This is a genomic window from Rosistilla carotiformis (assembly GCF_007753095.1).
Lineage (GTDB): Bacteria > Planctomycetota > Planctomycetia > Pirellulales > Pirellulaceae > Rosistilla > Rosistilla carotiformis.
The window spans coordinates 2941248-3402620 of record NZ_CP036348.1 but is presented as its reverse complement, the minus strand read 5'-3'; the positions used below and the strand labels follow the sequence as shown (position 1 = coordinate 3402620).

Genomic DNA, 461373 nt, shown 5'->3' with positions numbered 1-461373 from the left:
GGCGGGTGGCCATCCCGCCGGTTCGATGCAACTGCTGTCGGGCGACTCGGACACTCGCGACAAACCGAAGCCGCGGTTGCCCGATTGGATGTCGGTCGCCAATTACCTGCGATCCAAAGAGGGCCCACGAACCAATCCGCTGCCCACGTACGTCGGGGTCAATCCGCCTCTCCAATACAACGGGCCGGCTTACCTAGGCGACGCCTACTCACCGTTTTCGGTCACCGGCGATCCGAACTCGCCAAACTTCGTGGTCCCTAACATCGGACTCACCGACGCCAACCAAGTCGCTCGGCTGGGACGTCGGACGACGTTGCGTCAGCAGTTGGATACGTTGGAACGTTCGTTCGATCACTTTGGTGAGATGGGAGCGTTGGACGAATTTGAAACCCAGGCGATGACGCTGTTGACCAATCCCAAGACGAAAGATGCGTTTGATCTGACGCAGGAAGACGATCGCACGCGGGATCGCTACGGCCGCAACGCGTGGGGGCAACAACTGCTGCTGGCTCGCCGATTAGTCGAAGCGGGCGTGGAGGTTTTGACGAGCAGTCTCCGCGGACCTCTGTGCGGTCGTGTCAATAACTGGGATGATCACGCGGTCAATCACCATATTTTTGATGCCCTGCGTTTCCGCGCCGACGCGTACGATCAAGCGGTCACGGCACTGATCGAAGACATTTATGAACGTGGGCTGGACGAGCGGGTGATGGTCGTCGTCACCGGTGAATTTGGGCGGACTCCCAAAATCTCCCATCAACCGAGTACTGGTGCCGGAAACGCAAGCGCCCCATCGGGAACGAAGCAGCCCGGCCGCGATCACTGGCCTCGCGCGTTCTCCAATATCTGGGCCGGCGGCGGAATCGAAACAGGTCGGTTTATCGGTGCCACCGACAAACGTGGCGAAGACGTGGTCGAGCGGCGTTGCGGCCCCGGCGACTTCTTGGCGACGATCTACCATCATCTGGGAATCGATTCCAAGAGCGTCTTTATTGAAGACTTTAATGGCCGGCCGACACCGATCGTCGACCATGGCGCTCCGATTCCCGAGCTGATCGGATAGGTCGAACCGTTCAAATCGAAACACGCGCATGCCCCAAGATGTTCTGCATCTTGGGGCTTTTTTATTGCCGGAACCCGGGATTCCTACGTTTACGTGCGTTATGAGACCGCCGTTTTATCGGCATCCCGCCCTGGTGTCTCCGTCCAATCGAACGCGAAACTCCTTGCGAATGGATACCGAAACGTACACTCCGCTTATCTTGGCTCGTTAAAATTTTTCCATTCTCGCGCCCGCTCCGCTAAAACATCAAGCCTGTTAGTTGGCGGCAGTTTCAACTGGTCGGATCGCTTTTGCGATCTATGTTTCCCAGGTGCCTCTGCCAGATTTGTGCTGAAGGAGTGCTCGCCTTGTGGATTTATATTGAACGTGCAGCGGAAATTATCGCCGCCCAACCGGTGCTACCCGCTTCGATTTTGCTGGGATTCCTTGTCGTCTACTCGATCGTTTCCCTGTTTGGGCTGATCGATCTCGATATGGACGCCCCCGACTTCGATTTCGACGCCGACTTCGATTTGGGTTCGGCCGGCGGTTTCGGAATGCTCACGTTTCGATGGTTGAATCTGGCGCAGATTCCAATTGTAATCTGGGGCGGCCTCTTTACACTACTTTGGTGGGTCACGTCGGCCGTGTTGTGGGTGACGTGGGATGCTGCCGATTACCAAGCGAATTGGTCGGCCGCGGCGTTGCTTTCGGCGCGTTCGGCAGTAATCGCGGTGGTGCTGACCAAATTTACCACCGAACCCATGAAGAAGTGGTTCGTGACCGCGCGGTACAACGCGGAGATGTTACTGGGCCAGGTCTGCCAGATTTGCACCGGGCAAGCCGACGCCAACTTTGGGCAGGCTCGATTTAAAACGGACGCGGCGCCGTTGTTATTAAACGTTCGCACCGACGGGGCCACTCTGAAAAAGGGTGATCTCGCCACGATTATCGACTTTGATCAAGAACGCCGGATATACACGGTAACCGCTATCGACGACGAGGTTCAAGCAGATGAGTAGCGTTTTGGTTTTGGGTCAGTTCTCTGACCATTGGTTTATCAACAGCATCGCGATCCTTGCGGTCGCGATCATCGGATTGCTCTTTCTGCTGGCCAGTTTCGCCGCGATGGCGAACCAGTTCTACCGCAAGGTCGGCCCCGACGAGGCGATCGTTCGTAGCGGTTGGGGCAAGATACGCGTCGCCACCGGCAACGGTATCTTTGTTGTGCCGGTGATCCATCAATACGAGAAGATGGACCTGACGCTGAAGAGCTTTGAAATCGCACGCGAAGGCTCCGAGGGGTTGATCTGCCAAGACAACATCCGCGCCGACATCAAAGTCGCCTTCTTCATCCGTGTGGATAAAAGCGAAGAAGAGATCCGAGAGGTCGCTCAATCGATCGGTGCCAAACGCTGTAGCCAGATCGATACGCTGCGTGAACTGTTCGACGCCAAGTTCAGCGAAGCTCTAAAAACCGTCGGCAAGCAGTTTGACTTCGTCGACCTGTACGACAAACGGGATAACTTCAAGGACCAGATCTTGAAGGTCATCGGCACCGATCTGAACGGCTACCGGCTGGACGATGCGGCGATCGACTTCTTGGAACAGACTCCGCTGGAACTGCTGAACCCGAACAACATTCTCGATGCCGAAGGTATCAAGAAGATCACCGAATTGACCTCGAAAGAAAAGGTCAAAGAGAACGCCTTCACGCGTGAAAAAGAGAAGACGCTCAAGCAACAGGACGTCGAGGCGGAAGAGACCATTTTGCAGCTGGAAAAGCAGCGAATCGAAGCCAATGAAAAGCAGCAACGCGAAGTCGCCGAGATTTCCGCACGCGAACGCGCCGCCGCCAAAAAGGTTCAAGAAGAACAACGACTCGAATCCGAACGCGCTCGAATCACGACCGAAGAAGAACTGGGAATCGCCACCGAAAACAAGGAACGGCAGGTCCTGGTCGCGTTGCGTGCGAAAGAACGGACCGACGGAATCGAACAGGAACGCGTCCTGAAGGATCGCGAACTGGAAGCGACCGAGCGGGAACGCGTCGTCGGCATCGCGCAAGTCGAAAAAGAGAAAGCGATCGAAGTCGAGAAGCGGAACATTCAAGAGGTCATCCGCGAACGCGTGGCGGTCGAACGAGCGGTCGTCGAAGAACAAGAAAAGATCAAGGACACCGAAGAGTTTGCAGCGGCGGACCGTCTGAAAAAGGTTCAGATCACCGCGGCATCGATGACGGCGGAGGAATCGTTGATCAAAGAGACCAAGGCAGCCGAAGCGGCCAAGATGGCGGCCGAACTGTTGGCCGACAAGATCCGCATCGAAGCCGAAGCGTCCCGCGATCGGTCGGAGAAAGAGATGCAAGCGGCCAAGATGACGGCCGAAGCCGATGCAGCGAAAGCCGCCGCCAGCGGATTGGCCGAAGCCAAGGTGCAAGAAGCTCGTGCCGCATCGTTGGAAAAAGAAGGAACCGCCGAAGCGGTCATCATCGAAAAGAAAGCGGTCGCCGAAGCCAAGGGCATCGAAGCCCGTGCCGCCGCGATCGAGAAGGAAGGCTTGGCCGAAGCCAATGTCATGCAGCAGAAGTACAGCAGCGAAGCGACCGGTATCACCGAGAAGGCCGAAGCGATGAAGCTGTTGGACGGCGTCGGCAAAGAACACGAAGAGTTCAAGCTGAAACTGGAGAAGGACAAGCAGGTCGAGATCGCGGCGATCGACGCGCAACGCGGAATCGCCGAATCGCAAGCCGGCGTGGTTGGCGAAGCACTCAAAGCCGCTCGCATCGACATCGTCGGTGGCGATGGCGAATTCTTCGACCAGATCACTTCGGCGGTCAAGGGTGGCAAGGCGATCGATCGCTTTGTCTACAACAGCCGCGTAGCGACCGACGTCAAACAGACCTTCTTCAACGGCGACCCCGATTATTTCCGGGACAACCTGATGGACCTGGTCAACAAGTTCAACCTCAGCACCGACGACATCAAGGACCTTTCGATCGCCGCCTTGATCGCCAAGCTGATGGGACTTGCCAATACCGATGAAACCCGCAACCAACTGGGCAGCCTGTTAGGCATGGCCAGCACCGCCGGGATCACCGAACGCAAGGTCGGTAAACTGGAAGCGAAGCCGTTGCGGAACGGGGCGAAGAGCTAACCAGCGAAGTGCCCAATCGCCCCAAGAGATCTCTCCCTTGGGGCGGTCGCGATTTTTTGCACCATGCTTCCATGCCGTCGCATCGACGCTCCACCTTCCCAGCCGACGGAGGATTACCTCCGTTCGCGCTGGGAATTGCGATCGATGACTGCCCAACAAGCGTTGGCCGCCACGGCTCACAGTCAATCGAACACCGCCGCCCCATCGGGACGCCGCACCGCACGGGGATGAACGAACACCTATGAGCGAAACAAAACTTGCTGCCGGAACGTACGAGATCCTCCGCAACCGGATGCGCGATGCGGCCGGAGAACTCCGCTCGCGGCTGGACCAACTCAACGCCGACCGCTCCGAAGTCTTCGGCAACATCGACACAGTCCTGCTGGCGACCGAGCGAATCACCACTGAACACAACTGCGTGCCGCGCGATCTGTTGCCCGTCGGCAAGCATTTCCTGTTTGGATACAACGTCCAATTTGGTCTGAAGACCGAAACCCATCTGAACGACGTCTTCGCCGTCTATCGTTTCGAAGACCACCAGTTCCACGAAGAGTCGCTCGAATTGATCGGCGACGAACGTTTCGAACGCGACTTCCACGAGATCTATCGCTACTACAAAGGAGCGGCGTTCGCGAAGTTCTTTCAGACCGGCCCGTTCGTCCACATGGTCTTTCGCGTCGGCAAAAATCCGTCCGACATCAAGACGTTCAAATGGCGGATCCAAGCGGGCCAACTGCAATACATCGATAATCGCAGCGATCACGAGGTCCGATACCCGCCGCAGCACGAATTCCTTTGGAAGCGGACGACGCGCGATCAACACGTCGCCGGCGTGCATCCTCATATCTCGATCGAAGACCAAGTCTTTGTCGAAACCGTTGGCGGCGACCTAACGATCAAAGTCGAAAACAGTACGCAAAGCGGCCGCGGAATCTACGCCGAACCTGTCGACAACGCCGACCAAACACTCGACGATGCGGAAACCTATTACGCATTACTGGGCAATCTGATCCTGCTGAAGATCCTCCCCTACCAAGAACGCAAATATCGCTATCTGCTGTACAACGCGAAGATTCAAAAAGCGATGCGGTTGGATGCGATCGAGCACTCCTGCGTCCTGTTGCCCGACGATCACGGGATCATTTTCCCCGACGGCTATTACCTGCAGACCGGCGAATACAAGATCTTCGACCACGGCCTGACCGACTTGATCTATGAGAAGACGATCGCCGCCCCCAACGGCGAAGACTTCATCTATCTGTTCTACAATCGCGCCAGTGGTGCCTACGTCCAATTGCGGTACAACCTGATCCGGCAACAAGTCGAAACGCCATTGGTTTGCCATGGCCAAGCGTTTTTCCACGCCGGTGAAATGGTCTGTTTCAAAGGACAAGACGACCAACCGCAGAAGCACCACGCGCTGCAAATCTGGCAAACGCCCTTTGTCGGGTCCGACTTTGTCCCCGACAGCAACACCGATTCGCTGCTGTACAAGATCGGCAACAAAGAACTTGTCCGCGGGATGGCCGAATGCCATGAGATCCTGCAGCTGGTCGAGAAAGACGATTCCTACGAGGGTCTGTACGTCGATCTGGTCAAAAAGACTTCCGACATCCTCGACAGTTACTTTTGGCTAGACAAAGCCGAAACGCACCACCCCGATCAACCGCTGCGAGCGATCGGCGAAGCGTCGAAGAGTGCTGTCGAAGAGTTTGAAAAAGTAGTCCGCCTGCGCCGCGAAACCGAAGCGGCGACGGTCGTCGTCGAAGAGGCGGTCACCGATCTGCTCAAGGCGATCGACCGATCGCGGTTTGAAGCGGTCGATGCCTTTGTCAAGCGTTTGGCGGAACTGCGAACCCAGCGTGGCCACGCGATCGGGCTCCGCGAGTTGCGGTACGTCGACGAAGAACGGGTCGAAAAACTGGAATCGCAGATCGGCGAACAATCCGATCGGCTGAGCCGCCGCTGTGTCGAATTCATGTTGTCCGACGGGGCGTTGGAACCCTACGAGGCGCGGGTCGAAAAAGCGGCAGCGTCCGTCCAAAGCATCGAAAAGGTGACCGATGCAAAGCGACTGGAAAAGGACATCGACGAAGCGGGAAGCCAGTTGGAACTGCTGACCGAGACCGTTAGCAACCTGCAGATCGAAGATACGACCAAACGGACTGAAATCATCGATGGGATCAGCGACGTCTTTGCTTCGCTGAACCGAGTGCGCAGCGCACTGAAGGCTCGGATGGGCGATCTGGTCCGAACCGAGGGACGTGCCGAGTTTGCATCGCAATTGAAGTTGTTGGATCAAACCGTCAACGGCTACCTCGACGTCTGCGACTCGCCTGAAAAATGCGATAACTATCTGACCAAGGTGATGGTCCAACTGGAGGAACTCGAGGGTCGCTTCGCCGAATTCGATGAGTTTGTTGGCCAGTTAGCGGAGAAACGCGAAGAGCTATACAACGCGTTTGAATCGCGGAAAGTTCAGCTTGTCGAAGCTCGAAACCGCCGTGCCGAAGCGCTCGGTTCGGCCGCCGATCGGATCCTGAAAGGGATCGCATCGCGGATGAAATCGTTCGACACTGTCGATTCGATCCACGCCTATTTCGCCGCCGACCTGATGGTCGATAAGGTGCGAGGCATCGTCAATCAACTGACCGAATTGGACGACACCGTCCGGATCGAAGACATCCAAAGCCGACTGAAGAGCGTTCGCGAAGATGCGATCCGTCAGTTGAAGGATCGTCAGGAGCTGTTTGTCGACGGCGGCACCGGGATCAAATTGGGCAAACATCAATTTGGCGTCAACACCCAGACGTTGGATCTGACGACGGTGATGCGCAACGATCAACTGAACCTCCACCTGACGGGGACTCAATTTTTTGAACCGCTGTCGCATCCCGATCTCGATGACGCCCACGACCTGATGAACCAGGAAGTGGTCAGCGAAAACCGCGATGTCTATCGCGGAGAGTATCTGGCGTACGCGCTCTACCAAGAACTGTCGCATCCGTCGCGGCGAAAACACTTCGCCAAAGACTCCAACGACTCGGGGAGCGATGACGCGGAGGAGGAGTCTTCCGAATCGAAACGAGACGCCGATACCGCCCCGCACATGGACAAGCGGACGTTCGAGCGGCTCTCCGAAGCTGAACAGATCCGTTGGGTGCAACAGCAGATGTCGGGACGTTACTCCGAAGGCTACGCCAAGGGCGTTCACGATCACGACGCAGCGAAGCTATTGGCCGCGCTGCTGAAGATCGACCGCACGATCGGTCTGGCCAAACATCGCCCCGACGTCCGAGCGGCGGCCTGGTATTGGTGGTCGCATCTGCTGATTGGCGGCATGCGTAAGATGTACACCGGCTGGATTGGGGGCTTCCAAAAATTGGCCCAGGCTTTCCCCCAAGCCCACCCGGCCGTCGAGTTCCGCGCCCGTTTGACCGCGGAAATCGCGGATGATCCGACTTTTGCGAACCTCTTTGCCGACGTCCGGCCCGAGGAAGCTGCCGCCTACCTGTTCGATCAATTGGTCGACCCCAGCGATCTCCCGGTCGTTAGCCGTCGGGCAGCGCGGTTGTACGAAGACTTTTGCGAACACGTTGTCGGGGAAGAACGCCAGAGCTTGGTCGCTGCGGGCCTGAAAGACAACGCCAAACAGCCAGCCGAATCGATGGTCTTGGCCCGCAACTGGTCCTCCGCGTTTTTGACGATGCACGACGACCACGATGAACTCGATCCGAACGATCTCTATCGAGACGAACTGGCGCGGCTGCTGATCGACGGTGCTCCCGATCCGGCTCAAATCTCCGATGCGCACGTCGCGGTGGAATTGACCAATCTCGCGGGCGCCCATCGCCGCATCAACAAGGGGCAGATGACGCTCCGCTACCACGACATCTTCCAACGCTTGGGACACTTCACGCGTGAGACCGTTCCGCGTTTCCAACGTTTGCACGACACGAAACAGCGACTGGTCGACGAGGCTCGCGACGCGATGAAGCTGGAAGAGTTCCGGCCGCGGGTCCTAACCAGCTTTGTTCGCAACCGCTTGTTGGACGAAGTCTATCTGCCGATGATCGGCGACAACTTGGCGAAACAGATCGGCGTGGCGGGCGAGGGGAAGCGGACCGATCGGATGGGCCTGCTGCTGCTGATCAGTCCTCCCGGTTACGGCAAGACAACCCTGATGGAATACATCGCCAATCGGCTGGGGATCATCTTTATGAAGATCAACGGCCCGGCGATCGGTCATGGCGTGACCTCCTTGGATCCGTCCGAAGCTCCCAACGCCGCGGCTCGCGAAGAGATCGAGCGTTTGAATCTAGCGCTCGAAATGGGGGACAACGTGATGCTGTATCTGGACGATATCCAGCACACGCATCCCGAACTGCTGCAGAAGTTCATCTCCCTGTGCGATGCGACTCGTAAGATCGAAGGCGTTTGGAAGGGCAAGACGCGGACCTACGATTTCCGCGGCCGACGTGTTGCCGTGGTGATGGCCGGAAACCCGTACACCGAAAGTGGCGATCGCTTCCAGATCCCCGACATGCTCAGCAATCGCGCCGACGTCTACAACCTCGGCGAGATCATCGGCGATTCGGCGGAAGCGTTTGAGATGAGTTATCTGGAGAACTGTCTGACCAGCAACACCGCCCTGCAACCGCTGGCCAGCGCGAGCCCTCGCGACGCGCGGACGTTGATCCGCGCGGCAACCCTTGGTTCGATGGAAGGGATCGATCTGGAGAGCAACCTGTCGATGGATCAGGTTCGCGAGATGTACAGCGTGCTGCGAAAACTAATCAAGGTTCGCGACGTCGTGCTGCGAGTCAATCGCCAATACATTCGTTCGGCCGCCCAGGCGGACGCCTACCGCACCGAACCACCATTCAAATTGCAGGGCAGTTACCGCAACATGAACCGTATCGCCGAAAAGGTGGTCGCGGTGATGAACGATCGAGAACTGCAATCGCTGATCGTCGGCAACTACGAACAGGATTCGCAAACGCTGACGACCGACAACGAATCGAACGTTCTGAAGTTCAAAGAGTTGATGGGAATCCTGAAGCCCGAAGAGACGGAGCGTTGGGAAGCGATCAAATATGCGTTTTCGGAGAGCGTCCGTTTCCAGGGACTCGACAGCGGCGATCAAGTCGGCCAGTTGATGAAACAGTTGGGCGGATTGCGCGACGGTTTGGAATCGATCCGCCGCGTGATGGTTCAAGCCGTTGCCGGCAACGACAATTCACAAACCGATCGGCTGCACGATGAACTGGCGTCGTTCCGCAATGGGATGTTAGCCGTTGGGCAACAGTTGAGCGAGACGCTCGGCAGCACCTCGACCCAGCTGACGACCCTCGCTCAACAAAACTCGTCCGGCCCACCGCCTCAAAAAGTAATGGTCCAGCACAAGGTGCCGCGCGTGATGTTGGATGTCGTCAAGACGCAGTTCCAATTGATGCAACAATGGATCCCACTGTTAACCGCCGTGGGAACCAAAGGCCCCGAATACGATAACATCGCCAAAGCTGTCGACGCCTGCCTGAAAGACTACCAACGACTGCAAGACGATCTCTCGTCGGCAGCCAAACCGAAGAAGCCTTAGAAATCGCGTTCATTTCCCGGGCGGCTCCCCCATTGGATCGACAACGATTTCGGAACGGGTGCCACTGGCAATTTCGATCGCCATGTCGATTCGCTCTCGAGCGGATTTCGCCAAGCGGGCCAAACCAATTTCTCGGGCGTAGGCGAGGGCTGGATCCTCGCTCTCAAGATGCTGTCTTTCAGATTGAATCAGTCCGACCAATTCAGGCATTGCGATTTCATCCAGGCTACGGCGATCATCGCTGTGAAACGCCTTACGAAACGGCAATGAATCCGGGACCGCAGCGTCGGGCCAGAGGAAATCTCCAACAGACTCACGGGTGGTCGTTAGTTCCGGCACGGCTGCCAAAACTCGCAGCTTGATCTTCGCACCGGTTCGTGCAAAGCCATCCTCACCCCGTGGCAATCATTTGAGTACGACCACGCGCTCAGTGCAGCCCTACTGGCGAATGATTACCAAACCGCTTCCGGCGGCTTCGGAAAGACTACGTCACGATGGATGGTTTCGATCACCTGTTCGTCGCCGTTCACGACATGGGCTTGGTGGCGCTGATGATATTTTTCCCAGAACGGTTCGTAGTGTGCGATCCAGTTCCCCATGGGGCCTACTCGATCGCAAACCAAACGGTACCGATACTCTTCGCCGTGTCGTTGTGCTGCAAAAAGTCGAGGATTATGGATGCACGCGAAGATACTACGAAACCGCGGTCCGACTCATCTTGAACTCCTCGGCAATCACGGTCACAGGCCGCTCCGCCTCAATGAGCGCTTCCAACATAGGGTGGCGTGACGGATGGCTGATGGCTACAGAAACGTCGGCATCAGCAAGTTCAGTCGACGCAGACATGCGCTCAAAATACTCAAGCAAGACTTCCCGTTTCAGGGCAGGCACACAAGAACAAGCCTGAAGACGATCTAGCCAACGTGTGGCACTCTTACTGGCTTAAGCATTTGGGAATGCAATCACTTTCGTGGAAAATCACGACCGTTCGCTTCGGGTTCGTGGCCAAATCCATCCCCGTTAATCGCATGCTTAACAAGCGCTCGTGTCGACCTATTTAAGTGCCTACACAATCCAGGCGACGATCCCAGCTGTTCATGAACCAACAGCGACCTAAGCGCCGCCGATATTCGCCGCAATTATTCAGCGAGCAATTGAGCCAATCGACTTTGAGGATCCACAAAATGCTCGAAGTCCTGCGGACCGGGGTCGATCTCGTCGCGGTGCATTCTCCGGTTCGCACGTCTGCGAATGACAATGACAATGCCCTCATGCATCGGTTTCGCATTCCGAACGGCCGATTTATCGAAATCTGGAGTGTCGAAGAATAGGTACTGCAATCCTAACCGAAAGAGAACGGGATGCGATCACACGTCGTCATATATCTAACGTCTGCGCAATATGGATGGGGCGGTAGAAAACGCGTAGGCCGTCCGGCAAATAAAGTTGCAGAAGATGTCGATTCGAGAGAATCCCAATCGACTAACAATCAAACGAACCCCATTAACAAGAGAAGCTTCCATGCCCGATTTACCAAACACCATCCATCTTCATCGCGTGCTGCGTGCTCCTCCTGAACGTGTGTACAAAGCCTTTCTTGATCCGGAAGCCTTGTGCCGGTGGCTGCCACCGTATGGCTTTCTAGGGAAAATCGACCGAATCGTCCCGCGAGTGGGCGGCAGTTACCACATGAATTTCACCCATTTCAAAAAGGGTTTCAGCACCTCGTTTGAAAGCACTTTTGTTGAATTGATTCCAGGCAAGCGGATTCGCATCGCTGACAAGTTCGATGATCCCAATCTGGCCGGCGACATGACGAAGACCATTACCTTGAGAACTTTAAGTTGCGGCACCGAAATTGAAATCGTTCACGAAGGTCTGCCGACAGCGATTCCTGTAGAAAGGTGTTACCTCGGCTGGCAGGAGTCGCTTATTCAACTTGCAAACCTTGTCGAGCTGGAGATGCCCGAGGATGCTTGACTCCCCGATTAGAACCAGAGTGCGCTGAAACAATGTCCGGAGATAAGAAGATCACCAACGGAGATCAATGCCCGCATCCCCACGCCCCAAATCAGCGGTTGGCGAGCGACGCACAAACCGACTCGATCAAAGCGAACTTTCCAAAGGGCATTGCTCGCCCAGCGCTTCGAGCATTGGTAGCGGCCAAGCTTCCATCGATGGACCAACTGACCACGATCACGGAACACGAACTGTCCCAACTTCACGGGATGGGACCGAAAGCAGTCAATATTCTCCGCGCCAGCTTAGAGGCGGCGGGTCTCGGTTTCCGGGATCCGACGGAGTAAAAAGGTAACGCTCAACGAGAAAGATCCAAGGAGAAACGAAATGACAAAAATGATCTTCGTCAACTTACCTGTCGCTGACCTGAAGGCATCCATGGCCTTCTACGACGCGCTGGGATTTAAGAACAACCCGCAATTTTCTGACGAAGCGACTGCCTGCATGGTGTGGAGCGAGACGATCTACGTCATGCTGCTGACTCACCATAAGTGGCGGACATTCACGAGTCGCCCAATTCCTTCGGCAGATTCAAGCGAAGTGATGCTGGCACTGTCCTGTGATGATCGAGAAGCGGTCGACAAACTGAACGAGGTCGCTGCCACACACGGTGGCACCGCCGACATCAATCCGAAGCAGGATTTAGGGTTCATGTACAACCGAAACCTCGCCGATCTGGATGGCCACGTCTGGGAAATGTTTTGGATGGACCCCAGCGCCATGCAAACGTAAAACGGTCATCAAGGAACCGTGGTTTCGCAGACCATTGCGTAGCGTAGCAGGCGAGAGTCATGGGGAGGGTGAAAGCGGCTAAGAGTTCCGAGGCGGGCGCACTGGGCCAACATCCGACGATGCCCCTCGCTTTCAACACTCTGGGCAAGCCTGCTCACCACAACTGAGCGACCGCTTCTGACCGATCCGATGGAGAGCGATCTACGGTTAGAAGTGATTGCCAAAAACTGGGCACCCGACATGTTCCCACGCCCCCGTAGATTCATTCCCGCACTCTGCAGCGTGTCAGTTTTCCCGCCTGGTAGAGTGAACCTGCCGTAGCACGCCAAAAGCCCGTCCTTTTGTTCTTTTGCCTGGCACTCAACGCACTCCGCTACCGCGGTTGCTGTTGAATGCGCCGAAAACTTATTGGATCCCCACACGGTAGCATGCCAACGGGCAAGGAGCGAAGACCTTGATAAAGGCGGGGTCCCCGTCAGGATCTCTCCGAAAACACACAGCGCCCCCACGCGGTTTGCGATCTCCCTGCTTGATACACCGATAGAATAGAAACATCGAATCCCACGAAGTCTCCGCAAATCTAGATGAGCAACCGTCACGGTGCCGTTTCCAATCCTTCTGTTGATCATCAATCTTGTCGCCACGCTCTTTCTGGTCGGATTGATTTGGACGATTCAAGTCGTCCATTACCCTTTGTTCGACGGTGTCGGCAAGCGTCGTTTCATCGTCTACCAGAGGCGACATCAATTCTTAATCACGTTCATCGTTGGCCCTCCCATGCTGTCAGAAGCCATCAGCTCTCTCTTGCTGGTCTTCTATTTACCGGCGGAGATTCCCAAGTCGGCGGCGTTATTCGGACTTTTCTTGGTCATTGCCATTTGGATTTCGACCGCGGCCATTCAGGTTCCGTGCCACCGAAGTCTGGCGAACGGCTATCGTTCCGACGTCCATCGCTGGCTGGTGCGATCAAATTGGATCCGCACCGCAGCCTGGACGGCACGCGGCGCATTGGTAATTTGGATGATTGTCAAAGTCCTGACAATGAACCACCTTTAAGCCGAGAGTGGGTTTCGTACGCGGAGAGACTTCACGGCCAGGATTCATCTTTCACCGCGATATCGACTAGACTAGACGCTCAAGAGAAGCCAATCGCTCCGCACGAAAATTCCTACCGCAACTTGTGAGTTTCAACGAATGATCGATCGTTTGGGTTATGAAAAACAACGCCTACCAAATCGGCGAGAAGCGATGGGCGTCATCGCCGCCGGGCTTGCCGTTTCGACGTCCTTGTCGGTAGCACACGGTGCCAGCGATACGTCGATGGTGGTCGATGCCCATCTTCACTGTTTCGCGGGACCGGATGATGCGCGTTTTCCGTATCACCCAAATGCGCCTTATCGGCCTGGACGAGCGGCAACGCCCGAGTTTCTACTGGAGCGGATGAACGGTGCGGGGGTGGATCGCGCGATTGTCGTTCATCCCGAACCCTACCAGGATGACCATCGCTACTTGGAACACTGTATCGAAGTCGGCAAAGGACGTTTGAAGGGGACCTGCCTCTTCTTTGCAGACCAACCAAATTCGCTACGTCGCCTGCCGCAATTTTTGCGGCAGCACGAGGAGCATATCGTTGCGACTCGTCTGCACGCTTACGCGCCGGGTCGTATGCCCCCGTGGGACACTCCGGAGCTTGATCGGTTGTGGTCGATCGCTACCGATGCGGGTGTCGCAATGCAGATCCACTTGGAACCTCGTTATGCAGAACGGCTGGATCCCTATCTCCGTCGCTACCGAGAGACTCGAGTCATCATTGACCACCTGGGCCGACCGATGCAGGGGACGCCAGAGGAACACGCGGTGGTGCTGCGTTGGTCGGAGTTACCGAACACGGTGATGAAGTTAGCGGCGATGCCAGACCAGAATAAATATCCGCACCGGGATGTGAAGCCGGTGGTGCGTCGGCTAGCCGAATTATGGGGCGCTGAGCGACTGATCTACGGAGGAGGATTTAACGCCGAGACAACGGACGCGTCCTACCGACAGTACCGGCAACAGATCGCCCAAATGCTTCCCGCGTTCAGCGACGAGGACCGGAGCAAGGTCTTCGGAGGAAACGCCGCGCGGCTCTTCGGGTTTCATTTATAAACACCGGCGATACACGAAGGACTGCTGCATTTGATGACCAAAAGCCAAAGCATGCTGCGGCTCGCTGGCGCGCGAGGGTACAGGCCACACCTGCGGCGCCTCGCAGACTCTTCCAGTCACTTCAGCAGCGTTTGCGCCGCCTCGGGCGGTGCCGGCGGATAGACTTCCCCGGGATCCGGCAGCTGAAACTGCCCCGTCAACCACGGAACCGCAAGGTACCCCTTGAAGTAGTGGTGCGCGGCATGCACGTTGGCGTAGTCCAACCATTCGGTTGAACTCAGGCCTTCGGGGATCGGCTTGCCATCGCGTCGTTTGGCCGGATCATGGTATTGCGGGTAGTAGTGGATCGAAACATTATCCGCAGCTCCGGCGATCTGATACGCCTTGCGCACAAGGTTCAGCGAATGGGTCGGTCCCCCTTCGGTCACGATCAGCGGACGGGGCGCGATGGCGGCGACCAAGTCGGGATAGTCGAACCACTGCCACAGTCCCGGAACGGAGTGGCCTAACCAGTTCGCACCGGGCCTGAGCCCACGGTGGTTCGGTTTGGTGCTGGCTTTCGCCCGTTCCATCGTGGCGGCAAGATAATCGTTCCACACGATGGCTTGGATCTGCGGGTCGAGCACGGCCAGCGCCAGCACAGCCTCTGTTCCAAGCGAATGACCACTGACGGCGATGCGATCGACGTCGACGTGCGGTTGATCGCGCAACCACTCCAGGATCTGAAGTTTCTGGAACACAGAGAGGGCGATAAAGCTGCGCCCCATGTCGATCAGGTAGCGAGAAATTGTATTGCGATCGTCCATCGTGGTGCCACGATACCGGGCCAGGTCCGACAGTTCTCCGGTTCCTGGATGATCGACCGCCACCGCGACAAAACCCGCGCGGGCATATTGCACCGCCTGCTGATTACGCTGCGCGTGAAGCCAGCCATCATGATTGCGGTCATCCGGCTTAAATGCCGGCCCCAGCGGCGGCTCGCCCGCCAGATTCTCTTTGGTCCCCGATGAACCGGGGATGCACATGATCGCCGGTGCCGGATTTGCGGGTGTCGCGCTGTTGGGAACCAGCACGAGAAAGGGAACAACGCTGCCCGGTTCGGGATAGAGTTCCCATTTCTGCAGCACATACCCTTCCCGTTTTCGAATCCAAAGCCGGCGTGATTCGGGCTGAGCGACCAGTTCCGGGAAATTCATCAGTTCCAACAACTTGCCCCGCACCTGCGACTGCCACTGCGCGAATTCATCCGATGTGAACTCCGGGTCGAATGCCAGTTTGGGCTGCGCGTTCCGTAAGAGATACTGCTGAAATCCACGTGTACTCAAATGACGCCCGTCAGCGCGTCCGCTCCGTATAACGCTCTCTTTCTCGATGTCCAACTTCTGCCCCAACGCGGGCATAACCAGTGCAAACATCCACACCGCAGTGGCGATGGTTCGAGAGTTGACGAGCCGTCGCTTAGGCAAATGGGGCCTTGTCATGATATCTCCAGGAGTCGATCAGGCGGGGGACAATTTTCCTTACAACGAAGACTCGACGGCCTACGTACGGAGGATTGTCGCTATTTGAGGGGCAGCCCCAGATCTGGTATCGATGTGTTTGCCATAACACGCAATTCCAGAATTCGAGAGCTGATATGGGCGAATGTACCAGGTATTTGAAGCGTGAAGGAAACCCCGAATGGATTGCAGACCGTTCTTGCCCACTGCCGGGGACGGCGTTTGATTGCGGTATTGCAACCGGTGGTGTCCGCTCCGCTCAAACCACCGGCTACCTTCTAGAATTCCCAAGGGATCCAACTTGAGAGATTGCGTTTTTACTTCGTTGTCGGCCGCAGCTCTGTCGCCGTCGCTTCCACTTTTTCCATCACTCGAAGCAGATTCTCTCCCAGGATCCCCTGGATCTGTTCCTCGGTGTAATCGCGATCGAGCAGTCCCTGCGTGATGGCAGGGTAGGTGCTGACGTCTTCCAAACCAACGGGTACCGCACTGATCCCATCAAAATCAGACCCAATCCCAACATGTTGCCAACCGGCGACCTTGACGAGGTGGTCGATGTGATCCAACACATCATCGATATCACCCGGCGGCATGGGGTTCTTGCTTTTCCATACCTTATACAATGCCGAAACTTCGGCCGGACTGTGATCTTTCGCCAACTCACGACGGTAATCCAAACCCGCGTGATAGACTTTAACCGCTTCGGGAACAACAAAGGCTGAGAAGTAGTTGACCATCACGACGCCATCCTTTTCAGGGATTCGTTTCAACACATCGTCCGGAACGTTGCGTGGAGAATCGGCGACGGCGCGAGCCGATGAATGAGAAAAGATCACGGGTGCTTGGCTTGTATCGAGTACTGCATGCATCGTTCCTGGCGAGACATGCGAGATATCGACCATCATTCCTAACTGATTCATCCGCCGAACGACCTCATTGCCGAATGGACTTAAACCATTTGCCTTCGGCTTGTCGGTCGAAGAGTCAGCCCAATCGAGGCTGTCCGAATGGGTCAGCGTCATGTAACGGGCTCCGAGTTCAAACAGATGATTCAAATTACTGATCGAATTCTCGATACAATGCCCTCCTTCGACACCAATCAACGACGCGATCTTCCCTTCCCCATGGATCCGGCGGATATCCGCGACCGTTGTCGCCGAAGCAAAATGGTCGGGATACGTTGCCACCATCTTTTTGACCAATTCGATTTGTTCGACCGTCGTTAAAAATGCCACCCCGTCATACCCGAGTCGGACCGGCACCCAAACCGACCAAAACTGGGCTCCCACCCCGCCTGCTTTCAGACGCGGGATATCGGTGTGCAATTGCGGCTGCGACTTTGCGATGTCGAGAATCTGAAACGCGGAATCGCTGTCGGTCCGTATCTTCCAAGGAAGATCGTTGTGACCGTCGATCACGATACTCTTGGCATGGATTTCCCTTGCCTTTTCTGTGATCTGCATCCCCGGCGACTCCCTAGGCTCATCCGCGTTGGCCGCGGCGACAATCACCGTCCCTATTACGGGAACCACCATTCCCAAAATGACGCGGTAGATGGATTTCACGACATGCCTCCGAGGGTCATAAACTAATTGAGTCGAACAGAACATCACTTTTTCAAGCCGAAACTTTCACACCAACGCAACAGCGATTACGAATCAACAATACTATCGACCGGGGCAAAGCACCGAACCTTTTCGGTCGGCTCAACAGGGATCGACCGAGGCACTTTCTGGTGTTGCCGACCGCAAACATTTCGACGCAAACCAAACCAATCCTTTCGAGGCCAGGCGCTGGCATCAGTCATCCGCACTATCCGCGGCGAGCCGTTTCCACATCCAGCGGTACAAGTTGCGTGCATCGGCATAGCGTGCATCGCTGCTAGACGAACCGAGCACGACCATGATAAGGCGTCTCTCGTTCCGTTGAGCCGCCGAAACCAAACACGCTCCCGCGGCGCGGGTGGTTCCTGTCTTCACCCCCAAATAACCTTCCTGCTTCAGCAAGCGATTGGTGTTGTTCCAGGTGACGTTCCGATCGTTCCCATCGGGCGTCTGTACGGTCGTCGAATGTCGTCGCGTCGCCACGGTTTCACGGAACTTCTCGTACTTCATCGCCTCGCGGGTCAGTTTGACCATGTCGGCGGCCGTTGTGAGATGTCCCTCTTCGGTGAGCCCATGGGGATTGCCATAGCGCGTCCGCTCCATCCCAAGTTGCTGAGCCGTCTCGCACATGGTTCGGATAAATGCGTCGTAGCCAGTCTCCTTTCCCTGAGCCAACCTGGGGCCAAAGTGTTCGGCAATCGCAACCGATGCATCATTGCCCGAGGGGAGCAGCAGCCCGTAGATCAACTCTTCGACCGGCAAACGCTCTCCCGTTTTTAGCCAGCAGGACGAACCAGGCGTCTCATCAGCTCTCTCGGAAAACGTAATCATTTCTTCCCAGACCTCGGGCGACTTCTCGGCGAGCTTCAAAACAACCAAGGCGGTCATGATCTTCGTAATGCTGGCGGGATTGCGTTCGTCGTCCTGATTGTCGCCCGCCAAGATTTCGCCGGTATCGGCATCGGCGATGATCCACGCTTTGCAAGTGACGAACGGTGGCCCTTCGAGTGGATCGGGGGATTGTTTCGGAGCGTCAGCAACCGGATCGCTCGCAACGACCGCCACGACGCAGAGGAACAGGGACGCTGTCGTTCCGACCAAGGCTCGCGAGGCAAAATAGGGAGGTAGCATGTGTCTTCCAAAATTCCTATCGATTGATCGAAGCAAATCGGTCACACCGAACGCGTTGCAAGGTTGACACATCATTGCCGCTGAGGCAGTGCAGGCTGCGGCAACTTGAAACCACCCAACTTCAATAGATGGCCGGCAGAGCCTCCGTACGGCTTACGTTTCAACCTCGTGTCCCATCGTACACGACGGCGCCGCACTGCATTTCCCTCCAAGCCACCGCACCAAATTAGTTTGGTCAACCGATATGCGAAAATGCCTTATTGCGCAAAACAACTGACACATTGCGCAACATAATTGGCAGCGGCGAGAAATCGCTTAGGCTTAGGGACGGTGACCGAACCAATGCAAGCGTGCACGTTCCTCCTTCCGCTCCGCAGTCAGCGAATTCCAGTGACGGGATCTCCGTAACCTATGTCTCGCCATCGATCGCTGTTTTCGTTCGAACGTACGACCGCAGGGAACGCGACGTGGGCAATTCGATCGTTCCTTTCGCTCCGGCAGCACGATGCTCTCTGGGGACCTCGCCTCGCGATGGCGTTGGCCGGTTGCGGATGCCCCCCCACTGGAGTGGCGGTGAGCATAGTGCGATGTTGCGACACCAAGCCATGGTCGCTGAAGGTGCGTTGGGAACCAGCCCCATCAAATTACGCGCGAGCGTATTGTTACTTCTCGACGCAGCGAACAAAATCATCCACGTATCCACTTCCGTTTTGCTCAAAGGTCTACTAAGCGATGCTTCCCGAGTCGAATTCGAAAAACGCACCGCCCCTATCTGCCCCACAGGATTTTTCAGCGGTTGGCACAGGGGAAAAGCCGATCGTGGTTGTGGGTGGTGGTGTCGTTGGTGCTGCCTGCGCTTACTATCTCGCAAACGCGGGAAGCCGAGTGATCGTTATCGATCAAGGCGTCTTTGGCAGCGCCTGTTCGCACGGCAATTGCGGCTACGTTTCCCCGAGTCATATCCTTCCGCTTTGCAGACCTGGCGCGGTGGGTGCGTCGCTGAAGACGCTCTTCGCACGAAACTCCCCATTTAAGATCCGCGCCCGGATCGATCCAAAGATGTGGTGGTGGTTCTATAAGTTCGCCACGCGGTGCAATCACGCCAACATGATCGAAGCGGGGCATGCGCGGCACGCGCTGCTTCGTTCATCGCGGAAGTTATACCAGTCGATGATCGACGACGGTCAGCTCGGTGACTGCGAATGGGAATCGATCGGCTTGATGTTCGTCAACAGCGACCGCAAGCATTTTGAGTCCTTTGAGGCGACGAACCAATTGATGATCGACGAGTTTGGTGAAAGCTTTGAACGGCTCGAACAGGACGAACTCCTGCGACGTGAACCGGCGCTGAAAGAGTTTGCATGTGGTGCGTGGATGTATGAAGGGGACGCCCATCTACGCCCCCATCTGCTGATGAAATCATGGCGACGATTGCTAGAGGAGAAGCGGGTGGAAATCCGCGACAATTGCGAATTCTTCGACCTCGAATCGACCGGCTCCAAGACGAATGCCATCCAAACCAGCCAAGGTCGCATCGAAGCCGAGCAGGTGGTCTTCGCCACTGGAGCATGGTCGCGGATGATCCAACAAAAGCTGAAAGCACGCATTCCCGTGGAGCCAGGCAAAGGTTATTCGATCACGATGCAACGCCCCGAGGTCTGTCCCAAATATCCGATGCTGTTCGAAGACCATCGCGTGGGAATCACTCCCACCGCGACCGCGCTGCGAATCGGTTCGACGATGGAATTCGCAGGATATGATGCATCGCTGCGAAAGGAACGGCTGCAACTGCTGACCGATTCGGCGAAGCTCTACCTGCGCGATCCCATCTCCAATCCCGTCGTCGAACAATGGACCGGCTGGCGTCCGATGAGCTGCGACGAACTTCCCATGGTCGGCCGTGTTCCGCGACATGGCAACGTCTGGTTGGCCGCCGGTCACGGCATGCTGGGGCTTTCGATGGCGACCGCGACCGGCAAATTGATCTCCGAAATGGTGACGGATCAAACGCCTCATATCGATCCCCATCCGTACCGTCTCAACCGTTTTTAAACCGGCCGAAAGCGGGAGTTGGTCTGCCGCTTAGCGAGCAAGTACGAGACGATTGCCGTGGCATGCACCTCAATGGTCGCCAGCCGTTTCACGTTGCCTACGCGATCAGCTGCGGAGGATCGCGGGAATGACATGCCCGTGCACGTCGGTCAGCCGCCGCTGGATGCCGTTGTGATAGAACGACAGCTTGGTGTGATCGATGCCGAGCAGATGCAGTGCTGTCGCGTGAAGATCGTAGCAGTAAGTCGGCTTTTCGACCGCCTTGAAACCGAGTTCATCGGTCGCGCCATAACCGACTCCGCCTTTTATCCCGCCTCCCGCTAACCACGCCGTGAATGCACCGGCATTGTGATCCCGTCCTGCGGCGGAGGCTCCTTGAGCGGCCGGTTGCCGGCCAAATTCCGTCGTGCAGATCACAAGCGTTTCATCCAACAAACCGCTTCGTTTCAGATCGGCAAGCAACGCCGAGGCTCCCGTGTCGAGAACACGCCCCCAATGCCCGTGGTCCCGTACGACATCCTCGTGCGAATCCCAGTTGGGACGAATCTTTTTGGCCGTCGTGTTCTCCGCGCCACAATACAGTTGAACGAATCGCACGCCGCGTTCCACCAATCGGCGAGCCAGCAGACACTGGCGCCCGAAGTCACCGGTCGTCTCATCGTTCATTCCGTACATTTCCTGCGTCGCCGCGGATTCACCCGACAGATCGGATAACTCAGGGGCACTCAATTGAAGCCGCGCCGCCAGTTCATAGGCGGACATGCGTGCCTCGAGATCGGTGTCCCCCTGACGCTGGGCAAGATGTTCGCGGTTGAGCGTCTGTAGAAAATCGAGCCCCGCCTGATCCGAAGCTCGATCGACTTCGGCAAAATCCTTTGGCGGAAACAGATCGTTGATCGGTTGCTGTCCGGCACGCGAATCCAACGTCGTCGCTTGATGGACCGCCGGCAGAAAGCCAGCGCCCCAGTTGATGATCCCGCCAGGCGGCAAGCCCTTCGGATCGGGCAGCACAACAAACGCGGGCAGGTCTTCGCTTTCGCTTCCCAGCCCGTACGTCACCCACGATCCCATGCTGGGAAATCCGGGCAGCGTGAATCCGGTGTTCATCATAAAACAAGCGGGCCCGTGCAACGCGGTCTTGCTTTGCATCGAATAGATGAACGCCAGATCGTCAACCTGTTTCGCGAGCTTGGGAAACAAATCGGAGACCCACAGCCCCGATTCGCCATGCTGCTTGAAATCCCAAAAACTCGATTGGCAATTGCCTGGCTTCGAAGCAAAAAACTGCAGCTTGCCATCGGGATCAAACGGCTTCCCCGAACGCTTTTCCAACTCGGGCTTGTAGTCAAACGTATCGACCTGACTCATCCCGCCGGGACAAAAGATCTGGATCACGGCTTTCGCGCGGGCCGGATGATCAAGCCGCTTCGTTCCCGAAGCGACCGCGTCCTGCTGGTGGAACATCGACTGCAACGCAAGCCAGCCGAGTCCGCCGCCAGCGGTTTGCAATACCTGACGTCGATTGAATGTTTGCACGATGTTTCTCGAATCCTGTTAGTCCAAATTGACAAATTCGTTCGCGTTCAACAACGCACGACACAAATGCAGCAAGCCAAACTGTTGAACCAATTCACGCGCTCCCTGCAGCTCTTTCGTCGACGGCGAACGGACGAGCACCAACTGAAAGGCAAGTTCGATTTGGTTGTCGACCTGGTCCGAGTCGGCCGCGATCCGATCGGCCAGGTAGCGCGACTGTCGCAACATAAAATCGTTGTTGAACATCGCCAGAGATTGAAGCGCCGTCGTTGTGACATTGCGTTTGGGAGTGAAGTTGGCCGGATCGGGACAGTCCAACGCGGTCATGAACGACGAAGGGGTCGTCCGCACGGTGAAGCGATAGACGCTGCGACGCCACAATTCGGGAGCGTCCGCCGTCTTGTAGGTATAGATCGGCGCATACGCTTCCTGGTAATCGAAGTCACGAAAACCGGGACCGTACATCTCAGCGTTCAACTTGCCGCTGATCGCCAAGACCGAATCGCGAACCGCTTCGGCTTCCAACCGCCGTCCATTCATTCGCCACAACAGTTTGTTGTCAGCATCGATCATCGAAGGATCCTTCTCGCCTGGTTCGATTGCCCCCGCGCGTTGACGGCTCACCTGTTGATAGGTTTGCGAAGTCACGATCAGTCGATGGATCGCCTTGAGCGACCACTTCTGTCGAACCAATTCGCTGGCCAACCAGTCCAGTAGATCCGGATGCGTCGGCAACGAACCACCAAATCCAAAATCGCTGGGCGTATCGACGATCCCCGATCCGAAGTGCCAGTGCCACAACCGATTCACGATCACCCGCGCCGTCAGTGGGTTTTGGGGATCGACGATCCAGTCGGCGATGGCCAACCGTCGTTCCTTATCACTTGTTGCGGCATCGCCAAACTCCCGCGGTACCTTCGACCAACTCAAACCGCCCGGCGAAACCGCTTCTCCCGGCGATTCGGGATCGCCGCGTGAGAGGACATGCACGGCCGGCGGATTTTGCGAGGCGACGCCAAAGAAGACCGGCGGAGCAACAAGCGACTTCAGTTCCGATTCCAACTCACTAACTTGAGCACGAAGCCGATCGATTTGTTCTCGCTTTTGATCCGCAATCTCCGTTGCCGCAACCGACCGAATGCGTGGATCGCCAAAACTCACCTGATCGTGCCCATATCCATTCCCGCCGTCGGTTGAGATCAACGTCAGGAAACGCGTGCTCGATGGGATCGGCCGCGAAACGTGAACGACGTCGTTGCGACCGATTCGCTTGCGGAGAATCAATTCGCCGTCGAACAGGATGTGGAACTCAGCACTCGGTTCGACCGTTCGCCCGCCGTAACCGACGGTGGTTGAAAACTCAAAGCCATCAATCTTCGTCGCTTCTGTCTTGCCCTGTATCAACGCGTCGCGAATCGCATCTAAATCAAACGTGATCCCAGCGTTCGCATGCAGCCCGATCATCGAATGCCCGTCGGCGTTGTAGTCGGTGCTTCCCAACGTGCTTGAAAACTGGCTGGTCACCGGGCCATGGCGAATCGCATCCCACGCATTGCCGCTGTTAGTCGGTAGCTCCGACACAAACACGCCTGTCGAACTGATTTGCGTTTTCAACGACGCCGGAATGAAGACGCCGTCGACAAACGGGTTGTCGCTGGCGGCGAAGTGGCCCGACCGCACGTCGCTCAAACTGCTGGCCGACGCCTCTTGTACTAAGCCTTTCCGGGGATCGATCCCTCGCCCCTTTTTACCGCTTCCATATCCATTGCCACCGCCAACGATATCGGCCAGATCAACGCCCTGCCCCTGCAGTTGTGTGATCTCGGTTTGCAGGTCCGCGATCGACTTCTCCAGGCGTGCCTTGTTCGATTCATAGTCCGATTGGGCGGCATGACTGACAACGCGATCCTTTCGCGAGAGTCCCGCGAAAACAGCGGTCAGTTGGTAATACTCCCGTTGCGTGATCGGATCGAGTTTGTGATCGTGACAACGCGCGCAATTCACCGTCATCGCCATCGTCGATGTCATCACCTGAGTGACCATGTCGTCCAGATCGAGTGCTCGAGCAGCCCGCCGCAAAATGGGACTCTTCGCTTCGACTTGGCCTACATAATCCCAAGGTCCCGCTGCGAGGAAGCCCGTCGCGATCACCGAATCGGGAGCGTCCGGAGCGATCAAATCTCCCGCGATTTGTTCCCGCAGAAACCGATCGTAAGGCTTGTCGTCATTGAACGCACGGATGACGTAGTCGCGGTATCTCCACGCATTGTCACGCAGTTTGTCCCGCTCGAACCCATGCGTGTCGGCGTAGTGCGCAATGTCCAACCAATGCCTTGCCCAGCGTTCGCCAAAGTGATCCGACTCCAACAACTGGTCGACAAGCTTTTCATACACTTTCGGATCGGGATGGGCCACAAACGCCGCAACCGCTTCGGGTGTGGGAGGCAATCCGATCAGATCGTAATAGAGGCGACGAATTAGGGTCCGACGATCGGCTTGTGGCGACGGCGAAAGCTGCTCTTGCTTCAGCCGCCGTTGAATGAATCGATCGATGGGATGCGAAGAACCGCCCGGCTGCGGATCGGGAAGCGACACGTCGGCAACCGGCTGAAGCGACCACCACGAACCGTCCGCTTTCGGCTTCGGCTGGACTTCAAAACCTTCGGGCCACTTCGCCCCCTCGGCGATCCACTGACGAATCGTCGACACCTGGTCTTCGCTTAGCGGACTACCCTCCTCCGGCATCGAAGGCGACTCGCCCGCTTCGGCAGTGACCGTGTCGATCAGATGGCTGTTCTGCGGCTCGCCCGGAACGACGAACTCCAAACTCAAGAGATCTTTGCCAAACGCAAGCGACAGCTCGCCACTCTTCCGCGTTTCGTTGTGACAGTGAACGCAATGCTGCTGAAGAATCGGCGCGATCTGAGTAACGAAATCGACTGGAGCCGCAACGCTCGCCCTACAGCACAACATTCCCAGAGTCATCAGAACGATGACGAAACATTGCGTGCGGCGTTGAAAGGGCTTAGGGAGGTACATTCTCATGATGCCGTGCAGGAACGATTGGCGAGGGAAAATCGATCGACTAGCAAACGACCGGACGCCGCTCACTTGCCGACATCCAGCGTAAAGTCGACTTCATTTTGTGCATCCGCAACCACGCTGGCCGTCAACTGGCTTTTTGTATTGTAGCTTGCCGGGATGTACTGCTCCGACATTGGATTCCCATCGGGTCCCAAAGCTTTGGAAGGACGACTGGCAAGAATGCTGACTCGTTTTTCTCCACTGGCAACCTGGACGGTGTACCGCCCGTTCTGAATTTGATCTCCATAGACTCCTCCTTTCCCGTCGACGGGCTCAAATGTGATCGATCCGTTTTCAAGCGGTTGGCCATCGACAACCACTTCGCCGGATACTTCGTAGAGCGCGGGGCCGGATCCAGAGTTGGAACAGCCGACAAAAACGGAGACCGCTAATAACCATAGCGCGTGGCGTGGCAAGCACATCATGTGTGGATCCTTTCTACGATTCGAACGCGAGTCTGCTCGCGGATCAGGAGGCTATTGAGAGGGGAGGCTTGAGGGTGAGTTCAAGCAGGATGCGTGGAAGTTTGCGACGTGAACGGCCACGCCGAAGGGCTCGAAGAAGATGCGACTCTGGATGGGAGTGCGCCCTTTTCGAACGTTGGTGACCGTGCCGGGGCCGATCGCGATCGGGTGGCAAATCAGCGCCCCGGCGACTGCGACCCGTTCGTGGCAGAACGGAAAGCGATCGCAACGGAGCGGTGATGGAAAATGCGTGACGTGGGAAGGGTTTGCGAATCGCTTGATGCACAGAAATCAAGCGACTCGAACGACGCTAGTACGTCCCAATCACCTCGCCGTCCCCCTTGGTACCAAGATATTGAAACAGGCTGGTATCGATGGTTTCTGCTACAAAGCGAACCGATCCGTCGGCAAGCATCACCTGGACACCCCCGGGATGATGGCTGCGAGGCGTAACGATCCCGCCGTTGTTGGAACAACTGGCCAGCGGTGCATGCCGCGTGCTTCGGCCGCCCCAGCTCATGATATCGCCAGCTGTCGAATTTGGGGGACGTGCGGTGAGAACCAAGCTTCCCATGTGGACATGATTCCAATACAGGCCCCGCATATCTCGAGATCCACAACCTGCCGGCGGGGTCCCTTCGAGATCGTCCACAAGAATGATTTCGCTTCCCAGCACCGTATTGGACGTTCCGTCGATGACGTCCCGCATTCGAATCCAGGATTGGGTGTAGAACATTCCCGTCGGACGTTTCCCCGTGGAATCGGTGACGGTGTTTTCATTGCCCCAGGCATAACCGCCACCGCAGAGCAGGTAGTTGCCTGCGATGCCGTCGGTCGTTACTTTTCCCGCGCCGGGATCCGAAGGGCAGTTGAACGATGGAATCACCTCTTTTCGGAGGCTGAAGAAGAGGTTGCGGACCCCCGCCTGCTGTTCCGCCATCCAAGCATCGTAAATCGCAGACTGTTCGACGAACGGCAAGATTGGACCAAACCATCCACCTCGTGCCGACGCGCCTAACGCGGGATCACCAGGCCAATACGAAATCGTGTTCATCAGCCCGGCAGGAAATGCGCGGTGGGTGTCATGATAGTTATGCAATGCAAGGGCCAACTGTTTCGATTGGTTGGAACATTGCATCCGACGTGCCGCTTCGCGGGCGGCTTGTACCGCCGGAAGAAGCAAGCCAACCAGAATTCCGATGATCGCAATCACGACCAACAGTTCGACGAGGGTGAACCCCCTGTTCCGGGTACGATCTTCACGCTGTTTCATTCGTACTTGCCTTTACAAATGTCGGAAAAAAAACGCCCCGATCATATATCGGACCATCAGATGTACGACATGCTACATTCGAGGGGATGCGGGTGTCAAGAACCGAATCGCCGCCATTATCGCGCCACTAAGGTGCATTCGGCAGCAAACCCAGGCCGCCAGCGGAACGTTACCCGAGAAATTAAACGATTTCCCCTACGGCCCAAGCATAGCCAATAGGGGCAACCAAAACTGTTCCCTACGACGGTTGCAGTCGCCCCGCTGCTATTCCTGCTTCTCCTTGCGAGAAGTTGCTCACCCGAGGATGTCGTCGATCACATGCGCTTCCTCGACGCCGGTGAGCCGTTGCTCGAGCCCTTGAAACTTGAAGGTCAAGCGTTGGTGGTCGAAGCCCAATTGATGCAGGATCGTGGCGTGCAGATCGCGGACGTGGATCGGGTCGATGACCGAATTGAACCCCAGATCGTCGGTCCCGCCGTACGTGATCCCCGGTTTCATTCCGCCCCCGGCCATCCACATCGTGAACGCATTGGGATGATGATCGCGGCCGTCGTTGCCGCCACCTTGCACCATCGGCGTGCGGCCGAACTCGCCGCCCCAGATAACCAACGTTTCGTCGAGCATCCCCCGTTGCTTGAGATCTTGAATCAACGCGGCACAGCCCTGGTCGGTCGCCAGACAATTCTTCTGGATGTCTTTGGTCAGGTTGCCGTGTTGGTCCCACGCTTCATGGAACAGCTGCACAAACCGTGTTCCCCCTTCGACCAGCCGCCGCGCCAACAGACAGTTCTTTGCAAACGACGATTCGCCCGGCTTCACACCGTACAGGTCCAACGTCTCCTGCGTCTCGGTCGAGATGTCCATCAACTCGGGCGCACTCGATTGCATCCGATACGCCATCTCAAACGAATTGATCCGGGTGGCGATCTCGGGATCGCCGGTCACAGCCAGCCGCTGGCGATTCAGTTCCGAAATCGCGTCCAACGAATCGCGTTGCACGCGGGAGTCGATGCCGGCGGGATTCGACAGGTAGAGCACCGGATCGCCGACGCTGCGCAGCTGGACGCCTTGATAGACCGTCGGCAGATAGCCGCTGCCCCAATTGCTGGATCCTCCGCTGGGGCCTTTCGTTCCGGAGCTGAAGACGACAAAACCGGGCAGGTCCCGCGATTCACTGCCGAGCCCATACAGCGACCAGGCACCGAGGCTCGGTTTGCCGAACAGCTGCGATCCGGTGTTCATCATGATCTGTGCCGGAGCGTGGTTGAACGCGTCGGTCTTCATCGATTTGATGATCGTCAGGTCGTCGGCAACCGCGGCGGTGTAAGGCAACAGCTCCGAGATCTCTGCACCCGATTGGCCATGCTTGGCGAACTTGAATTTCGGCCCCAGCAGTTTGGAGTTCGGATTGATGAAGGCCGCCCGATAACCTTCCAACAACTCCGCCGGCGGCAACTGCCCATCGAACTTCGCCAGCTCGGGCTTGTTATCGAACAGCTCGAACTGGCTCGGCGCCCCCGCCATAAACAGGAAGATGACGTTTTTCACTTTGCCAGGAAAATGAGGCGTCTTCACGGCCATCGGATCATCCGCCGCAGCCGCCGCCGATTCGTTGATCAGACTCGCCAAGGCGATCGAACCGAGCCCGACGCCACAATCCTGCATGAACCAGCGTCGCGAGATGGGGTTTGTAGTCATCGATTGGGATTCACAAAAAGGGAGGCGTTTAGGAGAGCTTCAGTCAACGGAGTTCACGGAATTACAGTCACTGCAAAACGTCACTCTTTGGTCATCGTTTCGTCGAGACTCAGCAGCACGCGGGAAACCAAAGTCCACGCAGCCAGCTGGTCGACGTCGTCCGAAGCCGCTTCGGGCGATTGAACAATCTTGGCAGCATCGACTTCGTCGCTCGCAATCCGTTGCCGCTGCTTGTCCAACAAGTTTTGCAACGTTTGCAATTCGTTGGTTGTCGGCTGACGCGCCACACAGGTTCGGAAAGCAAACCGCAATCGGCTCGCATCATCGGCCTGCTCCGATTTAACGATTCGCTTCGCCAATGCGATCGCGCACTCCATCGACAGCGGTTCATTCAACAGCGTCAACGCTTGCAGCGGCGTATTGGATCGATTCCGCCGAACGCACGACACGTTCCCCGGATCGGCATCGAACGCGTCGAGCATCGGATAGGGGACGCTACGGAAGCGGAATGTATAGAGTCCACGGCGATAGCGATCTTCGCCGGTCGCTTCATTCCATGTCTTGGGCCCATAGCTGGCGGGCGGTTGGAACAACAGACCAGGAGCGGGTGGATAAACCGACGGCCCGCCGAGCTGAGTGTTCAGCAATCCACTGGCCGACAGCGTAATGTCGCGGACGATCTCTGCATCGACGCGGAACCGCGGCCCGCGAGCGAGCAGGCGGTTGTAGGGATCTTCTTCATAAGAGCTCGACTTGGACGCGACCACGCCCGACGGGCTCACGTTCGACGATTGGCGGTAGGTCGCCGAGGAGACGATCAACCGATGAATCGACTTCAGTTGCCAATCGTTTTCCATCAGTTCAACGGCCAGCCAATCCAACAGTTCGCGATGCGATGGCGGAGCGCTCTGCAAGCCGAAGTCGTCGCTCGTCTCGACGAGTCCGATTCCAAAGTAGGCCTGCCAGATCCGATTCACAATCGAACGCGCGGTCGTCGGGGATCGCTTGTCGACCAACCAACGAGCAAACGTCATTCGAGTTGGCGGAGCCGATGGATCCAATGGATGCAAGAACTCCGGCACGCCCGGTTCCACAACCTGCTTGGGGCTAAGAAAGTCGCCTCGATCGAGGATCGATGTCGTCCGCTTGGCGAGCCGCTGCTCCAACACCAACTGGTTCGACCCCTCGGGGTAGCTCTTCCACAACGCTTCGATCTTTGCGTTGGCATCGGCCCAGTCGACGACTGTCGTTCGCCAGTAGCTGAACACTGCCGCCAGTTGTTCGGGCGTGTCGAAGTCTGGCGAGTTCGCCAAGATCTCGCGGACCGCATGGGGCACGGGATCGGCGACCGGCGCCGCGTCGGTCGTCAGCGAAAACCGATAGCGTCCCATCAGGCAATTGTGGTTGTCATCGCTGTTCCAACCGCCATGCCGCATCTCGGGCTGGATCGTCAGAACGGTACCCTGCGGAAACCCAACCGGTTGCTCGAAGACAAAGACCGCCTTGCGTGGTTGGTTCCGTCGACCGGGATCGAGATCGGTACTCCACGCCGTTTTCTTATCCCCATCGATGGCATAGGCGATCGGCCCGGTGACACGTTTGTCGCCACCTTTGGCCCTGATATTGATCAGGTAATCCGGTTGCGGTGCTTCCGCCGGATTGACGTCGGCGGTCGCAGAAACGATCTTCACCTTGGTCCGCTTCTCGGGCTGATCCAACGGAGCGACATAGACTGTCATCTCCGTCAGCGCCGCGGTGCCGCGAACCGAACGCCCCGGACCACGTCGCGGCAATTGAGGATGCGTCAGCAATTCGACTCGGATCGCGCTGATCTTTTCCGCGGTGGTCGTCATCCCAAATTGAGGTGCCGAGTTGGCCGGTGCGTAACTTTCGCTGACGATCGACGAATCGTCGAGCACGCGAAACTTCTGTCCTTCGTACGGGATGTCGCTAGGCGTCAGGACTTGCCAATCGCCCACCGATTTTTGCGAATCGGCAGCCCACGCTTGCAGTTGCTCCCGCCAATCGGGCATCGAATCCTTCAGCTCCGTTTCGATCGCAGCGATCTCCGCCTCGATCGAATCGATCCGCTGCTGCTCTTCAGGTGTGTAGACCGGGATGATCGCGTCGTACGTGTTGTTCAAAAAGGCAAACATGCGGTAGTAGCCTTCGTGCGTCAACGGATCGTATTTGTGCGTATGGCATTGGGCGCACTGAGTCGTCAGTCCCAAGACGCTCTTGCCGATCGCATCCATCCGGTCGAACATCCCTTCCATCCGGAATTGCTCCGGGTCGGCGCCCCCCTCTTCGTTGACCATCGAGTTCCGCAGGAAACCAGTGGCGACAAGATTCGCTTGCGTCGCATCGGGAATCAGATCCCCCGCGATCTGTTGCACGATGAAATCGTCGTAGGGCATATTCCGATTCAACGCGTCGACGACCCAATCGCGATAGAACCACATTTGACGCGGGGCGTCTTTTTCGTAGCCGTTCGAATCGGCGTAACGGGCCGCGTCCAACCAGATCCTTCCCCAACGTTCACCGAAGTGAGGCGAATTGAGCAGGCGTTCGATCTGCGTATCAAAGGCGTCGGGCGATCGATCGGCCGCAAACGCATCGACCTCCGCGATCGTTGGTGGCAAGCCGATCAAATCGAGACTCAACCGTCGCAGCCACGTCACGCGGTCCGCTTCGGGAGAAGGCACAATTCCTTCTTTCTTCAGTCGCTGCAAAACAAACGCATCGATCGGATTGCGGATCCAATTGCGAAGCGTTTCAGAAGTTGTGACTTGCGTGTCGGCAGACGTCTCCGTGGTGGATGGCTTTGCCCGATCGATGGCGAAAGGAACCGTGGGACGTGTCGGCGGAACAAATGCCCAGTGCTGTTGGTATTGGGCTCCCTCAGCGATCCAATGTTGCAGCAACTCGATTTCCTGATCCGTCAACGGTTTGCCGGTCCCCGCCGGCGGCATCTGCAGATCGGGATCGGCCGAAAGGATCCGCGCTACCAATTCGCTCTCCTCCGGTTTGCCGGGGACGATCGTCGACGAATCCGCTGGCGGCGCGATGTCCAACCGCAGGTCGGCTTCGCGATGCTCGGGATCGGGACCATGACAGGCAAAACATTTATCGGCCAGGATCGGACGGATCGCGCGTCCGAAATCGATAGGCTGTTCCGCTGCGTCAGCGACCGAAAGGATCGAGCAACATGCGACAAGCTGCGTGAAATAGCGGATCACGGGTTTACCTGGTGGGAGGCGAGCGTTTAGAGATCGCATTAGGCGCGAACATCAATGCTGAAAGGTGGTAGGAAGTTGGAAGGTGGGGCTGACTGTAGAGTTCCTATTCCAACAAGTCGCCGGAGGTCCGAACCCGCGCGGGGCGTTCCGGTAAGCCCTCCCCGAAAAACTCGCTGAAGGCTCGTTTATCGACCCTCCCACAGCAAGCCGCGGGAGGGTGAAGTGCGTCGACACGCACAACCACACCAGCATACACGATTGGAACCACAGTGTCGCGGAAACGCGATCACTGAACCATTGCCTTGATCCGCAGATATTCGCCGTACGACCAGGCTTGGAAGGGGCAGCCGCGCGGGGTGTGAGGCGGTTCGGCGTCGGCGACTTCGCTGATATGCCCCTGCCCCGCTTGTTGCAAATGTTCCTGCATGGGTTGCAAGAACCTTTGCTTTGCCTGCGACTTGGCAGCGTCCGAACCATGTTGGACTTTCAGCCACGCTTCGACAAACGGGCCCATCAACCACGGCCAGACCGTCCCTTGATGATACGCGGCATCGCGAGTTCGCAGGTCGCCTTGATAGCGCGGCTTGTAATCGGGATGACCGGGGGCGAGCGATCTCAGGCCGATGGGAGTGAGCAATTGAGCTTCGACCGCTTCGACCACGCGTCGGCACTTTTCGTCGTCCAACAGCGCGACCGGCAGCCCGCCGGCGGCGAAGATCTGATTGGGACGAAACGCCGCGTCGACGCTTCCCGATACGTGGTCGAGATCGACGATATCGTGAAGGTACCCGTCGGCTTCGTTCCAGAACTTTTTAGTAAACGATGCTTGGGCGATTTCCAGCTGCGAACGCCGATCGCGGTCGTAACGGCTTGCAAACGCGAGGGCGTTGATCCAAAGGGCTTGGATTTCAACCGGCTTGCCGATCCGCGGAGTGACGACCCAATCGCCGACTTTGGCATCCATCCAAGTCAGCTGCACGCCTGACTCTCCCGCCGCGATCAAACCATCGTCGTCCATCCGGATGCCGTAACGTGTCCCTGCGGTATAACCATCCAAGATCGCATCGACGGCGGCCAACAGACGGGTCGTCTCTTCATGCGGAAGCCCTCGCTTTTCACGACGGTGGGCGTCGAAGCACTCTTGAACCGCCACGATGTACCACAGCGAAGCATCGACCGCGTTGTATTCGGGCGTGTCGCCGCGATCGGGAAAACGGTTGGGGAGCATCCCATGCGAAACGGTCTCCGACCACAACAGCAAAATCCGATGGGCGATCGCGAGCCGATCGGGCGAAGTCAAACAGAGACCGCGGAGGGCGATGAAGGTATCGCGTCCCCAGTCGCCGAACCAGGGATAACCGGCGATCACCGAAGCCCCTGCGCCACGCTTGACGATATATGAACGAACGGTCTCCGCTTCGCGCCCCGCTTGTTCGCGACGGTGACGTTCCTGCTGCGCGATCGCTGCGTAACAGTTCTCCGCCGAAAGGCCCTCGTTTTCCGAAAGCTTACTCATCGGCTGGTTGGCCGACAGCAATAGGTAAGCGTCTTGCGGATTCAAGTCCCAATGGAACTCGCCCGGCGTGGCAAGGTCTTCCATGTCGTCGAGGCCACGCTCCCGTTCGGCAGTATAAAGGAAGCCGTAGTACCAATCGGGCGCTTCGACAAGCCGAGCGTTCGCTTGAGCGTGGATCGATGGCATGTCGGGATAGGGTTGCCATGAGAGCGAACCGGCCGCGCGATGCGTGGTGGAATCGAAATCGGGATTGGCGTGATGCAACGCGTGGAAGTCCCGTCCCGAGAGGAAAGGTCGCACGCGCAGGGAGAGTCCACCTCGCGGTCCCTCCACACGCCAACGCATGGCTACGCCAGGCAGCCCCTCGGGAACAAACAGCTCTTGGACGATCGTGACCGCCTCGCTGATCTCAAACCGCCATGTTGGCCACGGTTCGATCGAAAACGATTCCAGCCGCTTGCCACCGTCGGGCGAACGGACATCACCGCGATAGTACTGCGTCGAGATCGGATACGCTCGCTCGACCGTCTCCACGACGACGTCGATACCGTTGACAAGCACGACACGCTCGGCGGGAGGCTTTTCAGCGACTAACAGCAACGCGTGGTAGCGACGCGTCCGCTGACCACCGACGGTACCGGAAGCGAAACCGCCGAGCCCATCGGTTTCGAGCCATTCGGCGAGGTCCCGGTTGTCATCGTCGTTCATCGGGTTACCGTCGTTCAATAAAAGTCTGGGGTGGCGGGAGCATGGACACCCCAGTTTAGCGACTCACGCGGCCCCCCGTTGCGAACGTTTCCAGATTCCCTCCGCAGCGAAACCACAAACGGCGGAGTTGTTGTTCGAGGCGGGCTTGTTGCGAACCCTTTTAGATTCCCTCCGCATCGAACCGGTCAGCGAAATTCAACACGCCTTGGCCGCCCCTTGAGAGCTCGCTACGTTTCTCCCAGCTTCAGGGCTTCACTCGACGAGGACGGCGCTTCCACGACCGCCATGACACGCGTGCCGGGCGACGGTTGGGTGGGAGAATCCTCAGAGGAGCCTCGGGAACCCCGTGCCTTTCCAAGCGACTCGACGGCGGCGGGGAAATTCGATCTATTGAACGGTGGCTGCGTCGCCAGCGCGCAGCGAACCGTCGCAATGCTTCGGTTCCCACCCCTGCACTGACTCAAAGGAACCTACGCGATGGATTTGGGACTCAACAACAAGCTCGCCGTGATCACCGGATCGACCTCGGGGATTGGCCAAGCGATCGCCAAGTCGCTGTTGGACGAGGGAGCGACGGTGGTGATCAACGGTCGCAGCCAAACCTCGCTCGACCGGGCGACCAAAGAACTCGGCGGCGGCGCGTCGCTGCATGGCGTCGCGGCGGACGTCTCCACCGCTGACGGGTGCGCGGCGATCGTCGCTGCAGCTGAAGCGATCGCGCCGATCGACATCCTGATCAACAACGCGGGGATCTTTGAACCGAAGCCGTTTGCGGAGATCAGCGACGAGGATTGGCAGCGGTTCTACGAAGTCAATGTGATGAGTGGCGTGCGACTGAGCCGCGCGGTGATGGGATCGATGCAGCAGCGCCGTTGGGGCCGGATCGTTTTCATCTCCAGCGAATCGGCGATCAACATCCCGACCGAAATGGTCCATTACGGGATGACCAAAACAGCTCAGCTGTCGATCTCCCGCGGCTTGGCCAAGACGCTCAAAGACACAGGGGTGACCGTCAACTGCGTCCTCCCCGGGCCGACGTGGAGCGAAGGAGTGGAGCAGTTTGTCGAGAGCTTGGCTTGCGAGCAGGACATCGAACAGGTGAAGCGCGACTTCTTTCGCGAATCGCGTTCGGGATCCTTGATCCAACGCTTTGCGAGCGTCGAAGAGGTAGCCGCGATGGTCAGTTACGTCGTCAGCCAACGCGCCTCGGCGACCACCGGCGCCGCCCTCCGCTGCGACGGCGGCCTCGTCGACACCTGTTTTTAAACAGCCCCCACTGCTCCAAAGCTGCCCCCCGCCTTATCGCTCCACAGCGCTGAGGCCGACGCCCGGCACGCCTCATTTCTATAGGCAGAACCGCCTCCCAACGCCGCAAAAAAGGCCGGAGGCCGACACACGACCTGCCGGTGGCATAAGCCACCGGTCGCCGCAACACAACCTGCCTTTTTAAAGGCCGGAGTCCGACACAAAAACCTGTGCCGGCCTTCGGCCTTGTGGTTTCCGCACGAGGATTCGTTCCGGTGGTTTACACCACCGGCAGGTCCTTTACCGGCCTCCGGCCTAAAGCCATCGACCAACGGATACTCGCCCCCAAGCCCAAAGGGCGCCACCCCAATGCCGGTGTCATAAGCCACTGGCATCCCACAGCCAAATCATTCCCAAGTTCAAATTCCAGCACGCGTCATCTCGACAAGCAAGACCGCCCCCACCAACAAACAAACGCGCGGAGGCCAAAGGCCGGCACACCACCTGCCGGTGGCATAAGCCACCGGTCACCAACATGCCAACCGCCCCCAGGCCGGAGGCCGACACAACAGACCAGAACTCCGCCCCTACCTGCACTGTCAACGCGAGCTAGCACGCTCCAACAATCTTCCGGCTGAGCAGGATCCAGATTCCAGCCATCCTGCGCACTGGAGCTATACAACTCCCTAACGGATGCCGCCAAGAATACCGGCCACCACAGCGGCCCCGCCTGCCTGAAGTCCATAGACTTGGGTGAGCGACTTGACGCAGCAACGGTTAAAAACGATGCTTAGTTAGGCCTAAGCCGAGTCAAGCGAACACCAAATTCCGTCTAGCCTTGCACTTCCGCACGGCAATCGGTTAAATCTGCTGCATAGTAGCATTGGCGGAAATATTTTGGTTACAATACGTCCTCTTAAGGCGTGCGTTACCGCACACTCTATTGCACCTGCATTGTTAATCTCTGGGTTAATGTGGATAAGGGCGACATTTTGCAGAAGGGACGAACGAATCATCCCTTTGTCGAATCATCCGAGAACGGACTGGGAATCGGCAAAGTTACAGCGATCGATGGAGAAGTGGCGACTGTCGAGTACTTTCGCTCGCCGGTTGAGGACGAACCAATCCGCAAGCAGGTTACGACGCGCAGCTTAACACGCCAAGTACCACCACCTCCAGAAGACGCGTGCCTCCTATCACGATTCAAAAACCGCTGCAAACCCGGTCGCCGGCGTTTTGACCTCAATTTATATAACCCACCGAATGGCCGTGGCAGTTCGTAACCATCGGTGCGACTCAGCAGGTACCAAATTATTGCATCATTGGGAAACACATTTTAGATATTGCGCAAGGTTATACCGCAACACATTTTATGTGGACCTCATTGTGCTCAAAAAACGAGAAACATGCGTCCTTGCGAGTCAAACGCACAATCCTCAAGTACACGTCCAACGATATGCGATTACTGACATAGTAAGTCCCGTTTGATTTTTCAAGAAGCTCTTCGCCGCGAAGTCACACCAAACATTGAGATGGTTTTGATTATGTCCAAGCTAATTCGAAAACAACATGGTGCCAGTTCGGGGAGAAACAATTGACTGTCCATCATATTCCATGCGGCGAGTTTGCGAATGAGAGTGAGCGACTTGCGGTTGAACGAGTAAAATTTGAATTGGGAAAGGCTCCGGGAACGAGAGATTGGATTATCCTTTCCAATCTGCCGCATTCCGTGACGACACAGGCGGTACCAGACGACGTGGACCTCATAGTTATTGGGCCGTCGGGATTGCATGTTATCGAAGTGAAGCATTGGGACGCCGCTTACACGTCCAACTTTAATAACACGGTTGTTTACGAAGCCGACAAGCTGGCGAACAAGCTGCGAAAGATCGCCAGCAAACTGAAGAAGGTGAGTATCGACGCTGGTTTTTTGGCTGGCAAGTTTCTGCTGACACGCGGAAATGTTTCTTGGAAGTCAAATCGCCCCAAAGTGCATGGCTCGACATTTTTTGGATTGAAAGAATCGGCAGAGCTGTTGGAGATCGGCTTGCGGGAGACGCTGAGTGATGACGAGGTGCAGAAAGTATGCCAGATTCTGCAGCCGCTCACTAGGGTCGCTCTGAAGGGTGAAGTTCGTCACATTGCAACAGCGCGAAATTTGGAACGCTTCGGGCCAGCGTCGGATCGTTTCCACCGTGTCTATCGTGGGGAGCATATTCGCACTCGCGACAAAATTGTACTTCATCTCTACGATCTATCGGCGAGCGACGATGAGAAGTCTGACGACATTGCGCGCCGTCACTTCGAGACGCTTCATAAATTGCAGAAGTCGGCTCATGTCCCACGACTGATGGACTCGTATCAGGAAGTGCCGCAGTATCCCGGTGAGTTGATGTATTTCTCGATCGTCGATCCTTGTGCGCCGACACTCGAGAAACGAGCGGGAGACAGTAGATGGGACGTAAAGTCGCGGATTTTATTCTGTTGCCAAGCGGTGCAAGCCTTGGCCGAACTTCATGCGAGCAGCCTCCGTGACGCGCAGTTCGTGCATCGACAAATCTCGCCTGGATCCTTGTTGGTCGGGGCGAATGAACAGCCTATATTCACGGACTTTAATTTAGCTCGCATTTCCGGTTCGATGACGCTGTCCCCCAATGCGAAATTAGATCAGCGAGATGCTGAGTTCGCGGCTCCCGAAGCGATTGCCCAAGGAATCGGTGGAGCCGATCAGCGTAGTGATATTTATTCGCTATGTAAGACGCTGAGCACATTGTTCGTTCAAAACGAAAGTGATGATGCGATCAAGGCATTGCTCAAGCTTGAAGCCGGTATGACCGAGGAACCTTCAAAGCGTTCGACGCTGGCGGAGTTAACTCAGGCTCTCTCGGCAGGCGATAGTGAAAAGACATCTGAGCCGGGACTCCAGACAACCAAATTGGCGGCTCGATATTGGAGCGAAGGTGATTTGGTCGCGTTTAACAGTCAGCAGTATCGCATTGCTGGAAAGATTGGTTCAGGAAGTTTTGGTTCGACCTTTAAAGTAATTCAAGTTCAAGACGATCAGGACGTTGGCATCTTTGCCGGCAAAGTAATGTTCGAGGAGGAAAGCGGACTGCGATCGCTGGACGCCTACCGTCGAGTCCGTTCTCATACGGACAAGCCGCATCTAGCAACTGTGTTTGAACTTGCAAATCAGTGGGAAGACGATCGGTTCGTTGCTTTGTTGAAGTGGGTTGAGGGTAGCACGTTGCAGAACTGGATTGGTTTGCCGGTGCTGTACGCCGAGGAGCTGGGTGAAGACCCGATCGCCGTAGTCGGTCGTTGGATCGCCAGTAGTTGTGAAGGACTTGGTTCCTTGCATCGCGCGGGTTTGGTTCACGGCGATATCAGCCCCAAGAACATTTTGGAACACGCGGGCGACGTAACACTCGTGGATTTTGATTTTGTTCTGAAGCAAGGCGAGCCGATTTGGAGCGGTGGTACTGCCTTGTACACGCCGGAAGAGCAGGTGCAAGGAAAACCTGCATCGTCCTCTCACGACATCTATGCGCTTGCGGCGACAATGTTCCATGTCATGTTTGACCGTGAACCGTTCTGGTACGGCGGCCAGAAACACCGCGAGAATGGACTGAATTGGGAACAGTTGGATCGTGTCGCTTGGGGGTGGATTCCAGATTTTCTTGACAAGGCGACATCGGCCAATGGCGAGCAACGCTTTGCCAGCGCGATGCAGGCGTTGAAGTGGATCAAGGAAAGGACCTCGCAAGACGACTCGGCTGACAGCACGAAAGAAGTTGAAAACGACGAGCTGCAGGAGACGACCGAGAAACAGAAATTGGCAGACGACGCGGGCAATGACGAGTCCGACGCGGTTACTCGCACGCCCAACCGTGTCCCCTGGCTTGCCGAGTTGCTTTCGACGTATCCCGGTTCGCCGCGCGGTGGGATTGAGACTCGCGGATTGGACTCCGCGTTCGCTCATCAGACTTATGTGGAAACGACGCTCGAAGCGAACTTGCTGGAAGAAATCAAAAGTCGCAAAGTTCAGTTGGTTATCCTGTGCGGCAATGCGGGTGACGGCAAGACGGCGTTTCTGCAACATCTGTCTGTCAAACTTGGACTCGGTAAACAGAATTCATCCGAGCGGGTCGCCACCGGCAGTGCGATGGGCCTATCGGTCAAGATCAATCTCGACGGCGCTGCATCGTTCAAGCGCAAGACTGCTGACGAATTGATGAACGATCTGTTCGAACCTTTCCAGCAAGGACCGTCGGAAAAACCACGAGTTCATCTTGTCGCGGTCAACGATGGTCGCCTGCTTCAATGGGCCGAGGACTATGAAGGTGAGCATGGCGAGACACCGCTGACGGACTGGATCATCGAAACGCTGATTGGTGAATACGTGCCGGAACAGCCGATGGAGCATATTCGGCTCGTCAACCTGAATGAGCGATCGCTTGTCGGTGACGCTCGGAAATTGCCGCAAACCGACGAGGACAAAGCGACGTGGTCGCCGTCCACCGAGTTCTTCAACGCGTTGCTTGATCGAATGGTGGGCGTTGATAAATCCGAAGAACTGTGGTCACCTTGCCGAACCTGTTCTGCGGCATCTCGATGCACTGCATGGAACTCGGTTCAAACGTTGATTGGTATCGGCAGCGGAGACGCCGACATCGCCGCAAACGTGCGCCAGCGATTGGCTTCGGCACTACAGGCCGTTCATCAACGCGGGCAGGTGCATGTGACGACGCGAGAATTGCGAGGGGCACTCAGTTATATCTTCTTTGGAATTCACTACTGCGACGATTTGCACGAATCGCCCGAGTTGGAGCCGTCTCACTACTGGGATCGAGCCTTCGCTGCGGACTCCATCATGCGTCAAGGTGAATTGCTTGCCGAATTGCAACGACTTGATCCGGCCTACGGCGCGAACCCGACGGTGGACCGTTATCTACGCAGTCACGATCCCGTGGTTGATCCGATGAAGCCGCCGAAATTCCCACATCAGAAAACGTTGATCTCGAAACGACGGCGAGGCTATTTTGAATGGCTGGAAGAACAGGCAGAGAATGTGACCGGCGAAGCAAACTCGGTCGCGCTGTTCCAAAGCGAAAGCCTCCGTCAGTTTCGGGAAGTCGCGATTCTTTCCCACGAAGAGAAACGTCAATTGACGCGACGACTGTGTTACGGAATTTCACGATTGGAGCAGTTGCCGCATGTTGTGCTGCTTCGTGGAAACGTTGTGCCATTGAAGGTGATGCCTCGAACACCAATCGAAACAACGTTCTGGGTTGAAAAGCCGCTTGACCGTTTTTCTCTGGAAGTTGACGAGGCAGGAAACAACGGCGGCGTCGAATGGCTGGCAAACGGCTTGGTGCTGCGTTACCGCTATCGAGATGATCGAGACGAGGAGCTGCGACTAGGAAGCGATTTGTTCGGATTGCTACTCGAACTCGCCGACGGATATCAGATCATGGACGCCGCCAACGACGACATCTTCACGAACCTTTCGATTTTCACTCAGCGATTGGCGCAAGAGGACGAACGGGAAGTGTTCGCATGGAATCCGAGTCAGCCTAGCGACGTGTTACGCATGGGCGTTCGCATGAACGAAGGCGTGCAGCAGATGTTCTTTGAACCGGTTGGAGCTGCCGTGGACGCAGAAAAGGATCTAGCCAATGTCTGAGAAACTCGAAAAGGAAGTGCTAAAGGAAGTCCTGACGCCGGCAATGGTGAAAGAAATTTGGACTACCAACTATACGGAGGCACTCGCATTTACTTTGCAGGACTTTTCGGTCGGTGCTTTGCTGCCAGCAGTTTTCTATATGTTTCGCAGGGGGCACCGTCGAGGGCAGGGCAACTTCGCCGAACAGTTTAAGCCGTTTCCCCATGAAAAAGAGTTTGCAAACTCGAATGCAAAAAAGGCGGGTACCGTTTCGAGTATTGCACGCATTCTAGCTGAGGACGAAGCTCAGTTTGCTGAGTTCAAGTCGCCACTTGCCAAAGACGTTTTAGCTGACTTCCTACTTACCCATTGTCTTGAGAACCGACGGCATGAGCCTGGTAGAAAGAAGCCAGTAATACGTGCGTTTCCGACTCACTACCAATCCGCCTGGATGGATTTGCCGGCTAGTGTCGGGGACCTTCGCCTCGTCCCCGAATCCCTGGTTGCAATTTTGGCCGATCAGAAAGAAGGCGATACAGTCACGTCTAGCTCAACAAAGAAATCGTTTTTCAGAGTAAACGACGACTTCACCCAAAACATTCTGTTGTCTGTTTTCGGCTCAGGGATGAGCGCTCGTGAGCTGAAGTCTGATCTTGTCGACGAGTTTGACGAATCCGTAGAAATGGGCCTGGATCAGCTTGCGACGATCCGCGTCGCTAGGAAGTGTAAGCAACCGATTAAGTTAAAAGAAACCAGGTCCGTAAAAGCGGGTGGACATGGGCGAGGTTCGAGTGCGATTGCAAATCAACATCCAATTGCAAAACAAGGAACAAGAGTATTTCGCGACGATACACGACTCTTTCTGCAAGCCTATGGCGTTTCAATACCGCGTCAATCACTCACTCAAATGCTCGAATCGTGCATCGGGCTAGGGCTAACGAACATTTTTCTCTCAACGGCATCCTCTCTCTTTCATTGGGAGCAACATGGAGAGCTTCCGCAGAGCGAATCACCATGGCCGCTCGTCGTGGACTGTTCGGGCGGATCGGACCATGAGTTGCGCCGATTGTCAGAGGAGAGCACCGACGATGCAACTCGCCGATTGCACCGTCTACCTGTTGTGTTGATGGCGCTACGTATACTCGAATATCAGTCTCGATATGAAATCGACGATTTGCCTCCCAAACGTCCAGACGCCACTCAGCGGATCAATATGCTTGGCGATGTCTTGATGGAACGCCACAAAGACAGCAAGATGATTTTGCGGGATGTCAAGAAGCACTGCATGAAGCTCTCCGAACAGTTCAAGCAAGAAGAAATTGGTGAAGCTTACGTAAGTATCTTGGATGATGATTCAGCAATGCAAAATCCAGTTATGAGGTTAGCAGAAACGGTCACACAGATGATGGGAGACAACCATCAGATTCGTCACATATTAGCTTGCCTTGGGTCATGCTTGATGACTGGGGCGTCTAACGGACTAGCGACTGAGCGACGAGTTGTTTTTCAAGCGATGCGTAACGGTCGAAAGTCTGGAATGATGAAGTCGATGCTGCTAACCGATACGATGCTGGACTTTCTTGTGCATCGACATCTTCGCAAGCCTGGCAAGGGCGGCAACACGAAGTCAAATCCGATTTCGTTTAACGATTTTGTCGCGCTGCTTCGTGAACGATACGGGCTGTTGGTCGACCAGGCTCCACCGGGGCAAACCATTTCGCGTGAGTTGCTGCAACGCAATCGGCGGTTCTTGGAACGGCGACTTCGTAGCTTAGGCTTGTTGATGGGAGTCAACGACGCGGAATCAATGAAGCGACTGCGACCAAGATTTGATGCACGCGACGAAGTCCAAGGAGAATAGACAATGACGACCGTAGCTGAACCAATGCCGCTGACCGACGAACTGGTCTCATTCCTGAATCGCGTTTTTTCCGAATTGGTCGGCAACGCGACCGAAGGCAATGTGACGTTCTGTCGCTGCCTTTCGCCGTCGGTCGTTGAATCACTGGCCGGACACAGCGAGTTCGCACCAGCGGGATGGGATGTGCGAGCAGTCGTGGATGAGATCGACGACCAGCGAGGTCTCATCAGGTCGGATCAGGCGGTTGAAATACGCGAGGACAAGGGCAAAGCGGTTTTGCTATTGATTGATGTGTTGCGGGCTGGCGCGGGCATGGACGGGATTTACAGCGCTTCGCGCGAGTTGACCGAGGAGATGATCTTTCATCAAACTAAACTTCTCACGCGGCGCGAAATCGGTCGCGAGCTTTACGACAAGGCGGAACAGGCCATCAAGCAAGTTCGCTATATCGGTGAACGAAAGTCGCTGTCAAAGTGGCAGCAAATTCAATTCTTGGCCTCGCTGTGTGCGAATCCAAATGATTTTGGTAGATCGATTTCATTGCTTGGCCTGTGGCCTATTCAAGGCGATGCAGATTCCATTAAAGACGGCGACCTGCAAGTTTCCGCGCGAATCGTAGATCGGCTTTTTCTTGGGTCGGGCAACGCTCGCACGCCCGCCGAGCGAGTGGAATCGCTGCTACTGAAGGACGAGACGCCGGCGCAGGAAGTCGCATTGCAGCAGGTTATCCGTGAAGCGTCGCGGCGACCGTTAGCTGAGGTGATCGGCGAAGTCGTTTCCAATGCGACGTTGTGGCTTGGCGAGATTGAGCCTGAGTTTCTGAGCCAACAGTTGCGGAAAGTGAAAATCCGCACATGGCGGAGCAAACAGGGGAAAATCGGCAAGTGGTCTGGGTTGGTCGATGGTACGCCACCAGAGTTTCTGCTTTCCAATGACAAAGTATCGAAACTGGAGGTGCGTTTTGAGACGGAGCCGGAACAGTTGCCCAAAGGCAGCGTCGAATACCGAGTGAGCGTTGTTTCAGGCGAGGACGAACTGGCGTATCGAGATGTTTCGCACGCAGTTCGTAAGGGAGCTCAATACCAATCCGTAAAATTGACGACCGAGGACTTTGAAGGAATCGCAGAGGACTCTCAGTTTGAAGCACGCGTCGTCGTATCCGTCATCGGCAGCGCAGACGAAGAGATCGAAGACGAATCGGAAGAGTTCCTGATTCGTTTTGGTGAAGCGACGACCGAAACGACATCCAACACGACGAAGTTTGAACGCTGCATGATGGAAGGCGCGGTCAACATCTCCGATGGAGAACAATTCGACGCCGACGTGGTAAATTCCGACTGCTTCGTAATCGACACTGCCAAGGACTTTGTTGCGTTTCGAGCGACATCCTCGAAAAAGAGTTTCAAGGTGCAACGTCCGTCACTGATTGAAGTGATTGAGCGAATGCAGGCTGAGCAAACCAGTCTGGGACGCTGGTCGGTTCAAGTTCGCGGGGACGGGCAACGAGTTTCTGTGCCGCAGTTTCACACGTTCGATGCGGGTGAGGTCTCCGAATCCGACTGGGAGCGAACGATCAAAGCATCGTCGAACTTGCAAAAAGATCTAGCCGATCGTGGCGGGTTCTGGGGCAGCGTGTACGGTGGAAATTTCAAGAAGGCGGACGAATATGTCAATGCTTGGCTGGCGATCTTCGATCAAGCTCCTCCGCAGGCCGCACTGACTGATACCGTTGAGGTTCAGTCGCTGTCCGGTAAAACAATCGGCTTGATCGTACTGCCCAGCCATCCGCTTCGCGTTGCTTGGCACGTTGGCTACGACCAACTGATGCGACATTTGCGGTTCGACGTTGGCATGGCACCGACGCGAGTCAGGGAAGCAGTCGCGAATTTGCAAGCCGCCCATTTTCCGTCGATTTTGCCGGGCTTAAAGGAAGGGGAAAACTTCGTGTACGCCGATACGCTCGCGTTCTTTGCGACGGCAATGGTTAGCGACCAAGACCCAGAACCGAAGTCGGCGGTCGCGATGTTAATGCGATCACTCGGACTGAATGAACACGATCCCGATGTCAGCTCAATGGGGATCCAAGTGAGTAGCTCGTTGGCGAAGGAAATCTCTCGCTATATCCAGTTCCATAACTTGGGTGAATCGTCAGGCGGAGCCGTTCTTCTTCACGCATTGAGACCGGGCGACGGATGTACGGTAGCCCGCGCGTTGGGCACTGCAATGAAGTCAACCGTGCAAGGTGACGATGAGGTTTCTCCGGTTCGGTTCAACTTGGAAATGTTTCCAGCACAAAAAAACTCGGATATCACCGGCAGTTTTCTCGTTGACCTCGTCGAGCGGCATCGAACTGGAGCTTCAGGCATCGCCGACGGGGACCGTTGGATGTTGGAGAGCCAATCGAACAAAGGGGGAGTCACGTTACCGCGTTTGCGTTGGGCGAAGAAGAACACAAAAGTACCGTCGTCCTCGGCCCACATGGCGATTGCATTTGACAGCTTCGACACCAGCGTCCATTTCGTCCCGCTTGACACCTTGCCCAGTTCCGCTCCGCTGCATGTCTACGGGTTGATTGCGAACACTCAACGGTCGTTCACGTTCCAACCGACTGCAGAATGGCTGAGCTGGTTGCCGCCTGATTCGGATGGAGAAAAGCACCCGGCTGGGCGAGCGATGACCGATCGCCTGACAAAACTGAACAAAGCCGTGATGCAGAGTGTTTGTCGGTTCGCGGGTCAGGGTGATGATGTTTGGCCGGTGCTGCGAACGCAGTTGTCTGCCGATCAGCAGGAAATGCTTCGAGTCGTCCATCATCTTTCTGACTGGGTAATTACGGTTGATCGAAATGCGGGCATCGAGTTCTTTGACGCGCCGCACGACGAACCAACGATCTACGAGACATATGTCATCGACTGCGTGCCCGAACGCGACGACTTGGGCAGTCTACAGATGATTACTTCGACAACGCGTACTGACGAAATTCGTGAGTTACTTGACGAAATGCTAGAGCGAATGAGTTTGAGCGCGAGTCGGAGGAATTGTGAATTTCTGGTTCGGCATTTGAAAGCACTTAGCGGGCGGCTCGCCATGCGTCTGACCAGTCTAGGCAGCACAAGCAGTGAACTGGTGGCATTGGCGCTCGTCCATTCGCATTGCGAAAACGCTACCGATGACAGTCTTTCTTGGATGAACCTTGGACGCGGGTTCTTCGTGCCCGTGGACGACATTCCTGATCTCGCTCCCAAGGAAAAGGGGGCCGCATCAATGACGGCACCGGATGCCGCTCCGAAGGTTCGATCCGATTTGATTTACGTCTCGCTTCCTTCTCGGGGTGGACTGACTTTCACATTTGTGGAAGTGAAGTATCGCCGCAACCTGCGTGCGGCCCGTTCGCCAGATTTGACGTTGCAAATCGAGGAACAAACTCAGGTGCACCGGGACGCGTGGGTTGCTTGGTATTTTGATGGGAAAGCCGCGGAGCCTTTGCTGGCGATTCGTCGCAGCCGTTTGGTTCGCGCTCTGCGGTTCTATCTTGAGAAGGCTTACCGCCATTATTTGGACGAAACTCAATACGACCGATTCCGTCAACAGCTCGACCGCATGATGACGGACGGAGCCAACTACAAATTTACGGAATCGGCGATTCCTAACCGAGGTTACATTTTCTGCCCCGAGTTCGTGAATGCTGATCCCGTAACAATTTCCGAATCAGGATCGCCGACAAAGATCGTTCTGTTCGGTGCGACTACCATGCCCGATCTTGCAGTTGGCGTCGAGCGAACCCTATCACCAACGGAACCTAATCCCCCAAAATCGAAGGAACCCACTCGGTCGAAGTCGGTTGAGGTTGAAAAGGCACGCGATGAAGCGACGAATTCGTCCGAGAGTTCAGCGCCGCAGATTTCGGGGAATTCCGCTTCAAAAGGTGCGAAGGCGAGTGAGGGCAACTCCGCGACGCTGGACAAGCCAATGGAAGATTGTGATGAATCGAAAAATGCCCCAGCCTTGATTCGATTCGGATTGGAAAATTCCAGCGACGAGCCAGTGCATTGGTCAGTCGCCAGTTCCGCGAATCCGCACCTGATGATTGTTGGTTTTCCCGGCATGGGGAAGACGGAAGCGGTGATGAACATTTGTCAGCAGTTGATGGCTAACTCGATCACGCCAATCGTTTTCTCGTACCATCCCGACATCGACGAGCGACTATCGGAGAAGCTGGCTGGCGTTCAGTTGCTCGATCACGAGCAACTCGGTTTCAACCCGATGCATTTGGACACAGTGACTCGGACATCACACGTTGACAGTGCGGGAATGCTACGGGACGTATTCTCTGCGATGTTCCCAGACCTCGGTGACATTCAGCTGGAGAGTTTACGAAGCGCGATCCGAGAGTCCTACGTCCGCCATGGCTGGGGCGGTGACACTGAATCACCAACGATTCCGGAGTTCCGCGACTTCTACAACATCTTGAAGCGTGAACCGAAACCAGAAAAGAACTTACTCGCTCGATTAGACGAACTCGACGACTATCAAATATTTAGCAACTCTGGTGAAGTCCGCAGTTTGCTAGAAAGCGATACGCCATTGGTTCTGCAAATCCATGCCACGCAGAACGAACTTGTGCAGCGAGCGGTCGCAATGCTCGCACTCTACAACGTCTACAAAGAGATGTTCCGGCGTGGTGTTCAAGATCGAATCACGCACGCGGTGATCTTCGACGAAGCCCACCGTGCCAGCAAGATGAAGCTACTGCCAAAGCTCGCCGCCGAGTGCAGGAAATTTGGTATCTCGCTGATTCTTGCGTCACAATCAGCGAAAGACTTTGATACCGCGTTGTATTCCAATGTCGCCAGCTATCTCCTCCTCCGCATGACTGACCAAGACGCTAATATCTTGGCAAAGAACATCACAACGTCCGATCAAGCTAAACGTGCCGCAGATCGTATGAAACAACTTGAAAAATACAATGCGCTCTTCTTTCGGGAAGGTTTCCGTAACCCCACGCACGTAAAACTTGATCCACCTTCCTAAGCTTCATTTTGACGGAAATTTGTCAAACCAGTTTGGTGCAACCAAGAACAGCGGGCCTTTAGGGTGGGTACGGATACGATTGGTTTTGGTTGTTTGCCATGCAACAAAAGCTTCTTCGATGGCTGGTGATTGCTCCAGTGTTGTGAGCCGCATGTTGAGTTGGCGTTGGAGGTGGGTTTGGGCAAGGTTGCCGTCGAATTTAGGTTCACTTTCATCGAGTGACGTGTAAAGCGACATCGACATCAGTGGAGTCTGCGACGTACGGCTTGAGTTGGTTGGAGTCAACGCATTGATGTAGGCGCAATACTTTGATGGTGCGAACAGCCCCGAACGAGAGTCGTAGACGAAGTACTTGATCGTTCGCCTACCCCAGAGAGATTGACCGTGTGTTGTGGTTAGTTCTTCGTTGAATCGCTGCGTGTTGCAAAAGACTTCGAACAGGTCGCCTGCGTAGTGAAGTTGGTAGCCTTCCGTGATGGTAAGCGGATCTGCAACTAGGAGTGCGCGTTTGAGTTCGGATGCGGTGTCAAGCGAGTGGGTTGCGAGTTCGATTGCGGAAAGATGGTTGAGGCGTTTGATCTCGGCTGGGTCGAGCGTGGGGAAGAGCACTGTTTGAAATGCACTCATACCGATTCGCCGCATCAGTAGGATCGTGTTTGCGGCGAGGTTACGTCGACCGCGTGTTACGTGAGGACTGACCATCGCAACGAATGAGTCGGTGGCGGACTGCGGCTGAAAAAGGTGTGAGGTTGCGAACTTGACGTGGTTAGCTACGGGATCGGCGCGGCTGACCTCAAATTCGATCCAGATTCTTCGCGAGCCGTCGTCTCGCGTTAGCAACACATCGGCGCGGGCGGAGTAGCCAAGAACGCGTTGCCAGTGGGCGTCGAGCACGTCAATCTCGTGCATGCAGCTCCAGCCTGCTGGACAGGATTCGGCAAATCGATCTTGCAGAAATCGGGTGAGTGTCCCCACAGTGCTTTGCTTTCGTTTTTGTTTTCGGGAACGCGTAGTTTGAACGGCACGCCACTTGTTGGAACGACAACGAAAACTTACCGAGTTGAGGGAATTGGCTTAGGATGCACCAAGGAAGCACTTCGTACGGTGCCATTGTATGTTTTTGGTAGTCGGCCACAATGTTTGATCGCGAGGCAAATTCAGACGGTTGCCAACCAGTGATCGTAGCGAGTCTTGCGTTGGACAGGCTTCATCAAAGGCGTCTCGGGCTACGAGCACGCGGTAGTCGTCGTCGATGCTCCAGAGGCCGAGGTCGAAGAGCCAGTGGGCGTTTTTACAGAGCGCGATTCCGTTTTGCGGATCGTCGTTACGGGAACGGGCGAATTGGTGGATGTGGGCCGCGTCGACTATCGAATGACCGGTGATCGTGGTGACCCGATACCCCGTCAAGGCGCATGTGTGGCAATAGGCCGCGACGACATCGACGCGGAAACGCGCCGAACGTCCCTCGGCTCGCGCCTCTTTGTCCGCCTGGATCGCAAGATCGTCCAACGCAGTTGAATCTTCCGGTGGCGTGATTCCGGCAAGTTCGTAGATCGCGATTTGCTCGGCGTGTTCGAAGTAATTTGAGATCAATGTGTATCCGGCCGCCTGCCTAAACTCCGCCGACTTGAGGGCCTCAAAGAAGGGATCGGCCAGCCTGATCGAGGCAGTGGATTCGCGGTGCCCCGACGCCGTGCCATCCGCCTTGTGTGTCGTCCAGAGCTTGGACGACGCCGTGTGGTAAAATGGCAAACGAACATCCGGCGGTTGTGAGCGTCGATGGGCGACGATCGACCAATAAACGGAAAAGCGAAAGGCAAGGTCAGGTGTAAGCGTTAACACACGATCCGACAGCACGCCCGACTTTGCCAGTTCAAGCAGGACCAACAGCAACAGCGGTTTATGGGGTGCAACGCCCTTGGATCGGTCGACTCGCAGTTTCGCGAGCTTCTTAATGAGTTTGTCGTATTCGTTGGCCAATGTTGCGTTGCACTCCAGATGGGGTTCAAGAGGGGCCTGATTCTACGCTCTTCAAACTCCAACCACAGCGGGGGGACCGGAACGTGATTTGCAAAATCGGGCCTGATGTTCACCCTGGCGAGTTTCGAGACTGCATCTGCCAACTGCTTACTCCGAAGGGGTGTGAACTCGCCGATTCCCATAAGTAGTTGGTAGCGGGGGAGTGACCGCCCAAAACGCGAATGCGCCGTTATTCACACCTCGTCGCCGTTGGCGAACCGGAGGTCGTTACCGATCCGGGAGAGGTGGCCGTGAATGTCGAAAGCGTGCTGTCGATAATCCTCCGCCCGGTCGAATGCGACGCGCGAGCGCCGACGGGGGCATTGAGGATTCCATGCGAGAAACCTTTCGACGCGCAATCGCGGTTGGTTTTCCGGGGCCTTCGACAGACCGCGTGATGCGACTGGTGAGTCGCGTGCCCAATTCGGAGCGGGATTTCAAGCGGAGAGCTTGCTTGCCTCGCCGAGGCGGGGACGCGGCGCGATGATTTTGGGGGTCATCGCGCTGCGTGGGTGCCATCGCCGCTTGTGGCGGCTAGCCTTCGAAGCGTTCGCGTCCGTCGTCTTCGATCTGCGAGAAGTTGCTTTTGACAACTTGCCGCACCTTCCGCTCGCGGACCTCTTGTTGCAACCGAGCGATCGCTTCGGCGACGGGCATGGCCCCCAGATCGCCATCGATGCGGTCGCGGAGGGCGACGTGCCCGGCTTCGGCTTCCTGCGGTCCCACGACGGCCATGTACGGGACCAGTTCCAGTTGAGCGTCGCGGATCTTCGCTTGGACTTTGCTGTTCTTCAGATCGACAGTTGTCTTCAGACCGGCTTCTTCCATCTGCTTGGCAACGGCAATGGCATAGTCGGTCGACTTTTCGCTGAGCGGCAGGATCCGGACTTGTTCGGGAGCCAACCACAACGGGAACGCTCCAGCAAAGTGCTCGATCAACATCCCAACAAAACGTTCCAACGAACCAAACGGCGCCCGGTGGATCATCACCGGCCGGTGGGCGGCGTTGTCGGCCCCCACATACTCCAACTTAAACCGCTCGGGCAGGTTGTAGTCCAATTGAACCGTTCCCAATTGCCACGATCGACCGATGCAATCGCGGACCATGAAGTCGGCTTTGGGACCGTAGAAGGCCGCTTCGCCAGGCTGTTCGCCGAACGAAAGCCCCGAATCTTGAAGCACTCCGCGGAGCGCCGATTCGGCGCGGTCCCAGTTCTCTTGCGAGCCGACGTATTTGTCGCTGTTGGGATCACGCAGCGATAATTGAACCTGGTAATCATCCAGGCCAACGCTCTCGAGCACAAACTTGGTCAGTTCGATCGTCGCACGGAACTCCTCTTCCACTTGGTCCCCGGTGCAGAAGATGTGCGCATCGTCTTGGGTCAATCCGCGAACGCGCAACATGCCGTTAAGTTCGCCGGTTTGTTCGTGACGGTAGACGGTTCCGAATTCGAACAGCCGCAACGGCAGCTGACGGTAGCTACGCGGTTGGGCTTTGAAGATGTGCGCGTGATGCGGACAATTCATCGGTTTGACTAGATAGCGTTCGTTCGCGGTTTGCCAGCCGTGAATCCAGCTCTTCTTGTCGTCGGCCGATGCCGAAGGTTTGTAGCCATCGAAGTTGACACCCAGGACTTCGGCCGCGGCGATCAATTTGTCTTCATCGTCTTTGGAAATCGAACCGGATTCCAAACGCTGGGTCATCGCGTCCAACAGGCTGCCCGCTTCGGAAGCGTACAGTGGCGGGAACTGGGAATCGCGGTAATAGGGGAAGTGGCCGCTGGTTTCGTACAGTTCGACGCGTCCCAAATGCGGGCTGTAGACCGGATCGTAGCCGCGTCCCAACAATTCCTTGCGCAGGAAGTCTTCCAACGTCACCCGCACGCGGGCTCCCTTGGGCAACCACAGACAAAGCCCCGACCCCACCTCGGGATTCAGGGCGAAGAGGCCATGTTTCTTGCCCAACACACGATGATCGCGTCGGCGTGCTTCTTCCAATTGCTCAAGGTAAGCGGCCAGTTCCTTCTTGTCGAAGAACGCGGTTCCGTAGAGGCGCTGGAGCTGGCGTCCCGACGAATCCCCTTTCCAGTACGCTCCGGCGACGTTCAGCAATTTAATTGCTTTGATCTTGCCAGCGTTGGGGATGTGGGGACCGCGACAGAGGTCGACAAATTCGCCTTGGCGGTAGAAGCTGACCGATTCCTCGGCGCTCAGGCCGGTCTCGATATGTTCGACTTTGAGGTCTTGATTCAGGTCGCGGCACAGATCGACCGCTTCGTCGCGAGAGAGCATGAACCGTTCAAACGGCTCGCCCTGTTTGATGATCGCCTTCATCTCTTTTTCGATTGCGGCAAAATCATCTTCGCTGATCTTGTGTTCGAGATCGAAGTCGTAATAGAAGCCGCCCGAAGTGGTCGGGCCGAAGGCGAGCGAAACGCCTTTGTACAATCGCATCACGGCGCGGGCCATGATGTGGGCGCAGGAGTGGCGGAGGACATCCAACGCGGTACGGTCGCGGCTGGTCAGCAGGGTCAGTGGAATTTCCGCTTCGTCGGACAATTCGCTCAATGGGCGAAAGGCATCGACCACCTTGCCGTTGATTTCGGCGGCGACGACGGCGCGTGCCAGTCCGTCGCTGATCCCCTTGGCGACATCCAATGCCGTGGTGTTTTCGGGATGCTCTTGAACAGTTCCATCGGGCAGTTTGACACAAATATTTGCCACAACGCTTTCCTCCGCGCAGTTTCCCTAGATCGAATGACGCCGAAACAAAGGGCGTCGCTATCGGTAAAGTGTCCAGAACCGGCCGACCACGTCAAGCGACGTAGCCAAATCTTAGGAATCGGACGATCCCGACCAAGGGGAATGATGGTTTTTCGTTAGGAAAGTTCGCGCACCACGCGTTTTTTGTAGTCGCTGGGAAGCCCCGGACGCCGACGGGCCGAGGCGGGGAATTCGCAACGGACCGCCTGCTTCCACAGCCGTCAAGCGAGAGCAAACCGCGATTACAGGGCACTACTGCTTTTGATGACTGGCAACAACAACGCCATCACGACAAACAGGACAACGCCGGCCAAAACCAGCAGCATCACCGGTTCGAGCAGCCGGACAAACAGATCCAAGCGGCGGAAGGTCCGTTTTTCCAATCCGTCGGCGATCTGAATCAACACGTTGTCCAGCGTATTGGATTCTTCGGCGACGCGGATCATTTCGGTGACGGTGGCAGGAAAGTGGCCGCTGGCAGCCAGTGGCGACGACAGCGTTTCGCCCGATTGAACACTTTCGGCCGCATCGGCCACGGCGATTCCCAGCACCCGGTTTCCCGCCGCGGCGCGGCTGATCTCCAGCGAGCGCAGGATCGGCACGCCATTGGTCAACAGGGTCCCCAGGACGCGGCAAAACCTTGCCACCGCGAGGCTCAACAGGATCCCACCCACGATCGGCAGTTTGATCTTGATTCGATCGGCCAGCAGTTGGCCCGGTTCGGTCGCCAGTTGCACTTTCAAAAAGAAGACTCCCGCAACGACCGCTGCCAGAAGAAAGAGGCCGTAGGACTGCAGCAGTTCGCTGAAGGCCAACAGCGTCGTGGTCGCCAACGGCAGTTGCCCCTTGGCTTCCAAGCGGGCAAACAGCTCGCCAAATTTGGGCACAAAGAAGACCAACAGGATCGTCACGACGACCGTGCCGACGACGGACAAGAAGATGGGGTAGGCCAACGCGCTGACGGTGCGTCCTTTGAGGTCTTCCTGCAGTTCGGTGAATTCGCCAACGCGGTCGAGGGCATCTTCCAGGAAGCCGCCTTCCATGCCGGCGCGGACCATGTTGATCCCCATCGAGCTGAAGACGCGCGGGTAACGGGCCAGCGCTTCCCCCAACGGTTCGCCATCTTCGACGCGGCTCTTAATATCCTGCAGGACTTCCTTGAGCGTTTTGTTGGAAGCTTGTTCGGACAACAGGGTTAGCGAGCGGATCATCGGCACGCCGCTGCGCAACAAGGAGCCCAGTTGCGCGTAGAAGATCGCCATCGTCTGACCGTTGACGCGGCCGTTGCCTCCCAACAACTGCATCGCCGATTGTTCTTTGACCTCTTTGACTTCGACAGGAAACAAATTCCTGCCCGCCAATTGCGCGGAGACCTCGCGTTCGGAACCGGCCGTCAACGTTCCGGTTACGCGTTGGCCATCGGTCGACCGCGCGGTGTAAGCAAATTCAGCCATAGGTTCGGTTACTTGATTTGATCGCTTTTGGTCACTCGAAGAACTTCATCAACGCTCGTGTTGCCAGCGATCGTCTTCTCCCACGCGTCGTGTCGCAACGAGTGCATGCCGTCGGCAAGCGCCGCCCGTTTGATCTCCCAGGAACTGACCCGGTCGTGCGCCAATTGACGCACCTGTTCGGTCGTGACCATCAGTTCGTAGATACCCATCCGGCCCATGTAGCCGACGTTGCGGCATTCGCGACAGCCGACGGGGCGATAGAGGGCTTTGTCGTCCAATTTTTCCCAGGGGAAGTCGGCGGGCATGTCGTCTTTTTCGGGATCGAATGGTTCTTTGCAATGCGGGCACAGCCGACGCAACAGCCGTTGAGCCATGACGGCTTCGACGGTACTGGCGACCAGAAACGGTTCGACTCCCATATCGACCATCCGCGTGTAAGCGCCGGCGGCGTCGTTGGTGTGCAGCGTGCTAAAGACCAAGTGGCCGGTCAACGACGCCTGGATCGCATTTTCGGCGGTCTCGAAATCGCGAATTTCACCGACCAACACCACGTCGGGGTCATGCCGGAGGATCGAACGCAGCGAGGCGGCGAAGGTGAGTCCGATCTTGGGATGGACCTGGATCTGGTTGATTCCATCCAACTGATACTCGACGGGATCTTCGGTGGTGATGATCTTGTTGTCGGGGCTGTTGATCTCCAGCAGGCTGCTGTAGAGCGTCGTCGTTTTACCACTACCGGTCGGACCGGTGACCAGGATGATGCCGTGCGGCAACCGGATCAGTTTGCGGAATTGTTCGTACGTGTGAGCGCTCATCCCCAAACCTTGGAGATCGAAGACCATCGATCCCTTGTCGAGGATACGCATCACCAGCCCCTCGCCGTGGATCATCGGGATCACACTCAAACGGACATCGATCTCACGGCGTTGGACACGCAGCTTGATCCGGCCGTCCTGGGGGAGTCGTTTTTCGGCGATATTCAATCGAGCCATGATCTTCAAACGGCTGATGATTGCCGCTTGGAAGCGATTGATCTCCGGCGGCACTGGCTGGGGATGCAGGATGCCGTCGATCCGATAACGGATCTTGATGCCAGAGGATTGCGATTCAATGTGCACGTCGCTGGCCCGTGACTCGATCGCTTCGACAAGGATTTCGTTAACGAGTCGCACGACCGACGCTTCTTGCGCTTGTTCCGAAAGCTCGCTGCCATCGGTCTCGATGTCTTCGAGCAATTCGACGCCATCGGCATCCTCTTTCGCCGCCAACAAACCGTCGACGGTCTCGCTGCCCACGCCCAGATGCTTCTTGATCAGCCGAAGGATCTCGTTGTGTTCGGCAACCACCGGGATCACGCTCTTGCCCGTCGCCGCGCTGACTTCGTCCAACGGGTACAAATCCAGCGGGTCGGATGTGGCCACGATCAACGATCCGTCACGTTGTCCCAACGGGAACAATGTCTGACGGTGGATCAGTTTTTGCGAAAAACCTTGCAACGCGTCGAGATCGACATCGACCTCGCGTAGATCGACAAAATCGAGTCCGACCTCTTCAGCCAGCACTTGCAGCGCGGCGCGTTCGTCGACATATCCCAGCTGGACGGCCGATGAGATCACATTCGGCGCATCGCTGGCACGACTGTGCCGCAATTGGGCTTCGTCCAATAAGCCGCGTCGGACCAAAATTTCTCCAGCTTCCATAATCATGATTACTACCCTGTCGCCTCGGGGCCGTTTCGCCCGCCTGTCGTCTTTCCGGAGATCCGTTTCGTCGCGAATTCAAGGTTTCGCAGTACCGCGTCTGCAGCCGTCGGCCACGCATCCATTATCGACCGCCGCGGGTGCGTCCACCACCACCGCCGCCGGTACCACCGCCGCCGGTACGATCTCCTCCCCGTCCGCCGCCGCCAACGCCACCCCGGCCGCCGCCGCCGCCACCGCCGCCGCCAAAGACGCCACGACTACGCAGCTGGTCGAAGATCGCGGCGCGGCGTGCGGCCGTTGCCGCTTCATCGCTGCTGCTGGACGCGGTCGAACTGCTGGCCGTCGTTGTGGAGCTGGTGGTGGTGCCGGTCGTGGTCGATCCGGTGGTCGCTTTCGCTCCCAAGACTTTGGTCAACGCTTCTTGAACGATCTTCGGATTCACACCGCCGCCAATCGACACCACTTGAACCTGTTCCTCGCTATTGGGACCGCGGATGTCAAGATTGGAGATCAATTCGCTCACCTGTTGATAGTGCTGCGGCGTTCCTTTCAAAATAACGATGTTGTTTTTCGCATCGACCGCCAGACTCATTTTCATCGCCGCCGGTTCCTGACCGCCCCCTTGTCCGCCGCCGCCACGACCACCGCGCCCGCCGCCGGCACTTCGCAACGCGTTGACGATGTCTTGCGGCGAGGGTTGTCGGCCGCCAGCGCCCCCTTGGCTTGGCTGCTCCATCTGATCACTGAAGACACTTTTGCAAACGTTTACAATGTCGTTGACGTCTTGGTACTGAACGGGAATCAGATACGTCTTGCCCGTCGTCTGCACCGCTTCGGGACTCTGTTCGCGATCGATCACGCTCAACAGATCCTCGACCAATTGCAAATCGGTGCCGTTGGCCTGCACAATCAACGCGTTCAATCGCGAGTCGGCGACGATACTGACGGTTCCTGAGGTGGTGAAAATCGGTCCCGATTCGCCTCCTCCGCCGCCGCCACCGAGGCCCAAAAGACCTCCCAACATGCCGCCACCCAATTCGCCCAGCATGTCTCCGGCCATGTCGGTCAACCCGCCACCACCGCCGCTGGATGCCGAACCGGTCAGGATGCTGTTGAGCAACGTCGAGGCCTCATCTGCTTTGGCGTACTTCAGCCAAAACACGGTCGGCGTTTCGCTGGCACCGGCCGATTGTTCGGCCAAGGCGCGAAACAGTTCTTCGAATTGATCCAATGCCTGGACATCGTCCGATGCGATGATCATCCCGCCGGGAGTCAGCGAGATCACGATCTCAGCCCCCGCGCGATCGGCGGGGGGATTGTCGCTTTCGTCCTCCTCGGCCGGACGGGTGACTTGAGTCCACTGCGTTCGATGCGAGGCCCCGTTTCGATCCAAGAAGGTCAACGGAGGCGAATCGAGATCCGCCGAATCGTCGGACGCCGGCGATTGCGTCGACTCAGCGTCCGGGCGTTCGATCCGACGCTCCGGAACCGCAGCCTTCTCCGATCGCGAAGGGGTTGAAAAGCGGATCTTGTTTTTGCGTCCCGTCGCTTGCCAAATCATCTCCAATTGTTCCAGCGTGTTTTCCGCCGATCGGCCGGAGAAGGGAAGCAAGCGAACCCGATCGTCCAGTAGACCGTTTTCCGTGCTTCCTTCCATCTGCTGAATCAGCGCGCGGACGGTTTCGATCTGGTCGGGGGTTCCTTTGACCCACAGCTTGCTGGAGACCGGATCGCCATCGACGGTGGGTCCTTTGCCCGCACCGTCGCCCCCCCCGGCGAAAAATTTGTTGATCGTCAGCACCGCCGATTGAGGGTCCAAGCGGTTCAATTGAATGACATCAAATCCGGTCCCTTTCCCCTCCAGCAGCTCCAGCGTCTCTTTGACCAATTTCTGTTCATCCGGACGGGCCCACAGGATGATCGCTCCGGTGTTCGGTTCGACACTCATCCGCACCTCGGGCAGCCCTGCCAACATCGTCGACAGGACGTTGAAGGCGGTGTCCGAAGAGACCGTACTGAGTGGGTAGCGTTGCAGGCTCGCCGGTGCCGGAGGTTCGGCACTCGTTTCGCCGTCGATCGCCATCGGTTTGTCGACCAGGTCGACGATCGCGCGAAACTGCGTCAGCTTGGCCGGTTCGCCAGCGGCGAACAAGTTGGCCCCAAACAGATCGGTTGCGATTTGAATGCCTTCGGCGGAATTGTCGTCATCGAGATTCATCAGTTGACGCGCCACGGCCAGCACTTCGTCGGGCGTCCGATGCGTCAACGCAATCGCGACCACGTCCCCGCCCACCCCGCCGGGACCGTTCGCTTGACGCAACGCCTCGCGGATCGCTTTCAATTTGTCGACCGTTTCGACAACGATCGCTTGACGCGACGACTCGAGGATGATCACCGATCCCCAGGGACCGATCAATTGCTTCAATTCCTCGCCCGCCGTCGCCGGCGAAACGCCTCCCAACGGCAGGATGCAGCGCACGATGTCCGATCCGCTCCGCTTGTCCAACTGGTCCGCCGTCACCGATTCGGCCAATTCGCGGATCAACTTGGGAGCCAATTCGGACTCCAGATCGATCACGATCAGCAACCGGCCGCGACGAACCAACGCGTACCCCTTGTCTAGGAGCATCCGGTTGATCAGATCAACCGCTTCGGTGGGGGTATAGGATCGCGAGGGATCGATGAAGCTGAGCGTTCCGGATGGAGGTTGGTCGACTTGCAGTTGCAGATCCGCTTCCTCAGCCAACCACTGCAAAACATCTCCCCAAGGCTGGCCGGAGAAGTTAAATCGCAACTGGACATCCCCCGACTGCGTTGGCGCAGTCTCTTCGGTCGCCTGGGCGACGGCGGCGCGCAAGGCCTTGTCCTGCTGAGGCTCGGCCGCAGCGGGGGCTTCGGGAGCAACGGGAGCTTCGGGGGTTACCGCGGGTTGCGGCGGGGCCGAATCGGCCGCGGGCTCTTGCCCCACCGCGGGGTGGGCCAGGAGTAGCAAAATCCAGGCGGAATGGAGGTGCCGGAGAGCAAATCGAGGCATATTCAAAACTTTCATCGAGATCGGCAGGTCACAGGTGGGTGAAAGGGGTCGTTCCTATCGTAGTCGGCCCGCTGGATTCGGACATAGGCTGTGCCGTTTTCGGGCAAAACGATGTGCGGTACGACATGCAAACCTCGGTTTAACCCCGATAAACCGTCGTGGTTCCGAAAGGATTTCCGGTGGGGCTGCGACTCCGCTGGCGGGACTTCAGCACACAGAACCTGCCATGGTCGGGGATGGAGTGAACGCCGCGAACGGATTCCCGAGACCACGGCCCTTTAGAGGTGGCCATCTCGACGGAGGAGCTCGGCCAGGCGGCGGGCGCCGCGTGGATTTAAGTGCATGTGGTCGGAAAAGGCCTCGTTTTCCGTGAACGCTGCCGAATAATCAGCGATCGGGGCGTCCAGTTCTTTTCGCAGCCAGTCGATCCAGGCCGGAAGCTCCGGAATCGTCGCAAGGTAACGCGGGTGGAAGGGGCCGACAAACAGCACGACCTCGACATTCGCCGCTCGACTGTCGGCCAGGATCTGCCGCGCGGCATCGACATGGACCGGGGAATACAGGATCGGCTCGGGCCCGTAGCTGAGCATCCTGTCGATCTGCGGCTCCGTTGCCGCGTTGGGCATGATCCATTCCTGGTCGTTGCGACGCAGATAGAACAAGCTTCGGATCGTGAATTCCCCATTATATCGATACAGATGCGAGAACTGCGACGCCCGGTATTCTTGCGGTCGGTGCATCGCCATCGTTCGACTCAACAAGGGCGAATGGAACATGTACGCCGTAAACCGCTCCAACGCTCCGACTTCATCTTCGCGGCTGACGCAACTGATCTCGAACAACAGCCGCTTCGGTGCCGGATGACGCTGCAAATAGTCATGCCACAGGGGGGGCATCGCAACGACCGGCAAGGCGTTGAAACTGAGGTTCACCGTCGGTTGCCCGCTGATTTCAGCAACCGCTGGTGGATGCAGCATGTGCAAACCACGCGAATTCCCAAGCGCCACGATCTCCCCCGGCAACTCCCCTCGATAGAGCAGGCTGTACCGGAATTGTGTCGACATCACGGCGCGATCGAGCAGTCGCGCACCCATCCGATCGCCCGCGAGCACCAAGGCCGCAAAGGCGAGGATCGACAATCCGATGCGTCGCTTAGGGTTGAGACTGACCATTAAAACTGAAAGTAGATGAATTGCTTCCCGTCGAACGTGCCCCACAGCGCGAGCGACCACAATAAGCTAGCGTAATAAAGGCCGCGCAGGACGGGGATTCGGTAAAAGACCTGCGGCCAGCGGATCCTTTGCGAAATCACTTCAAACCCCATCAAGATGCTGACCAGGGCGCACGCCTTCAGTAGTGGAATGCGGTTTTGCAACGTCGAAGGACTGAGCCCGTCGAGCGACGCGATTTGCGTGAGGATCTGAATCGCCTGGTCGAAGCTGCCGCTGCGAAAAAAGACCCACGTCACGCAGACCACCGCAAACAACGATGCCGATTTGAATGCGTCGATGGCCAAGCGGCGTAGCCAATCGGGCGACATCAGCGCCGCGTCCAGCAAGCGTTCTTCCGCCGGCCCCCACCATGAAATCCAAATCCGATGAGCGATCAGGATCGTCGCATGGATGGCGCCCCAAATCACAAAGTTCCAGCTGGCCCCATGCCACAGCCCGCCCAACAACATCGTGATCGCCAGGTTGCGGTAGGTCTTCCAGTCGCCATTCCGGCTGCCGCCCAAGGGAATGTAGACGTAGTCGCGAAGCCAGGTCGAAAGCGAGATATGCCAGCGGTGCCAGAAGTTGGCGGGGGAGGTGGCCAGATAAGGCGTCCGGAAATTCTCGGGCAACTCAATCCCCAGCATCCGCGCCGTCCCGATCGCAATATCGGAATAACCGGAGAAGTCGCCATAGACTTGGAATGCGTACAGCACCACAACCACGGCGGTGTTCAACGAAGAATAACCTCCGGGATCGTGGAATAGCGGATCGGCGACGACGCCAATCGAATCGGCGATCACCAACTTCTTAAAGAAGCCCTGTAGGATGCGTCCAAAACCACTTTCGAATTGCTGCCACGAAAACCGGCGATCGGTTTCCAGTTGCGGAAAAAACTCGCGTGCCCGGACGATCGGTCCTGCCACCAACTGTGGGAAGAAACAGACAAACGTCGCGAACCGCAACAGGTCGCGTTGCGGCGGAATTTGTTTGCGGTAGACGTCGATCGAATAGCTGAGCGTTTGAAACGTGTAGAACGAAATGCCCGCCGGAAGGATCAGATTCAGGGTCGGCCAATCGAGCGACCAACCCAATGGGGCGACCATTTGTTGGAAGCTGTCGACAAAGAAATTGAAGTATTTGAAGGTCGCCAGGATGCCCAGGTTGCTGACGAGACTGATCCCCAACAGCAACCGTCGCAGTGACGCTGAGGCCTCACGGCGTCCCAGGCCGCATCCGACGGCGTAGTCGATGCCGGTGGAAAGAACCAACAAGCCGAGGAAGCGATAGTCCCACCACCCGTAAAACAGATAGCTGCCGGCCAGGCAAAGCACGATCCGAGCGTTGCCCCGAAGCGACCAGTAGAGCGCGAGGAAGCAGGGGAGGAAGACGAGGAAGGCGTAGCTGTTAAATAACACGCGGAAGGGAGTGCCAAGATATCGGAACGGTGGGATTCATTCGGTTCTAGCGCTCCCCGTGGGCATGAGGCGCTGTCGCGGGAACGATTTCCGGTCTTCCTACGACTGCGTCGCGGGACTCGAATCTTGCACCCCGATCGCCCCAAGCGGTGAGCCTTGTTGGGCCCATCTTAGTTCAAATCGCACGTGGCGCCACCCTTGATACCGATCGATTACGTTGATCCCGCGATCGTCTTGAGCGACCGATAGCCGCGTTCGGCAATCGCCAACAATCGCGGCGAATAGACTTTCCGGCACCTGCCGATTTCGATCAATTCGCCATGAAACCGCGACTTGAACTCCCGCGGTCCATACGAACGATTTGGATCTCCCGCGCCTCCAAAATCATAATGACGGAAACCATGATCATGCGCCCATTGGATCTCATCCCAGACAAGGCAAGCAAAGGGGTGCAGGCTGCGGGGGCGCGACGTCCCGCCGTACCAGGCGAAGTAGCGGTCGCCCCAAGCCAGGCTGATCGTGCCGGCCACGTCGCGTCCTTGGTAACTGGCGACGCGAACCTGCAGCACCGTTCCCAACTCCTGTTGCACCGCGGCAAACAAACCGCTGCTGGGACAGGGAACCATCGCCCGTCGCAGGCTTTGCCGGATCTGCGCGTACGCGCGGCGTTGCAGTTCGAGCGAATTGCCGACTTCGATTTTGACGCCCCGTTTTAACGAACTGCGGATGCTACCGCGCATCGGTTTGCCGATGTTCCGCCACAGTTGCTGTTTGCTGAGCGATAGATCGATGACGTAATTCAGAAACGGACGGGGCTGGTACCCCGCGGCCGCCAGCGTCGGGCAATCCCCCACCGCCGCCTGCAGCGAGCGCACTTCGGTGAACAATGTCGATGTGCCGACGGTCGCATCGTGGCGCGACAACAAACGTTCGGCCGCCGCCGCCCCCACAGGTTCGGCACTGCACAAAGGTTCCGCAAACATCACCGCACGCGAGGTGAGGGCCCGCGTGAATCCAGAAACCGCGTCGACGCGGACCGGTGCAATCAAGGCCTGGATCTTTCCAGCGGCATCTTGCGCGGCGATCGCCAGCGACCGATAACGTCGTGCCTGATCAAACGCCCGGCACATCCCGGCACTGTGAAAGACCGATCCCAGCGGATGGGCGTCGACAAACGCATCCCAGGCCCCGGGCGCATCGCCGGGCCGGATGATTTGGAATCGGTGCTCAGAAGTCTTCATCGAGTGCAATGCTACGTCTCGCACGAGCGCCCCATGGAGGAACTCATTGTTTGCCTGATTGATCCGAAACGCAATGTCCGGAGATCGATAGATACCGCCCGTTGTGGAAACAGAATCGGTGCCACTCCACCGCGATCTTTGGAAGGACACCTGTCGGAGCGTCTACATCACGCCCCTACCCCTTCTAGGTGTTCACTGCCCCGCATGTTAGTAGCATAGGTAAGATGGTGCTTACCCCCGCCATCGGTGTCCAGCACTTTTTGAACAACTTCCCGCAATTCGAGGGAATCGGATAAAGCGATCGTGCCGGTCGTTCCGATTCACCTGAAAGCACGGGCAACAGGCGACTGTTGTCTAGGCGGGTGCGACGGGTCGATTTTTTTCGGGTGGCGAATACGTTCCAACGTGCGTTTCTTTCCCCAACCCGTTGCGTATACCTGCAATCAAACAACGAAATCAGGGGGGCTGTGCCATGAACCGTACGAAGAATCTTCGTCGATTGGCGCTGGTTACGATCATTGTCAGCGCGACCGGTTGCCAATCGACAACCGGCTTGTCGACGCTCAATCTCAATCCGTTTAACCGCACCTCTAGCAGCGGTTCGAATGATAAAATCGCGGTCGTCGAAGTCCCCAACGCGAAGCCTGGCAACACCAGCACCGAACCGGTTGGCTTTGGCGCAAAGTTGGCCTCGGCGGGAACCGCGGCTCGCGACATGGTCACCGGAGTGTTCAGTTTCGGCAAAACGACCACCCCAACCGACCCATCGGCTCCCAGCGATTTGTTAGCCCTCACCAACACCCCCGATAAATTGGGGCCCGAGGTGTACGTCGCCAATGGCCAGTTGTGGGAATCCAGCGGATCGTTTGATCGCGCCATGGAGAACTACAACAAGGCGCTGCAAGGGGATCCGAAAAACGGTCCCGCCCTGGGTGCGATCGCTCGTCTGCACGACCGGCAAAACAACCTTGAAGAATCGGTCACCTACTTTGGCCGTGCGATCGAAGTCGATCCGAGCGAATCGACCCTGTACAACGATCTGGGCTTAGTGCTCGCCCGTCAGAAAAAGTATGACGAAGCAATCGAGCAGATCCAAAAAGCCCTTGCCATCGCGCCGGGCAATAAACGGTTCTCCAACAACTTGGCAACCGTCTATATGGATGCGGGAAGTTCGGAGCAAGCGATGGCGACGTTGGCCAAAGCGCACGAACCGGCTGTCGCGCATTACAACATGGCCTACCTCAACTTCAAACGTCAACAGGTTGGCGAAGCACGCAACGAGTTAGAGACGGCGTTGAAGATCGATCCGAATCTTGAACCCGCCCGCAATCTGTTGGATAAGCTTGGCGGCACCCAGATCGCCCAAGCGGCGAAGGATACCATCACCGCAGCTTCTTCGGTGACCGAAAGCGTCAACAGCTTGTCGCAAGGAGTTCAAGAAACTTATCAAGGCTTGACCCAACAGGCGGTGCCGGTCACTCAAACGATCTCCAGTGGGCTAACGGACGCCTTGACACCTTATACCGGGACACCGCCCTACGGCCCCGCTTCGGTTCCATCGATTTCAGCGGCCACCCCGCAGATTGCGAGCCCACCCGCACCGACAACCGTCGTCGCACCACCGGCGGCAGCAGCGACTCCTGCGGCGGCGGCGACGCCTGCTCCGGCACCCGCACCTACAGCCCCGGCACCCGCAGCGTCAGCCCCGGCGGCGGAAGCCGCGGCACCCGCTTCGAGCGGTGGGTTTACCATGCCACCCTCGGTCGGCGGCTAATCGCTGCTGTCGATCGCGTCGGCGTCCCTTTGCGTCCGCCGACGATCGGATCGATCGAATCGCTTTAGAAAGCGGAGGCCCACAAAAATGGTCCTCCGCTTTTTTCGTGCCACCGCAGTCGATTTCGAGTAGGGTTATTGCGGCTTCCGCTCCCTGGAAGTGCCCATCGAGTGTTAACCCATGTCGCGTTCGAGGCGACAATCCGGAATCCCCGCCATGAATCTTCATCGACCGTACCGTTGGCTTCTTATCGCGTGCCTCTTGCTGGGCACCGTCGCCGTCCCGCGCGGCGCATCGGCGCAATCACCGTCGACCTTACGCGTGCTGTGTTACAACATCCATTACGGCCAAGGGAACGATGGCGTCTACGACCTGGAGCGTTTGGCTCGGGTGATCGTGGCGGCGAAGCCCGACCTCGTCGCGCTGCAAGAAGTCGATGTGGTCGTGGAACGCTCCGGCAAAGTTCATCAGGCGCAACGCCTGGCGGAACTGATCGGGATGGCGGTTCGCTATGGACCGACGCAACACTATCAAGGCGGGCTGTTCGGCAACGCCGTGTTGACGCGATTGCCGATCGAGGACGTGCAAATCCAACCACTCCCTTACACCGAAGCGACGGACGAACTGACGACCTATCCACGGGGCGCCATCGCGGTGATCGTGCAGTCAGCCGCTGGCATGCCCTTGCGCTTCGTAAGCACCCACTTTCAACACAACGTGGCCGGTGATCGAATCGCCGAGGCACATGCGATCAATGCGTTATTTGCCGGGGATAACGTCCCAACGCTTTTGGCCGGTGACATGAACGCAACCCCCGATTCCGAACCGATCCAGATTCTCGACCGGCAATGGAAGAATGCGATCGATGCCGCAGCCGCGCCGTCGGCACCATCGCGGAAGCCGACTTCGCGTATCGATTACATCTTCTATCGTGGTGAGTCGCTGAAAATGATCGATTCGGAAGTGATCGACGATTCGATGGCATCGGATCATCGACCGGTACTGGCCGTTTTTGAATTGACGCCTTGAGCGCGCCCCAAGGACCGAATCAGGCGACGTCCCCAAGATCCAAACTGCTGCCGTAACGGGTTAACACGCGTTGCTTCAGCAGGGCCAGATCGGGATCTTCTAGGTGCGGGTCGTTGTCGACGATCTCCATCGCGAGATCGCGTGCCGCTTCCAAAATTGCAGTGTCTCGCAGCGGGTCGGCCACCCGCAACGGTGGCATCCCACTTTGGCGAACACCCAACAGGTCCCCTGGACCGCGCATCCGGTAATCGGCTTCGGCCAAGGCAAACCCGTCGCTGGTCTCCGCAAACGTTTTCAGCCGTTCGTCGTCTTCGGGCAGCCCCTCCTTATCGGTGAAGACGCAGACATACCCCGGATGCGAACCACGCCAGACGCGGCCACGCAGTTGATGCAGTTGCGCCAAACCAAAACGATTCGCTCCCAAAATCGTCATCACCGTGGCGTTGGGGACATCGATTCCGACTTCGATCACCGTCGTCGCCACCAACACTTGCAGTCGTCCTTGTGCGAACCGAAGCATCGTTTCGTTCTTTTCTTCCGGCGGCATCCGCCCGTGCAGCAGACCAATCCGAAATTTCTTCAACGGCCCGGTTCGCAATTCGTCGAAAACCTGTTGCGCCCCACTGACGTCCTCCTGTTCGCCCGAATCGACCCGCGGCGTGACGACAAACGCCTGCCGTCCCTCGCGAACCCGTTGGGCCAGAAACTCCCACCATCGCTGTGCCCAATCGTCTTTGGCCAAATAGGTGTTCACCTGGCTGCGCCCTGGCGGCTTTTCCTTCAACGTGGAAACGTCCAGATCGCCAAACGCGGCCATCGCTACCGTCCTGGGAATCGGCGTCGCCGACAGGACCAGGTAATGCGGATCGAGCCCGCCACGGCGAAGGTTCGCGCGTTGTGAGACGCCAAATTTATGCTGTTCATCGATCACCACCAGCCCCAATTGCTTGAACGCGACCTCCTGGTTCAACAACGCTTGGGTTCCCACCAAAAGGTCGATTTCGCCTTCCGCGGCCGCCTTCAAGACATCGCGGCGATCGAGCGTCGAAAGGGTGCCGGTCAATAGTCCTAAACGCACCCGGCTACGGCTGAGCGATTTGCGAAAGGTCTCAAAATGTTGCCTTGCCAGAACTTCGGTCGGCGCCATTAAAACCGCTTGATGTTTGTTGGCGACCGCCAATAACATCGCATACTGCGCGATCACCGTCTTGCCGCTGCCGACATCTCCCTGAACCAAACGATTCATCGGGAATTGACGCGCCATGTCGGAACTGACTTCCGCGAAAGCCTTCTTCTGATCACCGGTCAATTCAAACGGAAAGCGTTTCAAAATCCGCGCGTCGATGGCGGCATCGACCGGCAACGGCGGTGCCCGCAAGTCGCTGGTCAACTTGCGTCGACGGATCGCCAGCGCCAGTTGCAAGATGAACAACTCCTGAAAGATCAACCGCCGACGGGCGGCGTCCAAGCTGGCCTGATCTTGCGGTTGATGGATGTTGCGGATCGCCGCTTCGATCGAAAGCAACGACGCAGTTTCTCGAATCGACGCAGGAATCACCTCAGCAATTTCCCCCGCCAGTTCGTCGACCACCGTCGCGATCGCGCGGCGCATTTGCCCCTGATTGATCCCTTCCGTCAGCGGGTAAATGGGCAGAATCCCTTGCGCGGTCGGCGTCTCATCCTCTTCTAACGGGATCACTTTCGGATGCACCATCTCCATCCGCAACCCCGAAAGTCGCGGCTTCCCGCTGATCAACACCCTCTGCCCGCGCGGCATCGAATCGATCCGATAGGGTTGGTTGAAGAACATCAACCGTGCCGCCCCGGAACCATCTTCCACCAAGACCCCCAAGATCGTTTTCCCCGCCTGAGTCGTGATCACATCGACTTCGGTAATCGTGGCGACAAACGAAGCGGGTTGGTCTTCGCGGAGATCGGCGATCCGTGTCGCCGGGGCGGGATGCTCGTAATCCCGAGGGAGGAAGAACAGCAGATCGCGAGCGGCCCGCAAACCAAGTCGCAACAATTGTTCGGCGCGCGACGGCCCAACCCCTTTGATAAACTGGGTCGCGGTCGCCAGGTTCAGTTTTGTTGCAGATTCCGAATTCAGGTTCATACGCCACGCGATTTGCCGAGGGATGGATCGATCCGCAATATACCATGCCAGCTATTTTCAGTTCAGAGAGCGCGATGGCAAATCGGTGGGTCGGGGGAAGGCATCCAACGGAGCCGTCGTGGCACGGTCCTGCGTCCCTGCGAATCCCGTAATTCGCCAACGTAATCGCAGACCGCCTGCCAACGGATCGACGTGGCGGAAGCCAACCTGCGGCTTAACCCTGGTCGCTCCCGGCGACAGCCGTCGGCGAATTTTCGCGGTACAACGACCCGTAACGCGCATCCTCGCGAGGGATCAAGCCAAAATTCACGTTGAAGAATCGATGGTGCAACAGATGGTGTTGCCCCGACTTCATCCACGTATTGGTTTCATGCGAGGGGAAATGCCCTGCAACCGCCAGGATCACCTGCGCGATGGTCCAGTACCAATTGGGGACCAGCATGCCGGCGGGCAAGTTCAATTCGGTCAGCGCGAACTCCAACGGCGAAATCGTGCCCGAATCCAATGGTGTCGGTAAGACCCCGCGGTGATGGATACTGTGGATGCTGTCGTACAACGGGCGACAGGTGTGGAAGGTGCGATGGACGCGATAGTAGATCAAAAACGCAGGCTGCAAGGCGAACCAAAACGTGGCCAGCCAAATCGCTGCGGTTCCCCAGAAGATCGTCATCACGTGGCCGCTCCATTGCGGATGCTGGGTGAGATCCAAATTCCACGCTTGTCGCAGGAATTCGAAAAGTCCGATGGTCATCACCTGGCTGGCACAGCGGACGACAAGCCCCACGTTGCCGATGCAATAGGCCCAAAGAACATGCTGGATCGACGCGGTCTGCGATTTTAAGTTCGCTTGGTGAGTTTCAAACAACCGTCCGGCGCGGTCCCAACGAAATCGCAGCACCCACAGGTACCGAAGCAACCAATAGCTTCGGATCGCCATGTAAAACCCATACAGCATGACGAAGCTGCTGATCGCAAAATTCAACGGCAGCACGACCGGCGCTATCCCCAAATACAGCACAAACGCGACGGCATAATATGGGAACATGTGGACCGCCGCCCGCAGCACCACCTGGGCGTATAAAAGCATTTGTCCCGGCATCGCCCCAACCGCCAACTTACGTTTCCAGGTTCGGCGATCGAAAAGCATTCCGAAAAACAGACAGCCGTTGAGCCATAGCACAAGCCACGCATTGATCGCGCCGAACAGTGCAAGCGCGACGAAGATCGCTCCGGCAACGAGATGACTATTGTAAACGCCCCCCGGAGAGGCCGAACCCCACAGCGGATACTCCGCTCCTGGAGACGAGGCGGGAGAAAGCGGTTGTGGCTTGGCGATTGCGGTGTTCATTGTCTGCAAGGATCTGACCGGTGTTATTCCGAACAGATTACTTCCCCACGCCGCCGAAATCTACATCGCCCCTCCACGCCGCGAAGTGATTGCACGAAGCCGCGACGAGAGCGCTCCCCCAGGCCGCACCGATTGCCAATCGATGCATGAACGCATGTCATTTCCCGGTGGCAAGGGCCTTGCGTAGGCGCGGGACCATCCAACACCGCAACGGTGCGTCCAACGGCAACCTCAACAGCATCCGCTCGTAGACACGCTGCCACTTGGTTCGGATCCCTGCCTCTTCGGCAAACATCTTCGCTCGGATCTCCATCTCGGCCACCAACTGATGAGCCAGCCGAGGACGATCCCAGTGGGCCGGAAGACGTCGACACCGGGTCAGTGCCAGCGGGACATTGGCAAACGATGCTTCGGTGCGCGCCATGCGACCCCAGATCTCGTAATCGGCCACCGTTTCTTCGCCGCGAAATCCACCCTCCGAAAGGATCGCCCGCTTCCAAAAAATCGACGTCCGGGCAACGATCGGGTTGCAGCGCCGAAGCGCCTGCCGGATCGCTTTCGATTCGGTCGGCAGGGTTTGAAACCCAAGCGGCCGGTTCTGTTCATCGATCCATTCGATAAAGCTTCCCAACACCGCGATCGCCGGATCGCTATCCAGCACTGCGATCTGCGTTTCGAGTCGTTCGGGGAGCGCAATGTCCGACGAATCGACAATTGCAATCAGCGCGCCGCGTGCTCGTTCCACTCCTTGGTTCAACAACGCCGTTCGATTCACCGGTGGCACCACGTGATGTCGTATCCGATGATCGGATACGTTGGCCAACCACGGTTTGGCAGGCTGAGCCGACGCCGACTCCATGACTAACAATTCGTAATCGGTGAACGTCTGATCGAGAACGCTCTCAATGGCGTAGGGGAAATGCGTGGGGTCTGGACGAAAGACAGGCATCAGGACGGTGATCGGTGGTGCCTGGGAGGCCATTCGGAAGTCCTTGGTGTTCCCGCGTCAATGGACTTCCTATTGTGCCGATTCCTGGACCTCGATCCCAGGGCAATCCAAATGGCTTCATCAAAAATTAGCGTGATCGCCGACGCATGATCTTCGCTAAATTCGCGGTCCGCGACCTACCAATGAAAGTCCGGCAAACCGCACCGGCCGATAAGAATCCCGGCCGACCGCGACCGTATCGGCTTTAGGCTACCGGCCGCGCGAGAGCATCGTTGCCGCCAAGCCAGCGAGTTGATGGAAATTGTCGCAGTGGGCGGTGTAATGCAACAACGGTCGCATTTCGTCGTCCATCGCTCTGCCGCCGGCCACTAAGAAGACGCCCTTGGGCAATTGATTGGCAAACGCATTGAACGCTCCGACAAACGCCGCGCGATCTTCGATCGTAGAGATACTGACCCAAACCAGCTGTGGCCGATGCCGAACGACCACTTCCAGCAACCTATCCAGCGCCATGTTGTTACCCAGAGAGCGTGCATTCCAGCCGGCTTCTCGCAAGACCAATTCGACGAGATGGGTCGGTAATTGATATTGATCGCCTGGCGGAGCGCATCCGATCGCTAGGGGCGCCTCAGCACCTGGCAGAGGGATGTACTGCGCCAGTTCGTTGACCAACCGAAAACAGATCTCGCAGCCATAACGTTCTTGTAAGACATCTGCATGACCGTTTTCCCAGATCTCGCCGATCCGTCGCATCGAGGCGCAGACGATGCTAGCAGCCACATCGGTGAAGCTTTTGTTCCGTAAAAAGGCTTGTTGGATGATCTGTCGGCACGCTGCTTCGTCCCCATCCAACAAGGCGTTGGTGAACGTTTCGACGATCGCTTCACAACCGGCGTTGGAAACGTTGGATTCGACGTCAACACGCCGCACCGCGGACGACGGCACGACGTCCAAAGGAGCAACGCCCAGTTTTTCCGGCGCCAACAACGTGCGTTTCGTTTCGCGCAGGAACTGTGCAAGCGATTCGACCGAAATCCGACGGTGCCCCCCGCCGGTCTTCACCGAAGGAATGATTCCACGATCGCACCAGCGTTTCACGGATGATTCGCTAACCCGCATGGCTTCGGCGATTTGCTTCGGTGAATATTGGACTGAGTTCACTAGATCGCATGGGTGGGTGTGAGGGGTAGGGCCAGATTCGTCGTATTCGTGCAACTAATTGTTGATATCGTTCACGTCGTTGCACGTTTTGAATGAAATCTGGCCAACAAAATCGACCATTTCATTATCTGAACGTGTCAACGCTTCAACCGGGGTATGGAGCACCGGCACACTCTGGGGGGCATGGCTGGTTCCACGCCGAGACACCTTTTTCCTTGTTGAAATGCTTGAAAACTCAATACGAACTCACGAAATTGCAATTTTGCGTTAAAAATATGTTGCGAGGAGCGGCGAACCACGGTAGAACCAAGACGGAGAACGATTTGAACGTTATGAACGTTTTCAGATGAACGATTTGTTCTCGCCCGCAATTATTCGAGTGCCCTGATGATTATTGCCCTACGTGAACTACCGAACCTCCGCTTTTCTCCAAAGTATCCCTACGAGTGGTTTCACGCGGATGGATTGGTTTCCGTCATCGACGAAACCGGCCCGATCGATAGCTGGCGAAACGCTTCACCGACACAGTTCGAACTCGAAAAACAGCGACTGATGAACCTTCCGCTGGAGTTCATCGACAACCCCCAGTTCCATCTACCCGGAGCAGGATCGGCATTGTTCGAGTGCCCGATCGATCTGGAACGGGACGTCGTCAATAGTCGTAGTTCGTCAGAATCGTTGCCGACCCATCTGGATCGGCTTTGCTCGGCAAAGCTGTTGAGTCCAGAACAGGAACCGATGTTGTTTGAGCGGATGAATTTCCTGCTGTGCATGGCTTCCAAATGCCGCGACAGCCTGCCCTATGCCAAGACCGCGGTGCAGCAGGTCGATCGCATCCATTGGTTGCTGGCGTTGGCTGCTTGGCATCGCGACCGAATCATCGAAGCCAATCTTCGACTGGTGTTTTCCATCGTCAAGAAATTCGTCAACCCGATGAACACTTTTGACGACTTGTTGGCCGACGGAATGTTAGCCTTGATCCGCGCCGTCGAAAAATTCGACTACTCCCGAGGATTCCGTTTCAGCACCTACGCAACGCAGGTCGTGCGTCGTAATTCGTACCAATTGGTCGTGCAGCGGCAGACCGATGATTCGCGGATGGTGATGGGAATGGACGAAGCCACAATTGCCGAATCGGGTGTGCCGCGGGAACCGTTCATGTCCGAACAGCGTTGGGAACACCTGCGCAGTCGTTTGGGCGTGCTGTTGGATTCGCTCGATCGCCGCGAAAAGTTGATCATTCGCGCTCGTTTTTCGATCGGACCGCACAGTAAAGTCCAAACCCTACAAGCGATCGCCGCTCGCCTGGGCATCTCGAAGGAACGCGTCCGGCAGATCGAATCGCGGGCGATTACCAAGCTGCAGGAGATGGCTTCGATGGCGGAATCACCCGAACTGCAGAGCGTTTGAAGCCGGGTGAGATCGCACGGGAGAAACCGACGCTGACCTAGCTGCGTTGGCGTCCGGAGCGCGGTTACAATAGTCGCATCCAACGTTCCCTAACGCGATCCCCGGAGATGTGCGTGGCTGCTCAACAATATAAGCGTAGCGTCGCTTTACCCGCTTCGATCGAACAGGCCTTCGCATACCATGATCGTCGTGGCGCGCTGGGACGTTTAATCCCTCCATGGGAACACGTCACGATCCAGCGCAGTGATAATTCTTTAGAACCGGGCAGCGAAGTCATTCTAAAGACCAAGCTGGGACCGGTGGGGATGCGTTGGCACGCGCGTCACGAAATTTACGAACCACCGAATCGGTTTACCGACATTCAAGTCTCCGGACCGTTTGCCAGTTGGCATCACGAACATCGGTTTGAACCGGGCCCTACAGCGGCCAGTTCGCAAATGCACGACACGGTCGATTACCGATTGCCCGGTGGCGCTGTCGGTTCCTTTTTCGGATCGGGCAAGATCACGAAGATGCTCGAATCGATGTTCGCGTATCGGCACCGCACGACGCACGACGATCTGCAGATGTTCAGCGATCACGATCCGTCACCGCTGCGGATAGCGGTCAGCGGTTCGACCGGGCTGGTGGGCGGAAGTTTCTGCAACGTCGCCAACCTGCTGGGGCATCAAACCGTCCCGCTGCTGCGTGGGGAACGGCCAGCGTCCCGAAACGACCAGGAACAGGCGGATGTGCTGTTCCCATGGAGTGAATCGTTTGTCAGCGATGCGTTCGCAGGAACCGATGCCGTCGTTCATCTGGCGGGGAAACCGATCGCGGACAAGCGTTGGAACGCGAAAATCAAGCAGGAGATCATCGACAGCCGCGTGGTTCCCACGCGAACATTGTGCGAGCAACTGGCTTCGATGCCCAAACCTCCCAAAGTGCTCGTCTGCGCGTCGGCGATCGGTATCTACGGTGATCGCGGCGATGAACGATTGAGTGAAGATTCTCCGCACGGCGACGGTTTTCTTGCCGACGTGGGCGAGCAATGGGAAGCCGCCTGCCAACCCGCGGCCGACGCAGGGATTCGGGTTGTCAATCTACGCATTGGCATCGCGATTTCACCGCAAGGCGGCGCCCTGCAAAAACTGCTGCTGCCAGCCAAATTGGGCGTCAACGGCCCGGTCGCCGATGGCAAACAATGGTGGAGTTGGGTGGCGTTGGACGATGTGATCGGTGCGATCTATCACGCGATCAAAACCCCGGATCTATCGGGCCCGGTAAATGTTGTCGCCCCGCACGCGGTCACCTGCGGTCAGTTTGCCCGCGACCTCGGCAGCGTGCTGCATCGCCCCGCTTTCCTGCCAGCCCCAGCCCCGCTGATGCGACTGGCATTAGGGGAAATGGCCGACGCTTTATTGATCGCCAGCACCCATGTGCTGCCGACCAAACTGCAAGCGTCGGGCTATCGCTTTCGATTCGAACATCTTCAGGATTGCTTGCGTCACGTGCTGGGCAAATAGCCGCGATTGCCGACTTGAGCACGACCATCGTTTGGACGATGCAAGGCGACGCTGCGCGCTGGAACGCTGCCCGCTCGCGGTTCCCAAAAGTAGGAATCCGCGTGGCGAATGTGCTACGATGAGCCGCAATTCACCACACTGCGTCCCCGTCGAGCCTCCCGATGTCCCTGCCTCAACCCTCCGTCGTCCGATGGATTGTTTCGACACTGTTCCTGTTGTCGTCTGTTCCCGCCAACGCGAACGATCCGACCGATGTCTTGCGACAGGAGAATCTTGTCGCTTGGTGTATCGTTCCTTTTGATGCGAAACACCGCGGGCCGCCCCAGCGGGCTCAGATGCTGAAAGATTTGGGCATCGTTCGCTGCGCTTATGATTGGCGCGCCGAACACGTTCCGACTTTTGAACAAGAGATTCTCGAATACAAAAAGCATGGCATCGAATTCTTCGCTTTCTGGAGTCATCACGAAGCGGCCTTCGATCTCTTCGAGAAGCACGACCTGCATCCCCAGATCTGGCAAACATTAGCCGATCCCGGAGGCGCCGCGGACGCCGACAAAGTCGGTCTTGCCGCTCAGAAACTGATCCCCCTGGTTGAACGAACCGAGCGGTTAGGTTCGAAACTCGGGCTTTACAACCACGGCGGCTGGGGCGGCGAACCGCGGAATCTCGTCGCCGTTTGCCAACGCTTGCACCAACTTGGGCACAAACATGTTGGGATCGTTTACAATTTCCATCATGGACACGGACACATCAACGATTGGGCGGAGGTTTTCCTACAGATCAAACCGTATCTGATCTGTCTGAACCTGAACGGCATGAACCCTAAGGGACAACCAAAGATTCTAGGGATTGGCAAAGGAGCGCACGAACTGTCGATGATCCGCACGGTCGTCGAAAGCGGATACGACGGCCCCATCGGGATCCTGGATCATCGCAACGAACTGGACGCCCGTGAATCGCTGCAAGAGAACCTCGACGGTCTACGATGGGTCCGGCAGGAACTGCGTGAAGCGGGCAGCGGGGGTCCGCGGCCTCAAGCGGCCGCGAATCCCGATCGCGGCTCGACCAGCGTCCTTTATCCCGGAGACGATGCCTACCGCAAGCCGCCAGTCACCGTCGAGTGCCGCGCCACCTTGGATCGCCGCGATCAATACAACATCTTGGTCGCCAGCGACACCAAACAATCATCGGATCACTGGGAACTGTTTTCCATGAACGGCAACGGATGCTTGACCGCCTATCTACCGGGCAAACATCCCGACCACGTGCACACCAAAGCGATGATCTGCGATCGCCAACCGCATGCAATTGCGATGCAGTACGAACCGAATCGGGTCCGATTATATGTCGATGGTCGACAGGTTGCCGATCAAGCGATCGAATCGACCGACCGGGGCAATCCGATTCCCGGCGGCTTGGGCATCGGGCGACTCGCTCAGCCCGGCCCCACGTGCGCTGGGAAAATCCATTGGCTGCGGATCTCCAAAGGCGTGAGAGCGATTTCCCCGGTTCCTACGACGACCGTCCAGCGGGATCAAACGACCGTCGGGTTTTGGGAATTTGGTAAGTCATCTCAGCCCGGCAACGGGACGCATTCGAATGCTGCAACACCAACGGCGGTCGGACTCGCGAAACGCCCCTACGATCCCAAGCGCGTGGAGCAAAGGGTTATCGAAGCGCGAACGCGCGGCGATGCGGTGCGAGGTGCGATGGTCTTCGCCGATGCCAAGCACGGCTGTTTGGCGTGTCATCAAATCGGAACGTTGGGCGGCTCGGTGGGCCCCGCGCTTTCCCACATCGCGGCCCAACGAACCGACCACCAACTTGTCGAGTCGGTATTGTGGCCTCAGCGCGCGATTCAACCGGAGTACCAGACCTGGAACGCGCTGACCGTCGAAGGCAAGATCCTTCGTGGCTATAAGCATCTCGAAACGGAAGATCGGCTGACCTTGCTGGATCCAGCATCGGGAAACCGGATCGTGATCGATCGCGATGAAATCGACCACCTAGCACCTAGCGGAAGCGTGATGCCCGACGGACTGGCCGCGGCGATGGACGATCAACAGCAGGCCGATCTGTTTTGTTTCTTGAGTCAATTGGGGCGTGACGATTCACCGATCGACCGTCGCGTCCTGGAAGCGCTCACGCGGGCTCAGAATCATACGCCCCAGGAATTCCCCGTAACGCGTAAACCGCTGCAGCCCAACAACTATCGCAACTGGCAACACGCCGTGAATCGCGATCGATTGTACGACTTCTACACCAAACAAGCGGAACATTTCCGCCAGCAGCCGCATCTGCCAATGCTGCTCGCCCCATTCCCGGGACTTGACGGAGGCGGACAGGGACATTGGGGGAACCAAAACGAAGCGGGATGGGCGAGCGACGACTGGAATCGAGCGGAACGGGGCGTGGTCCAAGCAGGCGTGTTTCGCGGCGGAGGCGTGACGGTCGCGCGCGGCGTCTGTGTTCGCTTTGGAAAAGACCATGCATTGTCGGTATGTTTCAACCCCGACACGCTGACCTACGATGCATTGTGGTCGGGTGGTTTTGTCCGCTACGACTCGGTCCGCCATGGATTTGTCGGCGGGTTGCGGATGGAAGGCAAACCGCTACCGCGACCGCAACAGCCTGTCGTCAACAAGCCCTTCCAATACCGTGGGTTCTATCGCCACGGCAATCGCGTGGTCTTTGCCTATCAGGTCGACGGCGTCGATTTCCTCGATGCGCCTTGGATTCACGAGGGGCAATTCGTCCGTGAACGGGCGCCCGTCGAATCGCACTCGATGCGCCATGTGCTGCAGGGCGGCCCTGCCCTGTGGCCGCAACCGATCGAAACGCAGTGGACGCGTGGCGAGGGACAGCCCTTTGCGATCGACAGCATCGAACTGCCGCACGACAATCCTTGGCGAATCCCGATCGATTGCGGAGGGCTCGATTTTCTACCCGACGGCAGCGTCTTGGTCTGCACGATGCAAGGGGATGTTTGGCGGGTCAGCGGATTGGATTCCACCGACCCCACGTCGAACCGCGTGCGTTGGCGGCGGTTTGCATCGGGACTGCACCACGCGTTGGGGCTGGTCGTCGCCGATGGGCAGGTCTACGTCCAATGCCGCGATCAATTAGCGCGACTGACGGATCTCAATGGCGATGGCGAAGCCGATTTTTACGAATGCTTCAGCAACGCATTTGAGACGTCCCCCGCCGGCCACGACTACATTTGTGGTTTGCAACGCGATGACGCGGGGAATTTTTACACCGCGTCGGGAAACCAAGGATTGGTGCGAATCTCGGCCGATGGCCGGCGAGCCGACATCGTGGCGACGGGATTTCGCAATCCAGACGGCCTGGGATTGATCGACGGAACGACCGTGACGGTTCCCGTTTCGGAAGGCTCCTGGACGCCAGCGTCGATGATCCACGCGGTCGATCTGAATTCGGATGATGCCGATCGCGAGCCGCCCTATTTTGGATACGGAGGTCCTCGCAACGGCAAGCCGCCGCGTCTGCCGTGGGTCTATTTGCCTCGCGGAATCGACAACTCCAGCGGAGGGCAAACCGAGGTTCCGCCCCAACGCTTCGGACCACTGGCGGGCCAGGTGCTGCACTTCTCCTTTGGCGCGGGCACTTGGTTTGTCGTGTTGCGAGATGAAGTCCAGGGGCAGGCGCAAGGGGCCGTCGTCCCGATGCCGGGAGACTTTTTGTCGGGAGTCCATCGCGGGCGTTTCCATCCGACCGACGGGCATCTTTACGTCGCTGGGATGACGGGCTGGGGATCGTACACACCCCGGCGCGGTTGTTTGGAACGGGTCCGATTGAACCATCCATCGTTGCAAGTTCCGATCGGTTTTCATGTGCATCAAAACGGTGTTCGCGTCGACTTTGCCCAGCCGATCGATCCCGCGGTTGCGACCGATCTCGGCCGTCAGTTTGCCCAGTGTTGGAACTACCGCTATAGCGGCGCTTACGGTTCTCCCGAGTTTTCGACGACGCATCCCGGTGTTGCGGGACACGATCCGCTGGCAATCCGATCGGCGCACGTGGTGCGCGAGGGGCGCGGGCTGTTTTTGGAAATCCCCGATTTGCAACCTGTGAACCAACTGCATCTGCGATTGCATGTCAACGACGACGCATCCCCCACGGCAAATCCGGTCGGTTCGGGGCACGATTTGTTTGTCACCGTCCACAAACTGGACGAACCGTTCACCGCGTTTGCAGACTATCACGCCGAGGACAAAATCGTCGCCGCGCATCCGCTGCTGACCGACCTGGCAACAAATGCCGTTCGGGTTCCCAATCCCTTTGGCGAACCGATCGACGACGCACGAAAGGTCGAACTTCGGACCGGCAAGAACTTAACCTTCGAAACGGGAGAAATTCACGTTTCCAGAGGCGAGCCGATTCAACTGACGTTGATCAATCCCGACGTCGTACCTCACAACTGGGTTTTGGTTCGGCCAGGCGCGCTGCAGCGTGTCGGCGGTTTGGCCAACGCATTGATCGCCGAACCGACCGCCTACGCACGACAATACGTTCCCGAGTCGAAGGACGTCTTGGTCTCCACCGACATCGTCGCCGCGGGATCGCAGGAAAGCGTCTGGTTCAGGGCGCCTGCCGAGCCAGGTCGCTACCCATACCTGTGCACTTTTCCTGGCCACTGGATGGTCATGAATGGTGTGATGGTGGTCGACTGACGTTACAATCGCTGCGGACGAAAGCCGCAGCGATCGCCGCTGCGACTAAAACTCACTCCCTTCTGCTCAAGATGAAAGCCACCCTGCCGATGCTCCAGATCCGCCAACTGTTTTTGTTGTTCCCGCTGCTCTGCGGCACCGTGGGTTACAGCCAAACGGCCACGCCGCCGCAAACCCTAGCCGACATCGTGCTGCAGCGTGATTCGGCGTACGGATGGCAAATTCAGCACCGTGGGCAGATCGCCGATTGCGAATTCCTGCAAGTTCAACTGACGTCGCAACGGTGGCATGACGTGACCTGGCGGCACACGCTGATCGTGATCCAACCACCGCAAGTCGATCCGAAACAGAAGCACGCATTGATGTTGATCGATGGCGGAAGCTGGCGGCCGGAATGGAACGACGACGGTCCGGGACCGTTGACTTTGCCAGCGACGGCCGAAGCGATGGCGATGTTGGCACGCGAATCCAAGACCCCAGTGGCGATCATTCGCCAAATTCCGTTCCAACCGATGATGGAAGGACGGAAAGAAGACGCGTTGATCGCCGAAACGCTGAAGAAATATTACGAAACCGGAGACCGAACTTGGCCGCTGGTCCCCGCGATGGCCCGCGCCGCGTCGTGTGCATTGGACGCGATTACCGAAGTTGCCCAACAGGAATGGAACCTGCAACTCAATGCGTTCACGATTACCGGAGCCAGCAAACGTGGCTGGACGACCTATTTGTTGGGCGCCACCGACCCACGCGTCGCAGCGATCGCGCCGATGGTGATCGACATGTTGAACATGGAACCGCAGATGGAACATCAACTGGCCGCCTGGGGCGCCTATTCGCCACAGATCGAAGACTACACCAAGCTGGGTTTGCAAAAGTCGATCGGCACGCCGGCTGGAAACGAATTGATGTCGTTGATCGATCCTTACGTGCATCGCGAAAAGTTGACGATGCCCAAGTTGATCATCTTGGGTACCAACGATCCTTACTGGCCGCTGGACGCTCAGAAATTCTACTTCGAAGATCTCCCCCAACCACGCGCGTTGTTAAACATCCCAAACAATGGACACGGACTGAAAGACATTTCACGCATGGTGGGTTCGATCGGCGCTTTGCATCGCAGCGTCGTCAACGACACGCCGTTGCCAACGTGGCAATCAAAACTGAAATCACAGGCGGGCAGCACGACGATCGTCGCCAGCAGCGACCAGCCGCCAAGTCGCGTCTACGGTTGGATCGCCCGTGCCGCGACGCGCGACTTCCGCCAGGCCCAATGGCACGCCAAATCGCTGGTGGCCGACGATCAAGGAACTTGGCAACTGCCATTGGTAAAGCCCGAATCGGGATACATCGCAGGGATGATCGAAGCACAATACGATGGACCGGGAACTTTTCCACTGTCGATCACGACGATGATCGAAGTCGTGCCGGAGCTGAAGCCCGCGGCGGCAACGACCTTGGAAAATTAGAGGCTTGAGGGAATGCGATCCCGTTGCCTCGGGCGGCGGGATTACGTTTGCGGCATCCTGAGGGGAGCCGCAAAGAACCGGCTGGCCGCGATCGTCGCCAACAAACAAGGAATTCCCAGCCCCAGCAGACCAAGCGTCAACCAAGTGCTGGGCGCGTCCATCACATCGGTCTGTTCGGGCATCACGCTGATCACCGACAGCGTGTTGTTGATCGCATGGGCGATCATCGCGGGAAGGATCGACCCGCTGGCACCACGCAGGAATCCCAGCCACAGCCCGATCGGTAAAACGGCGATCACGTGGACCGGGTCGAAATGGAACACTGCGAACAGTACCGACGCGATCAGTACCGCGGCAACCGCCGGCAGACGTTTCGCCAACCGCGTTTGGATGTAGCCTCGGAACAGGATCTCTTCGCAAATCGCGGGCATCCCGCCGACCATCAAAAGCGTGGCGATCAAGAAGCCTCCGTTCGCATGGGCGCGGAACGCATCGGTCATCTGGTTGAGATGTTCGCTGGCTTCAATGAACGGCGAGAGCACCAACGTTGTGATCAGCCCGATCAAAGGCGTCGCAATCCCCCCGGCGATCCAAGCCCATAACGGCCAGTGCCCTCGGACTAATCCCAGACGCTGCCTAAATGGCTGCGGCGAAGCGTACGCAGCGATCAAGGGGGGAATCAAAATTGCGAGTTGCGATGGAATCAACATCAGGCAAAACCCGATCCGCGATTCCATCAACTTCAGAAGCGTTCCGTCGTCGGGGGCCGAAACCGTCCCTAAAACAAACCATTGCGCGACGACGACGCTGATCAAATTCACTTGCAAGCTGAAGACGATCACGACGACCACGATCATCCAGACGGTCCAAAGGCGTGGTTTGTCCGGAGCCTGCGAGGAGGATGGGACCGCTTCGGAAACGATCTCCGCATCGATCGGGACGTCCAACGCGGGAGGGATCCTCGGCGGCGATGCATCGTGGGGATCGTTCATGGTTTCCTATCGTTAAAGCAGACCCAACGTTTGATCCCAACCGTAAATACAATTCAGATTCTGCACCGCGGCGCCCGAAGCGCCTTTGATCAGGTTGTCGATCGCCGCGACAACGACCAACCGATTGCCTGCCGTCCGCACGGCGAGATCGACAAAATTGGTCCCCGCCACATGTTTCGTGCTGGGGATATGATCGACGATTCGCACAAAGGGTGAATCGCGATAGGCCGATTGCCAAATTTCGCGAACGGCATCGGCGTCGACTCCGTTGGGGCGAACGTAGATCGTCGACAGAATACCGCGATCCATCGGGGTCAGGTGGGGCGTGAATAAGATGTCGGTCGACGAACCGCTGAAACGATGGATGATGTCGTTCATTTCGGGCTGATGACGATGCGCCCCGATCGCGTACGGCGCGATCGATTCATTGGCTTCGCAGTAAAGCGTCCCCAGCTTGGGCGTACGTCCCGCGCCGCTGACGCCGCTCTTCGAATCGACGATGATATCGCCGCTTTGGATTGCACCGGCCTTCAACAGCGGGGCCAATGGCATGATCGCCGAAGTGGGATAGCAGCCTGGGTTGGCGATCAGGTCGGCGTCTTTGATCTGATCGGCAAACAGTTCGGGCAAACCGTAAGCCACCTGGCCGACCAATTCAGGCCAAGGGTGTTGGACGCCGTACCAGGTTTCGTATTCGGCAACGCGGCTCAAACGAAAGTCGGCGCTGAAGTCGATCACTTTGCAGTTCACTTCGCGAAGCTGTTTGACCGTTTCCGCCGACGCCCCATGTGGAAGGCAACAGAAGGCCACATCGCACCGCTCGGCGAACGAATCGACCTCCAACGGCTCCAACTTCAGATCCAACAAACGGGTCAATTGCGGATGGACCGCGGCGATCGGCAGGCCTTCGTCTTGCCGGCTTGTGACGGCCGTAACCTCCGCGTGCGGGTGGCGCAACAGCAACCGAATCGCTTCGTAAGCCGTGTAGCCCGTCGCCCCGATAATGCCAACCCGAACTTTCATCGATTCTCCTGAAACCCGATCGTGGTGTCGCGCGGATCGCGCTGGTGCCTGGCACGCGAACTTCAGGCACTACCGTAGTGCCGTGGGGGAGTTGCGTCGTCGACAGTCCACAAATTTATACTCAAGGAAGCCCCCACGCGGTAGGGAACCGCTGTGGCGGCGGGCCAAGGTTTACATTCGCGTACCGGTGGGGGATACTTTCACTTTGCAAAAGGAATGGGAAAGAGAACACCAGGTTCACCAATGATGTCCTTGAATTTTGAGTTGTTTCGCGGCGACGGGACCAACGACGCCTGGACCGCGGAAACGCCGGTCAATGTGGGGCGACAGGATCCGTCGTGCAGCGAGCCCGTGATGGGCTTGTTTGAAAACAATCCGTGCGGACGAAGACTGGTCGTGGCCGCGGCGATCAACCGCGACGTGCCACGTTATTTCTTTAGCGTCAACACGGATGACGATGGCATGATCGTGATCCAAAATCTGCATCCTCAATGCGAACTGTTGGTCGTCCAGGGAGACCCACTGCCATGCAACGCGTCCCGTCGATTTGCCAAGTCGATCGAACTGGTGATTCGCGAACGAACGACGCTACGAGTGTCCAATGGTCAGCCGACGTCCGATTCGTCGCAGATCTATCGTACGCTCAACAGTCTGCCGTTGGACCCGATGTCGATCTCGATGCAGGTTGGCGACGATCTGGCGACCCACGCTCCCGAAACGGGGCAAGGACAGGAGGTCGTCCATCTGTTGCAGCAGGTGTTACCGGTGATTCGCGAGAGCGTGACCACCGATTCGTTTTTCCGCGCCGCCGCGTTTGCTGCCGTCCGGATCGCGAAATTGAACCGCTGCATCATCCGTTTATTCCAAGAGGATGCGTTTGAAGATCGCGCCGAGGTGTTCGAAGATTCGATCGCGGGAGAGGCGATGAGCCGGTTGCGACAGTCGGCACCGGAAGTCAGCGACACGATGATCAATCGGGTTCGCAAACGGGGGCTCACGCAGATCTTCGACACGGCCAGCCCCGGCGCACTCGAAGGCGCTTCGTTGATGAATCTTTCCCAAGCCGTTGCCGCGCCCATTTTGGACAAGGAACGCCGTGTGGTGGGGGTCCTGTACGGCGATCGATGGACCGATCTTTCGATGCGGCCGTTCTCAGATATCGAAGCCAAGCTAGTCGAAATTCTTGCCGGCGCCGTCGCAGCCGGTATGGCGCGGCAATCCGAAGAGCGGCAGCGGACGTCGATGCAGGTCTATTTTTCCGATCGCGTTGCCAAGCACATCGTTGTCAACGAATCGCTGTTGGACGCGCGTGAGACCGACGTCAGCGTGATGTTTTGCGACGTCCGCAAATTCAGTTCGATCTCCAAAAGCCTGGGCCCCAAAGGGACCGTCGCATTCATGCAAGACGTGTTCACCGTGCTCAGCGAATGTGTCGAACAGACCGATGGCGTGCTGATCAACTACATCGGCGACGAACTGATCGCGATGTGGGGAGCTCCCGATTCGCAACCCGATCACGCCTACCGCAGCCTGTCGACGGCGGAGGCGATGTTTGCCGGGATCGAAGAGATTCGCGAACGTTGGGCCGACAAGGTTTGTGAGTCGATTCGGATTGGAATCGGCGTCAACTCTGGAACCGCCGCCGTTGGCAACACCGGATCGCGGATCAAATTCCAGTACGGTGTGTTTGGAAATGTGGTCAACGTGGCGAGCCGCCTGCAAAGCGCGACCAAGCAGTTTGGCGTCGATTGCCTGGTATCGTCGAACACGCTCGCTCAGACCGACCATGCCTTCAACACCCGCAATTTGGCAACGATCTCCGTCGTGGGGATCCCCGAGGATATCGTCGTTCACCAATTGGTCACCCATTCGTCGGATCGTTGGCGCCGGCTCTGTTCGTTGTACGAAGAGGCGTTGCAAGATTACCACGCGATGCAATTCGCCGATGCGATCCAAACGCTCGGACAAGTCTTGCGCGACTGTCCCGATGACGAACCCAGCATGCGACTGCTAGGACTATCGGTCGCTCAAATGCGACACCCGTCAGAGAACTTTTCGCCCGTTGATTCACTGACGCAAAAGTGATTCTTCAGCGCCGGCGAATCTTTTATTTCCATACGGGAAATGTTGGCGGGACCTCGCCGCGCAACAGCTTACTCGCCTCGCCGACCAAACGCAGATAGTGATCGCTGGGTAAGCCTTCGTAAGTTAAAAAACGGCCGCCGTTGCCGGTCGGCGGATCGTTGCTGCACTTAAAAATTGCCGTCCCCTCGTCGACTTCATCAAACATCGCGACATAGATCATCCGGCTGCCTATTCGTTGGGCCGACACGATCTGCGACCATAGAAACTCCCCTTTGAGGCGCGGGATCGCGTCGAGCGGCGCTCCTTTCAAATTGTGCCAACTGAAACCAGGATAAACGACGGGCAGGAAATCGATCTCGCGATTAGTGCACCATTTCTGGTCGGGCTGCCAAACGCGATCGGCATGTCGCGTCGCTTCTTGAGGCGTTTGGTAGCGACCAATCGTCCAGGGGCTCAGCACATCGGCCTGCTTCAAAACCTCGCGCAATGCCGGGTCATCGACAGCGTCGCGAATCCCTTCGCGCCACCAAGAGGGAACGCCCAACATCACCGCGCATCCATCGGCCTTCAATTGACGGACCAATTCGTGGCACTCCGCCAACGAATATTGACGATCGTCGCTGAAGCCGACCCCCCAAACCGCCACGAGGGGCTTTCCTTCGTGATGCAGGTAACCGGGGCTGTTGGTGACTTTCTGGTTCTTGCGAAGTTCACTCCAATCCTGCCAAACATGGGCCACCTGCCCCGCCCGCAGGCCGCTCAAGTCGTACATGACAGCAAACACCCGGCCGTATTGATCCGCCCCCTGGCGAACGTTCTCAAGGACGGTGTCCTTCTGCCGTTTGAGCGTTTCATTTTTCAGCCCGTTGGCAAACCGCTGGGCAAACACGCCATCGATTCCATACGTCTGCATCCATTGGAAATGACGCAGGACCGTCTGACGGTTGGTGCTGCTGAAGACTTCCGCCACGCGGCCATCACCGTGCGTAAATCCGGTGGCATACTTTTCCTCGGGACTGAATTCAGCCAGATCGGGCCAGAGGTCGACGGTTACATTTTCGGGAGCAAACGGTTTGCGTGGATTGCGGGCCCAGTGAGTCCAGCCCATTTGGTTCCCGTCGCCTTCACAGCTGAACCAACCTTGGTATCCACACATCACCTTGCCCGTCAGTGTCGACGCATCCACTCGGTGTTCCACGGCATCAAGCGATCCGGCACCGAGCAGGAATAGCGTGATGGTCAACAGTCTTTTCAAGAGGATTCCCCGTTTCCGAAAGGTTTGGATTGTCTCGTGGGTAAACCGAATCCATGGTTTCGCTTTGTGGCGTTGTCTTCTCGCCGCGAACCTAGGAATCAACGCGGCTCGATTGGATTCAGCCGAACCATCGGCCCGCGGCACTAATACGCCGTGCGATGCGGAGCGCGTACGATCGCTTCGATTCGTTTCGACAGCGCCGCAACGACCTCGGGATGCTGAGCGAAGAGGTTGTTGGTTTCTTGAGGATCGGCCTGCATATCGTACAGTTGTCCGGTCACGCCATCACCCGAAGGCGCGAGGCGTTTGGGTTTAGAAAAGCCGCCGGAGCCGAGTCCGGTAATCAGTTTCCACCTTCCTTGGCGGATCGTCATCATCGACGGCATGCCGCCGGCTCGCATCACAAACTCATCCCGTAGCTTGGTCTCGCCATCGTCTTTGCCTGTCAACGCAGGAAGAAAGCTGAAGCTGTCGGGGGCAGCCTGCTGTGGCAATGGAACGTCCAACAGATCGACCATCGTCGCCAAGAGATCGGTAAAACAAATCAACTGATCGCATTGACTACCCGCAGCCACATGCTTCGGCCATCGCGCGATAAAAGGCATCCGGTGGCCAGCTTCCCATGCGTCCCCCTTCATGCCCCTCAAACCGCCTGTGGAATCGTGGTCGAACCCCTTGGTGTCGGCGTCATACCATACCGGTCCGTTGTCCGACGAAAAGAGCACCAGCGTATCGTCTTCCATTGCGGCGGTACGTAACGATTCCAAAACACGACCGATCTGAGCATCGACCATCATCAGGAAATCGCCATACATCCCCGCTCCGCTCTTGCCTGCAAAGGCTCTGGAGGGGAGCCAAGGCGTGTGTGGCGCGGGATAGGCAATGTAAAGCATCAAGGGGCGCGCGGCGTCCTGGTTCTCAGCGTGACGCTCGATGATCGATGTCGCTTCGTCGGTAAACCGTGGCAACACATCTTTCAGTTGCAGATCGGGTGCGATGCCGCCAGCTCGCCAAAACTCGCCCTGAATCGGCGACCAGCCTTCGCTGTTGTTTGCTTCGATCTGATTGCTTGGCGGCTGAACCGCTTGGTCATCGCGAATGTAGAAATAGGGAGGGATATCGGTCGAGGCACGGATACCGAAGAAGCTGTCGAAGCCGCAGTCGACCGGACCGCCAGGCAACGGCTGATCGTACCCGCTCTCCTTGAATCCGAGATGCCACTTGCCAACCATCGCCGTGTGGTAGCCCTGCGATTGAGCCAGCGAAGCGATCGTCATCTGTTCCGGTTCGATCAACGGTTGAGTCGGCCAGAGGTTGACGTTGGTGCGAAACGGATAACGCCCCGTCATCAGGCCGTATCGAGACATGTGGCACAGCGGCCCAGGGGCGTGCGCGTCGGTGAATCGCATCCCGTCGTGAGCCAGTGAATCGATATGGGGAGTCGGAATTTGGGACTCCGCATTAAAGCAGCCAGGATCGCCGTAGCCCATGTCGTCGACAAGGATCACGACAATGTTGGGCTTTGTCGCAGAAGCGTCTTCGGCCGCGTCGAGCATCAGCGACTGGAACGCCACGACGATGACAGCGATTGCGAACATTGAAATCGCTCGATGAGAATAGGCCTGGACCAGCCGTTGAGCTTGATGGCAAGCGATACGCGTCACGAAGGAATTCCGTTGCAAATGATTCGCAGGCATTGGGTTTTCCGAAGCAATGGAAGGGGGCGGTCCAGGACCGAAGGCGTCATGTAAAGGGCCCAGTCTCTTCGCTGACCTTCGGCAAGTCAATCAACCCTACGATTTCGAAGCAAACAGGGTGCCACGGGCTTCGCCCGTGCTTCGAAACCAAAGTCCCAAAACGTTGACCATCGAAACGGGATCCAACCCAGAGAATTTCCGACGACCGACCTGTGTCCTTGGACTCAGACCGTGACGTCACGGGGCCACGATGTTGGCAAATCGGCTGGGGGATGCCAAACTTGGGACTTCGACTTGAAAAACACTGGCAAAGCCAGTGCCACCCAAGACAGGGTGCCACGGGCTTCGCCCGTGCTTCGAAACCAAAGTCCCGAAACGTTGACCATCGAAACGGGATCCAACTCAGAAAATTTCCGACGACCGACCTGTGTCCTTGGACTCTGACCGTGACGTCACGGGGCCGCGGTGTTGGCAAATGGGCTGGGTGATGCCAACATTGGAACTTCGACATGAAAAACACTGGCAAAGCCAGTGCCACCCAGGAGAGAATCATTCCCCAATGTCGTATTGCAGCAACATCCGATACAGCTTGCGGCGATCGACGCCGAGGATCTGAGCCGCTTGGGTCTTATTACCCTGCTCGCGTTTTAGGACGTCGAGTAGGTGGGCCCGCATCACGGCGTAAATCGAACGGTCCTCGGCGGAGGTGGTTTCGGATACGATCTCCTTTTTCCGTTCCGTCATTTCGACAGGAAGGTCTTCGATCGTGATCACGCCGTCATCGGCAAGAATCTGAGCCCGGTCGATCGTATTGATAAGTTGCCGAATATTGCCGGGCCATCGATAGTTCAGCAACGCCGCTCGAGCATCCGCTTCGATTTCCCAATCGTTGCCAAGAAAATGATCGACAAGCAATCCGATGTCACCGGTCCGCTTCCGCAGCGGCGGTAAATCCAGCGACATGACATTGATGCGGTAGAACAGATCCTCACGGAATCGATGCGCCACAACTTCTTGCTGCAAGTCGCGGTTGGTCGCAGCCACGATGCGAACTTTGACACGCCTTTCCTTGTGCGATCCGACGCGTCGCAGCGAACCATCCTCGAGCACCCGCAACAACTTGGGCTGCAAGGAAAGCGGTAACTCTCCGATCTCATCGATAAAGAGCGTGCTCTGGTCAGCGATTTCAAACAGTCCGGGCTTTGCAGCCGTCGCTCCCGTGAACGCCCCCTTCTCGTGGCCAAACAGTTCGCTCTCGACCAACTGTTCGGGCAGGGCGGCACAATTAATCGTGACAAGCGGGCGGTTGGCGCGGGGACTGCCGGCATGTATGGCTTGCGCGACGAGTTCTTTTCCCGTCCCGCTTTCGCCCTGGATCAAGACCGCCTTGTCGGTGGGGGCCACTCGATCGATCAGACGAGAGAGCGCTATCATCGGTTTCGAGTCGCCAATCATTTGGTGATTGGGGGTGCGAACGCGGTCGATGACTTCGCGCAGCCGGGCGTTTTCCATTTTCAATCGCCTTCGTTCGAGCGCCGCTTTGCAACGCCGCTCCAGACCACTCATCGAAAACGGTTTGGAGAGAAAATCGAAGACGCCGCGGCGCATCGATTCGACAGCCTTTTCAATCGTCCCCTCGCCAGTCAGGACAATGATTTCGGTGTCCGGATTGTCATCGCACATCCGCTGCACAAGTTCCAACCCGCTCAATCCCGGAAGGTTCCAGTCGAGCACGATGATGTCGAATTCACGCTGATCGCATCGACTGACAGCTTCCTGCCCGGTGGTCGCGTGTTCGACGCTGTGTCCGTGTTTCTCAAACCAGCGAACGTAGCCCGAACTGAATTCGGGATCGTCCTCGACGAACAGGATGTCAAAGGGCTCTTGTGTCATCGTGGTAGTCTACCGCGAAGAGACTTTTTTGCGAACTGGCGGCTCCGTTTTGCATCGAGGCGATCGCAGACCTCCACCGCCTGGCAACAGTGTTCAGATGTATCCATTCACAATGGTGGAGTGATCGAGTCGCGTTAAAATAGTCGGCTGTCATTTTGCTGGTCATGCACCAGGCATCCCGTTTGACCTCCGTAGCGTCCAGTCGTCGTCACTTGAGTTGGTCGACAGCAAACGTTGCGGAATGAGACCTCGACACATCGATATCGAGCGAGAACGCTGTAGCCATGAATCATCAATTTCAACAACTGGCCGATCCACTCCCGTCGCTCGTTTGGACCTGCCGTCCCAATGGCGAGGCTGATTTCTTCAATCGAAAGTGGCATGAGCGGACCGGACAATCTCTGGACGAAGCGATCGGTTGGGGCTGGTCCGACGTGATCCATCCCGATGACCGCGAACGCGTTGTCGGCGATTGGGGAAAGATTGTTCGCAATCCACAGAGCTACGAGTTCCAGGCGCGCTATCGAATGGCCGACGGAAGCTACTGTTGGCATCTGGTCCGCGCCGAACCGATGTTCGATGAAAACAACACCGTCACCCATTGGTACGGAATCAGCACCGACATCGATGCGACGCATGCATCATTGGAGGGTTCCGAAGCATTGAACCAGGCGGTGGTGGAGTCGGCTGTCGACGCGATCATCACGATCGACCAGCGTGGCAGCATCCTGTCGTTCAATCCCGCCGCAGAACGCCTGTTTGGATACCGGGCAGCCGAGGCGATCGGTCGCAACGTCAAAGAGTTGATGCCCGCCCCGTACCATTCGCAGCACGATCGCTATGTCGACAACTACGTAACGACCGGCAAAAAAAAGATCATCGGTATTGGCCGCGAGGTGATCGGGAAGCGAAAGGACGGATCAACATTCCCGATGGAACTGGCCGTCAGCGAGTTGCAGCTGTCAGGCCAACGTATCTTTTCGGGTATCGTCCGCGACATCTCCGACCGCAAGCGATTGGAATCGGAGCTGCGAGGCCAAAGCGAAGTCCTTGAGTGTCTGGCACGGGGCGATTCGCTCGAATCCGTTCTGACAACCCTCGTCACGTTTGCCGAACGGACACGCCCCGGAATGCTCGGTTCGGTGATGTTGCTCGATCGGGAGAGTGGGACGTTGCAACATGGCGCTTCCCTGACGCTTGACGAATCGTATTGCAAAACAATCAACGGCGTTGCGATTGGGCCCAGGGCCGGGTCGTGCGGGACGGCTGCCTTCATAGGGCAACGCGTGATTGTTGACGACATCCAGACAAGCGAGCTATGGAGCGATTACCGTGAGCTGGCAATCGGTGTCGGTTTCCGCGCATGCTGGTCCGAACCGATCGTCTCATCGAAGGGAGACGTGCTCGGCACATTCGCGATGTACTACCGCGATCCCTGTGTCCCCAACGACGCCGATCTTACATTTGCCACCGACTGTGCAAACCTGGCGGCACTGGCCATCGAACGTGTGCAAGCCGATTTAGCCCAACGGCGGATGGTTGCGATTGTCGAATCGACCGACGCTGCGGTGATCAGTACGAGTCTCGACAACACGATCGAAACATGGAACCGTGGGGCCGAGCAGATCTACGGGTATTCGGCGGAGGAGGCGGTCGGCAAGCCGATCTCGATGCTCATTCCCCACGACCGGTGGAACGAGTTTGAGGAAATTCAAGGGCGGCTGCAACGTGGGGAACAGGTCGATCAGTTCGAAACCGTCCGGATTGCAAAGAACGGCCGCCGGATCGATTCGTCGTTAATGATCTCGCCGATTCGCAGTCCCGAAGGAATGACGATCGGCTACTCGGTGCTTGCGCGCGATGTGACACAGCGCAAGCAGACCGAGGCGGCGCTACAGGAAAGCCAGCGTCAATTATCAACGTTGGTCAGCAACCTTCCCGGAGCCGCCTATCGATGTCGCCACGAAAATGGCTGGCCGACGGAATTCATTAGCGATGGCTGCCAGGATCTGTGCGGCTACGCATCGGCAGACGTTATGGCTGGCAGTCCCAAGTGGTTTGATATGATCATCCCCGAAGACACGCAATCGGTGTGGGATCAGGTGCAGGCAGCCCTTGTGAAGAAACAACCGTATCAGGCGGTCTATCGAATTCGGCATCGCGATGGGCAACATCGGTGGATGTGGGATCACGGTCGAGGCGTCTGGGATGCAAACGGCAAGCTGCTGGCGTTAGAGGGGCTGATCACCGACATGACGGAGTTGCAAAACACCCGCGAGCAACTTGTTCAATCGGAACGTTTGGCCACGATTGGGCAGATGCTAACCGCGATCGCACACGAAAGCCGCAATGCATTGCAACGCATCCAAGTCGGCGTCGAGATGCTTGAGTTCGAGATCGCCGAGGGGAGTGAAGCGAGTCGCGATCTCCAAAAGATCGCCAACGCCAAAGACGCACTGCATTGTCTGTTGGAGGAGCTACGCAATTATGCAGCACCGATTCACCTGGAACGCTCGCTGCGGACGCTCAGTGGGATCTGGAGAAGTGCGTGGAGCCAACTCGATTCGGCCCACGCCGACCGCGACGCCAAACTTATCGAACCGATCAACCGTGTCGACCCGTTGTGTGACGTCGATGGGTTTCGGATGGAGCAGGTGTTTCGGAACCTTTTCGAAAACGTCCTTGCGGCTAGCAGCGACCCGGTTCGAATTCATATCGAGTGTTCCATCGTAACGCACGATCGCGCGCTCGGAGTGTGCGTATCGGTCCGAGACAATGGTCCGGGGCTGACGGCGGAACAGCAAACGAAAATTTTCGATGCGTTTTTCACCACGAAGTCAAAGGGAACGGGATTGGGCATGGCAATTGCTAAACGAATTATCGTCGCCCACTCCGGCACGATAACCGCGGGAAACAGTGATGCCGTGGGAGGGGCCGAATTCAAGATCACGCTGCCCCTTGAAGGACCCTATTGATGACCAAAGTTCTGCGAATCGTCGTCGCCGACGACGAGCCGGAAATTCGAGACTATTTCCGGCGCATCCTGCCTCGCTTTGGGCATGAAGTCGTGGGCATCGCTGAAAATGGTCGAGATCTTGTCGATTTGTGTCAACGGAACCAACCCGATCTGGTGATCACCGACCTCATGATGCCCGCAATCTCGGGGCTCGAAGCGATCGCAGTAATCCAAACGACGCTTCACATTCCCATAATCGTGGTCTCCTCTTCCGACAAACCGGATGACACAATCGGCACAAAGATCGCCGAATTCCTTGTTAAACCGATCCGAAGCGGCGACCTTCGGGCGGCTATCGAACGCGCCCTTTCCGCCGTCTGACCCCCAACGGAGACGCATCCTGAGAATCGCAATCTCCAGCCGCTGTTTGCTCCGACGGGCATGCATTTCCCACCTGCGCTTCCCGACGAACGTCGCGTTTAATATTCATGCCAAGTTTCGACACTCTGATTCTGATCACTGGCATCTTGCGGTGGTTGGGGATTGCATCGAACGCGCTTTCGCCGCCGATGGGATTCCCCGTGCGGCTGCTTTTTCGCGTCGATGCCATGTTGGCGAGATCCGACGGGATCGACAGAATCCAATGCGAAAACGATCGGCTCACCCTGGATCGGATGATTCGTCGGCGTGCCCCTTCCCTCTGGCGACCGAATGCAGTCTGGAGAGGCGGCGAGGACCGCATGCTCCCAAAGCGAACCGATGGAGCGTGACGGAAATCCGATCGTGGAACATCGCAAACAAACGAGTGCATGAAGCCCTTGGCGGACTTCATGGATCAACCGAAGACGACGGTTGGCATTTACCAGAAAACGCCGTAAGGTTCTGACATTGCCAACCCTCGGCCCAATCATTGATAACTTGGAAGTCATAAGGAACGATCGAACGTGTCACTGCCACCGCGCGTAGAACAGAAAGCCGGGACTTCACTGCATGTCAAGCTATTGAGTTTCCTATTCGTCATCGTGCCAATCATTTTGTTGGTGCTGTTTCTTGAGTTTCGTTTTCGTTCGATCGAACAGAACATTCCTTATCAAGAACCCAGCCTTCGCGATGAAGCGAGGATGGAAATCGAGTCGATGCCGTGGCGGCCGGTCCAGGGGCAACGACTCTATGTCCCTGTCTATTCGCACGTTTATCATCAGAAGGGCGAGCCCTATTTCCTGACCGCTACGCTGAACATCCGCAACACCGACACCGAGCACGAGATCGTCGTGACGTCGGTGCGGTACTTCAATACCGCAGGCAAAGAGGTCCGTTCGATGCTGCAAAAACCGCTACGGATCGGACCGCTGGCAGCGACGGAATTTGTGATCCAACGGGATGACAAAGTGGGCGGTAGTGGCGCAAGTTTTATCGTTGAATGGCAAGCGGGAACCGAAGTCAATCAGCCGCTGGTGGAGACCGTCATGATCGATACGCGAGGGCAACAAGGGATCTCGTTTATCGCACGTGCGATCGTGCTCAGCGAGGGACTCCCAGCGCCGTGATCGTCCCATAGAAATACGCCCGAATTCGCTTCCACCCGACCGCTCGCAGCCGCATTGATCGCCATAGGTTGCGACGAGGCGGAGCGGTGCGGGAACGTCGCTGAATCCGCGTCGAGCATCCGATCGCAGACGCCGCGTGCTGCCGCAAAAAAATCAGAGTGATGCGCGCACTTTGTGACCAGGACGCACACCCCGTTGGTTGGATGGTTCCCGGGGCCCCCATTCTCTTTGCGCCGTCAAGAATGCGGATTGGCACAACGATTGCGTTGTTGCAACGACGACACGTTAAGAGGCAACTTCGACGCCCCCATCTCAGGCCGCCCATTCATGAAACGATTTCAGAATATTCTCGTTGCTCTCGATACGCGCAGCAGCTCGCATCCCGCCTTGGACTGGGCACTCTCGGTCGCCGTCCCCAGCCAATCGCGTTTGACCCTTGTCGATGTATTGCCCGAACTCTCGTGGGTGGCGCGGAATGTCGTCCCGAATTCGGAAGCCCACCAGCAACTGATGATCGACGACAAGAAGCAGAAGCTCGAAGAACTCGCCGCTCCGATTCGCGCCCGTGGTCAGGAGGTCACCACAAGAGTCCTGCGTGGCAAGACTTCTCGGGCTCTGTGTGACGAGGTGTTTCATGCCGACCACGACCTGCTGGTGCGTGTCACCCGCGGCATCGACAGCCGCAGTTCCGCCTTCTACGGCACGACGGGCAGTCGTCTGCTGCGAAGCAGTCCATGTGCCGTCGCCCTGATTCACCCGAACTACGCCGCGTCGTCGGGGCGGATCCTCGCCGCGATCGACCCCGCGCGGAACAACCCGGCCCACCAGAAGATGACACGTGAAGTGTTGGACCTGACGAAGTCGCTGGCTGACTTGCAGAACAAGGAAATGCATGTCGTTCACGCCTGGGTCCTGTTCACCCCCACGTTGTTGAAGTCGACGTTTTCCCATAACGACCTTGCTACGTTCCGGAAGAGCTCCGAAGCGGATGTGGCGAAGGAAGTCGATGAAGTTCTGGAACCTTATGGATTAAGCCATCGGGATCCCCGCGTTCATTTGGTCGAAGGACGCGTGGAGGCGGGCGATTCCGTCGCCAAGTGCGCCGATGCGGAGAACGTGGAAATGATTGTCATGGGAACGATGGCCCGTTCGGGTCTTGCCGGCGCCCTGATCGGGAATACAGCCGAACGCGTTCTTGAACTTACAAACTGCTCGCTGTTGACGATCAAACCCGACGCCTTCATTTCACCTGCAACGGGGGCGCACACCGCCACTCCATCCTCGGCTGGGTAAGCAAGGTATCGGCAGCGTCCAAGCCCCTGTTGATCGCAACGCTGCACGCGATGCAACGTTGCGACGCGACCAAGACATCCCAAGGGCAGCGCATGCTTCCCGCATGGGAGCGTGGGGACGATCGCTCGCCGGAGCATCAGATCATGAACGACAAACGAAAGCTTGAAGCACGATGAGCACGATTCAAACGATCGCCGCGTGGCACAGTCTCGACCCCAACGATGCTTCGCAAACGCTCGAGGCATCACACCGCGGGCTGAGCCAAGCGGAAGCCGAGCAGCGATTGGCAAAATACGGCCCGAACCATCTCCCACAGAAGCCCCCTGCGCCGCTGTGGTCGATCGTGCTGCGACAGTTTCGCAGTCCACTGATCTACATTCTTGCCCTCGCGGCGATCGTTTCGGTCGCCATGGGAGACGTTAAAGATGCGGCGTTCATCGTCGGAGTGCTGGCGCTTAACGCGATCATCGGGTCCTATCAGGAATGGAAGGCGGAACAGAGCAGCCACGCTTTAAAGAAGTTGTTGCAAATCCACGCCACCGTGCAACGCGATGGCGAAGTTTGCGAGATCGACGCCGAAAACGTCGTCCCCGGCGATGTCGTTTGGCTGGAATCGGGCAACCGCATTCCCGCCGACATCCGGTTGCTCTCGGCCAATGGACTCGAGGCGGATGAATCGTTGTTGACCGGCGAGTCGTTGCCGGTGACCAAAGACGCGACTTGGATCGGCCCCGAATCGACGCCGATTGCGGATCGACGGAACATGACCTACGCCGGTTCCATCGTGACGCGCGGCCGCGGCAAGGGGTTGGTCGTCGCCACGGGCAGTGCAACCAGCGTTGGGCAGCTTGCGTTGGACCTCCTGAGTGATGTCGGCGGCAACCCGCCGCTGGTCGAGCGGATGGAGCGGTTCACGCGGGCGATTGCTGTCGTCATGTTGGTCGCATCTGCCGCGATTGGAACGTTGGGGGTCGTGTTGGGGGGCTATTCGGTCGGCGAGATGTTTACGTTTGCCGTCGCGTTGGCGGTCGCTGCGATTCCCGAAGGGTTGCCCGTTGCGATGACGGTCGCCCTCGCGGTCGCAACAACACGGATGGCCAAACACGGTTTAATCGTGCGACGCTTGACGGCCGTTGAAGGGCTGGGCAGCTGCACCCTAATCGCCACCGACAAAACGGGAACGTTGACGTGCAACGAAATGACCATTCGCGAAATCCACACGCCCAACGGCGAGGTCTTTCAGGTGACGGGCGAAGGATTCATTCCGGCGGGCGAAGTTTGGTTGGGTGACAAACCGGCCAGGCAAGGTAGCGATGAGACGCTCATCGCGCTCGCCCGCGCGGGCGTACTTTGCAATGAAGCGGACCTGCATCCCCATGCCGGCACGTGGAACTGGCGCGGCGATGCTGTCGATGTCGCGTTCCTTTCGCTGGGGCATAAACTGGGTTGCGAACGGGAGCGAACACTCGATGCGCACCCCCAGGTGAATCAGATCCCCTTCGAATCCGAACACCAATTCGCGGCGGTCTTTAACCGCGTCGACGAGGGGGTTTCGGTCTTCGTGAAAGGAGGCCCCGAACGCGTGCTGGACATGTGCAGCGAAGCGAGCCAAGCGAATTTCGATCGCCAGCAGCTGGAAAATACCGCGACGCAGATGGCCGAACAGGGCTACCGCGTGCTCGCCCTGGCCGATGGTCGCGTCCCCGAAGCGATGGACGAGGAAACGATTCCAGCCAAGCCGACCAACCTGCGTTTCTTGGGATTCGTTGGCATGCTCGACCCGCTGCGACCGGGGGTGCAACAGGCAGTGAAGGACTGCGCCGACGCGGGAGTTTCGGTTTCGATGATCACCGGAGACCATCGCGTCACGGCCTTGGCAATCGCTCGACAGCTCGGTTTGGCCGAAGACGAATCACAGGTCATGACGGGTGAGGAACTGTTGGGCAAGTCGCAGGAGGAGATCGCCGAAGCTGTCGGGCGTGTTCGCGTTTTCGCTCGTGTCGCACCGCGGCAGAAGTTGGACATTGTCGAAGCGGCGCGTAGCGCTGGCCATTTTGTCGCCGTCACCGGCGACGGCGTCAACGACGCCCCCGCACTGCGCGTCTCCAATATCGGCGTCGCGATGGGCAAAAGCGGCACCGATGTGGCACGGGAAGCGGGTGAACTGGTCATCAGCGATGACAACTTTGCCACCATCATCAGCGGTGTCGAACAGGGGCGCGTCGCCTACGACAATATTCGCAAAGTGATCTACCTGCTGGTTTCCACCGGGGCTGCCGAACTGGTGCTGATGACGTTGGCCATTGCAACCGGAACGCCCTACCTGCCATTGTTGCCCGTACAAATTTTGTGGCTGAATCTGGTGACCAACGGAATTCAAGACGTCGCGTTGGCGTTCGAACCCAACGAAGGGGGCGTGCTGAAACGCAAACCTCGGTCGCCTTCGGAACGCATCTTTGACCAATTGATGATCGAACGAACGATCGTCGCGGCGGTTGTCATCGGCGGGATCGGATTCTTATCGTTCCGATGGTTCCTGCCCGAAGGAGCAACCGAGGCGCAAGCCGCATCGGCTCGCAATGCTTTGTTGTTGCTGTTGGTTCTGTTCGAGAACGTTCATATCGGCAACTGCCGTTCGGAAACCAAATCGGCGTTCGCCTTGTCGCCGCTGAGAAGCCCGGTGCTGCTGGTGGGAACGCTCACCGCGTTCACCATTCACTTCGTCGCGATGCATACAAGTTTAGGGCAATCGCTGCTTGGTGCCGAACCACTGCCGCTGCAGCAGTGGGGCGTGTTGCTGTTGCTGGCCCTGACGATTCTGCCCGTGATGGAATTGCACAAATGGAGCTGGGCGAAACGCCATCCAACGACGTAGACTAATCGTGCGTCGTGGCCGCATCCACTCGCTACCGCGGGAAGCGTCCGACGTGACGGCACTCGAATTTACCGCGACGAGACAGGGAGACCCTGCAATGCGTTTACGCGTGATCGCTACCGATTATGATGGGACGATCGCCATCGATGGCGTTCTCGATCCGAGGGTTCGCGAGGCCATTGGCAACGCGCGGCGCCGCGGCGTGTTGGTCGTGATCGTCAGCGGACGGATCCTTTCGGAACTTCGCGAAGTCGCCGGCGACCTCGATTTCGTCGATGGCGTCGTAGCAGAAAACGGCGCGGTGATCGCGCTACCTAACGGCTACACGACCCTGCTGGGACGGTCGCCCGATGTCGCGTTGTTAAGTGAGTTGACGCATCGCGGAATCGACTTCAAAGTCGGTCGGTGTGTTGTTGAAATGGATGCGGAGTTCGCCGATGTAGCGATTGAGTTGATCCGCAGTCTTGAACTGCCACTGGCGATTACGTTCAATCGCGGGCGGATGATGTTGCTGCCCGCGGCGGTCAGCAAATCCAGTGGCCTGCGCGAGTTGCTGAACACACTTGGGGTTTCAATCCACAATGCGATTGGCATTGGCGACGCGGAGAACGATCATGAATTGTTGTGCACGTGCGAGCATGGTGTCGCGGTCCAGTGGGGGTCGGCTCGGCTTCGAGAGATCGCCGATCACGTGATCGAAGGAGATGGTCCAGCGGCCGTCGGCGACTACATCGATCGGATCTCCGCCGAGCTGCGATTGCCTGCTTCGAGGATCAGCCACCGCAAGTTGATCCTCGAGGATTCAGAAGGGCATGCGCCGTTCCAGATCGGCCTGCGCGGCCGCAGTGTGTTGGTGGCGGGAGATACCCGCAGCGGTAAATCATGGCTGGCCGGACTGTTGATCGAACAGATGATCCTTCAAGGCTACACGGTTTATGTGTTCGATCCCGAAGGGGACTACAACAATTTGGCTTCGCTGCCAAACACGGTCGCGCTCGGCGGCGGACGCCTGTTGCCGCAGGGAGAGGATTTGACGGTTTTGCTTCAGCAAGGCCTCAGCGTCGTGTTGAACCTCTCGCATCTCAATCACGCCGAAAAGACGGATTACATCCACCGTCATCTTGCCATCGTCGCCGCCCATCGCCGTGAACGGGGCTTCCCGCATCGCATCTTGATCGACGAATGCCACTACTATTTCGATGACTCCCAGAGCCAAACGCTGCTCGACACGGAACTCGACGCCTACACTTTGGTGACGTACCGTCCCTCGCTGTTGCCCAAGAGTGTGTTGCAGCAAATGGAGGTCGTTGCGGTCACGCGACTCTCCGAACGCGAGGAGGTGGATGCGGTGCGGCGGTTGGGTGTCGAAGCGATGGGGGACGTGGCTGGCGATGCGCACCGTTGGTACGATCAACTCAGCAGCCTCGGGATCAACGAAGCCGCATTGCTTCCGCCGACGGACGAAGCCGAAGGCAAGGTGCGTCGATTCTTCGTTGCCCCGCGGCTGACGTCCCATGTCCGGCACTGCACGAAATATTCCGACATGCCCGTGGCGAAGGGACGCGAGTTTGTCTTCACCGATCACGGACGTCCCGTGGGATCGTCCGCCGCAACGCTCCAAGAACTTGTCGATGTGATTCCGAAGGTTCCTCCCAGGATATTGTCCCGTCACTGTCGACAGCACGACTTCTCCCGTTGGATCGAAACATTGTTCGCCGACCACGATCTGGCAAGCGACATCCGGCATCTGGAGTCGACGTGCTGTCAAAATGGAACGATTGACGAATTTGTCGATGGCGTCTGCAAGGCGATCGAAAGTCGCTATCCCTCGCGCCATGCCGCGTCAAACCCCGGCGCGACGTTCCCTGCCGGATGAGCCTCCCAATCGAACCCTCCGCGCATTCGCACGCCCTCCGAACGCATGTTCCCATTCCGTCGCGGCCGCTTCGTTGTCGATGGCCGCCCTTAAGTTTGCCGCTGGCAGCACGGCATCCCGAATCACCCTCGACCAGGAAGAATACCATCCCCGAAACAACCGTTCGCCTCGCCAAGCAATGTGGGCCGGGTTGCCCTACAATGCACGTTGCGAAACGCCGGGCCTGCTAACATTCCTTCCATTCCGACGAGCCGACCGATGAAACCACTGCGAATCTGGATCACCGTGATATTGGCGGCGTCGACTTGCGATCTGTTGGGGCAAGAGGTTCCGCTGTCGCCCGACTGTGTCATGCGGTTTGCCAACGTGGAAGAGGCCGAGGCGATTCTGGGAGCCGAGGATGCGTTCACGCGTCGCATGAGTCGATTCGACTTACAAAGTCGCCTTCACACGCAAGCCGAAGTCCGATCCGCCGATTATCTTCGTGCCGCGATCGACGACATCCAACCGTGGTCCGATGCGTCGATTGAGACGGTGCTACCAGCGGCGGAACAACTGGGGCGGCGTGTCCGCGAATGGAAGCTGCCCCTGCCCGAAGAGGTCCTTTTAGTCTGCACCGCGGGCACCTGTGAGGCCGGTGCGCCCCATACACGCGGCAACGCGATTGTTTTGCCCGAACAGCGTCTTGGTCGCCGCCAGGAGGATCTGCCGCGCTTGCTGGCCCACGAATTGTTCCACATCGCATCGCGTCAATCGCCCGAGTGGCGCGATCAAGTCTATGCCACGATCGGTTTCCAACCATGCGACGAGGTTCGGTTATCCGAGGCCTATCGCGATCGCCGGATCACCAATCCCGATGCGCCAATCGTACAGCATTACATCACCGTCACCGTCGAGGACGAACAAGTCCAGGTAGCTCCCGTTCTACTGGCCAATATCGCGCAATACGATCCCAGCCGCGAAGCCTCTTTTTTTGCATACCTGCAAGTCAAATTCGTGCAATTGCAGCAAGAACAAGCGCGTTGGACACCACGTTTCGAGGAAGATGGAACCTTGGTCGGCTATCCGATCTCCGCGTTGGACGATTTCCTGACACAGGTGGGAACCAACACCAAGTATTTGATCCATCCCGAAGAGATCCTGGCGGACAACTTTTCTTTTCTGGTGACGGGCAAACAGGTTGCGATGCCCGAAGTGATCGAACGGATCGAAGCGTTGCTGACGGAACCGTGATGCCGATCACGTTGAGAATCCGCCGTTAGTTTTCCAACGCAAGGATGATATGGTTGGCGGCTTGATCGATAGTCTCTTGCGACGTCGTCCAGCCGACGCTGACACGAATCGTGCAGGCGATCTGTTGTTCGGTGAGTCCAAACGCGACGAGGCTGCGCGTCATCCAGTCCTGAGGTTGCGGGCACCGCGGACGGCAAATGACAAGGTCCGACGTGGCTTGGTTAAATTGATTCGAGACCCGAATCGGCAAGGTGATCAGCGACGTATTCGGCAATCGGGAAACCTGATCTCCCCACACGCGAGGTGTCGGCGCGACGGACTGTTTAATCCGTTGTTCAAATCGGTCGCGCAGTGCAGCCATCGTCTCGGTGGCATCTTCGGCACCACGAGCGGCCATTCTGGCGGCCGCTCCCAGACCGATCTCTCCCGTGATGTTTCCCGACCCGGGACGCAGTCCCATCTCCGACGCTTCGCCGTACAGGATCGGCGACAGCTTCAGGCCACGGCGGACGTACAACGCTCCGATTCCCTTGGGCCCATACATTTTGTGGCCGCTGATCGCGATCGTGTCGGCGCGTAGCGATCCGGTATCGATCGGCTGTTTGCCGGCGATCTGAGCCGCATCGCAGTGCAACAGCACTCCGCGGGCGTGGCAGATGTCGGCGACTTGTCGAACCGGCTGCAACACGCCCGAAATACTGCACGCCGCTTGCAAGCAGACCAGCACGGTGTCGGGCTGCAACATCGCTTCCAATTGTTCCGGATCGACGCGTCCGGTGGAATCGACGTCCAAATATTCGATATGCCAGCCATCGAACTGCAACGAATTCGCAGCGGCGATCACCGAATCGTGCTCGGTGGCCGAAACGATCACGCGGCCGGGCGGCTTGCCGGCATGCTGCCAAGCGCGACAGACACCCAGGATGGCGAGATTGTTCGCTTCGGTTCCGCCCGATGTAAAGACGACCTCAAACGGATCGCAGCCCATCAGATTGGCAACCTGTTCGCGTGCCGTATCGACCAATTCTCCCAACGCCAGGCCCGCGGGATGCTGTTGCGTAGGTAACAGAAAATGTTCGTCCCAAAACGGTTGCATCGCTTCGCCGACCGAAGGAGCCAGCGGAGTGGTCGTGTTAAAGTCTAGGTAGATGTGTTTCACGGGCTCGACCTCGTCAGCCAAATAGCGATGCAAATCGGGGCCGATGCATTCGACCCGATCGCCCCATGTTAAGATGGTGCGATTCGGGGAACGTTGCGGCTGCGGGAAGCGGAGGCAGAATAGGCAAAACAGCGGCTCGATTGTGCCGATTGCAGCAAATGGTCAGACAGCCGATCGGCCCGCCACAGGGCCACGATCGGCGATCGCCTGGTCGATCCGCTGCCGCTGGTCAGGCGTCAGCCGCCAAGAGAGGGCCGCCGCCGATTCGGTGATTTGATACGGCCGTTTAGCACCGCACAGGGCCGCGGTAATGCCGGGGTGATGGATCGTCCAATTGATCACCAAGTCCGAAACGCTGCGACCGATCTCGATCGCCAGCCGCCGCAAGGTGTCGACAAAGTCTTGGTTCTTCTGCCACTGCTCCCCTTGAAACATCGGATACTTGGCCCGTCCGTCGCCGGGAGCAAATTGATGATCGCGGGGCAATTTCCCGGCCAACAACCCCTTCATCAAGGGCCAGTAGATGATCACCGACGCGCCATTCGCTTCGCACCAGGGGACGATATCCTGCAGGATTTCCCGCTGCAGCATGTTGAAATGCGGTTGCACAGCGGAAATCGGGCAGACGGCCTGAAAGGCTTCCAATTGTTCGACGTTGAAATTCGAAACACCCACGCTGCGCGTCTTGCCTTCGTCCATCAGACGTTTCAGTTCGCCCGCCGATTCGGTCACCGGAACGTTGGGATCGGGGCCGTGAAGGTACAGCAGTTCGACGCGATCGGTTCCCAGCCGCTGCAGGCTTTCGTCACACTGCTGGCGAAGCGTCGCTGGCGAAGCGTCTTGAACGCGTTGCCCTTGGGAATCCCAAGCGATCCCTCCCTTGGTCGCGATCACGATTTGGTCTCGTCGATCTCCCAAACCGCGGCCGATCAACCGCTCGCTTTCGCCCTGGGCACCGTAGCAATACGCGGTATCAAAAAAGTTGATTCCGGATTCCAACGCGGCGTCGAGTGTCGCCAAGCTGTCGGTATCATTGACATCGACGCTGGTCATCCCCGCGATCGGCCAGCATCCCATCGCCACGGGGGAGATGCGGATATCGGTTTGTCCCAACGCGCGGTGTTCGACTTCTGTCATCGTTCGATTGGCTCCCAAGATCTATGTCACGAGCCTTCGCACCTGGCACATCCACTGGGCAAACGCTTCGAACTCGCTATAACGGTCGACCTGGGTATGTTATCGCTTGTCACCCGCATTGCGAAGCGGTTTCAAGATCCCTCGCCAATCGAGCATGTCGGAACCTACGGTATGGAGTTTCCGATCCGCGACTTTCCAGACGCCGCCAGCCGCGCGTCGTTGCCGTCACCGAACCCACAGAGTTTTCCGATGCGTCCCTTGCTAACCTTGATCAGCCTCTCGCTCCCCTCTTTGCTTTTCGCACATCCAGGGCACGGTGCTGTGGCTAGCGAAACCCGTCCGATGGTTCACTATCTCACCAGCGGATCACACGCGGGTTGGGTTGCAGTGATCGCGGTCGCTGCAATCGCAGTCTACTTTTTGTTGCGTAGCCGTCGCGCCGCAGGACGACGCGCCTAGCAAACTAGCGACGATCGACCATGAAGCTGCCGTTGTCGGCGACATTGAACAGCGGTCGGTAGTAGTCGCGGCCGCCTGCGATCCGGCCGCCGGGAGTCCAAACAAACGACATTCCCATGTTCCAGCCTTCTTGCTGATTCCCATTGGCGTTGGAACCATCGTCGGGAATTAAGTAATCGAAACCGGTTCGCAGTGCCAGGCAGCGGCCCATTGGCACGTCGAAGGATGCACCCAAGATCACATCGGAAGAGCCGCTGAAGCCGACGTTTCCTTCCACCTCGACTCCATTGCCCATGGTGCGGCGATGGAAGAAGCGATACTGATCGGTCGCCAGGAAACCCGCTTCCGTTGTCGTGGTCAGCCCCGCGTCGTCAAGCAATTGAGCGACCGAACCGCTGGTCTGCGTGCTTTGCGACATCCGGAAACCGAACTCATTGACCGGCGACACCTTCCAGCTCAATTCGCCGCGAATCTGCAGCAGATCGACATCGTAGTACCATTGATCGCTCAGATAATCGACCACGACACCACCTTGCCATCCACAATCGACACGGCGATAGACACCGCCGGTCAGGAACAACTGGGTTCGTTCATCGGTCGTAAATTCAGCACCGCTCAAGTTGCTCTGCGTCGCTCGCAAACCAAACTGCCATCCGAATTCACCGCAGCCGATGAAATACAGCGGTCGGCCCAGGTTGAAACCTTGATGGAAGCCGAAGCTGGCCGATCCGTCGCGTTGCCCGGCGGTGTTGCCCGAGGCAAAGTTCGGTGGTCCCTTGAAGCCTTGCACGCCGACGAAGAATTCGGTTCGACGCCAGTCCCACCAACCAAAGGGATCGCAAGGACCACAGCCTGGTTCGATGCAAGCATTGCACCCGCAACCGATGCCACAAGCATCGCCGGTGCATCCCGCCCCTTCAAAACCACAGCTCGGTTCAAAGCCGCACGCGGGTTCAAATCCACAGCCCGGCTCGTAAGCCATGCCGATTCCGCCGCTGCACGAATCGCAACCACACGATGGACCTGCCTCGACGTAACCGCCAACGTCCCCTGGGATGTAATGTTCGTTGTATCCGACTTGCCGAACGCCCAACCAATTGGGCGATTGAGACTTCGGTGCTGGACGACGTACCGCCGCGGAGGCCCGCGCTTTCGCAGCTCCCGTGCCGATGGCTGCCGGTTGCGGCGCAGTCGCATACTGGCGATTGGCGCTCACCGCACGCTGCGGCTGAGAAACCAAGGTCTCCGCCTTCGGATCGGTTTCCACCACTTGAGTTGCGGCGACAGGCTGGACCGGCGGATTCGCTTCCGGCACCCAGGTCTGTTTCGGTTTGACCGGTGCACGCAAACGATTCGTTGGAATCGATTGATCCTCGGCAACCGCCGAGAGATTCGTTAGAATCATGGCACTTGCCAAAGCAAGCAAACATGAGATCCGAGCGGGCGTGTGAGACGTCTTCATAATTAGGAAACCTAAAGTTTCGACCTCCGAGCGTGAGCGCATGCCGCTGCAGTTCGCTGGAATGATAGAAATTCGTATTTGTACTATCGGACCCGCAAACTCTTCCCGATCAGTCAAATCGTTAAAATCATCAAGAATCGCCTAACCGGCAAACTTTCACATTGGAAGCGCCATCGCATGAGACTTGCTAGGACTTTCGTTCAAGTTGCCATCGTCACAGGGACACTCGCCTGTGGATTGCAGGCGCACGACGAAACCATCCAATCGCAGGACCAACACCCACGCCACCCGCTAGCATTCACATCCGCAAACGAAAGCAAGTTTAGGGTCGCCCAGCACCTGCCGGGCGTCTGGCGAAGCGGCGGCGGCGACGATCGGAATTTGTTCGTCCGCGATTCCAATCGGCCCCGCGAACCGCGGAAGCGTCCGCGGTGCATGGCGTTGCTTGCTGGCGACGACCATTTCATTGGCAACACTCCAACGTGGGAGAACGACCGGATCGAGGCGGCGGGCGCGACGCCACAGCCTTCAACGTCCGGCCGTCTCGAGATCTCGATGAGCGTCGTCGTCGTCGACGCGGCCATAAACATCTCCAAGACCGACACCGATAGCAAACAGATCAACCCGTTGATCCAGGCTTAGTCCGCCCGCGTCCTCAACCGCTTCCATCCCCCACTACGATCGGAACCCCAAACGATGCGAAATACTTCTCGAAACCTCGTGCTGCTGTTTGCGCCCTTGGCCGTCGCAATGACGTTTGCCCCAGACGCCGTCGCGGCCGACCGCCCCAATATCGTTGTCTTCCTGGTCGATGACATGGGCATCATGGATACGTCGGTCCCCTTTTTGACCGACGAACAAGGGGAGCCGAAACGCTATCCGTTGAACGACTTTTACCGAACTCCCAACATGCAACGATTGGCTCAGCAGGGAATTCGTTTCAACCAGTTCTACGCGATGAGCGTGTGTTCGCCGACGCGGATCTCGATCATGACCGGCCAAAACGCCGCGCGCCATCGCGCGACCAATTGGATCAACCCTCAGAAAAACAATGCCGGTCCGCACGGCGCCCCCGACTGGAACTGGATCGGCCTGACTCCGCAAGACGTCACGTTGCCGGGGATCTTACGATCCCAGGGTTATAAGACGATGCACATCGGCAAGGGGCACTTCGGTGCAGCGGGACATCCAGGATCCGAACCGTTGAACCTTGGTTTCGAGATCAACGTCGCCGGGGCTGCGTTTGGTGCCCCAGGCAGCTACTACGGCGAAAAAGACTACGGCCAACAAACACGACGCAAGCATCACGCCGTGCCCCATTTGGAAAAATACCACGGCACCCAAACGTTCCTGACCGAAGCGTTGACGTTGGAAGCGAACGCCTTGGTGAAGCAAGCAGCGAAGCAGGAAGAACCGTTTTATCTCTACTTCGCACACTACGCCGTCCACGCGCCGTTTGATTCGGATCCCCGGTTCGCCGCCAACTACAAAGACTCCGGCAAACCCGAAAACGCGCAAGCGTTCGCCACCTTGATCGAAGGGATGGATAAATCGCTGGGCGACCTGTTGGACCAGCTGGAAGCGTTGGGGATCGCCGAAGAGACGCTGGTCTTCTTTTTAGGAGACAACGGCTCCGACGCCCCCCTTGGCGATCAGCACGAGGTCGCCTGCGCCGCGCCGTTGCGCGGCAAGAAGGGAGCCCATTACGAAGGCGGGATGCGCGTGCCGTTTATCGCCGCCTGGGCGAAACCGGATGCCTCCCGTCCGATGCAACAACGCTTGCAAATTCCCGCCGGCAAAATCCAAAGCCAAGTCGCGGCGGTTCAGGATCTGTTCCCGACCATCCTGGACGTTGCTAACGCTTCGGGTCCCGAGCGCCACATCGTCGACGGTCTGCCGCTGCAGACGTTGTTGACTGGCAAACCCGATCCGCAACGGAAGGAACAGTTTCTAATGCACTATCCTCACGGACCGCATCGCAGCAATTATTTCACTTCTTGGCGCGATGGCGATTGGAAAGTCGTCTATCACACGTTGCCCGACGAGAAAACAACCGGCGGTTTCATTCAGTTCGACGACGGCCATTTCCAGCTGTTCAACCTCGCTAGCGACCCGTTTGAATCGACGAATCTGGCGCAATCGCATCCGCAGGAACTGAAACACATGATGCAAGGATTGATCGCTCAGCTAGCAGCTCACGACGCGCTCTACCCAGTCGACGACGCAGGCAACGCGCTGCGCCCTCAGCTGCCTTAGCCGATGCGTTTGCCACGCCGCCCGCAAATGCTTGCATTCAAGAAAGGCGAGTCGCGCCCGCCCTGGCGGCGCGTGATTTGAATTCGCCCGTGACTTGGTCGCCCAAGTTGTGTATGACGTTGCCTGGCGGACAGAACCGGACGCGGGTAAAAGGTTCCGCGGCGCAAAGGCTTGGAAAACGTTGATGACACGGATCGATCGATATTTGCTGACAACTTATTTGCGGACCTTGCTGATTTGTTTCTGCAGCTTGTCCGGGATTTTTGTTGTCTTCCATGCCTTCAATAACATGGAAGAGATCGCCGCGTACGCGCGCCGGCAAGGCAGTTTCGTCGACGCCCTCGTCAGTTACTACGGGCCGTTTTTGCTAGCGATCTTTGACGCCACCAACGCGATCCTGGCGGTCTTTGCCTTGGTCTTTTCGGTGGGGGCGTTGAAACGCAACGGCGAGCTGACAGCCTTGCTTGCGGCGGGGCTTTCCCACGGAAGGATCCTCCGCCCGATGTTGATTGCCGCGTTTGTCGTGATCGTGATCGCCGTGATCAATCGCGAACTGTGCATGCCCAACTGGAAAGACCAACTGGGGGCCAAGGCACAAGATCTCGACGGCCAACTGGTCCGAACGCTCAAGCCCAGCTACGACCGGATGACCGGCATTCAATTTCACGGCCGCGGCGTGATTGTGATCAAAAAAGAAATCGTTGCTCCCGCGCTGATGATCCGGTCGGAAATGCCAGGCATGGGAACACAAATTGTCGGCGAGCTGGCTGTTTGGCAAGACGCATCGGACCAACATCCCGATGGCTACCTCCTCAACGACGTCACTCAGCCTCAAGAGATCGACACGATCCCATCGTCCGGATTCGGCGGCAAGCAATTTGTGCTCACGCGAGCCGATAATCCGTGGCTGGAACCGGGGCAATGCTTTGTCGTTTCCAACATTGAATTCGAACATCTGGTGTCCGGAGCGCAAACCGATCGGCTGTCATCGACGCTGCAATTGGTCCGGAACATCCAAAACCCTAGCGTCTACTCGGGGCCCGATGCCGAGGTGCTGCTGCACACACGCATCGTTCGCCCTTGGTTGGATATCAGCCTGGTGTTGTTGGGACTTCCGTTGGTTGTAACACGAGGCGATAAGAATTTGTTTGTCGTTGCCGGTTGGGGACTGGGACTGATCGCCATGTTCTTCTTCGTCAAAACGGTGTTCAGTGGCCTCGGATCCAGCGAGACCCTGATCTCGCCGGCAATGGGCGCTTGGGGACCGATCATCGTCTTCGCTCCCATGGGTTACAGCCGTTGGAAGGCTGCGGCGAGAACATGACGCCGGACGAGATCTCGGTCGTCATCCCTGCGCTCAACGAAGCGGAAAATATCGAGCGCTGCGTGGCGTCCGCCGCAGCCGCTGGGCAGGTGATCGTTGTCGATGGCGGCAGTGACGACGCGACGTTGCAGATCGCGGAAGCGGCCGGTGCGACGGTGATCAGGAGTCCCGCGGGGCGAGCGATGCAGCAGAATGCGGGTGCAAAAGCCGCCACGGGGAAGACGCTTCTGTTTCTGCACGCCGACAATCATCTCGCCCCGACGGCGATCCATCAGGTCTGCGATGCAATGACGCAGCATCCCGAGCGATGGTGGGGCGCGTTGGGGCAACGCATTGAAGCGGCCGGATTTGCGTTCCGTTTGTTGGAACATGGCAATGCGTGGCGAGTTCGCTGGCGCGGATTACCGTTTGGCGACCAAGCGATCTTCGTGCAGCGGGAGCGGTTTGATGAGGTCGGGGGATTTCCCGACGAACCGATCATGGAAGACCTGATCTTGTCGCAGCGATTGCGTCGGATCGGTCGGCCGCTGCTGCTGCCCGGGCCGGTTTACGTCGATCCGCGGCGTTGGCAACAGATGGGCGTGCTGCGGCAGACGTTCCGAAACTTCGGCTTGCAGATCGCCTTTGCGTTGGGCGTTAGCCCGCAGCGGTTGCGTTCGCATTACGCCAACCACGCGGACTCGGATTCGCCCTCAGGCCGCGCGGCGAAACGCTGAGCGGCCTTGAACCTTTGCGATCACCGATCGCTTACGCCAACAATTCGCTCTTCAGCTTTGTCAGCAATGCGACCGCGGCACCGATCTCCTTGAGCTGACGCTCGGGTTCGGCGGGGATCTCGCGTTCGATCGTCAACGGTCCGGTGTAACCGATTTCGTTCAGCGTTTGCAGGTACTTCCGCATGTCGACTTGGCCTTCGCCCAGTGGCACTTCCGCACCCCAGGTTTCGCCCGGCTTGTCGCTCCAGGTGCCATCTTTGCAGTGGACGCTGCGGACGAACTTGCCAACTTTCTGCAGGGCCGGGATCGGTTCGCCCGTACCGTACAGGATCATGTTGGCCGGGTCGAAGTTGACGAACAGATTGTCGCGATCGACGCTGGAGAGGAACTGCAGCAGACCGTCAGCGGTTTCCTGACCGGTCTCCAAGTGAACGCGTTGGCCGTTGTTGGCCGCGTGATCGCAGAGGTCACGCATCACGGTGACGATCCCTTCGTAGGCGGGATCGGTTGTTTCGTGCGGGACAAATCCAAGGTGCAGGGCGACGACGTCGCACTCGATCATCTTGGCAAAGTCGGCGATCTCTTTCATCTCTTGGAGCCGCGCCGCGCGTGTCGCTTCGGGGACCAGCCCGACAGTTTCCACAACGGTCGGGATGTCGGCGTAGCTTTCCCCTTCGAAGCCGCCGAAGACCGCTGTCAATTCGACCGACATCTCCTTCATCTGACGAAGTAATTTGTCAGCGTTGGCTTGGGTTCGCGTTTCCGCTGCCGGTGCGTGCAATTGAATCGTTGGAACGCCCAACTCTTTAATCACTTCCCAACGAACACCCAAGCCTGCATCGACCGATGCAAACACTCCGATTGGCCACTTTTCCACGTCTGTTTCCTTTCAAAGGTCAAATCGCCCCTTCGCGTCCAACATCAAACGCGGGTCTGCCCTGTTGTAACAGAGTCGACGGGCAGAGAACAGCATTGCTAGCGGTTCCCCGGCCATCTGGAGTTTGCCGCGTCGCAAAGATAGGCCGTCACAACCGGTCGGTTCACCTCAAGCCGCAAAGTCGGTGCAACCGATACAAACTAACGCGGCGGCCCTCTTTGGATCGCTGATAACCCTTTTATCTGATGCGATCTCATGCCATCCGCTGCTAGCCGCTCGCAACGCCATTCCGCCCATCCGCTAGGGATGCGCGCCGGGCTGCGCGATTGGGCTGCCGACTGGGGCAAGATCGTTGTGTCGGGCGTCAGCACAGTTGGCGGAATCGCCAACTTTACGCTGCAGATGCTGCGTTGGATCTTCACGTCGCTGCCGCGACGGGAAACGATCCTGCCAAACTTCTACCAAGTGGGCGTGTTGAGCCTGCCGGTGGTGGCGCTGACCGGAACCTTCATCGGAATGGTCTTGGCCGAAAACAGCTACTACCAATTTCAATCGATTGGTTTGGAGAGTCGTCTCGGCGGCGTGATCAACATGACCCTGGTCCGCGAACTGGGGCCAGTCCTCGCGGCGACGATGTTGGCCGGCCGCGTTGGCAGCGCGATGGCGGCGGTTCTGGGTACAATGCGAGTCACCGAACAGATCGATGCTCTGGCAACGATGGGTGCCGATCCGATCCATTATCTGGTCGTACCGCGGTTCTTGGCCTGCATCATGTTGATTCCGGCTCTGACGATCATGGCCGATTTCATGGGAATCGTCGGCGGCTATTTTTACAGCGTGGTCATCCTCGGGATCGACCATGCGGCCTATTTGAATCACTCGCGTCAATTTGTCACGGGATTTGATCTGTTCACGGGGATCTTCAAGAGCCTGTTTTTTGGCGCGGTGATCGCCGTGGTCAGCTGTTACCGCGGCTTCCAAGCCGAAGCGGGAGCCGAGGGCGTGGGCAAAGCGGCGACGGCGGCTTTTGTCCATTCGTTTGTCATGATTCTGGTGCTCGATCTCGTTTTGGGACGTTTGCTGAACATGGTCTATTTCGCATTCTGGCCATCGGGAGTTTCCCTGCTGTGATGGAATCGACGACCGAGACAATCGAAATCCCGAGCGAACCGCCGGAGTCCCATTTTCTGCTCGACGCCCAGGATCTGCACGTCCAAATGTCGGGGCATCACGTCCTCAAACGGATCAACCTGAAGATCCCGCGAGGCGAGACGTTGGCCTTGATCGGCGAGAGCGGATGCGGCAAGACGGTTCTGATGAAGACATTGATCGGCTTGATTCGACCGTCTCGCGGGATCGTCCGTTTCGACGGGCAGAACATCGCCACGATGAATCCTACGCAAACGGTCGAGTTCCGTAAAAAGATCGGTTTCGTTTTCCAGAACGCCGCGCTGTTCGACAGCATGACCGTCGGTCAAAACGTCGCCTTTCCGCTTCGGCAACATGGTGCGGTCGAAGCCGACGAGGTCGAACCGTTGGTCCTGCAGGCGCTTGCCGATGTGGGACTTCCGGATGACATCGTTCGCCGCCGACCAGCTCAGCTGTCCGGCGGAATGCGGAAACGTGTGGGCATCGCGCGGGCCTTGATCCTGCAGCCCGATTTGGTGCTGTATGACGAACCGACAACCGGTTTGGATCCGATCGTGAGCGATGTGATCAACGAATTGATGCTCGGCGTGCGGCGCAAATATCCGGTGACAAGCATCATCGTGACGCACGATATGAACACAGCCCGCAAGGTGGCCGATCGCGTGATCATGCTCTATCCGCGGCGTCGCCTGCAAGACAATGAATCGCAGGTCCTCTTCGACGGTCCCCCGACATCGCTCGAGAATTTTGAAGATCGACGCGTTCGCCAGTTTGTTCGCGGCGAGGCGGGCGAGCGATTGATGGAGATGCGGCAGCGGAGCGACGCGCTTCGCGAATCGCTGATCGAGGATAGCGATGACGACAGCGAAACGACCCCAATCGAATAACAACCTCGCGGCAGGTGGCTGAATGCTCACCGCGAACGACAAGACACGACGCAATTTTTCCAAGTACAAGGTAGTTAGAAGATCATGGACGATCGCAGACTTGAATTCGGCGTTGGCGTATTGGTGCTGGCGGCTATCGGAGTCGCCATCATCTTGATGTTCATCTTCGGTGCCTATCCGGTGCTGTTGAAAAAGGAATATCCGATCACCGCGAACTTCCCCACCGTCGCCGGGATCGATGTCGACACGCCTGTCGTGAAGTATGGCTACCCGATCGGCCGCGTCACCAAAATCCAGCTCGGCGCCGACGGGGTCGACGTGATGATGATGATCGACGCCAAATATCCGATCCACAAAAACGAGATCCCACGGATCGGTTCGCAGCGTCTGGTGACTGGAGAAGCGCGGATCGAGTTTGTCAAAGCCAACGAGAAGCAGTTGTTGGAACTGTTTGATGGCAAGGTGAACAACCCGCCCGACGGGATCTTGCAGCCGATGGAAACTGCGTTCGCACAAGAGTATGTTCCCGAGGATGGTTATTACGTGCGTGTGACCGACGGGGTTTCATCGGATCCGTTTGCGGTGCTGATGAGTCTCGAAGGGGAGTTTCGCGGCACGCTGAAGTCGATCGAAGACGCGGGCAAGTCGGTCGACTCATTGGCTTCGCAATTGGAATCGAACGTCAAAACGCTCTTCAAGGGAGACGGTACGCAGGTCCATCAGATCGCGCAACAGACCTCGCAGACGTTGGAGCAGGTCCGTAAGACGGCGGCGGAAGTCGAATCGATCCTACAAGACACGCAGATGAAAGAGAAGTTGAAGGCGTCGTTGGATCGCTTTCCCGTCCTGCTCGATGATGCGCAAGAGACGATGCATGTCGCTCAACGAGCGATCCAAAGCTTCGAGAACGTCGGCGACTCGGTGAACGATACGGTCAAGTCGGTCGACCGCACGGTTCGTAACATCGAACGCTTCACCACGCCGCTGGCGGACAACTCCGACGAATTGGTCGAAAACGTGATGCGAAGTCTCAACAACCTGGATCAGGTGTTGGTGCAAGTCGCTTACTTTACCGAGCAGCTGAACGAAGGGGACGGCACGATCAAACGCTTGATCGAAGACGACGAACTCTACTGGCAGGTCCGCCGGATCGCCGGCAATATCGAAAACTTGACGGCTCGGGTCCGCCCGATCGTCGACGACGCTCGCGTCTTCGCCGACAAGATCGCTCGCGATCCCGGCACCCTCGGAGTCCGCGGTGCACTCAACCGACGTCCACAAGGAGCGGGCCTGAAGTAAGACTGCAGCGCTGCGGTTCATCGTTTAGCCGCGTGCCCATCGGGCCGCGTTTTGGATGTGGCATCGACGATGTAGGAATTAGCGGCGGGATGTAGTGGACGAGGTTACGAGTCCCTGCGATTTGGTCTTACGAGTCCCAGAGATCTGGTCTTACGAGTCCCAGCGATTTGGTCTTACGAGTCCCAGAGATTTGGTCTTACGAGTCCCAGAGATTTGGTCTGATGCATGCAGAAGGACTCGTAGCCTCGTCCACTACGCCTCGTTGAACGGTATTGCGGTTAAACGACGGGGCTCAGCGAGCAGCCTTAGCGTTTGGGCCGCGCCGTGATGCTCCAGACCTTCGGCGTCCTCACCCTTGGCCGGACCTCGCCGCTGGGGAGCATGATCTGGTCGTTCCACCGCACCGCCGCCGTTGTAACCTGGTTCTGTGGCATCGTGCCGGCGGAGCTCCACATATCGGAGATGGTGTCGTACGCCAGAGCTTGTCGCGGGAAACCTGGGTGGGCGTCCCGAAGCGCGTCGGAGCGATCGAAAAGCGTTCCGTCAGCGCCGCCGAGCACCAGCACTTGGCGCTTCCCCGATCCGGTCGCGGTCCCCGCCATCACGCATCGTGGCGCGGAACGGCGTTTTCTCCAGGTCTGCGTCGTAGGCGCGAATTCCCAAACATCGTCCAGGAATTCGATTCCCTCTGCCCCATCGCGACGACCGCTGATCACATACAGACAATCCTCTTGCCCGTTGTGTTGGGCTACGGTCAAGTTGAACGCGCGACGGCCGCCGGGACACGCCGGATGTTCCCGCCACTGAAACCGCTGGGGATCATCGCGCGCGGACAGATCGAGCGACCATAGATTGTCCATCGCCGAATCGAGCCCGCTTCCGGTCTGTCCCCCGGCGAGATAGATCACGTCGCCGATAAGTGCCGCCTGAGCATAAACACAGGGGCGAGGAAGCTTGGGATATTCGTGTCGCTCGACCTTTCGAGTCTCCGCATTCCAGCGCAACACAAACACATCGTCGAAGATATTCTCCGCATCGTTGCCGCCAATACAGACGATGCCGTCGGAGGTCGACATGGTTGCTCCGTAAGCGATCGGTCGGGGTAGCGTGCCGCCATCGATCCACTGCAACTGCTCGCCCGAACGGACCAGCACATGAATCCGGTCGTGCCAGATTTTGTCGGTCTCCCAAACCGGCAGCGGAAAGTTCGCGCCGCCAGCGACGATCAGCGCGTCGTTGTGGACTCCGGCAAACGGGCCCGCAACCCCCAGTTCGTCTGGCAGATCGGGAAGCGGTTGCCAGTCGAGCGCAATGCCTTCGGTGCGGGATTCATCACCAGGGCAAACCGCCGCAGTGCCAAAGAGCATGGCGCTCACGAGCCAGATGATTCGACAGGAGACCAGGGAAACGCTCATGTCGTCGATCCGATCGCTTGCAAGCCATCGACGCCCACGGCATCGAAGAAGCCGATCGCATCGAGATCGTTGCGCAAGGCATCGCGTTGCGATTGTGTTAGCGTGGCGACGGGCAGCCGGCTGGGGCCGCAATCGTGGCCGATCATCGACATGATCGCCTTTTGAGCACCTCGTGGTCCGTAGGGGATGAACGCTCGAACGATTGCTTGGGACAGCGACTGTTGGCGGCGGGCCTCGTCCAAATCGCCCGCGGCAAAGGCGGCCAATAGACGCTGGTAGATCGGGGCGGCAAAGTTGTAGGTGCTGCCGACGGCGGCTTGCGCACCGGCGCCGAGGCCGCTCAACAACATCTCATCCAATCCCCACAGCAACTGGAATCGGTCGCCGGCAAACTCCAAACAGCTTTGGAATTCAAACACGTTGGTCGACGTGAATTTGATCCCACGCAGCGTCGGGATGCGATCGGCGGCCAGCCGCAAAAAGTCGACCATGCTGCAATTGACGCCGGTCACCGCGGGGATGTGGTAGTAATAGAACGGCAGATTCGGGGCCCCCGCGGCGATCTCTGCCATCGAATCGACAAGCGTCTCCACGCAATCGGGTTTGAAGTAGACCGGACTGACGGCGGAGACCGCGTCGGCACCGATCCGCTGGGCGTGGGCTGCCAGTTCCCGGGCGCTGCTCAAGCTTTCGCACCCCACCTGCACGATCACCGGCAACCGACCGGCGGCCGATTGCACAAACGCTTCGGCAACGGTGCACCGTTCCGTTGCTGTCAGCGACGGACCTTCGCCGGTGCTGCCCAACACATACAACCCCGCGACGTTGTCGTCGACTAAGCGATCGACCATGGCGGGGATTGGGGCAGTATCGACCGTTCGGTCGCCGGCCAGCGGCGTAAAGGTTGCAGCGACCAAGCCCTGCAACGGATCGGTTTTCAACGACATCGATTCACCCGTTACTTGTTGTTTGAAGTCTTGATGTCGTTGGCCATCGCATCGGTTTCGGCAATTTTGAACCGAGTCGAAACGACCGAATGCTTTTCGGGGCCGGGAGCATATTTGACGTAAGTCGTGGCGACGATCGTTCCGTCGGGCAGAAGTTCCACGCCGGGATAACCGCAATCGAGGCGGTTGGAGGCGTAGTTCTGCAGCAGCTTGATCCGATATTGTCCCGGTCGGCCGTTGCGGATGTCATCGTAGGTTCCGACCCAAGCGACGAAGTCGCCGCGGGTGGGGCTGTTGATCGCGACGTCGCGGAACGCGAACACCCAGCGGCCATCTTCCAATTGAACGCCGATGTGTCGATCGCCGGTCAAGCCCCACGATGTGTCGACCGGTTCGCTCCACGTTTCCCCTTCGTCATCGGAGAACATCATCAAACTGCGGCCACGGTGGGTGTTCTCTCGCATCAGGACGCAGATCTGTTTTCCGTCGGGCGATCGCAACGCAAACGGTTCGCATGGGTTCTTCCCTTCCACCGCGGCAACCACGCGTGGTTCCGACCATGTGAGCCCACCATCGTTGGTCACGGTCTGCAGAACGTTCAATGGTGTGCGATCCTTTCCGTCGGGGCCCTTGTGGAAAAACCCAATGTAGCTGCCGTCTTTGCGTTGCAAGACGCTGCTGAATGTCATCACGCAGGGAAATCCAAGTGGCGGCATCTCTTTCCACGTCGCCCCACCATCTTCGCTCATGATGCTAGGCATTCCCGGACCGCCTCGTTTGCCGAGCGCTGCCGACCAAACCCACAGCCGTTCCTTTTTATCGGGACCGACCAACCGGTAGATGCTGGGGCAATTCTGATGGGTCGAAAATCCAGCGGGCAATTGATCGTCGATTCGCGACCAGGTCAGCCCTCCATCGCTGCTCTTGGCCATCGGTCCCGCCGATCCGCCGTGATTGATGCACCAGACCGTGAAGATCGTTTTTCCATCGGGCATCAACAGTGTCGTTGGATGGCCTTGGTAGACCTTGGGTGTTCCCTCTGCGATCACGACATGCCGGTCGGTTTGCTTGGCGATATCGACGATCGGAAGGTTGGGCTTTTCGGCGGCGTGAGCGAGCCCAAGGCCGCTTAAAAGACAGCCTGCAGAAATTAAGAATCGCTGGAGCATGGTGAGAAATCCTTTGTTGGAGATGGGATGCGAGGAGTCGTAGGGAAACGTGGGTGAGGACGCGGCTAAACTCAGCTTATGGGCAAACGACGAACCGCGGAATGAGCACGGCTTTGGCCTAGTCTATTCCAGAGCAAAGTCGATCGTTTGCGAACCGGGTTCGACCACCGCGGTCAAGGTGGACTGGGCATTGAATTTCGCTGGCAGCAGCGGCATCGCATCGCTTGGCGATTGATCCCCTTCCATCGCCGATTCATTGCTGATCGTGACCTTGTGATCCCCCAGCAACGCTCCGGGAGCATCCTTCACAAACAACAATTCATATTGTCCTTGGTCGTCGGTCATTGCAACCGACGGCCGTCCTTCCTGAGGTTGGAATGTCACGACGGCACTGGGGACCGGTCGCCCTTCGTAGGTAACGACGCCGGTGACCGCACCGAGTTCAGGTAGGTTGGATCCGCCGCATCCGACCAACACAAGGGTGAGCAGAGCGGCGGCGAATACAGATCGTTGCGGAGAAACGGATAGCAACATGGCAAGTGAAGGCATGGTAAACCGAAGAACGCGATGGAGGGGGAGGGAGTGAATCGTTGGGCAGAGGGTCGACGGCGACCCTCCTTTTGCCTTACGCGGTTCGTTAGGGCAGTGAGACCGGATTTCCATCCGATTTGTGGCCCAAATATTGATAGACCGTTTGGTCGATGGTTTCGGTGAGGAAGCTGACCGATCCATCGCCAAGCACAAACATCGCGCCGCCGGGATGAAGGCTGGTGAAGGGCTGGTTGCCCGTCCAATTAGTTGCCGACACCAAGGCGGGATCGTTGATGGGGGACGTGACGACGCCAACGATTGTGAGCAACCCGCCACCGCTGCAGGACAAACATTTGTGCGTCCGCGGTGCGCCAGGCCAAACGGCCGCTCCGTAGCCGTCGTCGGTACCGGTGGTGCGTTTTTCTGACGACCGTTCCCCGATAAACAATGTGTTGCTCAATCCATCCAACACGTCGCGGAATGCGACTTTGGCATTGACGCCAAACGCGCCTTCGGGGCGAATCGGCAGCGGTTCGTCTTTGACCCATTGCCGCAAATAGCCGAAGACGGCGGGGTAGTTCGATCGCCCAAAGCTTTCGACGTGCCCGCTCTGGTCCTCACCGATATCCGACGGACAGCGATAGGCGGGTAGAGGTTGATCGACCAATGGATTCAGGTACTGTTCTTTCAAATGCTTTTGCGTGACCTCCAACTGGTCGTACATGTTCTGCGACTCGAGGAATGGAAGAATCAACGCACTCCACGCCCAGCCCGATTTGGCAAAGCGACAGCCGTCGGCGACGCAAACCTTATCGGTTTCGACACTCAGCTGGCCCGTGGGCAAGACCCGATAGGTATCGTGGTAGTTGTGCAATGCCAAACCGATCTGCTTGAGATTGTTAGAGCACTGCATCCGACGAGCCGCCTCGCGAGCCGCTTGAACTGCGGGCAAAAGCAGGCCGACGAGTATGCCGATGATTGCGATCACAACCAACAGCTCGACGAGGGTGAAGCCTAAATGTTTGCGTTTCATCACATGAACCTCAACGGAACTATAGGAAAGTCGAATGAATCTCTTCGTTGTGGACACAACGTCTGGTGGGGCGTCGCGAAACCAAAGTGAAATCACCGGTCGTTTCGCAACAAAAGCTTTTTGCATGCCCGTCGCCCCGCGTTTGAGGTGATGGCATGCGTTTGGAATTCATCAATGCTGCTCGATCTGCCGTTTAGGGCCAGCAGTGCCCGGATAAGCACCGCTGTATTCTAGGTGAAGATCGCGTGGTGACAATTCGCATGTTCCGCAAAAGTATTGGCATTTTCACTACCGCAGATTACGTTGCTTATTGGCTGGTGTGCAGGGAAATGGTTTCAGGCACGAACAGGGCGTGTCTTGTCAACGCGTTGCTGTTTGTGAAGTGGTGGGACGCATGGGATTACAAGACGTGGAGAGACCGGGAAATGAAACGCGCAATATCCTGCTTGCATTGGGTTGGTATTACCCGGAGATCCATCATGGGGTTGCCCGATTTGCGCGCGATCATCATTGGCACGTGACGGCCGACTTCGATGATTTGGTTCCCGAGCACTGGCGCGGCGATGGAGTGGTGACGTTGCTGGGGGCGAGGCAAAACCTGTGGCGCAAGCTGCGACGCTTGAAGGTGCCGATCGTCGATCTGGCGGAAAGCCGCCCCGATATCGCGTTGCCCCGGGTCACGATGGACAATGCGGCGATCGGACGGATTGCGGCAGCGCATTTTGTCGAGCGAGGGTTTCGGAATTTTGCCTTTGTGCATCGCTGGGATCTGGGCGTCAGCCGGGTTCGTCGCGATGCGTTTAAAACGGCGCTGGCGGTGGCGGGGCATCGATGCGAGGTGCTCAATTGGAACAAGGAGGCGGGACGCAGCTCCGACACGCGTGAACAACGGCACCGATGGTTGGTGCGGCGGCTTTCGACGCTTCCCAAACCGTTGGCGGTGTTCGCGATGCGCGATGTCGAAGCGGTGGAAGTGATCGAGGCGTGCATCGCCGCGGGGATCGCGATTCCCGATCAAGTTGCGGTGCTGGGCGTCGACAACACCGATACGATCTGCGATTGCCTGCGTGTGCCGCTATCGAGCGTGAACACGAATTGGGAACAGGTCGGCTATCAAGGGGCTGCGCTGTTGGAACGTCTGATCTGTGGCGAGCCAGCTCCCGCGACGCCGATCTATATTCCCGCGGTCGGCGTTTGCCAGCGGCGCAGCACCGACAGTCTCGCCGTGGAACATCCCGCCGTGGTCGCCGCACTCCGCTTCATCCACGATCACAGCGCCGAAGCGATCGACATGACGGATGTCGTGCGGCACGTTGCGATGTCGCGCAGCGGGCTCGAGAAAGCATTTCGGGAATACTACATTCGCCCGCCGATGGAAGAACTGCGACACGTCCGACTGAACCGAGCCCGGAAGGAACTGTTGGAGACCGACGACAAGATCATCGCGATCGCTCGCCGCACCGGGTTTCAAACGTCGCAAAACTTGTGTCGCGTCTTTCAGCAACAATTGGGGATCACGCCGAAGCAGTTTCGTTTGCAGCATCGCTAGGGCTGCGGTTCGCGGACCTCTTCGATCCGATTCGTCGACGCGATACAATCATCCCCCGCGTTGGTCGAGGATCGAACGAAGTCCCGCCGCGCGTCATCCGCCTTCTTTTTCGCAACGCCGCAAGGATCCCATGACCACGATTTATCACAACCCTCGCTGTTCGAAATCGCGCGCCGCCGTCGAATTGCTGGATAGCCGAAAGATCGAATATACGGTCGTTAAATATCTCGAAACGCCCCCGACCGAAAAAGAACTATCCGAGATCGTTGCGATGTTAGGGATTCCGCCGCAACAGTTGGCGCGGCGTGGCGAAGCGGTCTTCAAAGAACTGGGGCTGGGGGAGAAGCCACTTTCCGACAAAGAGTGGTTGGCCGTTTTGGCTGCCAACCCAAAGCTGATCGAACGGCCAATCGTCGTTCACGAAGGCCAAGCTGCAATCGGTCGCCCGATCGAGAACATCGCGGCAATACTGGACAACTAATGCGTTGCGATGGCCAATCCGCCAGGTGCATGGAAATGCCTGCCTGGCAGCCGTTTGCCGGAAGGGCACCCTCCCATGTGCTACCATCCACTCCAGGCCACATCGTCAACGCAAAGCAATTGATTGACCGATGCGAATCTTAAAGCGACTGATTGGTTTTCAATCTCCAGTTTGTTAAACTTGCATGATCGCGTGTTGCGGGGCACGGGCCTTTAAATACGCGATGTTATGAACTTGATTCGATTTGCTTATAGCTGCGTTTGCGTGATCTTCGGATTCCGATCTGGTTTGGGCGACACAAAGGACGATGCGAATGTTACAGAACCGGAAAAAGCTGTTGCTGCAGAAAGCGGGACGCGAGGCGATGATTGCAGCGGGGCGTTTTAATGCCAAGCTGTTGGATTACGTTCGCCCGCACGTAAAGGCTGGCATCCAAACCGGCACGATCGATGAATTGATTCACAAATTCACGATCGATCATGGGCACAAACCTGCGACGCTGGGATACCAGGGGTTTACGAAGAGTTGTTGCACGAGCATCAATGATGTGATCTGCCACGGAATTCCAGGGGATTACACGCTTGTCGACGGCGACATCGTGAACGTCGACATCACCTCGGTCGTCAACGGCTGGTTCGGCGACCAGTCCGAAACGTTTTTGATCGGAGAGGTCAGCGACGAAGCCCGCGCGGTGACGCAGTGCGCTTTCGATTGCCTGTACATCGGGATCGATGCACTGACCCCAGGTTGTAAGGTGTCGGTGATTGGTGATGCGATCGTGGCCGAAGCCCATCGCCGCGGATTCAGCGTTGTCCGCGAATACGTCGGGCACGGTTTGGGCCGCCAGTTCCACCAAGACCCATCGATTCCGCACTATCCGAACCGACAGAGCCGGCAAGATCGGCTGTTGCCCGGAATGGCGTTTACCGTCGAACCGATGATTAACGCCGGCAGCCGCTTTACGACCCTCGATAGTGTCGACGGCTGGACCGTGCGAACCAAGGATGGTCGCTTTTCGGCTCAGTTCGAGCACACCGTGTTGATGACCGAAGCGGGCCCTCAAATCCTCACTCAAACCCAAGATGGACCGAAAAAAGGCCACATCTTTTAATCCGTCAGCGGGAAGAGGAAATTCTCTGCCTTGCGGCGGATCGAATGGGAGTGCCCGCCGAAGGACTGGTGGGAGCTCCGAAGCCCCCTAACGCGACTGTATGATCGCTTCCGCCAACAACAGGTCGTCGGGGCTGGTGATCTTTAGATTCAGAGGCGACCCTTCGACCAAATGGACCTTGCCGCCGGCGCGTTCGACGAGGCTGGCATCATCGGTCACCGGCCATCCGCGCCATCGCGCGTATGCATCGACCAACAGCTGACGCCGGAACAATTGCGGCGTCTGCGCTTCCCACAATCGTGATCGATCCACCGTCGTTTGCACGATCGATTCCACGTTGGCTCGTTTGATCGTGCCCCGAACAGGCGTGGCCAACATCACCGCGTCGTGCGATGCGGCGGCAACAAACAGACGCTGCAAATCAGCATTCGGAACCAGCGGCCGCGCGGCGTCGTGGACGGCGATGTAGGATGCGCAATCGATTCGCGCGATCGCTTGCAACACGCTCTCATAACGTTCGCTGCCTCCATCGACCAGGTCGATTCCCAGCGTCGAGACCGCTTCGGAAAACTCGCTTTCCCAACGCGGACGGTCGTCCGGATGGATCGCGATCACGATTTGACCGACTTCGGCAAACGCGCGCAATCGCTGCGCCGCGTGCCACCAAACGGGATGCCCCGCCAAGCTGGCGAAGATCTTCGATTGCGGCCCGCCAAAACGACGGCTGGTCCCGGCCGCGGGAAAAATCACCGCGACCGATCCAGGTTCCAAGAAAGCTTGCATCGCGAGGGGCCTACCTGCGAGCTCGCTCGTGCTTCAGCGGCAACCACGCCGCGTCCTGCTTGCTGCTCTCGACGCACTGTTGGATGAAGTACATTCCTTCGACGCCGTCGTTCACATTCGGATAGATCGTGTTGACGCGTTCGATCGGGCCTCCTTCGGCGCGGGCGACCATCGCATCGAAGGCCGATGCATAGACGTTGGCAAACGCTTCGAAGAAGCCTTCCGGGTGACCGCTAGGCAAACGGCAAGCTGCCGCCGCACCGGGCGTCGTGTGGGGCGCGTTTGGATCGCGGGTGTAAATCTTATGCGGCTGGCCATTGGCCCGAACGATCATCTCGTTCGGATTCTCCTGCCGCCATTGCAATGCCCCCTTGGTGCCATCGATCTCGATCGAGACATCGTTTTCGCGACCGTGGCTGATCTGCGACGCGGTGACCGTTCCCAAGGCACCGTTTTGGTAACGGATCACGGCGGTTCCGTAATCATCCAGTTTGCGGCCGGGTTCAAACGTTTTCAAATGGCAACTGATCTGATCGGGCAACAAGCCCGTCATGTAGCGGCCCAGGTTGTAGGCGTGCGTGGCGATGTCGCCGAAGCAGCCCGCGGCACCACTTTTTGTCGGGTCGGTGCGCCATGCAGCTTGTTTCTGATCCGAATCTTCCAAGCGGGTTCGCAGCCATCCTTGGATGTAGTTGCTGCGGATCGCTTGGATCTCCCCCAGTTCGCCGCTGGCGATCATTTCGCGTGCTTGGCGGACCAATGGATAGCCGGTGTAGTTGTGCGACAACGCGAAGATCACATCGCTCTGTTCGACCGCTTTGGCAAGCGTTTCCGCTTGGGCAAGATCGAAGGTCATCGGCTTGTCGCAGACGACATTAAAACCGGCTTCGACCGCGGCCAGTGCGACTTCGAAGTGCGTGTGGTTGGGAGTTGTGATGCTGACGAAATCGATCCGTTGATCGTCGGGCAACTTGCTCTCGGCGTCCAACATGTCCTCGTAGGAACCGTAGGCCCGGTCTTCGCTGATCGCATAATCGGGAGCCGACGCTTTGGATCGCTCGGGATTGCTCGATAGCGCTCCGGCGGTCACGACGGCGCGGTTATCAAGGCATGCCGCGATCGAATGCACGCGTCCAATGAATGATCCCTGGCCGCCTCCGACCATTCCCATCCGCAGCTTTCGGTTCAGCGGTGCGTTGATTCCCATCTTGTCGTAACTCCCGTAATTCAGCGTGGTGCAAAAAGCCCGGCTCGCGATCGATTGCAATTTCGGCGAGCGGAGGATTTGTTTAAGGATGTGCATCGTAAATCGCGGTGCGTTGGCGTACAATCCACCGTGGCGGTTCTTGTGGTGGCCGATCCCCCTATTGTCCAATGTTCGGAGTGAAAAGAATGAACGAGACTTCCTCTTGTTGTGCTGGTATGAAAGGATTTTACGGCGTCTTGGCCGCCTGCCTGCTGTGTGGCATCGGTTACCTGGCCGGCACGCAAACCCGCGAACCAGGGTTCTCGCTGCCGCCTCATTTGATCAACGCCACGGCCAGTGATTCGGGAGAGGAATTTTCGCTCGCGACGGGCCGTGTCAGCGGAGATGCCGAAGGGTTGTTCGTATTAGACCATGCGACCGGATTACTGCAGTGCTATGTGATGTACCCGCGAACGGCAAAGTTTGGAGCGGTCTTTAGCGCCAACGTGGGCGAAGCGCTCGCAGGCCGTGGCGAAAAGGGGTCGAAATACATCATGGTCACCGGCGATGCCAACTTCCCCGGCGGTGGACGCAGTGCGCCCGCCGGAACCGTACTGTACGTTCTCGATGGAACCAGCGGCGCGTTTGTCGCCTACGGACTGCCGTTTGACCGTACGATGATGACGGCCAATCGATCGCAACAGGGTGTCCTGACGCCATTGGACATGGGGCAAGTGCGACAGATGGCGATCCGCGAATAGCTTCGCCCACGGATCGACGCGAAGCGCGCAGGCGTCCGCGGTGGATACGCTTTCCCCAACGGTTGGCTCTTGCCAATCACTGGTAAACCCGACATAACTGCCGGGAGAAAACGGAAAGTTCAATCCATCGAAGGAGACCCAGCCGATGACCGATCCCCTGATTAAGCGGCTGTTCCTGTTGGACGGAATGGCGCTGATCTATCGCGCCCATTTTGCCATGGTGCGCAGCCCTCGTTACACGTCGGCGAGCGTCTGCACGTCGGCGGTGTTTGGGATGACCAACGCCATCCTGGATATCTTGAAACGCGAAGAGCCTTCGCACATCGCCGCGGTCTTCGACACCTCCGCGCCCACCCATCGGCACATCGAATATCCCGCCTACAAGGCGCAGCGCGATGCGATGCCCGAAGATCTTTCCAGCCAGATCCCACTGGTCTTCCGGTTGTTCGAAGCCTTCAATATTCCCGTGATCACGATCGATGGGTACGAAGCCGACGACATCATCGGCACGCTGGCGCACGAAGCCGAACAGCAGCATTTCACGACCTACATGGTCACTCCCGATAAAGACTTCCAACAACTGCTGACCGACAACATCTACATCTACCGACCCGGACGGCAGGGGAACACGCACGAAGTGGTCGGCGTGGCCGACGTGCTCGAAAAATGGGGACTCGAAAACGTTCGTCAGTTCATCGACATCTTGGGGTTGATGGGGGATGCCAGCGATAACATTCCGGGGATCAAAGGGATCGGGGAGAAAACAGCTCAGAAGCTAATCGCCGACTTTGGATCGATCGAAAATCTGTTGCAGTCGACCGGCAAACTTAAAGGCAAACAACGCGAACGCGTTGAGCAAGGGGCCGATGATGCGATCCTGTCCAAACGCTTGGCAACGATTCTTTTAGACGTGCCGCACACGATCGATCTCGATTCGCTGAAGGCGAAAGATTTTGACAAAGAGCGACTCAGCCAATTGTTCATGGAACTTGAATTTGAAACGTTTGGCAAACGCATGTTCGGCAAATCGTTTTCGGTGGGAGCCACGAAAGCCAAAGTGGTCCGCGAAAAGCGGGAAGCCGAAATCCAACAACAGCTGTTCTTCGACGAGCCGGTCGAAGAGAAAACGATCCACAATTCGCCTCACACCTACCACACGATCACGACCGCTAACGAGCGGAGCGCGCTGGTGGAGAAGCTGTTGGCCCAAAAGCGAATCTGTTTCGACACCGAGACGACGGGGCTGAATCCACGCGAAGTGGAACCTCTCGGTTTGTCGTTTTCGTTTGCGGACAACGAAGCCTATTACGTCGTCTTCCCGACCTCGCCTGAAGAAACCAAGACCGTGCTGGAACAGTTCCGCCCGGTCTTTGAAAACGAAGCGATTGAAAAGGTTGGCCACAACCTGAAGTACGACATCACGCTGTTGAAGTGGCAGGGAATCGAAGTCCGCGGTGCGTTGTTCGATACGATGCTGGCGCATTCGATGAAAGAGCCCGAGATGCGACATGGACTCGATTATCTGGCAAAGCTGTACCTCGGTTACACGCCAATCCCGACCAGCGATTTAATTGGCCCCAAGGGGCCCGAACAGAAAAACATGCGTGACGTGCCGCTGGAACAATTGGCCCAATACGCCTGTGAGGACGCGGACGTCACGTGGCGAATCAACGATGTCATCCGGGCCGACATCGAAAATCGTGGCGTCAGCCAGGTTTGCTACGAAGTCGAATGCCCGCTGATCCCCGTGCTGGTCGACATGGAATTCGAAGGTATTCGATTGGATGTCGATTCGCTGGCCGTCTATTCAAAACATCTCGAAGGAGAGATTGCCGATCTGACAGCCCGGATCCACTCCGCCGCCGGCCGCGAATTTAACATCGATTCGCCAAAGCAGTTGGGCGTTGTCTTGTACGAAGATCTACAGATCGACGACAAGCCGAAGAAGACGGCGACGGGCCAATATTCAACGCGTGAATCCGAGTTGCTGCGGCTCTCCGGGCGGCACGAGATCGTGCAGGATATCCTCGACTACCGCAGCGCCGTCAAACTCAAAAACACCTATGTCGATCAATTGCCGGCAGCGGTAAATCCGCAGACAGGACGGCTGCACACGCATTACAGCCAGACATGGACCGCGACGGGACGGATGCAGTCGAACGATCCGAACCTGCAAACGATTCCGATCCGCAAGGCGCGTGGCAAAGAAATTCGAGCGGCGTTTGTGCCTCGCGACGACGACTACTTGATCCTCTCGGCCGATTATTCGCAAATCGAATTGCGGATCATGGCGGAACTGAGTCAAGACGCGGGGATGATCGAAGCCTTTACAAGTGGAGAGGACATCCATACGGTCACCGCATCGAAGGTCTACAAAGTCGACCTCGCCGACGTCACCCGCGAGATGCGAGACAAAGCCAAGACGGTCAACTTCGGCATCCTGTACGGGATCTCGGCTTTTGGATTGCAGCAACGATTAAACATTCCTCGCGGCGAAGCGTCGGCGCTAATCGACAACTACTTTGAAAAGTACCCCGGCGTGCAAACCTACATCGATGCGACGATCGCGTTTGCCAAAGAACATGGCTACGTTGTCACCAAGACCGGCCGCCGCCGCTATCTCCGCGACATCACCTCGCGCAATCATTCCGCTCGCACCGCGTCGGAACGCTTGGCGATGAACAGTCCGATCCAAGGAACGGCCGCCGACATGCTGAAGCTGGCGATGATCAAGGTGCATGCGGCGCTGAAGGCTGCGGACATGAAGACCAAGATGCTGTTGACCGTTCACGATGAAATCGTCTTCGACCTGCATAAATCGGAGCAAGAGAGCGCGGTGCCTTTAATTGAAGAGGCAATGCGAACGGCGTTTCCGATGAGTGTTCCGATCGTGGTCGAAACGGGGGTCGGTAAAAACTGGCTCGAAGCCCACTGAGCACCATCGCATGGGGGGAATATGGTACCATCGTGGCGACCGCGTTTGAAAACCCGCCCGTTCGCTGCCCTCTACCGCCCGACGATTGAAGAATATGAAGCCATCGCTTTCCCTGTTGCTGTTCGCCCTTACCGCGTTCCCCTGTGCTGCGGCAGACGAAGCGGATTACTATCGAATCATCTCGATCAGCACTCCCAAGGCGCAAACCGCGTCGCGTTCGCAAAACTGGAAACCCGCCCCCGATGGGCTGACGCTGGAAGTCAGCGGGATCACGCGTGTCGACGACTCACGGATCGCGGTCGCTATCCGCAAAGGAGAGGTCTGGTTTCTGGATGGTGTTTACGATGACCCGCCCGCCAAAGTGGGATATCACCGTTTTGCGACGGCGCTTCATGAGCCGCTCGGGCTGCTGAAACACAACGATGCCTATTACTGTGTCCAACGCAGCGAATTGACACGTCTTGCGGATCTGGATGGCGATGACGTTGCCGACGAATACCGAACGGTTGCCAAAGGCTGGGGAGTCACTGGACATTATCACGAATACGCGTATGGTCCCAAGCTGGATGGCCACGGAAATCTGTGGCTGACACTAAACATCGGCCTGGGACTCAACAAAGACCAACAGCGATACGCGGTCACCGATCCCAAGCTGGGCTACCGACAAGGGCTGTGGCGCGGTTGGGGAATGATGGTTGACCCGACGGGGAAACTAAATCCCGTTTGCGCGGGGATGCGGTCGCCATCGGGGCTTGGTTCGAACGCCGCCGGAGACATGTTCTACACCGATCAGCAAGGGAACTGGGTCGCCACCAATTCGCTGCATCACATGCGTCCTGGAGTCTTCTTTCATCATGCCGAAGCACTCGCTTCGATGCAGCAGCCCGGTTCGACCATTCAGGGAATCACCCAGGTTCCCGATGGCATCGCATTGCCCGAAGCGCTACAGCGGATGCCAGCGATGCAACCGCCTGCGGTTTGGTTTCCTTACAAGAAAATGGGGCAATCGACGACCGACGTCATGTTGGACGCCAGCGAAGGAGGCTTCGGTCCGTTTGCCGGTCAGTTGTTGATCGGCGAATTCACCCAAGCTTCGATCAATCGTGTCTTTTTAGAAAAGGTCGACGGCGAATATCAGGGAGCCTGTTTTCCCTTCCGCCGTGGTTTGGGATCCGCGGTTTTGCGGCTGACCCAAGGGAACGACGGCAGCGTTTTTGTGGGACTGACCAATCGTGGGTGGAGCAGCCTTGGAGAGGCTTCCTACGGTTTGCAGCGTTTGGTATGGACCGGCAAGATGCCGACCGAGATCCAAGAGATGCGGGCGACGCCCGACGGATTTGAATTGGTCTTCACCAAACCGATGGATCGCGACAGCTTAAAGAATGCCGATTCGTATTCGATCCGCAGCTACACGTATCGTTACCAATCGGGATATGGGAGCGATGAAATCCAAGACCGCGTCTTGAATGTCGAACCGGTTGACGTGTCGGATGACGGACGCCGCGTGCGTCTAAAGGTCGACCCGCTGCGTCGGTTCTTCGTTCACGAACTGCACGCTCCCGGCGTCCGCGACACCGAGGGGCAACCGCTGCTGCACGCCAATGCCTACTATACGCTGAACCGAATCCCGGGAAAGAACTAATCTCTACAAGACGTTCCTAGCGATGAGCATTCCGATTTGCCGCCTCCAGCGCTTCAAGCGATTGCGGCGTGGTCGGCGAACCGAACCCGCGTTTCCCGTGGCGTGGGAAACATAGAATGCGGGTGTTTCTAGAATTCTGACAGATCAAAATTGAAGACGTTTTCGCCAGCGACCACGTCGATCTGTTTGCTATAACCTGCCGGGGTCGTCGGCATGCTCTCGTTGCCTGTCGGCTGTGTCACGGTTAGAAGCACCGCCTGTTTCCCCATTCTTGCGCCGACTTCCCCATTGGCATAACTCAAGACATATTCGCCGTCGGAATTGGTCACCGCTTCGGAAGGCGCGCCATTCCCACTTTCGGGGATAAACATCAACGTCACCCCGGCCAACGGCTGGCCTTTGTCGGTCACTTGTCCTCGCACATCAGCGAGCAGCGGATCCGATCCGCTGCAACCGATAAACGCAGACAATCCGCAGGCCAAGACCAGAAACTCGAAGCATTGGAATAAACCGCTGGTGACAAATTTTGGGTGACTCACAGGTGACATTCCTCGATTCGAAGGTTCGCGTTCCCTGCATCCCAAAACAATCTCCAAGACTTCAATCCATCGAAATCACACTCCGCATTGCGGCCCACCGACTCAAGCGGTCTACTTCAGTCTCCCCATTCGTCTCACGAGCAAACCGTTCGCTGTACCGAGTGCAGCGACGCATTCTCGCGATGAGGAATCCGACCGACGATGGGTCCTATTCCTAATCTAAGTTCAACCGTTCTGGTTGCATGAACTCGGGTCCGACGCGGTTCCACTTAGAATCCCGAAAGCACAAGTCCGTCGCGGCGATCGGCCAGTTTGATCAGGTCCACATAATCGATGGTTTCGGAAACAAAACGCACCGCGCCATCGGCCACAGCAAACTGGGCTCCGCCGGGGTGGTTCGAGCGCAGGGTTGTATTCTTCGCGAGGCCGTGAAATTCGGAACAGGAATTGTTCACATAGATATTCGAGTTCACTGGGCGCATAATCGTCGTCAAATTGTACGCTTGAGAATTGGCATTCCCACGCGCATTCCCGCTGGACCACATTCCTCCGCGACGACTCCCAGAGCGACAGTCTCGCAAACGCGAAGCGCCCGTCGAGTGCTCACGAAGCGAGGAAGATTGTTCCCCCACGCAGAATGTATTACTGGTTCCATCCAAAATGTCGCGAAACTTCAGGACCGGCGTGGTGGGATTGGCCAAATTGCTGGAAATCGGCATAACGCCATTAAAACTCTGGTGCCCCACGCCGTTGACCGATGGTGAGACTCGCGTTGCGATATTGCTTGGATCTTGAGACGTCCCCGCGATACCAACATAGCTGGGCACCTGCACGGTGATCGATGTGGGCGCCCCCAGTCCGCGTGTTCCTCCGCTGGTACTGTCGGTTTGAACGTTGGGCAGATCGCTCGAGGGACAGTCGTAGATATCGATCACCGTCCCGTCCTTAATCTTCCAATTGCGATCGGTCCCGGTCCCTACCCAATCGGTACCGACGAAGGTGGCTTGATCATAGATCGCCGACTGTTCGATAAATGGTAGAATGCGAACCAACCATGAAGCTTGAGCTTGATTCGTAATGCTGGGATCACCTTCGGGCATCCCTCCTGGCGGAAGTCTGCCGAACGTGTCGTGATAATTGTGAATCGCAAGTCCAATCTGCTTTAGATGACTGCTGCACTTCATTCGCCTTGCAGCCTCTCTGGCCGCTTGAACCGCCGGCAACAATAAACCGACCAATATTCCAATGATGGCGATTACAACCAGTAACTCAACCAGCGTAAAGCCAGTCGTTCTTGTAAAGTCTTGCGTCTTCTTCATCGCGCCCCTCCCTGCATTGAATTTCGAATGTCGAACCAACATGGATTCAAACACGAATGCAATTGAATCCCGACACACCACCCGCCTTGGCGACCGCAACCTACCACACGAGCGTCAAGACGTCACGTGGCTAAGATCGCGATTTTTATGTTTTTTTGTTTGGTCACACATCCGCATGACAGCATTCCACCGTCATCCTCCCGGTTCGCCGATTTGAATTTCAAGTTTTTATGTGGAGAACATATGCTTGTGTTACAAACGTCTCACCGCAACAACGACAACCTCCGCGCATCGCGTCTCACATCAACGGCACGTTCATCTGACGTTCTTGCTCGCAAAGTGAACATTCGAAAAATAGATGCCCGCACGTCGGGAAGTGGATGTTCTCTACCTGCGAAGAGACTTCACGCTGTCATCGATGGCGCGGAGGAATCAGAAAGCAACGTGCAGTGGAGGCGCGTCGATACGACTCAATCGATCGGAGAGACGATCGAGTTGTCCTTTGTCAGCGTGGGATGTTCGCCGCTGAGCCCTACCAACGCTTCCCCCGCGTCGACCGAAGCTTCGGCGGCGGCAGCGATCGCCAGCGATGCAGCCGATGGCGCCGCGTTCGGATCGATATCGCTAGCGACTTCAACGCGACCGACAAGCCACAATGTGAACAGGGTCGCCGCGGCGGCGATCCACCCCACCGTACCAAAGTTTTCCAACTTTCCGTCGCTCGATTCGACCACGATCATTCCGCCCAAGTAGGCGCCGATGCCGCTGGCGACATGCTGCACCGACGAGTTTGCACTCAGGAAAGCGCCACGACGTTCCCGCCGGACGCTGCTGGTAACGATCGCCATCGCCGGGATCATCCGTCCCACATTGCAGACCATCAACGCACCAAAGATCGCGACGGCGACCGCGACGTGTGTGGCGGGAAGATGGGTGACGACGAACAGCAGCACCGCCGAGGCGGGGGCGACGATGCGGTAGACACGTCGCTTGCCATAGCGATCGGCGCACCGTCCGACAACTGGCGCTGCCAACAACGTTAACGCGCCACCACAGATGTAGATTAACGGAAGTTGGTTCTCCGTCATTCCGACGTTACTGACCAGGTAGGCGCTCAGATAGGGAAAGACGGTGAAACTGCCGATCATCAACGAAACGATCAATGCAAACGCATTCAGGTGATTGCGATCCGAAAACGTTTCGACCAGCGACTTCAGTGGATTGGTTTGCACGTCGTGAATGTGAGCGTCCAACGGCGGCAAGGCCAGCCGCGCCAACATGAGAATCGGAAACCCGCCCAAAGCCAGAACCACAAACGGAACATGCCATCCGAAGTTGGTCCCCAAGACCAAACCGAAAGGGACTCCCGCAACCGAAGCCAGGGCAAAACCTGTCATCAGTGTGCCGGTAGCGCGGCCGCGGCGTTCTTCGGGAAAGACGTCACCGATGATCGCCATCGTAATCCCACCCAACACACCGCCGAACGCTCCCGTCACCACGCGGGCAACGAGCAGCAGATCGTAGGTAGGGGCGAGGCCGCAAGCGAGCGTTCCCAGCAGAAAGCCAGCAAACAGAACAAGGAAAGTTGTCCGCCGCGCAAACCGATCGGCCAACGACGAAGCGATGATCCCAGCAACTCCAGCGGCGAAGGTGTAGGAGGAAACGATCAGGCCAAATTGCGTCGGATTGATTTGCAGGGTCCGCATCAATTGAGGCCCCAACGGCATGACGATCATAAAATCGACGATCGTGATGAATTGAACCGACGCAAGGATAAACAATACCAAACGTTCGTAGCGCGATTGCCGAATCGCTTCCGATTCGTCGTGACTTCCTTCCATACGTTAATGATCCAAAACGGTGGGCGGCGCGGGCGATACTTCCTTTCGATTGTGCGACGTTTACCGCGCCGCGTCGATCGGGGGTTTAGGTGTCTGTCTGGGACACCCCCGCAGTGATGGAGGTTCACGAAGATCGAGGATCTTGTCGGCGGAAGCGATGAATCCCGCGCTGGAGTAAGAGGCTTTAGCCGAATTTTCAGCGTGGAGAGAGGGCTCGTCGGCGGAAGACTCGACTCCACCGTTTTGCCGCGCTGGAGTAAGAGGCTTTAGCCGAATTTTTTGAGCGGGGAGAGAGGGCTCGTCGGCGGAAGCCTCGACTCCAGCGCATTGCCGCACTCGAGTAAGAGGCTTTAGCCGAATTTTTGAGGAGCGGAGTGGGGGCTCGTCGGCTAAAGCCTTGACTCCAGCGCATTGCCGCGCTCGAGTAAGAGGCTTTAGCCGAATTTTTTGAGCGGGGAGAGTGGGGGCTCGTCGGCTAAAGCCTTGACTCCAGCGCATTGCCGCGCTCGAGTAAGAGGCTTTAGCCGAATTTTTTGAGCGGGGAGAGAGGGGGCTCGTCGGCTAAAGCCTTGACTCCAGCGCTTGACTCCATCAACGCAGATTGTCCGAACGTTATGCCGTGATCGTCGCCAGCACTTGGCCGGTCGCGACTTGATCACCGACCTGGACGTTGACAGTGGCGACGGTGCCGTCGATCGGCGACGCGACTTCCATCTCCATCTTCATCGCCTCGAGGATCAAGATCGATTCCCCTTCGCGAACCTTTTGGCCCGGTTGGACGAGCTGTTTAAAGACGCTGCCGGGCATCTGGCTCGTGATGTCGGTCGAGCTTGTGGATCCGTTGGCGGCGGAGTTGGTTGTTGCGGAACCGCCCGATTCGGGTTTGATCGCCACGCGGTAGACCTTGCCGCCGACGGTGACCATGTTCCCTTCAAAGGCCATGAAGATGTCGTTGCCGTTGACCGAGACGTTGTATTCGGCGGGGCCGTTGGTCGTCGCTGCCGGAGCCGCGGCGGCGGTTGCCGCTTCGGCTGCCTTGTCGATCTTCCGGATTCCGAGTTCGGCTTTGCCTTGCAGGAACCGGACTCCCTTTTCTTTGCAGGTCGACGCGATGAAGATGTTTTCGTCGGTCACCGGCAGATCGGCTTCTTGCAATACGGCGGTCGCCGCTGCGATTCCCTTGGACGGATCGGCGTCGTTGAGTTCTAGTACCGGACGCGTGGTCACGGGAAGGCTCAGCTGTTCTTCGGCTAATTTGACGATAGCGGCATCGGGCGGAACAGGCGTTTTGCCGAAGTAGCCGAGGACCATTTTACCGTACGGTTCGGCGATCTTTTTCCATGGGCCAAACATCACGTTGTTGAAGGCTTGCTGAAAATAGAACTGCGAGACGGGAGTGACCGAGGTTCCGTAGCCACCCTTGCGGACGACATCGCTCATCGCCGCGATGATCTGCGGATATTTCTCCATGATGTTGTTGTCGCGCAACATCTGGGTGTTGGCCGTCAGCGCGCCGCCGGGCATCGGACTCCATGGGATCAACGGTTCGACGGCGGTCGCTTCGGGAGGCAGGAAATAATCTTTCATGCAGTCCTTGAAGACCTCTTCGGCCGCGCGGACTTTTTCGACATCGACGTCCAGGTCGTATTCGGTGCCACGCAGCGCGTGCCACATCACCAGGATATCGGGCTGGCAGGTGCCGCCTGAGCACGGCGCCATCGACAGGTCGATCGCATCGGCTCCCGCGTCGATTGCCGCTTTGTTCGCCAGCACGCTGACGCCGGCGGTTTCGTGCGTGTGGAAATGGATGAACGTGCCGGCGGGCAGCATCTTGCGAGCTGCCGCGATCGTCTCGTAGACCTTCGACGGGACCGCGGTTCCCGAAGCGTCTTTAAAGCAGACGGCGTCGAAGGGAATGTCGGCGTCCAAGATTTTTTGCAGCGTGTCGCTGTAGAACGCCGCGTCGTGGGCGCCGGTGCAGCCGGGAGGCAATTCCATCAGCGTCACGCAGACCTGATGCTTTAATCCTGCATCGGTGATGCAGCGGCCGCTGTGAATCAGGTTCTCGACATCGTTTAGGGCGTCGAAGTTGCGGATCGTCGTCATGCCATGTTTTTTGAACAGCTTGGCATGCAGGTCGATGATGTCGCTGGACTGCGAATCGAGGCCGACGACGTTCACGCCCCGAGCCAGCGTTTGCAAGTTGGCATCGGGACCGGCGGCGCCTCGGAACGCATCCATCATGTCGAAGGCGTCTTCGTTGCAGTAGAAGTACAACGATTGGAAGCGGGCCCCGCCGCCAGCTTCCAGCCAGCTGATCCCCGCGTCGCGAGCCGCTTCGACAGCGGGAAGGAAATCGGGGGTGAGGACGCGCGCGCCATAGACCGACTGAAATCCGTCGCGGAACGCCGTACACATGAACTGGATTCGTTTCTTCGCCACTGAATCGCCTTTGCTGATTTCGTCTTCGTTAGTTTTTTATTCGTTGGGACAAAGCTTGTCGTTGCGGTCGCGGTGCCGGATCAGGTCAACACCGACCAGAGCACCCCGGCGGCGATCGCCGAACCGATCACTCCGGCGACGTTGGGGGCCATCGCGTGCATCAACAGGAAATTGTGGGGGTCGGCTTGTTGGCCAACCATCTGCACGACGCGCGCCGAATCGGGGACCGCTGAAACGCCTGCGGCACCGACCAACGGATTGATCTTTTCGGTCAGGAACAGATTCATCAATTTGGCAAACAGCACGCCGCTGGCCGTCGCGATCACAAACGATAGCGCCCCGAGACCGAAGATCAGCAGCGATTGCGGTTTCAAGAACGTGTCGGCTTGCGTGCTGGCACCAACCGAAAAGCCCAACAGGATCGTGACGATATCGATAAAGGCGGTCCGCGCGGTGTTGGCCAAGCGTTCGGTGACGAGACTCTCTTTCAACAAGTTGCCGAAAAACAGCATCCCCAACAACGTGATCGCTCCCGGCGCGATCAAAGCGCAGATCAGGAAGGCCGCGATCGGGAAGATCATCCGTTCGCGCTTGGATACTTTGCGCGGCGGCTTCATCCGGATCAGACGCTCTTCGCGCGTGGTCAACAGTTTCATCACGGGCGGTTGGATCACGGGAACCAATGCCATGTACGAATAAGCGGCGATCGCGATCGCCCCCAAAAGGTGCGGCGCAAGTTTGGCGGCCAGGAAGATCGCAGTCGGTCCGTCGGCACCACCGATGATTCCAATCGCTCCGGCTTCGGAGAGCGAGAAGCCCAGCCAGACCGCCCCCAAAAACGTAGCGAAGACGCCGATTTGCGCGGCGGCTCCCAAGAGCGTCAGCTTCGGATTCGAGAGCATCGTGGAAAAATCGGTCATCGCGCCGATGCCCAAAAAAATCAGCGGCGGGTAGATCCCCAAACTGACGCCGAGATACAGGTAGCTAAGCACGCTGCCGGGCTGATACTCGATCACGCCATTGTCCATGATCCAACGATGCTGGTCGTAAACCCCCATCGCCATCCCTTCGATCACGGGAATGTTACCGACGATCGCCCCCATCCCGATCGGGACCAACAGCAGCGGTTCGTAGTCTTTGACAATCGCCAAGCCGATGAAGACGATCCCCACGAGGATCATGATCGCGTTCCCGGCCGACATCGCCGCGAACCCGGTGGTGTCTAAAAAATCGAGCAGAATATCCATGGTTCTTTTCTAAGACGGCCTGTCGGTTTGAAGTTGGCGCTGAAATTCTTGATGCAAGACAAAACCAATCGCGGCCAAAACCGCATCGTCATCGGGAACATGGCTGTCGGATTGCGGATGTGTCCGGCCGTGATGCTCTTCGACCTCGGGCCAAAATTTTTCCGCGACCGCCAAGATTCGTGGCAGCGCTGTGATGAACAGGCAGATCAATACCAACGCCAACCCAACGATCAACATTCCCGCCAGCGCGATCGACGCAGCCTGCGGTAATTCGTTGGCAGCGACCGTCGATTCCGCGGCGGCGGTCGTTACGGCAAACACATTCATCTTGGAGCCATTCCAAAAATCGAGGCGGGGGAGGGAAGGCAGGATTCGATCCCGTTGTCAGACAAGCGTGGAAGAATATCGGATCACGGCCACGGATTCACCCCCTAAGTCGGATTCTTTTCCGAAAACATGGAACCAGCGGTCCCCATCCAGCCCAAGTGACACAAACGCAATCGATTCCCCGGGTACCAACGTCGAATCACCCAACCGTCGTCTTATGGAGAAGTGCCCTTTCGCGGATCGCGCGGTTATCGGATCATCGCGGGTATGTCGAACTTTCGAAGGTATCAAATGACGTGGGCGTCCCGGCCAAACGCTGGCCGGACGCGGTGGGAAGTCCAGCCTCTCTTTCCAGCGAGCATCTTACTGCTGTGCGTGTGGTACACGTCGGCGAGCGCTCAAGATCCGCCGCCGACCAGTTCTCCGCCAGCGGTCGCGCTCACCGCATCGGACGAAACACCGCATTTGCCCGATACCAAAACGATCCAGCGGCGGCGGGCTGAAATCGAAGCCAATACGGAATTGGACGAAGAGGCGCGGACCGAACTGCTGGCAAAGATCGACGACACGCTGCGGAAGATAACCGAAGCCGAAGCGGCAGCGACCCGACTGCAGTCATTGAAACAAGCGGCCTCCAACGCCCCCGAAGCGATTTTGGCGGCGGAGCGGGCCTTGCAAGAGGCGGAAAAGGGGGGAGAGCCCGATCCAGAATTTTTTGGTTCTCCCGATGAACTTCAGGCGGCCAAGCTGGCGGCCGATCAAGCCGCTGCCGACGCCCGGCAAAAACGTGAGGAGTTGGAAGCGGCGCGGACGACTCGCGCCGAGCGTTTGGCCGCGGTGCCAAAGCTGCTTTCCGACATGCGCGATCAATTGAACTCGCGTTTGCAAGCTCCCACCGCGGCGGCCGACGCCGACGCTTTGCCATTCGCGACGCAGGCCCAACAGTGGTCGCAGATGGCAACCACGGCGCTGCTGCAACAACAAATCGCCGTCCTCCAGCAAGAGAAGACGACGTTCGAAATGGAACGTCCGCTGATCGAAGCCCGGATCCAACTTGCCAAGCTGGAAGAAGAACGGATGCAAGCACGGGCGACGGTGATCGCCAAACGGTTTGCCGAAGATCGCGTGCTCAAGGTCCGCCGGCGGATCGTCGAATTCGAGGCGGAAATTGCGAAGACGCCGCTGGACGACAACGAACTGACGGTCGAAACCCGCGATATTGCTTCGCAATGGCAGCCCTTGGTGCAGGGACAGGCGGATGTAGAAGCGGAGATCACCGAGCTGTCGCTGGAAGCTTCGAAGCTGAAACAGGACTACGAATCGATCAACAGCCAGGTCCAGAAAGAACTGGAACACGACACCGGCTTGAGCAGTGCGATGGGGCTGATGTTGCAGCAGAAACGCGCCTCGCTGCCCAATGAAACCAGCCTCCGCCGACGGCTCGCACAAACCAACGATGAACTGGACGAGGTGCGAGCTTTGTTGTCGGAAATCGGTTTGGTCCGCGAATCGATCTCTCGACAAACCTCCAGCCATCTGCCAAGCGACGAAAAATATTCCAGTGATTACAAGATCTTGGAACGCTTCTTGGAACCGATCGAACGGGACGCCAACAACTACCGAAATCTACTGCTCAGCAAATCGATCGAACAGCAGGACTACCTGCAATCGATCCGCCGCTTCGCCACGATGATCGACGGGCACGTGCTGTGGTTTCGCAGCGCCGAGCGATTCAGTTGGGAAGATTTTCCGCTGGCGTGGCGTGCGTTCCAGGGACTCGTCTATCCGGCCAACCTGCGTGGCGTCGCCAATGCGTTGTGGGAAGAAGCCAACGAAAACCTGCTGCTGACGGTTGCCTGGGGGATCTGTTTGATTCTGCTGTTGTTCGCCATGCCTCGTTTGCGACGGCGACTGCAGACTTTGGGAAGCGAGGCCAGTCGAGGCACCTCGGTCGACATGAAACCGACTTGGTCGGCCGTCCTCACCACGCTGATCCTCTCGCTGCTGATGCCGATGGCCCTTGCAGTTCCTGGCTGGCGTTTGGCGTATGCCGATAAATATTCACCCTACATCGAAGCGACAGGGTACGGATTACTGTTCGCCGCGATGTTTGTCTTCCCTTTGGAATTGATTCGGCAGGTCGTCCGGCCCGGCGGGCTGGCCTTGGCCCACTTCGGTTGGTCCGAACGCTCGGCCGCCTCATCGCGAAGGCATCTGCGATGGTTTCTGGATCTCGCGTTGCCGTTCGTATTCGTCTGGTCGCTTCTCTTGCATTGCGGCAATGTCCGCTGGGAAACCTCCCTGGGCCGGTTGGTCTTTGTTATCCTGATGCTGCAGACAGCCTGGTTTGTCCGCGGGGTGATGAATCCTCAATCGGGCGCGCCGTCGCTGTGGTTGCTGCAACACCGCGATGGTTGGATCGACCGCTTACGCGTCGTCTGGCACAACGCTCTTTTTGGCACGCCGCTGTTGCTGGGGCTGTTGTCGCTGGCGGGTTACAGTTATAGCGCGCATCAATTGGCGGACCAGCTTTACAAGACGCTCATGCTTGCGGTGGCGTTGATCTTGGTCGGAGGGCTGATGCGTCGTTGGGCGATGTTGAATCGTCGCGCGATGGCGATCCAACAGGTCCGCGACCGATCCGCGGCGTCGGAATCCGCCGATCGCTCACCGATCGAAGTGACCGAACATCCCGAAGTGAACATTCGCGAAGCCAATGCGCAGACGATGCGTTTGATCTCGACGTCGCTAACCGTTGCCGGGCTGTTTGGTTTCGCATGGATCTGGACCAGCGTGCTGCCCGCGGTCGATTACCTGGATCGTTTTACGATCATCCCGTCGTCGGGCGAATCGGGCGATCCGTTCACGTTGGGCGATATCGTGATCGTGGCACCGTTGATCGCGCTGACATTCATTGCCGTGCGCAACCTGCCCGGGTTGTTGGAAACAACGCTCCTGCAACGGCTGCCGCTGGATAACGCGGCCCGCTATGCGATCAAAACACTCAGCAGTTACGTGATGCTGATCGCGGGTATCATGCTCGCGGCGCGTTCGGTCGGTATCCGTTGGGAGAGCATCCAATGGCTTGTGGCGGCCCTTGGTGTCGGCCTTGGGTTTGGTTTGCAGGAGATCTTTGCGAACTTTATCAGCGGCATCATCCTGCTGTTTGAACAACCGCTGCGGGTCGGTGACGTGGTGACGATCGATGGCACCACCGGCGCGGTTTCCAAGATTCGCATGCGGGCGACAACCGTGATCAACTGGGACCGTCAAGAATTGATCATTCCGAACAAAGATCTGATCACGGGCCGGTTGGTCAACTGGACCCTTTCGGATACGACAAATCGCCTGGTCGTGAACGTCGGGGTCGCGTATGGCACCAACACCGAACACGCGTGTGAGGTGTTGCGGCGGATCTGCGACGATCACCGAAACATCTCCAAAGATCCATGTCCTGTGATCACGTTCGAGGGCTTTGGGGACAGCACATTGGATCTGGTGATTCGTTGTTATTTGTCGTCGTTGGACAATCGCTTGTCGACGATTCACGAACTGCACACCAACATCCACAACGAATTTAATGCCGCCGGGATCGAGATCTCCTTCCCGCAACGCGACCTGCATCTGCGGACGTTCCCGAAAGAGCTGCTGTCGGGAATCCGATCGGGCTCCAGCGACAACGGGGTACCGATTCGCGAGCACGCAAAATAACGCGACCCGGCCAAAGCATTGGCTGCTCGTTTGCCGCAGCGCACAAAAAAACAGCGTCGCAAGAGAGGAGTCTCTCGCGACGCTGCTTCATGATTTATCTAACGGCTTCGGCTACCGAACCGGAACTACTCAGCTGCAGGAGCTTCTTCAGCTGGTGCGACGGGAGTTTCCGCAGCGGTCGTGGTGTTTCCGCCGTCCATTGCTTCAACAGCTGCTGGTGCGTCGGTGCTGACGTCCGTGCCTTGATCGGCAGGTGCGCATCCAACGATCGAGATCATCCAAGCAGCCAAGGCGATGCCAGTTAAGTATTGTTTCATGTTTTCTCCAAGGGAACAAAAGTGTGCTGGTGAAGTTACCATTCGCTAGCATCCAAACTTAACGCAATCCACTCAATTTTTAAAGGAGTGGAAGCGGGGTCTTCGACGGATTGATCCGCCGCGGTGCCTAAATCAGGAAGTTGCAAGCCAATCCTACCAGACAGGCATGTTCTTCGTGGACGTTAGCCTTTACTTGATCGCAACGACGCGAACCGATCTCTACACGAAAGCCGAATAGAGCGGTGGTACTGTGCGGAGCTGACAAGCGGGAGGTCGAACAACAGGATATTGGCGGTTCTAACGAAAACCCTACCCACCACGATCTTAAGGTTGCGCCCGAATGAAACGCTTTAACTCACTTGCGATGTTTGCCCTGGTCGCACTAGCCTCGTCGACCGCACTGGCCCAAGACCACGAACTTCCGCCCGGCCGCATCGTGCTGGAAGAACAGGAAACCTACAGCGCCAGCGTGACGCCCCGAGCTTTGACCGTCGCCCAGCTGCGACAACAAATCGCAATGGAAAAATCGCGTCAACGGCGGGCCCGAATGGAATACAACGCCTGGCGCGGCCATCATCCGCTGCGGCCCACCGCTTCGGACATGCCGATGATGCGCAGCAATTACGCCTACCCGCAAGCACGGTTCACGTTTGTACCGGTTTACGTCCGCTAGGACGCTTGGTCGGTTAAACGTGTTCGGGGTCGAGGTTCAACCGTTCCCGTGCCGCCGCAGCCCAGGGGCTTTCGGGAGCCAGTTGCAAGAACCGCCGCCAGTGATGATCCGCTTCGATCTCGCGATCCAATTCGTCGAGCGTGCGGGCGAGGTTGTAATGGACGTCCGGGTAGTCATCGTGGACCCGCAGTGCGCCGCGAAACGCCGCAACGGCCAACTCCTTGCGCCCCATCTCAGCCAACAAGCCGCCGAGACTGGCCCGCGCCTCGACAAAGTCGGGGTCCAATTCGATTGAAATCAGGTACCGCTCCCGCGCGGCCCACGATTCGCCCATCCGGTAGAACAACTCCGCCAGCTGGAAACTGATATCTGCCCGCGCGCCGTCGCGTGCCAAGATCGCGTGGTAACAATCGACGGACGCTTCAAATTCGCCGTCGTCCTCGCTATCGAAGGCCTTCTGTTGCAGCGGATCCATGTCGGGATCCTCGCCGGCCGCTTCCTGCGAAGAATGCGCGAATGCCAACAACGTAGGGTTGCCCTCCGGCTCGGAATCGCTTTCCAACGGCAAAGCGTCGAAGTCGATCCGCAACTGGCCCCCCGGCTCGATCAAGCCTTCCCCTTGGCGAAGCAACAACTGCTTCCCCTCGATGATCACCGACAACTGAGCCAACGGCCGGTCGACGCTCGGCAGGACCTGTGAGAGCGATTCCAGTTTGCGTTCGATCGCCGCAACGCTGGCTCCGGCGGCCACCAGTTCCGCTAACCGACGGGCCGTGGCAATCTCTTGGAACTCAAAGTAAGGCAGCTTGTGGACCGTTCGGGCGGGCACAATCAGCCCACGGCGATGCCAGCGACGAATCACCCGCACCGAGACGCCCAACAAATCGGCCAGCATCGCGGGCGTGTAGAGTCGTTTGACCGCTTGTTCGGCTTCGACCAATCCCAGTCGCTGCCAGAACTCGGTTTCCGAAAGGACTTCGATTTCACCGCGGGCTGCCGCGTCGCAAAGTTCGTCCGACAGAAGATCTCCTTCGGCCAACGGCGATTCTTCGGCACCGATCACAACGATGTCGACCGCCATCGAAGGCTGTTCGCACGCGATTCCCGAATGGTCGCGGATCAACCGCATCGCATCGCGTCGCGACAAACCTCCAAGCTTACCAGCAAATGCGATCCGTTTGCCTTTGATCGGCGAATCGTCAGCGACCGATTCGGCGGTCGAAGGCTCCCCGCCGTCGAGCTCCAGGTCGGCGACAGATTCGTCCAATTCAGAGATCGATTCAGTGGATTCGTTGTCCACTGGGGTTGGATTGGTCACGCGGCTTCCTTCTGGCGGTCCAATAAGATCGAAAAGTGCAAGCTCGACGCCTTCTACCCGTGGCACCCTCGCAACAGGATTGGGGACCATGGTCGCGGAGGTACCCGCTGGCGTTGGCAACGGGGAGTGCAGCCGATAGACCGCCAAATTTCCCGATACGCTACCAATCTTGCAAATTACCCATGATTGAGCAAGCAACCCTTGTCGGGATCGCCGAATCGTTCGGCGACGCGATGTGCGAACCGCCGCTTGCCACCAATGGTTTTGAATGTGAATTGTATGTTAGAAGCCGCCGTCGCTGAACCCCAGCGAGTCGTTTACGGCTAGAATGCGCCGCATCGACCGCCCATCCGGTCGACCATTATGGGCTCCCACCGCGCCGACAACGGGGACCGCGGAATCAGCCCGCGCCAGTCCCTCGTCTCCCACCCAAACTTTCGACTTCCCCTTTCCTTCCCTCTCCACCCAATTTGATCTGCCATGCGCCACTGCGATTGCCTCCCGCTACGACGTTTCTTTGTCGCCTGCATCCTGTTGAGCTGTTTTCCGTTGACCAGCCGCGCCGACGATCCGGTCCCCACCGAACCGACGCGGCGTTGGTGGAAAGGGAACATGCACACGCATTCGCTGTGGAGCGATGGGGATGACTTTCCCGAGATGATCGCCGAGTGGTATCGCACCGAAAATTACAACTTCCTTGTCCTCTCGGATCACAACGTTTTGGGCCTCGGCCAACGGTGGATGAAGCAGACCGCCATCGCCAAGCGCGGCGGGCAAGCGGCGCTTGCGAAGTACAAAGCGCGATTTGGCGGATCGTGGGTGGAAACACGCGGCGAGGGAGACGACTTGGAAATCCGGCTGAAGCCGTTGGATGAATTCCGTTATTTGGTCGAAGACCGAGGCCAGTTCATCCTGATCCCCGGAGAAGAGGTCAGCGACCGCGCCGCCGGAAAACCGATCCACATGAACGTTTCGAACGTCGCCGAAGTGATCAAACCGATGGGGGGCGCGACCCCTGTCGAAGCGATGTCGAACAATCTGCGCGCTGTCGAAGAGCAGGCGAAGCGGCTGGGACGCGAAATGCTGATGCATCTGAACCATCCTAACTTTGGCTGGGCAATCACTGCGGAAGAGATGGCTCAAGTCACGTCGGAGCAGTTCTTCGAGGTCTACAACGGGCATCCGGGGGTGAACCAATTGGGCGATGCCACCCGTCCATCGATCGAACACATGTGGGACATCGCCAACGCGATGCGTTTAACGGTTTTGGAAGCGACGCCGCTGTTGGGGCTGGCGACCGACGACAGCCACGATTATCACGACGGCATGCTTTCGCGAAGCATCACCGGCCGCGGTTGGGTGATGGTCCGATCGGAATACCTGACTCCCGAACATTTGATCCAAGCGCTGCGACGCGGCGACTTCTATGCGTCCAGTGGTGTCAGCCTGGAAGAGGTGACATTTGACTCCGAATCGCGAACGTTGACGGTGAAGATCGATCCTGAAGCGGGCGAAACTTACACGACTCAATTCATCGGAACGCGAATCGCTCCGGATGCGGACAAGACAGCGATGCCGGCGACAGAGCAGATCGGGATCGAATTCGCCAAGCAGGAAGGGAACGTGGCGACCTACACGATGCAGCCGGGCGAACTGTACGTGCGAGCGACCGTCACATCCAGCAAGGGGGCCGATCGCCCATCGTTTAAGGACCAGAAGAAACAGGCCTGGACGCAGCCGGTTGGATATGAGACACGCTGAGCGCCCCAGCCGATAGAAAAACGCATCGGATTGCCCTCGCTTTTGACCGGACTTGTCCAGGGCAGGGGCGATGATTGGGGTAGTGGGATCGACAACGATCCACAACGGGGATCGAGCAAGCAAGAAGGAGTACCAAGCGATGCGAGAACTATTACGTCGAGCGATGCAGCAATCGGATGAATTGGTGGTCGAATTGGATTATATGGATTGTCACGGCCGGCATACCCGCCGCGTCATCAGTCCGATCCGTTTCACGTCGTCGGAACATTTTCTGGCACTTTGTCTTTGCCGCGAAGAGCCGCGAAATTTCAACCTCAGCCGCTGCCGAAACCCTCGATTGCGGTGGGCGGCAGACGTCGTGATGCCTGTCGAATTTGCCGAACCGATGCAACCGGTTGGGGCTCGCAATTGATCGCACCGGGTTGACCTGAGTGTCGCAAATCCTTACACAAACAGCTATCTCGCGTTGGCATGAATTGATGCCAGATGCGTTAGCTCGATCCCCCCTGTGCAGGAATTTGATTTGTGACCGACGTTGTCCCCGTCCGAAATGCTTTGATCAGTGTCAGCAACAAGCTTGGGCTGGTCGATTTTGCACTCGCGCTGCAAACCGCTGGTGTTACGCTGTTCAGCACCGGAGGCACTCGCAAGCACTTGGAGGATGCGGGGATCTCGGTCGAGGATATCGCCAGCTACACCGGCTTCCCCGAAATGCTCGATGGACGTGTCAAAACGTTGCATCCAAAAGTCTTCGGTGGGATCCTGGCGCGCCGCGATAAGCCCGAGCATATGGATGCGATCTCCGAACACGATATCGAGCCTTTCGATCTGGTGGTCGTGAATCTGTATCCCTTCGAAGCGACAATTTCACGCCCCGGCGTGACGACCGCCGAAGCGATTGAACAGATCGACATCGGCGGGCCAAGCTTGGTCCGGGCCGCTGCAAAAAACAGCTCACACGTCGCGATCGCGACCTGTGCTGAACATTATTCGGCGATCGTTGATGAGATTCAAACGCACGGCGGCACGCGCAGCACGCTCCGCCGCACGCTGGCCTGGGAAGCTTTCGATCACTGCAGCCGTTACGATCGCGCGATCGCCGATTACCTGCGTGGCGAATCGGCTCGCGGCGATTTTCCTCCGGTGATCACCCAATCGTTCCGCCGCAAGGCAGTCCTGCGATATGGCGAAAACCCGCATCAACGCGCCGCGTTGTACGCCAACGAAATCTCGACGTCGGCCAACCTTGTCAACGCGATGCAATTGAGCGGCAAGGAACTCTCTTACAACAACCTTTTGGATCTCGATTCGGCATTGGCAATCGTCCGCGGTTTCGCCCAACCTGCCGCATCGGTGATGAAGCACAATAACCCCTGCGGCGCGGCAACGGGCCAAAGTCTGTCGAGTGCGGTCGAGAAGGCGATGGCGGGTGATCCGTTGAGCGCCTTTGGATCGGTGCTCGGGCTGAACCGCACCGTTGACCTCGCCACCGCCGAAATGCTCTGCCAACCGGGGCTGTTCATCGAAGCGATCGTCGCTCCCGATTTCGAAGCCAGCGCGGTGGGCTTGCTGACCACCAAGCCAAAATGGCGCGACAACGTTCGGCTGATGAAAGTGGGCCGCCTGGAAGATCCAATGCCGCCGTTGGTGCAACGTTACATCAGCGGTGGAATCTTGGTTCAAGATGCCGATCGCCAAGCCGCGGTTCCGTTGCAATGGAAGACCGTCACGGCAGAGACGGTCGAAGACGAGGTCTGGGACGATATCTACTTCGCCTGGGAAATGGTCAAGCACGTCAAGAGCAACGCAATCGTCCTGGCCAGCGACACATCGCTGGTCGGCGTGGGTGCGGGGCAGATGAGCCGCGTCGATAGCGTCGAAATCGCGATCGAAAAGGCTGCCGAACGATCGACCGGAAGCGTGTTGGCGTCGGATGCGTTTTTCCCGTTTGCCGATTCGATTCCGATGGCAGCCGACGCGGGCGTGATCGCGATCGTGCAACCCGGCGGTTCACGCAAAGATCAGGATGTGATCGATGCTTGCAACGATCACGGGATCCCCATGGTCTTCACCGGGCGTCGACACTTCAAGCATTGATGCCGGAAACATCCGATGCATCCATGACCGCCGTGCGAGCACGGCGGTTCAATGATTCTCCATCACCCACTGCACGGCAGCTTGGGTGAGGGAGGGCATGTTGGCGAGGTTTAGTTTCTCTTTGATCCGCGATCGATAGGTTTCCACCGTTTTGGGGCTTAATTGCATCTGCGTCGCAATGTCGCTGGTGTTCATCCCACGACCGATCAATTCAAACGTCTGAAGCTCGCGATCCGAGAGGACTTCGGAGACCGAATTCCCGAGACTCTCGCCCCCCTGGACGATACGTTGCAGCAGGTGAGTCGACATCTTTTGGGTGAGGAACAGGTCGCCCCCCAGCACTTGACGGATCGCATCGACGATCAGATCGGTGGGCTGCTGTTTGTTGATGTACCCTAACGCACCAGCACGCAATGCTCGCTCGGCGTACAACGATTCTTCGTGCATCGAACAAACGAGCGTTCGCGTCGTCAGACGTTTCGTTTTGATCTGTTTGATAAGCTCCAAACCATTCCCACGCTTCAGCGAAACATCGACCAGTGCAACATCCGGCTTGCACGCGTGCAACACTTGCCACCCCTCTTCGACGTCCCCTGCCTGCCCACAGACATGGAAATCCTGCTCCCGTTCCAGCCGCGACACCAAGCCCTCGCGCATCGCCGGATGATCATCGACGATCATAACAGTCGTCATGAGATTCCCCATTGCGTTGAACGTTAAGCTACCGTTTCGGAATGCTTTGCGGTTAGCCCTTCGGCGACGGAACCTTCCGCCAGACGGGCGCTCCCCAAGAACCATGGCGTCCGGAGACATCGCAACCAATGCAACGACACTGCGGCGTCTTCCCGACAAACGATCCCCAGGGAACCGACGACTTGCAGGCAAGCCACATGAGGTACCGCTACAACGTTCCGTTACCCATACGACAGCCGATCAAACTATCTTGACAGCCGACCGGACAGAATGGCAAGCTAATTTCATCCCCCCCCCGGAGAAAGATAAGATTGCGTCAAGGCAAACCCAACCGTATCGCGACAACCTGCCCCTCGCGCCCAATCCGAAACGCGTCCCTGCGACGCGATCTACCACCGCACGGGAACACCCAAGGCAAAGCCTGCAGGCTTCAACACGGCAGCGCACGTCGCGTGTACACTTGGTCACTACGCGGGACCGACGAACATCCGCACAGCGAACGTTGGTTGTCGGACAGCCGAGACGCTTGGTTCCTGTGGGGACAATGGCCTGTCCACGCGAGCGCTGGTAACATTCGTGCTAACGCAGCGACATGTGATCGATGGCTTCCGATCGGTTGCGTGACACGAGCGTTCCGCACTGCCGCGATCTGCACTGCCGCGATCTGCACATGCCGGGATACATCAATCAATCCTCACCCTCAATGACCAAAACCATGACTCAACGAATCATTGCCACTCCGTTCTACCGCCCCACCGATGCAGCGCTGCGTTTCCTTCCGGAAGGCCCCTACCCGATCGGCCCTTCCAAAATGAGTTGGGTGGCGATTCAGCACGGTGCCAACGCGAGCCAAGGGTCGTTGAACGTGTTCGATTTTGAATCGGGTAACAATCGCTCGCACGTGCTGCCGGGACGTCCCGGTTTTGCGTTCCCTTGCGACGACGGCCATTCGTTTGTCGTGGGTTGCGAACGCGCCTTGGGCATCTTTCACCCGGGCGACATCACTTGGTCGCCGTTCCATGAAGAAATCGATCAGGCGGTCGAAGGAACCGTGATCAACGACGGTTTGGTCTGGGAAAACAACTTGATATTTGGCACCAAGGATCTGGAATTCAAAACGCCCAAAGCGGGGCTCTATCTGTGGCGTGGCAGTGATCGCAGCCTGATCCAATTGCGAAACGATCAGGTTTGCAGCAATGGCAAGGCCATCGTGCAGGAGGGCCAGCAGACGTTCCTGATCGACATCGATTCGCCCACCCGCAAGATCGTTCGCTACCCCATCGACATCGCGGCCGGGACGTTGGGCGATGCGGAAGTGGTCGTCGATCTGACAGCGGATCCCGGCGTCCCCGATGGCGCGATCGTGACTCCCGACGGCAAGTCGGTGATCGTTTCGATCTATAACCCCAATCCGGCGCCGCACGGCGAGACCCGTCAGTACGATTTGAAAACCGGTGAATTGACCACCGTATGGGAGACCCCCGACTCGCCGCAAAACACTTGCCCCAACCTGATCGAACACGACGGCAAGGTGCATCTGGTGATTACCACGGCAGTGGAACACATGCCTGAAGATCGCCAGGCCGACGCGCCGCAAGCGGGCAGCCTGTTCATCGCCCCCACCGAATTCACCTCCGTGGGAAAGAATCCATTGTTCCCGCTATCCTCCATTTAGTCGGTTGATTTTTCACTAAAGGAGCGATTAAACTAGCCAAGACAAATGCCGTGGAACGACTCTTCTGTGACATCTCTCATGACTAAACGGCTGATTGCAACTGACGAAGCGGGCTACGGCCCGCAACTGGGCCCCTTGGTGATCGCGGCAACTTGCTGGGATCTTCCCGAAGCGGCTGACATGACCGCGACGCTCGCGGATCTTGAGCAAGGCTTTGAAATCCCGTCGCTGGGTCGGGTTCGGATCGGCGATTCCAAAAAGCTGTTTGCCCCGGGTCGAGCCGGTGGGCTACGGACCCTTGAGATCGCGATGCTCAGCGTGGCCGCATGCGCTTCTTCGCGTCCGATCGCATCGCTCGCCCAGTGGTTGCGTCTTTTATCGCCCGCCACGCCAGAATCGCTCGCGACAACGCGATGGTTTGCCAATTTGAGCGAACGATTTCCGATCGATCTGAAAGAGTCGATCGATTGGACACAATTGACCGCGGCGGTCGGCGAGCACTGGCAAACCGACACGTTGCAGATGCGATCGGCTTCGGCAACGATCCTCTCGGCGGCAGCCTTCAACGCGATGTGCGCCTCTGCTGGCAACAAGGCGACCTTGCTGTCCGAACAGACTGTGGCGTTGGTGAAACCGCAAATTTTGGATTGCGACGCGGAGGATGTCGAAGTCTTCAGCGACAAGCACGGCGGGCGAGCCTATTACGGCAGCCTGTTGCAACATTTCTTCCCCGAAGGTCGGGTTTCGGTTGAGACCGAAGGACGTCTGACCAGCCGCTACCAAGTGCAGCTGGCCGATCGCACGATCCGCTGGCATTTCACCGCCAAAGGGGACACATTCGCCCCGGTCGCGTTGGCGTCGATGATAGCCAAATATACGCGGGAACGATTGATGGACGTCTTTAATGCGTACTGGCAAGCCCAGGTGCCGGGGCTGCGACCGACGGCCGGATATCCCGGAGACGCGCGTCGTTTTTTGAGCGAGATCGCGTCGGCGATCGCAAAACAAAAACTGACCGATCAAGAACTTGTGCGGTTCCGTTGACGCAGCGTCAGCAACGACAATTCCGGGGGACAGCGGAAGCGTTGCAAGTGTGTGCCGAACAGCCCGCGCGTGACATGCATCGTGGTCGGAGGGAGATCAAATTCTCCCGATGCAAACCGACTGCCATAGTGACTCGGGGATAACAACGGTCCGGCAAATGGCAGACGACCATGTCCACCATGCGTGTGTCCAGCCAACATGAAATCGACGTGGTTACGTCGGGCCCAAGCGATCTGATCGGGTGAATGGCTGAGAACCAATCGGAACCGTTCATCCCCCACAGCGTCCAACGGCGGTGCGGGACCGAACCACGGCAATTCATTTCCAGCGATCACAATCTCGGTATCGCGCAGCGTTATCGGCTGGGCCCGCCCTCCCAAATCGGTCCAACCCAACGCTTCCATCTCACGACGCACCATTCGAGGGTCGGCGACGCGGGTGTCGTGATTGCCCAGGATAAAATAACACCCGCCCGCCGCGTGGATGCCGCCGAAACAATCGGGCAGCCAAGCAATGCAGTCAGCCTTGTCGACGATGTCTCCTGTCAAACAAACGATCTCCGGTTCCCACGCCATCAATTGGTCGGCGACGTATTGGTAGAACGTGGGCAGCATGTCGCCTGTCAGATGGACATCGGACAGATGGGCCAGCCGCAGCCCGTCCAACGTGGCGGGCAGCCGCGCGACGGGAAGTTCCTTGTGTTCGATCGCCAGATGAGAGATCTGATTCATTGGCAACGCCGCGTTGATACGACATCGCAACGAACCGAACGGAGACGTTGGCAATTGCGCATCGACCACGACGTGCGTCACCCGGCGTTCGACCGGCAGCCAACCGATGCGAAAGATCGGGCGGTAAATAAGCCACGGGATTCCCAGCACCAAGATCGCCGCCAAGCAGATCCAACTGTAGACCTGCAACGCCGCAGGCAGCGCCGCCGGGTTCGGGTAAAAGTACGCCACGATCGGAAACAGAAAACACTCAACCGCCACCGACCGCTCGATCAATTTGATCTGCCAACGCTGCAAGCCCGTCGCGTTGATGCGGTTATAAAACGTCAGATGCAGCCCAAAATGGCCCACTAAAATAAGCATCCAATGAGCGATGGGGAGGAACATAAGCGGAAGATCGGCGAGAAGATTTTTTAGGATGAAGGGCACCGACAGCGTGGGCATCTGCCGGTGTCGTGGGGGAAATCGAGCCGTGGGGCTGATTCCGCAACACGAGGAATCGGCGGGAACCTCGACTCCCACGTTGATGCCAATGTCAGTCGTTCGGAACGACTTTCAGAAGTCTAGCGGTTCGCTGGTTCTCTGGCAGCGCCGAACCGACGCCCTTGCCCCGCGACGTTCATTCCGCCGCTGCGATCTCCTTCATGAAGAGAATGCCTACGTCGGGTACTTCCATGGGCCACGATACTCGCGGCGCAACAATCCGTTGGCTTCGGCATCGCCGGGAATCGTTTCGGTTGCGCCATCCCAAGCGATGCTGCGCCCCAACTTCATCGACAACATCCCCAACAAACTGAGATTCGTCGCCTGGTGACCGATCAGCGCGCTGCAGGTTGCCGGTTTGCCCGATTCGATCGAACGCAAAAAGTCTGCCCACAGCAATTGCATGTTATGGCCATCGGGTTCTTGCAATTGAGCATCTTCGTGCTGGATCGCCTTTTTGGAATCGGTCGGATAAAACGTCCACCCGTCGCGCCACCCCACATGCAACGTCCCTCGGTCACCATAAAAATAGCAACCCACGTTGTGGCGTTCGGGACCGTGACCGGCAAACTTACGGTGTTCCCAAGTCGCGGTAAACGATTCGAATTGATAGACCGCGACCTGACTGTCGGGGGCGTCGGTTGTTTGTTCGGTGGCGTTCAATACGGCAGGCCCCTGCACCGGCCGACCTCCCGTCGAATAGACGCTCTTGGGGTACTTCTCTTCGGACCACATCAACATTTGATCCAACCAATGGACGCCCCAGTCTCCCAGCGTTCCGTTGGCAAAGTCTAAGAAATGCCGGAACCCGCCGGGATGAATTTTGCGATTGAAGGGACGCAGCGGCGCGGGGCCGCAATACATCTCCCAGTCGAGCGTTTCGGGCGGCTCCGAATTTCGCGTCGGCCGCTCAACGCCCCCCTTGCTGTTGACAAACATCCGCACCGCACCGATCGTCCCCAAATTTCCATCGCGAAGGAATTGATTTGCCGAAACATGATGCGGCCCGATCCGGCGATGTAGCCCCACCTGAACGCTCCGCCCTGTCGCCTGAGCCACGTCGACCATCGCGCGACTCTCACCGATCGTATGCCCGGTCGGCTTCTCGACAAACACATGGCACCCCTTCTCGAGCGCCGCGATCGCATTCAGGGCGTGCCAGTGATCGGGAGTGGCGATGATCACGATATCGATTTGTTCGCGGTCCAACATCTCGCGGAAATCGCCGTACGTCTTCGCTTGATCGCCGCACAGGTCTTCGATCTCCTCGGCGGCGAGTTCCAATTTGTCCTGATCGACATCGCAGATCGCCACCACTTTGACCCGCTGCGACGCCACCGCCTCGCGCAAAATGTTCATCCCCCACCAGCCCGCTCCGATCACCGCGGTTCGATAGGTCGGTGATTTCTGCGCCCCGTGGATGGCGGGGGCGGCACACAGGGCTCCGGCAGTTGCAGCCGAAGCGATGAATTTTCGACGGTCGATCGACATCGAGGCTCTCTAAATTACTAGCAATTGGAAAATGATGACGTGGGGGGCTTGCCAGTCCCTAATAATAGCCATGTCCGGTGAACGTCCGGTCCACCGAACGATCACCAAACTGGGGAAGCGTACAAGCTTCCCTAGTGTAGATCACCGAGAGACCGCAAAAAAGTAAGCCCCGAGCGCGGACGATCGAGGCAATCTTTTAAAAAATTTCCATCAGCCCTTGCATGCCCCGTCTGCAGAGGGGTAATATGAACAAAAGTCTACCTCCATGCAGTGTCCGATTTCCGGTCAATGCAAATTGAGTGTTACGGCGGACTTTGATTGAATTTTTCGCGTCCCGTAGAGGCCCCCGTCCACATTGGTACTGATAACACATCCGTTGGAGGTATCGATCCAAAGAGGCCCGTGACGCGCGATTCGACACCCGAATTAACCATGTATCACGCGACGCAAATCAGTGCATGAACGTCCTGACTGATGAAAACTGTGCTCGCTCAACTGAACTTCCCGATCGGGAAAAACACCGAACGCCATCCATAGCTAGCGTTCATTGGAGCCAAGAATGAAAATCCGATTACTCGTTGTTGATGACCACGAAGTTGTTCGACTGGGACTGCGTAACCTGTTGTCTGATGTCGAAGTCGAGATTGTCGGCGAAGCGGTAAGTTCTGCCGAAGCACTCGAATTCCTGACAAAGGAAACTCCTGACCTTGTCTTATTGGACATCCGTATGCAGGGGGGCGATGGCCTCGCTGCGTTGGGACGTATCAAGCTGGACTATCCCGACCTTCCCGTCGTTCTGCTGTCGGCCTACGACAATCCAACCTACGTCGCCCGTGCGGTTGCCTTGGGCGCTGCGGGCTACCTGCTGAAGGACTGCGAACGCAGCAAGCTTGTCGAAGCGATCCGATTGTGCGCCGGTGGCGGCTCGGCCTGGACCCGCGACGAACTGCGTCGCGTGACCGGCGCGTTAGCGACGCCACGCATCGCTTCGGACATCGACGTACCGCTAACGCAACGCGAAAGCGAAGTGCTGCGACAAATGGCGTTGGGTCTCACCAACAAAGAAATCGCCAAAGCGCTCGACATCAGCTATGAAACGGTCAAAGAGCACGTCCAGCACATCCTCCGCAAGGTGGGCGTGACCGACCGTACCCAAGCGGCAGTTTGGGCCGTTCGCAAGAACCTGGTCTAAGCGAGTCGCTTCTTTTCGACGCCAACGGCTGCCACGATTTCCAGGTTGCGGTTCTAACTGACCGCCGCCTTGATGGAATCGAGCATCGGATCCGAAGGCGCGGCGGGCTGATCGGTCCGCAATTCGAAAGGCAGCGTGATGATGAACGTGCTGCCGCGGCCCAGTTCGCTTGTAAAAGTGACCTCGCCCCCCAACAGCTTGCACAGCTCTTTAACGATCGATAGCCCCAGCCCGGTTCCCGAGAACTCGCGCGTCAGCCCGTCGTTATCCAGCACCGCCTTGCTTTGGCGAAACTTCTCGAAAATCACCTTCTGATCGTCTTCGGGGATTCCGATTCCGGTATCGGTAACCAGCAGACGGAATCGATCGGCACCGACCAGTTCGATTTTGGCAGTGATCAGTCCCCCTTCGGGAGTGAATTTGATCGCATTGCCAAGCAAATTGGTCAGGATCTGCCCGATCTTGTTTTGGTCCTGATAGACAAGTGGCAGGTCGTCGACCGATTCGATCGACAGGTCGATGTTCTTTTCGTTCGACAGGCTGCGAACCATATCGCATTGCAAGCTGACGACCGAAACCAGGTCGAACCGCGTCGGGCGGACCTCCATCTTGCCCGCCTCGACCTTCGCCAGATCCAAAATGTCGTTGATCATCTCCAACAGCACCCGGCCGCTTTTTTCGATGTTCGACGCGTAATTCCGCTGCTTTTCGGTCAGCGTCTGAAGGCCCTTGAGGACATCGGAAAACCCGATGATGCTGTTCAGCGGCGTCCGCAATTCGTGACTCATGTTCGCCAGGAAGTCGCTTTTCAATCGGTTTGCTTCGTACAGCTGCAAGTTCAACTGAGCCAACTGATCGACGCGTTGGTCCAATTCACGGTTCACCTCGCGCAATTGGTCCTGCGTTTCGGTCAGGTGGCGAAGCATGCGGTTGAACGCATCGGCCAGTTCGTTGAATTCGTCTTCGGTATCGATCTCGGCGCGCAGTTCGGTGTTACCGCGCGAAATCGAATCGCTGACATCCCGCAAATGCTGCAGCGGATGCAGCACCAGGTACCGCAAGATCATGTGCAACACGGCCAGCGTGATCGCGATGATCAACATCGCAAGCGCCATCACGACGGCCCGGATCCAGGTCGCCGAGGCTTCGGTCTCTTTGTAGGGCATGCTCACCCGAACGGCCCGAAACGGCGTCGCAGCGACCAATTGTTCCGCGAATTCATCGTTCGGCAGATCGCTGAAAAAATTGAAGTTCGGGCTGGTGTGGCAGGTCATGCAGATCGGCTTGAAAAAGATCGGATCATAAAAAATGTACCGATCCCCCACCGGGCCCCGCTCTTCGAACAGCGGCTGCAGTGTCAGATGCATGAAATTGTCGTTATCGTCCAGCTCGGTCGCCTGCAGGAAATTGGGACGGTTTTCGGTATAGTGCCGCGTCAAATAATCGCGGTACCGACGCTCCAGATCTTCCAGCTTGGACCGCTCTTCCAAATCGGTCGACAACACCGGCGTCCGCAAGTCCTGCAGCGTGGGCCCTTCGTCCAAAGCGATCACTTCCGCCGAATGCCGCTTCTTTTTCAGCAGGTAGACATCCAGCTTGTCCAGCGTTTCCCAATCGCGAGCTAGCAATTTATCGAGCGATTCGTCGTCGACCTTTTGCTTGCCGATGATCTGCTGTCGCTGCTTCTTGACCGCATCGGTCATCATCACCCGCCAGTGCTCGCGAGCTAGGATCGTGTTGGCGTAGTCCTTGGCACTCTGCTGGATCTTCTGCGAGACCAGTCGCTGGGCGATGACTTCAACAATCGAAAACGCGAAGAACATCAGCAGCAGAAGCGCTGCGCCGAAGAACAGCAGACATTTCCGCTCCAGGCTCATCGACGAAAAGATGCCCGATAGCATTCGGAACATGTCCGCGCGGTCCTCGAGGAATCAAAAGGGGCCTAAAAGAAGACAAGCCCCTTTTGTCGCACACAATCATTCCTTTGGCAATCGCAACACGCGCCCCCCTTCATTTGCCAGCGGCGTGCCGACCCCTTCGGCAAGATCGACATTCGCCAGATAGGTGTGCGATTGTCCCTCGGTACGCAATTGAGCGACCGAATTGAGTTCACACAGCGTCGCCCCGATCGTGACGCTGCTGCTGCCACCGACGCTGATCCCGCTGCGTCCGTTGTGCCGCGCGGCGATCCCGATCAATTGAACATGATTGGCTTTGTCGTGCGCATTGATCCCATCCAACCGATAGCCACGCACGGTGAGGTCGCTGATGATCACATGCTCGACGTCATACAGCGTGATCCCGACCGCTTCGGTCGTGATTTCTAACGGTTCGTCTAACGGGCTCTTCCCCGCCGGAGGGCGATAGAACATCCGCCCATTCCAATGTGCCCATTGTCCCGCAGCCATCGCCGACAGGTCGCCATCGCTGCTGATAAAACGTGACATCGCGCGGCCGGCAAGCATCATCTGACCATATCCCGGACGCGGTGGGATGTAGCGGTACAGATCACCGCTGACGATCTCCCAACCATCGCGGCGGGGCGAGGTCGATCCGTCCAAGACGGCGCCGTTGCCGACGATCCGAAACGGAAACATCGGTGTGCCGCTGTGTCGGGTCCCGTTCAGCGAGATGCATTCACGGTAGGGAATGTCGGTTTTCGTGAGCACGATCGAATCGCCAGGCTGAGCGACCAGGAGTGCCCGCATGATCGTGCGGTAAGGACCAAAGGTGGCAGGCCCGGCAACCAAACCGCGATCGTTCTGATAATCGCTTCCAGAAACGTTGTCGATCACCAGGTCGCGTGCCAGCAACGCGGGCATCCATGAGGCGATCGAAACCGCAAACAGAAGTGTTCGAATAAGCATGGTCATCCCGAGGGTCGGTCTTAGGAATTCGTTCGAATGTATCGGCGGGTGGGTTGGTATCCCCAAGGGTTCAGTAGCCCTCCGCCCCTGCAAACCTAGCATGCGTCTTCCCCGCGATCACGTGCAGTCGGTCAGTTAATCGCAGGATCGAAGATTTTCTCGAAAAATAAGATCGTTTCGACGGTGGAATATCCCACGGTGACCTAGGGCTTGGGACCAACGTCGTTTGTCGTATCGGACCAAAAAGTTTAGGATCAGGTCGGGGCGTCGTGGGGCCACCTCCGCAGCACGCCCTCCCGAGACCTCACGCAAACACACCTCTTCCAATCCGATTGCACGCAATTTCGAATGCTCTACGAATCCCATTCCCACACCCCGCTCTGCAAACACGCCCACGGAATGCCTAGCGAATACGCCGCCGCCGCCCACCGCGCCGGCCTGCCGGGGTTGACGATTACCTGCCACAACCCGATGCCCGATCAATTCTCAGCCCATGTCCGGATGGACCTTGATCAATGGGACGAATACCAGCAGATCGTTGCCGAAGCGGCCGACCAGTGGCGCGGTAAGGTCGACGTCCGCTTGGGATTGGAGGCCGATTATTATCCCGGCCATGTTGAATTTGTCCGCCAGCAGATCGCCGACACGCCGCTCAGCTACGTGATCGGATCGGTCCATCCGCAAACGCCCGAGTACCGCCGCGACTATCGCACCGACGACCCGCTGCAAGATCAGATCACCTACTTCAACATGCTCGCCGACGCCGCCGAGACCGGCCTGTTCGATTGCATCTCCCACCCCGACCTGATCAAAAACGAAACGCCGGAAGATTGGCAAACCGAGCGATTGATCGACACGATCGCCAGCGTCCTGGACCGGATCGCCGCGTCGAACACGGCGATGGAATTGAACACCAGCGGACGCTACAAACGGATCACCGAGATGAATCCGTTCCCACAAATGTTACGCATGATCCGCGAGCGAGAGATCCCCGTCGTGATCGGAGCCGACGCGCACGTTCCCGAGCGCGTGGGCGAAGGTTATCCCGAAGCGCTCGCGATCTTGCAGGACGCCGGATTCGATGAAGTCGTCTACTTCGTCGACCGCCAACCCCAAGCGGTCGCGATCCGCGAAGCGCTCCAGTTCCCGTGGGTCCAGTAGCAAATCCTGCCGATCGCTCCCAACCGCAACATCGCTCCGGACCTGCCGCCTATTCGCTGAGCGATTGCAGGTAATCCAACAGCGACGCGAGATCGTGAACGCTGTAGGTGTTCATCAGCCCGTCGGGCATCACGGAGGTCGGCAAGGTTTTGCGGATCTCGATGTCGTCCTTCATGACCGTGTACTCCTTGGCGTTTTGATCACGCAACGTCACTCGGTCGCTCTGCTCGTTGGTCACAAAACCGGTTAAGGTGTCGCCGTCGAGCGTCACGATCACGTTGGTCACAAAGCCCTGTGCGATCGTCTTGCTGGGCAGCAGAATCGCCGCGGCCAATTCGGGACGCTTGTACGTTCGAGCGATGTTCCCCAGGAACGGTCCCTTCTGCGGTTCGTCTTTGCTGATCGTGTGGCATGCGGTGCAGTTGGCTTTGGCAAACACCTGCTGCCCCCAACGGAGATCACCCGATTTCGAAACGGCTTGTTGCAGCGCCTGGTCGATCGCCAACGAACTCAATTGAGGCGACATATCGGTCGGGCGAGGTTTCAGTTTCAACCGCTTCACCGCCGACTTGGCAGCTTCCGAAAGCGTTGTGTCCGCCGCGTTGATCGAAGACAAAATCTGTTCGTCCAACAGGTGGCTGTCCGTTGCCGCGGCGGCTCGGATCAAACGCGCCGCACGGTCGCCCGCGTTTGCCCAAGCGCTGTCGATCGCTTCGCGGGCGACCTCGCGCGTCTCGGGACTGCGATCCTTCTGTTCCGCCAATGCGATCAGGCCGGCATCGGCCCACAGGTTCTTTTGCCGCGCGGGATCGTTCGCCAATGCGACCAACGCCCCAGCATATTGATCCAGCTTCGGCGACTTCAGAAACGCCGCCGTCGCCGACTTCAGCGGGTCGCGGGCTCCCGAGGCTTTGCTCAGCGAATCCATCGCGGTCACGATCGCGCCGACTGCGTCGGGGCCTTCGGCTTTTGTCAGTGCAGCGACAGCTTCCGCCAACGTCGCAGGGGAAGCCTCCGAGGAATTGACCGCGCGCGACAACAGCGCCAACCCTGCGGGTGAGACATCGCTGGCGGCGGCCAATTGGGTCACAGCCGTTGGGATCAGGCTGGCGTCGCTGCCGGCCAGCTGCAACAGTCGGTCGAGTGCTTCGGTCGATTCGATCCGATTGGCAGTCATCGTCTGCACCAACCAAGCCGCTTCGTCTCCAGAGGCTTTCGCCAACTCCGCTTTCAACGTGGCAGCGATCTTTGGCGTCTCCTGCCACGGTTCGGGTTGATAGTACGGTCCGCGGGTATCGGGGCGCGTTCCCCACGATTGCCCATTCCAAACGCCTTCGTGGAAATGCAATCGGCACAGCGTTGCCAGGATCGCACGGCGATCGGCGGTCGCGTCGGCTTTCGCTAACCGGTCGATCAAGCTGTCGACAACGTCGGTCGAATGCATCATCGCCAGGGCGCGGAAGGCTGCGTCGGCGGCGTTGTTGTTGCCATCGATCGCTCGCCAGCAAGCGGCACTGTTGCCGCGATGAGCCAACGTGCGGACGGCAACGTGCACGATCACCGGGTCGGTCGACGCGAGGGCTTTGATCAGTTCGTCGTCGCTGGCATCGGTCTGCAAGCGTTCGACAAGATTCCGGTCGCTCGAACGCGTCTGTTTAGCGTCGGCCAGCAGCTTATCCGCGGCGGGATGTTTGCGATGTTTCAGTTCCCGCTGTGCCGCGATCCGGCGACGGTAGCTGGTCGATTCCAGTGCAGCGACAAGGTCTTCGTCCGAAGCTTTGGCGAAGTCGATCATCGGTTCGGGCTGGAAATCCTTCGGCGTCACGCGAACGATGTAGCCGACATTGGGTCCTTCCCATTTGAACGTTGCCCCGCGCCAACTGGCCACATACAGGCCGCTGTTTCCGTCGACGTCGGCGTCGGTCGGGCGAGTCATTTTGACGATCGGTTCCGGCGGAGCGGTTTCGACAAAGGTCGATCCTTTGGGCTCCACGGTGTGTCGGTACAATCCGCCCGTTCCCCAGTCGGCCGTCAGCGGGGCGTCGTTCCATTGGCCAAAGCCTGGTTCGTCCAGATAGACCGCGCCGCATCCCGAACCGCCACCGTAATCGGCCAGCGGCGCAACGCACTCGTCGGCAAAGTTCTTGTACAAACGCGGGTATCCGTGGTCGTCCATCCCGGTGAAGTGATGCAGTCGCACGTCCCAACCACCGCCATCGTTGGTGTTGTCGCGAGCGAACAGATCCATCCGCGGACTGATCGCCACCTCCAAGATATTCCGCGTGCCGGTCGAATAGACTTCCAATCCGGTCCCATCGGTACGGACGCGGATCACGCCCCCACCGCGATGTTGCAGCGTGCGTCCATCGCGACCGACGGCGTTCATAAATCCGAAGTCGCCGCCGGCGATGTACAACCATCCGTCGGCACCGAGGCTGACGCCGTTGGTCGTGTGGTCGGCGGGGCGTTTGTCGTAACCGAACGCTAGGTCGCGGACCAAAATGTTCTGTTCGTCGGCGATCCCATCGAGGTCGTGATCGATGAACTCGCTCAAGTGCGGCGGGTGCATCAGATACAACCGGTCGCGATCCCAGACGAGACCGCGCGGCGCATCGACGGTGCAGAACGTTTTCGTTTCGTCGGCCCGACCGTCGCCATCGAGATCGCGCAACCGGATCACGCGGCCGCGCTCGGGATCGCGCCCCAGCGAACCGTTGCCGTCGGAACTGACATACAACGTTCCTTCAGGTGCCGCGGCGACAAAGACGGGATAATTGACGGCTGGCGGCGCAGCGAAAACCGTCGCTTCGAAACCATCGGCAACTTGAACGTCCTTGAGAATCTCCGCCTCCCGCTCGGGCGCAAGGGGCAGAATTTGAGGCGGGGCGTTTCCGAAGGAGGTGTAGAGTTCTCCGGCGAGCGGTTTGAACGCCTGCGGTTCGCCATCGGAATCGGCGGGCCACAACGCGTTAATCCCTTCCCCTTTTAAACGGATCTCGCGAATACTGCACCAGCTTCCTCCGCTGGAACAACCCACTCCCGTTAGCCGTAGAAATTTGAAGGCCGTTGGTTTGGCGATCGCGTGCGGCCCGTTCTCCCGGTTTTGATTGTTCGTTAGATCCAACAGCATCGTCCACACTTTGGCGTCGTTCGATCCCTCGACGCGGTATCGATAGATGTGATTCGATTCCCACTTCAATCCGATTTCAGCGACCGCTCGCGGCTGTTCAAACTCGAACTGAATCCACTGGGGATAAGTTCCGTTGGCGGCGCACCAACGCGTCTGGTCCGAACCATCGATCGCGTGCGCCAACGGGTGCCCGCTCTGCGTGCTCGAAGAACTCATCCGCACCAACGTGGCATCTTTGGGCATCACGTCCGACGGACCGTCGCTCGACGAGCGCAGTTTCGAATCGATGAAGGTAACCTTGTTCGACCCGCTGTAAGGTTGCAAATCTTCTTCGGTCAATCGATCGCAGGCCCACAGCAAGCCGCGGGTGACGAGATCCATATACTTGTCATCGGCGACCGTGGCGGTGTTGTGTCCCAGCGTGGTGCTGAAGCCGCGGATGCCATCTCGCTCGGTCGTCCAGGCGACGATCGCATCGACCACTTCCTCTTTGCCGTTCTTGCCAACGATCTGCTTGCCCATCGCCAACGGTTTGGCGTCGAAGACGTTGACGTTGTTGTACAGCTCTTCGTTGATCGTCGTCCAATCGGCAAGCGTCTTGGTGATCGGATGCTGCGGGTCGACGTAATGGACATCGATCGGTTTCTGGGGGCCGTGTGAATTCGATTGCAGTCCCAGATGCCGGAACCAGGCGTCGCCGCCGGTACGGAAGCTGTGCATGGCGCAATGCAGATGGACCGCTGGGATCTTTTGATGCACCTGCAGGATCCGGTTGACGATCGCTTGGTCTCGGATACCGGCGGCGCATTCGTCGTGGATGATTACGTCGTAGCCGTCGGCCCAGTCCAATCGTTGGAACAGCGGGAAGGGGGGCGTGACGGTCTTGTCGTCGGTCCAGTAAACGTCGACACGGACGTTCGCGCGGGCGGAGATCTCTTTCGCGATCACCGCTTGTTGGCCGGCGTAATCGTGACAGCATCCGCCAGCGATCAAAAGAGCGCGCAGCGGAGGTCGGACCGCGGACGGTTCCGATTCTCCGTCCTGGGCGACGCCGCTGGTGGCGAGAAAGATCGCTTGGGAAAGCAGCACCGCGACGTACAGCACCGTCGCGCGGAATAGAAAACGGTTGTTCATGGAGTTGGGAAAGATTGAGAGTGATGTTGAAGAATTGGTGACAACGGGGGGCCTTGAGAGCGTGGGCGTTTGGGGCCGACCAGTCACCTTGGGGGGAGGCCTTATCGTAGTCGGTCGGGCCGTGTTTGTCTCGGGGAACGCGATTCGTTCGATTCGGTCTTTGCGGCGGACGGATCGTTTTGATACGGTCCCACCGACTTCAAGGACAGAACCGATGTTTCCCCAGGTGGAGAGCAGAATGACACGCGGGCAGTGGGCAACACAGCAACATTTACGATCGATCACCTTGGTATTGGTGCTTGTAGGCGCCAGCATCACGACGGCTGCGCCTCCTTCGTTTCTTAATATGTTCACCCGTCGGACGGTCGAGGCCGATCCGAACGTGGAATATGAACTGAGCGAAGAAAACGGCCCCTGGCTGATCCTGGCCGCCTGTTTTGGTGGGGAACAGGGGAAGCAACAAGCTTCCGATCTGGTGATGGAGCTACGACAGGACTACAACCTGCCCGCCTACATCCACCAAGAGGCTTACGATTACACCCGCCCGCTGATGGGTTCGGGCCCCCAACCGGTCAAGATGCGTCACCTGAACGGACGCAAGTACGATTCGTATGCCGTTCTGGTCGGCGAATTCGACTCGCTGCAGAACCCTTCGATAGAGAAGACGCTGGATTTGGTGAAGCACGCGCAGCCCAAATCGCTCGATTTTTCGAAGACGGGCAAGACCAGTCAACGCTTCGCCGCCTTCCGCCAACTGCAATCGAAGCTGTTCAATAAGGACAGCGAAAAGCGTCAGGCAGGCCCGATGGCCATGGCCTTTGTTTCCAAAAACCCCCTGCTGCCCGATGAATTTTTCAATGCCCCGGTTGTCGATGCGTTTGTCCGCAGCATGAACGAAGACGTCGATCACAGCTTGCTGGACAACCCTGGAAAGTTCACCGTCGTCGTCCGCTCCTTCGGCGGCAACGCCACAACCGACTTCGGCAACGGCGCGGGAGCGTCGAAACTGGTCCCCAATCCGAACCGATTGAACAAGGGGGCTGAACAGGCGCACAAGATGGTGGTCGCCCTGCGAGCCAAGGGAGTCGATGCGTATGAGTTCCACGATCGCTATCGAAGCATTGTGACGGTCGGCGAATTTGATCGCTTGGGCGAAGAGGTTCCCGGCGGCGAATTTCGCTACGCTCCTGAGATTTTGCAAACGATGCAAAAATATTCGGCGGGCAAATCGATCCAACAAGCCTCCCACGGCACGCAACTGGCCGCCAACCACATCGCGGGGATTCCGTTTGACCTGAATCCTCACCCGATTGCGGTCCCACGGTCGAGCAAGCGCAGCCTATATGCTGGCGCACTTGGTTTTGGCGGCTAATGCTGTCAACGCCCCCTTCACGTCGAGGGCTTGGTTTGCGAAATTTGTGAACGATTCGTTCACTTTTTGCGGCACCGGTTTTCGACGATTGAAGGCAGCTCATGACCCTCTGGCAAATCGATATTTATCCCAGCGAAGGCACGGTCGACCGCGATGGGGCGCGAATCGCCGAAGAGATCTTCGAACTTCGCTTGGCCGACCACTTGGACGTTGCGATGTCCAAGAGTTTTCTTGTCGAAGGTGATTTGGACGCCGATGCGGTCTCCGCGATCGCTGCCAATTATCTCGTCGATCCGGTCACGCAGCGATCGGTGATCGCCACCGTTGGCAGCGACGAACTGCTCGCCTCCCCCAACGCCAACAAAACCTTGGTCCATGTCATGGCCAAGCCGGGCGTGATGGATCCCGTTGCTCAAAGCACCATCGCGGCGATCCGCGACGGCGGTTGGCAAGTCGAAGGGGTCCGGACGGTGCGGAAGTATTGGCTGCCCGAACTGCCGCCGCAACAGCTGGATCAAATCTGCAAGCGGGCCCTATCGAACGATTCGATCGAACAAGTGATCGTGGGACCGCTGCAACTGGACCGGCTGCAAATCGGTTCGGCTTACGAGTTCGAATTGCAACATGTCGCCATCCGTGACTTGGACGATGCCGCGTTGGAACGCCTGAGTAAAGAGGGCCAGCTGTATCTGACGCTCGTCGAGATGCAGACGATCCAAAAGCACTTCCGCGACTTGGGCCGCGAGCCGACCGATATCGAACTCGAATCGGTCGCCCAGACCTGGAGCGAGCACTGCAGCCACAAAACGCTGGCGGGCCGAATCGCATACCGCGACGAAAACGGCGAGCGTCGCTTTGAAAACATGCTCAAAGAAACGATCTTTGCCGCGACCCAATCGATTCGCAAATCGCTGGGCGATGACGATTGGTGCGTCAGCGTGTTCGAAGACAACGCCGGCGTCGTCACCTTCGACGACGAATACAACATCTGCTTCAAAGTCGAAACGCACAACCATCCCTCGGCGCTGGAACCTTACGGCGGGGCAAACACCGGCATCGGCGGCGTGATCCGCGATCCGCTGGGGACCGGGATGGGAGCCAAGCCGATTTGCAACACCGACGTCTTCTGCTTCGCTCCGCCAGAAACCGCTCCCGAAGATCTCCCCGCTGGCGTGCTGCATCCCCGCCGCGTGATGAAAGGTGTCGTCTCGGGCGTCCGCGATTACGGCAACCGGATGGGAATTCCTACGGTCAACGGTGCGGTCTATTTCGACCCGCGTTACCTCGGCAATCCATTGGTCTATGCCGGCAACGTCGGTCTGCTGCCGGTCGACAAATGTTTTAAGGAAGCGTTGCCGGGCGACTACATTGTGGCGATGGGAGGCCGAACCGGCCGCGACGGAATCCACGGCGCGACGTTCAGCAGTGCGGAATTGACCAGCGAGAGCGAATCGCTTTCCGGCGGCGCAGTCCAGATCGGCAATGCGATCACCGAAAAGATGGTCGCCGACGTTCTGCTGCAGGCTCGCGACGCAGGACTCTACAACGCCGTGACCGATTGCGGTGCGGGCGGTTTCAGTAGCGCTGTCGGCGAGATGGGCGAGAAGATTGGTGCGGAGGTTTGGTTGGACAAGTGTCCGCTCAAATACGACGGACTCTCTTACACCGAGATCTGGATCAGCGAAGCGCAAGAGCGAATGGTGCTGTCGGTTTCGGCCGACCAGTGGGAACCGTTGCAGAAGCTCTGCGAAAGCGAAGGGGTCGAAGTCACGCGGATCGGAAAGTTCGAAGCGACCGGCAACCTGCGACTGATGTACGGCGAGAACTTGGTCGGCGAAGTCACGATGCACTTCTTGCACGACGGCCGGCCGCCGATCGTTCGCGATGCGATCTATCAGGCACCGCAAGTCTGCCCGCTGGAGGGAACGGTTCCCGCCGACCACGACGAGACGCTGCGAAAGATTTTGGCCGCGCTGAACGTCGCCAGTAAGGAATGGATCATCCGCCAATACGATCACGAAGTCCAAGGTGGAAGCGTGATCAAGCCGTTGGTTGGTGTGCAAGCCGATGGACCTGGCGACGCTGCGGTCGTGCGACCGCGCGTCGAGAGTCGCCGTGGAATCGTGATCAGCAACGGCATGAACCCGCACTTCGGCGACTTCGATACCTATCACATGGCCGCCAGTGCGATCGACGAAGCGATGCGAAACGCCGTCGCGGTGGGAGCGGATCCGGCGAAGATTGCGATCCTCGACAACTTCTGTTGGGGCTACACCGATCGTCCCGAAACGCTTGGGTCATTGGTCCGTGCGGCGATCGCTTGCCAAGACATGGCGATCGCGTTGGGGACGCCGTTCATCAGCGGCAAAGACAGCTTGAACAACGAATTCAGCTACAACGACGACGATGGCAACCGTCAAACGATTGCTATCCCGCCAAGCCTGTTGATCAGTGCCATGGGACAAGTCGAAGACGTTTCAAAGTGCGTCACGATGGATCTGAAACAGGCTCGCAACGCGATCTATCTAGTTGGCGAAACCAAAGACGAACTCGGCGGATCGCACTTCTCGTTGGTCAACAAGCTTTCCGGCGGCCAGGTACCGACGGTCGAAGTGCAAACGGCCAAAGCGATCTTTGCCGCGATGCATCAAGCGATCCTCAGCGGCAGCGTCCGCGCATGCCACGACCTCAGCGAAGGTGGACTGGCTGCGGCGGTTGCCGAAATGTGTTTCGCTGGCGAATTAGGAGCCGACCTGCAGATCAGCGACCTGACGCAAAGTGGCCTAGGCCCGGAAGTAATCCTGTTCAGCGAATCGAACTCCCGATTCCTGGTCGAAGTTGCCAGCGACGCGACGGAAAGCTTTGAAGCTTGTTTTGCTTCGCTGCCACTAACTCGAATCGGCTCCGTCGTCGAAGGGGAATCGTTAACGATCCGCGACGCCGACCAAACCGTCATGGAATCGCAGTGGCCCGCGTTGAAGCAGACCTGGCAAAAGCCACTCGCCTTCGAATCGCATTAGAAGTCCGCCGAAAAGGGCGTTCGCACGGTAGCACGCTTTCGGCGTTGAGAATCGTCCGCAGACACGTTTCATTGGAATTGAGCGTGAGTCGGTTCTCCGATCCGCTATTCTGCCACCACGAAGTGCGACCTACAGGCTCGCAGCGTTCGTGACTTCCGCCATTCGCCGGTGCGATTGGCGAGTCGCGTTTACGCAGCGTCAAACGCTGACCGATCCGCGAAAGCCGCGGGCGGCGTAGTAGCTCTGGGCCCCGTTGTGGTAGATGAAGACCTGACCATAGCGGAAGTCGCCAAACAAGGCGCCGCCAAGGGCACGCACTTCTGCAGGAGTTCGAATCCAGCTAGAAGTCTTTGTGTCGAAATCGCCCAGCGTTTGTAGCTCGCGATATTGTTCCTCACAAAGCAGATCGATCCCGATTGCCGCTGCCATATCGAGCACGCTATCTCTGGGGGGCTGCGACTTCCGCGACTCCAACGCTTCCCTGTCGTAGCAAACACTGCGTCGCCCGATGGGACTTTCGGCGCAGCAATCGAAAAACAGGAAAGCTCCGGTTTTCTTGTCGCGCCCCACAACATCGGGCTCACCGCCGGTCCGCTCCATCCTCTCCAGCACTGCGCGTTTCGCGGGATTGCTATCGATTCTCGCTTTGACATCGCTCCAGCGAATGCCCCGATGCCGGCTCTCATTTGCGTTGAATCGCGACTGAAGCGTTGCCAAAAGATCCTCCGATGGCTCGGTGGAATCGAGACGGGACTCACGTTTCTTTTTCATGGGGGGTCGGTTTGTCCATCGAGGGGCCAACGAACAGAATCGCTTTCGCAAAGACGACTATCCTATCGCACCCGCTTCCGCTGTGCCAACGCAAGTAAATCCCATGAAACGTCCTCCCCTCCATGCAGCAGCACCGCTTCACGACCAGGGGATTGCGATTCGCCCTGCGGTCGAAACAAATGCCGTGGCGTTTCGAAGGCCGATCCTATGGCCTTGGTTTGTGGAAGAACTCGCGGTCGTTCATGCGTGGTTGCTCGCCGTACGTCGGGTAGGCTCCGTCGTAATACGGCGGCGTTGGATAGGCCTGGGTGGGCGGGTATGGCGTTAGCGACGCGCCGCCAAACCCGGGTTGAGCGTATCCGCCGGGATAACCGGATCCGCCGCCGGGATAGCCACCACCGTGGTATCCGCCACCGGAATGCCCTCCGCCAGGATAACTGCCACCGGGGTGGTTTCCGCCAGGCTGGCCGTTTCCGCCGGGACCTGGGCCGTGGGGATGGCCGCCGCCACCGGGGTAGCCGCCACCGTTAAATCCTGGATTGGCGTAACCGCCGGGGTAGTAGCCGCCGACGTTCATGCCGGCCAAGGGAGCTCCCCAAGCGGCATAGGGAGCAGAGTAGGGTCGCACGGGGAAGCGCCATTCGCCGTAGGGACGCACTGGCTCGCCCCACTTTTCAACGGCGTGGTAGTTGTCTGCTGCTTGGCCATATTGCAGCGTGCTGCGATACTGGCGATAACCGCTCTCGCGATAACTGGGGTCGACCCGAGAGACCGCTGGAGCGTGCGCTGCATATTGCTCGACGCGCGCCCCGGTCGACGGGTCGTGCGTGTACGTGCTCGGCAGCGTCAACCAATCCGCTCCCCAAGCAACGCCCTGGACCGCGACCACGACGGTGGCGACGATCAGCTGGCGAATTGCTAGGTTGGGGAATCGCATCGGATACACTCTCGGGTTGGACGTTTGCGTTGAAAGGCGTCTGCTTGGCCTCTTTCCACAATAATCCGGTTCCGAATTGGCAAGCGACTTGTCGCCAGAAAGCCGACTCTAACGCCTGATGCCCGCCGTCAAAATCGCTACAACCCGCAGCCTCCGACCGGCATCACGGCTCTCCAACTTCACCGCAGCTCGAAAAACCGCGTGTCTGAAACCGATCCCCTTCAACCGATTTGCGACCGAGTCGCTGCCATTTGGCCCGCGGGGCGGTGGGCTTCGCTGCGCGTGGTGGTCGGTGTCAGCGGCGGCGCCGACAGCGTCTGCCTGCTACGGACGTTGGCACAGATGGCCGACGAGGCTGCATCGAATCTGATCGTTGCCCATTACGACCACCAGACCCGCGACGATTCGGCGGACGACGCAGCGTTTGTCGGCCAACTGGCTCGTGATTTGGGACTCGATTTCGAACTCGGCCGCTCCGCGTCGCGCGATCCATCGCGCAGCGAAGCCGATCTCCGCGGGGAACGTTATGAATTCCTCGACGCGGTCGCTCGGCGGCTCGGCGCCCGCTATGTCGCTGTCGCGCACAACCGCGACGATCAAGTCGAAACGATCCTGCACAACATCTTCCGCGGCACTGGCGGATCCGGCGCCCGGGGGATCGCTGCGTTTCGCCCCTTGGGGGAAGACCTCGTGCTGGCTCGTCCCTTTCTGAACGTCGCGCGCCAAGCAATCGAAGCGGCGATGGCGGCGATGGGGCAAGCCTATCGCAACGACCCAACAAACGCCGAACCGATGTGGACGCGGAACTGGTTGCGAGTCGAACTGCTGCCAATGCTCAAGGATCCGTTTCCGCAAGTCGATGAATCGCTCTTGCGTTTGGGGCAAAACGTCGGCGAACTGCAGGCGGCTGTCGATCAAATCGCGGCTGAACTCGAGACGACGACTGTCGTTTGCGAAGACGCTATCGTGCGCATTGATATCGCGCCACTTCAGCGGGCTCCCGAAGCTGTCAAAGTCGCTCTACTGCAAGGTTGTTGGAAAAAAATGGATTGGCCGCAGGCTAAAATGTCGCATCGACACTGGAAACGGTTAACACAGTTGTTGAAGAACAGTGGATCCGAGGTAGATCCGGCCGGTTTTGATCTTCCTGGAAATGTTCACGTTTCGGTATCCAACGACGCGATCATGCTGACCCAACGTCTATAAAAGCAGCCTGATTTTCTGTAGGATGTCAGTCAAGGAAGCGATTGACACGCATCGGCCCTTCCGTCGCGCTACCACTTATCACATTTAGCTCCCCCCACCTTCGAACCAGGCGAGTTGCGAATCGATGTCTCGACTTGAATTGATCATGATGCGGCACGCCAAGAGTGACTGGGGAGATGTGTCGTTGTCCGATCACGACCGGACACTCAACAATCGCGGCCGTCGCGACGCGCCGCGAATCGGCCGCTGGATCCTGGAGCAAGATCTGCTTCCCGACCTGGTCCTTTGTTCGACCGCCGTCCGCGCCCAGCAGACGATCGAGGCGGTGGCGGGGGAGTGGCCCGTGGAGGTGCCGATTCACGATAGCCGCACGCTTTATCACGCAGCTCCCGAAACGATCATCAAGGTCGTCGCCAGCGACGCGATGGAGGCGAAGCGGGTGATGGTGGTCGGTCACAATCCAGGCATGGAGATGCTGGCGGGACACTTCAGCGGTGCCTGCGGCCACTTTCCGACTGCAGCGATTCTGGCTCTGGCCTTCGAAATTCCCGAGTGGTCCAAACTACGGCTCACCTGCCAAGCAATCACACTGGCCGCAACGCGTCCCAAGGCGATCGATTAGTATTTTCGCAGCGATTTCAACGGCCGAACCACCGACAGCCTCAACTTGCCGCCACACGATCGATCCGCGAGAGCGACACCCACAACACTTCGCAACACCGGCCCGTGATCTGTAAAGCGTTCGAAACGCGGAACCGCTCGCCAGCGGCATGACAAGCACCCTGCTTTCGGCGACATCGCCTTGCAAAACTTTTCGTCGCTAGCAAGCCGCCCTGGGAGCAAGAAAGTCCGCGGTCTCTAGCGCCCGATGGGTCGCAGAATGTTCACGCACGAAGGCGCCTCGCAGGCTGGAATTCTAAATTGCACGACGCTCCCCCCGGTTCAAACGGATTTCCGGCCAAACGCACCTCTCCGCCCCGGCGCAACCTCCTGTTGTGATGAACTCATTCTGTTACCAGCAACACGTCGGTTCATCGCACCGTTGACGCAACACCGAGCAAGTTACCAGCCTGCGCATCGAAACGGTTCGTCGGGCACACAGGAGAGCAGAGGCGAAGCTCGATCCAGAGGCTGCCCACCAACAAGTGGATTACACCACACCACGCAGGAAACCCTGGCGCCGCCGATGCTTCCGATCGACACCTCGATATCTTGATTCCAGGCAGGAACCAGGTCAAGCTTCCGGAGGAGAATCCCGCCTTAAACAGCCCTAACGCGACTTGCACTTGCATTGGTGATCGAACACCGGTATAATCACACCCCTAGCACCCTCTGGTTAAGTTGTGGTCTCCAAGACCGCAACAAACCACTTTTCCTAAGCGTTCATTTCGGCAACCAGTTCAAATTTGCACTGTTAGCCAAATTGTCGTTTCCTATTCCACTTTTCGTCTTTTTGAAAGGATGTGCTATTCATGGGATCTAAGTCTTCCCCCAGAACCGGCTTCACGCTGGTCGAACTCTTGGTCGTGATCGCGATCATCGGAATTTTGGTTGGCCTTTTGTTGCCAGCCGTTCAAGCAGCTCGCGAAGCAGCGCGACGCATGAGTTGCGGTAACAATTTGAAACAGCTCGGTTTGGCGTTTCACAATTACCACGACACCTACAAAGTCTTTCCACCGGGACTTTCAGGTACCTCAAGCGGCACGTCCCACAATGCGGGCCGTTTATCGCCGTTCGTCGGCATGTTGCCCTTTATCGAACAGCAGGCAATGTATGACCAAATTCAAGCTAACGGTGGCCAGACAAGGTACCCTTGGGAAAGCACCGACTGGTGGAATGCTGACCTGGACGCCCTGGCATGCCCTTCGGATTCAGGCCGACAAGACCGTGACCGTGGCAAGTCGAATTATGTCTGCAATCATGGAGACCGAGCTACGGAGCTGGAAAGCTACGAATTTGAACGAGGACGAGGCGTTTTCTTAGGTCGGAAGGGACTGCAGATGCGCGATATCAAGGACGGCACCAGCAACACGATTGTTTTCTGTGAAGTGGTGACCTCGCTGTCCTACGGTGGCGATGCCTTGGAAATTCCTGGCCAGGTCGTAAAAGAAATCAGCGGAATTGTGGCGGCTCCGTCAGCCTGCAAGGCAGCGGCGAGCACCGCCGACAAAATGCAATTTGTCACCGGCAGCGACGGAGATATGCGCCGCGGCGATCGATGGGCCGATGGTCGCCCCGCGTTTACCGGATTTCAAACGATCCTGCCGCCAAACTCGCCATCGTGCGTGGAAGGGACAAACAGCGAAGATCCTAACAATGCGATTTATTCGGTCTTCAGCTGGCACCCAGGGGGCGTCCAAGGCTGCATGGCCGACGGTGGCGTGAGGTTCATTGCCGAAACGATCGACACAGGCAACCTTTCGGCTGCGACTCCAGGTCGCGTGAATACCAATAGCCCCTACGGAGTATGGGGAGCCATCGGCACCCGGGGTGCTCGTGAAGTGGTTAACCTTCCTTAAGGATATCCTGGAGTGACCACGACGATTTAATACGATCGTCGTGGTTCCATAACAGGGAAATCAATTTGAGAGCTCAGGCAGCTTCGGCTGCACTGGGCTCGCGTTGTAGATGTATCGCTGTCTTTATCGGCAACACGTTTGCATATTTTTCGTCCGACCGCCCACGTGGACACTCCGCACAAAAGTCACCAGCGGATGATGTCGGCATTGCTTAAGAGTTAACTCAATGAAGGATCTTGGAATGAAGTGTTTTCGGCTTTGCACCGCAAGTCTGGTTTGCGGGGTATCCCTGCTGCTCGCCGGCTGCGGCACTGGCACCGGAACGAACAACCCCGGTGTTACCGTCCATCCAGCCGGCGGCAAGGTGTTGGTCGACGGAGCGCCCATGGAAGGGGTTACAGTCATTTTAAAGGGGGATGAGCGGGGCGCTTCGGCAAAGTCAAACGCTCAGGGAGAGTTCACGTTCACGACGTTTGACCCGGGGGATGGAGTTCCTGAAGGGACTTATAAAGTTGCGGTCCTAAAGCGTGAAACCGTCGGCGCGGACAGTTCGTATTTCGACGAAAATTCGCCCAACTACGGCAAGACACCGCCCCCCGAAGCGTTGGGCAAAGTCGTTGATCATATCGCGGAGAAGTATGCCGATGCCGAAACCTCGGGATTGACCGCCGACGTCAAACCGGGCGCCAACGAATTCACCTTCGAAGTCACAAGCAAGTAGATCAGCAGTGAAACCTCGCCGGCAGGTGAAGATGCCAGCCGAAGCGACATCCAACAACGAAGCCGTCTGTCGACGCTCGACCGACGACTTCGTTGGAACTTGGCCGCAGAAAAAAGGGGCAGATTGCTAGCCAGCGAAGCGAAAACGCGATGCCGGCTCGGGGCTGCCCCCACGCGAAATAGCCCCAGCGCTGCCGAACGCCGATCGCTGTTTGTCAGCAGCAACGGACTCCAAATGCCGTTCAATTCTAGACTCGGGGCCGCGATACTCGCATTCCAGAGAAACGCTCCTGCGTAGCTTGCCCCACCCCCGTGGGCACAGCAAGTGCGTTTATTTCCCCCAAGCTGTGTTCTAAGTCGCCGAAAGGGATTGAACACACGCCCCCTCCCCATGTATTGTAAATCCGTGCCAAAGTGTCTGGATCGCGCTTGGGATGTTCATGTAGTCTGCCTGTGGGCGGCGCGTTATGCCGTCCCCCAAGGGCGAAGAGCACGGCAACCTACCTGTCGTTTCCGTTTTCACCCTCTTTTTAAAGGTTGTTATCCTTTATGGGATCGAAGTCCTCTCACAGAACCGGCTTCACGCTGGTCGAACTTTTGGTCGTGATCGCGATCATCGGAATTTTGGTTGGCCTTTTATTGCCCGCCGTACAGGCTGCCCGCGAAGCAGCACGCCGCATGAGCTGTGGCAATAATCTGAAACAACTTGGCCTGGCGTTCCATAATTACCACGACACCTATCAATTCTTTCCACCTGGAATCACGGGCACAACGTCAGGAACGAATACGAACGGCGGACGGCTCTCACCGTTTGTGGGCATGTTGCCATTTATTGAGCAACAGGCAATGTACGATCAGATCCAGGGGAACGGTGGACAAACCGGTCCTCCTTGGGCCAGCACCACATGGTGGGACGCCGACCTCGCCGCCCTGCAGTGCCCTTCCGATTCGGGGCTCCAAGACCGGGACCGTGGCAAGTCGAGTTACGTTTGCAATCACGGAGACCGTGCGACTCAATTAGAAAACTCGAACTTCGAGCAAGGTCGAGGAGTTTTTCTTGGGACAAAGGGGCTGAAGATGCGTGACATCAAGGACGGCACCAGCAATACGATCGTGTTTAGCGAGATTGTCGCTTCGCTATCGTATGGCGGCGACGACCTTGAGGTTCCCGGTCAGGTTATTAACAATATTAGTGGAATTGTCGCAGCACCATCGGTCTGCAAAGCAACCGTCAGCACGGGCGACAAGCTTCAGTTTGCGTCCGGAAACGGCAATTACCAGCGTGGCGTGAAATGGGGTGACGGACGTGTCGCGTTTACGGGCTTTCAAACCATCCTCCCCCCAAACTCTCCATCGTGCAACGAAAGTACGACGAGCTGGGAGGACACCAATAACGCGATTTACTCCGTATTCAGCTGGCACCCTGGCGGAGTCCAAGGCTGCATGGCCGATGGCGGTGTAAAGTTCATCTCCGAAACCATCGACACAGGAAATCTCTCGGCGGCTTCGCCCGGCCCCGTGTCGACAAACAGCCCCTACGGGGTTTGGGGCGCCATCGGCACTCGTGGTGCACGCGAGACGGTCAGCTTGCCGTAATCTGAATCCCCACAAGGGATTTCCCACCGATTGGATGTAAATCGATTTTGAACGGATTTCTGCCGGTGACGATCTTCGCGAGCCCGGGCAACTCAGGTTGCGTGGGCTCTTTTTTTCGGTCCCTTGGCAACCTCGTCACGAGGGTTCGATTGGCAGGGCAATTGGATTGCGATCCAAGCGTTCGCCAATGGGAATCGAGACCGTTGCCCGCAAACTTACCCTTTTGAGGAAATAGAGATGAATTGTGTTCGGTTCGGCATTGCAGGTGCGGTTTCCTTCTTTGCCATGTTAAGCATCGGTTGTGGTTCGGGCTCCGGCACCAATAATCCAGGAGTAACCGTCCACCCAGCCAGCGGCAAGGTGCTGGTCGATGGAGCGCCCATGGAGGGCGTCACCGTCATTTTGAAAGGAAAGGATCGTGGCGCTTCGGCAAAGTCGGACGCTCAAGGCACTTTCACCTTCACAACGTTTGACGCGGGGGACGGAGTTCCTGAAGGATCTTACAAAGTTGCGGTCCTAAAACTCGAAACCGTCGGCGCCGACAGCTCGTACTTCGATGAAAATTCGCCCAACTACGGCAAGACACCCCCTCCCGAAGCGATGGGAAAAGTCGTTGATCATATTGCGGAGAAGTACGCGGACGCTGAAACGTCGGGCCTGACAGCCGAAGTAAAGCCAGGTGACAACGATTTCACCTTTGAAGTCACCAGCAAATAATCCGCTGGTCGAACCTTCCCATTGCAGCGCGGCGAGATCGCAGCGGTTTCCTAGGTCAGCCGATGGCCCCGTCGATACCAGACGCCCATTCGGCTACCGCGTGGTTGGCCCATGAAGCTCTTTCCTGCCGCTTTGCCGGAAGGCCCTTAAGCTTTATAACATGAGGCTTGAGTTATCGACCTCGACTGCGGTGTGGCGGGGGCTTTTTCTTTGAAACGCTTTTTGCTGTTGGCCTAAATGATTTCGAAAACGATGCACGACGTAGCGACTGGGACTTGGCATGGATTGGCAGACCGCGTGTTGGCGGGAGAGTCGATCGGACGCGACGAGGCGCTGTCGATTCTGCGGGCCGATGACACTCAGGTGCTCGATATCCTGGCGGCCGCTTACCGGATCCGCCATCGATACCACGGTAACACCGTGCAGCTGTATTTTTTGATGAACGCCAAGAGCGGTCTGTGCCCCGAGGATTGTGGCTACTGCTCTCAGTCGAAGATCTCCACCGCACCGGTCGAGAAGTACACGATCCTGAACCGCGAAAAGCTGATGGATGCGGCCCGCGTCGCCGCCGAACGCAAAGCGAAAACGTACTGCTTAGTCATTTCCGCTCGCGGCCCCAACGAGCGCGAGATGAAGGCGGTCGAGACGATCGTGCCGGAGATCAAAGCAAAGTACGATCTGAAGATCTGTGCTTGCCTAGGGTTGTTGACCGAAGAGCACGCCCAGCGGCTGAAGGCGGCTGGCGTCGACCGCGTCAACCACAACCTGAACACCAGCGAAAACCATTACAAAGAGATCTGCACCACGCACACCTTTGCCGATCGCAAGGAGACCCTGCACCATGTCCGCAACGCGGGGATGGAGTTGTGCAGTGGTGGGATCATTGGAATGGGAGAGACCGATGACGATGTCGTCGACATGGCGATGGAGCTTCGCGAGCTGAAGGTCGAATCGATTCCGCTGAACTTCCTGAATGCCGTCGATGGCACGCCGCTGGAAGGGAACGATCAATTGACCCCCGCCTATTGCTTGAAGGCGTTGGCGATGTTCCGCTTCGTCAATCCCGACCGCGAACTGCGGATCTCCGGCGGCCGCGAGATCCATCTGCGATCGCTGCAACCGCTGGGGCTGTACGCCGCCAATTCGATGTTCGTCGGCGATTACCTGACCACGCAGGGTCAGCCGCCGCAAGCCGATTACGACATGATCCGCGATCTCGGTTTCGAAGTCACGATCAACGAAGAAACCGTCTCGTCGTAATCCGCGCGATCCATTACGAGCACGAGCGCAAGCGAGTGACGCATTTACAAAACATTCAATCGCTTGCGCTTCGTGCTCGCATTGGGTTCTCTCGCCTTGCGTTTTGCGCTCGTATCCTTCCCTCCTTGCGCTTTGTGCTGGTAGGAAACGGAATCGCGAACGCGAGCTGTCACAAACTGCCGCAGGCGTGACGATTAGCCGCTCTCTTTTGCAGTTGAATCGCGGTTCACAATATCTGAAACTATGGTCTGCGGTGCGTGGGAATCACGCTCGCACCTCTCTGTTTGCAAGAACTCACCGTTAGAGAAGTTGTTCGGCTATGGCTACTACCGACGTAACATCGCAGGATGCCGCGAGATCAGGCGATTCGCAACCTGGAGACTTGGAACACTTTTCGTACGATGACGCAATCGTACGGATGTTCGCCACGGCAACGGTTGTCTGGGGACTGGTGGCGACACTGGTCGGTCTGATCGTCGCCACGTTCCTTGTGCTCCCTTGGTTGACCAATGGGCTGCCCTGGATTTCGTTTGGCCGCTTGCGTCCGCTGCACACCAACGCTGCGATCTTCGCCTTCGCCGGCAACGGAATCTTCGCCGCGGTCTACTACAGCACCCAGCGATTGTGCAAGGCGCGGATGTGGAGCGATGTGCTCAGCCGGCTGCACTTCTGGGGCTGGCAAGCGATCATCGTCGCCGCCGCGATCACGCTGCCGATGGGGATCACGCAGAGCCGCGAATACGCCGAACTGGAATGGCCGATCGATATCGCAATCGCCATCGTTTGGCTGCTGATCTTCGGCGGCAATTTCCTGATGACTCTGATCAACCGCCGCGAGCGGCACATGTACGTCGCGTTGTGGTTCTACATCGCAACGATCGTCACCGTCGCGTTGTTGCACGTCTTCAACAACCTCGTCATCCCGTCGGGCTTGTTCCACGGATACAGCGTTTACGCTGGCGTTCAGGACGCCTTCATGCAGTGGTGGTATGGCCACAATGCGGTGGCGTTTTTCCTGACCACGCCCTTCCTGGGTTTGATGTATTACTTCCTGCCCAAAGCGGCTGAACGGCCGGTCTTCAGTTACAAGTTGAGCATCATCCACTTCTGGTCGTTGGTCTTCATTTACATCTGGGCTGGCCCGCACCACTTGCATTACACCGCGCTGCCCGAATGGGCCAGCACGTTGGGCATGTTGTTTAGTCTGATGTTGTGGATGCCCAGCTGGGGCGGCATGATCAACGGCCTGCTGACGCTGCGTGGTGCTTGGCACAAAGTTGCCGCCGACCCGGTGCTGAAATTCTTCGTCGTGGGAATCACGTTCTACGGAATGGCGACCTTCGAAGGACCGATGCTGTCGATCAAAGCGATCAACGCGCTGAGCCATTACACCGACTGGACGATCGCCCACGTGCACGCTGGTGCCTTGGGTTGGAACGGTTTCATGATCTTCGGAATGATGTACTGGCTGATGCCTCGGCTGTACCAAACCAAGATCTGGAGCCCGAAACTTGTCAGCTTGCACTTCTGGACCGGCACCGTCGGAATCCTGTTGTACATCGTTCCGATCTACGCTGCCGGACTGATGCAAGGTCTGATGTGGCGTGCAATGGACGACACCGGGCACCTGGTTTACCCCGACTTTGTCGAAACGATCCAATCGATCGTGCCGCTGTGGTGGCTGCGTGTCGCCGGCGGAACGATCTACTTCAGCGGCGTCGTGATGCTGGCGATCAATGCCCTGATGACCTGGGCCAATCGTCCCAAGACTTACGAAGTCCCGGTCTACTCCGCACCGCGATTGAGCAAGGAATACCACGACGAACCGCTGCCACCAAGCGTTTTGCAAGACGCTCCGGTTCTCGAACTGGGCAAGAAGTTGGATGTCTTCAGCCAGATGGATTGGCACCGCCGCTGGGAACGGCTGCCGGTGAAGTTCACCGTGCTGACGACGTTAGCCGTCGTGATCGCGACGCTGTTCGAAGTCATCCCGACGTTCTTGATCCGGTCCAACGTGCCGACGATCGCAACCGTGACGCCTTACACTCCTTTGGAGCTTGCTGGCCGACACATCTACGTTTCCGAAGGCTGCTACAACTGCCACTCGCAAATGATCCGGCCGATGGTTGCCGAGACGAAGCGTTATGGTGAATACAGCAAGCCGGGCGAGTTCATCTACGATCGGCCGTTCCAGTGGGGCAGCCGCCGGATCGGACCCGACTTGCAACGCGAGGGTGGCAAGCAGAGTAGCTTCTGGCACTGGACTCACTTCGAAGATCCCGAATTGGTATCGCCTGGTTCGGTGATGCCCAGCTACCGGCATCTGATCGAAGAGGACCTGAAGTTCGAAGCGATCCAGCCACTCGTGGAGACCGTTCACTATCTGGGCGCTCCCTACAGCGAAGAGGATCTGACCGATACCGCGAATGTCGCGCGTCGGCAAGCCGAGGTGGTCGCTGCGGATATCGTTCGCCAAGGCGGGCCAGCGGGCAAGCAGAACAAACAAGTGATCGCGTTGATCGCTTACCTGCAACGGATGGGAACCGACCTGTTCAAGACGCCCGAACCCGAAGCCGAGTCGGAAGAAGCGGCCGAGGGTGAAACCGACGCCGACGTGGAAGTTGCTGTCGAAGCGGAGACCGAAACCGCCGAAGCGACCGACGCAAGCGAAACTGCGGAATAGTCTCCGCGTCGCACGACGTGAAATCAATGAATCGCAATCACTGCAAAATCTGAGACATCGAAATGATCAGAGACCTTGTTTCCGCACTCGATTATTCCAACTGTGCCGAAATCGCGTTGGGACTGTTTGTCGCCGCGTTTGCGGTCATGGTCTACGGCACGATGCGGCTCAGCCGCAACGCAACCGACCGCTTCGCATCGATCCCGTTGAGCGACAAGGTGGAGGACCCACGTTATGACCGATAACAATCACAAGCTCGATCACAGCTACGATGGCATCGAAGAATACGACAACCCGCTGCCCGGTTGGTGGAAGTGGTTGTTCGTCGCGTCGATCGCCTTCAGCCCCATGTACTGGGTCTTCTACCACGGCGGTGCCGAAGGCCGTTCGGTCCACGATATCTATGATGTCGCGTTAGCCGAAAACACGCGTCTGCAGTTCGCTGAGATCGGCGATTTGGAGCCGAATGCGGAAACGATCGTTCGCTACAGCCACAAGAAAAACTGGGTCCGTGTGGGTGAGGTCATCTTCAAGACGAATTGCATCTCGTGCCACGGCCGCAACGGCGAAGGAATGGTCGGTCCGAACCTGACCGACGAATATTTCAAGTACATCCAGAACGTCGAAGACATCGCCAAGGTCGTGACCAACGGCGCTGGCGGCAATGCGATGCCGGCTTGGAAAACTCGCCTGCATCCGAACGAGATCGTCTTGGTTTCGGCTTACGTCGCTTCGCTGCGTGGTGAAAACGTCGAAGGGGGCAAAGGTCCCGACGGACGCGAAATTTCGCCATGGCCCGAAGCACTGCCGGAACCAGAAAAAGAAGCGACGCCTTAGCGCGACGACAATCGCCGACTGCAAACGAACAAATGTTTACTTTTTAAATCGGAATCTAACACTGCAGGGCATCGGCATCGCACGCCAACCGGCTGCGATGACTGTAAGTTCCTCATGAACGACAAACGCTCGCTTCCCGTTGTTCCTCACACCGCCGCCAGTGGCGCGGCGGGCACGTCACACGACGATGACGACGTGCTCAGCACACTCCGCCGCGATGGCAGCCGCCGTTGGTTGATGCCTCACTTGGCGACCGGCGGCTGGTGGCGAAAACGTCGCGTCGTCGCCTACATCTTGATGGTCGTCTTTGTTGCGGTCCCGCACCTGCGAGTCGCTGGCAAGCCGCTGATCCTGATGGACATCCCGGCGCGTCAGTTCACGATTTTTGGCAGGACCTTCCTGCCGACCGACACGATGTTGCTGGCATTATTGATGCTGAGCGTGATGTTCGGGATCGTGCTGATCACCGCGATCGCCGGCCGCGCATGGTGCGGTTGGGCCTGCCCGCAAACCGTCTACATGGAATACCTGTTCCGCCCGATCGATCGGCTGTTCGATGGAACGACAGGACGCGGCGGCCACGCCAAGAAGCCACTCACGGGCGTGAAACAAGTTGCCCGCGTGGCGGTCTATGTTCTTCTGAGCATGTTTCTAGCGCATACGTTCCTCGCCTACTTTGTCGGTACGGAACGATTGAGCCAGTGGATCCAGAGTTCGCCTATCGACCATCCGGCGGCGTTCCTGGTGATGGCCGCAACGACCGGTTTGATGTTGTTCGATTTTCTGATCTTCCGTGAACAGATGTGTCTGATCGCATGTCCTTACGGGCGTTTCCAGTCGGTCATGCTGGACGAACAATCGCTGATCGTGACCTACGACCCGGTTCGGGGCGAGCCGCGGAAAAAGGGCAAACACCGCGCCGAGGATAATGCCGGCGACTGTGTCGATTGCAACCGCTGCGTCGTCGTCTGCCCGACGGGGATCGATATTCGCGACGGTTTGCAGATGGAGTGCATCAATTGCACCCAGTGCATCGACGCGTGCGACGAGGTGATGGATCGCGTCGGCAGCCCGCGTGGGCTGATCCGTTACGGTTCCCAAGATGGGATCGCGGGCAAACCGCGGCGTCGAATTCGCCCTCGAACGATCATCTACCCGTTGATCCTGACCGCCGTCCTGTCGGGCTTCGCCTACGCCTTGTCGACGAAAACGACCTTCGACGCGCGGGTCCTTCGCGGCAAAGGGGCTCCGTTCACGACAGTCGCTCGCGGCCGGATCTCCAACAGTTTTACGATCCGCTTGGTCAATCGAACCGACGAAAAGCAGACCTATGCGTTGCAAGTCGCCGAACCGGCGAATGTCCAACTGAAGGTGATCGATCCGACGGGGCTCACGCTCGAACCGGGCGGGACGTCGCTGGTGCCGGTCGCGACCGAGTTCAGTGGCAGCCTGACCTTTGGCACGGGAAACCAACCTGCCACGCTGGAAGTGACCAGCAGTAAAGACACCAGCAAGACCGTGCAATTCAATCTGTTAGGACCACGACAATGAGTAACCAGCAGGCGACGGTCGCGCAACGCACTGACCAACAGATCGCCGAACGCAAAGCGAAGTGGTTCTGGGTTTCATTAGTTGTCGCCTTGTTGGGACTGCAATTGGTGATCGGCGGCGTCGCGATCAAACTGGCGACGGGAGACGCTTCGGCGGCGATCGTCCCCAATTACCATCAGGCGGCGCTCAACTGGGATCAGATCCACAGCGAGCGAACCGCCGCAAAGCGACTCGGCTGGACCGTCGACTTGGATGTCTCCAACGTCGCCGACGGACGCGGCATGCGGGCGGTTCAGGTTTCGATCGCCGACGCCGATGGAAAACCGATCGATGATCTGCAGGTCTCCGCGGACATCTACCATCACGCCCGCGCGGCCGAAGTGCAAACGGTCGACATGCAGCCGGTTGGCGATGCGGAGTACCAAGTCCTGGCGCCGATGGAGCGCAGCGGACTGTGGCAGGTCGATTTGAACATCCGCCACGAAGCCCAACGGATCACGGTACAACGAACTCTCGAACGGGATTGATCTGCGATGTGGATTCTTGCGACCGCGATCGTCACCGCCAGCCTGCTGGGCAGCATGCACTGCGTGGGGATGTGCGGACCGTTGGCGATCTGGGCCAGTGGTGCCAGCGAAAACGTCTCGCGGCGACGCGTGATGACCGCCGGCGCGTTGTATCACATCGGACGCTTGATCACGTACGCTTTGGCTGGCTTGATCGCCGGGGCGATCGGCAGTCTGATCGATTTCGGCGGAGCGGCGATGGGATACCAATTGCTCGCCGCTCGCGTCGTTGGTGCGATCATGATCCTGATCGGCATCCATCGCTTGATCTCGATCATCGCCCCTCGGAAAACCGACGCGACCGAAGGGCCGGCGCCGTCGCGAATCGGCGGTCTGTTGGTTCGGCTGCGTCCGTATGTCTTCCGACTGCCACTGCCAGGCCGCGCATTGGCGACCGGTTTGTTGACGACTCTGCTGCCCTGTGGATGGCTTTACCTGTTCGCACTGGTCGCCGCCGGAACGGGCAGCCTGACGATGGGGCCTGTCGTGATGATCGCCTTCTGGATTGGAACCGTTCCGGCGTTGGTCGCTCTGGTTGCGGGAACCCAGTTCCTATCGCGACGCTTCACGATGGCGATCCCTGCATTTGCCGCGGTGATGCTGGTCGTCGGCGGTTGCTACACCGCTTCGGGCCGCGGCTTCGCTAACCTCGGCTCGCTGACATCGCTGCAAGCTTCCGTTGAAGCGTCCGCAGAAAACAACGACGACATCGACGCTCAGATCCAAGCGATCGCCAAAACGCCGCTGCCCTGCTGCCAAGTCACTCCGCCGGCACAAGATGCCGACGAGACGAAGTGAAATCGGAATATCCCGAAGCGATCATAGAAGGTAGCCGTAGGTAAACGCAGCGCCACCTTCGGACTTAAAACGATTCGGTTTCGCTCGGCTGTGACGGCACCGGTTCGTTGACTGCCACGAGTCCCGCAGGCATCTGTTGCTCCAGTTCCCGGTTGAGCATCCGACCGTTGATATGGCCGGCGATCACGCCGGTGTAATAGAACGGTGCGGAGTAGGCGGGAAAGAAGTTGCCGACCGTACTGCCGACGTAGGTCCCGTAGGCGGGATAAAGGATGCGGTTCGCTTCGACAAGCCCGGCTCGGTCCTCGCGATCTTCCAGAAACGCAAAGACGTCTTGCGACGCGAGGGTCTCGTGCCACAGTGGAACAAATAGATAGGCAGCGGCATAGGTTCCCTGGTAGGTCCGCCGCGTAAAGTCTTTGGCGTGAGCGGCTTCGTGCAGCGCGACGGCAGGGACGTCGCTGTACAGATGGATCGTCTGCGTGAACGGATTGAAATGATCGCCGCCGATGATGCGGCCAGGGAAGATCGTTTCGCCGGCGACTGACAGCGCCCCCAACGAATACCGCCAAGGCCAAGCGACGGTTTTGTTCTGCGTCAGCCGATGCCAATCGTCCAGCGGATTGTATTGGTTCGCGCGGACCTTGATATGCGGCAGGTTGTTCGCCTGCAAATAATCGACGGTCGAATCGATCGTCTCTTCGGAGATCTTGTGCCGATCGATTCGTCGATCCCACAGCAGGATCTTATCGGGAATGCCAACGACCCAGCCGATCCCGTCGATGATCGGTTGCGGCCGGCCAATTTCGACTTGCGGAGATTTCGAATCGACCAATTCGGGAGCCATCTGTTGACTCTCGACGGGGATCGGAACGGGAGCCAACACGCGGCATCCGCTGCAATGGATCGCGGCAACCGCTAGCAATCCGGCCAGCAACGAAGATACGTTCCGGTTCCGAACATCGCACGACATAGACAAACACCTCAGGCTTCAAAGATCACCGCTGCGAGACGACCGTATAGTCGCATCCAATGCGATGCCGCAAGGGCTACTGGCCGTCGAGGTGTAGTATCGACCAGTCGCCGCGACAGCTGTATGAATTCAGCGGACGGGATTACCCAATCGTTTAAGTCATCGAAGCGTTGATCACCCGCATCACGTTGCCGCCGATGATTTTGCGAATCACTTCGTCGCTGTGCCCACGCTGTACCAGGCCGACGGTGAACAGCGGCCAGTTGGTCCAGGCGATGCTTTGAGCAGCTCCTGGCAGCGTTTTGTAATCGTCCGCCGGCCACAGCGATCGAAACGGCTGATATTGCTTCGACATCCGCGGCAGCTTAGCTAGCTCACGCCCCGCATTCTGCGAGTTGTAAGCGACATCGGTCCCGATCGCGACCGCATCGGGACCAAATTTTTTGACAGCATAGTCGATGTGGTCCAACATCGCGGTGATATCACCGCTGCCGCGAAGGTATCTGGGAATACAGCAGATCCCGATGTAACCGCCGGTATCGACGATCGCCCGAATCACTTCGTCGGGTTTGCTGCGAATGTGTGGATGGATCGCGCCGCAGGTGCTGTGGCTGGCGACCATCGGCCGCGAAGAGGACTGCGCCGCTTCGAGACTCGTCTTCCAACCGCTGTGGGCACAATCGGGAATGATGCCCAAGCGATTCATTTCAGCGATCGCCGCGTGGCCAAAGTCGCTGAGCCCGGCATCACTCTTCTCACCGCAACCGTCGCCGATCATGTTCCGTCGCTGGTAGGTCAGGTGCATCATCCGGATCCCCAGGTGATAGAAGACCTGCATGTAGCGGAGTTCGTCGGGGATCGATTCCCATTGCTGCCTCAGTGGCACTCCGTTGCCGGTCAGATAGAGACAGTGGCGTCCTTCGCGTTTGGCCGTCTCCACATCGGCAGGCACCGCGGCTTTGCTGACGAACCCGCGCATCAGATCCGTTGCGTAGGTGAACCGCGACAGTCGCCGCATCAGCCGCAGCGGATCCTGTCCCTCTTCGCCCGCGTTCTGGAAAACGCAGGTCACGCCCGAGGCGCGCCACGCGTCGCGATACTCCTGCTGCTCGACGGGATCGCTGACGTACCGCGTCATCGACATCTCTTCTTTCATGTCCTTGACCTGATCGTGCGACGCTCCCGCCTCGATCGCCGCAGCGATTGCATCCCCATCGACAGCCGCGCGGGGCGAGAAGCCGTAAGAATCGAAGACGATCGATTCGGCGTGCAGTCGCAGCCCGCGATCGAGTTCCGCCGGCGAAGGTTTGAGGATCTGCAGCGCCGTCTCGCGAGCCGCTTGGATGTTAGGATTCAAACGCGTCGAGAGCTCCGCAACCGGATCGCTTGCATCGTCAGCCGATAGCGCCGTATTCCGAAGTCCAGCAGTCAACAGCGCCGCGGTGCCAAGGGAGCCCAAAAGTTGTCGTCGATGCAGCATGGCAGGTTCGGTCTTTCGAAAGGAGGGAATCGCGGAAGGGTTTTCTGTCGGTGGGTTCGTCGGTGGGGGAGTTCATGATAGCAGACGCTTTGTCGGCGAGTTGCTTCTCTCTGAGTTCATGCCACCGCTTCACCCGCCCCGCGGCCGCCCGGGAGGGTCGTAAAACAAGCGTTTAGCAAGTTTTACGGGGAGGGCAAACTGACGCGTCAAACACTGGGAGATTTGCCGCGGACGCCCCTCCCCGAACTGCGCTGCGCTCGTTCGACCCTCCTCTAAACTTCGTTTTGGGGAGGGTGAAGCTTCGCGCTGCGCATCCAAACGCTTCACCCGCCCGGCGACAGCTGGGAGGGTGAAGCGTTTAGCAAGTTTTACGTGGAGGGCAGTCTGACGCGTCAAAACGCTGGGAGACTTGCCGCGGACGCCCCTCCCCGAACTGCGCTGCGCTCGTTCGACCCTCCCCTAAACTGCGTTTTGGGGAGGGTGAAGTGTCGCATTGCCCAACCAAACACTTCACCCGCCCGGCGGCAGACGGGAGGGTCGTAAAACAAGCGTTTAGCAAGTTTTACGGGGAGGGCAAACTGATGCGTCAAACACTGGGAGATTTGCCGCGGACGCCCGCCCCGAACTGCGCTGCGCTCGTTCGACCCTCACCCTAAACTTCGTTTTGGGGAGGGTGAAGTGTCGCGTTGCGCATCCAAACACTTCACCCGCCCGGCGGCAGACGGGAGGGTCGTAAAACAAGCGTTTAGCGAGTTTTACGGGGAGGGCAGTCTGACGCGTCAAAACACTGGGAGATTTGCCGCGGCCGCCCCTCAACGAACTTCGCTGCGCTCGTTCGACCCTCCCCTAAACTGCGTTTTGGGGAGGGTGAAGTTTCACCCTGCGCATCCAAACGCTTCACCCGCCCGGCGGCAGCCGGGAGGGGCGTAAAACAAGCGCCGAGCGAGTTTTACGGGGAGGGCAGTCTGAGGAGTCAAAACGCTTGGAGATTTGCCGCGGACGCCCCTCCCCGAACTTCGCTGCGCTCGTTCGACCCTCCCCTAAACTGCGTTTTGGGGAGGGTGTAGCAACCGACTGCATCGTGTTAACTCGCCGACGACCGATCTCGATGGGCGGTGCTGGCGATTGTGACTATGCTAGACCTGTTACTTGGCGAGCCGTCCGCTGATGAACGCTTTCACTTCCCTGTTGCCATTCCGCCGATGTCGCCTCCGATCGCTGACCTTTCGTTAGACCTCGACAATCTGTGGGCCTACCTACGGACTCATGGCGACGCCCAATGGGAAACGTTTCCGTCGTATCTGCCGACCGTCGTGCCGCACTTTCTGGAGATCTTCGACCGGCTGGATCTGCGAGCGACCGTGTTTGTGGTCGGGCAAGACGCTGCGTTAGATAAGAACCATGGCCCGCTGCGACAGATCGTCGACGCGGGACATGAGATCGGCAACCATTCGTTCAATCACGAGCCGTGGCTGCAACGCTACTCGCGCGAACAATTGGTCGACGAGTTCGAGCAGACCGAAGCAGCGCTGGCGAAGATCACCGACCAATCGATCGTCGGCTTCCGCGGGCCGGGCTTCAGCCTGTCGGCCGATGTGCTGCAGTTGCTGTGCGAGCGCGGCTATCAATTCGACGGCTCCACCTTTCCAACCTTCCTGGGGCCAATGGCGCGGGCCTACTATTTAATGACGTCCTCTTTCTCGTCGGCAGAGAAAGAGGACCGGTCGGAAATGTTCGGCTCGCTGAGCGATGGGCTGCGCCCGCTGAAACCTTACTGGTGGACAACGCCCAGCGGACGCGTGCTGGAGCTGCCCGTCTCGACGATCCCGATCGTGCGCGCTCCGTTTCACTTCAGCTACCTCTGCTTCTTGGCTCAGGTCTCCCCGCGCGTGGCGGAACTCTACTTCCGGTTTGCCCTGGCGATCTGTCGGCTAACACGGACCAGCCCGTCGCTGTTGTTGCATCCGCTGGACTTCCTGGGGGGCGATGAGGTGCCGCAGATGAGCTTCTTTCCTGGGATGAAACTCGCAGGGGATGTGAAGCGTGCGTTCAGCGAGCGGATGTTGGCGATCTACGCCAAGCAATTTGAAGTGCTACCGATGGGGGAACATGCCGCGCGAATCGGTACAAAGGTTACGAACTCGCGGTCGTTCTGAGTTTGGATGACGTGGGGGAGCATTCGGTGCCAGTCTTTGCGTGGAGATCGATGGGGATCGGTTACAATGAATCCCTGCAACATGCCCCATTGCAACGTCGAATCGAATTTGAATGTCCCATAAAACGCATCTTTCCGAAGCCAAGACGGCTTTCCAAGCCTCGGCGCTGACCAGCGAATTGATCACCCCAGCTCAACTGGCGGCCGCTGTCGAAGCGCTGCATGTTGAGGGACAGAAGGTCGACGACAAACTGTTGGCCGCGGCGCTGGTCCGCGATGGATTGCTGACCGGTTATCAAGCCGAGCAATTGAAGGCGGGACGGACGAAGCTGAACCTGGGCCCCTACATTATCACCGACTTCATCGGCCAGGGAGGCATGGGGCAGGTCTTCAAAGGCGTGCATAAAGTGATGGGGCGCGAGTGCGCGGTTAAAGTGCTGCCGCTTCAGAAAGTGACTGATGAGACGCGGAAGAACTTTCTACACGAGATCCGTATGCAGGCGGGACTCGATTGCCAATATCTCGTTCGCGCGTTTGATGCCGGCAAAGATGGCCAGATCCATTATCTGGTGACCGAATACGTGCCGGGAACCGACTTGCGTCGGCATATCAAGAAAAATGGTGCGTTGCCGGTTTCTGAAGCGGCACTCTACATCCATCAGGCTGCGTTGGGACTCGATTACGCCCATCAGCAGGGACTGGTCCATCGCGACGTGAAGCCGGGGAACATCCTGGTCACGCCCCGCGGCCGGGCGAAGGTCTCCGACGTGGGGCTGGCGGCGTGGAGCACGGCGATGTCGAGCGACCCACGAGCGGGGAAGATCGTCGGCACCGCGGACTATCTGTCTCCCGAGCAGATCCTGACGCCCGACAACATCGGCCCGGCAAGCGATATCTACGGCCTGGGCTGCACGCTTTATTACTGTATCTGCGGCAAGGTCCCCTACCCCGGTGGCAACACGGCGTCGAAGTGCCGGCGGCATTGCGAGGATCTGCCGATGCATCCGCGGAAGTTCGCCGAGGACATCCCGGAGGAATTTGTCGACATCATCGCCGACATGATGGAAAAAGATCCCAACGATCGGATCGCTTCGGCAGCGGAAGTTGCGGCGCGGCTGGAACCTTGGTTAGAGGATGTGCAAGCGTTGGGGGACCGCCCGATCACGCGCGGTCCATGGTTGGAACCGCCCCCGCCGGGGGTCGATCCCTACAGTGGAACGGGGATCGCGGGGCAGGGTTCGGGGCAAATCTCCGCCTCGGGCGAAGCTAACGATTCAACGGCAGCCAGTGTTGGTGACACGATGAACAGCGCCAGCGGAATCGTCCCGCCACCACCCATGCCGGGGTACGAGATGGCGATAGCGAGCAAGTCGGACACGGGGATGCAGGTAGCGATTGCGCTTGCGATTGCGATCCCGTTTAGTTTGATGATCGGTGCGATCATCGGCTTTTACCTTCACGACAAATTGCAATAATAGAGACTCCACCCGCCTGAATCGCCACAGATGGCGAGTTGGTGCTTATGATTCGTAGCTGTTGGCCAGACCGCATTCGCGGCCCGCGCCAAACCAGCTGAAGCGAGCTCCTTCCTTCCCTTCCAATACCTGCTCAACGGAGTCCTCCCATGCCATCGGTTCTTGCCATCGCCGCCCATCCAGACGACATCGAATTTGTGATGGCCGGGACGATGTTACAGTTAGCCCGTCGCGGCTGGGATCTGCATTACATGAACGTCTGCGACGGCAGTCGCGGATCGACGCGGCTGAGCGAGACCGAGTGCGCTACGACTCGCTTGGGCGAAGCGCAACAGGCGGCCAAGGTTTTGGGAGCGACGTTTTACGGTCCCGTCGCTCGCGACATGGAAGTGCTGTACCTGCCCGAATATTACAGCAAGATCGCCGCAGTCGTACGACGGTCCAAAGCCAGCATCGTGCTGACCCATTCGCCGGTCGACTATATGGAAGATCACGAAACCGTCTGCCGGATGGCGGTTACCGCCGCGTTCATGCACGCGATGCCCAACTTCGTCACCGATCCTCCCGAAGCGACATATGACGAACCTGTCACTGTCTATCATGCCCAGCCGCACGGCAACAAAACGCCGATGGGCGACCCCGTGGTGCCCCACTTCTACGTCGACACCACCGACGTGATCGACCAGAAGTTTGAAGCGCTTGGGTGCCACGAAAGCCAGCGGGCTTGGTTGGATTCGAGCCAAAAGATGGACTCGTACACCGAGACGATGCGGACGATCGGCCGCGAAGTGGGACGGATGTCGGGGAAGTTTGAATTTGCCGAAGGGTGGCGTCGTCGCGAACATTGGGGCTTCTGTGGACCCGACGACGATCCGTTGCGCGCGGCGTTGGCGGACATAAGTGTCGCTGGACACGCATGATCCCCGTTGCGACCGCACGTTCGCAGCAAACGGAGTCGCATCCACGCTGGATTGCTGGCAACTAGAAATGCGGAATGGTAACGCCTGGCAGGAGTTTCGGGGTCTTTCCCAGGGTGGCGATTCCGCCAATCGTGCCCTGTCTAAAAATTTTTTTCCCGGTAAATACTTCGTCAATTTCATTCAAGCCCAATTTTTAACAATCGGAATCCCTGTGTTTCCCTGTGTTTGCTGAAACGACCGTCAACGGGAGTGCTCCGTTTTTTCTGCGCCTGACGAACGCAACGAGTGTTCCCAATCAAACGCCCTAAAGAATTAGGCCCGTTTATCACGAAACTTACTCTCGGATGGTCTGCTTCGAAACATCTCACAGTGCCAACTGGACCTGTGAGGGAGATCGAGACGGATCGTCCCGTTGGGGGGATTACTGGCCGAGGTCTATTCGTAGATCTCAAAGCGAACGATGCGAGGACTTAACCGGTTCTGGAAGCAGCGGTCGTTCAGCTTCTCTTCAATGCGTTTCGCGCCCAAGCTTAGTGGAGTTCGATCGGCGGTGGGATCAACTTGATTCTGCAATCGATCGGCGTCGTCGATCACGTTTGCTCACCACGCCAGGTGTGTCAAATGGCTATCGAACGACCCACATCCGCAACCGGCAGGTCTGACCCAGATGGATACAGCTTGCGAGGTCTCCCCACGGACCGAGCCAACGTACCGACTTCCGTTGACAGAGTTGTAGACGACTATAGGACCAACATACATCGGCGGCTTACCGCGAGCCGTCGATCACGGATGACTATCGAGGCGTTATGGAGAACCTGGAATGAAGGTTTTCACTACAGGACAGGTCGCAAAGATCTGTAAAGTCGCACCGCGAACCGTTTCCAAATGGTTTGATTCGGGGCGTTTGAAAGGATATCGAATCCCTGGAAGTCAGGATCGCCGGATTCCGCGCGAATACCTGATCAAGTTCCTTAAGGAACATGGGATGCCCCTGGGCGATCTAGAAGACGAGGCGATGGCCAAGTGTCTGATCGTTGCTCAGGATCAAGTACTAATTGAGAACCTCAAGCGAGAATTGCCTCCCGAGAAGTCGTTTAAGGTAGCTGTAGCTGCCAGCGGTTTCGAAGCCGGTATTCAAGCCGAGAGTTTTAGTCCCGACTGTATCATCGTCGATTTTTCGATCGGCAAGGTAGAGGCGGTGCAGATTTGCCAAAATCTGCGACGTAACTTGGAGTTCGCTGAAGTGATCCTGATCGCATTGCTGCCCGACGACGGGCAACCAATGAGCTTCGATCGTTCGGCGATCAACGAGACATTCAAGAAGCCGTTCGATGCCCGTCTGTTGGCCGAACGCCTTCAAACTTTGGTCGGAACGAAGAAAGAGCTCGTTTAGCTCCGGATCGCGGTCTGTCCATACAGAGTGCCTCAGATAAAGAGCGTTGCGTGGAATACACGCAACGCTTTTTTCGTGCGCTGATATAACTCGACCACTCGTTCTCGCAACGCCCACCGAATCGGCGGTGTCTCAGCTGGCGCTTGGCCACGGGGCCAGCGGGCCACGATTCACCGCCCTCCGGCTAAAATGCGTGACGCCTTGCCTCCACCGCTATTCGTCGAGGGCCGCAATACGTCAATTGAACGCTGGGCTTATCGACGCATCATTTGGCCGCGGGTACGATGTCCATTGCCGGTAGAATCTGCCCGCGGCTTGGGCTTTGACGCGGCATGCAGGAGATGAAAGACCCATGATCGAAGTTACCGTTAACGGGCAGACGCAACAGATCGAAGGCCCGATGAGTGTTGCGGCGCTGTTGGAGATCGTCGAAATTCCCGGCCCCTACCTGGCCGTCGAACTCAACGAAGACGTGGTGCCTCGCGAGCAGCATGCCGAACAGCAAGTTGCCGAGGGAGATTCCATTGAAGTCGTCACTCTGGTTGGCGGGGGCTGAGCTTCCGCCGGCAGGACTTCCAAAGATGGCAGGGCACATTTCAAAAATGGCCCAATCGCGATAGAATCGTGGCCATGTCAACAGCCATTCCTAGCAACGATTCCGCGACCGATCCCCCCTTGGTCGTCGGCAAACATACCCTCGCCAGCCGCTTGATCGTCGGAACGGGGCGATACGACAACATGCCGCAGATGGCGGAATCGTTGGAAGCTTCGGGGGCCGATTGTGTGACCGTCGCGGTCCGCCGCGAGCGGCTGTACGATCGCAACGGCCAGAACATCCTCGATTTCATCGATCCGGATCGCTACACGCTGCTCCCCAACACCGCCGGCTGCTACAACGCGACCGATGCGATTCGGGCGGCTCGGCTGGGACGCGAGATCTTGCGGAACCTGGGCAATGCCGGCGCCGACTGGGTCAAACTGGAAGTCCTCGGCGACAGCAAGACTTTGCTGCCCGATCCGGTCGAAACACTGAAAGCCTGCGAGGAACTGGTCAAAGAAGGTTTTAGCGTCCTCTGCTATACCAGCGACGATCCGATCATGGCACGGCGGTTGAAACAAGTTGGTGCCGCGAGTGTGATGCCCGCGGGCAGTCCGATCGGCAGCGGCCAGGGGCTGCTGAACCCAAACAACCTGCGGATCATTCTGGAATACCTGAAGCTGGATGATCCCGATTACCCGGTGATCGTCGACGCGGGAGTCGGCACGGCAAGCGATGTCGCCGAAGCGTTTGAGCTGGGAGCCGACGGCGTTCTATTAAACACAGCGATCGCGCACGCGAGGGACCCGATTCGGATGTCCCGAGCGATGCGAGCCGCCGCCTCCGCCGGCCGCGACGCGTTTCTTGCGGGCCGGATTCCGAAACGGCTGTACGCTCAAGCGAGCAGCCCAACCGAAGGCGTGATCAGCAGCCGACCGTATCAATAGTCTTGGCATTGCGACAGCGAACCGGAACGTCGGCCGGCGGGGTGGTTATAATCGGCACCAACCCCACCCCATTACTCTGCCGGAGCCGACCTCGTGCCGATTCACAAGATCCCTCAATCGCGTCGCCGATTTCTTCAAACGACAGTCGTTGGCGGCGGTGCTGCGCTGCTGATGTCATCGACGCAAAGGCTTGCCGCCTCCGAAGGCGATCCCACCGTGATCGCGCTGCTTTCGGATACACACATCCCTAATTCGCCCGATGTCGAGGCGCGGGGGATCAACATGACCGAAAACTTGCAGCGCGTGATCGGCGAAGTCGTCGACCGCAAGACGCGGCCAACCGATCTGATCATCAACGGCGACTGCGCTTATCTCAAAGGCCTGCCCGGCGACTATCAAAATCTTGTCAGCTGCCTCGCCCCGCTGGACCGGGCCGGAATCTCGCTGCATCTGACGATGGGGAACCACGACGATCGCCAACCGCTGTACGACGCGCTGTCGGATCAACGCCCTGCGGATGCTCAGGTGATGGCAAAACATGTGAGCGTGATCGAGACGCCGCACGCCAATTTCTTCCTGCTCGATTCGCTCTTTCGCGTCAACGTGGTGACGGGAGAAATCGGAGCCGCCCAGATCCAGTGGCTCGCCAAACAACTCGACGCTCGCTCCGACAAGCCAGCGATCGTGATGACGCATCACACGCCGCAATTCACCGAACCGGCCGAGGGGAAACCATGGACCGGGATCTCCGACACCGCTGCGCTAATGGAGGTGTTGGAGAGCCGAAAGCATGTTAAAGCCTACCTGTATGGGCATTCGCATCATTGGAGCCACAGCCAACGCGGGCATTTCCAAATGATCAACCTGCCGCCGGTCGCCTACCTTTTTAATGACAGCAGTCCCAACGGTTGGGTCGAAGCCGTCCTGACGCCTGAAGCGATGCGTCTGGAACTGCAAACGCTCGATCCGAAGCATCCACGGTCGGGCGAAACGGTAATGGTTTCGTTCGCTAGCTAAAACGTGCTCCCTCGGCGCGGTCGAGGGAGCATTTCTTCGTTGCAGCGCCCCGAAGGGAGTGGGGGATACGATCCCTCGCCAGAGCCGAGGGACCACGCCGGGGGGCGGACTGCGACGATTCCAGGGAATATGCCCACGAAATTTTCGAATTCTAATTTTGCTTTGGAAGCCGCATTGCCTAGCGATGCTTTGCGTCGTAGCGTTTGCGAAGACAATGCCATTGTTTGGGGCCTTCGTAGGCCGTTGTATTCGATTTCAGGGGGCAGGAATTCACAATCGTCACAGCTGCAATCGCCGTGACAGAACTTGCGACTCCTGCTACAATAAGCCGAACTTCTAAGGAAGCCCCACCGAGATCTCGTTTCGCGATCTCTCCAAACACTCCCCCACCTATACCTTCGAGACGCCTGCTTCCGGCAGGTGGACCTTCCGATGCAAACGCAAAAAAGCAAAAGCCAGCGTCGCGGTTCGGCGAGCACCACCCTTTTTGCGGCAGTACTAGGGATGTTCCTGGTCTGCGGCGTGGTGGGCCAGTTCTTCGGCAGCATGGTCGATTCGGTCAAAGGCTTTTTCGTCGAAGCGCCCAAACCGGTCTATCTGACAACGACCGCGACCATGGAACCGTTTGTGCACACGGTGCTCGAACGGGGAGAAGTCGAAAGTTCCAGCAACATCGAAGTCCGCTGCGAAGTCAATCGCCGCTCGGGCTCGGCCGGCACCAACATCATCGAGATCGTTCCCGAGGGGACGTGGGTCGAGGCGGGAGAATTCTTGGTTCGCCTGGACGATTCCGCCTTGCAAACGCAACTGATCCAACAGCAGATCGTCTGCAGCAACAGCGAGTCGGCGGTGATCGAAGCGCAGGCGAAAGTCGATTCGACCAAGCTGGAGTTGAGCGAATACGAAGAGGGAACATTTAAAGAACGGTTGGCTCAACAACAGAGCGAAGTGTTTGTCGCTGAAGAGAACAAACGCCGCGCCGAAGAATACCTCGATTACAGCAAACGCTTGGCCGAACGAGGCTACATTCCCGAAGCTCAATTGGAAGCCGATACGTTTGCCGTCGAAAAGGCGCGCAACGAACTGGGAGTTGCCGAAACGAAACTCACGGTTTTGAACACCTTCACCAAAGAGAAGATGTTAACCCAGTTGCGAGCCGAGATTCGGACCGCCGAATCGCGGTTGCAATCGCGGACCAAGACCTGGGAACTCGACAAGGTCCAGTTGGAAGAGATCAAAGATCAGATCCAGAAGTGCCGAATCATGGCTCCCGTCGCTGGGCAGGTCGTGTATGCGAACAATCAGAGCCGCAGCGCGAACAATATCATGATCGAAGAGGGGATGCCAGTTCGCGAACGCCAAACGATCATCAATCTTCCCGATCCCAGCAAGATGCGGGTTAAGACCCTGGTCCACGAATCGCGGATCGGTCACGTTCGCCCCGGGCTAACCGCCGAATTGATGCTCGACGCGATGCCCGACCTCGCCCTGACCGGCAAGGTGACCACGGTCAGCGAATATCCGCTCCCCGCGATCAGCGTTTACATGTCGCACGTTAAGGAATACGTCGTCGAAATCGAGATCACCGACCCGCCGAGAGATCTGCGTCCTGGGATGACCGCTGAGGTCAACATCCTGGTTCAACGGATCGACGGAGCGTTGCAGATCCCGATCGAAGCGGTAATCGAACGCGAAGGGCAATACTTCTGTGCTTTGCCACATGAAGATGGAACGTTAGAGACACGCGAAGTCTTCGTCGGGACCACCAACGAAACCGACCTGGTGATTGAATCGGGATTATCCGCCAACGAAGAGGTCGTGCTGAACGTGCGAACCGAACAGGTGATGGAGCAGATGGACCTGCCAACGCAAGAAGCGACCTAAATGCCCCGCCTACCGAAGAGTTGTCATGCTGCTCGCACAACCCGATCCTGCACCTGTTGAAGGTTCAGTCGATCCGCCGCAGATCGCGCTGAGCATCCGCGGACTCTGCAAGGACTACCGCTTAAGCAGCGAGACCGTGCATGTCCTCAAAGGCGTCCAACTGGAAGTCCCTCGCGGAGACTATGTGGCCATCATGGGCCCATCGGGATCGGGGAAAAGCACGCTCTTAAATCTTCTCGGCGGCCTCGATACGCCCACCTCCGGCCAATACTTGATCGGCGATTGCGACGTTGCGAAATTGAGCGACGACGAATTATCGGCGATCCGAGCCAAGCGGATCGGGTTTGTCTTTCAAGCCTACAACCTGCTGCCTCAGTTGGATGTGCTGGAAAACATCGAGGTCCCGTTGGCCTACAGCGGCGGGATCAGCGCATCGGATCGCGAGCGCAGCCAAGCGCTTGCCGACCTGGTGGGACTGGGCGAGCGCTGCGAACACCGCCCGACCGAACTCTCCGGCGGACAACAGCAGCGCGCCGGCATCGCGCGCAGCCTGATCAATCACCCCGAATTTATCCTCGCCGACGAAGCGACCGGTAACCTCGACACCGCGACGACCGAGGAGATCCTCGAACTGTTCGAGGAGTTGAATCAACAGGGGGCCACGATCGTGATGGTCACCCACGAGGAAGAGGTCGCTCAACGGGCTCGCCGAATCGTGCGACTGCGCGATGGCGTCGTCGAACTCGATCAACGACTCCGCGATCCCGCCCCACCTGCCGAAGCGACCGACGTCGTCGACGCGCCACTGCATCGCACGCGTCCTTCGCAACTGCGGATGCGGATGCGCGATGTCCGCGTTGGGCTAAAGACGTTGCTGATGCATCCGCTGCGTTCGATGCTGACGGTGTTGGGCATCTTCATCGGTGTCGCCAGCGTGATCTGGTTGCTGGCGATCAGCGAAGGGATCGCGGCGAAAGCGAACCAACAGATCGAAGAACTGGGGGCGAACAACATCATCCTGACCACGGCGCGTCCGCCGGCAGATGAACTGCAAGGCAAACGGGTCTACTACTACGGACTCACCGAACAAGACTGGCACCATCTGGAGACTTCGATTCCTTCGGTCGACCTGGCGATTCCGTTCTACCGTCGATCGGGGCGCGAGTTCCGCTATCTCGACCGGATGATGATGGGAGAGATCAACGCCTGCACGCCCGACTACAAAGATCTATATCGGCTGGAACTTGTTGCGGGTCGCTTTCTGATCGATCGCGATGTCGAGACGGGAGCCAACGTTTGCGTGTTGGCCAAAGAAGTCGCCGACACACTGTTCAAACACGAAGACCCAATTGGAAAATCGATCCACGTAATCGATGACTACTTCCGTGTCGTGGGCGTTGCCGCATCGCGCGAGGATCTCGACAGCGTCGAAGACACCAGCAACAAGCAACAGTTCTCGGACAACGTCTACATCCCATTGGAAACCTATTGGATTCGGTTTGGTGAAGTCACCTCGCGCGGCAATAACGGCAGCCGAGCGTTGTCGCAGATCACGCTGCGATTGAAGGATCAACGCGATGCGGTTGCCACCGGTGAAGCGATCGAACAAGCGCTCGATCGGACGCATCTGTTTGCCGATTTCAGCATTGGCGTGCCTTTAAAACTTCTCGAACAAGCTCAGAATACGCGGCTGATGTTCATGGCGATGATGGGTCTATTGGCTGGTATTTCGTTGGTCGTTGGCGGCATCGGCATCATGAACATCATGCTCGCGACGGTCACGGAACGGACGCGGGAGATTGGAATTCGTCGGGCCCTTGGTGCGAGGCGGCGCGACATCACACGGCAATTCCTGATCGAGACGGTTCTGTTGTCCGTCGGTGGCGGAATCACTGGCATCTTGGGCGGGCTGACCTGCGAAAAAGTGCTCGACTTGTTCCGTTGGAGTCTTCAAAAAGCGATGCCCGAGATGATGGATTCGCTGCCCGAAGTCGTCCTCACGATGCAGCCAGTGATCATTCCCTGGTCGATCCCGATCGCGTTTGGAATCTCCGTCGCCGTCGGCGTCACTTTCGGACTCTATCCCGCCCTGCGAGCGGCCAAGATGAATCCGATCGAAGCGCTGCGACACGTCGGTTGATTGAAACGTCCCAGCCTTTAGAGCGCGCACGCATGGACCGCACCGATGGCGCGTGAGACATCGGCTGACGGTTTCGACGATTCGATCGTGATGGACGGTTCCATGGGGGATCGATCGACCAGGCAGTCGCACCCGGCCGACGAGGATTCATCGAGATGGGATCTCAGAATTTTCAGCAGCACTTGGTGGGTCGCGTTGGAACGCAGGATCGTCGTGTGTGTCGCGTCGACGATCGCTGTCGATTCGGCTTCTTTGCGATACGCGCTGGCGACGGGGACCACGAGGTCGGAAGGACCTGAACGCGGCAACGGCAACTTGTCTCCGATGATGGAATCGATAACCACGCGACGAGAGGAAGGCGTCGCAGCGAGTGCTTGAAGTAGCTGGCTGGTCGGCCTCAACAGATCCACACTCGATGGCGACGAATCGGAGAACTCACCGGAAAAGACGCCTGGATTCGCTGCGGTGAGCCGTTGAAAGTTCTGCCGGTCGCGGGTTCGAGATCCCGCCAGTGAAGAACCAATACGACCGATGCAGCGGGAGGCCCAAGGAGATCCTTGGTGAGGTGTGGCGATGTAAACGACGCGGCCAATATTGGGATCCGCGCGGAAAAAGAACGATCTTCGCAATTTGGCGATCTCTTCGGGCGAGGCCCGCAATTGCTCGAGCGGCACGTTGGCGATGGATCGCCACAACCGATCGCCACTGTCGGTCACTTGCAGTTTCGCTACCAACCCACCCAAACTGTGTCCCACGATCACGGCACGTTGCGCCGGGCGCTGGCCGATCTCAACGGCGTCGTTTGAATGGCAGGCAAACGCGGCGGCAAGCTGCTGACGTAACATCGCCGTAGAAGCGAGGAACTCGTCGCCGGTCGGATAACGGAAGACCCAAATCTGATACCGGTGAGCAAGCTGAGTATCGGCCCGCACGGCATCGGCGACTTCCAAAAAAGTGGCTGGATTGGAGAGCAAGCCGTGCACCAGGATCAACGGGATTTTGTCCGCTTGGTAAGGCTCAAGGAATTTCAGTTCGGGGCGATCGATGCCATTGTCCCCCCCCATGAAAGCCGCCAGCGGTTTGAACTGGCTGTTTTGTCGCGCGTAAAACAGAGGCATCGCGGGACTTTTGGCAATTCCCCGATAGGCATCGAGCGTCTCGTTGGCAAGCGGATTGACGAGCGTCAAGGAAGCTGCCGGTTGGTCACCAAAGATGCCACCATCACATCCGGATTGCGGCTGAAAAATCGAAGTTGGAAGATTGATCAACGCCGTCGCTGCAAAGGGAAGCTGGGGATCCAGAAACGAACCGCAGCGGGAATGTGCCGAATCACCGCCATCGCATTGTGAACAGCTGTCACACGCGGTGGGACGGCACGCTTTGCCCGACGTAAATACAACCAACGGCACACCGCGGCCACAGATGTTGCCGACCGCGGAGGCCGGCGGTTCAAAGACATCCAGGCGTTGGAAGTCGCTTTGCCGCCAAGCAAATCCTTGATGAACGATTGGAATGCGAACGTCTCCGTTCGCACCGTGAAGCGTCAAGTGCGACGATGGATCGAGCCTTCCGTAAGTCTGTCCGCACGACAGGATTCGAATCATTGCACTCTTACGAACGCCCGCGATTCGCGTGTTGGAATCGTTTCGGTGGAACAAGCCGGTGTGTCGCTGGGCATCGTCCAACCAGGCAATGGTTTGGGCCCAATAGTCAATCGCACGGCGGTCCTTCTGGAGATGGAGCCGTTCCGCAACCGCATACGCTTTTTCGCCCACCGCGATCGAAGCTTCAGGCGACGGCCGCTGCAGGGCCTGGGTCCGAAAACAATCGAAGTCGTCGATTCCTGCTTGACCAGAAAAGGGTCTGCCCCATGCGAGCCAGCCCCCAGTCCAACAGGACGCGGCTGATGGAGAAACGATCGTCGGCGGCCGCAGGTGATTGGCGCGCATGCAACCACACCCCGTGATCGCGAGCAGCGCGATCGCTTGGCAGAACGTTGCTAGAAACAAGCGTTGGTGCACAACCGACTTTATATGGAGTAAACCGAATAACGGACATCCTCCATGATCGATCATTGTCGCTCGACTCCGTCGAGTGACCTCCAGCCCACGCCAAATGAATTGCGGGCCGTTGCTACCGGTGACCACCCCCAATTCGAACGGTCACACGAAAGTCTCATCGGTTGGAAGCGGCGCAAAATAGACAGGTCCGCGAAGAGTTTCCGGTCGTACCGATAAACGCGAACCTTTGGCGCGTCCCGAACTGCCGTCGACCCCGCAGCGCGTTGCACTTTGACTTCGGGCAGCCCATCAACCACCTGGTTGTCGACGCGGCAACACGCTTCGGCCTGCGTTGGTTTCGCGAGTCCGCACGGTTTACCTAGTCGAGTCAGTCCTCATGATTTTACCAATGGTCCGGGATTTGACGGTGGATGCCGATAGTAAAACAATCCCCGCTTTGCCACTACTGACGTTGGAACCAGTTGTGCGTTTATTTGTTGTCATCGTCTCGAACCTTGCATTGAGCTTTTCGCTTGGGGTTTGCCCCGTACTTGCTCAATCTGGCATGATCGAGAACGACACGGTGGTTGCCGCCGCGTATCAATCTCCGGCTCACATCAACGGCTCCGACGGCGACGAAGTCTACGAACCTGGCTACGTTCGCTCGCGATGGTCGACCGACGTTGTCGACTATCCTCCCGGTGAACTTCTGCCACTGGCCGACAGCATTCGTGTCGGCTACGACGATGGGTTTGTGATCGCAAGCCAACGCGACAGCAATCTGTCGACGTCCGACCTTCCGTTTCGGTTGAAGATTAACGGGTGGGGTCAACTGCGATACACGGCCACCGACGTCGCGCCACCAAACACCGATCTCAATCAATTCCAGCTGAAACGGGCCCGGATCGTGTTGTCGGGGAACGCGTTCAATCCCAACTTCTCCTACTTTCTGCAATTGGATGGTCGCAGCAGCAGCGGCGACAACATGCGGCTGTTGGACTACTACTTGAGTTATGACATCGGCCACGACCAGATGGGTTTGGAAAAAGGGACGCTAGGATTGCGGGCTGGCAAGTTTAAAATGCCGTTCACGATGGCGCGGTGGCTCTCGGGAAAAGAGTTTGAGTTCACCGATCGTTCAGTCGCCAGCACCTACTTTGACGTCAACCGCAGCCTTGCCTTTGGAATGTTCGGCCAGTGGGACCAGGGTTTGATCCCGATGAACTGGGAAACCGCGATTTTCAACGGCTTCGTCACCGGCGGTTCTGAAACGGGCAGCAGTGGCGATCTGGACGACAACTTCGCGTATTCGATTCGTCTGCAAGGATTTCCGATCGGCGACTGGGGCGATTCACAGTTGGCCGACTTTGAACACCACGACCGTCTTGCGATGCGAATCGGATGTGCCTTTGCTGGGACCACGATCAGCCGCAATGGTTCCACGGAATTCAACACACCACGGGTCGTCGATTCCGGACACACGTTCGCCTCGATCTTGCCGTTATCGGTCGAGAGCTACAGCGTCGCCCAATTTGCGGTCGATGCGTCGTTCAAGTTTCGCGGCTGGTCGACGACTGCCGAATACTATTTCCGCAACTTGAGCAATTTTGAAGGTGCCGCAATCCCCAGTCTTTTAGATCACGGTTTCTGGTTCCAACTGGGATACTTTGTCATTCCGGACAAGTTGCAATTGGTAACCCGTTGGTCACGCGTCGACGGCAATTCAGGAACGATGGGGGCCGAGGACCAGAGCACCGACGAATTCGGCAGCGGGTTCGCCTGGTACTTCCGTGGCAATCGCGCCAAGTTTGTGATCGACGCGACCCGTCTCGATGGCGCACCGATCAGCTCCTCATCGCTCGATATCAATCCCGGTGATCGTGGTTGGCTCTACCGGACCCAGATGCAATTCAGCTTCTAAACGATTGCAACCTACCAGCAATGGCGGCTAGCGGCCGACCTCCGCGAGCTCGCTTCCCAGCAGTGTTCAGCCAACGGTTTGCCTGACTCCGACGCAACACCGGCTGTAGAGCGTTACTTCCCACCGGTTCACCAACGGCCAAGCGGCGCGTTGATTCAGCCGCGTCCGAACAGCTTGCTTCCGCGGTAGGGGCGATCGTCGCGGTTGCGTGGCTGTGGACAGGGGCGATCGCCCAAACGGTTCTTAGATCCGACAACCTGCGACAGAGGGGCCTCGGAAAACAAAAGAAAGTTGGGAGGCTTCCCGCTAGGGCAGCGTGCGAGCGGTACGGTCGCAAGCTGTGCACGTGATCGACCGTTGGAGCGAGCGTGCCCCGAACGGTCAGCAAGAGAGCAGCAATCGCTGCGGACGACGGAGGCGATTCAGTTGAAGCTAGCAGGCCCGCCGCCGCTACCACCGAGGGCTTGGTAGGCGTTGACCGTGGCGGCCAGTTGCTGCTGCTTGATATCGATGATCAACATTTTGGCTTCCATCATCTCACGCTGAGCGAGCAAGACTTCGACATATTCTGCCCGTGCGTTTTGGAACAGCTTGGTCGCACTGTCGACCGAGGCCTCCAAGGCAGCCAATTGCTGCTTCTTGATCTCGATGCTCTTGCCGTAGTTATCCACCTTGTTCAATTGGTTGATGACTTCGGTGTACGCGGTCAGCACCGTCTGCTGGTATTTGTAGACAGCCTGCAATTGTTTTGCGTTCGCCGTCCGATAGGCTGCTTGAATCGCTCGTTTGTTGATCAGCGGAGCAATCAGGTCGCCACCGATCCCATAGATCAACGACTCGGGCGTTCGAAAGAGGTACCCGGCAGCGAACGCTTGGTAGCCAAGCCCTGCATTCAAATTCAACGACGGATAGAACCGCGCCTTGGCAACTTTGATGTCGAGTCCCGCGGCCTGCAATTCGCGTTCGGCTTCGCGGATATCGGGGCGATTCTGCAGCAGTTGCGACGGCACCCCGGCGCGGATTGAACGTAGGTTCAGATCGATGTACTCAACCGACATCCGATCGACGTGCTGCGGGAATCGACCGCACAAGAAATTGATACGGTTTTCCACCTCAACAATTTCCTGTGCGATGATCAACTTTTCGCTTTGATTCTTCCGCACTTCGGCTTGAAACCGTTGAACGGCTAGCTCGGTACCGCGAGCTGCTTCCTTCATCGATTCAGCCGTCTTGAGGCTCTGTTCTTGGATCTCAATCGTTTTATCCAACGTGACCAAGCGGTTGTCGAGCGCCAGCAGGTCGTAGTAATTTTCAGCGATTTCCGCGACCATCCGCGTCACGATATAGTTTCGCCCCTCTTGCGACCCAAGGTATCGCATCGCCGCGGCGGATTGAGCATTCCTCAGCTTCTTCCAAATGTCCAGCTCCCAAGAGACATTGGCGCCCACCAAAAAATCAGGCAGCGGATCGGGAAAGGCGCGACCGGGAGCGACTTCCAACTGTTCCTCAACAGCACCATCAATCGTGTGCTGCCCATGCTTTTCCAACCCCACGCCGGCGCCAAAATCAACAAACGGACGGTATTCGCCGCTCCGCGCATACGTTTCGTTGCAAGCGATCTGAATCTCTTCCGCCAAGATCCGCAGCTCTTGATTGCCAACGAGGGCTTGGTCGATCAGGCTCGTCAGGAATGGATCGTCGAAAAATTGGTGCCAACTAGATTGGACCGAATTATCCGCGTTATTGGCCAAGTCAAAACTGCTGCCTCCCGAAATCGGGTTGCCGTCGAAGAGGATGCTCGGAGCGGCTGAGACCTGCGCGTTGTCGACGGAACTGTAGGATGCGGAGCGATCGTCCTCAGCAGCATCCCCCGTTTTCGCGTCCGATTTCTCCGCTTGGGTCAGCTCGATATCGCTGGCCTGTCGCAGGAAGCTGGTAAGCCGGATCAGGCCCCCTTTGGCTGGCGCTTCAACATCCAACGCTTTGGGTTCGCTAGCGAGCGAGGTAGCGACATCCCAGTTCACCGTGTCGGTCATTGTGGTGGGGCGATTGTACGCTTGCGGCAACGGGGCTCCCGACTTTGCGCAACGCAATTCCGGAATACCGCACCCCGCCTGAGCCAGAAAGGAGCCAGTGACGATCGCGGCAATCAGAGCGCGCTGCCTTTGTCGAGTTTGCCGGGATTTATTCAATAGGTACATGTGTCTATTCCTTGACAATCGGATCCAGGATTTCCAGCACCTGGTTGCTAACCACATCCTTGTGGAACGTTCAGGAAGTTGCCGCACCACCGACTCGCGTCTTCAGTAACAGCGTCGCTCTCAGAGCCTCGCCCTCCGCCAACTTGTCAAAATCATCTGGATTCGGAAGACCGCTACAACTTCTATTTTCGACACCAGCGGCGGGCCGCCTTTACAGGTTGTACGGGGAAGGTTCGCGCCCCACTTAACCGGGATAACTTACCCAGTTGTTTCGTCAATTCACCACGTTTCGTCATCGCCTGGACTGCACGGAACTAAAATCACAGCCTTTGGGTCCATTGAAACGCCCGATTCATTGGTTCGATTTGTGAACATCGCAAGCATCTGCAAAACTTTGCACCCTCGCAGCCCGCACCCTGCGTGGGGCTTATGTATTGAAGCATCACTGCGCCGCGTGTTCCAACCGTTCGCTAAGCGGCTGATCCGTCTCATCCTTGAGCAACTTCTTGCCGTCGGCCAATTTTGCAAACATGTAGTAAAGTCCTGGGATCACCAAGACGCCCACGAGTGTTCCCATCAACATCCCGCCCGCCGCTGTCGTACCGATGGTCCGATTTCCGATCGCTCCAGCTCCCGAAGCTCGGACCAACGGAACCATGCCCACGATGAACGCAAAGGAGGTCATCAGAATCGGTCGGAAACGCAAACGGCCCCCTTCGATTCCTGCGTCCGATAGCGTCAGGCCTTCGTGCCGGCGCTGCACGGCAAATTCAATGATCAGAATCGCATTCTTCCCTAACAATCCCACCAGCATGACCAATCCGATCTGACAATAGACATCGTTCGACAACCCCATCGTCTTGAGCAACGCAAACGCTCCAAAAATCCCGACCGGCAACGAGATGATTACCGCCAACGGCAAGATAAAACTTTCGTACTGCCCGACCAAAACCATGTAGACAAAGACCACCACAATCAAAAAGATGTAGACCGCCGTATTTCCCGCGTTGGCTTCATCGTAGGCAAGTCCTTGCCAATCGATACCGAACCCTTGGGGGAGCGTTTCTGCAGCAACCTCTTGAATCGCAGCGATCGCTTCCCCGCTGCTGTAACCTTTCGCCGGCGCGCCTTGGATCGGTGCGGTGGGGTACAAGTTATAGCGGCTGATTTCATTCAGCCCCTGTTTCTTCACGATCTTCATGAATGCACTGTAGGGGACCATTTCCTCTTGGTCGTTTTTGACAAACATGTTGTCCAAGTCTTCGGGATAGCGTCGGAACTCGGGCGCGGCTTGGACATACACTTTGTAGAATTGCCCGAAGCGAACAAAGCCCTGCTCCCACGTGCTCCCCACCACGATCGAGAGGTTATCCATCGCGTCGCGAATCGAGACCCCCTTCTGCATTGCGACATCGTTGTCGATGATAATTTCGTATTGCGGGTAGTTCGATGCAAAGAAGGTGAACAGGCCTTTGAGTTCTTTGCGTTTCCCCAACGCCGCCATGAACTTGTCCGTCTCTTCGCCCAAGGCTTTGTAATCACCGCTGTTCGTTTTATCGAGCAGGTTCACAGAAAAGCCACCGGCCGCACCAAAGCCGGGCACGGCAGGCGGTTCAAAAAACTCCAGCTTCACGTTGGCAATGTCCGCCCCTTTTTGCTCCAACTGCTCGATCACCTCCCTGGACGTTCGCTCGCGATCGGCCCAAGGTTTCAGGTTGATAATACACGTTCCGGCATTGGAGCCACGACCTTCGGTTAACACCTCGTAACCGGCGATCGATGAAACCGACGTGATCTCGTCCATCGACTTGCAGATTTTCTGCAGCTCATGACATTTGGCGTTCGTATATTCCAGCGTTGAACCAGGAGGCGTTTGAACGATCCCATAGATCATGCCCTGATCTTCTAATGGAATGAAGCCGGTCGGCAGCACTTGCGTGACCGCCAGGATTCCGTAGACGAATCCTCCGATGACCAACATCGTCAAGAAACGCAAACGGATGATCCTTCCCAGAATCGCTGCGTAAACCCCCGTTACCTGTTCGACGCCGCGGTCGAACAGGTGCAAGAAGATCCCCAACGGACCCCGCTTTTTCTTGCTGCCTTGACCTCCTGAAAATGCCGCGCGAAATGAGAGCATCGCCAACAAAGCAACCATCCCCACGAGGATTCCGATCCGCATCGAAGTCAGTTCCAATTGTTCAGAAATCAATTCGTGAACAAATTCATTGTGCAACAAAGCGTAGACACCGCCAGCGACACACGCCCCCAACAAGATGCTTAACAAACCGCGATAGGCAAAAGCATTGCGTCCGGCGTATTTCGAAAGTCCTCGGTTGATCCAACCGATCAGGCCACGTTGTTCTTCATAGTTGGCATGCGGCTTCAGAATCATCGCGCACAGCACAGGCGTCAGCGTCAACGCGACAACTCCCGAGATCACGATCGACATCGCCATCGTCAGCGCGAACTGACGATAGAAGACCCCCACAGGGCCGGTCATAAACGTCACGGGAATGAAAACAGCGGTCATGACCAACGTGATCGCGATGATCGCGCCACTGATCTCATGCATCACCTCCTGCGTCGCTTGATAGGGTCCCAAATGTTTCGTGTGCATCTTTTCATGCACAGCCTCCACAACAACGATCGCATCATCGACCACCACCCCAATCGCGAGCACCAACGCAAACAGGGTGATTAGGTTGATCGACATGCCGAACATCAGCATGAAAAAGAAGGTTCCGATCAACGACACGGGAACCGCTAGTGTCGGGATCAGCGTGCTGCGAAAATCTCCCAAGAATAGAAAGACGACTAACGAAACGAGGATGAACGCTTCGAACAATGTATGCAACACCTTTTCGATCGATGCGTCGAGAAAGTTGGAGACGTCATAGGTGACGGCATAGTCCATCCCAGGCGGAAACGATTCCTGTTTAATTTGTTCGACCTTCTCTTTGACCTTTTCAATGACCTCCGCGGCGTTGGAGCCAGGCGTTTGTTTCAACACGATCGCCGCCGAGGGCAAACCATCGATATCGGAGTAGAGATCATAGAACGACGATCCCAACGAGACTTTGGCCACATCCTTGATTCGCAGAATCTCGCCTGCGGAATTGGCTCGGAGGATGATGTTCTCGTATTGGTCGGGAGTATCGTAGCGGCCGATCCAAGTCAGCACGTATTCCAACGTTTGTGAAGTTTGCCCGGTGGCCTGCCCTAACCGCCCCGGAGAACCAATCAGACTTTGATCGGCGAGCGCTTCCATCACATCTTCGGCGTCGACCTTGTACGCACGCATCCGGTCGAGATCCAATTCCACCCGCATGGCATAAGCCCGATTGCCCAGGATCGTCGCGCTCCCGATCCCCGGGATCCGTTTGATCTCGTTCAAGACGTTGACGGTGGCGTAGTTGTAGAGGAAGTTTTGATCAACATTCGGGTCTTTGCTGAAGACGTTCACATACATCAACATGCTGGTCATGTTCTGCATGACGATGATGCCTTCGCGTTCCACGATGGGTGGCAAATTGTTCTTGACCATCTGGACCCGATTGTTGACGTTCATCACTGCAACATTCGGATCGGTCCCCGGTTCAAAGATGATTTGGATCGTTCCCTCCCCCGCACTCGTGGCATCTCCCAACATATAGCGCATGTTGGGCACCCCATTGATGGCCTGCTCCAGAATCACCATCGTTGAATCGATCAGAATCTTCGCACTTGCCCCTGGATAGGAGACCGAAACGCGGACGCTTGGCGGCGCGACCGACGGAAATTGTGAGATCGGCAGTGTGACGATCGCCAGCCCGCCCATGAAGAGGATCAACAGCGAGACGACGATGGCCAGTGCAGGCCGATGCAAAATTTTCGCGAACATATTTGGAGGTCTTCTTTTTCGGCGATACAGCAAAGCCGATCGGGCAGGTGCCCCGGTTCGACAAACCACTCAGAACAGCGATTGCGAACCACAGTGGGCGAATAAACGGGTGATGAACGACGCAGGCGGGATTCGACTATTCGGCGTGGTATTTCAGTCTTCCAAGGACCTCTTCGGGATCTTGAAATTCGTACTCCACGTGATCGCCATCACGCACCTGACGGATGCCTTCGAGGACGATTTTGTCCTCGGCGGTGAGCCCTTGTTTGATCAGGAAAATGTCGTCCTGTTCGCGTTGGATCACGATCTCGCGTTGTCGAACGACATCGTCCTTTCCCACGACGTACGCGTATTTCTTGGCGAGGATTTCAAAGGTCGCCCGCTGAGGAATCACCACGGCGTCCTGGACAACCCGGCTCAGTAACACGGTGCCGGTTTGTCCATGTCGCAACTGATGTTGCGGGTTGGGAAAGTCGCCGCGAAACGCGATGTTACCGGTTTCGTTGTTGAAGTCTGCCTCGATCGCTCCGATCGATCCCTCCTGCGAAAACTTATTGCCATCGGCTAACACAAGCTCCACTTTGACATCGTGCTTGTTCGGGTCGGCTTCGTAGGCGAGATAACGGGATTCGGGGACATTGAAATAGGCCCACATCATGCTGTTGTCCGAGAGGGTCGTCAGCATGTCTCCCTCTTCGATCAAGCTGCCCAGTTGTTCGTATTGTTTGTCGACGATCCCATCAAACGGTGCGCGGATACTCGCAAAGTTCAACTCCGCCATCGCGAGGTTGACTTGGGCCTGCGCCTTGGCAACTTTGGCCCGGGCCAACTGCACTTCGGGCATCGCGACAATGTTCTGCTGAAACAACCGCTCGGTGTTCTGCAATTCGATCTGCGCCAGCTGTGCTTCGGCCTGATCGGTCTCCAGTTTCGCTTGATACAACGTGGGAAGGATCTTGAACAACAAATCCCCCTGCTTCACCGACTGGCCTTCGTTGACCGAGATCTTTTCGAGATAGCCGCGTTCCAACGCTTTGACCTCAATGTGCCGCCAAGAGTGGATTTGGCAGACGTATTGCTGCGTACTGACGACATCCTTTGCAATCGGACGGGTGACGACAATTTTGTGAGCCACATGGTGCCCGCCTTCGCTGTGTTCAGCATCGCCATGCTCGGCTTCGATGTGAGCTTCCGCGCCATGCACTGCGGCGGCGTGTTCGCCTCCACCGTCGTGGTGCTGCTCCGTCGACGGCACTTCGGCAAGTGTCGCTCCGCTGTGCATCACCGTCTCCCGAAGCGCCGCCACCTCGTCGCACGCGGGGGCTGACACAAGCAACGGCAGCATAAGGATGAGATCGGGAATCGAAGGCGTTTTCATGGGGATGTCGTCGCGTTGTGGTTCGTTATGAATGGATGGAATGCGTTGGCGTTCGGTCGACTTAGAACCCCGAAAACCGCGTCCACTCGAGAGGCAGAAAAATTGATTGGATTTTTGTCCAAACGCACCAAAAAAGTTCGATGTCCCTGGGACAGAATCCGAGTCGACGGATCGCGGACAGACGTCGGCGCACATCGTTTTCGAGCTTGCTTGCCGTTAAAGCAGTTCGCGTGCCAAACGCTCTCCTGGGCTGTCGATTCCAAGCCGACGGAGCCTCGTTTATTAAGCGGCCAGCGCCTTCATCGTTGAATGCAAAACGTTTGCCCCGGTGGCGAATTCGTTACGCGGTCCATTGCTGGCTTGCGGCGTGAAACCGCATTACGTCCATTGCGAATTACCCTCAAACCTCCAACGCCAGCCCGAAGGATGCTGGCAAACCAAGTGGAAGCTTCCCGGCGATCGCACGCGTCTGCGCGACTCGCAATAACCAGCTCCCATCCGACGCTACAACATCTGCCGAGATCCCAGCAAAGTCCCCTGCGCGAATTGGGCGCCGCGCGCATTTCTAATCCGGGTCGCCAATTTTTTGATCGATTGGCCTGCCACAACGGAATGGGGTGATCGGATCGGTCGAGGACTCCGTCGAACGGAAGTCGCTGTCTTTGCCGCGTCGCGCGCCGTCAAGTGAGAGGCGATCCGCAGACGCGCACGTACGAAAAGTCCGTCTTTTTAGCGACGAAATGCGGATCAACGGCTCCTACCAACACGTTCGTCGACTCCGCTAAAAACCGCGCTGCATTCATTTGTCGGCGCCAGCGGCATGGCTTACGATAGGCGCCCGTCCCCACATTAACGTCACACAATGCACCGCATGCGCCCCTTACGCATCACCTTCGATTCTCGCATCGATTCCCCACGCTTCGTCCCGCTTCAACGGAATTCCAATCTCCATGATCCGATTACTCAGCACCGTCGTCGCTCTACTGGCACTTCAACAAGGCGTGTTCGCCGCGCCGCCGTTGGCCGCTTCGAAACCGAACATCATCTTGGTGATGACCGATGACCAGGGATATGGTCCGGTCGGACGGCACGGTCATCCATGGATTCAGACTCCGAATCTGGACACGCTGTACGATCAAAGCACGCGATTCACTCGGATGTTGGTCGCCCCCACCTGCGCTCCGACCCGGTCAGCATTGATGACGGGACGGCATCCGATGCGTAACGGCGTCACGCACACGATCCTCGAACGCGAACGGATGACGCTCGATGCGACGACGTTGCCGCAAGTGCTTGCGAAGGGGGGCTATCGGTCGGGCATCTTCGGCAAATGGCACCTGGGCGACGAAGACGAATACCAGCCGCAGAACCGTGGATTCAATGAAGCGTTCATCCACGGTGCCGGCGGAATCGGCCAGGCGTACGACTGCAGCTGCGCCGATGCCCCGGGAAACAAGTACTTCAATCCCGTGCTGCGTCACAATGGAAAATTCGTTCAAACCGAAGGCTATTGCACCGACCTGTTCTTTGACGCCGCGTTGGGGTGGATCAAACAACAACACGATCAACAACAACCATTCTTCGCCTACATCGTGACCAACGCACCGCACAGTCCGTTTATTGCTCCCGCCAAAAATGCGAAGCGGTTCACCGACCTGGGGTTCACCGACAACCAGGCCGGGTTTTATGGAATGATCGAGAACATCGACGAAAACATGGGCAAGCTGTTGGCAAAGATGGACCAATGGAAACTTACCCAAGACACGCTGCTGATCTTTATGAGTGACAATGGGATGACCGGCGGCGGGTCGGGACGGCTTGGAAAATCGATGGGTTCCCTGCCCGATGGGACTGCGATGCTGCCCTACAACGCTGGCATGAAGGGACTCAAAGGGAGTGTCGACGAAGGGGGCTGCCGCGTGCCGTTCTTCGTTCGTTGGGACGGGCACGTTCCGGCCGGACAAGACGTCGACCGCATCGCGGCCCATCTGGATGTCTTCCCGACGTTGGTCGATCTAGCCGGCGGAACGCTGCCCAGTGGACAGGTTGACGGACGCAGCCTGGTGCCGTTGATCGGAGACCCCAAAGCCGATTGGGCGGATCGATTTCTGTTCAGCCATCAGGGCCGGTGGAAGACCGGGGAGGAACCCAACGATTACCAATGGAAGAATTTTTCGGTCCGCAATCAACGCTTCCGCTGGGTTGGCACCGAGGCCCTGTTCGACATGCAGGCCGATCCAGGACAGACAACCAATGTGATCCAAGATCATCCCGAAGTGGTCCAGTCGATGCGTGAAGCCTACGACCGTTGGTGGAAAGCAACGCGTCCCATGATGGTCAATGAAGACGCGCCGATGTCGAAGACCCGTCCGTTTCACGTCGCCTTTGAACGTCAAAAGCGAGCCTCCGGCATTCCGAACTGGACCGCCCCCAGCTTGTGATCCATCGCGCAGGCCAGAATCACATGCTCACGCGAACACCAAAAAGGTAGGGTTATACCTTTTTTTCGGGCAAAACCGATGCTTTAATCCCCACGTTGGATTAGATTGTGCCTCTGAAACGGGCGCACTTCTGAAAGTAAGGAAAACGCGTCGATTGAGCGCATCCCGAGGCATTCCTGAGCGAGCGGTCCCCTTGCCGCTTGCCAGAAACGCTACGATTGGCGGACCAGGCACCACCACTTAGACAGGCAGCAAGACGTTATGTCGTTAAAAAATATCGGACGCTTTTTTGGCGCGGGCAGCAATCGTAACAGCTCACGGAAGGCAACTCCTCTAGCAAAGCACCGTCGGCTGCGGTCATTGATCACTGAATCGCTGGAACCACGCCAATTGCTGGCCGCCGATTTGGCTCCGACCACCCTGACGGCGAACCACAATTATTTGGTCGCCGAAGACGTCAACGCCGATTTTCGCGTCACCCCCAACGACGCTTTGATCGTGATCAACGAACTGGCCCGCCGCGGCGTGGGGGAACTGGATTCCAGCACCGCCACGACGAATCGTTTTACCGATGTGAATGCCGACGGGTCGCTATCGCCGCTGGACGCGTTGATCGTGATCAATCGCTTGAACAGGGGTGAGGCGGAAACCGATCCGTTGCTGAGTATCGAACTGGACGTCACCCAAAACGGCACATCCCTGCTGGCCGAAGACTCACGCAATTTCGAAGTCGAAGTGGGCGAAAAATTCGACTTGGAAGTCCGCTACACCGACCTCCGCAGCCAGTTTTCTAACCGCTTTGGCGTCTTCTCGCTGTACGTCGACATCTTAGCCACGGGCATCGATTCGTTCCGTCCGGTGCTCAGCGAAACGCAAATCATCGAACTGTCCGAGAACCTCGATGATGCATCGGGCGCGTTCAGCCTATCGTTCGCCGACCAACCCCAGCGGATTGCGGACGTCCTCCTCACCAGTACCAACCCGGACATCCCGACGCTTCAAAGTGACCCCGAAGAGGCGATTAAAATCGCAATCGAAGAGGGCCTTGGTTTGGGTGAAGGAACGGTGTCGGTCACCGAAGCGGCCCGCAACGGACGCGAAAATGGTCAAGTTGGCACGGGGGAATCGTTCCGGTACATCATCCGTTTCGTGGGTGACAGCGCGGAGTTCACCAACATTCCCAACCTGGTTGTCGACACGAGCAAGCTGACAGGTGCAGCGGTCGCCGGGTCGCTGACGGAAGTGCCCGTCTTCACGTCAGCCGACCAAACGCAAATCAATCCCAATTCGCTTGTCTACAACATCGATTACCGCAGTTCGTCGTTAGACGACCGCGTGATCTACGGCGACGTGCGTTCGGGAGTCTACAACCCCGGAAATCGCGAAACGTTCGACGAGGTCGGCGGTGTAGGCCCTGGGAAGACCAATGGCCTTTACGACGATGCGCTGACACATCCCAATTTGCTGGATCATTTTGAAGCGTTCAGCATCGAGATGCAGGCGGTCCGCCCACAAGATGCAGTGACCTTTACGCTCGACCTGCCGGACAATGAACGCGGTTCCGAGATCGCGTTGTACGGGTCGAGCGCCACGTCGGATATCGCGTTAACGGACGATATGATCTCCATCGTGCTGGCTGACGATCCGGCAACGGAACCGGACGATCGCACCGGGTTGGTGATTGGTCGCTTTGTGATTCCCACGGAATTGCCGATCCAGGCGGTGCAAGACAACTTCCCGATCAACGAGGACGCCCCCAACACACGGTTTGATGTGCTGGCGAACGACCTCCCCTCGGCGGGCGAATTGACCGTGCTTTCGGTCGGCCCCGCGGCAAACGGCACGACAAGCGTTGTCCAAGGAGAGGTCTTTTATAAACCCAATGCCGACTTTTTCGGCAACGACACGTTCACCTACGAGATCAGTAACGGGGTCGACCTAGCCACCGGAACGGTCGTCGTCGAAGTCGCGTCGATCAACGATCCACCGCAGGCCCAAGAGATCACCATCACCGTTCCCCGCGGCCAAACGGTCGCGATTCCTTACACATCGTTCATGTTGCCGCAACCGGCCAACGAATCGCGCAGCTTCAGTATCACGGAGGTCTCGGCGACGCACGGGCAAGTGAGGAATTCCACAGGTAACAATTTGGTCTATGTTGCCCCGACCAGCAATGTCGCCAACGACATCATTGACGTTGCGTTCACCGATGGACAGCAGGGCGACAACAGTGGCGCCACAACCATCAACGTCGTGATCATCAATCCCTTTGGTCCCACCGGCGTGCCCGATACGGTAACGGTCAACGAGGACACCCCCACGACGTTAAGCGTGGCGGCGGAACTATTGAACAACGACACCATCACATCGGGCACCAAACGCTTGGTCGGTATTGATTCGTCAAGCACCCTGGGTACGGTTGAAGTGCTAGCCAACGGCACATTCCGCTACACTCCTCCCGCAAATCAGTTTGGCTTGGCGGTCGATTCGTTCTACTACACGATGACCGATGGCACCGAGACGAGCGATCCAACACTTGTTTCGATCGATGTTGTGGCGATCAACGATCCACCGGTTGCCGGGGATCGCGCGGTGACGATCAACACCGCCACCACCAGTTCGTTGACCATCGATGTGTCCAGCGTTATCAGTCCTGGTCTTGGCGAAGCCGGCGTCGTGGGCGAAACCGTGGCGATCAGCGCCTTCACCTATGGCAACCGCGGTGGCTTGGTGGAACTCCTCCCGGGCGCGATGGGCGTGATCTACACTCCCGTCGCGGGGATCACCGGCACCGAGACGTTCACCTACACCGTCGCCGACCAACTGGGACTCGAATCGACGGGAACCATCACCGTAACGATTACCAACAACGGAGGCGGCGGCACTGGCGGCACCGCTTCGATCCAGGGTGAAAAGTTTCACGACTTGAACGACAACGGATCCCGTGACCCTAACGAACCCACGCTCCCCGGCTGGACGATCTATCTGGACTTAAACAACAACGGATCCCTCGATACCGGCGAACCGACATCGGTCACCGACGCCCAAGGGGAGTACCGTTTCGAGAATCTACTGGCTGCCAACTACAGCGTCCGCGAACAGGCTCAGACCGGATGGCGACAGAGCTTTCCACGGATGATCACGTCTCAAAACATTTCCGTCGAAACCGGCGACTATGTCGGATTCACAACGGTTGTCGACTTCGATCACGACGGGGACCTCGACATTGTCGTTGCCAACGAATATTCGGTTTCCACGAAACGGGAATCCAATATTGCGTTGTTGACCAACAATGGCGGTGGCAACTTTGCACAGTCAACGCTTCCGCTGCCTAACGATTCCCGACCTCAGGCGGTGATTGCCGATCAAGATTTCACCGGCGACGGGATCGCCGATTTGGTGGTCGCGTCGGCTGGCATCCAGGGGAATGCGCAAGGCGGATCACAGGCCAATGGGATACAATTGTTTGTCGGCACCGAAACCGGCTACAACACTTCGTTCCAATACATTCCTGCTGGTGACGGGCCTACCGACCTAGCGTCCCGCGATTTGAACGACGATGGGATCGTCGATCTGTTGGTTGCCAATCACCGTTCGAACAACGTATCGATTCTAATCGGAACCGGAGGCGGTAACTTTGCTTTGCCGGTTCAACTGGAAACCGGCGACCAACCGGTCGCGCTGGCATTGCAACAATTGGCCAGCGATGGCCAAGATCTCTTGGCAGTGGCTAATTACAGCGCCGGAAGCGTTTCGATCTTTACCGGTGACAACGGGTCGTTCACGCTGCTCGACACCATCAGCGGACTGACCAATCCGACCGATGTCTTGTTGCTCGACATCAACGCCGATGGCAAAAACGATTTGGTCGTCGCGGATTCGGGGACCAACACGATCCGCACCTTCCTAGGCGATGGCAAAGGGGACTTCACCCCCTTCGACGCCCGAGCGGTTAATACGGGTGCCAACGGCGATACGCGGGAACGTCCCGAAGCACTCGACGTGACCGATTTCAACCGCGATGGACTGCCCGATCTGCTGATCGCCAACCGCGAAGGGGGCGAATCACTGTGGATCAATAACGGCAACGGGACGTTCACCTACGCGACGAACCAATTGCTGCAGTCGATTCCGAATTTCAATCCGTTGTTGGCGAAATCGATCGCCGTCGCCAATCTCGATGGCGACGATCAACTCGATTATGTCGTGGCGTTTGCCGCTGGCGGGATCGCCATCCATACAACGACCGTCTCGGCGGATCCAGGATTCTATTTGATAACCCTGGCCGACGGACAAGCCTCGGTGAATAACGACTTTGGCAATGTCGAATTGGCGACCGCCCCGACGGCGAATGTCACGATGACGGTCTCGCAAACTGCGATTACCGAAAACACCACGTCGAACACCTCGGTTGTAACGCTCAGCCTGTCCCAAGCGTTGGCGACACCGGTGACCGTGACATTGGGGCTGGGTGGAGCCGCCACGCTCAACGCCGACTACACGATCAGCACCGCAGTCGTCACGATCCCCGCCGGAGCGACCACTGCCACAGCCACGATTACCAGCCAAAACGATGTCATCGACGAAGGCGATGCCGAACAGATCGCGTTGACCATCGAAAGCGTCGTGGGTGCCGTGGAAAACGGACAGCAACAGGCAACGATTATGGTCATCGACGACGACACCATCCCATTGCCTTCACTGGTGATCGCGTCGACGCCGTCGATCGTCACCGAAGGCACAGCGGCAACCGTGACGGCAACCCTGTCTTACGCGGCGACCCAAGATGTCGAAGTAACCCTCGGCTATGCAAACGGAACCGCGACCGTGTCGGCAGATTTCACGGGGCCGACGTCGTTGATCATCCCTGCTGGGCAAACCTCCGCGACCGTGACGTTGACGACGTTGCAAGATGGCATCGACGAAACCGATGAAGCGATCATCATCGATGTATTGGGTGTCGTAGGAGCCACCGAACTGGGACTTCAATCCACCACGATCAATCTTATCGACGCCGATGCGCCACCACCCAGCGTGACGTTGTCCGCATCGGGCAACTCGATGCCCGAAAGTGGCGGCTTTGTCACCTTCACCGCGACGCTCGATTCGTTGTCCGCTGGCGATGTCGTGATCGAACTGGCCTTCAGCGGAACCGCGACGTTGAATGCCGATTTCATCATCCCGCCCGAGATCCGCATCTCAGCGGGCAACCTGACAGGAACCGTTTCGGCCAACGCGGTCAACGACCTGTTGGACGATGAAGGCGAGAGCTTTAACGTTGAGATCTTCGCTGCCCATGGTGCGTCCCCCGTGGAACAAGATCCCTTGTCGGTCGCGATTGTCGATGACGATGCCCCCACGGTTTCGCTGCAAACGGACGCCGCCGTGATCATCGAAGACGGAGGGATCAGTCGCTTGACGGCCGTTCTCTCGTCGCCGGCAACGACCGACACGATCGTGAACCTTGTTTTCAGCGGCACGGCGGTCATGGGGCGACACTACACCGTCCAAAGCCAAAGAATCGTCGTTCCTGCGAATTCCACTTCCGCATCGATTTTGATTCAGGCGATCAATAACCAAGAGATCGAAAATGCGAACCTGATCATCAACGTCACGGCCCTTGGTGCCACCGACGCAACGTCGATCACGATTCGCAACGAGGATGGTGTCGCGTTCCCGCTGCGAGCCGCTGGCCAACCGGCGACCAACGCTGCGGCAGCTTCGATCGATGAAAGTGATCTGGCCACGATCTATGCAGCCAGCTTGGATGTTTGGCAGCATGCCGGTTTGGATTCGCAAAGCGTGCAGCGGTTGCGCGATCTCGCATTCGAAATCGCGGATCTCGACGAGGATCTCCTGGGGCTCGCCCAGTCGGATCGGATCCTGATCGATTCCGATGCCGCCGGGTTCGGGTGGTTTATCGATGCGACGCCATTGGACGACAGCGAATTCGCATCCCACACGACATCGACAGCGAGCGATGCAATCGACCTGTTGACGGTGGTTCTGCATGAACAAGGGCATCACTTGGGCTTGGATCATGGCGACAGTGAACTGATGCTCGAAAGCTTGTCCACGGGGACTCGCCGAACGCCCTCGGTCGACGATGTCGATGAAGCGCTGCGAAGTATGTTTTAGGTCGCGATTCGCATCGCGTTTTCCCGAAGAGACTCTCAGCACCGCCGGGAGTCTGTTGGGGAGATGAATCCATGCAAACGAAAATCATCCGTACCGCGACGCCGGAGGATTTGATCGCCGCGGCGAAAATCTTTCGTGATGCAATCCGCACCGCCGATTGGCTGCCACCCGCATCGCGTCAGCTGACTGATTTTGCGGCCGTGTCGGTCGACGAAGACGTTTTCGTTTGCTGCGATGACGCCAACGTGGTCCAAGGCTTGGTCTCGGTCTGGCGTCCCGAAGCGTTCATCCACCATCTGTATGTCGATTCCCGCTTCCGAAATCAGGGCGTTGGCAGCTTGTTATTGGCTTCGCTCGAAAATTGGCTTCCCCGCCCCTGGACGCTGAAGTGCGCCAATGCCAATCACGCCGCAATGGGATTCTATCGGTCGCGCGGTTGGCGTGCGATTCGCGTCGATGAAAACGAACACGGACCCTACACGGTGTTGGAGTTCGCCCCGTCTGCCTCCGCGTTGGCGACGCAATAGCCTTCACGCGCCCGCGGCGGCGCGTCGCAGGATTCGACAGGCCGTTGCTAGACGATACGCGAGCCCACGCGGACATGCTCCCTGAGCGAGCAACGAACAGATCGGTTGCCCGCGTGGAATTTCTGTGCCATCGGCCGGTCGATCGGCGATCCGAATCGCCGAGGGCAAAGCATCGCCCAAACGCTCCCCATCGAACCGCAGCGTCCGGGCGGCATAAAGCACCCGCTTGCCGATGGGCATCGCATCTGCGGTTTGGTTTGGAACGTCCTTGTCCAACCATGCATCGACGTGCCTCTGAAACAGTGGCTGGGGCCCCCGATCAAACAACTCCATCGATGCCGTCCAACGAGGGTTGATCTCCAATAGCCAAACGGTTCGATCGCGATCGATGATCACATCGATGCCAAACAGACCGCGCAACTGCGTTTGGCGGACGATGTTTTCTCCCAACGCGAGTAAACGTTGCCGGATCGGGGCCGAAACCGTCGGCAAACCGATCGATCCCTCATATTGAAAAGGCTTGGGCGGATGCCGGCTTCGCACGCTTGCGGCAACCCCCAACAGATCCACTCGATCGCCACAGGTAAGAAAGTTGACACCCCAGCTGCGCCCCGGAACCTGTCGTTCGAACCAACCATCGCTTGCGAGCGATTCGGGGAACGCCGACGCTCGCTCGACCCCCAGCCCTCCCGTGGACGCCGCTTTTTTGTACAACCAATCGGCTGCCGTGACGGGCTTGGATTGCCGCCGCAGAGGCCTACAGATCCCCGATTCCGCCGCGACGCGATCGAGCCACGTAGGATCGCTCAGCTGGCGATGCTGTTCCGCCGTCGGGGCGAGAACCGGTCGCGAGGCTCGCAAGGCTTCCAGTTCCTCGGTTCGGGATTCCATTCCGCCCAGCGGCATCACCGGGCCAGCAGGCAATCGAGCCAGCCGATCGACGAGCGATCCCGCTGCCGACAATGGGAACCACATGGCGCAGACGTCACGCAAATCGCAGTCGCCAAACATGTCGATCGCAGCCACTTGCCAACCTCCGCGTGCGGCGGATTCAGCCGGAGCACGTGCGGTGGCTCCCACGAAAACGATATTCCCGGTCGCGAAAAATGACACGTCTGGCTCTTCAGTAGGGAGGATGGATGACGATATTCGGCCGCAAGTGGGCGAATCCAGCGGATTCGGGGATTTGCATCCCCCTGGGACTCTGGTAACTTTTCGGGTTCTTAGTAGCTGAGTGGAGTCACCGTGAAAGGCAGCGATTGGTTGCCTTTCACCAGCCCGAAGCGCGAGCGAGGCATTCTGACAGAACTCTGCTGGGACGGCTCGCCGACGATCTTTGGACTGACCAACCTTCTGTTGGGGATTGCCGCTGGCTCGTAGTCCACCATGTTTCGCCACCCCAGGCGAGCAATTCAACAACCGTTGGCTGGAGAAAACTCGAATGCAATTTTACATCGGCGAAGCACTTGATGGCGATGGTAACGAAATCGCGCACATCGACCTGATGATCGGTAGCAAAGATGGTCCCGTTGGCGTCGCGTTTGCAAACGCCCTGGCCAACCAAAGCGAAGGGCACACCAACCTGCTGGCCGTCTTGGCGCCAAACGTTGCCGTCAAACCCGCAACCGTGATGGTCACCAAAGTTACGATCAAGGGAATGAAGCAAGCGGTTCAAATGTTTGGCCCTGCACAGGCCGCGGTTGCCAAAGCAGTTGCCGATTCGGTTGGCGACGGCGTGATCCCTGCCGACCAAGCTGAAAGCCTCGTGATCGTCTGCGGTGTCTTCATTCACCCCGAAGCCGAAGACAACAAGAAGATCTACGACTACAACTACAGCGCCACCAAGATGGCGATCGTCAACGCGATGGGCAACAAACCATCGGCCGACGAAATGCTGGCTCAAAAGGATGTCGATCATCCGTTCAAGGGCTTCTAAGCCTGGAACGCTGACGCGGTCGGCGGCAAGTGTTTTCGTTAGCGAAATCCTTCACCGCCCAACGTATCCATCCGCCCTCGGTGTTCTTTCACCGAGGGCTTTTTGTTAACACCTGGCCCCTTTTTCGCCTTTCCTCGCGACACCCCAAGCACGATGAAACCACCGAAGATTTTGTTGCAACTGGATACCGATCCGCACGCCAGTTCCTTCGATGCGATCGTGGCAACCGACGCCGGGGTCGATACGCTGCTGCAATACTCGGGCGTCACGCCGGACAACGTCGAATCGTTGGTTCACGGCGCGATGTTCACACGCGGCCCCGAAGACCTGCACCGCACGGCAATTTTTGTTGGCGGCAGCGATGTCGCCGCGGGAGAAGCCGTTTACGAGCGAATCGTTCAATGCTTCTTCGGCCCGATGCGGGTCTCGGTGATGTTGGATTCCAACGGATCGAACACGACCGCTGCGGCGGCGGTCGTTCGGGCGGCAAAGCATCTCGACCTCTCCCAGACGACAGCGCTGGTACTGGCGGGAACCGGACCGGTCGGCCAACGCGTGGCTCGATTGCTGCTGCAAGCGGGCGCGACGGTGCGTTTGTCGTCGCGGCAAATCGACCGCGCCCAAGCGGTTTGTGACGCAATCGGCCAACGCCTCGGCAGCGGCGATCGGCTGAGCGCTTGCCAAGGAAGCGAAGCAATTGCCGGGTGCGATGCCGTTTTTGCTTGCGGCGCCGCGGGCGTTCAACTGTTAGATGCCGCCACCTTGGCGGCCAGCGACGTCCGGTTGGCGATCGACCTGAACGCCGTGCCACCGGTGGGAATCGAAGGGATCGACGTGATGGACCGCGGCAAAGCGACCGATCAGCGGATCGAATATGGGGCGATCGGCGTTGGCGGGACGAAGATGAAGATCCACCGGGCTGCGATCAAGAGGCTTTTCAAGTCGAACGATCAACGACTCGATGCCGAAACAATCCATGCGATCGCTCGAGACCTCCGATGATCAATGTGGGGCAAACTAACGGGATATTGACGTCTGTGGCGTTACAAATTACATTTTCCCGACGCATGGACCTCCGAAGGGAGTGATCGGCGCCTTCCAGGACGTTGCACGCCCTGCGAGTTCCCTCTGGCCGATTGTCGCACAGGTCTAACCCACGACACCAGGTTTTCGCTTCTGATTGCGAACTTATTTTAAACAAAATTCTATCGCGCTCATCGACGTTCCGCTCGGAACGTCCGGCCATGATTTTAGCCACAGCAACGTTGCGCTGAGCGTACAGATTTCACTCGTTTGATCGATACAACTACCCATATCACGCAGAGGCTATTGAAGATGGCAAAAAAGAAAGCGGCTGATTCTCCCAGTAAAATGGTTTTTTACTTCGGCAAGACCAAGACCGAAGGTCAAGGCGAAGGCAAGCAATTGCTGGGCGGCAAAGGCGTTAACCTTGCGGAAATGACCCGGATCGGCCTGCCCGTTCCTCCCGGCTTCACGATCACCACCGCATGCTGTGACTCGTACTACAAGAATGGCAAAAAGTTGCCAGCCGGTTTGATGGATGAAGTCAACGAAGCGGTCGCCATCCTGGAAAAGGAATTGGACAAGAAGTTCGGCGACGACGAAAACCCACTGTTGGTTTCGGTTCGCTCGGGTGCTGCGGTTTCGATGCCGGGCATGATGAACACGATCTTGAACTTGGGCCTGAACGACGCAGCCACCGAAGGTTTGGCCAAAGCGACCGACAACCCACGCTTCGCCTACGACGCGTACCGCCGCCTGATCAACATGTACGGCGACGTCGTGATGGGAATCGATCACGAAGAATTCGAGCACGCGTTCGACAAGGTTAAGACGAAGTACAAAGTCGATCTGGACACCGACGTGCCTGCCGAAGGTCTGAAGGAACTGTGCGAAGAATACAAGGCAGTCTTCAAGAAGCACGGTGGCGAAGACTTCCCACAGGATCCAATCCACCAGTTGCAACTGGCGATCGAAGCGGTCTTCGGCAGCTGGAACACCGAACGCGCCGTCCGCTATCGCGAAATCGAAAACATCCGCGGCCTGTTGGGCACCGCGGTTAACGTTCAATCGATGGTCTATGGCAACATGGGCGATGACAGCGGAACCGGTGTTGCGTTCACTCGCGATCCTTCCAGCGGTCAAAACAAGTTCTTCGGCGAGTTCTTGATCAACGCGCAAGGCGAAGACGTGGTTGCAGGTATCCGCACCCCGTTGCCAGTGATCGAGATGAAGAAGTGGAACAAAGAGGTTCACGCCGAACTGATCGCGATCAAAGACAAGCTGGAAACGCACTACAAGGACGTCCAGGACATCGAGTTCACGATCGAGAAGGGCAAGCTGTACATGCTGCAGACTCGCGACGGAAAGCGAACCGGTATCGCGGCCGTCAAGATCGCCGTCGACATGGTCAAAGAAGGTCTGATCGACGAGAAGACTGCGGTTTTGCGTATCCCCGCGGGCGATTTGACCCAGTGCCTGCTGCCAAGCTTCATCCCTGCAGCCAAGAAGAAAGCAAACGTCTTGGCAACGGGATTGCCTGCGTCGCCAGGTGCGGCTGTGGGTACGTTGGCGTTCACTGCTGCGGAAGCCAAGGCACGTGCCGAAGCGGGCGAATCGGTCTTGTTGATCCGTAAGGAAACCAGCCCAGAAGACGTCGACGGCATGCATGCCGCCGCGGGCATCTTGACCAGCACCGGCGGTATGACCAGCCACGCGGCGGTTGTCGCTCGCGGTTGGGGCAAGTGTTGTGTCGCGGGTGCCGGTAGCGTCGACATCAACGAAAAGAGCAAGAAGATCACCGTCAATGGCAAGACCTACGGGGTTGGCGACACGCTGAGCCTGGACGGCACCTCGGGCGAAGTTATGGAAGGTGCGGTTGAACGCCAAGAACCCAAGTTGGGCGGCGACTTCGGCACCGTGATGGAATGGGCCGACAAGTATCGCACCCTGGGTGTTCGCACCAACGCCGATACTCCCGAAGACAGCAAGCGTGCTCGCGCGTTTGGCGCCGAAGGCATCGGACTGTGCCGCACCGAGCACATGTTCTTCGAAGGCGACCGTATCGGTCACATGCGTGCGATGATCCTGGCGACCACCGAAGACGATCGCCGCAAGGCATTGGCCAAACTGTTGCCGTTCCAACGCAAGGATTTCCAAGGCATCTTCACCGCGATGAAGGGACTGCCAGTAACCATCCGTCTGTTGGATCCACCCTTGCACGAATTCCTGCCACACGAAAAAGCCGCTCAAAAAGAGATGGCCGAAGCGTTGGGAATTTCGCCTGCCGAAGTCAAGAAGCGTGCTGAACAGCTGCACGAAATGAACCCAATGTTGGGTCATCGCGGATGCCGTTTGAGCGTCACCTATCCCGAAATCCTCGAGATGCAGGTCACCGCGATCACCGAAGCCGCGATCGCTTGTGTCAACAAGAAGATCGATGCCAAGGCAGAGATCATGATCCCATTGGTAGGTACGCGCGCCGAATTGACACTGCTCCGTGGCAAGGTCGAAGAGACGATCGAAGCGACCAAAGCTGCGAAGAAGTTCGACGGCGAATTGGATATCTTGATCGGTACCATGATCGAAATCCCACGTGCTGCGTTGACCGCCGATGAAGTTGCTGAAGACGCCGACTTCTTCAGCTTCGGCACCAACGACCTGACGCAGATGACCTTCGGCTACAGCCGCGACGACATCAACACCTTCCTGCCCGACTACCTGAAGCAGGACATCCTGCACGGCGACCCCTTCCAATCGTTGGACACCACCGGTGTTGGCCAATTGGTTGACATGGGCGTCAAGAAGGGGCGTAGCACCAAGAAGGGTCTGAAGTGCGGCATCTGTGGCGAACACGGTGGCGATCCCGCTTCGATCAACTTCTGTCACGAAGTCGGATTGGATTACGTCAGCTGCAGCCCATTCCGCGTGCCGATCGCGCGTCTGGCCGCCGCTCAAGCAGCACTTAAAAACTAATCGCTGCGATCTCTGATTCTACAAACGGTCGACTCGGCAACGGGTCGACCGTTTTTGTTTACCCCCACACCCCGCGGACCGATCGGTTCCAGGGAACGTAGAGGCCGCGCGATCGGACACGACTCTTGCCTGGGCAATCGGGCGTTTCGACTTGAGCCTGCCGCGGAAACTTAAAAACTTATTCACCTTGAAAAAGTTCTGTGCCCGCGCGTTGCCAATTCACGATTCGTGTTATCTTGAGCGAATCGGAGGCATGAATCGAACGTGTCTCCAACAGAATTCAATATTTACGAAAGCAAACCGATGCAAATCACAGCCGACAAAGTTGTCGCGTTCGATTACAAACTGACCGATGACAAAGGCGAATTGATCGACTCCTCCGAAGGGCACGAACCGCTGCTGTACCTCCACGGTCAGGGTGGAATCATCGAAGGCCTCGAACGCGCACTCGAAGGCCTAAAAGTCGGCGATCATGTGAACGTGACCGTCCAGCCTGAAGAGGGTTACGGTTTGCGATCCGATGAACTGATTCAGGAAGTCCCACGCGACGAGTTCGAAGGGGACGAGGATATCGAAGTCGGCATGCAGTTCGAAGCCGATACGCCCGATGGTCCGATGATCTTCACGATCATCGAGGTCAGCGATGAAATCATCCATGTCGATGGAAATCATCCGCTGGCCGGTGAGACGTTGACCTTCGATGTCACGATTCGCGAAGTCCGCGACGCGACCGACGAAGAAATGGAACACGGTCACGCCCACGGCGAAGGTGGCCACGACCACGACTAGCGCGACGGCAACGCATGGGCAAACGCGGCGTCCGCGCCGCTCACGTAGATCTCAGAGGTGGTTGACGATGGTTTTTGGATTTGGAAAAGCGAAGCCACCGTTGACGGCTTCCCGACGTGGACAGATCGAACTGCGGATGCGTTATTTGGTCGATCGGTTGACGTTGCCGGTGATCCAACAGACGGCCATCGTAACCGATGCGGCTCCGTTTCTACCCAACGAAACGGTAACCGCAGAAGAACTGCCCGACGTTGCCGCGAGGATCGCCAAACAGATGCAAGCCGATATTTCCGGCTTGCAATGGGAGGTGACCGACGGAACTCCCGCGACGGCGGTTCACCAGATCGGTGATGTACCCAAAGTGCGCGTCCCGCAGGAAGCGTTGCACGACCCGCGACAACTGGTGACCACCTTGGCTCACGAGATCTCGCACTATCGCTTAGGTCAGTTCGACCCGGGCGATCTTCCCGATCAAGGACAATGGCTGACCGAACTGGCCACGCTTTGCGGCGGTTTTGTGATCGCGGTATGCAACAGTACCGTCAAACCGTCGTGCTGCAGTACGCCCGCTCCCACCGCCACGGCGCTTCGCAGCCTGGGCTTTCTGACCGCCGCCGACCTCGGTTACGCTGCGGCGCTGCTGGCGCGCTTGCGGAACGAAACCGACCCAGCGTGGGGACGCCAACTGCGAGCCGATGCACAGGTCGCGTACAAACAAGCCAAGAAGTCGATGCCCGCCGCGTGTACGATGGTGATCGACGCTTCCTCGATTCCCTCGCCGCAAAGTTCGATTCAGCAGCTGGCCGAGCAGATGGTTTCGTCCAATGAATCGTTTCAATTCCTGGCCGCCGAACAGATCGCCCGCCGACACGCTGAACCGCGTGAAGCCTTTGTGCCGGCGTTAACCCAGATGCTGCGATCACGCGACGAACAAGTGGTCCTGGTGGCCGCCGAAGCACTGCGTTCGATCGGTCCGGCCGCACATGCCGCCGCACCGGCACTGGAACATCTGCTGAATCATCGCGTCGACATGATCGCGGCGTCGGCCGGAATCGCGCTGATGGCGATCGATCCCAACGAACTCGTCTTCGAACACGTTGGTGAACTGTTGGAGAACCGTTGGTCCGCTGCGATTCCCATCTCGACAGCGTTGGCCCAGTACGGTCACCAAGCCGCGGCAGCGGGGCCTAGCATTTGTCGTCGGCTGGTCACGGCGCTTCGCCGCACCGAAGATGAGATCATCGACGCGCTGGCCGCTTGCCTGCACGCGGTTGCCGAGGCGCCGATGGAAGTCATCGAAGCAACGATCTCCAACGACGAGATCCTGGAATGGATGAAAGGTTATCTGGCCAGCATGGACGAAGTGGCTGCGGAGTAGTTTTGCACCGCCACGATCGAACAACCCTCGCGGCTACAGAATCTCCGAGACGACCGAATCGCTAACAAACAGCCCCTGCGGCGTCAGCGCCACCTGGCTGCCGGTGCGTTTCAACATCCCGATCTCGATCAACATCTGGAACTTTGCGTTCAGCAATCGGTCGACGACCTCCAACGGTCCGACGTCGCGTAGATCGATGCCGTCGAGCATCCGCAGACCAAACGCGACCCGTTCACGGATCAATTGCTCGTTGGTCAATTGCTCGGACTCGGCGATCGGCGATTTCCCTTGCAGCAAGCGTTTGATGTACGTGGTCGTACTGCGATGATTGACGGCCCGCCGTCCATCGACAAACGATGCCGCGCCGGGACCGGCCGCGTACCATCCCACGCCCCGCCAATACGCCATGTTGTGATGGCACTGACGCCCCGGCAACGCATGATTCGAAACCTCGTAATGCTTCAAACCAGCCGCCGCCGGAATCGAAATCGCATCGCGAAACATCTCCAATTGGTCTTCTTCAACGATCGGTGCCAGATCCGATTTCCGCAACCGGTTCCAAAACGAAGTTCCCTTTTCGAAGGTCAGACCGTACGTCGACAGATGGCTCAATGGCAGCGCGACCGCATCGCGCAGATCGCGTCGCCACGCGGCGGGCGTTTCCTCCGGCGTGGCAAAGATCAAATCGATCGAGACATTGCCAATCGTTTCGGCGGCCAACTGGATCGCCGTGCGCGCTTCGTCAGGTGAATGCGTTCGCTCCAACGTTTTCAACTTGTCCGCATCAAACGACTGCACGCCCAAGCTGATCCGGTCGACCCCAAAGGCTTTCAAAACATCAAGCTTTGCCGGCGTGATATCGTTCGGATTCGCTTCGACACTGAATTCAGTGGCCTGATCCGACCGCGGGAACCAATCGCGGACCAGCGTCAGGAACCGCGTCAGCGCGTGGCCATCGAAGTGGGTCGGCGTGCCGCCGCCGATGAACAGCGTGTCGACGACGCGAGGCTGCCCCAATTGCGACAATTCGACCTGCAGGGCGGAAAGGTAGGCGTCGACAAGATCGTCGCGTCCGGCCAAGACACTGAAATTGCAGTAACCACAGCGGTGCCGGCAAAACGGCACGTGAACATAAGCAGCCCGCGGCGGATCCAAATCCGCCGCCGCCGTGAGATCCAGTGAGTTTTGGTTTTCTATAGCCACAGGTTCAACCGGCCGCCCATCAGACCGGGCAGCTTCTTTTCTACCATTCGCCGGATCTGCGGATCGCTGTACCGCGTGCTAAAATGCGATGCGATGATCAATTCATTGTTGAATCGGTCCTTCCGTGCGACCCAGTCGTCCAGATGCATGTGGCCATGTTTGTGGATCTTGTCCTTGCGGTGCTCGGGGGCGATGAAAGTCATCTCGGCAATTAAGATCTTACAGTCGAAGACCTCCGGGTTTTCATCGAGTCCGCGTGGCTGCGTGTCGCCGGTGTAGGCGAGGATCGGCATGCGCGTCTCGTGCGAGACCTCAATCCCCTTCAAACGCAGGTCGCGAATTTCGGTCCCTTGCAGTCCCTGGAATTCCTCTTTCAACTTCTTCCGCCGCTCGCTGACCATAAATCCCACCGATTCGATCGTATGCCACGTCGGAATGACGTTGACGACCAGTTCGCGTGAGAGTTCGATTTCGTCCCCTGGTGCCGCCGGCAACAGCTCGCATGGCATCGCCCCTTTGTCCAAGCGCGTGAAGCATCGCAGCATCGCCAGGCATTGATCGATTGCACTGGCGGGCAGATAGATCACCGGCGGATCCATCTTCATCATCCGCCGACGCGAGACGTAAACGGCGAGCGCGGCGATGTGATCCAGGTGCGTATGGCTGACGAACCAGGTCGGTGTGCCCATGAAGTCCCAAGGCTGAACGCCCAGATCAAAACCACACTTTAATTCAGGAATTCTCCAACACGTTTGCACAGCCGCGCGGGAATAGCCTTCGATGGTCAGCCCCGCGTGTTGACACTGCCGCAACGGAATATTTTCAAACATCAACTCTCTCAAGACGATTTTTTAATGGGCAAGTTCGTTTCATCGACGGCGCTGGCGTCGTAGTTGTCGACCTCGCTTACATTCAGCTCCGTCTCGAACCGATCACCTCGGGTGACCACGATTTCAATGCCGCCGGCTTCCTGCCGGGTCGACACACCGTAATGCCTTGCCAACTCAAGGATCGCCAGAAAGATACCAATCATTGCCGACTTATGGGCCCCCAGGTCGAACAAGTCGGAAAAACGCACCTCTTCTTGCTTGAGCAGTTGTTGGTGGATGCGTTGCATGTAGACGTGGATCGGCGTGTCGTCGTAGACCACCTGCGTCGGCGGCGGGCCGGACGATTCTCGCATGATCCGGCCAAAGGCGCTGACCAGATCCCACAGTTCGAGGTCGGCGATCGGTTGGTCTCCTGGATCGATTTGCCGCGGCGGAAGATCGTCGGCGATCCGCGGGTACCGCTGCTGCCACTGCTCCCCCATCTCGTCCAAGATGCTCGACGCATCGCGAAACCGCTTGTACTCCAACAGCCGTTCGACCAGCTCCTCCTGAGGGTCTTCGAGGATCTCTTCTTCCTGTTCGTCGTCCGCCTGCGGCAGCACCGCCTTACTTTTGAATTCCACCAAAGTGGACGCCAGGTCGATGAAATCGCCGACGCCGTTGACATCCAGATCCTGCAAAACTTCCAAATATTCCAGGTACTGGTCGACCACGTTGGTCAACGACATCTTGGTGACATCCAATTCGCTGCGACGCACCAAGTACAGCAGCAGGTCCATTGGACCGCGGTAGGCGGGCAAATCGATTCGGAAGGTCATGGGAATAGCTTTCGAGACGTTTACCGAACGTGGCATCGGCGCCACCGGGAAAACTGCCGCCTGGAGCGGAAAAAACGCCCGATTTCGTGTGGCGAGAGAAATCAGTGCAAAACACTAATGTGGCGTTATTTCGCCTTGAACGCCAGATCGGAGCTGGCGATCGGGGTCGCAACGAACACGATCCCATGAACCTCAGCCCGCCGCAAGGGTCTCACTTACGCGTTCGAATCGCCCGCTGAGCCGCTTGCCCAGCGGGCGTGATTTATTGCCAAATTCGGAATTTGCCGCCGCGCAACGACACGACAATGGACTTCGTCAACTTTTGGCAGATTACCAACCCTTGTCCCCAGGAAAACCCACAACTATGATGCGGTCTTTTCTCGCACGACCAGGCGACTGCCTGGATTCAACCCCGGTCCGAAAACACAACATGCGACACGTCCTATCGGCCCTCGTTCAGAATGTTCCCGGTGTGCTCGCTCACATCTCGGGGATGTTGGCCTCGCGCGGATACAACATCGATTCCTTGGCCGTCGGCGAAACCGACGACCCCCAGCTGTCCCACATGACGTTTGTCGTCATGGGCGACGACAATACGCTGGCGCAAGTTCGCAAGCAGCTGGAAAAGATCGTGACCGTCGTTCGCGTGATGGATATCAGCGCCACCGATTACGTTGAACGCGACCTGATGCTGTGCAAGGTTCAAGCGGCTCCTGGGCCGTCGCGATCGGAAGTTCGCGAACTGGTCGACATCTTCCGCGGTCGAATCGTCGACGTCGGTCCCGATGAAATCACGATCGAACTGAGCGGACGCGAGAGCAAAATCGAAGCCTTCATCGAACGGATGCGAAATTACGGAATCATCGAATTGGTCCGAACCGGGCGAATCGCGATGGTTCGCAGCGGTGCCGTCGTCGAAACTCCCGTTGATTAAGCCCCGCTTTGAAGCACCCCACGCGAAGACGTTGCCTGCGTTTGGTGACATTCCCGTCCGCGTGGAATCACACCCGAACAATCGTCCAATTTTTCTAAACCGAATCACGCCACGATAGCACAAGGAACCATTCCACATGGCGGCCACGATTTATTACGACAACGATGCCGACCTGTCTCACCTCAAAGGCAAGACGGTCGCGATTATTGGTTACGGTTCGCAAGGCCATGCCCAAGCTCAGAACCTTCGCGACAGCGGCTGCGAGGTCATCATCGGCCAACGTCCCGGCGGTCCCAACTACGACTTGGCCAAGAGCCACGGTTTCGAACCGATGTCGGCCGACGAAGCGACTGCCAAAGCGGACGTCGTCAATCTGTTGCTGCCCGATGAAGTCCAAGGCGACGTTTACAAAGCACAGATCCGTGACAACCTGAAACCAGGCAACGTCCTGATGTGCTCGCACGGTTTCAACATCCACTTCGGTCAGATCGAACCACCAACCGGCGTCGACACGCTGTTGGTCGCTCCCAAGGGTCCTGGGCACTTGGTCCGCAGCGAATACGAAAAAGGGGGCGGCGTCCCCAGTTTGATCGCCCTGGGCGAAGGAGCCAGCGAAGAGACCAAGCAGATCGGTTTGGCCTACGCGAAGGGAATCGGCGGCACCCGTGGTGGCGTGATCGAGACAACCTTCCAAGAAGAAACCGAAACCGACCTGTTCGGCGAACAAGTGGTCCTTTGCGGCGGACTCAGCGAACTGATTAAAGCCGGCTTCGAAACGCTAGTCGAAGCGGGTTACCAACCCGAGATGGCTTACTTCGAATGCATGCACGAAGTCAAACTGATCGTCGACCTGTTCTATCAGGGCGGACTCAGCTACATGCGTTACAGCATTTCGAACACCGCTGAATACGGCGATTATGTCACCGGCCCGCGAATCATTACCCCTGAAACCAAAGCGGAAATGAAGCGTGTCCTCACCGAAATCCAAAACGGCACCTTTGCTCGCAATTGGATCTTGGAAAACCGCGGTGGGGCTGCCATGTTCAAGACTACCCGTCGCCTGGAACAGGGCCACCCGATCGAAACCGTTGGCAAGCGTTTGCGTTCGCTGATGAGCTGGATCGACGACAAGCAAGTCTAGGCAAAGCGACGCGCTAGCGAAAAACAACGCCCAGGTTTCTTAAGAAATCTGGGTTTTTTTGTGGATATTTTGACACCGTATACTGCCACGTTAAGGAGTCGTTAGATGCGTTCCTACGCTCATCCTTCCCCCCTTGTCGCTCCCCATCCACCAACGTAGGAACGATTGAGCGGCGGTTGAGTATCCCCTATTTCATTATTATCATTGGATCAGCTAGATTAAGCATCCCTCCCAGTCGACGCATCCTGCCGGTCATGCTACTGACCAACAATGATTCAAGAAAAGGCGACGCACTTTTTTAAAAAAAAGTTGCGTAAAATAGTAGCGATAGCCTTGGACCATGAGTAAACGTTCTAGACTTCTTTGATTCTAGTGGGTTTTGAGCCGCGTGGCGGTGATCGAATGACAGGGTGTCGGTGCGAATGCTGTCCGGAACTGGGTCGGAAACCGTATCTATCGGGCAACCACAGGCTTTGCTCAAGGCCGAGGGCTGTGATCAATAAAACAATTTGGATGGGGATTTGAGAAGATGAATACGAATGCGTTACGAAGCCTTGCTGGGTTAATGCTGATTGCATTGGTCTGCCCGCAAGCCGGTGCCGTCGAATGGGCGGACAACATGTTTCCGGTCAAGAAACACGAATTTGGAACCGTCGCGGTGGCGGCGAAGACCGAATTTCGGTTTCCCTTCAAGAATTTGTATAAAGAAGACATCCATGTGGCGACCGTACGGGCCAGCTGTGGATGCACCACCCCGATCATCGAAAATCACACCCTGAAAACGGGTGAAACGGGACATATCCTGGCCCGCTTCAATACCGGTTCGTTCCACGGCAAAAAGGGTGCGACCCTGACCGTCGTGATCGACAAGCCGTATTACGCCGAGGTGCAATTGCGTGTCGATGGCTACATCCGCCGCGACATCGTCTTTAATCCTGGCCAGGTAGAATTTGGATCGGTGATGCAAGGTGAATCGGTGCATAAAGAGATCGGCGTCACCTACGCGGGGCGTAGCGACTGGCAGATCGTCGAGGTTCAATCTTCCTCGCCCAACGTAGCCGCGGCATTTGAAGAGGTCTCCCGAAACGGTGGCCGTGTTTCCTACAAATTGAACGTCGCCTTTGACGGGGCCGCCGAACCAGGCCAAGCGCACTCCAACATCGTTGTGATCACCAACGACCGCGCCATGCCACGGGTTCCCCTGGAAGTCACCTACGATGTGCGTCCTGCCGTGATCGTTAGCCCTCAAGTCATGGCGATCGGCAATCTGAAGCCGGGCGAATCATCGGAGCAGCGTTTGGTCGTACGCAGCGACAAACCGTTCCGCTTGACCGACATCCAGGCCGAAGGATTCAGTATCGAATACAAGGCGAACGAAGAGTCAAAAAAGATGCACGTCCTGCCCCTGAAGATCACCGCCGGTGAGAAGTCGGGCTTGATGAGCCAACGGTTGATCGTCAAAACCGATCTACCCGGTGATCTGACCGGCAGCGCTCTGGTCGCAGGCCAGATCCTGGCAAAATAGTTTGCAACGACTATTGTCAGCGGTGACAATCCCCGGCTGCTGGCAAATTAAGTCAATCCATTGATCGTGCCCGTGGAATCGCCGAACGATTCGACGGGCACTTTCATTTTCTGGATCACGCTCAGCAGCAAATTATTGAGCGGCGGAGGAGTCTCTCCGCCGAAGGCGAGGTGTTGACCGTGGTTGAAGCCCAGCTTGTGGCCGCCTGCGACCAACAACGGCAAGTTCTTTGGCGAATGCTCGCCGCCGGTTCCCGAATTCATTCCCGAACCGTAGACGATCATCGTGCGATCCAACATGTTTCCATCGCCATCGTCGGTATCCTTCAGAAACTGAAGGAACCGGGCTAAACGGTCGAGATGAAAACGATCGATCACGGCCAACTGTTGCAGCATCTTTTCATCCCCACCATGATGTGACAACTCGTGATGGTTCTCGCCCCCGCCGCCGAAGCCTCCCGCTTCACGCGACCATTCAAACGTGATCACACGTGTCGTGTCGGTGTTGAACGCCAGATAAGAAAGCTCCATCATCACGTCGATCCACATCGGACGATCGTGCGCGTTCCGCGACTGGCTGGCCAGTTGCAGATCGGTCGGTTCGACCTCCGGCTTCGGGACGTCGATCCATTCCTGCAAACGTTCAACGCGCAGTTCCGTCTCGCGAACGCTCGCTAGATATTGTTCCAATTTCAGTTTGTCTTTCGTCCCCAGCCGTCTCCCCAACGCTTTGGCTTCTGCAAGAACATTGTCAAGGATCGATTTCTGCAATGCGTATCGCCTGAGCGTCGCCTGCCGATCCTCCGCCGAATCGGGAACAAACAACCTTTCGAACAGCCGCCTTGGCGAGTTCTCTGCCGGAATCGGCGTCCCACTGCGATCGAACGACAGCGTATGCGAATGCCCCGCCGCGCCAGTGCCACTGCTGTCGGATAATTGAAGCGACGGGAACCGCGTCTGATGCCCGTGATGCATCGCGGCGATTTGATCGGCCGAAACGCGGTTGGTGTAATCGCTGCCCGACTTGGCCCCCAGATCGGCTCCTGTCAACCAAGTATCGGCGCCACTGTGCCCCCCCTTGGCCGCTGGGTGCCCGAGTCCCGAGATGACAGAAAAATCCTGCCGATGCGGTTCGAGCGCCTTCAGCGTTGGGGATAAAACGTAATCCCTGCCCGCCTGCTCAGGAACCCACTTTGCAATGTTGACGCCATTGGGCACGTAACAACAGATCATCCGCGGCTGCGGATTCAGCGACCGTTCCAACGGACGAAACTTCGACGGCGCGGCGTCCGCTGTCGGCACCATCGCATCCAGCAGCGGAAGGCTCAGACATGTTCCAAGGCCCCGCAATACGGAGCGCCGCGTGAACGTGCGTTGCATGGTGAACTCCAAAATCAATCCAAAGGTTTGGCGGATGTCGACGTGATTATTTCGTTTGAAACGGCTCGCTAACAACAATCCATCGAATCAATTGCCGCAGCGTTTTGCCGTTGGCTTGCAGGTCGTTGACCGCCGCGTCCAAGTGCACTCGGTCGGCAATCCCAAGCTCGCGCCCCAATGCATAGGTCAACATCTTCTCCGCGAGACAGCGAAGGAATGCATCCTCGTTTTGCAGCAGCGCTTGCTGCAGACCATCGATTCCGTCAACCGGTGTGCCATCGGGCAAGCGACTCGACGCGTCGATCACCGGATCGTTGCGGCCAATCCGACCTTGGTATCCGTGACCTTCCTGCAGTCGCCAGAATCCCGATGCATCGTAGTTTTCGAGTGCGAAGCCCAACGGATCGATCTTGTCGTGGCAACGTGCACACTGCGGCAGTTCGCGATGAATCTCAAGCCGTTGACGAACCGTGGCTTTGTCGATCCCGGGGACCTTGGGCGCAATCTCCCCCGCGTTGGCGACCGGCAATCCGGGATCGCTACCGAGTAAATTTTTTAGCACCCAGGTTCCGCGTTTGACCGGTGAAGTTCGGGTGCCATTCGAGGTAATCGACAGCACCGAAGCTTGCGTTAGCACGCCGCCGCGATGCACTCCAGCCGGCACTGCGACGCGGCGGAAATGATCGCCATGCACGCCCGGAATACCGTAGAACCTGGCCAACCGCTGATTGATCACCACGAAATCCGACGCGATAAAATTCATCACGTCCAAATCGTGCAGCAACAGCTCTCGGAAGAAGCTTAACGACTCCCCGACGATCGACGTTTCCAAATGGCGGTCGTAACGTCGATAGAGTTCAGCGGCCGGAGGATTCGCACCGACCTCTCGCAACCCGAGCCACTGGCCCGCAAAATTTTTCACCAACGCTTCGGACTTTGGATCTTCCAACATCCGTTCGACGTGCAACAACCGCGTCTCTGGATCGCGGAGACGTCCTTGCGCCGCCGCGTGAAATAACGCTTCGTCCGGCATGCTGCTCCACAAAAAATAGGACAACCGCGTCGCCAGTTCAAAATCATTAAGTGCCCGCGGCATCGCCGCCGCGTCTACAGAACCGTCCGCCCCTTCTGGTTCGGCCAGGTAGAGGAAGTGAGACGACATCAGGATCGCGATCAAAGGCGCTCGGATTGCCGTTTGAACGTCGGACGTTTCCCGAAAGGCTCCATCAAACAACGCCATCTTCGCGTCTAGCTCGCTGGACGTCACGCGTCGGCGATAGGCCCGCTGCATGAAGCGAGCGACCACCGTTCGAACGTAGCTTGTGGGATCGGACTCTTTTAGCGTTGCCTCAGGCAAGAGCCGCACGTGGCTCTCTGGAGGCCACTGGGGATAGATAGGACCCTCTAAAAGAATTGAATCGATCCACGCCTCTGGACGCGCAAAGTCGTCGCCGGTCTGCATCCAGAAGTTTTCCACCTCCTTGGGAATATCGTAGGCGTATTCGATCGTGATTCCCGCCGATTCGGTACTGAAGATCGCATCGATCGGATACTCTTTGGGGGAATCGGGCGAAGCATCGATATCGAACTCCGCAAGCACTGCTGGCTGGCCTGCCAAATGTTGAATCACGCGAACGCGCGGCGGCCCGTAATCGTATCGCGAATCGCTGCTGAAATGCGCTAGATCCCGTTCGAATTGCTCGCGGTGCCGATCGCTACGATCGGGGTGCTTTTGGATGTTATCAGCCATCCGCTTGCGAAGAAACTGTTCCGCCGACGCGACCACTTGTTCACGTGTCGGGACAACTCCCGCCGCCCGAATCGTGATTCGATACGGACCGGGCTGTTTTAACTGAAAGCTACGGACGTTGACCTTCCGATCGCAGCTGGCGTGGTGCATCACGACAAACCGATCGACGACTCGATTTTTCCCGCCGTTAACGATCAATCGCTGCTTGTCGTATTCGACGCGATTGCGGTCCGAATCCCCCGATTCCGGTTCGAACCGCCATGAAATCGCAGCAGGTTGATCGCCATCGACGATCGCCCGGTCGAGGATTTCCCGTGCCGCGTTGTAGTACAGTTCCAGATGCAATGGCGAAACGGTCAGCGCACCGCCGTTGTTGTCGAAACCGCCGGTGGGAGGATCTTGCGGAAAGTGGGAGGTGTCGTAATCGATGCCGACAAGATCACGGATCGTGTTGCGATATTCATCCCGATTCATACGGCGAATGATGATCGATGCGTCGCGACGGATTTGTTCGACGCGAACCATCTGATCGGTGATCCAATCGACCACCTTGCCGACCGACGTGACATCGGGTTGCGGCTCATCTTGCGGAGGCATCTCGTGGCTGTTGAGAACATTCACCACTTCGCCCCACTTGGCATGAGACGCCTGCTGCATCAGATCGATGCCAAGATCACGGTCGATCCGAAACTCACCAAGTGCTTCCTCAGGACCATGGCAGCGCAAACAGTGTTGCTTCAAAAACGGTTCGATCAACCGATCGAATCCCACTTGGTCCGGCGTGAACGTTGCGACGGGCTGCCCCCACGCGACGCTGCCACCGGTCAGCGTCATCAGGACGGCAAGCGTCCAACCACGGATCGACCGCTTTTCCCCCCTTCCCATCGCTTGGACGACTCTCCATTGTCGCGGAGACTGATTTTGTCGCGAGCGAAATCCCATCATGCAGCTCTTCATTCTCGATTGATAAGCACCGCAGGCACCGCGAGGCGAATGCACGGTCAGGCACGTATTGTAGACCAACCCGCAAGTCCCGTCATGCAACATCCTGATGAAATCCCGCCCCTCCAAAACGTGTGGAAAGGAAACGACCGAGCGAACGAATAACGCAGCCGTCTTGAGACATTTACCATCCGCCAGGCATTGAGTTCCGATACCGCAACAACGGATCGACGGGCGAACGCCGCGACGTTCAATTTCCCAACGTTCGTTCCGTCACCAAATCGAACCGACACCATTCCAGTTTTCATTCGTGATAAGGCATTCTTTAAGTACGCCTCAGCGATCCATTAGAGGACCGTTCGATACTTCATGCAGACGTTTGAATTCACGAAGACACGACGGGAGAAAGAGGATGGACAAACTTGTGATGATCGTGCACCTTTCGGCCGCAACAACCGCTGTCGTTCTTTTGGCAGCCTGCTTGGTGGGTTGGAGTCGCACGCAATGGCGCAGCGAGTCGAACCGACAAAGAGATCGCGCGTGGTCAAAAGCCCGTTCCATGGAGCTCGACGACGGATCGGTTGCGTAACGATTGCCCGAAAGCAAACCTTTTTCAAGGCGCTCGTTCAAAGATGAACAATCCTTTATTAAGGGCTTATCGCCGGTTCAGCGTACCCGTCTAGAATCGATATACTGTCGTGAGTCCCTTCCCCCTGCATCCCCCGAAGCTTGCCTGATGAGCGTTCGCATTTTAGTCGTCGAAGATGATCCTGGGATCGCCGATTTTCTGATCCGTGGCTTGAATGAAGAGGGGTATAAAGCGGAACTGGCTAAGGAAGGGCGGCACGCTTGGTTGCGTCTGCAATCGGAGATCTGGGATTTGGTCATTCTCGATTGGTGGTTGCCTGGGGAGGATGGCATTCAGATCTTGCAACGCTTTCGTCAGAAAAACCGAACAACCCCCGTACTCTTTCTGACCGCCCGCGATGGCGTGAACGAACGCGTCACGGGACTCGACGCAGGCGCCGACGACTACCTGACCAAGCCGTTTGCGTTCGAAGAACTTCTGGCGCGCGTTCGGGCACTTCTGCGACGGCCGGGGCAAGCCGACAGCGTCTACATGGAGTTCCGCGACGTTCGCATCGATCTGGCCCAACAAAGGGCCACGCGTGGGGGAACACCGCTCGATCTAACGGCGAAGGAATTTTCGCTGCTCTCGATGTTCCTTCGTCATCCCGGGCGGGTGCTTTCGCGAACTCGGATTTATGAAACCGTCTGGGACGAGAATTTTGACGGTCTTTCCAATACGCTCGAAGTCCATGTGAAGGACTTGCGTCGCAAATTGGAAAAGCTTGGCCCACGCATCATCCAAACCCGTCGAGGGCAAGGTTACATCCTGGAATCGCACGACGCGGGTTGCGCATGAAGCTGACCACGCGGGTATCGGCCTACTTCCTTCTGACCCTAGCGATCGCGTTGACGATCTATTCGCTAGTGTTCTATTCAGTGACGCGCCAACATGTCGAATCGCAGTTTGAACATGAGTTACGCGGCGTTCTGAACTCCTTTGTCGCCGCCGCTGAGATCGAGGAGACGGAAGTCAAATGGCAACCATTGGAACACTCGGTCTCCTTCGGATCGCTCGATGAGTTCGGTGGAGTCGATTGGGTCGTTATCGGTGACAAGGACCGGGTCGTCGAAAAATCTCGCGGCGCCGGTAAAGCGATGACTTCGATGGCGATGGAGTTGGCCGCGGGCAATGCATCTCACGGCGACCTATTGGCCCCCATCGAACCGAATCGCCAACGAAGAGTCCTCTACCATCGCTTGTCCGCTCCGAATCCGGTTGCCTTGAATCGAGAGCTCGATGAGTTTGATGAGCTGATTGTGGTGGTTGGGCGATCGACTGCCAAACGCGACCTGATCCTTTCCCAATTGACGCTTTTGGTCACGCTGTTGCCGCTGGTTGCCTGGTGTGTGGCGGCAGCGTTGGGACGTTGGATTGTGCGTCAGGCGCTCCGCCCCGTATCGGCGATGGCCGCACAGGCTCAATCGATCGCGGGATCCGATTTTCAATCGCGTCTCGTCCTGCAAGATTCCGGCGACGAACTTGCGGAACTGGGAACGACGTTCAATCACTTGCTCGACCGCCAACAGGCCGCCTTTGAACAGCAAAGGCGTTTTGCCGGAGATGCCGCTCACGAGTTGAGGTCGCCCATCACCGTGTTGCTCGGTCAGATCGACGTCACGCTGCGACGGACTCGTTCGGTCGACGAATACATCTCCACGATGGAACGACTGCGTACCCAAACACACGCATTTCAAGAAATCGTGGAAGCCTTGCTGTTTCTCGCACGCAGTGAAGAAGAGACCGCGCGCCCCACGATGCAATCGTTCCACGTGGCTTCCTGGTTGAACGCACATGCCGCAACCTGGAACGGTCTGCCCCGTGCTGCGGACCTACGGCTGGACAATCAAATCGAGCATTCGATCATGGTCCGTGGCACGTCGACGCTGCTGGCGCGAGTCCTTGAAAACCTGCTCTCCAATGCGATGAAGTACAGCGTCTCGGGAAGTCCGATCCAAGTAGATGCAACGAACAACGCGAATCACGTGATATTTCGAATCACCGATTCGGGTTGTGGAATCTCGGCCACCGATCAGCCGCATTTGTTCGATCCCTTCTTTCGATCCGGCGAAGCGCGTCGCAAAGGAATCGCGGGTAACGGTTTGGGTTTGGCAATTGCCAACCGTATCGCCACAACGCTGGGGGGAACGTTGAACGTCAAAAGCACTCTTGGCCGCGGCAGCTGTTTTACGCTCCTTCTACCGATCGATGTTGACGGCGCGCGTTCGACCGCTAACAAGATCAACTAGCATCATTGCCACGGAGATCGGATCCGAACGCGCGCCCCTAAGTCGCGAGTCCCGTGATACGGTTGAACGACTTGTTTACCTAAACGCGATTTCATTTTCGGCTCATCGACTGCTTATGCCTCCCGGCGATACTTCCTTCAGACATCGACGCGTCACCGATGTCGCGAACTGACAACCAATGTTGATTCGCTAACGCCATTCGCTTTCAAAGGAAGTAACCATGCGTCGACTGCTTCGTTCACTTTTACATTTTCACTGGCAACCAAATGACCCCAAAACCATGGACCCGATGTCCATGACGCTTCACGATGTCGTTCGGCTCGTCGAACAAGAACGCACGGCGGCCAAGCGACAACATGCGACCGGCAACCGAGTTCTGAACAACAAGCCAACAAACAAGGGACTTCATGATCTGAATGCTCGTGGATTCGATCCACGGCGAATTCTCACCGGCAAAGCGACAGCTTGATGAAGAAGAACGGCTGTTCGCTTCACCGAAAACGTGCCACCTCGATGCGTTCCCAAATGCTGCACGGCCACAGGTACCTCGCGTCCCTGTCGGTGGTGGCCGTCGTTGCCATTCCGCTTGTTTAATGGCGAGCGTTGCAGCCGACTCTTTATCACAGCAAACGTGTCAACCGAGGTGGAAACCGAGACCACCGATCGTGCCGGAGATCCCACGAAGCCTTCCGCCACCCTGATGGTCCTTGGATCGGCTCGACGGCGTTCCATCATGATCGACAACGCATCCCGAAGCCGGTGCACATCGACGGCTAGCCGTTACTTTTTGCAATTCGCCCAAAGTAGTCATCCCAGCTTTCGTGCGGTCTCCCGGCCGCGGTTTCAAAGTCGCTCTTGTTGTTGGCGGCACCGTTGCGAATGCCTTCGTAGATTCCCGCAATCACATTGCCAAGAAAGTCACCAAGTTCCGCAATCCGTTCTTCGCGATACTCCGCAACGGACATCTCTCGGTAGATCAGGTCGGTGCCAAACGCAGCGTTCAAGTAATCGGCTAGCTGCGACTGAGTGATCGCTTCACCGTGCAGATTGTAAGTTTGCCCGTCGTGCTGATCTTGCGTGAGCATCGTCGCGTAGGCGACCGCCAGTTCGCCTCGCGTGGTATAGCCGCACAAGGCGTCGCCAGCACAATTGGCGATTTCGCCGCGCTGCTTATAGGTCTCGATGTAATCGACGTCCGGTTCGATGTAGATTCCATTGCGGCCAATCGCCCACAACATTCCGCTGCCACGCACGTCGGCTTCCGTCTGGCGATTGCTTTGCACAATCGGTGAAAACGCGGTCCCTTCCTCCGCCCCCTGGATGCTCGTGTAAACGATCTTGCGGACGCCAGCTTGCTTTGCCGCCTGGATCACGTTGCGATGCTGACCGATCCGCTTGTCGGGTGCGTCCATTCCCGACACCAACAGCACCGTGTCGACTCCTTGCATCGAGCGATCCAAGTCGCTTGGGGATTCATAATTGCCAGGACGGATCTCGACGCCAAGCGTTTCCGCTTTGCTGGGCGTTCGAGCCAATCCAACGACGCGATCGGCGCCGACGATTTCGACCGTGGCTCGAGCGATTTCCGCGCCCAACTGACCACTGGCCGCGGTCACTGCAATCTTGTTCATCAATAACTCCTTTACTCGAATCTTCCACCGCAACGGTTTTCACCCGATGCGCGCGATCGCCGCCGCCCGAAATGGCTGCATCGACGCAGCGCATTGCTCTTTGTCTCACACGGATGTTCCGTGTTGCCGTTTCAGCTAGGCTGTCAGCACCAGCCGATACCGGGGGGACCCATTGCGAAGCTTTTCAAACGCTTCGTTGATGTCCTGCATCGAATAGACTTCCGTCATCGGCGCGATCTTGTGTCGCGCCGCGAAGTCCAACATCGATCGGGTCGTCACGATGCTGCCGGTCGGCGACGATGAAAGGGACTTCTGCCCCATGATCATTGGCGATACCGATGCTTCGACTTTTGCGGCCGCCCCAACCGTGTGCAGCACTCCTCCCGGGGCGAGTGCGGCGATGTAGGCATCCCACGGCAACGCAGCGCTGGTTGTGTTTAAGATCAAATCAAACTTGCCGGCCTGCGCTTGGAGTTTTGGATCCTCTTCGGTCGCCACAAAGTGATCCGCCCCCAGTTTCCGGGCCTCTTCCTCTTTGCTGCGTCCACGGGAAATCGCGGTCACTTCGCAGCCCCACGCATCGCAAAACTGCAACGCCATGTGCCCCAGCCCGCCGATACCGACCACGGCAACTCGAGCAGTCGGCGAAAGGTTGTGTTGCATCAAGGGACTGAACACCGTCACGCCACCACACAACAACGGCCCCGCGGATGCCGCGTCGACTCCTTCGGGGATCTTGTTGGCCCAGCCCCAATGGCAACGCACGCGATCGGCGAACCCACCGTGTTGATGTGTAATCGTCCCTCGTGCATCACGACAAAGGTTTTGAGCGCCCGACAAGCATTCGTTGCAGTGCATGCAGCTGCGACTGGTCCATCCCAAGCCGACCAAGTCCCCGTCGGCTAGCCCTAGTGTGTGCGAGCCCAACGCGACAACGCGACCGATGACTTCGTGACCACCCACAAACGGGAACTGGGTAATCTGCCAATCGTTGTCGAGCATCGAAAGATCGCTGTGGCAGATGCCGCACGACTCCACTTCAATTTCGACATCATCCGGGCCAAGCTCTCCAGCGTCGTAGGCAAAAGATTCAAAGGGGCCACCGGGCTTGGTCGCTGCGTAGGCGTGAATCGTGGTCATTGACGTATCCTTGGTCTGAAACAATAAAACTGCCTATCGAAGCATACCGCCTCGACACACGTACGGTGAATTCACTTTAACGCAAATCGCCACGAGGCATCGCGGAAGTCGAGATCATTCTACTATCGTGTGAGCGCCGTGCCGCGTTCCCTTCGCGAATCCCAGCACAAGGGATTGGATAAACGTAGCGATCAAACAACGCCACATCCTAACGACACTAGCGCATGGCACGCGGCAAAGCGTTCAATTGATAGTGGCTCATTTGAAGTTTCAATTGATCAAGATTGCCGAACTCTTCGACAGTGCGTTGCCCGGTGCGTCGGTTCGAATCCGATTGAATCTCAATCCAAAAACCGTTGTTCAATTGGCTCTGTCGCAGAACCGCCAAAGCGACCCCCGTTTGAAATCGCGATTGCGGATAGATCGGCACCGACAAGCAAGCAATCGACCAACGATCCAAATTTACCTGACGCGTTCTCGATCCCTCAGCGACCGGTGTGGTGTGTGTGCGAAGCGACGGCGGCAACCGATCGACCACACGTTCGTCAACGAGCAACTTCACGCGACTATTGTGCGGCGCATACAACCCCCAGGCGAGCCAATGGTCGTAGAACCCAAACGGCTCCAACACCGGAGCCACGCTGACTGCGGCAAGCAGCCCTACCGCCAGTGGCTGCAGGTGGGTTGGCGGTTCCGACCGCAAAACCTCCTCCCTTTTGAGACTCCCTCCATTCTCCAGCTTCCAAAACAACAACCCAACCAAGGTCGCCGAGCATAGATTCCAGATCAGCACCCCCGGTTGATGGTTCAAGCCGAACGGTCCCAACAGAAGAAACAAGACGAGATGCATCGTGACCGCCATGCACACAGCAGGTCTTCGCGTGCGTGCAAAGATCAAAGCCACAGCGATCACGAGTTCGCCGACAGGAAAGCTTAACGTCGCTGCAACTTTCCACATCTCAGGCCAAGTCTCGATCGATCCTCCCGCCATCGCCACTAAACCGCCCAGGAACTCCCTTCCGGTCGTGTATACAAACTGATAATCCAATTTGCTGATCCCCGAAAACAGATAGATACTGACGACCAGCCCACGCATCATCCGCATCGCGACCGCCGCGCGACACAGCGCCATCGCAATCAGGAACCAAAAGATTTGGAAGGCCCAGGGCTGTAACCGGTGTTGGTCGGCCACAAACAACACGGCTAGGCAAGCCGCTGTCATCAGCATCGCGAACGATTGTCCCCGCGCCGTGCGGATCGATATCGTCAACACGCTGCCGATCACCATCAGCGTGGCCACGATACTATCGATCGATGTCGGCAGCGCGACCGCAAATCGAAACAATGGGACCTGGGGAAACGGACCTGGGGAAAACCACAATCGCCATGTAACTGCGACCAACAGTAACAAGCTGATTCCCACACCGCGGCGGACCCAATCGATTTGAGGACTCACAAAAATTAGACGTCTTGGAAATGGAGACACAGGAAAAGCCGATCGCGGGGCAACAACATTTGGCCTATCGAATCAGCAGAAATTCAGGCAACATGCAGATCGCCCACACAGCATCTTGCAGGCTCGCTTCGCTAGGCGGTGTGCCTATCGCTTCGGCAAACAGTCGCGATTCTTCCATCGTCGGCTCACGCGACAACGCAGCCATAAACAACCTCCGTACCAAAGCTTCGGTTGTCGGCTGCTGCTGCAAAAGGTGACGCGCTCCGGCGGCAAAGCTCTCCGCCAATTCAGCGTCGTTGGCAAGATCGATCGCTTCGAGCGTCGTCAATCGATCGGGCCGCATCGACACAATCTGTTCCCGCATCGGTCGCCCCAACGATTTCATCAGTGCGGTGTTCTTCATCAGCGAAGCCCGAACCGGAGGCAGATCGCCGTCTCCCAACGCGACGCGAGCTAACAGCGTACGCCCCTCCGCCTGGATCAAGCTTTTCCAAGCCGTCACGGCGGGAACGATTTCCGCGGGCCGCCAGTCGGTTGGAAGATCGGTAAGCTGCCCCTTGGTTTCTTTTGGCAACGTGTTACTGAATTGCCAAGAATCATCCGATGAGACCCGCTTGACGGTTCCATCGTCGAGCGTGATTTGAGCCTGAAAATAGAGGCCGGCTGGGTTGGGAGACGAACCCGCATTTTTGGCGATCACCAACAGCGTGTTTTCTCCTTCGTTTAGATGCTTCGAAAACGCGACCGTTTGCGGCCGTGTCCAATTGTCCCCCGCAGCGACGCGGCGTCCGTTGATGAACAGCCGGAACTCGTTGTCGCAGGTGAGCATCGCTCCGCCAGCTGCGACCTCGCCGGGTAGAGTGATCGTTTTCCGCAGCGCCACCTCGGCGCCCGCCGCGGGAGGCTGGACCTCCGACGCTCCCCAGATCCACTCTCCTTCCATGGCAATCGATTCCAACGCGTCCTTCCCGAGATTGCTCCTCACCACGGGCGCGTCAATTTTCTCTGGTCCACTGCCGGTCAATTGCCAGATCGCGTCGAGGAATTGTTCGGCCGTCATCCGCCGTGCTCGCGGGCCACGATAGACGTAGGTCTCCGACGATTCGGGCTGCGTCACCGATTCGGTTTGCGATTGATAAGCCTGGCTGGTGGCGATCCGTCTGAGAGTCGCCTTCAGATCAAAACCGTTGGCGATGAAGTCGCTGGCCAAATAGTCTAACAAGTCGACGTTCCAGGGCTCGTTTTGCATCGCGTCCAACGGATGCACGATCCCGCGTCCCATTAATCGATACCACAACCGATTGACAATCGTGCGCGCGAAGCGACCGTTTTCGCGGTGCGTCATCAAACCGGCCAGTTGATTCAGACGTTCCTCTCGTGGCGCGGCGGGATCGATCTGGCCAAGCTCTGGAAACATCCAAGCGGCTTCGGCCATCTGCCCCGTCGGTTTGTCACATCGATGCAGCTCAAGCGGTTGCGAAGCGTAGATCGCCGCCAGCCCGTACGCATCGCGCAACGTCCACCGATCGATGAAGCTGTCGTGACACGAAGCGCACTTCATGTTGATCCCGAGAAAGGATTGCGAAACACTCTGCGCGAACTGAATCTCTAGCGTCTGCCCGGCGCTCACTTCGCCCCGCCACTTGATGCCGTCGATATAACCGCGGCTCTCGTCCGTCGGCGGCGCGATCAATTCGCGGGCCATTTGGTCGAACGGCTTGTTCGCCAGCAGCGCAGCGTACAACCAACCGCTGACCTGTTTGCGACCGCCGGTGATGAAGCCCGTACCGCTGTAGTCGTTACGCAGCAGATCGTTAAAAAAGGTCAGCCAATGTTCGGCATAAGCGAACCGCTCGGCCAACAGTTCATCGATCAAGCGGTCCCGTTTATCGGGCGCTTCGTTTGCCAAAAACTCAACCAGCCGCTGTGGCGTGGGAAGCAGGCCGACCAAATCGAGATGCACACGACGCGCGAACGTTGCGTCATCGATCGGCAACGGACGGGGCAAGTCGTTGCGTTGCAGATCGGCGTCGAGAATTCGGTCGATCGGATTCGACCGACCGTCCACCGCCGCGGGAAGTTCCGGCACGCGAGGCTTTAGCGGCGGATCGTAGCTGTTGATCGCGAAGGTTAGATCGTCGTCCCAGGGCAATCCCGCAGCGATCCAACGCCGCAGCGTCGCCACTTCGGCAGCCGATAAACGGGCTCGATCCGACGGCGGCATCTGCGTGTCGGGATCCGACGAGGTCACCAGGCCGAGAAGATGCGAGGCGTCGGGCGATGCGATTTCGACCATTTGCGAACCGATCAGGTCAGCGCGCGTGTTGATCGAAAAATCCCCTTCGCGTTCCCGTCCACCATGGCACGTGACACAGTGCTGCTTGAGGATCGGAACGACTTCGTGGGCGAAGTCGATCTTTCCATCATCGGCTCGCCCACCACCGGCGGCTGTCAAAACCAGCCACACGCAGACGGAAAACGGTTGGAGATCAAAGCGGCGACGTGAAGTCCTGCGTTTCATTTCCAAAGCACTCCCGCGTGCGCGGCTTGGGTGGGGGCGATCCTTTCTTTACCGACAGTGTAATCGCCGGCGGCTAGCTCTGCTGTTGCTTGATCTTGTCCAACAGTCGGCCGGGGCTTCCCATCGAGTGGTATCCACCATCGATGTGCAGGATCTCGCCGCTCACACCTTGGCTGGCCGGGCTCAGCAAGAACGCCCCCGTTTTGCCAACTTCGCCGTGCGTGACATTACGTCCCAACGGGGCCATGTGCTCGTACAGCGCCAGCATGTCGTCGACACCCGCCGCCTTGCCGGCCAGGGTTCGCACGGGGCCTGCGCTCAATGCGTTCACGCGAACGCCTTGCTGTCCCAAATCGTAGGCCAGGTAACGCATCGTTGCATCGAGCGCCGCTTTGCAAATACCCATCACGTTGTAACCGGGCACACACTTTTCGCCACCGTAATAGGTCATCGTCGCGACCGAAGCCCCGGGAGCCAGGATCGGACGCGCCGCGTTGCAAACAGCGATCAAGCTGTAAACGCTGATGTCCATCGCCAACTTAAATCCGTCGCGGCTGGTTTCGATCGTCTCGCGGCCCAAGTCAGCACGATCGGCGAACGCAATCGAATGCAACAAGAAATCGATCGTCCCGAATTCTTCTTTTGCCTTGGCCATGATGCCAGCGATCTGAGCGTCGTCCGAAACGTCCAACGGTTCCAGGAACTTGGCACCTGGATAATTGTCGGTCAGCTTGCTGACGCGGGTTCGGTTCTTGCGTCGCTCGTCATCGGGACGATCAGGCAGGTGCGTAAATCCGACTTCCGCGCCGCCATCGAGCAATTCTTGAGCGATCGCCCAAGCGATCGAATGGTCGTTGGCGACTCCCAATACCAAGCCCTTCTTTCCAGTAAAATCCATCGCGACGTTCTGTCCTTTCTTTAAGCAATGCGAAATGCAATTCCAATCCAGGGCGGGGCATTGGTCCCGACATCGCTGGATGCTACCTCGATAAAATCAATCGTTAAGATAACAATCGAGCACCTAAAACGTCTATCAGGCCAGTCGTGTTAATGACGCGGACGTCGCCCGAACTGGCCGGGCTCCTCGTCTCACGAAAGCACCCCAATCGCGAAATGCCAAGCAAAACCGACTATTTATCGTCACATTGGCCTCCGGTCGTTCGCGAGCTGGGCTGTGAATTACTCCGCCAACTTGCTGCGGGCGAACCATTCCAACCGACTTTTTATCCCGCCATCAGCGGCGTCTTGGCTGATTTTCGCCCCGGCGCGATCGCGATTGTGCGACAGCGGGGCAAAGACTGGAGCCCGGAACCAACCTTCAACGTGGATTCCGATTTCCGACTCGCGGCGGTTCCCGAAGTCGTGATCTCAGCGGCGCTCGACGCTCCGTTCCTCCTCCACGACAGTGGTTGGGTCGCTGCGGCGATCGATTCCAACGACACGGCTCCTGGTCTTCTCGTTGTTCAAGTGCCCCGTTCGGCGGTCAAGCAAGCCGACGCATTGCGGCCGCTCCTGATTGGTCTGGCCCAATTGGCGGGCCTACTGATTCAAATCGCAGGTAACGAAACCGCTCGCGATGCGGAGATCCAGCGTTTGACAACGATGTTAGAAATCGCCGCCACGTGGCAGCAGCAACGCGATTGGGCGGAACTGCTGGAATCGATGGCCGAAGCGGCAACGCAATTGTTGGACGCCCAGCGGGCCAGCATCTTCTTGTGGGACCGACGTCGCTCGCTGTTGGTTGGTCGGCCCGCGATGGGCGTCGAAGGGGGGCAATTGGAAGTCGATGATTCGGCGGGGATCGTCGGCGCGGTGCTCAGTTCCGGAATTGCCAAACGCTGGGATGGGTCCGACAGTGAATCCGAGGTCAACCGCAAGCCCGACGCACAACTTCAATTCCAGACGACATCGTTGGTCGCGGTTCCTTTGAACAACCGCAACGGCAAGCGGATGGGAGTGTTTGAAGTCCTGAACAAACGCGATGGCCGCTTCACCGAGCAAGATGAACACGTGCTGCAGGAGCTGGCGGTGCATGCCGCCGCGGCGATCGAAAACTCACAAGAACGCGAGCGGTTGGCGCAGAACTGCGATCAATTGGCGCTCGCCGCCGCGGAGAACGTGCAGGTGATCGGCGAAAGCGCAGCAGTCGTGGCGCTGCGCAAAACGACCGATCGAGTCGCGAAAACCGATCTCTCGGTGCTGATCCTGGGCGAAAACGGAACGGGCAAAGAGGTCTTGGCCCGTTCGATCCATCTGACCGGCCCCCGCCGCCGCGAACCGTTCATCGCGGTCAATTGCGCAGCAATCGTGGAAACGCTTCTCGAAAGCGAATTGTTCGGCCACGAAAAAGGCGCCTTTACCGATGCCCATGAAGCGCGGGCGGGAAAGTTTGAGATCGCCAATGGGGGCACCTTGTTCCTGGACGAAATCGGCGACATGAGCCTCGGTGGCCAAGCGAAACTGCTGCGGGCGTTAGAGGAAAAGGTGATCGTTCGTGTCGGCGGCTTCACGTCGATCAACACCGATGTCCGCGTTCTCGCCGCAACCAATCAACCCCTAGCCGAACTGGTCCGCCAGAAACGCTTTCGCGAGGATCTCTACTTCCGCCTGAACGTCGTCACGTTGAAGCTTCCGGCGCTCCGTGAGCGGGGTGATGACATCCTGCTGCTGGCGCAACACTTTCTCGAAGACTTTGCTCACAAGCAGGGGCACCGCGTTCCCACCCTCTCCTCCGCCGCCCAGCAGGCGCTTAAGTCCCATCCATGGCCCGGCAACATCCGAGAACTACGGAACCTGATCGAACGTGTCAGCTATTTATGCAGCTCGGATATCATCCAAGCTTCGGACCTCACCTTTTCGGCCAGCCCGAGCGATCAGTCCGATTCGCAGCGTTTAGCGCATAAATCGCTCAACGAAGCAACTCGTCAATTCCAGATCCAACACATCCAATCCGCGATCCAACGCGCCGGGCACAATATGACCGAAGCGGCTGCGATGTTGGGCGTCCATCGGTCCAATCTGTATCGCAAAATGAAGCAATTGGATCTGGAAACGATGGACGATTGATGGGTTCCCCGACTTTGCATCGGGCCCGCATGACAGGTTGTCGGTGTCGCCCACACCCTTTAAGCTGACGCCTAAATCAAACCTGTATTCCACACTGGCAGAAGATATTCCTCTGCTCGTTCAACTCCCAGCCGGAGCGTTCCGTTGAAAATTGCAACATTTGAAACCACTAAGGGTAAAATCCGAATTGAACTGTTCCCCGAACAGACACCAAAGACCGTTGAAAACTTCGAAACGTTGGCTGGCAAGGGCTATTATGACGGTCTGAAGTTTCACCGCGTGATCCCCGACTTCATGATCCAAGGCGGCTGCCCACTGGGAACCGGAACTGGCGGCCCCGGCTACAATTTCGAAGACGAATTTGTGCCCGAATTGCGTCACGATGGTCCCGGTGTCCTGTCGATGGCCAACGCCGGCCCGAACACCAACGGATCGCAATTCTTCATCACCCACGTCGCATGTCCTCACTTGGACGGCAAGCACAGCGTGTTTGGTAAAGTGATCGAAGGCCAAGACGTTGTCGATTCGATCGCGCAAGGCGACACGATGGACAAGGTGACGGTTTCGGAAGAGTAGAGACCGATACCCGGCGCGTCGAAATTCCATCTCGACGTAACAAAAATCCAGCGGCGGCGCGGTTTCCCAGCCGCTGTCGGCGGCCCTGTTCGTCGGCGCCGCCGTTGTAACCTGGTTCGTTCCGCGTCCTGAGGACCGATGTCCAGCCGACGTTGACTCGGCTGCGGAACGCTTCGACGCAAACTCGCCGCCAGCGGTACCGCGAGTTCGGGCAACGCGCGGCAGCCCCAAGTCTATAGAGCGAAGCAGGCGCTGCGACAATCATTCAGGGAAGCAGCGGCGCGCGAGACGCACGACCGATGAATGTACGCGTTGGAACAGCGGCTAATCGAGAGCCGCTGTTCTTCGTTGAAGCGTGCTTACTTGACGTTTTCCGCGATCCAGTTCGGTTCCAGCAGCCACACCAGCAACGCCTTTTGAGCGTGCATGCGGTTGCCTGCTTGCTGGACGATCGCACTCTGCGGGCTTTCGATCACCCCTTCGGTGATCTCTTCGCCGCGAACGGCTGGCAGGCAGTGCAGGATTTGGCACTCCTTGGGAGCGGCTGCCTGCAGCGCTTCGTTGACTTGATAGTCTTGGAAGATCTTGACGCGTTCGGCTCGTTCGTCCTCTTGTCCCATGCTGGTCCAGACGTCGGTGTAGATCGCGTCGGCATCGGCTACCGCAGGCATCGGGTCGCGAACCTGCTGGATTTGCGCGTTGGGATATTCCTTGCGAATCCGCTCGATCCACGGCGTGTCGATCTCGTAGCCGGCGGGGCAAGCCAAGGTGAATTTCGCGTCCAGCATCGCGCAGATCAGGGCCAAGCTACGGGCGACGTTATTGCCATCGCCGACAAAGACCATGTGTTTGCCAGCGCAGGTGCCAAACGTCTCAAGGATCGTCAGCATGTCCGCCAGTGCTTGGCAGGGATGCGAGAGGTCGGTGAGTCCGTTGACGACCGACAACGCATTAAACTGAGCCAATTCTTCGACGCGGTCGTGCGCTTTGGCTCGGCAGACGACGACGTCCAGATACTGACCGATCACGCGCGTGAAATCGCTTACCGATTCCCGGGTCTTCCAACCGACATCCGAACCGAGGAACAGGCTCGATCCGCCCAGTTGAGCCATCCCGGCTTCAAAGCTGACGCGAGTCCGCAGGCTCGGTTTTTCAAACAGCAGCCCCAACACGCGGCCAGGCAAAATCGGCGTCCGGTCCCCTTCGGCCAGCCGCGTTTTAAGTGTGAGCGCAGTCGCCAGGATTTGTTTGACTTCGGCCGGCGAGAGATCAAATAGCGTGCGTAGGTGACGCATCTTCGGATCCTTAAAATCAGATAATCGGACGGATAATTAGGCTTCGATCGATTCGCGACCAACCGCTTGCAATGCTTCGGCGATCAGATCCAGACCACGCTCCGCATCGGCGAGCTCTAGATTCATCGCGGGCAGCAACCGCAAGATGTTCCCTTGGGTGCAATTGATCAGCAGACCCTGTTTCATGCATTGAGCGACGATGGGTGCGCCTTCGATATCCAGTTCGATACCGATCATCAACCCGGCAACGCGGGCTTGGCGTACGAATTCAAACTGATCGACCAACGCATTGGCCTTCTCTTCGATCAATTGACTCAATTGCTTCGCATGATCCAACAGGCCTTCGGATTCGATCGTTTCGATCGCTGCGATTCCAGCAGCTGCCGCGATCGGATTGCCGCCGAAAGTCGATGCATGGGTGCCTGGTTTCAGGCTCGCGGCGATCTCGGGACGGGCCATCATCGCTCCGCCAGCAACGCCACCGCAAAGCGATTTGGCGAGCGTCATGATGTCCGGTTCAACACCAAAATATTGGTACCCAAACCACTCGCCGGTCCGGCCGCATCCGGTTTGAACTTCATCAAAAATTAGCACCAGGCCGTGTTCGTCGGCCAATTCGCGAAGCCCTTGCAGGAACCCGTCGGGAGGAATCTGAACGCCCCCTTCCCCTTGAATCGGTTCCAGCATGATCGCACAGGTTTGATCGCCGACCGCCTCGCGAACCGCAGCCAGATCGCCGAACGGGCAATAGGTGAATCCAGCGACCAACGGGCCCAGACCTTCGTGATACTTTGGTTGAGCCGTAGCGGTCAGAGCGCCAAGGGTTCGGCCGTGGAAACCGCCGGTGAAGGTGATGATCTTGTAGCGTTCGGCGGGCGTGTGCAGCCGCGCCAGCTTGATCGCCGCTTCGTTCGCTTCGGCACCGCTGTTGCAGAAAAACGCTTGGCCACCAAAGCTTCGCTCGCTCAACAGCTGAGCCCACTGGCCCTGTTGTTGCATGTACCAGGTGTTCGGAACGTGGATCAATTCGGCGACCTGCTTTTGAACCGCTTCGACGATTCGCGGTGGGCAGTGCCCCAACAGATTGCAGCCCCAGCCCGGGAACAGGTCCAAATACTCTTTGCCTTCGCTGTCCCAGACCTTCGAACCCTCACCGCGGACCAAGTTCACGGGGTAGCGAACGTAGTTGGGGATCACATATTGATCGAACAATTCCACGGTGTCGGACGACGACAAGTAATCACTCAAAGGACGATGCTCCACGCTCGGAAAATAGGGAAAGCGATAAAGAGAACAAAGGGACGCGGCGGGTTCGCCAAAATGTCCCGCGACGTTATTGAATCGGCATCCGTTGCTTGACGATCTCGGTGCCGATGCCGCTGGTCGTATAGATTTCCAGCAACAGGGAGTGCCGTAGTTTGCCGTCGACGATATGGACTTTGCCCACGCCACGGTCGAGCGTCTCGAGACAGGCTTCGACTTTCGGGATCATTCCGGCTTCGATCACGCCCGATGCGATCAGCTCTTTGGCTTCGTCGCTGGTCAGGGAGCGGATCGTCGTGTCGGGATCGTCTTTGTCCATCCGGACGCCGTTGACGTCGCTTAAGAAGATCAACTTCTCGGCTCCCAACGCTTGGGCGACAGCCATCGCCGCGGTGTCGGCATTGACGTTCAACGGATTGCCGTCGGGACCCTCGCACATCGAAGGGATCACGGGGACCTGGTTGGTATAAGAGAGGCTCTCGATCACGTGGCGGTCGACATCGGTGACGTAACCGACGGCGCCGAGATCGGCTTCGCCTTCGAGTTGCAGCTTTTTGCCTCGCAAAACACAGGTCGTGTCGAAGCTCAGGTTCATCGCCCGGCCTCCCATCCGTTCGACTTCCTGCGTGATCATCGTGTTGGTTTCGCCGGCCAACACCTTGCGGACGATCTGCAGCGTAGCGGGATCGGTCACGCGGCGTCCTTTAATGAAGACCGGTTCGATCCCCTCGGCGGCCAACGCTCGATTGATCGCCTTGCCGCCGCCGTGCACGATCACAGGGCGCATCCCGACGGTTTCCATAAAGATCACGTCCAACAGGATGTGACGGAGCGCTTCGGTATCGTCCAACAAGCTGCCGCCGAGCTTGATGACGGTTGTCTTACCTCGGAATTGACGGATCCAGCCCATCGCTTCGATTAAGGTGTCCGCTTTGGCAATTGCCTGATCCACACTGGCTCCTTCGCGCCGGAACATTGACGACGCCTACGGGTGGCTATCGTCGCATTCGATTGGGTCGAGGAAAAACGTGCTAATGTACGCCCCCAATGGTTTCTCTGTCAATCCAGAGCACCCTGGGGTGGGCCGATGGCTGTCGCCAGCGCCATTCGCTTTTCAAAACTGGAGCGTCTCTGCAAATGACAACCCGGCGCGTTAGCGAGCGGCCTTGTGCATTCCTCGCTTACGCGTCGGGTTGCCCGGATTGCCTAACCCTCAACCGTGATCTGCGTTGTCGCCGAGCGTCGGTATTCGGGATCTCCCCAGTCGCTATATTGAAGACCTTATCGCCCATTGGAGCTCGCCAGCGGATTCGCTGGTGTTGTGTAAATTCGTACATCGGGAACAGGGATTCGACAGGATGAGTGTTTTAAAGGATAAGGTCGCCGTCGTCGTCGGTGGCGGGACGGGGATCGGTGCGGGAATCGCTCGCGGGTTTGCCGAAGCGGGCTGCCGCGTGGTGATTGCTGGACGGCGAATCGAAACGTTGCAAACGTTTGCCGATTCGATCGCGTCGCCGCACCCAATCGCTGTCCGTTCGGCGGATGTCGCCGATCGCGAGAGTGTCGACTCGCTGTTCGCTTGGGTGGCCGAGACGATCGGCCCTGTCGATATCGTCTGCAACGCGGCGGGGATCAACATCGCGACCCGTTCGATGGCTCAGATGCAGCCGGAGCAGTGGGACCAAGTTTTGGCGATCAACGCAACCGGCGGGTACAACGTGATGAATGCGGTGCTGCCCGCGATGCGAGCGCGCCGCGATGGGCTGATCATCAACATCTCCAGCATCGCCGGAAAACGTGCGATCCAGCTTGGCGGGATCGCTTATTGTGCCAGCAAGTTTGCCATGACCGCGATGGGAACGGCCGCGTCGAACGAAGTCCGCGACGAGGGGGTACGAATCACCAACGTCTATCCGGGCGAAGTCAATACGCCGCTGTTGGACAAACGCCCCAATCCGGTCAGCCAAGAGCATCGCGATTCGATCCTGCAACCGGAGGACTTTGGTGCGCTGATGGTCTCGATCGCCTCGCTGCCACCGCGTGCCCACGTGCCGGAAATCGTTCTGAAGCCGACGACTCAAGAATGGTTTTAAGCAATTAGGTCCCTCCGCCAACCTGCAGAAACCGCGACGCAATCTCGCGGTCTATGATCTTCGTTTCAAACGAACCCCGCTTAGAGTGTGATCAACATGGATGACAAGAACACTGACGACGAGGAACGAGAAGGTAAAGCCGAAGTCGACGATGAACTTGTCGATGCGCTAGACGAGTCGGGAGAAGACGAAGCGGAAGACGAAGCAGAAGACGAAGCAGAAGACGAAGCAGAAGACGAAGCAGAAGACGAAGCAGAAGACGAAGCAGAAGACGAAGCAGAAGACGAAGCAGAAGACGAAGCAGAAGACGAAGCAGAAGACGATTTTTCGTTGGACGATCTCGGGGCTGCGTATGCCGAGGCGATGGTCGAAGCGGGGCTGATGCCCGAACCGCCGCCCGTTGAAGAGGGGGGAGGCGAAGCGACTGACGAGGACGCGGCGGCCGATATAGCGCCGATCGAGGAACAACCGATCGAGCCGCCGACTCCCGAAGGAATCGTCGAGGCGGCATTGTTCATCGGGCACCCCGAAAACAAGCCGTTGACGGCAAAGGAACTTGCACGCGTGATGCGCGATGTGAGTCCGAAGGAGGTTGAATCGATCATCGAATCGCTCAACGCCATCTACCGCGAGGATGGTCATGCGATGCGGATCGACAAGGAGCAGGGGGGCTACCGGATGTTGTTATCTCCCGAGGTCGACGCGGTCCGCCGCGTTTTTTACGGCAAGGTCCGCGAGGCGCGACTGTCACAGGTCGCGCTGGAAATTCTAGCCTTGGTCGCCTACCAGCCCGGCATCTCGGCCCCCGATCTCTCCAACCAGCGCGGCCGCGATTGTGGCCCGCTGTTGAATCAATTGGTCCGTCGGCGATTGTTGGATGTCACGCGTGAGAAAGCGGAAGGGGAAGGCCGTGCGGTCCCCCGGTACTACCCAACGCAACGGTTCCTGAACCTATTTGGTTTGGGCAGTCTCGAAGACCTTCCACAGGTCGACGAAGACGTGCTGCCAATGTGAGGCACAAGCTGCCTCATGTCTCAGTTGCGACGCTCCGATGCTGGAACGCTGGTGAAGGCGGCTGCGGATTCGGTAGATCCGATGAAGATTGGCTCCGTGAGAAAAAAAATTCAGCGTTTGTGTCGCTCGCTGATGGTTCTTTGGTGGGCTGCGTCTGAAGAGCTACAGAACGCGGGCGCCGCGGTGCGTCGCGCAATTGTTGGGTGGAACCAAAGGATCTCGGTTGCGGAGGTTCACCCGCTATTCACGGAGGATAATGGCGAACTCGCGACCCCTCCTTTGGGCTGGGCGCTGCGTGTTCCCGTAAAATGCCATGTTAGGTTTCGCGAGCTTCTTCCGCGAATGCAAGGCTCTTGAATGGACGTGAAACCATTACTTTGGGGCAGCGCTTCGCGCGGATTTCAAATTTCAGTGCAGAGAATTCTCTTGACTGATCCGGGTTATCGAATCTAATCAGCGTTGAGATGTCGGACACGATGCATTCAGCGTCGCGTCCCCACTCACTGCAAGCGCTCGCTTCGCAACTATTCTTTAATCTATCGATTCGGAGTCATGACATGTCTAGTGTCCAAGGTCCGCGTTTCCGAAAGGCAGGCTTCACGCTTGTCGAGTTGCTGGTCGTGATTGCGATCATCGGCATTCTTGTTGGTTTGCTATTGCCAGCGGTTCAATCGGCTCGAGAAGCCGCTCGCCGGATGCAGTGCACCAACAACATGAAGCAGTTTGGGATCGCGATGCACACGTTCCACGATGTTTACAAGGCGTTCCCGATGGGCGACGTGCCGCGGGCGGCCGGCGATGGCTACATGTATGTGCAAACCCATGCGACGATCGCGTTGCTGCCGTTCATGGAACAGACGGCGTTGCAAGACGCGCCTGGCGTCAACGAAGACTGGTACGACGCGGCCGCGAGTTCGGACATCGAAACGGTTGTATTGGAGACAGCGATCTGCCCTTCGGCGACCAACGGTCCGACGAACCCGGTTGCTCAATGGGGACCTGCGGGAGATGAAATCCATTCGCCCGGCATCGGCGTGCCATCTTTTGGCGCAATGCATTACGCCTTCTGCAAAGGCGTCAACGATTCATGGGCTGTCGATTGGGACCGCGCCGACCAGCAAGCTCCTGGGTTCATTTTGCCCGCCGACGGCCGGCCGCAGCGTGGATCGAAAAAGGGCTATTTGAACGGTCCGATTCCGGCATCCGAAAAAGGGATGTTTAATCGTGGTATGAAAGTTAGGATTGCGGAAGTCACCGACGGAACAAGCAACACGTTTGCCATGGGCGAAGCGGCGGGCGGATCCGCCTGGCCACTGTGTCGTGGTGTCAATTGCACCAATCCTGATTTCGGTGGACAGCGATTCGAAGCCAACTTTGGCTGGTTGGTTGGCCAGCCCGGAGATGAGGATCTGCCGAGCGTGCTGGGAACCAATGCCTTTGGTTGCACGATGGAACGCTTGAACAAATGGCCTGTCACCGACAGCTATATGGCGTTAGATTCTGGAGGGAGCCGCACAACACAGCAACGCGACACGACCAGCAGCGCCAACGGCGGCCTCAACAGCACGTCGAACTTCCGCAGCCAACATCCGGGCGGCGGGATGTTTCTGTTGGCTGATGGTGCGGTGCGGTTTGTCAGCGAGACGATCGACATGACGATCTACCGCAGCAGTTCGACGATCGGCGGCGGTGAAGTCGTCACCGGACTGTAGAGCTAGGCGAGCCGTGCAGCTGCGTTGCACAAACTTGGACCAAGGGCCGCCGCATCGATCGACGAATGCGGCGGCACTTGGCTTCGTGCAATCCATTGGGGCCGCGTGAATGTAGCCGTTTGGCTAATGGTTATTTGAGCCAGCGCGTTCGTCGCTGTCTTCTTCGTCCAGTTGAATGCTCGTCATCTTTGCGGGCTTTAAAAAATTCAGGAAGTCCGCTGCGCGTAAGCCACCGGAGCGCCGCCGTTGCGGTTGCGTTATCTATCACGAGGATGTCGATCCATGTTGCGAATTGTTTTGTTGAGTGTCCTTTTCTCTGGCGGCCTAAGTCTCGTCGGTTGTGGCGGGGATCCCGAGCCGACGGCGACGGAACCTCAGGCTCCAGGGCAGATGGCCAAGAGTGATGAGGAGAAGATGGAGTACTTAATCGAGATGCTCCATCGCAAAAACAGTGAAAAGAAGAACGCTCAAGCAGCACGCGAGCTAGGGCGGATGGGAGCATTTGCGAAGGGAGCGATTCCAGAGCTGGAAAAAGCGATTCAGCAGACATCGGACGACAAAGTTCGCTCCGATGCACAAGCGGCGATCCAAGAGATTGAAACCGCAGCCGCCTCGACGCAATAATAGCTTCCGCTGATGTTGTACATGTGGTCGCGCGACGCCGCTCGCGGGATCGCCTGCGCCAACTCGCACCCATTCTGCTGCAACCAGCCGAACGATGAACCTCTTGCCCCCGGCAAGCGACCTTCCTTTACCGGGCGACGAACGCACTCATGACGGCAGCCATTCAAACCATTCCCGCTGCCGTCGAAGGATCGGAAGCTCGCAAGCGGATCGTGTCGTTGGATCAGTTCCGCGGCTACACCGTTGTCGGCATGTTGTTAGTCAATTTCCTGGCCAGCTTTTCCGTCTCGCCAGCGGTGTTGAAGCACCACCACGATTACTGCAGTTATGCCGACACGATCATGCCGCAGTTTTTGTTTGCGGTTGGGTTTGCCTTTCGATTGACGTTTGGTCGACGGGTGCAACGCGATGGCGCCGCGGCGGCCAACTGGCGGATGGTGCGGCGATTGTTGGGGCTGATGCTCGTCTCGATCGTGATCTACAACGTCTCGCCTCCGGCAAGCACCTGGGAAGAGTTGGTTGCGTTGGGGCCGGCGGGGATCCTGCCGGAACTGCTGAAGCGGAACTGGTTTCAAACGCTGATGCATATCGCAGTGACTTCGCTGTGGATCCTGCCGGTGATCGCCGCCACCGTGCGGGTTCGGTGCTTGTGGATGGTGGGCAGTGCGATCGCGCATGTGCTGCTTTCGTATTGGTTCAACTACACGTGGGTGAACACCAGTCCCAATGGGATCGATGGCGGGCCGCTGGGCTTCTTGACTTGGTCGGTTCCGACCGTGATGGGGACATTGGTTTGCGACGCTGTCATGTCCGGAGCCGCTCGGCCGCCGCTGATGCGTCTGGCCAGTTGGGGCTGCGGTTTGATGCTGCTTGGTTACGCAATGTCGTGCGGAACGCGAATGTACGACGTGACGCCGACACTGCCGATCTCGGCGAGCGATTCCAAATTGGCGGACGATCCGGTGCTGCCAACCGCGGCGCAGTTTGATCGTTGGTGGAATGCGACGGCGTGGAGCGATCGATTGGCCGAGCCGCCGTTTGTGGCGCCCCCCGACCAGTCGCATCGCAAATGGAACTATTGGATGATGAGCCAACGCGGCGGGACGCTGTCGTACGTGACGTTCTGCGCTGGAGTTTCGGTGCTGGTTTATCTGCTGTTCTACATCGCGTGCGATCGGTTCACGCTGCGTTGGTCGTTCTTCCAAACGTTTGGAACCAATGCGTTGGCGGCGTACGTGTTGCACGAAATGGTCGGGATGGCGGTCAAGCCATTTATTCCCAAAGACTCGCCCGGCTGGTATGTAGCATCGGGACTGCTGCTGTTTTTTCTGATCACGTGGACGTTTGTCCGCAGTCTGGAGAAGCAGAAGATCTTTCTGCGGCTGTAGCTTTCTCGGATTCGCGTTTGCCTTGCTTCTTTTCTCTTCTCTCGTCAGGTGCATTCGATGTCTTCAGCCGCGGTAGATCCGGTGGCGACCAGGGCACGGTCGACTCGCGTTGTTTCGATGGACCAGTTCCGTGGCTATGCCGTTGCGGGAATGTTTGTCGTCAATTTTTTAGGCGGGCTGTCGATCACGCACCAAGTGCTCAAGCACAATAACACGCACTTCAGCTGGGCCGATTCGATCATGCCCGGTTTCCTGTTTGCCTGCGGTTTTTCCTATCGGCTGTCGGTGATCAAGAAGGTTGCGAAAGCGGGCCGCCGGGCGACGTGGATCGGCATGCTGCGTCGTTCGCTCGGATTGGTGCTACTGTCGTTGGTGCTGTACGGATTGGGCAGCAGTTTCAAAACGTGGGCAGACGTCGATTCGGCGGCGGTGCATAAGTTTATCGCCGAACTTATCAAAGCAGATTTGTGGGAGGTGTTGGCGATCATCGGTGTCACCCAGTTGCTGCTGTTACCGGTGATCGAGTGCTCGCCGCGGGTGCGATTGGCGATCGCGATCGGACTGTCGATCGCGCACATCGCGTTGTCGGGATGGTTCAATTATTGGTTCGTCTATGGCCAACCAAACGGGTTTGATGAATGGATGGGAACAACGGGGCGCCGCGCGTGGGACGGCGGTTGCTTTGGCTTGATCAGCTGGAGCGTGGTGATGCTGGCCGGCTCGTTGGTCTATGACCTGATGGCAACTCAATCGATCCGCCGCGCCGTCGGCGTGCTGCTTGTCAGCGGAGCCGTCATGATGGGGCTGGGCTATGCCGTTTCTTGCCTGACGACGCTTTACGATGTCCGCGAAACGAACGCGGTTCCGGTGGTCAGCGACAAAGACGAAAGGTTTGCCGCGTCGCCGGTCGTCCCGCCGTGGGCGAACTTGGAAGGTCGATCGTGGGCATCGCTGTTGGCGGAAGCTCCGTTTGTGGAGCCGCCGGGAACCGAGCAGCGAAAGCTGAACTACTGGATGATGGACAAGCGAGTTGTCACGCAAAGCTTCATCTGGTTTTCAATCGGAATGACCTGTGTGGTCTACGCGATGTTTGTACTCGCCTGTGATCTGGGCTCGCTGCGCGTGGGGCTGTTTACGCTCTTTGGCCAGAACGCTTTGGTCGCTTACGTGATCCATCACCCGGTCGCCGAGATGGTCTTGCAGGTCGTCCCCAAAGACGCGCCGCTGTGGTGGGCGACGACGGGGCTGTTGATCTATTTCTTGATCACTTGGTTGCTGGTCTCGGCATTCGCCAAAGCGTTTACGCCGGCGAGGCCAGTAAAGTCTTAACGATTCGCCCGGCAGCGCGATCGGTGTCGCAGCTGTAGCGTTTCCCGACGCCGTTGGTTTTCAAGCGGCGCCGGGATGGAAGCAGCTTGTTAGAAGCTGGCGTTCTGGATCGGTTCGCCACCTTGGCGAGTCGACAGCGCGCGGTAGACGTCCAGGTCGATCGTGTCGCTGATCATTCGGACCGAGCCATCGGCCAGAGTGAAGTGAGCTCCGGTGACATGTTCGCTGCTGAAGTCTTCGAAGTGCATGTGCTCCGAATTGGGCGAGTGGTCGGTGACGCCGACGACGCGTGCTTCGGGCTCGGCAGCTTCGGGGATGACGCCGTGCCAGATCGCACTTCCCAGGCGACCGAAGCGTTCGCCAACCATCATCGTGCTGCTGGTGCCATCGACAAAGTCGCGGAAACGCAAGCGGCTGTCGGCGAAAAACGCACCGTCGCCGCGATAAGGATTGTCATGAATCTCAAACGACCCGAAGACGCCGACGTAGTTCGACTTCGATACGGTGAACAGATGAGGGCCGTCGTGATCGACGCTTTCAACAATCACACTGCTCATCGCATACGAGGCTGGGGCGACGACGCTGGCACTGTGCGAGTGGACATGGCCGCCAGAGCCCTCGGCGATCAAGAACTGATCGGGGGCGATGTCACTAGGGCAGATGTACATCGAAAGGACCGTTTCGCGAACGGCATCGTGGACGCTGTCTTCGATCGGCAATCGGAAGTCGATCTGCTCATAGACATTGTTCTGCTCGGCGAACGGCAGGATTGCGGCGGCCCAGCCCCAGCCCGGTTCAAACTCCCCTTGGTAGCTGATCCAGCCGGCGGGGAACTGGCGGAACGAATCGTGGTAGTTGTGAAGGGCTAGGCCGATTTGTTTGCAGTTGTTTTTGCACTGGGTTCGTCGTGCGGCGGCGCGAGCGGCTTGCACGGCGGGGAGCAACAAGGCGACCAGGATTCCGATGATCGCGATCACGACCAACAGTTCAACCAGCGTAAAGCCGCCGCGAGGGCGTGCGTGTTTTGAGGACAACATCAATGGCTTCTTATCAATGAATGAGATAATAGGTATTCGGATGAACTCGGATCGCAGGAACCGAATTCGGTTTCCTAGGGCGATCGAGCAGCGGCGCGCAGCAGATCTTTTGGGGATCTAAACGGAGGCTATCGCGCAGACAGACTTCCAGCGGATGCGTTAGCATCGCTAGCGATACCTAGACGCGCGGCGGTCCGCGCGGTGAATAAGAAGCAACGTTTTCGTTGGGATACCCTACGGATGTCGTAGGGCCGTCCAGTGCGATCGCGTCGTCCGCAGCAAGCCGCTGCGGTGAGGCGATCGTTGGATTGGCGTGCGAATAGAAATCGCAAAGGGCACAAGCTCCATCACAGTCCGTCGCAAAACCGGCAACCGAATCAGTCGGTGCCGCCTCGTGACAACATCCATCGTGACAGACGGACTTTTCCGTTGGACAGTTGGCGTGCGAGCAATCGCCGTGACCGTGCAGCCCAAAGATCGGGGCATAATGCATTCCCGGCCCACCTGCAAATAGCAGGAAGTAGAGCAGCAGCGTCGATAATCGAGCGCGTGGGGAATGCAACGGACAGGTCTCGGAGTGAATGAAGCTTCTTTTTAGTATCAACGTGCCGGCTGAGAAGTCAATCGCAGCTGGCTAAGATTTCACGTCGGCCCAGATTGACTTTGGAAACCTCTACGGCAGCGGGAGCCAAATCGTTCGGGCGGCGGGATCGCGGAGGCGATAAAAACAACGGCCGCGCGTTTCGCAACGCGCGGCCGTGTCGTCATTTGTTCAACGCTGGATCGGGTGTCGGAAACGCCCCCAAATGAAGGCGTTCACAGGTCCCCGATCGATGTCGATTAGTAGCGGTAATGGTCGGGCTTGTAAGGGCCTTCAACCGGCACGCCCATGTATTCCGCCTGGTCTTCGGTCAGCTTGGTCAACTTCACGCCCAGCTTGTCCAAGTGCAAGCGAGCGACTTCTTCGTCCAAACGCTTCGGCAGCAAAACGGTTTTGACTTCGTATTGATCGGTGTTCGACCACAGTTCCATCTGAGCCAAGCATTGGTTGGTGAACGAGGTGCTCATCACAAAGCTTGGGTGTCCGGTCGCACAGCCCAAGTTAACCAGGCGGCCTTGAGCCAGAACGATGACCGAGTGGCCGTCGGCGAAGGTGTAGCGATCGACGGCACCGATGTCCGCTGGTTTGATGTTCAGCTTGGTGACCTTGCCCGCAGCGACTTCACGCTCCAACCACGCGATGTCGATTTCGGTGTCGAAGTGACCGATGTTGCAGACGATTGCATCGTTGGGCATCGCAGCCATATGCTCGCCCAGGATGATGTCCTTGTTACCGGTGGTGGTGACGAACAGGTTGCCTTCTTTGGCGGCGTTGTCCATCGTGGTGACTTCGAAGCCTTCCATCGCAGCTTGCAGCGCGTTGATCGGATCGATTTCGGTGACGATCACGCGGCAACCGTAGCGTTGCAGGCTGTGGGCACAGCCCTTTCCGACGTCACCGTAACCGGCGACGACAGCAACTTTGCCCGCCAACATGATGTCGGTGGCTCGCTTCACGCCGTCAGCCAGCGATTCGCGGCAGCCATACAGGTTGTCGAACTTGCTCTTGGTCGCCGAGTCGTTGACGTTGATCGCAGGAACTTTCAACAGGCCCTTCTTCTCAAGGACTTGCAGGCGGTGGATACCGGCGGTCGTCTCTTCGCTGATACCGCGGATATCGTCCAGCAGTTCGGGGAAGCGTTCGTGAACCATCGCGGTCAAGTCGCCGCCATCGTCCAGGATCATGTTCAGTTTTTCACCGCTTGGGAAAGTCAGTGTTTGTTCGATGCACCAATTGAATTCCTCTTCGGTCATTCCCTTCCAAGCGTAGACGGGAATACCAGCGGCAGCGATCGCGGCAGCGGCATGGTCTTGGGTGCTGAAGATGTTGCACGAGCTCCAAGTCACGTCGGCGCCCAGTTCGACCAGGGTCTCGATCAAAACAGCGGTTTGGATCGTCATGTGCAAGCAGCCAGCGATGCGAGCGCCAGCCAGAGGCTTCGATTTGCCGTACTTTTCACGCAATGCCATCAAGCCTGGCATTTCGTTTTCGGCCAGCATGATCTCTTTGCGACCAAATTCGGCCAGCGAAATATCTTTGACTTTGTAAGCTTCTCTGGTCATTTCAGCTTGTGACATTCGTTTGAACTCCTGAGTCGTGCCCCTTCGGAAAGCATCGTGGCGGTCGAAGGGAAAATTGTAGGAAGATAGACAGCCTCGGTGCAGCCATCGCTTGAACCGCCAGCGGCCTACATTTACCTTACCGGTAAAATTTGAGGGGCTTCACATCGGCAGCATATCATAAAGGTTGCTCGAGGTGCATGGCGGTAAACGCCCGCCACGACTGCTAAACGGATTTAGTCGCTGCCATGAAGCCAGCCAGCCTTTGCCGGCTCGCTGGCTTTCCCCGAATCGTCGCGGCGATCGGCCATTCTCTACTAACAGAAGCCGTTTTTTAAGCGTTGCCGGCGACAAATGTCTTGGCGTGCGCTTCGCGTTGTGCCAGTTCGAGGTCATGTTCGACCATGATGCGAGCTAGTTCGCGGAGGTCGGTCGATGCGGTCCAGCCCAGCTTTTCCTTCGCTTTGGAAGGATCGCCCAACAACAATTCGACTTCGGCCGGCCGGAAGTAACGCGGATCGATCTCCACGTAATCCTCCCAGTTGAGTTCCAGCTGCTCGAAGACCAAACGCAGGAATTCGCGAACCGACTGTGTTTCGCCCGTCGCCAGCACGAAGTCGTCCGGTTCGCTGTGTTGCAGAATCCGCCACATACCCTCGACGTAGTCTTTCGCGTAGCCCCAGTCGCGTTTGGCGTCCAGGTTTCCAAGGTACAGTTTCTTCTGCAGCCCTGCTTTGATCCGCGTCGCGGCGCGAGTGATCTTGCGCGTTACAAAGGTCTCGCCGCGGCGTTCGGATTCGTGATTGAACAGGATCCCGTTGCAAGCGAACAGGCCGTAGCTTTCGCGATAGTTGACGGTTTGGTGGAACGCGTACACCTTCGCACAGGCGTAAGGACTCTGTGGATTGAAAGGTGTCGTTTCGGTTTGAGGTGTCTGCAACACGTCACCGTACATTTCCGAACTGGACGCTTGGTAGACGCGGACCTCTTTGATCTTCTGCAGTTGGCGAGCGGCTTCGAGAACGTTCAGCGCTCCCACCCCCACGGTTTGGAGCGTGTAAACCGGTTGATCGAACGAAACTCGGACGTGGCTTTGAGCGCCCAGGTTGTAGATCTCATCGGGCTTGATATCGAGCACCAAATTGGTCAACGCCTGGCCGTCGGTCAGGTCGCCGTAGTGCAGCATCAGCGTCGGGTTGGCGTGCAGATCCTGGTAGATGTGATCGATTCGCTCAGTGCCAAAAGTGCTGCTGCGGCGTACCAGCCCATGGACTTGGTAGCCTTTTTCGAGCAGCAATTCGGCCAGGTAAGAACCATCTTGGCCGGTGATCCCGGTAATGAGTGCGGACTTCTGGTCTGCCATGAAAGACTGCCTTGGATAGGTAAGTTGGTTAGAATGTTCGGGCAACAGGCCTTATTGGGCTAACGATATCAAATTTCTCTTTGTCGAAGCAACCGCTTTGGGGCATACAGGATCGACAAAAATGCTTTTCTGGTTCCTGGGGGTGTACGACACCTTATCGCGGCGGCGGCGTTGCGTTTGAAATAGACTAGGTACTAACCATTGCTATCATCGAAGGGGCAGGCAGCCCCCGGCAGCAGTTTCACGTCTTCCTCTTTTCAAAAAAACGATTGGCTTGGATGTTTTCCTCTCCTCTACTGTCGCCTGATACCGTTCATCTGTGGCGGATCGATCTGGAACCCAGCGGCGCCCCATTTCCCGATTGCCTGGTCCCGGAGAACGATCAGTTGGCTCGAGAGGTGTTGTCGGACGAGGAGTTTGCGAAGGCGAGTCGCTTCGTTTCGCGACCGCTGCGGTTGCGGTACGCCGCGGCGCACGTGGCGATGCGATTTATTCTCGGCAGTTACTTGAAACGCCCCGCCGCCGAAGTTGTCCTGGCGGTGGAAAAGATGGGCCGACCGATCGTCGACTTCGCCGCGATGGAGCTCGCCCCCTCCCTCTTCTTTAATCTGTCGCACACCGAAGACATCGCGCTGTTGGCGGTTAGTTCCCAGAATCCGCTGGGCGTCGACATCGAAGGGATCCGCACGATGAAATCGCGGCCGGGGATCGATCGCCAGGTTTACACCGAGACCGAGCGGCAGCGGTTGCTCGACGCCAGCGATTCGCTGTGGTTCGATCACTGGACTGCGAAAGAGGCCGTTCTCAAAGCGACGGGCTACGGGTTTTATCTCAGTCCACTGCAGATCGAAATCGACCCGAGTCTCCGCCGGGCGGTCGCCAACGAAAAGTCGGGCCCTTCGCAGTGGATGCTGCATCGGTGCCCACCTTCTTCGCGATGGTCGGCGACGCTGGCCACATCGGCGCCCATCGAAGCGATCGATCAGCTGGAATTCCCCTGGCAGCAAATTCTTTGATCCGATCTATCCACGAACCCAAACGAGGCCTCTCATGTTCGCTGAACGATCGAAATTGCAAGCTCTCGTTTTGGCGACGTTGTTGATGTTCATCGTGATTGGCGAGGCGGCAGCTCAAATTCCTGTCATCCTTCAACACGATTCGACCAACGGATTTCGCCTGCTCCGCGGCGGCAAGGACTACGTCGTTCGCGGCGCCGGGGGAACGCAGCACTTGGATCGCTTGTCGGCGGCCGGTGGGAATTCGATCCGCACTTGGTCGACTGAAAATCTCGATCAACTGCTCGACACCGCTCACAAAAACAATTTGACCGTCTGCGTTGGATTGTGGTTGGGACATCCTCGCCATGGTTTCAACTATCAAAGCGAGTCGGAAGTCGCGGCTCAATTGCAGACGTGTGTCGATGCGATCACAAAATACAAGGACCACCCCGCGGTCTTGATGTGGGGAATCGGCAACGAGATGGAAGGCGATGGCAACAATCCAGCGATCTGGTACGCCGTCGATCATATCGCCCGAGTTTGTAAGCAGATCGATCCCGCGCATCCGACGATGACCGTGATCGCGGAACTGGGGCAAAACAAGGTCCGACAGATCGAACGCTATTGCCCCAACATCGACATCATCGGCGTCAACTCTTATGGCGGGATCTTTTCGCTGGATCAACGGTATCGCGCCGCCAGAAGCAGCAAACCTTACATCGTCACCGAACATGGGCCACATGGACCGTGGGAGGTCGAAAAGACGCCTTGGGGTTCAGCGATCGAAGCGACCAGCACGGCCAAGGCGGCTCAATACGCTCTCGGCTTCCGTGAATCGGGGCGTGAAAAATCGAGACTCTGCCTCGGTTCGTACGCCTTTTTGTGGGGTGACAAACAGGAGACGACGGCGACCTGGTTCGGGATGCTGCTGCCCGACGGATCGCGGTTGGCGGCTGTCGATGCGATGACCGAAGCGTGGACGGGCAAGCCACCGCAAAACGGATGCCCTCAAATCGATCGACTCTCGTTGGAACAGACCGATGGGCTGAAGCCGGGGGATAAAATTCGGGCAACGTTGGTCGCCGGCGATCCCGAATCCGATACGCTCACAACAAAATGGATCCTGCGACACGATTCGGGAACCGTTGGCGTCGGCGGGAATTACCAAACCGAAGAGCTTGCGCTCAACGATGCCGTTGTAGGCGACGCCGGGCACGCGGTCATAACGGTCCCGCAGGGTGGCGGCGGCTATCGATTGTTTGCTTACGTTCGCGATAACAACGGAGGAGCCGCCGTGGCTAATGTCCCGCTGCGCGTCGATGCTCCGGTGATGTTGAGAACGTCCCCCAAACCGCAACTCCCGTTGATCGTCTATGGTGACTCGATGGAAACCGAGCCCTACGCGGCATCGGGATTCATGGGGAACACGGCGGCTGTCAAAATGACTTTGGATAGCCGCGACGATTCGCACTCGGGATCAACGTGCCTGCAAGTGCAGTACACGGCGGCCGACGGTTGGGGAGGTGTTTTATGGCAATCGCCGCCGGGGGATTGGACCGGATCGCAGCCGGGCGGTTTCGATTTGTCCGCCGCGGGAGAATTGCAGTTTTGGGTTCGCGGAGCCCAAGGGGACGAGGTGGTGAATTTTGTGATGGGAGCGATCGATGGGGACCAGCCCTATCGCGACACCGCCAAGGTGGAACGGAAAGAGGTTCGACTAACCGACCAGTGGCAGCTGATCCGCATCGCGCTCGACGGCCGCGACCTAACACGGATCAAAACGGGATTCGGTTGGTCGTTGGCGGGGCAAGGCAAACCGGTGACGTTTTACCTCGACGACATCCGCTACGTCGCTCGATGATCATGGCGGCCGTGGCGAGTGGTTTGTCAAACTTTGATTTTAGGACGGATGGTAGTGGACGAGGTCACGAGTCCCCATGATCTCTGGCGCGAGAGGACTCGTGACCTCGTCCACTACTTCAAATTCAAATATGGATGAAGCACTAGCCGCTATTCTACGGCGCCGCTGAGCACGATGCGGGCGACGTTGATGTAGATCATGATCCCTAAAATGTCGACGATCCCCGCGACAAACGGATTGCTCATCAGAGCGGGATCGAGTTCCAAGCGTCGGAACAACAATGGCAACAGTCCACCGGCGATCGCACCGCTGCTGATCACCAACAGCACGGTGATCGGGATCGTGATCGCAGCGTACGGGCTGGGGGCGACAAACAACGCAAACAGATAACCGATCATCCCCAACGACCCGCCCAATAGCACTCCCATCATGACTTCGCGGATTGCGACGGTTCGCCAATCGCCAACCTTCACATCGCCACTGGTCAGCGCCGTAATTACCAACGTGGCCGATTGGCTACCCGTGTTCCCACCGCTACTGATGACCAACGGGATGAACCAGGCCAGCCAGATGTATTTTTCCAGTTCGGTGTCGTAATGCCTTAACAAAAGCATTGTCAACATCGCAGCAAAAAAGAGGACCGTCAGCCAGATCCCCCGCTTCCAGGTCAGCGTGAGGATGTTCTCGCGTAGATAGCCTTCATCCAGCGGAGCGACCGCCGCGATCCGTTGAACGTCTTCGGTCAATTCGTCGCGCAACACATCGATCACGTCGTCGTGGGTGATGATCCCCATCAACACGCGTCCCTCGTCGACCACCGGAATCGCCAACAGGTTGTAGCGTTCGACCTTCTCGGCAACCGACTCTTGATCTTCGTCGATCTGCACGGTGACGATATCGGTATCCATCAGTTCGCCCATCGTGGTGTTGGGCTTCCCCATCGCCGCGATCAACTGACGCCCTGAAACCACCCCGCGCAATTGATGATCTTCGTCGACGACATACAGATAATAGATCGTCTCATGATCCTCGGCCTGACGGCTCAGATCGTCCAACGCCTCGCGAACGGTCAGCGAGGCGGAGAGCCTCACAAAATCGGTCGTCATCAACGCGCCGGCGGTCTCTTCGGCGTGGCTCTTCAGCCGCATGATGTCGCGGCGTTCGGCCTCGGGCAACAGCGGCAGGATCTCGTTGGCCCGGTCGTCTTCCAGTTCGTGGATCAGGTCGACCCGATCGTCCGATGGCATCTCGGCGACCAGCTCGGCAAGCCGCTGGGGATCTTCTTGTTCGAGGATCTCCAGCTGTCGTTCTTCTTCCAGGTAACTGAAGATCTCCGCTCGCAACGCCACTTCGGCGTGTTGCAAAACCTGCCACGCCTCGCTGGCAGTCAGCCCCTCCATGAACTCGGCCGTGCGGACCGGATGCAGCGCCGTGCAGAATTCAGCTAGATCCGAATCGTTTGATTCGGCAAGCATTTCACGCAGTTCGGGTAGAAATAGCGTATTGACCATGAATCTCTAAAGTGGGCGCGGCGTGGTGTGGCAGACGGTATTACATCGGCGTCAAATAAAAAGGAGAGAGCAGGTGGCTTTCTTCGGGATCGTTTCAGTTTGCGGCGATCAAACCGCGGCGATCGCTTGTTCGATATCTTGTCGTAGATCGTCAAAATCTTCTAGGCCCACCGACAGGCGGACCAGCGCGTCGGAGATGCCCGCTTTGGCGCGATCGGCGGGGTCGTAGCTGGCGTGCGACATCGATGCAGGTTGTTCGATCAACGATTCCACTGCCCCCAAACTGACCGCCAAGTGGAACAGGTGTGTCTTGCCCACCATCGCGGCGGTCGCCTTAAAATCTCCGGCCAGTTCAAAGCCGAGCATCGCTCCGTAGATACCGTCGAATTGACGCGCGGCCAGTTCGTGGCCCGGATGCGAACTTAGCCCGGGGTAATAGACGCGTGAGACGCGCGGGTGGGCGGCGAGCCAGTCGGCCAATCGCGCCGCGGTTTTGCTCTGCTCGCGAATCCGAACGTCGAGCGTCTTGAGGCCGCGGCCGATCAGAAAACTACTGAACGGATCCAAGACCGCGCCGGTTGCGTTTTGGACAAAATAGAGCCGGTCGTAGAGTTCTTTATCGGAGACCGAAAGGGTTCCTCCCAAGCAATCGCTGTGGCCACCGAGGTATTTGGTGGCCGAGTGCATGACGATGTCGATCCCAAATTCCAGCGGCCGTACCAGGACGGGAGTGCCGAAGGTGTTGTCGACACCGATCAGCGCGCCGCGCGAATGGGCCAGTTCTGCCAGCGCGGACAGGTCGGGGATCGAGAACAACGGGTTGCCGATCGTTTCCGCCCACAGCAGTTTTGTATTCGGTTGGATCGCCGCGGCGACAGCGTCCAGATCGGTCATGTCGACAAGCGTCACCGAGATCCCGTTGCGATCGCAGATCTTGTGCAGCAAGCGGTAGGTGCCGCCATAGATGTCTTTGCCGGCGACGACATGATCGCCATTGCCCAACAGCATCGTCACGCAATGCGTCGCCGCCATCCCGCTGCTGAAAGCCAACGAACCAACCGCTCCCTCGAGCGAATTGAGCGTCGCTTGCAGGTTCGATCGCGTCGGATTGCCGCTGCGCGAATAATCGAACTCGCCCCACTCTCCGGCTCCGGGTTGGCGAAAGGTGCTGGCAAGATGGATCGGCGGCACGACGGCGCCGGTTTGGGGATCGATTGCATTGCCGTCGTGAATGGCGCGGGTACGAAATTTCATGGGTCGTGGCGTCGTCGAAAGGAGTGGGGAATCAATCAGAGAATGCGCACGGGCCGGCTATTCCGCGGATGCTTTGGAAACCGTGCGGACCTCGGTCGTATAATGCATCGGGTATGCGGCAAGAACGCGTTGCAGGTCGTCGGCATCTACGCTGCGATACTTTTTCAATTGATCGTCGAGCGTCTCATAAACGCCCCGTATCTGCCAGGCGTTGCCAATGGAAAACATTCGATTGCTCGGCCGCTCGCTGGACAGAATTAACCCCGCGCACATGCGGTTTTTGGCCTGTTCGATCTCATCTTCGGCGGGCCCATTTTTAACGAAAACTTCAATCGCTCCGTCGATCAACGCTAAGTTTGCGTCAACATCTTCCGGGGCACAGCTGAGGTAAGTGAACAACAGGCCGGCATCTTGAAACTCCTGAGTCCACATCGTCGCCACGTCGGCGCGACCAGTGTCGATCAGATCCCAAAACAATCGACTGCCCCCTTCCTCACCCATCATCGAAACCAACATCCGCATCGCAAACCGATCGGTGCTGGAATTGGGGGGGGCCGCTCCGACCCGAATCACGTAGGTTTGGCTGGAATCCGGAACCTCCAGTTCAATCTTTGCCTGCCCACCGGACGTTGGAGCGGGCACCATCGCCGGCATCGCTGCGGTAGGCCACTGGCTGGCGAGCGATTCGACCTGGCTGACCAAGGCATCGAAATCAACACATCCGGCAGCCGACAGCACCATGTTCTTGGGATCATAGCGCCGTTCGAAGTACTTCCGCATCGCCGTCGACGTCATCTCGCCGATCGATTCCGGCGTGCCCAAAACCCGGCTGCCCAAAGGGTGTCCTGCGAAATAGAGTTCCATCGACGTTTCGAAGGCACCAAAGGGGGGCTGGTCGTCGTATTTGGCGATCTCTTCGAGGATCACTTGACGCTCGGTCTGAAAGTCGTCGTCGCGGAGCGCCGGACGCATGATGTCGCACAACAGATCGATCGCTCGGTCCTGGTACTTTGGCAACACGGTCGTGTAATAAACCGTTTGCTCTTCGCTGGTGTAGGCGTTGGCTTGGCCTCCCAGTTCATCCAGTTCGCGATTGACATCCGCAGCGGTCCGTCGCGCGGTCCCTTTGAAGACCATGTGCTCCAAAAAATGACTCAAGCCCCGTTCCTCGGGCCCCTCGTCTCGGGCGCCGCTGCGAACAAAAAAGCCGAACGCCGCGGTGTATCCGGAAGGATTCAGCTCCGCGACAATTTGCAGGCCGTTGGCAAGCGTGTGCTGTTTGAATTCCAAAGTCATCTTGTTGGGTCACATGCAGGAAGAGGTTAGGTTGAGCGAGAATCGCACGCGGCAGGTTCGATTCCAGGCGGCAAGGTGGCGGAGCCAAGTGGAACGCGCGTCGGTCAGGGCACCTGGAGCGGTTCAGGCCCCACGGTCACGATCCGCAAATCACGCGGCGGGTTGCGTTTCCAGTAGTCGACCAAATCGGCGGTCGTGAGGGCGTCGATCTTCTGCTGCAATTCGTCACGCGATTGCACGCGGCCCAACAGATACCAATCCGAAACAATTGCCGAGGCCCGCGACGCGCTTGACTCTTGCTCCATGATCAGACTGCTTTGAATGCGGACCTTTAAACGTTCCAATTCCCCTTCTTCCACGCCGTCGGCGATCGCTTGCAGTTCTTGCAGCGTAACGTCCAAAGTCTCTTGCGCCCGTTCGGCCGTGGTCCCTGCGTAACAGAACACCCCACCTCCTTCGCGCGTCGAATGACAACCTGCGGAGATCGTGTAGCAGAGGCCGCGTTCCTCGCGGACTCGCGTGAACAACCGGCTACTCATCCCATCGCTTAGTACTCCCACGCTGGCACGCATCGGGTAGTAGTCCGGGTCGCCATAGCTGACGGCGGGAAATGCAATCCCAAGATGCGTCTGTTGCGACGGATGTTCAATCGGTTCATATCCCGAGCGACCATCGATCGCCAGTTCGGGCATCGGGTCGGTCGGTTTCCAATTGCCAAACAACGACTCGACATGCGCACGGACCTCGTCCCATTCGAAGTTCCCGGCAACCGACAACATCGCGCCCCGCGGTTGATAATGTTGCTGATAGAAGCCGCGGAGATCGTCGGCATCGATCGCCATCAACCCCGCTTCGTCCCCCAGCGAATTGCGTCCCAGCACTTCGCCAAAATGCATCTGCTTCAAACGATTCATCAACGTCTGCGGTAAATCATCTTCGGCCGCCGCCAGTTCTTGCAGGCACATTTGCCGGGCGTCGTCGATCTGATCGCCTGGCAGATGCGGACGCAAGACGATGTCGGCATACAGCGACAGCGCGGGCAACAGCGATTCGGCTGGCATCGAACCACCAAAACTGCCATGCGCCGTGGAGATGCTGCTGGATCGGTCCAGGCCCAGATTGTCCTGCACGGCGACCAAGTCACGGCTGCTGTAATTGCCCGCCCCACGCTGAATCATTTCGTTGACGAAGCCGGCCAATCCCAGCCGGTCGGGCGATTCGAAACGGCAACCGGCAGGCAGCATGAACGCAAACGCGGCCGAACGCAGCCAGGGCATTTTTTCGCCTAATAAGACAAGGCCATTGTCGAAGGTGTGATGGAGCGTTGTTTCGTAAGGCACGGATTGCCGCCAAATTGGGTGTGCAAATGAAATACAGCTGCCGAGATTATGACCGAATTGATGGTTGGGCAGGAGGGGGAGAGAGGGCCGGTGGAAAATGAGCCGACGGCACCAACGGGTGACGAGTATTGAGAATTGTTTACCGATGTTGCGCTGCAAGGGCTCGATCTTTCCCGAACGCCGTTTTGCGGTTTCCGCGCGGTTGTGGGACACGATTGGTGTTAACCGTTCGTCCCAAATCACCCGGATTGCACAATTTGCAAAATCGGTGCTGCAACGTTCGATAAGCCTGCGGAAAAGGGAGGCACGTAACTGCAAGATCCACCCAAGCGGTATACAATCAGCAGCATGAAAGACATCATCCTGACCGATCCGTTGCCTGAGTTTTTTTTGCCCCACACACAGGCTCGATGTGAACTGCGTTATTTCGATTCGGCGACCGACGCCGACTTCGCCGCCTCGCGAGGAATCCTAGCGTACGGTCACGTGACGATCGACGCCGAAATGATGGATCGTTGTCCGCAGTTGCAAGTGATCAGTAACCACGGTGTCGGGGTCGATCATATCGATCTGCAGGCCGCCGCAGCGCGCGGCATTCCGGTCGGGAACACGCCCGGCTGCGTCGATGCAGCGACGGCCGATCTGACGATCGCGCTAATGTTGGCGACGGCGCGCAAGTTGGTCGTTAGCGACGCGTTCGCACGCGGGGAGGAGTTCACGCGATATAACCCGGCGCTACTCATCGGACAGGAGGTGACCGGCAGCACGTTGGGGATCATCGGAATGGGAAGGATCGGATGCGAGGTGGCGCGGCGTGCCCAAGCGTTTCAAATGCGGCTGCTGTACCACAACCGTACCCGGCGTCCCGACGCCGAAGCGGAGCTTGGTGTCCAGTACCGATCGCTGGACGATCTGCTGCAAGAGTCCGATTTTGTTTCGTTGAATTGCCCACTGACGCCAGAGACAACCGGCATGATCGGCGCGGCGGAGTTTGCAAAGATGAAGTCGTCGGCGATCCTCTTGAATCTGGCTCGCGGGCAGGTCGTCGATACCCAAGCGTTGTACGAGGCGCTTCGCGATGAAAAGATCCAAGCGGCGGGACTGGACGTCACCGATCCCGAACCGTTGCCTCGAGATCATCCCTTGTTGCGGCTGTCCAACGTGATCATCACGCCACATCTGGGAAGCGCCACTGGCCGCACCCGGCACACGATGATGCAGCGAACCCTGGAAAATCTCTTCGCCGGTCTCGACGGCCAACCGCTGCCAAACGAAGTCAAATAGACTCTTCGGCTGCCATGTCGATCTGACCTTGGATACGAGACGGATCGTCATTGCGATCGTTGATATGAGGGGAGTCCTTACCGCGTTTGGCAGCGGCATGAATTGGAATCCGTCTTCGAGCATCGCGAGTATCAGTTCCCCCGGCAACAATCGCTTTTGCTGTCATTTAGTTTGCATCCAATTAGCTGATGTCGACGGTCGCAGGCAACGCGAGACGCGGACCTGTCCACTGTTTCTTATGATGTCAGCACGCATGCTAGCGAAATCTATTTGCCGAAATCGCGCGTTGTGCACTTTACCGAAGAACAACGCGACCAATACAGCCGATATATCCATCATCATTGCAACGCGATCGTGGTAACTCGCGATTCGCTAGCAACCGAGTTGGCAATTGCATCGGGCAAAAAGCTGACCAATGGCGGAGGAAGGGGATATGTGCACTTGGCTCAACAAATGTCACCGGAAGATTCCGGGATTGCCACGCACGCCCGCGCCACGCCGCGAAACCATTGAGCTACTGGCAATCGCCGATACGGCGGCGAGCTGACGAAGCGGATCGTCCTCGTCGATATCCCGATTGGGATCGTATCTAAATTTGGATTGCTTCGAAATCATCAATGCAGGCAAGCTGTTTGTACCCTTCAAACTTCTCAAACCGCCTACCCGAAATCGTCAGATCCATAACAGGGATCTTGATGCTGCTGGCCGTCCCGCAATCGATTGTCACGGGGGACGATGGGATCGCCATTGTCTCGTGGAGTGAAGTCGCCGGGCTGACTGCTGAGTCGGTTGCGACCGTCGAGGAGCCGGCTGGAATTTTGGAAACCGCTGGCGACCCCATTGGCCCGCTGCCGCCAACCTTCATCACAGCGGTCCCGAAACAAGACGAATGGAGTTGGCAGACGTTGCCCGAAGGTTTGATGTGGCACTCCTATATGGCGGGGCCTCACGAACCGCGGATCTCCACGGTGCTTTTCAGCGAACACGAGGGAGGCGCGTTTTGGGATGCAACCCTCGGTGGCCGCGTGGGCCTTTTGCGGTATGGCACCAACGACGTGCAACGCCCGCAAGGTTGGCAATGGGATCTGGAAGGGGCGGTGATCACGCGTTTGGATCTGTATAATTCCGAGGATGTCGAGTCCAACGATTTCCGCTTCGGCACCGAACTGACCAAAGCTTCCGGTCGGTGGTCGCTGAAATTCGGATACTTTCATATCAGCTCCCACGTGGGCGACGAATATATGGAACGGAACCCGAGCTTCAAGCGCATCAACTATGTCACCGAGTCGCTAATCCTAGGCGCCAGCTACCAAGCCTACGATTCGCTACGTCTCTACGGTGAAACCGCATTTGCATTTAAGATGTCCGGAGGAGCGCGGCCTTGGCAATTTCAAACCGGTTTTGAATATGTGCCCCAACCGATGTCGCGGAAGTGGGGTGGACCATTTGCCGCGATGAACCTGGACGTCCGCGAAGCTGTCGGATACGCACCCAGCTTGACTGCGCAAGCGGGCTGGCAAGTCCCAGGCAGCCGTTCTGGCCGCCGTCTCCGCTGGGGCGCGCAATACAGCAACGGCTACAGCAGCCAATTCGAATTCTTCCAACGACGCGAACAGACCATCGGTGGCGGCATCTGGTTCGATTACTGAAGTCGAGCAAGTCGCCAGAAGGGAAGCGTGGGATCCGCTACAATGTCGGTGCCAGTCTGTTGATATGACGGCTGCACGATGATTTTAGTTCTCTATCCCATCACCGTAATTGATCCCTCATGCAAGTCTCTCGACGCCACTTCTCCGCCACCTGCGCTGCCGCTGGGGCGGCGTTTGCACTGCCTGATTTCGCTCGCGCTGCCGACGGCGGGTTCCAGTTCCGGTACCTGCTCGGTTCGTGCATGTACGGCTACGCTGCCGTTGCCGAGATCTTGCCCGAAGTCGCCAAGACCGGTTCGGTTGCGTTGGACATCTGGCCCAAGGCGCACGGGGATCAACGCGAGCAGTTGGATGCGATGGGGGAAGAGGCGTTTGCCGCTTTGCTGAAACAACATGATGTTCCACTGGGATGCATCACGCAATACAAGCTGGGACCGTTTGGACTGCAGGAGGAGATGCGGCTCGCAAATCGACTGGGCTGCGCGACCATGGTCACCGGTGGTGCGGGTCCCAAAGGTCTGAAAGGGACCGAACTGAAGTCGGCGGTGGGCAAGTTTGTCGAGCAGATGAAGCCGCATCTGGCGGTGGCGGAGGAGACGGGCGTCACGATCGCGATCGAAAACCATGGCAACAATTTGATCGAATCCCCCGATTCGCTGCGATGGCTGGTCGAACTGTGTCCCAGCGATCATCTTGGAATTGCTTTGGCTCCCTACCATTTAGACCAAGATTCCGAAACGCTTGCCGAATTGATTCTTGACCTTGGCGATCGGTTGTCGGTCTTTTATGCCTGGCAATACGGAATGGGCTGCATGAAGAAGCTGCCCAAGCAGCAGGAGTTGTTGCAAATGCCGGGGCGAGGCGAGCTTGATTTTGGGCCGCTGGTCGATGCATTGGTCGAGACTAAGTTCAGCGGCTGGACCGAGATTTTTATGCACCCCGTGCCGCGAGGGATCCCGATCCTCGAAACGACAGCCGAAGTGACCGCCGAGATCAATCGCTCGCGAGGCTATCTCGAAGACCTTTTATAGACGAGGATCGACGTGACCGAATCGCTCCTGCCGACGCAACCCTCCGACGCGACGTTCGACGCGTCGAAGATCACTCGCCCGGACGATTCGCTGTTGGTTTATTACGCGTTGGTTGCGGCGTGCACCGTCATCGGGTTCCCGTTTGTCTTTATTCCACTGTGGATCCGATTCAAGACGCTGCGGTATCGATTCGACGATACCGGAGTCTCGATGTGTTGGGGGTACTTCTTTCGGCGCGAGGTGCATCTCACCTATCGACGGTTGCAAGACATCCATGTCACGCGGAACATCGTCGAACGCTGGATGGGGCTTTCCAAAGTGCCGCTGCAAACCGCTTCGGGAACCGCGGGGGCGACGATGCAGATCGAAGGGATTCGCGATCCCGAACCGCTCCGCGATTTCCTGTACGCGCAGATGCGTGGGGCGCGGAACGATTCGCTCGATTCCGAATCGGTCGATAGCAGCGATCAAGTGCTTGGCGTGTTGACCGAGATCCGCGATGAACTGCGTCGGATTCGCAACGTTCCGGAGGGAGACGACACATGACAGCTCCCGTTCCTCGGTCGGCTCAGTGGCTCTATCGCGGCGTTTGGAGAATTCTCGTCGACTGCTTTCGCGTGCCCGATCACCCGCCGACGCTTCCGGTTTCCGACGGCGGTTTCTATCGCAGCTTTCAACCCTCGCGGCGATTCTTGAGCTACCTGAAGTTCAACTTTTGGGTGATCGCCGCCGTCATCGACCTTGTGATCGCTGTCGCCTTGGGGGCGGTTGCGATCGAAAATGAAAAGCTCGCGTTATTGCTGGCGGTCGTGGCGATTCCGCTGGTCCTCGCCGTGCATCTGGTCGCTTATGTCGCGCTCCATCTTCGCTACGACACAATGTGGTACGTGATCACCGACCGAAGCCTGCGAGCGCGGCGTGGGATCTGGGTGATCTACGAACATACGATCACGTTTGAAAATGTGCAGAACGTCTACCTGCGACGCGGTCCGCTGCAGCATCTATTTGGGATCTCGGAGCTGGTCGTCGAAACCGCGGGCTCGTCGCAGGGGGAGGCCGAGAGTCCATTCGCCAGCGGCAACAAGCTGCTGGTCCAGGGGATCGAAGATGCCGCCGAGATCCGCGAACAGATCATGTCGCGCGTCAGCCAGTCGCGCTCCGCAGGCCTGGGCGATGATCAAACCACGTCGCCGTCGAGTGGCTTTTCTCCACGGCAGTTGGCGATGTTGTGCGAGATCCGCGACGAGATCAAAGCTCTTTGAGTTGAGGTCAACGCATCAAATGCGGCGATGACGATCGCGTCGCCGGTTCCATTGCGGAGATCTACCCGACGTTGATCCGGTTTGCCGCGGGCTCATTCACCAGCGACTTGGCGGATCGCGATCTTGTGTGTCACCGGCTGCATGGCGTCCGCGATCGCATCGGCCAACGGCTTGCGAACCGCTTCGGTTTCCTTGACGGCGGCGGCGAAGTCCTTTTTCCCCTCGGGGCCGTGGAAGATCTTCTTCACCTGCTGCGTTTCATAAGCCTGCTTTTTCGCGACCGCTGCATCGACGCGGTCGAACGATTCGCTGAACGGGTTTTTCGGAAACTCCCACGCCAAGTTGATTCCCTGGGCGAGTTGATCCGCGGTGTAGGTTTGCGTCTGGTCGCCCCAAGTGATCTCCCACTTTGTGCCATCGGCTGCGTTAACCTTCAACAGAAACCGGTTGAGATCTTCGTTGAAGGGAACCAGCGTCATCCCCGATCGAATTGAGTTTTCGCTGTGCAGTGTGCCGCTCGCACAGAAGGGATACCGCGTGCTGGTGACCGTTGCGACGCCGTCGGCATACGCATCGATCGAGTGTCCGCCGTCGGCGGTCGCGGTGTTGCTTTCGGTATCGATCGCGATCGTTCCCAGGTCGCCATCGAGGCCCAACGAACGAAGCATCGACCAGGCCATGATCACTTGACCGGCCCAGCCGGGATGGATCCCATCGCTGCCAGCGACGCGGTAGGGTTTCTCTTCGGTGGCGCCGTGTTGAGCTGGGGCGAAGACTTGGGCTTGCAGCATCGGCCAGAAGATGTCGGCAAAGCGAACTTGTTCGCGCTCCGCCACGCCGATCGCGATGTCTCGCAGGGCGCACAGGTTCAAGTTGTGTTGTTCCAACGTTCCCGATCGGCTCTTGACCCAAGTCGCGATCTTGCCAGCACAGCCAGGCGATCCGACGACAACGCGGACGTCGTTCGCTCTAAATTTCTGCACGATCGCAGTGTAGTGATCCTCGTACCATTGCCCGTTGGTGACGTCGAACGGTCGGTAGCGGGAATCGTTCATGCCGTAAGCCAACGTGGCGATCGTCGGCGAGAAGGTCAGGCAATCCTTCTCCATCCGCCGCAGAAAACCGTCGGTCTTCTCGCCGCTCCAACCGTACTGCCGCGCGGTGATCTGTAGCTCGGGAACGCAGGCCGTCAGATAGGTCTCGATCAGCCGCGAGTACATCTTTTGTTCGGTGATCGAATCACCGCAGATCGCCAAGCGATCCCCTTTGCGTAACAGAAGCTCACCCGGCTGCGGCGCTCGACGAGGGTTAAAACTTGCAAACGCAGGATCGTCCGGTTTGGTCTCGTACAGGTACGGGCCAAGCTCCGGCGGCGCAATCGGTGAGCCAGCGGGCTGCGCACTGACGGACACAGCGAGCAAGGGACAACAGAGGAGACAAAACGCGAACAATCGGAGCATGATGTTTTTCTTGAAATGCGGTGACGAAGCGAGCATGGCCGGCGAGCGAGGCCGCTCAGCGGAGGCAACGCATTTTACACAGCGCAAATGGGGCCGTCATCCCAAACCGGTTGGCCAATCCTTCCATCCATTCGCCCGTTCGACACATCGGGCAACACGATCGCGATCCATGTCGCGGTTGCCAGTTTTCGGCGCCATGTTGAGGACACGAGAATCGGACAGCGACTGGCCGCCTGTGATGGGACAACCTTCCGCATAAAGATCGGCTTCCCGTGAATCATCGAACTAAGAAGTAAACACTAGCTGTCGATTGCATCGATCCGAAATTCGCTTGTCGAGCCTCCTGGCACGATCAGATTGGTTGCCAACGGGAATTGGTGTGAACGACTCTCGAGGAAGTGCATGAAGTAGCCCGCGGTATTCGGTAGGACCACAAGATCGCCCATGGCGATCCCTCGAGGAAATCGAAGTCGACGCAGCGTGATCCATTCCGATTCGGTGCAGTACGCACCCGCGAGATAACCTTCCACCGCCGCACCGTGGGCGGAGTCGCGATTTCCTTCGGAACGCACGACCAGCGGGTCGACGAGAAAGTCGTCGCTGCCCGTTCGGCACTGTGTGCGGTTCATCGCAAGTCCAACGAAAGCATCTCCACTGGGATGACGTTTCACATACTCAACACGCGCGACGGTAACGCCGCAGCCATTTAGAGCGCTGCGTCCCGGTTCGCATCTCAGCTGAAGCGACCGAGCTCGTATCGCGTCGGCGAGGGTTCCCTGTTCCCCCGATTCCGCATCCAGCACCTCCGCCAACCAGTTCACGGCGGTTGGCGATTGGTAATAGGGATAGGTGTTGCGTTGACCGTGCAGATGCCCATCCACGTTGAAAAAACCAAGTCCGTGATTTTGGAAGGTGATCGGTGTGCGATCGCCTAGCAATGCCGATCGATGCGCCGCACCAAACGCGTTCCATTGCGATTCACTTTCCAAATAGCACATCGGCAACCCACCACCGATATCGAGAAATCGAATGTCGTGGCCACGCGATCGAAAATGATCGACCCGCGGCAACATCTGCCGCAGCGCGCTGACGCGGTGGCCACTGCTGTAACCATCCAAGTGAAAATGAAGGCCGATCAATCGAATCGAACCGTTGCCACTGGCGTGCGAAAGTTCTTGGTCGAGCAACGCGATTTGATCGATGTCGAATCCGAAGCGCGAGAACAATTTATCGCCGTCATGTTGAAAGCCGCTGATCCGAATAGCAACCTCGGCATCCGTATCGTATTTGCCCGCAATCGCCTGAACGCGTCGCAATTCGTCGAGGTTGTCGATCGCTATCGGCACGCGGCGGACAACGCAAAGCTCAAGTAGCGATTGCGGCTTGATGGCTGCGGTGCAGAGGATATCCGTAGCCGGAACGCCACGGTCGAGTGTTTGTCGACACTCCGCTTCACTCGCCACGTCGATCCCCGCACCGAACCTTTTAGCAGCATCGACAAATGCCAAACACTTGTTCGCCTTGCGGGCGAAGAACGGCTGAAAACGCACGCCACGGTTGACGGCAACGCAACTGAATTGTTCGAGATTGCGGATCATCGGCGCCACGCAAATCAGGTTCAGCGGTGAACCGAATCGCTCGCAAGCTGCGTGCAGTTGCGACGCGTGATCGGTCATCCATTCAATCATCCACGGCTCTAAGGTCGCATCCAATGGAGGCGTTCCCTGGCACGAGGATCTCAAATCGGTAAGCCGACTCGCTAAGTCAGGCTGTCGTTTTTCCAGAATGTGGTTCATCGGTTTTCCTGCAAAACTTGAATGCGTGTCGCGACATCAGCGGCCCAACGCTGGGGTTGATCGTGGAGCGAGCGGCTGAGTGTATCGTTTCCCAGCACGCAGCCTTCGGTCGCTCGACCGATGATCGCCAAGCCCAAGGTTGGCCGCCCCTTGCCGTCGATCGGACGGCCAAGACGATCGACGAGGATACCCTCACTACCGTGCAGTCGCTGAATTATGTCCGCGTCGAGTAAACCGTGCAGCGGCCCTGAGCGGTGCAATTGGTATGGCGAGGGCAAAACGGCATCGATGCAATGATCGATTGTCACGTTCTCGCGGTCGTTGGCGAGGGTACAAACCGACGACTGGCTTGAATCGGAGGGCCGTGGCTCCGCGGTGAGAAAACGAAGGTCGACAACCCCCGCGTCGACGAGCGCCAACATACGGCCGACGTTGTCAGCTGGAGGACCAAATGCGATCCGTTCCATTTCCGTTGCGACGCGGCGAAACGTCGGCCATTGTTCGGCCGCCAGGCCTCCGTAACTGATCCGGCGAACGAGGGCCGGGTACAGGTTGCGCCAAGCGGCTCCCAATGCCCAGGGGACATCCGGGGCCGCGCGACCCGTCGCGACACGATAGGACTGCCGCATCGCTGCAAGAGACGCTTCGGGTTGCATCGCACCGCGACACCACACGGCGAACCATGATTGCACTTCCGCAGGTGTAACAAATCCTCGACCGCCAAAATGGTTGACCGCCGATGCCGCCGCGCGGGCGATGATTCTCCACAACGCGCTTCGCAGATCGCAGCCCGCGATAGGACTGGGCAGGGCATCGATGGATTCGCAACCGCGACTCCAGATCGCATCCAACGCGACAGGCTGGGGAAAGAGCGATTCGTTAGGCTTAGCCAACATCGGACGACCACTGCGTGAAAACGGAACGATCCGCCGTGGTTCCTCGCCACTGGGAAGGTACCGCCAATTCTCCCCCGATTCGTCAAAGATTCCGCCGCGTCCCATGGTTAGTGCCAACGTGGCGTCGATCCAGGTCAAACCAAAACCACGGATCGCCACCGTTGTTCGCGGCGGGACGGCATGCCGTCCGAGATTTTCGCGAATGGGAAACGCAGGTGGGAACTTCAATGGCGTTGGTTTCGACATCGGTTCGGACGAACGCCAGCCCTCGTGGCCAACGGTCAAAACCAGTTCGTCATATTCTCCGTTGAACCGATCGGTGTGGAGACGCCAACACGTGTCACGGCCCTGGATCTGTGTAACCTTGCAACGGTGTAGCGTCACGTCGGCAAGCGTCCGAAGCTCGGCGTGAACGCTTTGGAAACATTCACGAAGATACGCGCCAACCACCGCACGCGGGATGAAGTCGTTCGGATCGAGGGGAACGGGATGCTCGCGGTTGAACCATCGGACAAGGTTACATCGTTCCGCGTCATCCTCCGAAACGCCAGCCCACGCGTTGATGTGCTTGGCCGCAAAGTTCATTTTCAGATAGTGGGGCTGGCAGGGTGCATAGACGTTTCCCGCACCAGGGAACTCCGTTGGTTCAAAGATGTCGATCACCACCCTTGGCGAACGGGGAAGCTGCCGCAGTTGCTCGCTCAACGATTGCAAACAGTACAGCCCACGGGGACCGCAACCTACGATCGCGATCTTAAAGGATGACGCACGGGACGACTTGGCAGATGCTTCCGCATTGGCAATCGACATTGCCAGCGGCGCATTCATCGCGACCTCGATTCGGTCGATCGCAAGGCGGGCGCCAAGATTCTCGCTTGAACTTCGGCCGCGTTGGTGCCCAGCGCCGACTCAAGCCAAGCGTCGTTAAACACCGTGTCCAAGTAACGCGTTCCTGAATCATGCAGGATCGCAACACATCGTTTGCCGACCAGCGTGGACTGAAGTGAACGAACCACCTCCAGAACGCCCCCAGCGGATCCGCCCACGAGCATCGCTTCCCGTGCGGCAGCGCGTCGACATCCCACAACACAATCGATATCGGAGACGCGGACGACTTGGTCGAACGTTTGATCGCGAGCGAGCGCCGGTTCATGCCCCGCACCGAGCCCAGGTATCAAACGCTCGCCAGGCGAACCGCCAAACAGCACGCTCCCCTGTGCATCGACGGCGACAACCTTGGTTTTGCGATGATGGGCGTGAAGATAGTCGCGACATCCTTGCGCCGTCCCCGTGCTGCTGGTGGCGACAAACAGATAGTCGATTTGTCCGTCGGTATCGCGGTCGATCTCACGAATCGTCCCGACCAAGTGTGCGATCGGATTCTGCCGGTTCGCATATTGGTTGGGCCAATAGCTGTTGGGAATTTTCGCCAACAGTTGCCGCACCCGTTGCAGGCGTGCTGCTAAATAGCTGCCTTCGACAGGTCGTTCCACCCGTACCACTTCGGCGCCCAAGGCCCGCATGATCGCCACGTTTTGTGGCTGTGCGTGGGGATCGACGACACACATAAAACGCAATCCGTGAAAGCGGCAGGCTTGCGCCAATCCGATCCCCATGTTTCCCGAGGAGGATTCGATCACGGTGTCCCCCGCAGAAAGCTGCCCCCGATCGATTGCGTGAGCCAGCATGCGACGGGCGGGCCGATCCTTAGCGCTGCCCCCTGGGTTCATCGATTCCAGCTTTGCATACAGGTCCACCCCGGCATCGTCCAGGTAGCGGCGAAGTTGGACCAAGGGCGTGTTGCCCACACATTCCAGCACGCCGTCGGCGGACCGGACCGATGTGGCTTGGGGGCATTGTTGGGGGACGCGTCGTTTCCGGTCCTGTTCCAGGATCGCCATCTCAATTACTCCGGCAAAGTTAACCCTTCGTTTGCAGGTTAGCGATCCCGCAACGTTTTCGAAGACTTCACCAGAAGCAAACACCGTGCCATCAAGAGTTGACGGCGTCGCAAGCAAGAAATCGCTCGCTTTTTCAACGGTCCCAACGCCCGCGTTCAAGGAACGTCCCGTGCTTGGTCATGGGGCGACCGAATTGGTCGATCAGAGGCCGACACGCCATAGATCAGATCACAGCGGCGGGTTGGCTCGAACGAAGCTGCGGACTTTTTCCAACAGTAGTCCACTGTCGATCGGTTTGCTTAAGTAGTCGTTACAGCCGCACTGCAGACAACGATCCATATCGCCTTGCATGGCGTCGGCAGTCAGCGCGATGATCGGTCCCTTGAATCCAAGCCGCCGCAATTGTTCCGCCGTGCGATAGCCATCCAGTCGCGGCATCTGCATGTCCAAAAGAATCAGATCGACGACGCGGTCGTTGCGGATCATCTCCTGCATCCGGTCGACCGCTTCCTGCCCATCTTCGGCCTCGGTGATCACCGCTCCGGCGTTGGACAGCAGACGCGATGCGAGAAAGCGAATGTCGCGGCGATCATCGACCAGCAACACCTTGCAGGCCAGCGGCGCGTCGTCGGTCGCTTGAACGGTGTGGGGCAGATCTTCAAATGCCCGCAACGGAACGAAGCGCGCGTTGGAGATATCTCCGGGATCGATGGCGACATGAAAACAGCTGCCTTCTCCCGGTTCGCTCTCGACCGTAATTTCGCCTCCCATAATCTTCGCCAAGCGTTGCGAGATCGCGAGCCCCAGCCCCGTGCCACCGAAGGTCCTCGAAACCGACGAATCGGCTTGGCTGAAGGGTTGAAACAATCGATTGATTTGACGCGACGTCATCCCAATCCCCGTATCGGCGACCTCAAAGACGATCCGATTGATTTCACGATCAAACGAGACCGCAAGTGTCACCGAGCCACGATCGGTAAACTTGATCGCGTTGCCGACCAGGTTGATCAAGATCTGCTTGAGCCGCTTGGGATCGGTGTAAATCTTCTCGGGAACCAGTCCGTCGTATTGGACCCGCAGATCGATTTGATTCTCGATCGCGCGGACGTTCATGATGCTTCGTACGTCTTCAATCAAGCGATTCGGCGACAAGGGCTCGATGGCCAGATCAAATTTCCCCGCCTCGATCTTCGACAAATCCAAAATATCGTTGATGATCGCCAGCAAAAATTTTCCATTGCGACGGACGGTATCGATGTGGTCGCGGACGTCGTCGTCTGTGGTGACCTTTTCATCGATCAAATCGACGTAGCCCAGAATGGCCGTCATCGGAGTCCGAATCTCGTGGCTCATATTGGCCAGGAATTCGCTTTTCGCGCGGTTCGCGATCTCCGCCTGCTCACGCGCTTCCAACAAGGCCCGTTCGGTCGTATGACGCTGCGTCACGTCCCAGATAATGCCCGAGTGCCGCATCACCCTTCCCGATTTGCCGCGAACCGGTTCGCCCACGGCGGACAGCCAACGCGCCCCGAGTTCGGGATGCGTGATCCGAAACTCCATCCGCAACTCGGTACCTTGGTCAAACGATGCCTGCCACTGCCTCATCAACTCGTCGCGGTCGTCATCATGCACCCGTTCAAAACAACGATCGGGATCGGGCTTGACCGATTCGTCAAAGCCAAAGAGCTCATAAAACGCAGGGGACCAATAAAGTTCCTTCAGGCTCCATTCCCAAACGCCCATCTGTCCGGCCTGCAACGCCATCCGCAATCGTCGCGCATCGATCGCTGCTGAGTCGACGGCGCGGCGTCGTTCGATCAACAAATCGCGGACGGCGTATTGCCTGCGCCGATCGCGCAGCCGAGCGCGCAACTTGCTCACGAAGACCGCGATCCGCAACGGACAAGGAACCAAGGTGACGTTGCCCAGCGACAACAATTGTTCGACCCGCGACGACGACAACTCCTTCTTTCCCAGCAGCACCAAGACGGGAAAATCAGACCACTCGGGTTGTCGGTCCAGCACGTCCTGGACGCGCTGCATTTCGTCATCGCCCAAGTGGTCTTCGCCCACCAGGCCCACGCCAACTCCCGACGCGATCGCTGTGCACAGTGCATCAATGCTTGAACAAAGCTCGACATCGATCTGCACATCGTCAAGAATCTGCTTGCAAATCTGGGCGTCCTGCGGCGTCGGAGCGAAGATAGCAACCCGTTGGCTGACGTCGCCTTGCGGTGGTTGCAGACTCATTCGGGACTCGATTTTGGTGGGGTCAACAGAACTTCACGCGGACCGATGAACTCCGGCGTTCCCGCCAACACACCGCGAAAGTTGTTCAACGGTTCGCCGATCACAAGCCCCTTGTCGCTTAAGCCGAACTCGCGAATCGTCCGCTCGTGATTCGCGGTACGGTTTTTAACGACGGAGATCGCTCGGTGGATTTCACCGGAGGCTTCAAAGTAACGGAAAAGGATCACCGCGTCAGCCAGATAACTCGTATCGACAGGAGTTCCCATCGCATGCCCCATCATGCCATGTTGGGCAACGACCAAGAAGGTTGCGATTCCTCGCTTGCCTAGATAGTTCAAGATCTCGTGCAATTGGACGACAAGAAATCGCTCGTGTGGCATCGAACTGAGGTAACCATTCAAGCTGTCGATCAAAACGATCGACGCTTCCCGCCCCTGGTTGTCCGGTTCGACCGCCGCCCGAACGTTCAATGCAAATTCGTTCGGCGTGATCTCACCGGCGCGAACATGCTGAATCGAAATCAACCCCGCGTCCATATAGCGCGTCAGTGGAAACCCCAGCCCCTCAGATCGCTTCACCAGCGTTTGATTGCTCTCTTCAAATTCGAATAACACAGCCCGCTGGCCACGCCGGGCCGCTTCGATCGCAAACTGCATTCCCAACGACGATTTCCCCACGCCAGCCGGGCCCAACAACAACGTGCTGGACCCTTCACCGACGCCCCCGCCCAACAGCGTGTCCAGCGTATCGAGTCCGCTGCTGACTTGGCGTCCCAAGAACGACGATGGATTGTTGTCGACGATCGATCGCGGAAACACTTGCATGCCGCCACGCGCCAACCGGAGATCGTGTGCACCCCCGATGAAATCGGAGCCGCGATGTTTGATCACTCGCAAAGACCGCCGTTCATTTCCATAGTCGGTCAAACGTTGTTCGAGTCGAATGACGCCGTGCGCTAAGCTTTGCAGTTGTTGATCTTCGCCTCCGGCAGCCTTATCGTCCAACAATAGCGTGGTGCAACCTCGGCCAACAAAAAATTGTTTCAGCGACAAGATCTGGCGGCGATACCTGAGCGCCCCCTGCGAAAGCAATCGCATTTCCGAAAGCGAATCGAAGACGATTCGATCGGGCTGTAATCGTTCGACCTGTGTTTGCACCTCGCCAACGGTGCTGCTCAGTTCGACCTCCGACGGTTCAAACATTGTGTATTGCGCGTGGTGAACGTCGCGCTCGTGGTCGAGCAATTCGTGGATATGAATCCCGTCCAGCGACCATCCGTGGGACTCAGCGATTCCCAGCAGTTCTTCTTTGGTTTCCGACAGCGTGACGTAAATCCCCGTCCCACCGAGCTCGCGTCCGGCAAGCAGAAACTGTAATCCGAGCGTCGTCTTGCCGCTGCCGGGCGAGCCTTCGATCAAATACAACCGATCGGCCGTCAGACCGCCACATAAGATATCATCCAGCGTCTCGATGCCGGTACTCACCCGCTTCGATTCCATTCTCTCTTCGCCTGTCATCCACGAAATCCTTGTCCGTTGCCAACCCAACCCAAGTCGCCCTGCACGTATTGAACCTTCATACCTCGATAGGCATTGGGGACAACCGCATCATTATGGGAATGCACTTAATATAGTACCTGCCTTTTACGATCGCCTACCGCAGGAACATCCCCATCCAGGCGATCGACTTTTCGCGACGGCAGATCCACGTATGAAAAAAAACAAGTGTGCCCGAGAACCGTGAATCTATCCAAAGCGGTAGCCGCCGGAAACCGTCACTTCCATTTCGCGACCACCGTGAACCGACGCGCACCGTCGCATCGGTCATTCAACTTCCCACTTCACCCTTTTCGTAAACTCCGGCTACAGATTGTAGCCAAGTTCGGAGTCATTCGAACGGTGCTACCGAATCACTGCAGTTCTCCTTCCACGATGGTTTCGCAAACCGAAGCACTTCCATCGATTACCAAGCATGTCTCGGGTTCACACTGGCGATCTGTCGCTGAGCAACCTTGAAAATTCAAGAACACGCTGGGGCACAGGCGAAGTCAAGTCGTGGATGCGGCGCGTGGGAAGTTGCGATCGCCCCGCAGAATCGGGCTCGTGGCCCCATCGTCGTTTTGTGATTCGATCACGGCGCGACAGTGCTGCAAGTCAAGCCGACTCATCGGCTGGAATGTGGTTTCTCGGTCGTTGGCGCCGGGAATTCCGATACCAGAACGGACGTGTTGGGGGCTTCGCCGGAGTAGAAAGCGACGTAATGTTTGTTTCCGATCACCGTGGCGTTTGCGTTCCCCGAATCCCAGGCGATGGGACTTGCGATGGCGATGGCCTCCGATGCGGGCCAATTAAGCGGATGGTCGAACACGATCTCGGGATCGACCACTCGACGCCGCAGGATTCCCCGGCCTCGCTCATAATAATAGTTGCTTAGCAGACCAGTTTCCGCGTCGTGGATCAGGCTAGGCGTGGAGGCATGGACATCGCGGATGTTCGTTTGGGAACGCTTCCAGGTCGCTCCGTAATCGGTAGAGACCAGTTGGAATTGACCTTGTCCGATTTCTGTCCGTCCGACTGCCAGGATCCTGCCATCGCCCAGATAAACCGCCGAGGGTTCAGTCGGCCAGTTTGCTTTGGTCAATCCCGATTCGATGGAGGTCTGCGTCCAGGTCGCTCCATCGTCTCGGCTGGTTAGCGTGCCCCACGATTGCGCCGCTTTGTCGCTGTAGTCTCCCGCGAACCACAGGGCCATCAGCCCAACCGTGGGAACCGCGAAGACGTCCGTAATCTGCATCGGTTGCACCGCAAGATCTGGCGTCGCGACGCGCGTGAAGGTCACCCCATCGGTGGTTCGATAGAGGTCGTGGTTCCAATCCTTCCCGATGCGACGCACCCACAAAAGCATCGCCCCCGTGGAATCGAGCCCCTTGGCAACGGTCACCTCTCCATCTCCCGGCGTGTCGGCGACAGTCGTTTCCGCCGTCCACGTTTTTCCTCCATCGGTGGAAGTGCGTGCGAAGACGGCGCGGACGTCCTCTTTGATCGAATGGGCCGTGCCTCGGCTGTAAACACAGACAAGTTTCTCACCGATGGCTTGGATCATCGGCCACGAATTGTAGCCGCTCACGTCTTGCACGACGTGTGACTCGGCAAGCGCCTTCAGCGGCGTCACCTTAACCGTAGCCAGCCCCGTGGGCCGAGTGAATGAATCGTTAGGATCGCCCGGCTCTCGCTGGATTCGCACCGTCAACGGAGCCTGCGGATCGACTTCGTAATACGACTCCAGCAGGATCGTGCGAGAGTAGAACGGGGCGGCGGGAAGAGCGGTCGGCACGGGTTTGCCTAAAAAATACCGCTCGGTGAACGGGGCATCCTCTACCATCTGGGACAGATGCACCCGATAGACGTCGGAGTAATCGGGGCTCGTCGTCGGATCGGTCGTCGTGACCACAATCTCGACTTTCACGGCGACACAGTCGTTCGGGAAACCGCCGACGACGCCAGAGACCGACTGCCCAGGAGTGCCACCCGATAACGACCAGACAGGAATGTGTGTGGAGCCGCTGGACATCAGGACCAACGAGGGCTGGCCCGTCGCGATCGACATCTCGTTCGCCGTCAGGTAGACCGCGGAACCCGCCGTCCTTTCTCGGCTTCGCGCCACGGTGCCGCGATTTCCTTCGTTGACAACAGCCGCCGTTTGTCCATCTGGCGATTGTTCGGGGTCGCTTGCGGCAAGGCTTGGAACCCACCCGACAAGCAGTGCAGCCGACAGGAGAGAGACTGACATCCTTCGCGTTCGTAGCGACAGCATTATTTCGAGCATAAGAGTTCCGTGGGTGCGGTGGAGGCCCGATACGTGGGTGGCATTCGAAGCTCCTGGACGCATCGACGCGCCATAGCAAGAGCTCCGACTCTGGTTGCGCTGAGCCAACCGCAGGTTTTGTGCGTGATGAATAATTCTAATCAACGCTCGAGCAAACGTTTACCCTGCGTCTCCGAGACCACCTCGAAGAAACCTCCGCAGCATGATCCGAAGCGGTCCCAACTAGCGACGACGGTTTTGCAAACGCATACCGAATAAAAGAGCCATCGGATGATGGCAGCGTTTCCGGATGGGACCGTATCGCATTTCGAATTTCCGGTTGGTTAATTCCACGGACAAAGGAGGAGCCTAGATTTCCAGAGTTCAAGCTGGCCACGGCGAAGCATGCCCAATAGAGTCTCGCACTTTGCCGAGAGGCTAATGCAAGTTCCTACAACGCTGCGATAACGTCATCGGGTTCCGCGCGTTGCCGATATTCTAGATTGACGAACCGCCAGGTCACGACGCCATTGCGGTTCAGCACAAAGGTTGCGGGAATCGGCAGCACGCAACCGTTGCCACCGTTGATTTCTGCCCGATCGCTGTTCCGGTCTTTCCGCATGTGATGAAGGATCCGTTCCAAGACCTTCCACGCGACACCATCATCGGCCGCGACATCTGCGTCTTGATCCGATAGGACCGCAAATTCGAGTCTCACTTGCTCCGTTGGTGCCCGTCGATTCATCGGGCAACTGCGGACTGATTGCAATCAATTCGCAGCCTGACGACGAAGATCCGGCAAGCGCTGCCGCATCGCTCGTAACTGCAAATTGCAGAACAGGCACCTGCTGCCGCGTAGAACGAGACAACGACCGGCCCCTTCGCCAACCACCTTGCAAGCGCAACGGGGGGACACCTCCTTCTAGGCAGTACCACCCAACCAAAAAGATGCATGCTTGTTTGACATCTTACTTTCATTTCTTTACGCTACCTTCACTTCTGGGGTGATTGCCGCATTGCTCGGCAGTGCCCATTCGTTCACGTGTTTGTTTCCGAAAGGATAAAGCGATGAAACACTCTCGACCGATGCGAGTCGGCTTTACACTGGTAGAACTACTTGTCGTTATTGCCATCATTGGAATCTTGGTTGGTCTTCTGTTGCCAGCTGTCCAGGCAGCTCGGGAAGCGGCGCGGCGGATGCAATGCAGCAATAATCTCAAGCAGCAAGGTCTGGCCCTGCATAACCATCACGACACCTACCGAAAGTTCCCCAATGGGGCGTCACGATCCAATGGCCCCAACTGGCGTTTTCACATCTTGCCAGGACTCGAAGAAGAGAATCTTTACGACCAAGTTGATCAGTCCGCCCATGTGTATTCGGGATGCAATTCAAGCAGCAGCTACGGCCAACAGGCGACCGGCAATAATTTGATTTTGATCGACCTGACGGTGCCTACCTATAAGTGTCCCTCGAGCGCCCTTCCATCCAACGAACCGGGAGGCAACATGTGCAATTACGATCGTCTGCAGACCCACGATTACGTCGGCATCAGCGGAGCGTTTCCCGATCCGGCAAATCGCACGAATGTTTGTTCGACCGGAGCTTCATACGGCGTGTATTGCAACACGGGCGTGCTTGTCCCAGAGAAGGAACTCAGCTTCCGCGACATCACCGACGGCACATCCAACGCGATTTTCGTCGCTGAACAATCGGGACGTGTAGGCACAAATGACTATCGCACCAACTATCACGGTGGCTGGCGCGGATGGTCGAGTTCCGGCGACGTGACTACCAAGACAGGGGCCCATCACATCGCCGGCGTCACGACGGTGGCGTCCGTGATCAATGCGAAAACCGCGCAATCCGGTGGCAATACAGTCCCAAAATCGGACAGACCCTATGCCGGCAATACCATTCTCAATTCCTTCCACCCGGGCGGTATCCAAGTGTTGCTGGCAGACGGTTCGGTCCGTTTCTTGGCTGAGACATTGGAATTCACCACGCTCAGCCGACTCTGTGTCCGCGATGACGGCAATGTCCTTGCTGAGTTCTAAACTTTGATTTGCGCGCTGCGGTCGCCGTATCCATTGCGGCGACCCGGCTGCAGTCAATTCATTTCAAATAACACAGCAAGTTCGACAAACAATTCAAGTCAAAGCTCAGGTGATTTTATGGTGGCAGTATGCCCTTCGCGTCGTTCGTCAGCGTTTCTCTACACAGTGATTGTTTGGATCGGGGTTTTACCTTGGGTAAGCGGCTGTGGTAATTCCCCCGTAGATCCGTCGGGGACGATCAGCGGTCGCGTCACCTACGAGGGACAGCCTGTCCAACAAGGGGTGGTCACCTTCTACAGCAGCGAGCTTGGCGTAGGCATTTCCGAAGAGCTCCAGGAAGGTGGGCAGTACAAAACGAATACGCCGATCCCAACTGGCAGCTACGTCGTGACGGTCCTTCCGCCCGAACAGCCGCCGTCGATGGAAGAGGAACTGGTTGTCGAGATCTCCCCCGTGAAAGACATCCCCGACAAGTACCGCGATCCAAGCCAAAGCGGTCTCAAGTTGGAAGTCACCCAGGGTGACAACTCCTTCGATATCGACATGACAAAGTAGCGACACGGCCGATGCTTCCGTCCGGCGAGGCCTTCAAACCGAAGGCCTCGCAAAGCGGCACTCTTCGGTAATTTGCACACAACGATGAAGCCAATCCGGGCAGTCCCACCGAGGACAATGTTCTCGTGTTGAGATCGTCATTTGCCCTGCGGGCGGGCAGGTCCGTGAGGCGTTCACATTGATGGTTGCGATTGCTTCACCGTCGCGTGGCGAGGCATGGGCATTGCCTCAACCACGGCATCGATGCGCCTCTGGCAACGAGACGTTTCATACCGAAACGCCAAAGGCTTTCGGAAACAGAGGTGATCGACGGACCGTTTGTGGCATTTCACTGGCTGTTTTGAAACAACGTTTGGCATGGCCTCAAGTCGAACGCTGATTGTCGTTGAACAACAATGGCGACGCTTCGCTGGGATCAAGCCAGAAGCTACCAGAGCATCACGGCTGCGAATGTGAGAACCGGTCCCGTCAGGGCAAGGCGTTTGAGGGTCCGCCAGCATCGTTGCGACGTTCCGGGTTCAATCCTGCGCCAGTCCGCAAGGTACCAACAGATCGTTTGGGCGCCATATAAAATACTGATCATCAAGAACGTCATTAAACGCACATCGGGATTACGATCGTACCATGACGACGCTCCTGAGACGCCACTGGCAATCATCCATGTGACGCAACACCACGCGATCGTAAGCAGATAGGCGATCCAATATAAACCCGGTGAGAGCCGACGTTGCTGGTTTTGACGCGCCGCCCAAATGGTCCATAACTCGCACGGGATGATCACCAAGCCATGGACGAACAACGATTCAACCATGTCACTCGGATTGAAGACGGATTGACCGTACATCGGAATCGCCACCAAGCCTGCGATCCCAAAGAAAATCCGAGCGCAGACGACAAGGATGATCGCCGCCGACAGATCGGAAACTCGCGCGGGACGTTGGCTCCACCGCCGCAATCGATGCCACGGGCTCTGAGCGCGTGCGGAGATGGCATCCCCCTCCAAAAATCGATGTAGGTCGGCGGCCAGATCCGCACTACGCGAGTACCGATCCTCAGGCACTCTCTCCAGACACTTCATGCAAATCGTGGCGAGATCCTTGTCGATTTCTGGCCGCACCTGCGAAATGGGTACCGGCGTGTCGTTCTGCAATCGCATCAATACCGCCGGATAATTCGACGCTGCAAATGGCGGCGATCCGGTGAGTAGATGGTACAAGATTGCCCCGATCGAAAAGATGTCCGTCGCCTGCCCTGCCTCTCCATCGCCTCCGTGGGCTTGCTCGGGAGACATATACAGCGGGGTGCCCAGCATGACGCTGCTGCCGGTTTCTTTTAGACGCTGATCGATCGAGCATGCCAACCCAAAATCAGTCACCCGTGGGATCCACGGCAGCGAGTTGGAATCGCCGTTCTCGCGGTTGGGAAACAACAGAACATTCGCCGGCTTTAGGTCGCGGTGTAGCACATTGTGCTGGTGGCCGTACTGGACTGCATCGACGACGTCAGCGATCGTTCGCGCCGCAAGTATCGGATCGATGGGGTTGGTTTGCCGCTCGATCCAAGCCCCAAGCGTCTCCCCCTCGCACAGGGCCATCACCAGAAAACTCTGGCCCTGATCGGTCGTCCCGATCTCATAGACCGGAACAATGCCGGGATGATCGAGCGTCGCGACCGCACGCGCCTCGCGGTGCAATCGGCGATGCATTTCGGCCGGGTCGGTGCCATCGACGCGAGCCACCTTGATCGCGACGTCACGGTCCAGTTCGGGGTCACGCGCTTGATAGACCGTTCCCATCCCTCCGCGTCCCAACAAACCCGACACTTCAAAGCGTCCGATCTTCTCGGGCAGAACAGGTTCCGGCGGGGGCACTTCGGCCCGCTCAAAAACGGTATTCAGCAACCGCAGCACACGGGCCGTCTTGGCGTGTTCCTGTTCAAAACGAACGTCAACGGGATCCGAATCCGAAGCGAGCGCACGTTCATATCCGGCTGCACGGCGGGCTTGGTCGTCGACGGCTTTGCGGGAATCGCTCACACGGCACCGTCGATCTGGTGACCAATCGTTTGAATCGCTTCGAACCAGCGACGTCGGCAGGTGGAGGTTGGAAGATTAAGTTCTGTCGCAATCTGATCAAACGTACGGTTGTCGAGATAACGCATCTGTACGATCTGGCGTAGCTCTTCAGGCAATTGTCCGATCGCGCCAAGCAGTTGCGCCACGTCTTCTTTTGCAGAGAGCACCGCACTTGGCGAATCTCCGTCATCTGCCGTTTGGCTCAGACAGTTTTCCCCGTCGGGCAATTCACGCTGTAGACGCCGTTTCTCGGAAACCTTGAACCGACGAATACCTTCGATCAGCTGGTGATTCAAAATCGTTAACAGCCAAGCGTTGAGGAGTTCAGGCCGTTGGCCCCGAAAGTCTCCAAAATCGCGTGTCGCCACCGCGAACGCGTCTTGAACCAAATCGGAGCCCGACATCTTCTTCCGCATCTCTGAATCAAGCTTTGCCCGGGCAACATGAGTTAAAAGCTCACGATGCGGCTCCAGCAATTTCCCCAACGACGCGTCGCAACCAGCGCGTGTGTCTCGCAGCAGTCGCTGGAATTCATTGTCGGTTAGTGGCGATCCATCGGCAGTGGTGCTCATGCGACTGACCTCTGACAAGTCGTTCGTATTGCTCGGGTCACGAAATCGGTGGTGCTGACTTGCATGTACGTATTTCAACCTAACCGCACGCAAACCACCATACTGCACGCAAGTCCACCCTTGCGGGTTACCAGGCGGCCTCCATGCGGCAGCTTTAACGATAATCCGAATTTTGTGGTTTTTGCGGCAAAGAAATCCGCCAATACCTTTTGAGGAGGGTTACCGGTACGCGTAACGATGCCACTGCGTCGGCACGCGGAAAAGGAAAAGCCTACAGAACGACAATGACGGAATCCAAGCGGCACAGCACACGGTTAGAAAAGCGATCCGATGAGTCAGGCACGAATAAAACGTTCAAGCAAGCGAAACAATAAGTCACAATTGGCGCCGAAGCGACGACGAATGCTCGCCGAACAACTGGAAGATCGGCGGATGCTGGCGACAGTGGTTTGGGACGGTGGTGGCGACGACGCTTTCTGGTCGACGCCCGCCAACTGGACCAATAACGTTGCGCCTGTTTCAGGTGACCAACTTGAATTTCCTAGCGGTGCGGCTCGATTAGCGAACACGAACAACTTCGCCACCGGTACAGCTTTCGATTCGATCGTCTTCACTGACGCCGGCTACACCCTCACCGGCAACAGTATTGGACTGGCCAATGGGATCGACAACCAGTCTGCCGGCACAAACACGTTTAACGTACCACTGGAATTGACCGGCTCTCAGACGATTCAGACAGATGGTGCACTGGACATTCAGGGAACGATCGATCTTGGCACTCACACGCTCACGCTGAACGATGAGACGATTCCCGGCATGATGAGTCTTTCAGGCATGATTAGTGGCAGTGGCGGCATCACCAAGACAGGATCCGTTTCGCGAGTCCGGCTACTTGGCGACAATACCTACTCGGGAATCACTCAAATCCTTGAAGGGACGATCGACATTTTTCACGACGAAGCCCTCGGTGCAGCGTCGGGTGCCACCAGCCTGTCTTCCGGCGCGACCCTCGTCCTCAACGGAGTCACAACCGCAGAACCCTTTAATATTGGGAGTGCCACAATTACCGGATTTGGCACGTTAAGTGGCCCAACCACAATTTTGGCGAACAGCCCAACGTTCCTTTCGCAATCCAATCATGTGCTGACAGTTTCTGGCAACATCACCGACAACGGCGCCGGACACGAAGTCAGATTGCGCCCCTTTGGTGCGGACAGTTCCGTTGTGCTCTCGGGAACTGGAGCGTGGTCCGGCCAGACATCGGTAAGTGGAAGCGGGACTCTGCGGCTGAATGCCGCGGATGCAATTCCCGATGCCAGTCGTCTTTTCATCGGATCCGACAGCCCCACCATCGTTCTGGATGGTTTCGACGAAACGATCGGTTCGCTGCACGGAACCGTTGGCGAGATTGATCTTGGAACACGAACGCTGACAACCGGTGGCAACGAGTTGAGCGATGACTTTGGTGGCCTCATCAGTGGTAGTGGTGGTCTGACGAAGATCGGGACAGGCACGCAGACATTGAGTGGCAGCAACACCTATTCAGGGGCGACATCTATCAATGCGGGGACTCTTTACGACAGCGGGGGTTTTGGCGGTGCCATCCCCAATGGCAGCGCGGTGGCGATTGCGTCCGGTGCGACTCTCAGCCTGGATCCAGACATAGGCTTCGATGGAATTGGTTCACTGGCTGGTGAAGGTGACGTTGTTCTCAACGGATCTGTCAGTCTGCAAAATGGAGGCGACGGCCAATCAACAGCCTTCAGCGGTGTCATCCGTGGTGGCGGTCATCTGACACAGAATGGCTCTGGGACTCTGACTCTGAGCGGTGTCAACAGCTACACCGGTGGCACTGGGATCAGTGCTGGCTCAATCCGAATTGGCGCGTCCGGTGCAATTCCAGACGTGGGCGAAGTCGCTGTTAACTCCGGCACCACACTGGACCTCAACGGCTTCGATGAAACAATTGGTCGACTGCGTGGTCAGAACGGAGGCGGAGAGATCGCGTTGGGCGGTGGTACGCTGACGACGGGTGATGCAAGCAGTTCCACTTACAATGGTGTGATCAGCGGCACTGGCGGTTTAGTGAAGCAGGGTTCAGGTATATTCACGCTGTCAGGAGCGAATACGTACACCGGAGTCACCACGGTTCAAAGTGGACGTCTGAATATGGACGGTAGCCTTGCCGATGGACCTGCGGCAAGTGATGTCGTCGTCGCCTCCGGCGCAACTCTCGGCGGTTCAGGAACAGTTAACGGTGCGGTGCAATTGAATAGCACCGCCATGCTGAGTCCAGGCAGCAGTCCTGGCAGACTTACTACGGGCGATCTCCGACTTACATCCGGTTCAACGTTCTTCGTCGAAATTGACGGGGCAACCGCCAGCACCGAGTATGACCAAATTGTTGCCAATGGCACGGTGGATCTGGGTGGTGCCACGTTGGATGCCGCGCGAACCTATGCGGCACTGCTAACCGACACGTTTCTGATCATCGACAACGTTGGCTCTGACAGTGTCACCGGAACTTTCAACGGCCTTGTAGAGGGAGGTGTCGTTGCCATCGACGGCACGAACTTTCAGATTTCCTACCTTGGAGGCGACGGCAACGACGTCACACTGACTCCAATGCCAAACGTCGTGAAGGGTGCGAAATTTGAAGACCTGAATGCGAATGGGGTTCGCGATCCTGGTGAGCCTGGTTTGGCGGGCTGGACAATCTTTGTCGATACCAATGGCAATCGTGTGCTCGATACCGGAGAAATCAGCGACACAACTGACAGCGATGGCGTTTACACGATTAGCAATGTTCCCGCAGGATCGGTTGATATCGTCGAAGTCGGTAAATCCGGCTGGGTCGCCAGTCTGCCAGCACCGGTGGCTGCCAGTCTCGTCGAACCGAATCCGCCGATTCTGGCGCGCACCGGCATTTCGAATACTACATTGAGTGGCGATATCACCGCAGACACGACGTTGACAAAAGCGGCTGGGCCTTACTTGATCACCACCCCCGTCACCATTTCGGGTAGTGTAACTCTGACTGTCGAACCCGGTGCAGAAGTGTTATTCGCTCCGGGTGCACAGTTGGTTGTTGAGGGCGAGTTGTCAGCTGTCGGTACGAGCGCCGCCCCGATTCTGTTTACATCATCCGCAGCCACGCCGGCCAAAGGGGACTGGAATGGAATTGATATACGCAATACGCAGGGGGGGCATGTGGTACTGGAGTTTGTGACGCTGGAATATAGCAGTACTGGGATTCAGGTCGAATGTTGCAGCACCACATCCCCTGCCGTGATCTCGGACAGCGTTTTCCGCCATAACCAGTCGGGCGTCGGCGGCTATTCCGGTGCAAAGGTTATCATTGAACGCACCGTCTTCGACAGCAACACTTACGGCGTTTCGAGTGTCGACAAGCAAATCACAGATTCATTATTCGCCAACAACGCGATAGGTATTCGTGACGGCGGACGGACGACTGTCTGGACGAGCACATTTCGCAACAACACCATCGGAATCACCGGTGCGTCGGACATGTCGGTGTATTATTCCCGGATTACAAATAATGCGACAGGAGTGGAAGCATCGTTCTATGCTGGCCCCCGACTGTACAATAACGAGATCAGTAACAACGATATCGGAGCGATCCTGGGCAGTGGCCGCAACGACGCGATTACGGTTGAAGGGAATTCATTTCATGACAACACAACGCTCAACCTGAAAACCTTCGGCACCAACAACAAAGTCGCAGCGAACAATTACTGGGGTGTGACCGACAGCGCCGGCATCAACGCAACCATTGAGGATGCTCGAGAGGACATTGGTCTCGGGCTCGTTTCCTACGAACCCATTCTTACTGCCGCGCCAGAGGTGACACCATTGCTTGCGGGGAGTCTTCCAGTAAGCGTGTCACGTGGGGAAACCCTTTCGAACGTTGACTTTGGCAATTATCAACTAACGACGGTCAGCGGTGTTAAGTTCGATGACATTAACGGCGACGGCATCAAAGACGCAGGCGAATCTGGCCTCGAGGGTTGGACGATTTACATCGACACCAACGACAACGGCCAATTGGACAACTTCGAACACCGAGTCGCGACCGCTTCCGATGGGACCTACGCCTTTACGAACCTAACCCCAGGCTCCTATCGGCTCCGCGAAGTCGGACGCGCTGGCTGGATCAACACCCTTCCAGCAACCGGGTTTGTCGACCTCTCCACCACCAGCGGGTCCACGATAACCGATATCGACTTCGGCAATCATGAAACCGATCGTCCCGCTCCCGTCGAAATTCATGGCGTCAAATTTAATGATCTTGATGCCGACGGCATTCAGGATGCCGGAGAGCCAGGACTGTCGGACTGGACAATTTTCTTAGATCTCAACAACAATCGGCAAAAAGATACCGGCGAGCCCAGTACCACCACGGCCGATGACGGCAGCTACAGCTTTACCAATCTAGCGGCGGGAACCTATTCCGTTGGCGAAGTGCCACAGGCCAGCTGGCAGCAGTCGTTTCCAGCGTTGGAAACTCCGGCACCTCCGGCGGCACCGGCAACGACGACCATCGATCACGCAACGATCTCCACCGCCACAACGGTAAATGGTGCGCTATTTGAAGACACAACATGGAGCCTCGCCGATTCTCCGGTTCGCGTGACTGGCGATGTTTTGGTCTTTCCCGATACGACGCTCTCCATCGATCCGGGCGTCGTGGTGCTGTTTGATTCCGGAACCCGCCTGACAGTCCGTGGCCACCTAGATGCCGTCGGTACCGACGCCGCTCCCATCCTGCTGACCAGTTCGTCGGCGACTCCGGCGATGAACGACTGGAACGGCATTCAGCTGGAAAACACGATCGGCGGCACAGCGGAACTGGGCTTCGTCGCACTGGAGTACGCCAATACTGCGTTCCAGGTTTCATGCTGCACCAATTCGATCATTCCAGCCACCATTTCGGACAGCACGTTCCGGCACAACTCGCTTGTCTTCGGCGGCTATTCTGGCGGAGACGTCGAAGTCTTCCGTTCGTTGTTTGAAAACAACACGACCGTTTCGGGCGGTGCGGACCGCACGTTCTACGATTCCATTTTCCGCAACAACGTCACTGCGTTATACGATGCCGACCGGCATACGATCGTCAACAGCCTTTTCGAGAACAACGACGTGGCGATCAGTGCACACGCCAGCACCCTGGTGGAATACTCGACGATTACCGGCAACCGGATCGGCGTGACGGCGCCCGCTTACAACGGCCCCAACCTGCGATACAACAATATCACAGCGAACGAAATCGGCATTGAATTGACAGCGCAATTCTCCACCGCGATCGCGACAAACAACATCTTCGACAACGCCGTCTTCAACGCCCAGAACCTCTCTGTCAATGATCGCAACCTAGCAGGCAACTACTGGGGAACCCAATCGGCACTTGAAATTGCGAATTCCGTTCACGACAGCGCTGATGACGGTTCCGTGGGAACCGTGACGGTTGATCCTTATTCGCTTCAGGAACTCGATGCCACTCCACCCGAGGTTGGATTCCATTCACTGACACTGGGATCCGGTGAGATCGCCGTTGACGCGAACTTCGGGAATTTCCAAAAGATTACCGCTTCGTTTTCCGACACGACGGCATCGGCTGACGAGGACGCGGGTGTCGTGCAAATTGTGGCTCAGCTTGCCCAGCCGCTGCCGTTTGATACGACGGTGCCAGTCACGTTCTCTGGCACGGCCGATCTGAATTTCGACTATTTCGCATCGGACCCGAACTTCTTTTTCCCTGCAGGTAGCACTACGGGTACGTTAACTTTAGCTATCGACGATGACCTTCGATTCGAGGGGGCGAACACCGTCGTCCTAACGATGCAGCCTGGCGTTGGTGTTGCGCCAGGCGGGACGCCAGTTCACACGCTGACCATCAACGACAACGACGCAATCCCCGAATTGTCGTTCTTTACATTGGGCGTTACCGCCGCGGAAGATGCGGGTCCGATCGTGATTGAGGCACGAATTCTGGCCGAATCCGAAGTGGATATCCGGGTACCGATTCTGTTGTCGGGTACTGCAACCAACGAAGCGGATGACTCCAACGATGCGGACTACGCCATCGTCGCCACTCCGGAGATTTTGATCCCTGCCGGTTCGCTTCGCGGGTCGATCCCGCTGACGATCATTGACGATACAAGGCCGGAATTGACGGAGCGTATCGTAGCGGAATTCGGAACGCCGGTGGGAGCAACGCTTTCTACCGCCGTCGGTGATCCGCTGACGCACGTAATTACGATCCCACAGAATGACGTCCCCAATGTTAGTTTTACTGCGAGCCAAGGTAGTTTTAGCGAAAACGGCGGACAGCTTGCGGCGACGGTGCGACTATCGGAACCACATGTACTTCCGGTAACCGTCCCTTACACTCTTGTGAACGGCCTCGAGGTAACAGCTGGCGATTACAGCGTCTCGCCAATAGGGTCGATTGTGATCGCTGCCGGAGAGACGGAGGGCGTTATCACCCTGACGGGCCAGGATGACATCATCGACGAAAACAACGAGAACGTCACCCTACGGCTAGGAGAACCAACAAATGCCGTCCTGGGTACCACACGCTCATTTGTGGGCACCATCATCGACGACGATACATCAATTTTAGAGTTTTCGTCGAGCGGAACCACGGTTTGGGAAAATGCAGGTCCGCAGACGGTAACACTGACGCTAACCCCCCCGTCGGCAACGGATGTTACCGTACTGCTCTACACAACGGGCGTGAAGTCGACGGGCAGTTCACGCGACTTCGATATTAGCACGACCTCGATCACGTTCACTGCTGGACAGACAAGCAAGACCCTCACGGTCGATCCTTATGCTGACTCCCATAACGAAGGTGACGAGTACGGCTACGTAAGAATCGCCAATTCCGACGGCGTGAAAATTGGAAACCAAGATTATTTTCGGCTCAAGATCCGCGACGATGATCCTTACGTCTACATGGGTGAAGGTTCCAGCATCAGTGAGCGAAACCAAACCAGCACGTCGATTACGATGCGGCTGACAGCCTCATCAAACCGTACCGTCACGGTTCCGCTCTCCTATGCGGGCTCTTCCGCGGGTCGCAACAGAGATTTTACAGGACCATCAAGCGTAACGTTCAGCCCCGGCCAAACCAGCAAGACATTCACAATCAAAGCCAAGAACGACAGCATTGATGAATACACCGAAAAAGTTAAAGTCAGCATCGCCCCCCCCACCAATGCTACGACATCATCGAAACTTAAAAGGTCAGAAACCGTTAGCGTTTATGACGACGACGCCCAGCCAGTTGCTTCGTTTAAGGTGACATCGTATGAGCGGAAAGAAGGCCAGGGGGCATGGGTGGAGGTCCGGCTTTCCAGGGCAAGTGGCAAAACGATCACCGTGCCGATTGGGATTTCAAGATACTCGACCGCAACCACCAGCGACCATAATTTCCGCAACAGGACACTGACCTTTAAGCCGGGAGAGACGATCAAGTCCTTCCAGGTCCGAATCACAAATGACAGCCGCAGCGAGAACAGGGAAAGGTTGTTGCTGTTCCTCTCAAGTAATACAAAGAATGCCGTAACCGACAAATCGAGAAACCTATTCTCCGTTTACATCGTTCCAAGTGATGCCTGCCGAGTCTTGTCTTCCAGTTCAAGTAACGCGGAGACGGTTTCCGGCACGCTGGCCGTGAACCCAAGGATCAATTTGAAAACGATTGGCGATTGTCGCTCTGGGTTCGGAAGCTCGATCAATCTGTCGCAGATCCCCGTCTCCGACCGCATTTTCAACGGACAATTAGCGGTCAATGGAGGATATGTCGTCGATGGCACGGCCTTCTTCGATGCCAATTTCAATGGAATCGTCGATTATCTCGACTTGAATGACAATGGTATTCAGGACGAAGGTGAGCCCTCCGAACCGGTCACGACAACCCTGCAGGACGGAAGCTTTTCCCTTGACATCGATTCTGCTTTTGATGTGGATGGCAACGAGACCCTCGATCGCGATGAAGGCCGCTTCGTTCTAATCGGTGGCACCGATGGGGCAACGCAACTGCCATTCGTCGGCCAGTTCTCGTCCGTACCCGGACAGTTACTGCTCAGTTCGATCTCGTCGACGATTCAGCATCTCACACAACTGGGATTTGATATTCCACAGGCAAGCGAGCGCGTGGTTCAGGCGATGGGAATGCCTGACGGCATGGAACTCGACACGCTGGACCTGTTTGAGGCGACGATGGATGGCAATGCGGATGCTGCAGTCGGATATGCACGTTCCGCCGAACTGTTCAATGCCACCGTCGACGCGGCAAGCCTGTTCTCCGCCGCGCCTGGCGCTCCGCCTTCGAATTTGCTTGTTGATCTGGCCTACGCTGAGATCGCTTTGCGCATCCAGGATGCTGGTTCAGAAATCGACTTGGCGAATGAATCCACCGTACGTTCGTTGCTTGAAGGAATCGGATTCCGTACCGGCATCACACTCTCGGCCGACGTGATTGATGGTGCAGCTTCATTGATCGCACGCGGTAATTTGAAGATCCGCGACCTACCCGTCGCCACGGACGCCGCATTTGTCGAAGACATCGTGCGGGTGGAAGCATGGATGCAGGGTGCTCTGGCTACGGACTTGCAAGCCGTTGCTGGCGGTTCGACGGATATCGCGACCGTGCTTGCGGCCTATGCGGGCGCGGCCCTTGACACGGCTGTCGCCAATACGCCCGTTGGAGACATCGAAGTTCCCGTCATCTTTGTGAACGATGTCGTAAAGACCGAAGGCGACGACGGGACGACATCCTTTGACTTCACCGTCTCGCTGACCTCTGCGTCAAAATTCCCTGTCTCGGTTGATTACCAGACGAACGACGATACGGCGGAGGCTGCCGATGGCGACTATACGCCAACCAGTGGCACGTTGAACTGGGCTCCAGGTGAATCGGGCGAGCAAACGGTCAGCGTTGTCGTTAGCGGCGACGAGGTTGCCGAAGCGGACGAAAGGTTTCTGCTGAACCTATTCGACGCCGAAAACGCCATCGTGCGCCGCGAGGTTGGAGCGGGCTTTATCATCAACGACGATGCCGTCGATTATACGGCGACGCATCTTGCCGATCAGACCGAGAATCAGTTTGTCGTCGCACTAAGTGAAGAGGACGTGTTTGTAATCGAAGATGACGTGGAGGTCTTTGGTGGATTCCAGGCCGAGCCATGGCAGGCATTGCTCACGGGACAAGACGATATCGATGATACGCTATTCCTCGACTTCTCCGCAGGAACTTATCGAAGCGACACGATCACGTTCGATGGCGGAGGAGGCACAGGATTCGATTCGGCAATTGTCAGCGGTGGAGATTTCGACACCGTCACCGTATCGCTCACCAATGCCACCGACGGCCAGACGGTATTCGACCCCGCTGACAGTGTTGAAACCGTCACGCTGAACTGGCTGGGACTCGAACCATTTACGTTCAACTCCGTGATCGCCGACATGGTCTTTGAATTGCCAGCAGGCGTGACTTCAGCAGTGTTGGAAGACATGGATCCAACCGATCTTGTCAGCCCTGGCGTGATGCGACTCTACAGCCCCAATAGCGATTTCGAAGAACAGATCTTTCCGAATCCATCGGGATCACTGACCATTCGTGGAGGTGACGGCACCGACACGATTTCGATTGCATCGCTGGACCCGGCGTTCACAGGGGCACTGAACGTGGATGCGGATTTCCTAGGATCCGACGATGTTAACGTGGCCGTCGACGGGGCAATCAATGCAATTGCAGACTTCGCTGTCGAAGCGACTTCAATCACTGTGAATCAGCCGATTACTTTGACCGATTTCGATGTCCGCTTGGCAGCATCAGGGGATTTGATTCTGAACAGTCCCATTGAGTCGACGAATCGCAACGTCGAATTGTCTTCGGGAACGACGACATCGGTTAGCTCGAACATTACGGGGAACATCGTACTAAGTTCAGGCACGTTCGATTTAAGCAATGGAGACAATCTTATTGGGCAAGTCTCGATCCAAGACGGAGCGACAGTAGCGGGTGGCGACATGATTCACGGAAACGTCCACGTCGCATCGGGAGGAACGCTTGCCGGAAACCAAACGGTCACTGGACTCATCACCGTTGCCGATGGCGGAACGCTGAGTCCCGGAGCTGTCAGTCCGAGTGGAATTGGTACGATCCAGGCCTCGGCCGTGAAACTTCTGCCGGGTTCCCTGTACCACGTGGATATTCTCTGGACTGACTCTGGCTTCTCAGACAAAATTATTACCAGTGCGATGTCCAACCAGGATGGCAAACTCTCGGTCACACTTACCGGATCCCCGGATGCAGGAGAAACGTTTCAGATCATTGACATTCGCAGTGACGCCGGAGCGGACGAGACAGGGACGGTGTTCCAGGGACTCAGCGAGGGAGCGATTTTCGCGACCGAAGCATCGTTATTCCAAATCAGCTACGGTGGTGACGCCGCGAACTACACTCTAACTGCGGTTGCCGCAAACACCGTCACCGGCACAACACCCTCGCTGGCCGCGGGCGTTATCGCTGCGGGTACCACGGAACTGACGATCGATTTCAGCCGCGCGGTCGACGCGAGTGCGGGAACGGCTCCGTATGTGTTGCAGTCGGTGGGACCGGATGGATTGCTGGGCAATGACGACGATCTGTTCATTGACATCGATTCGGCCACCTACGACGGCGATTCGGTGACGCTCGCATTCGCTGCACTGCCCGAGAGTGTGTACCGGCTGACAATCGATCCATTTGCCGGGATTGCTGCCATTCAGGTCCAGGTCGATGAACAAACCGGTGTCGTCAATGACCTGCAAGGAGAGATTGATGTGTTGTCCGTGCTCGAAGCGGATCTGACGGGGCAGATCGACCAGGCCGAAAGCGAGCTTTTTGTCACCCAGAACACGATCCCGATTGTCGAAGGCGAAATGAACGACCTTCAGACGCAGCAGCAGGATGTGCAGTCCTTGATATCGGACCAGCTGCAGCAACTGGATATCAAACAGCTGGAGCTGGACGACGCGATAACGAACAACGCACCGCAGCCAGAAATTGATCGCCTGCAAACGGAACTGAGCGATCTGCAGTCGGTTCTGGATGATTTGCTCGGGCAGGACGCCGTGCTGCAGTCTCAGATCGACGACAAGCAAACGGAGCTGGCAAATCTTCAGCAACGGGCGAATTACCTGCAAAACCAAATCCATCAACTGATCCCGCTTCGAGATGAGGCCATTGACCGGCGATTCGACATGGAGTCTCAGCTGCCAGCAGAACAGACGCAGCTCGACCTGCTGCAGCAACAACTAGCCAACACTCCGCCGCTCGGCGGTCCCGGCGGCGATCCAATCGACGGAGACGGTGATGGTGTTGCGGGAGGTGACTTTGTCGCGGATTTTGTGGTCGATGGTTCGGGTGATGTAGGATTGGATCCAGCGTTTGGAAACGCTGGAGCGGTGACGACCGAATTCTTTCACAATGCCTCCTCCTCGGACCAGGCCCAGAGTTTGGTATTGCAACCGGATGGAAAGATGGTAGTTGCTGGGGACTATGGCTTGGTGCGATACAACCCAAATGGATCGAAGGACATATCTTTCGGATACAACGGGGTTGTGACTTTCAGGGGGTACGCGACGAGCGTGGCGTTGCAGAGCGACGGGAAGATCGTGGTCGCGGGGTACAGCTACAACGGTAGCAACAATGACTTTGCAGTCGCGCGGTACAACGCCGACGGGACGCCCGATACGACCTTTGACAGCGACGGGATTCTGACCGCCGCCATCGTCGGCTCTTCAAACGACTACGCACGGAGCGTAGCGGTGCAGAGCGACGGGAAGATCGTGGTCGCGGGGTCCAGCTACAACGGTAGCAACGATGACTTTGCTGTCGCGCGGTACAACGCCGACGGGACGCCCGATACGACCTTTGACAGCGACGGCGTACTAACCACTGGCATCGGCTCGCAAAGCGACGGCGCACAGAGCGTGGCGGTGCAGAGCGACGGGAAGATCGTGGTCGCGGGGACCAGCTACAACGGTAGCAACTATGACTTTGCAGTCGCGCGGTACAACGCCGACGGGACGCCCGATACGACTTTTGACAGCGACGGGATTCTGACCACCGCAATCGGCTCGCAAAGCGACGGCGCACAGAGCGTGGCGGTGCAGAGCGACGGGAAGATCGTGGTCGCGGGGTCCAGCTACAACGGTAGCTACCAGGACTTTGCGGTCGCGCGGTACAACGCCGACGGGACGCCCGATACGACCTTTGACAGCGACGGCGTACTAACCACTGCCATCGGCGCTTCACACGACGCCGCACAGAGCGTGGCGGTGCAGAGCGACGGGAAGATCGTGGTCGCGGGGACCCGCTACAACGGTAGCAACGAGGAATTTGCGGTCGCGCGATACAACGCCGACGGGACGCCCGATACGACCTTTGACAGCGACGGGATTCTGACCACCGCCATCGGCTCTTCAAACGACCAAGCACAGAGCGTGGCGGTGCAGAGCGACGGGAAGATCGTGGTCGCGGGGTCCAGCTACAACGGTAGCAACGAGGACTTTGCGGTCGCGCGATACAACGCCGACGGAACACTCGATACGACCTTTGGCAACGACGGGATACTGACCACAGCAATCGGCTCGTCAAGCGACGTCGCACAGAGCGTGGTGGTGCAGAGCGACGGGAAGATCGTGGTCGCGGGGTCCAGCTACAACGGTAGCAACGAGGAATTTGCGGTCGCTCGATACAACGCCGACGGGACACTCGATACGACCTTTGACAGCGACGGGATTCTGACCACCGCAATCGGCTCGTCAAGCGACCAAGCACAGAGCGTGGCGGTGCAGAGCGACGGGAAGATCGTGGTCGCGGGGACCAGCTACAACGGTAGCAACTATGATTTTGCAGTCGCGCGGTACAACGCCGACGGGACACTCGATACGACCTTTGACAGCGACGGCGTACTAACCACTGCCATCGGCTCTTCACGCGACTACGGACAGAGCGTGGTGGTGCAGAGCGACGGGAAGATCGTGGTCGCGGGGTACAGCGACAACGGTAGCAACTATGATTTTGCAGTCGCGCGGTACAACGCCGACGGGACGCCCGATACGACCTTTAGCAACGACGGGATACTGACCACCGCAATCGGCTCGTCAAGCGCCTACGCACGGAGCGTGGCGGTGCAGAGCGACGGGAAGATCGTGGTCGCGGGGTACAGCGACAACGGTAGCAACTATGATTTTGCGGTCGCGCGGTACAACGCCGACGGGACGCCCGATACGACCTTTGACAGCGACGGCGTACTAACCACTGCCATCGGCGCTTCACACGACGCCGCACAGAGCGTGGTGGTGCAGAGCGATGGGAAGATCGTGGTCGCGGGGTACAGCTACAACGGTAGCAGCTATGACTTTGCTGTCGTGCGGTACAACGCCGACGGGTCGCCCGATACATCCTTTGACAGCGATGGCGTAATGACCACCGCCATCGGCTCTTCAAACGACATTGCACAGAGCGTGGCGGTGCAGAGCGACGGGAAGATCGTGGTCGCGGGGTACAGCTACAACGGTAGCAACTATGACTTTGCAGTGATCCGTATCAGTTCGGGAACCACCGCGGTGGGGTTGATGTCTGCAAGCGGAAGGCACTGGGACGTTGATGGGGGTGGCCATGGAACGGGGCAACTTTTAGAGGGGACGGATAGCGTATTTGACGGAATCAACCGATTGCAAATTGGTGGAGTGGACTTTGCTCCGACTGCGTCAGCCACGTTCGACGATGCCCGCCAAACCGTGGTGACCGATTCAACGGACTTCGCTGGACTAAACGCCTTTCGCGAGATTACCGTTCCATCAATCGGCAGCGACGACTTTGCGCAAACGATCGAAGTACTCGAAAACACAACGGGGGCTGATATCACGACGACCGTTCGCATCGTTGGTAACCTCGGTTCGGACGGGGCCACCGAGGTCTTCGGAACTTCCAGCGGCGATACCGCTGTCGAAGTTACCGATCAGTGGATCGGAACCGACGACTCCGATGAAAGCGGTTCGCCAGCGATCGTGCATTTCATCCATGGCCCCGGCGGCCTGTTGCCATCGAGCGTTGATGTAATCGATGACAACATCGTCTGGAAATTTGTCGTGACCGTGCCCGCTCATGAAACGGTGCGTCTGATGACGCTGACGATTCTTGCCGATGCTCGCGAAGATGCAGTCGCGGCGGCCGAGAACCTCGTTACCGCTGCTGGTTTTGGTGGCCAAGCCGCCGCCTTCTTGACGCCGGAGGAGCGTGATTCGCTGGCCAACTTCCAATTCCAGGCCGATGTCGAATTCAGCGCCGCCGCCGCCTCGGATCTCGAAGCCACTGGCAGCAACCTGCCCAAATTGCTGGTCGATGGCGTTATCAGTGAAGATCAGACTATCGACGTCACGATCACCGGTGGATCCGCAGATGTTGGCGACGACTTTACCTTGACCACCAGCGTCACGATTCCCGCCGGCACCTACGATGGCACACTCGATTCGGCGATCGATGTCCCTATTATCATCACGGATGAAAGCATCGTCGAACTCGACGAAACCATCGAACTGACCCTCGCCAATCCAAGTGCCGGCCTCCGGATCGAGGATGCCGACGGTGATTCGACAATTCAAGGTACCCATACCTACACGATCACCAACGACGATGCGGCCAGCTTCACAATCGAAGCGGTTACTGTCAACGAAGGCGATACGGCGACGTTTACCGTCTCCCTAGATCATCCGATCGATACCGACGTGATCGTCGACATCGACTTCACCGATGGAACGGCATCGGCCGCCGACGACGCAAGCGCTCCTCAGATCGTGACGTTTGCCGCTGGTACGACCACCGCCCAGACATTCACCGTTGCTACAACGGAAGAAGACTTGGTCGAATTGACCGAGACCTTTACTGCAGCACTCAGCACGTCGACAGAATTGGGCTCGCGCACCGTAACCGCCAGCGATAGTGCCACCGGTACGATTATCGATGACGATGCGGCCAGCTTCACGATCGAATCAGTCACGGTCAATGAAGGCGAAACGGCGACGTTTACAGTTTCGTTGGACCATCCGATCGATACCGACGTGATCGTCGACATCGACTTCACAAATGGAACGGCATCGGCCGCCGACTACGCAAGCGCTGCTCAGATCGTGACGTTTGCCGCCGGCACGACCACAGCCCAGACATTCACCGTTGCCACGACGGAAGAGGACTTGGTCGAACTGACCGAAGCGTTTACTGCAGCACTCAGCACATCGACAGAATTCGGCTCGCGCACCGCAACCGCCAGCGATAGTGCCACCGGTACGATTATCGATGACGATGCCGCCAGCTTTACAATCGAATCGGTTACTGTCAACGAAGGCGATACGGCGACGTTTACCGTCTCCCTAGATCATCCGATCGATACCGACGTGATCGTCGACATCGACTTCACAAATGGAACGGCATCGGCCGCCGACTACGCCAGCGGTGCTCAGATCGTGACGTTTGCCGCCGGTACGACCACCGCCCAGACATTCACCGTTGCTACGACGGAAGAAGACTTGGTCGAATTGACCGAATCCTTTACTGCAGCACTCAGCACATCGACAGAATTCGGCTCGCGCACCGTAACCGCCAGCGATAGTGCCACGGGTACGATTATCGATGACGATGCCGCCAGCTTTACGATCGAAGCGGTTACTGTCAACGAAGGCGAAACGGCGAAGTTTACCGTCTCCCTAGATCATCCGATCGATACCGACGTGATCGTCGACATCGACTTCACAAATGGAACGGCATCGGCCGCCGACTACGCAAGCGCTCCTCAGATCGTGACGTTTGCCGCCGGTACGACCACAGCCCAGACATTCACCGTTGCTACGACGGAAGAGGACTTGGTCGAATTGACCGAAGCGTTTACTGCAGCACTCAGCACGGCGACGGACTTGGGCTCGCGCAACGTGACCGCCAGTGATAGTGCCACGGGTACGATTATCGATGACGATACCGCCAGCTTCACAATCGAATCGGTCACGGTCAACGAAGGCGATACGGCGACGTTTACCGTCTCCCTAGATCATCCAATCGATACCGACGTGATCGTCGACATCGACTTCACCGATGGCACGGCAACCGCTGCCGACTACGCAAGCGCTCCTCAGATCGTGACGTTTGCCGCCGGTACGACCACAGCCCAGACATTCACCGTTGCTACGACGGAAGAGGACTTGGTCGAATTGACCGAGACCTTTACTGCAGCACTCAGCACGTCGACAGAATTGGGCTCGCGCAACGCGACCGCCAGCGATAGTGCCACCGGTACGATTATCGATGACGATGCGGCCAGCTTCACAATCGAAGCGGTCACGATCAACGAAGGCGAAACGGCAACGTTTACCGTTTCGTTGGATCATCCGATCGATACCCAAGTTGTTTTGGATATCCACCTCAACGATGGTACGGCTACGGGGGGCGTTGATTTTGATGACGCGTTAGTGCAGTTGACGTTTGATCCGTCGAGTATCACGGCTCAGACGTTTGACGTGGCAATCATGGAAGATGCCATCGATGAAATGGACGAGGACTACGGTCTCTTGTTGGATACGTCGACCGACCTGGGGACAAGATCGGTTACGTTCGGAACGGCAACCGGTACGATATTGGATGATGACGAAGCGGGATTTGTAATTTCCCCCGTGGACGGGCTCTACGTCACTGAAGCGGGCGGCACTTCCACGGTTACAATCCAACTCACATCCGAACCGACGGCCGAAGTGACCGTGCAGTTCTCGAGCACCGACGCGACCGAAGGTTTGCTGTCGATCGACGGTGTCAAATACGCGGCGACAGCGAGTTTGACGTTTGACGCCAGCAACTGGGACCAACCTCAGTCCATTGCGATCCAAGGACAGGACGATGATCGTGGCGATGGCACCATCGAATTTGCAATTCAATCCGATGTGTCGAGCGACGATCCCTTTTACGATGCTTTCCCCGTCGCGGATCTCCCTGTCATCAGCCTCGATGATGAACCGGTCATTTCATTTTCTCACTTACTCGATGGATACGCTGTCGTCGATTTGACCGACGTCACCCCCGATGGGATCGTCATCTTCGCTTGGGGCACGGAGCCTGGTTCCACCTTCCTTCCCCAATTTGGGGTCACGCTGGACATCGCCAACCCCACGCTCATTTCGCTAGCCGAAGGGGGAATCGATGGCACAACGTCCGGTGTCATTCCAGTACCGTTTACGATGGAAGGGGATGAATTTTGGTTCCAGGCATTCGAAATTGCCCCCAATCCGCAAGTCTCCAACGTCCTCCCCCTGAACATCGTCGGCTCGCCCGTTGTGGTCACCGCGAACAATCTGGCTCCCGAACCGACGGCAGAACTGCCAAACTTCACAGCCACCGTCGACAAGCCGTTCGACTTCGACATCGTCGACGATCCGTTTGTCGATCCCGATTCGGACACCTCACTGTTCTACAACGCGCGGCAAAGCGACGGTTCGGCGCTTCCCGAATGGCTCACCTTTGATCCGAATCGCCTCGCCTTCCACAGCGATTCGATTCCCGAATCGGGACAGTGGTCGATCACGGTCACGGCAACCGACAACGGATCGCCGGTTCGTTACTCGAGCACGACGTTTGTTCTGCAAGCCGTCGCCGACCGCAGCGTATGGCAGAATGAATCCAATTCTCGAGATGTCAACGGCGACGATCGGGTTGAGCCGATCGATGCGTTGCTGATTCTGAATCGGTTGAATCGTTCCAACGATCCGTTGCTATCGCACCAACGCGTCGACGGAGCGTCAATGCTTGACGTCAATGGCGATCAACGTGTTACGCCAGTCGATGCGTTGCAGGTGATCAATTGGTTGAATAAGCAGAACGCATACGTGGCAGCGGAATTACCACCATCGTCCCAGCTTCCATCGAAACAGGACGAAGAGAATGATGAAGTTGTCTCCGCGGATGCATTGGATGGGAACCTGTATCCCGACAACGCGCCAACCATCAGGATCGACGCTCCGCATGCGACCACGCCTGTAGACCGTCTGCCATCGAACAACGAGCTCGAAGACTCTGAATCGTTGAGCGAATACGAGGAGACTGTCGACTCAATCTTCGCGGAAGAGTTCTAAGATCCGGTTATCCCATCAACCAGGCGTTTGGCACGGAATGCGAGCTCGATGGATGGCGTTTCCACACAGCCAACGCAAACATGGACGCTGACATGCAAGACAACGTTGGGCGACTTTCGTCGACGTTGTTGGCTTGGCAAACTCGCCCCCTGATTCCAAAAGCACTTGCTGCGTCGCGCTACACGACCGATGCGGCGTTCGCGCCGTCGATGAATTTTCTTGCGAAACCTTTCTCCGAAGCTCCACCTTCTGGGGCCCCACCAACGGGTCCAACAAGCGACGCCGCGGTGGCAATATTGCGTGTTTCAGCCCAAACTCCCCCGCAGCAGCCTTGGCTCCGTAGCACTTATTGCCGGAGACATTCCGAAAGGAGGGATTGGCCTTGGCGCAAACTCTCTGGCAGGGCAGTACCGCCCCCATTCAGATCCCCGATACACGGCAGGGAAAGGGAGTTTCCTGTTCGCATCCCCTGAAAATTGCCAACCACATGTCTCGCGGCGGCAACAATTGGGATGCTTTCCGTCGCCTTGTTTGGGCCAGGCGTCATTTCAACTGCGCTCACCGTCTTCCTTGGGATCGTGTCACTTAAACTGATTCGACTCCATATCCCACCAGCTATCGCCGTTGGACTGATCCCTCAGATTCTGGAGGGCCCCATTCATTGGTATCCATTATCGGTCGGAGTCGGCACGTCCATCTTGGTGGCGTTTGAGTTGGCCTCTTCCGCGATGGAGCGAATCTACCTAAACAAGACGCGGGTTCAGTTCGACTCGCCGCATTGAAGCGGTTTAGAGCTGTTTAGAACAGGCTCTTTGACTTGCCAGCAGTTCCGGTATCGATTCGATTGTTGTATAGCCTTCGTAGCGGATCTCGTCGAGAGTTCCGTGAGGGGGAAGACTAGCCGTGGATCGAAAGTCTTGAAGACTTCCGCTACGCAATCGATCGATGTTCCAGGTCGGGCTACGCGTTCTACGTGTAGAGCTGGTCGGTTTTATAGATTCGCAGCGTTACCTCGGAGCCGACTCTTCCCTTGGTGGGACGCGAGTAATAGGCGATCAACACTTCATCATCGACGAAAGTTGCCGAAGGATAAGCGACCTCGTAATTGGCGCGATTGTCGATGTCTTGAACATGCTTCCAAGTTTTCGCTTCATCGTCAGAAATGGCGACGCTGAGCGGATTTCTCGGCCAATTGGAACTCGAACTGACGTTGTTCCAGATCACCATCAAATCGCCGGTGCTGGGAATTCGCTTCAAGAGCGCGGGGGACTCGGGAGAGATCAGCACCGTCGGCTCGGGGGTCGACCACGTTTCGCCGCCATCGGTCGAACGGCTCGCATATTGCGTCTTGTTCGTATTCCGCATCAGGCAATACAGGCTACCATCTTTCAGCTCGACGAGGGTCGGTTCATGGCACCCACGCCCTTGGGCCGTCATGCTGTTTTTGCTGGTCTTCCACGTTTGAAAGCCGTCATCCGAATAATAGAAAAACGAATGCAAGTCGCCTCCTTTGTAACGCGTGCCGCCGATATAACGAGGATCGTACGGACCATGCGCCGGCAAAAGGATCCGCCCTGTGCTCAAGCGAATCGCTCGGTCGGCGTTGTTACAGTACCAGCCTGGCTGTGAGATTTGCACTTGCGCGTCCCATGTTTGGCCATTGTCGAACGACCGCCGCCGAAAGACGTTGCGATCGGTCGCCGAATCCCAGCCGACATAGAACATCAAAAGTTCGTTCTCGGAAAGCCGAACCAGATTGGATTGCTTGACGTTGTGTTTCCATTCATTCGGTTGCAGCACGCGTCGGTCGCCCCACGTGCGGCCGCGATCCGACGAAATCATGCTCGAGATCTGACACGAGACTTCGTCCCCGATCCTTGCATTTCCACCCCGCTGCGATGGCTGCGCCGCATTCAAGTAGTATTCGGACCAGACCAACATCAGCCGATCCGAATCCAAGGGCAGGATCGTTTGATGGTCGTTTCGCGGATGCTCCGCCGTCTCGGGACAAATCACCTGGTCGAAAACCGGGCGCAGCAAAGGACGATCTTCGCCATACGATTTCGCCCAGCTGTTCGCCGAAATGCCTGGCAGGGCACACGCTCCGCCCCAACCTGCCGCCGCTTTGATGAGATTTCGTCGATTCAGCATGGTCGCCATGCCTCCGTTGTTAAAGAGGTAATTGTCTTTTCAGACCTTTGGGAAAATCGCTCCGAACTAATTCGGTTGAGCGCCTTCCAGCGGCAACGCAAACTCGATTTCATCTTGATCGTCAGCCAAGTCGAGCGTCGTTTCGTAGGCTTCAACCAATGCCTTCGGCGTCGCATCGGGGTTACTCGGATCTTTGATCCCGTCAAAGCCCGTGATCCGAACGGAAGTCGGCCCGCTGAGCGCCCCTCGGCCTCCATCAGCCGTATCGAACAGACCGTTTCGGATCGGAGCGAACCCGCCTCCGACTCCCTTTTCGATCGGTTCGAATGAAACCATCCCCACTGGCACGGGAGCACCTTCAAAGGTGACGGTGCCCGAAAGATCGTGCCGCTCGACGCCGCTCTTGGATCCGCACCCCAGAGTTCCCAAAACCATCAACGCCATCGCGACCCGTAAGCCGACTGAATGAAAACGCTTCATAACAATGCTCCAATTCTTCTTAGTAGTCGCCGACAGGATTGCCGTCGTTGGGAATGAACAAGTTTTGCCAGACACGATTGGCATCCGACGGTTGCGAGACGGCTTGGGCGGCCAGGCGGAAGAAGTTTGTGGAAGAACTCGACGGGTAACTGGTGAGGCTGTCAACGTTTTCGCTGATAAATCGGACCGAGCCGTCACAACGAGTGATGTTAACGCCACCAGGATGCAAGCTGGTATAGGCGCTCCGCGTATTCAGCGGATCCGACGCGCCCGAGATGTCATCGAGATCACCGGCATAGGGAGCATTCGGCGGCCAAGCGGCGCGACCATGGGCCTGGACGTTGCCCCCGGTCTTGCTGCGTCCTGCCCAAATGCCTCCCACGCTACGAAACGGCTGCTCTCCTAGAAACCGCTCGCCGTACAAAAGCGTATTGGAAAGTCCATCGGTGATGTTGGCCAAGCGGCACGCTTGGGTATAACCGCTGTCGTTATAAGGCACCCAAAAAACACCCTGGCTTGGCAAGTAGTTTGCTTTGCCATAATCGTTGAACGCGAAATTCAGATCGGGGCCTGGGTCCGATGGACAGATAAACCCATCGATCCGTGTGGCCAGCAAAGGCTGGACACTCACGTTGGGAATCGCATCCCCTTGAGGATTCAACGCTTCGTGCAATGCCGATTGCTCGATAAATGGCATCAACAAAACGTTTGCTCCCCAGTTCGTCGTTCTGCCGTTTTGCCAGACTTCCAGCGGGGGAATCACCTTGAACGTATCGGCATAGTTATGAACCGCCAGGCCGAGTTGCTTGAGATTGTTTGTGCATTGCATCCGTCGGGCTGCTTCGCGCGCTGCTTGAACCGCAGGCAGCAGCAGGCCAACCAAAATCCCGATGATCGCAATCACAACCAACAACTCAACCAATGTAAAGCCCATCGTGCGGATCGACGTCACGGGACGAATCCCCCTGCGACGCAGTCTTTGATTCGGGAAACAGGTTTGGTGGAGCATCGCGATAGTCCTCAGAAATTTTAAACGGGATCGAATGGATAAAGGAGGAACGCACAACGGTGTTGCGGCATCGTGGTTCAGCGCACGTCCATATCCTAGACGCCCGCTGCGCGCAGGTTCAATTCAGTTTTGCGAACAACTTATTCGTTTTTGCGTCAACGTCTGTTTACCAGCCCCGTCCTCTCCCGTTAGTTTAGATGCGAGTATTTCGGGCAATTCGAGATGCTTCGTCCCTTTCTCACGCTGCGTCCTCCCGAGGTGCTACCCGCTATGCAACCGACACCACGCGTTGCCTTGTTTGTCGAAACGTCGCGGGCCTACGGCCGAGGCGTGCTGAAGGGAATCTGGCAACATGTTCAAGCGCATGACCGCTGGTCGATTCTGTTCCGCCCCCGCGGATTGGAAGAACCGACACCCGCCTGGATGGCTTCCTGGCAAGGCGATGGAATCATTGCGCATGTAACCAGCCTACGAACGGCAGCGGTGCTGAAACGGTCGGCGGCCCCCTGCGTCGACGTCCTTGGCGATATACACAACACAGGATTCCCAGTGGTGAAGACCGATTGCCTGCGAATCGCCGAATTGGCGTTTGGGCATCTGGCTGGTTTGGGCCTGAAAAACATCGGCATCTGCGGTATGCGACGCGGCCATCGCCCGCGTCTCGACGAGCGTTGTGATGCGTTTCAATCGCTGGCCGAAGAGGCGGGGTACGACGTCAACATTTTTCAGCCACGCGGCGGCGGTCAGTACGGTCCGTCTTGGGCAAAAGAACAAAAGCAGTTGGTCGATTGGGTTCGCAGTTTGCCAAAGCCCATCGGGATCTTCGCTTGCAACGACATCCGGGGTCGAGAGACGCTCGATGCCTGCGCTACCGCGGATATTCCGGTTCCCGAACGTGTCGCCGTGATCGGCGTTGGCAACGATGAATTGCTGTGCGAATTAAGCGACCAACGGCTCACCAGCGTGGACGTCAATCCGATCCGCGTCGGCTACCAAGCCGCCGATCTGCTAAGTCGAATGATGCAGGGGCAAAACGTTCCAGCGAAGTTCAACGTCTCGCCACGACGCGTTGTCGAAAGGCAATCGACTGACATGCTGGCGGTGGAGGATCCGGAGGTTGCCGATGCGGTGAAATACATTCGCCTGCATGCTTGCGATGCAATCGACGTCAACGATGTCGTGCAGGAAGTCGCCGTGGGCAGGCGTGTGCTGGAGCGTCGGTTCCGCGACTTGCTAGGACGGTCGCTCAAATCCGAAATCGTGCGCGTCCGGCTGGCGCGCGCTCGAGAACTGCTGATCGAAACATCGCTCTCCGCAACTACGATCTCCTACCGATGCGGCTTCAGTAGTCCCGCGTATTTCATGGATCACTTCCACAAGAAAGTCGGAGTGACCACCAAAGAGTTCCGCGAGTCAGCGCGGCGTGAAGACGACCCGCCCGCGACGGAAGACTCACAATAGAAGTTCGCACGCTCAAACGCCATCATTTTTCGCAGAACTGCTCGGGGCGGAATCCCATTCGCTACACGGCAGTGCGCGTTCGAACTATTTCTCCATTCTCGGACGTTGCATCTTGTGCCATGACCATAGCGATAGAGACAGCCAACAAAAAGTAGCGGCGCCCACATAGCGGTACATCGCAAACCGTCCACGATCGCCACCAGGATTCGCAGGCATGAACAGCTCAGAAACAATCAGTGATGCGGTTCCCAATACCGTACAGATCGAAAACACAATGAACAGGACACGATAGTTCGGTGGTGTCGTGTCAAGGAACGATTTCATGGCCGCCTCACGCATTGGATGCTTGTTTTTCAAAAGGATACCGTACTAGCGCACCGGATAGAGCGAAAGGTTCTTTGACTCGCAAGTACACGGTAACAAGATATGCGACACGGCATGGTTACCGGCCTTCACTTCATTCCAATCTGTTCAATAATTCTTGCAGTGTGGACGACTTTCAAATCGTCCACGCCGAGATCGTCAGCAATAGTCGGCAGAATTTGGCAATTATTATATTTTGGGAATGGAGGTGCAATAGTTTGGTCACAACAAGAACGCCCCAATGCCTCAAGCGAGCAGAACAATGTTTCGAGAGTAGGTCAGGCGGATCGATGCGCAACGGAACCTTAATGAAGTCAAGCATCGGTGTTGACATCGCGGCGAACACAAGCTGTGTGGAAGAACGGCGAAATCGACGACCATTGCGATCGCTCGCGGAACGGAACAGTAAACGAACCGTGAAGAGGCGCGTTTTTTTTCGACGCGTCGTTAAACGGCGAAGGCCGAGTAGGACGCCCGCGAGTAGCTAATCAAAGCATCTCCACAGGTGTCTGTATTGCCACCGCTTTAGCATGCCAATCAAACCGGTTCTCGTGTCGACGCGACGCGTGACGTTGGATAATTAGGTTATCGAAGGAAGGAACCTAGCCGAAGAAACCAGGTGAACGTCGGACAAGTCGACAGGAATGGAACTGGCGTACAATCGAATTGAAGGATTTGAAAAAGCTCTTTCGACCTTCCGTCAATCCGATCAAATTGACTTCGCGAATCCCGTCTACGAAACTTAGGTGCCACCGTGGAATGAAAAACGTTCTGCGGCCCCGACAGGAGCCAGCGCCATCTGTAATCCCTTCGGGACTTGATCCTCGCGACGGGTACTCGCATTCGGGAGGTGCGCCGCTGCGCGACGACCTCCGGCTACCATCTTGGATCCCTTCGGGATCGGTGTTTCCCAAACGGTTGGCATGCCGCGTCAATGAGATCTGTTCCCGCTGGGATCTTAGAAGGTAGGCGGTGGTTTGAGCGGAGCGAATACCACCGGAACCGGAAACGCAATCGATTGCCGCCCCCGAACTGGGGCGCCGATCTGTCCACAATCCGCTCGAAAACGTCGCTGCACGTCGATGCGATCCAATCTCTGACGAACCGTGGAAGGTAGCCACCGTTTCGTTGAACCGTGGTGCCCAACGGGCCGCGCGTCGCACGGTTCCAACGCGCGGCCCGTTGGGCACCACGGTTAAACGAAGGGCTCCGGTCGGGCTGCGTTGCACAAACATCGCATCGCGGAACTCGGCACGCGTTTCGGAGGAGTGCGTTGAGTGGGACCGGAAGTCTTGACGACTTCCGCTACGGTTTGGCCGGAGAGATGCTCAAGATGTTGGAAAATGCGACTTCTGGCAATTTAGGCAAACCCGTGGGCAACTGAGGGCTTCTGGGAAAACAGGCAAGTGAGGTGCGTGGAAGGTCGAGCTAACAACTAGACGGCGTCCGATCGTAGGGAACGTCGCGATTGAATCAATTTAGCTAGCATTCCATGGCGAATCCCATAGCAGACCACCGGCGTCCCAACTATCGGTCGAATTGCGCAGTGAAGGCTGCCGACGCCGCGGACTATCGCCGTGGGAGCGCTACTTCGTTTGCGACAGTGGTGATGCATTTGCTGCTGATGCTGACGCTCGCGGTGCTGGCTGGCTGCGCTAGCAAAGGGCCGATGCCTACTTTTGCGGCCAGTTCGCTGCCGCCGATGTCCGAGAGTGGCGAAACGATTGCACCGGAGCGTTGGTGGACGACGTTCGATGATGACGGCTTGGACCGCGAAGTCAATTTGGCCCTGGGCCAGAACTTTGATCTCGCCGTCGCACTCAGCCGCCTGCGAGCCGCTCAAGCGGTGACGCGGATCGCAGCGTCGGATTGGTGTTGGGACGTGAATGGATTCTCCGAGTCTTCGCGTACCTTTGGGCCGGGGCGCGATAGTTCTCAGATGACCTGGGGCCTGGATGCGAGTTACCAAGTCGATTTGTGGGGACAGATTCGTTCGCGTGTCGACGCCGAACGTTTCCGAACCTCAGCAACTCGGTCGGACTATCAAGCCGTTGCCCTATCGCTCTCTGCGGAAGTCGCTCGCACTTGGTACTCGCTGATCGAGTCCTACGCTCAGCTGAAACTTCTGGATGAACAGGTTGAGACAAACCGGGAGGGGCTGAAGGCGGTCGAGTTGCGGTATGCGGAAGTCGGCGAAGGGGGCCCCAATGTGTTGCGTCAGCAGCAGTTGGTGCAAGCGACGTTGGAGCAGATGGTTGTCGTGCGGGCGGGTATCGAAGTGCTCGAACACCAACTGGCCGTGCTCACTGGACAACCTCCACAAATCGCCCGGTACGAACCCGGCGACACATTGCCCGAACTTCCTCCGATGCCATTCGCCGGATTGCCAGCCGACCTGCTGAATCGCCGACCCGATGTCCGCGCCGCCTACTTTGCCCTGGCCGCAGCCGACCGAGATGTGGCAGCTGCCGTCAGCGATCAATACCCGCGGCTGAACCTGGGAGCTTCGATTGTCAATTCGGCCCAAAATCCCGAAACGCTATTCAGAGATTGGTTCCTTTCGCTCGGCGGGCAGTTGATCGGTCCGATCATCGATGGCGGACAACGACGTGCCGAAGTCGCCAGAACGCGGGCTGTCGTGTGGCAGCGGTTCAGCGAATATCGTCAAACGACCCTGATCGCGCTGCAGGAAGTGGAAGATGCATTGGCGTTGGAGCGTCGGCAAATCGAGCGAATCCAATTGCTGGAAGCTCAGTTCAAGAGTGCGGAACTCGCCTCTCAACAGCTGCTGCAGTACTTTATTACCGGTAATACCAGTTACTTGGACGTTCTCAGCACGGTTCAGTCGCGTCAAAGCTTGCAACGTTCGATCCTGTCTGCCAGATTGGATCTTATCCAGATCCGAATCGGTTTGTATTTGGCTCTGGCGGGCGCCTTCGACACGCGTCCGATTGAAAACAATGGGTTGCTCTTGGACGCCCCGCAATTAACCTCAGAGAGAGATAGCGACGCGGGCGAATTGTTGCCCCCTCCTGCCGGGATGCCAGTTGACGTATCTCCCGCCCCAACAGAATTGCCTTCGCCAGCAGCCGGAAGTGGCACGGTGAAGCCCGCCAAAGAATTCGATTTAAATGAGTGACGCTGGCCATTCCAGACCACGCCGTAGCTGGATCAGTCTCCTTGCCAATATGTTTCTGTGCCTCGCGATCCTCGCGGGCTCTGCGGCAGGGGTGTGGTGGATTTACCAGACCGAACCCGAAGCAAAGCAGATCAACGCCAAACGCAAGTCGGCGGCGCTGGTGGAAACGATCGTTGTGGAGCGTGCCACCTATTCGCCCAACCTGGTGGTTTTAGGAACCGTACGTCCGGCTCAAGACATCGTACTCAGTCCTCGAATTCGCGGCCAAGTGCTTGAACTTGCCCCCTCCTTCGCTCCCGGAGGCATGGTTCGCAAAGGCGACCTGCTGATGCAGATCGATCCGGCCGACTTTGAGAACACCGTTTCGATTCGCAAAAGTGAATTGGAACAGGTGGAAGCGGATTGGGAAATCGAGTCCGGACGCAAGAAACTGGCCAAGCAAGAGCTAGACCTCTTGGGAGATTCGATTGGCAAGGTCAACGCCGCCCTTGTGTTGCGAGAACCCCAATCGGCGTCGCTGCTATCGAGGTTGAGCGCCGCCAAGGCGGCTGTCGAACGCGCTATCTTGGATTTGGATCGCACCGAGATCTTCGCCCCCTTCGACGCTCAGATTCTCGACCGATCCGTCAACGTTGGTTCCCAGGTGGAACCGGGGGATGAACTGGGACAGCTGGTTGGTATCGATCAGTATTGGGTGATGGCAGCGGTCCCGATTCGAAATCTGCGTTGGGTGCGGTTCTCATCCGATGAACGACACGGTTCCGAAGCCACTTTGCACAATCCCGATGCTTGGGGACACGAGGTGCAGCGCGTGGGGCGCGTCGAGCGGATGATCGGTTCGCTGGACGAAGAAACTCGGCTGGCCCGTGTCTTGGTCGTTGTCGAAGATCCATTGGGGCTGGAGTCCGATGTGCCGCCGTTGATTCTCGATTCGCTGCTGAAAGTAGAAATTGCTGGCAAAGAGATCGACGATGTTGTACGTCTGCACCGTGAATATGTGCACGATGGCGATACGGTCTGGGTGATGAAGGAGGGGGAACTGGAGATCCGCGATACGGTGATCGAGTTCCGCGATCCCGAATATGCCTACATCAGCAGCGGTTTGGAAGACGGAGATGAAGTTGTGACCACGACGCTCGCGACGGTCGCCAACGGCGTGAAGCTTCGAAAAGTCGACGCGCCCGCAAAAGCGGAAGACGCAGAAACTGTCGACGTAGAATCCGAAACCGCCACCGAATCCGACGACAACGAGTCCGCGGAGGCGAGCGAGTGAGCCAGCCTGCCGACGAGATCGAATCGAACGACGACCAAGCGATCGTTGCGGAGACCTCGGAAACGAGCGGTCCGATCGCGTGGATGGCTCGCAATTCGATCGCCGCCAATCTGCTGATGTTCATCCTGTTGGGAGGTGGCATCTGGTCGGCGATTTCGATGCAAAAAGAAGTCTTCCCGCCATCGCAGCTGGATATCGTGGAGATCGAAGTCGGGTACCCCGGCGCGTCGCCGGCGGAAGTCGAGCAGGGAATCTTGCGTCCCATCGAAGGGGCGGTCCGCGGCGTCGATGGGATCCAACGGATCGACAGCGAAGCCCGCGAGGGGCGCGGCACGGTCTTGATCGAACTGGTCGCCGGGCAGAACCGGATGAAGGCGTTCCAGGATATCGACCAAGCGGTCAGCCGGATCCGCACCTTCCCCGACCAGATCGAACAACCCGAGGTCCGACTTCAAACCGACCAACGCGAAGTCATGCAGGTGTCGATCTACGGAGCGATCGACGTCTGGGCACTCCGCAAACTCGCCGAACAGCTGCGCGACACACTGCTGTCGACCGAAGAAATTACGCAAGTCGAACTGCGACGCGTCCCGCAATATGTGACGCACATCGAAATCCCTCGCCAACAGCTTCGCGAATACGGACTCACCCTGCCCGAAGTGGCCGAGATCATCCGCACGTCCAGCCAGGATGTGGCCGCCGGTTCGGTTCAAACCGGCGCCGGGGAAATCCTGTTGCGCGTGAAAGCTCGCAAGCAATGGGCCGACGAATTCGCCAACATCGAAATCGTCTCCGGCCGCTCCGGCCCTTCGGTCACGCTGGGCGATCTGGCGGTGATTCGCGATGGCTTCGAAGAGGTGGGCTTCCACTCGCAGTTCAGCCAAACGCCCTCGGTGGAACTCGACATTTTCCGCGTCGGCTCGCAGTCACCCATCGACATCGCCAACGTGGTCGAAACGACCATGAACGAATTCGAAAGCGTGCTGCCGCCGGGCGTGCAGTGGCGGATCGACCGCAACAATGCGGAAGAGTTTCGTCGTCGCTTGGAACTGGTGACCGAAAACGCGATGCAGGCGGTGGTCATCGTGCTGGTGATCCTGGCATTGTTCCTGGAGTTCCGATTGGCGTTCTGGGTCATGATGGGGATGGTCGTCTCGTTTATCGGCGGCCTGCTGTTCCTGCCTCTGGCCGGCATCAGCATCAACATGATCTCGCTGTTTGGATTTTTGGTGGTGCTGGGCATCGTCGTCGATGACGCGGTGGTCGTCGGCGAAAACGTCTACGAAGAACGGCAGACGTCCCGCAGTCTCGAACGCGCCGCGATTCACGGAACACGAGAAGTCGCCGCGCCGGTGGTCTTCAGCATCTTGACCAACATCGTCGCGTTTGTGCCACTGATGTTCATTCCCGGCGAGACTGGAAAGTTTTGGAGCCCGTTGCCGGTGGTGGTCATCATCGTCCTGGCACTGTCGCTTGTCGAATCGCTTTTCATCCTCCCCGCTCACTTGGCCCACACGCCCAAGGTGCGACGCAAAATATGGTTGACGCAGTTCCTGCATCGCGGGCAACAAGCCTTTGGTCGCAACTTCAACCGCGTGGTCGAGATCCTTTACGGGCCGGTGCTGCGACTGTGCCTGCGTTTCCGCTACGTCACCGCTTGCATCGCGGTGGCTTTGTTTGTGTTGGTCGGCGGCTACGCAACGAGTGCGCACATGGGAATGATCCTGATGCCTGAGGTCTCCGCCGACGAGATCGAAGCGGGAGTGCGGATGCCGGTGGGAACGACGCAGGATCAATCGGCCGAGATCGCACGCGTGGTCACCGAAGCCAGCTTGCGAATGTTCGAAGAACACAATTTGTATGAAGTGGCCGAAGGAATCAAAACGAACGTTCGCGGCCAAGACTTTATCGACGTTGAAATCGTGATGTTGCCTCCCGACCAACGCGACATGACCGCCAACGAAGTCATCGAATTGTGGCGTGATTCGATCGGCGATCTGCCGGGGGTCGACCAGGTCACCTTCGAAGCCGAACGCGGCCCCGGCGGCCATCGACGGGACATCAGTATCGCGCTCAGTCACACCGATATCGAGGTGCTCGAGAAAGCTTCCGAAGCGTTTGTGAGCCGAGTCGAACAGTATTCGTACGTTCGCGATGTCAACCACAACTACAACCGCGGCAAAGCCCAATACGACTTCCACCTGCGTCCCGAAGGGCGAGCTCTGGGGCTGACCGATGAATCGCTGGGGGAACAGCTACGCGGTGCATTCTTCGGTTCGCTGGCCCTGCGGTTGCTGCGAGGTACCAACGAGGTGGAGGTGCGAGTCAAATTGCCGGAAGAGCAACGCGAAGACCTTCACCATCTGGAAGACCTTGTGATCCGCACTCCCAGCGGCGCCGAGGTGCCGCTGCTGGATGTTGCCGAGCTGAAGAAGGATGTTTCCTTTTCACGCATCAATCGACGCGATGGCCGCCGCGCGATCAGTGTTAGCATGGACGTCGAACCAAAGCGTGCGATCACCCAAGTGATCACCGCGATCCAATCCGAAGCCCTTCCCGAACTGCGCCGCGATTACCCGGGCATCACGTGGAGTTTCGAAGGGAGCGATGCCGAGATGCGTCGCGCGACATCGACTCTGTGGGGCTACTTTGGCCTCGCCCTGGCCGTGATCTATTCGCTGTTGGCGATTGCGTTCCGCGACTACGTCCAACCGCTGATCGTACTCGTTGCGATTCCGTTCGGAATCGTCGGCGCGGTCCTGGGACACATTTGGTTAGGCTACGACATCTCGCTCGTCAGCCTGATGGGGGTGATCGCGCTGTCGGGCGTCGTGATCAACGATTCGCTGATCATGGTCGACTACGCCAACCGCCGCCGCAAGCAGGACTGCACCGCGTTCGAAGCGATCTCGCAAGCGGGCCTGCGTCGCTTCCGGCCGATCCTCTTGACCACTCTGACCACCTTCGGCGGCCTGTTGCCATTGATCTTCGAGAAATCACTGCAAGCTCAATACATCGTCCCGATGGCGATCTCGCTCGGCTTTGGCATCCTCTTCTCGACGGCGATCGTCCTGGTCCTGATCCCCTGTCTGTACCTGATCCTCGAAGACATCGTCGCGCTCTTCAAATCCCAACCGCAAGCGTGAGAACGCTCGCGATTGCGAAGTGAGGTGCGAGCGTGACACTTGCTGAAACGCAAACCGCTATTTCCGCTGCTTGCTACGTGGCCCCCAGGTCTTAGGGGCGTCGAGCATCAGCGGTTTTTGGAACACCGTCAGCTTGCCGCTTCACAGACAAAAAACTGCCCCGCACTGCCACTTCACCATCGCATAGGCGGCTTTGGCGGCATACCTGACGTAGCGGATCGAAGCACCGATTTGCTGGTCTAGCGGGCAAGCGTCCGGTATACTTGGATCATGAATCCGCAAATGACTCCAGAAATCCGCACGGCTCTCGAAAAACATCCGGTGGGGCCTGTACGCATCGACGGCGATACCGGCGGCGTCCCTGTCTACCTGGTTCGGTTGGATGATATCGCCAACTTACAGGCGCTGGTTGATCGTCGGGTCGGCGAGGCTCTAAGCGAGGCCGATGAAGACATCGCCGCAGGTCGGATTGTTGAATGGAATCCCGATGCGATGAAACGCCTCGGTCGCGAACGTTTCTCTGGCTCTGAGCAAGGCTGATGCCGAGGATTCGGCTCACCGCCTCCGCTCAAGACGACCTTGCGGAGATCTGGCACTACGTTGCCGTTGAGCAGCAAAGCCCGGTCAATGCAGATTCCTTAGCGGATGCCTTTGATGAACGTTTCCAATTGCTCGCTGCGCACCCACAAACCGGTGAATCCGTTGAGCATTTGCGACCGGGTACGAGACGTTCAATCGTCAAAAAACGCTTCCTTGTCTTTTATCAAGCTGAGGCGGAGGGCGTCTTAATTCTCCGTGTTCTCCACGGTGCTCGTCTAATCCGACCGGACGATCTTGAGTAACTCCTGGTGGCGTTCCATCCATTCGTCGACGATTTCTAAGGCAGTCGTTCGAAACTGCTCAATGCGGGCAGGTCGCTGCTCCCAGCGGAAGACATCGTCAAACGGCTGGAAGCGAGACGTTGTCCTACTCTGCCGGATGAGACGTGTTCGCATAGCTTGGGCGATGGAAAACCCTACTGCCAATCTTTCAAGGACTATCAATTGGCAGACTCAGGATTCCTGAGTCTTGAAAATTGGATTGATCGCGTGCCAGTCGGCTTAAGTCTTTAGCCGACGACTTTGCTGATATCGATCAGATGAAGTTGTCGCCCTTCACCTTCGGCAGGCGTATCGATACAGACCAGTTTGCCATCGCGCGACAGTCGCGGATGCGTGTCGACTCGCCACTCGCCCTTGTAGATCGGGGGGAGATGGAAATTGCCTAGATCGATCCGTCGCCGCGTCGCGATTTCGAACAGATGGGGCGTCTGCATACGCGACTTCCCCTTGGGATAGGTGTCGTTGAGGATCCATTTGTTGCCAGGCAGATAGCTGAGGTGCCCGCCGCCATCCAGGACGCCGCGGCCAACTTCGCGGACGTCGCCTCCGCCATCGACATCTTCAAACAGGAAGTTGGCCCAATTGTCGTTCCCATCGAAGTGCCGCGACTGGGCGAGGATGTGCGTGTTGTCTCGCCAGATGAAGTGAGACGTATACCCGTTACCGCAGACAATCCGCAGATCGCTTCCGTCGACGTTGGCGGTGATCATGCGTGTCAACCGAGAGCCATTGGGGTAACGCCAGCGGTGCAACGCGATGAATCGGGAACCATCGGGACTAAACAGCAGATGGTTGAAGTAGTGCTTGATGCCAAATTCCGGTTTCGGAATCGCGCCGGTCCGCGCGATGCTGGCGAGCGTAATGATCGTTTTCGCTTCGCCGGTGACGAGGTCGACTTGTTGGATACCCGAATCGTCGGGAGCCAAAACTTCGGCGTTCGGATCGGCAAGGCCCGCGTATCCGTATCCGGGCCGGACATCGTTGATGCGGCGGAAGTCGGCGGTCACAGCGGTTTTGCCGGTGGGGCTGACACTGTAGACCGGATAGGGAATCGTGCGGGTTTTCTTCGTGTGGACATCCATAATCCGCGACACGAAGCGGTCGCCGCTGCGATCGTTCCAGATGATCTCGGAGTCCGATCCAGGCAACCACTGCAGCATGCAGCCTTGCTGCCACGACCACGCTTTCGTTTCACCAAGTTCGATCCAGCGATCGCCGTCCGCCAGATCGACCATCCCGATTTGGATCGTGTCGTCGGCGGTTGGCGATCGGTGTTCGAAGTCGACCTGCATTCCCAACACGTACCGGTTGCTGGGATCGAACTGCAGTTTGTCGTAGTAGCCGAACCAGTGATGCTTGGGCCCGCGGGTGATTTTGCGAACCGGAAACTCGCTCTCCGACGCTGCCGCGGCAAGAGGCAACGCTCCTAGACCGAACAACGCAAGCGATGCTTGCTGAGCGAGAAATTGACGACGAGGGAGCGTTTGATTTGTCATGAGGAGGGGAACTCTTGGAGGGATCGAGGAAGGCTGGAGGGGGCGTTGAATCTCTTAGTCTAACCGGCACACCTTGACGTGAAAACAATTACGATGGAATGCCTCCGTCGAACAACGCCCAACCGGCGTCGCGTGGCGGTGGCGACGCCGAAGTCCTGTTTTCCAGAGGTTGAAATCCGTTGGAGCTAGGCGTTCGCCGGTGACAAAAAGACCGCCGCGCACCGGACGTCTTCGTTCGCAATTTTGCGACTGGTTGCCTGTTGGATTCGCCGACCTGCCCAAGACTTTTTACGGGACGAGCTGGTTTCCGTGTATTCCGCATCTAGGAATGTAAAGGTGCCAGGGAAATTGTCACGGGAACGAACGCGTCCTGAAATCGTGCCGATCCATGACAATGTTATGTTCGCCTCATACGATCTGCGATGGGAGCATCGAGCGTCCTGCATTCATCTGCGGAGCACACGAACTTCCGCCTCGTACCATCGCGAAATCCCCACGTGCAAACGCAGCCGATAGAAGGAATCGAAAAGACGGATAACGGCCGTATGGAAATGCGCGGCAAACGCGCCGTCGGCGCGTCAAACACCAGAATTTCGGGTTACCACCGCGTCTGAGATAGAGCGACAAACAAGACCGCTGGAAAGAAAGCACGCCAAGGGGCGATACGACGAATATCGGGGAAGCAAACTTGCCGATGCCAGCTTTTGTCGTGAGCGAACTTCGATGCCCAAAACGGTATCGAACAAGGAAACCGCTTTCGACCAATCCACGCGAACGCACAACATGGAATCGTTTTGAGCAACGATTGATAGAAAGAAAAACGAATCGGGCTGACAGGATTTGAACCTGCGACCTCTTGACCCCCAGTCAAGCGCGCTACCAACTGCGCTACAGCCCGTGTGGTCCATATCGTCGGCGGGAAGTCGCTTTTTGTCAAGCCGGGCTGGGCCCAGTCCGGCAGCGTTTTAGACGATCGCCAGCGAGCCGTTGGGATCGCAACGATTTTTCCCGCGATGCGTTATCGACGTCGATTAGGTTCCCGCGGTCCAAGGGTTTTCCCACTCGCCCCAGCCTTCCAGATAGTCTTTGTAGGCCTGACAATCCGCCGCCCGTTCCTCGATGAACTGCTTCGCCTTGGCAACCAATTCCTGCTCGCGGGTGACGTCGATCCGTCCGCTGATCACGTGATATCGCAGGAATACAAAATAGGTATCCAGCACGTCGCAACGACAATAATCGCTGATCGTTTGCAGTTCGCCCTTTTCGTAGAGCCCTTGGACCATGTTCCCTTCGACCATCATCTTGCCCGGCTTGCCGACTAAATTGGCGGCGAGATTCAGTCCGCCACGGAACCAAGTCGAACCGAAATTGGTCAACACTTCGTGCAGGTCGATGTGCGATTTCATGTTGTATCGATTGCGGTTCTGGTCGTAGGTCCGCGCCGACATATTGAACCACTCAGGCAATTGGATGCCGTGCCGGAAGGCGGCCAATTCCATCAAAGGGATGTCAAAGCCGCGACCATTGAACGTGACCCAGGTCGGTTGCTTGTAAGCCTGCCAGCCGCGCCAGAAGTGCTGGGTGATCACGTGAGGACGATGCAGCGGTTCGTCCAACGACACCAGATCCAACAGCTCCAGATCCGCCGACACCTTGGCGATCACCACGGCCACGGGAATTTGAAAAGTGTAAGGGATAAAATCCTTGCCACCCTCGTTGACCAGATCGCTGCGGAATTCCTCGATCGCCGCCCCCGCCTGCATCGTGTCGCTCTTGTAGCGGACCCGAGCGATCAGGTCCCCGTCGGCGACACTTTCTACATCAAAAACCAGATAACGGACGTCGGTGGCAGCTGGCATGGGGCTCAAATTCCTTGTTCGTCCGTCCGGCAGCCAAGCTCGCGGCCGGCGCCGGTTATTGTTTTTTCTGGATCAACGCCTCGGGCTCACGAAGCACAAAGTGGTGCCCGTGATCCGACGTCACGATCAAAGCCGTCTCTTCCCAAGCATCGTGACCATCGATCCAATCGACCGTCTTCTGAAACGCTTCTTCGCCGCTAAGAACCGCGCCAATCGAGCTGTCGATATTGTTGGCGTGGTTGGCCCAGTCGACGTCCCCCGCTTCGATCATCAACCAAAAACCCTGCTCGCTGGATTCCAGAACCTGCAGCGCCGCTTCAGTCATCTGGGCGAGGGTTGGATTTTCGTTGATATCGGCCGGTTCGTAAACCTCCGTTCCTTTGACATCTGCCGCTGGGTCGTAACGTCCATCGGCAGTGCGGAAAGGCAGATGCGCTTGATCGGTCCCGAAGAAACCGAGTAGGCGGCCGTTTTCAGCGATCGCGCGTCGAGCTGCCGCAGAAAGCAAACTTGCCCCGTTTTCTCCAGGAGTCCGCTGCGCGACAACGTAACGCCCCCCCTGGTCCAGGTCGCTGCGACGCAAATCTTCAAGATCGGCGTAGGTATTGCCAGGAGCAAAATTCTGCCCCTGCCCTGAATCTTGATCTTTATAGACACCCCAGCCGGCACCGATCACGACGTCGGCTCCCGACAACGGCATCCGATGGCTGCACGATGGCAGCCCCAGCAGATCTCGCGTTAAGTCCTGGTAGTCGTTCCGGCTGACATTGTTTGCGTACGCAGCGGCTGGCGTCGCGTGACTGATCGGAACACTGGTGACAATCCCCACACGGAAACCGTGTTCACGTTGCAACCACCGGCCAATCGGTTCGAGCTGTTTCCCATCGACCGACACGTTGATCGCCGCGTTGTACGTTTTGACACCACAGACCATCGACGTTGCCGACGAAGCCGAATCGGTCACACAATCGGGCTGCTGGCGATCTTTACCAATCAGATAGTCGCGCGACTTGGCCTTGTCCCAAGGCGCCTTGCCACCGCGCAACGGATCATACCCGCCAGCACTCCCCTCTTCGCCATTGATCACCAATTGCGCGGAGACGTCAAACGTCGCGTCACTGTGATGGGCGCTGGTGACACAATAGCCGTAATCGGCTACGGCCGTGCGATAATCGAGGAACTTCAACCCCGTGCCGCGTCCCGTTTCGTGCGTCAATCGCTGCTGCTTGTAGATCGCCGCAGCCTGCGTTGTTTCCCAATCCATGCCATCAAAAACCATCAAGATGATCTTCTTCTTCCCAGCTTCGACAGCCATTTTTTGCAGTCGATAGATGTCCGTCTGATCGAAGTATTCGGCCTCCGGTTGCAACGAACCGTTCGGCACCTGACCGTACAACTGGGTCAGCGCTTCGGCATTGCTGTAAACGCTTCCCTCGCTTCGCAACGACTGCATGTCGAGCCCGAAAGTGTAAATCGGAATCAAGCGATTGGAGTGGCTGGTCCAGGTGGAGTATTCGCTGGGATCGGTGCCCCAGTAGCCCCAAGTGGCGGAGCCCTTCGCCATGGCGTCGGCTTGCATTTGGCGAACGGGGTCAGCGGCCCCACAGAGGCCGAGTGAAAGAAACGAGAAGAGCGTCAAAGTAACCGATGCAGTGCGGCGATTCATAAACGGCGGGTCCGGTGCGGAAGTACGGAACGCTTCAGAATGGATGCGATCCGATGGCAAAGTCTCACAAACCGTTAACGATAATTCGCCCATGGCTGGACAACCAAGGGGGCAACTTGCGAATGCCTGGCGTTTTTCACCGACAAGTCAAATCTTAACAATTCCGACCGTCTCAATCGCCCCCTCGCGAACGCTCAGCAACGCCAAAGCGGTCCTTGCAGATGGAAACCGCGACAACGGTCTGGGGGACGAGCAGTCCGCCCAAGCACGGCGGACGTCCCTGAAGCGGGCGATGACAAGTCGGCCGCCGCGGGAGAAAAAAAGATCGAAGCAGGCGCATAAGCCGGGTTCTGTGCAACGCCGTAGCGTTGGACGATCATTTATCTAGGACGGAAATTGCTCACCGTCTCGAGCAACCTACCCGGAAGTCACAGCGATGCGAACCGCATCGCGCCGGCGTCTGTTTGCACCTCGCGGCACCAACCTACTCCGAACGGCTTCCTGTTTGGTCTTGCTCCGGGTGGGGTTTACCAAGCCGCCGAAGTCACCTTCGACGCTGGTGAGCTCTTACCTCACCGTTTCACCCTTACCACGCACCTCTCCACGAGGGAGAGGCCGTTCGGCGGTCTGTTCTCTGCTGCACTTTCCCTAATCTCACGACCGGTCGGCGTTACCGACCACCCTGTCCTGCGGAGCCCGGACTTTCCTCTTGCCCAAAAGCAAGCGATCGTCTTGCCCGCTTCGATCTAAGCCAGATGCGGATGCACCGATCGCATTGCCGCAAAGCCTTCGCGAGTCAGAGAGTAAGCTCCCTTGAACCGCTCTTTGACCAACAGCCCGCGTTCGGTCAGTCCCTTCAACGCGTTGCGGTACCTTTCCAGTTCCGGTCCGTAAAAGCACAGCATTTGGCCTGGGCTCATCAGAAACTCACGAAACGTTTTCAAGACACTCTGTTCCGACTTCGTAAAAGTTTGTTCTCGAACGACAGGCATGCAAATCTCCGTTGTGTAGTTGGCGATTGTTGAGACGTAAACACGCCCCACAAACGGTTGCTGAAAATCCTGACCTTCCCTAGTCAATCTAAAATACGAATGTTCGGCTGGAACTTAAATTGTAATCCTTAGTAGCGCCCGCCGCCGCCGCCACGATAACCACCGCCACCACCACGATCTTCGCGTGGGCGGGCTTCGTTCACGACCAAGGCACGGCCGTCGTAGTCCTGTTCATTGAGTCCATCGATTGCCGCCGCGGCTTCTTCGTCGCTGGACATTTCGACGAACCCAAACCCCTTGCTGCGTCCGGTCTCGCGATCGCTGATCACCTGCGCACTCGCGACGACACCAAACTGCCCAAACAACTGCTCCAAGTCGGAACTCGTCGCACCAAAGACCAAGTTCCCGCAGTACAGTTTCTTACCCACCAATCGTCTCCTCGGACGCGAACTCTTCGGCCAGTCGTCCAACATCCAGCGCTCGACGACCGAGCCCTTGGTTAGACAACCAACACAAATACAAAAAAACACCAGCGTTCATTGCACGATAAACACTGGCCACCGACGTTGGGATATGAAGCAGATTGACGATCGAAATTTGCTTTCATTAGCCAAGCATTTCACGACCCAACCGATCTCTAATATACCTCGTTTTGCGGCACTTGTACAGCCCCGAGCCCCGTCAATGACTCGATCCCAGGGCTGCGATGGCGGTCCGCGAAGCTGCTCCGATTGCGAGGTTCAGGGGGGCATCCAGAGTGCCTTGCGTCGTCAACCGCCTCCAGCGCCGCTGGTTTTGCCAAGGCGATGCGTCTTATCATAGGACTTAGCCAAACCGCGGGCAAAGGTTTGTCGATGGACGCCCTGGCGACCTCGGTTCCTCGACATCGATGCCGTTGCCCCTGCAGCGATGGCATCCGATTCCCCGAGCCAGCGATCTCCGCCGCGCGGCTTGGGGGGACGGCTGACGCAAGCACGCTTCGCGACGGGTTTGGCGACCTCCAATTTATGGCTTATTTTTTAAACTGCGGCACGTCACTTTCAGATTTTGCCGGATCTTCTTCATGCGTTCACACAGATCCCACTGGTACACCACTGCATGAAAATTGCGTTCAAAATGATGTTGGTCTCGCTGTCGGTGATCGCGACGGTGACCTGGATGCTGTCGTGGTTTCTGCTGCAGCAGCAGGAAGCGGTCTTCTTGGCGCGCGCCGAGGAAGTGGCCGGACGCTTCGCCGACCAAGCGACCGGCACGCTCGCGGCTCGTCCGGCGTCGGAACGTCATAAGATCTGCACCGAGATGTCCGGCATTGCGCCGGTTGCGATCGAGCTCCATTCGCGGTGGGTGTGGTTCGACGAACAGTCCCATCGCGGTGGTCCGCGGGTGGCCGTCGAGATTCAATCGCTTCGCCGCCAGCAACTGCAAAGTGTTCCGATCCGGGATGCCGAAGGTCAGTTGCAGCTGTTCAGCTACATTCCGGTCGAAACCGACCAACCGCGGCCAGGGGGGTTGGAGTTTGTGCAGACGATGGATCAATTAACCCAAGCCCGCCGCGATTCGATGCGTGCGATTTGGATACTCGCCGCCGCCGTGATGGTTTCTTCGACGCTGGCCGTCGGCGTCGCCAGCATCTATTTCCTCGCCAGTCCGCTGCAGCGGTTGACCAGCAAAGTGTCGAGGATCGCCGACGGCGATCTCTCGGGACCACTGCAGGGACACGCCCGCGATGAATTGGGAGAACTGGCCGATGGCATCAATGCGATGTGCGAACGGTTGACCGAAACGCAGGCCGCAGTCGACGCCGAGACGGCGGCCAAGGTCGCCGCGATCGAGCAACTGCGCCACGAAGACCGGCTGCGAACCGTCGGCCGATTGGCCTCGGGAATCGCACACGAACTGGGCACTCCATTAAACGTGATCCAAGGCCGCGCTCAATTGATCCAATCCACAACCGCCGATCCATCACAGATCGAAACCAGTGCCGGCGAGATCATCAAGGAATCCAAACGGATGACAACGATCATCCGCCAGCTGCTCGATTTTGCCCGTCGCGATACGCCTCGGCGGATCGTATGTCCCTTGAACCAGATCGCCGAACAGACAATCGTGCTGCTGAAGCCCCTTGCCCAACGCCGCGGCGTGAGCTTGGAATGCCTGGCCGACGACAACGTCTTGGGGCACGTCGACGCGAATCAGATCCAACAAGTGTTGACCAATTTGATTGTCAACGCGATCGATGCCAGCGACGACGGCGGGCGTGTGACCGTCCGCGTCGCGCGTCACGATGAGCGCGCGGTGATCGAAGTGAGCGACGCGGGGCATGGGATCGACAACGACGACATCCAGCAAGTGTTTGAGCCGTTCTATACAACCAAACCTGTCGGTGAAGGAACCGGACTGGGGCTGTCGATCGTCACCCGCATCGTTCAAGAGCATGGTGGGCGGATCGATGTCGAAAGCGAACCGGGCGTCCAAACAACGTTTCGGATCGAATTGCCCGTCGCCCCGACCGCCCCCACGACCTGAATCGGCCCCTTTCCTCGCATCCCACAAATCATCGGCCCCCATGTCTGAGAACTCTCCAACAAAACCGTTGCCACGTGTGCTGGTCGTCGACGATCAACAGAGCATGTGCGAATTGACCAAAGCGGCGATCGAACCGCTGGGCTTTGTCGTCGATTGGTTTACCGACCCGTTGGAAGCCTTCGCCACGTTCGAACGCAGCGAATTCGATGTCGTGCTGACCGATATGCAGATGAAAGGTCTCAACGGAATCGATCTCTGCCAACGCATCGTCAACAACCGCGGCGATGTTCCGGTGGTTGTGATGACGGCGTTTGGCAGCATGGAAACGGCGATCAGCGCGATCCGCGCCGGCGCCTACGACTTCGTCACCAAACCCCTGGATTTCGAACTGTTGGCGTTAACGTTGGGTCGCGCCGTCGAACGCCGCGACATGCAACAACAGATTCGTTTGCTCAGCCAGCAGGTCGCCGCGGCGCGACGCGGCAGCCTGGATCAGATCCTGGGCGAAAGTCCCGTGATGCTTCGCTTAGCCGATCAAGTGCGGCAGATCGCCGACTCCGAAGCTTCGGTGCTGATCACCGGCGAGAGCGGATCGGGAAAGGAGATGGCGGCCCAAGCGATCCACCGTTTGAGTCGCCGATCGCAACACGCGTTTGTCGCACTCAATTGCGCCGCGCTCCCCGAAACGCTGCTCGAAAGCGAATTGTTTGGACACGTCAAAGGCGCGTTCACCGATGCGTCGACCGATCGCCCCGGGCTCTTCTTCCAAGCCGATGGAGGCACGATCTTCCTGGACGAATTGGGAGAGATGCCGCTGTCGATGCAGGCGAAGTTATTGCGGGCGCTTGAACAGGGATCCGCGCGCCCCGTTGGCGGTGCTGCCGAACGCGCGTTTGATGTCCGGTTGCTGACCGCGACCAATCGGGATCTCGAAGCGATGGTCGAAGCGGGCACCTTCCGCGAGGATCTGTTCTATCGCATCAACGTCATCCAGATCGAAATGCCGCCGCTGCGCAGTCGCGGCACCGACGTGCTGATCCTGGCGCAACACTTCATCGACCAATTCGCTCAACAAGCCAACCGGCCGATCGGAGGACTCTCCGAAACTGCGGCGCAAAAGCTTGTCGATTACAACTGGCCCGGCAACGTTCGTGAACTCCGCAACGTGATTCAACGCGCCGTCGCACTGACCCGTTACGATCGCATCGCGCCCGAAGACCTGCCCGAAAAGATTCGCAGCCATCGCGGAAAACAAGTCTTGATCGGCGGCGAAGACCCGGCCGAACTATTGCCCATGGAAGCTGTCGAAGCCCGCTACATCCAACACGTCTTGGAAGCTGTCGACGGCAACAAGACGACCGCTGCGAAGATCCTTGGCTTCGACCGCAAAACGCTCTATCGCAAGCTCCGCGAAACACCTTAGCCAAGCGCTCCCCGTGCCGCGTCCAAGGGGACCGATGAGGAAGCGTTTGCCGCTTCGCCGACGCGGAAATCTTGGGCCCTCTGCGCCCCGTTCACGATCGGGGCATTCTGCCCCAGCGGGGCAGAATGCCCCGTGGCAAACGCGTTGCAACGCGTCGGAAATCGGGTCGAACGCGAAACATTCGAAATTCTTTTGGTGCTGAAAAACGCTTGTTTTTCCATGTTCAGTGCCACCGCTTGTCCACTCCGAGTCGGTGCCCAAACGATGGATTGGCACGATCGCTGCTTAAGCATCCCCTCAGCAGTTCGCATCGCTCAGGGAGTGGTGATCTCGAACCGCACCACGACAACGTGGAATTTCCGTTTGTCAAAACCACCACGAGTGGTTGAAATCTGGGAGCACAAGATATGAGACTTACAAAACTGAATAAACGCAAAGCCCCTTGGATCGTGGGCTTCGCGATCGCGGCGATGATCGGTTCGACAGCGGCCGTTCACCTGCAAGCCGAATCGAATCCGCCACGCGTTAGCGCCGCGGTGGCCAACGCCAATTCGTTGAGCGAAGCGTTCCGCGAAACGGCGCGCGTCGTCGCACCGTCGGTGGTCACGATCACCTCGGAGACCGAAGTCGCCGGCCCCACCGCACCGCGCCAGGGCCAACCGATGGACGATGAAATGATGAAACGTTTCTTCGGCGAAGGCACACCGTTTGGTGAGATGTTCAAGGGGCAACCCGAGATGCATCGATTCTTCAAACCTTCCGCGGAATCGACCACGCGAACCGGCATCGGATCGGGAGTGGTCATCGATGCGTCGGGTTTAATCCTGACCAACAACCACGTCGTCGCCGACGCCACCAACGTCATGGTCAAATTGGCGGACGGACGCGAATTTAAGGCTTCGGAAGTAAAGACCGATCCTAAAACGGATCTGGCGGTACTGAAGATCGATGGAGCCACCGACTTGGTTGCCGCCCGCATGGGAGACAGCGACCGGATGGAGATCGGCGATTGGGTGCTGGCCCTGGGACAACCCTTCGGTCTCGAAGGTACTGTCACCGCCGGCATCATCAGTGCCAAGAGTCGTGGGATTGGGATTACGGCGCGGGAAAATTTCCTGCAAACCGATGCGGCGATCAACCCTGGAAACAGTGGTGGGCCCTTGGTGAATCTGGCCGGTGAAGTGATCGGCATTAACACAGCGATCTCTTCGCGCAGCGGAGGCAACAATGGTGTCGGGTTCGCGATCCCCATCGATGAAGCGAAATGGGTCAGCGATCAATTGATCAAAGACGGAGTCGTCCGACGTGCGATGTTGGGTGTTGGGATTCAAAAGGTCAGCCACGATTTGGCTTCCACCTTCGGCGTGCAATCGAATCACGGCGTGTTGGTGACCGAAGTCGTGCCCGGTTCGCCAGCCGAGAAGGCGGGACTAAAGCAAGGCGATGTGATCCTATCGTTCAGTGGTCGCGAAGTTCACGATCCACGCGGTCTGCAGAACGTCGTTGAACAATCCGATCCCGGTGCGAAGCAATCGATCGAGATCATGCGTGACGGAAAGCCTTTGACGATCGAAGCGGTTTGCGAAGTCCAGCCCGAAGCGGGTCTGGCCCACAGCGGTCAAACCGCCGAAGTATCGAAAGTTGAATCGCTGGGCATGGAAGTTGGCAATCTGACCGAAGACTTGGCGAAAAAGCTGGGCGTCAAAGACATCGCTGGCGTGGTGATCACCAACGTGAACCCTGGCAGTGCTGCCGACCGGGCGGGATTGCAAGAGGGCAACGTGATCACGCAAGTCGAACGCAAAAGCGTCGCTTCGGTCGACCAATTCGAAGCGTTGACCAAGGATCACGATTTGTCGAATCCCTTGCTGTTGTTGGTCAAAACAGATCAAGGCTCGCGGTACGTGATCTTGAAATCGGGCACGTAATCGTGCCCTCCGCCAACACGCTCCGTTGAGGGGCGTCGGCTGGATCGATGTCGCAACGGTTCGGGCTCCCCAACCCACCGTTGCGACTTTCCGCTCAAAAACTCATCCCCGCATTCCGATCTCGAATGCTCACAACTCCCGGAGGAGAACTCCCATGGTCCGCTTCGCCAACAAATCACAAAACAATCGCTGGGTCAGTCAGACGGGTTCGCACAACGCTTTGCAATCGAGCAACGACACCGAAGGCTTGGAAGAATACTTTGCGGACATTTCGAAGACCCGTCTGCTGACCAACGACGAAGAGATCGCGATCACGCGGCGGATCAAAAAGACGGGCGTTGTGTACCGCCACTGCTTGCTGATGCATCCGGGCATTTTGCCTGGAATCATCGAATGGTTAACGACCGTCGTCTGCCGCGATGTCCGTATCGACACCGTGATCGAAGTCGCCCCCAACGACCTCCCAAGGATTCAGTTCCTACGCAAGGCGATCCCTCATGTCATTGATTCTTTGCAGCGGATCGACGAAGACAATAACAACGATCGCAAGCAACTCGCCACCCGACGTTGCTCTCAAGTCAAACGTCAGGCCGCCCTGGGGCGCTTGCGCCGTCGACGTCACGCGGTCCGCAATCTCTTGAATGACCTGCCAATTCGCGTCTCGATCTTGGAGTCGCTGTTTGACGCCGACGATTCACGCTTCCCATCGCGACAGATGGCGCGGGTCGCAAAACGGGCCGACGATGTGAGTGCCCACTGGACGCGACTGAAGCAGGAATTTGTTAGCCATCATCTGCGTTTGGTGATTCCGATTGCCAAACAGTATCGTGGCCGAGGACTCGGATTTTTAGATCTCGTTCAAGAGGGGAACGCGGTGCTGATGAAAGCGATCGACAAATTTGATCCCGATCGCGGATTCCGTTTCAGCACCTACGCGACGTGGTGGATTCGCCAAGCGATCAGCCGTGCGGTCGCCGTGCAAGGGAGATTGGTCCGTGTCCCGCAAGCCGCCTTTTCAGGCGTCAAACAGGTCCGCCAAACGCAGGAGAATTTTTACCGTCGCCACCTTCGCGATCCCGATCCACATGAGATCGCGCGCGACGCAGGAATGTCGGTCGAATCGACAGCCCGCGCTTTGGGCGCCTTACGGGAAACCGTTTCCATTCACGACCGGTCCGACGACGATCAATTGTCGCTTGCCGAGACGCTTCCCGAGCTTTCGGAATCGTCCGACCCGGCGTTCATCGAGGAACAACAGAACATGCGGCCGTTGGTGCTGTCGATGTTGAGCCGTCTGGACCCGCGAGAGCGACGCATCGTTGAAATGCGTTTCGGCATCAAAGACGGCACGCCGAGGACGCTCACGCAAGTCAGTTCCGCAATGTCGTTATCGCGTGAACGCATTCGCCAAATCCAAACGCAAGCGATGTCGAAACTGGAAGACATGTCCGCCGGGATCGACGATTTCTAACCCGGACCAAAAAGCGCTGCATGCCGGCGCGACAGCGGGATGGATTTCGCACCCCGCATCGATCGAGAAACCTCCCCCACGGCGCGGGAAAACCTGGCGGCTCGCTTGACGAACGTGCCGGATCGCTGGGCCCCGCGTCGTGGTTTCCGTCACTTACTTGGCCGGCTTACTGGTTTCGTGCAGCACCACACCCAGTTCGTCGCGCCAGCGGAAATTTAACGTCGACGGCTGGGAATCTCCCGCTGGGGTCAACACGACTTCCAGGAAGCCGCCCGAGCGAGGATCTTGCAGGTAGGGCTGTTTGATCAAACCGTCGGAATCGGTCGACGCGGGATCCCCCGCTTTCCGCCCAAGCCTTGAATTCGCATCGACCAATGCGCCACAAGAAAACTCTTCGATCCCCGACGGGTCGATCGCGTGGTACTGCCAATGCCGGTCGCCGCAAATGACAAAGAAGTTGCCCTTGTCGAGTTGTTTCGTTTTCAACCACGCAAAAAACTGATCGCGTTCGGTCCGAAAGCCGCCGATGTTGGTGTGGTTGTCGGTCTTACGTTTATCATCGGGACCGACCATCGGAGTCGGCGAGATCAGCAACTTAAACGTCGCGTCGCTCGCTTCCAAGGTCTTCATCAACCAGGCCTTTTGCTCGGCACCCCAGATCGTTTTCTCGGGGCCGTCTTCCATCGCGTTATCGCTGCGATACATCCGGTTTTCCGTCAGCCAAATCTGCAGATCCTTGCCGATTCGAAACGTGCGGTAGGTCTTTGCGTCCGCGTCATCGGCTTGCGCGACAGGCAATTGCTCCAACATCAACCGGCGGCCGAGTACCGGCAGGGGATGGTAGTTGCCCGAATTGTCGCAATCGTCCTGACGGTAATCGTGATCGTCGATCATCCAGTAGGTCGGAACTGCCGCGAACAGATCACGGAACCGCGGCTGTACGAACTGTTCATGCCATTTCTGTCGCAATTCCACCACCGTCTTGGCGCGTGGTTTATCGGGCGTGTCGTAATAAACGTTGTCACCGGTCCCGACGAAGAAGTTGGGCTGCAATTTCAGGATTGATGCCAACGCGGGATAGCCCAGATGCTTGTCGACGCCCGCGTAAGGTGCCGGCAGATTGGTGTTGTTTTCGATCCGATGCTGCTTCAGATCGATCCGACTGTCGCCGTGAAATTTGGCGTAGTTCATCCCGGTGACCACGACAAACCGCACTTCGGCGGTGGCATCTGTGGCGGGCAATGTCTTGAACCGCGCTACCGGTCCGGCGGTGACCGCACCCGTGTCGGAGGCGAGTTCGGTTTCACAGCGATAGCGTGTGCCGGGGATTAGCGACTTAAACGTCGCTCGAGCGATAAAGTCGCGATGTTCGCTCGCCTTCAAAATCTGTTTCCCGACGACCTGGTCGCTCCCTTCCTTATATAACTGGAAACTAACCGTCCCCGCCAATCCCGGAAGATCGCGTTCGACCAAAGTATCGGTTGATGTCAAACGCAATTGCACGTTCGCCGAAGCGCTGGTCAATTCACCGACCATAATCCCCATCCCCGCCTTCGGCGCTGCCGCAGGGCTGGGCGGTTGCGCTGACAATGCGAGCGCACCGACGGACAAAACGACACACGATAACAGGTAGCGGTGCGCGAATACGATGGTTGGCAAAACAAAACCTCGTCGGAAGGCATTCGAATGAAGATCACAGGTGATGTGGCGTCATTCTAGCAAACGATTGCCCTCAAGCGGAGAACGCTCCAGAGAAAACCAATGCTTGCTTGTTGTCGAGGATGGTAGGTGGGATGGTGTGAGGCGGGTGCGATGTCGACGGAGGTGTGGGGCGGATCCCCAATACCTCATGCTCAGTTTGCAAAACTCAAAAAGGCGAGCACTCCCAATTGAACTAAAGCGACACCGCCAGCGGCCAAGTTGGCCAAGTGGTGCTTCCAATGACTGATCAAAAACAGCGCGCCGATCGACACCACCGTGCCACCACACTTGAGGCCAATGAATCGCGCCAAGTGTTCAACCCCCATCCCGTTGATCGAATCGAGATTCAAGATCCCGCGGGCGACAGGGTTCTGTTCCAGGTAGGCCAATGAATCCGCGAACTTAATCGTCAGATAGATATCATAAGCCGACACGAGTCCAATCCAAATTGCCAACACTGCAAGGATAGTTGGCGACGATTCGATCCAGCGTGCCCATTTTCGTGGCACTTCCAAGATCGCATCAGTGTTCCAATCCGCTTGCAGTTGGCCCGTTACGTTGCTCATCGGTCGATTTTCCCATGCAAAATTAAACATGTGGCTGTCGGGGACGGTAACTTCCCAGTCCCCTGTTCCTTTCCGGTCTCAGACAATGCAATTGCCGTGCCGTGACCGATAGATCATACAGACCATGTCGCCCTTAATGTTCGAAAACCATGATGAAAATCGCGTTAAGTAATTCTGAACGCCATTAAACTAGAGCTCGAGTGATCCCCCCCCAAGCCGCTCGGTGGGCTTCGATCACCCCGCTGGGAACCTCCAACGCTACAATCCTTCCCCAACGATCATGCTGACCGCCGCAACGATCATCGTGATCGCATTCAAACTAAAGTGAACTAATAGCGACGGCCAAATACTGTGTGTTTGGCGATAGAGGTAGCCAAGCCCCAGGGCGAGGAAGAAAAGTGTCACTGGAGCGGGCCCATGTCCTAGGTGCGCGAGCGCGAAAAATAGACTGCTGACCAAGATCGGCCAGTACGGGACGCGGCGGACGTCGTCTGGCGTCGCTCCGGTTGGCATTGCCACGATCGGTGCTCCCCCTTCGCCCGCGGCCGGGTCCGCAAAGTCTACCTGGTCGCCACCAGGCGACGGGCCTGCGACGGGGAAGGCGTTCTCTGGACCGCCCATCGCTTTGCTCTCCAACCAACCTTGCAAGACGACGCGAAACAAAAACTCTTCGGTCAACGGAGCCACAACGACCGCCACCAAGGCCATTGGAAGCAGGTACATCGGGTCCCCTGATTCTTGCAACAGCTCCAACACCGGGTGTTCATATTCGACCCACCAAACGGTCAATAGCGCCTGCAGTAAATAGATGGGAGGCAGCAATGCGACGACACCCAACACGCCGGCGACGAGATGCGATCGACGAACCGCAAAGCCCAGATCGATGGCGCTGGAACGATAAAGTGCGACCAACCACACGACCAACAATCCACAGGCGACGATTCGGGAGCCCCCTTCGAGGCTCAGCAGGGTCGACATATCGGACAGCGAGATCGGCGTCGTCTGGGGATCTTTGGGCAGCTCCAACCAGCCGGCACGTTGAGCGATAAAGCTGGCCGCGTTGGCCAACAAGACGACAAGCCCCAGCGCCACGATCACGCCATCGACACCCCAACCGACCGGCCTTCGATTTTCCAGTGGCAGGATGTCGTCGCCTTGCCACAACCGCCGCAGCGCGACCGACCAAGCGATAAGACTGGCAACGATCATCGCCAACACAAACAGGCCAAAGACAGCCGAGAAGATTTCCAGAGGGCTCATCGTTTCCATGCTACAGGTGGGAGGGGGGCGGCTGTGGGTTTCAAGGCTAAACGTAATTTAATGTCACCACGAAAAACAGGCTATCGCGAGCCCGATCGGCCCGGCCGCACGCGATAGACTCCGATCCCCGACGCCACCACCGCGAGGCTCAGCATCAGACTGGTCGGACTCTGTTGATACCGATAGAGACAGCCCACCACGGCGATCCCGAGCGTCGCGACCACGAAAAAGGCAGGCAAAACAGGCCACAAGACGACGGGACGCTTCCCCGGCTGGCCTCGAAACCGTGGCAACAACAGGCACAACACCGTAGCCCCGGCACTCACGGAAAGCAGAAAACTTGTGTAATCCAACAGATCGTGAATCGACGCTGCACAGACCAACACCGCAGCCAACACCGCCTGTAACACGATCGCCACACGCGGCACGTCCCCATCCGGTATCAACCATGCGGGCAACATCCCATCTTCGGCCATCTTCACGTACACCCGTGGTCCCGCTTGTAGCATCGCCGTCACGCTGGTCGCCAACGACAAGGCCACCAGTAACTGCACCGCCAGCCCCAGCCGTTCGCCCCCCAGGTGTTTCGCGACGACTGCGGCGATATCCCCGCGTCCGACGATCGCCTCTTGCGGCGCCGTGCACAGGAAGACCGTGTTGATCAACAGGTAAAGAACCGACACCCCGATCGCGGCAAACAACATCGATCGACGCACCGTTCGGCGACCCAGTTTGGCTTCTCCCGCGACGTAGATCGATGCGTTGAAGCCGGCAAAACTGAACGAGATCCACATCAATTGATTGGCATACGTTGAGAAGTCTGGCCCGGGCGCGGCCGCCGAATCCGCCGCCGCACCTGCACTCGGCCAATCGACAGCGGCCAGGCCGATCGCGATAAACAACGCGATCGCCACCAATTTGACGCACACCAAGATGTTCTGTCCGATCGCACCGGTCCCGGTCCGAAACAAGTGCAGCAGCGCCGCACAGATGATCAAGCCAACAGCCACGAGCGTTTTTTCGCGGCTGCTATCGATTTGCAAATTCGCGGGCAGGTAATTCACGAATGTCGTCGCGGCAAAAGCGATCGCGCCGGTGAAGCCCGCCAACAGCGAAATCCATCCCGCCATGAAGCCGGCCAACGGATGGACCGCACGCGACAGGAACAGATACTCGCCGCCGGAGCGAACCAATTGACGTGACAACCCTCCGTATGCAATTGCGCCAGTAATCGCGATCACCGCGGCGATCGCCCACATCGCCAGCACCCGAGTCGGCGATCCGAGTGCTTGCAAGGAATAGCCACTGGTCGTGTACACGCCCGCCCCGACCATGTTGGCGACCACTAAACAGACCAGCGACGTCATTCCGATCGACCGTTGAGGACGGGGGTTGTTAATCAATCGATCACCTAATGAAACGCCTGAAGAAGATCATAAACCCGCAGTTTTAGGTCCGTCGGCGGCACCCGTCCAGACCACGAGGGTCGGGACGCTAGGACGTATCAAGTTCCGTTGTTGGCTACGTAGCGACGTGAAAACAGGGTACGATAGAAGCTTGGCGTCGGCCGATGCTACGCAATTGCTTAAGGAACCTTGCTTGTGCTCCCCAAAGAAGAACTTGTCGAACAGGCCTACTTTTTCCGAATCCTTAGCGAACGGATCGGCGAACGGCTGGCGATGCAGGACTTGCTGAAGCAGGTGAAGTATGAACTGCTGGTCAGCACGAAACTGCCGATGGCGGTCGATTTCCTGCTGACGGAATTATTGCACGGCGGCGCGATGGGTCCGGCGATGCGTCGCATGCAACATTACTTTACCCCCTTTCAGACGTTTCTGGTCGACGAAGCCGAATACGACCGTGGCCGATTTGGAATGCAGACGGCGGTCAAAGTGTTGCAGCACGATGCGGAATATCGCAGCGGAACCCCAACGCCCCAAGGTTGCTTCCTTTATCAGTTTGAAACCCTATGCCGCAACCGCTTGCGTTACGACCCAGGGCTGAAAGCGATGAGCGAGGATCCGATCTACGATGCCGATTGGAGCCGGTGGATTCTCGAAGTCCGCCATCAAATCGGTCTGGTCGATATGGCCGACATGATCTTCCTGCGCAGCGAAGAGTATGTGACCCGCAAACGCGCGGTCGATGGCCCCGACTTCCAACCCAAGCTCCCGCCGCTGTTCGGCGAACACGAAGGTCGGATGGCGATGGCGAATCATCACAAGGACCCGTTGTTTCTGTTCGCAGCGCTGCAGCGACATCTGGGCTATCCGAAGGTTCCCCGCGCCACCCCCGCTGACCTGACGGTCGAGATCATTCCGCAACTGCTGCGGCGCATGGAACGACTGGAAACACGACTCAAGATCATGGAAGAGGAACAGCGGCACGGACTGGATATCACCAAATTTTACGTCGACCCGAAAAAACGGCCCGACGATTCCGATCCACTCTCCGACGACTGAGGCCGCGATTAGGGAGCCTTGAGACGTTCCCTTAGATCGTACCGCCCCGAACTCCGCTAGCCACAACAAACCAAGCCATGCGTTACTTCGACGATCCCACCGCCCCCCGATCTATCGTCCGTCGCGATTTCCTGCGTCAGTTATCCGCTGCGGGAACCGCTGCATTGGCGACCGGTGCCCCACAGGTCTTGGCATCCGAAACCGCCCATGGAATCGAACATCCGCGCCCGACCGCCGACGCCTGCATCCTGTTGTGGATGGGCGGAGGCATGGCGGCACCGGATACCTTCGATCCCAAGCACTACATCCCCTACGCGCCCGGCCTGAAGGTGGCCGACATGCTGAGTACATTTCCAGCGATCGACACCGCGGTCGATAACATCAAGATCTGTGAAGGGCTGGAACATATCGCCGGTGTGATGGATCGAGCGACGTTGATCCGTTCGCACGTGCAACCCGATCTGGGCAGCATCTTGCACTCGCGTCATCAGTACCATTGGCATACCGGTTACGTCCCGCCACAAACGGTGGCTGCCCCACACATCGGTGCCTGGATGTCTCGCGTGTTGGGCCCCCGCAATGAGGTCATGCCGGCATTTATCAATATCGGTCAACGGCTCGAAGGGGTGGGCGAAAGCGAAGAACTCAAAGCCTTCACCACGGCAGGATTTTTTGGAAGCGAGTTTGGGCCGATGAATCTGCCCTATCCCGATCAAGCGGCGATCTCGGTTCGCCCTCCCAAAGGCATGCAGGCTCAGCGGTTCGCCGATCGCAACCGCCTGTTCCGACGCTTGGTCGACAGTAGTCCCGATCGCGACTTCTTGAGTGATTATCAACAGGAGTCGATGTTACGCTCGATGGACTCCGCCTACCGATTGCTCAGCAGTAACGATCGCGAAGCGTTTGACATCGGCCTGGAACCCAAGGAAAGCTTCGATCGCTACAACACCGGCCGATTTGGCCAAGGTTGTCTGTTGGCGCGACGGTTGGTCGAATCGGGAGCTCGGTTTGTCGAAGTGACCACCGAATACGTGCCGTTCCTGCACTGGGACACGCACAACGATGGGCACGTCACGTTGGAACGGATGCATCGCGAGATCGACCGCCCAATCGCCCAATTGATCACCGACCTGGAACAGCGTGGCCTCTTAGACCGGACGCTGGTGATCTTGGCGTCCGAATTTAGTCGCGACGCCTTGATGGAAGGCCAACCCGGCTCCAACGCCAACGATCAAGCGACGGCTAAAGTCGATGTGCTCAGCGAACTGAAACACTATGGGTTGCACCGACACTTCACCGGCGGATCGAGCGTGTTGATGTTTGGCGGCGGCATGAAGAAGGGGTTCCTGTATGGTGCCACCGCCCCGCAGCGTCCCTTGATGGCAATCGAAAACCCTGTTTCGATCGAAGACCTACACGCCACCATCATGACGGCGATGGGCATCAGCCCGCGGACGGGATTCGATATCGAAGGCCGACCGTTTTACGTCACCAACGACGGCAAAGGACGACCGGTCACCGACCTGTTTGCTTGAGAAGCGGCTTCGGCCTTCGCAGGCTTAGATCCCCGGAGCAACATTTGCTGTCGGGGCGTCCTGCGGTTGATCAAGTTCCGTGATCCACTGACGTATCAGTGCCACCCCTTCTTGATCGACAAGCGATCGGCCGATTTCGGGCATCATTTCACCGACATGGTCGGTCTCCAACCGATGCATCAAAATCGAAGCGTCCGGCTGACCGGGAACGATGTCGTACAAACGTCCGCCGGTTCCCCGCCCTGCGGCCACGGGGGTTTTGAATACGCCCAACCGATACGGTTCGTCGACATCGACGTGTAGGTGCAATCCGGAATTGCGGGCTGGCCCGATCGCGCTATGACAGTGTGCACAATTTACATCCAACCAAGCACGGGCTCGTGCGTTCAAGTCCCCCGTCGATTCATCGTCCCAGACAGCGAACCGCGTGCGCTGTGCTGCCGGGGGCAAGCCATCCAACAGTCCCAACCGACTCCAGCGTTCCAGCTGGTTCTCACGCCCATCGACATAATCGAATTCACGATTCAAATTGCCCGCCTTGGGGCCGATCGGCTCGAACCGTTGATTTTCGTGACAACGTTTGCAGTCGTTGAAATTGGGCACCAGATGCGTGTTGGTTCGATCTTTGCCATCCTCATGTTTCCATTGCACTTCCACCGCCCCGCCGGTCAACGACAACGTCGCGTCCTGCTGCGCATCGTCCCAAAGGTAAGGCAATCCGACCCATCCGCTTGGCTGGTGCAATAGGATCCGTGTCTCGATCAGTCGCCGTCCCCGCGCCGGATCGTTCCTATCGTGAGGATAATAAAACGTTTTCGCGATCACCGTGCCGACCGGGAAGTCGAAAACGTGTTCAGGCTGATAGTTCGCTGCCGTCCCTTCGGGCATCCGAATCAAACGATGCTTGGCTGCGTAATCGGAAAACAACGGCGTGTTGACATCGTAGGGCATCGTCCCCGATGCAGGCCGCAAATCCGCCAATGGTCCGTCGAACAATGCGTATTGCGACAAGTGCTGTAGATACTTGGCGCTGCGAACACGGCGTGGCTTCGCGGCCGCGGGCTTTGCCGAATCGGACGCATCGGTCGAGACCGTGGTCACCCCTTCGGCCGCCCCGGGAACAACCACCGGCGTCGCTTCGCGGCAGCCGACGAAACTCCCCATCACCAACGCAATCAACGTCAGCAACAGCATCGGAAGGGATCGCCAAGTAAAGATTTCTGGCACGCCATTCATCGTCACTCCACTCCCGGAATCGCAATCGGCGGCAGCGGTTCCAGCTTGGCTTGGAAAGAAGCGATGTCGTTGCTGACCGCCGGTGCTCCCCCCGTCAACATCGCACCAAGGCCCAGGTTCACGAAGGTCGCTTCACCGTTGTTCACGATCGAAAAACGCAACGATTCGGGAAGTTCCCCTTCCATCAATTTCGCCTCGTTGACAAGCCCGTCGACCACGATATCGGGCATCGGCAAACTTCCGGCCTGCTTGTACACCTCACCGAAAAAACCTTGCGGGTCATTCCCACCATCGGACAACCGGTTGTCATGGATGTGAATCGCTTCGGGATACGGATCGTACTGAGGGTCGTCGAATTTACGCTGCGTCGCCAGAAAACTGATCACCGCGCAATTGGCGGTTTGGTTTCCGTGGATGCTATTATCAAAAACCTCCACGTGATCGTTCGCCATGATCATCAAGCCTGTTCCGGCGGGAACCGTTGCCACCATCGCTCCGGCGTGCGCGAAATTGGGATGGTTGTTATCGTACAATTGATTTTTGAAGACGCGGGTGTGGCTGCCATTCTTCAGCTGCAAGCCGGGAAGCGAAAAGACCAAAATTCCGCCGGTGTTATTGGTCGCTTCGTTTTCGTAAACGTCGGCCCCAACCGTATTTTCGATCTCGATCCCAGCGACATTCCGTTGGGCGCGGTTGTGTCGAACGATCGTCTGCCGGGTTTGTCCAACGTAGATACCGGCATCCGAAGCGCACTCGGCGACACAGTGCTCGATCAACACATTGGAACACATCACCGGATAGATTCCGTAGGCTCCATTCTCTTCACTCGGGCCACGACTCCACCAAGTTCGGATTCGCCGGATCGTCACGTCGGACGAATCGCTGATCTTGATCGCGTCGCCAGGAGTATTCTGAATCGTCAGATCTTCGATCGTAAATTGGTCCGCCTTGACCATCAGCCCCTCACCGCCGGTCCCCTTCCGCTGCCCTTTAAAGTTTAAGATCGTGGCGTCGATACCTTGCCCACGAATCGTAATCCCCGAGACTCCATCGAGCGAAAGAGTGCCGGCAAATTCAAAGGTTCCTTCGGCAAATTCGATCACGTCTCCAGGTTCTGCGGTGATCAAGGCTTCTTGCGCTTGGGTCTGCGCGTCGGGGCCAGGTAAGATCACGCTGGTATACGCTTCCGATGACGACGCTTCGTCCGTAGCGATTTCGCTTGCGGGGATCGAGGGCTGCGAATCGCCAGCGGGAAGATCGGTGATCGGTTGGGGATCGCGGCATCCGATCCACAGCAAAGCTCCCAACGCGAAGAAAACGGGAATCAGACGTGTCATCATCATGGCTCGTTCGAATGAAATTTAAAACACAAAACGGACGGTGGTGCAAACGGTACGCTGGCGGTGCTATCCCCGCAGGGCATGGTAAAAAATGGGGGGCAAACGCAACGGCCCCGGCTTTTCGTAAAATCGAATCAACCTCCGGGCCAATCGATCGGCCGTACGATGGGTCGGGAACCACACCGGCTTGGGAACGCTACTCAGCGGCCCCAACAAGACTGTTTTGTCGACATGCGCCAGCCCAAACGTGTTGTGAACATGCCCCAATCCGCTGTCCGGTGAGGCCAGCGAGGCGCTATGGTGACCGCCCCATGGGGGCGTCATCAATCCATAAACGATCCCCGCCCATTGGTTCAGACAAACCGAACCATAACGCAGTCGATCGATCGCCCGCTCCAGATCATCGCGGTGTTGTTTGCGCCACGCATCGGGAAGGGTCAACGAACAGCAAAGCGTTCCAAAAACCTGGTCGTTAACAAACGCGACCGCCTGATCCAAAAACCGCTCTGGCTGCGATTCCTCCAACTGCGTCTCAGCACAAACGCAAACAAAGGACTCCTCGTCAAATAGATGCGGCGATTGGTCGGGCTTGGCGTCGCGGATCAACGTCCATGGCAGTGTCCCTTCTTCGTCGAAAGGCAAGAAGCCTGCAGCCCGTTCGAATCGTTCGCGCGAGCCCGGGTAGTAGGCGTAACGCGGCGGGATTTGCTGTAACAGCGCGTCGATGTGATCCAAGAACTCCTGCCGCTGTGGCCACCCGCTGGAGGTCACGATGAGTTTGGTCGCGACACAATTAAACGACGCATTGGCGACAATCGATGCGACCAAATTTTCGGCCTGAGCGCGCAACTGGCGTTGGGAGTATTCCCCCGGCACAATCACCCAAGGCGTGACGTTTCCCAATTCACTGGTAATCGCTTTGGTTACCAAGGGCTCGTTGTCGCGCTGCCGCTGAACGCGCTGCTGAGGATCGGCTCCCCAAACAATCGCTTCGTGAGTCCGATGGGATCCGGTCAAATGCAACGCATCGATCGCGGGATGCTGAACGATCGCATCTCCCACGTCGCGTCCGCCGCGAACAATGCGTAACAGATCCGCGGAAATCAACGGCCCGAAAATTTTACTGAAGACAGGTTCCAGGTATTCGTTCACCGGATTCAGCTTCAGCAATACCGCTTCAAATTCGTAGAAGATCTTGTAGAGCGCGTCGGTGGCGGGGATCGCGCTGACGTTCCCCGCCCCCAGCACACAGGCGACTCGCGGCGAACGCGCGGCGCGCGTTTCCCAAGCGTCCGAAAACATCGACTGCCGATCTGCCTCCGGCTGCAGCCAGACTTCCGCCTGCAAACCTTTAAAGATCAAACGATCATATAAATCATCGATCGGCAGAACGGGAACACACAAGCGGCCCAAAGTATTCGTGCGCGGCGCTGCTGGCAATCGAGGCACGCCCGACGCTTGTAAATCGCGGAACACCCCGGTGACCAAGCGAAGATACCGCAGCAGACTGGCCGGTCCCGCCAGGATTTCTTCAGCGGCGATCGGTTGGTCCACCGCGATTCGCTTGGCGGAACAACTGACACGAATCCATTCGTCGGCGTGCTGCACAATCAACGCCGCACATGCATCCAACAGCGAACAACATTCTGCCAAAGGCATTGCCTGGAGACGTTTCGCCCCACGCTTCAGGTCGGTCAATGCATGATCCAACGTCGATGCATCGTACGCCGTAGGATTCCGCGGCGATGGCTCCGTTTCGGACGTCGACGTCATGGGGCTCTCCGACAAGACTGAGACAAGAACAAGCGGACGCTTTCACGTCCCGATCACCATCCTAACCGACGGTACAACGCATCGAGCACCCACGCCGGACCGATCAACAGAAATTGAAGGTCTTGGAAAAACGCGGGCTTTGCCCCTTCAATCTTATGACCGATGAACTGTCCCAGCCACGCGACCACAAAGACCGCGAACGACGGGATCCAAAGCGGCATCTCGAAAGACTTCTGGTAGGCAACAAAGAGGGCCGACGTGAGTAAGAAACCGGTCGCCATTCCAACCGCCAACCTTAGCGACAAACGGATGTAGAAAACCAATGCCGCAACCATCGCGACGACGCTCCAATTGATACTTCCCCAAGGGAGGTGTGGGGCAGGAAGTCCCCACAGCATTCCCAGGAACGACACCGCAATCAACGGAACGCAAATCCAATGGATGCGTTCATTCGTCGGATTGCGATGGCATACCTCGTAGATGGCGAACCAATCGGCAGCGGTTTTCTTGGCCATCCCCTCACGTTCCTTACAGCAAACTATGGCAGCGAGCCCACTTCACCACCAGCGACGGTCGAAACCGCGCGGTAGATCACCATGTCGATCGTTTCGCCGATAAATCGGACGGAGCCATCGGCCAAGGCAAAGTTGCCGCCACCGGGATGGTAGCTGCTGAAATTGCCCACCGTGTCGCCACCACCGGTCGCTGCGCTGTTGAATGTTGCCTCAGCAAGATTGGTCGACGTGGTTGGGTTCTTGTTTAACGGTTCAACCGTTCCCGCGAAGATACTGTTGCGGGTCAGCCCTGCCGCATCCGCAATGGGTTGAGGAATGATCCATCCGATCGAACTGACCGTTTCCGTTGGCGTGGTACAGTTGACTCCGGCACATAAATCGTGACGGGCGCCCGAGGATCCCTCACCGATGCACAACGTATTGCTGGTTCCATCGATGATGTCGCGGAAGCTGGTCTTTAACCCCAAGTCGAACATCCCCTTGGCGCTTCCATAACCGCTTGGATTGTTGGACCATTCGCCATGCGCCCCTTTGGACAACCGATAGGTCGTGACGCCAAACGTATCTCCCACGGTTGCTCCAAACGATGCCAGGACTGCGCCCACGGCAGTATCGGTTACCGTTTCGGGCCCTGCATTCGACGGGCAGTAATAGGTGGAGACCACCGTTGACGCGACGGCAGGCAGCTGGCTTTCCCATGGTTCGTCGAAATTGTACAGGTTTTGAAGCGAGCCTTGTTCGATAAACGGCAGCGTCGACGAAAACGCGTTGACGTAGAAGTCGCTCGAGAGCGAACCGCTACCAAACCTGACGATCGCTCCCTGCGGAAACGTCTTATAGGTGTCGTGGTAGTTGTGCATCGACAATGCCGTTTGCTTCAGATTGTTCGAGCATTGCATCCGCCGAGCCGCTTCGCGCGCCGCCTGCACTGCGGGTAGAAGCAGCCCCACCAGGATCCCGATGATCGCAATCACCACCAATAACTCCACCAAGGTAAAACCGCGTTTTGAAGATTTCATCCGCCAAGCTCCGTTTAAAATTCCAAAAACAAACAACCAATCAGGGGAAATGCCCCCTTAACCCCAATGCTAGGATGCTATCCACGCGTCTACTATCGGATTCCCGCAAACGCTAGCTCTTTTTGGTTTTTTCTTGTCGCCGGCCGATCCATGGGATAAATCTCACAAACTCTTCGCCGATCCGATGCGGGAAGCCGCCAGGACCACCTCTTCGCTCCAGCCCCGTTCCCTCCGTTTGCGAGCCGCGAATGTCTTGCGACCGTTCCCGTTTGCTGCTGTTTGAGCTGTGGCATTTGAACTATCATGGGAGGCGATTCAACGGACGCCGACGCGTCTTTCCCACCTCTCGCTAAATTCCAAGCTCCCCAGGATCCCACCATGAGTGCATCGATCGCCTTTTCTCGTCGCAAGCTGTTGCGTACAACCGCCCCAGTTGCCGCCGCCGCCCTGGTCGCCCCCTCCGCGTTTGCCTGGCAATCCAAATCGAAAATCCTCAACACGTTGAAGATTGGAATGGTCAAAATGCCCGGGGCGACGTTGGAACAGAAATTTCGCGTCGTCAAGGAAGTGGGCTTCGACGGAATTGAGATGAGTGCCCCGGGGATGGACGTCGAGGAAACCAAGGCGGCGATCAAAGCATCCGGCCTGATCGTCGACGGTACCGTCTGCGCCGAACATTGGTCGGTTCGCCACACGAGCCCCGATGCGGAGACTCGGGCCAGAGCGCTGAACAACCTAACGGTCGCTCTTCGCGACACCAAAGCCGTTGGTGGCGACACCGTCCTTGTCGTTGTTGGCAAAGGTGAAGACGGTCCCGAAAGCGAGATCTGGGAACGATCGGTCGAAAACATCTCCAAAGCGATTCCGTTGGCCGAAGACCTGAACGTCACGATTGCCATCGAAAACGTCTGGAACCAGTTCTTGTACGATCACGACGGCGATGCCACTCAAACGGCAGACAAGTTCGTAAAATATGTCGACGAATTCAATTCGCCGCGCGTAGCGATGCAGTTCGATATCGGTAACCATTGGAAATACGGAAACACAGGGGATTGGATCCGCACGCTAGGCAAGCGGATCGTGAAGCTCGATTCCAAAGGCTTTTCGCGTACCGACAACCGGTTCACCAAGATTGGCGAAGGGGATATCGATTGGAAAGATGTCCGGGCCGCGCTGACCGAAATCGGTTTCGAAGGCTGGTGTGCAGCCGAAGTTGGCGGAGGGGGCAAAGAACGCTTGGCCGAAATCCTCGCGAACATGAAGCGGACGCTAGGCTAAACAATCGCGTTTAACCAGCCGCCTAATGAGGTCGAAGACGCGGGTCGTCTTCGACCTACCGTTCCGATGTAGCGTGGCGCCACCAACCGGTCATGTTTGGGTTTACGAACCGGCTTGAAGCAACTTCTGCAGCTCGTCGGTATCGATGATTGGGATCCCGAGCTTCTCCGCTTTTTCGCTCTTCGATCCGCTGGCGGTTCCCGCGACCAGGTAGTGGGTCTTTTTGGAGACGCTCCCCGAACACTTGCCGCCGAGTTCTTCGACGCGCTGTTCCCAGTGACGCTTCCCCTCGGGAAAGCCGCCGCTGAAGCAGAAGTTCTTGCCAGTCAGTAGCCCCGTTTTCGGCGACTGCGGTTCGACGTAGTTCAGCAGGTCGTCGATCGCTGCGGCGTTGGTCGACAGGTAGCTGGAGACCGTCTCGGCTGTCTTTTCGCCGACGTCGCCAACTTCGATCAGTTGCTGGACCGTGGCGGCGCGGATCGCATCGAAGCTGCTGAAGTGATCTTCGAGCGCTTTGCCAGCCGACTTGCCCGCCGCTTCGATGCCAAAGGCGGCAAACAGCTGCCACAGCGGAACCTGCTTCTTCGATTGCCGAGCCGTCGCGATCGCGATCCCCAGCTCTTCGTTTTTCATCTTGTCAGGAGCGGGGATCATGTGGACCGCCGCCAGTGCCAACAGCGACTGTCGTTCGGTCAGCCCACATTCCATCGCGTCTTCCAATTCCAAGCGATAGAAATCGGCATGCGTCGCGACCTTGCCCCCTTCGACCATCGTCCGCACGCGGCTCTCGCCCAAACCGACGACGCCAAAGGTGCTCAGATAGTGGCACAGGCCGTGGACGTTTTGCGCCGAGCAATCGGGGTTGGGACAGACAAGTTCCAGCATCTCTTCGGTTCCCCCTTGCTGTAGCTGGGTCTTCGCTTTGCAAGCCGGACAATGATCGGGAAACTGCGGCTCGCCTTGCCCCGCAATCACGCCGGTCACTTTGGGGATGATCTTCCCCGCCTTGCGAACCGCGATCGTCGACCCGATCGTGATCTGATTGCGGAGCATAAATCCGGCGTTGTGCAGCGTCGCCCGGGTCACGTTGGTGCCGGCCAAACGAACGGGATCGAAGATCGCCACTGCGACGATCTTGCCGGTCCGGCCGGTCTGCCACTGGATGTCGCGGATCACCGGCGTCGCTTCCTCCTCGCGGAATTTCCAGGCGATCTTCCCCTTCGGATTGCCGGTCCTCGGATCGCCGTGACGCCCCAGTTGTTCCTGGTCCTCGAGATCGTTGACCCCAATCACGACGCCGTCGACTTCGAAATCGAGAGTCGGCACGGCATCTTCCATCGCCTGCAGGTTCTCGAAGCGAAACGGTTGGGGCTCGATATAGTGGATCCCCAACGTTTCCTGACACCAGCGAGCGCGTTCGATCTCGGTCTTATAAGGTGGATGGTCGAGTGCTTCGATCGTGTAGGCGATGAAGCTGATCCGCATCCGCGCGGTTTTTTCGGGGTTCTTGAACTGGCGAATCCCACCGGCGGTGTGGTTCCGCGGATTCGCTCGCAACTTCTCCCCTTCGTCGGCCAATTCGGCTTGCACCTTTTCGAAGTCGGAGAGCTTGCAGATCAGTTCGCCCCGGATCGAGCAACTGATCTTCTTGGGAAGCTTATCCGGAACGCCGGCAACATAACGAACCTGCGCCGTGACATCTTCGCCGTTGATCCCGTCGCGCGGTCGCAGCCCGGCGCGGACAAGTTTTCCCTGTTCGTAATAAAGAGCGATCGCCACGCCATCGAGCTTGTAGGCGGCGTAGAACCGATCGGGGCTGTAGACGACCGGCTGGCCGTCGTAGCTCATCCCGTCGACGGTAATCAAATCGTCGGGCAACGCGTCGGCAAACAGCTCGCCCGCGGGAGCTTCCGCAACGGCCGGGTCATCGGCGCCGCGGAGCCATTTGAAAAGCATCTGTTGCTGCACGGCGAGATCTTCGTGGCTCGCCTTTTCGATCGACGTCAGCGGCGGATGGTGAACGACCTTCGCGACCGCACTCTCTAACTGCGACGCGGTCGCCGTCTCGAAAAGCGTCGACTGGGGATTCAGCGTCTGCAGTTCACGACGCAGCGCATCGTATTCGCCATCGCTGACCAACACGCCGGTGTCGGGATGCGTACACGCGATCCCTTGTTCGTACTGCGTGTCCAGATGGGCGATGATCCGTTCCAGCGTTTGCACGCGATCGGATTGCTTTGTCGCTTTCGCCACAGCGGTGTTCCTCGTCCTTGAAGCCTTGGGAAATGTCGTTCTGATCGATCAGACGACGATGGTTTTACCCGGCACCGCGACAGGATACGAGCCGTCGTCGGCAGGCAGGACCGGAGGAACATCGTCCCACGATCGCAAGGAATCAAAATCGGCCAAGGCGATGTCGCTGTGAATCGCATCGTCCCAGCGGACAACTTTGCCGCCGTAGGTGGCCATTCGCCCCATGATCGCGGTCATCGTGCTGTGCGCACCATAATCGGCTTCGTTCGGCGATTCGCCGCGTCGCAGGGCGGCGAACAGATCGTGATGCTGTTGCTGCCAGCCCTTCCCCTGTTCAACCGCCGCGTCGCTCTTCCAGATCAGATTGTCTTGGTGATCGTAGATTTCGGCTTTGTTGACAATCGCATAACCGCGGGTGCCGTGAACGTATTCACCGACGCTGTTCCAACAGCCTTTCATGTGCCGGCATTGGCTGATCAGCTTCGCCCCACCGTCGTAGGTGTATTCAACAAAGTGGTGGTCGAAGATCTGACCGGTATCCTCGCCGGTCCGCACTTGGCGGCCGCCTTGGCCTTGAGCTTCCACGGGGAAACCGTCCATCACCCAGTTGATCACGTCGAGATTATGGACGTGCTGTTCGGTGATGTGATCGCCGCAGAGCCAGTTGAAGTAGTACCAGTTGCGACATTGGTACTGCAGTTCGGTATCGTTTTGCTGCCGCGGACGGACCCAAATTCCCGAACCGTTCCAGTAGGCGCGGGACATGATCACGTCGCCGATCATGCCGCCGTGCAGTTGAGCAACGCACTGGCGATAGCGGGCTTCGTGGTGGCGTTGCAGTCCGACGCTGACCGCCAGGCCGTTATGTTTCGCAATCGCGTTGGCCGCCAGCACGCGTCGCACGCCCGGTGCATCGGTGGCGACAGGTTTCTCCATGAAAACATGTTTCCCGACGTCGACGGCCGCTTCGAAATGCAGGGGGCGGAAACCGGGAGGGGTCGCCAGGATCACGACGTCGACATCGGCTTGCAGCACTTTTTGATAGGCGTCGAAACCGACGAACCGCGTGTCGCGGGTGACATCGACGCGGTCGGGATGCTTGCTCTTGATCGTCCGAAACGCCGTCTGCATGCGGTCTTCGAACAGATCTCCCATCGCCGTCAAACGGACTTCGCCATCGACGGTGCTGAGCGCCTGAGTCACCGCGCCGGTTCCCCGTCCGCCACATCCGATCAACCCAACGCGGATCGTGTCGCTGCCGAAGCTGTGCGCCGCACGAGCCACGCTCAGCCCGCCCGCAACCGCACCGCCGGCCAACAACAGGCTGGAGCTTTGCATGAACTTCCGTCGCGATGCATCCGAACGCGCGGCGTCGGTGGAGACTGTTTTTTTGGTGCGATCGGGTTTCGACATCGTGTTATCGATTACCAGCTGGAGAGAGGCGAGCGGAGTCTTGGGAGGGCTTCATGCCCGAGTCAATCTTAGCGGCCGGCCATCGTTTTTTCAATCAACTGGTTCAACCGTGGGGCAACATGTTAAGATGTCGGCGTGTTCCCCGAACGGCCCAATCTCCGCCTGCCATCACCGCTTTTTCGCACCTTCGACTGTTAAATATGAAGACATTGCTTGACGAACAACAGTTGGAGCGCGGTGTCAGCGAATTGGCCCAACGGATCAACGATCACTACGGCTCGCGGCCGCTGACGGTTGTCGCGGTCATGACGGGCAGCTTGATTCTGCTGGCCGATCTGATTCGCCGGTTGAACATGCCCATCCGGGTGGGCGTTGTCCAAGCCAGCAGTTACCGCGGCGGCACCCGCAGCGGCGAACTGTTGGTCAACGCGGCGATGTTGATCAACATCCGCGACCGCGAGGTGCTGTTGATCGACGACATCTTCGACACCGGCCGGACGCTGGAACGATTATTGGAAGACATGCGACAGATGGGTGCCCAGGACGTCAAAAGTGCGGTGCTGCTGCAGAAGAATCGCCAGCACGACGTGCAGGTCCGCCCCGATTTTGTCGCCTTTGAAATCCCCGACGAATTTGTCGTCGGATACGGATTGGATTACGAGGACATGTATCGCAACCTGCCTTATCTGGGCGTGTTGGAACAAGCCGATCTCGACCGCCATCACGCGTTGCACGGACCGGCCATCGATCGATGAAACGATTCCAAGTGCTGATCGTCACTCGACGCTACTGGCCGCATTGCGATGATGCCAGCAGTCGCTTGACCGCGCTTGTCAGCGGCCTTCGCCGCCAAGGATGTTACCCGACCGTCTTGACGCCACGCTACCAAGCGACTTGGCCGGTGGAGTTCCAACATCGCGAGATACCGGTGCTGCGTCCGCTGGCTGCGCCGCGAGGCGAATGGTCGATGGCCCGTTATGTGCGGAATCTGGCCAAGTGGTTGCGCGAGCAGTTGCCGCGGTTCGATCTCGTCTACTGCGACATGATGCGGGAAGAGGCGGCAGCGGTCGTGGAGACCGCCCGACAGGCTGGCGTGCCGAGCGTCGTCCGCTGTGGCACGATGATGGGAACGCGCGATATCGTCTGGCAAGCGTCGCTGCGTGCGCGGCGGAACACGTTTGTCCGCAGCTTTGCCGCCGACGCCGTGATCGCTCCCCGCGCGTCGTGCCAGCAAGCGTTATTGGTCGCCGGAGCCAAAGCGGCAAAGATCGTGCGGATCGCCGACGGCATCGGTGATCCGATCCGTCGCACTCCCGAATCGTGTAAAGCAGCGCGTCTGACGCTCGGCAACATGAATCACGACCTGATGGTGCCGGTCGATGGCAAAGTCATCCTGTGCATGAATCGGCTGTCTCCCGAAGGGGGCGTTTTGACCTTGGCATCGGCGCTCTGGCCGCTGTTGGAGGCGCAGCCCAACCTGCGGTTGTGGATGATCGGCGACGGACCATGGCGTCAGAAAATTTTTAACGACTTAAAACACAACGGCGTCGGCCGGTCGGCGTTTCTACCGGGCAACTTTGATCATGTGGAAGAACTAATGCAAGCTGCGGATATGTTTGTGCTGCCATCGGCGGCCAGCGGAGCGGAGTCGTTTTGGCCGGCGGCGATCGCCGCGGCGCTCCCCACCGCAGTGGTCGATTGCGCCGACACACGCGCCTTTGCGATGGCCGCTTTTTCGGAACTGCACAGCTTTCCGGCCGATTCAACCGACAAGATGCGGGAAGCGGTCCAAAACGTCTTGGACGATCTGCCGATGGCGACTGCGGGAGCCGAGCGGATGCGGAAGCAGTTGTCGGCCGCGTCGTCCTGGTCCGATACGATCCGTCGGCACGTGCAGTTATTTGAACGCTTGGCGGGCAATTCGGCCGCCTCAAATATGAGTGGAGCGACGGGATGACCCAACGGATTTGCCATATCATCCCGACCTTGGTTCGCGGCGGTGCCGAAAAGCAGCTGGCTCTTCTGGCCAGCGGTTTGCCGCGCGATCGCTTCGACGTGCACGTCGTCGTGTTAACGCACGATGGTCCGTTGCGAGCGGACTTGGAGGCGGCCGGAGTCGAAGTCACGGTGGTCGGCAAGCGATTTAAAGCCGATCCGTCGGCTTACTTTCGCTTGAAGCGAACGCTCAAAAAACTCTCTCCCGATCTGGTCCACACGTGGCTGTTCGCGGCGAACTCCTACGGACGCGCGGCCGCTCGCAGCCTGGGCGTTCGGCGAATCGTGGCCGGGGAACGCTGCGTCGATCAATGGAAGACCACGCGTCATTTTGTGATCGACCGCGCGTTGGCCAAACGAACCGATGCGATCGTCACCAACAGCAGCGGAGTCCGCGATTTTTATGCCGCTCACGGGATCGACCCCGATCTGTTTCGAATCATCCCCAACGGGATTCCGCCTCGCACCGCGAGCACGATCACGCGCGAAGAGGCTTGCCAACGGCTGGGGATCGATCCCAATCGCCGCTTGATCGTCGCCGTCGGCCGGCTGTGGCCTCAGAAACGACTTCGCGACCTGGTGTGGGCCGCTCAGTTGATGGAATCGGCTCGCAACGATTCGACCTTTGTCATCATTGGTGATGGGCCGCAGATGGGTGAACTGCAGCGGTTCCGCGATTCGGCAACGACCGGCCAAGCGGTCCTGTTTGCGGGGGCACGCGACGACGTCGCCGAACTGCTTCCGCACTTCGACCTGTTCTGGATCGGCAGCGGCTACGAAGGGCAGAGCAATGCGTTGATCGAAGCGATGCAGGCCGGCCTGCCGGTCGTGGCGTCGGACATTCCAGGTAACCGCGACCTGATCGAAAACGGCGTCACCGGGATGCTCGCTCCGGTCGGCGAAGCGGCGGAGTTCGCCAAGCACGCCTACCAGTTACTGTTCACCGACACCGAGCGTGCGGCCCGGCTGGGGCAGGCCGCGCAGGATCGGATCGCCAGCGACTTCACCGTCGCCCAGATGATCGACCGGCACGTCGATCTATACAGCGAACTGTTGGATCAATAATCGGTCGGTCCGCTGAATTCGGCGTACTGATCGAATTCGCTGTGCCGTTCGGGAGCCTTGTTGTGGAAGCGGGTGAACGCCCCTTCCCAGGTCAGTTCGACGTCGCCGACCGGTCCGTTACGCTGTTTGGCGATGATGATCTCCGCCTGGCCGGCGTATTGTTCGCGATCCTCGCCGCGGTGGTAATACTCCTCGCGATGCACGAACATCACGATATCCGCATCCTGCTCGATCGCACCCGATTCCCGCAGATGGCTCAACTTGGGCCGGTGGTCCTTGCCCTCTTCGGACTGCCGGTTCAACTGCGACAGGCACAAAACAGGGACTTCCAATTCACGAGCCATACCTTTCAGACGCCGCGCGATTTTCGCCACCTGCTCCTGCCGCGGATCGCGCGAGTTGTCGGGTTCGATCAACTGAAGGTAATCGATCACGATCAACCCCAACGCGCCGTCGCGACGCTTAATACGCCGCCCCGCCGCAGCGATTTCGCTGACCGTTCGGCTAGGCGAATCGTCGACGAATAGGGGCGCGGAGTGGATCTCGTTCGCCTTCTCGACCAACCGTTCACGCTCCTCGCTACTGATCGTACCGTTTCGCAGCTTGTGACCGCTGACTCGGGAGATCGAACACAACATACGATCGGCCAACTCGATCCCCGACATTTCCAAGCTCAGGAACAGGACGGGGTAGCGGAGCTGCATCGAAACGTTTTCGGCGATGTTCATCGCAAACGCGGTTTTACCCATCGAAGGCCGAGCCGCAAGAATCGCCAATTCACCGTTGTGCAAGCCGCCGGTCATCGCATCGAAATCGGTGTACAGCGTATCGCAACCGCCATCGGTGTGCTCGCCCCGCAAACGGGCGTCGATGCGGTCCATCGCCTGGTGCAGAATATCGCTAATGCTGTTGACCGAATTGGATTGTTTGCCGTCCATGATGGCAAACACCTTCTGTTCCGCACTGGCGACCAATTCGCGAGCTTCCTGCGTTTGATCGTAGGCGTCGCGCAGAATGTCGGTGCTCGATTCGATCAGCTTGCGATAGATCGCTTTTTCGTTGACGATCTTCGCGTAATAGACCGCGTGAGCGGCATTGGCGACCGACGTACTAAGCCGTCCAAGATACGCCGGGCCGCCCATCAAATCGTATTGCTTCGCCTTCTTCAGCCGGCTGACCAACAGCGTCACGTCGATCTTCTCACCCATGTCGTGCATCTCTTGCAGCTGGGTGAACAGGATCCGATTGGCATCGTCGTAGAAGTCGTCGGGGCGCAGCAGCGTTGCCAGATCATCCAAGACCTCCGGCAACAGGATGATACTGCCCAACACCCCCATCTCGGCTTCCAAGTCGAACGGCGGCTGGCGTTGCAGAATCTCGCTAGCTGTCGACTTGGGCTTCTTCTTGTCGCGGCGTGAACCTTTGAATTTTTCGTCGTTGCCTTCTGCAATCACAGCTGCCTGCCTCCTGAGCGAATCGATTCCGTTGAGTCTAATTATGCTGTCTTGTCGGGCCTGGATTGACAAGCCCGACGGTCCTCGGATTCTCCGGCGGTCGTCGACCGATCCGATTCCGACAGACAAATATCAGGGTAAAAACAAATTTCCAATATTCGGTCCGCCGCAAATGCGCGAACCGTTGCGGTGGACAAAGTGTTCGAAAACGGGAGCCGGTGCCGCGATGAAGAGATTCGCGAATCGCAGCTGAACCGGCCGACGACGTTCCCGTGCCGGCAGCCTCCGCAATCTTCAATTCTGATCTTTTTCAATGGACTAGAAAAGCTGCAACTGCACCGCCATGCCGCGCCCGGGCCATCGAGACATCGCCGCCACTTCGGGCAACAACGCTTGCACCCGCTCGTGAAACATCTCCGCGATCACCGGTCCATCGCTTACATTTTCGACGTCGATAAAAACGTAGGGTCGCTTCTTTTTCACGATCCAGTCGGCGACGACATCGGCCCAAACGTCGAGCCAAGTCGGGACCAGAAGCTGATCCAACCTGGCTCCGCAAAGTCGTAACATCGGCATCGGGCCGGTCGCATCGCAGCGAACTTGTTCGGGAAAGCGGATCCGCCGCGATCCGTTGGCCGCGGCTTGCGTGATCGGATCGTCGGGATCCCACTCCGCAACGATCGACCGATCCAGACGCAGCCGTTTCAGCAACCGATGCAACTTGCGACCGGCCGGTGCGTCGGCAAAGAAGTCGGGATGCTGCGCCTCGACCGCGATCGGAAACTCGACCGGCATCGACTCCAAAAATTGCTCCAACACAGGCAACATCTGCACATCGAAGGTCGCGGGCAACTGCAGGCGCGACGGGCCCAAGCGATCGTGATCTTGCAACACGCTTAAGAGATCCAAAAACGGATCCAGATCCAACAGTTCCCCTTGCAGCATCGCGTCGTCGGTGACGCTGCGTGGGAAGGGCAGAACAAACCGGAAATCGTCGGACGTCGTCCGGCACCAACGCTTCACTTTTCGCAGATCGACTTTGCCATCGCGGCTGGTCGGTTCTTCGACGGTTCTGAAGACGCGGCTGTATTGACTCAACCACTGCGCAGCGGGAGCGCCAGGTTTGTAGAGGCTGCCTTGCCATTCCGGGCAATCCCACAGCGGACATCCGAGTCGATAGAGTGGGCTCACGCGCAGCTACCTTGGACCTGGGTTGTTAACCGTCGTCGCATTCCGCTCGGTCCCGGCAGGCGTTCCACGGAAAGCGTTCTTTTCCATCGGCAGCCGATCTCCCGTTTCCCGATCGAACGAATCGGACGAGATCTGATCGGGAACCGTATCCCCGGTCGCTTCGGACCACTCGGCCAACAGCTTGCGCAATCGGTCGGCATCGGTGGCGTAACGCTTGTCGTCGATCAAGTTGTTCAGTTGATCGGGATCCGCGTCGACAAGATACAGTTCTTCCTCAGGTCGTGGCGCGGTGAAGACGTCCTGTTGTGCGGCGGTCAGTTTTTTGCCATCGCGTTGCAAACGCAGTTGTTCGTGCGATGGAGAGTTCACCGAATCGGCAGGACCTTGCCAAGGAAACTGTGGGCGGTTGTTTTGGATAAACAAAAAGCGTCCGTCGCGGATGCTGCGGCCGTGGGCTTCGAAATCGTGCCAGTTGTGTTCGGAGAAGGCGTAGCGTCGAATCGTAGCCGACGGGTCGGTAAACAAGGGCAACATGCTAACGCCTTGCACCGTTTCGGGAATCTCCGCTCCCGCAACGCTCAGCACCGTCGGCGCGATGTCGATCGCACTGACCAGACTTTCGCTGACCTCACCCGGCTTGATCTTTGCGGGCCAATGCACAACCAACCCGGTCTTCATCCCCGAATCGTGCAACCGCGTCTTGGCGCGTGGGAAGGGGCGGCCATTGTCGGCCAACACGAAGATCAACGTGTTGTCCAACACCTGTTGCTTGGCCAGTTCCTGCACCACTTCGCCGATGAAATAATCGAACCGCGTCACCTCGTTGTAATAGGAGGCGAGATCCTGGCGGGTCGGCAGATCGTCGACCAGAAACTTCGGAACGCGAACACTCTCGGGCGAGTGGCGCGGACCGTATCGATCGGCATCCCATTCCTGGTCGGCTTCCCAGTCGCGGTGGGCGTCGTACGCTGCGTACCAGAAAAAGAAAGGCTTGTCGCGCGGACGATCCTTCGTGATGGAAACCCAGTTCGCGTGGCCGCCACCGTTGTTTTTAGTGCGTCCCTTATCGATCGTATCAAACGCCTTGGGACGTTCCGGCGCTCGCGGTTCCACCTTGGCGACCGACATGTGATTTTTGCCCGACAGCGCGGTGTAATATCCCGCTTCACGCAGACGTTCGGGGAACCAAGGCAGATTGGCCGAAATCGGCAGATGCAACTCCGACGCCGGACCGTTGTTGTGCGGATAACGACCGGTGATCATGCTCGCTCGCGATGGACTGCAACTGCTGGCGGTCAGATAAGCTTGGTCCAACCGCAGGCCGCCGGCAGCTAAGCGATCGATGTTCGGCGTGCGCGCTTGCGAGTTTCCATAGCAGCCGAAATCGTTCCAGCTGACGTCATCGGCGATGAAGACGACCACATTAGGGCGCGCGTCGGCAGCGTGAACGATCTGTGGTGAGAAGCAAAGAGCAAGCAGTAAGCAACGCGCGGTCCAACGAATCATCTGAGTTTGCCTGGTTGTCGGTTCTAAAAGTCGCGTGGGAGCGGGGAGTCAAAGAATGGATCACCTAAGATAAATCTCTCCGCCGCGACAAGCCAGCACTAAACGTCAGCTTAACGGAGGTTCTGGTTCGATCGGATCTCCGCGGTCAGCAGGCTCGATTCGGTCGACAGCGGGAACTGCAGGCCGCTGCGCTGCGACAACAGACGGCGATAGCTGGCTTGGCTGGCGATGTATTGATCGAGAGCCCGGCGGCCGACCGGTTGGCGATCGGCCACCTCGGTCAAGATCGCCGGCAAGATTTGCAACAGACCGTCGTTCAAACGTTGTTGGTGCAGTTCGACCGAACCATCGGCTCCCATCACGACCAAGCAAGGCGCTTCGGTGATCTGGAAGACGTCGCGGCCAACGGCTTGCGTGTCGTCGATCCAGGGCATGCCCACGCCCCACGATCGCAGCATCCTTCCGGTGTCGGCCGACGATTGTGGTTCCGCCATTACGACTGCGGGATGGATCCGTTGTTGAACCTCTTGCGGCAACGCGTCGATCGCCTGCTGCAACGCCATCGCCGCTTGCTGCGACGAACCGTGGTTAGCGATCCACATCAAGACGGTTGCCGGACGTCCGCTCCCCGATTCGTTGACGTCGAAGCGTCCGGTCGATTCGGGCAAACGAAAACTGCCGACGCGCGAACCGACCAACGCGTGGGGCGCCGCCGGGGGCGGATTGATCAGCGTCGTCACCTGGACCGACATCGGGGGTGTTTGCAGAGCAAACACGCGCGGCGGCAAGCGGCGTTCAAATTCAGCGTCCGCCAATTCGATCGTTAGCGACGCTTCGGACAGCTGCGGATCGTTCGCCAATCCGGGTGCGATCGCTTGCCACGGCAATTCCAACCGGCGGATCAGATAGTCTTCGACGTCGATCCAAAGGACGTAGCGAAGCGGTTCGGCGTCGATCACGACCGATTGGCAGGCGCGACCGTCGACCGATTGGCGTTCGCCCAAAGCGAGTTCCGCCGGAGCTTGCAGCCATGCGGCGAGCGGTTTGTCGGACAGCAGCAATTCCAACTGAGGGGCCGGACCGCCCATCCCCGAACCTGCAAACTGAGCGACCATCGGGTCGGCGTAAACCTCTTCTAATGTCAGCCGACTGGAAACCGGAACCGACAGGCATTGGCCATCAAAATGATTCGTCTCTGGATCCTGGATCGTCGCCTGCAGCCGCTTGCCATCGCTGGACAACTGGACCGCGTAGGCGTCGATCGATAGCAGGTTGGGCGATTGGAAGCTGACCGCCAGCGGAGCCCGGTCTTCAAACGGTTCCCCCGCCAGCGAATAGGCAAGCCGCACGTAGCCGCTGTCGCGATAAGCCGATGCGGTCTGGTAGGCGTTGGCCGTCAGATCGATCAACGCGCGGGCTTCCGCAGCGGTGTCGGAGCCCTCGCCCGACGCCGCGGTCGGTGTTTTCGTGGACGAACTGCAACCGAGCGTGCCGACCAGACACGCCACCATCATCCATGAACCGAATGTCTTGATCTGCACCGTTAAATCCTCAAAGGTTGGCCTGCCCTACCGCTTCGAACCGCCCAGTTCTAAGATGCTGGCAATCGACGGCAGCGGCCGTCGTTTGATTTCGCATGCTTAAACCCGATAATTCCTACTATCGTCACCCTGGAGCCCGAAGATTTGATGTCTACCCCGGAACCTCACAGATTCTGGCAGGATGGCCCGCTAGCAATCCGCAGCGACTGCGGCGCGGAGGTGCTGACGCTAGCTCCTGTCGATTTGCAAGCGTTGCCCGATCCGCGGCGTTCGATCCGCGACGCGCTGCAGCACGCCGAGGATTACCCGCCAATTCATCAAGCGATCGTGCCGGGAGACCGAATTACGGTGGTTGTCGATCCGAACCTGCCCAGCCTTTTCGATTGTGTCGCCGGCGTTTTGGACGCGATCGCTTCGGACGCAAACGGCGAGATCGAAGTGGTCCTGGGGGAGGATGCTAGCGAAGCGACGCTGCAGCGGTTGACCGAAGTCGTTGGCAACCAAGCGACCGTCCATCGGCACGATCCCGACGATCAAGCGACCTTGGGCTATCTGGCCGCTTCCGAATCGGCCGACCCGATCTATCTGAACCGCATGATCCTGGAAGCCGACTTTGTCATTCCGCTGACGATTGCCCGCCCCGATGGAGCACTGGACCCTCGCTGCGAAGCGGGAGGCGTGTTTCCTCAATTTGCCGACCGCCGCAGCCAACAGCGAGTGCGAGACGCTCAATTCTTCGGGCGTCCCTCGGAAGCTGCGCCGCACACCGCTCGGCAGCAGGCCGACGAAGCGGCTTGGTTGCTGGGGATCCAGATGGTCGTCGAGGTCTTGCCAACCGTCGACGCTCTGGCGGCGGAGATCGTCGCGGGAACACCGGGCGGCGTCCGGCGGAAACTGACCGCGTCGATCGAATCGTCCTGGCAACGCTCGGCTCCCAATCCTCCTTCGCTGGTCATCGCCTGTATCGATGGGGACGACCAACAGCAGAACTGGAACAACGTCGCCCGGGCGTTGCATGTCGCCAAGGGGCTGGTCGAAGTTGGCGGCGCGATCGCGATCTGCTGCGATCTGACCGAAACTCCCGGTCCGGCGCTCCGTCGCCTGGCGTCGGATGCTTCGTACGAAGATCTGCAGAAAGCAACTCGCAAGGATCTCACCCGCGAGGGAATGATCGCCAACATACTGTTGCGAGCACGCGAGGAATCGCGGATCGTCGTGGCCAGCGGGCTGCCTCGCGAAGCGTTGGAGGAGATGGGATTGGGAGCGATCCAAACTCGTGAGCAGCTGCAAAACCTGGTCGACCAATATTCACACACCGTCGTCGTACGAGCCGCGCAATTTTGTGTCGCGACCGTGGGCGAACCCGACGAAATCTAAAAACGAGCAACATCCGATGACGACCCAATACGAAGCGTTTACCGCGGGCCGCGCGTGCGTGCGGATCGACGACCTGTGCGTCGTAGAAATGACCGGCGAAGATCGCATCACCGTCCTGAACAACTTGACCACCAACGACTTTAAACGTTTGGAAGTCGACCACGGTTGGGAGACCTTCATCACCGATGTCCGCGGCCGCGCGATCGGTCACGTCTGCGGATTCAACGAATCCCAACGGATGCTGATGTTAGGATGCGGATCGCAGGGAGAAACCTTGGCGTCGCATATCGATCGCTACATCATCCGCGAAGACGCGGTGATCACCGATCGCAGCGAAGCGTATGTCGGTTGGTTGATCAGCGGCCATCAATCGCCAGCGATCGAAGGCTTCACGCCCGCCGAAGCACCTCGTCTGGCATGCGGCCGGTTCACGATAGGTGATGCCGACGCATCGTGGTTCCAATTGCCATGGACCAGCGGGCAGGATTGTCTGGTTCTCGCCAGCGCCGACGCTGCCGAAGCGGTTGCAAAATGGTTTAACGAACAAGGTTTTAACGTCGTCGATGGCCATGTCTTGGAAGCGGCGCGGATCGCCGCCGGTTGGCCTCGCTTTGGCATCGATTGCAGCGACGCCAATTTGCCCCAAGAAGTCGACCGCAACGAGCAAACGATCAGCTTCACCAAAGGCTGCTACCTCGGCCAGGAAACGATCGCCCGCTTGGACGCTTTGGGTCAGGTACAAAAGAAGCTGGTGCAGATGCAGATCAGTGGCGAAGCGGTTCCGGTGACGGGAACCAAGTTGATCGAAGCGGACAAGCCGTGCGGCGAGATCCGATCGGCGATCGCATCGCCAACCGATGGCCAAGTGATCGCCATCGGTTACGTCCGTCGCAAGTGGTTCGACGCCGGATCGCAGCTGCAAGTCGCCGATTCGGATCAAACCGCGACCGTGCTTTAAGGACTTTGGCAGCGGTGAGGTGATGAGAAAGTCAAGCGTTTGCCTGACAATTGATGCATTCCAACGCGGCTTATTGTGAATTAAGGTTCCAGTTGTAATCGAGATAGCTGATCGAGACCGCATTCTGTCGCGCCGCGGCCTGCGCCGCTTGCGACGGCAACCACTCGGCGATTCGCTTCAATTGAGCCGCTTGATCGCCGCCAAAATCCTCTCCGAACCAATCGAGTATCGACGATAACTGCACGCGTCGGTTGGCGGGATCAAAGCGGAAGTTTTGCGAACGCGCGAAGAAGTCCTTCGCGTTCAGCTGCAACTGTTCCTGCAACCGATCGGCGACATACGCTTCGTTTAAAAGGCGGGGACAACCGATCGAAGCACAGACGATGGCAAAATGGATGCGTGGTTCGCCTTTCTTGCGGAGGACCTCGTGTTCGATCTGGTCCAACGAATAGGGCTTGCCGCCGACGTACAGTTGTAGGTCTTTCCAGATGTTGTATCCCCACAACTTGGCGGTGTGGTTGCGGATGCTGGTCGTTGGATATTCCCGCAAGATGCCGTGCACCGTGACTGCATTGTAGGCGTTAATCCAAAACGCGAGCGTCGCGTCCGATGAAGCGGGCAGACTGGGGTTTGCTGTCGATAGCGTCTGCAGATAGCTCGCCAATGCTTGCATGTCGGCAGCGGACGCCTTCAAGCCGCGATAGTTCACCATACCGTCGGTGTCGACATATTTGCGAGTTAATGCATCCCAGGCAGCATGGTCAATCTTGTCGATTGAAACCTGACGGGCTTGGGCGACGCGCGTACCGACGTAAACCGCCGATCCCGCCAATGCCGTCGAGAGGCTCGCCGCGAAGGTCAAAAATGTAACGAGGCCGAGCGTGGTCAGTTTTCGAATCATAAACGTTTTCCATTGAAATCCTTCGTGTTTTCCATCGCGTTTGCAACGCCTACCCTCAAGACGTGGAAAACTCGAGGGACTTACAAAATTTCCCAATTCCTTTCCGAATGTTCGATCTGCGAGCCGGTGGCAACCGAGCTTTCGCTTGAAGAATCTTTCGGAAATCCAATGCGTCCCATGACATGTCAGCTATAAACGTGCAGTCCGTTTTTCGTCTCGATACGTTCGAAACGCGAATCGACTCCAGCGACAAACCTCTTCCGGCAAGGCGTCCCCATGAGACGTGCGTGCGTGAAATTTTTCGAAGTGGTTGTAAGGATTTTTTGTACCGACCGTCCCAATAGGGAGCCGCCAGTGGAGTGCGGCTTGGGATCAGCCGCCGCTTTTCATCAAAAGATTAGGGTAAACCATGACGACCGACAGTGAACCGCAGGACGCCCCCAAAACGTCTGGAATTGGCGTCAAGATCGGACTGCTGGTGCTCGTCGTCGCTACCATCGCGATCGCCTACACGCAGTTTGGCGATCTCTTGAGCTTGGAAAACCTGGCGAAACAAGAAGCTCAGTTGAGAGCGTTCCAAACCGACCATCCGGTGCTCGTCTATGGAGCTGCGTTTCTGGTTTACGTTGCCGTGGCTGGACTTTCTCTGCCCGGAGCGGCCGTGCTGACGCTTGTTTATGGATGGTATTTCGGTCTCGCCCGCGGCGTTGTCTTGGTCAGCTTTGCATCGACAGCGGGCGCGACCGTGGCGTTTCTGTTGAGCCGTTTTCTGTTTCGTGATTCGATTCAGAAGCGATTTGGCAAACGCCTGGAGAACTTCAACCAGTCTTTTGAACGGGAAGGTCCGTTCTTCTTATTCACGCTGCGGTTAATCCCGGCGGTCCCATTTTTTGTCATCAATGCGGTGATGGGGCTGACTCCTATCCGCGTCGGAACCTTTTGGTGGGTCAGCCAGCTGGGGATGTTCGCCGCAACGGTGGTTTATGTTTACGCCGGAGCCAGCGTTCCCAACCTTCAGACCTTGGCCGACAACGGAATCGGCGCGGTCTTTTCGCCTCGCCAGTTGTCGCAGATTGTGTTTGCATTTGTGCTGCTGGGACTCTTCCCACTGATCGTTCGATTTGCGATGAAGTTCATCCATCGTGGCACTCCGCAACATGCAATCGATTCGCAAGCCGAATGATGCGTCCCCCACACCGAACCAACACTTTTCTCGCCTCGAAAGCACGCGATGACCGCTCCACTGATCCAGCTGCAGCCACACGACGAACACAACCAAGCCCTCGAGGCAAATGTTCACCCTCAGCGATGGACCAATCCGACTCCAACGCGGCCATATCAATTGGTGGTTGTCGGTGCGGGAACCGCGGGTTTGGTGACCGCTGCAGGCGCGGCGGGGTTGGGAGCCCGCGTTGCATTGGTCGAACGGGAGTTGATGGGAGGCGATTGCTTGAACGTCGGCTGTGTCCCATCCAAAGGCGTGATCCGAGCGGCGCGCGTAGCCGCAGCCGTTCGCGATGCGGAACCCTTCGGAGTGGAGGTACCTCGGGGCGTTGCATTTGATTTCGGAAAAGCGATGCAGCGGATGCGACGACTGAGAGCGCAGATCAGCCCCAACGATTCGGCTCAACGTTTTGCTGAGATGGGTATCGATGTCTACTTTGGCAAGGCGAGCTTTGTCGATGACGGGACCATCGGAGTAACGGCCTCCGACGGATCGGCGGTCCAACTGAATTACAAGAAGGCGGTGATCGCAGCGGGTGCCCGCGCCTCGGCACCTCCCATTCCGGGACTCGACAGCGTCCCCTACCTAACCAACGAAAACCTGTTTTCGTTGACAGAGCTTCCGAAGCGGTTGGGGGTGATCGGCAGCGGACCGATCGGTAGCGAAATGGCGCAGGCGTTTGCAAGGTTTGGTAGCGAAGTATTCCTATTGGAACGCAGTGACAAGCTGCTGCCGCGCGAAGATCCCGATGCGGCAGCTGTCGTGCAAAAGCACTTCGAAAAAGATGGCGTGCAAATGCTGTTCGGATCCAAAGACCTGCAGGTCCGTCCCGCCGACGACGGTGCGATCTGCGTCCAGATGGTTCAAGAAGGCACCACGCGGGAGGTTGTTGTGGATCAATTGTTGGTCGCCGTCGGAAGAGCGCCCAACACCGCGGGACTCAACCTGGAAGCGGTTGACGTGAACCACGACCAATCGGGGATCGAGGTCGATGACTTCCTTCAGACCACCAATCCACGGATCTTCGCCGCCGGCGACATCTGTTCCAAATACAAGTTCACGCACGCCGCCGACTTCCAGGCCCGGATCGTGATCCAAAACGCGTTGTTTTCGATCGGGCCGTTTGGGAAAAAGCGAGCCAGCGGACTAACGATCCCGTGGGCAACCTATACCTCGCCTGAAGTCGCTCATGTAGGGATGTACGAACACGACGCGAAGAGTGCCGGAATAGAGATCGATACCTATACCCAGCACTTCGCCGATGTCGACCGCGCGATCCTCGAAGGGCAAGAGGATGGTTTTGTGAAGGTTCACACCCGTCGAGGGACCGACAAGATCGTTGGGGCCACGATCGTCGCGGAGAACGCGGGAGACATGATCTCCGAGATCACGCTCGCGATGACCGCTGGGCTGGGACTGAGCAAGATCGGAGGCACGATCCACCCCTATCCCACGCAGGCTGAAGCAATCCGCAAGCTTGGCGATCAATACAGTCGCACGCGGCTGACGCCGTTGAGCAAAAAGATCCTCGACATCCTGCGACGAATGAACGTCGGCAGCTGAGCCGTTTTGTCGTCGGCGGCCGAATCACGCCTCCAAACCGAGCGATCAGCTATCGGTCCCCAGTTCCACGCGTACGGTAACGATCTGGTGCCCGGTCAGTTTTAACATCACCGCGTCGCCGGACGGTTTCACGTCGCGAAGCTTCTTGCCAAGCAAGTCGACGATGCTTGCCGACACGATGTTGGTGAAACAGCTGAGCGAACAATTCGACGATTTTCCCATCGTCTCGACCAAGCGAATCGACACAAATCGGCGATCACCTTCGATCTCGGTTTTCCAATCGCTGGCGATCACCGTCGGCGAATCGATATGGAACAACCAGCCGGTATTGAACGCTTGGGGCTTGTGGCAACGATGCTGCGTGGGTGGCGCAAGCGACTGCCGCGATGCCGCGACCGGGTTCTTGATATCGAAACCGTAAGAGAGCGAAAATTTTCGCTGCGTCTCTTCCGAAACCACAAACAACGTATCCAGCATATGTTTGCCAACGCGGCGGTGGGCAGGCATTCCATCGGCCAGCACGAGCGTCGACTGTCCCGCTTCGTCGATCCAAACGCCTTGAGGAGCCAGCAGATAACGGCCGCTGCTGGATTGGATTTGATCGCGAATGATCAATTTGGGCGTCGACGCTTCCATCGCCCAAGCGATCCGCGCTCCCAAGTACGATTGCCAGGCTTGCGGTTCGAGCGGCCGCAGTGGTTCGAATTCGAGCTCCAGCTGCAGTTGTCGCGAGCCGAGCTGCAGGCGATAGAGGATCGTTGCGTTCGCGACCGGTTCGCCTTCGGGGGAAAGGATTTCGACGTCATTGCAAACCTCGCCACAGGTCGTGTCGGCGCGGAGCACGCGGCTGTTCCGCAAACGCATCGTCGAACACTGCTCTCCGGCGTTGTTCGGCTGAGCAAACACTAGCTGCATCGAAAACCGGTTGCTGCGTGTTTTGGGAGTGTGGACCGACAGGATCCCGCCGGTTTGCGAATGCAACGCAACTTCGAAGAAATCGTTTCGCAAACCTTCCGCGTCGGCCAACGGCTTAGGACCACGAAACCACTTCTGACGCGGCTCGCGGTCTCCCGGCGTAGCGATCGCAAAACCGCAGCTAGGAACATCGATCACAGCAACCGCACCGCTGGGCGTTGCGTGACCTGCGTAGACAGGACCTCCGACCGCGGGGGGAAACCCGGTCAGCGGAACATGTTGTCGCGCAGCTGCCGAATGCGGGTTGAGCACCGCCATCGAATCGGCGGTCTGCGAATCGTCGGCAAGCTCGATTCCCAAAGCTTGGCAAAACGCGGCGCTGGCGGCGGCAAGCTCCTCTCGCTGCTGCGTCGCCGGATCGGTCGCGGCTGCGGCGTCGCTAGCGCTCGGTTTCCCGGAGACCGCAGTGGCCAAGGCTCGCAACGGTCGCGTGGTCTCGCGCCCGATCTGGTCTCGCGTGATACGAGCCAGCGACGACAAGGGATTTTGAATCTTGTCGCTGACAAGGTTTGCCAACCAATCGCCGTCGCCACGGCTGCCGGCCGAAGGTTGAAACGAATGGTAGGGGCGTTCGCTCTCGTTGAAATACTCTCCCAACGTTTGGAACTTGCCCAACGCCAGTCCCCAGGTGCTGGCTCGCCGCAAGTCCTCGTAGGCACAGCATTCCGCTCCTGGCCAATGGACCAACATCGCCGTCGAAATCTGTCCGGCATCGACAGCTTCGCCCAAGCGAGGTCCCAAACCTAAGAAGACATGCGGGTCCGAAGCATCCAGCGGAGTCGAACAGATCGCTTGGATCTCAGCATCCCCCGACTGCCACAGCAATTTTGCTTCGTCTTGCCCATAGTCGGTCCCGCCCGCGAAGTCGGCAAAAATCGCTCCCTCGTAGCCGAGCTGGCTGAGCAACGTGGGCAAGTCTCCCGGCAGCCCGCCCGCAAAACGGCCGAACGCATGAGGCGGTTTTCCCAACAGATCGATATACTGTTGCCGCGATTCGCTGAGATATTCGATCGCCGAAGCGCACGTCAGCAGATCCAGTGAGAAGTGGTCATCGATCGTGCCGCCGGCGAGGCCGATCTGGTCGGCGTTCAAACGGGACTTCAGCGTTTCAAAGGCCTGAGAATTTTCTTGTCGCAATCGCGTCAGCAGGGTGACGTTGGCCAAGAGATTGGTCGGACGGTCGGCGGCCAGACTGTCGGCCAATTCGGTCCCAAGGGTCGACTCGGCCAGCAGCGTCAGGTCGATGAGATAGGGATCGGCGGAGAAGGAATGATCGCGTTCTTGAGCGATCAAATCGAAGCAGTTGTGCAGCGCGTCCTTGGTCGCGTCGTCGTCGCCGGCCTGCCACGCCAACGCGGCGGTGGTCAGCTGTAACGCAAAATAGGCGTCGTCGAGATTGCTGCTGTAGCGCAACTGACGCGTCATCAATTGAACTTGCAGGTAGGCGTAGGCGAGCGCGTAGAAATCGGCGACACGCTCGGTGCGCGGCAACGGTTCGCTCAGCAAGCGATCGGCGATGTCGTCGCGGCGGTCCCCCGCAACCGGGACGAACACGCAGTCGGTAGCCGTTTCAGCCCTTGCTTTCGTTCCAGTCGGCAAATCCGATTCAGACGCACTTGGGACGATCACGATCGATCCCGAGAGGTCTTCCGGCGGCGTATCGGCACGATGCCAAACCGGCATCTTTCCGGTCAGCGCAACGATCGCGGGATGCCATAACACAGACCAACCCACCAGCAACCCGTTAGCGTCATCGCCAGTCAGTTTGGTGGGAAAGTCTTCGAGACTGTGGCAGGGCAACAGCACATAAGCGTCACGAGGGGCGTGCGCTTTGGAAAAAACGGATTTTGTCATCTGAGAAAATTTGACATTGGGATGGCGACCTCGATAAATTAAATAAGTCGGGGTGCAATGTATTTTACTCTCATCTTTTACGCACCCGTAGGATAGACTGAGCTTTTCATTCTTTTCGAACACAAAGAACTGACCGTTCAGGGCCTAGACAATGCGTCGGTCGGCGGCCGATCAAGGATATTAACACATGGCCAGCAATGCGAGTGTATGGGGTATCGAAGTTGGACAGACAGCTTTAAAGGCCCTACGCTGCGAAATCGTCGGGGGCGAAGTTGTCGCCAACGCGTTCGACTACATCGAATACCCGAAGATCTTAAGCCACCCCGAAGCCGATCCCGAAGAGCTGGTCCGCGATGCGCTCAAGCAGTTTTTAGAACGCAATGAAACCCGAGGCTTTCGGGTGGCCGTCAGCGTTCCCGGCCAGAGCGGTCTTTCCAAGTTTTTTAAGCCACCACCCGTCGAAGCCAAAAAGGTCGGCGACATCGTCCGTTACGAGGCGCGTCAACAGATCCCGTTTGACCTGGATGACGTTGTCTGGGATTTCCAGATGATGCCCGGTAGCACGATCGAAGAAGGCTATGCACTGGAGACCGAGGTGGGGCTGTTCGCGATGAAACGCGATCAGGTCTACAAACAACTGAAGCCCTTCGACGTTGCCGAATTGGAAGTCGATCTGATCCAATTGGCGCCGATCGCGATGTACAACATGCTCGCCTACGATCGCATGAACGATCGTCTGGAGGCGAACGATTTTGATGTCGAGAATCCGCCGTCGTCGACCGTCATGGTTTCTTTGGGAACCGATTCGACCGACCTGATCATCAGTAACGGCTTTCGAGTTTGGCAGCGCAGCATGCCGCTGGGTGGTAACCACTTCACGCGCCAGCTGACCAAAGATCTGAAGATGACGTTCGCCAAGGCGGAACATCTGAAACGGAACACGCGCGACGCCGACGATCCGAAGCTGATCATCCAAACGATGCGGCCGGTCTTCAACGACCTGGTCACCGAGATCCAACGCTCGATCGGCTTCTTTCAATCGATTCACAAAGAAGCGACGATCGACAAGCTGTTGCTGACCGGCAATACGGTCAAGCTGCCGGGGCTGGGGCCCTATCTGGGCAAAAACCTCGGCTACACCTTGGAAGTGCTCGATGGCTTCAAGCGACTGCAAGGTTCCGAAGTGCTCATGTCGCCGGTCTTCAAAGAAAACCAATATACCTTTGGCGTTTGTTATGGGCTGTGCCTGCAAGCGCTAGGCCTGGGCCCCATCGAAACAACGTTGGTCCCCAAGGAAATCCTGACCGATCGGATCATCCGCGCCAAAAAACCGTGGGCGTTGGCCTGTGCGGCGGCGCTGATGGCCGGTTTCGTTGGGCACTATCTGTTTGTGCAACGCGACTGGTCGGTCGTACGGCAAGAGCGCTGGGCGTCGGCGATCTCTCAATCGTCGCAGCCTCAATCGTATGCAACGACGCACAAAAGTACCGACAACGATTACATTAGCAAATTGGCATACCTGAAGAACGTCGGCCAAGAGCTCTCCGGCAATGGAGAGCGACGGCTGATTTGGATCGAATTCCTGACGATGCTCGATGGCTTGATGCCGCATCACCCCGATTATCAATCGCCCTCGCAATACCCCAGTCCGCTGGAATTGCCTTATTCAAAGCGCCCCGATATCTACATCGATTCGATCGAAACGCAATACTTCGACGATCTGTCGGAATGGTACACCGAAACGATCGCCGAACGATATCGCATCGAAATGAGGAACTGGTTCCGGATCACGCGCCGCGACAAAGCGACCGAAGAACAAGAAGCCAAGTTCTTGGAAGAGTTGACCGCGTTGACCGGTCCTGAAGGTCCCGGTTGGGTCGTGGAAATGAAAGGCTTCCACTACTACAACGACATCATCGGTGAAGAGGGTGGTAACCATGTTCGGAAGTACCTTACCGAAAAATTCCTAAACGGCTCGGTTAACATTCCGTTGACCGATTCGAACAACGCGATCACGCCCGAAACCTTCACGACAAAAGAGATGGGGATTTCGTTTCCGTTGTTGTTAAGTGATCCCGGGTTGCAAGAAGTCAAAATCCCCAACCCCGAATACGAAGGTCCAGCGACAGGACAGGCCGGTGGCATGATGCCCGGTGGTCCGCAAACAAACACCAACGTGTTTGGTGAGGTGGAGGTTGTGCCGCCGAAGGGCCAAGCCGCCGCCGAAGATGGAACGAAACAACCGCCATCTTTTGACGCAAAAAAATACGCGGTGACGTTTCAGTTCTGCTGGCAGCCCAAATCGCGAACGGTACGATTGCAGTTGCGAGCCGAAGCGGCAGCCGAAGCGGCCGCGTTGGCTGAAGAAGAAGCGGCCGCAATGGAATCCGAAGAGTCCGCAAACGAAATCTAATCGTGGGTTGCGGTGTTGCCAAACCTGATCCGCGAGCCACCGCGTTCCAAGTCCGTTACGCATCACGAACCGAAAACATTGTCCGCCAGCCGAGACCCCCGTCCCTAATCCGAGTATTAAATAAATGGACAAGCTGAAAGAAAAACTAGGACCGGCGATTAAGTACGCTTTCTGGGGCGTATGGGCACTGGTGATGATTGTTTCGATCGCGATTTGGTGGGTCTCGACGTCATCGCTGGTGGCGAACGCCGAATCGCAGAAAACGGCGATCAACGGCGCCTACAGCACCCTGACACAGATCCGTGGCACCGCGTCGACACACCCCAATCCGCATTCGCATACGGAAATGGAAAAGCGTGTCGACATCTTGCAACAAGATGTTCTGGCCGCGTGGGAGCGTCAGTGGGAATACCAAGAAAAAATCTTGGTCTGGCCGACGGAGCTGAACAAAAAGGGGACCAGCGATTTTGTCGATGCGTTCAGCAAATACCTGCCGATCGAAACGACGACCGAATTCCCGATGCCCGAAATCGACCAAGTTGATCAGACGTTGCGTCACCGTTACAAGCTGTACATCGAAGGCCAATTGCCCGGCCTGGCCGAGGTGGTTGGCGCCAAATGGACCGCAGATTTTAAAGCAGCATCCAACGCCGCAGGCATGGGGATGGGAATGGGCGCTGGCGGTATGGAGATGGGTTTTCAAGAACCGATGGGCATGGGCGGCCCGGGTGAATTCGGCGTGGGGCCGGCGGTCAGCAAGGAACCCGATACGCTTGTCAATTGGTCCACGGCAAGCCAAGCCATGCTGCTGGAACAGGTCTTCCCCTGGCGAACCAAAGAAGCCCCATCGACCCTGGACGTGCTTTATTCTCAAGAAGACCTCTGGGTCTTGAAAAATCTGCTGCAGATCGTCTCAACGGTCAACGGCAACGCGACCAAACCGTTTCAGGCCACCGTCCATGAGATCGTCGAAATTCAGCTCGGCCGCGCCGTCGCTGGCCGCGTCGGTCGGGTCTCACGCGCCGCCATGCAAATGGGGGGCGACGCCATGGGCATGGGAATGGACATGGGCATGGGAAGCGAGATGGGAATGGACATGGGCATGGGAATGGAGATGGGCATGGGAAGCGAGATGGGGATGGGCGAAGGAGGGATGGAAGCTGTCGATCCCGCCGAAAACCGCTACGTCAACACGGCCTACGAACCGATCTCGGCCAGCGAATTGCGTTCGGCGATGGAGAGCCCCAGCCCAGAAAATGCATTTTTGAATGTTGCCAAACGCTTGCCCGTCAAGCTGACCTTGAAGATGGATCAACGCAAACTCCCCCAACTGCTGACCGCCTGTGGCAACGCCCGCTTGATGGTCGAAGTCCGCCAAGTCCGCATCAACACCTCCAGCACCGGGGCTGCGTCCGGCGGCATGGGAATGGAGATGGGCGGCATGGGAATGGAGATGGGTGGCATGGGAATGGAGATGGGAGGCATGGGAGCTGGGTTCGGAGAGATGGGGATGACCGGTGGCGGGATGCCTGGTGGGAATCGGGTCGACGAATACCCGTTTGATCTTCCCATCGAGGTCTATGGTGTGATCTACATTTACAACCCACCGGATCTGGAGAAATTGGGAGTCGAAGAAGTGACGACCGAAACCGTTGTGAACGACCAATCGATCGGCGAAGCCCCAGTGGCGAATGCCGCTGGTACGCAGGCCCCCGCCACTCCGGAACCCGCTGCCCCCAACGTGGAGCCTGCCGCTGGCGAACCACCAGTGGAGAATCCACCAGCCCCCGCGGCGGTCGATCCACCAGCAGCGGTTCCACCGGTGGCCGCGCCAGAGGATCCGCCCGCAGCAGCAGAGAATCCAGCGGTCGCGGCGGAGCCCGCTGCGGCGAATTAGCTTTGCGATGACAGCCATGGGGCAATCGAAAACCCCATTCAACCAATACCCACGACCAAACGACCGACGGCAGCAGTAAAGGGAGACACATTATGAAAGGCAAGATGGACGGCGATGCTCTGAAGAAGTTCGCCATCAATCATGTGGAAAAGCTAGTCCTGGGACTGGTCGTGGCCGTGTTTGGGCTGTTGATCTACAAGGGTCTTAGCATTGAGCCCTTTGCAGAAGCAAAGAATCCGGAAAACCTGACCTCAACCGCGAATCAGGTGATGACCGAACTGGAGACCACGCACTGGGAAGCCATCGAAAGCGAAGAACCGCGTGTGGCGACGGTCAAATACGAAAAGAACGTCGAATTGAGCCGAGATTCGATCGACGCCGGACTTCAATTTAAAGAGAAAGGCTTCCCCAAGAGCCGTTCGAAGATCAAACGCCGCGATCCCGAAATCGATGCTCCCGAATATGCGCCTCAGGAAATCCAACTGGTTGCCGTCTTAGGTGCATTCAGCCTCAATCCGCCTGCAGGTACTCCCGACCCGTTTGAAGCGCTTGAAGATGCTCCGAAAATGGAAGTCGAAGAGGAGAAAAAACCTGTCCGCCGACGGCCCCGCCGCCAACCGCGCGGTGGCGAAGCCGGCATGATGATGGAAGGGATGATGGGTGGCGAAATGATGATGCCCGAAATGGGTGCGGGCGAAATGGAGATGGGCATGGGTATGGGCATGGGCATGGGAGGTGCTTCCATGGCTCGAAAATTGGATCCCAAGTACGACCGTGGCTATCGCGGAGCTGGAATGGGGATGGGAATGGGAGAAATGGGAGGTGGCATGGGCGGCCCGCGTGGAAACGCAACGCAAAGGCCGATCGCTTACACCCATCAATTTATTGCCGGCACCGCCGTCATGCCAAACGAATTGCTGAACGAGGCATTTCAGGATGCGTTAGGAGATGCCACGGGGTTTGATCCGCGCCGCGATCGCCCCAAATATATTGCATTCCGCGTAATTCGCGCCGACGTCACCGACCGCGATGTTTCGGAGTTGGAAGAACCCGACGATGCCAAGATTTTGGCGGAAGAAGGGGACTGGGTCGTCACCACCAGCAATAACTTCATGAACTCGATGTACATCAAGCACTGGGCGGGCTTCTCGCCTGAAGTGATCTCGCCCGAATACATGGATTCGGTTTTGACGATGCCGATTCCGCCGCTATTGATTCAAGACTACATGAAGTTTGCCGTGCACAGCTTGGTGCCGCTGGCAGGCCATAAGAAGCGTGACAACAATGCCGCCGTTGAAAAAACGCCCGTCGATGCCCCCGATGTCACCGGCCCAGCCGTCGGAACTCGGCTGGATCTCGGAGCCCTGCAAAATCGTGGTCCCGCATCGCGCACCGGCATCCCCGGCATGATGGGTGCCGAAGGGATGATGGGCCCCGAGGGAATGATGGGTTCGGAAATGATGATGGGTTCCGAGGGAATGATGGGCTCGGAAATGATGATGGGTTCCGAGGGAATGATGGGCATGATGGGCCCCGACGGCATGATGGGATCGACGGTCGTTGTCGCATCCGAATACAAACTGATTCGATTCTATGATTTCCGCGACAGCCCTCGCCGAAACAAGTTTGGGCCACAGCCGGGTCGAAAGTACGTTTATCGGATTCAAGTTGCGATCGAAGATCCCAACTACCCAATCAATGGGCGCTTTGCACCGCCGCTGAAAACATTGGATCCCGATGTCTTGGAACGGATTCAAAAGCGAACCATGCTCGACGCAGAGATCACCAAAAAGGAAGGCTCGACCTACCGAACCGGTTATTTGTGGTCGGCTTGGAGTAAGCCGAGCCCGCCCGCGTCGCTCCCCGAACTGTCATGGTTCGCTGGCGGCCTGACGCATCCCGAAGTGATGACGTCGCAGGAAGGAAAGAGCTTCCAAAAGAATCCTCCGACCGCCGATATTGTCGCGGTAAACTGGGATTGGGGATTTGCGACCGAACGGACAGCCCAATTCGAATCGGCGACGCGTGGCTCGATTCTCGATAACCCCTCGTTTACCGACGAGATCGTCAATCCTTCGACCTTGGAAATCAAACAGCTGGACAACGCATCGGTTAAATCACGAGGCGTCTTGGTCGACATTGCCGGAGGCGAAAACCTAGCCGCCTTGGACGCTGAGGAGGAGCCGATGTTGGCTCCCGGAAAGATGCTGTTGTTCGACGAGAATGGCGGCCTGGTCGTCCAACATGAGATCGAAGACGCGTTCCGTTTCCGTCGCTATACGTTTGCCGATGAACGCGAACGACTGCAAAAAGCAAAGGCTGCCAGCACGATGCCCGAACCGGGCATGGGTGAAGGTGCCATGCCCGAGTTCTCCTTTGGTGGCGAGTAGGCCCCTTACGGAGTCACGCTCGTCGCGGAGGGCTAGTCCGCCGCGACGGCTGCGTTTGCAGGGATCATTTCAAACGTGTAGTCGCCGTTTTTAAAGTCGACGCGGACCGTCGATCCGGCCGCATACTGATTCCGCAACAGCTCGGTCGCTAACCGATTCTCCAGACTCCGTTGGATCTCCCGCTTCAACGGACGCGCACCATAGGTTGGATCGAAGCCTCGATCGGCAATCGCTTCGACCGCCGCATCGGTAACTTCCAAGCCGATCTCATTGGCCTCCAACCGCGAAGATAGCCCTTCCAGCTGGATCCGCACGATCTTCCGAATCTGATCCAACTGCAACGGGTGGAACACGATCGTGTCATCGATTCGATTCAAAAACTCTGGCAAAAACCGAGCCTTCAACGATTCCTGAACCGACGCTTCCAATTCCGCATCCGAGCCACCGTCCATAGCGATTTTTTGAATCGCTTGGCTTCCGACATTGCTTGTCATTGCGATCACGGTATTCGCAAAATCAACGGTCCGACCTTGGCCATCGGTCAACCGACCATCGTCAAGCACTTGCAACAAGACGTTGAAGACATCGGGATGCGCCTTCTCCATCTCGTCCAAAAGGATCACGCAATACGGGCGCCGACGAACCGCTTCGGTCAACTTGCCACCCTCTTCGTATCCGACATATCCGGGAGGCGCCCCGATCAATCGGCTGACACTGTGCCGTTCCATGAACTCGCTCATATCCAAGCGAACCATCGCATTGGGATCGTCGAACATGATCCGCGCGAGCGCCTTGCACAATTCGGTTTTGCCGACGCCCGTTGGCCCCAGGAACAGGAACGATCCGATCGGCCGATGCGGATCTTGCAATCCACTGCGACTGCGACGGACGGCATTGGCCACTGCGGTGACGGCGGCATCCTGGCCAACGACCTGCTGATGCAAACGCTCTTCCATGACCAACAATTTCGCCCGCTCGGTCTCCAGCATGCGATGGACCGGAATCCCTGTCCAGGCGCTGACGACTTCCGCGATTTCTTCATCGGTCACATCCTGTCGCAACAAGCGTCGAGCCCCATGCGACGGATCGTCGGCGCTAACGGCACCTTGCGACTGTGTCTCGGCTTGCTTTTCGGCCCGCGCTGTCAAATCGGTACGGCGTTTATCCAGTTCATACAACTGTTGGTACTCGGCTTCCGTAACCGCTTCGCCGCTGGATTGTTTGCGGCGAATCTCACCATCCAAAGTTCGGAATTCATGATCCACCTGATCGATCTGCTTGCGAATGCTTTGCACATCATCAAGTCCCAACTTTTCGGCTTCCCATTGTTCGCGAAGCGAAGCCAGTTCCGCCTTCTGCTGCTGCATTTCGGCATTCACTTCATTCAACCGCGATTTTGCCGAGGCATCTTCTTCGCGTTCGAGTTGACGTGCTGCCAGTTCCAACTGACGCAGCCTTCGCTGAACTTCGTCTATCGGTTCGGGAACGCTTTCCTTTTCCATCGCCAAGCGACTGGCCGCCTCGTCGACCAGATCGATCGCCTTGTCGGGAAGGAAGCGATCGGCGATATAGCGATGCGACAACGTTGCCGCCGCGACCAACGCGGAATCCGTAATGCGGACGCCATGGTGGGCTTCATATCGCGGCTTCAGCCCGCGCAGAATGGCAATCGTATCTTCGACGTTCGGTTCGCCCACAAACACAGGCTGGAAACGTCGTTCCAACGCCGCGTCCTTTTCGATGTGCTGACGGTATTCGTCTAACGTCGTCGCCCCGATGCAGCGCAAGGCACCGCGAGCCAATTCCGGCTTCAATAGGTTTGCGGCATCGGCAGATCCTTCCGCTTTACCGGCACCAACCACCAGATGCAGTTCGTCGATGAACAGGATCACACTGCCGGCGCTCTCTTTGACCTCACGCAAAACCGACTTCAGACGCTCTTCAAAATCGCCGCGAAACTTCGCCCCGGCAACCAGTGCGCCCATGTCCAACGAGATCACCCGCTTGTCTTTTAAACTGGTCGGAACATCGCCTTCGACAATTCGAAGCGCTAGCCCTTCAGCGATCGCTGTTTTCCCAACCCCCGGTTGACCGATCAGCACGGGATTGTTCTTCGTGCGTCGCGACAACACCTGGATCACGCGTCGGATCTCTGCGTCGCGACCGATCACCGGATCCAATTTGCCCTGCAGGGCCAATTGCACGAGGTCGATGCCATATTTTTCTAATGCTTGGTAACTGTCTTCGGCGTTCTGGTCGGTGACCCGCGCGCTGCCCCGCACTTCTTTCAGCGCCGAAAGCACGTCGTCCGTCCCAACGCCGACCAATTTCAAGAGGTTCTTTGCCTTGCCGTCGGTATCGGTCATCGCCAACAGCAGATGCTCGCTACTGACGAATTCGTCCTTCATCGTCTCGGCGCGTCGCGCAGCGGCCTCGAAGACCTTTTGCAGTTCGGGGGAAACACCGGCCTGACGTCCTCCGGAACTCTTAGGCAATCGCTCCAATTCACTCGCCAACATCCCATTCAATTGATCGATGTCGACACCGATTTTTTGCAGCATCGGGCGAACGATCCCCTGGCCGGTGCTGAGCATGCTCGCAAGCAGGTGCAACGGAGTGATTTCAGGATTTCCCGCTTCGGTCGCCTCTCCTTGAGCTTGGCCGACCGCTTCCTGCGACTTATGTGTCAATTTGTCAAATCGAAATGCCATGATTCAAACTCCTGTTTCTGATACTGCCTAACATGCCTGTAAGATTCAAAAAAACTGCGGACCGCGCACGAAAAAGCCACAGCCGTTGAAGACACGCTTGCAACCAATCGGTCACTGTCGCGTGTTGGGATAATCGTCTGTGGCCCGCGTAGCGATCACCGGCCAGCCCATCGGACCGGCCCGGTGATCAATCATCGTTGAAGACGTTTACTTGTCTTTCACTTCGAACTCCGCATCGATGGCATCGTCATCCGCACTTGGTGCTGGTTCCGCTGATGCACCATCCGCCGCCGCGCCTTCAGCTCCCGCTTTTTCATAAAGCACTTTGCTGAACGCTTGCCAAGCTTGCTCCAATTCGCTGGTCGCCGAAACAATCGCCGCGGTATCGTCGCCAGCAACCGCGTCGCGCACCTTCTTGATCACCGCGTTCATGGGCTCCTTGTCCGCATCGGTCAGCTTCTCTTCGTTATCCTTGAGCTGCTTTTCCGATTCGTGGATGAGGCTGTTCGCCTTGTTACGTGCTTCGGCCAATTCGAACAGCTTGCGATCTTCATCGGCATGCTCTTCGGCGTCCTTCTTCATGCGTTCGATTTCGGAGTCGTCCAGACCGCCCGATTGTTCGATCTGCACCTTGGCTTCTTTACCGGAATTGAGGTCCTTCGCGCTGACATTCAAAATACCGTTCTGGTCGATGTCAAACTTGACCTCGATCTGAGGCATACCGCGTGGTTGTGGAGGAATCCCTTCGAGGTTGAAGTCGCCCAACAATCGATTCTGCGCCGCCATCTTGCGTTCACCTTGGAAAACGCGGACGGTGACCGCGGTTTGGTTGTCCGCAGCGGTGCTGAACGTATTCTTCTTCTCCACCGGAATCGTCGTGTTGCGTTCGACCAGTGGTGTCATCACACCACCTTCGGTTTCGATCCCCAGGGTCAATGGGCAGACATCCAACAGCAACACGTCGGTACGATCACCCGCCAGAACGCTACCTTGGATCGCAGCACCGATCGCAACCACTTCATCGGGGTTCACACCCTGGTGAGGGTCTTTGCCGAAGATCTCTTTAACAACTTCGCGAACCTTAGGAACACGCGTGCTACCACCCACCAAGACGACCTCGTCGATGTCGCTAGGCTTCATCCCGGCGTCTTCCAGTGCCTGCAATACAGGCTTACGGCAACGTTGGATCAGATCGGCAATCAACTCTTCAAACTTCGCCCGCGTGACCTTCATCGTCAGGTGCTTGGGCCCGGTTTGATCCATCGTGATAAATGGCAGGTTGATGTCGGTTTCTGGCAGCGTGCTCAATTCTTTCTTTGCTTTTTCGCACGCTTCTTGCAAACGCTGCAGTGCCATGGGGTCGCTGCGCAGATCGATTGCGTGATCTTTCTTGAATTCGCTGGCAACGTAACCGATCAAAGCTTCATCGAAGTCGTCGCCACCGAGGTGCGTATCGCCACTGGTGCTGACCACTTGGAAGACGCGCGTCGAACTCTCGTCGTCGCCCGAATCGGCAACTTCCAGAACCGACACGTCGAACGTACCACCCCCCAGATCGAAGACGATGATCTTTTCATCCTTCTTCTTATCCAGTCCGTACGCGATCGCCGCAGCCGTCGGTTCGTTGATGATCCGCATCACTTCCAGACCCGCGATGTCACCCGCATCTTTGGTGGCTTGTCGTTGGCTGTCATTGAAGTACGCGGGAACGGTGATGACCGCCTTGTTGACCTTGTGCCCCAAGTAGGATTCGGCAGCTTCCTTCAGCTTACGAAGCACCTTTGCCGAGATTTCTTGCGGCGTGTATTCCTTGTCGCCCACCTTGATTTTGACGAAGTCGGATTCCGCACCGGTCACTTCGTATGGGACGATCTTCTCTTCGGAATGAACTTCGTTGTGCCGGCGGCCCATGAAACGCTTCGCCGAATAGATCGTTCGCGTTGGGTTGGTGACCGCTTGGCGACGCGCCGGTTCGCCGACGATCGTTTCCGCTTTGTCGGTGAACGCCACCACGCTGGGAGTTAAACGGTTGCCTTCCGCATTGGGAATCACCTTGGGATCGTTACCTTCCATGATGGCAACGACGCTGTTGGTGGTCCCCAAGTCGATACCAATAATTTTTTCGCCTTGTGCCATGGATCTCTCCTCCAGTCGTATCGTCAGAATTTTAGTCTATTCGTTGTGCGACAAAGCTCGCCCTGTGGAGCATTGCATGTCGTGCCGCGTCTCGTTCGGTCGGCGACATGTTTGGCCGTCACGCGAACGAATGTGAACAAAAGCAAAGAGCGTGCCAGAACCAAACCACGGCTTCCAAAAAACTGCAATTCCTGTACGTTTCGGTACATCAGGCACCGTTTTGCGGTTCCAACCGCCTAATATTCGTCATCGTCACGGCTCCAGTTTGACTTTTGAGCCCGTTTCGGTTTCGATGAGCAATGCGTTGCCGGTCAAAATGACAGACTTCGCCCGTATGAATTTTGCCGTGTCGTTGGAGCACCGGCAACTCAGCCATCCTGACACCCTCGAAGAGCCAATCCACGATGCCGCGAGACCCTGAACGCCTCAACGAGATCGATCGAGCCATCCTTGACCTAGTCGGGCAACGCATGGAAATCCTGCGTCAGGAAAACGCTGCGGAATCGCCAGCAGATGTCAGCGCGCGGATCGAATCGACGGTCAAGCAAAGCGCTGCCACGCATCGGATCGATCCCGATCGCTTGCGAACGCTGCTGCGGCACGTCGCCAGTCTGTCCAATGCGGAACTGGAAACCTGCCGGATCGCTTACCTGGGCCCTCAGCACAGCTACAGCCATCTGGCCGCGATCAAATACTTTGGCGACGCCGCATCGTTCACCCCAGAAACAACCATCGCCGCCGTTTTTGATGCGGTGGGTCGGGGCCAAGCCGCGATGGGCATCGTTCCCGTCGAAAATTCAACCGACGGCCGCGTGGTCGATACGCTGGGGATGTTCGTGCAAACCCCCGTCAATATCTGTGGCGAAGTGCTGCTGCCAATCCACCACTATCTATTGAGCCGCACGCCGCGCGAACAGATCGTTGAAATTTACAGCAAGCCGCAAGCGCTATCGCAATGCCGAGGCTGGTTGGCCCAACACATGCCGGCGGCGCAGCTGAAAGAGCTCTCCAGCACCGCCGCGGCGGCCAAACTGGCGGCCGAAAAACCAGGGGTTGCCGCAATCGCTAGCGAAGCGGCCGGGCGTGAGTACGGCTTAAACGTGATCGCGGCCAGCATCGAAGACAACCCCAACAACGTCACACGATTTGCTGTACTGGGAGCCCATGAACCCGATTCCAGTGGCAACGACAAGACGGCTTTGGTCCTGCAAATCATCCATCGCCCCGGCGCCTTGGCCGATGCAATGAACGTCTTCAAAACCCATAACCTGAATCTAACCTGGATCGAATCCTATCCGATGCCCGCCGGGCCCAATGAATATCTGTTCTTCGTCGAATTGGAGGGGCACAAACAGGACGCCCCAGTGAAAGCTGCGATTGAAGATCTGAAAGCTTTTACGGTTCGCCGCGATATCCTGGGGTCGTACCCCAAAGACAGCAACCGAACCGAAGGCTGATCTGCCGCCATGGTGGCGGCAGTTCCCTGAGCTCAGTCTCAAACGGCATCGCCCCTTCTACCACTTCAAACCAAACTTGGCTCCGCCGGCATCCGCATCTTTGCCACCCTTGAGCGGACCGACGTGGCGTTTCTTGATGTACGGCTCGGGTGCCGGTTCATCGATTGCCTCAGCCGCCTCTTTCGCCTTCTCTTCCTCGGTCTGCGGTTTCACCTGAGTCGCCTTCAGCGACAATCCGATCCGCTGCGAATCTTTGTCGACCGAGAGAATCTTCACCTCGATCACATCGTCGACTTTGACCACGTTGTCGACCTTAAAGACGCGATGATGGGCGAGTTCGGAAATGTGGATCAGCCCTTCGATGCCGGTTCCCAAACGAACAAAGGCCCCGAAATCGGCGGTCCGCGTGACGGTACCGGTGACCGTCGAACCGACAGGGAAATTGCTGTCGATGTTGTCCCAAGGTTGTTCCAGCAGATCTCGATAGGAAAGTCCGATCTTGCCGGTGGCCTCATCGATCTTGTCGATCCGGACCTTCACCTTTTGGCCCGTCTCGATCACTTCACTAGGATGCTTGATTCGATCCCAGCTGAGCTTGCTGATGTGGATCAGCCCTTCGACGCCCCCGAGATCGACAAACGCGCCAAAGTCCAAGACGTTGCGGACGGTTCCTTCCAAGACATCGCCCACAGCGATCTTGGCCATCTGTTCTTGGCGGCGTTCCTCGCGTTCGCGTTCGAGGATCGCACGGTGGCTGAGCACCAAGTTCTTGCGGCGTGGATTGCACTCGTTGACAACGCACATCAGCTTTTTGTCAACGAACTCCGCCGCGTCTTCAATGCGGAACTCCGACAATTGGCTGATCGGAATGAAGCCGCGCAGCGAACCGACCTTGACGTCGACACCGCCGTTACAGACCGATTCGACATACGCTTCGACGACGTCTCCTTCTTCTAACTCATCCCAGTCGCTGGCGTCGAGCGCTTGACCAGGCAGCGCCAACATGTACATCCCGTCGTCGTTGTTGAACCCACGCACGATGACTTCGACCGAAGCACCGATTTCAGGTTCCTCTTTGAATTGTTCAAATGCGACCGCCCCTTCGTCGGGACCACCCAACGAGACAAACACGGCATCGACATTCTTCTTGATCACTTTCGCTTGCACGCGTTGGCCTTCGACCAAAGCATCGCGCATCGGCATGCCCGCTTGGCCGCCAAGAATCTCTTCAAGTCCCGAGCCGGCCAATTCGCGGGCTAACATTTCTTCCAAGTCGTCCGACAAAGGGGCGCGTTTGCTGGGGACCATAATCCGCGGAGTTGGTGGCGGAGCGATCTGTTTGCCGCGTGGCGGATGTTTCTCTTTGCCAACGTGCTTCGGTTTCTCGGGCTTCGCCGCTTCGCCGCCCGTCTCCGTTGCAGCTCCTTCCGCGGCGGGGGCCGCCGGCTTTTTAGGCCGTTGTGGAACGGGCAACGGTGATCCGGGACGGCCGGCCGATGGAGGCGGCGAACTGGGTTGATGCCCAGGTGAACGCCGCGCCAACGGGCCGCTGGGCCGACCGGCTAACGGACCGCTTCCCGATGCGGGAGCCGGCGAATCGGCGGCCGCCGCAAGTGCGGCCGCTGCGTCGGACAACGTCGCATCGTCAGCCGCTAGGGGCGCGGGCGATGGAGTCGCGGCGTCACCAGCATCGATGGGAGGCTGTGCATCGGCTGTGGAGGATTGCGGGGGAACAGCGTTTTCGAGGTTTTCAGCGTTGGATTCGTTCATCAATCAAACCGATAAAGCACAGATTCAAACAAAAGGGAGATAGGATGCTGCGTGCATCGTCCGACCGCGTCGCTTACGCCCCAACGGCCACCGGTAGCGGAACGCAACGAACGCGCAGACATAGGTTCACGCCGAGGATTCTACCATAAAGAAGCCTTGCGGCTAGGATCATAACGGGCAACCGAGGCCAACTGGGCGTGCAATTTGCCTCCCATTGGCGGGTTATTCCGCCAACACCCGCGTCAGCTGTTGGCGAATGATCGCCTCGCAACCGCGGCCGACCCACCGCCAGCTGTGGCCAAAGCCTTCGTCAAAGGCCCGTTTCGTAGGGATATATCCCGTCCAGCTTTCGCCGAATCCGATCGCCATCACAAATGAATCCGGATGCAAGCGTTGCGCCATCAATTGGTATCCGACAAACGATTCCCCTGGCAACAACACGATCTGAGCAATCCCTAAATCGAGACAGGGCAAATCGATCGGCTGACGCTCCAAACGATCCAACGAACTCAGCCCCATCGCCGCCAAAATCCGATTCTTCTCGCTGGCCTGTTCGTCTTCCAATACCGCGGTCATCGCCTCGCGCGTGAACTCATCCCCTTCGTGAAACGGCAGCTGCAACGTTTCGCATCGGAAACGGTATTCGGAAATCGGTTGGCGTTGGGCCACCGCCGCCGACTGAACCATCGCTTGATACAGCCGATCTGCCAAAACCGCACGCGTCGCCGCCGCTCCATCGTTGTATTTTCCAGCCGTCACGTCGCCGCTGCAGCCGGTGGTGTAGATCTGCATGCTCCCTTCGGTATCCAATTGGCGTCGCCGTCGAGCCATGCCAACAAAGTCGGCGGTCACGCCCCCTTGCCCGTAATAGCTCATCGGATGCGTGGCATACGATGAGATCACCGCCAGTTCGCGATCCTGGTTGTAGAAGTGGATCGTTTTGAGAAACGGATCGATCTCTCCGGCGTCAGCCAGCGCCGCTGGCGAATCGGGACTCATCCGACTGCCCCGGTCGTAACCGACCCGGCCATCGGGATACTCGACCCTGCGGTTCGACGCGATCTGGTCCACCTTGGCTTGACTGGCGGCAACGTGTGTCAGCGGCTGAGCCAACGGGATCGCCTTGCGAATCGCTTCGGCCACGCGAGCGATGCAATCCGCGTGAAAGGCGACATCGTACAGTTCGCCCTGCATGCCGACACGGTCCAACAGCGCTTGGGCACCGCTGTCGGTAACCGGTGCGTCGTGCTGATGCAGCGAACAAACAAGCACTCGATTGCGGACGGTGTTCGCCGCCTGGGCGATCTGATCGCGCCATTGATCATACGCACCGTTGCGAACTTCGCACCAATCCAATGCAACAAGCACCACCGGCGGGCCCGATCCCAACAGCACCAGGCCGCGGGCTTCCAACGGATCTTCGATGCGCAACGCCTTCGTCGGCAAAACGCCCATGCAACGATGCCCCAGCGGAATCGTGATGTCAGCCGAAAAGGTCGCCAAGCGCAGCTCCGCCGGTTCCGACGCCACGACGCTACTACAGAACATCACCCACAACAACGCAAAACATCGAAACATTGAGACACTCAATTGCAAAAGGTTGTGCGGCTTACCAGGCATCCAATCGGTCGAAAACGACCGCATCACGCGTCGCCACTTTTGACAACGATCACCAGGATGATCACCACGATTAAAAACAGACTCACGGCGGCCAGCATCGCGATCATCCGCGTCCGCCGTTTGCGTTTGGCCAATTGCCGCCGTTCGAATTCCGTCAGCTTTGGTTCTTGTTCCAGGTGCACCCCGGACGTCGATCGGCCCAGATCGATGCCTCCCTGCGAACCGAGGGGCGCTTCGGGCAAATCGGCGTTGAGATCGATATCGGCAATCCCCGACGTGCCAAAATTTGGACCAAACACATCTTCGGCTTCGCGCCATTGCGACCATCCATCCCGCCACACCAAAGATCCGGGCACCACTCGATGCTCCTGAATCCACTGCTGCATCAGCGCGCCGCCCGCAGGTCCATATTGCCCACCGCTGGGCGGCCGGACATACCAAACGACGTCCACGGGCATCGCCAGCGGTGACGATTCGTCTTGCGAAGTCTCGTGCTGCGATTGATCCGGAGGCAATTCGGCCGGAGCTGTTTCACTTGGCGGATCCGATTTCGTGGCGGCGGACGGATCGGCCTGAGGCACGGATTCCGGTGCCGGATGCTGGGCCGTCGCGACCTTGCTGGACGGCTTGGGACCGTCGGGTGCGGTTGCGTGGGAAGGCGTCGAAACGGCAGCCGATTCCGCCGCGGCGAGCGTTTCGGAACGATACGCGGCGAGCTGTGGAGATTCCTCCGGGACGGATGAATCGTGGCTGTCTGTCAGATCCGAATCCACAGGCATCGACCACGCTTGATCGCCCATCGGGATCCGAAACATCGTTTGGCAGTTGGGGCACTTTCCCCGTTTGCCCGCCAAGAACTCTTTGACGTTTAAACGATGTTGACACTCATGGCATTGGAATCGAATTCCCATCGAATACCCAGGGATGGATGCGTTGGCGGTGCCCCGACGCGCTGCGACGTGGCGGTTAGCGGTATTGCTCGTGACAGGCATCACAAGATTGATTGATCATGCCAACCGCTTTCCGAGCCCCATCGGCATCTCCCTGCTTCGCGGCCTGGCCAGCCAAGATCGCCGCGTCGAGCATCTGTTTGGAGAGTTTGACATATTCCTCGTCGTCGGCCTCGTCCATCCCTTCTTGAATCAATACATTGCCGACCAACGCGACCATGTCGCTGAATTGTTTGACTTTATCCGGAGTCTCTTTGACCCCTGTGTCATCGTTTGTCAAATTGGGCAATTCTTCCTTCGAAAGCGTCTCCAAATATCCCATCAAAACCGAGCGATCGGCGATCATCGGCCAATCCGATTCCGCCTTCGCTGGCGGGCCCGAGAGGGAACCGCCCCCCAGCAGATCGTCCAGATCCTGTTTCCGCGTCTTGCACTCGTTGAACACCTGAATCGAGCCTGAATTGCAATTGCCCGCCGTCCGCGCTAACAGATTGCGCGCCGCCTCGGCTTGCTCTTTCCAACGAATATCCCCTTCGTACAGCGTCACCACGCCGAATAAGGTCGCCAGGATCGACAATTCCGTCCGGGCGTTCACATACCCGCCACTCTTAAAAGCGCCAGGTTGCGACACATCCGCGTCAAACTTCAGCTTCTGTCGCTTGATCTCATCCTCGATACTCTGAGCGCTTGCCAGCTTGCCCCAACCGCCTCCCGCATCCTCGCTCTCTTGTGGCTCGCCAGCAGCCGGACCGGCTGCCCGAGGCATGATCCCGCGCAACGCTTGAACACTCGGTCGCGACGCGGCGACCGATTCGGAGAGGTCCTCGAAAAAGACGCCACGAAACGAATCGGCACCAAACCGAGGCGGCGCGGCGCGGCGTTCCTTGGCAAACACGGGGGCCACGATCAGCCCCAGCAAGCAAACTATTTTTAAAGCTTTCATGAAATCGCTGATCCCAACGCGACAGGCCGCTCGGAGGGCCTTTCGAAAACGAATGTATCGTACGCCAACGCAAGACGCCTACCTATTATGAAGCGAACTTCAAAGCCAAACAACATCCGCCGTCCGAGGAACTGGGTCGATTGTTGCAGTTAAGTCGGAGGATCGCCAATCCGCGGCCACAAAAGCCGCGCATCTCCTCCAAACCGTCCTCGCCGACGCGGACGAGCGCGCTCGTCTCAGCGGCGGATGGCGACGCCGCGACTGACAGCGACCGCCGACCGACGTCTGCAAAGTTGCGAAACCTAGGGAGCTTTTCATGACGAGTTCCACCCCCCATCCACCTGTGGTACGATCCTCATATCTACCTGTCCCGATTGGAGTTCATTTTGATGCTCGAGTCCGCGGTTCTTTCCAACGGCAGCGCCACAAACGTGGAGATGCCGAATCAAGAGTTGATTCAAGCGTTGGCATCGGCCGATGCCCCGGTGACGGTGGCCGAGCTGTGCCGAGCGTTTTCTGCGCAGGATCAACGAGATCCTCAAGCCATCCAACAACAACTGGATCGACTGGTCCAGCAACAGGCCATCCATCGCTTTGCTCCCTATCGCGGGAAAGCAGATCGATTTTGGGATCGATCGCTCGATCATTACGCGACGCGCGTGATCACTTCCGAAGCGGAAAAGCAGATCGGCACGAAGAGCGATCTCAGCAGCCGATGCCGGGCGCGACTGAAAGATATGAACGTCAAGCAGCTGGGCGACTTTATCAACCAATTGGCCACGGTGGGCCAATTGCATGTTGGACGCTTCCTGGGAAGCCAAGCCTTGCGATATTCCGCTCGCCCGATCGGACCTCAAGCGATGCTCGAGAACGCGATCGCACAAATTGCCAAACGCTGCTCGATCAGCCCCGACGCGGTGCGAGCGTCGATCTTGCCGCCCGAGCCATCCGCGCCACGTTCGACGTCGCCGACCGAAACCGACCTGTCCGATGCAGCCCTTGTGATGGAAACGATCGCTCAAATGTCCACCAGTCCGTCGCCGGCGGGAGTGATCGTATCGATCGCCGAATTGCGTCGAGCGATGGAGTTCAAATTGGCAGGCCCTTCGTTCGACGCGGCGATCCGACAACTGGAAGACGAAGCGCAAATCGATCTGACAACGCACCCCGATCCAGGGGCGTTAAGCGCTGCGGAGCGCGAGGCCCGCATGCTTCGTGGCGATGGAAAAGTTTATGACATGCTTGTCGTCAGGAGGTAACGAATGGCTGCCGCAAAATTGAAAATCGATCCGTCGATGCCCAATCCGTTTCTTGGAAGCATCGTTCCCGATGCTTGGCGTGGGGCATCGGCCGATGTGCCGGAGATTCATGCCGACGTCTTTTCCAAATGTCTCGACGCCGTGCGGATCGTGCGCAACGAACAGCGAAGCGCGTCGGTCCTGATTCATGGCGAACAGGGCAGCGGAAAGACCCATCTGCTGGCCCGCTTGCACGAACACCTCACCGATACGAAGAAAAAGTATCCCGACGTCGAAGATGACTGGCAGATCTTCGTCTATTTGAGGATGCGAACCGCTTCGGGGCGGATCTGGCGTAAGATCCGTTCCGAATTGGTGACCGATCTGATGCGCCCGATGCCCGACGGGCTCACGCAACTAGACCATGTGCTCGCGAAACAACTGGCCAAACCGCTTGATGGCAGCGCGGACCTCGCACTGTGGTGGAATCACTTTCGCCAAGCGCGGATCGAAGAACTTGTCGATCACTGGTACGAACTCGCGGGTCAGATCAGTCTTCGCGACGACTTTGCTCATGTGATCGAATGGTTTATTCGGCAACAACATCGACGTCATGTCCGCGCGTACCTCGGCGGCGGGCTGGTCAACGAAGCGGGTTTCCGGGCATTGTTTGGCAACGTCGATCCAAGTCATTACGCTCCCGACAACGAAGACGATGCGTTTGAAGCGGTGAAATCGCTTTGCCAGATCGCCGGCTCCGAGATTCCGATCGTCTTCTGTTTCGATCAAATCGAAGCGATCGAGGTCGAGGATCCAACGCGTCGGCCCGTCTGGTACCTCGCCCGCGCGATCGCTGACCTCACCGATGAAACCACCGTGGCGGTGATCTCGTGCGTGTTGGCCAACTTCGCCGACAACGAGGTGCGTGGGCAAGACCGTCCGCGGATGACCACTGCCGGCCAGACGGCGCTGCAGAAACTGGATGCGTCCCAGATGCGGCAGATCATCCGTTCCCGAGTTGCCGCTCTGTCGGTGACAGCCAAGGCCGCCGGAAACGATCCGCAATGGCCGTTCGGTGACGAGGAAGCCTTGTTCGCACAGCGTTTAACGCCGCGTGAACTGCTGCACCAAGCAGCGATTCGCTTCGATGAACTGGCCTCCAAAAAGCCAAGCCCCCCAGCGCCGGTTGGCCCCGAAGCCGCCTTGGCCGAAGTCTTCGACCAACGGATCGAGCAAGCGCTCCGCACCCAGACGCCCGAAGCGACCAACGAATTGATCGCGGCAACGCTTCCCAATCTCCTCCGGATCGTTGATGCGGGGTGGACCGCCGAGTATCCGACGGGGCCACACAATGCGCAGAACGATATCGAAATGGTACTGGTCGGCCCCGAAGAGGAAGCACGGGTCGGCGTGGCGCTCTGCAATCAGCCGAACATGACGAGCTTGGCGGCCCAATTGCGGCGTTTGATTCAAAATCGCGAGGCGTTTGGATTGCACAAACTGGTGCTGATTCGCGACGGACGATTGCCGATCTCCCCGGGTGCCCAAACCACCCGTGATCGTTTGGATCAATTGACCAAAGAGGAAGGCGTGCTGCTGCGTCCGACGCGTGAGATTATGGCGGTGCTCGATGCCGTCCGTTCTTTGATCGCCGACGCAACCTGTGGAGATCTCACGGTCGCAGGGGATGCGGTGGGAGCGTCGACGGTCCGGCAGTGGTTGTCCAATCACCTCGATTCTGTCGTCCGTGAATGGATCGATGAATTCCGCACTCCGCAGCGTCCCGGCTGGATCGACGACGATCCGACGCCCGACGACAACGATATCGACGCGGTCCTCGAATGCCTTGCATCCGCCCCGATCACATCGGTCGATGCCATCGCAGCCTCCACCGGCATCGACCAGGAACGCGTGAAAGAACTCGCCGGCCTCGCAGCAGACCGGATTGGAGTGATTCACGGAGACGCGGCGGTCGTCTTTCGAGTGGATGACCCCGTGGCATCGGATAACGAAATCGATTCACCCCAACACAGCGATAACTCTTGAGATGAATCAAAGATTACAGCCCCCATCGTTTTCGCGGGAAGCCGCCGGAAGTGGCGTCGAGATTTCGGTCAGCGACGTACGCCAGCAGATCTATCTCGCCGACCCTTCCAGTGGTACCGGCAGTCCATCCTGTTGTGAATTAGGATCGGCATTCCATCGCTTGATCGCGTCTCTGCTGAACAGCAGCCTATCCGAATTATCGACGATCTTCAGCGGGGCGTCAGTCGACGACTGGTCCGCGGAGCTGCGCGACTTCGGATATCGGCGGGAACTGGGACCGTTTCTGGTTGGGAATGCCGCCGCCCTGCATGGACGTGGCGACGCGGTGATGAACCTTTGGGCCGCGGTCAACGAAGCGACCCACTGGTTGGCCGAACTGTTTTGGGATCACCGCCAACGCCAGCTTCGCGACGGCAAACGTTTCAATCCCTGCGAGCTTGCAAATTGGTTTCAGGCCGAGGTGCCACTGCGTTTGGAATTGACCGACGCAGCCTGGACGCAGCCCGTGATCCTGAAGGGCGTCGCCGATTCGGTCCTGAGCTTGCCGGGAGGACGTCGCTGCGTGATCGAATACAAGCTCGGCAAGACGGCTCCCCAAGCGGATCTCTGTCAGACGACACTCTATCATCAAATGTTGAATGACGCCGGCAACAGCTCGCTCGCTGTGATCGGATTCCTGCCCAAGCGATCGGAACGTTTGATCGAAGGCGATCAGATCGGCGACTTGCAGCAACAACTGAAAACGTTGATTGGCAAGCTGGCGGGAGTCGACCGTCCGCGCGTCGCGCCGCTGCCGCAACGCAAACCAGCGCCAACCGCCACACCAGTCGTCTCCACGTCGAATCCAACCACGGAAGCCGACGTGCAATCGATCGCCAAACGGCTGAAGGCGGCGTTGAACGAGGCCGATTGCGAATCGAACTTTGTCGGCGAACCGATCATCGGACCGACCTTTATCCGATTCACCGTCAATCCAGCACGCGGCGTGTCGCCAAAGAAATACCTGTCGATCGGCGACCTGTTGCAGATTCGTCTGCAAAGCAATCGACCACCCGTGATACAAACGGGGGCCGCGATCACCATCGACGTTCAACGTCCCGACCGGCAGTTTGTCGCATGGGACGATATCGATCTTCCCGCGTCCGATCCGCTGCATGGTTGTGCCAAGGTACTCGTCGGGGTCGGCCTGGATGGGAAAGTGAGGACCGCCGACTTGGCGGATACCACCTGTTCGCATCTGTTGGTCGCTGGCGTCTCGGGCAGCGGCAAGAGCGAATGGTTGCGGACCGCCGTCGCTGGGTTGATCGCAACGAACACGCCCGAGCAATTACAGCTTGTCGCCATCGATCCCAAGCGCGTGGCGTTCCATGATCTGCAAGGTTCCCCCTACCTCCGCTGCCCCGTCGTTTTCCCGGGCGACGCGGACGCCGACATCATCGCGGTGTTGGATGAATTGATCGAAGAGATGGAGGAACGTTACGCGTCCTTGGACGGGTGCGCGTCGCTCGCCGAATGGATCAATCGTCACGGGAAACCGGTTCCGCGCATCGTCTGTGTTTGCGACGAATACGCCGACATCATGCTCGCATCGACGAAGCAGCAGAAGACGATCGAAAGCCGTATCACGCGACTGGGCTCCAAAGGACGCGCCTGCGGGATCCATCTGATCCTGGCGACACAGCAGCCGAGCCGCAGGACGATCACCGGACCGATCCAATCGAATCTTCCCGGCCGCGTCGGACTGACCATGACGTCGGCAACCGAGAGTCGGATGCTGTTTGAGCAACGTGGCGCCGAAGACCTGCTAATGAAAGGGGATCTGATGTTCAAAGACATTGGTGCCCCGCAGCGCTACCAAGCGGTCTACCTCTCCGACGACCAACGCCGCGCGATCTATTTGTCCTCGACGCGAAACGTCCCCACGCCCTAGAGGTCACGAGGAACACAACCGGCTCGTCTGCTTGGCGAGTAAGGGACGCTGCGTCAGCGGATGTTGGATTGCACGCATTGGATCGCACACGCCCAATGCCGGTACCCGAACGGCCGCGTCTGTCAGCTGCCGGATCCCGCGATTCGTTGTGATTTCCGTGCCGCACGGGCAATGCCCAAACTGATGATCGCAGTCTGGCAGGCAGCCCAGAGGATCAAGACAGTCCACCAATACGTCACCGCTGACGCATCGTCGGGAGCGAAGATCCATCCCACCACGACGCTGATGGAACCCGGCAGGGCGGTGGCGAACAAGACGATAAACGTTTTGCCGATGCCTTTGATCGCTGCTCCCAAAACCAAACTGCTAATGTCGACGATGCCGTAGACGGCGGCGTACGCTAACAACTGTGCGGCGAGCGGCTGAAGACTCTGCCGCTGCTCCGCTGGCAGACCGCCCAACGGAATCTGCAGCAACGCGTCGGGGAAGGTCCACAACGCGGCGGCCAATCCGAAAGCGACCGCGGCGCCGACGTTCGCACTGCGGCGGATGACCTGCAGCGCCGGTGCGAACCCTGCCGACGCATACGCTTGCCCAGTCAAGACGGTGACGGCGGTGGCCAGTCCGATCGCAGGGATCGACAGCAATTGATACAAGCTGAGCGCTGCCGACGTCGCTGCGAGTCCTTGAACCGATGCCGCTCCAATCACCAACAGGATGAAGCTGAACAAACTGGAGCGGACCAGTTGCTGGATCCCCAGCGCCGAACCCGGAACGATGATCTCGCGAATCAGTTTTAGGTTGGGCCGCCAAGCCTGCGGCCGATGACGACCAAACGATTGCAGACGCAACAACAGCACTGCAAAGATCGCAACCTTGCACCACATCGCCACCGCCGTCGCGAGCGCCGCTCCGAAAACGCCCATCGCTGGCAGACCGACACCTCCGAAGATAAACCAATAATCGAGCAGGACGTTCAAGACAGCCGACGCGATGTTGGCTCGTAAGATCGGTCGGGTCACTCGGCGACCGACAAAAAACGCCGTCAGCCCAGCTTCCAACATCGACGCGGGGGCGACCAGCAGCAGCGTGCGGAAGTAGCGGGACTCTTGCCGAGCGAGATCGTCGGGATGTCCGAAGGCTGCGAAGATCGCGGGGGCTCCCCATCCGATCAACGCCAACAGCGGAATGAACAGCAGCGTCAACCACAGACATTGCCAAACGAGCGCCCAGACACGGCCGATCATCGCACCGCGGCGTCGTTTGTTCCCCATCGCCATCGCGACCAACGGAGTTAAGAAGCCCATCGCCGTGACGGGGATACAAACGACCGCCCAATAAAGATTCCCCGCCGCGACCGATGCCGCCGCCGATGTCGGCCCGTACCACATCAAGAGCGTCCGGTCGGTGAACAGGGTGATCGAGAAACAGCCAACGGTTGCAGCCAACGGCAATGCAACGGCCAACAACGCGCGATATCCATACGGATCGGGGCGAGTTTTGGGAGGGTTCGACGGCATCCAATGGTTTCGTTCGGGAAATCGTTTGCTTTGGTTCACTTTATGCAGCTTGCAATCGGACTGGCGGTTCGCCACCGCGGCGATGCGGCAGACGTTTCTGCCTCGATCGCGTGCGCCTTAGCCGTCCACCGGTTGCATGTTCCTCAACCGACATGCGATCCGTGTGCCATCACTACGAACGATTGGAAACCAACCGATGTCCGCTGTCACAACACCCACCCGACCTTCGTCCCTTTCCATTCTGATCCGTTCGGTGCGTCGCATTGGGCTGCGATTTATCGGCACGATCGACCACGTCGAACGGCAAATGCGACGTTCGGGAGTCGCAGTCGCACGCTCCGCGGGGCAGCCGATCGTGCCGATTGCAAAACGCTAGATCGTAACCAATGGCACGCTTGTTGCTTTACCGAATCGCTCGATGGGACGCGATACACCACGAAGGAACGTTTTTATTTACGCACACAAGGGCAACAGGAGTCGGTGGCGATGAAAATCGGAATCATTGGGCATTTGAAGTTCCCCATGGCAAAGCCTTTCGCAGGGGGGCTGGAAGCGTTCACCCATAGCTTTGTCGACGCATTGGTTGCACGCGGTCACGATGTGACGTTGTTTGCCGCGGGCGATTCGGACCCGCGGTTGCCTGTGGAACCTATTCTCCCGCACGCGACGATTCCTGAATCGCTGCGACGGTTGGGACGCGTCCACGACGGCTGGGTCGACGCCACCGAAGACGAAGCCTATGCATCGCTGATGGCTCGGCTGGCCGCTGCCGATTTCGACCTGATTCACAACCATTCGCTCAACCCGATTCCGCTGCGGTTCGCCAGCACGCTCCCCACACAAATGATCACCACGCTGCACGCCCCCGTGCTTCCACGCGTCGAAGAGGAATTGGCGGCGCGACAATGGCAACAGTGTGGACGTTTCGTCAACATCTCCCACGCCAACGCGATGGCTTGGGGACGATTGGTTAGCGACCAAACGGTCATCTACAATGGCATCGACACCGATTTTTGGAAGGGGCGTGTAACTGCCGCCCAGCCACGAGCCGTGTGGTTTGGAAGAATCCTTCCCGAAAAGGGAACGCATCTGGCAATCGCTGCGGCCCGTCGCGCAGGGCTGCCGATCGACGTCGTCGGTCCCGTTTCCGATCAAGCCTACTTCGATGACTTGGTCGCTCCCAACGTAGGAAGCGACTGCTGCTATTTGGGACACAAAACGCACGAACAGCTTTGCGAGATCATTAGCAGCGCAGCGGTGGCGGTCATCACTCCCTGTTGGGATGAACCCTTCGGACTCGTCGTTGCCGAAGCGCTCGCGTGCGGAACTCCCGTGGCCGCGTTCGCTCGCGGCGCGCTCCCCGAGATCCTCGCTCCATCGGTGGGCCGTTTGGCCTATCCAGGCGACGTCGAAGATCTGGCACTCGCGATTTCCGAAGCGGTCGCGTTGAACGGCGAGGTCTGTCGCCGTGTCGCTCAGGAACGTTACAGCATGGATCGCATGATGGACGATTACGAAGCATTGTACCGACGCGTTCAGTTGGGTGTGGCGGCATGAGGGGTCCAACGATCGGTTTCTACGTCCACTATCACGGGCTGGGACATAAGCATCGAACCGAAGCGATTCTGCAGCACTTGCAGATCCCAGCTACGGTTGTCACCAGCCGGATCGATACGCTCGATTGGAATGGTCCAACGTTGCAGCAGGTGGTTGGCATCGCGTGCGATATCGACGATGTCAGCCCGCGTGGAATCCCTTACGCACGCGACGTCCAGTCGCTGCACTACGCGCCGCTGTGGTGCGAAACGATCACGCGCCGCGTGGCGCAGTACACCGCCTGGCTCGACGCGGCGTGCCCCGATGTGATGGTAGTCGATGTCTCCGCCGAGATTTCGATGCTAACCCGATTGGCATCGATACCGCAGGTTGTGATGCGACAGCACGGCGACCGAAACGATCCTGCGCACCAAGATGCCTATCGCGCGGCACACTCGATGTTGGCCCCCTTCCCCAAGTCGATGGAGGATGACCAGACTCCCGACTGGGTTCGCACCAAGACGATTTATTTGGACGGATTTTGTCGGCAACAATCTGCACCAAAGGACGATCGCGAGACCGTGGCGGGCGATGGTCCTGCCGTCCCAACGATCGTTGTCATGTTTGGCCGCGGCGGCAATGCGGACGTCCACGTCCGCTTAGCGGCAGCCGCCCGGCGTGTTCCCGAATATCGATGGCAAGTGATCGGCATCGCGGCTCCCGAATCGACCGCACCGCCCGACAACCTCCAATACGTCGGTTGGGTCGACGATCCGATGCCTTACGTCACCGGGGCCGAAATCGTCGTCACCGCGGCGGGGCACAATAGTGTGATGGAGTTGGGACACGCTCGGCAGCGTCTGATCGCCATCGCACAACAGCGTCCGTTCGACGAACAGATCTGCAAAGCGGCGATCCTGGACCGGGAAGGCTTAGCCATCGGGCTGTCGCAGTGGCCCGACACCGACCAATGGCCCGATCTGCTCCAACGGGCCGAGCGTCTCGCCCCGCGCCGATGGGACGCCATCTTCGCTGGCGACGGAGCGGCTCAAGCGGCGGCCCACCTGCATCGGGTCGCCACCTGGTCTCGACGTCAACGTGAATCCAACCGACGGGCAGTCCCATGCAGTTAAGCGTCTTAACGATCGTGCGCGGTCGCGAAAAACATCTCTATAACCAATGGCTTGGCTTGATGCGTTCCTCGCTGTCGCCAGCCCAGTGGATCATCGTAGGGATGGATCAGGACGTCGCGTTGCCTCCGGAGGTGCTCAGCCATCGCAGGCCGGTTCAGCCGGCGACGGCCCGTCACCACGAAGCCGCTGCCGCCACGGCGACGCAAACACTCGAGACGAGGATCGACGTGCGAACCGCTCGCGTCGATGGGGATGGCGACCAGCTGCCTCTCGCCGAGGCGAGGAACCGGGCTGCGGAGATGTGCCAGACCGATGGGATGATCTTTCTGGATGTCGATTGCATTCCGGCCCCTACGATGCTCGAGACGTTTCGTCAGGCGTTGCGGGACGATCCGCGATTGTGGATGGGGAACGTGCGGTATCTGCCAGAAGGAGCGGCGAGCGACGGGTGGCAAATGGACGACTTGGATCGCTTGGCCGTCGACCATCCATTGCAACCACGCCTGCAGCCGGGAGAACGACAAAAGTCGCGGCGTTACGAGTTATTTTGGTCCCTCTGTTTCGCCGCCACCCGACCGACGTTTGATCGGATCGGCGGGTTCGATCGATCGTTTGATGGTTATGGAGGCGAAGACACCGATTTTGCGTTTGCCGCCCGTCAACAAAAGGTCCCGTTTGGTTTTGTCGCTGCGACCGCGTACCACCAACACCATCCAGTCTGCAAACCGCCGCTGAATCACTTCCACGCGATCGTTCGCAATGCGAAGCGATTCCAGCAGAAATGGGGCGTCTGGCCGATGGAATCGTGGCTGCACGGGTTCGCTCAACGCGGACTGGTCGAGTTTCAGCCCGCCGACGATCTACTGACGATCGTTCGCGAACCGAGTCCCGAAGAGGTTCGGCAGGCGCGGACCACAACCGCTGCAGGGTTCTAATGTCGTCGCACGCTGCCGATACCTCTGCGCCACGTTTCCGTCGACGGGAATCCGTCACAACGACGCCATTTCGCTACCCAATACAGGAGACGAAGAACCGTGTTTGAAAAATGGATCCATGCGTCGCCGAATCAACTGGGAATGATTCTGCTTTCGACCGTTTGCGTCTATGCCGCGATCTTGGTCTACACACGCGTCAGTGGGCTACGCAGTTTCTCCAAAATGTCCGCCGCTGATTTTGCCATGACGATTGCGATTGGATCGCTGTTTGGTGCGACGATCTCCACCCCCTCGCCAACGCTGTTGATGGGAGGCTTTGCGCTGCTGTGCGTCTTCGTCGGCCAAACCGTCGTCGCCTGGTTGCGTCGCAAGTCACCCGCGATTAGCAAACTTGTCGATAACCAACCGCTGCTGCTGATGGCCGGCAGCGAGATCTTGCGAGGGAACTTGCGTCGAGCGAATCTAACCGAAGCCGATTTGCGCGGCAAACTCCGCCAATCGAATGTCTATCGATACGACGATGTGTTGGCCGTTGTTTTTGAAACCACCGGCGACGTCTCGGTCTTGCAACGCGACGACCGCAACGCGCCGCCAGATCAAGAGATTTTTGAAGGTGTTATCGACAGCGATCGCCTGAACCTGCAACGTTGTCAGTCCCAAACAAGCGGTCGATTCACAGAACCGTGTCCGCGATGATCCACACAACACGAAGCCGCGGTAGCGGCGGCCTGGGTAATGCGTCCGCGACGATCACCACGCACGAAGCCGTGGACGCGGCGGCTGCGTATTGCCTGTGGCGTGAGCCAAAGGTCCGCGATGGCGATGCTTTAGCGCGAGCCCCGGAAGGGGCGACAGATCCGTAGTTGCTGCCGCCACGACCGGGGCTTTGCATTGATTGCCGATTGCGCACCTGCGGCTCGCGCCACAGGCTTTATGCGATCGCCGCATCCGCGGCTTTGAAAACCGACCTACCGGCGACTTACGCCGCCGGCAGGTCCTGTGTCGGCCTACGGCCTCGACGAGCAGAGTTGAGGCGGGACCATTCGATTCTCCCTCTGTGGTGCGAAGCTATCCAACTTTAGCGAGTTTCCACAAGGAAAAGATGTCGTGTCGGCTGAATCGTTCGTTAACAATAGATCGTGGAGGCGATATTTATCATGTTTGAAGCAATCCGGCTGATCCCAGCACTGCAGGCAATCTTCCGATCGGGGATCGAGTTTACCGAAGAGAGTTTTGCCGAACTCAACGCCGCTCAACAGGAAGCTTATGAGCGCAAGGTCGCCGTGCCCGATGAGCCGATCTTTCGAGTCCTACCGTATGAACCAACGGTTATCGAGCGCCAAGGCAATGAGAAAGTCACTCTCGAACTCACCATCGCCACACAATCCGAACGGCAATTATTGCTCGATGCCGTCCAATTCATCCACTGCGCCACCAACGAAATGCCAGAGGAATCGACGTCCTTCGAACAACGGCTCGCAAACCTTCGACAAAGGCTCCCTCCGATCGTGATCGGCGAACCCGACATCGATCGTTTCGAGGGTGGCTGAGTCAGCCCCGTGCACAAAAATGCGATCGATGAAGAGCGTAATCGCTTGCGATCAGCTCGGCCGTGGGCTGCCCGATTTCCACTGCAATTCGTGAGGCATCACGCCTTGGCGGATCGATTCGGCAGCGGCTTGCCCAGCCGCTTCGCCCATCGGAACCGCGTTGCCGGTGACGCGGTAGCTGGAATGGGCGAAGAAGTCGCCGCTGATACAACGCCCGGCCATCAGCAGCCCATCGACATCCGCCGCGACCAACGATGGATACGGGATATCGTACCGCTTCACGCCACGCGCTCGCAGCTTTTCGATATCCTCGGGATTCCCCGCCAGCTCCAACGAATGGACGTCGATCGGGAACTTCGCGTTGCAGACCGATTGAGGATGTTTCAGTCCCGTCGCGATATCTTCGCTGGTAATCGTGTACCGACCTTTAACGCGTCGCCCCTCGCGAACGCCAATCTGTTCGGCTGTCGCAACGACTGCCAAATCTTTCCAGACGCCGCCGAGTTTCCGCAGCCCGCGGACGATCTCGTGCACTTCGCGTCGCCCCTCGATCGTCGCCTTGGTGATCGCTGCGGCGTCAAAGGCGGAGACGCCGTATTCGTGATTCGTCATGATCGAATAGATTCCGCTGTGCAGATGCCTCAGCGTCGGAGCCCGATAGGACGGATCGATCCCCGCATCGCGCATGAACTTCAGAAACCGCGGCTTCGCCGACGCCCCCGTCTCGCGAATGAACTCCTGCACATCTTCCGGTTCTGGACCGGTGATCAACGCCATCATCGACATCGGTTGGCAGACGCAATCGGCACCAAACCCGAGATCGAACTGGCAGCCGGCTTGGGCAGCCAGATCGCCATCGCCGGTGCAATCGATGAAGCGATCGGCGGTCCAAACCTGACGTCCCGACTTCGATTCAGTGATCACAGCAACCAATTGATTCTTGTCGTTAACGACCGCACCAACGACCATCGTGTGCAGGCAGATCTCGATGCCCGCGTCGACACACATCTCCTCCAGGACGACCTTGGCCAGTTCGGGATCGTAGACGGTCCCGCCGGAATCTTTGGCGACGTCGCTACCCTGGGCCGCAAGCGCCCCCAGAATCTCTTTCATAATCCCCGACTTGCCACCAGCATCGAGGATCTTCGTCAGCATGCCCGCAGTCCAAACGCCGCCAAGGCAACCGGCCAGCTCCAACAGCTGCGTCTTCGCTCCGCTGCGAGCTGACGCCAAAGCCGCCGCGATTCCCGCGGGCCCACCGCCACAGACCAGCACCTGCCTGTGTCCGGCGACCGGAATCCGCCGGCTGTTTTCTTCAAACGCCGCCGCATCGACCAGCTTGCCGCTGGTTCGGACGACTTGGCCGCGGCTGATGTCGGGAAAGCTTCCCGTATCTTGCAGAACCTCTCCGTTGGCCCGCTGATGAATCAACAAACCTGCCGGTCCCAACATGGCGCCAGCGGTTGCGGTCTTCAAAAACTGTCGGCGCTGTCGAGAGGTCATGATGGGCTCGATGGTTGAGGAAAAGGAAACACGGGTAAGAACGGATTGGAGGTTCTCCGGCGAGACGAGCGCGGCAGTGCCGGCTTACCACATTCCCGTCCCGCCAACGAAGACGGCCTCCATCGTAGCAGGCCGGTTGGTCGATTTCACCCAATCAAACGACGCCTAAGGATTTTCGCTGGTGCTTCCAGCCCCTTCGGCAACGGGTGCCTCGGCCGCAGGATCGATCGGTGTTTCTTCGACTCCCAATTCCCCCGAACACCCCGCAGCGGACAACAGAACGGCCAAAAACAGACAACCTAAGTAACGCATGATTCCAATACCTTTCAACCTAAAAAAGAAGGACAAGCTTGACATCGCAAGACGACTACGGGCGGGCGACTGGCTGGCCATCCGCACGTGCAAGCAGACGTTCCCAAACGGTATCGATCACACGGCGCGTCGTATCGGTAACGCTACCGGTGGGATCCGCTTGAACTCCCCGCGAGTCGAAATGAGCATCGATCGTATTGGCCAGGAAAGTAACGCTACCGTCGGCCAACACCCACTGGGCACCACCGGGATGAAAGCTCGAGAAGCCTTGCTTGGTGCGGTTCGTACTGCCATTAAGGAAATCCAATCCATCCATGTTCTGACGATAGACACCGATGCCATAAATGTAGCCGCGATGCCAGTCGTCCCAGCGAACAATGCCAAATGCGTGGGCAGCTCCCGACGTCTCGACTTGACCATTTTTGTCGCGTGTCTGCCATTTGCGTTCACCCACCATCAACGTATTGCTAAGGCCGTCCAACACGTCGCGAAATTTGACAACTCCTTCGCCGTAGAAGCATCCACCCCGTTGTTGGCTATCGGAGCAGGCTTGATCAAGCCAATAATCGCTTGTGTGAACGCCGATGTAGTTGGACGTCGCGGTTCGTTGGCTTGCCATCGGACACTCATTGTTGGTTTCCGGCGCAATATCCGAGGGACAACGATATGCCGAGATAGGATTCGCCATCGCAGCGCGGGTGGTCGCGTTGTCGGCACACGAACGGATATTCCAATTGCCAAAGTGAATCGCGTCGAGAACCGCTTGCTGTTCGATGAACGGCAAAATCTGGGCGTTCCAGCCCCAGCGGTAATCGGGGTCGGCGTTGGCCATGGTGCCACCCACGTTGACATGTCCTGGAGGCATGCTTTGATAGGTGTCATGGTAATTGTGAATCGCCAATCCGATCTGTTTCAGGTTGTTGCTGCACTGCATCCGTCGCGCTGCTTCGCGCGCCGATTGAACCGCTGGCAACAACAGCCCGACCAAAATTCCAATAATTGCGATAACGACCAATAATTCAACGAGCGTAAATCCTTTGCGGACCATAGTGACCATATTCCTAAAAACGAAGGGACTATCCGGCAATGAATGTTGCCGGAAATAAAAACAAACGAGCGAGCGCGAAACCACGGCCTGGCCATGGGCGAATGGCAAAATTGAAGCCATGGAAGCTCGCGATTCGAAGCCCATTCGCAACACCAAACATTAAGATTGCGTTTAGAATTCGCCTCGAACGCCCTTACACGGGGCTAATGTTGCTTCGGGTGCCAAAGAACGTCAACACCGCCCCCCTGCATTGGTGGATCGCCATCCGGTACCCATGCTTGAAGCCCGACCACGCTCCATGGACGTCCGCAGCGTTACCTTGCTTCGAACGCTTGCAACTTCAAAGTCCGGATGGTCACGGTCAGAGGCCGGCCAATGTGGGGCCCGAATCGGAGCTGGACTTGGTCGCGATTGGATAGCCGAAGCGCCGGGGAAATCTCTCCATTGGAATGGAGTCGCCAGTGCAACCGCGTCCGCGAACGAATCAAACCGATGCCCGAAGCTGCCACCCCATATTGGTTTTGGCGACGCGCCGGTCCGGAAAACTTCCCCGCGCCGACGCCGCGCAATGTAGCCGCGCGACGACGGAAAATCAGATCGTAGGCATCGCGAGCATTTCTCGTTATTACTCGCCCGACCTCGCGGCCGCTGCGGCCAACTCATGCTGCAGCCAGGCGTAGATCGAACCGCCGATCTGCTGGTATCCCGACTTGTTAGGGTGCACACCGTTGTTGGCGGGATAGCCGTCGACGGGATCGAGATTCAATTGCGTGGGGACGATCTGGATCTGCGGGTCCGATTTGTCGGCGATGTACTTCATCTGCCGCTGAACCAGTTGATGTTGAATCTGTTTCCAACCCCAACGCGAATAGCGATCCTTGTAGTTCGCTTCAAACGCTTCCTGCCGCGCGTTGGGAGGCGTGGTCAGACAGATGCCGATCGTCGCGTCGGGCGCCGCCGAGCGGATGGCGGCGATCAATTGGTCGGCGTATCCAAACACGGTATCGATCTTGGCATCGATCCCCGCGACGTCCCCCGCGGGTGCAGTGAACAGATCATTGATCCCCAGTTTGATCACGACGTAGTCGGGCAACTGGCCATCGCACTGCTCTTTGAAGTAGCGAGGCATGTCGAGAACCGGCTTCGATTCGTCGTTCAAAAAGACAAAGGGGCTGCTTCGTTTACGGTACGTGCCGTCGGGATTCGGTTCGTATTTGTTGACAAAGTTCCACCAGGTCCATCCGCCGTAACCTTCGTGCGCGACATCCGCTGCGGCCGATGCGGGCTTATGGGTTCCCAGCATCCTCCAAGGTTGCTTCGCCTCTTCCGTCATCAGCCTCGCGATCTCGTTGGGGTAGGCCGACGCGTGCGTCAGGCTGTCACCGATGATCAAAATTCGAATCGGTTCAGGGCTGGGCGATGCAGCTCCCGCCGTCACACGCAATACGCTCGACGCGGAGTCCAACAATGTGCCATCGGCTGCATAGAGGTCGACACGTAGCGGGTAGACGCCGACATCCCCAGCGGTTGGCGTCCAAGTCCAATGGTGTTGTTCGGATTGGCCAAAGTCGCAGACGACGTCGAAGCGGAATTTGTCGGGAGTCTGCGTGAGCACGATGTTGTCGAAGTAGATATTCGTTGGGACCCCCGGAACGGCATAGATTTCCGGTGGCAGGGTCAGCTGAAGATCGGTTTCAGTCTGTTGCCCCCAGGCGGGAACGACCAGGCAAAACATTAGGAGCGTGCAAACATTTCGGATCATGAGAGGAGTCTCGTCGGCGGGAGGGAGAGGCGAGGGATAACGAATGTTGGAAGGTAGGGAAATCATATCTCGTTGAATCCGCCGACGCGAATTGACGGCTGAGAATTCTTGGCTGCGACTCTGGTTTTACATCTGCTCAACCATTCGCCCGGCGATTGTTCGCGTGACCGTGGCGAACCCAATGTTCCGAAGCGATCGAGAATCGGGCGTTGCCCGCTTGCATTGGCGATCGTCAGCGACGAACTTGGAACGCCCCGTCTTTTCCCTTTGCACAAAAAAGGTCCCGCCGATGAAGATGCTCGTCCAGTGCAGTTTGCTGATCCTATTCTCGCTCGTATCCGTCGTCGCCGTCCGCGCTGCCGATTCCGACGACTCCCGTTTCGATGCGATCGAACCGATTGTTCGACGCGGTATCGAAGCGGGCCAGCTGCCCGGCGCGGTGGTTGCCGTCGCCGATTCGACAAAGATCTTGTACCTGCGTGCGTTTGGCGATCGTCAAATCGATCCGACTCGCGAAGCCTTGACGACCGACACGATCTTCGATCTCGCTTCGCTGACCAAGCCGGTCGCGACGGCGACGTCGGTGATGCTTTTGGTGCAACGGGGCGAAGTCGATCTCGATCAACCTGTCGCCAAATACCTTCCCGAATTTGCGGACGCGGGCAAAGAAGCGATCACGGTTCGCGATCTGATGTTACACGTCGGAGGCATGATCCCCGACAATTCGATCCGCGATTATCAACAGGGGATCGATGTGGCGTGGGAACGCTTGTTTGCATTGAAGCCGAGGTCCGAGCGCGGTGAGAAGTTCGCCTACAGCGACGTCGGCTTCCTGATCTTGGGCAAGCTGGTCGAACGGGTCAGCGGCACAACGTTGGATCAATTTACGCAGGAAGAGATCTTTCAGCCGATGGGAATGGAAACGACATCCTATAACCCCGATCCCGCTTTGCGCGACCGGATCGCGGCAACCGAACCGCGCGATGGAGCGCTGTTGCGTGGAAAGGTTCACGACCCGCGAGCGGCCTTGTTGGACGGAGTCGCCGGTCACGCGGGACTCTTTTCGACGGCGGAGGATTTGGTCCGCTACGGCCAGATGATCCTGAGCGTCGATGACGAGACGACATCAGCTCCACGCGTATTGGATCAAAAAACAATCGCCGCGATGATCCAACCGCATCGCGTGCCGCGCGGCACGCGGACTCCGGGCTGGGATCACCAAAGCCCCTACTCGTCGAATCGCGGAACCACCTTCTCCGACTCCGCCGTCGGGCACGGCGGATTCACGGGAACGGTCCTCTGGATCGACCCCGAAAAAGATCGCGTGTTTGTCTTTTTAAGCAGCCGGCTGTATCCCGACGGCAAGGGATCAGTCAATCGTTTGGCTGGCGAAATAGCCACGATCATCGGCCGCTGAGATTCAAAGCTCGAGCGCGACGTCGCAGTTCGGGCGGCGTCGAATTGACATTAGGTTAGAAGCTAAGTCGCCAGACACCGCTGCGCGTTGGAACTGTTAGTGCGTGTCCCCAAGTTGCCACATTTAGCAAGCATTGCAGCATTTGTGATCAGAGTTCCTTGGTAGCCAGCTTTTCGATGGCGGCTCGCAGTTCGACACGTCGCTCTGCGTTAAAATCCAGAACGTAAGTGGTGGTTCGACCAATAGCCGTTAATCCTTCGATGATACCGCTTGACCGCTGGACAAAGTGTTCAATCCAAGTATCGGAACGAGGATTAAACAACCGAGTCAAAGCACCACTTTCCGGATCGATACCAGCTAAGTTTGGTCCTTTGTGTCGGTTGCATCGCGAGCACGCGATTGCCAAATTCGAGGCGATTGTTTCGCCTCGGTGCTGATGGGCAATTACGTGTTCGATTTGAAACCGCTCACTGAAGTATCGCTGTGAGATAAGGCAGTATTCGCAAAAACCTTGCGAACGATCAACGACGTACTCGCGAAGGTTAGCATCCATTCCTTGCTGCTCAACCGGTTTTGTTAGACTTTGCGAGTGTCTTGACTTTCAATAATGCTACGACATCCATCGCCTCAATGTAGGTGTCGTATTCTCGTTGCTCTTGATCCGTTAGCTCACCCTCGTTCGCTTTGGCACCTAGTTCATCCAATCGCTGCTGGAAATTTGGATCTGTTGAAAGCTCCGAGAATTGAAGAGCCAGCTCGGGCGTAAGCGTATCGGTAAAGTGAACTAGAAATCTGTGCAGGCTAGCTGAGTCAAGAATCGTCATTTTCGCTCACCTATGTGATCGCAGCCAATTGCCCTTTGCGATGGCAAATGCAAAGAACATTTAATTATATGATCAGTCGGCAACGACAGCAACGCGATAACGTGACATCTGGCACACTACCTGATGCTCGATTGGGCGAGCTCGAAAGCGTTGCCAGGGGGCGATCGAAGGTCTCTTTGACGCCCGCTTCTATAATTCGCTTGGCCTTCGCGATACATGCAGCGGGTGGCGTCGAGCAGTCGCAGACCAGTGGAGTGAGGATTTGCATTCCCTGGCTCCCATCTGTAAAGGTGTCGCCGCTCACCCGAGTTTGATGCCTGTCCCTAAGTTAAACCTTGAATTCACAGCTTTGGGAGGGCGTCGGCGAGCCCTTTGCATGCTGGCCGTGGATCGTGTTTCTTGAGGGGGCGCTCGACGGGTTCGTGGGGCCGACGGTAGACTGCAACGCTGGCATTCAGCAGCATCCGGCCTGCGTCCTCAGATTCCATAGGGAAGGTTCAGTATCGAAAGTCCGAATTCAACGGAGGTCGTCCAGCGGCAGGATTGCGTCGACCACGTCCCACAGCGCGAACCTGAGCCCGTGCCTTCGATGGTGGTTCCTTCGCAACCGATGAATCTGTTGTTGCTCGCCGGCATCCTGCTTGTCGCTGTCAATCTCCGGCCTGCGTTGGCGAGCGTTGGTCCTTTGGTGGAAGAGATCCGGCAATCGACTGGGCTATCCAGTTCGCAATTGGGATTGCTGACGACGCTGCCGTTGATCGCGTTTGGTGTCATATCGACCCTGACCCCGCTGTTCACGCGGCGTTTGGGGATCGGCGGTACGTTGCTCGGAGCGTTGGCGTTGCTGGCCTTCGGGATCGCGATCCGATACGTCGCGTGGCTCCCTGCCCTGTATTTTGGGACGCTCTGTCTGGGGATTGCGATCGCGTTTGGGAACGTGCTGCTGCCGAGCATCACGAAACGCAACTTTGCCGCGAATTCCGGGTTTGTCACAAGTCTCTATTCGAGCGGGATGGCCTTGGGCGCGTCGATGGCAGCGGGATTGAGTATCCCGTTGGCCAACGGATTGGGGCTCGGTTGGCGCGGGGCGCTGGGGATCTGGGCGATTCCGGCCGCGATCGCTTTTGTGGCGTGGTTGCCGCAGGTGCGTCGGTTGACGAGATCGGAGCCAAATCGAAGCTTTGCAAAAGCGATGAAAGATTTGGGCGGGTCGCGATTGGCCTGGCAGGTCGCCTTTTTTATGGGCCTCCAATCGCTCACCTACTATGCGGTCTTGGCGTGGTTGCCAGCGATCTTGATCAGCCGAGGGTATGACGCATCGTTTTCGGGCTGGATGCTCTCGCTGTCGCAAGGGATGGGGATCGTCGGTTCGTTGATCATTCCTACCCTCGCGGGGCGCAAGCCGGACCAGCGTGGCATCATTTGGCTTTTAGCCTCGGTAGAAGCAGTGGGCCTTGTTGGCTTGCTGGCCAATCCGGCGGGCTGGATCGCGCTCTGGGTTTCGTTGATCGGTCTTGTGTTGGGCGGATCGTTTGGGTTGGCCCTGCTGTTTATCGTGCTGCGAACCCGGCACCCAGAGACGGCAACCGAGTTGTCGGGGATGGCCCAGTCGATCGGCTATTTGATCGCCGGGACAGGTCCCTTGCTGTTCGGCAGCCTCTTCGATTTGACGGGAGCCTGGACCTGCTCGATTCTGTATCTGATGGCGGTTGCGGTCCTGAAGCTGGCGATGGGCTTGGGAGCTGCCGCCGCGCGAACTGTCGATTAGCGGACTCGAACATGAGCGGAATGTCGACATCCATTCACAGGCGCCCGACGGTAAAGGTGTCGACCTTCACTCGAACTTGATACCTGTCCCTAGGTTGCCCGTTTACGATGCGGCGACTTCTTCATCTATCACAACGGCTGCCTTCCTACTGCGTTCCCGATGATTCCGCAGCGTGGAGCCGAGTCAGGGAAAGCCTATCAGTTGCCAACCGCGACTCCAACGTGATTAGAAAAGTGCCCCCAACACATAAGCGTCCTACGGTACAGACAATCCCCGCCATCCAGCGGACATCCGATTGTTCTTCTCTTGCTGGCTAGCAACCTGACTTGCAACCGAGCTCATTGCACTTTCAAACCTTCTTTGATTTTTAACGCGCATATCGACCGCGCGCTTTGCTCGTAGACGCTTGATCTGTACCTCTTCCGCATTTGCCCGCGACTCGCGTTCATCCCGCGACAAGAATTCTGCGATCGCATTTTCAATCGTATTGCGTTGAAACTCAAAGACTTGTTGGGCTACACACTCGTCGGAAAAAAACGAAACTTTAAAGAAGAGCGCGGTTCCAACGAGCTCACCACAGGGTAGCAACGGTATTTCGAAGGAATCGTTTTTACTAATATCTCCCAAGTAATAGACATGTCGCTTTGTCGCCTTGGAATAGGCCTGCAAGAACTTAGCACGTTTCTGTAATGGGGATGCAAACCCCAACGCGGTTTTCCAGGCATCCAACTGAGCATTGGAAGAAGGCCGGATATCATTCATCATTTCGGTGAACTCGCGCGAATCAAAATCTCCCGAAACCAATTCGTCCGTGCAGTGCACATCGACGATTGCACAAACATTGTGTAGGGGATGGTTACATCGAAACGCTCTAAATTCCGTAAAGTCACCATTCTGATGCGTTTTGGCCGGGGGACGCGAGACGGTAAAAAGTTCTTTAATTTTTCCGAACGGCTTATTCACTTCTCCAAACGTCAATCCTTTAGCTAAGCTGCGGGACACTAAATGTGATTCGACTTGTTCCACCATCTCGATCTGCTTGAGTAACGCGTCGCTTTGCGCATCGATCAATTTATCGAGCCGGTAAAAGCACTTTTGCTGCGCTGATACTATCTCCACAGAATACGAAAGAATGTTGATGCCTAAATTGCGATAATCGACTTCATCGTAGGCGAGTACATCGAGCAGCGCCTCAGCAGTTGTTAAAGTGACTGCTTCGATTTGCGTACGATTCAAAGCTTGGATCGACGACTCATAATCGCGGCTACGTTCATAGACCTCTTTATTCGACTCGTCTCTCGAGATGACGTTGCGCAGAAGCACCCTTCCTTGCGATGTCTTGATATCCGGGAGTACGGTTTGGGCGCGTAAGTCGTAAATGACGGGTTTGCGCGTGGAGCGATTTCGAAAACCTTCCGAGGAGGACTTCAAAATGGGAACAAGTTCGCGATCGGGAACTATTGTTTTATCCAGTTCAGCCGCAACGGCTTGTGTCGCCAGACAAATCGACAAGATTGTCGCCATCGATGGACGATTGGTGATCCATTGGGGAAGTACCATGGTCATTCCTCGCAAAGTTGACTGTTGCTGCGGGGGGATTTCCCAAATACGCGACGTTGTAGCGAAAGGAAGCTAAACCAACGACCTGAGCTCGGTAAAAGGGTGGCTGCAATATTGGGATGCCCAACGTTCAAACATTCAAGACAGCTCATCTGCCCCCCCTCCTAATATCTTCATTTTGCGAATACACGGACCACAGCCGGCGTGGAGATATCGGGATCGATGATGCACCAGGTCGCTGGGTTCGACATCGCGGAAAACACCACAACTGGGGGGCGTGTGTTTTTATAAATCACCGCCAGTGGCAATGCAACATTCTTTCACCATGATTGCCGTCGGCGGCTGGATACCACTCCGGCTGATGGAAAAAACAGCCAATACATTGTGAAACGATGGCTGTCCGGCGGTGCCCTTCGGGCGTGTTCATGGTTCCACTCGCTTCCAACAAAATTGCGGCTTACGTCGCGTCGATTGTCGTGAAGGCATGTAGCCGGATGCAGATTCTCTGAAAACTTGCCACGATGCTTCCGAACCGCTTGCTCGCGGGAAGAGTGGCCAGAACGGAGCTGGGACGTGTATTGCGTAACTGCCAATTATTGACGTGTCGCAGATACTCGAGCTTGACGCCTGTCCCCTCGTTGCGTCCCGAGGCCGAAGGCCGACACAAAAGTGCCGGCGGCGTAAGTCGCCGGAATCCAGGTTCAGCGATCCTGAGCGTGTCGCACTATTTTAGACGCCAGGTGGCCAAGCGCAGTTGTGCGTTGGAGCTGTCGGGAAGTTTTTCGTACCAGACCGTGGCAAACGATCCCGGTGCCAGTTCGACGGTCGAAGGGTAGCCGAGATCGCCCGAGCTGGCGTCGGATTGGATCAGCATCGGCGGCGACCATGTTTCGCCGTTGTCGTCACTGATCCGAGCCTGATTTCCCAGCGGCTTGCGGCGATGGCCATAGGTCATCAACAACCGATCGTCGGACAAACGCAGCAGATGCGTCGGCAGGCCCCAGACGCCGATCGGCTCAGGCGAGGTCCAGGTCTTGCCGCCATCGGTCGAATGCGTTTGGAGCGTCTCGCGGTTATTGGTCTTGTTGTGATTGCGGATCTGAACGATCAATCGTCCGTCGGCCGCTTCGACGGCGTGCAGTTCGTGATATTGCGAACCTTGGTCGCCATCGCGGATTGGAATATCAGCGATCGATTGCCACGTCAAACCGTCGTCATCGGAAGTGTAGGCGGCAACTTTCCGGCCTTCTTCCCAGAGCGCAACGCCTGCGTAGAACAGGCGTCCGCTGCGCAGCTCGGTCGGCCCGTGAGGACTGTTGACCGGAACGCGGTAGGCGGGAGACCAGTTCAGCCCACCATCCTCGCTGCGGATCATCCAACATCCCAGATGCGATGCATGTTCTCCTTCGGCAACACGTCGGTGAGCTCCCTTCCAGCGTTCCAATTGAGCTCCCGACAACGGATACGGAGTGCCCGCTTCGGCGGCCGCAACCGCTTTTTCGTAATTCGGTTGGTAGGCCATCGAAGTAAACGTGGTCACCAACAAGGTCCCTTTCGCTGTCTCCACGATCCCGGCGTCGCGATCGTCCAGCGGACCATCCAAAATGGTTCGGGCATACGTCCATGTCTTTCCGTCGTCGCCGGATCGAATCAGTTCGACGCGTCCCATCGGACAGACATGGCTGTCACGGCCGCCCGAACAAACGACCAACAGTTCGCCGTCGCGAGTCCGCAGCAGCGTCGGCCAACCATGGTAGCGATCGCGCTGCAGACTGATCGTGCGAATCGGATCGACATCGATCCCTGAGGCTTCATCGGCGGCAAACAGTCGCCCGGTTTGGCTGACTAAAACGCCAGCGGCCGAGGCGGCTAATAACGTGCGGCGGGAAATGGGATCCATCATGTTGGTTCTCCGGCGGGTGTGAGCTGGTCGGGACGGGGACCGCCAGTATACCAGCTGTACAACGCCAATGCGGATCATGGATGTGAACGCCATGAGGACGCCCCCACGTGTACCCTGCGAATCTTTTGAGCCTCTGATTTACAGCGATGATATCGCGTGCAGCGCGGGTTACGTCAAATGCCCCAGCACCGAAAGATGGGACGCTCCCCGGGAGATGGACGGACGGATTTCCAGCCCAACGATTGCCAGTGCGTTCCCAACCCTATCGACCACCGATTGAAAGCCGCCCCGAAGACGAGGCGTTCGCTCGTTGAAAGATCCGTGACAAGCCTTCTTCAGATTCCCAACGCTTCTCTTATGTCGTCGCCACGCCCAATCGCTGGCTTTACACCAGCGGAGCATTCGCGGCGATGAGAGCTATTTTCGCGAGGGGCCGGCGGCTAGGACATCGGCGCGGACGCCCGATTCATAGCTCTTAAAGTTGTTGCGGAACAGTTCGACCAACTTCGCTGCAGTTTGGTCATACGCATCCGGATCGCTCCAGGTCGACTGCGGCGCGAGGATCTCTTCAGGCACGCCCGGGACGTCGCGGAGCGTCTGGAATCCGAACCACGGATCGGTGCTGGTTGGGGCGTCGTTTAAAGAGCCGGCGTGGATGGCATCGATGATCGCGCGGGTGTGTTTCAGTCGAATGCGCGATCCGGTGCCGTAAGCACCGCCGGTCCAGCCGGTGTTGATTAGCCAGACGTTGACGTTGTGCTGAGCGATCTTGCTTGACAACAGTTCGGCATATTTCCCCGGATGCCACACCAAAAACGGCCCGCCGAAGCAGGGTGAAAACGTCGCCTGAGGCTCGGTCACGCCGACTTCGGTTCCAGCCACTTTGGCGGTGTAACCACTGATAAAATGATATTCCGCTTGTTCAGCGGTCAACTTGGCCACCGGCGGCAGGACACCAAAGGCGTCGCACGTCAGGAAGATGATGTTGGTCGGATGGGGCGCGACGCAGGGGATTGCTGCGTTGTCGATGAACTCGATCGGATAAGCGCCTCGCGTATTTTCGGTGATCGAGGTGTTGTCGAAATCGACGTGATGATCGGCTTTGTCGTAGACCACGTTCTCCAGCACCGCGCCAAAACGCAGCGCGTCGAAGATCTGCGGCTCGGCTTCGCGCGTCAAATAGATCGCTTTGGCGTAACAGCCCCCTTCGATATTAAAGACGCCGTCGTCGGACCAACAGTGCTCATCGTCGCCGACCAACAAGCGATGCGGATCGGCCGACAGCGTCGTCTTTCCGGTTCCCGACAGGCCAAACAGGATCGTTGAATGGGTCCGCTCGGGATCGACGGTGGCCGAGCAGTGCATCGACAAGACGCCCTGCTTGGGCATCAAATAATTCATCAGCGTGAAGACAGCCTTCTTCATCTCGCCAGCGTATTCGGTCCCCAAGATTACCACTTGGCGGTTCGCCAGGTCGAGATCGACGCTGGTCTTGGAAGTCATCCCGGTGGTGTAGCGATTGGCGGGGAAGGCACCGGCGTTGAGGATCGTGCAATCGGGCTCGCCGAAATCGGCCAGCTCTTCCTGCGTCGGCCGAATCAGCATGTTGTGCATGAACAACGCGTGGTAGGGCCGCCCGCAGATCACGCGAACCTTGATCCGATACTTCGGATCCCAACCGGCGTAGCCATCGAAGACGTACAACCGATCGAGGGTGTTCAGGTAATCGCTGGCACGCTCGCGATTGACTTCAAAGCTGTGCTTCTCCAGCGAAATATTGACGCTGCCCCACCAGACTTCATCCTCCGCCTCGGGCGATCGGGTGATCCGCTTGTCCGACGGGGAGCGACCTGTTTTTGTCCCCGAGTAGGCGATCAACGCTCCCAGATCGGAGATCGTCGTCCCCGGTTCGCGTCGAATCGCCTCTTCATACAGTTCCGACGGTGCTGTGTTGCGCTTGATGTCTTGAACTGTGATCCCAAGTTCCTTCAGGTCGATCGTGGTCATGCCCGTCAATCCAATCGTTAGCGTTTTCCGTAGACTTTGGTCTCCTTCGGATCGCCGCCGCTCATTAGATAAGCAAGCAGATCGCGAAGCTCATCGGGGTTTAAGCCGTCGATTAAGCCTACCGGCATTTGCGACACAGGAGAAGGCCGGACTTCGTCGACATCGTCCGCATCGACGACCACCGGGTCGGCATTGGCGTCGGCCGGGAAGATCACAAGTTTCCCCTCCTCCTCGGAGACCAATCCGGTGATCGAACGTCCATCGAGAGTCAGCACGACCGACGATTGGTATTGATCCGAAATCACCTTGCTCGGTTCGATAATGTGTTCGACCAAGTAGCGAACATCGAACTTATTTCGGATGCTGGTCAGATCGGGCCCGATGCTGCCGCCCAAGCCGCCGACGCGATGGCACTTGCCACAGCTGGTTGCGAAATAGAGCCTGCGGCCGCGTTCGAAATCGGCTTGGTTGAACTTGTTCGCCGACTGTTGGATCGCGGTTTCGGTCGTCCACTTTCTCCCCGGACCTTCGATCGGCTTGATTTCGAAATCGGGAACGGGATTAAAATCTTCCCCCGTGATATCGGCGACCGCTGCCCGTTGTTCGTTCGTCGAATTCTCCAACGCCTCCTCGCGGATGTTCGTCATGAATCCGGGGAAGCTTGCGCCGCCCGATCCCTTCGCCGCCGCGTTCAAGAATTCAAAGTAGCTGCGGCGTTGATCGACCGTCCAGCCGTTGCGAAGGTTCCGCAGCATCAAGGCATACCCGATCTCGCGCGATGGCGGATGGTTCTCCAAGACCGCGCGAACCGTCCCGCCGTAGCCAGCGTTGCGGTCGGCCAGTTCCGTCCAATCGGGAATCTCCGGTGCCGCGCGATCCTCGATCAATTGCAGCGTCTTGGCAACGATCTGAGGCGCTTCCAGATACGTCAAGACGCGGACGAGTTCCGTGTTGATGTCTGCGTTTTTGTTCGGCAGATGCGGGTTCAAACGATCGATCACGCGATCGGCGAGTTCCGACGTCGGACGGCCCATCCGAATGAAAGTCAACGCGTAGGCGCGCAACATTCCGAGCGTTTGCGATACGGAAAGCTTGGCGGGATCCAATTCCAACAGGCTTTCGATCAATGGCTGCTGCAGTTTGGCGTCGCCCATGCGAGCCAACGCCACGGCGGCGGTGATCCGAGCTTGTGGATCGGATTCGTTCATCGCCCGTTCAGCCCATTGGTCGGTCGGCTGCGATTCGATCGCAACGCGGGCGGCGCTTCGGATGAAGCGGTCGGAGCTGCTCAAATGTGGCCACGCCGTGTCGACAGCTGCCTTGTCGTGACGCCCATGAAAGTCTTCCAACTGCTTGCGGATAGCACGTGCCTTGACGACGTCGCTAGGCAACGCTTCGGTCTGATTTGCGACGGTGCTTTCGTTGCCAACGTATCGCACGCGATACAGCCCCGATTGCGTGCCGCGTCCGCCGACGGTGAAGTACAAGTGTCCATCGACGCCGACGGTCGCATCGGTCACTGGCAACGGGACGCCGGTGACAAAGGCTTCGCTGGTCGCGGTGTAACTGGCTCCTGCGGGAGTCGGATGGATCGCGTAGATCGTTCCAAAGGTCCAGTCCAACGCGAAGATCGCGTCTTGATATTTCGCGGGGAATTTTGCTCCCACGCCCGACGCGACTCCGGTCGGCGAACCGGGGCCGATCTCCAGCGTCGGAGGCAAGCTGTCTTCATAATACGTTGGCCATTTGCCCGTTCCGCTTCGCCAGCCGAAGTCGGCGCCGCTGACCACATGGCAGATCCGCGTCGGGCGATACCACGGCATCCCCAGATCCCATTCCATATCGGCGTCGAAGGTGAAGATGTCGCCGAAGCGATTCATCGCGATGTCGTATTGGTTGCGGAAACCGATGCAGACCAGTTCCTGTTGCAGGCTGACGGGATCGAGCTGGGTGACCCATCCGCCGGGAGCCATCACGCCGCGAGCGTGCCCACGGGCGTCCCACATCCGCGTCAGCAGATGATCCTCTTGCCACGATTGCACCCGCTGGCGAGTGACATCGTGCAGCGGAGCGTGGTTGCCGCCATCCATGTAGATCGATTTGCCATCTTCGCTCAGGATCAACGCGTGGTTGCCATGCTCACCGCCGCCGGTCTTGCTCGGCAGCTGTTCGCTCTTGTCCAGCTTGCCATCGCCATCGCTGTCGGTGATCCGATACAGATGCCCTCCATTTTTGTGGAACCACAGTGCATCAAACGCCCACAATAAACCTTGGGCTCCCGACAGCGTACCGTTGCCGTTGGGGTTGGAGATGTTCATCGGTTGCACATCGGCTTGCGGGCCGTCTGCCGATTCTTTGATCTGGATCGAATAGAGCCCTTTGCCTCCCTGGTCGCACGCGATCAGCGAACCGTCGGGCCCTTTGTCCAACACGACCCAAGAGCCCTGCTCGTCTTTGGGAACCGTGTAGATCAGTTCGACAGCAAATCCGTCAGCGACATTCAGATCTTCCGGCGCAGTGACTTCACCGGCGCTGGGTGAGCCGTTGGCACCGGGAATTCCCCAAGGAGCACCACCAAGCGGCCGGATGACTTTGACCTTGTCAGCCCATCCGGAATCGTTAAACGCGGTGTCGGTCCATCCGTCGGCGGGTGCTGCCTTCGAAAGCTTCCACGATCCATCCGAAACGATGGTTTGCGCGCCGGCCTTCTCTTGGGCATTAATCGCAAGTTTGAAGACCAACGCCGCGGTCCCACCATTGTTCTGCCCCGCGAGCGCGATGGTATTGCGTCCCGACTTCAAAAGCTTGGTGACATCTTTGTGGATGGGATTGGGCCAATCGGGACTCTTTCCGACTTCCTTGCCATTGATCCACAGCGTCATTCGGTTGTCACAGGTCGTGAAGACCTTCGCCGATTTCACCGGACCGGTGATCTCGAACGACTTCCGGACATAGATCGGTTGCTGCGCGGTGATCTCCCCTTCAGACCAAATCCACTGCGCCTCCGGCTTGGTTTTCAACCAGGCAAGTTTTTTGGAACCTTGAGCGGTTGCGTCGGAGAGTTGGAAGACCGCGCAGCACATCAGCACGGCAGAAAGCAGGGAGAGTCTATTCATCGCAAGCATGTTCATCGAGGTAGGTCAGAAACGGGGAAGCCGATCGGAAGATTGCGACGGTCATATGCCGCAATCTGCCAAATCCGAAGCAACAGTATAGTGTCGCAAATGCCATTGGGGTGGGCTCGGAGAGATTTTCACGGCCCTTGCGAACCAAATCGAGTAAAGCGGATCTACTTCGCCAAACGGATGCCCGTGAACTGCCACCGCGCTTGCGGAGGGAAGAAGTTGCGGTAGCTGGCCCGGATATGCGTTCGGCTGGTCGCGACGCTTCCCCCTCGCAACACGTATTGGTTGCACATGAATTTGCCGTTGTATTCACCGATCGCGCCGCTGGGAGGCCGATAGCCGGGATAGCCGATGTAGGGACTGGAGGTCCACTGCCAACAGTCGCCGAACATCTGTTCGATCGGGCCGCTATCGGCGGCCGGGCCGGGCTGCAGGCGCAGCGATTCAGCAAAGTGGCCTTCGACTGGCGTCTGGCTGGCGACGATCTCCCACTCGGCTTCGGTCGGCAAACGCAGCCCCGCAAACCGCGCGTAGGCGTCCGCTTCGAAATAGCTGACGTGACAAACCGGCGCGTCGAGCTGTAACGGCTGGATCCCATCGAGCGTGAATTCGCACCAGCGTTCATCGCGCTGCGTCCAATAGAGCGGCGATTGCCATCGGTTTTCGCTGACCGCCGACCAGCCCATCGACAACCAATATTCCGGACGGTTGTAGCCGCCCACTTCCATGAACTCCAGATACTCGCCATTGGTCACCAAACGATTGGCGATGCCAAACGCTTCGACAAACTGGCGGTGGCGAGGCCGTTCGTTGTCAAAGGCAAATTCGTCGCCGTCGTATCCGATCCAGGCGAGCTGTTCAGGGAAATCGACAAAGCGAATCGGAGCCGCCGTCGCCACGGAATTTGTTGCCGCCTTGCCATTGGAAGATTGGGCGACATCGGGAAGCGAGCGATAGGCGGGGGCCAACGGATTGCGGCTGAGCAGATGTTTCAGGTCGGTCAGGATCAGTTCTTGATGTTGTTGTTCGTGCTGAATCCCCAGCTCAACCGTCGCTCGCACTGACGCAGCATCGTCGAACCTACCGGCCGCCAAAAATTCATTCACGCAGCCCTCGACCGACTCGCGATACTGGCGTACCTGAGCGACGGTCGGCCGCGTCAGCAGCCCACGGTCCGCTCGGGTGAACTGCTCACCCACGGCGTTGTAATAGGAGTTGAACAGGTATTCAAACTGCGGATGGAACGGTTTGTATCCTGGGCAGAATGGCTTCAGCAGAAACGTCTCGAAGAACCAAGTCGTATGCGCCAGATGCCAAACGACGGGACTGGCATCGGGCATCGACTGAGCGACCATGTCCTCGATTTCCAACGGTTCGCACAGCGTAGTGGTGAACGCCCGGATCGTTCGATACGAATCGGCCAGTTCCGCCAAGTCGATCGTCGAGGAGGATGCCGCGTTGCTAGAAGTTGTCGCCATGTTCAATCCGCCCATCTAAAAAATTTCTTCGGTCCGACCGCTGCGGTGACTTTGCAGTTCCCCATCTTAGCTTCGCAGCGACCGCGCGCCCCAACAACCACCCGCCGATTCTAACTCAACGAGCACCCTCGCCTTGCGACACTTAGGGAGATCCCATCGCCGCAATGCGACGACTAGGGCCCTCGAGACTCCGGTGCCCCAACGGTTTGTCGCGAGTGTCGGGATCGGGAATCGCATCGTCTCCAGATCCCTTCCTGCCGATCGTTCCGCAACCAACATTTTGGGTTTCGACTCGTTTATAATAATGCTCCCTCCAACTCTCTCCTTCTTCCTCCTTTCCCTGCCTGAATCTCGCCACCATGAAAAATCTATTTCCTCAAGAACTCAACCGTCGTGGTTTCATTTCGGCAACCGCCGCAGCAACACTCGCTAGCAGCCTCGCCCCGCTCCCCGCACTAGCCGCGGAATCGGCGGGCAACCTTCACCTGGGGACCTTCCGTTTCGACGTCACGCCGCCGATGGGACATTCGCTGTGCGGCGGGTGGATCAAGCCGGTCGTTGGAGTCGACGATCCGTTGGAGGCGATCGGGTATGTGTTGTTGGGTGCGGGCAAGCCGATCGTCGTCTGTGTCGTCGATTGGACGGGGTTGCTGAACTCGGCGCACATCCAATGGCGGCAAGCTTTGGCTGAAGCTGCCGGAACGACGATCGATCGCGTCGCGGTTCACTGCGTGCACCAACACAATGCCCCCTTTGCATGTCTGGACTCAGAAGAGATCGTGCTCGCCCAAGGCGACCTGCCGCATATCGTCGAGCGCGACTTCTTCCTCAGCTGCTTGGACGCCGGTCGCGAGGCGGTTGGCAAAGCGATCAAACAGACAACGCCCGTCACGCACGTCGCCCACGGCCAAGCGAAGGTCGACAAGGTGGCGGGGAATCGCCGACTGATCGGCCTCGACGGCAAGGTGATCTCGCAGCGTGGAAGCAGTTCGCGATCGCCACAGCATCATGCGTTCCCCGAAGGGCTGATCGATCCGATGCTCAAGACGGTCGCGTTTTACAACGGCGACAAAAAGCTGGCGGCGTGTCATTATTACGCCTGCCATCCGATGAGCTACTACGGCGACGGACGGGTCAGCGCCGACTTCTGCGGGCTGGCGCGGAAGCAGATGCAGAAACAAGAACCCGACTGCACCCACATGTACTTCAACGGGTGCGGCGGCAACATCGGAGCGGGCAAATACAACGATGGCTCCAAAGAAATGCGTCCTGTCTTAACCCAGCGGATTCTCGATGGGATCGTCGCCGCCGAAGAGACATTGGTTCCCCAGGCGATCGAATCGATTCGCTGGGAGACCGAAGACATCCTGCCGCCGATCAATCCGGCCTTCGATGAAGAGGCGCTGATGCGACAGATCAGCGACAAGACGCAGCCCGTTGTCCATCGCAACCGCCCCTCGTATACCGTCGCTTGGATCCGCCGGATCAAGGAGATGGTCCCGATCACGCTCAGTTGCATGCATATCAACGATGTCTCGTTGGTCCATCTGCCGTCGGAGAGTTTTATCGAATATCAACTGCGAGCCCAAGCTGCGGCGCCCAATCGTTTCGTCGCTTGCGCCGCCTATTCCGATGGCGGTCCGTGGTACATTCCCACCGCCGATGCGTATCCGCAGGGTGGTTATGCCGTCAGCGTCGCCCATTGCGCAGCGGACATGGATTCGATCTTGAGTGGCGGAATCGCGAGCATGTTGTCTCGCGTCTAAGCGTTTTGCAGTCCTACTCCAGACACGCTCCCCGCCAATGATATCGGCGGGAAGCGTGTGGTTGCAAAATGAAGCCGATCCACTGGGGAGAGGCGGCGGCTTAACGTTGCCAAGTCAGCGAGAAGACGGGGCCAGCCAAGGCGAGATCGACATCTTCGGGATCGATCGTTCCAGCCAAACTGCTGAGGCTGCTGAATTGCTGATGTTCGTAGCCGACACCGGCGATCACTTTATTGCCACATGCAAAGACGTGCGCGTATTCGGCACCAAGGCGTAGCTCCGTGACCGGGACAACGACGTTATCGAGTCGGTTGCCAACGTTGCTTACCGTTTCACCGTAGAGCATGCTTTGGCGGAATCCTGCGACCAACGAGAATCCATGAGCAACATGCCGTCGCACATCGGCCCCCAGCGTGAATCCGAAGCCGTCGAATTCATGGTTTTCAAATCCGCCCCAGCGGGACTTCGAAAAATCGATCGAACCCCAGCGGAGGCCGCCAAATCCTTGAATCTTCCACTCACCCAGCTTGAGGTCGGTGGTCGCTTCGAGATCGTAGGTTTGCACGTCGAACGTGGTGTTTGGATCGCCGTTGGACGACGCACCAAAATCGAAGAAGCGGCCACGGAACCCCATGATTCCTGTCGTTTGATAAGCCGCGGTGACTCGCAGGGCAGCTTCTGTATCGTAGCCGTCGCTCCAAGTACTGGACGATGCGTTTAAGCCATGATTGGCATAGGTCGACAGCAAAGGCAGTTCCGCCCCGACGGAAAAGACGCCACGCGGTCGGAACTTCTGCAACTGGCTGCCGATCGCGCCAACCGATTCGTATCCGACCAATTGAACCGGCTCTTGATCCGCGATCATCGCCTCTTCATACACACTGGTAACAACCGCCTGTTCCGCCGACGCCGTAACGCCACAGACCAGCCCAACAGCCACGCCAACATGTTGCAATAATTTTTTCAACTTCGATTCCTTTGTCATTTCGCTCATCCGCCCTACGGCGCACCCTCCCGGTTCGCCTCGCAAGATTTCATCGACGGGCCGCGTCCGCAAAATCGTGGCATTCCGGCCGGGTGGGATGTGGTGGAATAATCGGAACAGTCGTTGCACACCGATCCTTGGCCTGTGCGTTGACGCCGGCCACCGCCCGATGTGAATAGCCGCAAAATCATCGAATTTCAACAACAACCGGCCCGATGACGTCGAACTTTGGCGTTATCCCCAAACCGGCCTTGTCGCTCGCTTTCATGAATCCATGCTCCCGTTGCGGCGCCCCGTCGGCGTTGCAGACGGTGACGTAGCTGTTGAAGTCGGTGCTGGTGAAACGCAGCGGTTCGGGAGTGCTGTGCGCCAGATGGGCGATCGCGGCGGTCGTGATGTCGCCCCCCCAGCTGTCTTCGATCGTCATCGCGATCCCCATCGAAGCGCAGACGTCGCGGGCCTGCCGGGCTTTGGTCAGTCCGCCAAGCTTGCTGATCTTCAAGTTGACGACGTCCATCGCCAAATCGGCTTTGGCGCGGAACAACATCTCCAACCCGTCGATGTTTTCGTCCAGGATAAACGGATGCGTCGTGTTACGTCGCACCGCCAGACACTCTTCGTAAGTCTGGCAGGGCTGTTCGATGTAGACGTCCAGGTCGGCGACCGCGCGGACGACGCGTTGCGCTTCGTGCTGCGTCCACCCGGTGTTGGCGTCGGCGACCAAACGATCCGACGGACGCAAGACATCCCGCGCCGCGCGGATCCGCTGGATATCGGTGTCGGGGTCGCCCCCAACCTTCAATTGAAAACGCGTGTAGCCCTGGTCGCGATAGCTGGCGACGTTTTCGGCCATCGCGTCAGGAGCGATCTGCGAGATCGCGCGATACAGTCGCACGCTCTCCCCAAACCTGCCTCCCATCAACATGCAGACCGGCAGCCCACTGGCTTTCCCCAACAGATCCCAACACGCGATATCGATCCCCGACTTCACATACGGATGCCCTTTGAGCGCCGCATCCATGTGTTGATTCAGGACGCCCAGTTCGCGCGGGTCGAGTCCGATCAAATGCGGCCCCAGTTCGCGCAATCCGGCCCGCACCCCTTCGGCATACGCCGGCAAGTAGAACGGTCCCAGCGGACAGACTTCACCGTACCCAACCAGGCCCTCGGCGGTTTCGACGGCGACGATCGTGCTGTCGAAAACGTTGACCGATTTGCCACCCGACCAATGATAAGCCCCTTCGATCAAAGGAAGTTCGACGCGGTGGGCAGTGATCCGGGTGATTTTCATCGGCAGTGTTCCTTTCCGTTTTCGATGTTCAAAGCCAGTTTCTAGGCGATCCTTACAGGCCATCACGATACCCGATGCAGAACTCCACGTCCGAACCTTCAACGAAGTTTTGGGTCGTGATTGTGCGACACACAATGGAGCCAATGGTGGTGATGAAGCATACCAGCACGAAGCGCAATCGAGTGTTGAAGATGCAATCACTCGTTTGCGCTTCGTGCTAGTATGTTCGCCACTTGATCTTGGATTCGGACCGATTCAAAAAGGAATACGATGAACGATACAGCTGCCTCCAAAGATCGCCGCGAACATTGGCGGCTGAATCCCGCGATCGACTTCCTCAATCACGGTTCTTTTGGTGCAACACCGACCGTGGTCCTGGATGCCCAACGCCGATTCCGCGACGCGATGGAACGCGATCCGATCGAATTCCTGGCTCCCGAACGCGAGCTGCTGCCCGAGCTGGATCGTGTTCGTGAAGTAATCGCACAGCTTGTGAATGCTGACGCACGCGACATCGCCTGGGTCCGCAACGCCACCGACGGCGTCAACGCGGTCGTGCAATCGTTCCCCTTGAAACCGGGCGACACCGTCGTCGTGACCGATCACGGCTACAACGCTTGCAGCAACGCGGTACGCTACGCCGCCGAGCGATCCGGCGCGGAGGTGCGAGTGGCGGAGATCCCGTTCCCCATCGCAAGTCCCGACGAAGTGGTCGACGCGATCGAGCGGACGATCAACGACGCAACGCGCTTGCTGTTGGTCGATCATGTCACCAGTCCGACCGGCTTGGTCTTCCCGATCGAAGCGATCGCCGACGTCGCCCGGCAGCGCGGCGTGCGCGTTCTGGTTGACGGCGCTCACGCACCGGGAATGGTCGAAATCGATCTGCCGCGACTCGGCGTCGACTATTACACCGCCAACCACCACAAATGGCTCTGCGGGCCAAAGACCTCCGGATTTTTGTGGGTCGCGCCAGAACAGCAGGCACAGGTGCGGCCGACGGTGATCAGCCATGCCGCCAACCGCGCGATCGACGGACGCTCGCGTTTCACCAGCGAATTCGATTGGACCGGCACGTTCGATCCCTCGCCGTTGCTGGCGGTTCCCGCCGCGATCGACTTCCTCGACTCTTTGTATCCCGGCGGGCTGACGGAACTGATGCAGTCAAACCATCGCTTGGCGTTGCAGTCGCGCGATCGATTGTGTGAGGCACTGGAGATCGCCCCGCCGGCTCCCGATTCGATGCTCGGCAGCCTGGTTGCGCTGCCGCTGCCGGTCTCGGACGCTCCGCTGCAAAAGATCCTCCACGATCAACACGGCTTCGAATTCCCGATCTACCCCGGCCCAAAACCCGACACGCGGCTGATGCGTGTTTCATTGCAAGCCTACAACGACGTCGATCAGATCGATCGCCTAGCCGATCTGCTGCCGAAGCTGCTGCCATGAAAGTACGATCCCAATCGTTTAACGAAGGAGCCTCGGACCGTCGAAAGAATTTGCGGAGGGATGTCGTGGACGAGGTTACGAGTCCCAGCGAATTGGTCGGATGCAAATGGACTCGTAACCTCGTCCACTACGCTTCGTTGAGCGGTATTGCGGTTAACGAAGGAGCAGCGGACCGTCGAAAGAATTTGCGGAGAGATGTAGTGGACGAGGTTACGAGTCCCAGCGAATTGGTCGGATGCAAATGGACTCGTAACCTCGTCCACTACGCTTCGTTGAACGGTGTTGCGGTTAAACGAGTTCGGGTAACGCCCTGCGCGAATCGGTCGGCTGAAGCCTTGACTCCAGCGCGTCACGGTCGGTGCGTCGTTAGGCTAGGCGCAGCTGCATGATGCGGATGCTGCGGTGCGCATCTTGGCAATGTGGCACGTGGCTCTCGCTGTACGACCAGCCGCGCGGCCCGATCCAGTCGCGAAACTCATTGGCAATCAATCGGCAGGGATCCGAAAACAGGATCACTCCGCCGGGCTCCAGATGTTGCCGCATCGCAACTTCCAACTCCGCCCAGAACTGGCGGTTGTAAGTCACATCGGATCCGAGGATTACCGAAAATTTGCGATCGATTTGCTCCTCGCCCCACCGCAAGCGGCGAACCTGACAATTGGGCAGATCCGACGTCGACAGCTGAGCCAGCAGCAGCGGGTCGGTCATGCCGTCGGTGATCGTCACCTCCGCACCGCGGAGCGCCGCCGCCAGGCCAGCGCGGCCCGTTCCGGCTCCCAGTTCAAGGACCTGGCGGCCGGGCAGATCGAGCGTTTCGATGAACCAATCGAGGCCCACTGCGGCCTGCCAAACCGTTGCCCAAAACGGTTCCTCGACTCCCTGTTCTCCCGCTTCCTGACGCTTCGTCGCGGCAACCAAGAGCGCATCGGGAGAAGTCGCCGACGCAAAGCGTCGGCGCTTGCCCGCCGCCACGATCGGTTCGTAGTGCCAGGCATAGCGAGCCGACGCGCGGGCTTCGAGCTTGCGAATCCAAGCCGCTTGATTGTGATCGACTTGGTTGGCGGGGCGATTCAAAACCGATGGCGTCAAGCGAGTTCTCCGCGCGGACTATTCCGAAATCTCTTTGTCGCTCAGATAGACATAATCTAATCCGAACATAAAACCTTTCACCGCGTCGGGATGTGATCCCACAATCGACACCTGCAACGTATTGTCCCCCTGATTCAAACGGTGTCTACCCAGGGAAACCGGGCCGGTCGAAATCACCTCGGCCCCGTGATAGAGATCGTGCTTTCCGGGCACCGCGACCCCGTTGATCGCAAAGTCGACGATCGCATAGTCGCGGGCCTTGGTCATCGCGACAAACACGTCGTATTCTCCCGCTTTTTCCACCGGCAGGTTCAGCGTCAGCGTATCCCCCGGTTTCGCACCAGTCCACCACAAGTGATCGTTGCCGCTCCAACGATCCGCCTTAAATGCCCCCATTTGCTGGCCACGCGTGGTCCCCGCCGACTTCTCGATCACACGCAGCGATTCCCCTTCCATCGCACCCGCAACACGGCCCGTCTTCTCATCCAGAAACGGCCCTTCACCGGGCAGAGGAACTTGAGTGGCACTGGCCAGATAAGCGATCAGATCGCGGGCTTCGTCCGGCTTCATCTGATCCAACTGCCCCTCGGGCATCATCGATGTTTCAGCCAACTGACGCGTGTCGATATCATCGCGGTCGATCACCAAGCGTTCGTTGGCGGTCTGCAACACGATCGCGCTTTCGTTCTCTTCTTTCAGCAGCCCGTTGATCACTCGCCCGTCCAAGGTCACGACCATCGTGGTTTGATAATCGCGGCCGACCAAGGCATTGGGATCCAAGATATTTAACAGCGTGTAGTCCAAGTCGGCTCGATTGCTGCCGGTGATGTCAGGACCGATCTGGCCTCCCGATCCGAACAATCGATGGCATTTGCCGCACGTATTGTCATAGACCAGTCGTCCATGCGAGCGATCCGCTTTGCTTAAAACCTCCGGCGTCAGCCGCTGTTTCCAAGCCGCGATGTGCTGCTTCTTATCAGCCGACATCGACCGGATCGTCCCCCAGGTCTGCTGGACTTTTTCCAACAGCTTGGCGTCGCCGAGCAATTGGATCTGATGGATCGTCGCTGCCGAAAGCTCTTGTCGATCGACCTTCCCCGCGGCGACGGCGTCGATCAAACGATCCGCCCAAGCGGTTCGAGCAGCCAACGTCGCCACTGCGTCGCTCCGCAAATCGGAATCCAAGGCGGGATAGCGTTGCAACAGTTCGTCAGCGATCGTGTCATCGCTGTACCGCGCCAGCCCGCGAATCGCTTTGCCTCGCAGCGTTTGATCGTCCAGCAAACCGACAAGCGTCGGCACCAACGCCTGATCTTTTCCCGTCAGCAAAGCGTCCAACGCGCTCGTTCGCTGTGGCAGCGAAGCTTTTGGATTCGCAGCGATTTCGCGGAGCACTGGGAAGATCGAGACGTCGCCAAACTTGACGGTGATCAATTGCGATTGCTCTCGAATCTTGGCGTCTTCGCTCGCCGACAACTTTGCGTAGACAGCGGGCCAACCGGCGGGCATCTTCAGCCGTCCCTGCGACTTGATCGCCGCAACGACTTCGTTCAGGATCGTCCCCTGCATCGCCTTGTCGTCCGTTTTTCCCAGCTCAGCCAACAGCGGACCGATGCTATCGACATCCGCAGCAGCGCGGCGATAGATGAACTGCCGAACCTTCGGAATCCGCGTCTCCTTCGCCAACGCCAGCGCCCGCGTCGTATCGTGTGGCACCAACGGTTCGATCCCGTACCAGATCAGATTGGGCAGGTTGTGATCCTGCGCATCCTCGCCGTGCGAGACGAGCCCGGCCGCGATCTCCCAACGCTGCTGCAATGGAAGACGCTGCAGCGCCGATGCGAGGTACAGACGCACCAACGCCGATTGCTCGCTGCGTGCCATCTCGCTGAACCGCTGCAACAGCGAATCGCTGACTTCCAAGTCCTCCAGCGCCAATTGGATCGCCCAACCGCGGAGGTATTCCGATCGATGGCCGCGCTCGTCCAACAACGCGATCGTGTCCGCTTCGGTCAACTGCTGCACCGCATGCAACGTCCAGATCGCTCGCAACCGGTCCTCGACACTGTCGCTGCCAAACGCTTGTTCACGCAACAGCCCGATCGCCTTCGCTCCCTCAGGAGAACTCGCCAACCCCGGGTCAGCGGCAAACCTTTCTTGCAGCAACCGCCGCGAGGTGCGGACATGGTGTTCATTGGTGCTGCGGTGCGCTGTCGCCAACTCCAGCAGCGACGCGTCGTGAAAGGTCGGTCGGGGAAGATCGGTGCCACCAAACGCGACGCGATAAACGCGGCCGTTGGTACGATCCCAAACCTCGGTGTCGCGGCGATGACAAGCGTTTTTATCGTACCAATCGATCATATAAACGCTGCCGTCGGGGCCGTATTTCATGTTGATCGCGCGGAACCAACGGTCATTGGCAAACAGCACGTCGGCGCCGTGCGAGGCGATGTAGCCGCTGCCGTTGCGTCGCAGGATGTCGTTGTTAATCCGATTGCCATGAATGTTCGCCATGAAGATCGAACCGCGGTATTGCGCCGGCCAATTGTCCGCCAGGTAGATCATCGCGCCGCAGTGAGCGTGCCCACCGCCGGCAGCGTTGGTGTCGGTTTGATCCGCCGCCGCATCGCGCCCCCACCAAGCGTGATCGCGAATGTTGCCGGCGTAATGTGCGTGGTCGGCGATCGTTTTAATGTCGTCGTAAACGTAGGGATTAAAATGTTGTCCGCCCTGACGTTGGTAGCGGCCCCCTTGGATCATGTGGAACATATGCGGGATCACACAGGCGGTGATCATCGCTTGACCATGCTCATTAAAATCGACGCCCCAAGGATTGCTGGTGCCACGAGCGAAGATGTCGAACTCGTGCCGCGTCGGATGGTAACGCCAGACAGCACAATTCATCGGCGTCCGCTGATCCTCGGGAGTCCCCGGTTTGCCGACCTTCGAATGCGTGAAGACACCGTGGCATCCGTACAACCAGCCATCGGGTCCCCAGATGAAGGCGTTGAGCGTCTCGTGCGTGTCTTGATATCCAAAGCCGTCCAAGAGAATCTGTGGCTCCGAATCGGGTTTGTCGTCGCCATCGCGATCGGGAATGAACATCAAGTACGGAGCGGCACCAACCCACACGCCGCCAAATCCGACCTCCAACCCGCTGACCAGGTTCAGCCCCTCGGCGAAGACCTTCCGTTTGTCGAAGACGCCGTCCCCGTCGATGTCTTCGAGGATGATGATCTTGTCTTTCCCCTCCCCTTCGGCGGCGCGGACCGGATAGGTGTGGGCTTCGGCGATCCACAAGCGGCCGCGAGCGTCGAAGGTCATCGCAATCGGTTGATGCACCATCGGCTCACCGGCCGCCAATTGCACGCGGAAGCCTTCGGGAACCGTCATCGCCGCCGCGGCATCGGCGGGCGACAGCCCTTCGTTAGTCGGCAGGCCATCGCTAGCGCTGCGGGCATTCATCGACAGCGGTCGCGGTTGTTGGCGAGCCTGCGTCGCCGCATCGGTAGCTTGCCGTTGTTGCAGACTGACAAACGTCCCCAACTTGTTCCCGACGATCACATCGACAGCGTCGTCGCCGTTGAGATCGGCGACGCGGACATCGGTCCCCACTCCCGAAGCATCATCGATTGGGTGAGGCACCCAGACGACATCGCCATCGCCGCCGCCGGGGCGCGTCAGTTCGAACCAATACAGAACCGCTGGATCGTTGGGTGCGGCATCGCCTCGCGGACCATGAGCCCACCAGCGTTTTCCGGTCACGATATCCTTGAGTCCATCGCCATTGACGTCGACCAAATCGATCGCATGCAGCTGTGAAAAGAGGACTCCAAATGGACTGTCGCTCGCCTTGGATCCGACGATCGTATGCTTTTCGAATTTCGGCGAAGCGGTCCCATCAGCGGCTTTATCGAGCTGTTCATACCAGACCAGCCCATAACCGTGAGCGTCCAACGCAGTGATCACGTCCTGATCGCCATCGCCGTCGACGTCGTATGCAAACATCTGAGCGCTGCCGCGACCGGGGGCAAATTCAAACGAGTGCTTTTTCCAAACAGGATCTCCATCAAGCGACGACGGTTGCTTCCACCAACCGCTCTTTTCCAACAGATCCATCCGCCCATCGCCGTCGACGTCGCCAACGCCCAAACCGTGCGTAAACCGGCCGCCCGCCGATTGGTCGCTGATTTTGTGAAACTTCCACGGCGCTGTCGGATCGTCGCGGTTGACCTCGGCATAACCGAAGAAGCCTCCCGAACTGCAAACGATCTCGCGAGATCCATCGCCGTTCAAATCGGCGAACGTTGGCGATTCGTTTTCGACGACGTCCAACACTTTGTGACGCGGCCAAAATCGATCCTGCCCCTTCGGGTTTTCAAACCACGACGCATCTTTACCGGGAAAGCCGAAGATCAGGATGTCGTCCCAACCGTCTTTGTTGAAGTCGTCGGTATAAGCGAAGAAGTTGTTCGAATAGCCATGCGGATCAAACGCGTCTTGGGCGTAAAACCGATGTGGTGCTTTGAAGTCAGGCCCTTCGTACCAGAAGGGTCCCGAGGCGACATCGGCGATGCCATCGCGATTGAAATCGCCGACCGTCGCCCCTTCGCTGAAGAACTGCGTCGACAACTGGTGCGTCTTCCAACGGACCACCGTTGTCGGATCGGCCGATTGCAAAACGGCAACGTGAAAGGTCAGCCAAAGCAGACCAAAGAGGAAACGATTCATGGCAGGGCTCAGAACGAGGGGAACCGGAGATTAGCGGATGCAGCAACGCCCCGATTCTAACCAATAACTAATCCCATGGGATAACCAACCCACCACAAGGTCACGGCGTTCCCAATTTGTCGTCGAAACGCTCGACCGCCCGTCGCAACCGGAGACCAGAGACGGACAACGGTCGCGTCAGTGGGGGGTGCCCACGCTCAAAAACTTGCAATTCCCAGAGCGGAAAATGCGGCCCACTTGGCTCCGCTTGGTGAACAAGGCCATAATGCGGGTTCCCCGTTTCCCAACTCAATGTCTCTAGGAATTTAAAGATCATGCGTCATCTGACTTCCCTTGGCGTCAGCCTGCTGTGCGGTGTTGTCCTTTGTTTGAACCTCGGTTGTCCCGCCTCGTCGACCACGACCGAAGCGCCACCCGCGATTGACGACGACCACGGTCACGACCATGGCGACCACGCGCATTCCGCCCCAACATCCTTGCCTGAAGCGATCGAAACGATCGACCATTTGGCGGATGAGATTCAAGAATCCTTTGCCGCCGACGATCCCGATGGAGCGCACGGACCGCTGCACGATATCGGCAGCGTTTTGGAAGGGGCCGGGCTGTTGGTCGCCAAGAGCGATCTGACGGACGAACAAAAGAAGGCCGCCAGCGAGGCGCTGAAGAAGTTGATGGACGCTTATGGCAAGGTCGACGCCAAGATGCATGGCGATGAAGGAGTCGATTACGCGGACGTCTCGAAGGAGATCACCACCGCGCTCGAAGGCCTTCAAACCGCAACGGGCATCCAACATGATCACGATGAGGATCATGCCCACGAAGAAGCGAAATAGTTTGCAAACGTCACGCTCTCCGTGTTCAGGCTCAAACGCCGGAACACGGAGCAGGATGAGTCCGCAATCTACTGGGGTGCGGACTTGCCAAGAAAGTCTAACTGGCAATCATCCAACGCCGCCGAAGCGCCTTGATTCATGAACCGGACAGCGACGATCAGCCGTCGTTGTCCATCGCGTTGCACGACGGTCCCCTCAAATCCTGCAAATGGTCCGCTCTTCACGCGGACCAAGTCCCCTGGCACCAAGCGTTCCTCCGGCGCCAATGCCGCGCCGGTGTCGATTAGGTTGCGGATCTGTCGCAGATCCGTAACCAGCTGCGTGGGGTCGGCGATCTCAATACACCGCGAAACACAGCCGGTGGAAACCGCTTCATACCGCGCTTCCCCGGTACCACGCACGAAGACGTAGTTCGCGAACAGAGGCAGATGCGTGGTTCGGACTCTGCCGGCCGGACTCTTGTAGCGGCGGCTGATCACGGGCGAATAGTGCCCGATCTCCAGCTCGCGCAGCTTTCGCATCAGCTGCTTCTCTTGCCGCGAGCGTGTGTACAGCGCCCACCACTGCGTGTCAGGCTCATCGGGAAGTTCCAACACCGTCTCTGGAAAGATATCGGGTTCTTCGCCCAAGATTGGCATTCGCAAGGTCTTCCGTTGAATTTTGAAAAGCGTTCACTGCTGGCGTCTCGATTCCACCGGTTCGGTGGAGATGCCTGCCCACAAGCATAGCTAGCAATGGTGTTCGATAGGTTAGTTCAAAATTCTAAACGGTTCAAAGCTTTGGGAACAAGATCGTCCTGTAATGAGAGAAATCTCGATGTCGTTGGCAATCCGGACTCCCTCCAGGACTGCCACTTACGATCAGGCGGGATTAGACCGATACGTTTCCCACCGCATCACGCATCGATTTTGGCATGAAGCGTTTCAGCGGGCGGACTTCGGAAACCGTCGTTTCACACCGTTGCATCGTTCGCGGAAAACGGGTCGCCACCGATGGGCTTTGTTGAATCTTCAGCTTTGTAGGGCCGACAACCTGGACGCTTGCCGAACGATCCGACGCGGCCCCGCGGGGGGTGGAACGGGGGGCCACGGCTGCCGAAGGAACCGCGGCGGGCTTCTTCTCGGCAGCGTCGGATTGTTCAGGCTGTTCTGGATAGAACTCCAATTCACCTCGCACGACCCGCGTCTCGCGGGGGGCTTCGATTCCCAATCGGATCGAATTTCCCTTGACCTGCAAAACGGTCACGATGATGTCGTCGCCCAATCGAATTTGTTGTTTCGCTTTACGTGTTAAAACCAACATGGCATTCTCCTTTGCCGAAGTGAAGAGCTCTAATTTGAAGCCCGCTCCGAGGAATCTCGGGAACGAAGGAGAGATATTGCACAGCCCGTGCCAATGTCGGTGCGCCACGCAAAAGAATTTCTGCGAGAACGCACGATCACGTTGTGCTGCAAGGCTTTACGTCGATTTTTCAGATTCCACGCTGCAGCGGTCCCAATGCTAGCCATGCCGGCGTGATGGATGTTCTTACAACGCTTTGCAATTTTGGGAACCGGTGGCCCCAGCAGCTTGATGGGGGAGCCCGAATATTTGGAGTAGCGCGGTCGATTCGAATTTGACGGATCGTCGCAGAATCGCTTCGGCGATCCGCCGCTCTCGGGCGTGTGAAGTTTTGACGCATACCGCAATGCAACGTACTTAAAAGACAGATGATCGCCTCGAAACCGGCGGAACACTTCTCAGGCAGATTGAAGTAGGGCCCAGCCTTACTTGTCCCCAAAAGTACCTATGTCTCGTTCGTCACGAAATAGAAAGCAAAAGTCGATCCACAACGTTTCGAACGTCGCTAGCGCTGCGCGTTCAAACCGAAGTGCCGATTCGTTGACGGAGGGGAACAATTCAGAGGTCGAGAACGAAGCGACCGATTTGATCGATGCGATCGATTCTCAGTTGACCGACCTGCAGCATCCCGAGCCGCCGCCGGCTTCCGATTCACTGCTGCAATCGCTGTGCATGATTAACACCATGCTGACCCAGTTGAATGCGAAGCAGCAGGAACTGGAAAAACAGCAGCGTGCTTTAGAACGCACGCGGTCCGAACTGATACCGCTTGAAACCGATCTAAGGAATCTCGAACGCGACCTGTTTGCTCGCAGCGACGCGTTGGACCTCCAGACACAACAGATCGCCGAATCACAGGCGGCGCTCGAACAACGCGAGTCCAAAACGTCGCGCCAGCGGCGTTTGATCGCGAACCAATTGCGTGCCCAACGGGCCGAACAATTGTTGACAGCGAAAAAACTCGATGGCGAGAAGGAACAGGCACTGGAGCAATTGCGGGCACAATGTGACGCGGAATTGCAGCAGGCGTTGGCGCAGCGTGATGTCGAACTGGAACAGACATTGGCGCAGCGCGAGGCGGACCTGGAACAGACGTTTGGACAGCGTGAGGCCGAGCTGGAACAAACCTTTGCACAGCGTGAGGCGGAGCTGGAACAAACCTTTGCACAACGCGAGGCGGAGCAAGAACAGACGCTTACGCAGCGTGTGGCGGAGCTGCAACAGACACTCGCCCAACGCGATGCCGATCAGGAAAAGACACTAGCGCAGCACGAGGCCGAGCTGGAACAGGCGCTGGCACAGCGCGATGCCGTGCTGGAACAGAGATTCGCCGAACGCGATTCGGAAAGAGATTCGGCGCGCTCACAATCGGATGCCGATTTGGAACAGGCCTTGGCGACTGCTCAAGCCGAACGGGAGAACGCACGAGCGCTTGAATCCGAATTGGACCAATTGCGTCAGCAGCTGCAAGCACTGGAATCCGAACGCGAATCCACCGGATCGGCCGATGTGGAAGAGGTTGCGACGTTGCAAGCCGCGGTCGATGGTCTCCGCTGCCAACGCGATAGCGCCCAAACCGAACGCGACGCCGTCCAACACGAAATCGATGAACTGAAGCGGCAGAACCGCGAACTCGCCTCGAAGCTTGCGACGCAACAGGTCAATGTCGCTGGCAACGAGGGGATGGTTTCGCTGGAAAGCATGTCGTGGGAGCAGCGCAAGAGTCACATGCTGCAACGGCTCAATGCCGAGGACGATGAACTAAGCGACAGCGAAGCCGCGCAACAACGCCTGAAAATCCAAGACGTAATCGAGCGGACCGACCGCGAAGTGAGCAAGCGCGACGCGGAAATCGCCGAACTACGGTGCCTGCTGGAACAACAAAGCATGGCCGCCGGTGACATGGCAATCGGCGGGGCAGCCGTCCTGCAGATGCTCGATCAAGATGAACTGATCCTCGAAGAGCGTGCCAAGCTGCAACGGATTCAAGGCGAATGGGAAGAGAAGTTGCGGCAAGCGGAGATCGATGTTTCGTTGGAACGCGCCAAGTTGGCTCGCGAACGCATCGACATCGAACAGCGCCTGGCGGAGATGCGCGAAGCGACCAAAGCCGAGGGGAAACCCGAATCCAAAGGACGTAAATGGTTGGCACAATTAGGCCTAACCGACGCCGAATGAGGACCGCACAATGCCAGACCGATACGTGTCCAGCCCCGTCGCGATTTGAAACCGGCGGCCACGATGTGGTTCGGTCCGGTTGCAACGCCCCATCGCGATGAAGATACGCTGGTAATCGCCGGCCCAACCACAAATGGGATGACAAGTTGTGAGGCTTTTCTGATATAATTGACTTTGAATCGTGCATCCTCCCTCCCTCCCCTACAGTCCCAGGCCCGTCCAGCAGCCTGCTGACTTTCACCCATCGACATTTCAACTCGGAGAATCCCCTATGCGACCGGTCACGCGATTTTTCACCCTCTGCATGCTGTTTTGCAGCGGTTTAGCCGTGCATGCCGAACAACCCAAAACGACACGAGTGAATCTGGGTGAAGACGGTTTGTTGACGGGCATTCCAGGAGAAGGCCCGTTGACGGAAGCGGAGATCCAGGCCTGGTTGGACAAACCAGAAAACCATCACACGCTGGAAGTCAGTCTGCCCAAGGGGCTCGACGCGTCGGCCGCCAATATCGCAATCCCCGAAGACAATCCGCTGACACGCGCCAAGATCGAACTCGGTCGCCAGCTGTATTTTGACACTCGGCTGTCGTCCGACCAAACGATCAGTTGTGCCAGTTGCCACAGTCCGGATCAGGGCTACGGTGCGACGACTCAGTTCGGCGTGGGCGTGGGGGGACAAACCGGCAACCGGAACTCACCCATCAGCTACAACCGAATCCTCAGCAAAGAACAATTCTGGGACGGCCGCGCTGCATCGCTGGAAGAACAAGCGGTTGGTCCAATCGCCAATCCGATCGAGATGGGAAACACGCACGATGCGTGCATCGAATGTGTGGGGGCGATTCCCGGCTACACGATGCAATTCAAAGCGATCTTCGACGACGGCCTGACAATCGACAACGTAGGCAAGGCGCTCGCTTCGTTCGAACGCGCAATCGTCACCGGACCGGCTCCCTACGACTACTGGAACCCGCTGGCAAAGTTCAAGGAAGTGTTTGCCTTGGACCTCGAAGACATGGAAGCTTTGCGCAGCGAAGATCCCGATCTTGCCAAGCAATACGACGACATGGTCGCCGCGGCGCAGAAGCACCCAATGAGCGAATCGGCGCAACGCGGGATGACGTTGTTCTTCGGCAAAGCCAATTGTGCGTTGTGCCACGCAGGCGGTAATTTTGCCGATGAACAGTACCACAACTTGGGCGTTGGGATGGAAGTGGCGGAACCCGATTTAGGTCGCTTCGTGGTCACGAAAGTTGAAAAGGACAAGGGCGCCTTCAAGACCCCGACACTGCGAAACGTTGCCCTTTCAGGACCCTACATGCACGACGGCAGCCAAAAGACGCTGGAAGAAGTGGTTGCTTGGTACAACAAAGGAGGCCACAAGAATCCTTGGTTGAGCGACAAAGTCAAGGTATTGAACCTGACCGATCAAGAGCAGAAGGATGTGGTTGCGTTTATGAAAGAAGGACTGACCGGTCCCTTCCCGAAAGTTGAAACCAATCGCCTTCCTTAAGGTCGGTCCGACGTGGTAACTCCCGCCCTGCGGGCGGCTCTCTTGCACCCTCCCGACGCGTGTCGGGAGGGCGATCGCAAAATCATCGGGCAACGATTTCGACACCTTCCTCTTTCACGAACGACGCTTCTCCCGTTCGCCTTGCTCCAAGCCACCTTGTGTCGGCCAGAAGCCTTCCAGAGGTCGCCGTTCTCTTTGACAAAGCGCCCTATGTCGGTGCGCCGCTGAACGGACGCGTGGATGTCTCGTGATGCGTCGCGCTCCATTCCATGGGCTCACCATGTCCATTGGAACGGGCATCCGAGCGATCCAACGACTGCTCTACTCGATCGAAGTCTCCGCTATCTTGCCGATGCGCCGCCGCCAACAACAAGTAGAGCGCCGGCACGACAAACAGCGTAAAGACGGTGCCGACCGCCATCCCAGCGACCAGGACGATTCCGATGCTATTACGAGCTTGAGCTCCTGCGCCGGTCACGAAGACCAACGGCAAGTGTCCCAAAATCGTCGCCGCCGAGGTCATCAACACTGGACGCAATCGGGTCTGCGACGCTTCGATGATCGCTGCACGTTTAGCCATCCCCGACTCTTGCAATACGTTGGCAAACTCGACGATCAGGATCCCGTTCTTGGCAACCAAGCCAACGAGCGTGATCAGCCCGACTTGCGAATAGATATTGATCGTGGTGAAGTCTAAAAAGGTTAACGTCAAAACTCCGGTCATCGCTAATGGCACCGATCCCAACAAGACGATTAACGGATCGCGGAACGATTTGAACTGGGCCGCGAGGACCAGATAAATCAGCAGCAAGGCAAAGCCAAGCGTCACCGCCAACGAACCCGCTTCGTTGCGAATCTGCCGCGATTCGCCGGCATAATCGAGCGTCATCGCCGAACCGACCACCGATTCCGCAATGTCCTCTAACACCGTCAGCCCCTGCTCTTTGGTCACACCGGGGAAGACCGCTGCAAAGACTTTGAACGAACTCTGCTGTTGAAATCGGCTGAGTGTCCGCGGCGCGGTTTCGGGTTCGATCGACGCGAAGGTCGATACGGGAATCAATTCCCCCGACGGCCCACGGACACGTAGATCCATCAACGCCCCGGTCGATTGCCGATCGACCGCTTCCAGCTGCGGGATGACTCGATACGAGCGATTGAAATAATTGAATCGGTTGACATAACCGCCTCCCAACAAAACGCCCAGCTCGCGACCGACCGCCGCTTGGTCGAGCCCCAGATCGGCCAGGCGTTCGCGATCGACGATCACGCGGGCTTGCGGCAGATCGACCTTCAGATCGGCATCGACAAACATAAACATGTTCGCCTCCCGCGCCCGCTGCACGATTTCTTCGGCCAGTTCGCGCTGCCGCGATACCGGCAGATCGCTTTTCATAACCAATTCGACATCGAAATTCCCAGCTCCCGGCAGCGGTGGCACAAGCACAGGAAACGCTTCCAGCCCCGGATTCTGCGACGCCGCACCAAAGACTTCCGGCAACATCGCTTGGGTATTGCGATCGCGCTCGTCCCAATCCTTGGTGATCAAGCCGCCGAACCCGCCGCTGGCCGTGACCACGGCCCACATGTAATCGGTCTCTTCGATTCCTTGAAAGCTGCTCGCCAATTGCCCCGTCCACCGCGTCGACGAAGCCAGCGTCGAATCGGGAGCTGCTGTCAGCATCACCGCCACGGCCCCTTCATCCTCCACCGGCGCCAACTCCTTGGCCGAAAACATGTACAACGGAACGGCCGCGGCCCCTGCCAACAAAGTTGCCAACGCGATCGACCAACGCAGCTCCAGAACGCCGCTGAGCAAGCGACCGTAGAAGTTGCGAATCCCCGCGAACATCCGGTTCACAAACCGCGTCATCGCCCCTTCGCGACCGCCGGCCGGAACCAGATAGGCACTCATGATCGGCGACAGCGTGACCGCCACGATCCCCGAAACGACAACCGCCGCAGCCAAGGTAAAGGCGAACTCGCGGAACAGCATCCCCGTCAGACCGCCTTGAAAACCGATCGGCGCGTAGACCGTGGCCAGCGTAATCGTCATCGCCAAAATCGGACCGACAAGTTCACGCGATCCCATTAGCGCCGCCTTGATCTTGTCGTGCCCTTCCTGCAGATGCCGCTGCACGTTTTCGACCACGACAATCGCGTCGTCGACCACCAAGCCGACGGCCAGCACGATCGCCAGCAGAGTCAAAAGGTTTAACGAGAATCCCAACAGATACATCACGATCGCCGCGCCAACCAACGAGACCGGCATCGCGACCAAGGGGACGATCGCCGTTCGTACCGAGCCCATGAACAGGAAGACGACGAAGCCGACGATCAGGATCGTTTCGCTGAGCGTCTTGGAAATTTCCGCCAGCGATTTCGACATGAACTTGGTGCCGTCGTAGGCCAATTGCATGTCGATATGCGACGGCAGATCGGGCTGCAATTTCTCCATCGCCCCCCGCAAACGCGTCGCGACTTCGATCTCATTGCTGCCGGGCAATGGCCAAACGCTCACATAGATCGCCTCGCGCCCACGATACATCGCCGTCGCCGTCGGTTCCTCGCTTCCCAGTTCGACCCGAGCGACATCCGACAGACGGATGATCGTCCCGGGACCGCTGGCCGACGAAGGGGATTGCCAGACGATCAAGTCGTCGAATTCGTCGACGCTGCGGAGGTCGGTGTTGGTCAACAGATCGACCTGCACCGAATCGTTTTTCACTTGCCCAATCGCTGCCAGGAAGTTGTTCCGCTGCAGCGCCGAATAGACATCGCCGGGCGTTAGATTCAGCTCGCTGAGCCGTTGCGGCGAGATCCAGATCCGCATCGCCGGGGTCTGCCCTGCTTCGATGCCTACCTTCTGCACGCCTCTGATAATCGATAGCCGCGGTTGCACGTTGCGAGTCAAATAATCGGTCAGCGCCGGCAGATCGAATCGATCCGACGTGAAGCTCAGATAAAAGGTGGCGTAGGGGCGATCGGCACGGACCAATTCGATCGATGGCGGTTCGGCTTCGGAAGGTAATTCGCTGCGCACCTGCTGCAGCCGCGCGTTCACTTCGGCAAGCGCTTTGGTCGAATCATGGTTCAGATTCAACCGCAGCGTGACCGTGCTGATCCCCGCGATGCTGCTCGATTCCACGTAATCGATCCCCGCGATCGACGAGACCGCTCGTTCGATCGGAGTCGTCAAAAAGCCGCGGACCGTTTCGGCACTGGCACCAAAATAGATCGTCGTGACGGTGATCGAGGTGCTTTCCAGTTTTGGAAATTGTTGGATCGGGAGCGACGCGGCACAGCGAATCCCGACCAAAACCAAGATCAGATTGACCACGATCGCCAAGACCGGGTGACGGATAAAAATGTCGGTGAACGATTTCATTTTCCGGCCTCCATTTCGACGACGTGTTCAATCTTGGTCGCGCTCGTCTGGTCGGCACTGGAAACGGCGGCAGGGTCCGATTCGCCCGCAGCCCGCTGAGCGGTTTGCGAAGCTTCGGCTTGCTTGTCGCTCAACAACGCCCCTTCGTAAACTTTGAACGAACCGTCGGCAACGATCACTTCCCCCGCCTCGATCCCGTCGATCACTCGAGCGACCGCGCTGCCGCCGGAGAGGACGACGACGTTCCGCGCTTGGGCCCGCAGGCCGCTGTCGGTTTCCACCGCCACAAAGACCAGCGATCCGCTGGGCCCCCGACGAACCGCCGTGGCGGGAATCAACCGTGCCGCAATGGGATCGCCATACATCACCGTGACGTGTACCGAATCGTTGGGCTGCAATTTCGCCGGTGGATTCAACAATCGGGCCCGAGCGGTCAGCGAACGGGAAATCGGATTCGCCGACGCGTCCAACGCGACGATCGTGGCCGTTGCGTGTTGTTGAGCCGATCGGACACGTAGCGATACCTCGTCGCCGATCGCAACTTCATCGGCCACGTGCGCTGGCATCGAGAAGTCGATATTCAAATAATCGGAGATCCCTTCCAACGTGGTGATCTCCGTTCCTTCGACCAGATACTGTCCGACATGCAAATCGAACAGCCCGACGTTGGCTCGGAAGGGAGCCCGCAGCGTCTTCTTGTCGATGCGAACCTTCAATTCTTCGATCCCCGCATCGGCCCGCGACAGTTCCGCCTCGGCGACATCCAATTCCGACTCGCTACCCGCATTGATGCGATTGAGTTGTCGCGAACGTTCGACAGTCGATTGAGCAAGCTTGCGCGACGCTTCCAGGCTCTTTAACATCGCCTCTTCGGTGCGGATATCCAACCGCAGCAACACGTCTCCCTTTTCGACAACGCCACCGGGAATCATCGGGATCTCGGTGATCACGCCGGCGAGTTCGGTCTGCAACCGGATCGATTCGGGCGCCAAGACGTTCCCCACGACGACCGAAGATCGGCGGTAGGAACTCGCTTCGGCTGTCGCCACCGTGACCGAGATCGGCATTTCGGGTGGCGGGGGCGCGGCCATCGCGGCCTTGATCTGCATCGTCTTGGCATAGCCGATCGCCGCCAAAATGCCGACCACCGCTAACACGACCAGCACCGATCCGATCGCCGTGCGAAGCCATCGCAGTCGTGAACGGGGAGCAACCGTTTGATTCATCGTTGTCGTTTCCTAAAGTTGTTCGGTTAGTTGTCGGCGATTTCATCGGCGATCAAACGTGTCAGGCTCTGCCGGATCCGTTCGGACCGCGGCCCAATCGTCTCGGGGGGTTCGATCACCGACTGCAGCCAAACCCCGTCGACGGTCGCCAGAACCAATTCCAGAAAATCATCCGAGACGCCATCGCCGCTCAACATCTGATGCAGGGATTCGTAAAACTTCCGGACCTCGTCGCTGTCGCGGCCCCCTTGAATCAAGGCCATCATGACCGCGGCACAATCGCGATCCTCGTCGCATTGCAAAGTGGTCGATTCGCCGAGAAACAAATCGACATACGCCCGCAACCGATTGCCCGATCCAGCCGGATGTGGCTGCGTCGCCTGCCGAACGAGCGCCAGATGCTCCTCCCCGCCCCGATGTAGAAACGCGTTGACCAACGCTTCCTTCGACGGATAATGATGCATCAGCCCCCCCTTGCTGAGACCTGCCTTGCGGCAAACCGCAGACAGCGTCACCGCTGGCAGCCCGCCATCGCGAATTAACACCATCACGGCGTCGAGAATCCGTGTTACCGTGTCGGGCGTTTCAGAAGTTTGATCATTGTTTCCCATTTCGGCGATCATACCGACCGACCGGTCGGTATGCAAGTGACATCCTTCTGAGCTTTCGGCCCGGCATCCCTGAGCGGGTTGCGCCACCGGAGGTTCACGGCGGGTAGCCTTTTTTCAAGGGAATCGAGTCGTCCGGCTCGCCGCCATTGGCTCCACCGCCTGCACGATCGGGATCGATCCGCTAAAAAATGGCGGTAAACCGAACGAAGATCGGGCTCGCGGAGCGGACCGCCCGTTCGAGGACCAAGGAGGTAACAGATGCCAACCAACCCACAAACCGACCGCCTTTACGACGACGATGTCGCGTACATCCATGACGTCGGCTACAGCGGATTGTGTGCGAGCTGGGAGCCGGGGCTGTTAGAGATTTTTTACGCCGCCGGAATCGATCGGGGTACGATTGTCGACCTCGGTTGCGGCGGAGGCCGTTGGACACAGCGATTGGCCGCGGCCGGATTTGCGCCCGTCGGAGTCGACATCTCAGCGGCGATGATCGATCTGGCAACCAAGCGGCTGCCATCGACAGAATTCCACGTCGCCTCGGTCTGGGATTACGAATTCCCCCGCTGCCGCGCCGTGACCGCACTCAGCGAAGTCCTTTGTTATCGAACGCCCTCCTGCGACGATCCCGATCTTTGCGACTTGTTCCGCCGGATCTTCAACGCATTGGAGCCGGGCGGTCTGTTCATCTTCGACGTCACCGAAATCGGACTCGATCAAAATGGCCAGCGAACATTTTCCGAAGGGGAAGACTGGGCCTGTCTGGTCCTCTACGAAAACGACGACTCCAAACAGCGGTTGTATCGACACATCACCTCGTTCCGCCAAGTCGACAGCCTCTACCGCCGCGCGACCGAAACGCACACCGCCCAACTGTTCGACGCCGCCCAGCTCGCAGAGCAACTGAACCAGGTCGGCTTCGAAGTCCGCAAGACGCGAAAATTTGGCACCGCCGACCTCCTACCTCACCGCTGCGGCCTGATAGCGAGCAAACCGCAGGCATGACGAGACATGTTGAAGGGCGTTGCATCAAGTTGCGTAGTGGAAGTCGTCAAGACTTTCGAGCCCTACAGGTCTCGAAAACGAAACTCTCGACGAGTTCCGCTACGAGGTTGTCCGCGATGTATTACGGTTGCAGTCGACTCATCGATCCCGAAGGGATCACAGACGGTAGCCGGAGGTCGACGCGCAGCGGCGCACCTCCGGAACACAACGCCCCAACACGCGATGATCCCGAAGGAATCGCACATCGTTGTGCGCCCCCGCCGGGGGCACCGAGCGTTTTCGGCGTCGTTTCCGGTGGTATTCGCTACGCTCAAACCACCGGCTACCTTCTGGCATCCCTGCGGGATCCGTAGTTGCGGTAGCACATCCCGGAGGGATCACAGACGGTAGCCGGAGGTCGCCGTTCAACGGCGCACCTCCGAAACACAGCGTCCCAACACGCGTTGATCCCGAAGGGATCACAGAAGGTAGCCGGAGGTCGCCGCGCAGCAGCGCACCTCCGGAACACAGCGTCCCAACACGTGATGATCCCGAAGGGATCACAGACGGTAGCCGGAGGTCGCCGCGCAACGCCGCACCTCCGGAACACAGCGTCCCAATACGCGTTGATCCCGAAGGGATCACAGACGGTAGCCGGAGGTCGTCGCGCAGCGGCGCACCTCCGGAACACAACGCCCCAGCACGCGTTGATCCCGAAGGGATCACAGATCGTCGTGCCCCCCTCGGGGGCGCCGAGCGTTTGCGTTCGCATAGCCGGTGGTATTCGCTACGCTCAAACCACCGGCTACCCTCTAGCATCCCAGCGGGATGCGGTAGTGGAGGTCGTCAACGGCCTGTTGATTTTATCGCATGCGAACTTCTTGACGAGTTCCGCTACGGTTTGCCCCCCGCACAACGTCCCCTCACTCCGCGGCCGGTTTCTCTTCCATTGCCGGTGGCGGCGTGCGATTGTCGAGGCTCATCGGGCCGGAACCTTGGGCCATCAGGAAGATCATCGTCCCCATCATCGACAGATTTTTCATGAACTGAATCATCTGCATCTGTTGGGCTTCTCCTTCCATCGTCCAGAAGTCGTGGAAGAAGTAGGTCGCCAAGACCAGAAAGACCAACAGCAGCGTCGCGCCGATGCGAGCTTTGAACCCCAGGATGATCGACAGGCTGCCGGCGATCAGAAACACGATCGCCCCGGCCAACATCACCTTCGGCATCGGCACGCCTTCGGAGCCCATGTAGGCGGCGACGTCATTAAACTTGGGAATCTTGTTGCCGACCGCACTCATCAAAAAAATGGTCGCGATCATGATCCGGCCCAGTACGGCGGCGACACCTTGAAGGGGGTTGCTGTTCATCTTTTGTGGCTCCTCGAAAATTGAAGTGGTGGTTGAGTCATGGGACAGGTCCCGAACAAAGGAGCTGCCGATTGGAAATGCTTCGTTGTGGGGATAATCCCAATTCAAACCGTCTATCGATAAAACGCGTCGACAGCGGCAAACTTCACTCGTTTTTCATACTCGCTGGGATCTCTGTTGATGCATCAAGCATGCGGCAAAAAGGGGAGACGACTCAATCGTCCGCCGCGTCGAGTCGGCTGCGGGCTTTCTCCAACAGATGGTTCAGTTGCGACAGTTCGCTGCGATCGAGGTGCTTCAGAAGCTGCTTATGCAACGTTTCAACAGGTCGATCTAACGGTTCCAAAACGTCGAGCCCCTTATTCGTGATCGCGACGTTGACCACGCGGCGATCGACGGTGCTGCGGTCTCGGCTGACGAAGCCCTGCTTTTCCAGTCGATCGATCAAACCGGTGATCGCGGGTACGACCTGGATCATCCGATCGGCAATTTCCAGGCTAGGGAGCGGTTTTCCCTCTCCACGCAAAATCCGCAACACGTTGTATTGTGAACCGGTCAGGCCATACTTCCTGAGAAGCCGGCAAAACCGATTTTGAAATTGGTCGCTGGTCCGCAGCACATTCAGCACCGCTTCTTGATGCGGCGACGTGAACGGAGCCTTCTTCTTGAGCTCTTGCTGCAGCGGTCTCGGGTCCTGCGTCGGCTCACTTTTCTTGTTTGGTGACATGGCAATACTTTACGCGACAACCATTTGCAAGTCAAGCGAAAAGAGCTGCACGTTTGGGGAGGACAACGGGCAAACTCGAGTCAGACTCCGACCTCGTCGACGATCCGCTCGCGCGGACATCGGGAACTGGTAGAATTGGCCTCTGAAATCACCAATGAACCACCCCTCGAATTCCCCACCCTATCGAAAGAGTCGACGGATGAAACTTGCCCCAATCGCTTTCCTGATGATCCTCGCGGCCGTGGTCGCTCCCGGCCTGTCAGCTGCTGACACCACACCTGCCGCAAAACCTGCCTCCACATTTCCCATTCAAGTCGATTGCGAAGGGACCTACCCTCACCACCTGCAAGGCGTCTGCACCGATGGCGATGCGATCTACTGGAGCTTTACGACGACGCTTGTCAAAACCGACCTCGACGGCAAAGTGACGGCCAAAATCCCGGTCGCCAACCACCATGGCGACCTGTGTGTCGACCAAGGCAAGATCTATGTCGCCGTCAACTTGGGACGCTTTAATGATCCCAAGGGGAATGCCGATTCTTGGGTCTACGTCTACGATGCTTCGGACCTGAAAGAAATCGCCCGCCACGAGACTCAAGAGGTCTTCCACGGTGCCGGCGGAGTTGGCGTTCGCGACGGCAACTTTTACGTCGTCAGCGGTCTGCCAGCCGACCTCGAAGAAAACTACGTCTACCAATACGACGCCGATTTCACCTTCGTCAAAAAGCACGTCGTCTCGAGCGGGCAAACGTTTTTGGGCATCCAATCGGCCGCATTCGCTCACGACCGCTGGTGGTTCGGTTGCTACGGCAGCCCTGCCGAAACGTTGGTCACCGACGCTAACTTCAAGATGATCGGACGCTACAAATTCAATTGCTCTTTGGGCATCGAAAAACTCCCCGGCGGTGAACTGCTGGTCGGCAGCGGTCGTTGCAGCAAAGGGACCGGATGCACCGGACGCGTGACTCGCGCGGTCCCCGACGCGGCGAACGGACTGAAACTGCTCCAAACCAAATAAACAATGGGCTCCATCCGATGAACCAACAACAAAAAAGTAAACTGGGCGAACGCCGCGCGTTCATGAAAAATGGAACGCTGATCCTTTCAGCTGCCGCCGCCGCACCGGCCACGCTGTTAGCCGCCGACAAACCCGCCGGCGTGCGCGTCGCGTTGGTAACCGATCTGCACTACGCCGACAAACCGCCGGGCGGATCGCGACACTATCGCAAGACCTTGGGCAAGCTGGACGAAGCGGCGAAGCAATTTGAGCAAGAGCAGCCGCAGATGCTGGTCGAACTGGGCGATCTGATCGACGCCGCTGATAGCGTTGAAACCGAAAGCCGCTACCTGCAGACGATCAACCGTCCCTTTTCGGCGATCTGCAAAGACCGCCACTACGTGCTGGGGAACCACTGCGTCGATACGCTCAAGAAGGAAGAGTTTCTCGGGGCGGTGGAGCAGCCGAAATCGTATTACTCGTTCGATCGCGGCGGTTTCCACTTCATCGTGCTAGATTCCTGTTTCCGCAGCGACGGCCAGCCGTATCAACGCAAGAACTTCACGTGGACCGATGCCAACATCCCACCGGCGGAGCTCGAGTGGTTGGCCGCGGATCTGAAGTCGAACGACAAGCCGACGATCGTCTTCGCGCACCAGCGATTGGACGTTAGCAACCACCATGGCGTGAAAAACAATGCTGCGGTGCGCAAGTTGTTCGAAGAATCGGGCAAGGTGTTGGCGGTCTTCCAAGGGCACAGCCACCGGAACGAGCTGAAGGAAATCCGCGGCATCCATTACTGTACACTGGTGGCGATGGTCGAAGGGGGCCAGCAGGCGACCAACGCCTACACGCTGCTGGACGTCCAGCCCGACAGCACGCTGAAAATCACCGGCTTCCGCAAACAGAACAGCTATCTGTGGGAGCCGCAAGCCTAACGATAAGGTTTACCGCATTGCAAAGCGAACGAGAGAAGATGCTTGCCGGCGCGTTGTACGACGCGTTGGATCCGGAATTGGTCGCCGACCGCGAGCGTGCTCGCGACCTCTGCCACGACTTGAACGCTTCGCGCGAGCGGGACCAGGATCTGCGACGCCGCCTGCTGACCGAACTGTTGGGCAGCGGCGGTGATTCGGTCTGGATCCAGCCGCCGTTCTATTGCGACTACGGCAGCAACATCCGGCTGGGGCAACGCGTCTATTTCAATTTCAACTGCGTCGTTCTGGACGTCTGCGCTGTCGAGATCGGCGACTTCACCTTCTTCGGTCCGGGCGTGCAGATCTACACTGCATCGCATCCTTTGGAAGCCAAGCTGCGGCGGACGCAGGAGTTCGGCAAACCGGTCTCGATCGGGTCGGATGTCTGGGTCGGGGGCGGCGCAATCATCCTGCCGGGCGTGACGATCGGATCCCGGACCGTGATCGGTGCAGGGAGCGTCGTCACAAAAGACATTCCCGAGGGAGTGCTCGCGGCGGGGAATCCCTGTCGCGTGATCCGCGAGAACATCGCGGGGGATTCCGATGAGTGAAGAGGCAGCCGCGCGGCCAGGCAATCTGCTGGCCAACCTTCCCCAAAACGTCCCCGAGGAATTGACCGAGATCCTCGCGTCGGGTAGCGGTCTCCGCGTGGAGCGGATCGTTTCGACGGGGCATCGCAGTCCAGACGATTTCTGGTACGACCAGCACGAGCGCGAGTGGGTGCTGCTGCTGCAAGGGGCTGCGACGCTGCAGTTTGCCGATCCGCCGGAATCGATCGATCTGATCCCCGGTGATCACGTCGACATTGCCGCGCATCGCCGCCACCGCGTCGAATCGACTTCGGCGACCGAGCCGACCGTTTGGCTGGCGGTCTTTTATCAGGACTGAATCGCCGCGGGCCAGCCGCGGCGGGGCAAACCTTTGTTTCTATCAGTCCTCTTTGGCAACGCGTTTTTGTGCCAACAACCACTCATAGAACGCGGGGTTGTTGTAGGTTTCGGTCCACGAATCGTGGCCAGCTTCGGGATAGATCGTCAGCTTCGGCTCCGCCCCTTGCCGCTTCAAAGCGTCGATCATCGCCTGCGTTCGCTCCAACGGAACCGCTGTGTCTTTGGCACCGTGGAACGCCCAGACCGGAACGTGTTTGAAGTTCCTTGTCGAACGAGGTTCACCGCCGCCGCAGATCGGTGCGATCGCGGCGAAACGATCGGGACTGAACGCCGCCAAGCCCCAACTGCCAAAGCCCCCCATGCTCAATCCGGTCACATAGACGCGGTCCTGATCGACGTTGTGCGTCGCAATCACATCGTCCAACAACGCCGTCAATTCAAACTCTCGCCACCAGCGACCTTTGGGACATTGAGGCGAGACGACGATAAACGGAAACTCCTTCCCCTCTTCGATCAACCGAGGCGGGCCGTGCATTTTGACAAGGTTCAAATCATTGCCACGCTCACCCGCTCCGTGAAGGAACAGCACCAGCGGCCACGCTTTCTGCTGGTCGTAGTCCTTCGGCAGGTACAACAGATAATCCATCTCCACTTCCACCTTGGCTTCCAGATGGACGGCAGTTTGATCCGCAGCGTCGGCGGCCGTGGGAACCAAAAGACAGACTGCACCGCTGCAAACGATCAATAGACAGGCAAGAAGACGCATCGCAAGTTGGCTCCATCGAGGTTGGGAAAGCGGTGTATTGTAAACACCCGCCGTCGGCTGATGCCACAAAATCGGTGGCACGGGTTGGAGTTCAGGGTGCCACGGGCTCTGCCCCTGTTTCACTCGGCTGCACTGGCGGAGCCAGTGGCACACGGAGGAGAGCACATGCTGGAATTCGGGGTGCCACGGGCTCGGCCCGTGCTTCACTCGACTGCACTGGCAGAGCCAGTGGCACACGAAGGTCGAGCACGTGTTGGAGTCCAGGGTGCCACGGGCTCTGCCCGTGCTTCGTTCGGCTGAACTGGCAGAGCCAGTGGCACACCAAGGTCGAGCACACGTTGAAGTTCGGAGTGCCACGGGCTCTGACCGTGCTTCACTCGGCTGTGCACTGGCAGAGCCAGTGGCACACGAAGGCCGAGCACACGTTGGTGTTCAGGGTGCCGCGGGCTCGGCCCGTGCTTCACTCGACTGCACTGGCAGAGCTAGTGGCACACGGAGGAGAGCACACGTTGGTGTTCTGGGTGCCACGGGCTCGGCCCGTGCTTCACTCGACTACACTGGCGGAGCCAGTGGCACACGGGGGTGGGCGCAAGTGTCTTGGTTCGTTGGACAACGCCGCGTTAACGCCCACCGGTGGATACTTCAAATCGCAACTCGGACTTGCCCAGCAACACGTTTCCGGCGTCGCTCGCTGCTTCGATATCAGGCGGCATGTCTCGGCTAAGATTCGTCCGACTTTCGCCGCGCCGCCCGCTTCGCTTCCAGCAACCGTTCGGTGTAGCTCTTCTCTTCTTTTTGTGGCTCTAGACTGGCTGGAGTTCCCGTCGGTGGTCGATTTGTCGACGTCGGCGCGGCAGCGGATGTCGAGCTGCCCGGCGTCGGATCGCCTTGCGGTTCGAACCGCGTTGCCGAGCGGCGGCGATCGAGTTCCTCGTTGATCTCCAGCTTGCGGCTGCGCAGCGCTGCCATCCTCTCGGTCTGTGAGTTCTCGGCGTCGCTGGGGTGTCCGCGACGGGAGGCCAGCAAGCGGCCGATCCAACTGAAATCGATCGCTACGCGGCGGATGAAGACATCCCCCAAGAAGATGCAGCACCCGGCCAAAACAAACAGCGGCCAGACGTCGCGGATGCTGCGGGCATGGGCCAGTCCGCCGCGGAAGGTGGCGTGATCGGTCAGCGCCCCGATGCTCGACTTTTCCAACGGCTCGGTCAACTGGCCCGCTTCGCCTCCGCTCGGCTCGGTATCGGCGAGCGCCTGCAGCAACGCTTCGTTGACTGTGCGAACGCGGAATTCGTTGCTGTAGGGAACCGTCACGCCTTGCGACAGCGGCGCTTCGCCGGCGGCGGGCACGACGTTTAAGAAGTAGCTGCCCGATTCATCCGCCGCAAATTCGCCGACGTAGCGCCCCGGCGCGACCTGCCGCATCTGCAGCGGCAGCGGGCTGAGATCGGGTCCGATCGCCGAGGCGTTCATATCGAGAAAGTTAAGGAAGTCGTCCTCTTTGTCGAGCGCTTCGACGACCACGCGAACGCGGCCATCTTCGACTTTGGTTGCCATCGTAAACTTGCCCGTGTCGCCGCTGGGCCGCATGATCCAACGGACCAACTGGCTGTAAAACTTGTCGTATCCATCCCACTGCGGCCAATCGGTTGCCCAACGCTTTCCGGTGTCGGTTGTCATCACCGCAGCGCGGCCCAGTCCGTAGGTCCAAGCGGCGAGAATCGTTTGGTTGTCGGGCTGTTCGGGCATCGGCGAACGGATCAAGACCTGAGCCAACGGACTCTGTTTGACTTCGGTCAGCACAAATCCGGAGATCGGTGGCAAGGGGGCGTCGATCCCTTCGAGGACCGGATGCCGCAGGGAGATCTGCGGCGTGGCGCCGCCAGGCGGTTCGTAGACCAACGGACGCGAGACGCGACGGGCTTCGCGTTGATAGATTTTGGGAAGCGCTTTGGGGCTTTTGGCTTCGTAATATTTGCCGCCGGTATCTTTGGCGATGTCGCGCAAACGATTGCTGCCGATCGTTCCGTGCGATGCGACCGCGACGGTGCTGATCTTGATTCCCGCGTTGGCGAATCCGCGGATTGTTCCGCCGGCCGCTGGGCTGGGATCGCCATCGCTGATGATGATGCAGTGTTTCAATGAGGCTTGGTTCGCGTTCAGTGCAGCCAGCGTCATCTGCATCGCGGGATCGAACTGGGGCATATCGCCCGGCGTCATCCGGCTGACCGCTGCCAGCATCGATTTGCGATTCCCGCTGCCGACTGGCAACAGCCCCGTTCGCCCGCCCCACAACCATTGGTCGCCGCCGGCGGCCCAGTGGATGATGCCGCAATAATCGGCGGGGCCAAGCGCTTCGATCGCGCTGCGTGCGACCACCTTCTGCCAGTGATTCCCTTGAGCCATCTCCGAGGCGTGCATGATCATTGCCAACGCGCCGATCGCCTGCACCTTGGTGTTGCGGATCTGAAAATCGACCGGCATCGCTTCTTCAAGTTTCGTTCCCGCCCAACCGCCAGCGCCAAACGCATCGGGACCGCCGAGCATCAGAAGACCGCATCCGAGCTGTTGGGTGTTGCGGACGAGCATCTCGATATGATCGTCGTCGAATCCGCTGATCGAATCGGCATCCTCGCCACTGGTCCGCGGCACGCCCGCCATGATCACTGCGTCGTAGGCCTGCAGTTCAGCCATCGACGTGAACAGATTGTTGCTGGGCATGACAACGATCTCGATGTCCGCTTTACGCAGCGTCTCGATCATCTCGCGATATTCGTCCGGCTTGGCCCAATCTTCGATCAACAACACGCGTCCCTTGCCGCGGACATACGTGTAAGCCGATGCCTCGTTATTCTGGCTGACCGCATCGCTAGCCGGATCGTCCGGAACAAAGCGGGCTTTATAGGTGTAGGGAGCGGGTTGGTCGATCGTGTGGCGCAGCGGAAAGACCGTCGGTTTGTCGGGGTCCAGCGTGATCGCTTCGTTCAGCAGCACCTGTTCGTCGCTGCCCAGTTTGCGAGTCACCTCCAACCGCCCCGGGATCGGTTTCTTCGATTCGCCACTGGGAGAATAGTTGTTGATCACCACGCGCGCTTCAAACGGTTGGCCGCGGCGGATATCGGGGGGGAGATCGATCTTTTCGACCAGCACTTCCGACGTCGCATCCAACTGGACCGGAACGACATCGATCCCGATGCCCGCTCTGGCGATTCGCGTCGCCAACTGACTCGCGTCGCCAAGGTTTTCATTCCCATCGGTCACGACGACGATCCGCCGCGAGGTGTCGTCGGGCATCGCCGCCTGAGCCAACTTGAGCGCCGCCTCGAGATTGGTCGCATCCTTGCGGCCGAGGTAACTTTCCAGGCGCCGGAGATCGGGAATGTCATCGTCAAAGGGGGGGATCTCGACGGCCGCCTCTTTGCCAAAGACGATGATTCCGGCCCGGTCGGCGCGCGCCGTGTTGCGTTGGGCGGCGACGTTGCGGATCACGTATTGCAGCATTGCATCCCGTTTGGCCGCCGGGATGCTCTCGCTTTGATCCAACAGATACATGACCGTCATCCGGTCGTCGGTCCAGACAAACTGAACTCCGGCCAGCGCCAAGACGATCGCCGCGGCAACTAGCGTGCGCAACAGCAACGCAAAGGATCGCCGAATCGGCCCCAGCAACGCCAACCCGCGATAGCTGGCGATCCAAAGGACGGGGATCAATACCAGCAGGGCCAAGTAGCCGGGATGCTCAAAGCCAAGCCGAAGGCCAAACATGTCGGATATTCCTAGATGGATTCTTATCGTCCGTTGATTTCTGCAAAACAGGCGGATCAGCCGCTCCCCTGAATCCTCCGATTGTATCGCGCCGTGGCGGCCGGGACACACCGGCAAACGGTTCCGCCCAGCGCACGGCGATGCTTCGGAACCGGCAAACCCGCTAATTCACACTTGTCGCCGCTGCTCGAGGAGTCGCCGCTGACCATGAATCGCTGGAAACATCGCTTTGAAGAGACAGACGAGCCTTGCGAAGCCCCCTGAGTTGCGTGTGGCTCCAATGACAACAGCGCTCGCAATCACACGACATTCCGTGCAAGCGTCCCAGCCCCACGACGGCTCACGGCCTGGAATTTAGGAAGGGGTAATCCCCTCTACATCGGCAGCTTGGGCAGCATCCTCGCCAGCAACCGTTCCCTCGCACCACCCGATCCCGAAAGCTTCCCTTGGAGCATCACCTCAAAAACACTTCGGCACCTCCATTTTCACCAACGACCGATTGGAAGGAGGGTTCCCTATCGAAAGAAGAACACTTCGTAGCGAGAAGTCCAAAAGACACAGAAGAAGGGCATAACCTACCACTAACAGACGATTACAGGGACTTTCTAACACGCAGCCCAAATGCACCGATGGCCACGAAATGGAGTTTCTCTAGTCGATTCGCGTTTTAGAGGAAACAAGTCGAAGTAGAGATCGATACCTAGAGCGACCGGACGTTCCCCAATTTCCCTAAAAATACAGATCCAAGAAAATACTAACTGTCCGTTCAATGGCTGCCTAAGGCGTACGGAATATCACCAAAGGTTCTCGCCTGCCGCCGATTGCAACTCTGGTTGAACAGGCAGTGAAGAGTGTTGGGCAAGCTACCAGCCGTTGTTTCCCAATGAACGCACCGGAGGTCGTGCCATCCGTCGCGAAACAAATCACCGTGGAAAATTCCTGGGCGATTCGATTGTCGAAGATTTTATAAAATTGTATCGGTACAACTGGCATCCACCTGCGTTGTGGTGGTAGGGAAAATTGTTCATTTCACCGAAACTTGTTAGCCGAATCGCAGTTGAATGTTAGAATGAAACAGACAATACCGACACGGTCGGCCTACCTTGACGATGTTTTTCGCTCTCATTAGCTTTTTGGCTCGCTGAAATGCAAACAATCTCGATGTAAAGAGATTCCCGCAAGGAATTACAAGCATAAAGACTTCGCTTGGATTCCAGGTGCATGCCTTCAAGCTCTTTACCGGCCTGCATCGACTTTTCGTTCCCCGTCCACTTGAACTGGCTAGAGGTCTGTTTGCACGATCTCGAGGCACAGTATTTCCAACCCTTTTTCAATGGAGCATCTTTTGATGCCACGACGCAGCAGAATCGGTTTCACCCTTGTGGAACTACTTGTAGTCATTGCTATTATCGGCATTTTGGTCGGTCTGTTATTGCCAGCGGTTCAAGC

The 461373-nt window shown here is 57.8% G+C and carries 309 protein-coding genes, 1 tRNA gene and 1 other RNA gene (2 of these 311 running past the window's edge); 157 read left to right on the top strand and 154 right to left on the bottom strand.

What is annotated here, in order from left to right:
• From Poly24_RS12335 to Poly24_RS12320, 4 genes are all read left to right on the top strand, one after another.
• Nucleotides 1-1063: the 3' portion of a DUF1501 domain-containing protein gene (locus Poly24_RS12335; protein WP_197452528.1), read on the top strand. It extends 392 nt beyond the left edge of the window; only the last 1063 of its 1455 coding nucleotides appear in the window; its start codon lies beyond the left edge, outside the window; the stop codon is at nucleotides 1061-1063.
• Between the two features lie 347 nt (nucleotides 1064-1410).
• A complete protein-coding gene (locus Poly24_RS12330; protein WP_145095366.1) occupies nucleotides 1411-2064 on the top strand; it encodes an OB-fold-containig protein in 654 nt (217 codons plus the stop codon).
• A 106-nt stretch (nucleotides 2065-2170) separates the two neighbouring features.
• Nucleotides 2171-4198 carry a flotillin family protein gene (locus Poly24_RS12325; protein ID WP_391556917.1) on the top strand — a complete coding sequence of 676 codons (2028 nt, stop codon included), beginning with the start codon at nucleotides 2171-2173 and terminating at the stop codon, nucleotides 4196-4198.
• Between the two features lie 241 nt (nucleotides 4199-4439).
• A complete protein-coding gene (locus tag Poly24_RS12320) occupies nucleotides 4440-9797 on the top strand; it encodes a DNA repair ATPase (protein WP_145095362.1) in 5358 nt (1785 codons plus the stop codon).
• 452 nt (nucleotides 9798-10249) lie between these two features.
• On the opposite strand, the gene Poly24_RS27040 is transcribed toward Poly24_RS12320, so the two are convergent.
• Entirely contained in the window at nucleotides 10250-10396 is a 147-nt protein-coding gene (locus Poly24_RS27040; protein ID WP_197452527.1) for a hypothetical protein, read from the bottom strand.
• A gap of 922 nt (nucleotides 10397-11318) precedes the next feature.
• Between Poly24_RS27040 and Poly24_RS12310 the strand changes: the two genes are divergently transcribed.
• The 4 genes from Poly24_RS12310 (at nucleotide 11319) to Poly24_RS12290 (ending at nucleotide 14693) form a co-directional block, all read left to right on the top strand.
• A complete protein-coding gene (locus tag Poly24_RS12310; RefSeq protein WP_145095359.1) occupies nucleotides 11319-11777 on the top strand; it encodes an SRPBCC family protein in 459 nt (152 codons plus the stop codon).
• 366 nt (nucleotides 11778-12143) lie between these two features.
• The gene (locus Poly24_RS12300; RefSeq protein ID WP_145095353.1) at nucleotides 12144-12548 is read left to right on the top strand and encodes a VOC family protein; all 405 of its coding nucleotides are present in this window, start codon (nucleotides 12144-12146) and stop codon (nucleotides 12546-12548) included.
• A 621-nt stretch (nucleotides 12549-13169) separates the two neighbouring features.
• Nucleotides 13170-13604, top strand: a complete 435-nt coding sequence (locus tag Poly24_RS12295; protein WP_145095350.1) for a hypothetical protein — start codon at nucleotides 13170-13172, stop codon at nucleotides 13602-13604.
• Between the two features lie 138 nt (nucleotides 13605-13742).
• Nucleotides 13743-14693 carry an amidohydrolase family protein gene (locus tag Poly24_RS12290; RefSeq protein WP_145095347.1) on the top strand — a complete coding sequence of 317 codons (951 nt, stop codon included), beginning with the start codon at nucleotides 13743-13745 and terminating at the stop codon, nucleotides 14691-14693.
• 116 nt (nucleotides 14694-14809) lie between these two features.
• Here Poly24_RS12290 and Poly24_RS12285 read toward each other — a convergent pair whose 3' ends face one another.
• From Poly24_RS12285 to Poly24_RS12275, 3 genes are all read right to left on the bottom strand, one after another.
• Nucleotides 14810-16174: an alpha/beta hydrolase family protein gene (locus tag Poly24_RS12285; protein ID WP_145095344.1), complete on the bottom strand. Its 1365-nt coding sequence runs from the start codon at nucleotides 16172-16174 to the stop codon at nucleotides 14810-14812.
• 335 nt (nucleotides 16175-16509) lie between these two features.
• On the bottom strand, nucleotides 16510-17757 hold the full coding sequence (locus tag Poly24_RS12280) for a dipeptidase (protein ID WP_197452526.1): 1248 nt from the start codon (nucleotides 17755-17757) through the stop codon (nucleotides 16510-16512).
• 234 nt (nucleotides 17758-17991) lie between these two features.
• A complete protein-coding gene (locus Poly24_RS12275) occupies nucleotides 17992-18927 on the bottom strand; it encodes a D-alanyl-D-alanine carboxypeptidase family protein (RefSeq protein WP_197452525.1) in 936 nt (311 codons plus the stop codon).
• An 819-nt stretch (nucleotides 18928-19746) separates the two neighbouring features.
• On the opposite strand from Poly24_RS12275, the gene Poly24_RS12270 reads away from it, so the two are divergent.
• Nucleotides 19747-20979, top strand: a complete 1233-nt coding sequence (locus Poly24_RS12270; RefSeq protein WP_231753635.1) for an NAD(P)/FAD-dependent oxidoreductase — start codon at nucleotides 19747-19749, stop codon at nucleotides 20977-20979.
• A gap of 105 nt (nucleotides 20980-21084) precedes the next feature.
• Here the strand turns inward: Poly24_RS12270 and Poly24_RS12265 are convergent, their stop codons facing one another.
• From Poly24_RS12265 to Poly24_RS12235, 7 genes are all read right to left on the bottom strand, one after another.
• Nucleotides 21085-22515 (bottom strand): DUF1501 domain-containing protein, encoded by a 1431-nt coding sequence (locus tag Poly24_RS12265; RefSeq protein WP_231753602.1) that lies wholly within the window; start codon nucleotides 22513-22515, stop codon nucleotides 21085-21087.
• An 18-nt stretch (nucleotides 22516-22533) separates the two neighbouring features.
• Nucleotides 22534-25560: a DUF1553 domain-containing protein gene (locus tag Poly24_RS12260; RefSeq protein WP_145095335.1), complete on the bottom strand. Its 3027-nt coding sequence runs from the start codon at nucleotides 25558-25560 to the stop codon at nucleotides 22534-22536.
• A gap of 62 nt (nucleotides 25561-25622) precedes the next feature.
• Nucleotides 25623-26024, bottom strand: coding sequence for a hypothetical protein (locus tag Poly24_RS12255; RefSeq protein ID WP_145095332.1), 402 nt, complete (start codon nucleotides 26022-26024; stop codon nucleotides 25623-25625).
• A 349-nt stretch (nucleotides 26025-26373) separates the two neighbouring features.
• Nucleotides 26374-27336, bottom strand: a complete 963-nt coding sequence (locus tag Poly24_RS12250) for a DUF1559 domain-containing protein (RefSeq protein WP_145095329.1) — start codon at nucleotides 27334-27336, stop codon at nucleotides 26374-26376.
• 294 nt (nucleotides 27337-27630) lie between these two features.
• Nucleotides 27631-29034: a DUF1501 domain-containing protein gene (locus tag Poly24_RS12245; protein ID WP_145095326.1), complete on the bottom strand. Its 1404-nt coding sequence runs from the start codon at nucleotides 29032-29034 to the stop codon at nucleotides 27631-27633.
• An 80-nt stretch (nucleotides 29035-29114) separates the two neighbouring features.
• On the bottom strand, nucleotides 29115-32273 hold the full coding sequence (locus Poly24_RS12240; protein ID WP_231753601.1) for a PSD1 and planctomycete cytochrome C domain-containing protein: 3159 nt from the start codon (nucleotides 32271-32273) through the stop codon (nucleotides 29115-29117).
• 286 nt (nucleotides 32274-32559) lie between these two features.
• A complete protein-coding gene (locus tag Poly24_RS12235) occupies nucleotides 32560-34497 on the bottom strand; it encodes an amylo-alpha-1,6-glucosidase (protein WP_145095318.1) in 1938 nt (645 codons plus the stop codon).
• Nucleotides 34498-34974: 477 nt separating this feature from the next.
• Here Poly24_RS12235 and Poly24_RS12230 point away from each other — a divergent pair, with 477 nt between their 5' ends.
• From Poly24_RS12230 to Poly24_RS12215, 4 genes are all read left to right on the top strand, one after another.
• Nucleotides 34975-35763: an SDR family NAD(P)-dependent oxidoreductase gene (locus Poly24_RS12230; RefSeq protein ID WP_145095314.1), complete on the top strand. Its 789-nt coding sequence runs from the start codon at nucleotides 34975-34977 to the stop codon at nucleotides 35761-35763.
• Nucleotides 35764-37336: 1573 nt separating this feature from the next.
• A complete protein-coding gene (locus Poly24_RS12225) occupies nucleotides 37337-41428 on the top strand; it encodes a protein kinase domain-containing protein (protein ID WP_145095310.1) in 4092 nt (1363 codons plus the stop codon).
• Nucleotides 41421-43268: a hypothetical protein gene (locus Poly24_RS12220; RefSeq protein ID WP_145095307.1), complete on the top strand. Its 1848-nt coding sequence runs from the start codon at nucleotides 41421-41423 to the stop codon at nucleotides 43266-43268. Before Poly24_RS12225 ends, Poly24_RS12220 begins: the two co-directional genes overlap by 8 nt.
• Before the next feature lie 75 nt (nucleotides 43269-43343).
• Nucleotides 43344-48299 carry an ATP-binding protein gene (locus Poly24_RS12215; protein ID WP_145095303.1) on the top strand — a complete coding sequence of 1652 codons (4956 nt, stop codon included), beginning with the start codon at nucleotides 43344-43346 and terminating at the stop codon, nucleotides 48297-48299.
• A gap of 3 nt (nucleotides 48300-48302) precedes the next feature.
• Here the strand turns inward: Poly24_RS12215 and Poly24_RS12210 are convergent, their stop codons facing one another.
• The 9 genes from Poly24_RS12210 to Poly24_RS12170 form a co-directional block, all read right to left on the bottom strand.
• The gene (locus Poly24_RS12210; protein WP_145095299.1) at nucleotides 48303-49208 is read right to left on the bottom strand and encodes a hypothetical protein; all 906 of its coding nucleotides are present in this window, start codon (nucleotides 49206-49208) and stop codon (nucleotides 48303-48305) included.
• 165 nt (nucleotides 49209-49373) lie between these two features.
• A complete protein-coding gene (locus Poly24_RS12205) occupies nucleotides 49374-50279 on the bottom strand; it encodes an HNH endonuclease (RefSeq protein WP_197452523.1) in 906 nt (301 codons plus the stop codon).
• A gap of 573 nt (nucleotides 50280-50852) precedes the next feature.
• Complete coding sequence (thrS, locus tag Poly24_RS12200; protein WP_145095293.1) at nucleotides 50853-53042, bottom strand: threonine--tRNA ligase; 2190 nt, start codon at nucleotides 53040-53042, stop codon at nucleotides 50853-50855.
• A 281-nt stretch (nucleotides 53043-53323) separates the two neighbouring features.
• Nucleotides 53324-54535: a type II secretion system F family protein gene (locus Poly24_RS12195; protein ID WP_145095290.1), complete on the bottom strand. Its 1212-nt coding sequence runs from the start codon at nucleotides 54533-54535 to the stop codon at nucleotides 53324-53326.
• 8 nt (nucleotides 54536-54543) lie between these two features.
• On the bottom strand, nucleotides 54544-56241 hold the full coding sequence (locus Poly24_RS12190) for a GspE/PulE family protein (protein WP_145095287.1): 1698 nt from the start codon (nucleotides 56239-56241) through the stop codon (nucleotides 54544-54546).
• Nucleotides 56242-56359: 118 nt separating this feature from the next.
• Entirely contained in the window at nucleotides 56360-59272 is a 2913-nt protein-coding gene (locus Poly24_RS27655; RefSeq protein WP_261343110.1) for a secretin N-terminal domain-containing protein, read from the bottom strand.
• A gap of 278 nt (nucleotides 59273-59550) precedes the next feature.
• Complete coding sequence (locus Poly24_RS12180; protein WP_145095281.1) at nucleotides 59551-60444, bottom strand: hypothetical protein; 894 nt, start codon at nucleotides 60442-60444, stop codon at nucleotides 59551-59553.
• The gene (locus Poly24_RS12175; protein WP_145095278.1) at nucleotides 60444-61901 is read right to left on the bottom strand and encodes an MBOAT family O-acyltransferase; all 1458 of its coding nucleotides are present in this window, start codon (nucleotides 61899-61901) and stop codon (nucleotides 60444-60446) included. Before Poly24_RS12175 ends, Poly24_RS12180 begins: the two co-directional genes overlap by 1 nt.
• 212 nt (nucleotides 61902-62113) lie before the next feature.
• Complete coding sequence (locus tag Poly24_RS12170) at nucleotides 62114-63142, bottom strand: lipid II:glycine glycyltransferase FemX (RefSeq protein WP_145095275.1); 1029 nt, start codon at nucleotides 63140-63142, stop codon at nucleotides 62114-62116.
• A 472-nt stretch (nucleotides 63143-63614) separates the two neighbouring features.
• Here Poly24_RS12170 and Poly24_RS12165 point away from each other — a divergent pair, with 472 nt between their 5' ends.
• Together Poly24_RS12165 and Poly24_RS12160 are read left to right on the top strand one after the other, a co-directional pair.
• Nucleotides 63615-64916, top strand: a complete 1302-nt coding sequence (locus Poly24_RS12165) for a tetratricopeptide repeat protein (RefSeq protein WP_145095273.1) — start codon at nucleotides 63615-63617, stop codon at nucleotides 64914-64916.
• A gap of 216 nt (nucleotides 64917-65132) precedes the next feature.
• Nucleotides 65133-65945 carry an endonuclease/exonuclease/phosphatase family protein gene (locus Poly24_RS12160; protein WP_197452522.1) on the top strand — a complete coding sequence of 271 codons (813 nt, stop codon included), beginning with the start codon at nucleotides 65133-65135 and terminating at the stop codon, nucleotides 65943-65945.
• A 19-nt stretch (nucleotides 65946-65964) separates the two neighbouring features.
• On the opposite strand, the gene recG is transcribed toward Poly24_RS12160, so the two are convergent.
• The 4 genes from recG to Poly24_RS12140 form a co-directional block, all read right to left on the bottom strand.
• Entirely contained in the window at nucleotides 65965-68061 is a 2097-nt protein-coding gene (gene recG / locus Poly24_RS12155) for an ATP-dependent DNA helicase RecG (RefSeq protein ID WP_145095266.1), read from the bottom strand.
• A 214-nt stretch (nucleotides 68062-68275) separates the two neighbouring features.
• Nucleotides 68276-69409: a sterol desaturase family protein gene (locus tag Poly24_RS12150; RefSeq protein WP_145095263.1), complete on the bottom strand. Its 1134-nt coding sequence runs from the start codon at nucleotides 69407-69409 to the stop codon at nucleotides 68276-68278.
• Between the two features lie 157 nt (nucleotides 69410-69566).
• Nucleotides 69567-70391, bottom strand: a complete 825-nt coding sequence (locus Poly24_RS12145) for a glycosyltransferase (protein WP_145095260.1) — start codon at nucleotides 70389-70391, stop codon at nucleotides 69567-69569.
• Nucleotides 70392-70607: 216 nt separating this feature from the next.
• The gene (locus tag Poly24_RS12140; RefSeq protein ID WP_145095257.1) at nucleotides 70608-71519 is read right to left on the bottom strand and encodes a helix-turn-helix domain-containing protein; all 912 of its coding nucleotides are present in this window, start codon (nucleotides 71517-71519) and stop codon (nucleotides 70608-70610) included.
• A 387-nt stretch (nucleotides 71520-71906) separates the two neighbouring features.
• Here Poly24_RS12140 and Poly24_RS12135 point away from each other — a divergent pair, with 387 nt between their 5' ends.
• From Poly24_RS12135 to Poly24_RS12120, 4 genes are all read left to right on the top strand, one after another.
• Complete coding sequence (locus Poly24_RS12135) at nucleotides 71907-72929, top strand: sigma-70 family RNA polymerase sigma factor (RefSeq protein ID WP_145095254.1); 1023 nt, start codon at nucleotides 71907-71909, stop codon at nucleotides 72927-72929.
• Nucleotides 72930-73036: 107 nt separating this feature from the next.
• A complete protein-coding gene (locus Poly24_RS12130; protein ID WP_145095251.1) occupies nucleotides 73037-74434 on the top strand; it encodes a TIGR01777 family oxidoreductase in 1398 nt (465 codons plus the stop codon).
• A gap of 161 nt (nucleotides 74435-74595) precedes the next feature.
• Nucleotides 74596-79128: a DUF6797 domain-containing protein gene (locus Poly24_RS12125; protein ID WP_145095248.1), complete on the top strand. Its 4533-nt coding sequence runs from the start codon at nucleotides 74596-74598 to the stop codon at nucleotides 79126-79128.
• A gap of 71 nt (nucleotides 79129-79199) precedes the next feature.
• Nucleotides 79200-80594 (top strand): PhoPQ-activated pathogenicity-related family protein, encoded by a 1395-nt coding sequence (locus Poly24_RS12120; protein WP_145095245.1) that lies wholly within the window; start codon nucleotides 79200-79202, stop codon nucleotides 80592-80594.
• 41 nt (nucleotides 80595-80635) lie between these two features.
• Here the strand turns inward: Poly24_RS12120 and Poly24_RS12115 are convergent, their stop codons facing one another.
• Both Poly24_RS12115 and argC read right to left on the bottom strand, forming a co-directional pair.
• Nucleotides 80636-81586, bottom strand: coding sequence for a CPBP family intramembrane glutamic endopeptidase (locus Poly24_RS12115; RefSeq protein ID WP_145095242.1), 951 nt, complete (start codon nucleotides 81584-81586; stop codon nucleotides 80636-80638).
• 12 nt (nucleotides 81587-81598) lie between these two features.
• Entirely contained in the window at nucleotides 81599-82609 is a 1011-nt protein-coding gene (argC, locus tag Poly24_RS12110) for an N-acetyl-gamma-glutamyl-phosphate reductase (RefSeq protein WP_145095239.1), read from the bottom strand.
• A 243-nt stretch (nucleotides 82610-82852) separates the two neighbouring features.
• Here argC and Poly24_RS12105 point away from each other — a divergent pair, with 243 nt between their 5' ends.
• Nucleotides 82853-84694 (top strand): adenylate/guanylate cyclase domain-containing protein, encoded by a 1842-nt coding sequence (locus tag Poly24_RS12105; RefSeq protein WP_197452521.1) that lies wholly within the window; start codon nucleotides 82853-82855, stop codon nucleotides 84692-84694.
• A 22-nt stretch (nucleotides 84695-84716) separates the two neighbouring features.
• Here the strand turns inward: Poly24_RS12105 and Poly24_RS12100 are convergent, their stop codons facing one another.
• The 3 genes from Poly24_RS12100 to Poly24_RS12090 all read right to left on the bottom strand — a co-directional run bounded on the left by Poly24_RS12100 (nucleotide 84717) and on the right by Poly24_RS12090 (nucleotide 89539).
• Complete coding sequence (locus Poly24_RS12100; protein ID WP_145095233.1) at nucleotides 84717-85949, bottom strand: glycoside hydrolase family 71/99-like protein; 1233 nt, start codon at nucleotides 85947-85949, stop codon at nucleotides 84717-84719.
• Nucleotides 85950-86092: 143 nt separating this feature from the next.
• Complete coding sequence (locus Poly24_RS12095) at nucleotides 86093-87547, bottom strand: sulfatase family protein (RefSeq protein WP_145095231.1); 1455 nt, start codon at nucleotides 87545-87547, stop codon at nucleotides 86093-86095.
• A 648-nt stretch (nucleotides 87548-88195) separates the two neighbouring features.
• Nucleotides 88196-89539 (bottom strand): sigma-54-dependent transcriptional regulator, encoded by a 1344-nt coding sequence (locus tag Poly24_RS12090; protein ID WP_145095228.1) that lies wholly within the window; start codon nucleotides 89537-89539, stop codon nucleotides 88196-88198.
• 284 nt (nucleotides 89540-89823) lie between these two features.
• Here Poly24_RS12090 and Poly24_RS12085 point away from each other — a divergent pair, with 284 nt between their 5' ends.
• The 7 genes from Poly24_RS12085 to Poly24_RS12055 all read left to right on the top strand — a co-directional run bounded on the left by Poly24_RS12085 (nucleotide 89824) and on the right by Poly24_RS12055 (nucleotide 101319).
• Nucleotides 89824-92514, top strand: a complete 2691-nt coding sequence (locus Poly24_RS12085) for a PAS domain S-box protein (protein WP_145095225.1) — start codon at nucleotides 89824-89826, stop codon at nucleotides 92512-92514.
• Nucleotides 92514-92876 (top strand): response regulator, encoded by a 363-nt coding sequence (locus Poly24_RS12080; protein ID WP_231753598.1) that lies wholly within the window; start codon nucleotides 92514-92516, stop codon nucleotides 92874-92876. Before Poly24_RS12085 ends, Poly24_RS12080 begins: the two co-directional genes overlap by 1 nt.
• A 563-nt stretch (nucleotides 92877-93439) precedes the next feature.
• Nucleotides 93440-94042 (top strand): DUF3124 domain-containing protein, encoded by a 603-nt coding sequence (locus Poly24_RS12075; protein WP_145095219.1) that lies wholly within the window; start codon nucleotides 93440-93442, stop codon nucleotides 94040-94042.
• A 327-nt stretch (nucleotides 94043-94369) separates the two neighbouring features.
• Nucleotides 94370-95335, top strand: a complete 966-nt coding sequence (locus Poly24_RS12070) for a universal stress protein (protein ID WP_145095216.1) — start codon at nucleotides 94370-94372, stop codon at nucleotides 95333-95335.
• A 172-nt stretch (nucleotides 95336-95507) separates the two neighbouring features.
• On the top strand, nucleotides 95508-98210 hold the full coding sequence (locus Poly24_RS12065) for a cation-translocating P-type ATPase (protein WP_145095213.1): 2703 nt from the start codon (nucleotides 95508-95510) through the stop codon (nucleotides 98208-98210).
• Nucleotides 98211-98307: 97 nt separating this feature from the next.
• On the top strand, nucleotides 98308-100086 hold the full coding sequence (locus Poly24_RS12060) for an HAD hydrolase family protein (protein ID WP_145095210.1): 1779 nt from the start codon (nucleotides 98308-98310) through the stop codon (nucleotides 100084-100086).
• A gap of 258 nt (nucleotides 100087-100344) precedes the next feature.
• Nucleotides 100345-101319, top strand: a complete 975-nt coding sequence (locus tag Poly24_RS12055) for a hypothetical protein (protein ID WP_145095207.1) — start codon at nucleotides 100345-100347, stop codon at nucleotides 101317-101319.
• A 25-nt stretch (nucleotides 101320-101344) separates the two neighbouring features.
• On the opposite strand, the gene Poly24_RS12050 is transcribed toward Poly24_RS12055, so the two are convergent.
• Both Poly24_RS12050 and Poly24_RS12045 read right to left on the bottom strand, forming a co-directional pair.
• Nucleotides 101345-102478: a cysteine desulfurase family protein gene (locus tag Poly24_RS12050; RefSeq protein ID WP_231753597.1), complete on the bottom strand. Its 1134-nt coding sequence runs from the start codon at nucleotides 102476-102478 to the stop codon at nucleotides 101345-101347.
• A gap of 162 nt (nucleotides 102479-102640) precedes the next feature.
• Nucleotides 102641-103615: an aldo/keto reductase gene (locus Poly24_RS12045; protein WP_145095204.1), complete on the bottom strand. Its 975-nt coding sequence runs from the start codon at nucleotides 103613-103615 to the stop codon at nucleotides 102641-102643.
• 96 nt (nucleotides 103616-103711) lie between these two features.
• On the opposite strand from Poly24_RS12045, the gene Poly24_RS12040 reads away from it, so the two are divergent.
• Nucleotides 103712-104074, top strand: coding sequence for a hypothetical protein (locus Poly24_RS12040; RefSeq protein WP_145095201.1), 363 nt, complete (start codon nucleotides 103712-103714; stop codon nucleotides 104072-104074).
• Between the two features lie 4 nt (nucleotides 104075-104078).
• On the opposite strand, the gene Poly24_RS12035 is transcribed toward Poly24_RS12040, so the two are convergent.
• Nucleotides 104079-105479 (bottom strand): DUF6666 family protein, encoded by a 1401-nt coding sequence (locus Poly24_RS12035; RefSeq protein WP_145095198.1) that lies wholly within the window; start codon nucleotides 105477-105479, stop codon nucleotides 104079-104081.
• Nucleotides 105480-105713: 234 nt separating this feature from the next.
• Here Poly24_RS12035 and Poly24_RS12030 point away from each other — a divergent pair, with 234 nt between their 5' ends.
• The 4 genes from Poly24_RS12030 to Poly24_RS12015 all read left to right on the top strand — a co-directional run bounded on the left by Poly24_RS12030 (nucleotide 105714) and on the right by Poly24_RS12015 (nucleotide 109832).
• Nucleotides 105714-106178 (top strand): hypothetical protein, encoded by a 465-nt coding sequence (locus tag Poly24_RS12030; RefSeq protein ID WP_145095195.1) that lies wholly within the window; start codon nucleotides 105714-105716, stop codon nucleotides 106176-106178.
• 54 nt (nucleotides 106179-106232) lie between these two features.
• Nucleotides 106233-107792 carry a sulfatase gene (locus tag Poly24_RS12025; RefSeq protein WP_197452520.1) on the top strand — a complete coding sequence of 520 codons (1560 nt, stop codon included), beginning with the start codon at nucleotides 106233-106235 and terminating at the stop codon, nucleotides 107790-107792.
• Nucleotides 107793-107976: 184 nt separating this feature from the next.
• Nucleotides 107977-109116 carry an LptF/LptG family permease gene (locus Poly24_RS12020; protein WP_145095192.1) on the top strand — a complete coding sequence of 380 codons (1140 nt, stop codon included), beginning with the start codon at nucleotides 107977-107979 and terminating at the stop codon, nucleotides 109114-109116.
• Nucleotides 109113-109832, top strand: a complete 720-nt coding sequence (locus tag Poly24_RS12015; protein ID WP_145095189.1) for a TIGR04283 family arsenosugar biosynthesis glycosyltransferase — start codon at nucleotides 109113-109115, stop codon at nucleotides 109830-109832. The genes Poly24_RS12020 and Poly24_RS12015 overlap by 4 nt, the downstream gene beginning before the upstream one ends.
• A gap of 31 nt (nucleotides 109833-109863) precedes the next feature.
• Here the strand turns inward: Poly24_RS12015 and Poly24_RS12010 are convergent, their stop codons facing one another.
• Nucleotides 109864-110709, bottom strand: coding sequence for a sugar phosphate isomerase/epimerase family protein (locus tag Poly24_RS12010; protein ID WP_145095186.1), 846 nt, complete (start codon nucleotides 110707-110709; stop codon nucleotides 109864-109866).
• Nucleotides 110710-111015: 306 nt separating this feature from the next.
• Between Poly24_RS12010 and Poly24_RS12005 the strand changes: the two genes are divergently transcribed.
• The 3 genes from Poly24_RS12005 (at nucleotide 111016) to Poly24_RS11995 (ending at nucleotide 114044) form a co-directional block, all read left to right on the top strand.
• Nucleotides 111016-111840, top strand: coding sequence for an MlaE family ABC transporter permease (locus tag Poly24_RS12005; protein ID WP_231753634.1), 825 nt, complete (start codon nucleotides 111016-111018; stop codon nucleotides 111838-111840).
• Nucleotides 111840-112745 (top strand): ABC transporter ATP-binding protein, encoded by a 906-nt coding sequence (locus Poly24_RS12000; RefSeq protein WP_145102836.1) that lies wholly within the window; start codon nucleotides 111840-111842, stop codon nucleotides 112743-112745. Before Poly24_RS12005 ends, Poly24_RS12000 begins: the two co-directional genes overlap by 1 nt.
• An 84-nt stretch (nucleotides 112746-112829) precedes the next feature.
• The gene (locus tag Poly24_RS11995; RefSeq protein WP_145095180.1) at nucleotides 112830-114044 is read left to right on the top strand and encodes an MlaD family protein; all 1215 of its coding nucleotides are present in this window, start codon (nucleotides 112830-112832) and stop codon (nucleotides 114042-114044) included.
• A 305-nt stretch (nucleotides 114045-114349) separates the two neighbouring features.
• Here the strand turns inward: Poly24_RS11995 and Poly24_RS11990 are convergent, their stop codons facing one another.
• The 5 genes from Poly24_RS11990 to Poly24_RS11970 form a co-directional block, all read right to left on the bottom strand.
• The gene (locus Poly24_RS11990; protein WP_145095177.1) at nucleotides 114350-115459 is read right to left on the bottom strand and encodes a Kelch repeat-containing protein; all 1110 of its coding nucleotides are present in this window, start codon (nucleotides 115457-115459) and stop codon (nucleotides 114350-114352) included.
• Complete coding sequence (locus Poly24_RS11985; RefSeq protein ID WP_145095174.1) at nucleotides 115456-116406, bottom strand: dihydrodipicolinate synthase family protein; 951 nt, start codon at nucleotides 116404-116406, stop codon at nucleotides 115456-115458. The genes Poly24_RS11990 and Poly24_RS11985 overlap by 4 nt, the downstream gene beginning before the upstream one ends.
• A gap of 11 nt (nucleotides 116407-116417) precedes the next feature.
• On the bottom strand, nucleotides 116418-117575 hold the full coding sequence (locus Poly24_RS11980; protein WP_145095171.1) for a sialidase family protein: 1158 nt from the start codon (nucleotides 117573-117575) through the stop codon (nucleotides 116418-116420).
• Between the two features lie 123 nt (nucleotides 117576-117698).
• Entirely contained in the window at nucleotides 117699-118109 is a 411-nt protein-coding gene (locus tag Poly24_RS11975) for a transthyretin-like family protein (protein ID WP_145095167.1), read from the bottom strand.
• A gap of 103 nt (nucleotides 118110-118212) precedes the next feature.
• Nucleotides 118213-119139 (bottom strand): DUF1559 family PulG-like putative transporter, encoded by a 927-nt coding sequence (locus Poly24_RS11970; RefSeq protein WP_197452519.1) that lies wholly within the window; start codon nucleotides 119137-119139, stop codon nucleotides 118213-118215.
• A 394-nt stretch (nucleotides 119140-119533) separates the two neighbouring features.
• Between Poly24_RS11970 and Poly24_RS11965 the strand changes: the two genes are divergently transcribed.
• The 3 genes from Poly24_RS11965 (at nucleotide 119534) to map (ending at nucleotide 122280) form a co-directional block, all read left to right on the top strand.
• Entirely contained in the window at nucleotides 119534-120688 is a 1155-nt protein-coding gene (locus tag Poly24_RS11965; RefSeq protein ID WP_145095161.1) for a XylR family transcriptional regulator, read from the top strand.
• A gap of 130 nt (nucleotides 120689-120818) precedes the next feature.
• Nucleotides 120819-121169: an arsenate reductase (glutaredoxin) gene (gene arsC / locus Poly24_RS11960; protein ID WP_145095158.1), complete on the top strand. Its 351-nt coding sequence runs from the start codon at nucleotides 120819-120821 to the stop codon at nucleotides 121167-121169.
• A 313-nt stretch (nucleotides 121170-121482) separates the two neighbouring features.
• The gene (gene map / locus Poly24_RS11955; protein WP_145095156.1) at nucleotides 121483-122280 is read left to right on the top strand and encodes a type I methionyl aminopeptidase; all 798 of its coding nucleotides are present in this window, start codon (nucleotides 121483-121485) and stop codon (nucleotides 122278-122280) included.
• An 87-nt stretch (nucleotides 122281-122367) separates the two neighbouring features.
• On the opposite strand, the gene ispD is transcribed toward map, so the two are convergent.
• Both ispD and Poly24_RS11945 read right to left on the bottom strand, forming a co-directional pair.
• Complete coding sequence (ispD, locus tag Poly24_RS11950) at nucleotides 122368-123063, bottom strand: 2-C-methyl-D-erythritol 4-phosphate cytidylyltransferase (protein ID WP_145095153.1); 696 nt, start codon at nucleotides 123061-123063, stop codon at nucleotides 122368-122370.
• A 10-nt stretch (nucleotides 123064-123073) separates the two neighbouring features.
• The gene (locus Poly24_RS11945; RefSeq protein WP_231753596.1) at nucleotides 123074-124366 is read right to left on the bottom strand and encodes a Gfo/Idh/MocA family protein; all 1293 of its coding nucleotides are present in this window, start codon (nucleotides 124364-124366) and stop codon (nucleotides 123074-123076) included.
• A gap of 89 nt (nucleotides 124367-124455) precedes the next feature.
• On the opposite strand from Poly24_RS11945, the gene Poly24_RS11940 reads away from it, so the two are divergent.
• From Poly24_RS11940 to Poly24_RS11930, 3 genes are all read left to right on the top strand, one after another.
• The gene (locus Poly24_RS11940) at nucleotides 124456-125010 is read left to right on the top strand and encodes a hypothetical protein (RefSeq protein WP_145095150.1); all 555 of its coding nucleotides are present in this window, start codon (nucleotides 124456-124458) and stop codon (nucleotides 125008-125010) included.
• A gap of 145 nt (nucleotides 125011-125155) precedes the next feature.
• Nucleotides 125156-127945, top strand: coding sequence for a DNA polymerase I (polA, locus tag Poly24_RS11935; RefSeq protein ID WP_197452517.1), 2790 nt, complete (start codon nucleotides 125156-125158; stop codon nucleotides 127943-127945).
• Nucleotides 127946-128039: 94 nt separating this feature from the next.
• The gene (locus tag Poly24_RS11930) at nucleotides 128040-129587 is read left to right on the top strand and encodes a hypothetical protein (RefSeq protein ID WP_145095147.1); all 1548 of its coding nucleotides are present in this window, start codon (nucleotides 128040-128042) and stop codon (nucleotides 129585-129587) included.
• A gap of 128 nt (nucleotides 129588-129715) precedes the next feature.
• Here the strand turns inward: Poly24_RS11930 and Poly24_RS11925 are convergent, their stop codons facing one another.
• The 6 genes from Poly24_RS11925 to Poly24_RS11900 form a co-directional block, all read right to left on the bottom strand.
• Entirely contained in the window at nucleotides 129716-130126 is a 411-nt protein-coding gene (locus tag Poly24_RS11925; RefSeq protein WP_145095143.1) for a carboxypeptidase-like regulatory domain-containing protein, read from the bottom strand.
• Between the two features lie 269 nt (nucleotides 130127-130395).
• The gene (locus tag Poly24_RS11920) at nucleotides 130396-131445 is read right to left on the bottom strand and encodes a DUF1559 family PulG-like putative transporter (protein WP_197452516.1); all 1050 of its coding nucleotides are present in this window, start codon (nucleotides 131443-131445) and stop codon (nucleotides 130396-130398) included.
• A 470-nt stretch (nucleotides 131446-131915) separates the two neighbouring features.
• Nucleotides 131916-133286, bottom strand: coding sequence for an MFS transporter (locus Poly24_RS11915; RefSeq protein WP_145095137.1), 1371 nt, complete (start codon nucleotides 133284-133286; stop codon nucleotides 131916-131918).
• Between the two features lie 612 nt (nucleotides 133287-133898).
• Nucleotides 133899-135704 carry a biotin/lipoyl-containing protein gene (locus tag Poly24_RS11910; protein ID WP_145095134.1) on the bottom strand — a complete coding sequence of 602 codons (1806 nt, stop codon included), beginning with the start codon at nucleotides 135702-135704 and terminating at the stop codon, nucleotides 133899-133901.
• 104 nt (nucleotides 135705-135808) lie between these two features.
• Nucleotides 135809-136975, bottom strand: coding sequence for a sodium ion-translocating decarboxylase subunit beta (locus tag Poly24_RS11905; RefSeq protein ID WP_145095130.1), 1167 nt, complete (start codon nucleotides 136973-136975; stop codon nucleotides 135809-135811).
• A 9-nt stretch (nucleotides 136976-136984) separates the two neighbouring features.
• A complete protein-coding gene (locus tag Poly24_RS11900; protein ID WP_145095128.1) occupies nucleotides 136985-137302 on the bottom strand; it encodes a hypothetical protein in 318 nt (105 codons plus the stop codon).
• 291 nt (nucleotides 137303-137593) lie between these two features.
• Here Poly24_RS11900 and Poly24_RS11895 point away from each other — a divergent pair, with 291 nt between their 5' ends.
• Nucleotides 137594-141013 (top strand): mechanosensitive ion channel domain-containing protein, encoded by a 3420-nt coding sequence (locus tag Poly24_RS11895; protein ID WP_197452515.1) that lies wholly within the window; start codon nucleotides 137594-137596, stop codon nucleotides 141011-141013.
• A gap of 125 nt (nucleotides 141014-141138) precedes the next feature.
• On the opposite strand, the gene Poly24_RS11890 is transcribed toward Poly24_RS11895, so the two are convergent.
• On the bottom strand, nucleotides 141139-141330 hold the full coding sequence (locus tag Poly24_RS11890; protein WP_145095122.1) for a hypothetical protein: 192 nt from the start codon (nucleotides 141328-141330) through the stop codon (nucleotides 141139-141141).
• 340 nt (nucleotides 141331-141670) lie between these two features.
• Between Poly24_RS11890 and Poly24_RS11885 the strand changes: the two genes are divergently transcribed.
• The gene (locus Poly24_RS11885) at nucleotides 141671-142003 is read left to right on the top strand and encodes a hypothetical protein (RefSeq protein WP_145095119.1); all 333 of its coding nucleotides are present in this window, start codon (nucleotides 141671-141673) and stop codon (nucleotides 142001-142003) included.
• 13 nt (nucleotides 142004-142016) lie between these two features.
• Here Poly24_RS11885 and Poly24_RS11880 read toward each other — a convergent pair whose 3' ends face one another.
• On the bottom strand, nucleotides 142017-143321 hold the full coding sequence (locus tag Poly24_RS11880; protein ID WP_231753595.1) for a MerR family transcriptional regulator: 1305 nt from the start codon (nucleotides 143319-143321) through the stop codon (nucleotides 142017-142019).
• A gap of 480 nt (nucleotides 143322-143801) precedes the next feature.
• On the opposite strand from Poly24_RS11880, the gene Poly24_RS11875 reads away from it, so the two are divergent.
• The 3 genes from Poly24_RS11875 to purH all read left to right on the top strand — a co-directional run bounded on the left by Poly24_RS11875 (nucleotide 143802) and on the right by purH (nucleotide 147179).
• Nucleotides 143802-145082 carry a CehA/McbA family metallohydrolase domain-containing protein gene (locus tag Poly24_RS11875; protein WP_145095113.1) on the top strand — a complete coding sequence of 427 codons (1281 nt, stop codon included), beginning with the start codon at nucleotides 143802-143804 and terminating at the stop codon, nucleotides 145080-145082.
• A gap of 139 nt (nucleotides 145083-145221) precedes the next feature.
• The gene (locus Poly24_RS11870; protein WP_145095110.1) at nucleotides 145222-145494 is read left to right on the top strand and encodes a hypothetical protein; all 273 of its coding nucleotides are present in this window, start codon (nucleotides 145222-145224) and stop codon (nucleotides 145492-145494) included.
• Nucleotides 145495-145607: 113 nt separating this feature from the next.
• Nucleotides 145608-147179, top strand: coding sequence for a bifunctional phosphoribosylaminoimidazolecarboxamide formyltransferase/IMP cyclohydrolase (purH, locus tag Poly24_RS11865; protein ID WP_145095107.1), 1572 nt, complete (start codon nucleotides 145608-145610; stop codon nucleotides 147177-147179).
• 48 nt (nucleotides 147180-147227) lie between these two features.
• Here the strand turns inward: purH and Poly24_RS11860 are convergent, their stop codons facing one another.
• On the bottom strand, nucleotides 147228-147872 hold the full coding sequence (locus Poly24_RS11860) for a response regulator transcription factor (RefSeq protein ID WP_231753594.1): 645 nt from the start codon (nucleotides 147870-147872) through the stop codon (nucleotides 147228-147230).
• Nucleotides 147873-148587: 715 nt separating this feature from the next.
• Between Poly24_RS11860 and Poly24_RS11855 the strand changes: the two genes are divergently transcribed.
• Nucleotides 148588-149547, top strand: a complete 960-nt coding sequence (locus Poly24_RS11855) for an SMP-30/gluconolactonase/LRE family protein (protein WP_145095101.1) — start codon at nucleotides 148588-148590, stop codon at nucleotides 149545-149547.
• A 78-nt stretch (nucleotides 149548-149625) separates the two neighbouring features.
• Nucleotides 149626-150591 (top strand): ribonuclease H family protein, encoded by a 966-nt coding sequence (locus tag Poly24_RS11850; RefSeq protein ID WP_197452514.1) that lies wholly within the window; start codon nucleotides 149626-149628, stop codon nucleotides 150589-150591.
• Here Poly24_RS11850 and Poly24_RS11845 read toward each other — a convergent pair.
• Both Poly24_RS11845 and Poly24_RS11840 read right to left on the bottom strand, forming a co-directional pair.
• Nucleotides 150567-151685: a metallophosphoesterase gene (locus Poly24_RS11845; protein WP_231753593.1), complete on the bottom strand. Its 1119-nt coding sequence runs from the start codon at nucleotides 151683-151685 to the stop codon at nucleotides 150567-150569. The two genes, Poly24_RS11850 and Poly24_RS11845, sit on opposite strands and share 25 nt — an antisense overlap.
• Before the next feature lie 294 nt (nucleotides 151686-151979).
• Nucleotides 151980-153296 (bottom strand): Gfo/Idh/MocA family protein, encoded by a 1317-nt coding sequence (locus tag Poly24_RS11840; RefSeq protein ID WP_197452513.1) that lies wholly within the window; start codon nucleotides 153294-153296, stop codon nucleotides 151980-151982.
• A gap of 559 nt (nucleotides 153297-153855) precedes the next feature.
• On the opposite strand from Poly24_RS11840, the gene Poly24_RS11835 reads away from it, so the two are divergent.
• Nucleotides 153856-154488 (top strand): response regulator, encoded by a 633-nt coding sequence (locus tag Poly24_RS11835; RefSeq protein WP_145095091.1) that lies wholly within the window; start codon nucleotides 153856-153858, stop codon nucleotides 154486-154488.
• A 53-nt stretch (nucleotides 154489-154541) separates the two neighbouring features.
• Here the strand turns inward: Poly24_RS11835 and Poly24_RS11830 are convergent, their stop codons facing one another.
• Both Poly24_RS11830 and Poly24_RS11825 read right to left on the bottom strand, forming a co-directional pair.
• Entirely contained in the window at nucleotides 154542-156398 is a 1857-nt protein-coding gene (locus Poly24_RS11830; protein WP_145095087.1) for a sensor histidine kinase, read from the bottom strand.
• Nucleotides 156399-156464: 66 nt separating this feature from the next.
• Nucleotides 156465-157361: a hypothetical protein gene (locus tag Poly24_RS11825; RefSeq protein ID WP_145095084.1), complete on the bottom strand. Its 897-nt coding sequence runs from the start codon at nucleotides 157359-157361 to the stop codon at nucleotides 156465-156467.
• Between the two features lie 342 nt (nucleotides 157362-157703).
• Between Poly24_RS11825 and Poly24_RS11820 the strand changes: the two genes are divergently transcribed.
• A complete protein-coding gene (locus Poly24_RS11820; protein WP_145095081.1) occupies nucleotides 157704-158516 on the top strand; it encodes a histidinol-phosphatase HisJ family protein in 813 nt (270 codons plus the stop codon).
• Between the two features lie 49 nt (nucleotides 158517-158565).
• Here Poly24_RS11820 and Poly24_RS11815 read toward each other — a convergent pair whose 3' ends face one another.
• The gene (locus Poly24_RS11815; RefSeq protein ID WP_145095078.1) at nucleotides 158566-162780 is read right to left on the bottom strand and encodes a DUF7133 domain-containing protein; all 4215 of its coding nucleotides are present in this window, start codon (nucleotides 162778-162780) and stop codon (nucleotides 158566-158568) included.
• Between the two features lie 238 nt (nucleotides 162781-163018).
• On the opposite strand from Poly24_RS11815, the gene Poly24_RS11810 reads away from it, so the two are divergent.
• Together Poly24_RS11810 and purL are read left to right on the top strand one after the other, a co-directional pair.
• The gene (locus Poly24_RS11810) at nucleotides 163019-164152 is read left to right on the top strand and encodes a hypothetical protein (protein ID WP_145095077.1); all 1134 of its coding nucleotides are present in this window, start codon (nucleotides 163019-163021) and stop codon (nucleotides 164150-164152) included.
• Between the two features lie 101 nt (nucleotides 164153-164253).
• Complete coding sequence (purL, locus tag Poly24_RS11805; RefSeq protein WP_145095074.1) at nucleotides 164254-167172, top strand: phosphoribosylformylglycinamidine synthase subunit PurL; 2919 nt, start codon at nucleotides 164254-164256, stop codon at nucleotides 167170-167172.
• A gap of 198 nt (nucleotides 167173-167370) precedes the next feature.
• Here the strand turns inward: purL and Poly24_RS11800 are convergent, their stop codons facing one another.
• Entirely contained in the window at nucleotides 167371-167943 is a 573-nt protein-coding gene (locus Poly24_RS11800; RefSeq protein ID WP_145095071.1) for a DUF4256 domain-containing protein, read from the bottom strand.
• 205 nt (nucleotides 167944-168148) lie between these two features.
• Nucleotides 168149-168880: a hypothetical protein gene (locus Poly24_RS11795; protein WP_145095068.1), complete on the bottom strand. Its 732-nt coding sequence runs from the start codon at nucleotides 168878-168880 to the stop codon at nucleotides 168149-168151.
• Nucleotides 168881-169081: 201 nt separating this feature from the next.
• On the opposite strand from Poly24_RS11795, the gene tilS reads away from it, so the two are divergent.
• From tilS to Poly24_RS11730, 13 genes are all read left to right on the top strand, one after another.
• Nucleotides 169082-170086 (top strand): tRNA lysidine(34) synthetase TilS, encoded by a 1005-nt coding sequence (gene tilS, locus Poly24_RS11790; RefSeq protein ID WP_197452512.1) that lies wholly within the window; start codon nucleotides 169082-169084, stop codon nucleotides 170084-170086.
• A gap of 124 nt (nucleotides 170087-170210) precedes the next feature.
• Nucleotides 170211-170708 (top strand): SixA phosphatase family protein, encoded by a 498-nt coding sequence (locus Poly24_RS11785; protein WP_145095060.1) that lies wholly within the window; start codon nucleotides 170211-170213, stop codon nucleotides 170706-170708.
• Nucleotides 170709-171558: 850 nt separating this feature from the next.
• On the top strand, nucleotides 171559-172605 hold the full coding sequence (locus tag Poly24_RS11780; RefSeq protein ID WP_145095056.1) for a DUF1559 domain-containing protein: 1047 nt from the start codon (nucleotides 171559-171561) through the stop codon (nucleotides 172603-172605).
• Between the two features lie 241 nt (nucleotides 172606-172846).
• Nucleotides 172847-173326, top strand: a complete 480-nt coding sequence (locus tag Poly24_RS11775; protein WP_145095053.1) for a carboxypeptidase-like regulatory domain-containing protein — start codon at nucleotides 172847-172849, stop codon at nucleotides 173324-173326.
• 548 nt (nucleotides 173327-173874) lie between these two features.
• A complete protein-coding gene (locus tag Poly24_RS11770) occupies nucleotides 173875-174921 on the top strand; it encodes a DUF1559 domain-containing protein (protein WP_145095051.1) in 1047 nt (348 codons plus the stop codon).
• Nucleotides 174922-175158: 237 nt separating this feature from the next.
• Complete coding sequence (locus Poly24_RS11765; RefSeq protein ID WP_145095048.1) at nucleotides 175159-175638, top strand: carboxypeptidase-like regulatory domain-containing protein; 480 nt, start codon at nucleotides 175159-175161, stop codon at nucleotides 175636-175638.
• Nucleotides 175639-175890: 252 nt separating this feature from the next.
• Nucleotides 175891-176898 (top strand): biotin synthase BioB, encoded by a 1008-nt coding sequence (gene bioB, locus Poly24_RS11760; protein WP_197452510.1) that lies wholly within the window; start codon nucleotides 175891-175893, stop codon nucleotides 176896-176898.
• Nucleotides 176899-177217: 319 nt separating this feature from the next.
• Entirely contained in the window at nucleotides 177218-179581 is a 2364-nt protein-coding gene (ccoN, locus tag Poly24_RS11755) for a cytochrome-c oxidase, cbb3-type subunit I (protein ID WP_145095042.1), read from the top strand.
• Between the two features lie 62 nt (nucleotides 179582-179643).
• The gene (locus tag Poly24_RS11750) at nucleotides 179644-179826 is read left to right on the top strand and encodes a hypothetical protein (RefSeq protein ID WP_145095039.1); all 183 of its coding nucleotides are present in this window, start codon (nucleotides 179644-179646) and stop codon (nucleotides 179824-179826) included.
• Nucleotides 179816-180418: a cbb3-type cytochrome c oxidase N-terminal domain-containing protein gene (locus Poly24_RS11745; protein ID WP_145095036.1), complete on the top strand. Its 603-nt coding sequence runs from the start codon at nucleotides 179816-179818 to the stop codon at nucleotides 180416-180418. Before Poly24_RS11750 ends, Poly24_RS11745 begins: the two co-directional genes overlap by 11 nt.
• A gap of 114 nt (nucleotides 180419-180532) precedes the next feature.
• Nucleotides 180533-181969 (top strand): cytochrome c oxidase accessory protein CcoG, encoded by a 1437-nt coding sequence (gene ccoG / locus Poly24_RS11740; RefSeq protein ID WP_145095033.1) that lies wholly within the window; start codon nucleotides 180533-180535, stop codon nucleotides 181967-181969.
• Nucleotides 181966-182496: a FixH family protein gene (locus Poly24_RS11735; RefSeq protein WP_145095030.1), complete on the top strand. Its 531-nt coding sequence runs from the start codon at nucleotides 181966-181968 to the stop codon at nucleotides 182494-182496. The genes ccoG and Poly24_RS11735 overlap by 4 nt, the downstream gene beginning before the upstream one ends.
• A 6-nt stretch (nucleotides 182497-182502) precedes the next feature.
• A complete protein-coding gene (locus Poly24_RS11730) occupies nucleotides 182503-183333 on the top strand; it encodes a sulfite exporter TauE/SafE family protein (protein ID WP_145095027.1) in 831 nt (276 codons plus the stop codon).
• A gap of 64 nt (nucleotides 183334-183397) precedes the next feature.
• On the opposite strand, the gene Poly24_RS11725 is transcribed toward Poly24_RS11730, so the two are convergent.
• Together Poly24_RS11725 and Poly24_RS11720 are read right to left on the bottom strand one after the other, a co-directional pair.
• The gene (locus tag Poly24_RS11725; RefSeq protein ID WP_231753592.1) at nucleotides 183398-184306 is read right to left on the bottom strand and encodes a hypothetical protein; all 909 of its coding nucleotides are present in this window, start codon (nucleotides 184304-184306) and stop codon (nucleotides 183398-183400) included.
• A 154-nt stretch (nucleotides 184307-184460) separates the two neighbouring features.
• The gene (locus Poly24_RS11720; RefSeq protein ID WP_145095024.1) at nucleotides 184461-185786 is read right to left on the bottom strand and encodes a dipeptidase; all 1326 of its coding nucleotides are present in this window, start codon (nucleotides 185784-185786) and stop codon (nucleotides 184461-184463) included.
• Between the two features lie 1202 nt (nucleotides 185787-186988).
• Here Poly24_RS11720 and Poly24_RS11715 point away from each other — a divergent pair.
• From Poly24_RS11715 to Poly24_RS11705, 3 genes are all read left to right on the top strand, one after another.
• On the top strand, nucleotides 186989-187942 hold the full coding sequence (locus tag Poly24_RS11715; RefSeq protein WP_145095021.1) for a polysaccharide deacetylase family protein: 954 nt from the start codon (nucleotides 186989-186991) through the stop codon (nucleotides 187940-187942).
• A gap of 112 nt (nucleotides 187943-188054) precedes the next feature.
• Complete coding sequence (locus Poly24_RS11710; RefSeq protein WP_145095018.1) at nucleotides 188055-189416, top strand: serine/threonine protein kinase; 1362 nt, start codon at nucleotides 188055-188057, stop codon at nucleotides 189414-189416.
• A 149-nt stretch (nucleotides 189417-189565) separates the two neighbouring features.
• The gene (locus Poly24_RS11705) at nucleotides 189566-190336 is read left to right on the top strand and encodes a PIG-L deacetylase family protein (RefSeq protein ID WP_145095015.1); all 771 of its coding nucleotides are present in this window, start codon (nucleotides 189566-189568) and stop codon (nucleotides 190334-190336) included.
• Nucleotides 190337-190771: 435 nt separating this feature from the next.
• Here the strand turns inward: Poly24_RS11705 and Poly24_RS27035 are convergent, their stop codons facing one another.
• Complete coding sequence (locus Poly24_RS27035; RefSeq protein ID WP_197452509.1) at nucleotides 190772-190930, bottom strand: hypothetical protein; 159 nt, start codon at nucleotides 190928-190930, stop codon at nucleotides 190772-190774.
• 226 nt (nucleotides 190931-191156) lie between these two features.
• On the opposite strand from Poly24_RS27035, the gene Poly24_RS11700 reads away from it, so the two are divergent.
• The 6 genes from Poly24_RS11700 (at nucleotide 191157) to Poly24_RS27725 (ending at nucleotide 198255) form a co-directional block, all read left to right on the top strand.
• Nucleotides 191157-191729: a helix-turn-helix domain-containing protein gene (locus Poly24_RS11700; protein ID WP_145095012.1), complete on the top strand. Its 573-nt coding sequence runs from the start codon at nucleotides 191157-191159 to the stop codon at nucleotides 191727-191729.
• Between the two features lie 352 nt (nucleotides 191730-192081).
• Nucleotides 192082-192285 (top strand): sulfur carrier protein ThiS, encoded by a 204-nt coding sequence (gene thiS / locus Poly24_RS11695; protein WP_145095009.1) that lies wholly within the window; start codon nucleotides 192082-192084, stop codon nucleotides 192283-192285.
• A gap of 74 nt (nucleotides 192286-192359) precedes the next feature.
• The gene (locus tag Poly24_RS11690) at nucleotides 192360-193214 is read left to right on the top strand and encodes a thiazole synthase (RefSeq protein WP_145095006.1); all 855 of its coding nucleotides are present in this window, start codon (nucleotides 192360-192362) and stop codon (nucleotides 193212-193214) included.
• Between the two features lie 93 nt (nucleotides 193215-193307).
• On the top strand, nucleotides 193308-194231 hold the full coding sequence (locus Poly24_RS11685; RefSeq protein WP_145095003.1) for a metallophosphoesterase family protein: 924 nt from the start codon (nucleotides 193308-193310) through the stop codon (nucleotides 194229-194231).
• Nucleotides 194232-194663: 432 nt separating this feature from the next.
• Nucleotides 194664-196115 (top strand): efflux RND transporter periplasmic adaptor subunit, encoded by a 1452-nt coding sequence (locus Poly24_RS11680; protein WP_145095000.1) that lies wholly within the window; start codon nucleotides 194664-194666, stop codon nucleotides 196113-196115.
• Between the two features lie 25 nt (nucleotides 196116-196140).
• Nucleotides 196141-198255 carry an ABC transporter permease gene (locus Poly24_RS27725; protein WP_145094997.1) on the top strand — a complete coding sequence of 705 codons (2115 nt, stop codon included), beginning with the start codon at nucleotides 196141-196143 and terminating at the stop codon, nucleotides 198253-198255.
• A 17-nt stretch (nucleotides 198256-198272) separates the two neighbouring features.
• Here Poly24_RS27725 and Poly24_RS11670 read toward each other — a convergent pair whose 3' ends face one another.
• Nucleotides 198273-200030 carry an esterase/lipase family protein gene (locus tag Poly24_RS11670; protein ID WP_145094994.1) on the bottom strand — a complete coding sequence of 586 codons (1758 nt, stop codon included), beginning with the start codon at nucleotides 200028-200030 and terminating at the stop codon, nucleotides 198273-198275.
• A 790-nt stretch (nucleotides 200031-200820) separates the two neighbouring features.
• On the opposite strand from Poly24_RS11670, the gene Poly24_RS11665 reads away from it, so the two are divergent.
• Nucleotides 200821-202176, top strand: coding sequence for a porin (locus tag Poly24_RS11665; protein ID WP_197452508.1), 1356 nt, complete (start codon nucleotides 200821-200823; stop codon nucleotides 202174-202176).
• 422 nt (nucleotides 202177-202598) lie between these two features.
• On the opposite strand, the gene Poly24_RS11660 is transcribed toward Poly24_RS11665, so the two are convergent.
• The 3 genes from Poly24_RS11660 to Poly24_RS11650 form a co-directional block, all read right to left on the bottom strand.
• Nucleotides 202599-204212 (bottom strand): TolC family protein, encoded by a 1614-nt coding sequence (locus Poly24_RS11660; protein WP_231753591.1) that lies wholly within the window; start codon nucleotides 204210-204212, stop codon nucleotides 202599-202601.
• Nucleotides 204213-204819: 607 nt separating this feature from the next.
• Nucleotides 204820-208260 carry an efflux RND transporter permease subunit gene (locus Poly24_RS11655; protein ID WP_145094988.1) on the bottom strand — a complete coding sequence of 1147 codons (3441 nt, stop codon included), beginning with the start codon at nucleotides 208258-208260 and terminating at the stop codon, nucleotides 204820-204822.
• 136 nt (nucleotides 208261-208396) lie between these two features.
• Complete coding sequence (locus tag Poly24_RS11650; RefSeq protein WP_197452506.1) at nucleotides 208397-209638, bottom strand: efflux RND transporter periplasmic adaptor subunit; 1242 nt, start codon at nucleotides 209636-209638, stop codon at nucleotides 208397-208399.
• 950 nt (nucleotides 209639-210588) lie between these two features.
• Here Poly24_RS11650 and Poly24_RS11645 point away from each other — a divergent pair.
• From Poly24_RS11645 to Poly24_RS11635, 3 genes are all read left to right on the top strand, one after another.
• Nucleotides 210589-212079, top strand: coding sequence for an arylsulfatase (locus Poly24_RS11645; RefSeq protein WP_145094985.1), 1491 nt, complete (start codon nucleotides 210589-210591; stop codon nucleotides 212077-212079).
• Between the two features lie 261 nt (nucleotides 212080-212340).
• Complete coding sequence (locus Poly24_RS11640) at nucleotides 212341-218217, top strand: FG-GAP-like repeat-containing protein (RefSeq protein ID WP_145094982.1); 5877 nt, start codon at nucleotides 212341-212343, stop codon at nucleotides 218215-218217.
• 71 nt (nucleotides 218218-218288) lie between these two features.
• The gene (locus Poly24_RS11635) at nucleotides 218289-218744 is read left to right on the top strand and encodes a GNAT family N-acetyltransferase (RefSeq protein WP_145094979.1); all 456 of its coding nucleotides are present in this window, start codon (nucleotides 218289-218291) and stop codon (nucleotides 218742-218744) included.
• Nucleotides 218745-218747: 3 nt separating this feature from the next.
• Here Poly24_RS11635 and Poly24_RS11630 read toward each other — a convergent pair whose 3' ends face one another.
• On the bottom strand, nucleotides 218748-219857 hold the full coding sequence (locus Poly24_RS11630) for an ATP-grasp domain-containing protein (RefSeq protein ID WP_145094976.1): 1110 nt from the start codon (nucleotides 219855-219857) through the stop codon (nucleotides 218748-218750).
• A 132-nt stretch (nucleotides 219858-219989) separates the two neighbouring features.
• Here Poly24_RS11630 and Poly24_RS27650 point away from each other — a divergent pair, with 132 nt between their 5' ends.
• From Poly24_RS27650 to Poly24_RS11605, 6 genes are all read left to right on the top strand, one after another.
• Entirely contained in the window at nucleotides 219990-220124 is a 135-nt protein-coding gene (locus Poly24_RS27650; RefSeq protein WP_261343109.1) for a hypothetical protein, read from the top strand.
• Nucleotides 220125-220185: 61 nt separating this feature from the next.
• A complete protein-coding gene (gene fae, locus Poly24_RS11625; protein WP_145094973.1) occupies nucleotides 220186-220680 on the top strand; it encodes a formaldehyde-activating enzyme in 495 nt (164 codons plus the stop codon).
• Nucleotides 220681-220833: 153 nt separating this feature from the next.
• Complete coding sequence (locus Poly24_RS11620; protein WP_145094969.1) at nucleotides 220834-221682, top strand: NADP-dependent methylenetetrahydromethanopterin/methylenetetrahydrofolate dehydrogenase; 849 nt, start codon at nucleotides 220834-220836, stop codon at nucleotides 221680-221682.
• Nucleotides 221683-222015: 333 nt separating this feature from the next.
• Nucleotides 222016-224676 carry a pyruvate, phosphate dikinase gene (ppdK, locus tag Poly24_RS11615; protein ID WP_145094967.1) on the top strand — a complete coding sequence of 887 codons (2661 nt, stop codon included), beginning with the start codon at nucleotides 222016-222018 and terminating at the stop codon, nucleotides 224674-224676.
• A 303-nt stretch (nucleotides 224677-224979) separates the two neighbouring features.
• Nucleotides 224980-225465 (top strand): FKBP-type peptidyl-prolyl cis-trans isomerase, encoded by a 486-nt coding sequence (locus Poly24_RS11610; RefSeq protein WP_145094964.1) that lies wholly within the window; start codon nucleotides 224980-224982, stop codon nucleotides 225463-225465.
• Nucleotides 225466-225532: 67 nt separating this feature from the next.
• Complete coding sequence (locus tag Poly24_RS11605) at nucleotides 225533-226843, top strand: HEAT repeat domain-containing protein (protein WP_145094962.1); 1311 nt, start codon at nucleotides 225533-225535, stop codon at nucleotides 226841-226843.
• A 33-nt stretch (nucleotides 226844-226876) separates the two neighbouring features.
• Here the strand turns inward: Poly24_RS11605 and hemW are convergent, their stop codons facing one another.
• Genes hemW through Poly24_RS11590 form a run of 3 tightly spaced genes read right to left on the bottom strand, consistent with a single transcriptional unit; the run spans nucleotide 226877 to nucleotide 229694 of the window.
• Nucleotides 226877-228046 (bottom strand): radical SAM family heme chaperone HemW, encoded by a 1170-nt coding sequence (gene hemW / locus Poly24_RS11600; protein WP_231753590.1) that lies wholly within the window; start codon nucleotides 228044-228046, stop codon nucleotides 226877-226879.
• Nucleotides 228037-228876: an MBL fold metallo-hydrolase gene (locus Poly24_RS11595; RefSeq protein WP_145094959.1), complete on the bottom strand. Its 840-nt coding sequence runs from the start codon at nucleotides 228874-228876 to the stop codon at nucleotides 228037-228039. The genes hemW and Poly24_RS11595 overlap by 10 nt, the downstream gene beginning before the upstream one ends.
• A gap of 8 nt (nucleotides 228877-228884) precedes the next feature.
• Nucleotides 228885-229694, bottom strand: coding sequence for a segregation and condensation protein A (locus Poly24_RS11590; RefSeq protein ID WP_145094956.1), 810 nt, complete (start codon nucleotides 229692-229694; stop codon nucleotides 228885-228887).
• 430 nt (nucleotides 229695-230124) lie between these two features.
• Here Poly24_RS11590 and ilvN point away from each other — a divergent pair, with 430 nt between their 5' ends.
• From ilvN to Poly24_RS11575, 3 genes are all read left to right on the top strand, one after another.
• Nucleotides 230125-230628 (top strand): acetolactate synthase small subunit, encoded by a 504-nt coding sequence (ilvN, locus tag Poly24_RS11585; RefSeq protein ID WP_145094953.1) that lies wholly within the window; start codon nucleotides 230125-230127, stop codon nucleotides 230626-230628.
• Between the two features lie 136 nt (nucleotides 230629-230764).
• Complete coding sequence (gene ilvC / locus Poly24_RS11580) at nucleotides 230765-231769, top strand: ketol-acid reductoisomerase (RefSeq protein ID WP_145094950.1); 1005 nt, start codon at nucleotides 230765-230767, stop codon at nucleotides 231767-231769.
• A gap of 529 nt (nucleotides 231770-232298) precedes the next feature.
• Complete coding sequence (locus tag Poly24_RS11575; protein WP_145094947.1) at nucleotides 232299-233294, top strand: DUF1573 domain-containing protein; 996 nt, start codon at nucleotides 232299-232301, stop codon at nucleotides 233292-233294.
• A gap of 47 nt (nucleotides 233295-233341) precedes the next feature.
• On the opposite strand, the gene Poly24_RS11570 is transcribed toward Poly24_RS11575, so the two are convergent.
• Both Poly24_RS11570 and Poly24_RS11565 read right to left on the bottom strand, forming a co-directional pair.
• On the bottom strand, nucleotides 233342-234673 hold the full coding sequence (locus Poly24_RS11570; protein ID WP_145094944.1) for a DUF1552 domain-containing protein: 1332 nt from the start codon (nucleotides 234671-234673) through the stop codon (nucleotides 233342-233344).
• Nucleotides 234674-234719: 46 nt separating this feature from the next.
• On the bottom strand, nucleotides 234720-237368 hold the full coding sequence (locus Poly24_RS11565) for a DUF1592 domain-containing protein (RefSeq protein WP_231753589.1): 2649 nt from the start codon (nucleotides 237366-237368) through the stop codon (nucleotides 234720-234722).
• 733 nt (nucleotides 237369-238101) lie between these two features.
• Here Poly24_RS11565 and Poly24_RS11560 point away from each other — a divergent pair.
• The 3 genes from Poly24_RS11560 to Poly24_RS11550 all read left to right on the top strand — a co-directional run bounded on the left by Poly24_RS11560 (nucleotide 238102) and on the right by Poly24_RS11550 (nucleotide 240711).
• Nucleotides 238102-238791, top strand: coding sequence for a response regulator transcription factor (locus tag Poly24_RS11560; protein WP_145094941.1), 690 nt, complete (start codon nucleotides 238102-238104; stop codon nucleotides 238789-238791).
• Complete coding sequence (locus Poly24_RS11555) at nucleotides 238788-240242, top strand: sensor histidine kinase (RefSeq protein ID WP_145094938.1); 1455 nt, start codon at nucleotides 238788-238790, stop codon at nucleotides 240240-240242. The genes Poly24_RS11560 and Poly24_RS11555 overlap by 4 nt, the downstream gene beginning before the upstream one ends.
• A gap of 289 nt (nucleotides 240243-240531) precedes the next feature.
• Entirely contained in the window at nucleotides 240532-240711 is a 180-nt protein-coding gene (locus Poly24_RS11550; protein WP_145094935.1) for a hypothetical protein, read from the top strand.
• A 304-nt stretch (nucleotides 240712-241015) separates the two neighbouring features.
• On the opposite strand, the gene Poly24_RS11545 is transcribed toward Poly24_RS11550, so the two are convergent.
• From Poly24_RS11545 to Poly24_RS11525, 5 genes are all read right to left on the bottom strand, one after another.
• The gene (locus Poly24_RS11545) at nucleotides 241016-241873 is read right to left on the bottom strand and encodes an SDR family oxidoreductase (protein ID WP_145094933.1); all 858 of its coding nucleotides are present in this window, start codon (nucleotides 241871-241873) and stop codon (nucleotides 241016-241018) included.
• Between the two features lie 135 nt (nucleotides 241874-242008).
• On the bottom strand, nucleotides 242009-243013 hold the full coding sequence (ahr, locus tag Poly24_RS11540; protein ID WP_145094930.1) for an NADPH-dependent aldehyde reductase Ahr: 1005 nt from the start codon (nucleotides 243011-243013) through the stop codon (nucleotides 242009-242011).
• A 217-nt stretch (nucleotides 243014-243230) separates the two neighbouring features.
• Nucleotides 243231-244469: a hypothetical protein gene (locus Poly24_RS11535; protein ID WP_145094927.1), complete on the bottom strand. Its 1239-nt coding sequence runs from the start codon at nucleotides 244467-244469 to the stop codon at nucleotides 243231-243233.
• A 64-nt stretch (nucleotides 244470-244533) separates the two neighbouring features.
• Complete coding sequence (locus Poly24_RS11530) at nucleotides 244534-246990, bottom strand: DUF1549 domain-containing protein (RefSeq protein WP_145094924.1); 2457 nt, start codon at nucleotides 246988-246990, stop codon at nucleotides 244534-244536.
• Between the two features lie 73 nt (nucleotides 246991-247063).
• The gene (locus Poly24_RS11525) at nucleotides 247064-247888 is read right to left on the bottom strand and encodes an enoyl-ACP reductase FabI (RefSeq protein WP_145094920.1); all 825 of its coding nucleotides are present in this window, start codon (nucleotides 247886-247888) and stop codon (nucleotides 247064-247066) included.
• 215 nt (nucleotides 247889-248103) lie between these two features.
• On the opposite strand from Poly24_RS11525, the gene Poly24_RS11520 reads away from it, so the two are divergent.
• On the top strand, nucleotides 248104-250056 hold the full coding sequence (locus Poly24_RS11520; protein WP_197452505.1) for a sigma-54-dependent Fis family transcriptional regulator: 1953 nt from the start codon (nucleotides 248104-248106) through the stop codon (nucleotides 250054-250056).
• Between the two features lie 144 nt (nucleotides 250057-250200).
• Nucleotides 250201-250632 (top strand): peptidylprolyl isomerase, encoded by a 432-nt coding sequence (locus Poly24_RS11515; protein ID WP_145094899.1) that lies wholly within the window; start codon nucleotides 250201-250203, stop codon nucleotides 250630-250632.
• Nucleotides 250633-250991: 359 nt separating this feature from the next.
• On the opposite strand, the gene argF is transcribed toward Poly24_RS11515, so the two are convergent.
• The 3 genes from argF to argB all read right to left on the bottom strand — a co-directional run bounded on the left by argF (nucleotide 250992) and on the right by argB (nucleotide 254142).
• Entirely contained in the window at nucleotides 250992-251927 is a 936-nt protein-coding gene (gene argF, locus Poly24_RS11510) for an ornithine carbamoyltransferase (protein ID WP_145094896.1), read from the bottom strand.
• 36 nt (nucleotides 251928-251963) lie between these two features.
• Nucleotides 251964-253175 carry an aspartate aminotransferase family protein gene (locus Poly24_RS11505; protein WP_231753588.1) on the bottom strand — a complete coding sequence of 404 codons (1212 nt, stop codon included), beginning with the start codon at nucleotides 253173-253175 and terminating at the stop codon, nucleotides 251964-251966.
• Between the two features lie 85 nt (nucleotides 253176-253260).
• Nucleotides 253261-254142, bottom strand: a complete 882-nt coding sequence (gene argB, locus Poly24_RS11500) for an acetylglutamate kinase (protein WP_145094893.1) — start codon at nucleotides 254140-254142, stop codon at nucleotides 253261-253263.
• 406 nt (nucleotides 254143-254548) lie between these two features.
• On the opposite strand from argB, the gene Poly24_RS11495 reads away from it, so the two are divergent.
• From Poly24_RS11495 to Poly24_RS11470, 6 genes are all read left to right on the top strand, one after another.
• Nucleotides 254549-255283 (top strand): SDR family oxidoreductase, encoded by a 735-nt coding sequence (locus tag Poly24_RS11495; protein WP_145094890.1) that lies wholly within the window; start codon nucleotides 254549-254551, stop codon nucleotides 255281-255283.
• Between the two features lie 96 nt (nucleotides 255284-255379).
• A complete protein-coding gene (gene scpB / locus Poly24_RS11490) occupies nucleotides 255380-256297 on the top strand; it encodes an SMC-Scp complex subunit ScpB (RefSeq protein ID WP_145094887.1) in 918 nt (305 codons plus the stop codon).
• Between the two features lie 557 nt (nucleotides 256298-256854).
• On the top strand, nucleotides 256855-258009 hold the full coding sequence (locus tag Poly24_RS11485) for a DUF1559 family PulG-like putative transporter (RefSeq protein ID WP_145094884.1): 1155 nt from the start codon (nucleotides 256855-256857) through the stop codon (nucleotides 258007-258009).
• 282 nt (nucleotides 258010-258291) lie between these two features.
• The gene (locus tag Poly24_RS11480) at nucleotides 258292-258633 is read left to right on the top strand and encodes a hypothetical protein (protein WP_145094881.1); all 342 of its coding nucleotides are present in this window, start codon (nucleotides 258292-258294) and stop codon (nucleotides 258631-258633) included.
• A 149-nt stretch (nucleotides 258634-258782) separates the two neighbouring features.
• The gene (locus Poly24_RS11475) at nucleotides 258783-260021 is read left to right on the top strand and encodes a heparan-alpha-glucosaminide N-acetyltransferase domain-containing protein (protein WP_145094878.1); all 1239 of its coding nucleotides are present in this window, start codon (nucleotides 258783-258785) and stop codon (nucleotides 260019-260021) included.
• 117 nt (nucleotides 260022-260138) lie between these two features.
• The gene (locus Poly24_RS11470) at nucleotides 260139-261350 is read left to right on the top strand and encodes a heparan-alpha-glucosaminide N-acetyltransferase domain-containing protein (RefSeq protein ID WP_231753587.1); all 1212 of its coding nucleotides are present in this window, start codon (nucleotides 260139-260141) and stop codon (nucleotides 261348-261350) included.
• 89 nt (nucleotides 261351-261439) lie between these two features.
• Here the strand turns inward: Poly24_RS11470 and Poly24_RS11465 are convergent, their stop codons facing one another.
• From Poly24_RS11465 to gmd, 4 genes are all read right to left on the bottom strand, one after another.
• The gene (locus Poly24_RS11465) at nucleotides 261440-262387 is read right to left on the bottom strand and encodes a DUF1559 domain-containing protein (RefSeq protein ID WP_145094872.1); all 948 of its coding nucleotides are present in this window, start codon (nucleotides 262385-262387) and stop codon (nucleotides 261440-261442) included.
• Nucleotides 262388-262565: 178 nt separating this feature from the next.
• The gene (locus Poly24_RS11460; protein ID WP_145094868.1) at nucleotides 262566-262949 is read right to left on the bottom strand and encodes a hypothetical protein; all 384 of its coding nucleotides are present in this window, start codon (nucleotides 262947-262949) and stop codon (nucleotides 262566-262568) included.
• A 278-nt stretch (nucleotides 262950-263227) separates the two neighbouring features.
• Nucleotides 263228-264565: an adenosylhomocysteinase gene (gene ahcY / locus Poly24_RS11455; protein ID WP_145094865.1), complete on the bottom strand. Its 1338-nt coding sequence runs from the start codon at nucleotides 264563-264565 to the stop codon at nucleotides 263228-263230.
• Nucleotides 264566-264881: 316 nt separating this feature from the next.
• On the bottom strand, nucleotides 264882-265910 hold the full coding sequence (gene gmd, locus Poly24_RS11450; protein WP_145094862.1) for a GDP-mannose 4,6-dehydratase: 1029 nt from the start codon (nucleotides 265908-265910) through the stop codon (nucleotides 264882-264884).
• Between the two features lie 278 nt (nucleotides 265911-266188).
• Between gmd and Poly24_RS11445 the strand changes: the two genes are divergently transcribed.
• Together Poly24_RS11445 and Poly24_RS11440 are read left to right on the top strand one after the other, a co-directional pair.
• Nucleotides 266189-266926: a 4'-phosphopantetheinyl transferase family protein gene (locus Poly24_RS11445; RefSeq protein ID WP_145094859.1), complete on the top strand. Its 738-nt coding sequence runs from the start codon at nucleotides 266189-266191 to the stop codon at nucleotides 266924-266926.
• A gap of 34 nt (nucleotides 266927-266960) precedes the next feature.
• On the top strand, nucleotides 266961-268769 hold the full coding sequence (locus tag Poly24_RS11440; protein WP_145094856.1) for a glycoside hydrolase family 2 TIM barrel-domain containing protein: 1809 nt from the start codon (nucleotides 266961-266963) through the stop codon (nucleotides 268767-268769).
• 149 nt (nucleotides 268770-268918) lie between these two features.
• On the opposite strand, the gene mgtE is transcribed toward Poly24_RS11440, so the two are convergent.
• The 4 genes from mgtE to Poly24_RS11420 form a co-directional block, all read right to left on the bottom strand.
• Nucleotides 268919-270280: a magnesium transporter gene (gene mgtE / locus Poly24_RS11435; protein ID WP_145094853.1), complete on the bottom strand. Its 1362-nt coding sequence runs from the start codon at nucleotides 270278-270280 to the stop codon at nucleotides 268919-268921.
• A gap of 108 nt (nucleotides 270281-270388) precedes the next feature.
• Nucleotides 270389-271534 carry a trans-sulfuration enzyme family protein gene (locus Poly24_RS11430; protein WP_145094850.1) on the bottom strand — a complete coding sequence of 382 codons (1146 nt, stop codon included), beginning with the start codon at nucleotides 271532-271534 and terminating at the stop codon, nucleotides 270389-270391.
• A gap of 57 nt (nucleotides 271535-271591) precedes the next feature.
• The gene (locus Poly24_RS11425) at nucleotides 271592-272830 is read right to left on the bottom strand and encodes a M16 family metallopeptidase (RefSeq protein WP_145094847.1); all 1239 of its coding nucleotides are present in this window, start codon (nucleotides 272828-272830) and stop codon (nucleotides 271592-271594) included.
• A gap of 104 nt (nucleotides 272831-272934) precedes the next feature.
• Nucleotides 272935-274170, bottom strand: a complete 1236-nt coding sequence (locus Poly24_RS11420) for a M16 family metallopeptidase (RefSeq protein WP_231753586.1) — start codon at nucleotides 274168-274170, stop codon at nucleotides 272935-272937.
• 348 nt (nucleotides 274171-274518) lie between these two features.
• On the opposite strand from Poly24_RS11420, the gene Poly24_RS11415 reads away from it, so the two are divergent.
• Nucleotides 274519-275454: a 2-hydroxyacid dehydrogenase gene (locus Poly24_RS11415; protein WP_145094843.1), complete on the top strand. Its 936-nt coding sequence runs from the start codon at nucleotides 274519-274521 to the stop codon at nucleotides 275452-275454.
• Here the strand turns inward: Poly24_RS11415 and Poly24_RS27020 are convergent.
• Nucleotides 275447-275620 (bottom strand): hypothetical protein, encoded by a 174-nt coding sequence (locus Poly24_RS27020; protein WP_197452503.1) that lies wholly within the window; start codon nucleotides 275618-275620, stop codon nucleotides 275447-275449. The genes Poly24_RS11415 and Poly24_RS27020 overlap by 8 nt on opposite strands.
• A 122-nt stretch (nucleotides 275621-275742) precedes the next feature.
• On the opposite strand from Poly24_RS27020, the gene Poly24_RS27390 reads away from it, so the two are divergent.
• The 5 genes from Poly24_RS27390 to Poly24_RS11395 all read left to right on the top strand — a co-directional run bounded on the left by Poly24_RS27390 (nucleotide 275743) and on the right by Poly24_RS11395 (nucleotide 279396).
• Nucleotides 275743-275967 (top strand): hypothetical protein, encoded by a 225-nt coding sequence (locus Poly24_RS27390; protein WP_231753585.1) that lies wholly within the window; start codon nucleotides 275743-275745, stop codon nucleotides 275965-275967.
• Nucleotides 275968-276149: 182 nt separating this feature from the next.
• Nucleotides 276150-277103, top strand: a complete 954-nt coding sequence (locus Poly24_RS11410) for a DUF1207 domain-containing protein (protein ID WP_231753584.1) — start codon at nucleotides 276150-276152, stop codon at nucleotides 277101-277103.
• Nucleotides 277104-277222: 119 nt separating this feature from the next.
• On the top strand, nucleotides 277223-278134 hold the full coding sequence (locus Poly24_RS11405; protein ID WP_145094837.1) for a sugar phosphate isomerase/epimerase family protein: 912 nt from the start codon (nucleotides 277223-277225) through the stop codon (nucleotides 278132-278134).
• Between the two features lie 12 nt (nucleotides 278135-278146).
• Entirely contained in the window at nucleotides 278147-278680 is a 534-nt protein-coding gene (locus Poly24_RS11400) for a PH domain-containing protein (RefSeq protein WP_145094834.1), read from the top strand.
• Entirely contained in the window at nucleotides 278677-279396 is a 720-nt protein-coding gene (locus Poly24_RS11395; protein ID WP_145094831.1) for a PH domain-containing protein, read from the top strand. Before Poly24_RS11400 ends, Poly24_RS11395 begins: the two co-directional genes overlap by 4 nt.
• 92 nt (nucleotides 279397-279488) lie before the next feature.
• Here the strand turns inward: Poly24_RS11395 and Poly24_RS11390 are convergent, their stop codons facing one another.
• The 8 genes from Poly24_RS11390 to Poly24_RS11355 all read right to left on the bottom strand — a co-directional run bounded on the left by Poly24_RS11390 (nucleotide 279489) and on the right by Poly24_RS11355 (nucleotide 292221).
• Nucleotides 279489-280856, bottom strand: a complete 1368-nt coding sequence (locus tag Poly24_RS11390; RefSeq protein ID WP_231753583.1) for an SGNH/GDSL hydrolase family protein — start codon at nucleotides 280854-280856, stop codon at nucleotides 279489-279491.
• 299 nt (nucleotides 280857-281155) lie between these two features.
• A complete protein-coding gene (locus tag Poly24_RS11385) occupies nucleotides 281156-282544 on the bottom strand; it encodes a Y4yA family PLP-dependent enzyme (protein ID WP_145094826.1) in 1389 nt (462 codons plus the stop codon).
• 104 nt (nucleotides 282545-282648) lie between these two features.
• On the bottom strand, nucleotides 282649-284376 hold the full coding sequence (locus Poly24_RS11380; protein ID WP_231753582.1) for an FAD/NAD(P)-binding protein: 1728 nt from the start codon (nucleotides 284374-284376) through the stop codon (nucleotides 282649-282651).
• Entirely contained in the window at nucleotides 284373-285449 is a 1077-nt protein-coding gene (gene sbnA, locus Poly24_RS11375; protein ID WP_145102812.1) for a 2,3-diaminopropionate biosynthesis protein SbnA, read from the bottom strand. The genes Poly24_RS11380 and sbnA overlap by 4 nt, the downstream gene beginning before the upstream one ends.
• 228 nt (nucleotides 285450-285677) lie before the next feature.
• Nucleotides 285678-287699 carry an ATP-binding protein gene (locus Poly24_RS11370; protein ID WP_145094823.1) on the bottom strand — a complete coding sequence of 674 codons (2022 nt, stop codon included), beginning with the start codon at nucleotides 287697-287699 and terminating at the stop codon, nucleotides 285678-285680.
• The gene (locus tag Poly24_RS11365; RefSeq protein WP_315852237.1) at nucleotides 287696-289183 is read right to left on the bottom strand and encodes an ATPase domain-containing protein; all 1488 of its coding nucleotides are present in this window, start codon (nucleotides 289181-289183) and stop codon (nucleotides 287696-287698) included. The genes Poly24_RS11370 and Poly24_RS11365 overlap by 4 nt, the downstream gene beginning before the upstream one ends.
• A 679-nt stretch (nucleotides 289184-289862) precedes the next feature.
• Nucleotides 289863-291488 carry a sialidase family protein gene (locus Poly24_RS11360; protein WP_231753581.1) on the bottom strand — a complete coding sequence of 542 codons (1626 nt, stop codon included), beginning with the start codon at nucleotides 291486-291488 and terminating at the stop codon, nucleotides 289863-289865.
• Between the two features lie 466 nt (nucleotides 291489-291954).
• Nucleotides 291955-292221, bottom strand: a complete 267-nt coding sequence (locus Poly24_RS11355) for a hypothetical protein (protein ID WP_145094820.1) — start codon at nucleotides 292219-292221, stop codon at nucleotides 291955-291957.
• Between the two features lie 350 nt (nucleotides 292222-292571).
• On the opposite strand from Poly24_RS11355, the gene Poly24_RS11350 reads away from it, so the two are divergent.
• Both Poly24_RS11350 and Poly24_RS11345 read left to right on the top strand, forming a co-directional pair.
• Complete coding sequence (locus Poly24_RS11350) at nucleotides 292572-293558, top strand: DUF1559 family PulG-like putative transporter (RefSeq protein WP_145094817.1); 987 nt, start codon at nucleotides 292572-292574, stop codon at nucleotides 293556-293558.
• A 165-nt stretch (nucleotides 293559-293723) separates the two neighbouring features.
• The gene (locus Poly24_RS11345) at nucleotides 293724-294113 is read left to right on the top strand and encodes a hypothetical protein (RefSeq protein WP_231753580.1); all 390 of its coding nucleotides are present in this window, start codon (nucleotides 293724-293726) and stop codon (nucleotides 294111-294113) included.
• A gap of 427 nt (nucleotides 294114-294540) precedes the next feature.
• On the opposite strand, the gene Poly24_RS11340 is transcribed toward Poly24_RS11345, so the two are convergent.
• Nucleotides 294541-296148 carry a serine/threonine-protein kinase gene (locus tag Poly24_RS11340; RefSeq protein WP_145094814.1) on the bottom strand — a complete coding sequence of 536 codons (1608 nt, stop codon included), beginning with the start codon at nucleotides 296146-296148 and terminating at the stop codon, nucleotides 294541-294543.
• Nucleotides 296145-296759 carry a sigma-70 family RNA polymerase sigma factor gene (locus tag Poly24_RS11335; protein WP_145094811.1) on the bottom strand — a complete coding sequence of 205 codons (615 nt, stop codon included), beginning with the start codon at nucleotides 296757-296759 and terminating at the stop codon, nucleotides 296145-296147. The genes Poly24_RS11340 and Poly24_RS11335 overlap by 4 nt, the downstream gene beginning before the upstream one ends.
• Nucleotides 296760-297161: 402 nt before the next feature.
• Between Poly24_RS11335 and Poly24_RS11330 the strand changes: the two genes are divergently transcribed.
• Together Poly24_RS11330 and Poly24_RS27855 are read left to right on the top strand one after the other, a co-directional pair.
• On the top strand, nucleotides 297162-314948 hold the full coding sequence (locus Poly24_RS11330; protein ID WP_197452501.1) for a Calx-beta domain-containing protein: 17787 nt from the start codon (nucleotides 297162-297164) through the stop codon (nucleotides 314946-314948).
• 476 nt (nucleotides 314949-315424) lie between these two features.
• Nucleotides 315425-315730, top strand: coding sequence for an HPP family protein (locus Poly24_RS27855; RefSeq protein ID WP_391556908.1), 306 nt, complete (start codon nucleotides 315425-315427; stop codon nucleotides 315728-315730).
• A gap of 187 nt (nucleotides 315731-315917) precedes the next feature.
• Here Poly24_RS27855 and Poly24_RS11320 read toward each other — a convergent pair whose 3' ends face one another.
• The 3 genes from Poly24_RS11320 to Poly24_RS11310 all read right to left on the bottom strand — a co-directional run bounded on the left by Poly24_RS11320 (nucleotide 315918) and on the right by Poly24_RS11310 (nucleotide 318588).
• Complete coding sequence (locus Poly24_RS11320) at nucleotides 315918-317099, bottom strand: sialidase family protein (RefSeq protein ID WP_197452500.1); 1182 nt, start codon at nucleotides 317097-317099, stop codon at nucleotides 315918-315920.
• Between the two features lie 66 nt (nucleotides 317100-317165).
• Nucleotides 317166-317579, bottom strand: coding sequence for a hypothetical protein (locus Poly24_RS11315; RefSeq protein WP_145094799.1), 414 nt, complete (start codon nucleotides 317577-317579; stop codon nucleotides 317166-317168).
• 19 nt (nucleotides 317580-317598) lie between these two features.
• Complete coding sequence (locus Poly24_RS11310) at nucleotides 317599-318588, bottom strand: DUF1559 domain-containing protein (RefSeq protein WP_145094796.1); 990 nt, start codon at nucleotides 318586-318588, stop codon at nucleotides 317599-317601.
• A 222-nt stretch (nucleotides 318589-318810) separates the two neighbouring features.
• Here Poly24_RS11310 and Poly24_RS11305 point away from each other — a divergent pair, with 222 nt between their 5' ends.
• From Poly24_RS11305 to Poly24_RS27850, 6 genes are all read left to right on the top strand, one after another.
• Nucleotides 318811-320049, top strand: a complete 1239-nt coding sequence (locus Poly24_RS11305; RefSeq protein WP_145094793.1) for a XylR family transcriptional regulator — start codon at nucleotides 318811-318813, stop codon at nucleotides 320047-320049.
• A gap of 1909 nt (nucleotides 320050-321958) precedes the next feature.
• On the top strand, nucleotides 321959-323551 hold the full coding sequence (locus tag Poly24_RS11300) for a TolC family protein (protein ID WP_197452499.1): 1593 nt from the start codon (nucleotides 321959-321961) through the stop codon (nucleotides 323549-323551).
• The gene (locus tag Poly24_RS11295; RefSeq protein ID WP_145094787.1) at nucleotides 323544-324824 is read left to right on the top strand and encodes an efflux RND transporter periplasmic adaptor subunit; all 1281 of its coding nucleotides are present in this window, start codon (nucleotides 323544-323546) and stop codon (nucleotides 324822-324824) included. The genes Poly24_RS11300 and Poly24_RS11295 overlap by 8 nt, the downstream gene beginning before the upstream one ends.
• An 83-nt stretch (nucleotides 324825-324907) precedes the next feature.
• On the top strand, nucleotides 324908-327970 hold the full coding sequence (locus tag Poly24_RS11290; RefSeq protein WP_145102804.1) for an efflux RND transporter permease subunit: 3063 nt from the start codon (nucleotides 324908-324910) through the stop codon (nucleotides 327968-327970).
• 282 nt (nucleotides 327971-328252) lie between these two features.
• Nucleotides 328253-328510: a hypothetical protein gene (locus Poly24_RS11285; RefSeq protein ID WP_145094784.1), complete on the top strand. Its 258-nt coding sequence runs from the start codon at nucleotides 328253-328255 to the stop codon at nucleotides 328508-328510.
• Nucleotides 328510-328812, top strand: a complete 303-nt coding sequence (locus Poly24_RS27850; RefSeq protein ID WP_145094781.1) for a type II toxin-antitoxin system RelE/ParE family toxin — start codon at nucleotides 328510-328512, stop codon at nucleotides 328810-328812. Before Poly24_RS11285 ends, Poly24_RS27850 begins: the two co-directional genes overlap by 1 nt.
• A 266-nt stretch (nucleotides 328813-329078) precedes the next feature.
• On the opposite strand, the gene Poly24_RS11275 is transcribed toward Poly24_RS27850, so the two are convergent.
• From Poly24_RS11275 to Poly24_RS11245, 7 genes are all read right to left on the bottom strand, one after another.
• Nucleotides 329079-330347, bottom strand: a complete 1269-nt coding sequence (locus tag Poly24_RS11275; RefSeq protein WP_145094778.1) for a hypothetical protein — start codon at nucleotides 330345-330347, stop codon at nucleotides 329079-329081.
• An 825-nt stretch (nucleotides 330348-331172) separates the two neighbouring features.
• Nucleotides 331173-331245, bottom strand: a tRNA-Pro gene (locus tag Poly24_RS11270).
• A 133-nt stretch (nucleotides 331246-331378) separates the two neighbouring features.
• Complete coding sequence (locus Poly24_RS11265; protein ID WP_145094775.1) at nucleotides 331379-332206, bottom strand: 3'-5' exonuclease; 828 nt, start codon at nucleotides 332204-332206, stop codon at nucleotides 331379-331381.
• Nucleotides 332207-332261: 55 nt separating this feature from the next.
• Complete coding sequence (locus Poly24_RS11260) at nucleotides 332262-333872, bottom strand: alkaline phosphatase (protein ID WP_231753578.1); 1611 nt, start codon at nucleotides 333870-333872, stop codon at nucleotides 332262-332264.
• Nucleotides 333873-334195: 323 nt separating this feature from the next.
• Nucleotides 334196-334615, bottom strand: an RNA gene (gene rnpB / locus Poly24_RS11255) — RNase P RNA component class A.
• Nucleotides 334616-334618: 3 nt separating this feature from the next.
• Nucleotides 334619-334864 (bottom strand): hypothetical protein, encoded by a 246-nt coding sequence (locus Poly24_RS11250; RefSeq protein ID WP_145094772.1) that lies wholly within the window; start codon nucleotides 334862-334864, stop codon nucleotides 334619-334621.
• A 128-nt stretch (nucleotides 334865-334992) separates the two neighbouring features.
• Nucleotides 334993-335292, bottom strand: a complete 300-nt coding sequence (locus tag Poly24_RS11245) for an RNA recognition motif domain-containing protein (protein ID WP_145094769.1) — start codon at nucleotides 335290-335292, stop codon at nucleotides 334993-334995.
• 670 nt (nucleotides 335293-335962) lie between these two features.
• Between Poly24_RS11245 and Poly24_RS11240 the strand changes: the two genes are divergently transcribed.
• The 4 genes from Poly24_RS11240 to Poly24_RS11225 all read left to right on the top strand — a co-directional run bounded on the left by Poly24_RS11240 (nucleotide 335963) and on the right by Poly24_RS11225 (nucleotide 342212).
• Nucleotides 335963-337390 (top strand): sensor histidine kinase, encoded by a 1428-nt coding sequence (locus Poly24_RS11240; RefSeq protein WP_145094766.1) that lies wholly within the window; start codon nucleotides 335963-335965, stop codon nucleotides 337388-337390.
• Nucleotides 337391-337430: 40 nt separating this feature from the next.
• Nucleotides 337431-338813 carry a sigma-54-dependent transcriptional regulator gene (locus Poly24_RS11235; RefSeq protein WP_145094763.1) on the top strand — a complete coding sequence of 461 codons (1383 nt, stop codon included), beginning with the start codon at nucleotides 337431-337433 and terminating at the stop codon, nucleotides 338811-338813.
• A 407-nt stretch (nucleotides 338814-339220) separates the two neighbouring features.
• Nucleotides 339221-340741 (top strand): Do family serine endopeptidase, encoded by a 1521-nt coding sequence (locus Poly24_RS11230; protein WP_145094760.1) that lies wholly within the window; start codon nucleotides 339221-339223, stop codon nucleotides 340739-340741.
• A 154-nt stretch (nucleotides 340742-340895) separates the two neighbouring features.
• A complete protein-coding gene (locus tag Poly24_RS11225) occupies nucleotides 340896-342212 on the top strand; it encodes an RNA polymerase sigma factor RpoD/SigA (protein WP_145094757.1) in 1317 nt (438 codons plus the stop codon).
• A 153-nt stretch (nucleotides 342213-342365) separates the two neighbouring features.
• On the opposite strand, the gene Poly24_RS11220 is transcribed toward Poly24_RS11225, so the two are convergent.
• The 4 genes from Poly24_RS11220 to Poly24_RS11205 form a co-directional block, all read right to left on the bottom strand.
• On the bottom strand, nucleotides 342366-343871 hold the full coding sequence (locus tag Poly24_RS11220; RefSeq protein WP_145094754.1) for an alkaline phosphatase D family protein: 1506 nt from the start codon (nucleotides 343869-343871) through the stop codon (nucleotides 342366-342368).
• A 194-nt stretch (nucleotides 343872-344065) separates the two neighbouring features.
• Entirely contained in the window at nucleotides 344066-344479 is a 414-nt protein-coding gene (locus Poly24_RS11215) for a hypothetical protein (protein ID WP_145094751.1), read from the bottom strand.
• Between the two features lie 258 nt (nucleotides 344480-344737).
• Nucleotides 344738-345739, bottom strand: a complete 1002-nt coding sequence (locus tag Poly24_RS11210; RefSeq protein WP_197452497.1) for a CPBP family intramembrane glutamic endopeptidase — start codon at nucleotides 345737-345739, stop codon at nucleotides 344738-344740.
• An 80-nt stretch (nucleotides 345740-345819) separates the two neighbouring features.
• The gene (locus Poly24_RS11205) at nucleotides 345820-347142 is read right to left on the bottom strand and encodes an APC family permease (protein ID WP_145094745.1); all 1323 of its coding nucleotides are present in this window, start codon (nucleotides 347140-347142) and stop codon (nucleotides 345820-345822) included.
• Between the two features lie 198 nt (nucleotides 347143-347340).
• Between Poly24_RS11205 and Poly24_RS11200 the strand changes: the two genes are divergently transcribed.
• Nucleotides 347341-348201 carry a hypothetical protein gene (locus tag Poly24_RS11200; RefSeq protein WP_145094742.1) on the top strand — a complete coding sequence of 287 codons (861 nt, stop codon included), beginning with the start codon at nucleotides 347341-347343 and terminating at the stop codon, nucleotides 348199-348201.
• 77 nt (nucleotides 348202-348278) lie between these two features.
• Nucleotides 348279-349736, top strand: a complete 1458-nt coding sequence (locus Poly24_RS11195; protein WP_145094739.1) for a DUF1501 domain-containing protein — start codon at nucleotides 348279-348281, stop codon at nucleotides 349734-349736.
• Between the two features lie 24 nt (nucleotides 349737-349760).
• Here the strand turns inward: Poly24_RS11195 and Poly24_RS11190 are convergent, their stop codons facing one another.
• From Poly24_RS11190 to Poly24_RS11170, 5 genes are all read right to left on the bottom strand, one after another.
• On the bottom strand, nucleotides 349761-350972 hold the full coding sequence (locus Poly24_RS11190) for an SO2930 family diheme c-type cytochrome (protein ID WP_145094736.1): 1212 nt from the start codon (nucleotides 350970-350972) through the stop codon (nucleotides 349761-349763).
• A 2-nt stretch (nucleotides 350973-350974) separates the two neighbouring features.
• Complete coding sequence (locus Poly24_RS11185) at nucleotides 350975-352315, bottom strand: parallel beta-helix domain-containing protein (RefSeq protein WP_145094733.1); 1341 nt, start codon at nucleotides 352313-352315, stop codon at nucleotides 350975-350977.
• Nucleotides 352316-352378: 63 nt separating this feature from the next.
• Nucleotides 352379-354085 (bottom strand): aldehyde dehydrogenase family protein, encoded by a 1707-nt coding sequence (locus Poly24_RS11180; protein WP_145094730.1) that lies wholly within the window; start codon nucleotides 354083-354085, stop codon nucleotides 352379-352381.
• A gap of 53 nt (nucleotides 354086-354138) precedes the next feature.
• Nucleotides 354139-354600 carry an Mpo1 family 2-hydroxy fatty acid dioxygenase gene (locus tag Poly24_RS11175; RefSeq protein WP_145094727.1) on the bottom strand — a complete coding sequence of 154 codons (462 nt, stop codon included), beginning with the start codon at nucleotides 354598-354600 and terminating at the stop codon, nucleotides 354139-354141.
• Nucleotides 354601-354623: 23 nt separating this feature from the next.
• Nucleotides 354624-355619, bottom strand: coding sequence for a DUF1559 domain-containing protein (locus Poly24_RS11170; RefSeq protein ID WP_145102800.1), 996 nt, complete (start codon nucleotides 355617-355619; stop codon nucleotides 354624-354626).
• Between the two features lie 378 nt (nucleotides 355620-355997).
• Here Poly24_RS11170 and Poly24_RS11165 point away from each other — a divergent pair, with 378 nt between their 5' ends.
• Nucleotides 355998-356897, top strand: a complete 900-nt coding sequence (locus Poly24_RS11165) for a sugar phosphate isomerase/epimerase family protein (protein WP_145094724.1) — start codon at nucleotides 355998-356000, stop codon at nucleotides 356895-356897.
• 102 nt (nucleotides 356898-356999) lie between these two features.
• Here Poly24_RS11165 and ligA read toward each other — a convergent pair whose 3' ends face one another.
• On the bottom strand, nucleotides 357000-359150 hold the full coding sequence (gene ligA, locus Poly24_RS11160) for an NAD-dependent DNA ligase LigA (RefSeq protein ID WP_197452496.1): 2151 nt from the start codon (nucleotides 359148-359150) through the stop codon (nucleotides 357000-357002).
• Nucleotides 359151-359198: 48 nt separating this feature from the next.
• A complete protein-coding gene (locus Poly24_RS11155) occupies nucleotides 359199-360563 on the bottom strand; it encodes a Gfo/Idh/MocA family protein (RefSeq protein WP_145094718.1) in 1365 nt (454 codons plus the stop codon).
• A 200-nt stretch (nucleotides 360564-360763) separates the two neighbouring features.
• Between Poly24_RS11155 and hpt the strand changes: the two genes are divergently transcribed.
• From hpt to Poly24_RS11140, 3 genes are read left to right on the top strand one after another with little or no spacing between them, the layout of a single operon-like run.
• Nucleotides 360764-361318 (top strand): hypoxanthine phosphoribosyltransferase, encoded by a 555-nt coding sequence (hpt, locus tag Poly24_RS11150; RefSeq protein WP_145094715.1) that lies wholly within the window; start codon nucleotides 360764-360766, stop codon nucleotides 361316-361318.
• Nucleotides 361315-362520: a glycosyltransferase family 4 protein gene (locus Poly24_RS11145; protein ID WP_145094712.1), complete on the top strand. Its 1206-nt coding sequence runs from the start codon at nucleotides 361315-361317 to the stop codon at nucleotides 362518-362520. Before hpt ends, Poly24_RS11145 begins: the two co-directional genes overlap by 4 nt.
• Nucleotides 362517-363623 carry a glycosyltransferase gene (locus Poly24_RS11140; RefSeq protein ID WP_145094709.1) on the top strand — a complete coding sequence of 369 codons (1107 nt, stop codon included), beginning with the start codon at nucleotides 362517-362519 and terminating at the stop codon, nucleotides 363621-363623. The genes Poly24_RS11145 and Poly24_RS11140 overlap by 4 nt, the downstream gene beginning before the upstream one ends.
• Here Poly24_RS11140 and dnaB read toward each other — a convergent pair.
• The 4 genes from dnaB to Poly24_RS11120 all read right to left on the bottom strand — a co-directional run bounded on the left by dnaB (nucleotide 363617) and on the right by Poly24_RS11120 (nucleotide 369315).
• Nucleotides 363617-365077 (bottom strand): replicative DNA helicase, encoded by a 1461-nt coding sequence (gene dnaB, locus Poly24_RS11135; RefSeq protein ID WP_145094706.1) that lies wholly within the window; start codon nucleotides 365075-365077, stop codon nucleotides 363617-363619. The two genes, Poly24_RS11140 and dnaB, sit on opposite strands and share 7 nt — an antisense overlap.
• Nucleotides 365078-365395: 318 nt before the next feature.
• Entirely contained in the window at nucleotides 365396-366268 is an 873-nt protein-coding gene (locus Poly24_RS11130; protein WP_197452495.1) for a DUF72 domain-containing protein, read from the bottom strand.
• Nucleotides 366269-366274: 6 nt separating this feature from the next.
• A complete protein-coding gene (locus Poly24_RS11125) occupies nucleotides 366275-367774 on the bottom strand; it encodes a sulfatase family protein (RefSeq protein ID WP_145094700.1) in 1500 nt (499 codons plus the stop codon).
• A gap of 110 nt (nucleotides 367775-367884) precedes the next feature.
• Nucleotides 367885-369315: a hypothetical protein gene (locus Poly24_RS11120; RefSeq protein WP_145094697.1), complete on the bottom strand. Its 1431-nt coding sequence runs from the start codon at nucleotides 369313-369315 to the stop codon at nucleotides 367885-367887.
• Nucleotides 369316-369462: 147 nt separating this feature from the next.
• On the opposite strand from Poly24_RS11120, the gene Poly24_RS11115 reads away from it, so the two are divergent.
• Both Poly24_RS11115 and ygfZ read left to right on the top strand, forming a co-directional pair.
• Nucleotides 369463-370692 carry a lactate racemase domain-containing protein gene (locus Poly24_RS11115; protein WP_145094694.1) on the top strand — a complete coding sequence of 410 codons (1230 nt, stop codon included), beginning with the start codon at nucleotides 369463-369465 and terminating at the stop codon, nucleotides 370690-370692.
• 16 nt (nucleotides 370693-370708) lie between these two features.
• Nucleotides 370709-371650: a CAF17-like 4Fe-4S cluster assembly/insertion protein YgfZ gene (gene ygfZ, locus Poly24_RS11110; protein WP_145094692.1), complete on the top strand. Its 942-nt coding sequence runs from the start codon at nucleotides 370709-370711 to the stop codon at nucleotides 371648-371650.
• Nucleotides 371651-371720: 70 nt separating this feature from the next.
• On the opposite strand, the gene Poly24_RS11105 is transcribed toward ygfZ, so the two are convergent.
• A complete protein-coding gene (locus tag Poly24_RS11105; RefSeq protein ID WP_145094689.1) occupies nucleotides 371721-372551 on the bottom strand; it encodes a DUF547 domain-containing protein in 831 nt (276 codons plus the stop codon).
• A 409-nt stretch (nucleotides 372552-372960) separates the two neighbouring features.
• On the opposite strand from Poly24_RS11105, the gene Poly24_RS11100 reads away from it, so the two are divergent.
• Both Poly24_RS11100 and Poly24_RS11095 read left to right on the top strand, forming a co-directional pair.
• Nucleotides 372961-373734: a TVP38/TMEM64 family protein gene (locus Poly24_RS11100; RefSeq protein WP_145094686.1), complete on the top strand. Its 774-nt coding sequence runs from the start codon at nucleotides 372961-372963 to the stop codon at nucleotides 373732-373734.
• A 48-nt stretch (nucleotides 373735-373782) separates the two neighbouring features.
• Entirely contained in the window at nucleotides 373783-375339 is a 1557-nt protein-coding gene (locus Poly24_RS11095; RefSeq protein ID WP_231753577.1) for a mercuric reductase, read from the top strand.
• Nucleotides 375340-375384: 45 nt separating this feature from the next.
• On the opposite strand, the gene Poly24_RS11090 is transcribed toward Poly24_RS11095, so the two are convergent.
• A complete protein-coding gene (locus Poly24_RS11090; protein WP_145094683.1) occupies nucleotides 375385-378168 on the bottom strand; it encodes a hypothetical protein in 2784 nt (927 codons plus the stop codon).
• Nucleotides 378169-378355: 187 nt separating this feature from the next.
• On the opposite strand from Poly24_RS11090, the gene pilM reads away from it, so the two are divergent.
• From pilM to Poly24_RS11075, 3 genes are all read left to right on the top strand, one after another.
• Complete coding sequence (pilM, locus tag Poly24_RS11085; protein WP_145094680.1) at nucleotides 378356-380581, top strand: type IV pilus assembly protein PilM; 2226 nt, start codon at nucleotides 378356-378358, stop codon at nucleotides 380579-380581.
• Nucleotides 380582-380705: 124 nt separating this feature from the next.
• Entirely contained in the window at nucleotides 380706-382478 is a 1773-nt protein-coding gene (locus Poly24_RS27015; protein ID WP_197452494.1) for a hypothetical protein, read from the top strand.
• Between the two features lie 92 nt (nucleotides 382479-382570).
• The gene (locus Poly24_RS11075) at nucleotides 382571-384868 is read left to right on the top strand and encodes a hypothetical protein (RefSeq protein WP_145094677.1); all 2298 of its coding nucleotides are present in this window, start codon (nucleotides 382571-382573) and stop codon (nucleotides 384866-384868) included.
• Nucleotides 384869-384900: 32 nt separating this feature from the next.
• On the opposite strand, the gene clpB is transcribed toward Poly24_RS11075, so the two are convergent.
• Complete coding sequence (gene clpB / locus Poly24_RS11070) at nucleotides 384901-387579, bottom strand: ATP-dependent chaperone ClpB (protein WP_145094674.1); 2679 nt, start codon at nucleotides 387577-387579, stop codon at nucleotides 384901-384903.
• A 207-nt stretch (nucleotides 387580-387786) separates the two neighbouring features.
• Complete coding sequence (dnaK, locus tag Poly24_RS11065) at nucleotides 387787-389715, bottom strand: molecular chaperone DnaK (protein WP_145094671.1); 1929 nt, start codon at nucleotides 389713-389715, stop codon at nucleotides 387787-387789.
• Nucleotides 389716-390119: 404 nt separating this feature from the next.
• On the opposite strand from dnaK, the gene pheA reads away from it, so the two are divergent.
• A complete protein-coding gene (gene pheA / locus Poly24_RS11060) occupies nucleotides 390120-391172 on the top strand; it encodes a prephenate dehydratase (RefSeq protein WP_145094668.1) in 1053 nt (350 codons plus the stop codon).
• A 57-nt stretch (nucleotides 391173-391229) separates the two neighbouring features.
• On the opposite strand, the gene Poly24_RS11055 is transcribed toward pheA, so the two are convergent.
• From Poly24_RS11055 to Poly24_RS11040, 4 genes are all read right to left on the bottom strand, one after another.
• A complete protein-coding gene (locus Poly24_RS11055) occupies nucleotides 391230-392942 on the bottom strand; it encodes a 30S ribosomal protein S1 (protein ID WP_145094665.1) in 1713 nt (570 codons plus the stop codon).
• A 222-nt stretch (nucleotides 392943-393164) separates the two neighbouring features.
• Nucleotides 393165-394520: a hypothetical protein gene (locus tag Poly24_RS11050; protein WP_145094662.1), complete on the bottom strand. Its 1356-nt coding sequence runs from the start codon at nucleotides 394518-394520 to the stop codon at nucleotides 393165-393167.
• Between the two features lie 65 nt (nucleotides 394521-394585).
• Nucleotides 394586-395473, bottom strand: coding sequence for a DUF4339 domain-containing protein (locus tag Poly24_RS11045; protein WP_145094659.1), 888 nt, complete (start codon nucleotides 395471-395473; stop codon nucleotides 394586-394588).
• A 55-nt stretch (nucleotides 395474-395528) separates the two neighbouring features.
• Nucleotides 395529-396455 (bottom strand): cytochrome c, encoded by a 927-nt coding sequence (locus Poly24_RS11040; RefSeq protein ID WP_145094656.1) that lies wholly within the window; start codon nucleotides 396453-396455, stop codon nucleotides 395529-395531.
• 389 nt (nucleotides 396456-396844) lie between these two features.
• Here Poly24_RS11040 and Poly24_RS11035 point away from each other — a divergent pair, with 389 nt between their 5' ends.
• The 3 genes from Poly24_RS11035 to Poly24_RS11025 are packed head-to-tail and all read left to right on the top strand — an operon-like array spanning nucleotide 396845 to nucleotide 401669.
• Nucleotides 396845-397714, top strand: a complete 870-nt coding sequence (locus tag Poly24_RS11035; protein WP_145094653.1) for a hypothetical protein — start codon at nucleotides 396845-396847, stop codon at nucleotides 397712-397714.
• Nucleotides 397715-397717: 3 nt separating this feature from the next.
• The gene (locus tag Poly24_RS11030) at nucleotides 397718-399739 is read left to right on the top strand and encodes an AAA family ATPase (protein ID WP_145094650.1); all 2022 of its coding nucleotides are present in this window, start codon (nucleotides 397718-397720) and stop codon (nucleotides 399737-399739) included.
• 1 nt (nucleotide 399740) lies between these two features.
• Nucleotides 399741-401669 carry an FtsK/SpoIIIE domain-containing protein gene (locus Poly24_RS11025; protein ID WP_197452493.1) on the top strand — a complete coding sequence of 643 codons (1929 nt, stop codon included), beginning with the start codon at nucleotides 399741-399743 and terminating at the stop codon, nucleotides 401667-401669.
• A gap of 122 nt (nucleotides 401670-401791) precedes the next feature.
• On the opposite strand, the gene Poly24_RS11020 is transcribed toward Poly24_RS11025, so the two are convergent.
• Nucleotides 401792-403189 carry an MATE family efflux transporter gene (locus Poly24_RS11020; protein WP_145094644.1) on the bottom strand — a complete coding sequence of 466 codons (1398 nt, stop codon included), beginning with the start codon at nucleotides 403187-403189 and terminating at the stop codon, nucleotides 401792-401794.
• A 196-nt stretch (nucleotides 403190-403385) separates the two neighbouring features.
• Here Poly24_RS11020 and Poly24_RS11015 point away from each other — a divergent pair, with 196 nt between their 5' ends.
• The 7 genes from Poly24_RS11015 to Poly24_RS10990 all read left to right on the top strand — a co-directional run bounded on the left by Poly24_RS11015 (nucleotide 403386) and on the right by Poly24_RS10990 (nucleotide 408343).
• Nucleotides 403386-403565, top strand: a complete 180-nt coding sequence (locus tag Poly24_RS11015) for a hypothetical protein (RefSeq protein WP_145094641.1) — start codon at nucleotides 403386-403388, stop codon at nucleotides 403563-403565.
• A 110-nt stretch (nucleotides 403566-403675) separates the two neighbouring features.
• The gene (locus Poly24_RS11010) at nucleotides 403676-404746 is read left to right on the top strand and encodes a glycosyltransferase family 4 protein (protein WP_145094638.1); all 1071 of its coding nucleotides are present in this window, start codon (nucleotides 403676-403678) and stop codon (nucleotides 404744-404746) included.
• Nucleotides 404743-405858, top strand: coding sequence for a glycosyl transferase family 28 protein (locus Poly24_RS11005; RefSeq protein WP_145094635.1), 1116 nt, complete (start codon nucleotides 404743-404745; stop codon nucleotides 405856-405858). The genes Poly24_RS11010 and Poly24_RS11005 overlap by 4 nt, the downstream gene beginning before the upstream one ends.
• Entirely contained in the window at nucleotides 405849-406793 is a 945-nt protein-coding gene (locus Poly24_RS11000) for a glycosyltransferase family 2 protein (RefSeq protein ID WP_145094632.1), read from the top strand. Before Poly24_RS11005 ends, Poly24_RS11000 begins: the two co-directional genes overlap by 10 nt.
• A gap of 99 nt (nucleotides 406794-406892) precedes the next feature.
• On the top strand, nucleotides 406893-407489 hold the full coding sequence (locus Poly24_RS10995; RefSeq protein WP_145094629.1) for a DUF421 domain-containing protein: 597 nt from the start codon (nucleotides 406893-406895) through the stop codon (nucleotides 407487-407489).
• The gene (locus Poly24_RS27010; RefSeq protein ID WP_197452492.1) at nucleotides 407486-407656 is read left to right on the top strand and encodes a hypothetical protein; all 171 of its coding nucleotides are present in this window, start codon (nucleotides 407486-407488) and stop codon (nucleotides 407654-407656) included. The genes Poly24_RS10995 and Poly24_RS27010 overlap by 4 nt, the downstream gene beginning before the upstream one ends.
• A 294-nt stretch (nucleotides 407657-407950) precedes the next feature.
• Nucleotides 407951-408343: a hypothetical protein gene (locus tag Poly24_RS10990; protein WP_145094626.1), complete on the top strand. Its 393-nt coding sequence runs from the start codon at nucleotides 407951-407953 to the stop codon at nucleotides 408341-408343.
• Nucleotides 408344-408394: 51 nt separating this feature from the next.
• On the opposite strand, the gene Poly24_RS10985 is transcribed toward Poly24_RS10990, so the two are convergent.
• The 4 genes from Poly24_RS10985 to Poly24_RS10975 all read right to left on the bottom strand — a co-directional run bounded on the left by Poly24_RS10985 (nucleotide 408395) and on the right by Poly24_RS10975 (nucleotide 412968).
• Nucleotides 408395-409846 carry an FAD-dependent oxidoreductase gene (locus Poly24_RS10985; protein WP_145094623.1) on the bottom strand — a complete coding sequence of 484 codons (1452 nt, stop codon included), beginning with the start codon at nucleotides 409844-409846 and terminating at the stop codon, nucleotides 408395-408397.
• 165 nt (nucleotides 409847-410011) lie between these two features.
• A complete protein-coding gene (locus tag Poly24_RS27005; protein WP_197452491.1) occupies nucleotides 410012-410158 on the bottom strand; it encodes a hypothetical protein in 147 nt (48 codons plus the stop codon).
• A gap of 55 nt (nucleotides 410159-410213) precedes the next feature.
• Nucleotides 410214-411206, bottom strand: a complete 993-nt coding sequence (locus Poly24_RS10980; protein WP_197452490.1) for a DUF1559 family PulG-like putative transporter — start codon at nucleotides 411204-411206, stop codon at nucleotides 410214-410216.
• Between the two features lie 625 nt (nucleotides 411207-411831).
• A complete protein-coding gene (locus Poly24_RS10975) occupies nucleotides 411832-412968 on the bottom strand; it encodes an SGNH/GDSL hydrolase family protein (protein ID WP_145094617.1) in 1137 nt (378 codons plus the stop codon).
• A 289-nt stretch (nucleotides 412969-413257) separates the two neighbouring features.
• Here Poly24_RS10975 and Poly24_RS10970 point away from each other — a divergent pair, with 289 nt between their 5' ends.
• Nucleotides 413258-414385, top strand: coding sequence for a serine hydrolase domain-containing protein (locus tag Poly24_RS10970; RefSeq protein WP_197452489.1), 1128 nt, complete (start codon nucleotides 413258-413260; stop codon nucleotides 414383-414385).
• Between the two features lie 148 nt (nucleotides 414386-414533).
• Here Poly24_RS10970 and Poly24_RS10965 read toward each other — a convergent pair whose 3' ends face one another.
• Both Poly24_RS10965 and Poly24_RS10960 read right to left on the bottom strand, forming a co-directional pair.
• The gene (locus Poly24_RS10965) at nucleotides 414534-414938 is read right to left on the bottom strand and encodes an HNH endonuclease (protein ID WP_145094611.1); all 405 of its coding nucleotides are present in this window, start codon (nucleotides 414936-414938) and stop codon (nucleotides 414534-414536) included.
• Nucleotides 414939-414948: 10 nt separating this feature from the next.
• Entirely contained in the window at nucleotides 414949-415209 is a 261-nt protein-coding gene (locus Poly24_RS10960) for a hypothetical protein (RefSeq protein WP_145094608.1), read from the bottom strand.
• 589 nt (nucleotides 415210-415798) lie between these two features.
• Between Poly24_RS10960 and Poly24_RS10955 the strand changes: the two genes are divergently transcribed.
• Nucleotides 415799-416977 (top strand): CynX/NimT family MFS transporter, encoded by a 1179-nt coding sequence (locus Poly24_RS10955; protein WP_145094605.1) that lies wholly within the window; start codon nucleotides 415799-415801, stop codon nucleotides 416975-416977.
• A gap of 255 nt (nucleotides 416978-417232) precedes the next feature.
• Here the strand turns inward: Poly24_RS10955 and Poly24_RS10950 are convergent, their stop codons facing one another.
• The 5 genes from Poly24_RS10950 to egtB all read right to left on the bottom strand — a co-directional run bounded on the left by Poly24_RS10950 (nucleotide 417233) and on the right by egtB (nucleotide 427050).
• Nucleotides 417233-418537, bottom strand: coding sequence for a hypothetical protein (locus Poly24_RS10950; protein ID WP_145094602.1), 1305 nt, complete (start codon nucleotides 418535-418537; stop codon nucleotides 417233-417235).
• A 724-nt stretch (nucleotides 418538-419261) separates the two neighbouring features.
• Nucleotides 419262-420440, bottom strand: a complete 1179-nt coding sequence (locus Poly24_RS10945) for a sialidase family protein (RefSeq protein ID WP_197452488.1) — start codon at nucleotides 420438-420440, stop codon at nucleotides 419262-419264.
• A 417-nt stretch (nucleotides 420441-420857) separates the two neighbouring features.
• Nucleotides 420858-422447 carry a phosphoenolpyruvate carboxykinase (ATP) gene (gene pckA / locus Poly24_RS10940; protein ID WP_145094599.1) on the bottom strand — a complete coding sequence of 530 codons (1590 nt, stop codon included), beginning with the start codon at nucleotides 422445-422447 and terminating at the stop codon, nucleotides 420858-420860.
• Nucleotides 422448-422464: 17 nt separating this feature from the next.
• Nucleotides 422465-425563, bottom strand: coding sequence for a c-type cytochrome (locus tag Poly24_RS10935; protein ID WP_197452487.1), 3099 nt, complete (start codon nucleotides 425561-425563; stop codon nucleotides 422465-422467).
• 173 nt (nucleotides 425564-425736) lie between these two features.
• On the bottom strand, nucleotides 425737-427050 hold the full coding sequence (gene egtB / locus Poly24_RS10930; RefSeq protein ID WP_145094594.1) for an ergothioneine biosynthesis protein EgtB: 1314 nt from the start codon (nucleotides 427048-427050) through the stop codon (nucleotides 425737-425739).
• A 359-nt stretch (nucleotides 427051-427409) separates the two neighbouring features.
• Between egtB and Poly24_RS10925 the strand changes: the two genes are divergently transcribed.
• The gene (locus Poly24_RS10925; RefSeq protein WP_145094590.1) at nucleotides 427410-428816 is read left to right on the top strand and encodes a hypothetical protein; all 1407 of its coding nucleotides are present in this window, start codon (nucleotides 427410-427412) and stop codon (nucleotides 428814-428816) included.
• Nucleotides 428817-428916: 100 nt separating this feature from the next.
• Here the strand turns inward: Poly24_RS10925 and Poly24_RS10920 are convergent, their stop codons facing one another.
• Both Poly24_RS10920 and Poly24_RS10915 read right to left on the bottom strand, forming a co-directional pair.
• Nucleotides 428917-429783, bottom strand: a complete 867-nt coding sequence (locus tag Poly24_RS10920; protein ID WP_197452486.1) for an Lpg1974 family pore-forming outer membrane protein — start codon at nucleotides 429781-429783, stop codon at nucleotides 428917-428919.
• Between the two features lie 205 nt (nucleotides 429784-429988).
• Entirely contained in the window at nucleotides 429989-431092 is a 1104-nt protein-coding gene (locus tag Poly24_RS10915) for a cis-3-hydroxy-L-proline dehydratase (RefSeq protein WP_145094585.1), read from the bottom strand.
• Between the two features lie 270 nt (nucleotides 431093-431362).
• Here Poly24_RS10915 and Poly24_RS10910 point away from each other — a divergent pair, with 270 nt between their 5' ends.
• Nucleotides 431363-432538, top strand: coding sequence for an aminotransferase class V-fold PLP-dependent enzyme (locus Poly24_RS10910; RefSeq protein ID WP_145094582.1), 1176 nt, complete (start codon nucleotides 431363-431365; stop codon nucleotides 432536-432538).
• 366 nt (nucleotides 432539-432904) lie between these two features.
• Here Poly24_RS10910 and Poly24_RS10905 read toward each other — a convergent pair whose 3' ends face one another.
• Nucleotides 432905-433627 carry a class I SAM-dependent methyltransferase gene (locus Poly24_RS10905; RefSeq protein WP_231753576.1) on the bottom strand — a complete coding sequence of 241 codons (723 nt, stop codon included), beginning with the start codon at nucleotides 433625-433627 and terminating at the stop codon, nucleotides 432905-432907.
• Between the two features lie 18 nt (nucleotides 433628-433645).
• The gene (locus Poly24_RS10900) at nucleotides 433646-438358 is read right to left on the bottom strand and encodes a PVC-type heme-binding CxxCH protein (RefSeq protein WP_145094579.1); all 4713 of its coding nucleotides are present in this window, start codon (nucleotides 438356-438358) and stop codon (nucleotides 433646-433648) included.
• 314 nt (nucleotides 438359-438672) lie between these two features.
• Between Poly24_RS10900 and Poly24_RS10895 the strand changes: the two genes are divergently transcribed.
• Nucleotides 438673-439191 carry a hypothetical protein gene (locus Poly24_RS10895; RefSeq protein ID WP_145094576.1) on the top strand — a complete coding sequence of 173 codons (519 nt, stop codon included), beginning with the start codon at nucleotides 438673-438675 and terminating at the stop codon, nucleotides 439189-439191.
• Between the two features lie 68 nt (nucleotides 439192-439259).
• Here Poly24_RS10895 and nusG read toward each other — a convergent pair whose 3' ends face one another.
• Nucleotides 439260-439829 (bottom strand): transcription termination/antitermination protein NusG, encoded by a 570-nt coding sequence (gene nusG / locus Poly24_RS10890; protein ID WP_145094573.1) that lies wholly within the window; start codon nucleotides 439827-439829, stop codon nucleotides 439260-439262.
• 232 nt (nucleotides 439830-440061) lie between these two features.
• Nucleotides 440062-440493, bottom strand: coding sequence for a carbon storage regulator (locus Poly24_RS10885; RefSeq protein ID WP_145094570.1), 432 nt, complete (start codon nucleotides 440491-440493; stop codon nucleotides 440062-440064).
• A gap of 579 nt (nucleotides 440494-441072) precedes the next feature.
• On the opposite strand from Poly24_RS10885, the gene Poly24_RS10880 reads away from it, so the two are divergent.
• Both Poly24_RS10880 and Poly24_RS10875 read left to right on the top strand, forming a co-directional pair.
• Nucleotides 441073-442710, top strand: coding sequence for a coiled-coil domain-containing protein (locus Poly24_RS10880; RefSeq protein ID WP_145094567.1), 1638 nt, complete (start codon nucleotides 441073-441075; stop codon nucleotides 442708-442710).
• A 271-nt stretch (nucleotides 442711-442981) separates the two neighbouring features.
• Nucleotides 442982-444223, top strand: a complete 1242-nt coding sequence (locus Poly24_RS10875; RefSeq protein WP_145094564.1) for a cytochrome-c peroxidase — start codon at nucleotides 442982-442984, stop codon at nucleotides 444221-444223.
• Nucleotides 444224-444431: 208 nt separating this feature from the next.
• On the opposite strand, the gene Poly24_RS10870 is transcribed toward Poly24_RS10875, so the two are convergent.
• From Poly24_RS10870 to Poly24_RS10860, 3 genes are read right to left on the bottom strand one after another with little or no spacing between them, the layout of a single operon-like run.
• Nucleotides 444432-447611 carry an efflux RND transporter permease subunit gene (locus Poly24_RS10870; RefSeq protein ID WP_145094561.1) on the bottom strand — a complete coding sequence of 1060 codons (3180 nt, stop codon included), beginning with the start codon at nucleotides 447609-447611 and terminating at the stop codon, nucleotides 444432-444434.
• Nucleotides 447608-448837, bottom strand: coding sequence for an efflux RND transporter periplasmic adaptor subunit (locus Poly24_RS10865; protein WP_145094558.1), 1230 nt, complete (start codon nucleotides 448835-448837; stop codon nucleotides 447608-447610). Before Poly24_RS10865 ends, Poly24_RS10870 begins: the two co-directional genes overlap by 4 nt.
• A 26-nt stretch (nucleotides 448838-448863) precedes the next feature.
• Nucleotides 448864-449484, bottom strand: a complete 621-nt coding sequence (locus Poly24_RS10860) for a TetR/AcrR family transcriptional regulator (RefSeq protein WP_197452485.1) — start codon at nucleotides 449482-449484, stop codon at nucleotides 448864-448866.
• Nucleotides 449485-449706: 222 nt separating this feature from the next.
• Between Poly24_RS10860 and Poly24_RS10855 the strand changes: the two genes are divergently transcribed.
• Nucleotides 449707-450453, top strand: a complete 747-nt coding sequence (locus Poly24_RS10855; protein ID WP_145094555.1) for a class I SAM-dependent DNA methyltransferase — start codon at nucleotides 449707-449709, stop codon at nucleotides 450451-450453.
• A 902-nt stretch (nucleotides 450454-451355) separates the two neighbouring features.
• Here the strand turns inward: Poly24_RS10855 and Poly24_RS10850 are convergent.
• Together Poly24_RS10850 and Poly24_RS10845 are read right to left on the bottom strand one after the other, a co-directional pair.
• The gene (locus Poly24_RS10850) at nucleotides 451356-451802 is read right to left on the bottom strand and encodes a DoxX family protein (RefSeq protein WP_145094552.1); all 447 of its coding nucleotides are present in this window, start codon (nucleotides 451800-451802) and stop codon (nucleotides 451356-451358) included.
• Nucleotides 451803-452016: 214 nt separating this feature from the next.
• On the bottom strand, nucleotides 452017-452529 hold the full coding sequence (locus Poly24_RS10845; RefSeq protein ID WP_145094549.1) for a MarR family winged helix-turn-helix transcriptional regulator: 513 nt from the start codon (nucleotides 452527-452529) through the stop codon (nucleotides 452017-452019).
• A gap of 199 nt (nucleotides 452530-452728) precedes the next feature.
• Here Poly24_RS10845 and Poly24_RS10840 point away from each other — a divergent pair, with 199 nt between their 5' ends.
• From Poly24_RS10840 to Poly24_RS10825, 4 genes are read left to right on the top strand one after another with little or no spacing between them, the layout of a single operon-like run.
• Nucleotides 452729-453547, top strand: coding sequence for a hypothetical protein (locus Poly24_RS10840; RefSeq protein ID WP_231753575.1), 819 nt, complete (start codon nucleotides 452729-452731; stop codon nucleotides 453545-453547).
• Nucleotides 453548-453564: 17 nt separating this feature from the next.
• A complete protein-coding gene (locus Poly24_RS10835; RefSeq protein WP_145094546.1) occupies nucleotides 453565-454464 on the top strand; it encodes a metallophosphoesterase family protein in 900 nt (299 codons plus the stop codon).
• Between the two features lie 17 nt (nucleotides 454465-454481).
• On the top strand, nucleotides 454482-455054 hold the full coding sequence (locus tag Poly24_RS10830; RefSeq protein WP_145094543.1) for a sugar O-acetyltransferase: 573 nt from the start codon (nucleotides 454482-454484) through the stop codon (nucleotides 455052-455054).
• Nucleotides 455047-455391, top strand: coding sequence for a cupin domain-containing protein (locus tag Poly24_RS10825; protein WP_145094540.1), 345 nt, complete (start codon nucleotides 455047-455049; stop codon nucleotides 455389-455391). The genes Poly24_RS10830 and Poly24_RS10825 overlap by 8 nt, the downstream gene beginning before the upstream one ends.
• Before the next feature lie 42 nt (nucleotides 455392-455433).
• Here the strand turns inward: Poly24_RS10825 and Poly24_RS10820 are convergent, their stop codons facing one another.
• Both Poly24_RS10820 and Poly24_RS10815 read right to left on the bottom strand, forming a co-directional pair.
• Entirely contained in the window at nucleotides 455434-456159 is a 726-nt protein-coding gene (locus tag Poly24_RS10820) for a carboxylesterase family protein (RefSeq protein ID WP_145094537.1), read from the bottom strand.
• Nucleotides 456160-456879: 720 nt separating this feature from the next.
• Nucleotides 456880-459924: a VWA domain-containing protein gene (locus Poly24_RS10815; RefSeq protein ID WP_145094534.1), complete on the bottom strand. Its 3045-nt coding sequence runs from the start codon at nucleotides 459922-459924 to the stop codon at nucleotides 456880-456882.
• Nucleotides 459925-461272: 1348 nt separating this feature from the next.
• Here Poly24_RS10815 and Poly24_RS10810 point away from each other — a divergent pair.
• Nucleotides 461273-461373: the start of a DUF1559 domain-containing protein gene (locus Poly24_RS10810; RefSeq protein WP_197452484.1), read on the top strand. It continues 922 nt past the right edge of the window; 101 of the gene's 1023 nt are visible here — the first part of the coding sequence; it begins with the start codon at nucleotides 461273-461275; the stop codon falls past the right edge of the window.

Coding starts and splice junctions, on each gene's coding strand:
- Poly24_RS12040 (WP_145095201.1), top strand. CDS start 103,712: ATGTTATCGCTTGTCACCCGCATTGCGAAGCGGTTTCAAGATCCCTCG.
- Poly24_RS11140 (WP_145094709.1), top strand. CDS start 362,517: ATGACCCAACGGATTTGCCATATCATCCCGACCTTGGTTCGCGGCGGT.
- Poly24_RS11905 (WP_145095130.1), bottom strand. CDS start 136,975: ATGGATATTCTGCTCGATTTTTTAGACACCACCGGGTTCGCGGCGATG.
- Poly24_RS11970 (WP_197452519.1), bottom strand. CDS start 119,139: ATGAAACGCAAACATTTAGGCTTCACCCTCGTCGAGCTGTTGGTTGTG.
- clpB (WP_145094674.1), bottom strand. CDS start 387,579: ATGGCATTTCGATTTGACAAATTGACACATAAGTCGCAGGAAGCGGTC.
- Poly24_RS11900 (WP_145095128.1), bottom strand. CDS start 137,302: ATGAATGTGTTTGCCGTAACGACCGCCGCCGCGGAATCGACGGTCGCT.
- Poly24_RS11995 (WP_145095180.1), top strand. CDS start 112,830: ATGGACGATCGCAGACTTGAATTCGGCGTTGGCGTATTGGTGCTGGCG.
- Poly24_RS10990 (WP_145094626.1), top strand. CDS start 407,951: ATGTTTGAAGCAATCCGGCTGATCCCAGCACTGCAGGCAATCTTCCGA.
- dnaK (WP_145094671.1), bottom strand. CDS start 389,715: ATGGCACAAGGCGAAAAAATTATTGGTATCGACTTGGGGACCACCAAC.
- Poly24_RS11275 (WP_145094778.1), bottom strand. CDS start 330,347: ATGACAAATCAAACGCTCCCTCGTCGTCAATTTCTCGCTCAGCAAGCA.
- Poly24_RS11860 (WP_231753594.1), bottom strand. CDS start 147,872: ATGACGACTGTTATGATCGTCGATGATCATCCGGCGATGCGCGAGGGC.
- nusG (WP_145094573.1), bottom strand. CDS start 439,829: ATGCCAATCTTGGGCGAAGAACCCGATATCTTTCCAGAGACGGTGTTG.
- argF (WP_145094896.1), bottom strand. CDS start 251,927: ATGCGTCACCTACGCACGCTATTTGATCTCTCGCCGGCCGAAGTCAAA.
- gmd (WP_145094862.1), bottom strand. CDS start 265,910: ATGGCAGACCAGAAGTCCGCACTCATTACCGGGATCACCGGCCAAGAT.
- Poly24_RS12065 (WP_145095213.1), top strand. CDS start 95,508: ATGAGCACGATTCAAACGATCGCCGCGTGGCACAGTCTCGACCCCAAC.
- Poly24_RS11840 (WP_197452513.1), bottom strand. CDS start 153,296: ATGTCGATCGACCGTCGAAAATTCATCGCTTCGGCTGCAACTGCCGGA.
- Poly24_RS11845 (WP_231753593.1), bottom strand. CDS start 151,685: ATGCTTATTTTAGTGGGCCATTTTGGGCTGCATCTGACGTTTTATAAC.
- Poly24_RS11875 (WP_145095113.1), top strand. CDS start 143,802: ATGCGCCACTGCGATTGCCTCCCGCTACGACGTTTCTTTGTCGCCTGC.
- Poly24_RS11425 (WP_145094847.1), bottom strand. CDS start 272,830: ATGACTTTGGAATTCAAACAGCACACGCTTGCCAACGGCCTGCAAATT.
- Poly24_RS11170 (WP_145102800.1), bottom strand. CDS start 355,619: ATGAAATCTTCAAAACGCGGTTTTACCTTGGTGGAGTTATTGGTGGTG.
- Poly24_RS12090 (WP_145095228.1), bottom strand. CDS start 89,539: ATGACACAAGAGCCCTTTGACATCCTGTTCGTCGAGGACGATCCCGAA.
- Poly24_RS12025 (WP_197452520.1), top strand. CDS start 106,233: ATGCGAAATACTTCTCGAAACCTCGTGCTGCTGTTTGCGCCCTTGGCC.
- Poly24_RS27655 (WP_261343110.1), bottom strand. CDS start 59,272: ATGCCTCGATTTGCTCTCCGGCACCTCCATTCCGCCTGGATTTTGCTA.
- pheA (WP_145094668.1), top strand. CDS start 390,120: ATGCCGCGAGACCCTGAACGCCTCAACGAGATCGATCGAGCCATCCTT.
- mgtE (WP_145094853.1), bottom strand. CDS start 270,280: ATGGTCAATACGCTATTTCTACCCGAACTGCGTGAAATGCTTGCCGAA.
- Poly24_RS11125 (WP_145094700.1), bottom strand. CDS start 367,774: ATGATTCGTTGGACCGCGCGTTGCTTACTGCTTGCTCTTTGCTTCTCA.
- Poly24_RS11230 (WP_145094760.1), top strand. CDS start 339,221: ATGAGACTTACAAAACTGAATAAACGCAAAGCCCCTTGGATCGTGGGC.
- Poly24_RS11830 (WP_145095087.1), bottom strand. CDS start 156,398: ATGTTCCGAATGCTATCGGGCATCTTTTCGTCGATGAGCCTGGAGCGG.
- Poly24_RS11260 (WP_231753578.1), bottom strand. CDS start 333,872: ATGAATCGCCGCACTGCATCGGTTACTTTGACGCTCTTCTCGTTTCTT.
- Poly24_RS11350 (WP_145094817.1), top strand. CDS start 292,572: ATGAAACACTCTCGACCGATGCGAGTCGGCTTTACACTGGTAGAACTA.
- Poly24_RS12170 (WP_145095275.1), bottom strand. CDS start 63,142: ATGAAGACTTCTGAGCACCGATTCCAAATCATCCGGCCCGGCGATGCG.
- Poly24_RS27010 (WP_197452492.1), top strand. CDS start 407,486: ATGATCCACACAACACGAAGCCGCGGTAGCGGCGGCCTGGGTAATGCG.
- ccoG (WP_145095033.1), top strand. CDS start 180,533: ATGAACGACAAACGCTCGCTTCCCGTTGTTCCTCACACCGCCGCCAGT.
- Poly24_RS11565 (WP_231753589.1), bottom strand. CDS start 237,368: ATGATGGGATTTCGCTCGCGACAAAATCAGTCTCCGCGACAATGGAGA.
- Poly24_RS11155 (WP_145094718.1), bottom strand. CDS start 360,563: ATGTCGAAACCCGATCGCACCAAAAAAACAGTCTCCACCGACGCCGCG.
- Poly24_RS11560 (WP_145094941.1), top strand. CDS start 238,102: ATGAGCGTTCGCATTTTAGTCGTCGAAGATGATCCTGGGATCGCCGAT.
- Poly24_RS10925 (WP_145094590.1), top strand. CDS start 427,410: ATGAAAAATCTATTTCCTCAAGAACTCAACCGTCGTGGTTTCATTTCG.
- Poly24_RS10915 (WP_145094585.1), bottom strand. CDS start 431,092: ATGAAAATCACCCGGATCACTGCCCACCGCGTCGAACTTCCTTTGATC.
- Poly24_RS10960 (WP_145094608.1), bottom strand. CDS start 415,209: ATGACGATTCTTGACTCAGCTAGCCTGCACAGATTTCTAGTTCACTTT.
- Poly24_RS27040 (WP_197452527.1), bottom strand. CDS start 10,396: ATGGGGAACTGGATCGCACACTACGAACCGTTCTGGGAAAAATATCAT.
- ilvC (WP_145094950.1), top strand. CDS start 230,765: ATGGCGGCCACGATTTATTACGACAACGATGCCGACCTGTCTCACCTC.
- pckA (WP_145094599.1), bottom strand. CDS start 422,447: ATGACCACGATCGACCTGAAGGAACTTGGGATCACAGTTCAAGACATC.
- Poly24_RS11005 (WP_145094635.1), top strand. CDS start 404,743: ATGAGGGGTCCAACGATCGGTTTCTACGTCCACTATCACGGGCTGGGA.
- Poly24_RS11710 (WP_145095018.1), top strand. CDS start 188,055: ATGTCCCATAAAACGCATCTTTCCGAAGCCAAGACGGCTTTCCAAGCC.
- thiS (WP_145095009.1), top strand. CDS start 192,082: ATGATCGAAGTTACCGTTAACGGGCAGACGCAACAGATCGAAGGCCCG.
- Poly24_RS12130 (WP_145095251.1), top strand. CDS start 73,037: ATGTGCGTGGCTGCTCAACAATATAAGCGTAGCGTCGCTTTACCCGCT.
- Poly24_RS10850 (WP_145094552.1), bottom strand. CDS start 451,802: ATGAACAGCAACCCCCTTCAAGGTGTCGCCGCCGTACTGGGCCGGATC.
- Poly24_RS11240 (WP_145094766.1), top strand. CDS start 335,963: ATGAAAATTGCGTTCAAAATGATGTTGGTCTCGCTGTCGGTGATCGCG.
- Poly24_RS11195 (WP_145094739.1), top strand. CDS start 348,279: ATGCGTTACTTCGACGATCCCACCGCCCCCCGATCTATCGTCCGTCGC.
- Poly24_RS11570 (WP_145094944.1), bottom strand. CDS start 234,673: ATGCAACGCACGTTCACGCGGCGCTCCGTATTGCGGGGCCTTGGAACA.
- Poly24_RS27850 (WP_145094781.1), top strand. CDS start 328,510: ATGCCGAGGATTCGGCTCACCGCCTCCGCTCAAGACGACCTTGCGGAG.
- Poly24_RS11855 (WP_145095101.1), top strand. CDS start 148,588: ATGACTCAACGAATCATTGCCACTCCGTTCTACCGCCCCACCGATGCA.
- Poly24_RS12020 (WP_145095192.1), top strand. CDS start 107,977: ATGACACGGATCGATCGATATTTGCTGACAACTTATTTGCGGACCTTG.
- Poly24_RS11725 (WP_231753592.1), bottom strand. CDS start 184,306: ATGTCGTGCGATGTTCGGAACCGGAACGTATCTTCGTTGCTGGCCGGA.
- Poly24_RS11985 (WP_145095174.1), bottom strand. CDS start 116,406: ATGTCGTTGAAAACCGATCCGTTGCAGGGCTTGGTCGCTGCAACCTTT.
- Poly24_RS10885 (WP_145094570.1), bottom strand. CDS start 440,493: ATGTTGGTTTTAACACGTAAAGCGAAACAACAAATTCGATTGGGCGAC.
- Poly24_RS12150 (WP_145095263.1), bottom strand. CDS start 69,409: ATGAACACCGCAATCGCCAAGCCACAACCGCTTTCTCCCGCCTCGTCT.
- Poly24_RS11440 (WP_145094856.1), top strand. CDS start 266,961: ATGTTCGCTGAACGATCGAAATTGCAAGCTCTCGTTTTGGCGACGTTG.
- ahr (WP_145094930.1), bottom strand. CDS start 243,013: ATGACCACGATTCACGCCTACGCAGCGACCAAGCCCGGTGGCCCCTTT.
- Poly24_RS10965 (WP_145094611.1), bottom strand. CDS start 414,938: ATGGATGCTAACCTTCGCGAGTACGTCGTTGATCGTTCGCAAGGTTTT.
- Poly24_RS11215 (WP_145094751.1), bottom strand. CDS start 344,479: ATGAGCAACGTAACGGGCCAACTGCAAGCGGATTGGAACACTGATGCG.
- Poly24_RS12080 (WP_231753598.1), top strand. CDS start 92,514: ATGACCAAAGTTCTGCGAATCGTCGTCGCCGACGACGAGCCGGAAATT.
- Poly24_RS11315 (WP_145094799.1), bottom strand. CDS start 317,579: ATGAAGCGTTTTCATTCAGTCGGCTTACGGGTCGCGATGGCGTTGATG.
- Poly24_RS12235 (WP_145095318.1), bottom strand. CDS start 34,497: ATGAACGACGATGACAACCGGGACCTCGCCGAATGGCTCGAAACCGAT.
- Poly24_RS11975 (WP_145095167.1), bottom strand. CDS start 118,109: ATGTTGCTATCCGTTTCTCCGCAACGATCTGTATTCGCCGCCGCTCTG.
- ahcY (WP_145094865.1), bottom strand. CDS start 264,565: ATGTCACAAGCTGAAATGACCAGAGAAGCTTACAAAGTCAAAGATATT.
- Poly24_RS12290 (WP_145095347.1), top strand. CDS start 13,743: ATGATCGATCGTTTGGGTTATGAAAAACAACGCCTACCAAATCGGCGA.
- Poly24_RS11210 (WP_197452497.1), bottom strand. CDS start 345,739: ATGAGCCCTCTGGAAATCTTCTCGGCTGTCTTTGGCCTGTTTGTGTTG.
- map (WP_145095156.1), top strand. CDS start 121,483: ATGTTACAGAACCGGAAAAAGCTGTTGCTGCAGAAAGCGGGACGCGAG.
- Poly24_RS12035 (WP_145095198.1), bottom strand. CDS start 105,479: ATGATTCTAACGAATCTCTCGGCGGTTGCCGAGGATCAATCGATTCCA.
- Poly24_RS11445 (WP_145094859.1), top strand. CDS start 266,189: ATGTTTTCCTCTCCTCTACTGTCGCCTGATACCGTTCATCTGTGGCGG.
- Poly24_RS12325 (WP_391556917.1), top strand. CDS start 2,171: ATGGCGAACCAGTTCTACCGCAAGGTCGGCCCCGACGAGGCGATCGTT.
- Poly24_RS12250 (WP_145095329.1), bottom strand. CDS start 27,336: ATGAAACAGCGTGAAGATCGTACCCGGAACAGGGGGTTCACCCTCGTC.
- Poly24_RS11175 (WP_145094727.1), bottom strand. CDS start 354,600: ATGGCCAAGAAAACCGCTGCCGATTGGTTCGCCATCTACGAGGTATGC.
- Poly24_RS11795 (WP_145095068.1), bottom strand. CDS start 168,880: ATGCGATTCCCCAACCTAGCAATTCGCCAGCTGATCGTCGCCACCGTC.
- Poly24_RS11185 (WP_145094733.1), bottom strand. CDS start 352,315: ATGATGATGACACGTCTGATTCCCGTTTTCTTCGCGTTGGGAGCTTTG.
- Poly24_RS11165 (WP_145094724.1), top strand. CDS start 355,998: ATGAGTGCATCGATCGCCTTTTCTCGTCGCAAGCTGTTGCGTACAACC.
- Poly24_RS11235 (WP_145094763.1), top strand. CDS start 337,431: ATGTCTGAGAACTCTCCAACAAAACCGTTGCCACGTGTGCTGGTCGTC.
- Poly24_RS12055 (WP_145095207.1), top strand. CDS start 100,345: ATGAAACCACTGCGAATCTGGATCACCGTGATATTGGCGGCGTCGACT.
- Poly24_RS11360 (WP_231753581.1), bottom strand. CDS start 291,488: ATGTCAGTCTCTCTCCTGTCGGCTGCACTGCTTGTCGGGTGGGTTCCA.
- Poly24_RS11750 (WP_145095039.1), top strand. CDS start 179,644: ATGATCAGAGACCTTGTTTCCGCACTCGATTATTCCAACTGTGCCGAA.
- Poly24_RS11390 (WP_231753583.1), bottom strand. CDS start 280,856: ATGCTCCGATTGTTCGCGTTTTGTCTCCTCTGTTGTCCCTTGCTCGCT.
- Poly24_RS11485 (WP_145094884.1), top strand. CDS start 256,855: ATGTCTAGTGTCCAAGGTCCGCGTTTCCGAAAGGCAGGCTTCACGCTT.
- Poly24_RS10935 (WP_197452487.1), bottom strand. CDS start 425,563: ATGAATAGACTCTCCCTGCTTTCTGCCGTGCTGATGTGCTGCGCGGTC.
- Poly24_RS27005 (WP_197452491.1), bottom strand. CDS start 410,158: ATGCGTTACTTAGGTTGTCTGTTTTTGGCCGTTCTGTTGTCCGCTGCG.
- Poly24_RS11000 (WP_145094632.1), top strand. CDS start 405,849: ATGCAGTTAAGCGTCTTAACGATCGTGCGCGGTCGCGAAAAACATCTC.
- Poly24_RS11645 (WP_145094985.1), top strand. CDS start 210,589: ATGATCCGATTACTCAGCACCGTCGTCGCTCTACTGGCACTTCAACAA.
- Poly24_RS11295 (WP_145094787.1), top strand. CDS start 323,544: ATGAGTGACGCTGGCCATTCCAGACCACGCCGTAGCTGGATCAGTCTC.
- Poly24_RS11890 (WP_145095122.1), bottom strand. CDS start 141,330: ATGAAACAATACTTAACTGGCATCGCCTTGGCTGCTTGGATGATCTCG.
- Poly24_RS11115 (WP_145094694.1), top strand. CDS start 369,463: ATGTCTACCCCGGAACCTCACAGATTCTGGCAGGATGGCCCGCTAGCA.
- Poly24_RS11640 (WP_145094982.1), top strand. CDS start 212,341: ATGTCGTTAAAAAATATCGGACGCTTTTTTGGCGCGGGCAGCAATCGT.
- Poly24_RS10815 (WP_145094534.1), bottom strand. CDS start 459,924: ATGTTTGGCCTTCGGCTTGGCTTTGAGCATCCCGGCTACTTGGCCCTG.
- Poly24_RS11835 (WP_145095091.1), top strand. CDS start 153,856: ATGAAAATCCGATTACTCGTTGTTGATGACCACGAAGTTGTTCGACTG.
- Poly24_RS11095 (WP_231753577.1), top strand. CDS start 373,783: ATGACCGCTCCACTGATCCAGCTGCAGCCACACGACGAACACAACCAA.
- Poly24_RS11990 (WP_145095177.1), bottom strand. CDS start 115,459: ATGAGCGTTTCCCTGGTCTCCTGTCGAATCATCTGGCTCGTGAGCGCC.
- recG (WP_145095266.1), bottom strand. CDS start 68,061: ATGAACCTGAATTCGGAATCTGCAACAAAACTGAACCTGGCGACCGCG.
- Poly24_RS11700 (WP_145095012.1), top strand. CDS start 191,157: ATGAAGGTTTTCACTACAGGACAGGTCGCAAAGATCTGTAAAGTCGCA.
- Poly24_RS11525 (WP_145094920.1), bottom strand. CDS start 247,888: ATGGATTTTACTGGAAAGAAGGGCTTGGTATTGGGAGTCGCCAACGAC.
- polA (WP_197452517.1), top strand. CDS start 125,156: ATGACCGATCCCCTGATTAAGCGGCTGTTCCTGTTGGACGGAATGGCG.
- egtB (WP_145094594.1), bottom strand. CDS start 427,050: ATGGCGACAACTTCTAGCAACGCGGCATCCTCCTCGACGATCGACTTG.
- Poly24_RS12255 (WP_145095332.1), bottom strand. CDS start 26,024: ATGATGTGCTTGCCACGCCACGCGCTATGGTTATTAGCGGTCTCCGTT.
- Poly24_RS11290 (WP_145102804.1), top strand. CDS start 324,908: ATGGCTCGCAATTCGATCGCCGCCAATCTGCTGATGTTCATCCTGTTG.
- Poly24_RS11265 (WP_145094775.1), bottom strand. CDS start 332,206: ATGCCAGCTGCCACCGACGTCCGTTATCTGGTTTTTGATGTAGAAAGT.
- Poly24_RS11635 (WP_145094979.1), top strand. CDS start 218,289: ATGCAAACGAAAATCATCCGTACCGCGACGCCGGAGGATTTGATCGCC.
- Poly24_RS11920 (WP_197452516.1), bottom strand. CDS start 131,445: ATGAAGAAGACGCAAGACTTTACAAGAACGACTGGCTTTACGCTGGTT.
- Poly24_RS12060 (WP_145095210.1), top strand. CDS start 98,308: ATGCGTTTACGCGTGATCGCTACCGATTATGATGGGACGATCGCCATC.
- Poly24_RS11730 (WP_145095027.1), top strand. CDS start 182,503: ATGTGGATTCTTGCGACCGCGATCGTCACCGCCAGCCTGCTGGGCAGC.
- Poly24_RS11555 (WP_145094938.1), top strand. CDS start 238,788: ATGAAGCTGACCACGCGGGTATCGGCCTACTTCCTTCTGACCCTAGCG.
- Poly24_RS11335 (WP_145094811.1), bottom strand. CDS start 296,759: ATGAGCACCACTGCCGATGGATCGCCACTAACCGACAATGAATTCCAG.
- Poly24_RS11980 (WP_145095171.1), bottom strand. CDS start 117,575: ATGCTCCAGCGATTCTTAATTTCTGCAGGCTGTCTTTTAAGCGGCCTT.
- Poly24_RS11735 (WP_145095030.1), top strand. CDS start 181,966: ATGAGTAACCAGCAGGCGACGGTCGCGCAACGCACTGACCAACAGATC.
- Poly24_RS11040 (WP_145094656.1), bottom strand. CDS start 396,455: ATGAAAGCTTTAAAAATAGTTTGCTTGCTGGGGCTGATCGTGGCCCCC.
- Poly24_RS10895 (WP_145094576.1), top strand. CDS start 438,673: ATGCGTCATCTGACTTCCCTTGGCGTCAGCCTGCTGTGCGGTGTTGTC.
- Poly24_RS10820 (WP_145094537.1), bottom strand. CDS start 456,159: ATGCGTCTTCTTGCCTGTCTATTGATCGTTTGCAGCGGTGCAGTCTGT.
- Poly24_RS11030 (WP_145094650.1), top strand. CDS start 397,718: ATGGCTGCCGCAAAATTGAAAATCGATCCGTCGATGCCCAATCCGTTT.
- Poly24_RS12015 (WP_145095189.1), top strand. CDS start 109,113: ATGACGCCGGACGAGATCTCGGTCGTCATCCCTGCGCTCAACGAAGCG.
- Poly24_RS12045 (WP_145095204.1), bottom strand. CDS start 103,615: ATGACAGAAGTCGAACACCGCGCGTTGGGACAAACCGATATCCGCATC.
- Poly24_RS10835 (WP_145094546.1), top strand. CDS start 453,565: ATGAACCAACAACAAAAAAGTAAACTGGGCGAACGCCGCGCGTTCATG.
- Poly24_RS12160 (WP_197452522.1), top strand. CDS start 65,133: ATGAATCTTCATCGACCGTACCGTTGGCTTCTTATCGCGTGCCTCTTG.
- Poly24_RS11285 (WP_145094784.1), top strand. CDS start 328,253: ATGACTCCAGAAATCCGCACGGCTCTCGAAAAACATCCGGTGGGGCCT.
- Poly24_RS11305 (WP_145094793.1), top strand. CDS start 318,811: ATGCTTCGTCCCTTTCTCACGCTGCGTCCTCCCGAGGTGCTACCCGCT.
- Poly24_RS12070 (WP_145095216.1), top strand. CDS start 94,370: ATGAAACGATTTCAGAATATTCTCGTTGCTCTCGATACGCGCAGCAGC.
- Poly24_RS11780 (WP_145095056.1), top strand. CDS start 171,559: ATGGGATCTAAGTCTTCCCCCAGAACCGGCTTCACGCTGGTCGAACTC.
- Poly24_RS11610 (WP_145094964.1), top strand. CDS start 224,980: ATGCAAATCACAGCCGACAAAGTTGTCGCGTTCGATTACAAACTGACC.
- Poly24_RS10955 (WP_145094605.1), top strand. CDS start 415,799: ATGGTGGTTCCTTCGCAACCGATGAATCTGTTGTTGCTCGCCGGCATC.
- Poly24_RS11720 (WP_145095024.1), bottom strand. CDS start 185,786: ATGCTGCATCGACGACAACTTTTGGGCTCCCTTGGCACCGCGGCGCTG.
- Poly24_RS11850 (WP_197452514.1), top strand. CDS start 149,626: ATGACTAAACGGCTGATTGCAACTGACGAAGCGGGCTACGGCCCGCAA.
- Poly24_RS11895 (WP_197452515.1), top strand. CDS start 137,594: ATGACGTGGGCGTCCCGGCCAAACGCTGGCCGGACGCGGTGGGAAGTC.
- Poly24_RS11680 (WP_145095000.1), top strand. CDS start 194,664: ATGCAAACGCAAAAAAGCAAAAGCCAGCGTCGCGGTTCGGCGAGCACC.
- Poly24_RS11550 (WP_145094935.1), top strand. CDS start 240,532: ATGTCCATGACGCTTCACGATGTCGTTCGGCTCGTCGAACAAGAACGC.
- Poly24_RS11930 (WP_145095147.1), top strand. CDS start 128,040: ATGAAGCCATCGCTTTCCCTGTTGCTGTTCGCCCTTACCGCGTTCCCC.
- Poly24_RS11465 (WP_145094872.1), bottom strand. CDS start 262,387: ATGTTGTCCTCAAAACACGCACGCCCTCGCGGCGGCTTTACGCTGGTT.
- Poly24_RS12105 (WP_197452521.1), top strand. CDS start 82,853: ATGATGTCCTTGAATTTTGAGTTGTTTCGCGGCGACGGGACCAACGAC.
- Poly24_RS11100 (WP_145094686.1), top strand. CDS start 372,961: ATGACGACCGACAGTGAACCGCAGGACGCCCCCAAAACGTCTGGAATT.
- ispD (WP_145095153.1), bottom strand. CDS start 123,063: ATGCAAGCTTTCTTGGAACCTGGATCGGTCGCGGTGATTTTTCCCGCG.
- arsC (WP_145095158.1), top strand. CDS start 120,819: ATGACCACGATTTATCACAACCCTCGCTGTTCGAAATCGCGCGCCGCC.
- Poly24_RS11310 (WP_145094796.1), bottom strand. CDS start 318,588: ATGCTCCACCAAACCTGTTTCCCGAATCAAAGACTGCGTCGCAGGGGG.
- Poly24_RS11520 (WP_197452505.1), top strand. CDS start 248,104: ATGCCAAGCAAAACCGACTATTTATCGTCACATTGGCCTCCGGTCGTT.
- Poly24_RS11180 (WP_145094730.1), bottom strand. CDS start 354,085: ATGACGTCGACGTCCGAAACGGAGCCATCGCCGCGGAATCCTACGGCG.
- Poly24_RS12125 (WP_145095248.1), top strand. CDS start 74,596: ATGTCCCTGCCTCAACCCTCCGTCGTCCGATGGATTGTTTCGACACTG.
- Poly24_RS12195 (WP_145095290.1), bottom strand. CDS start 54,535: ATGGCTGAATTTGCTTACACCGCGCGGTCGACCGATGGCCAACGCGTA.
- Poly24_RS27015 (WP_197452494.1), top strand. CDS start 380,706: ATGGACAAGCTGAAAGAAAAACTAGGACCGGCGATTAAGTACGCTTTC.
- Poly24_RS11775 (WP_145095053.1), top strand. CDS start 172,847: ATGAAGTGTTTTCGGCTTTGCACCGCAAGTCTGGTTTGCGGGGTATCC.
- Poly24_RS10875 (WP_145094564.1), top strand. CDS start 442,982: ATGCGACCGGTCACGCGATTTTTCACCCTCTGCATGCTGTTTTGCAGC.
- Poly24_RS11410 (WP_231753584.1), top strand. CDS start 276,150: ATGCTGCTGGCCGTCCCGCAATCGATTGTCACGGGGGACGATGGGATC.
- Poly24_RS12310 (WP_145095359.1), top strand. CDS start 11,319: ATGCCCGATTTACCAAACACCATCCATCTTCATCGCGTGCTGCGTGCT.
- Poly24_RS10900 (WP_145094579.1), bottom strand. CDS start 438,358: ATGAATCGTTTCCTCTTTGGTCTGCTTTGGCTGACCTTTCACGTTGCC.
- Poly24_RS11370 (WP_145094823.1), bottom strand. CDS start 287,699: ATGAGTCTGCAACCACCGCAAGGCGACGTCAGCCAACGGGTTGCTATC.
- Poly24_RS11380 (WP_231753582.1), bottom strand. CDS start 284,376: ATGAATGCGCCGCTGGCAATGTCGATTGCCAATGCGGAAGCATCTGCC.
- Poly24_RS11945 (WP_231753596.1), bottom strand. CDS start 124,366: ATGCACATCCTTAAACAAATCCTCCGCTCGCCGAAATTGCAATCGATC.
- Poly24_RS11025 (WP_197452493.1), top strand. CDS start 399,741: ATGAATCAAAGATTACAGCCCCCATCGTTTTCGCGGGAAGCCGCCGGA.
- Poly24_RS11825 (WP_145095084.1), bottom strand. CDS start 157,361: ATGACCATGCTTATTCGAACACTTCTGTTTGCGGTTTCGATCGCCTCA.
- Poly24_RS10945 (WP_197452488.1), bottom strand. CDS start 420,440: ATGATGGATCCCATTTCCCGCCGCACGTTATTAGCCGCCTCGGCCGCT.
- Poly24_RS11810 (WP_145095077.1), top strand. CDS start 163,019: ATGACACGCGGGCAGTGGGCAACACAGCAACATTTACGATCGATCACC.
- Poly24_RS10970 (WP_197452489.1), top strand. CDS start 413,258: ATGAAGATGCTCGTCCAGTGCAGTTTGCTGATCCTATTCTCGCTCGTA.
- Poly24_RS12180 (WP_145095281.1), bottom strand. CDS start 60,444: ATGGTCAGTCTCAACCCTAAGCGACGCATCGGATTGTCGATCCTCGCC.
- Poly24_RS12275 (WP_197452525.1), bottom strand. CDS start 18,927: ATGCTACCTCCCTATTTTGCCTCGCGAGCCTTGGTCGGAACGACAGCG.
- Poly24_RS10985 (WP_145094623.1), bottom strand. CDS start 409,846: ATGACCTCTCGACAGCGCCGACAGTTTTTGAAGACCGCAACCGCTGGC.
- Poly24_RS10975 (WP_145094617.1), bottom strand. CDS start 412,968: ATGATCCGAAATGTTTGCACGCTCCTAATGTTTTGCCTGGTCGTTCCC.
- Poly24_RS11385 (WP_145094826.1), bottom strand. CDS start 282,544: ATGATTGAATGGATGACCGATCACGCGTCGCAACTGCACGCAGCTTGC.
- Poly24_RS11605 (WP_145094962.1), top strand. CDS start 225,533: ATGGTTTTTGGATTTGGAAAAGCGAAGCCACCGTTGACGGCTTCCCGA.
- Poly24_RS27725 (WP_145094997.1), top strand. CDS start 196,141: ATGCTGCTCGCACAACCCGATCCTGCACCTGTTGAAGGTTCAGTCGAT.
- Poly24_RS11475 (WP_145094878.1), top strand. CDS start 258,783: ATGACGGCAGCCATTCAAACCATTCCCGCTGCCGTCGAAGGATCGGAA.
- Poly24_RS11715 (WP_145095021.1), top strand. CDS start 186,989: ATGTCGCCTCCGATCGCTGACCTTTCGTTAGACCTCGACAATCTGTGG.
- Poly24_RS10870 (WP_145094561.1), bottom strand. CDS start 447,611: ATGAAATCGTTCACCGACATTTTTATCCGTCACCCGGTCTTGGCGATC.
- Poly24_RS11045 (WP_145094659.1), bottom strand. CDS start 395,473: ATGGGAATTCGATTCCAATGCCATGAGTGTCAACATCGTTTAAACGTC.
- Poly24_RS11415 (WP_145094843.1), top strand. CDS start 274,519: ATGAAAGACATCATCCTGACCGATCCGTTGCCTGAGTTTTTTTTGCCC.
- Poly24_RS10825 (WP_145094540.1), top strand. CDS start 455,047: ATGAGTGAAGAGGCAGCCGCGCGGCCAGGCAATCTGCTGGCCAACCTT.
- Poly24_RS10855 (WP_145094555.1), top strand. CDS start 449,707: ATGCCAACCAACCCACAAACCGACCGCCTTTACGACGACGATGTCGCG.
- Poly24_RS11965 (WP_145095161.1), top strand. CDS start 119,534: ATGGGATTACAAGACGTGGAGAGACCGGGAAATGAAACGCGCAATATC.
- Poly24_RS10910 (WP_145094582.1), top strand. CDS start 431,363: ATGAACGATACAGCTGCCTCCAAAGATCGCCGCGAACATTGGCGGCTG.
- bioB (WP_197452510.1), top strand. CDS start 175,891: ATGCACGACGTAGCGACTGGGACTTGGCATGGATTGGCAGACCGCGTG.
- Poly24_RS11665 (WP_197452508.1), top strand. CDS start 200,821: ATGATCGAGAACGACACGGTGGTTGCCGCCGCGTATCAATCTCCGGCT.
- Poly24_RS27020 (WP_197452503.1), bottom strand. CDS start 275,620: ATGACAGCAAAAGCGATTGTTGCCGGGGGAACTGATACTCGCGATGCT.
- Poly24_RS12320 (WP_145095362.1), top strand. CDS start 4,440: ATGAGCGAAACAAAACTTGCTGCCGGAACGTACGAGATCCTCCGCAAC.
- Poly24_RS11105 (WP_145094689.1), bottom strand. CDS start 372,551: ATGATTCGAAAACTGACCACGCTCGGCCTCGTTACATTTTTGACCTTC.
- Poly24_RS12115 (WP_145095242.1), bottom strand. CDS start 81,586: ATGAACGATCCCCACGATGCATCGCCGCCGAGGATCCCTCCCGCGTTG.
- pilM (WP_145094680.1), top strand. CDS start 378,356: ATGGCCAGCAATGCGAGTGTATGGGGTATCGAAGTTGGACAGACAGCT.
- Poly24_RS11470 (WP_231753587.1), top strand. CDS start 260,139: ATGGACCAGTTCCGTGGCTATGCCGTTGCGGGAATGTTTGTCGTCAAT.
- Poly24_RS11015 (WP_145094641.1), top strand. CDS start 403,386: ATGTCCGCTGTCACAACACCCACCCGACCTTCGTCCCTTTCCATTCTG.
- Poly24_RS11395 (WP_145094831.1), top strand. CDS start 278,677: ATGACAGCTCCCGTTCCTCGGTCGGCTCAGTGGCTCTATCGCGGCGTT.
- Poly24_RS11055 (WP_145094665.1), bottom strand. CDS start 392,942: ATGAACGAATCCAACGCTGAAAACCTCGAAAACGCTGTTCCCCCGCAA.
- Poly24_RS12210 (WP_145095299.1), bottom strand. CDS start 49,208: ATGCACGAGATTGACGTGCTCGACGCCCACTGGCAACGCGTTCTTGGC.
- scpB (WP_145094887.1), top strand. CDS start 255,380: ATGGATGACAAGAACACTGACGACGAGGAACGAGAAGGTAAAGCCGAA.
- Poly24_RS12005 (WP_231753634.1), top strand. CDS start 111,016: ATGCGCGCCGGGCTGCGCGATTGGGCTGCCGACTGGGGCAAGATCGTT.
- Poly24_RS12260 (WP_145095335.1), bottom strand. CDS start 25,560: ATGAGAATGTACCTCCCTAAGCCCTTTCAACGCCGCACGCAATGTTTC.
- Poly24_RS11595 (WP_145094959.1), bottom strand. CDS start 228,876: ATGTTTGAAAATATTCCGTTGCGGCAGTGTCAACACGCGGGGCTGACC.
- Poly24_RS12095 (WP_145095231.1), bottom strand. CDS start 87,547: ATGTTCGCAATCGCTGTCATCGTCGTGGCGTTCCAGTCGCTGATGCTC.
- Poly24_RS11940 (WP_145095150.1), top strand. CDS start 124,456: ATGAACGAGACTTCCTCTTGTTGTGCTGGTATGAAAGGATTTTACGGC.
- Poly24_RS12000 (WP_145102836.1), top strand. CDS start 111,840: ATGGAATCGACGACCGAGACAATCGAAATCCCGAGCGAACCGCCGGAG.
- Poly24_RS10980 (WP_197452490.1), bottom strand. CDS start 411,206: ATGGTCCGCAAAGGATTTACGCTCGTTGAATTATTGGTCGTTATCGCA.
- Poly24_RS11010 (WP_145094638.1), top strand. CDS start 403,676: ATGAAAATCGGAATCATTGGGCATTTGAAGTTCCCCATGGCAAAGCCT.
- Poly24_RS12300 (WP_145095353.1), top strand. CDS start 12,144: ATGACAAAAATGATCTTCGTCAACTTACCTGTCGCTGACCTGAAGGCA.
- Poly24_RS11405 (WP_145094837.1), top strand. CDS start 277,223: ATGCAAGTCTCTCGACGCCACTTCTCCGCCACCTGCGCTGCCGCTGGG.
- Poly24_RS11145 (WP_145094712.1), top strand. CDS start 361,315: ATGAAACGATTCCAAGTGCTGATCGTCACTCGACGCTACTGGCCGCAT.
- Poly24_RS10950 (WP_145094602.1), bottom strand. CDS start 418,537: ATGGTACTTCCCCAATGGATCACCAATCGTCCATCGATGGCGACAATC.
- hpt (WP_145094715.1), top strand. CDS start 360,764: ATGAAGACATTGCTTGACGAACAACAGTTGGAGCGCGGTGTCAGCGAA.
- Poly24_RS11480 (WP_145094881.1), top strand. CDS start 258,292: ATGTTGCGAATTGTTTTGTTGAGTGTCCTTTTCTCTGGCGGCCTAAGT.
- Poly24_RS12030 (WP_145095195.1), top strand. CDS start 105,714: ATGAGACTTGCTAGGACTTTCGTTCAAGTTGCCATCGTCACAGGGACA.
- Poly24_RS11745 (WP_145095036.1), top strand. CDS start 179,816: ATGACCGATAACAATCACAAGCTCGATCACAGCTACGATGGCATCGAA.
- purL (WP_145095074.1), top strand. CDS start 164,254: ATGACCCTCTGGCAAATCGATATTTATCCCAGCGAAGGCACGGTCGAC.
- Poly24_RS11815 (WP_145095078.1), bottom strand. CDS start 162,780: ATGAACAACCGTTTTCTATTCCGCGCGACGGTGCTGTACGTCGCGGTG.
- Poly24_RS11620 (WP_145094969.1), top strand. CDS start 220,834: ATGAAACCACCGAAGATTTTGTTGCAACTGGATACCGATCCGCACGCC.
- Poly24_RS11530 (WP_145094924.1), bottom strand. CDS start 246,990: ATGAAACGCAGGACTTCACGTCGCCGCTTTGATCTCCAACCGTTTTCC.
- Poly24_RS12165 (WP_145095273.1), top strand. CDS start 63,615: ATGAACCGTACGAAGAATCTTCGTCGATTGGCGCTGGTTACGATCATT.
- Poly24_RS10845 (WP_145094549.1), bottom strand. CDS start 452,529: ATGTCACCAAACAAGAAAAGTGAGCCGACGCAGGACCCGAGACCGCTG.
- Poly24_RS11770 (WP_145095051.1), top strand. CDS start 173,875: ATGGGATCGAAGTCCTCTCACAGAACCGGCTTCACGCTGGTCGAACTT.
- Poly24_RS12145 (WP_145095260.1), bottom strand. CDS start 70,391: ATGGCCTCCCAGGCACCACCGATCACCGTCCTGATGCCTGTCTTTCGT.
- Poly24_RS11190 (WP_145094736.1), bottom strand. CDS start 350,972: ATGAATGGCGTGCCAGAAATCTTTACTTGGCGATCCCTTCCGATGCTG.
- Poly24_RS12085 (WP_145095225.1), top strand. CDS start 89,824: ATGAATCATCAATTTCAACAACTGGCCGATCCACTCCCGTCGCTCGTT.
- ppdK (WP_145094967.1), top strand. CDS start 222,016: ATGGCAAAAAAGAAAGCGGCTGATTCTCCCAGTAAAATGGTTTTTTAC.
- Poly24_RS10865 (WP_145094558.1), bottom strand. CDS start 448,837: ATGAATCAAACGGTTGCTCCCCGTTCACGACTGCGATGGCTTCGCACG.
- argC (WP_145095239.1), bottom strand. CDS start 82,609: ATGAAAGTTCGGGTTGGCATTATCGGGGCGACGGGCTACACGGCTTAC.
- Poly24_RS11660 (WP_231753591.1), bottom strand. CDS start 204,212: ATGACCGACACGGTGAACTGGGATGTCGCTACCTCGCTCGCTAGCGAA.
- Poly24_RS11800 (WP_145095071.1), bottom strand. CDS start 167,943: ATGAAAAAGAAACGTGAGTCCCGTCTCGATTCCACCGAGCCATCGGAG.
- Poly24_RS11820 (WP_145095081.1), top strand. CDS start 157,704: ATGCTCTACGAATCCCATTCCCACACCCCGCTCTGCAAACACGCCCAC.
- Poly24_RS11250 (WP_145094772.1), bottom strand. CDS start 334,864: ATGCCTGTCGTTCGAGAACAAACTTTTACGAAGTCGGAACAGAGTGTC.
- Poly24_RS12190 (WP_145095287.1), bottom strand. CDS start 56,241: ATGATTATGGAAGCTGGAGAAATTTTGGTCCGACGCGGCTTATTGGAC.
- Poly24_RS11545 (WP_145094933.1), bottom strand. CDS start 241,873: ATGAACAAGATTGCAGTGACCGCGGCCAGTGGTCAGTTGGGCGCGGAA.
- Poly24_RS11650 (WP_197452506.1), bottom strand. CDS start 209,638: ATGAAAACGCCTTCGATTCCCGATCTCATCCTTATGCTGCCGTTGCTT.
- Poly24_RS11705 (WP_145095015.1), top strand. CDS start 189,566: ATGCCATCGGTTCTTGCCATCGCCGCCCATCCAGACGACATCGAATTT.
- ilvN (WP_145094953.1), top strand. CDS start 230,125: ATGCGACACGTCCTATCGGCCCTCGTTCAGAATGTTCCCGGTGTGCTC.
- Poly24_RS12120 (WP_145095245.1), top strand. CDS start 79,200: ATGAAAGCCACCCTGCCGATGCTCCAGATCCGCCAACTGTTTTTGTTG.
- Poly24_RS12220 (WP_145095307.1), top strand. CDS start 41,421: ATGTCTGAGAAACTCGAAAAGGAAGTGCTAAAGGAAGTCCTGACGCCG.
- Poly24_RS11915 (WP_145095137.1), bottom strand. CDS start 133,286: ATGGAAGGAAGTCACGACGAATCGGAAGCGATTCGGCAATCGCGCTAC.
- Poly24_RS12285 (WP_145095344.1), bottom strand. CDS start 16,174: ATGACAAGGCCCCATTTGCCTAAGCGACGGCTCGTCAACTCTCGAACC.
- Poly24_RS11765 (WP_145095048.1), top strand. CDS start 175,159: ATGAATTGTGTTCGGTTCGGCATTGCAGGTGCGGTTTCCTTCTTTGCC.
- Poly24_RS11885 (WP_145095119.1), top strand. CDS start 141,671: ATGAAACGCTTTAACTCACTTGCGATGTTTGCCCTGGTCGCACTAGCC.
- Poly24_RS11910 (WP_145095134.1), bottom strand. CDS start 135,704: ATGTGTACGGCGTTCCGCGACGGATTTCAGTCGGTCTATGGCGCGCGC.
- Poly24_RS11430 (WP_145094850.1), bottom strand. CDS start 271,534: ATGAAATTTCGTACCCGCGCCATTCACGACGGCAATGCAATCGATCCC.
- Poly24_RS12245 (WP_145095326.1), bottom strand. CDS start 29,034: ATGACTACAAACCCCATCTCGCGACGCTGGTTCATGCAGGATTGTGGC.
- Poly24_RS11590 (WP_145094956.1), bottom strand. CDS start 229,694: ATGACCTTCCGAATCGATTTGCCCGCCTACCGCGGTCCAATGGACCTG.
- Poly24_RS11075 (WP_145094677.1), top strand. CDS start 382,571: ATGAAAGGCAAGATGGACGGCGATGCTCTGAAGAAGTTCGCCATCAAT.
- Poly24_RS12135 (WP_145095254.1), top strand. CDS start 71,907: ATGATTATTGCCCTACGTGAACTACCGAACCTCCGCTTTTCTCCAAAG.
- Poly24_RS12230 (WP_145095314.1), top strand. CDS start 34,975: ATGGATTTGGGACTCAACAACAAGCTCGCCGTGATCACCGGATCGACC.
- ygfZ (WP_145094692.1), top strand. CDS start 370,709: ATGACGACCCAATACGAAGCGTTTACCGCGGGCCGCGCGTGCGTGCGG.
- Poly24_RS11575 (WP_145094947.1), top strand. CDS start 232,299: ATGAATACGAATGCGTTACGAAGCCTTGCTGGGTTAATGCTGATTGCA.
- Poly24_RS11495 (WP_145094890.1), top strand. CDS start 254,549: ATGAGTGTTTTAAAGGATAAGGTCGCCGTCGTCGTCGGTGGCGGGACG.
- Poly24_RS11870 (WP_145095110.1), top strand. CDS start 145,222: ATGCGAGAACTATTACGTCGAGCGATGCAGCAATCGGATGAATTGGTG.
- sbnA (WP_145102812.1), bottom strand. CDS start 285,449: ATGGCGATCCTGGAACAGGACCGGAAACGACGCGTCCCCCAACAATGC.
- Poly24_RS11020 (WP_145094644.1), bottom strand. CDS start 403,189: ATGCCGTCGAACCCTCCCAAAACTCGCCCCGATCCGTATGGATATCGC.
- Poly24_RS11690 (WP_145095006.1), top strand. CDS start 192,360: ATGTCAACAGCCATTCCTAGCAACGATTCCGCGACCGATCCCCCCTTG.
- Poly24_RS11320 (WP_197452500.1), bottom strand. CDS start 317,099: ATGCTGAATCGACGAAATCTCATCAAAGCGGCGGCAGGTTGGGGCGGA.
- Poly24_RS11225 (WP_145094757.1), top strand. CDS start 340,896: ATGGTCCGCTTCGCCAACAAATCACAAAACAATCGCTGGGTCAGTCAG.
- Poly24_RS11655 (WP_145094988.1), bottom strand. CDS start 208,260: ATGTTCGCGAAAATTTTGCATCGGCCTGCACTGGCCATCGTCGTCTCG.
- fae (WP_145094973.1), top strand. CDS start 220,186: ATGCAATTTTACATCGGCGAAGCACTTGATGGCGATGGTAACGAAATC.
- Poly24_RS11035 (WP_145094653.1), top strand. CDS start 396,845: ATGCTCGAGTCCGCGGTTCTTTCCAACGGCAGCGCCACAAACGTGGAG.
- Poly24_RS11050 (WP_145094662.1), bottom strand. CDS start 394,520: ATGTTTCGATGTTTTGCGTTGTTGTGGGTGATGTTCTGTAGTAGCGTC.
- Poly24_RS11785 (WP_145095060.1), top strand. CDS start 170,211: ATGTCTCGACTTGAATTGATCATGATGCGGCACGCCAAGAGTGACTGG.
- Poly24_RS11330 (WP_197452501.1), top strand. CDS start 297,162: ATGCTCGCCGAACAACTGGAAGATCGGCGGATGCTGGCGACAGTGGTT.
- ccoN (WP_145095042.1), top strand. CDS start 177,218: ATGGCTACTACCGACGTAACATCGCAGGATGCCGCGAGATCAGGCGAT.
- Poly24_RS10840 (WP_231753575.1), top strand. CDS start 452,729: ATGAAACTTGCCCCAATCGCTTTCCTGATGATCCTCGCGGCCGTGGTC.
- Poly24_RS11090 (WP_145094683.1), bottom strand. CDS start 378,168: ATGACAAAATCCGTTTTTTCCAAAGCGCACGCCCCTCGTGACGCTTAT.